The sequence below is a fragment of the Pseudomonas fluorescens genome, from assembly GCF_001307155.1.
Taxonomy (GTDB): domain Bacteria; phylum Pseudomonadota; class Gammaproteobacteria; order Pseudomonadales; family Pseudomonadaceae; genus Aquipseudomonas; species Aquipseudomonas helvetica.
The window spans coordinates 1,809,616-2,266,498 of sequence record NZ_CP012830.1 but is presented as its reverse complement, the minus strand read 5'-3'; the positions used below and the strand labels follow the sequence as shown (position 1 = coordinate 2,266,498).

The following is a 456,883-nucleotide window of genomic DNA, read 5'->3' as shown; positions in this document are numbered from 1 at the left end:
ACGTGGTGGTCAATCATGACGCCTCTCACAACGTCTTCTTCCGTGCACCTTGGGCCAACCGCCTGGTAGGGCGCTTGGTCACGCTGCCGTTGGGTGTGGATCCGGATTACTGGCGGGTGCGCCATGTCGATTTTCACCACGTCTACGCCAACGTCGAACATTACGACCTGGATACGGAAGAGAACGGCATCTTCCGACAGACTCCGTTCCAGCGTTGGCGTGCACACATGCGCTATCAACACCTTTACTGGCCGGTGATCGCGGCGTTGTCGCTGCCCTATGTCGCCTGGATATTTGACTGGTCGGATCGATTAGGAAAAACGCCACTCAAGTCAAAAGACGTGTTGCCGGGACGCTGGGGCTGGACGCTGTTTGTCGTCAGCAAGGTTACCCATTTGCTATTGGTGCTGGGGGTGCCGTTGGTTGTTTGTCAGCTCAATGGCATCAGTGGGTCGACGGTGCTGCTGGCGTATGCCGTGAGCCAGATGTGTGCGTCGTTGTTGGTGGTTTACTTGCTGCTTGGTACGCATTGGGCACAGGCGCAATTTTATCGTGCGCCTGATACGGCGGTGATGCCCCATGGCTGGTATCGACATAATTTCTCTACGGCTTGCGACTGGCTGACCACGCCGCCCTGGCTGCGCCATTTCACCGGTGGGCTGAATTACCATTTGACCCATCATCTGTTCCCCGGTTGGAGTCATCGTCATTACCCCGCGCTGGCGGCGATCATTGAACAGTTGGCGGTGCAACACGGCATGGACTATCGCTGTATTGGCTATCGCGAACTGCTGAGGCAACAGCAACAGTTCCTGCGCCAGATGGGGCAGGAGACGTCCATGGACAAGGTGCCCCAATAATGAAACCGCTAGCATTCCAGCGCGATGACGCTGATGTGCATAAAGCACTGATGCAGGCGGCCAGCGACTATCTGGCGGTGCACCATGATCATCGTTTCGCCGATACCTGGATGATCGCCAAGCTACTGGTGCTGGTGCTGCTATGTGCCGGGTTTTACGGCATGAGCCTGGAGCAATCCACAGGGTGGGCTTACTGCGGTTATTACTTCGGCTTCATATTTACGGCCATGTTTATCACGGTCAACGTGGTCCATGATGCGTCCCATAATGCGTTTTTCAAACGACGCTGGGCCAATCGCTGGCTCAATTGCCTGGTCAGCATACCGCTGGGTCTTGATCCTGATTGTTGGCGAGTGCGGCACGTTATTTTTCATCACGGGCACAATAATGTTGAGGGCTACGACCTCGATATTGAATCCAATGGTGTTCTACGCCAGACCCCATTCCAGCGCTGGAAGCCCTTTATGCGAGTGCAGCGCTTTTACTGGCCACTGGTTGCGGCCATGACCTTCCCTTATTACATTTTTCTGTTCGACTGGTTGGACCGGGCGGGGCAAACGCCGGTGACCAGGCGAATGGCGCAACACGGCGTGCGCGGCTGGAGTGTGTTTGTGTTTGGCAAAGGCACGCACCTGGTATTGGCGCTGTTGATCCCGCTCCGGGTTTTGCCAGCGACCATCAGCGCGCTCGACATCGTGCTGGTTTACCTGGGCAGTCAAATGCTCTCCTCGTTGCTGTTCGTGATGCTGATCATCGGTACTCATTGGGCAAAGGCGAAGTTTTACCAGGCGCCGGAAAGTGGCGTATTACCCCACGGCCGGTATCGCCATGTGTTTTCTACCACCATTGACTGGCAGACAACGCCGCGCTGGCTGGGGTATTGGCTCGGCGGGGCCAACCTGCACCTGACACACCATCTGTTCCCACACTGGAGCCACCGGCATTATCCGGCCTTAAGCCAGCTCATCAGCGAGGTTGCTCCACGTTTCGGCCTTGAGTACCAGCGTATCGGTTCCAGTGAAATGCTGAGGCTCCAACAGCGGTTCCTCAGTGCGATGGGCGCGAACAAAGGGGCGGATGTTTAAACGTGAAGGACCTTCAGCCTTCACTCCTGTTATTACCGTGAGGAACAACGCTCCATGCCTAGCATTATCACCCATGCTGTCGTGCCCCTTATTGTTGGAGCGGCGATGGGGCGGCGCCACATCAGCGCCAGGTTATTGATCATGGGCGCGGTGCTGGCCGCGCTACCTGATGCCGACGTGATTTCATTCAAACTGGGCATTGCCTATACCGACACCTGGGGGCATCGCGGTGCAGCCCATTCGATAGCCTTTGCCTTGGCCATTAGCTGTCTGGCGAGTGTGTTTTATAAGTCACTGCATACGAGCCTTGGGCGCTGCATCAGCTTTCTCTTCCTGGCGGCCGTGTCTCATCCATTACTGGATGCCTGCACCGATGGCGGCCTCGGGGTTGCCTTGTTCTGGCCCTTCAGTGAGCTACGGTGGTTCATGCCGTTCAGACCGATCGAAGTGTCCCCCATCGGTTTGACGCAGTTTCTGAGTCAGCGCGGCTGGGCAGTGCTGCAGTCTGAGATTTTATGGGTGTGGTTGCCCACGCTGGGGCTGGCCGCTGTTCTCCTTGCTGGTCGATGGGTATGGCCTGCCAAGTACAGCAGAGCGCTCGCTACCGACATGACCCCCCTCCAGGGGAGGGGCAGTCAGAAATGAATCTCAGCGGATTTGATGCCGATCTCCCGAAGCTCATGGATCAGGTCATCCAGCTGTCGAAATGACTCGATTTCTTCATTGTCATTGATCAGAAAATAACTGCTTCCCACCTCTTTTTTAAACAGGATGATCCACTCGTGCGTGTTGGCCGGGTTGACTATCACGTGCGTGTCGAAGTGCATGCCTTCACCGTGTTTGGTTTTGACGTCTTCGCGTTTCATGTGGATCTCCGAGCGTGGACTCATTTTGTCCACAAACATGATTCTGGATCATTCAACACTGGTTTTTTCAGCGTCGAGGATGCTGTGCAAAGGGTATTTCAGTGGCTTTGCTATTATCACTTCATGTAAATATTATGCACATGCCACCAGAGAGGGCCAGTCATGATTGCGATACGAGAAGCCTGGAAAGCGGGCCTGTTGAGGCCCGAGCACTGGCTTCGAAATATCGTCTCCGGGGTGATCGTCGGCGTTGTGGCGCTGCCCTTGGCCATGGCGTTTGCCATCGCCTCAGGCGTCAAGCCGGAGCAAGGAATTTACACCGCCATTGTCAGCGGTCTCCTGGTTTCTCTTTTCGGAGGGAGCCGTCTTCAGATCGCAGGCCCGACAGGGGCATTCGTTGTCATTTTGTCCGGAGTGACCGCCAAATACGGCGTTGATGGCTTGCAGATCGCAACGATGATGGCCGGGGCGATTTTGTTATTGCTTGGTATCACCAAGCTTGGCGCCATCATCAAGTTCATTCCCGACCCGGTGATTGTCGGATTCACCGCCGGCATTGGTGTGATCATTTGGGTCGGGCAGTGGAAAGATTTCTTTGGTTTGCCGAAAATCAGCGGTGAGCATTTCCATGAGCGACTCTGGCACCTGGTTCAGGCTCTCCCCAGCTTTCATGTACCTACGACACTGTTAGCACTCTCGAGTCTGGTGCTGGTGATCACCGCCCCCAAAATACCTGGCATAAGACGTGTTCCTGGCCCTTTGATCGCCATGGTCGTCGTGACGGCGCTGCAGGCATTTTTTCAGTTCGCTGGCGTTGCAACGATCGGGAGTGCTTTCGGGGGGATTCCTCAAGGATTACCTGAGGTCGGCCTTCCCGCAATAACGCTGCCTCAAGTGATTGAGTTGATTGGCCCGGCGTTCGCCATCGCGATGTTGGGCGCTATCGAGTCGTTACTGTCTGCTGTTGTCGCCGACGGTATGGCCGGTACCAAGCATGACTCCAATCAGGAGTTAATCGGCCAAGGCATCGCTAATCTGGTCACCCCTTTGTTCGGTGGCTTTGCCGCGACAGGTGCAATTGCTCGAACCGCTACCAACATCCGCAATGGAGGTAACAGTCCCATCGCGGGTTTTGTACATGCGCTCACATTGATATTGCTGATTTTATTCCTGGCGCCTTTGGCTTCGGATATCCCGCTGTGTGCGCTGGCAGCGATCCTGTTCGTGGTCGCTTACAACATGAGCGAGTTGAAGCATTTTCAACGCATGGTCAAGCGTGCCCCGAAAGCCGACGTGGCGATACTGCTCATCACCTTCAGCCTGACCGTTTTCAGCGATTTAGCGATCGCTGTGAACATTGGTGTCATTCTTGCGATGCTGCAATTCATGCGTCGGATGGCATCGTCTGTCGAAGTGCAGCAAATGGTCGAAAAAGAGCTTGAGGTTGAGTTACGGATCAATGGGCACGTTCGTCTGCCGCCTGGCGTTTTGGTGTACACCATTGAAGGGCCGCTTTTCTTTGGCGCAGCAGAAACCTTTGAGCGTGTTCTGGCCCAAACGCACACCGATCCGGGGACGTTGATTATTCGTCTGAAGCGAGTGCCGTTCATGGACATAACGGGCTTGCAAACGCTGCTTGAAGTCATTGAGCACTTACGCAAGCGCAGCATTGTCGTAAAACTGTGCGAAGCCAACGAGAAGGTTCTTGGCAAGCTGGACAAAGCAGGAATACTCCAAGCGCTCGGTCCGGAGCATTATCATGCCGACTTCAGTGGTGCATTGGGCAGTTTCGAGATCGACAAGACACCACACCTCGGCTGAGCGGAGCTTTAGTGGGCAGAGCGGTAATCGGGTTCCCGATCTGCCGGCCGCATGGCGAGTGAACTACTTACCATTGGCCGTTATTTTGCTTTTGGTCGAGTAGGACACGCCATGTGTCTCCAGGTAGTCTCGAATAAGCTGACGGACGACCTGTGAAGGCGTCAGGTCCTGAGATGCACAGAGCTCCTCCAGGGCTTTTTTCTTGACGGGATCAATGAGCACAGTCAGTCGTGCAGTCTTATTTTCCATGGAGTTGGCAGTACCCTAAGGCGTTCGATGATAATCAAATTCTAATGGCCGAGGCTTTGTTTGTCACCGTTCAGGTTCGTATGGTTTAGTTAGTTTGACTGTGATCAATGAGTAGTGCGAGCGCGTGAATCAGTGGTTTAAACGGATTAAGGTTTGAGTTGCAAGGCGGTGTAGTTCGGACGCTTACAAAGGGATAGCGGTTGTTTTACAGGCGGGACGAAAGCTTGCGCAATCCGGCCCGCCTGCTCACAGATTTAGGCGAGTGCCAGTTGAATGACTTTGTAAATCACCATACCCATTGCCACCACCAGGTAAGCGCGCAACACGCCCATCCAGATACGGTTTCGTTGCGACAGTACCATCGGCTTCAGCTGTGCCAGTGGCGGCATCCGCCACGAGTACATCATTTGTTGGGTGAAGGTAACGGTGCTCTCAGGCAGCATCCCTTTGTCGACTTCTGCGCGAGCGTGCAGCACATTCACCGCAATGGCGATGACGAGCCCCACCATGCCTCCACCGATGAGGATGTTGGTGATGGTTTCACCGGACATATCCGGGAAGGCCACCGCCGCGGTCAAGATGACCGACATCAGTACGAGCACTGCCACAATGACTGCAGTAATGAGATTGGTGAAGCGCTTGTTCGTCCATGGGCCCAGTACTTCCTTATCGTTGCACAGTAGCAACAGGAATACGGTGGCGCTTGGCAGCAGTACCCCCGCCAGCGTCTGTACCGCGTTGGTCAACAGGCCGAGCGGCACGCCCGGAATCAACACCAGCGCCGCAGCGAGGGCGATCAAGGCGCAGTACATCAGGTAAAAGCCTTTGGCATCGCCTGGTTTACGGTGCAGCGAGTGTTTCAGGTTCAGGACATCACCCAGTGCGTAGGCGGTCGATAGCGACACCGCCATTGCACCGATGATGCTGGCGTCGATCAACGCGATGGCAAACAACACGCCCGGCAGGCGTCCGTGATATTTGGCGATACCTGTGGCGATGGCGCCGGCATCGGTGAACTGGCCAAACTCAGGGTGACCGACAAAAACCTGCGCGGTGAAAGCGATCATTGCCACGGCACCAATCACCACCATTGCAATGCCCAGCCATAGATCGGCGCGTTCGTACTTGATGAAGCGCGGAGTGATGCGTTTGTCGATCACGTAGCTTTGCTGGAAGAACAGCTGCCATGGCGCCACGGTGGTACCCACGATGCCGATGATCAGCAACAACACTTCCGACAGCTTGCCGTCAGTCGGCAGTTGCGGGATGAAAAAGTCGTGAGCGACTTGTGCCATCGGTGGATGAATCATCACGAAAATCGGTACCAGCAGCAGGCTGCCGATCACCAGGATCAACGCGAAGCGTTCGAAGCGCCGGAAGTCGCCGGTACAGGCGGCGAGCATGATGAACACCGCTGCCACACACACACCGGCCACCTTGGGCACACCGAGGAAATCCATCCCGAGGCTGATGCCGATGAACTCGGTAACAATGGTCAGCGCGTTGAGGATGAACAGGTCGATCGCACTGAACGCACCCCAGAACTTGCCGAAGCGTTCAATGATCAGTCGGGCGTGACCGACACCCGTCACGGCCCCCAGACGCAGCACCATTTCCTGATTGACGTACAACACCGGAATCAACAGTGCCATGGTCCACAGTAGCATGGTCCCGTAGTTCTGGCCGGCCTGGCCGTAAGTGCTGAATGCGCCGGCGTCATTATCGCCGACCATTACGATCAACCCGGGGCCGAGGATGGCCATCAGTGTTTTGAAGCGCTGCCACCAACCCTTGCGCGGGGCGATGTCGTCATGACGGATGGTACCGAATGCTCCGCGGATGTCTCCGGCGTGGGCGCTGTCAAGAACAGCCGTTTCAATCTTCAAGTTGGACATAACGAATCTCTCCAAAAGCGTAACGCTGGATGCCGCTTTCGATTCCCGCCGGACAGGTGCGTAGGTGCTTTCCCTCTGAAAACCACAGCCTGAAGCTGGATCAGAGTGAAAAATCAGGCGTCCTGGCGCTCAGGGGCGCGAAATAAACGGGCACTAAACCATCGACACAAAAGTGGTCAGGGTCGTGAAGAGGTCACACGGAGAGAAATGCGGGGGAAGTACAGGAAGGAGATCAGCCAGTGATGGTTGTGCTGCTACCCGCTAGATGCCGCCATTTCAGTCAGAGTGACCGGACTACTATTACTGGGGTCCATAGGTGGTCTCTCCTTCATTTTTTTCATGGCGGCACAGCTTCAAATATTGAGAGGGCTGTAGATTCTTTTCAGGTGGCATGACGCCCTCCTTTACGTACCTGGCGGTACGAACACGTTAAAACAATCGCTACTGCACAGATGAAGGCAGGCGATGGGTCAGAAACCTGTGACCGTAGCGAACGCGAGGCGCACGTACGGATTAGAAGCGCACAGAAAAATCCGCCCGCTCAGGTTTGATGTTTTAGTTACGCGAAGGAGTTTGATACTGATGCGCGCAACGTCCTGCTCTCGGCAAGACGTTGGCTAAGGGGATCTAGCTGAGGTCGTGCCGAGTTTTTACGGAGGATTTCTCCGATTTACAACAATGACTGTCCAAAGAAAAATGACCTCAGATGTAACAAGTTGTAAATTTTGGCGAGCCGAGCAGGGAAAGTCAACACAGCTCACCCAACCCCCCGCTCGCTACCAGATGGCCCGTGGAATCGGGGTGCGGCGATAGGTATCGATTCTGCCAAGGGGATGGTGACCATTCACAAATACGTAAAAAATACGTCAAGTTTATGTTTCTGTAACAATTTGAAACGTACAATCCGCCCCGGAAATGCAGCGCGTCGGCATTGATCTCGGTTGCGTGTGCCGCAGGCAAAACCTGCGGCCGAATGACGTCGTGCTTTTCCTGTCCAAATATCCTTTTCACTCCCGTTCAGGAGACTCCAGCCATGGATCCTGCCGATTCTCGGCGGGCCACCCATTGAGATGCCGAGTGAGGCGCAGAGGGTAAATGGTGTGTTCGGATCCCCGGAGTTCTGAGCCACTGAACCATTTTCTGCATCGCCCCGTAGCGTTCGTTTGTGTGGCCTCCCTCCGTCGTTTTATTACCCCGCTAGAGTTGTACTTGGCTGTGCTTCAACTGTTTGTTGAGCCGTTCTGTGCGCGGTTGCTCTAGAACCTGTTGATCGGTGGTCAACGATCACCTCCAGAACGCTACTGGAATCACTGAACATGAATAAGGTATTGCGTCATTACATACCGGCCACGGCACAACGATTGCTTCCCAACCGATGGGACCTGATCGCCATGCCGTTGGTGATTGGCTTCTTGCTGTTTTTCTCGATTGGTGCGCGCGAGACCTGGGCTCCAATTTCGACGTTGCAGACGCAGGTCATTTCGCTGGACCCGAGCGACCTGCCTGAATATGCAATCCGCACGACATTGCGCATGCTCGCGGCCATGGTGGCGGCGCTGATTTTCACGTTGGTCTACGGCACGTTGGCGGCCAAGAGCCGGCGCGCAGAGAAGCTGCTGGTGCCGGTGCTGGATATCCTGCAATCGGTGCCGGTGCTCGGCTATATCTCGTTCACCGTGACATTTTTCCTGCTGCTGTTTCCAGGGCGTGTGCTGGGCGCGGAGTGCGCAGCGATCTTTGCCATTTTCACCAGCCAGGCCTGGAATATGACGTTCAGCTTCTACCAGTCGCTGCGTACGGTGCCTCGGGATCTGGAAGAGGTGTCCAGCAACCTGCAGCTTTCCGGCTGGCAAAAGTTCTGGAAACTCGATGTGCCGTTCGCCATTCCGGGCCTGGTCTGGAACATGATGATGAGCATGTCCGGTGGCTGGTTCTTCGTGGTGGCCTCGGAAGCGATCACCGTGGGAGACAAAACCATCACCTTGCCGGGCGTCGGCTCCTATCTGGCGACCGCTATCGAACAACGCGACATGCACGCCGTGGGTTACGTCATTCTGGCGATGATTGTGGTCATCCTGATTTACGACCAGTTCCTGTTCCGGCCTCTGGTAGCCTGGGCGGACAAGTTCCGGATGGAAAACACGGCTTCACAGGCCGGGGCTCCCGAGTCCTGGGTACTGAATCTGATCCAGCGCACCCGCGTCGTTCAGCGCCTGTTGCGACCTTTTATCCGGGTTATCGTGCGCATCACCAACATGCGCCTGAGCCTGCCACGTTCCAAAGCGGTGACCGTTCAGGCCAGTCCGACGGTTTCAAGAGTTATCGATTGGGTCTGGGGCTCGGCGATTGCGCTAATGACCCTGTATGCGCTGTATCACATCGTGATTTACGTTGGCAGCGAGGTGACGCTAGGCGAACTTTGGCATGTGATCGGTCTGGGCACCATCACCCTGCTGCGGGTGGCTTTGTTGATTCTGGTGGCCTCGCTGATCTGGGTCCCGCTGGGCGTGATGATCGGCTTGCGCCCGCATCTGGCGGAGAAAATCCAGCCGCTGGCCCAGTTCCTCGCAGCGTTCCCGGCGAACCTGTTGTTTCCGGTGTTTGTCATCGTGATTCTGCGCTATCAGTTGAACCCGGATATCTGGTTGAGCCCGCTGATTGTGTTAGGCACCCAGTGGTACATCCTGTTCAACGTGATCGCTGGTGCCAGCGCCTTTCCCAACGACTTCCGCGAGGCTGCGACCAATTTCCGTATTCGCGGCTGGCAGTGGTGGCGCAAGGTCATGCTGCCCGGCATCTTTCCTTATTATGTGACCGGTGCGATTACCGCCTCGGGCGGGGCGTGGAACGCCAGTATCGTGTCCGAATTCGTTTCCTGGGGGCAGGACAAGGTGGTCGCTCACGGTTTGGGGGCCTACATCGCCCAGACCACTGCGGCTGGCGACTTTCCGAAAATTACCTTGGGTGTGGTGGTGATGTCGTTCTTTGTCGTGGCGTTCAACCGCGTTCTGTGGCGGCCGTTGTACGCGGTTGCTGAAAACAAACTCCGTCTGAATTAACAGGGGTCGATTTGATGAATAGCCAGGCTGAAAAAACAGGCGCGCACTCCGAAATTTATGCACTCAAGAACGTCTGTCGAGGATTCGGCAAAGGCAAGGACGAGTTACAGGTACTCAGCGACGTCGATCTGACCCTGCGCGAAGGTGAAATCGTCGGCATGCTGGGTCGTTCCGGCTCCGGTAAGTCGACGCTGCTACGGATCATTGCCGGTCTGATCCTGCCCTCCTCAGGCGAGGTTCGCTATAACGGCTCGTTATTGACCGGACCTGCCGAAGGCGTGGCCATGGTCTTTCAGACCTTTGCCCTGTTTCCCTGGCTGACCGTTCTGGAAAACGTCGAAGCCGGTCTTCAGGCGTTGCAGGTTGAACCCAAGGCTGCGCGCAAGCGTGCACTGGCAGCGATCGACCTGATCGGCCTCGACGGATTCGAAAACGCGTACCCACGGGAATTGTCGGGTGGCATGCGCCAGCGCGTAGGCTTTGCCCGGGCGCTGGTGGTCAATCCGACCTTGCTGTTGATGGACGAACCCTTCTCGGCGCTGGACGTACTGACGGCTGAAACCCTGAGAACCGATTTGCTGGACCTGTGGAGCGGCGGCCAGCTGCCGATCAAGTCCATCCTGATCGTGACTCACAACATCGAAGAGGCGGTGTTGATGTGCGACCGCGTGTTGGTGTTGTCGTCGAACCCCGGCCGGGTCGTGGCACAAATCCGTGTGCCGTTCGCCCACCCGCGCAACCGCCTGGACCCGGCCTTTCGCAAAATGGTCGATGACATCTATGCACTGATGACCAACCGACGCAGTGCCGATGCCAAAACCGGCAAGGCCGAACTGCAATTGGGCAGCCCGTTGCCTGAAGTGTCGACCAACTTGATGGCTGGTCTGATTTCTGCGCTGGCGGCCGAGCCGTATTATGGGCAGGACAGCCTCTCCAATGTTGCCGAGCGCCTGTTGCTGGAGGTCGACGACCTGTTTCCGGTGGCGGAGATGCTCGAGCATCTAGGGTTTGCCGAACTCAAGGGCGCCGACATCAAGTTGACCGACGCGGGCAAGCTGTTCGATGAGTACGGTACCCAGGAACGCAAAACCATTTTTGCCGATCATCTGCTCCGTTATGTGCCCTTGGCCGCCCGTATTCGCCAGGTGTTGCAGGAGCGACGCGGTCATTGGGCGCCGCGTGTGCGTTTCGAGCAGGAGTTGGGAGACTCGCTCAGTGACACCGCAGTAGAAGAAACGCTGGAGAACGTGATCAGTTGGGGCCGGTACGCCGAAATATTCTCCTATGACGACAACACCGAAACCTTCAGTCTGGAAGATGTCGAAGGCAGTCTGTAACCGGCTCATTCAAGGCCGGACACGACGATGCAACAGGTAGCTCATGGACAGACTCCAGGAAATGCAGGTATTCGTCGCCGTGGCGCAAGAGCAGGGTTTCTCTGCGGCGGCGCGGCGTCTGGGGTTGTCTGCTGCCAGCGTGACGCGGGCGGTGGCGGCGCTGGAGGTGCGTATCGGCACTCAATTGCTCACCCGCACCACGCGCAGTCTGCATTTGAGCGAGGCCGGTCAGCGTTATCTGGACGACTGTCGACGCATTCTGGCGGACATTCAGGAAGCCGAAGCGTCAGCTGCCGGCAGTCATGCGCAGCCGCGTGGGCAACTGACGATCACTGCGCCAGTGCTGTTCGGTGAGTTGTTCGTGACGCCGGTGATGGTTGGCTATCTTGAGCAGTTTCCCGATATCAGTATCAACGCATTGCTGGTCGACCGGGTGGTGAGCATGGTCGAGGAGGGCATCGACGTCGCCGTGCGCATCGGTGAACTGCCTGACAGCAATCAGCACGCCATTCTGGTCGGCGAGGTGCGGCGGGTTATCTGCGGGTCTCCCGATTATCTGAAGCGTCATGGTCGGCCAATGCATCCCAATGATCTGGGCCGAGCGCGGATTGTTGCCACCTCGTCCATTGGGCAACAGCGAAACTGGCCCTTTAGCGAGGCCGGAGAGGTGTTGAGCATTCGCCCTGAACCGCGTCTGGTGGTCACGGCGAATCAGGCGGCAATCACAGCCGCGGCTCTGGGGCTTGGATTGACCCGGGTTCTTTCCTATCAGGTGGCCAGCAAGGTCGCCAGCGGTGAGCTGGAAATCGTCCTGCAAGACTTCGAACTGCCGCCGTTGCCCATCCATGTGGTGTATCAGGGCGGGCGCAAGGCGCCGGTGCGGGTACGCAGTTTCGTGGACTATGCGGTGAAGGCATTGCGTGAACATCCGGCATTGCGCGCCTGAGGTGTTATTGCGCTGGATGAAATGATCGATTGTGTTTTCTGGTTATTCTGTTGATTTGATGGCAGGTGGAAGATAACGCCACTTAGCGCGGTTCCCTCCTGAACCGCGCGATCCAGCCGCGGAGTCGACCATGCACGCCATCAAACTCTACAACTTCCCACGTTCCGGCCACGCCCACCGTGTGGAGCTGATGCTCTCACTGCTTGAGCTGCCAACCGAACTGATCTTCGTCGATCTGGCGAAAGGCGCGCACAAACAGCCGGACTTTCTTGCACTCAATGCCTTTGGTCAGGTCCCGGTGATCGACGACCAAGGTGTGGTGCTGGCCGATTCCAACGCGATTCTGGTGTATCTGGCGCAGAAATACGGCAAGGGCCGCTGGCTGCCGGCCGACCCGGTCGGTGCGGCCAGGGTTCAGCGCTGGCTGTCGATAGCGGCCGGGCCGATTGCCTTTGGTCCGGCCATTGCCCGGCTGATCACGGTATTCGGTGCGCCTAACAATGCCGATGAAGTGATTACCCGTTCGCACAACCTGCTCAAAGTGATTGATCAGGAACTGAGCAAATCCACCTATCTTGCGGGTGATGAGCCAACCATCGCCGATGTTGCTGCCTACAGCTACATCGCCCATGCGCCGGAAGGCAACGTGTCGTTGGCTGACTATGCCAACGTGCGGGCCTGGCTGGCGCGGATCGAGGCCTTGCCCGGTTTTGTCGGCATGCCACGCACCGTGGCCGGATTGCAAACTGCCTGAAGCGCCACGGCCCAACAATGTCGGGCCGTTCACACTGCGCCGGGTGCGCAGGGGAGAACCGTGATGGAGCTTTCACCTTGGCATGCCGGCGAGAAACAGTTGCAGGCTCATGCAGGGGTTGCCGAGCGTATGGAAGCGCACGGGCGCAAGGTGATCCGCAAGCTAATGCCGGATCAGCATCGGCAGTTCTATCGTCAGTTGCCGTTCATGGTGTTCGGTGCCGTGGACGCCGACGGTAACCCTTGGGCGAGTATCCTTGAAGGCCCGCCGGGGTTCGCCCATTCCCCTGAACCTGCACAGTTGCAACTCGACAGCCTGCCAACGCTGAACGACCCGGCGCAATTACACGCCGGGGCGGCGATTGGTTTGCTGGGGATCGAGTTGCACACAAGACGGCGCAACCGGATCAACGGCCGGGTCGGCACGATTGACGTGCAAGGCCTGAGCGTCTCGGTCGAGCAGTCCTTCGGTAATTGCCCGCAGTACATTCAATTGCGGCAGTTCGAATCGGTGCCGTTGGCCGATCCGTCGACCCGTATCGCACAGCGCCTGAATTCGCTGGATGACGCGGCCGCGGCGATGATTCGGGATGCCGACACCCTTTTTGTCGCCAGTTACGTGGATGTGGATAACTCACGCTCTGTGGATGTTTCCCACCGTGGTGGCCAGACGGGTTTTGTTCAGGTCGAGGGTGACTGCCTGACCATCCCTGATTTTGCCGGCAATCTGCACTTCAATACCTTGGGCAACCTGCTGCTCAATCCGCGGGCGGGGTTGCTGTTTATCGATTTCACTACGGGCGATCTGCTGCAGGTCAGCGGTCGTACCGAAATCATCCTCGATGGCCCACAAGTAGAAGCCTTTCAAGGCGCCGAACGGTTGTGGAAGCTGCATGTGCAGCAGGTGGTTCGGCGACCTGCAGCGTTGGCGTTGCGCTGGCGCTTCGATGGGGTTTCGCCCACCAGTCTGCTGACCGGCACCTGGGAACAGGCTGCCGCCAGGTTGCAGGCAGCGGCATTGGGCGATCACTGGTGGCCATTGCGGGTGTCCCGGATCGAGCGGGAAAGCCAGAGCATTCGCTCAATCTATCTGGAGCCGGCTGACGGTGCCGGGTTACCGCTGTTCCAGGCCGGGCAGCACTTGCCGGTGCGTTTCACGCTTGATGGCCAGGTGCATATCCGCACTTACAGTCTGTCGAGTGCGCCCTCCGATGAATTCTTCCGTATCAGCGTGAAACGTGAAGGGTTGGTGTCGTCACATTTGCACGAACACATTCGAGTCGGTGACCTGATTGAAGCCCGCGCACCGCAAGGGCATTTCACGCTGGCCGCCAATGAACGCCGGCCGCTGGTGCTGTTGGCGGCCGGCGTCGGTATTACGCCGTTGTTGTCGATGCTCCGTGAAGTGGTTTACCAGGGCCAGCGCACACGGCGTACCCGCCCGACCTGGTTGATCCAGAGTTCGCGTAGCCTGGCTGATCAGCCATTTCGCGCTGAGCTTGAGCGCTTGCTGGAGGGTGCGGATGACGCAGTGCGGGTATTACGTCTGCTCAGCCAGCCGGAGCGCGAAGCCCTGGAAGGCGAGGATTTTGACCTGACCGGGCGCATCGACCTCGCACTGCTTAAAACCATCCTGTTGGTGGAAGACTACGATCAGCTGGATTTTGTCTTGTGTGGTCCGAGCAGTTTCACTCAAGGGCTATACGACGATTTACGTGGGCTGGATATTCGCGATCAGCGGATTCACGCCGAAACCTTTGGTCCTTCGACGCTACGTCGGCAGCCGGATCCAGAGGTGGTAGTCATCGATCAGTCTCCAGTGGCCACCACCTCGGTCGCGGTGGTGTTTCAGCGCTCGGCCATTGATGCGCGCTGGCAGCCGGACGGCGGCAGTTTGCTGGAGTTGGCAGAAAGCCAGGGTTTGCGGCCAGAGTTCAGCTGTCGCGGCGGTTCCTGCGGCACCTGCAAGACCCGTTTGATCAGCGGTCAGGTGAGTTATCCACAGCCCCCGGCGGAGTTACCCGGTGCGGGGGAAGTGCTGATTTGCTGTGCAGTTCCGGCTCAGGGCCAGCAACCGCTGGTGCTTGATCTGTAATCAGTATGGGAGCTACGCGTAAGACAGCGATTTCTCTGCCAGCAACTCCTGATACAACTCGGTCCATTTGCGACCCATTTCGTCAGCGGTAAACAACTGCTGGTAACGCGCTTCAGCCTTCACACCCATTTCCGCTGCCTGGAGAGGGTTTTCCCATAGCGTGCGCATGGCTTCGCGAAACGCCTGTGGATCACTCGGAGGCACCACCAGCCCGGTCTCGCTGTGAATATTGATGTAACTGGTACCGGTGCCGATTTCGCTGGAGATCATCGGTTTACCGTACATCGCCCCTTCGAGCAGGGAGATGCCAAATGCTTCGGAGCGTAGGTGTGACGGAAACACAATCGCGTAGCTCAGTTGCAACAGCGCGACTTTGTCTTCGTCGTCCAGGCGCCCAAGGAAATGCAGGTTGCGCAGACCCAGCCTTGCCGCCTGGGCGTGCAGCTCTTTCTCCAGTGGCCCGGCACCAACAATCACAACCGGGTAGTCGACACCTTTGAGCGCATCGAGCAGGATGTGCAGGCCTTTGTAATAGCGCATGACGCCCACAAACAGGAAAAACCGTTCACCCAGGCGCTCGCGCCAACGAGCCATACGTTCGGTGTCAGGTTTTGGATAGCCGGACTTGTTCAGGCCATAGGGAATGACCCGGGTTTTGTCTGGAAAGCTCTGAAGAATGTCGCTGGAGTGAAGGTAGTTCGGTGATGCCGCGACAATCCGGTCGGCGCTGGCGAGAAAACGGTTCATCAGCGGCTGGTAGAGTTTGAGCAGGTGTTTTTGACGAATAATGTCGGAGTGATAGGTCACTACGCAGGGCTTGTTCATGCCGCTGAAAAAATGCACCAGGTCCATGAATGGCCATGGAAAGTGGTAATTGACCACATCGGCCTCAGCAGCCATTTCCCGAAACTGCTTGAATACACTGTAGGAGAACCCGGTGGAAGCGAACTGCACATCGAGTTTGGCCCGATGAACCTCATGCTGCCCCAGTTGGATGACTGCCGGGCTCGGGTTAGCGCTAAGCGTCAGAACCTGGCTTTCGATGCCGTGCTGGGCGCCACTCTCACACAATTGAAAGATCACTTGTTCGATACCGCCGACTGAGTCGGGCAGATACGTTTTGAAAAAGTGGAGTACGCGCATTCAACCTCCCAGAGCCTGGTGGTAGGCGCTAGCTGTAATCGCCGCGCAACGCTCCCAGGAAAAAAGCTTCGCTTGTCGCAACCCTGCTTCTCGGCATGCCTGCCAATGCGCTTGATCGTCGGCCAGACACCTCATTGCCTCGCTCAATCCGTGCAAATCGTCAGGCTCGATATAGTTACCCGCAGCACCCGCGACCTCCGGCATGGCCGAACGTCGGGTCAATATCACCGGAGTACCGCTGGCCATGGCCTCCAGAACCGGAAGGCCGAAACCTTCATAAATTGACGGAAAAACAAGCGCTCGGGCACCGGCGAGCAGTTCTGCGACCTGTTCATCCGGCAGGTACCCCAGCAGGCGGACATGACCGCTTGCCAGCGCCGTGTGTAATTCATTTACGAGCTGTTCGCCTTTCCACCCGGCCATTCCCACCACCAGTAAAGGAAAGTGCTGACGCAGTGCTTCAGGCAACTGCGCGTGAGCACGCAATGCCAGCGACAGGTTCTTGCGCGGCTCCAGAGTACCGACACACAGAAAGTACCCCTGTGGCTGCACGCCGTGAGGGTGCAGCGCCTGCTGCAAGAACTGATTCGAACGTGGATGAAAACGCGCTGCAGCCCCCAGAGGGGCAACCACGAAACGCTCGGGGCCGAGACCGAAATAGCGCTGGGCCTCGTCGGCGACAAACTGTGAGTCGGTCAGGATCAGGCGTGCCTGGCGCACACCTTGGCCCAGTCGACGTTCAATCTCCCGTAACCGCGCTGCCGGTTGGGTCGACGGATAGTGCAGGTGGGTCAGGTCGTGCAGGGTGATGATGGTCGGGCCCTTGAACGCCAGGGGCCACAGACTTGGTTCGTGGTAGAGGTCAATGGCCTTCGAGTGTCCTTGGTCGAAGCGCCGTTGTTCCAGCCAGCGACGTGCCTGATAGGCACCGGGGATCTGCCGCAGCAACGGAGTCAGTCGTGAGTAAGCGGGCATTGCTGCTGCCGGTAGCGACGAACTCCAGCCCCAGCCGTGGAAAAATGACAGTTCCAGGTCAGGCTCATGGGTCAGTGCATTGACCAGTTCGGCCAGGTAGTGGCCGATACCGGTTCGGGGTGCCTGCAGGATTCGTGCGTTAAGGGCAATCTGCATGTTGCCTCTCAACGGCTACCGGAGTCCTCTTCAGGTTGCGCAGGACTCGCTCGATCAATTGTGCACTGGCCTCGTGCCAGCCGAACCAGCGCCATTCGCTCACCTTGCGCGCGGCCGGGAAGGTCCCGGTGTTTTCCATGTGGGTGATCAGGTCGACCAGGCTTTGCGGGGCCGCGAGATCGAAATAGGCCATGAACTCACCGCCAATTTCGCGGAACACCGGAATGTCGCTGCCCATCGCCGGCAAACCGCGCTGCATCGCTTCAACCAGTGGCAGGCCGAAGCCTTCGACGTAGGACGGAAATACCAGTGCACTGGCGTGAGAGTAGGCATGTTCGAGACTGGTGTCGCTCAGGTCGTTGAACATGAACAGCCGTTGGTTCAGCTCCGGGTGCTTACGCACACGGTCGAGCAGGGCATCGCACTTCCAGCCGACTCTGCCGGCAATGCACAGTCGTGCTTTGGAGCCTGCTGTCCAGGCAAGCTCGAAGGCGTCGAGCAGATAGTCGTGGTTCTTTCGCGGCTCGATGGTGCTGACCATCAGGAATACCGGTTCCGGCGTTGTGAACAACCGGGCCAGGCGCGGCTCCACGGCGGCGGTGGCTTCGCTCAGGTCCAGTTCGGAGCCGAGGTGGAAATAGTCGAACCACAATGTCTCGGCTTTCGCCGGTCCGACCCGGCGATGCAATTCTTCACGCACCTGATCGCGCACCGTGGAGGAAATCGCCATGTAACCGTCGGCGGTTTGGCTGATCCAGTCGAACCACTCGTTGAAAATCTGCACCAGCCGTGTGTCGTAGAATTGCGGGTGAGTCAGGGGAATCAGGTCATAGACCACCGAAACGATGCCCACACCTTCGCGTTTGAGTTGTTCGGCAAACGGGAAAAAATCGGTATGCCAGGACGAGTCCAGCAGCACCAGTTGATCCCCCGGTTGATGCTGCAGCGGCGAGCAACGCTTGGGCAGTTGATACTGGTTGACCTGATCAATCAGGCGCAACGGAACGCTGAATACTGACAGTGTCGTGAGGCGGTAAGCCACATACAACGCTCGCCGGGTCCATCGCGAAGTGCACTGTTTGTCGAGACGTTGGTGCAGTTGGCAGTAGCGATGCGCCAGGCGCTCCAGGCGTCCGCCGAATGCCATCAACCCCTCGAAAAACGGAGTGTTCAAAGGGCCCAGTTTCAGCACTCGGTAGAGCTTGCCCTTGAGCATCACGACGGGAATGCATTCTGCGCCGTCGACGTTTTCCGACAGTTGATTGATGACGTTGCGCACCACCCGCTGAATGCCCGAATTGACCTTGGGGTGTTGGAACACATGGGTGCATTCCACCAGCAGGCGAGTCATGGCGCGATCTCCGAAACACTCTGTGCGGTTGTGCGGGTGATGGTGGTTTTCGCGCCCAGCCACGAGCAGCCGACGAAGTCTTCATGCCGGTTATTGATGACGTGGAACACCAGGCCGTAGTCGCGCCATTCGAAATTGCGGTCCAGGTGCGAGTCCAGCCGAGACAGGCTCAGGGCCACGGAATAGTTGCCCTTGCCAAGGCCCATGACGAAGGCAAAGCGGTAGGTGACCCGTTCAGAGGCCTGCAGGTCGGTCAGCGCCTGATCCTGGCGATGGGTGTTGATCCCATACATGGCCTGGCCCAGACGATCCTTGATCATGAAGCCCAGCACCAGCCGTTCGATGTCCTGGCGGACTTCGACCTGCACCTCCAGTACCACCGGCTGACCGACTTCGGCGGCGTCAATGGCGCGTTCGTGCTCATCCAGCAAGCGCACGCTGAGGATTGCGGCTTCGCCGGTGCCGGAAACGGTTTGTACTTGCCCGCCGGCGAGCATTTCCTGACGCACGGTCTGGCCTTCCCGTTCGGCGAGCAAGGCGTTGTAGTAATCCATGACGGCTTCGGGTGTGCCATGCATGGCCACGCGACCGTTTTCCAGGAGGATCGCCGAATCACAGATCGACTGGATAGCCGAACGGTCGTGGGACACGATCAGCAGCGTGGTACCGGCTTTGCGAAAGCTGCGGATGCGGTCGAAGCTCTTGTGCTGGAAGTAGGCGTCGCCCACCGACAGGGCTTCATCGACGATCAGGATGTCCGGGCGCCGGGCGGTAGCCACGCTGAAGGCCAGGCGCATCTGCATACCGCTTGAATAGGTGCGTACGGGGTGATCGATGGCTTCGCCGATCTCCGCGAAACGTTCGATTTCGGGCATCAGGGCTTCGATCTCTTCGATCGGCATGCCCAGCAGTTGCCCGGCCATGACCGCGTTCTGCCGACCGGTGAAATCCGCGTGAAAGCCCATGCCCAGTTCCAGCAGCGCGGCCACCCGGCCTTCGAGCTGAATCTGTCCACAGGTTGGCTGGGTGGTCCCGGTGATCATCTTCAGCAAGGTGCTTTTGCCGGCACCATTAACCCCGACGATGCCCACCGCTTCGCCGGGGGCAATCTCGAATTCCACACCTTGCAGCACCCAGTGCTGGCGATGGCGGATCGGCGAAAACGGGATCAGCCATTCGGCCAGTCGACTCCAGCGGCTGGGGTACTGTTTGTAAGCCTTGCCCAGGCCGGTAACGCGTATGTGCCCCATCAGAGTTCATCCACCATTTCGCCGACCCGTTGGCGAAACAGTCGCAGGCCGATCACGCAGAACAACACACCGATCACCAGGATCGGCAGCAGGGAACTCCATATCGGCCATTGGCCGTAGAGGAACAGGTTCTGGTAACTGCTGATCAGGTTGGTCAGGGGGTTGAGTTGCAGCAGGCGCTGGACCCACTCGGGCAGGATCGTCATCGGGTACACGATCGGCGTCAGCCAGAACCAGAATTGCAGGCAAATGCTGAATAACTGCCCGACATCGCGAAAGAATACGTTCAGCACGCCAAGAATCATCCCCAGTCCGGCGCAGAAGATCACCTGTAAGGCCAATAGTGGCACCAGCGCCAGCAAGGCCATGCCCGGCAGTCGCCCGGTGATCAGTAGAAAACCCAGAAACAGCCCGATGATGATCGCGAAGTTGATGCCGGCATTGAGCAGCACGATTACCGGTAAACAGATTCTCGGGAAGCTGATTTTCTTCAGCAGATTGGCGTTTTCCAGAAACATGTTCTGGCTGCGCAAGGTGATTTCCGAAAATAGTCCCCAAGTCAGTAATCCGGCGCAGAGGTAGACACTGTAGGCCATGCCGTCATCCACTCCCGGCAAGCGGGCGCGCATGATGTGGGAAAAGATCACGGTGTAGACGACGATCATTGAAAGCGGGTTGAGCACGGTCCACAGGGCACCGAACAACGAGTTGCGATAGCGCGACTGGAACTCTCGCTTGACGCTACCGAGGATGAAACCCCGGTAGCTCCACAGCGAGTGATACAAGTTGAGCAACATTCAGACCGCCCTGCCGTACTGATCTTCGAAGCGGACGATATCGTCCTCTCCCAGATACTCACCGCTTTGCACTTCAATGATCACCAGATCGATCACCCCCGGGTTTTCCAGACGATGCTTGTGCCCGGCGGCAATGAAGGTGGACTCGTTTTTAGCCACCAGACGCGACCCCGAACCGTTGTTGGTGACCTTGGCCATACCTTCGGCCTCCACCCAGTGTTCGTTGCGGTGATGGTGCATTTGCAGCGACAGCTTGGCGCCGGATTTGACCACGATGCGTTTGATCTTGAAGCGTGGACCTTCCTCCAGCACGGTGTAGGTGCCCCATGGTCGACTGACGGTGCGGTGCAGGCTATAGCTTTCGTGCTCTTTCTCTTTGAGCTGCTTGACCACCTTGCGCACGTCTTGTGCGCGGTCGGTATGGGCTACGAGCACGGCGTCGGCAGTGTCGATGACGATCAGGTTATCCACGCCTACCGTCGCGACCATTCGGCCATCGCTTTGGACGAAGTTGTTGTGACTGTCGATGAACAACGCATCGCCGCTGGCGCGGTTGTTCTGCGCGTCGGCCGCAACCAGGGCACTGACGGCGCCCCATGAACCGATGCCGCTGCAGTCGAAACCGGCGGGTATCACCACCACCTTGTTAGAGCGCTCCATCAAGGCATAGTCGATAGAAATATCAGTCATTTCGGCGAAATGTGTCGCCGACAATTCCTGTTGCAGACAGCCGCCGGTCTCGACTGTGGTGCTGGCCGCCAGGCACGCATCGGCCTGTTCGAGCAGTTGCGGGGCGTGGAGCTGCAACTGCGCTAGCAAAGTGCCGACCGAGAAACAGAACATGCCCGAGTTCCACAGGAAGTTGCCGCTTTCCAGGTAGTGCATGGCGGTTTGCAGGTCGGGTTTTTCGACGAAGCGTGCGACCTTGGTCGCACCTTGCTCGTCCAGTGGCTCACCCCGTTCGATGTAACCGAAACCGGTCTCCGGCGCCGTCGGGATCACGCCAAAGGTCACCAGATGCCCGGCCTCGGCCAGTTTCACGGCATGCCTGACAGCAGTCTTGAAAGCATCCTCGTTCTGGATCAGGTGGTCAGCCGGCATCACCACCAGAATCGCTTCGTTGCCGTGCAACGCTTGCAACGACAGGGCGGCGGCGGCGATGGCCGGCGCGGTATTACGGCCTACCGGTTCCAGCACGAAGTGGCCGCGGTGATGACCCAGATGGGCGTCCTGATAGTGATCCTTGCTTTGAAAGTAGTAGTCACGGTTGGTCACCGTGACGATATCTCCGTGTGTGCCGAGCAGCCCGGCCGCGCGCTGATAGGTCTTGCCCAACAGCGTCTGGCCATCGGGCAGGGTCATGAACGGCTTGGGATGTCCTTCACGCGAAACCGGCCACAGCCGGGTTCCGGCCCCCCCTGAAAGAATCACGGGAATCAGCATGGCCTACTCCTTGGCGACGCGTTTCATGTCCGCATCCATCATCATGCGGATCAGGGTCTGCAAATCTGTTTTTGGTTTCCAGCCCAACAGCCGTTGCGCCTTGGCCGGATTACCCAGCAGCACGTCGACTTCGGCCGGACGGAAAAACGCCGGGTCGATCTTCACGAAGTCACGGTAATCGAGGCCGACATGCTCAAAGGCGATCTGGCACATCTCGCGCACCGTGGTGTTCACACCTGTGGCGACTACGAAGTCATCGGCCTTGTCCTGTTGCAGCATCAGCCACATGGCTTCGACGTAGTCACCGGCAAAGCCCCAATCGCGCTTGGCGTCGATGTTGCCCAGGCGCAACTCCTGCTGCTTGCCCTGTTTGATGCGGGCGGTGGCGTCGGTGACTTTGCGGGTCACGAATTCAATTCCGCGCAACGGTGATTCGTGGTTGAACAAGATGCCGCTACTGGCATGCAGGTTGAAGCTTTCGCGGTAGTTCACGGTGATCCAGTGGCCGTAGAGTTTGGCCACGCCGTACGGGCTGCGCGGATAAAACGGCGTGTTTTCGTCCTGCTGCTCGGCCTGGATCAGACCAAACATCTCGCTGGTCGAAGCCTGGTAGAAACGGGTGTGCGGGCTGAACTGGCGAATCGCTTCAAGGAGGTGGGTCACACCCAACCCGTCGACGATTCCGGTGGTCACGGGTTGGTCCCAGGACGCGGCGACAAAGCTTTGCGCGGCCAGGTTATAGACTTCATCGGGAGCCGACTTGATCACCGCACGCTGCACCGAACAGGCGTCTGCCATGTCGCCGTCCAGATAGACGATGTCACCCTCGACGCCCATTTCGCGCAGACGCCAGCGCGAGTCGCTGCTGCGCCGTGCCACCAGGCCGTGAACTTTATAGCCCTTGTCGAGCAGCAGTTTGGCGAGGTAGGCGCCGTCTTGTCCGGTGACACCTGTGATCAATGCACTTTTTGTCATTCTTGTCGTACCCGTGACTCCCAGTCGGACAGGATCGCCCGCAGGGATTGTTGTGTTGTAAGTTCAGGCGCCCATCCTGTGGTCTGGTGCAGCTTGGCATGGCTGCCACGGACGCGACGCTGTTCTGCGCGGCGAAGGCGCGCAGGGTCTTGAATCAGTTGCATGTCGACCTGGGCCAGATCCGCCAGTTGCTCGATCAGGGCGCGGATGCTCTGCTCGACCCCGGAGCAGATGTTGTAGACCTGCCCGGGCGTACCGCACGCCAGCAATGCCAGATAGGCCGATACGACATCGCGGACATCGAGAAAGTCGCGCGTCACGTCGATGTCGCCCACTTCAAGTTCAGGCGCTTGCAAGCCGAGCTTGATCCGGCAGATCTGCCGGGCGGCACTGGCGATGACGAAGCTGTCCAGCTGCCCGGTGCCGATGTGGTTGAAGGGGCGCGCGACTAGCACGGGCCAGCCTTCGGTCATGCCCCATTGCAGACACAGCATTTCCGCCGAGAGCTTGCTCACGGCATACGGGTTGCGCGGGCAGGGTGGCTGGCGTTCGTCGATCGGCAAGGCGCTTTCGCTGACCTCGCCGTAGACATCGCCGGAGCTGACATACAGGAAAGTACCGTTGAAGCCCCGCGCCTTGAGGGCTTGCAGCAGGTTCAGGGTGCCTAGCAGGTTGACCTGAAAAGTCTTAGCCGGGTCGCGAAAGGCTTCGGGGACGAAAGTTTGTCCTGCCAGATGAATCACCGCATCCGGCATGTGCGGCCACAGGCCGTCGAGGCTTTTGGGTTCACACAGGTCATAACGGGATGGGACGGGCGACAATTCCCAACCCGAGTCAGAAGAGTTCAGACGGGATTGGATGTGACGTCCTACGAATCCACTCAGACCCGTAACGAACAGACGCTTCTTCAAGCAGCAGCCCCCTCAATGAGCAAACTTCGGCAACCCCAGCCTTTGCTGGGTAAAACCGGAAAGCAGAGGCTGCTTTCTCGGAAATGTCTGGTATGCGAAGTCGTTGTTGTAGTTGTTTGGTAGCCAATCTGTGCCAATTGCGCGGCAATTTCAATAAGTCCCACCGTGACCGGTCAGTTCTCGTCAGCATAGCCTGATTTATTCTCGCCGGACGGTTCACGAACCCTCGGCGGATGTGTTTAGAATGCCCCTCGTCATGATCGTCCAGGGTTTGGCGGGTTGTTCTGAAACTCTGCGAAACTGACCACTAAAACAAGAACGTAGACGGGCAAGAAGACGATGGACGAGGGCCGGCAAATACCGACTCGATCCATGGTTTTGCCGTCATAGAGTGAGGCTGCCGGGACGGCAGTTTCATCGTGGGATGCCATGAATTTCATTCTTTACTCGGACGTCAACGACAGTTCCATCAGCCAGAGCCTCGGTCGTCCCGAATACAGTTATTACTTCGTGCTCAAGGCTTATCGCCCGGTGCTCGAAAGCCTTGGGCGGGTGCATGTGGTGTCCTCCACTGCCGAGGTCGACCCCCTCTATCGACAATTGCTTGCCGTCGGCGAAGACAGCCTGTTCCTGTCCTTCACTCCGCCGCAGAAATCCCCGAACGACCTTGAGTGCCCGACGATCTGTGTAGTGGCCTGGGAGTTCGACTCGATTCCCGATGAGCAGTGGGACAACGATCCGCGACAGGACTGGACGCAAATGTTCGCGCGCCAGGGGCGGGTGATCACGCTCTCCAGTCACACCGCCCGGGCGATTCGTCGGGCCATGGGCGAAGACTTCCCGGTGTTGGTCTTGCCGACACCAATATGGGAAAACTTCTCGGCCATTCGTAGCTGCCACACCAGCAGGCCGGTCAATTCAGGCTCGACCCTCGACATCAAGGGCTGCATCTTCGATAGCCGCACACTCGGGCTGTCTGCCGATGCGCTGATACCTGTGCCGCTGACCGCCGAGCAACTGGCGGAACTGGAGGCCTTGCGGCCGCCACCGCTGACGCTAAAGCGCCGTTTGATCATTGCTCGCCATTACCTGCGCCTGTGGGCGCTGGATCTGGGCAAGGCGCAACCGGTGCCGGTCCATCGCACGCATTTCCTGAGCCAGTGGTACTGGGAGGGGATTCGCGATCTTTTATCGGACGCTGCCCATTACCGACTGGCGAGGGTCCTGCCGGCCATCGCCGGCCCGCAGTCGATAGTGGCACCCGAGCCTGCCCCGATCGATTATCCCGACACCACCGCCCAGGTCGAAACCGATGTGGACGGCGTGATCTACGTCAGCGTGTTCAACCCTCAAGACGGTCGCAAGAACTGGCATCGACTGATCTCGGCGTTCTGTTGGGCCTTCCGCGAAACCGAGGACGCCACGCTGGTGCTGAAGATTACCCACAACGATCTGTCGTCCTACTACACCGAACTGATGACCTTGTTGGCGCAGCTGTCGCCGTTCGCCTGTCGGGTGGTGGTAATGCACGGTTATCTGGACGATCCGCAATACGCCCGGCTCTACGAAGCCGCCAGCTACTACGTCAACGCTTCACGCTGCGAGGGACTGTGCCTGCCGCTGATGGAGTTCATGGCCAGTGGCAAACCAGTGATCGCCCCTGACCACACGGCGATGGAGGATTACATCGACGAGCGCGTGGCATTCGTGGTCGAGTCCAGTGAAGAACTGACGATCTGGCCTCAGGACAGTCGCATCATCTACCGCACCCTGCGTTATCGGCCGGACTGGGGTTCGTTGAAAACGGCTTACGAAAACAGCTATCGAATGGCCAAGGAGCAACCGCAGGACTATCAGCGAATGTCTCGCGCCGCCATCGAGCGCATGCACGACTACTGCGCCTTTGCACCGGTGCAACAGCGCCTGTCGGATTTTTTCGGGCTGGCACCGCTGACTTCGCAGGCAACGGCCGTGACGGATAACGCCTCATGCTGATCATCATTCATTCGGAAACCAACCAGCACACCATCGCCCAGAACCTCGGGCGCTCTGAGTACAGCTATTACTTCGTGCTCAAGGAATACCGACCGGTGCTGGAGCGCTTGGGGCGGGTGGTGGAAGTCAGCGACCCGCAGACTGAAGTCGATGCCCTGTACCTCGACTGCCTGTCCCGCGGGGAAGACTGTGTGTTCCTGTCGTTCTCACCGCCTCATCGCACACCTGTGCACTTCGCGTGTCCGACCCTGGCGGTGTTCGCGTGGGAGTTCAGTACCATTCCCAACGAGCCATTTGCCGGTGAACCGCACAATGACTGGCGTACCGTATTGCGGGCGTCAGGCGCGGCGATCACCCATTCCAGCTACACCGTCAATGCAGTGCGCGAGGCAATGGGCGCCGATTATCCGATCGTGGCAGTACCCGCGCCGGTGTGGGACCGTTTTGCCTCGCGGGGTGCACAGTTACAGCGCCAGCCGCTCGCCTGTCAGGTGCGATTGAAGATCGGGGGATTGCTGGCAGACAGTCGCCAGCTCGACCTGCGTGCCTTTGGTCCTGCGCATTTGCGCGCCGGCAAAGGTATCGATTTCCAGGCGCCGGCTCGCGAGCATGATTTAGTCCTCGACGGAGTGATCTACACCTCGGTATTCAACCCAAGTGACGGGCGCAAGAACTGGGAAGACATGCTCAGTGCCTTCTGTGTGACCTTCCGCGAGGTGGAAGACGCGACGCTGGTGCTCAAACTGACCCACCACGATGCCGAAGAAGCGCTGACCGACATTCTTCACCACTTGTACAAAAACCAGTCTTATCGCTGCCGCATCGTACTGATTTATGGCTACCTCGCGGATGCGGACTACGAGCGTCTGGTTCAGGCTACCAGTTATGTGGTGAACACATCCTACGGTGAAGGCCAGTGTCTGCCGTTGATGGAGTTCATGTCCTGCGGCAAGCCGGCGGTGGCGCCACGCACCACGGCGATGATCGATTACCTGGATGTCGACAACGCTTTCCTGATCGATACCACTGACGAACTGACCGCCTGGCCTCACGACCCGCGAAGGGCATTCCGCACCCTGCGATACGTCACCAATTGGGCGTCGTTGTGCAGGGCTTATCGGGCTAGCTACGAGGTTGCCAAAGACGATCCCGGGCGTTACGCACAGATGTCCACCCATGCGGTGGCCAGTCTCGAAACCTTCTGCAGCCAGGCAACCGCTGAACAACGCCTTGAAGGATTTTTTGCTCGGCTGTTCAAGTCCCGTGCGGTGTCTGCCGTGGAAACCCCCAAGGCATGATCCGCGCACTGATGAAACGCCTGTTTCCTGCGGTGAAATCCGAACCGTTACCGATTGTGCCGAGCCCGGTTTCGCCCAGGGATGTGGGTCTGCACGACGCCATACTCGACGGCTGGTTTCTGGGTGACAGTGGTGAGTTGCTCAAGGGCTTCGCCATCACGGCGGACGACACCTTGCTGGACGTCGGTTGCGGTGAAGGTGTGGCGACGTTGTTTGCGGTGCGCCAGGGTGCGTCGGTGATCTTCACCGACAGCGAGCACGACAAGGTCCGCGACCTCGCCCGGCAAGTGGAAGCCCAGTCAGACAAGCCGAGCCTGGGGCTGGTCAGCAACAGCCTGCCGCTGCCCTTGGCCGATGGCTGTGCAAGCAAGGTCGTGTGCATGGAAGTGCTTGAGCACATCGATCAGCCGGAGCCGTTCATGGCCGAACTGGTGCGCATGGGACGCCCCGGCGCGTTGTATCTGCTGAGTGTGCCGGCGCCGGTAGGTGAACACCTGCAAAAGGGCATCGCGCCCGCTGGCTATTTTCAATCGCCAAATCATGTGCAGATCTTTACCCCGGAACGCTTTGCCGCGTTGGTTGAAGACGCTGGGCTGGTGATCGAGCATCGTCAGGCCACAGGCTTTTTCTGGGTCATGGGCATGATCTTTTTCTGGGCCAGCGAGCGGGCTGCCGGACGCGATCCCGGGGGCGCGGTGCGCGACCGGATTCAGGCGCCATACCCGCCACTGATGGAGAGTTGGGCGCGAATCTGGCAAGACCTGCTGGCGCAACCCAACGGGCTGGCGATCAAGCAGCTGCTTGATCAATTCATGCCCAAGAGCCAGGTGATCATTGCCCGCAAACCGGTGGATACCGATGCAATGTCCAGGAGGACGGCATGAGCAGCAAACGGATCATGGACATCGAGCTATTGCGCGGTATTGCGGTACTCGGTGTGCTGTTTCATCACCTGCAAGGCAGCCTGTTCACGGACGTTGTGCCGTTGCTGCACACTCTGACCGAGTATGGGCAACCCTGGTGGGGTGTCGATCTGTTTTTCGCCATCTCGGGGTTTGTCATCGCTCGCAGTCTGATACCGGCGTTGCAAGGCTGCAGCACGCGTCAGGAATACTGGCAGCAGACGCGTAACTTCTGGTTGCGTCGAGCCTTTCGACTGTTGCCGTCGGCGTGGCTGTGGCTGGCGCTGATGTTGCTGGCCTGCGTATTTCTCAACCGCTCCGGGGCCTTCGGCACGTTGCATGCCAATTTGCAGGCGACCTTGGCGGGGATCGCGCAGTATGCCAATTTTCGCTTTGCCGACAGCTTCTACCACTACGAGTACGGCATCAGTTTCGTCTACTGGAGCCTGTCGCTGGAGGAGCAGTTCTACCTGTTGTTTCCGCTGCTGATTCTGATCTGCCGCAAACACCTGGTGTGGGCATTGCTGGCGCTGGTCGCGGTGCAGTTGCTGACGTTGCGCACGCCGATTCTGATGGTGGTCCGAACCGACGCATTGGCCCTTGGCGTGCTGTTGGCCATGTGGAGTGCGCGACCCGGTTATGTGCGCTGGGAACCAGGGTTTTTGCGTCGGCCCTGGACCGGTGTGTCGGTGCTGCTGATCATTGCGATGGCGCTGAGTGTGCTGTCCACCGATCGCTTCACGTTCACCAACTATCGTATCGGCGCGATTGCCGTGTTCAGCGCGGTGCTGGTCTGGGTGGCGTCCTACAACCGTGATTACTTGATGCCTCGGGGATTGCTGAAGAGTCTGATGACATGGATCGGCAGCCGCTCTTACGGGATTTACCTGATTCATATCCCGGCCTACTCGTTGGTCCGCGAATTCATCTTCCGCTTGCAGGCGGCCGGTCTGCCCAGTCCGGCCGGCCATCCGATCCTGACAATATTGATCGCTGGCGGGCTGATCGTCCTGCTGAGTGAACTCAATTATCGCTTTATCGAAATGCCCATGCGTAATCGCGGTGCTGCGCTGGTGCAACGCTTGGGCACGTCCCCAACCGCCGTCCCATCCTCTGGAGTGACCTCATGCTGAGCCTTTTGAAGAAACTCACGGCGAGGGCGCCTGCTCCCGCTCCTGTGCAGCCTGAAGCGCCCGCAGCCAAGGTCGATCCGTACATGCTGGGGCTGTACGATGCGGCCCTTAGCGGCTGGTTCAATCAGCAAACCGGCGAGTTATTCACCGGCTTCCCGGTGACTCCCGAGGACATCCTGCTGGACGTCGGCTGCGGTGACGGCGGCAACGTACATTTCTGCGGCAAGCGCGGGGCAAAGATCATCATTGCCGACATCGACGCAGCCAAGGTCGAAGCGACTCGCCAGCGCCTGAGCGATACACCGGCGCGTGCTGTCGAGTGCCACATCACAGACTGCAACCCGCTGCCGATCGCCGATGCAACAGCGACGCGGGTGGTGTCCACCGAAGTCATCGAACACGTCGACGATCCGGCGCAGTTCCTTGCCGAACTGGTGCGCGTAGGTAAGCCCGGAGCGTTGTATTTGCTCAGCGTCCCGCATCCCAGTTCCGAAGACCTGCAAAAAGACATCGCGCGCCCCGAGTATTTCCAGAAGCCCAACCACATTCGCATCATCAGCGAAGCGCAGTTCAAGCAAATGGTCAGCGATGCCGGCCTGGAACTGATCAGCCATAGCCAATATGGCTTCTACTGGTCGATGTGGATGCTGTTGTTTTGGGAAGCCAACGTCGATTTTGCCAACCCCGACCATCCACTGCTCCATCACTGGGCCGAGACTTGGCAGGCCGTGCTGGACTCACCACGCGGGGCGCAGATCAAGCAGGCGCTGGACGCGGTTGTGGCGAAAAGTCAGGTGATCATTGCCCGCAAGCCATTGGCTGCGTAGGCTGGCGCGCTGCGCAACAAGGGCCCTGAAAGGCCCTTTTTGCGTTAAGGGATTAACTCAGCCACAGGCCTTTATGTCAGCGACTTTTTTCGTCCGTTGCGTGCTATTGCTAGCCGCTATGCTGCTCAGCGCGTGCCAGCCGCAGGACGCGCCGCCGCTCGATCAACAGCTTTACGTCTGGCAGCGGCAATGGACCGATGCCCATGAGGATGCTCTGGCTCAATCGCGCGGGGACTTTTCGACGTTGCGGGTGTTGGCCTTGCAGACTTATCCACAGGCTGGCTGGCGTCGCGCGCGAATCAACCCGGCGCTGTTGAAAAATGATGGTCGCCCGCTGATTGCGGTGATTCGACTCGATGGCCAGCTCAAGAGCCTGGATCAAACCGAAACCATAGCGCAGATCCAGCGTGTAGTAGCTGATTGGCAGGCTCAGGGGCTGACACCGGCGGGCGTCGAAATTGACCACGATGCCGGCACGGCGCGCCTGCCGGCCTACCGTGAGTTTCTCGTTGGATTGCGCAACGTGTTGCCGGCTACGTTGAAACTGAGCATCACGGCGCTGCCGGCCTGGCTCGACAGTCCCGAACTGCCGGGGTTGCTGGCGGTGGTCGACAGCAGCGTGTTGCAGGTGCACGCGGTGAGCAGTCCCGAACACGGGTTGTTTGATCCGGCCCAGGCGAAACAATGGACCGGGCGCTGGAGTCGGATCACTGCGAAACCTTTCTACCTGGCGTTGCCGGCCTACGGTATCGCATTGCTGCCGGGGGACGGCGGGGCGCCGATAGTCGAAAGCGAAGTGCCGTTAGAACGCGTTGGCCAGCGCCGTGAGTTGCTGGCTGATCCGCACCAGTTATCGACACTCGCCAGTCAATTGCGCGCCGAGCCACCGCCCCATCTGGCCGGGTTGATCTGGTTTCGTCTGCCGCTCAAGGGCGACCGACGCGCGTGGAGCTTGGCAACGTTACGCGCGGTGGCGCGGGGGGATCGGTTGGCCAGTCAGCTCGAGCTGAACCTTTTCAGCCATGACGGTCTGTACGACATTGCGGTGAGCAATCGCGGCAACCTCGACGGAGGTCTGCCCGAGCGCGTGACGCTGGCGGTCACTGAATGCGATGCGGTGGATGCGCTCAACGGCTATGCCGTGCAGCAGACACCCGGACAACTCAGCTTTACCCGCCTCAAAGACGGCCGATTGCCGGCCGAGGCCGAACGTACCCTTGGTTGGGCGCGCTGCACAAAAATTGATCAAGGAAGTTCTCATGTCTATCCCTAGCTGGCCGCGTCATTTGCTCGCTGTAAGTCTCTGCCTGCCGCTGGGTTGCGCGATGGCTTGTGGGCCTGATTTTCCGCTGCGCTTGCTCGGCGACCGGACACAGACCTTGGGCGAATTGCCGGAAGGCAGCTTCCGGTTCGAAGTGAATCGCCTGGGTAAAGCCATCGCCGGTTTGAAGCCTGCGCAGGCAATGAAGGTCGACTACGGTTACAGCGCTGACAATGATCTGTATGTGCAGGCGCGAAACACAGCTGAGCAGACGGGGTTGAGCGACGTTCAGCGCGCGCAGGTAGCGCAGTTGCGAACGCTTCAGAATGCGCAACAAGTGCAAGCCGAGGGCGCCAGCCTGCCGCCTGAACTCAGCCTGTACACCGCCGGAGCGGTAGCCTTCAACGGGGGCGAACATGCCGTGGCGGCAGAGTATTTCCGCAAAGTGCTGGCGCTGCCGGCCGATCAGCGGGCGTTGCGCAGCACCTGGGCGGCTTACTCGCTGGGACGGGCCTTGTTCGCCATCAGCCAGGAGGCCAATGATCTCGACGAAGCTGGGCGCCGCGAGAGTCTGCAACAGGCCCGTCAGGCCTTTGTGCAGGCTCGCCAGTTGAGTATCGAGGGTTTCAGCGACCCTCAGGAATTGGGCGTCGCCAGCCTTGGTGAAGAAGCGCGGTTGGTACGTCTGGCGGGTGACTGGAACACTGCCGTCGAGCTTTACGCGACCCAAAGCCTGCAAGGCTCGCAAGTCGGTTACAGCTCGCTCAAGCAGTTGATGAATGAACTGGGCGAGATGCCGGAGGCGCAGCTCAACGAGGTGCTCAAAGGCAAAGCGGTGCAGCAATTGGTCACGGCGGCGTTGATCAGCCATGTCGGCTGGTCGTACGGTGAACAACCGCCAGCTGAACAAAAAATGATCAAGTCGCTGGTCCAGAGCACCGTTGGCAGTCTGGATAACGCCGACCGTCTGGCGGCGCTGAATTATCAGATCGGTGATTACGCCACCGCCAAAACCTTGCTCGAACATGCCGGTGACGGCGGCCTGGCCTGGTGGCTGCGAGCCAAAATGGCGTTGCGTGAGGGTGACAAAGCGGCGGCTGCCGGCGCCTATGCCAAGGCAGCCAAAGCCTTCCCGCAGGATGAAAACTGGGGCGATCGAAGAGCGTCCAGTGGCGACTACGAAACGCTCAAACCCGGCTGCCGGGTCGACGGAGAAAGTGCGTTGCTGGCGCTGGAGCGTGGTGATTACCTGCAAGCCTTTGAGCAGCTGTATCGCAGCCAGGATCTCTACTGGGAAGACGCGGCTGTTGTCGCGGAACGGGTGCTTACCGTCGATGAATTGAAGCAGTTTGTCGATCGTCAGGTGCCAGCGCCAACGCCGTTGACCCAGCAGGAGCGCGAGCGTTATGTGCCGGTACCGATCGCGGCACGTTTGCGGAACTTGCTCGGGCGTCGGTTGCTGCGTGAAGAGCGCTACGACGAAGCGCCGGGGTACTTTGATAATCCTGAGTTGCAAACCAAGGCCAAACATTACGCCGAGCTGCGCCAGGAGGCTGAATCAGCGTGGTGGCCCACTCGTCGTGCAGCGGCTTATTTCAATGCAGGCATGGCTGCTCGTCATTGGGGAATGGAGCTTCTCGGTTACGAAATGGCCCCGGATTACGCGACATTCGATGGCAACTACAGCCTTGAGACAACTGAGTTAAAAGTCGGTCCGCTGATTTCAGAAGGGGAGGTGCAACGCCAACAGGCCAGCGCAGCCAAACCGGACGAACGTTTCCACTACCGTTACATTGCTACAGGCCTGGCTAGCAAGGCGGCGGACCTGTTGCCCCACAGCAGCGGGGCGTTCGCGGCGGTTCTGTGTGCAGCGGCGGGTTTTGGTACCAGCGTTGAGGAGGAAAAGGCCTTCTACCAACGTTACGTCAAAGAAGGACCTTATGTGGATTGGGCGGTGAACTTCGGGCATCAATGCCCTTATCCCGACTTTCAGAACGCCGATAAACGTTACGTGACTCAAGTCCTGGAGCCCGTGCGTTCAACCTTGCGGCCCTATAAAAAGTGGCTGCAAATGGGGTCTGTGGTGATGTTCACGGCATTGGCCCTGTTGCTGATCAATCGCCACAAGCGCAAGGCCCATCATTAAGCCTGCTGAACGAACGTCAGGCGCAGTGCAAAACCGATCAGCAGGCTGCCAAACAGCCATTGCTGCATGCGCTGCGCCGAGGGGCTGCGTTCAAGCCAGCGACCGAGCCAGGCACCGATCAGTGCGTAACCACTGTCGAACAGCAAACCGGCCACCACCAGCAACACGCCCAGGGTCGCGAACTGCGTCAGCACCGGCCCTGCCTGCGGATCAATGAACTGCGGCAACAGCACCGAGCAAAACAGCAGTGCCTTGGGGTTGAGCAGGTTGGTCAACAAGCCGCGCTGGATCGCCGCGCGCCACGCAAGTTTCGCAGCGGCTGTGCCGTTGGCATTCAGGTTCGGCAGCATGTTTGAGCGCAAGCATTGAATCCCCAGCCATAGCAGGTAGGCCGCACCAGCCAGGCGCACCACTTCAAAGGTCCAGGGTGCAGCCTTGAACAGCGTCGCCAGGCCCAGCGCTGCCAGCGCAACGTGGCAACCCCGGGCAATCGCCAGGCCAATGGCGGTGGCCAGCGCGGCGGCTTTGCCCTGTCGGGCACCGGTTTGCAACAGCAGAATCATGTCCGGGCCGGGCAACAGGTAAACCACTGCCAAGGCCAAAAAGAACATCCAGAGCTCTGCCATGCTGCACCCCATTCGTTAGCGATTCGGTGATCAAAGTCTAGGGCCGAAGGGCAGGGCAGGTGGTTGCGTAGTCGCGGCTGGAAACAGCTAGACTTGGCAGCTTCTGCCAATCAATGAATAAAAACAGTCGGGAACTGCCAAACCATGAAACTGGACGCCTACGACCGCCGAATCCTTGCCGCGCTGCAACGCGACGGTCGCCTGAGCAACGTGCAACTGGCGGACGAGATCGGCCTGTCTGCTTCGCCGTGTCTGCGCCGGGTGCGGATGCTGGAAGAGGCCGGGGTGATTCGCGGGTATCAAGCCAACCTGGATCGCGACGAAGTGGGGCTGGGGTTGACCGTGTTTGTCGGGGTCAAGGTCGAGCGCCACAACGACGAAGAGGCCGAAGCGTTTCGTCTGGCGGTAACGGCATTGCCCGAGGTGATTTCGGCGTTTTTGGTGTCAGGCGAATCGGATTTTCTGCTGCAAGTAGTGGTGCCGGATTTGCGCGGTTATGAGCGCTTCCTGACCGGCAGCCTGCTCAAGTTGCCGGGTGTGAGTGATATTCGCAGCAACTTCGCAATTCATACGGTGAAAACCCCAGGACCATTACCGCTGGGGCATTTGCCGAGCTGATGCCCTTGCTCAGCCCGGCTACGCTTTCATCTTTATAGGTGCGGGTTGGGTGATGGGCGGAGAGCCAAAAATTCACTACCATCGTTATATCGTAACGATTTGCAAAAAATGCAACGGCCTGACGACTTATCCACAGGTCTGGTTCACGTAACAGCAAGTACTGAGGTGGTATGCAAGTCGATCTGGAGGCTGAGGGGACGAACGTGGAAGGACTGCCGCGTTTTCAGCAGGCGGTGTTTCACGGACGTCGGTTGAAGCGGGTGGGCATCGGCCTGGCGAGTCTCGCAGCAGCAGGCTTGTTGTTGGCGTTTTTTGTCGGGCTGTTTGCACCGCAATCGATCTGGCCGCCGCTATTGGTCAGTCAGTCCTCGGCGTTGATCGTGGTGGTGGCCGGTTTGCAATCGGCCTGGTGGATCACCCAATGGCGGGCGCGGGCGCTGGTTGAACCGGTGGTTGTGCTGGCTGCGGAACAGCTCGAACCGATCGAGGCGCTCGGCTGGTATGAGCGACTGTTGGCGCGAGCGGGTGAACGCTGGATCGGATTGCTGGCGCAGATCGGCGCGCCGACGTTGTGGCTGGCCGGTTGGTCATTGCTGGCGTTGTTCAGCCTCGAACAATTCTGGAGCCTGACATTACCCGCCGCTGCACTGGGTCTTTCGGCCAGCGTTGGGGCGGCACTATCGTTGTTGCTGGCGTTCGGCTTGCTGGTGTGCGAACGCCAACTGACTCAGGAAATTCCCGCGCAATGGCCTGAAGCCGGGCAGTTGGCGCAGCTCACTCGCGTGGCGATCATCTGTCTGGTGACCGGCGCATTCTGCCTGTTGTTCAGCAGCGAAACTGCTGTCTGGCCGGTGCGTCTGGCGGTATTGATCGGTCTATTGCCGGGGCTGGTCGCCGCAGAGTTGTTGCTGCGTGCGGTGTTGTCGTTGTTCAGTCCGCGTCGCGATCTGCTCGAACCGACGTTGCTGGCGCGCAGTTTTGTCGCGGACATGTTGCGCTGGCCACCACAACCTTTGTTGGCGTTGCAGCACGAATTGCATAACCGCTTTGGTATCGATCTGCGGCAGATCTGGGCTTTCACTTACATGCGTCGGGCCTTCTTGCCTGTGCTGAGCGTGGTGCTGTTCGTGGGGTGGCTGCTCACCGGGATTCACGAAATACCGCTGCAAGGGCGGGGGATCTACGAGCGCTTTGGCAAGCCGGTGCAGGTGTTTGGTCCGGGTTTGCATGCCGGTTTGCCTTGGCCGTTGGGCCGGGTGCTGAGCGTCGAAAATGGTGTGGTTCACGAATTGGCGACCAGCGTCGGTGACACGCCAGCGGTGACGGTGGCTGATCCTGCGGAAGGGCCCGCACCGGCCATTGCCAATCGGTTGTGGGATGCCAGCCACGTGAATGACAAGTCGCAGGTGATTGCCAGTAGCAGCAACGATAAACAGAGCTTCCAGATCGTCAATATGGACGTGCGTTTTGTCTACCGCATCGGTTTGAGCGATCAGGCCGCGTTGGCGGCGACCTACAACAGCACCGATGTACCCACACTGATTCGCAGCACCGCCAGCCGGATTCTGGTGCACGACTTTGCCTCGCGGACCCTCGACGGTTTGCTCGGCGCAGATCGGGTAGGGCTCGCCGAAGACATTGGTCGTGCCGTGCAGGCTGATTTGCAGAAGCTCGACAGCGGCGTGGAAATCCTCGCCACGGTCGTCGAAGCGATTCACCCTCCGGCCGGCGCTGCCAACGCCTATCACGGCGTGCAAGCGGCGCAGATCGGCACGCAAGCGTTGATCGCGCGCGAGCGTGGCGCAGCTGCCGAGCAGACCAATCAGGCGCAATTGCAGGCCAGTGTCGCCCATGACCAGGCGCTGGCCACGGCCCGCGAAGTCAACGCTACGGCCCAGGCCGCCGACCTGCGCTTCGCTGCCGAGCGCAAAGCCTACGCCGTAGCCGGTCGGGCCTTTGTGCTGGAGCAATATTTCGCACAACTGAGCCAAGGATTAGCCAACGCCAAAGTACTGGTCCTCGATCATCGTCTGGGCGGCAACAGTACGCCGACCATCGACTTACGCAGCTACACGTTACCCGCCACCTTACCGACTGACACTTCGCCGTCACGTCAACCCGTTCAGTCAGGAGCCGCCAATTGAGCCCGTCGCATTCCCACGAGCCGCATGATCATCACGACCACGCCGGCCACGACCATGGCCATGGCGGGCATCATCACGGCCACCACCATCATCACCATGGCGACCCGCAAGAGGCGGGCCCCTTCCCGTGGCGACGCATGGGCTGGGCGGCGCTGCTGGTGCTGTTTGCCATTGCGGCGGCGAGCCTGGTGCAAGTGCGTTCGGGCGAGGCGACGGTGATTACCCGTTTCGGCAATCCTTCGCGGGTGCTGCTGGAGCCCGGCCTCGGTTGGCGCTGGCCGACACCGTTCGAGGCGGCGATTCCGGTCGACCTGCGTCTGCGCACCACCTCCAGCGGTTTGCAGGACGTGGGCACCCGCGATGGTTTGCGGATCATCGTTCAGGCTTATGTCGCGTGGCAGGTGCAGGGTGATCCAGACAATGTGCAACGCTTCATGCGAGCGGTGCAGAACCAACCGGACGAAGCTGCGCGGCAGATTCGTACGTTTGTCGGCTCGGCGCTGGAAACCACCGCCAGCAGTTTCGACCTGGCCAACCTGGTGAACACCGACGCCAACCAAGTGCATATCGCCGATTTCGAGGCGCAACTGCGCAAGCAGATCGATCAACAACTGCTGACCACTTACGGCGTGCGTGTGCTGCAAGTGGGTATCGAACGGCTGACACTGCCGTCAGTGACCCTGACCGCCACCGTCGATCGCATGCGTGCCGAGCGTGAAACCATTGCCACCGAACGCACGGCCATCGGCAAGCGAGAGGCGGCGCAAATCCGCTCGGCCGCCGAGCGCGATGCACGGATCGTCCAGGCTGACGCCACAGTGAAGGCTGCGGACATCGAGGCCCAATCGCGGGTTGAAGCCGCGCAAATCTACGGCAAGGCTTACGCGGGTTCGCCGCAGTTGTACAACTTGCTGCGTTCGCTGGACACCTTGGACACGATGGTAAAGCCGGGCACAAAGCTGATTCTGCGTACCGATGCTGCGCCATTCCGAGTGTTGGTTGATGGACCTCCGACGCTGGATAACAAGTCTGGGTCGCAGCCATGAGTGTGGTTCCACGTGGAACAAATGAACTCGACAGCCCGTGGATTCAGGCGGGGCGTCTGGCATTTCTCGCGCTTTATGCGGTAACGGTGTTGGCCGCGTTGGCCTGGGCTTTCTCCAATGTGCGGCAGATTGATCCGCAGAATCGCGCCGTGGTGTTGCACTTCGGCGCACTGGATCGCATCCAGAACGCCGGCTTGCTGTTGGCGTGGCCGCGTCCGTTCGAGCAGGTGATTTTGTTGCCGGCAGCGGATCGGGTGATCGAACGGCGAGTGGAAAATCTGCTGCGCTCCGATGCTGCGCTGCAAGGTGAGCGTGTGGCGAGTTTCGCCAATCCACTGAGCGATGCGCTGGCCGGTTCTGGGTATTTGCTCACTGGCGATTCGGGCGTGGTGCAACTGGATGTTCGGGTGTTTTACAAAGTGACCGAGCCTTACGCCTTCGTCCTGCAGGGTGAACATGTGCTGCCGGCGCTGGATCGTTTGGTGACTCGCAGTGCGGTGGCGCTGACGGCTGCACGAGACCTGGACACCATTCTGGTCGCTCGGCCGGAGTTGATCGGTGCCGACAATCAGGCCGCCGAACGTCGCGAACGTCTGCGCGGTGATCTGGTGCAAGGGATCAATCAGCGCTTGTCCGAGTTAGCCGCGACGGGGTTGGGACTGGGGATCGAAGTCGCCCGGGTCGACGTGCAATCGAGTCTGCCCGAACCTGCGGTCAATGCTTTCAACGCGGTACTGACTGCTAGTCAGCAGGCAGATAAGGCCGTAGCGAACGCACGTACTGAAGCCGAAAAGCTCACTCAGACCGCGACCCAACAAGCTGATCGCACGCTGCAAGTGGCTCACGCTCAAGCCAGCGAACGCCTGGCCAAAGCGTCGGCTGACACCGCCACGGTGCTCAGCCTGGCGCAGGCGCAGCAGAAGGGCAGCGACCCGGAAATGCTCCTGCGGATCTATCGCGAGCGTATGCCGAAAATTCTTGGTCAGGCCGGTTCGGTTACCACGGTCAACCCTAAAGACGATTCCCGCCTGATCATTCAGGGAGCCGAACAATGACCGTTCAAACCGCCGCCGCGCCAAGCATGTTGAGCACGGCTGAACAACGCAGCGCCGCACGCCAGTTGACCCTGGCGATGCTCGCTTTGGGCTTGCTCGGCCTGGGGCTGGTCTGGCGCTGGTTGTCGCCGGAGCAAACCGGTGTCAGCCAGTTATTGCTCGGGTTGGCTTCGTTGCTGGTGGCCGTTCCGGTCATGCGTTCGGCGTGGTACAGCCTTCGCTATCCGAGCCTGCACGGAATCACCGATCAACTAATCGCCTTGGCGATGATGGGCGCCTGGGCGACGGGAGATCTGCTGACCGCGGCCTTGTTGCCAATCATCATGATCTTCGGCCATGTCCTGGAAGAGCGCAGCGTGATTGGCTCTCAGGAAGCGATCCACGCGCTGGGCCGTCTGACGCGCAGCCACGCACGCAAGGTTCAGGCCGATGGCTCGATTATCGAAATCGACAACGCTACGCTGAAGGCTGGAGACATCGTCGAAGTGCGCGCAGGCGATCGAGTCCCAGCGGATGGGCGGGTGTTGTCCGGTCAAGCGAGCCTGGACACTGCGCCGATTACCGGTGAGTCGGTGCCGCTTGAGGCCACCGTCGGCATGCAGGTATTCGGCGGGGCGATCAACCTCGATGGTTTGCTGCGGTTGGAAGTGACCCGCACCGGCAACGAATCGACCCTCGGCAAAGTCATTGCGCTGATGCAAAGCGCCGAGCGCTCCAAGCCACCGATCACCCGTTTGCTGGAACGCTACGCCGGCAGCTACATGGTGCTGGTGTTGCTGTTGGCCGCAGTGACCTGGTTCGTCACCAATGATGCGCAAGCAATGCTCGCGGTACTGGTTGCCGCCTGCCCATGTGCATTGGTGCTGTCGGCCCCGGCCACGGCGATTGCCGGGATCGCGGTGGCTGCGCGCCACGGCATCCTGATTCGCAGCTCGGCATTCCTCGAAGAGTTGGCGGACCTGACGTCGTTGGTAGTCGACAAGACTGGCACCCTGACGTTCGGCACGTTGCGTTTGCAGTCGATCGACAGCCCGGTCGAGGACCGCAGCACCTTACTGAAACTGGCCGCCAGCCTCGGTTCGGCCAGCAGCCACCCGGTCAGTCGGGCATTGGCCGGGTTGGTCGCTCAGGAGCATTTCCTGTTGCTGTCGGATATTCGGGAACGCCAGGGCCTGGGCGTGGTGGCGATGACCGAACAGGGCGAAGCGGCGCTCGGCCGACCTGAATTGTTTGCGCAGTTGGGCATCGCCACCTCGACGGTGCCGGTGCATAATGGGCCGATTGCCGGTCTGGCGTTGGATGGACGTTTCCTCGCGTGGTTGTTGCTGGCTGACAGCGTCAAACCGGAAGCGCGTTTTGCCATGAGAGAACTGCGCGAACTGGGCCTTGGCCGGCAGTTGTTGTTGACCGGTGATCGACAAAGCGTCGCCCACAGCCTGGCCCATGAAGTCGGCATCAGCGATGTCGAGGCGCAAGCCTTGCCGGAAGACAAACTCAATCGCGTCCTGACTGAAATCGACAATGGTTTCCGGCCGATGGTGGTCGGCGACGGCATCAATGATTCGTTGGCGCTGAAGGCTGGCGTGGTCGGAGTGGCCATGGGCGCGGGCGGGGCAGACATCGCCCTGGCCTCGGCCGACATCGTATTGATCGGCAGCGATCTGCGTCGACTCGGGACTTGCGTACGCCTGAGCCGCCAGTGCCGGCAGACCTTGCAGGTCAATGTGATCATCGGTCTGGGCTGGACGCTGGCGATCGTCGCGTTCGCCGCGTTTGGCTGGCTGGGAGCGGCAGGGGCGATGATTGCTGCGGTCCTGCATAACCTGAGCACGTTGCTGGTGTTGGGCAATGCCGGGCGTTTGTTGCGGTTCCAGGAGCCGCTGCTGAAGCTGAAAGAAGAGGGTTGAGGACGTGGCCGGTCAGTTCGTAACGCGACCTGTAGCAGCTGGCGAACTGTGCGCACAATTGACAGTCAACTGTGAAGAGGGCGCACCTCTTCAGGTCGTTACATGGCTGAAACAGTGGGTTTACGACAGCTTGTTGCTCTATCGTGACTCATAGGAAAAGGCTATTAAATCGATAGCCAGCTAATTTTCCACAATGGTCTACCCTCAAATCAGACGTCTGAAACAAGGGGGACTATTCATGCTCGCGCAACTGCCACCGGCCTTACAGAATCTGCAATTACCGCTTCGCTTGCGACTCTGGGACGGCCATGAATTTAATCTGGGCCCTGCGCCCAGCGTCACGATTGTGGTCAAGGACCCACAATTAGTGTCTCAATTCACTCGCCCAAGCCTTGACCTGCTGGGCGCCGCTTTCGTTGAGGGCAAGCTCGAACTTGAAGGCCAGATCAGCGATGTGATCCGGGTATGTGATGAGTGGAGCCAAGCGTTGCTGGATGATGCCGACGGCAAGCAGCCGGTGCGCTCTGTCCATGACAAAGCCACCGACGCAGCGGCGATTTCCTATCACTACGACCTCTCGAATGCTTTCTATCAGCTCTGGCTCGACAGTGATATGGCGTATTCCTGCGCTTACTTCGAAACCGGCAGCGAAACCCTGGAACAGGCCCAACAAGCAAAATTCCGCCACCTGTGTCGCAAACTACGGCTACAACCCGGCGAATACCTGCTGGATGTCGGCTGCGGCTGGGGAGGGTTGGCGCGTTATGCGGCGCGGGAGTTCGGGGTGAAAGTATTTGGCATCACCCTGAGCAAGGAGCAGTTGGCATTGGCCCGGGAGCGGGTGATCGCTGAAGGTTTGCAGGATCAGGTTGAGCTACAACTGCTCGATTACCGCGATCTGCCTCAGGATGGGCGGTTCGATAAAGTCGTGAGTGTCGGCATGTTCGAACACGTCGGGCACGCCAACCTGGCGGAGTACTGCAAGACATTGTTCGGTGCCGTGCGTGAAGGCGGCCTGGTGATGAACCATGGCATTACCGCCAAGCACACAGATGGCCGGCCGGTCGGACGCGGAGCGGGTGATTTCATCGAGCGCTACGTATTCCCTAACGGGGAATTACCGCACCTGTCGATGATTTCGGCTGAAATCAGTGAAGCGGGGCTGGAGATCGTCGACGTCGAAAGCCTGCGCCTGCATTATGCACGCACGCTGGACCACTGGAGCGAGCGGCTGGAGGACAACCTTGAAGCCGCTTCCAAAGAGGTACCGGAGCAGGCATTGCGGATCTGGCGACTGTATCTGGCAGGCTGCGCCTATGCGTTCGCGCGGGGCTGGATCAACTTGCACCAGATCCTCGCGGTCAAGACCCACCCCGACGGCAGCCATGAGCTACCGTGGACGCGTGACGATATCTACAACCCTTAAAGGATCGGCGAGATAAGCCGGGCGACCCGCATGCCAAGCTGTTGCAGGCGGTGGGTCTTCCGGCTTTCGCCTTTGGCAATTTCGTGGGCCTGAGCAAAGTCGTCGTTGAGCATGTGTTCCACCAAACCTGCGAATTCGCTGTCGACGGTCAGTAGCATGACTTCGAAGTTGAGCCGGAACGAACGGTTGTCCAGATTCGCACTGCCGATGGCCGTGATCTCACTGTCGATCAGCACGACCTTCTGATGCAGGAAGCCCGGTTGGTAACGGAATACCCGAACCCCGGCGCGTACCGCTTCGAAAGCGTACAGGCTGGAGGCGGCATAGACGATCCGGTGATCCGGTCGAGATGGCAACAGGAGCCGCACATCGACACCGCGCAGCACCGCCAGGCGTAGCGCGGCAAATACCGCTTCATCGGGTATGAAATACGGGCTGGTGATCCACACGCGTTCGGTCGCGGAGTGGATGGCTTCAACGAAAAACAGCGAGCAGGTTTCGTAAGGGTCCGCCGGTCCGCTGGCCAGTAGTTGGCAGAGCACACCGTCATCGGGGTAGCTCTGTGGCAGTATCAGCGGTGGCAGTTTTCGGGAGGCCCAGAACCAGTCTTCCGCGAAAGACTCCTGCATGCACGCAACCACGGGGCCGCTGACGGCGATATGGGTATCGCGCCACGGTGCCAGCGGTGGTTTCTGGCCCATGTATTCGTCACCGACGTTATGCCCGCCGACAAAGCCCAGCGCGCCGTCGACCACGACAATCTTGCGATGGTTACGGAAGTTCACCTGGAACCGATTGAGCCAGCCACTGCGTGTGGCAAACGCTTCGACCTGCACCCCGGCATCACGCAAGGGTTGAACATAGCTGTGAGGCAGGGAGTGGCTGCCGATCCGATCGTAGAGCAGGTAAATAGCGACGCCTTCAGCGGATTTTTCCATCAGCAGTGTTTGCAGGCGTCGGCCGAGCTGGTCGTCATGGACGATGAAAAACTGAATCAACACGGCTTCACGGGCGGTGCGTATCGCTTCGAAAATCGCATCAAAGGTTGCCTGGCCGTTGATCAACAGCCGTACCTGATTGTTTGCCAGGCACGGCATCCGCCCCAGCTTCGGCATCGCCCGCAACGAGGTGTAGGCTTTGGAGGCGCGGGCGGTCAGCGCTTCCTCGATCCACGGACGCCAGTTCAGGTCGGCGATGGCCTTGTGCATTTCTTCGTTGGCTTGCCGACGAGCCTTGATATAAGCGTCGAAGGTGCTGCGACCGAAGACCAGATAAGGGATAAGCGTCAGGTAAGGTATGAAGACCAGTGACAAGGCCCAGGCAATCGAGCCTTGAGCGGTCCTGACGGTCAATACGGCGTGAATGGCGGCGATCGTGCCCAGTGAGTGGATGAGCGCGATCAGATACGCGAAAAGATGGGGTCCAAAAAAATCCATGGGGCAATCATGCTCCTGACAATTCAATGCTTAACAGACCATGTTCCACGGTGAATGTCGCTATTTAATTAGACATGCAACCGAAGTAGATTGGCGACGTCTAACGGGCACTATTGTCTAGGAGTTACTCGATGAACGTACGTCTGCTGGGTTTGGCCATGGCTGTTGGCTTGTCACTTCCTGTGGTCGCTCAGGCGCAGATGCTGCAACCGGGTTTGTGGGAGTTGACCTCAAGCAACATGAAGGTCGATGACCAGAACCTCCCGGATCTGCAGTTGATCCTTAACCAGTTGGGCAGCCAGATGACGCCGGCACAAAAGGCTGCACTGGAGAAACAGGGCATCACCATGGGGGGTAAAGGGATTCGTGTGTGCCTGACCCAGGCACAGGTTCAATCCGACACCATTCCCCTGCAAGACCCACAGTCAGGCTGCACGCAGCAGGTCACCGACCGCAGCGGCAACCAGTGGAAATTCCGCTTCAGCTGCCCGAAAGCCCAGGGCGCCGGTGTTGCTACGTTCCTTAGCGATCGCGAATTCAACACCACGGTCAACGGCACGTTCAACGCCACCGGCATTCAGCAAAAGGGCAGCATGGATACACGCGCCGTGTGGCTGGGACAGGATTGCGGAACGGTCAAACCTCGCGCTTGATCTCTATTGCTGGCAAGGCTGCGGCCTTGCCAGCGACAGCGTCCACTTCGATCCGCAGCCGCTCACACACCGCTTCAACACTCATCCGCCCAAAATCCTCGCCCTTGCCGCTGCGCAAACTGACGAATCCGCCGTCCATTTCCTTGTCACCGATCACCAGCAAGTAGGGCACCGCCAGCAGAGTGTGGTGGCGAATCTTGTTCCCGATGTTTTTCTTGCGTAGATCGGAGTTGGCGCGAAAACCTGCGCGACGCAGTGCTTCGGTGACTGACTGCGCGTAGCCGATCTGACGCTCATCGATGTTCACGACGACTACCTGTTGCGGGGCTCGCCATTCATCGAGCTCCTGCTGATTAGCCCAGCACACACCGTAAATCCGTTGCTCCACCAGCGTGCCATTCACCCGGCCGGCGACCGCCGCTTTAGCCAGGCCAATACCAATGCTCGCCGCAACTTCAAATACCGAGAGCGATTGGTCGTACTCGCGCAGCGAGCCGTCAGGCAGGGTGATGTGAATCATCGTCGGTTTTCCTGGGTGTCTCATGCAAAACGCTATTCAACGCATAAACCGCAAGGGCAAACCCTGACAGTCTTCATTTAGACGTTCGGCGTACCAGGCAATTTGCCCCGAAACCAATGTCGTGCTGACGCTGTGTCGAAAGTGCTGCCCGGCGAACGGTGTCCAGCCGCATTGAGCGAGAATCGGCTGCCGGGAAACAGCTTTGCCGGCAGGCTCTGGTTTGATCAAAACGAGGTCGGCCCAATAACCTTCACGCAGGTAACCGCGATCCGGTATGGCAAACAGGTCCGCCACGCGATGGCTGGTTTTGGCCACCAGGGTGGTCAGTGGAATCAACTGATCGGCCACCAGTTCCAGCAGTGCGGGGAGGGCGTGTTGTACCAGCGGCAACCCGGAAGGTGCTTGTCGGTAGGGCAACTGTTTTTCAGCCCAGGTGTGGGGCGCGTGGTCGCTGCCGATGATGTCCAGTCGGTTGCTGAGCAACGCTTGGCGTAATGCATCACGGTCAGCTTGAGTCTTGATCGCCGGGTTGCACTTGATGAGATTACCCAGGCGCGGATAGTCGCGATCATCGAACAGCAAGTGATGCAGACAGACTTCGGCGCTGATGCGTTTTTCCGTGAGTGGTTTGTCTTCGAACAAGGCCAGTTCGCGAGCAGTGGTCAGGTGCAAAACATGCAATCGAGTGCCGTGTCGTTTGGCCAGATCGACCGCCATTGAGGAGGAGCGAAAGCACGCCTCGGCATTGCGAATCAGCGGATGAGCCGCAGCGGGAATGTTCTCCCCGAACGGTTCGGCAAGGTTGTTTTCGTTGGTCTGAATGCTTGGCGTGTGTTCGCAATGGGCTAGCAGTATCGTCGGAACCTCGGCAAAAAGCCTTTCAAGAATTTTCGGGTCATCCACCAGCATGTTGCCGGTGGAGGCGCCCATGAAGACTTTGACCCCGGCGATCTCGCAGGGGTTGAGTGCTGCGACAGTGTCGAGGTTGTCGTTGCTGACGCCGAAGTGAAAGCCGTAATTGGCCACCGAGTGGATCGCTGCCCGGCGCTTTTTTTCGGCCAGAGCATCGAGCGTCAGGGTTGCCGGTCGGGTGTTGGGCATGTCCATGAAACTGGTGATACCCCCCGCCACGGCTGCCCGCGATTCGGTATAGATGCTGCCTTTGTTCGGTGCACCCGGATCACGAAAGTGCACCTGGTCGTCGATCATTCCCGGCAGCAACCATTGGCCATTGGCGTCGATTTCCAGCGTCGCGTTTTCACCTTCGATGCTGCTGGCGATCTTCACGATGCGCCCGTGGTCCACCAGCAGATCGGCGTCGAACTCGCGGCCTTCATTGACCAGTCGGGCGTTGCGAATCAGCACGCTGCTCATGCTCAAAACTCGTTCTGCAGGGCTTTGTAGCCGCGCACCAGATCGACATTGGTACGCGCCACATCCTCGGAAAACTCCGAGGCGCTGATGCTGACCGGCGGGAACTGGGACAGGTCGGTTTTCGGACCGATGCGTGTGGTGGACGGCACGTAGAAGCCGGCCGGCAAGTCTCGCCCGTCGACCACCGAGTTGTGCCGCACCACGCAGCCGTCGCCGACCGCACAGTTGAACAGCACGCTGTTGAAACCGATGAACACCCGGTTCCCGACGGTGCACGGGCCATGGACGATGGAGCGGTGAGCGATAGAACTGAACTCGCCGATGGTTACAGCGGCACCGGATTTGGAGTGGATCACCACACCATCCTGAATGTTCGAGTTGGCGCCGATGGTGATCGGTTTCATCTCGCCCGAGTCATCGACTTCATCAGCGCGGATCACCGCATAAGGACCGACGAAGACGTTCTCGCCAATCACTACCTTGCCGCAGATGATCGCGGTTTTATCGACGTAGGCGGACTCGGCAATCCGCGGCAAATCGCCGGACGGGTTCTTGCGGATCATGGCGTGCTCAAGGCGTTGTAAAGCGTGTTGAGGTTGTATTCGAACAGCCCGGCAAAGGTGCTGGCCGGACCTTCGGCGGCGAGTGCATCCGAGTACAGGGTGCCGCCAATGTGCGCGCCGCTTTCATCGGCGATTTGCTTGAGCAGGCGGGCGTCCTTGATGTTTTCCATGAACACCGCTTTGACCTTGGCCTGACGGATCTGGGTGATCAATGCGGCCACTTCGGCGGCAGACGGTTCGCGTTCGGTGGACAGGCCTTGAGGTGCCATGAAGTCGATGCCGTACGCTTGACCCAGATAGCCGAAGGCGTCATGAGACGTAACGATCTTGCGGTTGCCCGGAGGCAATGCGCCGAGCTTGGCTTTGGCTTCGGCCAGCAGACGGTAGATCTGTTTCAGGTAGGTCTGGCTGTTGTGTTCGTAGTCGGATTTGTTCGCCGGGTCTGCGGCGATCAGCGCCTTGGTGATGTTGTTCACATAGAGTTCGGTATTCGCCAGATTGTGCCAGGCATGCGGGTCGGGGAGGGTCTCGCCGTTCTCGTTCATGGTCCTTGGAATCACCCCGCGGCTAGCGGTGATTACCGGGGTTTTGGTGGCAGTGCTGGCAACCATGCGGTCCAGCCACGGCTCGAAACCGAGGCCGTTCTTGAAGATCAGCTTGGCTTTGAGCAGGGCCTTGGCGTCGTCCGGAGTGGGCTCGTAGGTATGAGCGTCAGCGTCCGGGCCGACCATGTTGGTGATCTGGATGTGCTCGCCGCCGACCTGATGAACCATGTCGGCAAGGATGCTGAAGCTGGTGACCACCGGCAGTTTTTCTGCCGCCGATGCCGTTGATAACGACATCGACAACCACACACTGAACAGCACAAGTAGAGCGCGCATCGGGAAACACCTCATTGGGATGTGAGCAAAGGCGGGCGGCGCAGCAGTCCGTGCACCGGACCGAACACCACGGACAGCAGGTACAACGCGCCGGCTACCAGCACGATGGCCGGGCCGCTGGGCAGCGAGTAGTAGAACGACAGCAACAGACCGAACCATACCGAGAGGCAGCCGAGCACCCCGGCGATGGCCATCAACATTGGCAAGTGACGGCTCCAGAAGCGTGAAGCAGCGGCCGGCAACATCATCAAACCGACCACCATCAGTGCGCCAATGGCCTGGAAACCGATCACCAGATTCAGCACCACCAGGGTCAAAAACACGCCGTGTGCCAAAGGGCCGAGACGGCTGACGGTTTGCAGAAACAGTGGGTCGAGGGTGTCCAGCAGCAGTGGCCGATAGATCAGCGCCATGGCGATCAGGCTGATCCCCGAGACCCAGAGCATGCCGGTTAATGTTGGGCCATCGACAGCCAATGCCGAGCCGAACAACAGGTGGAGCAAGTCGAGGCGTTTGCCGGCTATCCCCAGAATCAGCACGCCACTGGCCAGCGAGATGGGGTAGATCGCCGCCAGGCTGGCGTCCTCCCGAAGGCCAGTGCGGCGAGTGATCCACGCTGCCAATCCGGCCATGCTCAGCCCCGCGCCGAGGCCACCGATGGTCAGTGCTGGCAAGCTCAAACCGGCGAACCAAAACCCTAATGCGGCGCCAGGCAAGATGCCGTGAGCCACGGCGTCACCGATCAGGCTCATGCGTCGCAGGATCAGAAACACCCCAAGTGGTGCGGTGCTGCAAGCCAATACCAGACCGCCGATTAGAGCTCGGCGCATGAACACGAATTCGTGGAACGGTTGCCAAAGTTGCGCAGCGACGAGCATTACGCCACCTGCGTATGTGGTTGCTGGAGGATCAGTTCACGGCTCGGCGCCAGGACACAGCCCGAGCTTTTGATCAGCAATGCTTGAGGAATGTGTTGGCGAACCGCAGCCAGGTCATGACACACCACGACCAGCGTTCGGCCCTCGTTGTGCCAGCTGTGGATGTGTTTCCACAGCAGCGCCTGGCCGAGTTCGTCCAGTGCGGCGTGAGGTTCGTCGAGCAGCAACAGTGGCGCTTCGGCGAGGCTCAGACGAGCGAGCAGGGCGCGTTGCAATTCGCCGCCCGACAGCGCCATCAACGGGCGTTGTTCCAAACCGTTCAGGCACCAGTCGTTCAGCACGCTGTCGAGGCGTTGGCGGCGAACGTCCGGAGTTTGTTTGTTGCCCCAGAATCCGGCACTCACCAACTCTTGCAGGCTGATGGGGAACTGTCGGTCGAGGTGCTGTTGTTGTGGCAAAAAGGACAAGCCACCCCGTGGTGAAACATCGAGAGCAACTTTGCCAGCCAGCGGCTTTTGCAGACCGGCGATGACTTTCAGCAAGCTGCTTTTGCCCGAGCCGTTGGCACCGATGATTGCGGTCAGGCTTCCGCCGGGTAAATCGAAATCGAGGGCGGGAGTGAGCGGTTGACCGGGCGCACCCCAGCGGAGCCTTTGGCAGCGAATCATGCGGCCTCCCAGTTCCAACGACTTTCAGCGACTGCATCGTGGGCGTGCAGACTTTCAGCGTGAACCACGCGCAACTGAAAAGCCTTGATGCCAGGCGAGCGTTTCAACGCCAGATTCAAACGTCGTGCAGCGTCTTCGCAGAACATCAGGTTCTGACCATTTGCGAGAGCGAAGGCTTGTTCGTCGGCACGCTTTACTGCGGTTTGAACGGCGGTGCCGAGCGCGGCTTCGGCATCATTGATCGCCGCGATCAAGGGCAGATCGTCCAGATAGTCATCCAGTCGTAGCCGCAATTGCGCACTGCTGCGTTGGCTGTGGGGCGTCGCGACGATGCCTTTTGATGATCCGAGCCAAGTCAAAACGTCGGCGTGCTGCAACGGCTTGTTGGCAAAGTCATCGATGAATTGCTGCTGAATAAGTTGTCTCGAAAGCGCAGCTGAACAGGGGCAAGTGGACGAGTAAGAAACCTCAATTTTAAGTTCCACGTGGAACACTGTGTTTTCCAAGCGCGCTTCGATGCTGATCGGATAGCTTTTCCAGCCGGCCAAAGGGCTGATCAGGGCTGGGCGTTTGAGCAGTAAATCAGCGTGAATGCGCAGGTAAGCGGCATTGGATAAACCCTCGTGGCTGTCGAGGAAACGTTGCAGAGCTTGCCGCAACAACGCCGGGGTGAGGCTTTCTTGCTCAAGCATTTCCAGCGCCAGATACAGCCGCGACATATGAATGCCACGCGCTTCGCCATCATCGAGACTCACGCCCGCGTCGGCTTTTGCGCTTAATCGCTGGCCGTCGAATACAACAGGAAGAGCAATGCCGCACATGCCCACCCATTCGAGTGGCAAGGCTTGGCGTGAGGCCTGCGCGGCGATATCCGGCAAAGTCAGCGCATTCATGAGCAGGTCCATCGTTGGAAATATTTTGCCATGTTATATTATAACAATACAGTCGACGATACCTTTTTCTCGAGCGGTCTTTCACTATGCACAGGCGACAATTGCTCAACCTGTTGTTGGCCAGCGCTGCGCTGGTTTTACCCTTCGGCGTGTCGGCCACGCAGATCCGCAATGCACGGCTCTGGCGTTCGGATGACAAGCTTCGCCTGGTACTCGATCTGAGCGGACCGGTGCAGTACAAAACCTTCTCGTTGAGCGCGCCCGAGCGACTGATCATTGACTTGAGCGGTGCGCAGCTCAGCGGTGACTTCAGCCAATTGGCGCTCACCAACACGGTGATTCGTTCGATCCGTTCCGGGCACTTCGGACAAGGCGATACGCGGATCGTGCTCGACCTTACCGGTCCGGTGCGGCTCAATAGTTTTCAACTGCCGCCACAGGACGGGCAGGGCCATCGTCTGGTGCTCGACCTGCTCAACGCCGCGCCCGTGCAGATCGCTGCGGCGGCACCTTTGGTCCAGCGTGAAACACCGGCTGACAAGGCTCACCCCAAGCGCGACATCATCGTCGTGGTCGACCCTGGCCATGGCGGCAAGGACCCCGGCGCAATTGGCGCCAAAGGCGAGCGCGAGAAGGACGTGGTGCTGTCCATCGCACAATTGCTGGCCAAGCGCTTGAAGCGCGAAAAAGGTTTTGATGTGAAATTGGTGCGCAACGACGACTTCTTCGTGCCGCTACGCAAGCGCGTGGAGATCGCCCGTACGCACAAGGCCGACATGTTCATCTCGGTGCACGCCGACGCGGCGCCACGGCTCACGGCTTCTGGCGCTTCGGTTTATGCATTGTCCGAAGGTGGCGCGACCTCGGCCACGGCGCGTTTCATGGCGCAACGGGAAAACGGCGCGGACTTACTGGGGGCGAGCAGTCTGCTCAACTTGAAGGACAAGGATCCGATGCTCGCCGGGGTAATCCTCGACATGTCGATGAACGCCACCATCGCCGCCAGTTTGCAGCTTGGCAGCACGGTACTTGGCAGCCTGGCAGGCATTACCACGTTGCATCAGAAACGTGTGGAACAGGCCGGATTTGCGGTGCTGAAGTCACCGGATGTGCCATCGATCCTGGTCGAGACCGGCTTCATTTCCAACGCCCGCGACAGCCAGAGGCTGGTGACGGCGCGGCATCAAAAGGCGGTAGCCGATGGCCTTTTTGAAGGCTTGCAGCGCTATTTTCAGAAGAATCCACCGATGAACAGCTACATGGCCTGGCAGCAGTCGCAGCAAAAATCGCAGGTCTAGCAACCCGTCAGTCGGCTACAGGTGAACTTGCCGCTGGAGCCGCCGGAGCTGGAAAACCGATTGAGGGTGGTCCAGCCAACGCGGCGACTGTAACCGACCCAGGCTTCGCCATCCGACGCCAAGCCGGTGAAGAACGTCAGTTGGCCATAACGGCTGCTGGTCTGCGCCCAATAGCGTTTACCGCTCACTTCAAACCCGCGCATATAGGTCGTGCTGCCCGCCGTGGCGACGCTGTAAGTGTTGCCGTCCGGGTCCACGCAGGCCAGCAGATTGGCGCTGCGCGTGCACTTCGCCTGGCTCGATGTCCGCGCGCAGGCGTCTGCTGCGACAAACAGCGAAAGGCTCAACAGTGTGCATTTCAAGGCGTTGTGCATGGGTTTTCTCGTGGTGCGAACTGGCTCAAGCATTGCGTCCTTCGTCGCTGGGAGCAAGAGGGGATTGGCGTCTTTATGTTGTTATACTATAACATTAAAAAATCGCCCGACCGGCCACTCCTGATGAGGAACACCTGATGCCCAATCGTCTCCCCGTTACCGTGCTGTCTGGCTTTCTCGGCGCCGGCAAAAGCACGCTGCTCAACTACGTACTGCGCAACCGCGAGAATCTTCGGGTCGCGGTGATCGTCAATGACATGAGCGAAATCAACATCGACGGCAGCGAAGTCCAGCGCGATGTCACCTTGAACCGCGCCGAAGAAAAACTCGTCGAAATGAGCAACGGCTGCATCTGCTGCACCTTGCGCGAAGATCTGCTGGAAGAGGTCAGCAAACTCGCCAGAGACGGTCGCTTCGATTACCTGCTGATCGAGTCCACCGGTATTTCCGAACCTCTTCCCGTGGCGGAAACATTCACCTTTCGCGACGAAGAAGGCCAAAGCCTGGCCGACATCGCGCGGCTCGACACCATGGTCACGGTGGTCGACGGGATGAACTTTCTGCTTGATTACCAGGCCGCCGAAAGCCTCGCATCACGGGGTGAAACCCTTGGCGAAGAAGACGAGCGTTCGATCACGGACTTGTTGATAGAGCAGATTGAATTCGCCGACGTGCTGCTAATCAGCAAGATCGATCTGATCAGCAGCGCCGAGCGCGAAGAGTTGATCGCAATCCTCAAGCGGCTCAATGCCCAGGCGCACATTATCCCGATGGTCATGGGCGAAGTACCGCTGAAACAGATCCTCAATACAGGCCGCTTCGACTTTGAAAAAGCCTCTCAGGCACCGGGCTGGCTGCAGGAATTGCGCGGTGAGCATGTGCCGGAAACCACTGAGTACGGTATCGCTTCCATGGCTTATCGGGCGCGTCGACCGTTTCATCCGCAGCGCTTTTTCAGCTTCATTGATCAGCCGTGGGTGAACGGAAAACTGCTGCGCTCCAAGGGCTTTTTCTGGTTGGCCAGCAAGCATCAGGACGCCGGTAGCTGGTCGCAGGCCGGTGGTTTGATGCGTCATGGATTTGCCGGTCGCTGGTGGCGCTTTGTGCCGAAAGCACAGTGGCCACAGGATCAGGAAAGTACCGCCGCGATCATGGAAAACTGGACCCCAGCCACCGGTGATTGCCGTCAGGAACTGGTGTTCATCGGTCAGAATATCGACTTTGCCCAACTCACCGCGCACCTCGATAACTGCCTGCTCAACGATGACGAAATGTCCCTCGGTATCGAAGGCTGGCGCCTGATGGCAGACCCGTTTGGTCCATGGCTCGAAGAGGAGGCGGCCTGATGTTGGCGCCGAGTCTGAAAGCACGCCCGGTGATTCGTCAGGTACAGGGGCAAACCCCTGACGTCTTCACGCAGATACTTCAAGACGGCACCAATCTGGCGCTCTGGCAGCGTCGTTTGCCGGCACATATCGCTGACTTCGGCGCATTGCTGTTATCACTGAACGAGCCGCTGGCCGAGTCGTTGGTGGTGGAATTGGCGACTGACGACGCTGAACCCAATCTGCGTGGCCTGGCCGAAAGCTACAGTGACCTGGAGGGCCACGAAGGGTTTATCGCCGATGTTTCATGGTTGGTCAGTGCGTTCGCCTGCTTGCTGGGCGCGACGCGTATCGGCTTGCGTTTGCGGGTGCTGGATAACGCCATGTGCCCGCGTTTTCATGTCGATCATGTGCCGGTGCGGCTGATTACCACCTACGCCGGCATCGGCAGTCAGTGGCTCAAAGAGGGCGCCATGGAGCGTAAGCGTCTGGCCAGCGCCGAGGCTGAGCCGCAGAGCTGTGAGCAAATGCTCTGTGGTGAAGTGGCGTTGCTCAAGGGCGAGAAGTGGCACGGCAACGAGGGTTTCGGGCTGATTCATCGTTCGCCGCAACCCGCGCCGGGTGAGCGTCGGCTGATCCTGACTCTCGACTGGCTCGGTTGATTCAAGGCGTGAGCCAAGTGCCTTGGCTTTGGCCTTCGCAATACGGTTTAAGGTACGCCGCATCTGTGGCCACGCCGTAATAGTGAATATCCTGTCGGTAAGGCATATTGGCAACTTGAGCGTTGCTGCACACACCGAAGGCGCCGCTGGGGCATTGGTCGAGGAATGCGGCGTCGACCTTCTGCCCCGCGAGGTTTGGCTGACAGAAACCGTCATGGAACATTTTTCCCGGGATATTGCGGTTCTGCTGACAGACTTTGACGTCGAGCCGCTCCGCCTGGCTGTGAACCACGCAGGCCTGGGCCAACGCCTCGCTCGAAGCGAAGGCCAACAGTAACGACAAGCCAATCAGTCGCATCCTTTTCCTCCCAAGAAACCGTCGAACATGTTGCAGAACATTCCTACTCACGTCATCGCCGGACCGTTAGGCGCCGGCAAGACCAGTCTGATCAAGCATCTGCTGACACAGCGGCCGGCGAGCGAACGCTGGGCGGTGCTGATCAACGAGTTTGGTCAGATCGGTCTCGACGCCGCGCTGCTGACCACGGGTGCCGATGGTATCGCACTGGGAGAAGTGGCTGGCGGCTGTTTGTGTTGCGTGAATGGTGCGCCGTTTCAGATTGGCCTCGGGCGGTTGTTGCGCAAATCACGGCCGGACCGCTTGTTTATCGAACCCTCGGGGCTGGGACATCCGGCGCAATTGCTCAAGCAATTAAGTGAAGCGCCGTGGCAGGGCGTACTGGCGATTCAACCGAGCGTTCTGGTGCTCGACGCTCAAGCTCTGGCTGCCGGAAAACCACTGCCAGAGGCGCAGCAGCAAGCGCTAGCGAGCGCGGGTCTGTTGCTGTTGAACAAGGCCGAGCACCTGAACGATGAAGATCGCCAGCGCATCACCGCGCAGTTACCGGAATGCCCGCTGTATTGGACGCAGCAGGGCGCTCTGGCATTGGCTGACTTGCCGGGCGTGCACAGTCGAGCGGTCGAGGGTGTGGATAACTTCAAAGTGCCTAAAGGTCTGGCGCAGATGCCGGCAGTCTGGCCTGATCCGACGCAGCCGATTAGCCTGAGCCAGCAGCAGGAAGGTGGCTGGAGCATCGGTTGGCGTTGGCACCCGAGTCAGTCGTTCGAACTTTCCCGGGTTCAGGCTTGCCTGGCGGCGTTGGATTGGCGACGGGCCAAGCTGGTGATCCACAGCGCCGAGGGTTGGGTGTCGGCCAATTCGCTGGATAACGCCGCGCTGCGCTGGCAACCCAGTGAATGGCGTCAGGATTCGCGCATCGAGCTGATTTTCGACAAGCCGCAGGATGCCGAATCACTGCAGAGGAAACTTGCGAGTTGCCGGGTGAACCTGATTTAGCGCGGTTCAGGGCTCAGCGACGCAGCTTGTTGTGGTCCTGGCGCCATTGACTCAACTCGATCACCTCGGCGCTGGGCAGCACAGGTTTTTCCTCGAGCGGGATCGGGTAGGGTGCCAGTTCGATCTGCGCGCTGTGGGCACCGAATTGGGTGATGGTGCCCACGTGACGTGTTTCGCCGGTCACGGTGAACTCAAAGTTATACACGCGGGCCAGGCGTCGCCGCCCGTTGGCGTCCTTCACGAAGCCGATTTTTTTCAACGCCACATTGCCGTCGAGCAATTCGATGTCGAGTTTGGCGCAATGCCGCTTGACCCGTTCCAGGGCCCGCTCGCGCAAGCCATGGTTGTGCCACAGCCAGGCGGCACCGGTCGCCAGCAGCATCAGCACGAAGATATTTCCAAGGGTCAGCATGAACAGTGCTCCAACGAATTAGTATCAGCTTAACTGTGTCTCTGGTCTGTCGTACAGGCTCCGTTTAGTCGCATACTGCGCGGCTCGAATTTCAATCGGTTTACGGATATCCCGCATGAAACGTACTCCTCATCTGCTCGCCATCCAGTCCCACGTGGTTTTCGGTCACGCCGGCAACAGCGCCGCGGTTTTCCCGATGCAGCGGGTCGGGGTGAACGTCTGGCCGCTGAATACCGTGCAGTTTTCCAACCACACTCAATACGGCCAGTGGGCCGGTGAAGTGCTGGCGCCGCAGCAGATTCCTGATCTGGTGGAAGGGATTGCGGCGATTGGCGAGCTGGGCAACTGCGACGCCGTGCTGTCCGGTTATCTGGGCAGTGCCGCTCAAGGACGGGCGATCCTTAGCGGCGTTGCACGAATCAAGGCGATCAACCCCAGCGCCTTGTACCTGTGCGACCCGGTGATGGGGCATGCGGAGAAAGGTTGCATCGTACCGGCTGAAGTCAGCAACTTCCTGCTGGATGAAGCGGCGGCGGTGGCGGACTTCATGTGCCCGAATCAGTTGGAGCTGGACAGTTTCTCCGGTCGCAAGCCGCAGTCATTGTTCGATTGCCTGGCGATGGCTCGCGCGCTGCTGGCGCGTGGCCCGAAGGCGGTGCTGGTCAAGCATCTGGACTATCCCGGCAAGTTGCCGGAGAGCTTCGAGATGTTGCTGGTGACGGCCGAAGGCAGTTGGCATCTGCGTCGTCCATTGCTGGCGTTTCCACGTCAGCCGGTAGGCGTGGGTGACCTGACGTCGGGCCTGTTCCTGGCGCGGGTGTTGTTGGGTGACAGCCTGGTCGCGGCCTTTGAGTTTGCGGCGTCCGCAGTGCATGAAGTGCTGCTGGAGACCCAGGCCAGTGCAAGCTATGAGCTGGAACTGGTGCGGGCCCAGGACCGCATTGCCCATCCTCGGGTGAAGTTCGAGGCGATGGCGATCAGTTTGTAACGTCGTCACGGTGGAAAAGATCGCAGCCTGCGGTAGTTTCTACAGAGGCTGCGATCGGCGCGGTATCAGGCGTCAGCCTTGATTTCGCGATAACGCTGATCCAGTTCCTGACGAATCTGCCGACGCTGTTTGGCTTGGGCGTATCGGCGTTTGTCTTCGCTGTTCTGCGGTTGCAACGGTGGGACGGCCGCCGGCTTACGCTGATCGTCGACCGCGACCATGGTGAAGAAGCAGCTATTGGTGTGACGCACCGAGCGCTCGCGGATGTTCTCGGTCACCACCTTGATGCCGACCTCCATCGAGGTATTACCGGTGTAGTTGACCGAGGCCAGAAAGGTCACCAGCTCACCGACATGGATCGGTTCGCGAAAAATCACCTGATCCACCGACAGGGTTACCACGTAGCGCCCGGCATAACGGCTGGCGCAGGCGTAGGCGACTTCGTCGAGGTATTTGAGCAGGGTGCCGCCGTGGACATTGCCAGAGAAGTTGGCCATGTCGGGGGTCATCAATACCGTCATCGACAGCTGGGCGTTTCCGGGTTCCATAGCACACTACTCACGGTTCAAGGCTGGGATTGCGGGAGCACCTCTGTGGGTGCCTGGCGGGTTTTTCAAAACCACCGTTAACGGGACGCCACGCCAATGAAGGCCGTCACGCCCGAATCGATCTGTTTCTATATATTGCACCGCCTTTGCGCCCGAAGTCGCGGTGTTACCCTTCAAAAGCCCACCTCAAGGGCCCTTTCATCCGATCTGGTAATCGCCAACGACGTCAGCACACCCAACCGCCAAGGAGCCCTCGCCATGCATGCCATCAGTTTTATTCAGGACCTGGCAGTGATCATGTTGGTTGCGGGTGTGGTGACCATTGTTTTTCATCGGCTCAAACAGCCGGTTGTCCTAGGCTATATCGTGGCCGGTTTCATCATCGGCCCGCACACCCCGCCATTCGGGTTGATCCACGACGAGCAAACCATCAAGACCCTCGCCGAACTCGGGGTGATTTTCCTGATGTTCTGCCTGGGCCTGGAGTTCAGCCTGCGCAAGCTGTTCAAGGTCGGTGCCACGGCGTTTATCGCGGCGTTCCTGGAAATCGTGCTGATGATCTGGATCGGCTACGAAATTGGCCGCTGGTTTGACTGGAGCACCATGGACTCGCTGTTTCTTGGCGCGATCCTGGCGATTTCCTCGACCACCATCATCGTCAAGGCCCTCAACGACCTGAAGATGAAGAACCAGCGCTTTGCCCAGCTGATCTTTGGTGTGCTGATCGTCGAAGACATCCTCGGCATCGGCATTATTGCCTTGCTCTCGAGTATCGCCGTCAGCGGCACCGTGAGCTCCGGCGAGGTGTTTTCCACGGTCGGCAAACTCTCTTTGTTCATGATCGTCGCACTGGTGGTCGGGATCCTGCTGGTGCCGCGCTTGCTGGCTTATGTGGCGAAGTTCGACAGCAACGAAATGCTGCTGATCACCGTGCTTGGCCTGTGTTTTGGCTTTTGCCTGCTGGTGGTCAAGCTTGAATACAGCATGGTGCTCGGGGCATTTCTGATTGGCGCGATCATGGCCGAGTCTCGGCAACTGGTGAAAATTGAACGCCTGATCGAGCCTGTTCGCGACATGTTTAGCGCCATCTTTTTCGTTGCGATCGGTCTGATGATCGATCCGCAGATTCTTCTTCAGTTCGCCTGGCCCATTGCGGTAATCACCGTCGCAGTGGTGCTCGGCAAGATGCTCTCTTGCGGCCTTGGGGCGTTTATCGCCGGCAATGACGGACGCACCTCGCTGCGAGTCGGCATGGGCCTGTCGCAGATTGGCGAGTTCTCTTTCATCATCGCGGCGCTGGGCATGACCTTGCAGGTCACCAGCGATTTCCTTTATCCGGTGGCGGTCGCTGTTTCGGCCATCACCACCTTACTGACGCCGTACCTGATCCGTGCCGCCGATCCGCTTTCGTTAAAGCTGGCTGCAGTTATCCCGCAACGTTTGGGCCGCGTGTTGGGGATGTATGGGGAGTGGCTGCGCAGCATTCAACCGCAGGGCGAGGGTGCGCAGTTGGCGTCGATGATTCGGCGGATTTTGTTGCAGGTCGGGGTCAATCTGGCGCTGGTGATGGCAATCTTCTTCTCGGGCAGTTTTTTTGCCGAGCGGATTTCCAGCTATCTGCATGCCTGGATCAATGATCCGAGCTGGCAGAAGGCGTTGATCTGGGGCGGGGCGTTATTGCTGTCGCTGCCATTCCTGATTGCCGCCTATCGCAAGCTGAAGGCGCTCTCGATGTTGCTGGCGGAAATGGGCGTGAAACCGGAGATGGCGGGCCGCCACACGCAGCGAGTGCGTCGGGTGATCGCCGAAGTGATCCCGATACTCTCGCTGCTGGTGATTTTCCTGCTGCTGGCAGCCTTGTCGGCCAGTATCTTGCCGACCAACAAGTTGCTGGTGCTGATTGCCGTCGTGACCGCCGCGGTGGCGGCCCTGCTCTGGCGCTGGTTCATCCGCGTGCACACGCGGATGCAGGTCGCCCTGCTGGAAACCCTGGACAACCACAAGGACTCGTCCGGGCATTGAGGACTGGTTAATGAGCCGTAGCAGCTGGCGTAGCCTGCGTTCGGTTGCGCAGCGACCGTAAACCCTACCGCTCGGTTAACCTGAAACACCTCTTTGCCTGATTTTACGACTGCTACGCAGCCGGACGCAGGCTACGCCAGCTGCTACAGACCAAGGCAGATCAGCTTTCCAGCCAGACGTCCCGCGCCCAGTGCCACACCGATTCCCAGGTTTCTTCGGCCAACAGCTCTTCTTCGGCCAGCCACAGCACCACGGTGCCGTCTTCTTCGACCAGGTAGTAGTTGTCACCGTCCTGGCAGATCGGAATCATGCTGCGATCAACACCGGCATCCCAGGCGTTGGCGGCAACGTCCGGCAGGTAGGTGTGCGATTGCGGGTCGGTGACAGTCACCGGCTCCAGGCTGCCGTACACGACGTCGCTGACGGTCAGCAGGAATTCTCTGAAGACGAACGGGATATCGATGAACAGTTGTTCTTCGATTTCCACCAGCAGGTCTTCGTCAGGCAGCTCCAAGGGCACCGGTACCGGTTCGTTGGCTTCTCGCAGTTGTTCGATGATTTCTTCCACGTCCGGGATCCTCTTGCTCAATGGCGCGGTTTAGTTGGGGCGGTTTATACAGTAGCTCGCTATAGATGCAACTGCGAAATAGAAAACCCCGGACGAGTCCGGGGTTTTCATTACAGCATGCTCGGTTCTGTCTGGAACACGCCTGCGCGTCGATCATCCGGCGTTAAAAACAGGCTCGGAATGCTCATTGACTAACGTCAACTCCGCTTCCTCACCTGTTTTTGCCTTGTCTGATCTTAGCTCGGCATCTTCCAAACAGAACCGTGGGCTATTAGCCGTTCTGACGAATACCGGCCACCAGCCAAGGCTGGTTTTCGCCTTGCGGACGTTCCATGTTCCAGCTTTCGCTGAACACTTCGCCCTGGTCGAAGCGCGAGGTTTTCGACACGCCCGTAAAGGTCAGGGTGGCGATGGTTTTGTCTGCGCGATCATCCACTCCGTCCAGTTGAACGTGGAGGTTGTCGATATAGGTGGACTGGAAGCCGTCACCCAGATCGGCGCGTTCGCGTTTGAGGAACTCCAGCATTTGCGGGGTCACGAACTCGGCGATCTTGTCCATTTCATTGGCGTCCCAGTGCTGTTGCAGGGACTGGAAGTGGTTGCGTGCGGCTTCAACGAAGCGCTCTTCGTTGAACCAGGCCGGAGCGTTGATCACCGGACGAGCGGCAGCAGGGGCAGCCGAACCGCCGAAGATCGAACCCATGGCCGGCTTCTGTTCGTACACTTCACGCTGCATTGGCGCGCCCGCAGGGGCCATATGCTCTTGTTGCTTGCGGCGACGAGCGGCGATGAAGCGGAAGATCACGAACCCGATGACTGCCATGATCAGGATGTCGAAAATCTGCATGCCCTGGAAGCCGCCGCCCATGAACATGGAGGCCAGCAGGCCGCCGGCAGCGATACCGGCCAGAGGGCCGAGCCAGCGCGAAGCACCGCCAGCTTTGGCGGCAGCGCCTGCGGCACCCGCAGCACCGGCGGTCGCGGCAGCAGAACCCATGCCAGGCGAGGACGGCGCCATTTGGCTGGTCTGGTGGGTAGGCGCAGCGCCTACGCTTTTGCCGCCACCGAAGCGCTTGGCGTTGGCGTCGAGGCTCATCGTCAGGCCGATGCACAGCGCCAGGGCGATGCTAAGAAAACGTTTCATAAAGGGAATTCCCATTTGTGGATGGCACGCGCGCCATGTTGCACAGGTGAAGTGACACTGGCTAGCGGCAGAGTGTTTCGGGCTTTTGCCTGACAGGCTGCGTTCAGCTCCGTCGATACAAGGAGGCGCTTGTACATTTGTCTGTAGGACAAGTGGATAGATAGAGCAGGAGCGTTGTTTAACGTCGCAATGCCAACATCACCACACCCGCCGTGATCAGACCGATTCCGCCCCATTGACGCAGGTCGAGCCGCTCACCCAACAACACTACGCCCAACACGGCGACCAGCACCACACTGAGTTTGTCGACGGGTGCTACCAGCGAGGCTGGCCCGAGTTTCAGCGCACGGAAGTAGCAAATCCACGAGGCACCGGTTGCCAGGCCGGACAGCAGCAGGAACAGGTAGCTCTTGGCGGATATCGATCCCAGTGACTGATATTGGCCCGTTGCGTACAAAATCAAGGCCAGGCTGACCAGTACCACGATCGTGCGCAGCAGCGTGGCGAAGTCGGAATTGACGTTTTCGATGCCGACCTTGGCGAAAATCGCCGTCAGCGCAGCGAAAGCCGCCGACATCAGGGCCCAGAATGTCCAGGAAGAAAAGAAGCCCGAGCCCATGTGTGATCCTCACCGTTTATCGTTCCCACGCGGGAGCGTGGGAACGATCAAGCAGATAGCCGTTAGATGGCCTCGAGCTTGGCGTAGCCGAGCATCAGCCACTTGCTGCCTTCGCTGAAGTTCACTTGCACCCGGGCCTGCGCACCGGCGCCTTCAAAGTTGAGGATCACCCCTTCGCCGAAGACCGCGTGTTGCACTTGCTGACCGAGGCTGAACGCGGTTTCCGGGATTTCCGTGCCGGCGAACATGCTGCTCGAACTTTGCTTCTGGCCACCACCGAATGGACGGCTGACGCTGTTGGACAGCCGCACTTCCTGAATCAGGCCTTTAGGCACTTCGCGTACGAAGCGTGAAACCTTGTTGTAGGTTTCGCTGCCGTACAGGCGTCGGGTTTCGGCGTAGGTCATCACCAGGTTTTGCATGGCCCGGGTAATGCCGACGTAGGCCAGGCGGCGTTCCTCTTCAAGGCGGCCGGGCTCTTCCAGGCTCATCTTGTGCGGGAACAGGCCTTCTTCCATGCCCACCAGGAACACGTAAGGGAATTCCAGGCCTTTGGCGCTGTGCAAGGTCATCAACTGAATGCTGTCTTCGTGCTCGTCGGCCTGGGTGTCGCCGGCCTCCAGCGAAGCGTGGCCGAGGAACGCGGCCAGCGGCGTCAGGTCTTCGTCTTCTTCGGCGCTTTCAAAGTTGCGCGCCGCGCTGACCAGTTCCTCAAGGTTTTCTACCCGCGCCTGACCTTTCTCGCCTTTTTCCGCTTGGTGATAGGCGATCAGGCCGGACTGCTCGATGACGGTCTGAGTCATCAGGTGCAGCGGCATTTCGGCGGTGGTGGTCGCCAGGTGCTCGATCAACTCGATGAACGCACCCAGGGCGCCGGCTGCACGACCGGTGAGGCCTTTATTGGCCACCAGCTGACGCATGGCTTCCCACATCGACACATCGCTGTGACGAGCGTGATCACGGATCGCTTCGACGGTTTTTTCGCCAATGCCACGGGCCGGAACGTTGATCACCCGTTCCAGCGCCGCATCGTTGCCGCGACCTTCGAGCAACCGCAGGTAAGCCATGGCGTTCTTGATTTCAGCCCGCTCGAAGAAGCGCTGGCCGCCATAGATGCGGTACGGAATGCGTTCGCGCAGTAGCGCTTCTTCCAAAACCCGCGATTGGGCGTTGGAGCGGTACAAAATCGCGATATCGCTACGTGCCATGCCGGTTTTCAGCGCGCTTTCGATGGTTTCCACCACGTAGCGTGCTTCGTCATGTTCGTTGAACGCGGCGTACAGGTTGATCGCTTCGCCTTCGCCGCCGTCGGTCCACAGCTCTTTGCCCAGGCGCCCGGTGTTGTTGGCGATCAAGGCGTTGGCAGCCTTGAGGATCCCGGCGGTGGAGCGGTAGTTCTGTTCCAGTCGAATGACTTCCGCGTCCGGGAAGTCGGCCGAATACTGGTGAATGTTCTCGATTTTCGCGCCGCGCCAGCCGTAGATCGACTGATCGTCGTCGCCAACCACCATCAGGCTGTCGCCGCCCTTGGCCAGCAGACGTAACCAGGCGTACTGCACGGCGTTGGTGTCCTGGAATTCGTCCACCAGCACATGACGGAAGCGCTTCTGATAATGCGCCAGCAGGCCCGGATGATCGCGCCACAGGTCGAGGGCGCGCAGCAGCAGTTCGGAGAAGTCGATGACGCCCGCGCGCAAGCACGCGGCCTCATAGGCTTCATAGATGCTGCGCATGGTGGCCAGGAACAGATCGCCACTGGCTTGAATATGTTGCGGGCGCAGACCTTCGTCTTTCTGCCCGTTGATGAACCACTGGGCCTGACGGGCCGGCCAGCGTTGCTCGTCGAGTCCCAGTTCGCGGATCACCCGCTTGACCAGACGTTGCTGGTCATCGCTGTCGAGGATCTGGAAAGTCTGGCTCAGGCCGGCTTCCTGCCAGTGCGCCCGCAGCAAGCGGTGCGCCAGGCCGTGGAAGGTGCCGACCCACATGCCGGCCGGGTTGATACCCATCAGCTGCTCGATGCGATGGCGCATCTCGGCAGCGGCCTTGTTGGTGAACGTCACCGACAGGATCGAGTGTGGCGAGGCGTTCTCGACCTGGATCAACCAGGCGATACGGTGCACCAGCACACGGGTTTTACCGGAACCAGCACCGGCCAGGACCAACTGACGACCCACGGAGGCAGCTACGGCCTGACGTTGGGCATCGTTGAGGGAGTTCAGCAGAAGGGAGAGATCATCGCGCATCAGGGCATTCTAGGGCGCCACGCCACACCGGGCAAACCGAGCTTTGCATTAACCGATGAAAGAAGCGTAGGGGACGACCGGTCAGTCATTCGTCGCAAGCCCTGATGGGCCGCGCTTCTGTGGTTTTGAACGCTGGCAACGGGCCATTTGTTTTGTCGGTTTTATGATTTGGAGCAGTTTGGTCCGGGCCATTGCTTGTGTATGCTCCGTCGACATTTCGGGCTCATCACGCTCACCCTTATAAGAACAAGAATATTGCCTATGACCCTCAGCCCCAGCCTGTCGGGCCCTTCTGTGGAACCGCGGGTTATCCGCAAACAGTACGCCATGGAGATGGCGGTCGAGCGCACGCGTCTGCTGTATCAGGGCTCGTTGCTGCCCACGCTGTTCATGTTGATCAATGGTCTGGTCTGCGCCGGGTTGCTCTGGAGCCCGCAGCGCTACTTCCTGGTGAGCATCTGGCTGATCTGGTTACTGTCGCTGGTGGCGCTGCGGGTGATTCAAGTCGCAGCCTTCGACTCGGCGATGCCCAGTCGTCAGGCGCAGCCAGTCTGGCGTCGAATGTTTCTGCTGGGGTCGGCCATGACCGGCCTAACGCTGGCCGGTGCCGGTATTGCCCTGGTGCCCACCGACAGCTTCCTGCAACAAGCCTGGGTATTCGGCCTGATCGGCGCGGCAACCCTATCGGCCAGTGTCGCCTATGCGGTGAGCCTGCCGGCCTTCCTGTCGTTCACCTTGCCGTGTCTGTTACCGGCGATCGGTTATTTGTTCTGGGGCGGCGATGAACAGCAGCAAGGCTGGGGTTGGCTCGGGCTGATTCTGTTGGGCTCTCTGAGTGTGGTCGCGTGGCAGGTCAACCGGCTGATCCAGCACGGCTTGATGCGGCGTTTCCAGAATCAGGCACTGATCGAGCACTTGCAGCAGGCGCAAAGTCGCAGCGAGCAGCTCAATCAGGAGTTGGCGCGGGAAATCGAACAGCGCCGCCACGCCGAAGAAGAGCTGCGTGAAGCTCAGGTCGGCCTCGAAAGCCGTGTCGCCCAGCGTAGCCGCGAACTGGACGCCGCCAACCAGGCCCTGAGCAAGAGCGAAGCGCGGCTGGCGCTGGCGTTGAAGGCCAGTGAGCTGGGTCTCTGGGACTGGAACCTGCAAACCGATGAGGTGCATCACACCCAGCTCAAGGAGTTGTTCGGCATTGAGCCGGAATTCGTCACGGCGATGCTCAGTCATCTGAAACCGCGGCTGCACCCTCAGGACTTGCCGCCGCTGCGGCGGGCGCTGGTCGAGCATTTGAAGGGCCGCACCGAGGATTATCAGATCGAATACCGCGTGCGCCATGGCGATGGCCACTGGGTCTGGATCGAAGACCGCGGTCGGGCGGTGGAGCGAGGTGCCAACGGACGGGTGATTCGGATGGTCGGCACCCGGCGTGACATCAGCGTCAGCAAAGGGCTTGAAGAGCAGCGGCAACTGGCGGCGACAGTGTTTGAAGCCGCCAGCGAAGGCATTGTGATTTTCGACCCGGATTACGCCTTGATCGCGGTCAATCAGGCGTTCAGTCGGGTCACCGGGTATCAGATTGAAGATTTGCTGGGGCGCAATGTGGTCGAGCTGCCGTGCAGTCGCGACGCGCGGCGGCATTATTCGGTGATCCATCAGGCACTGGAACAGCAGGGCAGTTGGCAGGGCGAGTTGGTGGAGGCGCGCAAAAACGGCGAGCTTTATCCGCAATGGCTGCAACTGAATGCGGTACGCGATACTCGCGGAAATGTCAGTCATATCGTGGGCTTTTTCGCCGATCTGTCAGCCCGGCGCGAATCTGAAGAGCGCATGCGCTACCTGACCCACTACGACGAACTGACCGGGCTGGCCAACCGCTCATTGTTCCGCGAGCGCCTGCATGAAGCCCATCAACGGGTGCGCCAGGGCGGCCGGAGCCTGGCGTTGCTGCACATCAACCTGGACCGCTTCAAATTGCTCAACGACAGCCTCGGCCATGAAGTTGCCGATCAGATGCTGCAGAAAATCGCTCGGCGTCTGGTCAATGCCCTGCCGGAGGCGGACACCATTGCGCGCTTGTCCGGCGACGAGTTCGCGGTGCTGTTCGACGCTTATGGCAACCTGTCGAGCCTGGCGCGGGTCGCCACTCGCTTGTCGACCAAGCTGCGCTTGCCGCTGACCGTTGAAGGCCATGAGTTGGTGGTCAGTGCGTCAATGGGCATCAGCATGTTGCCGGATAACGCGCGGGAAATTTCCGCGCTGGTCAGCCAGTCAAACATGGCCATGCAACATGCCAAGCATCTGGGCGGGAACAATTTCCAGTTCTACACCGATAGCCTGCAGGCCAGCACCCTTGAGCGCTTGCAGCTGGAGAACCAGCTGCGCAAGGCCATCGAAGAAAAGCAGTTGAAGGTGTTTTACCAGCCGAAACTCTGCCTCGCGACTGGCCGCTTGAACGCCGCTGAAGCGCTGGTGCGCTGGGATCATCCGACCATGGGGCAGGTGCCGCCGGGGGATTTTATCGGGTTGGCAGAGGAGGTCGGGTTGATCGGCGCCATTGGCGAGTTCGTGCTACGCCAGGCCTGCTGGCAAGCGTGCGAGTGGCAGCGTCAGGGGCTGGAGCCGATTCGGGTTTCGGTCAATCTGTCGGTCCACCAGCTGCGTCAGGGCAAGCTGGTCAGCCTGGTGCGCCAGGTGCTTGAAGAAACCGGTCTGGCGCCGCACTACCTCGAACTGGAGCTGACGGAAAGCCAATTGCTGGACAGCGTCGAACACATCATCGCGACCTTCCAGCAATTGCGCGACCTCGGCGTGAAGCTGGCGATCGACGACTTTGGCACGGGGTATTCGTCGCTGAGCTACCTCAAGCGTATTCCTGTGGACTACGTGAAGATCGATCAGGCGTTTATCCGTGGGTTGGGCGAGGGCGGGGAAGATGCGGCGATCACCCGGGCAATCATTGCCATGGCGCATGGGCTTTCGCTGAAAGTGGTAGCAGAAGGCGTGGAAACTGCAGAGCAGTTGGCATTCCTTGAGGCTGAGTCCTGCGATGAGGTGCAGGGCTACCTGATCAGCCGTCCGGTGGAGGCGTTCAAGCTTGCAAGCTTGTTAAGAGGGGAGCGCCCAGAGTGAGTTTTATTTTTTTCGTACGAAAAAAGCCTGCCAGTTAATGTGATTAGCCTGGCAGGAAAAGACCTGGGGGTGATAAGTGTCTTTTTATCTTAATGGGTGATCATGACGTCTTTAATATGGTGCAGAAGTTTACCTTCGAAGAAAATACTGACGCCGGTGACATGTGAGTCGCCCAGGTTTTTATAGGTGACGGCTTTTTCTGTTTCGACCTGAGTTGTAATGTCACCAGAATCTTTAAGTTCCAGATCAAGTCTCAGGTCGAAGGACTTGTCTTGCATTGGGCTCGGCACCAATGTCGGTATAATGCCGGGATGCGCCACGGTCACGGTTCCGTAAGTGCGGAGAAAAAGGTCACCCGGCATACGGTTGATCTGCGCTACCCAGCCACTATTTTTAATGCTCATGTTTAATATTCCATAAGTTAGAATTAAAGTGCTTCCTGCCCGGCCATTATTAGCGCGAAGTATTTTATTTGTGGAGTGCCATAGTTGTTCAAGATATGAGCGTGTTCATGCGTTGAGAATTAGTTGGGTATGGATTGACTTTGTTAGTTGGGTGAAGTGCAGGTGTCGGTAGTGAGTGCAGAGGGGGGCGTTGTCGTTTCAAGTTGAGATAAGGGATGAAGGCGTGTCAAGGGGCTTGAAAACGACAGCGGCTGCTTGCAGGTGGGGTAACGTGCGAAGGCAGCTACATCGGGTATGCATGGCCAAAACCGTGGGCAGAACAGGCATTGAGTTACGGATTGAACAGGCAAAAAGCGAATTCTTGTAGTATAACTACAAAATTGCTACATCCCCGGCGTCAGCCAATAACAATGAGTCCTGCCCTTTGAACCTGTTGCAGCACATCGCCCAGTCACGCCATCTGTTACGCAAGTCGGAGCTCAAGGTCGCCGATCATGTGCTGCTTGATCCTGCGGCTGTGATGCACAGTTCCATGGCCGATCTTGCCCACAGTGTCGGCATCAGCGAACCGACCATCGTGCGCTTCTGTCGGGCCATTGGTTGTTCGGGCTTCCAGGACTTGAAGCTGAAACTGGCGCAAAGCCTGGCAGCAGGGGCGAGTTTCGGGCAGTTCGCGATTCACGAAGACGATTCGGTCGCCGACTACAGCCTGAAAATTTTCGACACCACCCTGCACACCCTGATGGAAGTTCGCGAGAAGCTCGATCCGTTGGAGTTGCAGAGGGCGGTGACCCTCATGTCCCAGGCTCAGCGCGTCGAGTTCTATGGTTTTGGGGCGTCCGGCGCGGTGGCGGCGGATGCCCAGCATAAATTCTTCCGGTTGCTGCTGACGGCTGCGGCCTATTCCGACCCGCACATGCAGGCGATGTCGGCGGTCACACTGAAGCCGACGGACGTGGCGATCTGCATTTCCCAGTCCGGCCGCTCCAAGGACCTGTTGATCACCGCCAACCTGGTGCGTGAAAGCGGTGCCTCGCTGATCACGTTGTGCCCGAGTCAGACGCCGTTGGCCGAGCTGTCGACCGTCAACCTGGCGATCGATGTGCACGAAGACACCGAGATCTATACACCGCTGACCTCGCGTATCGCACACCTGGTGGTGATCGACGTGCTGGCCATGGGCGTGGCCATGGCGCGTGGGCCGAGCCTGGTCAACCACCTCAAGAGCGTCAAACGCAGCCTTCGAAGCCTGCGTCTGTCGCCCAAGTCGGTAAAAGCCCTCGACGATTGATCCGACGATAGTGCGACAAGGGGCTTTTTGTGGCGAGGGGGCTTGCCCCCGTTCGGCTGCGCAGCAGTCGCAAAAGCTTTGGGGCCGCTTCGCGACCCAACGGGGGCAAGCCCCCTCGCCACAATGGATCTGGTTGCGGCAAAAATTTTCATCTGCCTGTAATCCCCGTGCCGCCAAACCGTCATCCCCCGCGCTTATCTTGAAACTCCCGTACTCGCCTTGGGAGACTCGAAATGGCCCAGCACTACGAAGAACGCAACAGCGCTGTCAAAACCCGCCGTCAGCAAGAAGACCAGCGTCGCATGGCGTTTCGCCGAGCGATTGAAGATCGCTGCGAGCACCGCCAGCTTCTGGCCGAGATCGGTGAATATCCGGATCTGGAACTCAACTATTGGCAGGCAACACCGGCAGCTTCGCGTCGAAACGCTCAACCAGCGCGCTGATCTGCGCCCGTTCACTGCGGATAAACCCCAGGAACGCATGCGCTACCGGTGACAGGCGTTTGGCTTTGGCCTGCACCAGGCACCAGCTGCGGTACAACGGCAGCTCTTCGACCGGCAGCTCTTTGAGTCCGCCGGTCGCCAACTCCAGGTTCAGGGCGTGGCGCGTCAATAAAGCCACGCCCAGACCCGCTACCACGCATTCGCGCTGGGCTTCGGCCGACGAGACCTCCTGGGTCTGGTTGAAGTGCACGCGCTTCTCTTTGAAATACTCCTCGCACGCCAGCCGTGTCCCGGAACCGGGCTCGCGCAGCAGCAATGTGTAGGGTTCAAGATCCTGCAAGCGCAAGGGCCCCATGTGGCACAGCGGATGATCCGGTGGCGCCACGGCAACGATCGGGTTGTTGAGGAACGGCAAAAACTCCAGGCCCATGTCCTGCGGCACCATGGACATGATCACCAGGTCGTCACGGTTGTCGGACAGCCGTCGGATGACCTGTCCACGGTTGACCACCGTCAGTTGCAGGTTCACTTCCGGGTGCTGGCGCTTGAAGGCGGCAAACAAGTGCGGTACGAAGTACTTGGCGCTGGATTCCACAGCCAGTTTCAGCTGACCTTGCAATGAACCTTGCATGTCCGAGAGCTGCATATCGAGGTTTTCCAGGCGCCCGAAAATGTCCCGGCTGGCGCGCTGTAACGCTTCAGCCGCTTCGGTCATGTAGAGCTTTTTGCCGACGTAATCGAACAAAGGCTGACCAATCAGCTCTTCAAGCTGACGAATCTGTAGGCTGACGGCCGGTTGTGTGAGCGACATTTCGTCAGCTGCACGGCTGTAGGAGCGTAAATCGCAGACTTCGTTGAAGATCTGAAGCTGGCGTAATGTCATACGCATCAAGGACTTACGCATTATTTAAACACTCTGGTCGCGGGTGGGCTCCTCAACTATAAGTCTTTACTTATGCCTGACCCAATTATTATTGATTTTTGTTAATCCCTTGAGCGGGCTAGTGTGACTGTGCGACTGGCTTGAAACATTTAGTCACGCGCCGACCCAGTCCAAGGTCGTGGGTAGCAACCGGCTCAAGGGAACCTCCAAGTGATAAAAAAGATCCTGATTGCCAACCGTGGTGAGATTGCCGTACGAATCGTACGTGCCTGCGCCGAGATGGGCATTCGTTCGGTCGCGATCTATTCCGACGCCGATCGCCATGCGTTGCATGTCAAACGTGCCGATGAAGCCCACAGCATTGGTGCCGAGCCACTGGCCGGTTACCTGAACCCGCGCAAGCTGGTGAACCTCGCGGTGGAAACCGGTTGCGACGCGTTGCACCCAGGTTATGGCTTTCTTTCGGAAAACGCCGAGCTGGCCGATATCTGCGCCGAGCGCGGTATCAAATTCATTGGTCCGTCAGCAGAAGTCATTCGCCGCATGGGCGACAAGACCGAAGCCCGCCGCAGCATGATCAAGGCTGGCGTGCCAGTCACGCCGGGCACTGAAGGCAACGTCGCCGACATCGCCGAAGCCCTGACCGAAGGCGATCGCATCGGTTACCCGGTGATGCTCAAGGCCACCTCCGGTGGTGGTGGTCGCGGGATTCGTCGCTGCAACAGCCGCGATGAACTCGAACAAGCTTTCCCGCGGGTGATTTCCGAAGCGACCAAGGCCTTTGGTTCAGCGGAAGTCTTCCTCGAAAAATGCATCGTCAATCCCAAGCACATCGAAGCGCAGATCCTTGGCGACAGTTTTGGCAACGTGGTGCACCTGTTCGAGCGTGACTGCTCGATCCAGCGTCGTAACCAGAAGCTGATCGAGATCGCCCCGAGCCCGCAACTGACACCAGAGCAGCGCGCCTACATTGGCGACTTGTCGGTGCGTGCGGCCAAGGCCGTGGGTTACGAGAACGCCGGCACCGTGGAGTTCCTGCTCGCCGAGGGCGAGGTTTACTTCATGGAGATGAATACTCGGGTGCAGGTGGAACACACCATCACCGAAGAAATCACCGGTATCGACATCGTCCGTGAGCAGATCCGCATTGCCTCCGGCCTGCCGCTGTCGGTGAAGCAGGAAGACATCCAGCACCGCGGCTTTGCGCTGCAGTTCCGGATCAACGCCGAAGACCCGAAAAACAACTTCCTGCCGAGCTTCGGCAAGATCACCCGTTACTACGCACCCGGCGGTCCCGGCGTCCGTACTGACACGGCGATCTATACCGGTTACACCATTCCACCATTCTACGATTCCATGTGCCTGAAACTGGTGGTCTGGGCGTTGACCTGGGAAGAGGCGATGGACCGTGGCTTGCGCGCCCTCGACGACATGCGTCTGCAAGGGGTCAAGACCACTGCCGCCTATTACCAGGAAATCCTGCGTAATCCGGAATTCCGTAGCGGTCAGTTCAACACCAGCTTCGTTGAAAGCCACCCTGAGCTGACCAACTACTCGATCAAGCGCAAACCCGAAGAGCTGGCCCTGGCCATCGCCGCCGCCATTGCCGCCCACGCAGGCCTGTGAGGAATACTCCAATGACTAAAAAAATCCACGTAACCGACACAATCCTGCGCGACGCTCACCAATCGCTGCTCGCGACTCGCATGCGCACTGACGACATGCTGCCGATCTGCGACAAGCTCGACAAAGTCGGCTACTGGTCGCTGGAAGTCTGGGGCGGCGCGACCTTCGATGCCTGCGTACGCTTCCTCAAAGAAGACCCGTGGGAGCGTCTGCGCAAACTGCGTGCGGCGCTGCCTAACACGCGTCTGCAAATGCTCCTGCGCGGTCAGAACCTGTTGGGCTATCGCCACTACAGCGACGACGTGGTCAAAGCCTTCGTCGCCAAGGCGGCCGTGAATGGCATTGACGTGTTCCGCATCTTCGATGCGATGAACGACGTGCGTAACCTGCGGGTGGCCATCGAAGCGGTGAAAGCGGCCGGCAAACACGCCCAGGGCACCATCGCCTACACCACCAGCCCGGTGCACACCATCGAGGCGTTCGTGGAGCAAGCCAGGCAAATGGAAGCCATGGGTTGCGACTCCGTGGCGATCAAGGACATGGCCGGCCTGCTGACCCCGTACGCCACTGGCGAATTGGTCAAAGCACTGAAAAGCGAGCAATCGCTGCCCGTGTTCATCCACTCTCACGATACCGCCGGCCTGGCCGCGATGTGCCAACTCAAGGGCATCGAAAATGGTGCCGACAATATCGACACCGCGATCTCCAGTTTCGCCTGGGGCACCAGCCACCCGGGCACCGAGTCGATGGTTGCCGCCCTTAAGGGCAGCGAGTTCGACACCGGCCTGAGTCTGGAGCTGCTGCAGGAAATCGGTTTGTACTTCTACGCCGTGCGCAAGAAGTACCACCAGTTCGAAAGTGAATTCACCGCCGTCGACACCCGCGTGCAAGTCAACCAGGTGCCGGGCGGGATGATTTCCAACCTCGCCAACCAGTTGAAAGAGCAGGGTGCGCTGAACCGCATGAGCGAAGTGTTGGCCGAAATCCCGCGGGTTCGCGAAGACCTCGGCTTCCCACCGCTGGTGACTCCGACGTCGCAGATCGTCGGTACTCAGGCGTTCTTCAACGTGTTGGCCGGTGAGCGATACAAGACTATCACCAACGAAGTGAAGCTCTACCTGCAAGGCGGTTATGGCAAAGCGCCGGGTGTTGTTAACGAGCAGCTGCGCCGTCAGGCGATCGGCAGCGAAGAAGTCATTGATGTCCGTCCGGCGGATTTGATCAAGCCGGAAATGACCAAGCTGCGCGGCGAAGTCGGTGCGTTGGCCAAGTCTGAAGAAGACGTACTTACCTATGCGATGTTCCCGGACATCGGGCGCAAGTTCCTTGAAGAACGCGAAGCCGGCACCCTGACTCCGGAAGTGTTGTTGCCGATTCCGGAAGCTGGCGGCGTGACCTCGGCGGGCGGCGAAGGTGTGCCGACCGAGTTCGTCATTGACGTTCACGGTGAAACCTACCGCGTCGACATCACCGGTGTGGGCGTCAAGTCCGAAGGCAAGCGTCACTTCTACCTGTCCATCGACGGCATGCCGGAAGAAGTGGTGTTCGAGCCACTCAACGAATTCGTCAGCGGTGGCAGCAGCAAGCGTAAGCAAGCCAGCGCACCGGGCCACGTCAGCACCACCATGCCAGGCAACATCGTCGATGTGCTGGTCAAGGAAGGCGACACCGTGAAAGCTGGCCAGGCAGTGCTGATTACCGAAGCGATGAAGATGGAAACCGAAGTGCAATCGGCCATCGCCGGCAAAGTCACCGCCATCCACGTGGCCAAGGGCGACCGGGTCAATCCGGGCGAAATACTGATCGAGATCGAGGGCTGATTTAACAGCCTCGACTGCAACGCTTTTACCTCGGGGGGGCATGTGCCCCCCTTTTTTTTCGCTGCGGATTTGTGGACGTTAGAAGCTCATTCGCCATTGACCCATCACGCCGTTTTCGTGGCTGTTGCTGACGTTTTTCCTTACGTCGTTCTCGGATGCATCGATTTCAGGATGATTGCGGTGCCTTGGATATGCTGAGCTTGCGGCGTAAGGGACGCCTTAGCTCCGCTGCTTGTACGCCTTCCCGTAATGTCGCTCCATCCGCGCCTGAATCAACTCCAGACCAATCGACAACAGCCAGTAAATGATCGCTGCCGTGCTCAGCATTTCGATGTAGCGATAACTGGAACGGCCGTAGGACTGCGCCAGGAACATCACTTCCCAGACGCCCATCACCGAGATCAGCGATGAATCCTTGAGCATCGAGATGAATTGGTTGGTGGTGGGCGGGATGATGGTGCGCATGGCCTGTGGCAGGGTGACTCGCCAGAAGATCACCGACTCGCGCATACCCAGCGCGAGGGAAGCTTCGCGCTGGCCGTGGGGTACACCGACGATGCCGGCGCGGAAGATTTCGCTCAGGTACGCCCCGTAATTCAGCGATAACGCGATGATCCCGGCGGCAATGGCGCCGGGGACAATGCCCAACTGCGGCAGGCCGAGGTAGATCAACAGGATCTGAATCAGCAACGGTGTGCCCCGAAAAAACGACGCGTAGAAGCTGGCGATGCCGAACGCCACGGCACTCTTCGACAACCGCGCCAGGGCGGTGATGAAGCCCAGCAGCGACGAGGCGACAATCGAGCACAGGCACAAAAACAGTGTCAGTGCTGCGCCTTGCAAGAAGCCGTTGGGCGCCAGATGCAGGCCGATCAGGTTTGGCAGCTTGTCGAGAATGATCGAAAACTTCAGGTCGAAGCTCAGGAAGAAACTCGCGAACAAACCCAGCATCGTCGCCCAGGTCAGGTACAGGCGGGTACGAAAACCAAAAACGCGTTTGAGCAATGACTCAGCCACCGGTTGCGGTGGCTGAGGAGGGTGGGGGAAAGAAGTCATTTGCTGATATCGGCGCCGATCCATTTTTGTGACAGCCGGGTCAGGGTGCCGTCCTGTTTCAACTGGGCAAAGACTTCGCGCACTTTGCCATCCCACTGGGCATCACCCTTTTCGATGGCCACGGAGTTGGGTTCCGAGTACAGCGGCTCACCGGCAAGCTTGAAGCGTTTGTCTTCAGTCAGGCGCGGTTGTGCGGTCACAAGGTTGGTGAGGACCGCATCCAGTCGCACGCCGGCGCCCAGGCTCAGGTCCTGGAAGGCGACGTTGTCGGTGTCATACGGAGCGATCTGTACGTTCTCGAACGGGTACTGCAATCGGGTGTCTTCAGCGCCTTCGATCACCAGGTTTTTGTTCAGGTAGCTTTCGTAGCTGGACGCGCTGGTGAGGCCGACTTTTTTGCCGCTCAGGTCTTTGGCACCATGGATGCGATCGTCTTTGGCATTGACCACGATCACGGCTGGCGAAGCGTAGTACTCCACCGGGAAATCGAAGACTTCGGCGCGGGCCTTGCTCGGGGTCATGGAGCAGATGCAGATGTCGTAACGACCGCTCCAGCGACCGGCCGCGATCACGTCCCAGGACGGCGTTTCGAGACGCAGTTTGACGCCAAGTTTGTCTGCCACGGCTTTGGCCACGTCGACGTCGAAACCGTCGAGCTGGTTCTGATCGTTGAGGAACGAGAACGGCGGATAGCTTTCCATCAGCACGCCCACCAACTCTTTCTTTTGCTCGATACGATCCAGCGTGGTACCGGCAAAGGCTTGGGAAGAAGCAGCGAGAATCGTCAGGCCCAGGGCCAGTAGCGGTTGAAGTTTCACGGGCAGTTCCTGACTAAAAAAGAAGTTGTTATTAACTGAATGGTGCGTATTTAATAGTTATAAGGACAACTCTGGTAGTGAGTTATTTTCATAAGCATATGAGTAAAAAACATATGGACGCACGCAGCACGGTAATTCTGGATGGCGGTATGGGTCGCGAACTGCAACGCCGAGGCGCGCCGTTCAGGCAGCCTGAGTGGTCCGCGCTGGCGTTGAGCGAAGCACCGCAAGCGGTTGAGGCCGTCCATACGGCTTATATCGAAAGCGGTGCAAACGTGATCACCAGCAACAGCTACGCGGTGGTGCCGTTTCATATCGGTGAAGAACGTTTTGCGGCTGAAGGTCAGGCGCTCGCCGCATTGGCGGGGGAGCTGGCACGGCGTGCAGCCGACGCGGCTAGACAGCCCGTGCGTGTGGCGGGTTCATTGCCGCCGCTGTTCGGTTCCTATCGTCCGGACCTTTTTGATGCTGCCCGGGTGACTGAATTGCTGACGCCATTGGTCACGGGCCTGGCACCTCATGTCGACCTGTGGCTGGCTGAAACCCAGAGTTCGATTGTCGAAGCGCGGGCTATTCATGCCGGCTTGCCAAAGGACGGTAAGCCGTTCTGGCTGTCGTTTACCTTGAAGGATGAAGACACGGACGAAGTGCCGCGTTTGCGTTCGGGCGAACCTGTGATCGAAGCCGCTGCGGTGGCGGCAGAGCTGGGTGTCGAGACGCTGCTGTTCAACTGCAGCCAGCCGGAAGTAATTGGTGCGGCGATTGATGCTGCGCGGGAAACCTTCGAGCGTTTGGGTGTGAAAGTCCACATCGGTGCGTACGCCAACGCCTTCCCGCCGCAACCGAAAGAGGCCACGGCCAATGATGGTCTGGACCCGTTGCGTGAGGATCTCGATCCGCCCGGTTACCTGCATTGGGCGGCCGATTGGCAGAAGCGCGGCGCGAGCCATCTCGGTGGTTGCTGCGGGATTGGCCCGGAGCATATAGCGGTGTTGGCGCAGAAGCTGGCGTAAAGATCGTTCCCACGTCGAGACGTCGAACCGGCCGCGTGGGAATGCAGCCCCTGACGCTCCGCGTCATATTCAAAAGCGGACGCAGAGCGTCCAGTGAGGCATTCCCACGCAGAGCGTGGGAACGATCATCAGGCGCGGCACTCAGCCAGGGTTTTCAACTGCCCCGAATCTGTCTGGTTCTCATCCGACAGCCACTTCTCAAACCCCGCCCCAATCGCCGGCCATTCCGAATCCAGAATCGAATACCACGCGGTGTCGCGGTTCTGGCCCTTGACCACCATGTGCTGGCGGAACACGCCTTCGAAGCTGAAACCCAGGCGTTCGGCGGCGTATTTGGAGCGGGCGTTGCCGTTGTTGCACTTCCATTCCAGGCGACGGTAGCCGATGGCGAACGATTCCTTGGCCAGCAGGTACACCGCTTCGGTACTTTTCGGAGAGCGCTGCATCGCTGCACCGAAGGTGACGTGGCCGATTTCGATGCGACCGTGGGCCGGGACGATCGACATCAGGCTGAGGATGCCTTGCACTTCACCGGTGGCGCGGTCGATGACGCTGAAGAAATACGGGTCGCTGTTGGCGGCGTGGTTGTTCAGCCAGTCGTTGAACGCGCTGCGCTCCGGGAACGGGCCGTAAGGCAAGTAATCCCACAGCTTCGGGTCGGCGCCGGGGCCTTGCAGGGCTTTGAACAAGCCGTCGGCGTGGCGTGCCGGGTCGAGTTTTTCCAGGCGAATGAAGCGTCCTTCGATCAGTTGAACCGAGGGCGCTGGAACGCCTTTCCAGCCAGCGAGTGAAGTCGACATGTTGCTCTCCTTGAACCTTAAAGGCCTTTGCGAAACTGGATGAAACCAGGACGTTCGGCGATGCGCTCGTAGAGCTGGATCGCGGTGGCGTTGGTTTCGTGGGTCAACCAATGAACCTTGCAGCAACCGTCGGCCTTGGCCGTGGCGTAGACGAACTCGATCAGCTTGCGGCCGGCACCAGTGCCGCGGGTTTCGGGCGTCACCAGCAAGTCTTGCAGGTAGCAGGAGTTTTCGATGCTCCAGTTCGAGCGGTGATAGATGAAATGCACCATGCCCACTGCTTTACCATCGACCCAGGCAAGGGCTGCGTGAGTCGGCTCGCTCGGGTCAAGGAACCGTTGCCAGGTGCTGTGGCTGACAGCCTCTGGCAGCTCGGTGTTGTAAAAATGCAGGTAGGCTTGCCACAGCGGCAGCCAGGCTGCGTGGTCATCGGCGGTGACGCGGCGAATCTCGATCTGACTCATGATCATTCCTTGGGGATCAGGTGGGCGAGGGCCTGGTCGTGCGGGTTGGGGCTGGCGATCAGTCCTTCGCGCACGCCGGCGATGTCTGCGGTACTGCGGTTCTGGCTGAGCTTGCGCTTGCCTTCCAGACGCTGGATCGGCAGGGCGAAGCCGACAATGGCCTTGAGCATGCCATTGATGTAATGGGCCGGCGCGTCGTCGACTTTCCACGGCTGGGGGCGGTCGCGTTCATGGCGATCGGTCAGGGCGCTGACCAGATTGCGCAGGCGATGAGCATCGCTGAACACTTCGGCGCTGCCATAAGCGTGCACCGCCACGTAGTTCCAGGTCGGCACGACTTTACCGTGGTCCGCTTTGCTGGGGTAGTACGACGGGCTGACGTAAGCATCGGCCCCGGCAAAAATCACCAGCGCCTCGGCCCCGGCTTCCAGCTCCTGCCACTGTGGATTGGCTCGGGCCAGGTGGCCGTAAAGGGTGCCATTCGGGCCTTGTTCCGGGCTGAGCAGCAGCGGCACATGGCTGGCCTGCAAACCCTGCTTGCCATGGGTAACCAACACGGCCAGGCGTGTGTCGAGGATCTGCTGATGCAGTGCGGGGAGGTCGTCGATGGCAAATGCGCTAGGGGTATACATGGATATTTTCCTTGGCGAATACCTTTATCCTAGGCAGGCTATTGGTCTGTTGTAAGAGCCATTAACAGCCAATTTCGTAGGTCCATTAGCGAAGCTCCATTGCCATGAACAACTCGCCTCTGTCCCTGTCGTTCAACCCGGCGGGTATCGAACTCGATCGCCGCCAGGGCTTGAGCCGTCAGCTCTATCAGGCCTTACGCCTGCGTGTGCTCGACGGTCGGCTGGTGAGTGGTACACGCTTGCCTGCCAGCCGCGATCTGGCCGCGGCGTTGTCGATTTCGCGCAATAGCGTGGTCCGTGCCTACGATCAACTCTACGCTGAAGGCTTCATCGAGGGGCGGGTGGGGGACGGCACGTATGTGGCGCAATTGCCGCAAACGGCATTGCCGATGAAAAAACTATCCACAAAAGTATCCACAGGGTTACCAACAGGCTTACCCACAGGGTTATCCACAAGGCGGCTGGATTTACCTGTGGTTTCATCCAGTAAAGTTATCCACGGCGGTGCTTTGGAGCGGGTCGAGAAACACCATTTACCCAGGCCTCCAAGTGGTCCGCCGAGGGCTTTTCGGGTGGGGGTGCCGGCCTTTGACCTGTTCCCGTTTGAGGTCTGGGCCAAGCTGAATGCGGCTTTCTGGCGTAAGCCGGATTTACAGCACTTGTGTTACGGCGCGCCCGAAGGTTACGAGCGCTTGCGCGGGTTGATCGCGGCCTATTTGCGCAGCGCGCGCGGCATGCAGTGCAGCGCTGAGCAAATTGTGATCACCAGTGGCGCACAGCAGGGGATTAGCCTTTGTGCACAGCTGCTGGTGGAGCCCGGCGATGGGGTGGCTGTGGAAAACCCCGGCTATCGCGCGGCTGGGCATGCCTTCGCCGTAGCCGGGGCGCGGCTGCATGGGGTCTCGGTGGACAACGAAGGCATCAATTGTGCTGAGCTGGCTGAGTTGAGCGACTGTCGATTGGCCTACGTCACGCCGTCTCATCAATATCCGACGGGCGTGATCATGAGCCTGGCGCGGCGTCTGGAATTGCTCGCCTGGGCTGAACGCACTGATGGCTGGATCATCGAGGATGACTACGACGGCGAGTATCGCTACAGCGGCGCCCCACTGGCGCCCTTGGCGGCGCTGGATCGACAGGGTCGAGTGCTTTACGTCGGCACCTTCGGCAAAGTCGCGTTCCCGGCGTTGCGTCTGGGGTATCTGGTGTTACCGATGGGTCTGGTAGACGCGTTCTCCCAGCGTCGTGCGGTGGATGTGCGTCATTCCGAGGTGAGCACCCAGGCGGTAATGGCCGAGTTCATGGCTGCCGGGCATTTTCAGCGGCATATCCGCCGTATGCGGCGCGCGGCCTTGAGTCGGCGCAACACGCTGTTGGCGGGTTGGCCTGTGGATATCCCGGGTGTTGGCAGCCTGCCGAGTGTCGCGGCGGGGCTGCACTTGACGGTGGCGGTCGACACTCAGGCCCGCGAGCGCGAATTGATCGACGCCGCGGCGAGTGTTGATGTCGAGATCAATGGCCTGAGCAACTATTGGCTGCCGGAGTCATGCACCCCGCCAGACCAGCGCGCCGGGCTGGTGCTGGGTTTCACGGCGGTGCCCGAGGAGGCGATCCGCGCAGCGCTCGGGCGGTTGAAAAAGGTCTGGTGATGCCGGGGCCGGAGGGTGGAGTCGCGATCAGCGTCCTTCCTTCATGGCGTTGCCTGGGGTTCCAGATCCAGAAACAGTTTGCGCAGGCTCGGGTCGACTATTTTCCGTAGCACACCGTCAATGGGTTCGACGGTGGTCAACAGTCGCCGCTGTTCAGGGGGGAGCGTCTCCAGGTATTTGTCCGCGACTTTCAGGTGAGCAGTCGTGGGCGTGTCTACTGGACTGCTGAGGGTTTCGTAGTGGAAATGCGCCACCCACAATGCCTGATCATTGTTCGTCTTATCCAGAATCCGGTACTCCTGAAAGTAGTCCCCGAGCTGTTTGGTCTGGATTCGGCCTTGTTCGTTTCGGGTGATTCGAACCTGCTCGTTTTCGTGCATCCATTTGAGGCTGCTTTGCGTGGGTTTGCGCTCTTTGTACAGGCTCGCTCGGGTGCTGATGCCCGCTTCTCTTACCTTGATTGCCGCCTGACGCAGTTCCAGGCTCAGGGTGGCCACTGGCGGAGGGGTACCTTCGGCGTTTTTGCTCCTGATCATGGCCAGATCAACGCTCGTGGCGTTTTGTTCCAGTTTGAGTGCGTACTGATCGAACAGGTCCTGCATGTCGGCGGGGATGCGTCGGGGTCGCAAAGCGTCTTTGCGGGTGCGCTCGATAAATGGCTGAACATCCAGGCTCTGCTCAAGACCGGCCTCGATGATGTCGGTATCGCTCAGCACCGGCGTTGGCTGCACGCTGACACCTGGCATGACTGCCTTGAGTGGAGCTTCCTTGGCTTTGGTGACTTCGCTATTACCGGGATCGCGAGGGCGGGTCTTGCTAACTTTTACCGGCAGGCGTGATGGGCCGGGACGTGCGGGTTCTGTTGAGCCCTGCGTTATCAACACTTCACTTTCGGGCAGCAACGTATGCAGTTGGGTGTGTGCCAGTCGTGAAAACTCTTCGATCAGTTTTCGCAGATGATCGAGTTGAGGCTGTTTGAACAGGTGGGGGTAGGTGTCTGGTAACTCCCGGATTCTTTGATCAGTGTCGGCAAAGGTATCGACAAGTCCGCCGAAGTCTTCAATACGTTCTTGTGGGGCAGCGTTACCGCCTGCAATGTTCATCAGGTCCGCAACCCGATGAGCGGCCTCGGCGGCGCTCACGATAATGCTGCCGACGGCGTTACGGGCCTGGGACATTGTCGGGCTGGCCTGCTCTTGCATACACAGCTCTTGCGCCATGCCTATCTCGTTTGCCTTGAGCTCCAGTGCCGAGAATGAAGGCAGCAGCTTGCTGATTTTTATGGCTTCAGCTATGCCCGGCCTTCCCGCCGCATGCATTCCTTGAAGTGCCGTTTGCGAGAGTTCAAGTTTCTCGACCATTGCGTGGCTCAGGTCTGTCGCCCGCCGGATGTTGTCAATGTAGGTTTGCCGTGTGATCGCTGTGTCCGGCTGGGGGGCTTGCGTAAATGCGCTGGTGGCTTGGATATACTGGTGTTTTTTTGCGGTAAACCAGAGCGAAAGATGCTTCTGCATCTCCGTGCTCAGGCGTAGCAAGTCGTAGGTATAGCCTGTTGTTCCGCCGAGCGTGCGCCACTCTCGCAGTTGCTCGAGTGCTTGCTCATAACTATTGATCAAGACTTCCAGTTTTTCCGCGTAAACCCCGAGCATTCGGTCGTAGGCATCGCCGTTGGCTGTCAGCAAATCTGTTTGCGCTCTTGCCAGCTCCCTTGCCTTCGCAGGTTCCTGGGTCTTGAATGAGTCCAGTGCGTTTTCCAGTTCATGTTTACGCTGCTCTTTGGCCGCTTTCATGCTTTTGAGGCGATTTTTCGGGCCGCCGCCGCGCAAGCGCAGTCGGGTGTCCACGAACCATTGACCTTGCTGGTTATGGACTAGCAGGGGGCCGGTTCGCGTGACGTCTTTGGGGTCGATGAGAATGACCTGAGCGTCGGCGTCCAGCATGACGTTGAACCAGCGTTCGCCGACCTGTGCATAGATCTTGTCGTTGAGCTGGTAGAGGTGGGGAGGTGCTTCATTGACCGTGGTCAGTTCTGTGTCGGCAAGGTTTGGCGCGGAGACTTTGAGGGTGTCCAGGTAGGTGCCCAGCGTCGAAATGGTGCGGCGCGGCACGGATCCCGCGACCTCAACCGGGGAGCGATGGCTCTGTGGCAGTTCAGCGACAAGCGGGGTGGGGTCCAATGCAATGGTGAGCGGCGCGGTAGGTGGTTTTATCTGCTCCTCTATCGGCAGTGCAGGTTGCAGTTTGCCCGATGCCGTTTTGCGTCGCATCACGGCGTGATGGCTGAGGATGATCCCGAGTGCCAGCAGAATATCCGCCACGGAGGTCCATTCGATGAAGCTGTCACCCTGATCTCGGGCATCGAGTGCCTGCTGGATTTCGTTGATGGTCTGCCAGACCCAGACAGCGGTTCCGACTGCACCACTGAGGAAGTTTGAGGTGACGCTGAACAGCGCCCAGCTGCTGTCTTTCAACAAGCGCCAGCGCCGTTCGGCATTTGATTGCGACTGACGGTCAGCCAAATCGACGATCGTCTGTGCGTTGTTTTTGAACAGTGTCGAAAGAATGTTGCCGGTTATCTCCTCGTATTTGAATATCACGTGTCCGAACCTGTCCACCCTCAGCAATGGATCGACAACCTGTTCGGCCACCAACCAGGGGGACGGCAGACCTACAGGGAAAACATATTGAGCGTATTCAAAGCTCAGGGCCTTGTCGGGTAGCCATGCCAGCACCGAATCTCGGAGTTCACCGGGTTGGTGCAAGGCATACAGCAAATTTTGCCGGGAGGGGAACTGCATCAGTGGTGGCTCCAGCATCGGACGATAAAGCAGGCAAGCGCCGCTCTCGGCGCTTCGAGGGCTGATGATGTACATGTTGGCAACCGTGTCGCTGGTGCTGATCAAGCGATGTTGCGGGGTCATCGAGAGGGGGTAGATAGCGATCGGTTGCGCTGTCTCCGTGTCGAGGTTGAGCAGCTCACGGATGTATCGATAGCCGTGCTCATCAATGCCCGCTTCTTGCCTGACCTTGCTTTCCAGTGCCATGAGCGGCAATAGCAGGCGCAGCTGGTCGATATAGAAATTTTCCTGGCGTCGGGATTCAACCAGGTCATCAATCAGCTTGCGCTTGATCAGTGCGGGATAGACCTCACCGATATTGACTCGAGCCGACAACGTTGTGAGGAATTCTGGCGTCAGCCAATCCGGAACCTGCCGGGCATTTTTGAAGAAGATGCTCGCCAGGTAAGGCGCTTCGTTCTCCAGTGCGAAGTCGGCGAGCGTTTCGGTGTGCTGGTTGCGGGGATCGGGGAGAGTGAGATCGTCGACGGTGAAACTATCGGTGATCTTGATCCGCAACTCATCCAGCACCAGGTCCGCCGCACCGACGGCGTGAGGGTCGGCGATGATCGCTTCGCTCATCAGGCGCTGGGCGTATGAGGTGATAGACGGGATCTCGTCTTTGGCAGCCTTGTAGTCGGGCTGGCGATACACCTTTCCCAGCGCCGTGACGTAACGACTGTAGTCTTGTATATCGCTGAACGATGCGTTGCGCAGCCAGTCGGGAATCGCCGCAGCCAATTGCTCGATCCGTACGTGTTCCGTGGTGTCGATCTCGACCTCGGAAGCAAGCACATCGGTTGTTGGCGCCTCCAGGAATCGGAGTGCATCGATGGCATCGAGCTGCGACGACACCAGTGCCCAGGCCATGTGATCGAAGATATTCCCGTCGGGCTCGTAAAGCCGCCATTTCAGGTCGCGCCCTGCCAGTTGATCTTCCAGGCGTGCTGGAAGCGAATTACCCAGTTGTTCCATTGAATCGAAAGACTCGTAAGCGCGCTCGATGGTGTACATCACGATCAGTTCGCGCTTGCGATACGTTGCCTTGAGCACCAGAGCACCACCGACCAGGAGGTGGCTGGCAACCTCATTCTCGATGGTGTCTATGTCGATCAGGCACGCCTGGATCGCTGAAAAGTCGCTGTTCACGGGGCTGCGCAGGGCTTTGTCGGGAGCCATGGAAATCTCTCGCGCCATGGCGCATTCATCGGCATCCCAACCGTTGACCTGCCGTACGTTCAGCGCCTTGCGCAGTGTGTCGGAGAGTTCCTGCCAGCGCGCGATCCTGTGTCCCTTCTGGTTCCAGAAATCCAACTGCCGCGCCTGGAATTCGACAAACAATAACGGTGCTGAGTCATTGAGCACGCCGGCGACTTCCTCGATGCTGACGGCGAGATGAATCGGATCTTTGGCATGTCGCTCCAGGGTGAGAAAGTGTTCGCCTTCGATGTAATTGGCCTTTGTCGTGTTAAAGCTATGGCGGATCAGTGCGTGCGTCAGTGATTCGAATCGAAAGGGGCCGACCTCGATCCGGTTATCAACCTGGAGCCATTGTGGTGTTGCGATCATTGCGTGGTCCGGGTCAATGTCCAGGTCTGGATAAAGCTCTTTCAGCGCCTGAGTCATCAGGTTCGAAGCAATCTGGTTGAGGGTTGGGCCGTGGCTGGTCAGGGTGACCAGATCGCTTTTCTCTACAAGGCGCGTGGTGTCGCTGGATGTCTCTAGAGGAACGTTATCAGTCATGTTCGCTTCCTTCGTGTGGTTTCCAGGACGCAAAGACAAGTCCTGGTCGTGGCACCGAAGGTAGTGGGCAGTGGGCAATGCAGGGTGGTAACTAATTATGTGCTGGCAAAAAAATGACCCGCACACAGGCGGGTCTTCGGTTTCAGCGGCGTGAGCGTTTCAGGTACCGGACTTGATCTTGGTCCAGGCCCGGGTCCGCGCCCGTTCCGCGTCGCGCGGCAGCGGTTGCAGGGTGTAGAGCGTGCTCATGGCCGCTTCGGTCGGGTACAGATTCGGGTTGCTGCGGATCGCCGGGTCGACCATTTCCGTGGCGTCCTTGTTCGGGTTCGGATAGCCGACAAAGTCGCTGACCGGCGCGATGACTTTCGGTTGCAACAGGTAGTTCATGAAGGTGTAGGCGTCTTCCGGATCTTTCGCCCCTTTCGGGATCGCTAGCATGTCGAACCAGATCGGCGCGCCTTCTTTCGGCAGGCGCATATCGACGATCACTCCGTTCTTGGCTTCCTTGGCGCGGTTGGCGGCCTGGGAGAAGCTGCCGGAGTAACCGACGGCGACACAGATATCACCGTTGGCGATGTCGGCCATGTACTTGGATGAGTGGAAATAGGTGATATACGGGCGAATCTTCATCAGCAATGCTTCAGCCTTGACGTAGTCATCCGGCTTTTTGCTGTTCGGGTCCAGACCCAGGTGCTGCAGGGCCAGCGGCAGGATCTCCGACGGCGAGTCGAGCAGGGCCACGCCGCACTGCTTGAGTTTGCTGATGTTCTCTTCCTTGAAGATCAGGTCCCAGCTGTCCACTGGTGCGTTGGTGCCCAGCGCGGCCTTGACCTTGTCCGGGTTGAAGCCGATCAGGATGGTGCCGTACATGTATGGCACGGCGAATTTGTTGCCTGGGTCGTTGGCTTCGATCAGCTTCATCAGCTTGGGATCGAGGTGGTTCCAGTTCGGTAGTTTGCTGCGGTCCAGCGGCTGGAATACCCCGGCTTCGATCTGCTTGGCGAGGAACACGTTGGACGGCACCACCACGTCGTAACCGGAGTTACCGGTGAGCAGTTTGGCTTCCAGCGCTTCGTTGGTGTCGAAAATGTCGTAGACCAGTTTGACCTTGGTGTTCTCGGCCTTGAAGTCTTCCAGTGCCTTGGGGGTGATGTAGTCGAACCAGTTGTAGACCCGCAAGGTGCGCTCTTCAGCATGCACAGCAGTGCTGAGAACTGCTGTGCACAGAGCCGGGATGATAAAACGCTTGAGTTGATTCATTGTTCTAATTCCTCATTGGGCGCTTTTGAAACCTTCGAGAACGTTCACGGCATTGATGCCGATTTCTTCCACCGCGTAGCCGCCTTCCATCACGAACAGGGTCGGCTTGCCGAGGGCGCCGATGCGTTCGCCCATCGCCAGGTAATCCGGGCTGTCGAGCTTGAACTGGGAGATCGGATCGTCCTTGAAGGTGTCGACCCCGAGGGACACGACCACAATGTCGGCGCCGTAGCGTTCGATCTCTTTGCAGGCCTGCTCCAGCGCCGCGCTCCAGGTGTCCCAGTCGGAACCTGCGGGCAGCGGGTAGTTGAAGTTGAAACCTTCTCCTGCGCCTTCGCCGCGTTCGTCTTCGTAACCGAGGAAGAATGGAAATTCAGCTTCCGGGTGGCCGTGGATCGAGGTGAACAGCACATCGCTGCGCTGATAGAAAATCGATTGGGTGCCGTTGCCGTGGTGGTAGTCGACGTCGAGGATCGCGACTTTCTTGTGGCCTTGATCGAGGAATGCCTGGGCAGCGATGGCGGCGTTGTTGAGGTAGCAATAACCGCCCATCAAGTCGCTGGCGGCGTGATGTCCCGGTGGACGGCACAGGGCAAACGCACTGCGCGCACCGCGTTGGATCGCGGCCTGGGCGGTCAGCGCGACTTGCGCCGCGCTATACGCTGCTTGCCAGGTGCCGGCGGTGATCGGTGCGCCGCCGTCGAAGCTGTAATAACCGAGTTGGCCGTGCAGGCTTTTCGGGATGACCGTGCGCAGGGTGCGTGCCGGCCAGGTGTACGGCAGCAAATCGCCGTCGCGTTCAAACTCGGTCCAGCGCTGCCATGCGCCTTTGAAGAACGTCAGGTAGTCGTCGCTGTGGATGCGCTGGATCGGCCCCAGACCAAAATCCTGCGGCGCTTGCACCGGCCCCAGGCTGCGGGATTGAACGCGTGCCAGTACGTGGTCGGCCCGCGATGGCATTTCGAAGCAGGGCATCAGTTGCCCGTCCATCAATTCGCAGCGTCCGTGGTGCAGGTGGTGATCGTCCGAGTAAATCGTCAGCATTTTCTTGTTCTCCGCAGGCTGATTCGGTTGAACACAGTCTTGCGGCGTGCGGCGATTCAGAGAACGGCAGGAAAGGCCAAAAGGGGATCAATATGGCCAAAAGATCTGACCGAAATTCGCCCCTTGTTGGCGCGGCGACACCCCGGTTCGGGGCGACAAGATACTTACGCGCTTGGCGTGGCGCCTGCCTCTTCCGGGAAGTAGCGTTGCAGCACTTGCAGCATGTCGTCACGTTTGCGTTGTTTCAGCCAGAAACGCGTGACTTCCAGGTTGTCGCCCTTGCACTGATGACCGGCGCGAGGGTCGGCGCCTTTTTCCAGCATCAGCGTGAACAGTTCCAGCGTTTGTTGCTGGTAGACGACAGGGTCAACTCCGCTCAACCCGCTCGCTCGGGCCAAGCGCAGCAATGCCGGTTCGAGTACTTCTTCATTGCTGTTGCAGCGGCCTTCTCGATAACCCGCATTGAGTTGCACTCCGCTTTTGACCAGCAGTACAGCAGCGGGGTAGGCACCGCTTTCGATGGTCCGATAGAGCGCCGATTCCCCCTGTTTTTTATCTCGCAGGTCAAGGTTTTGAGGGTACTTGAGCAGCCAGGTGAAAAGGTCGGAATCCATCACCGTGGCGTGTTGCATCAGCACGGTTTCACCGTCGACATTGGTTTCGTCGATGGCGGCTCCCGCCTCAAGCAAGAATTGCAGGCGCCGGGCCTTCTCCGGGTCTTTGCTTTCGCGACGATCCTTGTTCAGCGCCTGCATCACCACGGGCTCGCTACCGTTGATACCCTGAGTTTTTGCACCGTGTTCCAGCAGCAAACGGGCGATTGCAAAGTTGGGCTTGTCCAGGGCATGAAGCAGCGCACTGCGCCCGTCTTCGCCTTGGGTGTCGGCAGGTATGCCGGTGTCCAGCAGACTGCGTACGCGGGTTTCATCCTGAGCGTCCACCGCTTGCAGCAGCGGCCATTGAGCCTTGCAGATTTTTGGGTCGCCTTGGGTGATGCTCAGTCTTTCCAGGACCCGCTGAGGAATACTCATGTTGCGCGCCAGGCGCAGGCCGCAGTAAATCCGGTAGTACTCCAGTGCTGGGGCCAGGCTGGTGGTGTACTCGGGAAATTTCTCATACCGGGACCAGTACAGGTCTGCCATGTTCAGATAGACCGGGATGCGTTGAGGATCGCGGCGGACGACTTCCTTGAACAAGTTCGTGGTGACCTTGTCCGGTTTGGTTGCACTTCGCCAGAACGCGATGTCATTGAGTAGCCCGGCAAAGTCTTTCTGGTCGGCACCGACAAGGCGAAAGTCAGTGTTGATAAACAACTCTTCGACATTCTTCAGGCCCGGGCCTTTGTCCTTGTCTTTACTCAGTTGCCGGTGCAGCTCGCGGAGGCGTTTCGCGCCGTCTTCGGCTACGTAGGGCTGGTCGGCCACGCTGAAGCTGAATAGCGTTTCCGGGACGTGGTACAGCATCGCCGGTCGCGCGGATTCGAGCGCCTTTAGCCAGGCGTCTGAAACCTGCGGGAGGGTCGCTTGCAACGCCTGGAACACCAGGTGCTGATCGTTTGAAAAGCGCCCGATAGCCAGTAGCGGCGTACCCGGTTGGCGGCTGTCGACCAGCAGGTAACGCCGGGTTTCCCAGCCGTTACGTCCACATTCAAATTTCAGTTCGTTCATTGCGATGCCGGGTGCCAACTCGATATGAGTGGCGCTAGGGCTCATGACAAGACCGTCCTGGTTCTTGGTGCAGTAGCGAAATTCTTCCGTCGTCATCAGCGGTATCGGGCCAAATTTATACGCACGCTCCCGATAATTTTCATCGCGATAAACGTTGAGGTAAAACAAACCGCGGTACTGACTGAGCAAGCCGACCAAGGGCGGCGACATGCCCGTCGCGCTCTCCGTGACGGCCGTGGGAACGATGATGGCCTTGTATTCAGGCGCATCAACCACGGCATGCGGGGGTAGCCCAAACCAGTCCAGTTCAATCGCTTGCGCCACCACGGGCAGGTTGAGTAGCAGGGCCAGCAAGGCAAAGCGTGTGCAGCGACGAGGAAGGGGCATCAAGCAGGAACACCGACAACATGATTGGGCTGCGTAATGTAGTTCAGCGTCGTCCACTGTGCCTACTTTATCTCAAGGCCTGAACTGGCTGGGCGCGACCCCACTCCAGCGCACAAAGGCATGGCGGAAACTCGCGGTTTCGCTGAAGCCCAGCGCCTCGGCGATGCGGTAAATCGGCAGTTGGTCTTCGTACAGCATCTGCTTGGCGCGCTCAAAGCGCAGTTCGTCGAGCAATTCCTGATAGCTGCACCCCAGATCCTTCAGGTGCCGACGCAGAGTTCGCGCCGAGCAGTTCATCTGCTCGGCCAACCCTTCAAGGCCTGGCGCGGCGTCGAGTTGGGCGGTGAGCAGTTGGCGGATCCGCCCCAGCCACGCCTGGCGTCCGGTGAATTCGGTGTTCTGCTTGCGACAGCGTTCGGCCATGGCCTGATGGGTGATGCTGTCGGCCAGCGGCAAGGGCTGGTCCAGCCAGTGTTTGTCGAAAGCGAAGGCGTTATCGGTGCCGTCAAAGCGCAGAGGGCAATCAAAGTGCGTCGCGTAGCTGGCCCGATAATCCGGTGCCGAATGTTCGAAACGGGCACCCAGCAGCGGCAGGGGATGACCGAGCAGGTCGTCGCAAATGACTTTCAGCGAGACCAGGCAGAACTCGGCGTTGAACACTGCCAGTGCCGGATTTTCCCGGTAATCGGCGGCGGCGAACCAGATGCGCTGGCCATCGTCCTCAAGGCTTAGCTCGAAAAGTGTTCCCAACAGCGCCGGATAGCGCAGTGCCAGGCGCAAGGCGTCACCGAAGGTGGCACTGGTGAGCAGGGCATAACCGAGAATGCCGTAGGACGAAACGTGCATCCGCCGGCCCAGTTCCAGGCCGATGTCACGCTTGAGCGCGACTGCGTTGGCGCAGACCTGCATTTCCTGATTGGTGGTGATTCGCGTGTCGGCGCGGCTCAGATCCGCGGCGCTGATGCCGCTGCCGGCCAGCAGCGCCTCACTTGAAAGCCCATCGGCCTTGAAGGCATTGAGCACCAGGGAAACGGCGTTGAGGGTGGTGAGGTGGGAGTGGAGCATGGGCGATTCCAGCCTTTGGGTGGCTGGAAGCGAGCAAGTTGTATGCCGGGTGTCATCAACCTGTAGGAGCAAGGCTTGCCCGCGATAGGGACGACGAGGTCTACCAGACACACAGCGTCATCGTTCATCGCGGGCAAGCCTTGTTCCCACAGGATCTGTGTGGTGTCAGCTAAGTTCGCCGCAAAGGTCGAGCTCTACAAGCCGTCGAACCTCTGCCGTGTCCAGATCTGCACCCAACAGCGCATGCAATTTGCCAAACGCGGCTTCACGGGTCATGCCGCCGCCAGACAACACGCCCACGCCACGCAAGCGACTGCCGGCCTCGTAGACATCCAGCTCAACCCCGCCTTCATGGCACTGGGTGATCGCGACCACCACGACCCCCTGATCCCGCGCGCGCGCAAGGCTGGCGAGAAACTCGGGGTTATCGCTCGGCCCGGTGCCGCTGCCGAAGCATTCCAGCACCAGACCCTGAATGCCGCTGTTCAGCACGCCATCGAGCTGTTCCGCGCCGATTCCGGGAAACAGTGGCAGCACGCCAACCTTGGCCAGTTGCTTGCTCTGACGGTACTCAAGCGCTGTCGGCAGGGCAGGTGCTTTGACGCCGCCGCCCTGGCGTTGCAGGCGAGCAAACGGGTGCCGACCGAAGCTGCGAATCTTCGCGCAACGGGTCGGGTCCAGTAGCTCTCCGTGGAAGTACAGCTGCACGCCCGGTGCCAGGCCTTGGCCGAGGGCGACAAGCGCACCGCCGAGGTTTTCCCAGGCATCGCTGTCAGGCACGCCGGCCGGCAGCATGGAACCGGTAAACAGCACCCGTGCGTGCAGGCCGAGCAATTGGAAACTCATGGCGGCGGCGCTGTAGGCCAGGGTGTCGGTGCCGTGCAGGATCAGCACGCTGTCGCAGCCGTCGACGTCGACCGCTTCGATGACCGCATCGCGCAGGCGCTGCCAGTAGGCCGGGGTCATGTTGGCGCTGTCGATCAGCGGGGTCATTTCTCGGAAGCGCCAGTTCGGCACCACCAGATCAGGCTGGCTGTGCAGGTAGTCGCGCATCCGGGCTTCAAAACCGGACGCCGGGGCCAGGCCGTTGGCGCTGGCTTGCATGCCAATGGTGCCACCGGTGTAGAGCACCATGACGTGCTGCGCAGCAGGATAAGTTGCGGGAATCATGTGGGGTCTCCTGAACGATGACAGCGTACGACCGAGCATGACGCCGGTCGCACGCTGTGTCACGTCGGGCGCAGGGGATGCGCCCGGTTTTAACCGATCAGCGTTGCGCTGCGGTCACGCCTTGCGGCTCGGCTTCAGATTTTGGAGCGGCGGCTGGCGGGTTGGCTGGCCAGGCTTTGAGGTCCAGGTCCAGGTCCGGGAATTTGCTGGAGTCGAACACTGGCGTCTTGATCCCGGCGCGGCGTTGAGCGTCGTAGTCATTCAGGATGCGCATGCCAACGTTGAACAGCAGGAACAAGGCGATCAGGTTCACGAACGCGAGCATTGTCATGGTGATGTCGGCGAAGGCGAACACGGTGCTCAGGTTTTCGATCGCACCCCAGAAGATCAACGCCAGTACCAATGCGCGGTAGCCGATCAGCACCTTGCGGTTTTCACCGACCAGGAAGCGCAGGTTGCTCTCGCCCAGGTAGTAGTTGTAGAGGATCGAGGTGAACACGAACAACGCCAGCGCGACGCTGATGAACATCCGGCCCCAATCACCGACTACGGCGGCCAGAGAGTTCTGGGTCAGGGCAATGCCGTCGCCTTCGAAGCCTGGTGTGTAGAAGCCCGACAGCAAGATCAGCAATGCAGTGCAGGTGCAGATCACGAAGGTGTCGAGGAACACGCTGAACGCCTGAACCACGCCTTGTGCGACCGGGTGCTCGACCGACGCCACGGCTGCGACGTTAGGCGCACTGCCCAGGCCGGCTTCGTTGGCGAACACGCCGCGCTTCACGCCCATGACGATGGCGCTGCCGATCAGGCCACCAAAGGCCTGGTCCAGACCGAATGCGCTCTTGACGATGGTCATCAGCATGCCCGGCACATGGTCGAATTGCAGCACGATCACGTAGATGGTCACGCCGATGTAGACCAGGGTCTTCACCGGTACCAGCAGGTCGGCCACTTTGGCGATCCGCTTGATCCCGCCGATAAACACCAGGCCCAACAGCACCGCCAGGCCCAGGCCGGTGTAGGTGGTGTTCAGGCCGAAGGCGTTATTGAGCGAGTGGGTCACGGCATGGGATTGCAGGCCGTTGAAGGCGAACCCGAAGGTCACCAGCAACAGGAATGCCATGATCATGCCCAACCAGCGCTTCTGCAGGCCGTGCTGGATGTAGTAGGACGGGCCGCCGCGGTACTGACCTTCGGAGTCGCAGCGCTTATAGAGCTGGCCGAGGGAGCATTCGAAGAAGCTGCTGGACATGCCGACCAGTGCGGTCACCCACATCCAGAACACTGCGCCTGGGCCACCGAGGGTCACGGCGATGCCGACACCCGCGATATTGCCTGCGCCGACGCGGCCGGCGAGGCTGAGCATCAGGGCCTGGAACGAGCTGAGTTGCTCGCTGCTGCTACGCAGGCTCTCTTTGAAGACCGAGAACATGTGTAAGAAGTGACGCAATTGGACGAAACGCGAGCGGATCGTGAAGTAGCTACCGAGCCCGACAATGAGCACGATCAGTACTTTCCCTGAGAGGAAGTCGTTGATGACTTCGAGCATGGAGTATTCCTCGCTGTTTTTTGTGTAGGCGATTGTGGGTGGTCGAAACATTGCGTTACACCGGTCTGTGCACGGCACAACGGATGGGGCGATGTTCGTCCTGGATCCATATCGCGGGTTTGTTATTAGTTCGGGTTTCGCATGGGTTTGGGTCTCGTTACCGACGACCGCTCACGCGAAGAGGGGCGGCACTATACCTATCAGTGCGGCGTCCGTCTGCACGGTTGTGGTGCGAACGATAAAACAAGGGGCTGCAAGATCAAAAAATCGCAGCCTTCGACAGCTCCTACGGGTGTACGTTGATCCCTGTGTAGGAGCTGCCGAAGGCTGCGATCTTGGCGGTATTGAAAACACACGACATGTTTGGAAAATCCGCAAAAGATTTAAAAAAAAGGGCCTGGAGAATGAACTCCAGGCCCTCAAAAGGTGAGAGGTGTCTAGTCCCTCGACCTGGTGAGCAGTAACTACAGCGTTAGGCTTTCAGTGGTACCAGACGCGGAGCAATCATGTTTTCCGGGCGCAGGATGTCGGCGAGCATGGCCTCATCCAGCAAGCCTTCTTCGCGCACCAGTTCCAGCACGCCGCGGCCGCTTTCAAGGGCGATACGGGCGATGCGGGTGGCGTTTTCATAGCCGATGTACGGGTTCAGCGCGGTGACCAGACCGATCGAGTGTTCGACCAGTTCACGGCAGCGGGCTTCGTTGGCAGTGATGCCGACGATGCAGTGCTCGCGCAGCATGTCCATGGCGCGTTGCAGCAGGCGGATCGAGTCGAAGATCTTGAAGGCGATCAACGGCTCCATCACGTTCAGTTGCAACTGGCCGCCTTCGGCCGCGATGGTCAGTGCCAGGTCGTTACCGATGATCTGGAAGGCCACCTGGTTAACGGCTTCAGGAATAACCGGGTTGACCTTGCCTGGCATGATCGAGCTGCCCGGCTGACGCGCTGGCAGGTTGATTTCGTTGATGCCGGTGCGTGGGCCGCTGGACAGCAGGCGCAAGTCGTTGCAGATCTTCGACAGCTTGACCGCGGTGCGCTTGAGCATGCCGGAGAACAGCACGAAGGCGCCCATGTCGGAAGTCGCTTCGATCAGGTCGGCGGCCGGTACCAGCGGTTGACCGCTGATCAGTGCCAGGCGCTGAACAGCCAGGTGCTGGTAACGCGGGTCGGCGTTGATGCCGGTACCAATCGCGGTGCCGCCCAGGTTCACTTCGGTCAGCAGTTCCGGTGCCAGTGTCTTCAGGCGTGCCAGGTCTTCGCTCAGGGTGGTGGCGAAGGCGCGGAATTCCTGGCCAAGGGTCATCGGCACGGCGTCTTGCAGCTGGGTACGACCCATCTTCAGAACGTGGCTGAATTCTTCACCTTTGGCAGCGAACGACTGGATCAGGCTGTCGAGGCTGGCGAGCAGGGCGTCGTGACCCAACAGCAGACCCAGACGGATGGCCGTCGGGTAGGCGTCGTTGGTCGACTGGGCCATGTTCACGTCGTTGTTCGGGTGCAGGTATTGGTATTCGCCCTTGCTGTGGCCCATGGCCTCCAGCGCGATGTTGGCGATGACTTCGTTGGCATTCATGTTGGTTGAAGTGCCAGCGCCGCCTTGAATCATGTCCACCACGAACTCTTCGTGGAAATCGCCGCGGATCAGACGGGCACACGCTTCGCTGATGGCAGCGTGCTTGACGTCGCTCAGGTGACCCAGCTCGCGGTTGGCGTCAGCAGCAGCCTGCTTGACCATTGCCAGACCCACAACCAGTTTCGGGTAATGCGAAATCGGAACGCCGGAGAGACGGAAGTTGTTCACCGCTCGCAGGGTCTGGATGCCGTAATACGCTTGAGCTGGTACTTCGAGTACGCCAAGCAGGTCTTTTTCTGTGCGGAAAGATGCAGCGGAGGACATGATAGAAATCATCTCGATATGGACCCGGTCTATGCCGGAACGCTGCGAATGCTAGGCTTGTGGAAAATTTTGGGCCAATGCTGTTAAGCACTGCCCTATGCACATTCGGCATAATACCCGTGTGACGCCGTGTATACGGCAAGCGTGTGACCTAAATTGGTGCGTGTCCGGGAGGGCGTGATGAATCTGGAAAGCAAATGGCTCGAGGACTTTAGTGCCCTGGCCGCCACCCGCAGCTTTTCGCAGGCCGCCGAACGGCGCTTTGTGACTCAGCCGGCATTCAGTCGGCGGATCCGCAGCCTCGAAGCCGCGCTGGGGCTGACTCTGGTCAATCGCTCGCGCACGCCCATCGAACTGACGGCGGCGGGGCAGTTGTTTCTGGTCACGGCGCGTACGGTGGTCGAGCAACTCGGCGAAGTGCTGCGGCATTTGCATCACCTCGAAGGCGGGCAGGGCGAAGTGATGCAAGTCGCTGCCGCTCACTCCCTGGCCCTGGGTTTCTTTCCGCGCTGGATCGCGCAATTGCGCAATGAAGGCCTGAACATTGCGACGCGGCTGGTGGCGACCAACGTCGGCGACGCCGTGCACGCGTTGCGCGAAGGCGGCTGCGATCTGATGCTGGCGTTTTATGACCCGGATGCGGCCATGCAAATGGACCCGGAGATTTTCCCGTCACTGCACCTGGGCGACACCGAAATGCTCCCGGTTTGTGCGGCCGATGCGGATGGCAAGCCGCTGTTTGACCTCGAAGGCGAGGCCAGCGTGCCGCTGTTGGCTTACAGCGCCGGGGCTTTTCTCGGGCGTTCGGTGAACATGCTGCTGCGCCAGCGCGCGCTGCGTTTCACCACCATTTATGAAACCGCCATGGCCGACAGCCTGAAAAGCATGGCGCTGGAAGGGCTGGGCATTGCCTGGGTGCCGCAGCTCAGCGTGCGTGCCGAACTGGCGCGCGGTGAGCTGGTGGTCTGCGGCGGCCCGCAATGGCACGTGCCACTGGAAATTCGTTTGTACCGCTGCGCGCTGGTACGCAAGGCCAACGTAAGGCTGTTGTGGCGCAAGCTGGAAGGCAGCGCCGCGCAAACCCCTTGAGACTCTGAAGATTCAGTGTGGGATTCGTGTTGTATTGGATTGACCTTCAAGTCAATAAAACCGGTACTTTGCGCCGTATGACAGATGGTCGCGCGGGGGGCTGTTTATCTGCTTCATTGAGGTATACTGCGCGGCCTTCGGCCGGTTCGTCTGGCCATAATTCGTACAACAAGCCACGCATTTGCGTGGCTTGTTGTTTTTTGACGCGCCTGCGGGCGCCCAGAGAGAAGAGGCACGACGATGAGCGCACTGGTTGGCGTGATCATGGGCTCCAAGTCCGATTGGTCCACCCTTAGCCACACCGCCGATATGCTGGAAAAGCTCGGCATCCCTTACGAGGTGAAAGTGGTCTCTGCCCACCGCACCCCGGACCTGCTGTTCCAGTACGCCGAAGAGGCCGAGGCCCGTGGCATCGAGGTGATTATCGCCGGTGCCGGCGGCGCGGCCCACTTGCCTGGCATGTGTGCGGCCAAGACCCACCTGCCGGTGCTGGGCGTGCCGGTGCAGTCGTCGATGCTTTCGGGCGTCGATTCGCTGCTGTCGATCGTGCAGATGCCTGCGGGCATCCCGGTCGCTACCCTGGCCATCGGCAAGGCCGGCGCGATCAACGCAGCCCTGCTCTCGGCGAGTATCCTGGGCGCCAAGCACCCGCAATTCCACGCGGTGCTGAAAACCTTCCGTGCTGAGCAGACAGACAGCGTCCTGGACAATCCAGACCCACGCATCGCCTGAGGTTGTTGACGATGAAGATCGGTGTAATCGGTGGCGGCCAGTTGGGTCGCATGTTGGCCCTGGCAGGTACGCCGCTGGGAATGAACTTCGCTTTTCTGGACCCCGCGCCGGATGCCTGCGCAGCTGCGCTGGGTGAGCACCTGCGGGCCGATTACGGCGATCAGGATCACCTGCGCCAGTTGGCCGATGAAGTCGACCTGGTGACCTTCGAGTTCGAAAGTGTCCCTGCCGAAACCGTGGCCTTCCTGTCGCAATTCGTTCCGGTTTACCCGAGTGCCGAAGCGCTGCGCATTGCCCGTGATCGCTGGTTCGAAAAGAGCCTGTTCAAGGACCTGGGCATTCCGACGCCGGCTTTCGCCGATATCCACTCGCAAGCCGACCTGGAGGCTGCGGTAGCCACCATCGGCCTGCCCGCCGTGTTGAAAACCCGCACCCTGGGTTACGACGGCAAAGGCCAGAAAGTTCTGCGCACGCCGGCCGATGTGCTCGGTACGTTCGCCGAGCTGGGCAGCGTGGCCTGTTTGCTGGAAGGCTTTGTGCCGTTCACCGGTGAAGTGTCGCTGATCGCCGTGCGCGCTCGCGATGGTGAAACGAAGTTCTACCCGCTGGTCCATAACACCCACGACAGCGGCATTCTCAAGTTGTCCGTGGCCAGCACCGACCATCCCTTGCAAGCCCTGGCCGAGGATTACTCCAGCCGCGTGCTCAAGCAGCTGGATTACGTCGGCGTGATGGCGTTCGAGTTCTTTGAAGTCGACGGTGGCCTCAAGGCCAACGAAATCGCCCCGCGCGTACACAACTCTGGCCACTGGACTACTGAAGGCGCCGAGTGCAGCCAGTTCGAAAACCACCTGCGCGCCGTTGCCGGCCTGCCGCTGGGTTCGACCGCCAAGGTCGGCGAGAGTGCGATGCTCAATTTCATCGGTGTGGTACCGCCGGTGGAGAAGGTCATTGCCATCGCCGATTGCCATCTGCACCACTACGGCAAGGCGTTCAAGGTCGGCCGCAAGGTCGGTCATGCCAACCTGCGTTGCGCCGACAGGGAGACGCTTGCGCAGCAGATCCTCAAGGTCGAAGCGCTGATTGCCGAGTAGTTTCATCTGGCAGCGACGGAACCTTCGGTCGCCGCCGATCTCTGATGGCAGGATGCCAAAGTCTGGCTAGGCTTTGGCATACCCACATCATTCAGAGGGAAACGCCATGCACATTATTGGAACCATCTTCATCGGATTGATCGTTGGCCTGCTGGCTCGTTTCCTGAAACCGGGTGACGACAACATGGGCTGGATCATGACCATCCTGCTTGGCATCGGCGGTTCGCTGGCGGCCACGTACGGCGGCCAGGCGCTGGGTATCTATCAGGCTGGCCAAGGTGCGGGCTTCATCGGTGCACTGGTGGGCGCGATTGTTTTGCTGGTGATCTACGGTCTGATCAAGAAAAACACCTGATTCAAGCGACAAAGCCCTCTCTGCCGCATGGGCAGAGAGGGCTAGAATGCTCGACGATTTACTGACTCCCCTTTGCCGAGCACATTTCATGCGCCGTCTTCTGCTGACTCTCTTATTGCTGGGCACTGGCCTGGCTCATGCCGGCGAACTGCCGGAAACCGACTGGCTCGAACTGATGCCCAAGTCGGATCAAAAAGCCCTTGAGGCCATGCCTGAAATCGACCACAACTCGCCCGAAGCCAACGGCACCTTTACCGACAAGGGTGGCTTGAAGCAGAGCAAGGGCTTGCCGGCGGTGATGTATTCGACCAAGACCGTGGCGTCGATGAACGACAAGAACATCCGCATCGGCGGGTATCCCGTGCCTTTGGAAACCGATGCCAAGGGTCGCAGCACGCTGTTCTTCCTGGTGCCGTACCCGGGCGCCTGCATCCACGTGCCGCCACCGCCGCCTAACCAGTTGGTGCTGGTGCGCTATCCGAAGGGCTTGAAGCTGGACGATATCTACACACCGCTGTGGGTCACCGGCACGCTGAAGATCGAGAAGGTCAACAACGACCTGGCCGATGCGGCGTATGCACTGGATGCGGCGAAAGTGCGGGCGGTCAAAGAGTCGGATTTGTAAGGTCTGGAGTTCTGCACAAGACTTGTGGCGAGGGAGCTTGCTCCCGCTGGACTGCGCAGCAGTCCCAACACCAGCAATCGAGTTCTGACAGGCAGAACCCATTGCCTGGTTTTACGACCGCTTCGCGGCCGAGCGGGAGCAAGCTCCCTCGCCACAGTTGATCGCAGTGTTGCTTAAAGAGTTTTGCTGGCGATGCTCACGCCCAGCGTATGACTCGCCCCCGGTGCCAGGGTCACGATGTCATCCATCACGTTGGCCGTTTCGATGCACAGCATGCGCTGCCAGCCGTCGTCGGCCATGTCACTGAACTGCGCCGCGCGCGCAATCCACGGGTTCCAGATTACTGTCGAGCGCGAGCCGCTGCTGGTCAGCTCGATGCGCCGTTCCCAGGCAGGATCGACGATGCTCAATTGCGCCGGTGTATTCAGGTAGATCCGGTCAGTCTCCCCGGCAAAACGCAGGTCGCCGGTCTGAGTCACGGTTTTCCAGTTATCCAGGGTTTCGATGTAGCTCAGCCCGTCCAGGCCTTCGACGTGCACATTGCGTACATCGCTGACGGCGTAGTAGCTGTGCAGCGCCTGGCTGATGGTGACGGGCGTACTGCCCTGGTTTTGGCTGGTCAGGTTGATATGCAGTTGCTCATCCAGGCGAATGCTCAGTTTCAGATCCACCGCATACGGCCAACCCGGCAAGCCGCCTTCGAGGTAGGGCAGGACGAACTCGACCTTCAGGCTCTCGCCTTCGGCTTCAATGGCGCCCAGTTCCCAGTCCATCGCTCGCACTAAACCGTGGGCGGTCGGCGGTTCGTTGCTGACGCGCATTGCCTGAACGCTCGGCGGATTGCGGTCCAGGTTGCCAAACCACGGCCAGCACACGGGAACACCGGCGCGGATGCTTTTGCCGGTTTTGAACACCGCCTCATCGTTGAGCCAGATCAGCGGCGGTTGCCCGGCCAGTTGATAACTGAGGATGTGCGCGCCTTGCTGGGCCACCAGCAATTCAGCCTGACCGTGGCGGATGCGCCAGCAGTTCAGTTCATCCAGTTTCACGGCTTCAACGTTGGGAGTCGGCATGTTGCACATCTCGTTCAGGATCAATGACGTCAATGGACCGTAAAACGGCCGCCGGGTTTAACGCTCGCCCGGTTTAACGAGCTCTGGGCGGAACCGAGCGGGTGCGGCCGCTGCCATCGATGGCGACGAACACGAACACCGCCTCAGTGACTTTACGCCATTCGCTGGAGAGTGGATCGTCGCTCCAGACCTCGACCATCATCTTGATCGAGCTGCGGCCGATTTCCGTTGCCTGAGTATAGAAGGACAGCTGCGCGCCCACGGCGACCGGCACCAGGAAGGCCATGCGATCGATCGCCACGGTGGCGACGCGTCCGCCCGCGACCTTGCTGGCCATCGCCGTACCGGCCAAATCCATCTGAGACACCAGCCAGCCGCCGAAAATATCGCCAAAGCCGTTGGTTTCGCGGGGAAGCGCGGTGATTTGCAGGGCCAGATCGCCTTGCGGAATAGGATCTTCTTGTTCGAGCTCTATCATGCCGAGGGTGCCTCTGAGCCGTGACTCTTGGAATATGTAGCGGGTGAATAGCCGTCTTGGGAAAAACGATTCAGCCCCGAACATACTACGTTCGTCACGTTTTCCATAAGGCGCGCTAAAGGGAAACTCTGCGAAACCGGCTGACAAAGGCCAACGACGTTTTCGCACAGCAACCCCTTACAAAGTGTTGCACGGTTGCGAGTATATCGGTCGGTAGACTCCGAGACGACCATCGGGTTCTCATTTTGACTGCCAAATACGCGCTTTCCTGTGCTTTTTCGAACAATTTGCTATCGTGCCGAACCTGCCCAAGCCCCTGCCAGCGTTGTTGGGGTTGCGGATCTGACTATAAGAGAAGCCCTTGCCATGACCACAGCGCCATCGAGCATCGCGACACCCGCGCAACCTGCGCGCCCCTTGACCGGTAACGACTACAAGACACTGTCGCTTTCCGCCTTGGGCGGCGCGCTGGAGTTTTACGACTTCATCATCTTCGTGTTCTTCGCCACGGTGGTTGGCAAGTTGTTCTTCCCGGCGGACATGCCCGAGTGGCTGCGGCTGATGCAGACCTTCGGCATCTTTGCCGCCGGTTACCTGGCGCGACCACTGGGCGGCATCGTCATGGCGCACTTCGGCGACCTGCTGGGGCGCAAGAAAATGTTCACCCTGAGCATTTTCATGATGGCCGTACCGACGCTGATCATGGGCTTGCTGCCGACATACGCGCAGATCGGCCTGTGGGCGCCGATCCTGTTGCTGCTGATGCGAGTGATCCAGGGCGCGGCGATTGGCGGTGAAGTGCCGGGGGCCTGGGTATTCGTTTCCGAACACGTGCCCCAGCGGCACATCGGCTACGCTTGCGGCACGCTGACGTGCGGCTTGACTGCCGGCATCCTGCTCGGCTCGCTGGTCGCCACCGCAATCAACAGCCTCTACACCACTGAGCAAGTGGCTGATTACGCCTGGCGGATCCCGTTCCTGCTCGGCGGTGTGTTTGGTCTGTTCTCGGTCTACCTGCGCCGCTGGCTGCACGAAACCCCGGTGTTCGCCGAGCTGCAACTGCGCAAGGCGCTGGCCGAAGAAGTGCCGTTGCGTGCGGTACTGCGTGACCATCGCGGCGCCATCGCCATCTCGATGCTGCTGACCTGGCTACTGTCGGCCGGGATCATCGTGGTGATTCTGATGACCCCGACCGTGCTGCAAACCATTTATCACTTCTCGGCCACGACCGCGCTGCAAGCCAATAGCGTGGCCATCGTGTGCCTGAGCCTGGGTTGTGTGATCTCCGGCGCGTTGGCGGATCGCTTCGGCGCTGGCCGGGTGTTCGTGTTTGGCAGCGCAGCGCTGCTGGCGACGTCCTGGACCTTCTACCACAGCCTGCTCGATCACCCCGACTGGCTATTCCCCCTGTACGCGCTGACCGGCCTGTTCGTCGGCACCATCGGCGCGGTGCCATTCGTGATGGTCAAGGCGTTCCCGGCCGTGGTGCGCTTTAGCGGCCTGTCGTTTTCCTACAACCTGGCTTACGCGATCTTCGGCGGCCTGACCCCGATGGTCGTCACCCTGCTGCTCAAGGAAAGCCCGATGGGGCCTGCCTACTATGTGGCAATCATCTGCAGCATTGGCATCCTGGTGGGTGGTTACCTCTGGAAGAACAACCGTTGATTCATTGAATCAAAAGATCGCAGTCCCCCTCACACCCCTTTGCGGGTGTACCCCAAAGGCCGGTATTCCTAGGGAATGCTGGCCTTTCATCTAATTGTCATATTCAGGTCATAGAGTGTTCACACGGCCTGCCGATACTTGGCCCCGACTTAACACACCCTATTTGCTAGGAGTAAGGCATGAAACTGAAGCGTTTGATGGCGGCAATGACGTTTGTCGCTGCTGGCGTTGCAACTGCCAACGCGGTAGCCGCTGGTGTAGACCCAGCCATCCCGGCTTATACCAAAGCCACTGGTGTTTCGGGCAACCTGTCCAGCGTCGGTTCCGATACCCTGGCCAACCTCATGACCCTGTGGGCTGAGAACTACAAAAAAGAATACCCGAACGTAAACATCCAGATTCAGGCCGCTGGCTCCGCCACCGCGCCACCTGCGTTGACCGAAGGCACCTCCAACCTGGGCCCGATGAGCCGCAAGATGAAGGACACCGAACTGGCGGCCTTCGAGCAGAAGTACGGCTACAAGCCAACCGCTATCCCGGTTGCCGTGGATGCCCTGGCCGTGTTCGTGCACAAGGACAACCCGATCCAGCACCTGACCATGGAACAAGTCGACGCGATCTTCTCCTCGACTCGTCTGTGCGGCGCTAAAGCAGAAGTCAAAACCTGGGGTGACCTGGGCGTGACCGGCGACCTGGCCAACAAGCCGGTTCAACTGTTCGGCCGTAACTCGGTATCCGGCACGTACGGCTACTTCAAAGAAGAAGCCCTGTGCAAAGGCGACTACAAGCCAAACGTCAACGAACAACCAGGCTCGGCTTCGGTCGTGCAATCGATCAGCTCTTCGCTGAACGGTATCGGTTACTCGGGCATCGGCTACAAAACCGCTAGCGTGAAGACTGTGGCTCTGGCCAAGAAAGGCAGCACTGACTACATCGCTGACAGCGAAGAAAACGCCCTGAACGGCAAATACCCGCTGTCGCGTTTCCTCTACGTTTACGTCAACAAAGCCCCGAACAAGCCTCTGGCCCCGCTGGAAGCCGAGTTCGTGAAACTGGTTCTGTCCAAACAGGGCCAGGAAGTTGTCGTGAAAGACGGCTACATCCCACTGCCAGCCAAAGTTGCCGCCAAGGCACTGGCTGACCTGGGCCTGCAAGAGGGCGGCGCTGAAGTCGCAAAAAAGTAAAACCCTAGGTCCGGGGTTCGCCCCGGACCCGTAGGAGCAAGGCTTGCCCGCGATGGCGTCAGCACATTCAACAAGGATGTGACCGACAAACCGCAATCGCGAGCAAGCTTTGCTCCTACAAATGCCGGTAAATACCGGCCTCAATTTTCCAGTCCGCTGCCAGTTCACACGGGCGGCGGATTTGTTGCGTCACTGCATTGTCATCTTTCTGTCATACAGGATCGCTAGGGTGTGCGCATGAATGATCTGGCCAATTCCACCATGACTACCAATCCCCCCAAGCGAATTGACTTCAATACGCCTGAGCTCCAACGCAAGCGCCGCATCCGCGCGCTCAAAGACCGCCTGACCCGCTGGTACGTGCTCGTCGGCGGCCTCGCCGTACTCGGCGCGATCACGCTGATCTTCTTCTTCCTTGGCTACGTCGTTGCGCCACTGTTTCAGGGCGCTAACCTGACCGCCAAAGACGCGATCACCCCGGCCTGGATGCAAGACGCCGGCAAACCGCTGATGATCTCCCTCGAAGAACAGAACCAGGTCGCCATGCGGGTTTCCGACAAGGGCCAGGCGCTGTTTTTTGATGTCGACAGTGGCGCCGAGCTAAGCCGCATTGACCTGCCGATTCCGGCCGGCACCAGCGTAACCGCCATTGGTAAAGACCAGCCCGGCCATCCGCTGGTCGTCGTGGGCTTGTCCAACGGTCAGGCGCTGGTGTTCCGCCACACCTATAAAGTCAGTTACCCGGAAGGCAAGAAAACCATCTCGCCGGCCATCGAATTCCCGTATGGCGAAACGCCGATCGCACTGAACGAGCAGGGCGGCGCCCTGGAGCACGTCAGCCTCAATGCGACCGACTCGACCCTGCTGCTCGCCGGCTCTACCGGTTCGCAATTGCATGTGCTGTCGCTGAGCAGCGAAGAAAACATGATGACCGGTGAGGTCACCAACGAGCAGAAGCGCATTGAACTGCCGCAAATGACCGAGCCGGTGAAGAACATCTTCGTCGACCCGCGTCAGCAGTGGCTGTACGTGGTCAACGGTCGTGCCCAGGCCGACGTCTTCAGCCTGAGCGACAAGAGCCTCAACGGTCGCTACAAACTGCTGGATGACGGCGAAGCGCAAGTGACCGCCAGTACTCAACTGGTGGGCGGCATCTCGCTGATCATCGGCGACTCCAAGGGTGGTCTGGCCCAGTGGTTCATGGCTCGCGATACCGATGGCGAGCAACGGCTGAAACAGATCCGCACCTTCCAGATGGGCACCACGCCGATCGTTGAAATCACCGCCGAAGAGCGTCGCAAAGGCTTCGTCGCCCTCGACACTGCCGGCAAGCTCGGGGTGTTCCACAGCACCGCTCACCGCACCTTGCTGGTGAACCAGGTGGTGGATGGTGCGGGCCTCTTCGGCCTGTCGCCGCGTGCCAACCGGATCATTGTGGAGCAGGGCGGCAAGCTGCAACCGCTGCTGCTCGACAACCCGCACCCGGAAGTTTCGTGGAGCGCGCTGTGGAGCAAGGTCTGGTACGAAAACTACGACGAGCCTAAATACGTCTGGCAATCGACCGCGGCCAACACCGACTTCGAACCCAAGATGAGCCTTTCGCCACTGACCTTCGGTACGCTGAAAGCCGCGTTCTACGCGATGCTGCTGGCCGCACCGCTGGCGGTCGCTGCGGCGATCTACACCGCTTACTTCATGGCGCCGGGCATGCGCCGCAAGGTCAAGCCGGTGATCGAATTGATGGAGGCGATGCCGACGGTGATCCTCGGCTTCTTCGCCGGCCTGTTCCTCGCACCGTATGTGGAAGGGCACTTGCCGGGCATCTTCAGCCTGTTGATGCTCTTGCCGATCGGCATTCTGGTAGCCGGCTTCATCTTCAGTCGCCTGCCCGAGTCGATTCGCCTGAAAGTGCCGGACGGCTGGGAAAGCGCGATCCTGATCCCGGTGATTCTGTTTGTGGGCTGGTTGTCGCTGTTCATGAGCCCGTACATGGAAGCGTGGTTCTTCGGCGGCGACATGCGCATGTGGATCTCCCACGACCTGGGCATCACCTACGACCAGCGCAACGCACTGGTCGTCGGCCTGGCCATGGGCTTTGCGGTGATCCCAAACATCTACTCGATCGCCGAAGACGCCGTATTCAGCGTGCCGCGCGGCCTGACGCTGGGCTCCCTGGCCCTCGGCGCCACGCCATGGCAGACCATGACTCGCGTGGTGATCCTGACCGCCAGCCCGGGCATTTTCTCGGCACTGATGATCGGCATGGGCCGTGCGGTCGGGGAAACCATGATCGTGTTGATGGCCACCGGTAACACCCCGGTCATGGAAATGAACCTGTTCGAAGGTCTGCGCACCCTGGCCGCCAACGTCGCGGTAGAGATGCCCGAATCGGAAGTCGGCGGCAGTCACTACCGCGTGTTGTTCCTGTCGGCGCTGGTGCTGTTGCTGTTCACCTTCATCATGAACACCCTCGCGGAGCTGATCCGTCAGCGTCTGCGCAAGAAATACTCGTCGCTTTAAGAAAGGTAGAAGTCTGTGAAACAGAACTCCCTGAAAGGATGGTTCAAGAGCGGCGCCCCCGGCGTCTGGATCAGCGGTGGCGCGGTGTCCATCGCGGTCATCATGACCATTGGTTTGCTGGCGGTGATTGCCGTGCGCGGTCTGGGCCACTTCTGGCCGGCAGACCTGATGCACGCCAGTTACAACGTGCCGGGCCAGGCCAATCATGTCGTCATCGGCGAAGTGGTGCAGAAGGAAGAAGTGCCGCGTGAGCGTCTGAAAACCGCAGGTTTGCCTGTGCCGGACCAAGGTCCGGAATTCATGACCCGCGAGCTGATCAAGGTCGGTAACCGTGACATCAACGGCAATGACTTCACCTGGATCGTCGGCGAGTGGCTGACCGACCAGAGCACGCCGCGCGAACTGATGACCATCGAGCGCCGTGAGTGGGGCAACTTCTACGGCTACCTGCTCAACGTCAAACAGGACGGCAAGGTCATCGCTGAAGGCGAAGCGGCCTGGCCGGAGCTGCAAGCGCGGGTGGACCGCGTCAACAAGCTCGCGGCACAACTCAAAAGCCTCGAAAAAACCGACATCGGCGCGATCAACGCAGGCCTTGAGCGGATTCGCCTGCACGGCCGCAAGCTGGAGCTTGAAGGCAAGCTCGATCCGACCGCGCAAGCCGACATGGACACTGAGCGCGCTGAGCTGAACGCTCGTTATAAAGACGTCGAGGCACGCCTGAGCGACCTGCACGCGCAGTTCAACCGCGACAGCCTGACCGCTCGCGATGCCAACGGCAAAGAAGTTGAAATCGGCATCGGCAAAGTGGTTCATGCCTACCAGCCGAACGCCATGAGCTACCTGACCAAGCTGGGTTTCTACTTCAACAAGGTCTGGGAATTCCTCAGCGACGACCCGCGTGAAGCCAACACCGAAGGCGGGATCTTCCCGGCGATCTTCGGTACCGTGATGATGACCCTGATCATGGCGATGATCGTTACTCCATTCGGCGTACTGGCAGCGGTCTACCTGCGTGAATATGCACGCCAGGGGCCGATGACCCGCTTGATCCGCATCGCGGTGAACAACCTGGCGGGCGTTCCGGCGATCGTTTACGGCGTGTTCGGTCTAGGCTTCTTCGTTTATGTACTCGGCGGCTCGGTTGACCGTTTGTTCTTCCCTGAAGCCTTGCCGGCGCCGACGTTCGGTACGCCGGGCCTGCTCTGGGCCTCGCTGACCCTGGCGCTGCTGGCGGTGCCGGTGGTGATCGTGGCCACCGAAGAAGGCCTGGCGCGGATTCCTCGCACCGTGCGTGAAGGCTCGTTGGCCCTCGGCGCGACCAAGGCTGAAACCTTGTGGAAGATCGTGCTGCCGATGGCCAGCCCGGCGATGATGACCGGGATGATCCTCGCCGTGGCTCGCGCCGCCGGTGAAGTGGCGCCGCTGATGCTCGTGGGTGTGGTGAAACTGGCGCCGTCGCTGCCGGTGGACGGCAACTACCCGTACTTGCACCTCGACCAGAAAATCATGCACCTGGGCTTCCACATTTATGACGTCGGCTTCCAGAGCCCGAACGTCGAAGCCGCACGGCCGCTGGTGTACGCCACGGCGCTGCTGCTGGTGCTGGTGATCGCCACGCTCAACCTGTCGGCAGTGTGGATCCGTAACCACCTGCGCGAGAAATACAAAGCTTTGGATAGCTAATCACCACCGACCCTGTAGGAGCAAAGCTTGCTCGCGATGGCATCACCGCGTTGAACCGGTTAACACTCACCGGCCCCATCGCAGGCAAGCCTTGCTCCTACAAAGAATTGCGTAATCGCAGGCCAGGCCTGCGGTCAACCGAACCGAATTTGTTAGCACAGGGAGTTTCCCATGCAGCACGAAACACACACCCACGGCATCAACATGTCGGCCCTGGGTCGCGACAAACAGAGCCTGAACCTGGCACAGGAAACCGTGGCCATCGAAGTGCCGAGCCTGAGCCTGTTCTACGGCGACAAACAAGCGCTGTTCGACGTCAGCATGAACATTCCCAAGCAGCGCGTGACCGCGTTCATCGGCCCGTCCGGTTGCGGTAAGTCAACGCTGCTGCGCACCTTCAACCGGATGAACGATCTGGTCGATGGCTGCCGTGTCGAAGGTGAGATCAACCTCTACGGCAACAACATCTACCGCAAGGGCGAAGACGTGGCCGAACTGCGTCGTCGCGTCGGCATGGTGTTCCAGAAGCCGAACCCGTTCCCGAAAACCATCTATGAAAACGTGGTCTACGGCCTGCGTATTCAGGGCATCAACAAAAAGCGTGTGCTCGACGAAGCCGTCGAATGGGCATTGAAAGGCGCGGCACTCTGGGATGAAGTGAAAGACCGTCTGCACGAGTCGGCCCTGGGCTTGTCCGGTGGTCAGCAGCAACGTCTGGTGATCGCTCGTACCATCGCGGTCGAGCCGGAAGTGCTGCTGCTCGACGAACCGTGTTCGGCACTCGACCCGATCTCGACGCTGAAAGTCGAAGAGCTGATCTACGAACTGAAATCCAAGTTCACCATTGTCATCGTGACCCACAACATGCAACAGGCCGCGCGGGTTTCCGACTACACGGCGTTCATGTACATGGGCAAACTGGTGGAATTCGGCGACACCGATACCCTGTTCACCAATCCGGCGAAGAAGCAGACCGAAGACTACATTACCGGTCGTTATGGCTAGGATGCCGATAGCGTTGCTCGCTTAACCATCGCTGCGGTAGACCGCACCTTACCGGACGCTCCAAGGACGCCAACATGATTAGTAAAGAAGGCCTTACCCACCACATCTCCCAGCAGTTCAACGCTGAGCTCGAGGAAGTGCGCAGCCACCTCCTGGCCATGGGCGGGCTGGTCGAAAAGCAGGTCAATGACGCGGTCACTGCACTGATCGAAGCGGACTCGGGCCTGGCCCAGCAAGTGCGCGAGATCGACGACCAGATCAACCAGATGGAACGCAACATCGACGAAGAATGCCTGCGCATTCTGGCCCGTCGTCAGCCGGCTGCGTCCGACTTGCGGTTGATCATCAGCATCTCCAAGTCGGTCATCGACCTGGAACGCATCGGCGATGAAGCGACCAAAATCGCCCGTCGTGCCATCCAGCTGTGCGAAGAAGGCGAGGCCCCGCGCGGTTATGTCGAAGTTCGGCACATCGGCGACCAGGTGCGCAACATGGTTCGCGACGCACTGGATGCCTTCGCTCGCTTCGACGCCGAGCTGGCGCTGTCGGTGGCCCAGTACGACAAGGTCATCGACCGTGAATACAAGACCGCCCTGCGCGAACTGGCGACCTACATGATGGAAGATCCGCGTTCTATCACGCGGGTCTTGAGCATTATTTGGGTGCTGCGCTCGCTGGAGCGGATTGGCGACCACGCCCGCAATATTTCCGAGTTGGTGATTTACCTGGTGCGCGGTACCGATGTCCGTCACCTGGGCCTCAAGCGCATGAAGGAAGAAGTTGAAGGCACAAGTGCCGAAAGCGCTAATGTTCCGGGCAAAGCTGACGATAAGTAAGATTGCCCAAGTAAAGCGCCCGGCCTTGTGGTCGGGCGTTTTTGTTTGTGTGGCTTTCGAATTGAAACGCCGAATGAAAAAGCAGCACCCGCGAACGAAAAGTCCCGGCGTGACTGAAGAGTTTTGGCAAAGTGCCATCAGCCAGCGTTATGCTTGCCGGGATTTCTATAGGGGTGTTGGATGAGCAAGATCAGTGTGTTGGTCGTGGACGATGCGTCGTTTATTCGCGACCTGGTAAAGAAGTGCCTGCGCAACTACTTCCCGGGTATCCGGACCGAAGATGCCGTCAACGGCAAAAAGGCCCAGGCCATGCTGGCCAAGGAAGCATTCGACCTGGTCCTGTGCGACTGGGAAATGCCGGAAATGTCTGGCCTCGAACTGCTCACCTGGTGCCGTGAGCAGGACAATCTCAAGAGCATGCCGTTTGTCATGGTTACCAGCCGTGGCGACAAGGAAAACGTGGTTCAGGCGATCCAGGCAGGCGTTTCCGGCTATGTCAGCAAACCGTTCACCAACGAGCAGCTGTTGACCAAGGTCAAGCAGGCGTTGAACAAGGTCGGCAAACTCGACACCTTGATGAACAGCGCACCCACCAAGATGAATTCGGCGTTCGGCAACGACTCCCTCAGCGCGCTCACGGGCGGCAAGGCTGCGGTCGTCGCCCCAGCAGCGGCTGCGGTCAATCCGTTCGCCAAGCCCGCCGCCGCCACACCGGCCGCCGCTGCCGCGCCTTCTCGCGGTCTGCTCAACAGCCCGCCGGTCAAGGCACCAGCGGCGTCCGCGGCCCCGGCCGGTGGTCGTGGCCAAGGTCAACTACGCCTGCCCAGTGGTACTCAGCCCTGCGTCATCAAAGCGTTGAGCATCAAGGAAGCCTTGTTGGTGGTTAAGCGCACCGACACCCTGCCGCAAGTGCTCGACAGCGCCGTGCTCGACCTGGAGCAGGGCGACAACGCCGAAGTCGCACGCCTGAATGGCTACTTGCACGCCATCGTCGCTCACGAGCCGAAACCCGACAGCGACTGGCTGCAACTGACCTTCCGCTTCGTCGACCAGGACGCGCAAAAGCTCGACTACATCTCCCGCCTGATCGCCCGCGGCACGGCGCAGAAGCATTTCGTACCGGGCGCGTAAGTACCTCACCTCTCTGATCGTTCCCATACAGAGCGTGGGAACGATCATCACAGCCCCACTTCCTCGGACATTTCCTTCAAGTTGTAGCGGTGTTCGGTAACTAGTCCGGCCAGTGGTTCGCGGCTAGTCTCACCTTGTCACCAAAAAACGGTGACACGGACGTGCAAGTCCGGTCCAGGTGCACAATCGTAGATGGCTATTCATCGAGCGTTTTTTTATGCTCGCGAATCGTTATGGCGGCTGTGCGTCGGAGACCTTCGGGTCTGCCGGGTTCCTGGACCGGTCTTGCACACCAACGCACAGCTGCCACCTCTTTCGAAGCGCAAGCGAAACGGTGTCAGCTCCTAAGTTCCAGGGAGATACACCAATGTTCAAGATCACACCAAATCCACCAGAAGACCCAGCAACTTCCCCCTACGAATCCATCGATTCGAAAAAACTCCACGAAGCCGCCGAACGCGCCCTCGACCACCACCTGGGCACGCCCCCACCCAAGATCCACCTGGCCGACGCCCGCAAAGGCCAACTCTTCATCGTCGCCCCCGACGTCGACACCGACAGCCTCCTGGCCAACGCCTCTGAAGACATCGCCTCCATCAAAGCCATTGCCGGCGACCTCGCCTTCGAAATCGAAGGCTCCCGCCGCAACGTCGCCCTCGCCATCTACCGCATGGCCGAAGGCGCCCAACTGCTGATCGACCGCGCCATGGACAACCTCGACCCACCGAACCCAACGGAGTACCGGGTCAAGATGTAGCTGATCGTTCCCGCGCTCTGCGTGGGAATGCCGCCCCAGACGCTCCGCGTCCGCTTTGGTGCGTGACGCAGAGCGTCACAGGATGCATTCCCACGCGGGAGCGTGGGAACGATCATCAAAGGTTTGGGAGCGATCATTTGAAACATCTGCCGACTACGCAGGTCGATTCTGGCTGCTAGGCTGTTTTCAGGCCTTCCTCGACAGAACCTTGCCTATGTTCGCGCGATTGCTGTTTTTCTGTGGTCTGTTCATGGCCTCCACCTCGGCTGTGGCCATCACTATTTATAAATCCACCAGCGTGACGGGTGTGGTTTCCTACAGTGATCGCCCATCCCATGGCGCGCGGATCTTTGTGTTCCGCGACCGCATGGAGGAGCACCTTGAGCGCCAGGTACTTCTCGATATCAAGAAGCAGAGGGACACGCACAGTGTGTTTGTGCGCAACGATTTGTATGCGCCGGTAGAGGTCGAGCTGAGCTTCACCGGGCTGAAGAATGTCAACGGTGCGCCGGCACAGCCGATCCGCCGGGTGTTGCCGGCGCGCAGCACCGTGCGTCTGGCGTTGCTCACGGCGATTACGCCGGGCAAGCCGCTGGCCTATACCCCGACGTTCAACTATTCGCTGGGCAACCCCACAGATACCACGCTGGCCTATCGGTATCCGCTGCCGTGGCGTGGCGGCCCGTTCCACCTGACTCAGGGCCCTAATGGCCGATATAGCCATTTTGGGGTCAAGAACCGTTATGCCATGGACATCGCGATGCCTGAAGGCACGCCGATCATCGCGGCGCGTGGCGGGGTGGTGGTGAAGACCGAAAACCACCAGAGCGGACGCGGCACCGACCCATCGGGCAATTTCGTGCGAGTGCTGCACGATGACGGGACCATGGGCGTGTACCTGCACCTTCAGCGCGGCTCGGTGTGTGTGCGCGAAGGTCAGCGGGTGGCAGTCGGCAGTGCGCTGGGGTTGTCGGGCAATACCGGCAACAGCAGCGGGCCGCACCTGCACTTCGTGGTGCAGCGCAATAGCGGGTTGGGGCTGGTGTCGATTCCGTACCAGTTCAATCAACCGGTGGGCAGCTTGCCGAACTTTGCGCTCGGCAAACAATAATCCAGGTCACTGCGATCAATTGTGGCGAGGGAGCTTGCTCCCGCTGGACGGCGAAGCCGTCCCCAAACAGATCAGCTCGGTGTGTCAGGACGAGCGCGATTGCAGGGTTTGGGGCCGCTACGCGACCCAGCGGGAGCAAGCTCCCTCGCCACAACAGCGGGCTCGCGCAGGGTTCAATCGAGCATCAGCACCTTGGCCAAAATGATCTTCGGGCCTTTCATCTTTTTGATGATGATCCGCAAACCTTCGACTTCCAGTACTTCTTCCTCTTCCGGCACCCGTTTCAGGGTTTCGTAGACCAGCCCGGCGAGAGTTTCCGCTTCGACGTGGTCCAGATCGATGCCCAGCAGGCGTTCGACCTTGAACAGCGGTGTGTCACCGCGCACCAGCAATTTGCCTGGCTGGTAGGCGAGGATCCCGCGTTCAGCCTTGCGGTGTTCGTCCTGGATGTCGCCGACCAGCACTTCCAGCACGTCTTCCATGGTCAGGTAGCCGATGACGTTGCCGTCGGCTTCTTCAACCAGGGCAAAGTGCGAACCGCCCTTGCGGAACTGCTCCAGCAACTGCGACAACGGCATGTGCCGCGATACGCGTTCCAGCGGGCGGGTCAGCTCGGCCAGGTTGAACGACTCGGGAATGTGGTCCAGCGCCGCCAGTTCCAGCAGCAGGTCCTTGATGTGCAGCAGGCCGACGAACTCCTGGCGTTCGCTGTCGTACACCGGGTAGCGGCTGAATTTGTGACGACGGAACAGCGCAAGGATTTCCTTGAGCGGCGCGTTGAACTCCAGCGTCACCAGGTCTTCCCGGGAGTTGGCCCAGTCGACCACTTCCAGCTCGCCCATTTCCACGGCCGAGGCAAGTACGCGCATGCCTTGGTCGCTCGGGTCCTGGCCGCGGCTGGAGTGCAGGATCAGTTTCAGTTCTTCGCGGCTGTAATGGTGCTCGTGATGAGGGCCGGGTTCACCTTGGCCAGCAATCCGCAGGATCGTGTTGGCGCTGGCATTAAGCAGGTAAATGGCCGGGTACATCGCCCAGTAGAACAGGTACAGCGGCACCGCCGTCCACAGCGACAGCAGCTCGGGTTTGCGGATGGCCCAGGATTTTGGGGCCAGTTCGCCGACCACGATGTGCAGGTACGAAATGATAAAGAAGGCGGTGAAGAACGACACACCCTTGACCACTTCCGGCGAGTTGACGCCGACCGCGCTCAGCAACGGTTCGAGAATGTGCGCGAACGCCGGTTCACCGACCCAGCCAAGGCCCAGGGAGGCGAGGGTGATACCCAGTTGACACGCCGACAGGTAAGCGTCGAGCTGGCTGTGTACGGTGCGCAGGATCTGCCCGCGCCAGCCGTTTTTATGGGCAATGGCCTCGACCTTGGTCGAGCGAAGTTTGACCATGGCAAATTCCGCCGCAACGAAGAAGCCGTTGAGCAAAACCAGGATCAGTGCAAAAAGAATCATGCCGAAATCGGCGAAGAGTGAAGCGAGGGTCACGCCAGGGGAAGGGTCCATGATGGAGTTTTGCGGGTTCCGTATATTCGAAAAGAAAGGGGATTGCCGAGCCTGAAAGGCAGGCCCAAGTCAGCCAATGTAGCGGCTGACAGGTCGATTGCCTAGTGTTCAGTCAACCTTCGCGCTAGTCGGTCAGCGAGTTGACCCGCGATTTTGTCACCTGTGCCGGCGCGAAATGGCAGGTGAACGTGCTGCCATGGCCGAGCACGCTGCTGATCTCCATTCGCGCACGATGACGTAACAAAACGTGTTTGACGATGGCCAGGCCCAGCCCGGTGCCGCCGGTATTGGAGTTGCGGCTGGAGTCGACGCGGTAGAAGCGCTCGGTCAGGCGCGGCAGGTGTTTGTTGTCGATGCCGATTCCCGAGTCCTGCACGCTGAGGTGCGCACCTTGTTCGTCACCCCACCAGCGGATGCGGATGTTGCCGCCGTCCGGAGTGTATTTGACGGCGTTGAACACCAGGTTCGAGAACGCGCTGCGTAACTCGGCTTCACTGCCCTTGAGCATAATCGACGGATCGGCTTCCAGGGTGATGTGCTGGTTGCGCTGCCCGGACAGCGCCTGGGCATCACTCTTGATCGATTGCAGCAGGTTGTCGATCGGCACCGGCTGGTTGTCCGACGGGTAATCGGTGGCTTCGAGCTTGGCCAAGAGCAGCAAGTCATTGAGCAGCGTCTGCATGCGTCCGCCCTGTTGCTGCATTTGCTGCAACGCACGGCTCCAGCGCGGATTCACCTCTTCGACGTTATCGAGCAGGGTTTCCAGGTAGCCGCAGATCACCGTCAACGGCGTGCGCAGTTCGTGGGAGACATTGGCGATGAAGTCTTTGCGCATTTGCTCAAGCTGATGAATGCGGGTGACGTCGCGCACCAGCATCAAGTGTTCGTTGTTGCCGTAACGGGTGATGTACAGCTGAATCCGCATCCGGTCGTTGGTCGGCGAAGGGATTTCCAGCGGCTCGGCATAGTTGTCCTGCTCGAAATATTCCTTGAAGCGCGGATGACGCACCAGATTGGTCACCGGCTGACCGCTGTCTTGCGGGGTCTTGAGGCCCAGCAGGGTTTCGGCGGCGCGGTTCCACCATTCCAGATTGCCGTCGCTGTCGAGCATGACCACCGCGTCTTTCAACGCTGCGGTGGACTCCTGAACCCGGTCGATCACCGCTTGCAGGCGTCCGCGCACGCGCTGATCGCGCCGTTGCAGGTGGTAGATGCTGTCGAACACTTCGCCCCACAGGCCATAGCCATCGGGTGGTGGTTCGTCGGGCTTTTGCAGGCGCAGCCACTCGTGCAGGCGCAGCAATTGCTTGAGGGTCCAGGCCAGGTAAATGCCCAGGCCTGCGGCCAGGCTCCAGCCGTAATAGCCAGTAATCAGGCCGATCACCAGGCAGCCGGTGACCAGTAACAGCATGTGGCGGATCAGAGTGCCATGCCAGTTTTGGTTCACTTAAACTTGCGTCCTTGTCAGCGTGTCGAGCAGGTAAGGGCCGGCTCAGGCCTTGGTAGAAAACCGGTAGCCGGTGCCACGCACGGTTTGTACCAGATTCTCGTAGGCATCGCCGAGAGCTTTGCGCAAACGACGAATGTGCACGTCGACGGTGCGCTCTTCGACATACACATTGCCGCCCCAGACCTGATCGAGCAATTGCCCACGGGTGTAGGCGCGTTCCTGATGGGTCATGAAAAACTGCAACAAGCGGTATTCGGTCGGGCCCATCTCGGCGGGCTTGCCGTCGATGGTCACGCGGTGGCTGATCGGGTCCAGCAGCAGGCCGCCGACTTCGATCGGTGCTTCGCCGTCGGTAGGGCCGGCACGACGCAGCACGGCTTTCAGGCGTGCAACCAGCTCGCGAGGTGAAAACGGCTTGGTGATGTAGTCATCGGCGCCGACTTCCAGGCCCTGGATCTTGTTGTCCTCTTCGCCCTTGGCGGTCAGCATGATGATCGGGATGTCCCCGGTCAGCTCATCGCGCTTGAGACGTCGGGCCAGCTCGATGCCTGACGTGCCGGGCAGCATCCAGTCGAGCAGGATCAGGTCCGGTTTACGGTCGACAATGATGGCGTGGGCCTGTTGGGAGTTTTCGGCCTCCATGCAGTCATAGCCGGCCATTTCCAACGCAACGGCGATCATTTCGCGAATGGGCGCTTCGTCGTCGACGATCAGAATGCTCCTGCCAACCATGCCTTAATCCTCTTGTCATTTAACTGTCTTGCGCCGCATTAGATAACGGAATTATTGCAGTCGTGTGACAGTATTTTAGCCGTGCGGCGATCAGCGCAATCCTGAACTACGCTCTAAGTTCGAATCCTGACAACCACAAAGGAAGGTTTCCATGACTCACTACGTTCAATCGTTCAAAGCCTTGGTGTTGGCCGCTGCCCTGGCATTACCGGCAATGGCCTTTGCCGCTGATCCAGCGATGGAGAAGGGTGGCATGCTGGTCGATAGCAAGGGCATGACCTTGTATACCTTTGACAAAGATGCTGCGGGCAAGTCCATGTGCAATGACCAGTGCGCTGCCAACTGGCCACCGCTGGCGGCTGCCGCCACCGATAAGTCCAAGGGTGACTGGACGGTGATCAAGCGCGACGACGGCAAGATGCAATGGGCTTACTACGGCAAGCCGCTGTACACCTTTGTGAAGGACAAGAAGGCCGGTGACAAGACCGGTGAAGGGATGATGAGTGGCGCGTGGCACGTCGCCAAGCCTATGTAACCTGGCGGTTAGGGCTAAAGATCGCAGCCTTCGGCAGCTCCTACGGTATTAGTGTAGGAGCTGCTGGAGGCTGCGATCTTTACGAGTCCTCAGCGGGTTGCGTAATCCAGCACGATCCCGACGAAAATCGCCAACCCGGCCCAATGGTTATGCAGGAAGGCCCGGAAACACTTCAGTCGGTCCCTGTCGCGGGTGTACCAGAACTCCCAGGCAAAGCACGCGGCCGCAGCCAGCAGCCCGAGGTGGAACCAGCCGCCCAGCTCGAATTTCGATCCGGCCAGCAGCAGGCACCCCAAGGCCAGGCCTTGCAGGGTGAGAATGATCACCCGATCGGCATCGCCAAACAGAATCGCCGTGGATTTCACACCAATCCTCAAATCGTCGTCGCGATCGGTCATGGCGTAATAGGTGTCGTAGCCCACCGTCCACAGCAGGTTGGCGATCCACAGCAACCAGGCAATGGCCGGCAGTTCACCGGTTTCGGCGGTGAACGCCATCGGCATGCCCCAGGAGAACGCCGCGCCCAGTACCACTTGCGGGTAATAGGTGTAGCGCTTCATGAACGGGTAAGTGGCGGCCAGCGCCAGACCGCCGAACGACAGCCAGACCGTGGCTGCGTTGGTACAGAGCACCAGCAGGAAGCTCACGCCCATCAGCAATGCGAAGAACACCAGTGCTTCTTTGGAGCTGATCTTGCCGCTGACCAAGGGCCGTTGTTCGGTACGTTTCACGTGACCGTCGACTTTCCGGTCGGCCCAGTCATTGATCACGCAGCCACCTGCGCGGGTCAGCACCACGCCAAGGACGAAAATCACGATATTGGCCAATGACGGCGAGCCTTTGCCGGCAATCCACAGCGCCCACAACGTTGGCCACAACAGCAGGTAAATGCCGATGGGCTTGTCCATACGGGTCAACTGGATGAAGTCCCAGGCGCGCGGGTTCACGCGATTCAATGACTTGAGCAGACTTTGGTACATCAGCAGTTCTCCGTATTCGCGCCGGCAGCGCGCCACAGGGCTGGCAGGAATATTTCCGCAACCAGCACGCTCAGGTCCCCCCGGTCGAAACGCGAGCGCCGGCCCCACAGGTGCGGTGCCTGAGATTCGCTGGGCAACCACTCGACAGGATAGTGACAAACCTCGATGGCGCGGCGCTGGAACGCCTGATCGCAAAACAACAGCTCGCCCAGGGAGCGGCTGCCCAGCTCATCCATATTCAACCCACCGTCCTGCAACGAACTGCGTGCCGCCACACTGCGGGCAAACACCCAAGCTTCGCCATGACCGCGCAAATACACCTCGCGAACCCAGCCTTCACTGCCTTCGGGCAATTCCAGTGCGGCGCATTCGTCAGCGCGCAAAGGCTGCCAGCCTTCGAGCAGCGGCGTCACGCTGAAGCCGTCATCCGACAAACGGGTCAGGCGGCGGGTGAGCGAGCCCTCATCGAACAGCCAGTCGAGGGTTTGCGCGTCGGGTAGCGGGGTCAGCTGGCTTTGTGGCAGCCAGAACAGAGCAGGGGCGAGGGGTTTTGAGTGCGGCACAGTGAGTCAGTATTGGCAGCAAATGAGGCGGCGAGCTTACCATGTCGGTCGGTGATATTGACTGATCAGACCGGGTAGTGGCGGCGAACAGGCTTGCATCTGCTGCGCCCGATCAGTACAAAACGCCTTGAGCCGGACGGCAAACCCTTATCGGGTGATCGTTCGCGCCGGTAAAAGCCTGAGAACCTGAGGAAACAAGTAATGAAAAAGTGGCAATGCGTGGTCTGTGGGCTGATCTACAACGAAGCCGACGGCTGGCCGGATGACGGCATCGCGGCCGGAACCCCGTGGCAGGACGTACCGGAAGACTGGCTGTGTCCAGACTGTGGCGTCGGCAAAATGGATTTCGAAATGATCGAAATCGCTGCCTGATCACAGATTTTGATGAATTGAAGAGGAGTAAGGAATGAACGCACCTGTCGTGATCGTCGGCACTGGGCTGGCTGGCTACAACCTGGCCCGGGAGTTTCGCAAACTCGATGGCGAAACACCGCTGCTGCTGATTACCGCAGATGACGGACGCTCTTACTCCAAACCGATGCTCTCCACCGGTTTTGGCAAGAACAAGGACGCCGACGGCCTGAGCATGGCCGAGCCTGGCGCCATGGCCGAACAGCTGAAAGCTGAGGTGCGGACCCATACGCGCATCAGCGGCATCGACCCGGGCCACAAACGCCTGTGGATCGGCGAAGAAGCCGTGGCCTATCGCGACCTGATCCTCGCCTGGGGCGCGGAAACCGTGCGTGTGCCGGTGCAGGGCGATGCGCCCGAGGCGATCTTCCCGATCAACGACCTCGAAGACTACGCGCGCTTTCGGGCAGCGGCTGCCGGCAAGCGTCGGGTGTTGTTGCTCGGCGCTGGCCTGATCGGCTGTGAGTTCGCCAACGACCTGATCCTCGGTGGTTACGAGGTGCAACTGGTCGCGCCGTGCGAACAAGTCATGCCGACGCTGCTTCACCCGGCGGCGGCCGCAGCCGTGCAGGCCGGTCTGGAAAGCCTGGGCGCGCAGTTCCACCTCGGCCCGGTACTCAATAGCTTGCAACGCACCGATGACGGGCTCGAAGGGCATTTGTCCGATGGCCAGGTGATCCCCTGCGACGTCGTGGTTTCCGCCATTGGCCTTCGCCCGCGCATCGATCTGGCGGCCGCTGCCGGCTTGCAGATCAACCGCGGTGTGGTCGTTGACCGTCATCTGAAGACCTCACACGCCAATATTTATGCCTTGGGCGACTGCGCCGAGGTCGATGGGCTGAATTTGCTGTACGTGATGCCCCTGATGAGTTGTGCGCGTGCGCTGGCGCAAACCCTGGCCGGCAACCCGACAGCGGTCAGCTACGGTGCGATGCCGATTACCGTGAAAACACCAGTCTGCCCATTGGTGGTTTCCCCGCCACCACGGGGTTTTGAAGGTGCCTGGACCGTCGAAGGGCAGGGCGCCGACATCAAGGCGCTGTGCCGTGATGCCAGCGGGAAATTGTTGGGTTACGCGCTCACTGGGGCGGCAGTGATGGAGAAACTGGCTCTAAACAAGGAGCTTCCGGCGCTTTTGGCGTAAATACCGGTCGTTCTGTCGGAATCACCCCGCTTTTGCCTCTACAAAGGTCGCCCCGAGACTGGCGCCGCTCGTAACCGCATGCCATCCTCACTCCGTCTGCCGCAGAGTAGAGCCTGCGGCGCCTTGGGCGCTGTTCCGGAAGAACAGCACGGACATAACAACAAAAAACCGTCAAAGAGGCTTCACTCATGCGTAAACCAGATCTCGCCGCAGCAATCGCTGAAAAGGCTGACCTCACCAAAGAACAGGCTAACCGCGTACTCAACGCCGTCCTCGAAGAAATCACCGGCGCTCTGCACCGTAAAGACAGCGTCACCCTGGTGGGCTTCGGTACTTTCCTGCAACGCCACCGTGGCGCGCGCACCGGCAAGAACCCGCAAACTGGTGAGCCAGTGAAAATCAAGGCCAGCAACACCGTTGCGTTCAAGCCGGGCAAATCGTTGAAAGACAGCGTCAACCCGTAACAGGTAGCACCGTCTCGGGGCAGTAAAAAAATGGGCACGCCGACTGGATCGGGTGCCCATTTTTGTTGGCCGCAGAGATGAACTTCTAACGAAGTCCCTCTACCAGTACCTTGTCTTTCTCGCCGCCCCAAGGATCGTCCAGCAGGTACTTGGCTGGAACTTTGCTATCTGATGGGACCAGAGTGATTTTGTAAAAGATTTCTTCACCCTCGCAAACCTCGAAGTGCAACGCATAGTCGCGTTTATCTAGATCGAGCTCGACCTTGAATTTTTCAGCAGCGGATGCAATTTCCACATGACTGGGATCCGTGACATGAAATGGCACGACGATGCAGCGCTGGGCGGTGGGGTCGAGGTTGAAACTGTTTTCCAGTTTCAGGTGCACGTTTGCCCCGAAAGCGTCTTCGGGTAGAGGGTCAAACACAACGTAGTCGCTACGTAGGACCGCACCCTGCTCCAAATTAACCTTGCCCCATTGGCTTGAGGCTTCGTCGAAGGGCCTTGAGCGGAATTGAATCTGGCTGTGGGAGATTAATAGGTCCACAATTTGAGCTGTATTTTTCATCCATAAACCTCGATCGACATCCTACTCGGTTTCTTCGACGCGTTGGCCCTGGAGCCCTCGGCCTTGGTCAGGCTTTTTTCTCTAAATAGAACTTCAGATATTTTTTTGGTCTTTCTTGAAAGGCTCGTGCCTTACCGAAGCTATAAGCATCGTCAAAATATTTATAAGCCTGTGAATAATCTTCCAGTTCAAAGTAGACCATTCCCAAGTTGATCAACGGACCCGTATCGATATCTGACTCTCGGCCATCCAGGGTCTTTTGCGCCCAATCTTTAGCTGTCTCGAAGTCACCGTTGTCGAAGTGCAGGTTGAAAAAAGAACCTGTGACCCATGACGACAGAGGTGTCCATTCAAGTTTTGGCTCAGGAAGCAAGTCCCATGTTTTTTGGTACAAGGCTTGGGCTTCATCTTTTTTGTTTTGCTCATCGAGCTCATTGCCCGAGGCCATGATGGCCATTATCTCGTCTGCCAGTTTAGGATTTTCTTTGGCTAAGTCTTTCATGTGATAGTTCTGCATTTATGGTAGGCGTACTGCCTGATACTTGATCGCTATAAGTGGCGTCAGATTTATAACGGCCTACTCTGAGGCTTCCACTGCAGTCTCTCCTTCAAAGGTTTGGACGGCCGTTCGATAAATGACCGTCCAGCTGTCCTCTGACGATCTTTTAAGAATATGTTTTGAGCCAAACACGTATAGGCTGTCGCCAAGTGAAATTTTTTCTTTTATATGCTGTGCTGAGGGCGAGACTAAAAATTGATGTAAGAAGACCATGGGTAGGCCCTGATGATACAACCAGGCTGGTTCGCTCACCCATACAGGTTTTTCATTCAAACACAGGAACTCATTTTCCAGACGTTCTGTTAGCCATTTCTTTTTATTTTTTTGGGCGCCTTGCTCGACGTATTCGTTGTAAAGGTTCCTTGCAAAATCTTCTGCACCTTCGGCTTCCATCGACGCGGATTGCTTTTCTGCGATCTCCATCGCAGCGCCCCAGAAAATGTGAAAATCGGTCAACCCGCTCATGTTCTCTCCTGTAAAGCTTGCTTTACCATTGTCCGGTGTTTTTTATAAATTTTACCAAGTTCCATCCTGTATGGCTTTCGTCGCAAGATATCCTTTGTTTGTTTTTTAGAAGGGCAAAGATTTCTTTATTGCTGTAAATTTTTCTAACTCGGCACCTTTATTTTTCAAATGGTCCAATGCAGCGTCTAAGGTTGAAAATTCTTTGATTTCTTCATTTTCATCATCTTCAAGTAAGTCCATGCGAGATTCGCTGGTTGAAAAATAATATGTGTAATAAATATTATTTTGTTTTTTTATGGCGTACTGAAATAGAAAAGAAATCCTCTCGACCAAGCGAGTCTCCTCGTAACCTCGCCGTTTACCGGAGTTGAGTGCATCTATGAGTTTATTCATTTTCTAACCTGTGATGTCGATGCGGACCATTGTTCCGTCGGCGCGCTTAATGTTGATGTGTGGTAGTTCGCCATGACCCGTGCCTTTCGAGTCAGCGTGACCATAAACACGTCCTGTTTCTTTATTGATGGGGTAGTCTTTTCTGTATCGAATTTTTCCGTCTCTCTTTTTAAATTGATCCATTTTGTTTTTCTTTCTGATGCCCGTGGCATCTTGCGACCCAATACCTCTGACTTTTTGGGCCTTGGGAAATACTTCGGCTAATAACTCATTAGCTTCTTTTTTTGGTTTTCACCTTCACGACTGTTTTTTGAGGGCCATTACGCTAGGCGTCCACTTTCTTTGAACAGGCTGCCAAACCCAGTGGATCTGACCACATAAATGGATTGGGTGAGTAAACATAGGTATTCAATCCCCCCGCCAACCCAATTGGATCCGGCGTCGTAAAAGCGCGTCAGACGTGCGGGATATTTATCCGACGCAAGCGTCTGGCGCGCCGCGCAATCGTTGCGCTTGTTGCGCAATTGTATGCCTTCCATTGCACCTTGCTCTTTGTCGGTTATGGCATGCACATCAGCGCAGTTCTTTCGTTTGTGAGAGCATCTATAGGCTGTACAAAATATTGTAGAACGAGGTCGAATTGTCTTTTATCAAGGAAAGGTCCTGGTCTATGGATGTTTTTTCGAATGACGATTTATTGATTGCCATTCGACGAGTAATTATTGCTTCCAGAAGTTTTCTGAACAGCACCTCATTGTTGACGTATTTTTTCAACTTTAGAATTTCACGAGGCTTGTTTTTCAGAATATAAAAGGAATAGTTCATTAAAATAATATTGGAGACAAACAGGTTTTCCGTTGATTGAAGGGGGGTGATCGTATCGATCAAAATATGAAATATCTGTCTCTTGTTTTTAGCGTATGCCTGCAAAAATACATCGGGATACATGAATTCGCTATGACGATCATTTAGCCTGAGACGGTAATTTGTGTCGTCGGGTTCGGTCAGTAATGTGACGAGGCTTGTTTGATAATTTTTTAACGTGCTCAGCAGTACATGTTCTTTTCTGCTATCAAATTTGATCGCTTTGTAAACCAGGTCGATGACATCCAAAAAAGCTACGGGCCCCCGGGTGTCGGTAGCCATTACCAGATGATTATCCTTGATGCTGAACCGACGATACGCTTCGTCGTCAATACTCAATTCGAAAAGCAGGAACCTGAGCATATAGTTCCTGAGTTGGGCATCCGCGTCGAGAGAACTGTTCTTCAAACTGATTAACTGAGTCAGAAAAAAGAAAATAAAATAGTCTTTATTGGTTCGTTGACGGTTGTCGATTTCAAGCAGATAGCCAAAGCGGGACAGGACCAAGAGAAGGGCATAGCAGTCCGGCTCCGTGAAACCGTTTTTTGACATGGATTTTTCGAAGGCGCTTATGGAAAACAAATCGTGCCAGCGGCTGATGTAGAAGGTCGAACCGTTGTGTTTTCTAGCGGCGACAGACAGCAGTGAAGGCTCGTCTTCTTGGTAAAAAACAGCGCCCAGTTCTTTCGGATATGGACGGATGTTCAGGAAATTCTCAAGCTTGTATGAAAGGAGTTCGAATATATTCATGTTGGTTTTTGCCTGTTATTCCTCCAGATCTACTACCAGTTTGAGGGCGCTCCACCCTCATCGTCAATGGCGCCTATTCTGGTACTTAATGTCATTCTGCTGCATACACATAAATTGCATCTTCTGAAATGTATATTGTTTTGCCGTTTGTATGTGCCTGAACTGGAGAAATTAATAACTCGCGCAGATCGCCTGAAGCCGCGGCGTCATCAAGAAAATTCAAGAGATCGTTTCTTTCTGCCATATACAGTTCTCCCTTGAAAATTATTTTTTTACCTTTGTAAGCGATCAGTTTGTGTGCCACATAATAGCAATCTGAAGTCATATGAGGCCCCAGATCTTTGGGTGAGTCGAGTGCTTGAATGAATTCGCCTGAAAGTGTTGGCTGTAACATCATTGAATAGATAGCCTCTCTGCTTTCATTCGGGCCTATTTCAAACTTTTCAGTTTTTCCAAACAATAATTATTTTTCATGCTGGTTTGGTTGGCGCGAACTAAGCCAAGAAGAAAAGTCAGAAATGTATATTTCATTTAAAGTCAAATCCAGAGGTATATCTTCAATGCTATCGGCTATCTCGTCATAAGGGTGGGGTAATACATAGGAAAATCCAAAATCATCATCGAGAATTATTGACCCATTAAAGATGCGTTGACGCTTTGTAAGTTTTTTTACTTGGCCAAAAGACATCCCTGTAGAAAGCACTCCTCTGTAAAGTCCTTGGTAATGTACATTGCAGCCAATTGAGAATATTGCTCCGTCAGAAAGGGTTGCTATGGTGATGGTGTCGTTTACCACATAGGCCACCCTTGTTTCCCCGTTCGGTAGGTTATAATCTTTTATTTTTATGTTGTGCTTTTTATATAGCTCATCGATATAACTGGAAATGTTTTCTCCTAATAGTATGTTGGCTGCTGAGTGCTTGGGTTTGATATCTGCTGTGAAGTCAATCATGTTTAAATTCCACCATTCATTAACGTGCCATCAACATGGACTGGAAATCTTTTATTATGTCATAATTTTTGAAATCGCCATGTCCAACTCTACCGAATATTACATCTTTTCATATTTGTTGGGCTTGTGCACTTTTCAGTAATCGTTTCGATGAATGTTGGGCAGGGTGGAATCGGCATCTTGGATGGTAATAAATAACCCTGGAGTACGACCGCCTCTCGAATGCTCCGAGTCTTCAAGTATGGGTAAATACTTGCTCATCAAGAGTTTGATTGCGTCAATCATTCCTCAGGATAAATTTTCAGTTTGCTATTGTTCGCAAGTATTTCAAAGATGGTTAGGGAATCATCTGTGTGGTTGATCTCATAAGATCTTTCCGTGAAGGTGCTTCGCCATATTTTTTCAGTAATCGAAGTGATTTTATCGGTGTTGTATTTATAAAGGGTTTCGAAGTATTCTCCCGTGTTGTTCAAACAGTAATGCTCTGTAGCTTTGTCATTCAGAAACTTAATAAGGGAAACCGAGTCAAGGTTGGCCTCTAGGTTGCCGTTTAGCTCACTGCCGAATGTAAGCTCAAGGGTTTGATCGCCTTCATGCAAAAAAAATCTTCTATAAACAATCCATTGTTTTTTTATTGTTACGTATTTCGCAAATTTTAACTCGCCTATTATTTTGTTATCTTTATTTAAGAAATAGCATTGTCTATTTTTGGCAGGTTCGGAATCTTTCTTTAAAAAACGCCCAGGCTTACATCCCTGGAGCTCCGATACATAGGGGGCCGGCGAATAGGAAGGCATAACCCCCATGCCCCAGATTGTTGTTTTGTAGTTTGTCTCCACAGACGATATAAGCTCTGAATATTTATCTTCATATTCATTGATCCGTGCATATAAGAAGTCCTTCATGGGGTATCTCCTACTTTGCTAATGGGAAAGCTTTTCCACCGTTGAGCTCCAAGTTGAGTTTATCTAAGCCAGACTCGAATCCAGATTTTGTGTTAGCCTCTTTCAGGGTTTCCCATACGTGTTGTTTATACGCATTACCATGTACTCCTTCCCCGGCATGAGCAGTTGCTGTTGTATTTGGTAAGCGGGGCTGTGGGTTTACAGGCAGCTATATACCATTTTCTTTGTGGTTTATGTCAATGCCAAGCCTGTCTATACGTCTTCTCAACCAGCGCATACGCACATCCTTCGAATGGGTCATTACTATATGGTGGGTTCGATAGTTCGGGTTTGGCGCTTTACCCAAACGGCTTCCAAGAACTTTAGCATCGATCGAGCAACTTAGGCCCGGAGCGTCTATCCAAGGGAATGAGTTAGGTGAGTATTGATAATGATTGATCCCCCGCCCGCCCAATCGGATCCGGCGTCGTAAACTGCCCCCACATCCGGATCATAGAACCGGAACGTATTGAAATGCAGCCCCGTCTCCCGGTCCAGGTACTGCCCCTGAAACCGCAGGTTCTGCTCTTCAATGTAGTACGGTTCGCGCACCTCTCCTAACGTGTTGCCCCACACCCGATAAGTCGCCTGCCAGGACCATCGATCTCGGTGAATAGTTCTTTGGGGGGGCTACTTGTTACCTATCCCCAAAATTTTATGTGCCAAAGCCAGATCAAATTGTTTGTTTCCAAACATTGATTTGGTTGCGAGGACTTTTTTGAAAACGTCTGAGTCCAGGCTCAGGTCATTTTTTTGCGCTGCAAATAATGCGGTTAGAAAAGGGTACGCATAGTTGTCTGGTTCAGCTAATACGTCATCAATTAATGAGGGCGTACCAAGGATGCCGTTCTCTGCCTTTGATAAGTAAAATTTTATCAGCCGTTCGTTTATTTTTTTGACTGTTGCGCTTAATTCATCAGGCGATGGGGTTCTAATGATGCCGCCCAGCTCGTCGCCAAACTGTTTTGTTTCTTCCGGTAATGAACTTTTCGACAAGAAAGATGAGTTCAACAGTCGGCTCTGATAGGGCGGTGATTTGTTTATGCAGAAGCTAAATGCCTCGCATGTATAAATCTCCAGGCCCGCATAGTAGCCGTCGGCCTTGGTCAAGTGTTGTATATAAATCTCCCCGAGCTTTTCCTTGGAGATAAATAGGCCAAGTTTGTTTTTGCTTGCTTTCAGGTCCAAGTGGGACGACGTTATCTTTTTTAGCTCCGCCAGTAATTCCACTTCCAAGCTTTTACGAATTTCTATGCTCATTATGTTCACTTGTAGATTAAGAGATTGAAGGTTGCGTTGTGCTGTGTGCCTTTACTCCCAGTGGATAACCCTTGCTGTCGTGTTCGGTCTTGGCGATGCGCCGGCCCAACGGGTCGTAGGTCATCCTGACCACGCTGCCGTTTGCGCTGCGCACTTCAATCCGATCAGGAGCAGCAGAGGGCGCTTGAAGTATCACCCGCTGGTTTATTTCTTGCTGTTCATCACCGGATCGGCAAGGTTTTCGTCGCCATCATTCATTCGCTGCAAAAGCTTTACTGCGCGGGAAAAACCTTGAGCGGCTGAACGTTCCAGCCACTGCCTGGCTCGTTCAAAGTCCTGCTCGACTATCCATCCATCAAAGTACATTTTCGCCAAGTCATATTGACCGTGGGCATCACCGGATTCGGCTCGGGGAAAGTGAAATTCCACCGTTTGGGATGTGGTATCAATCTCCCAATAATCGCGTTTGTTTACCTGGAATAGCCGAACAGTTTGATCGTTCACCCATTCAGCAGGCCCTAGCAACGACTCAAAAAGACCCAGCGCGACGCTGATTCGCGTGGCTGTGAAAAATGCTTCAGGCGTGTTTTTTGAACCCTGCACCAAGACGCCGATGTTGATGTATTGATCCGTGCGCCAAGCAGCCGTTGCAGTGAGCGTTTTGGACGGGTTTTTTAGTGAGCGTCCCGAGGTACCTGAGAACCGATAGTCACGTTTGATGATTTCAGCTTGGAGCTTATGTATCGGGTCGGTATCCCACCCTTTGAGCGCCGCCAGTGACAAAAGCGCTTCGTTAATGTCCTCGATTAACGACTGGCGAATGGCGCTGTCCGTAGCGTCCGCAGGTAGCTTATCGAGGTGTTTGAATGGATGAGAGTAGGTGCAAACATCCAGAAGCGTTTTCTCCGCTTCGACTGGAGCTTGCTGAAGAATTATTTTGGAAATGCCGCCAGCAGGTAGCTTGCACTTAGTGGCAAGGAGATAAACGTAGAGTACGGCTGCCTCTCGAATGCTGTGAGTCTGGAGGCGCTCCGTAGGGGAGTCGATTTCAAGTGTCGATAAATATTTGCTCATCAGAATCTCTATCTCGTCGCGCTTGGCAGTGAGTTACCCACTGGACCTAATAACCTGGTGCCAATGCCTTTGGCCTTGGGTTCATTCGCTTTGGACAGAACGCCATCTTTAAGCCCCGTTTCTTTGTAGTCAACGGTAGAGATATCCTTATGGTCGTTGATTCACGCGCTTACTCTTCATCTACATCCTCTTCATTAATCAGTCCTTGAACAAACCGGATGAAATTCGAGCAGACATGCTTTTCAGATCGGGCCTGATTCTCTTCTGGGCTAAGATCATTATCAAAGCTATCTATCGTGAAATAACTGATAGACCCCGAATCAAGATTCAGGCAAAAAAATTGCCGCCCCAGCCGTTCGCGAAAGGTAGAAGGTGTGCAGAAACAACCTGTTTCTTCAGCATGGATTGATAGGTCGACAGCAGCGAGGGGGTGCCATGGGCAATCGGCTTGAAGCCGGCCAACTCCAGCACGCCGCCAAAAATGTCAGCCATCATGGAAACCAGAAACCTAGGCCTGATTTTTATAAGGGACAAACGCCCGGTTGGCGTTACAAAAACCCAAGCCTTTGTTATTTCTGAATTTTTTCTCGATCATGGCATCGGCCAATTCCTGAGAGATCAAAAGGTCTCCCGACTCCGGCTCACGAGCGATCCCGCGCATTCCCGCAGCGTTGTCCAGGAACCGGGTTTTAGTGAAATAGATGGTCGATCCATCATCGTCCCGTTCAGCGACAGATTGCCCTTGATCTATCGCGTTGACGGTATTGATCGCATTCACTATGAAAAAGGCTTCGTTGAGCTCTTCCCCGTCTGCAATGACGACAGCAGGCTGAATAAGCTGAATGTCCTGAGCAGACTGATGAGTGAGAAAACCTGCAAGTCGCTCAGTGACTAGCGGGACTCCCCCAAGTAGCCATAGGCAGTCATACGCAAGCAGCTTTTTTTTCTTGCACGGAAAATAGACCTTTGGCTTGTCCATATTCAATGGATAGGGTTTTCCCGCCAACAATGACAGGTAGTCAAAATTCGAACCGGTGGTTTCATAAGAACCGCTTTCGGTGTCATACGAGCCGATCAGTTGTTCGCTGTAATAAGTAGGGGTTTTCCAACTTAAAATCATGTTTGATTTTCCTAGTCGTGATAAGCACCGGCCGTCAGCAGGTTGGCGGCGAGGTCGTACTCGAAATATTTTTGCACGGTAGCCGGCGTCATCGAGGGTTGGCTGGTGTGTTCGGCATTGTCGTGTAAGCGACCACTGCGGCAGGTAAACGATCCTCGTATTGTTTATTCAGTCTGTGAGTTCGGCAATGAATTCTTCAAATGAGCTGCATACAAATGCCAACTCTTTTTCATCCATCAAAAAAAGGTAGATGTTTCCATAGTCATCATCCTTGACTGACAGAAGGAAAGAGTTTCCGCCTTGATCGTAGGCAAAGGGGATCATTTTTTTCAACGACGAAATGTCATCAGTTAAATCATGATGAACAACTTCAATGGATACTTCTCCGTGTTTGATTGGTGTGAAGCCACCCAACAAAAACTCGTTGTCGCTTTTGCTCTCAGGTAAATAGCCGCCATTATTCCTTAGGTAAAATTCTTTAAAGGCTGTTGGTAATGGCACGCTGAATTTTTTTTCGAATTCATTCAGGTCCTGCACGGAGAGGGCGTGTTCGGACTCTTCGAGGGTCAACCGCATTTGAGCGCTCCTTTTGTTTTGCTCTTGAAACGAGCTGGGTGAGTATAGGCCTTGCCTGTAGCAGCCTTGTATTGGGCTACGCCGCTATTGTGGCTTATACCACTGTGAGCGTGGCATAGCGTTGTAGGTAAAGAAGCGATGGATTCGACTGACCGGATGGCGAGAGAACATTATGAGTGCGAGCTGGAAACATGGGCACACCGACTAGATCAGGTGCCCATTTTTGTTGGCCGCAGAGATGAACTTCTAACGAAGTCCCTCTACCAGTCTCTGGTCTTTTTCTCCGGCCCAAGGATCGTCCAATAGGGACTTGGCTGGTGCTTTGCCGCTCCACCTTTCTACTGCATTATCTCTGGATCCGGAGCCGGAATGACCACACTCGCCCAACTGGCTGTACGTTTGCGTTGTGTCAGAGCACGCAATGCTGCTGCGTCGGGTTCGCCTTTTTTCGTAAATTTGACAGGTGCCAAAACATAGAGCATCACCTTTTCATCGTCGGGGATCGTCTCTTTTTCAGTTTTAGTATCCCAGGCTTTATCCACGGCCACGAAAGCATCCACTTCGTCTGGCCAGGCCAGGTTGGCATACCTGGCATCGGAACGACGAATCAAGAAACCTTCTGATAAGGGGCCATCATCGAACGTGTGGTGAGCGAGCAGAGACAGAAACTCAACCGGAAAAACCCAAGGACTGTGGGGGGTAAAACCTTGCTGCGTAAGAGGCCAGTCACCAGGCAAGCATACGAATAATTCGGTATGAGGACTTTTGGCAAAAAGCCCGATGGTGAAGAGTAACTTGAACTTGTTTTTGCCATCAATACAGCTAATACGCAGCTCCAGACCCTCTTCATTAGTGACGGGACTCAGTTGCGCGGGTAGAACCCAGCCAGCGGTGTTGTGCACGAAAGTGACTATAGAACTACCAAATTCCTCAGGCCGGCTTTCAACAGTGTCCATGATACTGACCGCCCCCGATTTTTTTAAGGTGGACGCAATCTCTGTAAATCCCCAGGTATTGGCGATGTCCAATGGCGCGGTATTCAGCCTGGTGTGCAGTCGATTGATGTTGGCATGGTGTTCTATAAGAAGATTGACGACGTCCTGATGCCCAAAGGTAATCGCGTCAATTAGCGGGGTGGTTATGCTGTTAGGCCACCCATCCACCAAAGCACCGGCCTCAAGAAACCATTGGCATGTTTGTAGATGTCCATTGCCAGCGGCTGCGGCAAGTGGCGTGCTATTTCCGCAACTGACGGCAGGCTGGTCCAGCGCAATACCTAAAGACACCAACAAGCGGCAAATTTCGGTTTGCCCCTGCTCGGCAGCCATGTGCAGCAGGGTTTCATGTCCATCAAGGCCATACATAGGCAGGTGCAATAGAACGGAATTTTTCTCTAGGTGCTTTTTCAGTGAGGCTGCATTTCCCGATGCGATGTCGGTGTGAATGGTTAATAAAATTTTGATGTTCTTTTCATAAATTTCTTCTGGGTTGTTCATTTAAACAATACCTTTTGTTATTTGAGTACCCATTTTTTCAATGCGTTTTGGACACTGGCCCGCCCGCCGACGTCCGCTTTCAGATCTGCCGGACTGATGGTCGCCTCGTTATTCGAAAATGTGTTTTCGATCATCATTAATCTCAGCGTTAATAGATCCGTCACCGTTCTGATCCACTTTTTCATAGAGGATCAATTCAGTCACCCTAGAGTGAATCGATTGGTTCGGTTCCGGTTAGCCGGGTCTTGAAAAGGGTAATCACCTGCATACTGAGTGGGACCTAGGCTCTATGAATTGAGCCGAACTTCTCCGTATCGAGCACTTCTGCACCTACCAGATTTAGTTCTTTAAGTGCAGTGGCGGCGTGAGGCGAAAAAAATACGAATCCAAGTAAAGTAATTTCATCGATGCTAAAAAAATCTGTGCTGATATTTTCTTTGATTGTCAGACTGATGATATTTTTGATTTCGCTGCTCGCTCGAAAATTAATCTTCGACTGTGTCTGATCGATCACGTCCACAGGCTCCTTGTCTATTCGTTGCTGGCGCATGAAAAAATATTGGCGCTGTGCGACCGAAACACCCTTCGGGTTGACGATCTCCAGTTCTGCGATCTCCCATCGGGAAGTCTTGAGGGTCTGGAAGACTTTCAGGAAACGCTCACTGACAATATGCCCCTCAAAGGCTGTGCAAAAGTCAAAGTCATAGCGCTTGTCCTTGGTAATCAGCACCAGCTTTTTCGGGAGGGGAGCGAGAGCTTCGTCGGGCCCCGCGTCGTGCCAGTCGGCATCCATCGCATCGTCATAGGCGCCAGGGCTGAACGACTCATGAATGACGCCATCAATGAAGGTGGGGCAGTTTTTGTCTTTCTTGAATGCAAGGGTATAGAACATGAAAGCCTCTTGTCAGCGAAGTACGACCGGTACTGGATTTGGTTCGTATTCCTCCTGAAACAGTCTTCTTGCGAAGGCTGCTTTGTAGTGATGAAACCTGTGCCTTGGTAATAAGTTTTGCGTTATAGCGTGCTTTGATCCTGCCCAGTTTTCTGCCCGCCAGGTCCGAATAGTCCTTGTGTGAACCATTGTGGTAAACCGGTCTGCCAATGGCCGCGGCCTTGGCTATCTGGCATCAGCAGGCCGTTGGGGGCTGTGTCCCGTGTACCGCCCAGACCAATGGAGTTCATGAATTTGTCATGCCTCTTCCATACCGCTACTGGGGTGACATGTTGGGCTTGCATGTTGTCACCAACGACGCCTCCCAGAGATGTATCGAGGACAGACCTGGGGCTCCAGCCCCACGGGTCTGTCCAGCCAATGGGGTTGGGTCCATAACCATAGAGGTTCAGGCCACCCGCCAACCCAATCGGATCTGGCGTCGTAAACCGCCCCATATCCGGATCATAGAACCTCAACGTATTGAAGTGCAGCCCGTTTCCCGGTCCAGGTACTGCCCCTGAAACCGCGGGTTCTACTCTTTTACGACCATCGATTAGTCAATCAGCCTCGTACCAATTCATCGTTTTCATCAGGCGGTTCTTTCTGGACGAGTTCTTCGTAATTTGCAGGCTCTGAACTTAAGGTGGCAGGCAGCCATTTACCATTAATTTTCTCATAGCTACCTGCTCTGTAAGGATGACGGGCGACAATTTCGGTAATTTCTTTTTGGAAATTGCTCTCTTCATACCAAACGCTGCCGCATTCACCGCATCCCAAGAGTGGCGGCGAATGGGTGTCAATCAAATCTACCCATCCTGCGCATTGAGTAATAGGGCATCGATAATTTATGTCTTGATTCTGATTCTGGGCACTATCCGCAGTCTTGACGTATTGCGTAGAGGAGCCGCAGCAGGGGCACTCTATCATTATGAAGCGTTGACCCTTTTCGACTAGTGGCAAGACGAAGCTTTGCTGCTGCGCATTCAGTTCAAAGATTTCCTTGCAGACTTGACACTGTGTACTTTTAATTGAGTCCATATGGATTTCCCCCTTCAGGATATCAATGTAGGGCCTTGCTATTGGCTTTATGGTAGGCCTTGTCCATGAGAACAAGATTACTTTGACGATTGTTTCCTCCCCTGAAAATTGGCCTTTTATGATGTACATCAAAGCCATCAGGAACCAGGCCTTTCTTCATTCTGTCCGCGCCAGCCTGACCATAGCGCTGGAGTGACTTGGGATCTTTGGACTTTTTTTTCAAAAATTTCTGTTTAGCGCCGCCTTTTTTATCAAAATTTGCTCGTAACTTCTTAATCTCGCTTTTTGTTATTTTGTGGTAACAGGTTTTCAGACCCCAAGGGTCTATCCAGGTAAACGGGTTCGGCGAATACTGATAAAGATTGATTCCCCCCCGCCAACCCAATCGGATCCGGCGTAGTAAACCGCCCCACATCCGGATCATAGAACCTGAACGTATTGAAATGCAGTCCCGTCTCCCGGTCCAGGTACTGCCCCTGAAACCTCAGGTTCTGCTCTTCGATGTAGTACGGCTCGCGTACCTCTTCTAACGTGTTGCCCCACACCCGATAAGTTGCCTGCCAGACGTTGTGGCCGTCCGCTTCGGTGAGCTGTTCCGGCAGGCCGTTGAGGTCGTTGTGGTAGTAACGGATTTTTTGCAGCGGGCCGGTGCCGTCGACGCGGGCCAGGGGTTCGTAACCTTCGTCTTCGTAGAGGTAGAGGCTGGTCTGCTGATGGCGATGTTCCTGCAACAGGCGCAGGCCGTCCCAGGTGAAGCGGGTTTCGCCGAGTGGGTAGCCGTGGGTGTCGTGCTCGGTTTTTTCAATGCGTCGGCCCAGCGGGTCGTAGGTCATCCTGACCACGCTGCCGTTTTTGTTGCGCACTTCAATCAACCGGCTCTCAGCGTCGTAACCGAAGCGTTGCAGGCCCCGTTTAGCGCTGCGTTTTTCGATCAGCCGGCCAAAGGCGTCATAGCGATAACGCTTGTCCTGATAGGTCAGCAGTTTGTTGTGCACCACCAGCCCGACGCCGGGTTGTGGGCCGTCCAGCAGGTTGGCGGCGGCGTCGTAGGCGAAGGTTTCGCGCTGGCCGTGCGGGCTGTCCTGGCTGGCGATGATGCGGCCGGTGGCGTCGTAGTGCAGCACTTCGCGGTGCAGGCGGTCGCGTTCGAAGTCGCTGATGACCTGGCCGTCGAGGTTGATCTGGTGCAGGTGGCCGCTGCCGTAGTACAGGCGATTGAGCCAGCGGCCGTCGGGTAGTTGGGTCTGGATCAGGTTGCCGAGTTCGTCGTAGTGGTGGTGCAGGCTGCCGGCGGCGCTGTTTTCGGCGAGCAACTGGCCGGTGGCATCGTAGGCGAAGCTCAGGGGCTGGGCGTTGCCTTGCAGGTCGGTGAAGGCGGGTTACATGCCTGCTTTTGAGGTGTAGGCGATCCGTGGGAGGGAGCTTGCTCCCGCTCGGGGGCGCAGCCGTCGTAAGCCGGCTGATGCGGTTTATCTGGAGAATGCGTCAGCCTGTTTTGGGGCGGCTTCGCCGCCCAGCGGGAGCAAGCTCCCTCGCCACAGGATTTGCGTTTCGAAGCAAGCCCTGTGGCGTTCGCTCATTTATTCCTCGTCCACATCATCCTCATCGATCAGTCCTTGAACGAAACGGAGGAAGTTCGAGCAAATAGGCTTCTCGGATTCAGCCTGGTTCTCTTCCGGGCTAAGGTCACTATCAAACGTGTCAGTCGTGAAATAACTGATGGCTCCCGAATCAAGGTTCAAGCAAAAGAAATTGCCGCCCAGGTCGTCTGCGAAAGGAAGGAGATGTGCAGGAAGAACTTGTTTCTTCAGCATCAACTGATAGGTGGACAGCAGCGTGGGTTCACCATAGGTAATCGGCCTGAAAGAGGCGACTTCGATGGGGTCGAAAAAGTCTTCGCTGACCCAATAAGCTCGTTCCGGCATGCCGCCGTTGTACTTGAGGTAATGGTTTCGAAAGGGAGCCGGTAGCTTCTTGCCGATGACGGACTCCAGCTGGTCCAGATTCGCTGGGGTAATGGCCTTTTCGTAATCTGAGAATTTGTTTTCAAGCATTGAAATCTCCAATCATGAGCAGCGCCCAGGTTTGACTTTGGTGTTGGGAATCTTGTTGGCGAGCCAGCCTTTCTTAGACGCTGCTAGGACTGATTCGCTGCTGTCGTAATTAACTTTGAAATGTTTCTCATATTGCGCAACTGAGCCGCCATGGGGATAGGTGGCTTCGTGGGCAGATTTCCTGACAAGCTGCATCGTTGTGTTACCCGTTTTAGGGTCGAAGTCATCAACGTGGTGCCAGGTATAGTCCTTCTTGGCACTCCTTGGAATACCGGCTTCTTTATAGGCTTGAGTAAAGTCACGCGACCTGGAGCTTTGCATCTTGATAGTCACGATATTTTTTTGTGCGCCTTTAATCGGATACAAATCACTGCTTCCCGTGAAATCTACCCCGGCATACGCTCAGCCCCATGGATCTGCCCAACCGATAGGGTTCGGAGCGTATTGGTAAAGATTGAGCCCACCTTCCAACCCAATCGGATCCGGCGTAGTAAACCGCCCCACATCCGGATCATAGAACCTGAACGTATTGAAATGCAGTCCCGTCTCCCGGTCCAGGTACTGCCCCTGAAACCGCAGGTTCTGCTCTTCGATGTAATACGGCTCGCGCACCTCCTCTAGCGTGTTGCCCCACACCCGATAAGTCGCCTGCCAGACGTTGTGGCCGTCTGCTTCGGTGAGCTGTTCCGGCAGGCCGTTGAGGTCGTTGTGGTAGTAGCGGACTTTTTGCAGCGGGCCGGTGCCGTCGACCCGGGCCAGGGGTTCGTAACCTTCGTCTTCGTAGAGGTAGAGGCTGGTCTGCTGATGGCGATGTTCCTGCAACAGGCGCAGCCCGTCCCAGGTGAAGCGGGTTTCGCCGAGTGGGTAGCCGTGGGGGGCGTGCTCGGTTTTTTCAATGCGTCGGCCCAGCGGGTCGTAGGTCATCCTGACCACGCTGCCGTTTTTGTTGCGCACTTCAATCAACCGGCTCTCAGCGTCGTAACCGAAGCGTTGCAGGCCCCGTTTAGCGCTGCGTTTTTCGATCAGCCGGCCAAACGCGTCATAGCGATAACGCTTGTCCTGATAGGTCAGCAGTTTGTTGTGCACCACCAGCCCGGCACCGGGTTGCGGGGCGTCCAGCAGATTGGCGGCGGCGTCGTACTCGAAGTGCTTTTGCACCGCTGCCGGCAGCAGCGAGGGCTGGCTGCTGTGTCGGCGTTGGCGTGAGCGCAGGCGACCGCTGCGGTCATATTCGCTGCGAGTGCTGATCTGGCCCTGGGTGCGCAGCACTTCGCGGTGCAGGCGGTCGCGTTCGAAGTCGCTGATGACCTGGCCGTCGAGGTTGATCTGGTGCAGGTGGCCGCTGCCGTAGTACAGGCGATTGAGCCAGCGGCCGTCGGGTAGTTGGGTCTGGATCAGGTTGCCGAGTTCGTCGTAGTGGTGTTGCAGACTACCGGCCGTGCATATTACCCCAGACCCGGTAGCTGGCCCCAAAGGTCAATCCCAAGGGCTTGAAGGCGGCAACCCCAGAGGCTCGTCAAAAGCTCCACCAAGCCAATAGGTTCGCCCTGGAATTCCACCGTTGTACTTGAGGTAGTGATCTCGAAAGGAGGGAGATAGCTTCTTTCCAAACGTCGACTCAAGATTGTCGATATCTACTGGGCTATTCGCGGCTTCGTCTTTTCGAGAATACGTGTTCAATCGTTGTTGGTTTTTATTTATCAGGGCGGAAATGGTCAATTATTTTTTTTGAGGGTGATAGGTCGCTATTTCAAAAGCCTTCCTGACAGCTTCTCCGACCTCAGTATTTGTAGGAGTCATGGGCAGTGTTATAGCTTTGGCCTCCAGCAGCGTTTCCCATGCATTAATATTGAAGTTGTCGAAGGGGATAACAGAAACTGATTCGTGCTGGAAGTCCTTTTCAACGGAAATCAGGCGGCTATTTCTCATCAGGGCAGGGTAAGTTTTGGATTCTGTCCATTTACATAACTGGGCACGTAGCTCCTTGAGCTGCCAAGGCGAGAACTCTGGTGCGATTTTCCCATAGTTATTGATAGCTTCAATAACAGCTGAACCGATCTCTTCATCCGTAGTCGCCCTATTCAGTTTTTTTGTCAGTGCGACGTTTTCGCTAGCGCTAATAGCTGCATCGGGGGCTTGCTTTGATCGTTGGATAATATAGTAGTTATCGTTGCATTCGAAAATTATCGCGTCGTGTTTCTGCATGCTGGGGCTCACAAGTTGGAAATTGTTTGTGGGTCGATACGTTCGACGGTAGAAGCCTTGATGGCGGTGCCTTTGAGCGAACCACTTTCTATCGTCCCACCGTGTTTGAATATCAGTGGGTAGCCCTTTTTCTGGTTCTTAGTATAACCAGCCGTTGTGGAGGCTTTGGCATCAATTAACCTCGGTGGTGAGTTTGTCTGCTTAACCATATTATCGACTCTTACACGATAGTTCACAGGCTTACCACTAGCATCAAAAGGCCTTATCAACACCTGCTCTTCTACATTGTTGGCACCATACTTCGTTTTTGCTCTTCCGGTCACGGTGGTTTCCCATGTTTTCCCGGCTTTTGCATTGGTCCTTACACACCATCCCCACGGATCCAGCCACCCAAACGGGTTGGGTGCATATTGGTAAAGATTGAACCCACCCATCAACCCAATCGGATCCGGCGTCGTAAACCGCCCCACATCTGGATCATAGAACCTGAACGTATTGAAATGCAGCCCCGTCTCCCGGTCCAGGTACTGCCCCTGAAACCGCAGGTTCTGCTCTTCGATGTAGTACGGCTCGCGCACCTCTTCTAACGTGTTGCCCCACACCCGATAACTCGCCTTCCAGACGTTGTGGCCGTCTGCCTCGGTGAGCTGTTCCGGCAGGCCGTTGAGGTCGTTGTGGTAGTAACGGATTTTTTGCAGCGGGCCGGTGCCGTCGACGCGGGCCAGGGGTTCGTAACCTTCGTCTTCGTAGAGGTAGAGGCTGGTCTGCTGATGGCGATGTTCCTGCAACAGGCGCAGGCCGTCCCAGGTGAAACGGGTTTCGCCGAGTGGGTAGCCGTTGCTGTCGTGCTCGGTTTTTTCAATGCGTCGGCCCAGCGGGTCGTAGGTCATCCTGACCACGCTGCCGTTTTCGTTGCGCACTTCAATCAACCGGCTCTCAGCGTCGTAACCGAAGCGTTGCAAGCCCCGTTTAGCGCTGCGTTTTTCGATCATCCGGCCAAAGGCGTCATAGCGGTAACGCTTGTCCGGATCATAAAGCGGGAACGTGTTGTAGTGCAGCCCGGTCTCTCGGTAGAAAAGCTCATTCCCGTTCTTTATCCAAACATGCATGTTATGGTTTTCGCTAAAAAATAGAGCCGGAAGTTGTTTGGCTCTTCCGGCTCTTTTTCTAATCTAGTCTAGAAAGTCATCGTTTTCCAAATAATAAATAACTGCTTTCAGTAGTTCTTCTTTGCTGGAGTTCGGATGATGTTCTATTTTATTTTCAATGATCGCTTTGAGTATTGGAGACTCAAGGAATGTTCCGTATTTGTCATCAAACTCCATTTCTTCGTCGTCATTTTCTGCAAGGTAATATTTTTTATTTAGGATGTCGTTTTTTGACTCTAAATCAAAATCAGTATCCACATATAACCAGCCGATATTGGGTAGGTCGTTACATTTTTGCAGAAGTTTGTCAAAGCCATTAATGGTTATCATAAGTGCTCCTTATTTTCGACATTTCGTACCGCCACCCCATTTATTTCGACCACCTTTACCATCAGGGTGGTAGATTTTATGATACGTTTTATGATCATTGAAGTCGGCTAGCTGTAATGAACCTGGTTTGTTTTCATGATGCCAAGTCATATTGGCTGGGGATGTTCCTCTGAACGTCCCATTCGGCCGTGGCTGCACATGCTCTACAGCACCAGGGTATTTAGTCTGCATTTGACGTTTAAAGTCCGGATCTGTTTGCATTCGTTTGTAAACAGATTCGTTTGCGCGGCTAAAGTGCTCTGCGTCAGTCATTTTGTATTCGGACGCGTTCAGTGAGTGCTCATGGAACACATGATATTTCCCTAGGTCGCGAGATCCTTCACCGTTGTATAGGCCAAGCGGATCTATCCAGGTCAGGGGGTTTGGGGCATAACTGTAAAAATTCAGCCCCCCCGCCAACCCAATCGGATCCGGCGTCGTAAACCGCCCCACATCCGGGTCATAAAACCGGAACGTGTTGTAGTGCAGCCCAATCTCCCGATCCAGGTATTGGCCCTGAAACCTCAGGTTCTGCTCTTCGATGTAGTACGGCTCGCGGACCTCTGTAACGGTATTGCCCCAGACCCGATAAGTGGCCTGCCAGACGGTGTGGCCGTCGGTTTCCGAGAGTAGTTCGGGGAGGCCGTTGAGGTCGTTGTGGTAGTAGCGGACTTTCTGATGAGCGCCCGTGCCATCGACCCGGGCCAGTGGTTCATAGCCGTCATCGGCGTAGAGGTAGAGGCTGCTCTGACCTTTATGTTCTTGCAGCAGACGCAAGCCATCCCAGGTGAAGCGAGTCTGACCCAGAGGGTAGCCGTTGTTGTGATTCTCGGTTTTCTCGATGCGTCGACCGAGCGGGTCATAGGTCATCCTGACCACGCTGCCGTTTGCGTTGCGCACTTCAATCAATCGGCTTTCGGCGTCGTAGGCGAAGCGTTGCAGGCCCCGTTTAGCGCTGCGCTTTTCGATCAGTCGGCCGGCGCCGGGTGGTGGGCCGTCCAGCAGGTTGGCGGCGGCGTCGTAGGTGAAGGTTTCGCTCTGGCCGTGCAGGCTGTCCTGGCTAGTGATGATTCGGCCATTAGCATCATCGGATTCGTGGGGGCGTCATGTTTATGAACTTGACTCTCTTTTTATAAGTTTTCCGCTAGTGATTTCCAGAAAATCTTTAATGCCCCCATGGGTTACTTCTATATATTGGTTGACCGTAACTTTGTCAACAATGCCGCATAGGTAACTCCAGTGTCTGCCAGTTTCACTGTGAAAATAAATTACCCCCCACTCACAGGGCAAGATATGCTGTTTAGAGTCGATGGATATTATATTCCAGATTATTCCGCCGAGATTTGATATTTCTTTTCGGGTGGCTTCGTTAAAAGCAATTGTTCCGTCGTCGAGCCGTCCTTGTGAGGTGTTGCAATCAGGGCATCTATTAAGTTTGGGGTCGTAATTTGCATAGCAATTCTCGCATACTGTGTATTTCATGATGGCCTCAACTATTTTATTGGGATGCTGGATGTTATGACCCCAGGTCCTGTTCCACCTATGTGTGGGTCTGCATGGTCAGTGATTACGCGGATTTTTTGAGTTACTCCATTTTGTGTTGACGTGCCCTCAAATACTTTTCCATAGAACCCTTCTCTATTGGAAATTACTTGGTTTGATGGGGTGTTGGCAACGTCTTTGGTGGCCTTGGCAATATCTCTATTGCTCCATCCTGCCGGAAACAAAGAACCCTTTTGTCTGCTTGATTTCATCGCAGAATAAGGGAGTTGCTTAGGCGGTCCAACGTGTGGCGAGTGCCTTCTTAGTATGTGCCGGAGGGAACCAAATGAGAATTTATAGCCTTTTCCGCTACCGCAAGTGCTCAGGCCAGCAGGGTCAATCCAAGATGAGGGATTCGGTCCATATTGATAGAGATTCAGCCCCCCCGCCAACCCAATCGGATCCGGCGTAGTAAACCGCCCCACATCCGGATCATAGAACCGGAACGTATTGAAATGCAGCCCCGTCTCCCGGTCCAGGTACTGCCCCTGAAACCGCAGGTTCTGCTCTTCGATGTAGTACGGCTCGCGCACCTCTTCTAACGTGTTGCCCCACACCCGATAACTCGCCTTCCAGACGTTGTGGCCGTCTGCCTCGGTGAGCTGTTCCGGCAGGCCGTTGAGGTCGTTGTGGTAGTAGCGGACTTTTTGCAGCGGGCCGGTGCCGTCGACGCGGGCCAGGGGTTCGTAACCTTCGTCTTCGTAGAGGTAGAGGCTGGTCTGCTGATGGCGATGTTCCTGCAACAGGCGCAGGCCGTCCCAGGTGAAGCGGGTTTCGCCGAGTGGGTAGCCGTGGGGGTCGTGCTCGGTTTTTTCAATGCGTCGGCCCAGCGGGTCGTAGGTCATCCTGACCACGCTGCCGTTTTCGTTGCGCACTTCAATCAACCGGCTTTCGGCATCGTAGGCGAAGCGTTGCAAGCCTCGTTTAGCGCTGCGTTTTTCGATCAGCCGGCCAAACGCGTCATAGCGATAACGCTTGTCCTGATAGGTCAGCAGTTTGTTGTGCACCACCAGCCCGGCACCGGGTTGCGGGGCGTCCAGCAGGTTGGCGGCGGCGTCGTAGGCGAAGGTTTCGCGCTGGCCGTGCGGGCTGTCCTGGCTGGCGATGATGCGGCCGGTGGCGTCGTAGTGCAGCAGTTGGCGGTGTTGCGCGGCGGGTTGCTGGTCGAGTTTACCGATCAGGTTGTCGGCGGGGTCGTACTCGAAGTGCTTTTGCACCGCTGCCGGCAGCAGCGAAGGCTGGCTGCTGTGGCGGCGTTGGCGTGAGCGCAAGCGGCCGCTGCGGTCGTATTCGCTGCGGGTGCTGATCTGGCCCTGGGTGCGTAGCACTTCGCGGTGCAGGCGATCACGCTCGAAGTCGCTGATGACCTGGCCGTCGAGGTTGATCTGGTGCAGGTGGCCGCTGCCGTAGTACAGGCGATTGACCCAGCGGCCGTCGGGCAGTTGGGTCTGGATCAGATTGCCGAGTTCGTCGTAGTGGTGGTGCAGGCTGCCGGCCGTGCTTTGTTCTGCGAGCAACTGGCCGAGGGCGTCGTAGGCGAAGCTCAGGGTTTGTGCGTTGCCGTGGTTGTCGGTGAAGGTGACGGCGGTGAGCTGGTCCAGCGGGTCGTAGCTGTAGTCGGTGCGGCCATCGTCGGTGACTTTGGCGATCAGCCGGCCGACGGCGTCGCGTTCCAGGCGATGAACGATGGGGGCCGGCGGTACTTCGGGGACGACGGCCAGGCCGTTGCCGTAAGGTGCCGGAATCGCCGTGACCGCCGCGACGTTATCCAGCAGGTCATAGGTGTAGCGCTTGGCGCTGCCGTCGAGGTCTTGTTGTTCGGTCAGTCGATCCCCAGCGTCCCAGGCAAACCGATAACTCTCGCCGTTTTCGTTGGTCAGCGCCTGCAGCCGCCCATAGCTGTCGTACCCGAACTGCACCTGCCGACCATGGGCGTCGGTTCGCTGGCGTACCTGGCCGCGACGGTTATGTTGATAGAGCGTGGTGTGCCCGGCCGGATCGGTATAACCGGTCAGCTGGCCGCTGACGTCGCGCTGATATTGCTCGGTGCGGCCGTCCGGCAACTGGCTGCTGAGCAACCGTCCCTGGGCGTCGTAGCTGAACTGGGTGCGTTCGCCGAGGGCATCGGTGATGGTTTGCAGATAGCCCCGGTTGTCGTAGCTGAATCGCGTCGGATAACTCGAGCAATCGATGTGTTCGATCAGTTGGCCGAACGGGTTCCAGCGCAGTTTTTTGCTTTTGCCGGTGGCGTCGATGATCTCGACGACCTGGCCGTGGGTGTCGTAGCGGTAGCGGGTGACATGGCCCAGCGGATCGGTTTCGGCGATGCAGTTGCCGCGCTGATCGTAGCGATATTGCCAGCTGTTGCCGGCGGCATCAGTTTCCACCAGCGGCAAGGCCCAGTGTTCCAGCCATAGGGTCGAGTCACTGCGGCCCAGCGGGTCGGTTTCGCCGATCAGGTTGCCGGCGTCGTCGTAGCTGTATTCGTAGCGCCCGCCCAGCGGGTCGGTGGCGCTGAGCAGTTGGCGTTCGTCGTTCCACTCGAACTGCCAGGTCTGGCCGAGGTTGTCGGTGTACTCGATGATCTGGTGCTGGGTGTTCCAGCGCCGTGTACTGATGCGCTGCGAGCCATCGGTGATGCGCGTGACACCGGCGACGAGGTCATAGTCGAACCGGTAAGTATCGCCCTCGTCGGTCCAGTGGCGGACCACGCACCATTCAAGGTCTTCAACTAACGCCCATTCATAGAAGCATCGCAGCCCCGTGGGCAATTGATGCTCGACCATTCTCCGCCCGGCGTCGTAGCTGAAGCGCCGTTGCACCTGGCCGGTGGCGTCGCGCACTTCGGCCAGATTGCTCATTGCATCGTAGCCATAGCTGACGAGCACTTCGCGACGTTGGTCGGGGTACAGGCGTTCCACCCGAGCCACGCGACCGCCTTCATGAATCAGCTCGACCTGCACCAGATCGAAAGTATCCCGCAGGCGCGACAATCGTCCGGTTTCGTCATAGTCGAGGTAGATGCGGTTGTCGTTGCGGTCGCCCAATTGATCAAGGCGCAGCAGCGCTGTATTGCCCGGCGTTGGATTGAACAAACGGTATGCGCCGTCATCGCTTTCAATCAACAACTGCCCATTAACGTGCCGTCGAACGCTCAGCCCTTCACCGGCACTGAACACCGCGCCGCCCAGAGGAATCGAGCCCATGTCGATGCGCCGGGCTTGTTCATCGGTGTAGACCAGCGTTTCCCCGCCCTCCGGGTGAGGCAGAATTTCCACGCACACTTCGTAGGACACACTCCAGCCCGCGCCGAACACCCCGTCGCGGCGCTCGTCGCGGCTGTTGTAGAAGCGCTGCCAATCCATCGGCAAGACACCGGGCAGCACGAAGTCCAGCTCATCGTCGCCCCCCAGCACCTTGGCCCCGGTCGCGGCGTGCACCGGGTTCGACGAACCCATGGCCGCGTTGGCCATCGCGCTCATGGCGCTGCTGACGGCCATCGACGTCGCGCCGCCGATCAGCATGCATGGCAGTTTGCTGAAGAACTTGCCTTTGCCGCCCTTGAGCATCAGCAACGCGGTGACCGCCAGTCCTACGCCCGGGGTCTTGCCGCTGCGGATCTCGCGCACTACCACCGAGCCGCCACCAATGGTGACGTTGGGTGAGATCAGCCCGGAACCCACCACCTTGGCGTCGCAGGTGGTGCGGTCGCCGCTGCGCACGGCCGGTTGGCCGTTGATGGTGACTTTGTCCGAGCCCTCGGCCAGAAACTGCGGCGGCATCGGCGGATGCTTCATGCAGGTGACCAGGTCCAGCGGCTTGGGCACCGAGCCGGGCGCCGGGGTGGCGACGGTGGGGCGCCACATCTGGGAGAAGAAGCTCTCGGCCATGTCCAGATAGCTGGGCTCGGCTTCGGGCTTGGGTGCCTCCAGCTCGGTACCGGCCGGCGCGACATGGGACGGGATCGCCCCGGCGGCGCGGGCGGCGGGAATGTTGTTGGTGAGGGTGTTGGTGGAACCGGTGAGAATCGTCGCCTGCACCATGGGCGGGAACAGCGAATTGCTGAAGCTCTCGCACAGGTTGCTTAAACCCTTGTCGGCCCCGGTCTTGCTCATGGCGAGACCGACGATCGTGCCCACCACCGCGCCGAGCAGGAAGCAACCGAGGCCGCCGGTGGCGACGGTGATGCCGGTGGCCGCGACCACGGCGGCGGTGGCCAGCGCGGTAATCGCAATGTTGGCCGCCACCTCAAGCACGCCGCCAAGAATGTCGGCCATCATCGAGGTGTGGTCGAGTGCATCGCCCAACCGGGCGGCCCAGAGTGCGTCAGACATGCGGGATGTTTATCCGGCGCAAGCGTCTGACGGCTGCGTAATCGTTGCGCTTGTAGCGCAATTCGATGCCTTCCATTGCACGTTTTCCCTTGTCGGTTATGGCATGCGCATCAGCGCAGTCCTCAGTCGTTTGATCAGCTTCGGATCCTTGAGGCAATCGGCTGGCCGTATGTTATCCAGGGCGGGCACTTGCTGTTCGATCCACCACAATCCTTCCTTGAGCCCTCTTTTACCGTAGAGAATGACCGCCATATCGAGGTTGCCATCCAGTCGTTTCGCCAGGGTGCGGGCGTCGTCGAGATAGTCTTCTTCATATAACTGCACAAGCACTTGCCATTCGGCATCGCCAGGGTAATCGTCTTCCAGTTGTTCCATCTTCTGCGCTCATTGGCCGGGTCAGATTCATGACCTGAAGATTAACCATAAAAATAATCAAAAAACAGTTCGAAATTTTCTTTCCCAAGCAGGGGACTGACTTCCTTTGTGACTAATTTCACGAACTTGCTGGAAAGCTCGTCATCATCGTTATAGATCTCAAAGATTTCGAATTTTCCGTGGACAACCTCAATCAACTTGGCAAAAGCGAAAAAGAAATCAGCCAATGAATCGGCAATTTTGAAAGGCAAAGTCACGTCACCGCTGGCAAATACAGGTGTGCCCTCAATGTTGGTAACAGCGATGACAGGTTTACCGCCTCCGATATCATCCATAAATACTACAAAACTGGCTGGCCAGTGTGGGTTGAGCTGCGACTTGTTTGAATTGCCATCCCACTTGTAGCCCACTTGGTCCTCTTCAAGGATGTTCAGATCAAAAAAACGTATCGGAGTCAAACCTGTCTCTATCTCTACACCCACAGGCTCGTAGTTGTCATAGAAAAAATCAGTTTCGACAGAGCGTTCAAGCATTTGCGGCCATGTGGCGTTGACTTGGCCATTCTTTTCGAAGCTGCCCTCTAACTGGAACTTTTTGTGGATACGGCGCAGCTCTATTAGTGCCTTTTCTAACGCGCTCATGTTCGTTATTCCGAATAAAAACTCAAGTGACGCATTTAGGCTTGCCAGGCGTTTAAGGCAGTTGATCAAGCGCCTTCATAGCTGTTACCACCAGCTGTGAATTAAACGCTGCTCTTTATCTTAGTGGTACAGGTAAGCGTCGGGTTAAAGGTCGCAGATTCTCACGATCCGTCCACAGCCCCGGAAATACTTCAAATTTCAAATCGTCACGGTTAAGTCCAGTATCGAAATAGCGGCACAATCTGTCGCTCAAGTCTTCGTCCCCCCACATGTTGGTAAGTTCATACTGTTCAATAGCGTCGCGATTTTTTGAAAGTTTCAGCTCTTTTTGACGCACGGGTGCCAAGCTGTAATCGATAGCGCAGTCTTTGCCGGTATCGATCAGGTCGGCACCGCGAAAGGGGAAACCGCCCTCAAAGTTAACGTGCGGTCGTAACCAGTAACGTTCGTGGTCTGACAGGACCAGTGGAGTCGCAGGCTGTAGTTTTTCGACGGCAAGTCGTTGGGTAACGACCTTCCCTACAAAACCGCTGAACAAAATTTTACTGTCGTCCAGCACGAGATCGCTCCAGATGCCATTCACGCTCTTCACGTCGTAAAAACGCATGACGGAATTCTTGATCATCTGGCCTACGGTATATAAATCGTCTCGCAGTTTGAGGCTGACTAAATCGCCTTCCTTCCAGGTTATGCGCTTGGCCATGGGGCTCACTCCACTTTAGTAATATTAACGAATCACTCATGAGCAACGGCCTCCTCTGCCTTTACTGACCCCTTTGGCGGTGGCTTTGACTCTGGCTTTGTTGGCGGCTTTTATAGCTTTATCCAAGGCTTTACCTGCTGGTGTTTTGGTCAGATGTTTATCAGCCGCAGCAAGGTGCGGTCACCGCTGCGCACGGCCGGTTGACCCAGAGTGCGTCAGACATGCAGGGTGCTCATCAGGCCGGAACGTCGAACAACAGCGAATTCTTGATGGTCGCCCAATGCGCGGCTTCGGCATCGCCGAGTTTTTCGGCCTTCACGTAGCTCAGGGCGAGCATTTTGCGGGTGCCGGGCAACACCAGCGCCAATTGGTACTGGAAGACTTTGTCGTTGCCCTTGTTGAACTGGCTGCGCAACTCGATGCCTTCGATGTCCTGGTTGGCACCCAGGCGCACGGCGACGCCCGGTTGAAAACGCAAGTCTTGCACTTGTTTTTCCAGGCGTTTGAGCTGGTCGTCGAAGTTGCTTTGCAGGGTTTCGCCGTCGGCCAGCAAGCTGCGGCTGACGATCAGCGAAGTGCCCAGTTCGGCGAACTTGAGGATGTTGATCGACGCGTCCAGTAACTCGCTTGCCGGCAGCTGGAACTGGAATTCATTGATTCGGTAGGTCATGGAACACAGCTCTCGTGATTAGCCCTTGGACTTGGGAAACGCGGCATTGATGTTGGCGTCGATGCTCGCCTTGACGCCCTGGCCATCAGGTGTGGCGCCAGCGCCGCCGCCGTTGTTCAGGTGCAGCACGCCGCCGGTGTTGAACTCGGCATCACCGCTGGCATAGAAGCTGATTTGCACGCCGGTCAGGTTGATCTGGCCGCTGGCATTGAGCTCCAGGATGCTTTCACCACAGACCAGCCGCAGGTTCTCGCCCACTTCAATGACGTAGCTCTGGCTGATGCTGTCGGTCTTGCGCTGGCCCACCGACAGAATGTCTTCCTGCTTGACGATGCGCAGACGGTTGTTGCCGATGGTCACTGTCTCGTTATGCCCGATGCTCTTGTTGCGGTCGTGGCCCACCGAGTGGCTTTCATCGACCTCGACCACGATGTCCTGATTGCGCTCGGCATGGATGTACAACTGCTCGGCGCCTTTTTTGTCTTCCATGCGGATTTCGTTGAAATTGGCCGGTGTGCCACCCTTGCTCGAACGGCTTTTCATGCCGCTCTGGGTGGCGTTTTCCGGCAGGTCGTAGGGCACGGTCTGTTCGGCGTTGTAGACGCGACCGGTGATGATCGGCCGGTCCGGGTCGCCTTCGAGGAAGCTGACGATGACTTCCTGGCCGATCCGCGGGATCTGCATCGAGCCCCAGTTTTTACCGGCCCAGGACTGTGACACGCGAATCCAGCACGAGCTGTTTTCGTTGGACTGATCATGCCGGTCCCAATAGAAATGCACCTTCACCCGGCCAAACTGATCGGTCCAGATTTCCTCGCCTTTGGGGCCCACCACCAACGCGGTCTGCGGGCCTTTGACGATTGGGCGGTGGGTGTTGGGCAGCGGGCGGTAGCTTTGTTGGGCGTCGATGCAGGTCAGGCTGCTTTCGAACTGTGCCGAAGGCGCACCGCCACCGGTTTCCCCGCTTTCCTGGGAAATGTAATAGCGGGTGCCGACGATCAGGTATTCACGGTTCTGGTCCTGGCGGCTGAAGCCGGTGAGGCTGAACAAATGACCCGAGCCCAGGCCTCGGGCGTTGCCGGCCAGCTCGACCTGTTCGTGCAGGGTCTGCAAGGCTTCGATACGGGTGCGGGCGTAATGTTCGCCGTCTTCGCTTTGCACATAAGTGCCGGGGTAGTCGTACAGCGGATAATCGCCGGCGGTGTGCGGACGGGGCATGGCCGAGCGCACGTCGATACGCGCGCTGGGGCGCTGGAAATCATAGTCGTTGAGTTCCAGCGAACCCGGCTGGACTTCCTGGGCCAGGTGCCAATCGTGGATGTGATCGCGTTCGCGCTGCTGCTCATTCCTAGGGTAGTAGGGCACCGAAGCGTAGCCGGGCGCACTGGTGTGAGCGCCGTAGGCATCGGCCAACACCAACACATGACGACCCTGTTCATGGCGGAAGAAGTAGTAGATCCCTTCCTGCTCCATCAGGCGGCTGACGAAATCGAAACTGGTTTCGCGATACTGCACGCAGTATTCCCACTCGCGATAGGGCCGGCTCAGGGCGTCTTCGAAATCGGAAAAGCCGAGGTCGCGAAACACCTGCTTGATGATCTGCGGGATGCTCAGGTTCTGGAAAATCCGGCAATCGGAGGTGCGGGTCAGCAGCCAAAGCCAAGGCCGTAGCGTGACCTGGTAGCTGGCGAACTGGCCCTGGTCGACGTTCTGGCTGCAGCGGGCAACGATGCCATGGAAATGACGCTCGCCACCGCCGTCCAGTTGCAGGCTCAGGGACATGGGTTTGCCGAGCAACTGGTTGAGGTCGATGGCATTGTCCAGCGAATGCAGCTGCAACTCATAGTTGAACAGCCGCCCCAGCTCTTCACCGCCGCCCATGTCTTTGAGCAACAGCACCTCCGGCCCCAGGGGGCTGGTGACTTTTGCCAGGCGTGAGGCTTGGTTGAATAACATGGGCTGTCCTTATTCGCTGTCGCAATCCTTTTGACGCTGCCGAAGATTGCAGCCTTTTGACTTTAAAGATCAAGAGATTGCGACCTTCGGCAGTTCGTACAGAGACGCGCGACCGCCAAGGGCGATGGCGCTGAAGTCATAATGTAGTTCGTTACTTGGGGGAGAGGAACCAGACTCTTGATTGTTGCCAGGCATTACCTGAATATCTGCTCCCCTGCGCGTCACCTCACGTCTATGGAAAGCGATTACTGTGACCTCTTACCGCATGCAAGAAGCCGATCTCGAAATCCCCGATACCTGGCAGGACCAGAGCATCAATATTTTTAAGCTGCCAGCAGTCGGCCCTGCTAAAGAAGCCAGTTTCGTCATCAGTCGCGATGCTACCCAGGGCGACGCGCCATTTGCAGAATACGTGGACCGCCAACTCAAAAGTGCGGAGCAGCAACTGCCGGGTTTCAAGCTGGTTCAGCGCTGGGACACGGTGCTGCAAGGGCATACCGCCACATTGCTGGATTACACCTGGCAACGCGAGGGGCGCGAACTGATGCTGCGCCAGGTGTTTATCGAGCGTAAGCCGTCCGTGCTGATCACCACCTTGACCACGACACCGAATGACTTCGCCTATCACGAGCAGGCCTGGAAACTGGCGATGCATTCGTTCAAGCCACAGCCTCCAATCATCTGAGCATCCATACGTCCCACTGAGCAGTCATACACATCAGTAAGGTAGATGCGCGCAATGGATGCACAGGCTGCAGCACGTCTGGGTGACGAAATAGCCCATGGATTCGGGGTCGCAGCGATGGTCGCCGGTGCCGTAGCCGGCGCCTTGATCGGTGCCGCGGTCATCGCCGCGACCGTCGCCACCGGCGGTGTGGCGGTGGCGATTTTTGCCGGCTCGATTGCGGCCGGCGGCTTGTCGATGTTCCAGGTCGTCAAGGGGCTTTCCACCATCTTCAATTTGCCCGAGCCCACAACGGGCAAGTTGCAGATGGGCAGTTTCAATGTCTATATCAACAGCCTCAATGCCATGAGAGCGGGAGAGGACGTCGCTTCCAGCTGCTCCGGGCTGCCGATGAATCATCCGATGTGGCCCTTTCCGGTATTGATCGCTGAAGGCAGTGCCACGGTGTTCATCAACGGCAAACCGGCAGCACGCTTGCACAGCAAAATGGTTTGCGGTGCTCATATCAAGAGCGGCAGCCCCAATACGTTTATCGGCGGGCCAACGGTGTCGGTGGCGTTTGTCCTGGATATCGAGGGGTGGATGCATACCGGGTTGGAAGCACTGGGATTACTGGCTGTGGCGGGGGCTGCAGTACTCGCGGCCATGGCGGGCCTTGCCGCGTTAGCCGGTTTCGTGGTGATTGGCGGCACGATGATGGCTGGCATGGCGTTGCTAGGGGATTTGGGTGATCGCTTGGGGCCCGGTTATCGGGATCTGCTGCAGGGTGTCGCTGGGTTGGCGCTTTTGGGCCTGGGACCGAAAATGGCAAAAATCGGTGCTGCGCCCAAGCCGCGCTCGGTGAGCTTCAAACCGGGTTACACGGCAGACGATATCGTTGCGATTCCCAAGTCCAGCCGGCCGGATCCCTCTGAGTACCTTGAGGCTTCCTATATCGACAAGCATCTTAAGGTCTTCCAGGATGAAGGCGGTGCGTTTCTATTTACCCCGGATGATATTGCCAACCCCATGTACGCGACCTTTAGCGACACCAAGTACGTCATGGCCAAATCAGACCTGCACGGTGTGGTCGGCGAATTTAAAAAGACCGGCGATCTTTCAATCTTGGAGTCTGCCCTGGGCTATGACCCGGGCTCCTTTACCGGCAAGGAAATTTACATGATGGACCTGAACAATCCCAAGGTGGTCATGCCAAGCGGTAACGAGCGGGGAGCGAACCCGCTATGGCGTCCTGGCGGCCTGACCCATCCGGGTGGCATGCGTGAGGCGGTATTGGATAAGGTGGGCATTCCACACCAGAACGACATCAATTTTCTGCTCGCGAACCCTGATGTAGTGAGAATTCAATGAGTACCCATCCAGACAATGTATTGCTGCTTGCCCTGGCCAATGACGAATTGGATAAATTCCTTGTAGGCGAGCCGTTCTACTTTCAAGAAGCCAAAAACGACTACGATGAACCGCAGAATATCGTCGTGGCCTTCGATTTGCTGGTGTTGCGTTACTGGCAGCAGACCCGCGATGCCAACTTCCCCGCACGCTTCGTGGCGGCGTTGCTCAAGATTCTCGCGGCCTACCCCGATCGTAATCGGGCGATTTATGTCGCAGCGGTCTGGGTTTGGTATTACCGATTTTGCCTGAGCAAAAAGCATGCACAGCCCGAGGGGCTCTATGCCGAGCTGTTCGAAATCGACATGGGGGCCGTGGCCTTGGCCCTTCAGAGGCAGCTTGAGATCAATAAGGCAGCGCTTATCCTGGATACACGTTGGGCTGGTGGCAGCTGGAACAGCCAGAACGGTTTATGGGGGCCGTTGATGCGTACCGCCCTGGTAGTCAGGGACAAACTTGGAGGACCGGACTTCGTGCCTGCCAATCCCTGAGGAGCGCTTAAAGATGGATTCAAGATCAGGCAGGTCGATGATGTCGCAGGGCGCATGCCCAGAAGTCCGATGGAGGGGAACCACTATTTCCTGGGGCCAGGCAAGCACTTGCCGGGTGGAGCTCCAGAAATGGTTGTCGAGTCGATTCCTATCAAGGATGCGGACGGTATTACCACGTTAACCGAGGTATTTGTCAGTGATTAATGATGTGCTGAAGGGATTCGTGGAAAAAGCGGACGGTGACTTGATCCGTGTTCGAATCATTGTTAACGCGCTGGACTCGCCCCTGCGCGCTATCGGGTTTTTGCATGCGACAGAGAAAGATATCTATGTTTTGAACGTCGCGGACGACAAGCAGAAGGCTAAGGTATTCGATGAACTACGTTCATTAGGGGTGGCCTTTTCGGCGGGTAAGGAATGGTGTCCCTCCGAAGTTTTCGAATACCTTCGTGACGAGCAACTGCTGAGCGGTCAATTTTTGCGAGTCGCGTGGACGCAGCCGGGTCAATACCTGCTTACGAACGCGTGAAATTTCAAGATGCTCTGGTCCACCGCGAACATATGTTCTCCTTGGGCATCGAACAAGACGCCGGTCGATTCTACGTCTCCATACCAGTCAGCAATGGCATGGCCGACTACGAGGAATACTATGAAATCGACCGTGCGACCTTTGAACTGTTCAGGCGTGACCCGGGTGCCGCACTGCCGTTTGTCATGCGTTGCAGAAAGCGCGAGCTGGACGAACTGTTGATGATCCAGCCGGGAACAAACCGCGGCACGGCCATCTGAGCGTCGAAAGGCAAGGGCGCTGAGGCCGGCGTTATTCCTTGCGTGAACTCAGTGTTTGGCTTTTGCCGGGAATAATGCTTTTACCGCCGCATCAATCACACCCTTGATACCTTTACCTTTGGGGTCCACTTCGCTTGCGCCTCCGGAGTTGAGGTCCAAACGGCCGCCGGTGTCGATATTGCCATTGCCACTGGCGTAGATATTGAACGCCGTGCCCGAGATGTTGATCTCGCCACTGGCATTGAATTCCAACACGCTTTTGCCACAGACCAGTCGAATTTGCGATCCCGCCTCCATGAGGTATTGGGTGCTGACGCTGTCGCTCTTGGTTCCTCCGACATGCAAGGCATCGTTGCGCTTTACCGCCCGGAGGCGGTCTTCACCGATACGTACTGTCTCGTTATGCCCGATGCTCTTGTTGCGGTCGTGGCCCACCGAGTGGCTTTCATCAACCTCGACCACGATGTCCTGATTGCGCTCGGCATGGATGTACAACTGCTCGGCGCCTTTTTTGTCTTCCATGCGGATTTCGTTGAAATTCGCCGGTGTGCCACCCTTGCTCGAACGGCTTTTCATGCCGCTCTGGGTGGCGTTTTCCGGCAGGTCGTAGGGCACGGTCTGTTCGGCGTTGTAGACGCGGCCGGTGATGATCGGCCGGTCCGGGTCGCCTTCGAGGAAGCTGACGATGACTTCCTGGCCGATTCGCGGGATCTGCATCGAGCCCCAGTTTTTACCGGCCCAGGACTGCGAGACGCGAATCCAGCACGAGCTGTTTTCGTTGGACTGATCATGCCGGTCCCAATAGAAATGCACCTTCACCCGGCCAAACTGATCGGTCCAGATTTCCTCGCCTTTGGGGCCCACCACCAACGCGGTCTGCGGGCCTTTGACGATCGGGCGGTGGGTGTTGGGCAGCGGGCGGTAGCTTTGTTGGGCGTCGATGCAGGTCAGGCTGCTTTCGAACTGTGCCGAAGGCGCACCGCCACCGGTTTCCCCGCTTTCCTGGGAAATGTAATAGCGGGTGCCGACGATCAGGTATTCACGGTTCTGGTCCTGGCGGCTGAAGCCGGTGAGGCTGAACAAATGACCCGAGCCCAGGCCTCGGGCGTTGCCGGCCAGCTCGACCTGTTCGTGCAGGGTCTGCAAGGCTTCGATGCGGGTGCGGGCGTAATGTTCGCCGTCTTCGCTTTGCACATAAGTGCCGGGGTAGTCGTACAGCGGATAGTCGCCGGCGGTGTGCGGACGGGGCATGGCCGAGCGCACGTCGATACGCGCGCTGGGGCGCTGGAAATCATAGTCGTTGAGTTCCAGCGAACCCGGCTGGACTTCCTGGGCCAGGTGCCAATCGTGGATGTGATCGCGTTCGCGCTGCTGCTCATTCCTGGGGTAGTAGGGCACCGAAGCGTAGCCGGGCGCACTGGTGTGAGCGCCGTAGGCATCGGCCAACACCAACACATGACGACCCTGTTCATGGCGGAAGAAGTAGTAGATCCCTTCCTGCTCCATCAGGCGGCTGACGAAATCGAAACTGGTTTCGCGATACTGCACGCAGTATTCCCACTCGCGATAGGGCCGGCTCAGGGCGTCTTCGAAATCGGAAAAGCCGAGGTCGCGAAACACCTGCTTGATGATCTGCGGGATGCTCAGGTTCTGGAAAATCCGGCAATCGGAGGTGCGGGTCAGCAGCCAAAGCCAAGGCCGCAGCGTGACCTGGTAGCTGGCGAACTGGCCCTGGTCGACGTTCTGGCTGCAGCGGGCAACGATGCCATGGAAATGACGCTCGCCACTGCCGTCCAGTTGCAGGCTCAGGGACATGGGTTTGCCGAGCAACTGGTTGAGGTCGATGGCATTGTCCAGCGAGTGCAGCTGCAACTCATAGTTGAACAGCCGCCCCAGCTCTTCGCCGCCGCCCATGTCTTTGAGCAACAGCACCTCCGGCCCCAGGGGGCTGGTGATTTTTGCCAGGCGTGAGAGTTGCTTGAATAGCATCAGTAATCCCGTAAACGTTGTAATCGCCGCAGCGCTTTTCTCAGCAGAAACCGGATCAAATGTGGGAGCTGGCTTGCCAGCTCCCAGACTGAGCGCATTCCTCCAGGGCTATGCGGCGTCGCTGAAGTCGTAGTGCAATTCGTTGTCCCGGGCGCTGATTCGCACCCCTGCCAGCGCCTTGCCTTCGAGCATGCGGGTGAGGAACTCGCGGCTCATGTCCGGTAGCAGGCTGTTGGTCAGGATGGTGTCGATCATCCGCCCACCACTTTCGGTTTCGGTGCAACGGGAGACGATCAGGTTGATCACCTCATCGTCGTAATCGAACGCCACTTTGTGGGTGTTCTCCACGCGCTTCTTGATGCGGTTGAGTTGCAGGCGGGTAATGGCCTTGAGCATCTCGTCGCTGAGCGGGTAGTACGGAATGGTCACCAGGCGGCCCAGCAAGGCCGGCGGGAAAATCTCCAGCAGCGGCTGGCGCAGGGCTTTGGCGATTTCTTCGGGCTCGGGCACGTTTTGCGGGTCTTTGCAGACTCGGGCAATCAGCTCGGTGCCAGCGTTGGTGGTCAGCAGAATCAAGGTGTTCTTGAAGTCGATCACCCGACCTTCGCCGTCCTCCATCACGCCTTTGTCGAAGACCTGGAAGAAAATCTCATGCACGTCCGGGTGGGCTTTTTCCACCTCGTCCAGCAGCACCACGCTGTAGGGTTTGCGCCGCACGGCTTCGGTCAGTACGCCGCCTTCGCCATAGCCGATGTAGCCCGGTGGCGCGCCCTTGAGCGTGGACACCGTGTGGGCTTCCTGGAATTCGCTCATGTTGATGGTGATGACGTTCTGCTCGCCGCCGTACATGGCTTCCGCCAGGGCCAGGGCGGTTTCGGTCTTGCCCACGCCGGAGGTGCCGGCGAGCATGAACACGCCAATCGGTTTGCTCGGGTTGTCGAGGCCGGCGCGGGAGGTCTGGATGCGCTTGGCGATCATCTGCAAGGCGTGGTCCTGGCCGATGATACGTTTCTTCAAGTGCTGGTCGAGGTTGAGCACGGTTTCCAGTTCGTTACGGGCCATGCGGCCCACCGGAATGCCCGTCCAGTCGGCGACCACCGAGGCTACGGCCTGGTAATCCACAGTCGGCAGGATCAACGGGGTTTCGCCTTGCAGGGCGCTGAGACGCTGTTGCAGGTCCACCAGTTTTTCGCGCAAGGCGTGGCTGGTCTCGCTGCCATCCTCGCTGTCCACCACACCGACGCGCTCGCGCAGGGTGGCGCGGGTGGCGAGCAATTCGTCTACCAGGGTTTTCTCTTCGGCCCAGCGACTTTCCAGTTCGGCGAGGCGTTCGCGCTCGGCGGCCAGCAGGTTTTCGCTGTTGCTCTGGCGGGCGCCGATGACGATGCCGATGGCGTGCTCGCGGGCGATGATCTGCAGCTCGGTTTCCAGCGCCTCGATGCGACGACGGCTGTCGTCCACTTCGGCCGGCACGGCATGCAGGCTGATGGCGACCCGGGCGCAGGCGGTGTCCAACAGGCTCACGGATTTGTCCGGCAACTGGCGCGCCGGGATGTAGCGGTGAGACAGCTTGACCGACGCTTCCAGAGCTTCGTCGAGGATCTGCACCTGATGGTGTTTTTCCATCGTCGAGGCCACGCCGCGCATCATCAGCAAGGCCTTGTCTTCCGACGGCTCGGCCACTTGCACCACCTGGAAACGACGGGTCAGGGCCGGGTCTTTTTCAATGTGCTTCTTGTACTCGGCCCACGTCGTGGCGGCCACGGTGCGCAACGTGCCCCGGGCCAGAGCCGGTTTCAGCAGGTTGGCCGCATCCCCGGTACCGGCGGCGCCACCGGCACCTACCAGCGTGTGGGCTTCGTCGATAAACAGGATGATCGGTTTCGGCGACGCCTGGACGTCTTCGATGACCTGGCGCAGGCGCTGTTCGAATTCACCTTTCATGCTCGCGCCGGCCTGCAACAGGCCGACATCGAGGCTGCGCAGTTCCACGTCTTTGAGCGCCGGCGGCACGTCACCGGCGACGATGCGCAGGGCAAAGCCTTCGACCACCGCGGTTTTACCGACACCGGCTTCACCGGTCAAAATCGGGTTGTTCTGCCGACGACGCATGAGGATGTCCACCAGCTGGCGGATCTCTTCGTCACGGCCGACAATCGGGTCAAGCTTGCCGCTGCGGGCCTGCTCGGTGAGGTCGACGGTAAAACGCTTGAGTGCTTCCTGCTTGCCCATGGCGCTGGGGGCCATGGCGCCGCTGGCTTCACCGGGCACGCTGCCTGCGTTGAAACCATCGCTGGCGCTGAGCGCATTTTCCGGCGAGTCGCCGACGTATTCGTCGAACCGCTCGCTCAGGGCCTCGACCTTGATCTTGTCAAACTCTGCCGACAGCCCGAGCAGCCCGTGGCGCAGGCTCGGGGTCTTGAGGATGCCCAGCACCAGGTAACCGGTACGCACCTGGCTTTCGCCGAACATCAGGCTGCCGTAGACCCAGCCACGTTCCACGGCTTCTTCCACATGGGAGGACAAGTCAGTGATTGATGTCGAGCCCCGTGGCAAACGATCCAGGGCTTCGGTCAGATCTCGGGCCAGGCGTGCCGGTTCGATATTGAACTGGCGGATAATGCGGTGCAGGTCCGAGTCCTGCAATTGCAGCAACTGATGAAACCAGTGGGCCAGTTCCACATAAGGGTTGCCACGCAACTTGCAAAACACGGTGGCGGCTTCGATGGCTTTGTAGGCCACGCTGTTTAACTTGCCGAACAACGCGGCGCGACTGATTTCACCCATGCTCATGGCTCCTTGAGGTCTGTGAGGTGTTGGCTTGCTCGGCGTAATGCCGGGCCAGTATTAAATCCTTGGCATCTGTTTCGGGCCGGCCCAGCCAGGTATTGAACCCCAGACGGAAGCGGCCATTGAGTTGCAGCGCCGGTACTTCGGGCTGTTCCAGGATCAGGTTCAAGTCCCAGTCCAGTTCATGGCCCAGGTATTCGGCCACCCAGGCCACCAGCTCATTGAAAGGTTGGCTGCCGGGCAGCATGCCCATGTAGTCATCGAGCTTGAGCGGCCCCAGGCGAATGCGGAATTTGTGCTGGCGATCCCAGACGTAACGACCCAGGCAAAAATCCATGCCCAATTGATGGGCGCTGACGCCCACGCGGCTGCGTTCCGGCAGCTCCAGCCATTGGCCGACGTACTCCTCGATCTCTACCGGCAGGCCGAAGTATTCGCTGATAATGGCCTTCAGGCCGTCCGGGTAGCGGGTTTGTGCCGACAGATGACCGCTGTAATGCAGCTTCGCCGTGTCGGGGATCAGCCCTTGTTTGAGCAGGCTCGGCATACCCCGGCCGCTCAGTGCCGCCAGGCGTGCCGACCAATAGTCATCGTCCGGGCGATCATGGCTGACCGTCGGTCGCGCTTCGGCCCAGGCCCGATAAAACAGGCTCAGCAGGCGATGGTGGAACACATCCAGGAAGCGTTTGCTGGTGCTGTCGGCGTTGTTGCGCTGGCGTTCGCGCACATACTCAGTGATGTGCAGCGGCAACGGGCCGTTGGGGCCGCCGAGGCCGAAAAAGAACTGCTCCAGCCGCGCCGGCGCGCCGTCGATACCCGGCTGTACCGAGGCCAGGGTCGCCGGGGCGAAGGTGCAATCGGCTTGTTGCCCAAGGCGCAGCGGATCATCGGCCAGGCGCAACGAATGGCCCAGGCGCGGCAGCTCAGGCGATTCGCACTCGATGCGCCGCAACGCCTGGAAGAAGTCATATTCCCAGGGCTCCTGGTGCATCGCCTCCAGGGTACTCACAGGGTCGGACGGCGTCCGGGCTTGGCTTTCCATCGCATGATCTCGCCGCGTTCGGTGGTACGGATCACCGTCTCGGTAAAACTGTTGATCGACACGTAGCGTGCCAGGAAGCGCTCGAACACTGCGCCGAGCAAGAAAACCCCGGTGCCGCGAAACGCGTTTTCATCGAATTCCAGAGTGATCTCCAGGCCACGGCCAAACACGATCGGGCCCGGCATTGGCAAGCGTCGGGTGCAGGCCTTGCTGCTGACTTCGCGCAGGCCTTCGATCTGCAATTGCAGCGCCGTATCGTTGCTGTCGCCGTACAGGCGCAGCAGTTCGCGCAGGGCGGCGGCGCCCTGGCCTTGCTCGCTGAGGGACAGGTAGTTCAGCGAAAGCTGGCTGATCAACCGCCAGGCCTTGGCGTCATGGGCATGGCTGGCGCGTGGGCGGCTCGGGCCTGCCACGCACCGCACCGCCGCTACAGGTGCGCTGTCTGCCAGGGTGAAGTCGGTCTTGCCATTGCCCACGCTCATGAACAGCGGCAGGTCGCGGTTGGTGCATAACGCCGTTACGCCCAGTTGGCGCAGGTCGTGGCGATAGGGTGCCTGCTGGCTGTCCACCAGGCTGACGAAGGTTTCGCTGCCGATGTAGGTCGAGCGCGGGCCGTTGCGCCGCTGGCCGCTGGACAGCACACGTGGTTCGCGCCGCACCGTGTACCAGGCCTGATCGCGGCCGTAACGAGACGGATCACGTACCGTATAGAACGGCAAAAAAGGCTGTTCTGACCCGGTCCCATGGCCGGTGAGGGTGGTCAGGGAATGAATCTCGAAATCCATCGGCCGGGTGCGGTCGGCGATCACATGGTGTTCATGGACCCGCTCCGACAAATGGATGCGATCCAGGCGCTTGGGAAACAAGTTGATTGCCGGGGTGCAGAACGGCAGGAACTGCGCGGCACCGACACTGCCTTCCAGGCTCGGATCGTGACGGTCGAACAGCACGATCAATTCCAGTTCCTGGCCGTCGCAGCGTTTGACCGCACGGCTCAACTGGGTGAAGTCGACAAACAGAAAGCGGTGGGGCAGGGCGAAGTATTCCTGCAACAGGCGATAGCCCTGGAAGGCTCGCGAGACCACTGGCAGCGCGGCGTCGGTATCGTCGAATCCCACGGAACGCAGTGCATCCTGCGGCAGGCGTTCTACCCAATCGCCGCCGGGCTGACGTGCGAAGACGGCGCAGGCGTTGCCCAGCAGCTGTTCATAGAGGCGAAAGGGCTGCTCGTCGGCGCCGCTGAGGTACAGCGGCAGGTTGTCCAGGGTCAGGCTGTTGAATGGCAGTTCGGCCCCGGTACGCAGGGTCAGGCGCAGGCCGGCCTTGGCCTTGGGTTCACTGGCGGCCAGGCGCCCGAGCACGGCGGACGGGTTGCCGAAGTACTCGGCCCGGCTGACCTGCAGCGGCCACAACGTCACCGCGTGGGCGGTGCGGTACTCGCAGCAGGTTTGGGTTTCGCGACCCAGGGCGGCACGCAGGACCGTGTCGCGGGGCAGCGGGAAGCCGCTGCTCAGCGAGCCTTCATCGGGGTCGGCCTGCAGTTGCACGACGGTCATCGACGGTGTCGGCGCCAGGTAATGGGGGTAAGCGATTTCCAGCAAATTGTGGGTGAAAGTCGGGTATTCGGCATCGAGCTTGAGCTGTACTCGCGCCGTCAGGTAGGCGAACCCTTCCAGCAAGCGCTCAACATACGGGTCGGCGCAGTCCATACCGGACAACGTTAGCCGACTGGCGATTTTCGGGTATTCCTGGGCGAACTCCGCCGCGCTTTCGCGCACGTGGAGCAACTCCTGGTTGTACAGTTCCAGCAGGCGCGGGTTCATGAGCGTCTCCGCTGGTCGGCGTTGACCACCCGCACATGGCCGGATTCCAGGTCCAGGTCGGTTTGCAGCATCAGGCGCAGCGGCACCGGCTGCGCCCAGAGATCGCCTTCAATCTCGAAACTCAGGGCGTTGTGGTTCATTTCGGCGGATGCCCGGGCCCGCACGCGCAGGGTATGGCGCAGAATCCGCGGCTCGAACGTGGCGATGGCCTGGTGGATCAGCGCTTCAAGCGCCGCGATATCGACGTTCGACGCACTGTTGCCGGCCAGGGCTGGCAACCCGAAATTGATCACCGAAGTACCGGCCGGGGTGTGCAACGTCGCATCGGCGCCGAGCAATGAAGTGGTGTTGAGCAGCCACGCCAGATCACGCAGCACCGAGGCTTTCAGTTGGCTCAGGGATAGCACGCGCTTGTCGGCGCTTTCCTTGAGATTGCTCGGGTCGTCGTCGGTCAACCGATCCAGCAGGGACGGTTGCAGGCGATCGCGGGTGGCGATTTCGGTTACCACGAGAAATGCGCCACGAAATTTTTCTGGTCCATGCCGCCGGTCATGCAGCCAGCACTACGAGCGACTTTCGACACTTCCATGGGCTGGCCTTTGATTTGGCGGATGGCCTGATACCGAGCGTCACAATCACGGCTCGGAGGGGGCTCGGGCGTGGAGTGCTCCACGATGATGATTTGGGCATTGTTGAAGATTTCGACCCGTGGCTGGCCCTTGCGGTCGACACTCAGAAAACAAGGCCATGGCATGTCTAGTTTCAAGAAGCTTTGGTCCTGTTTGCGTAACGCACATTGCTGATCGTGGTTTTCCAGAGTCAATGTTTGTCCGGCGACAATGACTTGATTGCTGGGTGCAGCAATTGATTGCTGTCCGGCCCAGGCATTGAGGCTCAACGGCAGGCAGCCGGACAGCAGCATCAACAGGGTTCGTTTGATCATTTCAACCCCAAAGCCCAACCTGTTTTGCGCGATGCGCAGAGTCGTGAGTGATTGCATGTGAAGTCGCTTACCAAGTGAAAAGCGCTGTGTAGTCTTTCTGGTCCCCTGCGCCACGCAGGCAACTGGCACTGCGAGAAACCGCCGAAGGTTCGAGCTGACCTTTGATCTGGCGTACGGCGCGGTACTCGGACCGACAGTCGCGGCTGTTCGCAGGGTCAACGCTTATGTGCAGCACGATGGCAATCGGCACATTGTTGAAGGACTCGACGTGCGGCTTGCCTTGGCGGTCGACCGCAAATTGGCAAGGCCATGGCATTTCGAGCGGCAGCACGCTCTGATCCGGTTTACGCAATACGCAGCGCTGCTGCTCGTTCTCCAGTGTCAGCTGTTGTGCGCCCAGGGTGACTACCTGATCCGCGGCAGCAGATGGCGCTTGCTGGTCGGCGCACGCGGATACACTCGACATTACGCAACACAGGGCTACTGCGTTTCGGCTAGACCTGATCATGTCAGCTCCCAGAACCAGATGGCTCGGGATCGGTAGGAAGGGTCGCTATACCGGCCGATGGTCAGGCCGCGATTCCACAGGTCGATATGGTCGCCGGTGCGATTGTCCGATGACTCTCCTGTCTGCTGAAAACAATCCTTAAAGAAGATGAGCCCGGTCTTGTCTTGCAACTTGCGGCGTTCTTCGGCACTTCCACCGAGAATCAGTGGCCGCCCCAGATGGTGCTTCCACAACCAGTTCGCCAGCGACTCGGCACCCCTGGCATGTTCATGCGCACATTTGGGTTCGGTATAGGTAGATTTGTTGACCTTGATGGTCAGCTCCGCATTGAGCGTCATGCTCATACGGATAGCGCACTGGTTGGCCCACGGACCATCGCAAGGCTTTGCGTCGGGATGCGTAACCAGAAGGTCGGAATACGCTTTCCACAAATTAATAAACGAAGGCTTGGCCATGACTCAAACACCGGATGGGGAAGGATTGGATTCGAGCAAGCACCAAACTGCCCCCGACGCATAGCGACGGGGGCATCTTCGATTACGCCTTGACGTTCTGACGGATGTTCCAGCCAAACTTGATCGGGCCGCCGTCTTTGGTGCCGTCGGCTTTCTGCGGTTGGTAGTCCACCAGCACTTTGGCGAAGTTCAGGGTGACGTTTTCGGTCAGGCGATCATCGCTACCCGAGCCGCCGGTGCTCAGGGAAGTGATCAGCACTTCTTCCAGGTTGATGATCATGTACTCGACCTGGCTTTCGCCGCCGGCCTTGCGCACGGTCAGTTTGACCTTGTCGATGTGCTTGCCGGCGGCGCAGTGCATCATCAGGTTCGGCGAGGCCTTGTCGACATACTTGGTCAGCGACAGGTCTTGGACATTCACCTTGCCCGCACCGCCGCCACCACCCGTGTGCATATTGCCGGACTGGGACATGCCCCAGCTCCAGTTCAAGACGTCGATTTCGTCCTTGTGGGCCTTGTCCATGGACTCGCCCTTGATGTCGCCGATCTTGATGAAAATATCAACAGCCATGTTTTCTCCCTGTGTGGTCTCTACCACATTGTGTTTTTGCTGATCGTTCCCACGCTCTGCGTGGTAACGCATCGGGTGAAGCTCTGCGTCCTGGGCGGCATTCCCACGCAGAGCGTGGGAACGATCACATCAAGGGCGGTGTTACGCACCCTTGGCCGAAGGCAGTTTGGATACCAGGCGCAGCGACACGGTCAGACCTTCGAGCTGATAGTGCGGACGCAGGAAGAACTTGGAGGTGTAGTACCCCGGGTTGCCTTCCACGTCCTCGACGATCACTTCGGCCGCAGCCAATGGGTGCTGGGCCTTGGTGGTTTCGGTGGAGTGCGCTGGGTCACCGTCGACGTAGTTGAGGATCCAGTCCTGCAACCAACGCTGCATTTCGTCCTTCTCTTTGAAGGAACCAATCTTGTCGCGCACGATGCACTTCAAGTAATGGGCGAAACGGCAGGTGGCAAACAGGTAGGGCAGGCGCGCGGCCAGGTTGGCGTTGGCGGTGGCATCCGGGTCGTCGTATTCAGCCGGTTTCTGCAACGACTGGGCGCCGATGAACGCGGCGAAGTCGGTGTTTTTCTTGTGCAGCAGCGGCATGAAACCGTTCTTCGCCAGTTCCGCTTCACGGCGGTCAGAAATGGCGATTTCGGTCGGGCACTTCATGTCTACGCCGCCGTCATCGGTCGGGAAGGTGTGGGCCGGCAGGTTTTCCACTTCGCCGCCAGATTCCACGCCACGAATGCGCGAGCACCAGCCGAAGTGTTTGAACGAGCGGTTGATGTTCACCGCCATCGCGTAAGCGGCGTTGGCCCAGGTGTACTTGGAGCTGTCGGCGCCGTCGGTGTTTTCTTCGAAGGCGAAGGCTTCCACCGGATCGGTCTTGGCGCCGTAGGGCAGGCGCGCCAGGAAGCGCGGCATGGTCAGGCCGATATAGCGCGAGTCTTCCGATTCACGCAGCGAGCGCCAGCCGGCGTATTCCGGGGTGGTGAAGATCTTGGTCAGGTCGCGCGGGTTCGACAGTTCTTGCCACGAGCCCATGCCCATCACGGTCGGCGAGGCGGCTGCGATGAACGGCGAGTGCATGGCGGCGCAGACTTTCGACAATTCGCCCAGCAACTCGACATCCGGCGGCGACTGGTCGAAGTAGTAATCGCCCACGAGGCAACCGTAAGGTTCGCCACCGAACTGGCCGTATTCTTCCTCGTACATCTTCTTGAAGATCGGGCTCTGGTCCCACGCAGTGCCCTTGAATTTCTTCAGGGTCTTGTGCAGGTCGGTCTTGGAGATGTTGAGCACGCGGATCTTGAGCTGCTCGTCGCTCTCGGTGTTGTTGACCAGGTAGTGCAGGCCACGCCAGGCGCTTTCCAGCTGTTGGAAGTCCGGGTGATGGATGACCTGATTCACCTGGGCGGTGAGCTTGGCGTCGATGGCGGCAATGATCGACTCGATCGACTTGATCGCGTCGTTGGACACCAGGTCGGTCTGCGCCAGGGCCTGTTCGGCCAGGGTGCGCACGGCGGTCTCGACGGCTTCGCGAGCGCGGTCGGTCTTGGGTTTGAATTCTTGCAGCAGCAGGGAGGCGAACTCGCTGGCTTCTTCGGTGGTGCCCAGTGTCTGAGCGTCTGCACGTACTGAATCGGTCATGATCATTCGTCCTGATTAAGCCTGAGGCTCGGCTGGCTTCGGCGCACTGGCAAGTGCCTGGAGCAGCGCCGGGTCCTTGATGGCCTTCATGATGATTTCTTCGGCGCCAGTCTTGCCGTCCATGTAGGTCAGCAGGTTGGCCAGTTGGGTGCGCGCTTCGAGTAGCTTGTTCAGCGAGTCGACCTTGCGCGCCACGGCGGCGGGGCTGAAGTCGTCCATGCTTTCAAAGGTGATGTCCAGGCTCAGGTTGCCTTCGCCGGTCAGCTCGTTGGGCACGTGGAACGCGACGCGTGGCTGCATGGCCTTGAGGCGCGAGTCGAAGTTGTCGACGTCCACTTCAAGGAACTTGCGATCGGCAACAGGGGCCAGGGGCTCGGCCGGCTTGCCGGCAAGGTCAGCCATAACGCCCATTACGAAGGGCAACTGGACCTTTTTTTCGGCGCCGTAGAGCTCGACGTCGTACTCGATCTGCACTCGAGGCGCGCGGTTGCGCGCGATGAATTTCTGAGAACTTTGCTTCGCCACGTTGCTGCTCCTGGTCGCTCAAGCGACGGTGTTGGCGTCATCGGTGGTACCGGTGACGTGACTGCGTGATCCTTTCGCTTTTATTCGCTGTCTGGTCCGCGCAGGTTTTCAAATTGGCTCATGCCGTCGGGAATCAAATTGCGCACGATGGCCGCAAAGTCGGCGTGCACCAGATTCTTTGCCCGGTTCAGCAGCACCGGCAGCGGGCTGGAAGGCTCTTGACGCGTGTAGTACGCAAGAATCCGGTCCAGGCTGCGCAGTACGTCGTCGCGGTTGTTGATTTCGCCAGTGCCGGTACTGCGCGGTGCGCTCGGTGCGGTGGCGTATTCAACTGGCGCGGCGCTGTCGTCGCTAATGGCATCGGGCAGGGGGCCGTCGCCGCTCTGGGGGGCGAACTGACTGAGGATCTGCAGGGCCATTTTGATCGGCTGTTTCAGCGGGCCAAGGTCAACGCCCTGGGCGGAACCGACGTATTCGCTAACCTGTTGCTCAATGGTCTCGGCGGCATTGCGAGCCTCGTGCAAGGCAGCGCGGGTGATTTCCAGTTGCTCGGGATCGCTGCCGAGGAACGCCCCGGCGAGCTGCTCGGAGCCGAGGCTTTCGTCAGGGAAGCTTTGCAGGCCGCTGGCATTGGCGGCGGCGCGCAGGCTGACAGGGCCAAAGGTACGCGAGCGGGCCAGGATGCTTTCGCGCAGCAGGCGGATGGTGGTGTCCGACGTCAGACCGGCAAGGGCATTGATGCGCACGGTAGGATCGTTGTCGTCATCGGCATCCAGTCGCGGATGCAGGTCGGCCCAGTATTGCTTGAGTAATTCGCCGATCAGCGTCAGGACGCGGGCCAGGCCCGTGACGCCTTCGAGGGCAAGGGAGCTTTGCAAAAGGAAATGGGTGATACGCAGGTCTTTACTGCGTTGCAACAACTCCAGGCTTTGCTGCTGGATGCTGCTCCATTCAGGGGGTTCGGCAGGCAATATCGAATCGCCCATGCTGCGCTCGGGCTGGCCGCGGGAGTCGCGTTCCAGGCGCAAAAATGCCTGGTCATATTCCAGATCTTCACCGCAAGGCGAAGTCTCGGAAACGGCGGCGAGCAGCGAAGGTACTTCCACTGAATTTGATCTCCCTATCGCCCGCTGACAGAGTCGGGCATTTCACACGCGAGTTCGCGATGGAACTTCACATGTTTCCTTGACGGTAATTGCTCTTTTGAGGGGCAATGATCTTGAAGTACCGTCGCTCATATTCAAGAACTTGCGCATTTTTGGTGTAGTACTTATGCCTTGTCAAGGTAAGCTATTATCCTGTGCGACAGATGTGAGGTGCTTAACAACCCGCGCGACCGGTGGGTCGAGGCGGGCACTTATGCAGGTTTTTTGTCACGCAAGCCGGTTAAGATCAGCAATCATGCTGGTTGAAAGGCGTTTTCGACGTTGTTTGCAAGGTATGTCGGCGAGAGTCACTCGGGCGTAGGCCCTCACTCGCCTGCGCGCAAAGTGTTCAGCAAGGAGGCAAGATGTCGCTGTGTTTGACTATCACTAGTTATCACAAGATTACCCCAGGTCAGTGCTCTGAAAAATCCATGGACCGGGGCATGATGGCAATTGGCCGCAATTCTGATAATGACTGGGTATTGCCTGACCCTCAGCGCCTTATTTCCGGCAAACATTGCGTTATTCAATACAAAGATGGCCGCTACTATTTAACCGATAACAGCACTAATGGTGTGGAATTGGTCAAGGCCGGCATTCGTCTGCGTAAGGGAAACAGCGAGCCGTTGCAGGATGGCGAAGTTATCCGTATCGGTGATTATGACATCCAGGTGCGCATTGATTTCAGTCTGCCGGTGACTGACAGCAACCCCTTTGCCGATTCGTCCAACAGCTTCGAGGCCCTGATGGGGCACCAGGGCGCTGCTGCGAATACGCCGACGTCGTTGCCCATAACACCGCCCGCACATTTCCAGGGCGGGTCGGCCATGGACACAGTGTCGGACCTTTTCGACTTCCTGTCCCCGACCAGCGTCCCGCCTGCCACCCAGCCCGACCATGTCCCGGCCGAGCAGCATGACTTCCGCCCACCGACCCCGATTCCCAACCCAGCGCCCGTGGCGGTGCCTGTACCGTTGGCGTCGGCCTCGGTGATTCCGGAAGATTGGGACCTGTTCAGCGATAAGTCTGCGCCGGTTACGGTTGCCCCGCTGCCTGTCGCCCCCTTGCCTGTTGCAGAGGTTACGCCGTCACCCGCGCCTCAAATCAGCACACCGATCGCGCCGGCACCCCTGCATGAACCGCCCGTGGCCATCGTCGAACGCGAGGTCAATCCGGTCAGCCCGGCCGACAATGCTCAACCCGACCTGTTGCAAGCCTTCCTGCGCGGCGCAGGTCTGGATCAGTTGCGCCTGGACAAGGCCCAGGCCGAAGCGCAGATGGAAAGCATCGGCCGCAGTTATCGACTGATGGTCGAAGGCCTGATCGATGTCTTGCGCGCCCGCAGTAGCCTCAAGGGCGAGTTCCGCATTCAGCAGACGATGATTCAACCCGTGGAAAACAACCCGCTGAAATTCGCTCCCAACGTCGATGAAGCCATGCTGTTGCTGCTGCGCCACAGCAGTCAGGCGTTCATGGCGCCGGACCTGGCGGTGCGCGATAGCTTCGACGACTTGCGTGCCCACCAATTGGCGGTGATGGCCGGTGTGGAAGCAGCGATCAAGCATCTGCTGGCGCGCTTCGAGCCGGCGCAACTGGAAGAGCGCATGGGCAAGCCCGGTGGCCTGTCGAGCCTTTTCAATGGCTCGCGACAGGCCCAGTACTGGCAGCAGTTCACCGAGCTCTACAGCAAGATTTCCCGCGAGGCCCAAGAGGATTTCCAGGACCTGTTCGGTCGGGAATTCAGCCGTGCCTACGAAGAGCACAGTACAAGGCCGCGCCGCGGCTGAGCACCGACTCATAACGCGATACATAGCAACGAACGGAACAATGGATAGCTGAAACGTCATTGAGGACGCAGGATGATTCACAGGTTTTTACTCGCAGTTGCCACCGCGCTTCTGCTGACCGCGTGTGCGAAGGATACGGCCAAACCCCAGCCCGAAGTGGCTGAGGCCGAGGCCGACACCGCCGCCGTCGAGTTGCACTTCCACGCCATCGCCGGGCTCAACCCCGGTAGCACCGGCCAGCCGGCCCCGGTCCGGGTGCGCATTTTCGAATTGAAAAATGCCGCCACCTTCGGCCGTTCCGATTATTTCGCCCTGGCTGAACGGGCCCAGGCGACGCTCGGCGCTGATCTGCTCGACCAGGACGAAGTGCTGGTCGAGCCCGGCCAGCAATTGAGCTTGCAACGCGACCTCGACCCAGCCACCCGCCACATCGGTGTGCTGGTGGGGTATCGCGAACTGGATCAGGCGCAGTGGCGCACGGTGTTGAATGTCCCGCCGCGCCAATACACCGAATACCAGATCAGCCTCGATGTGCGCGCCGTGCGCAGCGCCGTCGTTGTTCCCCCATCCAGCCCTGCCCAATAAGCAATCGGAGCCCCCATGTCCTGGAACAATCGCGTGGTCTGGTCGGAAGGCATGTTCATTGGAACGCAGCACTTCCAGCAGCATGACCGTTATCTGGAAAACCTCATCGACGCCCGAAGCCGCCCGTTGTCGGCCGGCGCCTGGGGTTTTTCCGAATTGCTGATTGATCAGGGTCTGTTGGCCCAGGGCAAACTGGCAATCATCTCGGCGCGGGGCCTGTTGCCGGACGGCACGCCATTCAACATTCCTCAGGATGACCTGGCGCCGAGCCCGCTGAATGTCGATGCCGACCTGCGCGATGGCCTGGTGTACCTGGCCTTGCCGCTCAAGCGTGCCGGAGCGCGTGACACCGTTGATGAAGGCGAAACCCCGGGCGCTGCGCGCTACGTGAGCCAGGTGCGCGAAGTACGGGACGACAACGCGCCGTTTGAAAACCGTGCGCCGGTGGCAGTGGCTTCCAGGGCGCTGCGATTGTTGATTGCCGAGGATGGCATCAGCGACTACGCCGCCATCGGCCTGGTGCGAATCAAAGAGAAGCGCGCCGACCGCGCCCTGGTGCTCGACGACACTTACATCCCACCGCTGATGGATGTATCCGCCTCCAAACCCCTGGCCGCGTTTCGCAGCGAACTGCTGGGCCTGCTTCATCAACGCGGCGAAGCCCTCGCCGGGCGGGTGGTCGCTTCCGGTGCCGGCGGTGCCTCGGAAATTGCCGACTTCATGCTGCTGCAACTGGTCAACCGCGCTCAGCCGTTGATCCAGCATTTGAGCCAGTTGAGCCCGTTGCACCCCGAGCGGTTCTACAGCGAGTTGGTGAGCCTGGCCGGTGAGTTTTCGACCTTTACCGCTTCCGGGCGGCGACCGCAGGAAAACCCGCAGTACCAGCACGACAACCTGGCGCTGAGTTTTGCGCCGGTGATGCAAGCCCTGCGCGAGGCGCTGTCGATGCTGATCGACAGTAAGGCCACGCCGATTCCGATCGTCGAAAAAGCCTACGGCATTCATGTGGCAATGCTGGCTGACAAGGCCCTGCTCGACAGCGCCAGTTTCATCCTGGTGGTGCGCGCCGACGTGCCTGCCGAGACCCTGCGCAGCCACTTCGGCCAACAGAGCAAGGTCGGCTCGGTGGAGCACATCCGCAACCTGGTCAACCTGCAATTGCCGGGCATCGGCCTGCTGCCGCTGCCGGTGGCGCCACGGCAGATCCCGTATCACGCAGGCTCCACCTATTACGAACTCGACCGGGGCAGCGAGCATTGGCAGCAACTGGCCAACTCCGGAGGATTTGCGTTCTACATCGCGGGGCAATTCCCGGGGCTGGACCTGGCTTTCTGGGCGATCCGAGGATAAACCGCAATGAACAACGACGATCGTACCCAGTTCATGCCGACACCCGGAGGCCGTGGCGCCGACCCGGCCCGCCCGGATCCTGGTCGCGCCCAGTCCGCGCCGCTTTCGATGCCGGCCGCGCCGGTGTTGACCGGTAAAGCGGAAGGTCTCAACCCTCTGGAGAGCGCCGCGGGCCCGCTGCTGGCTTTGATGAGCCGCTTGCGCAACACCATTGCCCACCCGGCGCCGGCGAGCCTGCGGGCGCAATTACTGGCCTACCTGCGCCAGTTCGAGGAACGCGCCGAGGCCGCCGGTGTGGTGCGCAACGATGTGTTGCTGGCCCGTTACGCCCTGTGTACTGCGCTGGATGAAGCGGTGTTGAGTACGCCGTGGGGCGGCAGCAGCGACTGGGGCAAGCAAAGTTTGCTGATCACCGTGCATAACGAAGCCAAGGGCGGCGAGAAGGTGTTCCAGCTCTTGGAGCATTGCCTGCAAAGCCCCCGCGAACGTTTGTATCTGCTGGAGCTGTTGTACCTGTGCATGTGTCTGGGTTTCGAAGGGCGTTATCGGGTCATCAACGACGGTCGCAGCCAACTGGAGGCCTTGCGTGAACGCACCAGTGCGGTCATCCGCAGCGCCCGTGGCGACTATGAGCGTGAACTGTCGCCCCATTGGCGCGGCGTCGCCGTGGCCCGCGACCGGCTGGCGCAATTCATGCCGCCATGGATCGCCGTGGCCATCGGCGTGGCATTGCTGCTGGCACTGCTGTTCGGCCTGCGCTTGAAACTGGCCGCCGATGCCGAGCCGGTGTTTAAAAATATCCATGCCCTGGGCGAGATCCCGGTGCAGGCGATCGACCGCCCGGTGGTGCAACCGAAACTGATCGAGCGCCCCCGTCTGGCGGGCTTCCTTGCCGATGAAATCAAGGCCGGTCGGGTGGCTGTGGAAGATGCCGTTGATCGTTCCGTGGTGACCATCCGTGGCGATGAGCTGTTCGCTTCGGGCAGCGCCAGCATCGTCGACAATTTCCAGCCACTGATGCTGCGCATCGCCGAGGCCATTCGCATGGTCAAGGGCCAGGTCCGGGTGACGGGGCACAGTGACAATCGCCCGATTGCCACCCTGCGGTTTCCATCGAACTGGGCCTTGTCCGAGGCACGGGCCACTTCGGTGCTGCAAATCCTTTCGGCCAAGACCGGCCAGCCCGAGCGCTTCAGCGCCGAAGGCCGCAGCGACACCGAGCCGCTGGCCTCGAACGCTACGACAGAGGGCCGCGCACGCAATCGTCGGGTCGAAATCACAGTATTGGCGGAGGGGGTCGAGTGAAGGCGTTTTTGAGTTTTATCGTCCGCTGGGTCATTCCGTTGCTGGGGCTGATAGCCCTGAGCCTGATCATCTGGTTTATCGGGCCGCTGCTCGAATTCCTGGTGCCCGAAGGCCGGCGCTGGGCGCTGATCATTCTGGTGTTCTCGGTGTGGATCGCCTACCGGGTGTTTCGCATCATTCAGGCCCGCCGTCAGGCCGCCGAAGTCATGCGCAGCCTGGCAGCGCAAACCCCACCCGACCCGACCAGCATCGCCACCGCGCAAGAGCTCGAAACCCTGCGCCAGCGCATGGACGAAGCCTTGGCGCTGTTGAAGAAAGCCAAGCTGGGCGGTGATGAGCGTCGCAATCTCTACGAACTCCCTTGGTACGTGATCATCGGCCCGCCGGGTTCGGGCAAGACCACTGCGCTGGTCAATTCCGGGCTGCATTTCCCGTTGGCGGCGCAGTTGGGCGCCGGGGCGGTACGCGGCGTCGGTGGCACGCGCAATTGCGATTGGTGGTTTACCGATCAGGCCGTACTGCTCGACACCGCCGGGCGCTATACCACCCAGGACAGTGATGCGACGGTGGATAAAGCTGCGTGGCTGGGCTTTCTCGGCCTGTTGAAAAAGCAGCGGGCCCGTCGTCCGATCGACGGCGCGTTTATCGCCATCAGCCTTTCCGATCTGCTGCTGGGCAGCGACGCCGAGCGCGCCGCTCATGCCGCCGCGATCCGCCTGCGTATCCAGGAGTTGTACACCCAACTGGGCGTGCGTTTTCCGATCTACCTGATGCTGACCAAACTCGATCTGGTGCCGGGGTTCATGGAGTATTTCGATACCCTGAGCAAGGAAGAGCGGACCCAGGTCTGGGGTATGACCTTTGCCCTGGATGACGGTAAAAGCAATGACAGCCCGCTGGCCCATCTGCAAAGCGAATTCGCCGGCCTGGAACAGCGCCTCAACGATCGTTTAGTGGAGCGTTTGCAACAGGAACGCGACCCGGCGCGGCGCGAGTTGATCTACGGCTTCGCGCAACAGTTCGGCGCGTTGAAGGATTGCCTGCAAAGCTTCCTTGAGGGCGTATTCAAACCCAACGCCTTTGAAGAGCGGGTGCTGTTGCGCGGGGTGTATTTCACCAGCGGTACCCAGGAAGGCAGCCCGATTGACCGGCTGATCGGCTCCATGGCCCAGAGCATGAACCTGGACCGCCAACATCTGGCGCGCCAGAACGGCACCGGGCGCAGTTACTTCATCGAAAAGCTCTTCAGCGCCGTGGCTTTTGCCGAGCGTGGGCTGGTGGGGGTGAACCCGAAAGTCGAACGTCGGCGCAAGTGGATCACTCGGGGTGTGCTGGCCTCGACGGTGGCCCTGGTGCTGGTGGTCGGGACCTTGTGGGTGGTCAGCTACCGCGCCAACCAGGCGTATATCGCGCAAGTCGATCAGAAAGTCGTGCCCCTGGGCCAGACCGTGCAAAACCTCAGCCCGGCCCAGCGGGACGTGCTCGCCGTATTGCCGTTGCTCAACGCGGTGAAGCACCTGGCCGGCGACGCACCGAGCTGGGCCGAAGGCCTGGGCCTGTATCAGGGCGACATGCTTGAAGCCGAGTCCGGCAGCGTCTATCGCAAGCTGTTGATCGCGGTCTTTGCGCCACGCTTGCTCACGCGCATCGAAGAGCAACTGCATGGCGGCGGCAATTCGGACTTCCTTTATGAAGGTTTGAAGGCCTACCTGATGCTCGCCGACAGCGAGCATTACGATGCCGACTTCATCAAAGCGTGGATCGCCCTGGACTGGGACCGCAATCTGCCGCGCGACTTGCCGTCCGAGCAGCGTATGGCCCTGGCGGAGCACTTGCAGGCCCTGTTCGAGCGCCATCCGCCCACTGCACGTCTGGACCCGCGCCTGATCGACGACCTGCGTCGGCAACTGCAACAACTGCCGGTGGCCCAGCGTGTCTACGACCGGGTCAAGCGGCAGAAACTGCCGGACGGCATCCCGGACTTTCGTATCAGCGAAGCGGCCGGGCGCGATGCGGCGCTGGTGTTCAGCCGCAAGAGCGGCAAGCCGTTGGGCGAACCCTTGAGCGGCTTCTTCACCGCCAAGGGTTATCGCCAAGGGTTTTTGCTCACCAGCCTGAACCAGACCGGCACCCTGGCTGAGGAGCAGTGGGTGCTCGGTCGCGACCAGGCAGAACAGCAGAACGTCGCCAGCCTGGCCGCCGACGTGCGTCGCCTGTATTTCCAGGATTACCAGCGCCAGTGGGACGCCTTGCTGGCTGATATCGACTTCGTGCCGATCACCAGCGTAGCCCAGGCCGCCGATGTGCTGAGGGTGATTTCCGGCCCGACCTCGCCGTTGAAAAAACTGCTGGTGGCGGTGGCGAAGGAAACCGATCTGCAACAGGAAGAACGCCTGCTGGCCGCCAAGGGTGCGCCGGTGGACGGCGGGGTCGACAAGCTCAAGGAGCGCCTGGGCACCTTGCTCGGACATGAGCAGGCGACGCAAAACGCACCGGTGTCCAGCGAAGATCCCATCACCGCGCATTTTGCTGAACTCAACAGCATCGTCAGCAAAAACGAAGGCGAGCCGGCGGTCATCGACGGCCTGCTGGCCGACATGAATGCGTTGTATGTGCAGGTCAGCGCCATGGTCGGCGCCAGCGGCGACGCCTTGCTTGGCGAAGCCAAGAACCAGGCCGCAGCGGCCGCGACACGGGTCAGCCTCAACGCCGAGCGTCAACCGGCGTTGGTGCAAGGGCTGGTCAAGTCGGTGGTCAACTCCACCACCAACACCATGATGGGCGGGGTACGCAATCAACTGAATGCGGCCTGGACCAGCGAAGTGCTGAACGTCTATCGCCAATCCCTGGCCGGGCGTTATCCGATGTCGCCAGGCAGTGCGCGAGACGCGACTCTCGACGACTTCGGCCAGTTCTTCGGCGTGGGCGGGGTGATGGACAACTACTTCCGCAAGTACCTGCAGCCGTATGTGGATACCTCGACCCAGGCCTGGCGCTGGCAACCGGGCGCCGCGCAGAAGCTCGGCATCGCCCCGGGCGTGCTGCAAACCTTCCAGCGGGCAGCGACCATCCGGGATGCATTTTTCCGTTCCGGCGGCACCCAGCCGATGGTGCGCTTCGAACTCAAACCCGTGGCGATGGACGCCAGCATCACCCAGTTTTTACTTGACCTCGATGGCCAGCAATTGAGCTACGACCACGGCCCGAGCCGTCCGACCGCCATGCAATGGCCCAACGCCGGCAGCATCGGCGTGGTGCGGATCTCGATCATGCCGCCCTCGGCCAGTGGTCGGTCCGGCATCACCCTGGATGGCCCCTGGGCCTGGTTCCGTCTGTTGGAGCAATCAGACCTGACCGCCGGCAACTCGCCGGATCGCTTCAATCTGCGGCTGCGGGTCGACGGCGCCAGCGCCTCTTACGAGCTGCGGGCCAACAGCGCCTTCAACCCGTTCAAGAGCCGTGTGCTTAGTGGTTTCAGCCTGCCGGAGCGGTTATGACCACTCCGGGTTTCTATGGAAAGTTGGCCAGTCGCGGGGACTTTGTCAGCCGTGGCTTGCCGCAGAGTTTTATCGGCCCCTGGGATTCGTGGCTGGCGGCGGGTCTGCTCGCCAGCCAGACCAGCCTCGGGGACCGTTGGCTGGACGCCTATCTGGTCAGTCCGCTGTGGCGCTTTATGGTCGGGGCCGGTGTATGTGGGCCGCAGGCCGCCGTTGGCGTGGTGATGCCGAGCATCGATCGAGTGGGCCGGTATTTTCCGCTGACCGTCGCGGTGCTGCTGGATCACGACGCTGACCCAGCGTCGGTGGTGGGCAGTTCGGATGTCTGGTTTGAACAGGTTGAGCAATTGCTGTTGAGCACGTTGAGCGTGGAGGCAAGCTTCGAAGCCTTCGGTGCAGGCCTTACGACGCTGGGCAGTCCGGCGTGCCTGCCACGCACGCCAAGCAGTCGTTTTGCCGGCCTGCATCGCTTTGATGCCACCGACCCAAAGGCGCGAATGACTGCGCTTGCCGAACAAGCCTGCGAAGGCGCCAGTCTGTGGTGGGGCCAGGGTTCGGAGCGTATCGCCCCCGCTTTATTGCGGTGTCAGGGACTGCCTGTCGCCGCCGATTTTGCGCAATTTTTGCTCGGCCAAGAAGGTGTTGTGTAGATGCGTCCAAGCGCTGGAAAGACGTTCAAGTCTGCAAGCAAGAGCCATGTCGGTATGGTCCGCCAGGTGAATGAAGACGCTTGCCTGGACCTGCCGGAAAACGGCCTGTGGGTGGTCGCCGATGGCATGGGCGGGCATGCGGCGGGCGACTACGTCAGCAGTCTGATCGTCGACAGCGTGCGCAGCATTGCCGTGGGCCGATCGCTGGACGAATACTCCGCAGCGCTGAAAAACGACCTGCTGCGGGTCAACGCTGCCGTGCGCGAAGAAACCGCCAACCGTGGCGTGACCATGATGGGCAGCACTGTGGTGTTGCTGGCGACGCGTGACTTGCGCGGGGTGTGTCTGTGGGCGGGCGATAGCCGCTTGTATCGCCTGCGTGACGGCCTGCTCGAAGGCATCTCGCGGGACCACAGTTACGTTCAGGATTTGCAGGACAGCGGCTTGCTCAGCGAAGCCGAGGCCCGCGTGCATCCACGGGCCAATATCGTCACCCGCGCCATCGGGGTCGATGCGCAACTGGACTTGGCGATGGTTGAGCTGCTGTTGATGCCCGGCGACAGTTACCTGTTGTGCAGCGACGGGCTGAACAAGACCGTCGAGGACCATGAGATCGCCGAGGTACTGAACCACGACGAGCCCGGGGAAATCGCCAGCAGCCTGGTGTCCCTGGGCCTGATGCGCGGCGCTCCGGACAACATCACCGTCATCGTCGTGAAGGTGCCTTCATGAACCCCACGGTGAACATTCTGATCCCGGGCTACGACATCGACGGTGAGATCGGCGAAGGCGCCATGGCCAGCGTTTACCTGGCGACCCAGCGCTCGCTGGAGCGCAAGGTGGCATTGAAAATCATGGCCGCCGCGCTGGCGGCCGACCCGAGCTTCTGCGAGCGCTTCCTGCGAGAAGGCAAAACCCTGGCGCGCCTGTCTCACCCGCATACGGTCACCATCCATGACATCGGCAATGTCGGTGAGCTGTATTACATGGCCATGGAATACCTGCCCAACGGCACGCTCAAGGAGCGTATCGCCGCCGGCCTGACGCCGGAGCAGGGTCTGATCTACATCCGCCAGATCGCCTCGGCCCTGGGCTATGCCCATGGGCTGGGGCTGGTTCATCGTGACGTCAAACCAGCGAACATTCTGTTCCGTGCCGATGGCACGGCGGTGCTCTCGGACTTCGGCATCGCCAAGTCCCTGGATGACCGCACTCAGTTCACCCAGGCCGGTTTCGCCGTCGGCACGCCCAGCTACATGAGCCCGGAACAGGCGCGCGGCCAGGACATTGACGGCCGGGCCGACCTTTATGCCCTGGGCGTGGTGCTCTACGAAATCCTCGTCGGCAAACTGCCTTACACCGGCAACGATGCACTCTCCACGGCCTTGGCACATTTGACCGAACCCTTGCCGGAGCTGCCGGTGCACCACGGTCGTTATCAAGAGGTGCTGCGCCAGCTGTTGGCCAAGGATCCAGCCGACCGTTTCCCGGATGCGGCGGCGCTATTGCGGGCGCTGGATAATCTGCCCGGGGAATCGGTTGAAGCAACCACGATCCGCCCGTTGCCGATTCCGACGTCGCTGAAGTCGACCGGCGATGACCTGGCGGGATTGACGCCGGTGTCTATCGACATACCCAGCGGCCCTGTGCAGCCGCAACCCCGCCCCACGCCAACTGCGCCAACCGTGAAGCCGACGCCGCAGTCCTCGATCTCGGAGCCGCGAAAGGGCTCGATGTTCGCACTCGCTGCCGTCGCGGTGGCCGTGGCGCTGGCCTTGGGCGGCGTGGGTTATTGGTGGCTGGGCCGCGAAGCTAAAGTCGATGCCGACGTGAAGCCGCCGCTGGTTTCCGCGCCGCCGACCTCTACACCCCAGGTCAATACGCCGCCCGCCGTGGCGACGATGGAGGTTGATGGCGGTCAGCGTCCGCTGCTGATGGCCGGCAAAAAAACCTTGTTCCAGCGGGTGCTCAGCAAGCCGGGTGCGACGCTCGCCAGCGAAGCGGGGGCGGCGCCTGGCAAGGCCTTGCCGGCGTTTTCCGTGCTTTACGTCTATCAGCGCAAAGAGGTTGATGGCAGCCCTTGGCTGCGTGTCGGCGCGGCGACTGACGGGCGCAGTGACGGCTGGTTACCGGCCGCGCAGGTCAGCGACTGGAAGCAAAGCCTGGTGCTCAAGTTCACCGAACGCTCCGGCCGTGCGCCGGTGATGTTTCTGCGTCAGGCCGGCGACGTGGAGAAGCTGCTGGTCGACCCGTCAGCGGCAAAAAACCTGCTGCTCAAGAGCCAGCAAAACCACGAAGACAATCAACGCGTGTTGGCCCTGGAACCGGCCGCGAGCGCGGTGCCGCAGAACCAGTTTTACCTGTTGCCGATCTTCGATTCGCGCGAGAGCTTCGATGAGAACGGCCAGCCGGTGCAGTTGCTGAACGTGGCGTCCATCGACCCCGGTAGCGCTCCGAAGGCTGCCGCCAGCAACACGCCAATCACTACCGCCAACGCCGACGCATTCCGCACCGCCGTGGTATTGGTGGTCGATACCACTGTGTCCATGCAGCCCTATATCGATCAGGTGCGCGAGGTCGTGCACCAGCTGCAAACCCGCATCGCCGAGCGCGGCGAGCAGGACAGCGTCAGCTTCGGCCTGGTGGGGTTTCGCAACAGCATCAAGAAAACACCGGGTCTGGAATACGTCGCTAAAACCTTGATCACCCTGGAACAGGGGCGCGACCCACAGCGCTTCATGGACATGGCGCGGCAGGTCAAGGCGACCACGGTCTCGAGCCATTCGTTCAACGAAGATGCGTTTGCCGGTGTGATGGAAGCGGTCGAGGGCATGGATTGGTCCGGTTATGGTGGGCGCTTGATTCTGTTGGTCACCGATGCAGGTGCCCTGCGCAAGAACGACCCGTATGCCTCCACACAAATGAACGAGGCCGAAGTGCGTCAGGCTGCGCTAGGCAAGCAGATCAAAATCTACGCCTTGCACTTGCTCAGCGACGCTGGCAAGAAAACCCACGCCGGTGCGCAAAGCCAATATCGCACCCTGACCGCCGACGCCAACCCGCAGATCGGCGACCTGTACATTCCGGTACCGGGCGCCGATGTGCGCAAGTTGGGTGAGCGGGTGGACGAGATCGGTTCGGTGTTTGCCGACCTGGTGCATCAGGTGCGCAGCAACAAGCCGCAAACCGTGCCGCTGCTGAGCGCCGCGCCGAGCCTGACCGACAAATCGGCAGCCGTCGGCTACGCGATGCACATGGACTTCCTGGGGCGTAAAGCCGCCAGTCAGGCGCCACAACTGGTCAGCGCCTGGACCGCCGACCGCGACCTGACCAACTCGGCACTGCCGGCGTTCCAGGTGTGCGTGATGCTGACCAAATTGCAGCTCAACGACTTGCAGCAATCGCTGAAAGTGATCGTCGATGCCGCCCGCAAGACCCAGACCTCGCCGAAGAATTTCTTCCAGGAAATCGCCAGTGCCAGTGCCTACATGAGCCGCGATCCTTCGGCCTTGCGCAAGGGCGGCAACCTGGCCGATGGCGGGGTTCTGGGTGAGTACCTGGAAGGGCTGCCCTACCGCAGCAAGTCGTTGAGCATGACCCAGGACTTGTGGCTTTCCCTGAGCGTGGCCGAGCAGGAAGACTTTATCGACGAGCTGGATTCGAAAATCCGCCTCTATGAAACCTTCCATAACGACTTGGCCAACTGGGTGCGTTTCGGCGATGCCGAGCCGGGTGATGCCTTGTACCGCGTTCCGTTGTCGACGCTGCCGTGATGCTGAACATGAGCGCGGTGCACAAGAGCCGGGGCGCCGGCAGCCAGCGCTACAGCCTGGTGATTCCACGGCTGCAACTGCGTGCCGGTGAACAACTGGCGGTGGTTGGTCCCAGCGGTTGCGGCAAAAGCACATTGCTGGATTTGCTGGCGCTGGTGCTGGCTCCGGATCAGGCCGGGCAGTTTGATTTTGCGCCCGGCCACACCAAGACAGACATCAGCGGGCTGTGGCGCGCAGATGCGCAAAGCGCCTTGGCGGACCTGCGTAGCCGGCACTTGGGCTATGTACTGCAAACCGGTGGCCTGCTGGATTTTCTGGACGTGCGCGGCAACATCGACCTGTCGCGCAAACTGCTCGGTTTGAAAGACGACGGCAGCGTGGATCGTCTGGCCGGGGCGCTGGATATCGCCGATCAACTGGGCAAAAAACCGGGTGACTTGTCCGTCGGCCAACGGCAGCGGGTGAGTTGCGCCCGCGCCCTGGCCCATGGGCCGCGTCTGCTGCTGGCCGATGAACCGACCGCCGCCCTCGATCCGCTGAACGCTGCGCGAGTGATGCAGTTGCTGGTGACCCAGGCCCGCGAACACGGCGTGTGCTGCGTTGTCGCCACCCACGACGAGTCGCTGGCACGCGCCAGCGGCTTGCAGGTGCGGCGCATCAGTTGTCGTCGCGACGTCGATGGCGGTGTCACCGCCACCCTCGGGGAGGCCAGCTGATGCGCAACACGCTAGTGGCTTCCCTGGCCTGGCAGGATTACCGCAACGATGTGTGGCTGTCGGCCTGTTCGGTATTGGCGTTGGTGGCGGTGGTCGCGCCGCTGCTGGTGCTGTTCGGCTTGAAATTCGGCCTGGTCAGCAGTTTGACCGAACGCTTGGAAAACGACCCGGCCACCCGGGAAATCATCCCCCTGGGTGGCGGCCGGTTCAGTGCCACGTTTATCGCACAGTTGAGCCAGCGCAGTGACGTGGCTTTCGCCTTGCCGCGCACCCGACAGATTGCCGCGACGGCGGATCTGACCGCTGGCGCCGCGACGGTGACCGTCGAAATGATCCCCACCGCCGCCAACGACCCCTTGCTCGGCAGTCTTCCGGTGCCCCAAGGGCTGGATCAGGTACTGCTCAGCCAGACCGCCGCGGAAAAGCTCGGGGCCAAGGCCGGTGATTGGCTGGTGGCCAGTGTCGGCCGGCAGGTGGCCGGTCGTGGCGAAGCGCAACGCACTCGCGTCCAGGTGCTGCAGGTTCTGCCGCTGGAAGCCTTCGCCCGGGACGGATTGTTCGCGCCCTTGACGTTACTGGAAGCGGCTGAAGATTACCGGGACGGCCGCGCCGTGCCGGCGTTCGGTTGGCCAGGCGATGCGGTGGGCGTGTCGGAGCAGCGGGTATATCCGGCGTTTCGCCTGTACGCCCGCAGCCTCAAGGATGTCGAGCCGCTGCGCCAGTACTTTGCTGCGCAGAACCTGCTGGTCTCGACCCAGGCCCAGACCATCGCCCAAGTGCAATCGCTGAGCCGCAACCTGTCGATCGTGTTCTGGATCATCGCCGGATTGGCCTTGGCGGGAGCGTTCGCGGCGATTTTTGCCGGCGCGTTGGCGGCGGTCGAGCGCAAACGCCGAGACTTGTCGGTGTTGCGCCTACTGGGGTTTTCCACGGCGGCGTTGCTTTTGTTTGTGGTGTTGCAGGCGCTGTACAGCGCCGGCCTTGCCGCCCTATTGAGTGTCGGGCTGTATGGCCTGGCGCAATCGGGCCTGAACCATCTATTTGTGCAGATGCCAGGCGAGTACGCCAGCCATCTGCTGGCGCGTCACTACGCGTTTGCCATCGTCGCCGTGCTCGGCGTCAGCGCTGTGGCAGCGGCGTGTGGTGGCTGGCGAGTGGCGCGTATCCAGGCGTTTGAAGGAATCCGAGATGTATAAGTTACTGGGCGCCGCCGTGGCGCTGAGCCTGGCCAGCTTGGGCATGGCTGGTTTTGCGAGTGCCGATGAAGGCACAGACAAACTGGACAACCCCAAGCCGTTAGCCGATGACGTCAGCCTGCCGCTGCCGTGCGAAGGGCAGATGGTGTTTCGTTACGTCTACATCCTGGCCCAGGGCACTCTGGACGACCGCGAGATCAGCCTCGGCTATCCATTCAGTGAGGACGAGGCCGGTTATCAACAGTCGTTCATCTCCGGTTACCGCCGGGACTTTATCAATGGCCAGTTCACCCTCAAGGATCTGCCCAAGGATTGGGGCAAGACCATCACGCCGTTGATGCCCAAGACCGACAGCAAGACCCCGCTCAAGCCGATGCTCTATTTCATCGGCAAATACGAGGTCACCGCCCGCCAATACGCCGAAGTCATGGCCCAGGCGCAATCGTTGGCCAGCGGCGAGCCGGCACCGGCCTGCGAGGCCTTGCAAGCCGAGGTCCCGCAAGGCATGGCCGGGCGTTTGCCCAAGGTGAAATTGTCGCGATTCGAGGCCGAACGCTTCTCTGCGGTGTACAGCGCCTGGCTGACGAAATACCACAAGGACCTGCTACCGGTGAGTGGTCGCGGCACCTCGGCTGAAGAGGGCGGGCTGGGTTTTGTGCGCTTGCCGACCGAGGTCGAATGGGAATTTGCTGCCCGTGGCGGGCAGGCCGTTAGCCGCCAGGAACTGGAAGGGCGCCTGTTTCCCCGTCGTCTGGAAGGCAGCGAAGGCGACGGGCCACTGGCGGACTGGGCGGTCTTCAACCAGGTGGCCGGTGGCACTGGCCAGGCAGCGCGGCTGATGCCGATCGGTACCAAACTGCCTAACCCTATCGGCCTGTTCGACGTGATCGGCAACGCCGCCGAGATGGTCCAGGAGTCCTTCCAGCTCGTGCACGCCGGACGTCGCCAAGGCGCCTACGGCGGCTTCGTGGTCAAGGGCGGTAACTACCTGGAAGGCGAGGGCACCTTGTTCACCGGGATGCGTCGTGAGTACCCGCTGTTCGCCGCCGACGGCACCGAGCAAAGCAACGAAACCACCGGGTTCCGGGTTGCGATTGGCGCGTTGTCGGCGCCACGTTCGCGCTACAAGGAACTGTTTGCCCAATGGCAGAAAGAAGGTCGGCTGGCTTCGCTGACCGATGCCATCGACGACGCCCAGGATCCGACCAAGCGCCTGGACAGCATCATCTCTGCCAGTATCGACCCGCGCCTGCAAGCGGAGTTGGGGCTGGTCAACGAAGAGCTCAAGCGCAACGTCTCGCTGATCGCCCAGCAGCGCGAGGAAGCGGCCGGCAATCTGATCCAGTCGGCGGCCCTGGTGGCCGAGACCGTCAACAACTACAACATTCGCCTGACCAATTTGCAGAAGAGTCGCCAGCAGGCCGTGGACGCCAAGGACGAGGCCAGCGCCAAGCTGTTCGCCACGGCCATCGACAACGGCCGCAGCGCGCTGGACGGCGCGGTGGCGATCTACATCGACAACCTGGCAACCGGCACGCGCTACACCGATGCCGTGATCCAGGCGCAGCTTCAACGTATCAAGGAAGAGTTGGATCGCAAGCCAGTACTGGGTAAGAGCCTGGTCACGCGCGCGACGTTATTCGTGCGCCATGTCGGTGATTATCGTCAGCAACGACGAGCCGACCCGGCGACGATATTAAAGGAATTGCTCGCATCGAACGCTCAGCGGTCTTGATCGTTCGTTGTACAGCAAGCTTGGAAGGGACTCAGGCGGCGATGGGCCGTGCTGAGCTGGTCAAACTTAAAAGAGAACACAACTATGCTTTCCTCCCGTAAACCTTTTGCTTCGCTTTCCAAGCGTCATTTGGTGCTGATTGCCGTCGGCTTCAGCACCGTACTGACCGGTTGCGCCACGTCGCCGACCGCCAAGGTCGCCTCGAGCACCAAGGTCGAGTACTACCCCAACTGCTACGAGCCGGTGCAGCACCTGCGTGCCACCGATTCGAACATGACCAAGTCGGTCGTCACCGGCGCGGCCGTCGGCGCTGTCGGCGGTGCACTGCTGGGCGCCCTGACCGATTCCGAGAACCGTGGCCGCAACGCCGCCATCGGTGCAGCGGGCGGTGCCTTGGCGGGCGGCGCGGCCGGTTACTATACCGAGCGTCAAAAGCAGATCGCCGATGACAACCAGCGCATCGCCTCCTATGCCACCGACGTCAACAAAAGCGCCGCCGACATCGACCGCAGCACCGCTTACGCCAAGGCTTCGCAGCAGTGCTACCAGAGCGCGTTCACCAAACTGGTCGCCGACCGCAAGGCCAAGACCGTCAGCGACACCGAAGGCCACAAGCGCCTGGCAGAAATCGTCGCGGGCCTCAAAGAGTCCAACGACCTGATCGTTGCGGTTAACGGCAAAGCCAGCGAAGACCTGAACAACTACACCCAGGCTTACGAAAAAGACCTGCAACAAGTCGGCGTGAAGCGCACCGACGTGGTCACCGTGGCGACCGCCGACACCACACCGGTCGTGACTCCGACCAAGAGCAAAAAAGTAGTGAAAGTGGCGAAAAAACCAGTGCTGCCAACCGTGCCGAAAGAAGCGGTCAGCACCGAGAAAACCCTGCAGACCGCCCAAGCCAAACAGGCTGAAAGCAAGCAGGTCGCCAGTGCCGGCACCACTCAGGTCAACAGCATGTGCAAAAGCCCGGACCTGGGCGACTGGGCACCAGTGCCTTGCCCGAATGTTTGATTGAGTTGTTGTAGGTCTTTGATCGTTCCTGCGCTTTGCGTGGGAACGATCTGTACGGGCTACGCCTTGGCGCTATGCGCCGCCATCGTATTTGCTCTCCTTACCAACTTCCATAGGAGATACCGAATTTGTCGATGTGGGCTTTTTTCAGAGTGGGCGCATTGCAGTCGTTGCGTTGACCATTGGCAAACATCCAACGTGGACGCCATGATTTTAAGAGTTACTTTAGGTTTGATTATTTATCTGTTGGTGATTGCTCTGTATTTCGTTGTTCATGATTATGGGGTTATTTTTTATAAGACTCATATGGGCGGATTTACAGCGAGAGGGGTCGCAATAGGTGGTACTGCGGAACTGACATTTTATTTTTTTATTTTCGTAAACATTGTTGTATTTGTTATGCCAACGCTGGTGGCGAAAATTGTGCCGATAGTGCTGATGGTCGCTATCGTGCTTTTCTATTTTCTTCCTGAAAATCCGGTTCGTGCAATGGCCTATAGCGGGCTTACGTTCAGTATGAGTATTTTGGCGCTGGTCACTCGTTTAATCGTGGATCGACAAATGCCCCAGCGGAAAATTTACTCTAATTCATGATCAGGCAGCCAACCCATGTCCTTTAATCACTACGACCAGAGCGAACTTACCTCACTTCGCCAGTTGGGCCGCTGTTTCGCTGAGCATAGTCCGGCGTTGGCGCTGTTTCCGAAAGTTGCGGCTGTCCCGAGTGCTCTTGAGATACCTGGAAAATGAACAGTGCCAGCAAATGTTTGGTGTATGCCGCTGCGCTAATGATCAGTTTGGTTATTGCAATTGCCATTATCGTGAATGGGATTTTGACTCGCGTCCCCGACGTTTCGAAGCTGAGTCCATCTGGCCGTTATCTTATTGCGTCGGTTCCTGCCAGCTCCCTTCTGACTCCTCGGGATGCCGTGTACTTGCGCTTTACCGATCGTGACCATCCCGATCAGGTGTACCGCACTCCCTTGTTCTCTGACGTGTCTTTGGACATGGGTGCATTTGAGGACCCGCAAACAGTGGGTGTTGTATTCATTGATTTTGATAAGCAGGGCAAGAAGTTCACGCTCGGGTTGTCCAACCCGAGAGAGCATTGGCTGGACTTTTTTATCAGCAACACGCCTTACGAAATTGAGGCCAACTGATGTCGAACCGAAGTCTGTCTCTGCCAGTGTTTATTTCATCGCTGGTTGTAGTTTTACTGCTGCTGGCTTTGCTTGGACTGAAGGTGCAGAGCTCTTGGGTTGCGCAGCCATTAAAAAAATACTGGAATGATTCAGGCACGTGCTACATCGCCAGATATGCAGCTGATTACAGAGTGTTAGGTGGGGTGGGGAGTATTATCGAAATATTCAGCAGCCCGTATTTTTACCGTGTCTATTCAACGGATGGTGAGCTATTGAAAACGTCAGAGTGGTATCTGTGGATGCGAGAAGGTAATTCCGGAGTTGCTCCAGAATTTCAAGGCGAAATGATCCTGTACCCAGGTACTGAAGACTGGGAAAGTTGGACGGTTACGGAATGTCGTTGATGATGACCAGTTCAGTAAAAAGGAAGCAGCCCCGAACCTTGATCGCAGGGTTGATGGTGTTGGTGGCGTGTTTTGTTTTACTTTTTTATGTTGTCAAGGCAATGCTTGGTTACCCTGCGAGTTCGATGATTGTGAGTCCTTCAGGGCGCTACATTTTTGAAAATGTTCACGTAGGTCGAGTCTTGACTTTGGGCGGGATGGCGTATTTGAGAGTGACTGATAGAGAGAGTCCCGAAAAGGTCTATCGCACGCCATTATATTCGACCCAATTGCTGGATATGCGCTCGGTTGAAGATGACAAAACGGTCGGCATTGCTTGGATGTATTTCAATAAGAAAGAAAGAACATTTGATATAGCCATGCCTAAGTGGGAGTGGCACTGGTTAAATATTTTTATCAGTAACACGCCCTATGTCCACATGGAAGACTGACGAACATGTTTGTGAGCGGTGAAATAGAAGGCTACTTGGCCGTTGTCTCCGACAGCGACTTGTTCGGGAGCTTCGCATGCATGGCGCTGATTTTGGCCCTGACGGGCCTGCGCGCTGCGAGCCGGAACTCGAAGCTTCACTGCACGCTGACATTCGTCACCTTGATGGGCTTTGCGGTGATGTACGGCATTGGCACTTACTTCCTGAATCAACCGCTCGCATGAATATGAAAGACCGCGTCGAAGCACGTACCGAGTTCACCAGAATTCAATACCAGGCAGCTCACTCATGTCCGGTAACCACTACTATCAACGCGATGATTAAGTTCGCTGGCATCCTCCCGCTCTTCATCTCCCTGGCTAGCTGCGCGGCACAACAGGTTTACAACAACCATGTTTATGTCGAAAACCGCTGCGACCAACCGTTGGAAATGAAGATTTCCAACAGCTCCAATCTGCATTCACTGGAGCGCAACGTGAAGGCCGAAGCAGGATCGCGCGCCTTGGTGGCGAGCTTTGCCTCTTATGGCGAAGATGTGATCGAACAAATTCCGGGCAACTATTCGCTGACCATCACCGATGCCGTCGGCACCAAGGTGGTTGACGGCGCTCAGCTGCGACAGCGCTTGAGCGGTGTAAAAAAGATTAATGACGGCACTCAGCGTGAGTGGACGATCAACGATGCGTCTTTTTGCCCATGACATTCACTATTTCAATGCCGCCGTGGGAAAAAGTTGGCTGAACGTATTCATCAGTAATACACCTTATACACACATGGAAAACTGACAGACATGCTTATACCAAGTGAAATAGAAGGTTACCTGGCCGTTGTGGCCGACAATGATTTGTTTGGCAGCCTGGCCATGTTCTGTCTGGTACTGCTCTTGACGGCACTGCATCGGGGCATCCGAGAGTCGCGCCTGCACCGAGCACTGACGTTCATTGCATTAGCGATTGTTGTCGCCATGCAAGTCGCGGGTTCCTACTACGGGACTATTAATCCGGCATGAATAAATATGTCCGCCTGTCCCTGTGCCTGTTTTTCCACGCCCTGGGCTGTGTTGCCTACGCGTTTCTGAATAAAGCGGTGGTGATTGGCTACACAGCTTTGAACCAAGGTTTCACCTCGCATGGTGTTGGTATCGGAATGGCGAGCTACGTGCTCTTTTATATATTTCTGTTCGTCAATCTGGTGATTGCACTGGTACCGAATCTCGTGGCCAAGCTCCTGCTGCTGAGCGTGATGGTCGGCTTCATCCTGCTCTGGATGCTGCCTGAAAATCCGCTAAGGGCGCTGTTTTATGGTGTGGCTCAGGGATGTGTCACGTTGTTGGCGATTTTGGCGACGCAAGTCATTGAGTTGCGCTGGGAAAGGCGCACCTTCATGCGACGGGCAACACCTGCAGACCCTGTTAAAGGGGCAAACGCGTGATCAATGCAGGTCGCCGCCGACTGCTTGTCACCGCCCTGTGGATTCCGCTGGTCGTACTCCTGCTGATGGTGCTGGAAGATCGGCTGAGCAATTTTCCTACAACCGTCGAGTTGTTCGAGACCTTCGGATTGGCTTTTGGCATTCCCGCCTATATCGCTTTTGCCCTGGTGGAAATGCGCCTTCTGCGTGGCAAGAGCGAGCAGCGGATACTCAACCGAATCTGGCTCGGACCGTTGGTATTCATCCCGTTTTACGCGGCACCGTGGATGATCTTCGGGTTGGCAAAAATGCTCTGTGGTTCCTCCAGTAACATTGCATTGATGTTCGGTTGGGTGGTTTTCATTCCGTATGTACTCATCGTCGGCTATGTGGTGGCGGGGCTGACGATAGCGGTCTACAGGACGTTTTATTCATGAGATTCAATACCAGGCAGGTACTCCATTTTCTTTAAGGTCACGCTCAGTGTGGTGCCGTCCTCGCAACGGAACTCAAAGCTGTCCGAGCACCACAGCTGGGCAGTTCGCTGACCAGTTTCACTGGTCGTCCCCCGGTTCAAGGCTCTCGCGAACCATGGCCAGTTTTTGCTCTGGCTCCAGCGTCGCCGCCGCTCCTGGCCCAAAAGCTCCCCACTCTTATCGTTGCGGTTAGTCATCAACATAACCGTTTGCCTATCCCCCATCGTAAGGGGGAAATGGTGTCCTGTTTTTCATGGGGCTCGCTCAGTAGGAAGAGTCCAGAAGCCATATCTGAAATGTCCGGTTTCAGTTTAAGAATGTTCCTACATTCATAACTTTTTGTTTTTGGCATGCTTCACGCCCCATCAGGAAGGGGTCAGTTGCGATGCGGCCGCTTTTAAAAAAGCATGGCTTCAATTAGAGAAGGCTTTCGCCGTTTTTTTAATGCAATCCCGCGCCATTGGAATCCCAACGGGCGATGACAGTCGTTCTAACTAAAGGCCACGGATGTCCTACTCAAACAAACTTTCTGCCCATTACCTTGAACTCGCCAAAGCCTCTGTTTCCAAAGAGAATTTCGCGGGCGAGGATGTTCGTTTTTCGAGCGAATACGAGGCACTGGAAAGCGAGCTGAGCAAAGCCCAATCCATGCACGAAATCGGTCAGATCGACTGGCTGAAAATCCGCGAAAACAGCGAAAGCCTGCTGCGCGCCCAGTCCAAGGATTTACGAGTCGGTGCCTGGCTGACCTGGGCCCTGTACCAACGCGAGTCCTTTCAGGGACTGCTGGCCGGCCTCGGATTTCTGCACCACCTGTGCGAGAACCACTGGACCGAGGTTCATCCCAACAAAGCCCGCACCCGCTCCGCTGCCATCAGTTGGCTGGTGCCGCGTCTCGAGCAGGTGCTGAACGAAAACGTCGCGATCAAAGAGCAATTGCCGCTGTTCCGCCGATTGGTCGAGCACCTGGAAGGTCTCGATGCTGCCTGCACCGAGCACATGGGCGACGACGCACCGCTGCTGCTGCCGATCTCCCGCCGTCTGAAAAACATGGTTCAGCGTGCCGCCGACAACCAGCCGGAGCCCGGTGCTGTCGGTGCGGTGGTGGCTCAGGTCAAGCAGGTCGCGACGCAACTGTTCACCCCCGGCGCGCCGATCGACAACGAAAAAGAAGCCCACAAGGCCCTGCGCGCGCAGCAGGAAAATGCGCGCCCACTGTGCGCCTGGTGGTTGAAACAGAAAGCCACCGACCTGCGCGCCCTGCGCCTGAACCGCACGTTGCTGTGGCTGCCGATCGACGCCGTGCCCGAGCGCAACGCCGAGCAAATCACTGCTTTGCGCGGGTTGCCGGCCGACAAGCTGAAAATCTACCAGGACCGTTTCGACCAGGGGCAATTCGCCGACCTGTTGGTGGAGCTGGAGGCGAGCCTGGCCAAGGCGCCGTTCTGGTTCGATGGCCAGCGGCTGGTCTGGGAATGTTTGCAAGGGCTGAACGCCGAGCTGGCCATGCGCGAAGTGGAAATCTACTTCGCGTTGTTGATTCAGCGCCTGCCGGGCATCGTCGAATTGCGTTACCACGATGGCGCGCCGTTCGCTGATCCGGCCACTCGCGCCTGGATCAGCGCCCACGTGATGCCCCATCTGCAAACCGCCAGCGCGCCGCGCAAAGTCGAAGTCAGCGCCAGCCAACCGGCCTGGGAACTGGCGCTCGAAGACGTCTTGCCGGTGCTGCGCAAGGACGGCCTCAAGGCCGCGGTGCAGATTCTCAAGCAAGGCCTGCAAGCTGCCCACGGCGGACGCGTGCGGTTCTTCTGGCAGTTCAGCCTGGCGCGGCTGTGCTTCCTGGCCAAGAAATACGAACTGGCCAAGACCCAGCTCGAAACCCTCGATTCAGAATTAGAGAACTCAGGCTTGCACGCCTGGGAGCCTGATCTTGCGCTGGAAGTGCTGCACCTCCTGCATAGCTGCTGTGAGTTGTTGCCGCAGAACCACGCAGTGCGAGAACGCAAGGAAGAGATTTATCGCAGGCTGTGCCACCTCGATCTCGAAGTGGTACTCGAATAGGCCCCAGGGCCACAACCGCAAGGAGAAAAGCCATGGCCAAAGAAGGCTCGGTAGCCCCCAAGGAACGCATCAACGTCACCTTCAAACCTGCCACCGGCGGTGCTCAGGAAGAGATTGAACTGCCGCTGAAACTACTGGCAATCGGTGACTACACCCACCGCGCGGACGAGCGCAAAGTTGAAGATCGCAAGCCGATCAGCATCGACAAGATGACCTTCGACGAAGTACTCGCCAAGCAAGAACTGCAGCTGACGCTGAGCGTGCCGAACCGTCTTCAGGAAGAGGGCGAGACCGAAGAGCTGGCCGTGAAACTGCGCGTCAATTCGATGAAGGACTTCAACCCGGCCAGCCTGGTCGAGCAAGTGCCTGAGCTGAAAAAACTGATGGAACTGCGTGACGCACTGGTGGCCCTCAAAGGCCCACTGGGTAACACACCTGCCTTCCGCAAAGCCATCGAAGGCGTTCTCGCCGACGACGAATCGCGCGGTCGCGTACTGGGTGAGCTGGGCCTGAACGCCGCAGCCCAGGACGCCTGAGTCCCCATCAGCCAAGGAAGCCAGCACTATGAGCACCAGCGCAGCGCAGCAAAAGAGTAACGAGAACGGCGAATACAGCATTCTCGACAGCATCATCGCCGAAACGCGTCTGACCCCGGACGACGAAGCCTACGACATCGCCAAGCGCGGCGTGTCGGCGTTCATCGAAGAACTGCTCAAGCCGCAGAACAACGGTGAGCCGGTCAAGAAAGCCATGGTTGACCGCATGATCGCCGAGATCGATGCCAAGCTCAGCCGTCAGATGGACGAAATCCTCCACCACCCGGACTTCCAGTCGCTGGAATCGGCGTGGCGTGGCCTGCAGTTGCTGGTCGACCGCACCAACTTCCGCGAAAACATCAAGATCGAAATCCTCAATGTCTCCAAGCAAGACCTGCTGGACGACTTCGAAGATTCGCCGGAAGTGATGCAGGCTGGCCTGTACAAGCACATCTACACCGCTGAATACGGCCAGTTCGGTGGCCAGCCAGTGGGCGCGATCATCGCCAACTACTTCATGTCGCCAAGCTCGCCAGACGTGAAACTGATGCAGTACGTGTCGAGCGTTGCGTGCATGTCTCACGCGCCGTTCATCGCCGCTGCCGGCCCGAAATTCTTCGGCCTGGAAAGTTTCACCGGCCTGCCGGACCTGAAGGATCTGAAAGATCACTTCGAAGGCCCGCAATTCGCCAAATGGCAGAGCTTCCGTCAGTCCGAAGACTCGCGTTATATCGGCCTGACCGTCCCGCGTTTCCTACTGCGCAACCCGTACGATCCGGAAGAAAACCCGGTGAAATCGTTTGTGTACAAAGAAACCGTCGCCAACAGCCACGAGCACTACCTGTGGGGCAACACCGCCTACGCGTTCGGCACCAAGCTGACCGACAGCTTCGCCAAATTCCGCTGGTGTCCGAACATCATCGGCCCGCAAAGCGGTGGCGCGGTTGAAGACCTGCCGTTGCACCACTTCGAAAGCATGGGCGAAATCGAAACCAAGATTCCGACCGAAGTGCTGGTGTCCGACCGTCGTGAATACGAGTTGGCCGAGGAAGGCTTCATCTCCTTGACCATGCGCAAAGGCAGCGACAACGCCGCGTTCTTCTCCGCAAGCTCGGTGCAAAAACCGAAGTTCTTCGGCATCAGTGCTGAAGGCAAGGCCGCAGAGCTGAACTACAAGCTCGGCACCCAACTGCCGTACATGATGATCGTCAACCGCCTGGCTCACTACTTGAAAGTGCTGCAGCGCGAGCAACTCGGTTCGTGGAAAGAACGCACCGACCTCGAGCTGGAACTCAACAAGTGGATCCGCCAGTACGTTGCCGACCAGGAAAACCCGAGCGCCGAAGTGCGTGGCCGTCGTCCGCTGCGTGCTGCCCAGATCGTCGTCAGCGATGTTGAAGGCGAGCCAGGCTGGTACCGCGTCAGCCTGAACGTGCGTCCGCACTTCAAGTACATGGGTGCCGATTTCACCCTGTCGCTGGTTGGCAAGCTGGACAAAGAGTAAGCGGAGCTGACTCATGACTGGATACGGCAGCCTTTTCGAACGCCTGGGTGGCGACGCGGACAAACGCGTCGGCTGGAGCCGCGAGGTCTCCGCCATGGCGTCGGTGGCTGCCCATCTGGCCAAGATGCTCAGCACCCGTGCGGGCAGCGTGCAAACGCTGTCCGACTACGGGCTACCCGATCTCAACGACATGCGCCTGAGCCTGCATGACTCCCTGAGTCAGGCCCGCCTGGCCATCGAACGCTTCATCGAAGCCTACGAGCCACGCCTCACCAACGTGCGTGTCGTTTCCCTGCCGCGAGACAACGATCAACTCAGGCTGACCTTCAGCATCGAAGGCCTGCTGGAAGTTGAAGGTTTCAAGCGTCAGGTCAGTTTTGCCGCGCGCCTGGATGGCAGCGGTCAAGTCAAGGTCAATTAAGGAGACGACGATGTCCGGCAAACCCGCAGCACGAGTCGGTGACCCAACCGCTTGCCCGCTCCCCGGCCACAGCACCAACCCGATCGCCGCCGGTTCCGGCGACGTATTCTTCGACGGCCTCGCGGCCGCCCGCGAAGGCGATGCCTGCGCGTGTGGTGGTGCGATGTCGGGCGGGTTGGCGACGACGGTTTTTATAAACGGTAAAGCGGCGGCGACGGTGGATTCCGTTGGGACTCATGGCAACAAAGTTACGGCGGGGTCCGGGACGGTGATTATTGGGAATTCGCATTCGCCGGCTCCATTTGTGCCGCCTTTGCCGGTGGAGATTCAGTGGCCCTTCACTCAGCACTATGTTGTCGAAGACTCCAAGACAGGCGCTCCGGTTGTAGGGCGGGCTTATACCCTCAGGACTCAATCGGGAAAAGAAATAACTGGCGTCACAGATGCATCGGGGAAGACCGCTGTTATCGGCTCGGCAATTGCCGAAAGTGTCGAACTGGTGTTTGACAATCAAATTTCCGTGTCTATTTCCTGAGGTTTTTATGGCAATTCCTCCATCAGTACTAATGACAATGGCCAAATACAGGGAAGGCCAAAAACATCAGGCGAAAACGTTTCCTCTCACATCTATTCCTGATGTCATGGATCGGATGGGGTGGAAAGTTGGCGCGCGAGTCATGCGTAAATGGTTTGATGGGGAGGTCTTTGAGTTATCTCAGAAACACAAGCAGGGGAAATTGCCTGCAAGCACGCTAGATAAAAATAATCTTATTACAGATATCCCGTTTGATTGGTTGCTTACTGCCGCAGATCGTGTAAAGCCAAAGGTCGATCAGTTTCTTAATGAGCTGGCTACATCGAATGAGTTCAACAGCAGTGTCGGAAAGTCCAAGGGTTTTTTCGATGAGCTTTCGAATGGCTTGGTGGTGATGATGACGCGCCTCAAGCGTCTGGGCTTACTGGATGTCAATGCTGGGAAGTTGAAGGATGCGTTTTGTGACTTTAGCAACAAAACAGCGCTGGAGTTGGAGGAACTGTCACAGTTCAATTTGATTCGCATAGGTTCCACCACTCAGGAAAAAGCGCTCGACGCATTAGATGATGTCTATGGTGCCTTCGGAAATTTCCTGGTGAAGGTGGCTGCCACCCGATTTAGGACAATTGCTAACGACAACGGGTTTCAGGCCATTGAAATCATGGAAGTCGGGCTTTATGGAAGAGATACTTACGACTTTCTGAATGACGATGGTGATCAGTTACTGGGGTACTGGGCTGATGAGGGGGTCCTGCGCCCAAATGCCTATGATTATTTTGTGGGTAAACCGGCTGTTATAAAAAGTGAAGGCGTTGAGTATTGCAGGATTACCAATGACCACTTTAATCAGTATCGTAAACTTCATAAAAAAGGTGGCGATATGATCAGTTATACAACGGTAAAATTGTATGAGGTCTCATTTGTTGTGCATTTGGGGTCGATTGACTTTGAAGAGTATAAGTATCGTTCGGAGTCAAAATAGTCGTGAAAAACAAGCATTTTTTTCTATCTGTGTTCTTTGTTTTGCTGGGCGTTATTGTTGCTTGGGTATATCTGAAAATTGAAGCCGCGGCACTGGCCCCTGTTTACTCTACTGAGTGGAATGAATCGAATACTTGCTATATCAATTCATACATTCCGCAGTACTCAAAGTTGGGTGCTCCTGGTGCAATTGTAAAGATATTTACGAGTGAGGCGTTTTTTCGGGTTTATACCAAGGATGGTGAACTTCTGCGGTCGTCAGAGTGGTTGCTTTGGAAAGACGAATTTACGACTGACGAACAATCTCGATGGGCTGGTGGACGCGCAATCTATCCGACAGTAACAGGATATGACGGCTGGGTTATTCCAGAGTGTAGATAATCAGGTGCCAGCTATGTGGGGCTTAAAAGCCGGTCAGGCGAAAAATAAGCAGTACTCAAATCACATTCTTTCAGCCTCAAGACACATGTTGTTCCGCGGACTTTTCGTAAGATTTATTACCAGGCAGGTAACCCGTGTCCTTTAACCACTACTACCAAAGCGAACTCACCGCACTGCGCCAGCTGGGTCGTCGATTCGCCGAGCGTAGCCCGGCGTTGGCACCTTTCCTGGGGCAAGCCGGGCGTGACCCTGACGTGGAGCGGTTGTTGGAGGGTTTTGCGTTCCTGACTGGCCGCCTGCGCCAGAAGCTCGATGACGAGTTGCCGGAGCTCAGCCATTCGCTGATGCACCTGCTGTGGCCGAACTACATGCGGCCGTTGCCGGCGTTCAGCATTTTACAGTTCGACCCGTTGAAGCGTTCCGGGCCGGCGTTGCAGGTGGAGCGTGATACGCCGATCGAGAGTGTGCCGATCGATGATGTGCGTTGCCGGTTTCGCACCTGCTACCCGACTGAAGTCCTGCCGCTGGACCTGACTGCGCTGACGTACTCGGTGAAGGGCGACGGTTCGCTGTTGAGCCTGCGCCTGGAGATGAGTTGCGACGGGCATATCGGTGAGCTGGACCTGAGTCGTCTGCGCCTGCACCTGGCCGGCGAGCGTTACATCAGCCAGATGCTTTACCTGAGCTTGCTGCGCAATCTGGAAGGCATCGAGCTGATTCCGCTGGACGCGGCCGGCAAGCCGCTCAATGGCGCCAACGGCACACCGATGGCGTTCAAGATGCCTGGCGACCGTGTGCAGCCGGTGGGTTTTGCCGAAGAAGAAGCGTTGATCCCGTATCCGCTGAACACCTTCCGTGGCTATCGCTACCTGCAGGAATATTTCGCCTTCCAGGACAAGTTCCTGTTCGTCGATTTGAACGGTCTGGACCTGCTCAAGTCTCTGCCCGAAGACACACTCAAGCAGATGCGCGGCGTCGAACTGCGCTTCGACATTCGCAAGAGCGGCATCCAGCGTCTGCGCCCGACCCTGGACAACGTGAAGCTCTACTGCACGCCCATCGTCAACCTGTTCAAGCATGACGCCTTGCCGATTCGCCTCGACGGTAAACAGGACGAGTACCTGCTGCTGCCGGCCGAATACGACCTGGAAAACTGCGGGGTGTTTTCGGTTGAAGGCGTCACCGGCTGGAAGCCCGGCGGCCTGGGTTATCAGGAATACGTGCCGTTCGAATCGTTCGAGCACGACCCGAGTTTCGACGTGCCGCAAAGCCGCCCGCATTACAGCATTCGCCAGCGCACCTCGCTGCTGCACGATGGCCTCGACACTTACCTGAGCTTTGGCATTCGCCACACCGAAGCCCATGAAACCCTGTCGATCGAGCTGATCTGCACCAACCAGAACCTGCCGCGCCGGCTCAAGCTCGGCGACATCTGCATGGCCTGCGAAGAGACCCCGGAGTTCCTCAGTTTCCGCAACATCACCCCGGCCACGTCGAGCTTCGCGCCACCGCTGAGCCACGACTTTCTGTGGAAGCTGATCAGCAACATGTCGCTCAACTACCTGTCGCTGGCCAACGTCGACGCGCTCAAGGTGATTCTCGAAACCTACGACTTGCCGCGCTACTACGACCAGCACGCGGAGAAGGTCAGCAAACGCCTGCTGGGCGGGCTCAAGTCGATCAAGCATCAGCACGTTGACCGGTTGCACCGAGGGTTGCCGCTGCGCGGATTGCGCACCGAGCTGACCATCGACCCGGAAGGCTATATCGGTGAAGGCGACCTGTTCGTTTTCGCTTCGGTTCTTAACGAGTTTTTCGCGCTTTACGCCAGTCTCAATTCGTACCACGAGCTGCGGGTAAAAAGCACACAGGGAGAGGTGTACCAATGGACGCCACGTATGGGCCTTCAGCCTCTGCTTTAAGCGGGCTGACCCGAGGAATACGCGAGTACTCGCTGTTTCAGGCCGTGCTGCTGGTCGTCGATCGGCTGCGCGAGGCCCACCCGTACCTGAGCGAAGAGGACCTCTACGACCAACTGGAATTCCAGGCCAACCCGAGCCTGGGTTTCCCTGGCAGCGATGTCGATCGCGTGGAGTTTTTCCGTGAGCACGGGCAACTGCGCGCGCGTCTGCGTTTCAACCTGATCGGCCTGGTCGGTTCCGGTTCGCCGCTGCCGGCGTTCTACGGTGAGCAAGCGCTGGGCGACAGCGAAGACGGCAACCCGACACGGCATTTCCTCGACCTGTTCCACCATCGCCTGCAACGGCTGATGCTGCCGATCTGGCGCAAGTACCGCTACCGCGCCAGCTTCCAGAGCGGCGCCCTCGACCCGTTTTCCTCGCAGCTGTTTGCGCTGATCGGCCTGGGTGGCGAAGACATTCGCAAGGCCCAGGAACTGAACTGGAAACGCCTGCTGCCTTACCTCGGCCTGTTGAGTCTGCGGGCGCACTCGGCGGCGTTGATCGAAGCGGTGCTGCGGTACTACTTCAAGCACGCCGAACTGACCATCGAGCAGTGCATCGAGCGTCGCGTGGAAATCCTCGACGAACAGCGTAACTGCCTGGGCCGTGCCAACAGCGCGCTCGGTGAAGACCTGGTGCTGGGCGAGAGCGTGCGTGATCGCAGCGGCAAGTTCCGGATTCACATCCGCGAGCTCGACTGGCAACGCTTTCACGAATTCCTGCCGATCGGTTTCGGCTACCAGCCGCTGTGTGCGCTGGTGCGGTTCACCCTGCGTGACCCACTCGATTACGACATTCGCCTGGTCCTGCGCCAACAAGAAATCCGCGAACTGCGCATCGGTGAGCAGAACGCCTGTCGCCTGGGGTGGACCAGTTGGCTGGGCCGCGAACACGCGGACGGCGTGGTGACCCTGGGTAGCAAAATTCATTAAGGACGAGAGACCAATGATCAACGTAGACCTGCAACAACTGATCCAGGCGCTGGACGCCGAAATCCGTCGTGACCTGGAACGTTCGGCCGAACGCTGCGTCGCCCGTGGCGGCAGCAAAATCCTCGTCGAAGACCTGTTGCTGGGCCTGCTGGAGCGCCCGCAAGGCTTGCTCGCACGCGCGCTGCAAGACGCCGAAGTCGACGCTGGCGAACTCAGCGCCGCGTTGCAATCGCGGGTCGAGCACAGCGCCTCGCGCAACCCGGTGTTCGCCCCGGAACTGGTGCAGTGGCTGCAAGATGCGTTGCTGGTGGCCAACCTTGAACTGGGCCAGAGCCAGGTCGAACAGGCCGCGTTGATCCTCGCGCTGCTGCGCAACCCGATGCGCTATGCCGGCAGCCGTTACCAGCCATTGCTGGCGAAACTGAACATTGATCGCCTGAAGGATTTTGCCCTGTCGCAGAAGGAACAACCGGCCACCGGCAAACCGGCCGTACCCGGTGAATCCCTGCTGCAACGCTTTACCCACAACCTGACCCAGCAAGCCCGCGACGGCAAACTCGACCCGGTGCTGTGCCGCGATGGCGCGATTCGGCAGATGGTCGACATCCTTGCGCGTCGGCGCAAGAACAACCCGATTGTGGTCGGTGAAGCCGGCGTCGGTAAGACCGCGATCGTCGAAGGCCTGGCCTCGCGCATTGCCGCCGGTGAAGTGCCGCAAGTGCTCAAGGGCGTTGAGCTGCTGTCGCTGGACATGGGCCTGCTGCAAGCCGGCGCCAGCGTCAAAGGCGAGTTCGAACGGCGCCTCAAAGGTGTGATCGACGAAGTCAAAGCCTCGCCGAAACCGATCATCCTGTTCATCGACGAAGCCCACACCCTGATCGGTGCGGGCGGCAATGCCGGTGGTTCGGACGCGGCCAACCTGCTCAAGCCAGCCTTGGCGCGTGGCGAGTTGCGCACCATCGCCGCGACCACCTGGGCCGAGTACAAAAAATACTTCGAGAAAGACCCGGCCCTGGCTCGTCGTTTCCAGCCGGTGCAGTTGCACGAGCCGACTGTCAGCGAAGCGGTAACCATCCTCCGCGGTCTGGCTCAGGTTTATGAGAAGAGCCACGGCATCTACCTGCGCGATGACGCGGTGGTCGCGGCAGCGCAATTGTCGGCGCGTTACCTGGCTGGTCGGCAGTTGCCGGATAAAGCCGTCGACGTGCTCGACACCGCCTGCGCCCGCGTGCGTATCAGCCTCGCTGCCGCGCCGGAAAGCCTCGAGCGCCTGCGTAGCGAACTGGCCGAAGGCGGGCGTCAGCGTCAGGCCCTGCGCCGCGATGCCGAAGCCGGTTTGCTGATCGACCACGAAGCGCTCGATGCGCTGGAAGATCGCCTGGACGCCGCCGAAGACGAAAGGGTCGCCCTGGAAGGCCTCTGGACCGAGCAAAAAGAACTGGCCGAGCGTTTGCTGGAGCTGCGTCAGCAACTGGCCAAGGCCCGTGAAGCCGCGACCGTCGAGCCGACCGTCACGGTTGAAGAGGACGCCGAAGGCACGGTGATCGAAACCCTCGAGGCGAGCGTGGACCAAGCGCACAGCGTCGAAGCCCTGGAAGCCGCGCTGAACGAAACCCACCGCGCCCTGACCGATGCTCAGGTCAAGGAACGCCTGGTGAGTTTCGAGGTGTGCCCGCGCCTGGTGGCTGAAGTGATCAGCGCCTGGACCGGCGTGCCGTTGGCGCAACTGGCCCGTGAGCACAACGCCAAGGTTGCGAGTTTCGCCACCGACCTGCGCACCCGCATTCGCGGTCAGGAACAAGCCGTCCATGCACTGGACCGCTCGATGCGCGCCACCGCGGCCGGCCTGAACAAACCCGATGCGCCGGTAGGCGTGTTCCTGCTGGTCGGCCCGAGCGGCGTCGGCAAGACCGAAACCGCGCTGGCGCTGGCTGACTTGCTGTACGGCGGTGATCGTTTCATCACCACCATCAACATGTCCGAGTTCCAAGAGAAGCACACCGTCTCGCGCCTGATCGGTGCACCGCCGGGCTACGTCGGTTACGGCGAAGGCGGCATGCTCACCGAAGCCGTGCGGCAGAAGCCGTACTCCGTGGTGCTGCTCGACGAAGTCGAAAAGGCCGACCCGGACGTGCTCAACCTGTTCTACCAAATCTTCGACAAAGGCGTGGCCAACGATGGGGAAGGGCGTGAAATCGACTTCCGCAACACGCTGATCCTGATGACCTCGAACCTGGGCAGCGACCGCATCAGCGAACTCTGCGAAAACGGTGCGCGGCCAACCGCCGAAGTCCTCGAAGAAACCATTCGCCCGGTGCTAAGCAAACATTTCAAACCGGCGTTGCTGGCGCGGATGCGCGTGGTGCCGTACTACCCGGTCGGTGGCCCGGTGCTGCGCGAGCTGATCGAAATCAAACTGGGCCGTCTGGGCGAGCGCCTGAACCGCCGCCAGCTGGATTTCACGTACTGCCAAAACCTCGTCGATCACCTGGCCGAGCGTTGCACCCAAAGCGACAGCGGCGCACGGCTGATCGATCACTTGCTCGACCTGCACGTGCTGCCGTTGGTGGCGGATCGTCTGCTCGACGCGATGGCCATCGGTGAAAGCCTCAAGCGCGTTCACGCAACGCTCGATGGTGACGCTAGCGTGACCTGCGAGTTCGCCTGAGGTGAGTGTGATGTTCACTCGAGTGCCGCAGCCGCTGGTCTATGCCGAAGCCTTGCTGGCGAAGTTCGCCAGCTTGTCGTGCGCGGCTGACGGCGCTGCGCTGCTGGGTGACTTCGTGCGAGCGGTCGCCGAGCTCAGTCGCTGTGAGCTGAGTCAGCTGTACCTGCTCGACGTTACCCACACCAGCCTCGGGCTGAACGCCGAGTGTTTGCAGGGCATCTTGCAGCCACGGGAAACCGCGAGCCTGCCGGCCGACTACAACGGTGAGCAACTGCTGCAGTTTTCCCTGTGCCAGAACCGTGTGCTCAGCCTCACCGGACTCAGTGGCAGCCTGCACGAAACCAGCTTCCTGCCGGAGCAGGCCGTACCGTGGCAGTCACTGCTGTGCGTGCCGTTGCTCAACCCGCAAAAAGCTGTGGTCGGTCTTTTACTGTGCGCCAGCCGCGAACAGGTCGAGTTGCAGGGGTTTTCCGATTCGCTCGGGCAACTGGGTTCGTTCGTGCTCGGGCAATTGCACCTGCTGCAACGCCTGCGCCGGCCGGTGGGCGATGTGTCGCCGATGCCCAGCAGCGTGCCGAGTGCCAGCGGTTATGGCTTGATCGGTAAAAGCTCGGCGATGCGCCAGACCTACCAGTTGATCAGCAAGGTGCTGCACAGCCCGTACACCGTGCTGCTGCGCGGCGAAACCGGCACCGGCAAGGAAGTGGTGGCGCGGGCCATCCACGATTGCGGACCGCGCCGTTCCCGGGCGTTCATCGTGCAGAACTGTGCGGCGTTCCCGGAAAACCTGCTGGAAAGTGAGCTGTTCGGCTACCGCAAAGGCGCCTTCACCGGCGCCGACCGTGACCGCGCCGGGCTGTTCGATGCGGCCAACGGCGGGACCTTGTTACTGGACGAAATCGGCGACATGCCGCTGTCTCTGCAAGCCAAGCTATTGCGGGTTTTGCAGGAAGGCGAGATTCGTCCGTTGGGCTCCAACGACACCCACAAAATCGACGTGCGCATCATCGCCGCGACTCACCGCGACCTGGCGGTGCTGGTCAGTGAAGGCAAGTTCCGCGAAGACCTGTACTACCGCCTCGCGCAGTTTCCGATTGAGCTGCCGGCCTTGCGTCAGCGTGAAGGCGACATCCTCGACCTGGCCCGACACTTCGCCGACAAGGCCTGCACCTTTCTGCAACGCGATGCGGTGCGCTGGTCCGACGCGGCGCTCGATCATCTGTCGAGTTATGCCTTTCCCGGCAACGTTCGTGAACTCAAAGGCCTGGTCGAACGCGCCGTGTTGCTTTGCGAAGGCGGCGAGTTGCTGGCCGAACATTTCTCGCTGCGCATCGAGGTCGCGCCGCAGGAAAGCAGCCTGAACCTGCGCGAACGCCTGGAGCAGGTCGAGCGCAGTCTGTTGCTCGATTGCCTGCGCAAAAACGATGGCAACCAAACCCTCGCAGCCCGCGCACTCGGTCTGCCACGGCGCACGCTGCTGTACCGCCTCGGGCGCCTGAACATCAACATGGGTGATTTCGATGGCTGACCCTCAAGCCTGGCACTCAAAAATTGTGGCTGGGATGTTCACTGTGGCGAGGGAGCTTGCTCCCGCCGGCCGGTCCGCGCTCGGGCGCAGCAGTCGTAAAACTGTAGATGCGGTTTTACTGAAACACCGCAGCGCATGGTTTTGGGGTCGCTTCGCGACCCAGCGGGAGCAAGCTCCCTCGCCACAGGTGATCGGCTCGAGGCCTCAGGCTAGAGCCCTGACACCCACCCCTTTTGCTTCTGTCAGTGCCGCCCTCAAGGGGCGGTGCTTTGTGCATTGTTTAGCCCTGGAGACCCTCTGATGTCTGTTCGTCACTGGCAAGCTGTCCTGTTGACCCTCGTCGTTCTATGCGGCCTCGGGGGCTGTAGCGGCAATTACAAATTCAACGACAACACCTATCGCCCTCTGGGTGATCCGCAGGCGGTCAATCGCGGCAAGTGACCGCAAGGAGCGACATCATGGAACTGGTTTTCGAAATGCTCAACACCAAGCAGTTCGTGCCTACGGATTTGTGCCAAAAGACCTTCAAGCAGGCTGGCGGTGTGATCGGACGGGGCGAGGACTGCGACTGGATCATTCCTGACCGCAAGCGTCACCTGTCCAACCATCACGCGTTGATCAGCTACCGCGACGGCAGGTTTTTCCTGACCGATACCAGCAGCAACGGTATTCAGGCCAGCGAAAGCGGCGCGCGTCTGCGCAAGGGTGAAGCGCAGCGCGTTGAACACGGCAGCGTCTACGTGCTGGGGGATTTCGAAATCCGTGCGCGGCTGGTACGCGCCCCGGCGGCCTTCGATACCGAAGTCGGCCACCCGCAAGCGGCCGGCAGCACCATTCCGGACGATGCGTTTCTCGACCTTGATCCACTCATGGCGCTCGATCAACAGGAACGGGCCTACTCGGAAATCGATGAACTGAGTGCCCTCAATGCGCCGCGTCAGGAACCGCGCCAGTGTGCCGACTATGCGCGCATCGACATGGAAAGCCTGTTGGTGCCGGAACTGGTGGCCGCACCTGTCGCGCCGGAACCTGCGCCGGCACCCAAGGCGATCGAGCGTCAAAGCGAAGGCTTCTGGGAGCGTTTCGGTGATGCGCTGGGCGTCGACCTCAAAGGCCTCGATCACGACAGCCGCGAAGCCCTGGCGATCGATGCCGCGCGTTTGCTCAAGCAAAGCGTCGGCGGTTTGCAGCAGAGCCTGCGCACCCGGTCGGAGCTGAAAAACGAACTGCGTCTGGCGCAGACCACCGTTCAAGGCACCGGTAAAAACCCGCTGAAATTTGCCGTCGATGCCAGCGAAGCGCTGGGCATTCTGTTGCAGGGCGACAAACCCGGCCAGTTGCCAGCCGGGCAGGCAATCTCGCGGGCGTTCCGTGATTTGCAGGCGCATCAGGTGGCCTTGCTCACCGCTAGCCGCGCGGCGGTACGCGGCACCCTCGAACACTTCTCGCCACAGCAACTGACCTTGCGTTTCGAGCGCGACGGCAACAAGCCGCTGCTCGCCACCTCTGGCAGCCGCTGGAGAGCCTACGGCCGTTATCACCAGGCGCTGCGTCAGGACGATGACTGGAGCGAACGCCTGCTGGCGCGGGATTTCGCCCAGGCCTACGAAGAACAGATCCGCCTGATTTCCACCCTACACACCGACCACCAAGGATGATGCGCATGTCTCGCTTCAAGGCCGTAATAATCAACCTGCTGACAGCGTTCAGCGCTCTGGTGCTGCTGGCCGGCTGCTCGTCGATTTCGCCGTATTCCACCGTCACCAAGCTCAACCTCAAGCTGACCGCCAGCGATCAGGTCAACCCGGACCTGAATGGCCGACCATCGCCGATTGTCGTGCGGCTGATAGAGCTCAAACACCCGGTGGCCTTCGAAAACGCTGACTTCTTCAGCCTGTACGAGCGCGCCAAGGAATCCCTGTCGCCAGACCTGGTGGCCAGCGAAGAGCTGGAATTGCGCCCGGGTGAAGCCGTCGAATTCAAGCTCAGCGTCGACAGCGGCAGCCGCTACGTCGGCGTGCTCGCGGCGTATCGCGATCTGCGTGAAACCCAATGGCGCTATGTGGTTCCAGTCACCCCGGCCGATCTGACGGTGGCCGAGCTGACCCTCGATCAGACCGGCATCCATAATAAAAACCAAAAGCTCGCCAAGGCGGATGACTGAACATGAACGTGCATAAAGTCATTTGGCAGGAAGGCATGTTGCTGCGTCCGCAGCACTTCCAGCACAACGATCGCTACTACGACAACCAGATGAAAATCCGCACCCAGTTGCTGGGCAGTTACACCTGGGGGTTTCTGGGGCTCGAGATCGACTTGCAGTTCCTCAACATGGGCAAGCTGGTGATCAGCCAGGCCTCGGGGATTCTCCCGGACGGCAGCCTGTTCGAACTCGGTGGCAACACCGAACCGCTGGCCCTCGACGTCCCGCCGAACACCGGCAACACGCCGATCTACCTGGCCTTGCCGCTGGTGACCGGTAACCACATCGAGTCCCGTCGCCTGGAGCAATCCGACGTGCTGGCGCGCTACACCGCGTACGAAGCGGAAGTTGCCGACTCCAACGCCGGCGATGATTCCAGCAGCCAGGTCAGCTGCGCGCGCCCGGACTTCCGCTTGTTGCTCGGCGAGCAGCAGAGCGACCAGGCTTACGTGAAGCTGAAGATCTGCGAAGTCCTCGACACCACGCCCGACGGCGTGATCAGCCTCGATCCGGATTTCGTCCCGACCTTCATCCACGCTCACGCGTCGGGCTACCTGCTGTCGTGCCTCAAAGAAGTCATCAGCATGCTCGGCCACCGTGGCGATACCATTGCCGACCGGATTCGCTCCAACGGCAAGGTCGGTGGCGCGGAAGTCGGCGACTTCATGATGCTGCAACTGATCAACCGCACCGAACTGGTCCTGCGCCATTACCTCGGCCTGGAACAGGTTCACCCGGAAGAGTTGTACCGCACGTTGCTGTCGATGCTCGGCGATCTGTCGACCTTTGCCAGTGACAGCAAACGCCCGCGTCTGGACAGCCGCTATCAGCACAGCGACCAGGGCGCGAGCTTCCGCAAACTGATGGAAGCGATTCGTCAGGTGCTGTCGATGGTGCTCGAACAGCACGCCATCGAACTGGAGCTGCAAGCCCGTCAATACGGGATCACCGTGTCGCCGCTGCACGATCACAAACTGCTGGGCACGGCGTCGTTCGTGCTGGCAGCCAGTGCCAATTGTGACTCCGAAGAGCTGCGGCATCGCCTGCCGGCACACCTCAAGGTCGGCCCGGTGGAACGCATCCGCCAGCTGGTCAACCTGCACTTGCCGGGCATCAAGGTCAAACCCTTGCCGGTGGCGCCGCGGCAGATCCCGTTCCACTCGAACAAAACCTATTTCATCCTCGAGCTCAGTTCCGAAGACCTGGCACAACTGGAGCGCTCCGGCGGCTTCGCGTTCCACGTGTCCGGCGAATTTGCCGAGCTTGAACTGAAATTCTGGGCCATCAGGAACTGACCGACATGATCAAGGAAATGGATCACAGCCAGGATGACAAAACCGTCCTTCTGGATCGTCAGGGCCATGGCCCGGCACAGAGCCCGCTGACCGATTTCGCGGCACCGCCGCGTTTCGAGCAACTGGAAGAACGGATGATCTACGCCGCGCGCCTGCGCCCGGCGGAAGCCTTCAATATCAGCCTCAACTCGCTGGTGGCGGCGTCGTCCGACCTGCTGTCGGAAGTGGTGCGGCTCAAGCACAGCGCCACCCGCGAAGACATGCACGCGCTCAACCAGCGGCTGACGGCTGCGCTGAAACTCTTCGAAGTCCGTGCGCTGCACAACGGCGCCGAGAGCAGCCAGGTAATGGCTGCGCGTTACGTGCTCTGCACCGTCGTCGACGAAGCAGTGGTCACCACCCCGTGGGGCAACGAAAGCGAGTGGTCGCAGATGAGCCTGCTCAGCAGCTTCCACAACGAGACCTTTGGCGGCGAGAAATTCTTCCAGCTGCTCGATCGTCTGTCGAAGAACCCGATCAAACACCTGCCAATGCTGGAACTGATGTACCTGTGCCTGTCGCTCGGTTTCGAGGGCAAGTACCGGGTGCAGGCGCGCGGCATGCTGGAACTCGACGGCATTCGCGATGCGCTCTACCGGCAGATTCGCCAGCTGCGCGGCGACGTACCGCGTGAACTGTCGCCGCACTGGGAAGGCCTCAACGACAGGCGTCGCAGCCTGGTGCGTATTGTGCCGTGGTGGATGGTGGCGCTGTTTACGCTGGTGTGCCTGGTGGTGATGTATTCGGGTTTTGCCTGGGTACTCGGCGAGCAGCGCGACACTGTTCTGCAACCTTATCAGCCGCTTGATCCAGCCGCAGTTCAGCCGCTGTCGAAGCCGTAAAACAGGGACGTGTGATGAAAAAGCTTTTCAAGAAAGTCGGCGCGTTCTTGCGCAAGACCTGGGTCTGGACCCTGCTGCTGGTGCTGTTCGTGGCGCTGCTGGTGTGGTTCGTCGGACCGCTGCTGGCCGTCAACGATTACAAATTCTGGGAAGGCTCGACCTCGCGCCTGCTGACCATCAGCGTGCTGTTCCTGATCTGGGGCCTGACCATGGTCTTCGTCAGTTGGCGCGCCGGTGTGCGCAAAAAAGCCGTCGAAGAAACCGAAGACGGCCAGGAGCGTATTCACCGTGAAGGGCTGATCGACGAGGAACAAAAGGAGCTGCGTGCGCGTTTCAAAGACGCACTGCGTACCTTGAAAACCTCAAGCCTGTATCGGGGCCGCAGCGAACGCTGGCGCAACGATCTGCCGTGGTACCTGCTGATCGGTCCACAGGGCAGCGGAAAAACCAGCCTGCTGGACTTCTCGGGCCTTGAGTTTCCGATCAACAAGATCGACCGCAAACTCACCCGCGACACCATCGGCACCCGCCATTGCGACTGGTACTTCGCCGACCACGGCGTGCTGATCGACACCGCCGGGCGTTACCTGACCCAGCCGGACGTGGGTGTCGACGGCAGCGCCTGGACCACCTTGCTCGACCTGCTGCGCAAGCGTCGTCGCAACCGTCCGTTGAATGGCGTGCTGGTGACCATTCCAGTTGAGTTGCTGCTCAGTGGCACCGAGCAAGACCTCGACACCCTGGCGCGTCAGGTGCGTGCGCGCCTGCAAGACGTGCATCAGAAACTGCACGTCGACCTGCCGATCTATCTGGTGCTGAGCAAGGCCGACCAGTTGTTGGGCTTCGACGAGTTCTTCGATCAGCTGACCCGCGAAGAAAGCGATCAGGTACTCGGCACCAGCTTTCGCAAAGAGCAAAGCGGCACCGACGTGGCCGTGCTGCGCGCAGAGTTCGAAGAGCTGCTGCGTCGCCTCAACAGCCAGGTGATCATGCGCATGCACCAGGAGCGCGACACCCAGCGCCGTGGTCGCATTCTCGACTTCCCGCATCAACTGGGGCAGATCGGCGAGCACCTGTGCCTGTTTGTCGACATGGCGTTCACCGGCAACCGCTACCAGCGCGTCAGCCAGTTGCGCGGTTTCTACCTGACCAGCGCGCCGCACCTCAAGCAACAGATGGACCAGAGCACCGCCGGCATTGGCGCCAACCTGGGCATCGACAGCGGCGTGTTGCCGACCTTGCGCAGCGGTCGCTCGCGGTTCATCCACCACGTGCTCAGCCGGGTGATTTTCCCCGAGGCCGATCTGGCCGGTCTGGACAAGCGCGAGCGCAGCCGCATCCATTGGGGCCAGCGCGCGTTGTACGTCGGTGCACTGGCGGCGCTAGGGCTGTTCGGCCTACTTTGGGCAACGGGTTTCTCGGCCAACTACGAACGCCTGGAACACCTGCGTTCGCTGGCGCAAACCTGGACCCAGCAGCGCTCGGCGCTGACGGCACGCGATGACGCGATGGGCGTGCTTAAAACCCTCGATACCCGCTATGAAGCGACCAAGGTCTTCCCGCCTAAAGGCGATGTGTCGATGTTCGAGCGCGGTGGTCTGTATCAGGGACAAGAGAGCAACCCGGTGGTCAAGGACGCGTATCGGCGTGAACTTGAAACCCAGTTGCTGCCACGCGTTGCGCAACTGCTTGAAGGGCAGATCCGCAACAACATGAAGGACCGCGGTCGGCTGCTCAACAGCCTGCGCGCCTACCTGATGCTGAACATGAAGGACCGTCGCGATCCAGCGTGGCTGAAAGATTGGGTAGCTCAGGACTGGTCGGTCCGTTACACCGGCAACACCGCGGTGCAGAACGGTCTGAACGGGCACTTCGAACACCTGCTCGAGCAGCCGTTTATCTACCCGCTCAACGATGCATTGGTCGCCCAGGCGCGTCAGGTTCTGCGCAGCGAATCGCTGGCCACCGTGGTCTACCGGATGCTGCGTGAGCAGGCCCGCAATCTGCCGGATTACCGCTTCAGCCAACACCTCGGTCCACAGGGCGCGCTGTTCGTCGGCACCGACTACGTGATCCCGGGGTTCTACACCCAACAGGGTTATCAGCAGTACTTCTCGGTCCAGGGTTCGGCACTGGTCACCGACATCCTGCGTGACAACTGGGTGCTGGGCGAAGGCTCGGGCATGAGCGGCATGGACTTGCGCCGCCTGATGGTCAAACTGGAGCAACTGTACTTCCGCGACTACGCCAACTTCTGGAGCGAAGCGGTCGGCCAGGTGGCATTGCGGCCAATCAACGACGCCGGTGAAGGTGCTGAACAACTGGCCGGGCTGACGTCCGCCAATTCGCCGGTCCTGCAGATGCTGGTGGAAGTGCGCGAGAACACCCGTTTCCCAGCCACCGTCGACAACACTGAAGATGTCACGGATGCCGCGGAAAAACTGCTCGCCAAGAAGGGCGGTGCGCTGGGTAAAGTCGCTGCAGCCGTGGCAGGCAAGGCGGGCGATGCATTGGCCACCAAAACCTTGCCGGACACCGCGAAGAAATCCCTGCAACGGCGCTTCGAACCGCTGCATCGTTTGCTCGATGACAACAACGGCCCGGCTGCCGACCTGACCCCGGCGCTGCAAGCGCTGAACGACCTGCAACTGCAACTGTCCAGCCTGGCGCGAGCCAGTGCCCCGGATCAGGCCGCGTTCGAAATGGCCAAGACCCGCATGAGCGGCCAGCGCGATGCGCTGAGCAACTTGCGCAACGCCTCGGGTCGCCTGCCGCGCCCGATCAGCGTGTGGTTCAACGTGCTGGCCGAAGACACCTGGCGTCTGGTACTCAACGATTCCTACCAGTACCTCAACCAGCGCTACCAGAGCGAGCTGTACAGCTTCTATGGCAAGGCGATCAACAAGCGTTACCCGTTCAACGCCCACAGCACCAGCGACGTTGCGATCAGCGACTTCCGCGAGTTCTTCAAGACGCAGGGCATCGCCGACCGCTTCTTCGACACCTACATGCGGCCTTTCGTCAGCGGCGATCCGGGCAACTACCGCCTGCGCAGCATCGACGGTCACAGCCTGCCGATGTCCAAGGTCTACCTCGACCAGATGGCTGCGGCACAAGTGATCCGCCAAAGTTTCTTTGCCGAAAACCCGGCCGAGCCGCAGGTGCAGTTCAAACTGGAGCCGTACACCCTCGACCCGACTGTCAGCCGTTCCGAGTTCCGCTTTGGCGACAAGACCATGGAATACCGTCATGGCCCGATCGTGCCGGTGGCCTTCAAATGGCCAACCGACGCGCAAGACGGTCGCACCAGCCTGGTCCTCGAAAAAATGGCCGGCCGCCCGATCGGCATCGAGAAAAACACCGGCCCATGGTCGCTGTTCCGTCTGTTCGATTTGATGCAGACCGAATACCTGAGCGGTCGCGACGTGCTGGTGCTCAAGGCTGATGTGGGTGGCCTGCGTGCCAACTACCTGCTGATGAGCCAGCGCGCGCCGAACCCGTTCGACATGGGCGTGTTGCGCACCTTCCGTATGCCGGTGCAGCTCTGATGCTGGTTGCCAGCCCCTGGCGCAGCGCGGCGCGTACCGATCCGGGCAAGGTTCGGGCGCGCAACGAAGATGCTTTCCTCGACAGCCCGGAGCATGGCCTGTGGGTGGTCGCGGACGGCATGGGCGGTCATCAGGGTGGCGACATCGCCAGCCAGTTGATCGTCGCCAGCCTGGCGGAATTGCCCGTCGAAGACAGTTTCGACGGGCGGCTCAAAGGCGTGCGCCAGTGCCTGCACTGGCTCAACCGCCGCTTGGGCCAGGAATTGACCGTCACCGCCGGGCGCCATGACAGCATCATGGGCAGCACCGTGGTGGCGTTGTTGGTGGACGGTAATCGCGCGGCCTGCATCTGGGCCGGCGACAGCCGTTGTTACCTGTGGCGTGGGCAGCGTTTGTATCAGCTGTCCAAAGACCATTCGCTGATGCAACAACTGATCGACGAACAACAGATGGGCGTCGAGCAAGCCCGGGCTCATCCGACCGCCAGCGCCTTGACCCGTGCGGTTGGGGCCAGCGAGCAATTGACCCTGGACGTGCTCGAACTCGAGGTTTATCCCGGTGACGCGTTTCTGCTGTGCAGCGACGGTTTGTACCAGGGCTTGAGCAGCGACGCGCTGGGCAACGCCTTGAGCCTGACCGCGCCGCAGGTGGCGCTGGAGCGTTTGTTCGACAGCGCGTTGCGCGGCTCTGCACGGGACAACCTGACTGCCGTGGTGATCCGTCAATGAGTGAACTCAATCCTGTGCTCGACGAGCTGCTGGTCAGCGACGAAGAAACTGCCAACCTGACCTACTTCGCCTTCGCCAAATCCCATGCAGCACCGCGTGCCGTGGCGCCGACCCGGGCCAGCGTTGGTGCGTTGCCGGACGTGCTGGTGGGGCGTTACCGCATCGAGCGTTTGCTCGGTGCCGGTGGCATGGGCGCGGTGTATCGCGCACGGGACCTGCTGCACGAACAGTTCGGCGACCCCAACCCGTCTATAGCGCTGAAAATCCTCAGCGAAGAATTTGCCGAATCGCCGGACGCCAGCGCCTTGCTCTACAGCGAGTTCGCCCTGACCCGACGCCTGCGCCACGCCAACGTGGTGCGTTTGCACAGCTTTGAAGTGGACACCGAGTGCCAGCGCGCCTTCATCACCATGGAATTGATGCGCGGGCTGACCCTGGACAAACTGCTCTGCGAAAGGCCCCTGGGCCTGCCGTGGCAAGAATTGCCTGACATCGCGCTGCCGCTGCTTGATGCGTTGACCTATGCCCACGGTCGCGGCGTGCTGCACGGTGATTTGAAACCGAGCAACGTGATGCTCAGCGAGGAGGGCGTGCGCCTGTTCGACTTCGGCCTCGGCCAGGCCGAGGAGGGCATATTGCCCGGCCTGCCGCATTTGAGCCGCAGCCGTTTCAACGCCTGGACGCCGGGCTACGCCGCGCCGGAACTGCTGGAAGGCGCGCCGCTGACCGCCAGCGCCGACCTCTTCGCGGTGGCCTGCGTGATCTATGAACTGGCGGGCGGTAAGCACCCGTTCCGCCGCTTGCCGTCGACCCAGGCTCGTGACGAACGCCTGGACCGTGAACTGCAAGCGCCCAAACACCTTCCGAAACACTGCTGGCCGGCGCTGCGCACGGCGCTGGCTTTCGATGCGGCGCAACGCACCATCACCGCCGTACAACTGCGTGACGCCCTAGGCGCCACTTCCTCCTGGCTGCAACGCTGGCTGCATCGGCGCAACGGATGACTACCGAACAGGGAGCAAGCAATGTTCAACCCTTCTAACGAAACCCATTTCAGTCTGACCGTGGCTGACTTCCAGGGTGACCTGCACGTGCTGTCGTTCACTGGCACCGAAGGCATCAGCCAGACCTTTCGTTTCGACCTGGAACTGGTCAGCGAAAACCACGATCTGGACCTTGAGACGCTGCTGCACAAGCAGGCATTTCTCGCCTTCGATGCGGCTTCTTCCAAAGGCGGAGGCAGTGGCATTCACGGGCAGATCTATCGTGTTGCCCAAGGCGATGCCGGCAAGCGCCTGGCCCGCTACAAAGTGTCGTTGGTGCCACAACTCGAATACCTGCGCCACCGCACCAACCAGCGCATCTACCAACAGATGTCGGCGCCGAAAATCATCGCGCTGATCCTCGAAGAACACGGCATCAAGGGCAACGCCTACAGCTTCCAGCTGAGCCAGCCGTGCCCGGATCGCGAGTACTGCGTGCAGTACGACGAAACCGACCTGCATTTCGTCCAGCGGCTGTGCGAGGAAGAGGGCATTCACTACCACTTCCAGCACTCGGCCTCCGGCCACCAACTGGTGTTCGGCGACGACCAGACCGTGTTCCCGAAACTCGGCCAGCCCACCGCCTATGTGCAGGGCAGCGGCATGGTCGCCGACGAGGCGGTGATCAAAGGCTTCACGCTACGCCTGGAAACCCGCACCAGCCGCACCACGCGCCGCGACTACGATTTTGAAAAGCCGCGCCTGCAACTGGAGGCGGCCTACAAACCCGACGGCAAACGTGACGAGCCGGACCTGGAAGACTACGACTACCCGGGCCGCTTCACCGAGCGCCCACGCGGCAAGTTCCTCAGCCAGCGGGCGCTGGAACGCCACCGCGCCGACTACCAGCAAGCCGAAGGCCATGGCGACCAGACCGCCCTGGTCAGCGGCCACTTCCTGGAGATCTCCGATCACCCGCGCAGCGAGTGGAACGACCTCTGGCTGCTGACCGAAGTCATCCACGAAGGCAAGCAACCGCAAGTCCTCGAAGAGTCGGTGACCAGCGACACCACCGCCAACAAGGACGACTTCCACCAGGGCTACCGCAACCGCTTCCTCGCCACCCCGTGGGACGTGTTCTACCGCCCGGCGTTGCTGCACCCCAAACCCCGCGTGCTCGGCAGCCAGACCGCCCAAGTCACCGGCCCCAAAGGTGAAGAAATCCACTGCGATCAATACGGCCGCGTGAAAGTGCAATTCCACTGGGACCGCATCGGTGTGGCCGACGACAAAACCAGCTGCTGGCTGCGTGTCTCCAGCAGCTGGGCCGGCGACCGCTACGGCGCCATCGCCATCCCGCGCGTCGGCATGGAAGTACTCGTCACCTTCCTCGAAGGCGACCCCGACCAACCGCTGGTGACCGGCTGCCTGTACCACAAGGAAAACCAGGTGCCATACGCCTTGCCGGCGAACAAAACCCGCAGCGTCTTCAAAACCCTCAGCTCCCCCGGTGGCGGCGGCTTCAACGAACTGCGCATCGAAGACAAAAAAGGCGCCGAACAAATCTTCATCCACGCCCAGCGCGACTGGGATGAAAACATCGAACACGACCAGAAAATCCGTGTCGGCAACGAACGCCACGACACCGTCGAAAAGAACACCTACACCGAACTCAAAGCCGAAGAACACCGCACCACCCTCGCCGACCGCAAAGTTGAAGCGCGGATGGACGACCACCTGACCATCGGCCAGAGCCAACACATCAAAATTGGCACCGCACAGCTGACCAGCGTCGGAAGAGAAATCCACCTCAAGGCCGGCGACAAAATGGTCATCGAGGCCGGATCGGAACTGACCATCAAGGGAGGTGGGAGTTTTATCAAGCTGGATGCGGGGGGTGTGACGGTGGTCGGGCCGCTGGTGAAGATTAATGCCGGGGGCTTGGCGGGGAGCGGGACGGGGATCGGTATCAAGCCGCCGCGCTTGCCGGGCGCCGCAGACAAAGACCTTGCCGGTGCGCCGCCGGTGCAGGCGCTGGGCAACACGCCCATACCGCCACCGCCGGTTTGCAAGGAATGCCTGGCCCGAGCCAAACGTAATAGCCAAGCCCTGACGGCACGATAAAGGACGTTTTCATGTACGCAAGCAATGCGCAGTGGCATGACCAACTGTGGGCCGACGCCGAGCAGTTGGGCCACAACCACCTTGACCTCTTGATCGACGCCACCAGCCTCGACTACCCGCTGCTGGAAGAGCTGGCGAGCCTGCCCGATGCGCCGAAACTGGCGAAGCTGTTCGACAACACCCCGGAGGTCGCGATTGCCGATTTCGGGCCGTTGCTGCTGCGCGTGGACAAGGTCCAAAAGCCCTGGCTGAAAACCTTCATCAACGCCATCGACTGCAATCAACATGTGCTCGCGTTGTTCAGCCCTTGGGACTTTGACGTGCTCAGCGAACACCTGCGCGGCTGCACCCAGGCGCAGTGGAACCAGGGCCGTTCTGAAGGCGTGTTGCGCTACTACGAACCGCGGATGTTTGTGCCCGTGTGCGAAACCCTCACCCCGGCACAGAGCCAGGCCTTCCACGCCCCGGCCATCGCCTGGCACTGGCTGGACCGCGACCAGCAAACACAAAGCCTGCCCGGCAACTACGTGCGCCACACACCGCCGCCGGCTACCAAGATGATCGTGTTCGACCACCCACAAGTCGCCAACCTGCTGGCCTGGACCGAAGCCGACACCTACCGCATCGACCGCTGCGCCATGCCACAAGACTACGGCATGAGCCGCAAGGAAGGCCTGATCCGCCACCTGTTCCACAGCCAACTGGCCGCCAACCAGAAAGGCCTCAAGGAACCGGAACAACGCCAACCCTTCATCGAACAATGGCTGCGCGACAACTCACCCTTCGTTATTGATGAACCGCCGAGGCCGTTGATTTGAACCGTCTTCACGCCTGTCAGCACATTGCACTTGCAGGGAAGGCATTGCCTGTTCGGTGGATGAGTGGGCGGGTGTTGCTGGGCGTGGCCGGGTTATTCGTGTGCGTGCTGATGTTGGGGGCATGTGGCAGCAAACCGTCGAAGATGCTGGGCGCACCCGTGACGGGTTACAACCATACCTCTGCGGCGATCAATCGGTTTTCGGTAAATGGGGCGGGCGGGCCGAATTTGGGACCCCATCAAGGTGGTGGCAAGCAAACCTGCTGTGGTGTCGTTCCTCGTAATTGGACGCCAGGATTGAGGGCCATTGTCGAGTGGGAGAAGGACCCTGATCCATATTCATATGGTAAGTGGACCGAACGTCCTTACTCCGATGCTTGGAGGAAGCGGATGGAGGCGCATAAACAGCAGTACTCGTATCACAAGGTTGTTGTGGAAATTCCCCAGTACACAGTAGCAGGAACCCTGAAAGTGCACTTTTTACCGTGTGATCAAATACGTGTTTCTGCAGACAACATTAAACCCGGTACCCCGGGATACCCCTATAACTACCCGATGAACATGGAGGAGCCGAAGGTATGTCCACACTCATAAACACAGGCATCAAGGCGCGTCTTTTCGCGGCGTTGATGCCAATCAAGTTTTCGTGGGAGCGACGCTCGCCCACGCGGTATCTGCCGGAAGTTGCTGGCTACCGAAACTCGCGTTGCGCGCGTGCTTTCCTGATGTTCGTAGGCGTGCTGATGTTGAGTGCCTGTCAGGCTGAATCGAAGATGTTGTCTGCGCCTGTGACTGGGTACAACCATACATCTGCGGCCATCAATCGATTTACAGTCAATGGAGCTGGAGGTCCAAATTTGGGACCACACTTAGGTGGAGGCGCGGAAGTTTGCTGTGGTGTTCTGCCTCGCGTTTGGAATCCGGACTTGAAGGCTATCGTAGAGTGGGAGAAGGATCCTAATGCTGGTGCATCTGTAAATTGGCCTCCTTTAGGTACAGATGCTTATCGAGAGGAGTATCGAAAACACGCCGCCAAGTACACTCGACATAGAGCCGTAGTGGGCATTCCTCAATACGGAGAGAAGGTCTGCGCGTTGCAGGTTCACTTTCTGCCCTGTGATGAGGTCAAGGTTTCTACTACTTGCTTTACACCTTCAAACCCTAATTATCCCGACAAAGCTTATTTTCAAGTGAAGGAGCCGGCCGTATGTCCGAGTCGATGAGCAAAGGCACCTCACCGTCCCCAAACACCGCATTGGTTGCCCCAAACTTTCCGGCAGAAGGCCGTCTTCCAAAGGAGCCAAAGCTTCTCTCAGAAAACATTACTAAGCAGAAGCGCGACGAGGTTGCGTTCGGAAATCAACAACGTAAACAGCTGCAAGCCAAAGGCGAGGCCAATAGTGGTACTCCTTGCTGTAAGACCTTGCATATCACCATTGCGTTTGATGGAACTAATAACAATGACAAGGCTGACAGTGCCTCGGTGCCGTCGTCGTGTAGCAATATCGCGCGGGTCTTCCACGCCAGCCTTGGGGGGGATCCTGCAACAGAACAAGAGGGGTTCTTCCGTTATTACAGTCCTGGAGTAGGCACGGTTTTTCCGGATATACGTGAATACACACCGAGTGATGGTGGGTTGATGTTTGCCACTGGTGGCGAAAACCGCATTAATTGGGGGCTGACGCGGCTAATTGATGTTTTGAAACAGACTCTGGACGGTGCCCGTCTTGAGCTTTCAGAAACTCAAGCGCTTGTGGATTCCATGGCTACCGGGCTGGTCACTTTCGTGACGGGTGGTTTGCTTGAGAATGGCGAGAAGAAGCGCGAAGCCGCCATGCGCCCGGAGATAAAGAAGCTGGAAGGCGCTCTGGCTAAACGCAACGAGGCTGAGCAGAAACCTCATATTCTGGCCATGCGGTTGTATGTTTACGGATTCTCTCGTGGGGCGGCAGAGGCCCGAACATTCGCAAATTGGCTGCAAACTCTAACGCGTGTCCAAGGTGACGCAGGCCAAACAGAATACCGTTTTGCTGGATTGCCACTTTCTATCGAATTTCTCGGCCTCTGCGACACAGTAGCGGCTGTCGGTATGGCTGATAGTATGCCGTTCGCTGCCGGTCACATGGGGTGGGCTGACGACACAATGCGTTTGCCCGATGAAGCGTTAGCTAAGTGTATGAACACTGCGCTACCAAACGACTGTCACTATCTAAAGCGTTGTGTGCATTTGGTGTCAGCGCACGAACAGCGTGCAAGTTTTCCATTGGATTCTATCCGCCGCAGACCAAGAAACGCTGAGGGTCAGCGTGATACCAAACAGGCATCCAGCTATCGCGACGGTACTGAAGAGTTCGTATATCCAGGCGTGCACTCAGATGTAGGGGGCGGCTATTCACCCAAAAACCAGGGCAAGGCCATGGGGGGATCTGCAGAGCTACTTTCGCAGATCGCTCTGCACCATCTATACGCGGAAGCATTCAAGGTTGGGGCGCCGTTGCAGGTCCCGAGGAGAATTCTCCTTCCTGATGTCCATGAGGCTTTTCGTGGTATGGATGAAGCAACGGAAAACGAATTCGACTTTAGCTCGACGTTGGTTACGCGCTTCAACGCTTGGCAATCCCAAGCCAAAGCCGGCACGATCGACGAAATGATGAAGCGCGAACAGGCGTTGCTCACGGCTTGGCGTATTGATCGCTACGCTGGTGGGTTGGCGCAACGTGGCTTCTTCGCGAATGTGGAAAAGGATATGCCCCAGGCCGAGCAAGACGCCTGGACTGCTATCCATGAACGTCGCTCCGCCGAGTCCGCCGCCGCTGCCCAAGGGCAGCCGCTACCGACTTATACCGAGGAACAAGAAAAGGAATATCAGGCGAATGTGCAGCTTGTAGGCCAAGAGAAGGTCGACAATATGCGTTTGGAAAAAGCCTTCGATCCACCACTCGATCAAGCCCAGCTGCTGGGTGCCGCTGCCGAGTTCCGCCATGACTACCTCAAAGAATGGGGCATCGTGGATGACTGGAGAATTGGCAGCACCATCATCGATATGTTGGTTGGTGGCACGGTCTACGCAATCAACGAAGAAGATGAAGCCGAGGAATACAACTACCTTCATGATAAGGGTACGGAGCGTTACAAGGAGATGTTCAGCGCGCCGAACAAACCCCGGCAGGGCCAGGAAGACCTGGTGGCACTGTTCGATGATCAGGTCCACGACTCTCGGGCATGGTTTATGAATACGTCCGCTATTGGACCTCGTGAACCCTTCACTGATTACTTCCGTATCCGCCTCGTGCATTTCGATAACGAATCCAACAAGCAGCTATCGCTGGTAGCGACCGCCGGACGCGTAATCGGAGTGGGTATTGCCGTGGCCAGTATTGGATTGAGCATAAAAAAGCGCGATCCGCGATTGCTGCTGGCGCTCCCTCTGATGAACGTGGTGCGTCCTGTTCTTTCCGGCAAAGTCGGTCTGCCAGAAATCAGCGCCTTCGACCCGCTCACCGGTATCGCATTGCCGATGCTCGACAACCTCGACTCTTTGCGGACCTTCACCAAGGCGCCGGGTGATATGACGGCCAAGGTTGCTGCCTTGCCACCGTTGAAACCGTTGACGGCCAGTACGGCCAATACCCCGGCGTTGCAGAAGATCCTGGCTGCGCATCAGGCGCTCGAAGCGGTGGAAGCGGCCCGCAAGAAGGACGTTGGCGCGCTGGCCGGTTTGGTGGCGAAAGCGGCGAACGACGAGGACAAGCCCGGTGGCTGGCTGGACATGGTGGCCGATCAGGCGGGCAAGTTGAAGTCGTCTGAAAAGAACGTGTAATCACACGATGAAAAGGGCGGCTCTGGATGAGCCGCCCTTTGCATTTTTAGCTTCAGGTTCTCGGGGCGGGGCCTGTTATCAGAGGAAGGAGTCGACGATATTTCTGGTTTCTTGATGAGACACGCAGCGTTACTGCTCAGCCTGCTGGCGCTGACAGCCTGCAACACTCCGTCGAAGATGCTGGCCGCGCCGGTGACGGGGTACAACCACACCTCGGCGGCGATCAATTGGTTTAGCGTCAATGGTGCTGGCGGTGGGAATGTGGGGCCGCATCAGGGGGGCGGCAGTGAGGTGTGCTGTGGGATGGTTCCGCGTCATTGGGTGCCGGGGTTGAGGGCAATTGTTGAGTGGGAGACGGATCCTGATCCCTATTCCTACGGTAAGTGGACCGAACGTCCTTACTCAGATGCTTGGTCAAAACGCATGGAGGAACATAGGCGCCAGTACTCACGCCATAGAACCGTTGTCGATATCCCGCAATACACCGAAGCAGGCACGTTGAAAGTCCACTTTTTACCCTGCGATCAGGTACGTGTTTCGGTGGACAACATCAAACGGGGTGATCCGCGTTACCCCTACAACTACCCCATGAGCATGGACGAGCCGAAGGTGTGTCCTGGCACTTGAGTGCGCGTCGTGATGAAGTGTTTTGACTCCGAATTCTTGGGACGCAGAGCGTCACGGGCTGCATTCCCACGCAGAGCGTGGGAATGATCAGTCGAGGTGCGTTGAACCAGAGTTACACCTTAACTCGATACTCCACCGGATTCGGTGAGTCGAGGTTGTCCATGGCGCGGTCGATCAGCAGTTGGGCGCCTTCGGCCATGCGGTAGATGGCGAGGGCGACGTTACGGCGGGAGCCTTCGATTTCGAAGGCGAGGTCGCCGGCGATGGCTTTGATGGAGGCGATGTCTTCGGAGGCGTTGGCCAGGAGGCTGTCGGTGTCGACGCCGGGGGCGACGATGAAGAGTTGGCCTTTGCGGGCGTCGGCCAGGTGGATTTTGGGTGGGGGCGTGCCCAGGTGGTGGTCGAGGGCGCGTTCGGCGGCTTCGTGGAGCTTTTTCGAATCGAGGGATTCGTAGGGGGAGGTGGTTGGGTCTTCTGGTGGATTTGGTGTGACCTTGAACATTGGTGTCTTCCGGTAATTGGAGCTGACACCGTTTCGCTTGCGCTTCGAAAGTGGTGGCAACTGTGCATAGGTGTGCAAGACCGGCCCGGAAACACCAGCAGACCCGAAGGTCTCCCATACACAGTCGCCATAACGATTCGCGAGCATAAGAAAATGCTCGGTCATTAGCCATAACCAATTGTGTTCCAGGGCGGACTTGCACGTCCGTGTCACCGTTTTTTGGTGACAGGGTGAGACTAGCCCTGACTCGCAGGCCCGGATAGTTACCGAACACCGCTACAACTTGAAGGAAATGTCCGAGACCAATATGGCTGGGAGAGAGCCGGGACCGGGTTGTCTGGTTTTGCAACCGCTGCGTCCGGATGCGGCCCAGAGTGTGTAAAAACACTGTCTGAGGCTTTCATCTTCAAATCTAGGGTCTTTCTTACGCTTCGGCCCCCACGCACGGCCAAGATGCTCTTGGCCCACCAACTTGGCGTTGCCGATGACTAGAAAGGCCTGAACGGGCTCTAACGTCCTCTGAATCATGTCCGAAATTGACCAAATCTTAGGTCGCCAGAGCCTTAATCAAGCTCCCGACCCCCATGATTTTCATCACTCGTTTCAGGTTGTAGGCGAGCACATTCAAGCTCATTTCGGCGCTCACCCCGGGTAGCTTTCGGGTCAGGAAGTGGGCCGCTCCCATCCAGTGCTTGAGCGTCCCGAAGGGATGCTCAACCGTTCGTTTGCGGATCCGCATCATTTCTGGCGCGTTGCTCAGCCGACTCTGCATTTTTTCCAGTACGGCTTCATGCTCCCAGCGTCGGACTCGCCGTTCCCTGCCCGGTGTGCACTTCAATTTCAGTGGGCACTGTTGGCAGTTGGAACTCCAGTAACGGTGTAACTTCAGGCCGTTATCAACGCTGGAAAAACGCCAGATCAACGCCTGTCCAGCTGGGCAAATGTATTCATTTTTCGTCGCGTCATAGATGAAGACATCATTATTGAAACGCCCGTCCGCCTTGGCTCCGGAGGTCATTGGCTTCGGCACATAGGCGGTGATGTCTGCATTGTGACAGGCCAGGATTTCTTCGCTTTTGAAGTAGCCTCGATCAGCCACTACTGACAGCGTTTCCAAGCCCATGGCCTCGCGGGCCTGCTTGCCCATCGAGCTGAGTTGATCGCGGTCGGAGCCGGTATTGGTGACCTCGTGCGCAACGATCAAATGGTGTTGGGTATCGACTGCTGTCTGCACGTTGTAGCCGACGATTCCAGTGCCACGCGTCATCATGGAACGGGCGTCTGGATCGGTCAGTGAGACCTGTTTGTCCGGCGAGTCGTTGAGCCGCACTTCGATCGCCTGAAGCTCTTTCATTTGAGCCTTCAGCTTGACGATTTTTTCTTCCAGCCGCGCAGCCTTGGGCTGCGCAGTCGAGGGCTCTTGTTGATCGGCTTCGTCGAGTGCAGTCAGATACCGGTTTATGCTCGATTCAATTTCTACCATTCTCCGTTGCAACTTGGCGCTGGTGAAATTGCGGTCGCGGTTGTTGACCGCCTTGAACTTGCTGCCGTCGATGGCAACTAGGTTTTCTTCGAATAATCCCAACTGCTGACACAGCACGACGAACTGCCGGCAGACACCGCGGATGGCTTTGCTGTTGTCTTTTCGGAAGTTGGCAATGGTCTTGAAATCGGGCCTCAAGCGGCCGGTTAGCCACATCAGCTCGACGTTACGCTGGGCCTCTCGCTCCAGCCGTCGACTCGACTGAATCCGGTTGAGATAGCCATAGATGTAGATCTTCAGCAGGATCGCGGGGTGATAAGCAGGCCGGCCAGTATCGGCCGGTATGACGCCTTCAAAACCCAGCTTAGCCAGGTCAAGTTCATCGACGAAGACGTCGACTACGCGCACCGGATTGGTATCGCTGACGTAGTCGTCGAGGCTTTCGGGAAGCAAGGTGCTTTGACCTCGATGTTCACCTTGAATAAAGCGCGTCATGGGCGATCCTTGCGATGAAATCCTCAGAAATCATAGCAAGGGTTCGCTAAGGCGTTTTTACACACTCTGGGCCCAGACCGAACGCCGCCTTCGGCAGCTGCTACAAGGGGGATGTGGTGGTCTTTGAAAAGTGTGACTTGGTGGTCATCGTGCTTAAAAAGCGCTTCATCTTCTTCTAACGCTGCGCGACGGTGGCGTTCTGGTGTTAAGCCGCTACACTGCGCCAGCGTTCATTTTTCTTTTGGGGCTTGAGCATGAAATTTCGTTTTCTTCTCTGGGTGATGGGCTTGCTGATGCGCAAGGCCAGTCGGACCAATCCGGCGTTTCAGCAGCAGTTGGGTGATAAAGAATTGGTGTTCCAGTTGCAGACGCTGGACGGCAAGGTGGCGCGGCACTTTGTGGTGAAGGATCAGCGCATTACCAGTAAGGCTGGGGTGTATGCCGAGCCGGCGTTTGCGATTGCCTTTAAGGATGCGGCTTACGGCTTTGCCACGATGCAGGCGAAGAACAAGCAGTTGGCGTTCATGACCGGGATTCAGGACAAGTCGATTCAGATCAAGGGCAACCCGGCGCTGGTGATGTGGTTCCAGGGGTTGACCAAGTATTTGAAGCCGAGGAAGGCGAAGCCTAAGGCTTGAGGACTGGTAAAGATCAAACCTGTGGCGAGGGAGCTTGCTCCCGCTGGGGCGCGAAGCGGCCCTGAGGCCCGAGACGGTGTTGCTTCAGATACACCGCGTCTGCCGGGTTTGCGGCTGCTGCGCAACCGAGCGGGAGCAAGCTCCCTCGCCACAAAAGTGAGTTGCTAAGCTCTGTCACAAAAGGTTGTCACTGAGATATCTCATCAAAGCCTGCCCGACACTGGATTGAGTGTCAGGCGGGTTTTTTTAGGACTGGGTGAACTGCGAGGCCAGTTCGCGCAGCAGGACTTCGGCTTCGAGGACTTTGCTGACGACGTCGTTGGCTTTGTCGCGGGTCAGGCCGAGGCGGTCGAGCAGGGCGTCGGGGATTTCTTCGTCGGGGCCGGAGCCGATGCCACGGCTGCGCAGCAGGCGCACGGCCAGGCAGACGAGGTTCGGGTATTCGGCGTAGTCGCCGTCGTAGCTCGGGTCGTGCTGGAAGCGCAGCGCGGTGGATAGTTCATCCGGCATGTCCCAGTAGCGCATCAGCCACGCGCCGATCTGTTCGCGGCTGATGCCCAGCAGGTGTTGCTCGACAAAGCTGTGGCACAGGTGCGGGTTGACCTCCAGGTGGCGGCAGATCAGCGAGAAGTGTGGCGGGAAGACGTGGGCCAGCAGCAAGTAGCCAAAGTTGTGCAGCAGGCCGGCGAGGTAGGTCAGGCCGGCTTCCGGGCGCTGGGCGCGCGGCATGGCGCGGGTCAGGCCTTCGATGACGGCGGCGGTGTAGATCGATTGGTGCCAGTACGGCGTGGTGTGTTGCGGGTGGTCCTTGGGCAGGCTCAGGGTTTTGCCCAGGGCCAGGCCCAGCGCCAGGTTGATCACCAGATCGAAACCCAGTACGCGGACGATCGCGTCTTCCACTGAACGAATTTTGCCCGGCGAGGCGTAGTACGGCGACGCCGCCCAGCTCACCACTTGCGCGGCCAGCGCCGGGTCGGTTTCGACGACGCCGGTGATGTCGTCGATGGTGGCGTTGGGGTCGACCCGCAGCTTGATGATTTTTTGTGCGGTTTCGGCCAGCGGCGGAATCTCTATGGTCGCTTCCAGGCGTTGCTGGATACGGCGCGCCGTGAAGGCCTGCACCGCTTGGGTGATTTCCTCGCGGTCATCGTCGGGGCGGTCGAGGTTCGGGCGAATGCTGCTCAGGGCTTCGCCGAAATTCGCGGCGCTGGCCTTGGTCAGCATGCTCTTGAAGTCTTCGCTGGTGATTTCCAGCAGCACGCCTGTCTCACCCGAGTTGATCAGCAACTGCGGTTCGCGCAGCAGGCTTTCTTCATACAGGCACGGCGAGCTGGTGAGCGCCGGCAGGCCGGGCAGAAAGCTCAGGTTGTGTTTGCCGAGCATGCGCTCCAGGCGTTCGGTCGGTACGGCGGTGAGCCGGCGGCCGGTGAGTTCGGCGAGGCGGTTGAGGTCCAGTAACTGGCTCTGCGGGAACAGCACCATGAGCGCGCCGACAGCGTCGTCGACCAACACCGCTTGCACCTTGCGGGCGGGGTTGAGGCCCGGGCGGTCGAGCACTTCGGCGTAGCTGATGCCCAGCTTGCCGAGCAGCAACCGGATAACAGACGGGGCGTGCGGGGCTTCGGGTGCGAGGGCAACTTCGGTCATGGTGTGTGTCCGTTTTCAAACAATTGCAGGAGTATAACCAGCTTGTTTAAAACCATCGCCCAGAAACTGAGACACTGCTCACACTTGGCCGTATTGCTGCCCATGGCGTAGCCAGCGGTCGAGCAACGGGCTGACGTGATGCGGCCAACGCTCCAGCAATGCCTGGGCCGCGTCGCGCACCGCCGGCAGCAGGTCGGCGTCGCGCATCAGGTCGGCGACCTTGAATTGCAGCAGACCGGTTTGCCGGGTGCCGAGCATTTCGCCTGGGCCGCGCAGTTCGAGGTCTTTCTCGGCGATCACGAAACCGTCGTTGGTTTCACGCATGATACCGAGGCGTTGCCGGCCGATCTGCGACAGTGGCGGATGGTAGAGCAGCACGCAGTGACTGGCGGCGCTGCCCCGGCCGACGCGACCACGTAGCTGGTGCAGTTGCGCCAGGCCGAGACGTTCCGGGTTTTCGATGATCATCAGGCTGGCGTTGGGCACGTCAACGCCGACTTCGATCACCGTGGTCGCCACCAGCAACTGCAACGCGCCGGCCTTGAACTGGGCCATGACGTCGGCTTTCTCGGCGGGTTTCATGCGCCCGTGAATCAGGCCGACCTTCAGCTCGCCGAGGGCGGCGGTGAGGTCTTCATAGGTGGTTTCGGCGGCCTGGCAGGTGAGCTCTTCCGATTCTTCGATCAGCGTGCACACCCAATACGCCTGACGCCCTTCGGCGCACGCGGCGCGCACTCGCTCGATGACTTCAACCCGGCGCGTGTCGGTGACCAGCACGGTGTTGACCGGGGTTCGGCCGGGCGGCAGTTCGTCGAGGATCGAGGTGTCGAGGTCGGCGTAGGCGCTCATCGCCAAGGTGCGCGGAATCGGCGTGGCGGTCATGATCAACTGATGCGGGCACATCCGCCCGCCCACGCCTTTCTGCCGCAGCGCCAGCCGTTGCTGGACGCCGAAGCGGTGTTGTTCGTCGATGATCACCAGCGCGAGGTTCTTGAACTGCACTTCGTCCTGGAACAAGGCGTGAGTGCCAACCACCATCGGAGTGCCGCTGGCGATTTGTTCCAGCGCGGCGACGCGGTTCTTGCCCTTGAGCTTGCCGGCCAGCCAGGCGACTTCCAGACCCAGCGGTTCGAGCCAGCGCTTGAAGGTGATGAAGTGCTGTTCGGCGAGGATTTCGGTAGGCGCCATCAGCGCCACTTGATAACCGGCCTCCAGTGCTTGCAAGGCGGCGAGGGCGGCGACCACGGTTTTGCCGGCGCCGACGTCGCCCTGAATCAGCCGCAGCATCGGTTCGTGCTGGCTCATGTCGTAGGCGATTTCATTGCCCACCCGTTGCTGCGCGCCGGTCGGCGGAAAGCCGAGGTTAGCCAGGTATTGAGCCGGCAGCCGGGTGGCTTTGGGCATGGCCGGCGCTCGCAGCGCGCGCATGCTTTCACGCAGGCGTTGTTGCGACAGCTGATGGGTCAGCAGTTCTTCGAAAGCCAGACGGTGTTGCGCCCAGTGATGACCGAGGGCGAGTTCGTCGACATCGGCATCGGCGGGCGGGTGATGCAAATAGCGGATCGCGTCGGCCAGCGGTGCCAGTTGGTAGTCCCGCGCCAACTCTTGCGGCAGCCAGTCAGGCAGGCTGCTGGGGCCGAGCAAGGTCAGGGTTTGCATGCACAGTTGGCGCAAACGCTGTTGGGTCAGGCCTTCGGTGAGCGGGTAGACCGGCGTCAGGGTTTCATCCACCGGGGGCGGTTCGTCGCCGGTGATGGCGCGGTATTCCGGGTGGTAGATTTCCAGCCCCGACGCACCGGGCCGAGCCTCGCCGTAGCAACGCACGCGGGTGCCGCGTTTCAGGCCTTCCTTTTGCGCGTTGCTGAAATGGTAGAAGCGCAGGCTGAGCCCGCCGGTGCCGTCCTGCAGGCGCACGACCAGGCTGCGGCGCCGGCCCATCACTACGTCGGCGCCGCTGACGGTGCCTTCGATCACCGCGTCCTGACCCGGCCGCAAGTGGCCGATCGGCACCACGCGGGTGCGATCCTGGTAACGCAGCGGCAGGTGGAACAGCACGTCCTGGAGGTTTTCCAGGCCGACCTTGGCGAGTTTTTCGGCCATGGCTTCGCCGACACCCTTGAGTGCCGTGACCGACACTTGCGACAGCTCAGCCATTGCTACTGCTTACCCCGCAACCGCTGGCGGCTTGGCCACCGAGCACAGGCGGATCGAGTCCGCGAGGATTTCAATCGCTTTCGGCCGCGGGAAGCTGGCGCGCCAGGCGATGGCGACGGTGCGGAACGGCACGGGCGGCGACAGTGGGCGCACTTCGAGCACGCCGGGCGAGTAGTGGTGACTGTCGACGGCCGAGAGCGGCAGGATCGAGATGCCCAGGCCGGAGGCGACCATGTGCCGAATGGTTTCCAGCGAGCTGGATTCGACGGTGGTGTGCTTGGCGCCGTCGTTGCCTTTGGCCAGGGTCGGGCAGGCTTCCAGCACTTGGTCGCGGAAGCAATGACCTTCGCCGAGCAGCAGCAGGCTCTTGTCGTTGAGCAGGCTGGCGTCGATGGATTCTTTTTCGGTCCACGGGTGCTGGGCCGGCATCAGGACGTAGAACGGTTCGTCGTAGAGTTGCAGGGTCAGCACGTCGGCTTCGTTGAACGGGAGGGCGATGATGATCGCGTCCAGCTCGCCGTTGCGCAGTTTGTCGCGCAGCACGTGGGTGAAGTTTTCTTCGATGTACAACGGCATCTGCGGGGCAACCCGGTGCAGTTGTGGAATCAGGTGCGGGAACAGGTACGGGCCGACGGTGTAGATCGCGCCGACTTTCAGCGGGGCGGTCAGCTGGTTTTTGCCGGCTTGGGCCAGTTCGCGAATACCTTGGGCTTGTTCAAGGACTTTCTGGGCCTGGGCGACGATGCCTTCGCCGACCGGGGTCAGGCGCACCGCGCTTTTGCTGCGCTCGAAAATCAGCACACCGAGTTCGTCTTCAAGTTTTTTCACGCCCACCGACAGGGTCGGCTGGCTGACGTGGCAACGCTCGGCCGCGTGACCGAAATGCTGTTCTTGGGCGAGGGTGACGATGTAGCGTAATTCTGTGAGGGTCATAGCGGGCGTCCATGATGATGCGGCCAAGCATACCGGCTGCAATCGATAGACGCACGTTATCAGACAGAGGGCGGAGAGCGACACTGGGCAATGCATGTTTGGCGCTGGCGGATATGCAAAAGGCACCTTTCGGTGCCTTTTGCAGATTCTCTGGCCGCCGCAGAACCTGTAGGAGCCGAGCTTGCTCGCGATGAGGCCATCATGTTCAGCATCTCTGTTGACTGACACACCGCTATCGCGAGCAAGCTCGGCTCCTACAAGGGTTTTGCGTTTGTGCTTAGTGTCGGCGTTTTTCCAGGGAGTACACAAACGGTGCGACGATTTCGATCGAGCCGTTCTTCAGCATGTCGGCCGGTGGCTTGGGCAGTGGCTGGGCGCGGCGGATCATTTCCAGGGTGGCCCGGTCCAGATCGGCGTTGCCGGAGCGACCGACCAACTCGTAAGACAGCACGTTGCCTTCAGCGTCGACCACGAAGCGCAGACGGTTCAGACCCTCCTTGCCACGCGACTGGGCGGCAGGCGGGTACTTCTTGTACTTGGCCAGGTGCGCCAGCAGTGTGCCTTGCCAACTTTCCTTGGCCGCAGACTGCGCCAGCGTCGGGCCTGGGGCAGGTTGCGCGGATTTCTCCGTCGGAGTGTTGGTCGGCGGTGTGTCGCTGGGTTTTTCCTCGGCCGGTTTTTCCTTCGGCGGCTCGGGCTTTTTCTCCACCGGCTTGGGCGGTTGAGGCTTGGGCTTGGGTTTGACCGGCTTGGGCACCGAGATCGTCGGCTTTGGCGCTTCCGCGAGTTTCGGCAGCGGCAGCTCTTCGACCGGGGTCGGTGGTTGCGGCGGCGTTACGATCTTCGGCGGTGTCGGTGGCGGCGGTGCCGGAAGCGGTGCCAACTCGACCATCATCGCCATCGGCGGCAACTCGACCGGCGGCGAGGACTTCCAGTTGAGCGCGAGCAAAATCGCGACCGCGTGGACGCCCAGCACCACGACCAGGCTAGCGCCGTAACGCGTCAGCTTTTGGCGCGTCGTGATCATTTCTTGGCTGCCGTCTCAAGTCCGACCAGACCGACTTTCAGGTAGCCGGCGGCCCGCAGGGCATCCATCACGTGCATCAGGTCGCCGTAGTCCACGCCTTTGTCGGCCTGGAAGAAGATGGTCGTGTCCTTCTTGCCGTGGGTTCGCGCGTCGAGGGTCGCGCCGAGGGTTTCGGCGTTGACTTCGTCTTCGCCCAGGTACAGGCGTTGGTCGGCCTTGACGCTGAGGAACACCGGTTTCTCTGGCCGCGGCGCCGGTTTGGCGGTCGAGGCGGGGAGGTCAACCTTGATGTCCACGGTGGCCAGCGGGGCGGCGACCATGAAGATGATCAGCAGCACCAGCATCACGTCGATGAACGGCGTGACGTTGATTTCGTGGTTCTCGGCGAGATCGTCGTCTGCGCCTTCCTTTAAATGCAAGCCCATGGCGGATTACCCTACTTTGACCATGTGCGGTTGCGAAGGGATGCGCTCGGGCGGCAGGTGGTCGAGGTCGCGGCTGACCAGCAGCAGGACTTGCGCCGAAGCATCGGACACCTGGGCTTTGTAACCGGCGATGGAGCGGGCGAAGACGTTGTAGATGACCACCGCAGGAATCGCCGCCACCAGGCCCAGCGCGGTAGCCAGCAGGGCTTCGGCGATACCGGGAGCGACGACGGCGAGGTTGGTGGTCTGGGTTTTGGCGATGCCGATGAAGCTGTTCATGATGCCCCACACGGTGCCGAAGAGACCCACGAACGGCGCGGTGGAGCCGATGGTGGCCAGCACGCCGGTGCCGCTGCTCATGTTGCGGCCGCAGGCGGCCACCAGACGCTCGAGGCGGAAGCTGACGCGTTCCTTGATGCCTTCTTTTTCACGGCTGTTGGCCGAGAGGCGCATTTCTTCGAGGGCGTCGTGGACCAGCAGGTTGGCGAGGGTGCCTTCCTTGGCCGCACTGGCGCTGGCGTCTTTAAGGGTGGTGGCTTTTTTCAGGCTGGTGATTTCACCGCGTAGACGACGCTTGGCGCCCAGCAGCTCAAGGCCCTTGGCGATCCAGATCGTCCAGGTGATGATCGAGGCGATGGCCAGGCCGATCATCACGATTTTCACGATGATGTCGGCGTTCTGGTACATGCCCCACGGCGACAGGTCATGGGCCATGCCCAGGGAGTTGTCGGCTTCGAGGACTTCGGGTGCGTCAGCGGCGGCGTCTTCGGTGGCCAGTGCCGGGTTGGTGGCGACAGGCGTCACGACCGTGGCTGCGTGATCAGCGTGATCAGCAGCGGCGGGCGCGGAGGCTGTTGCAGCCGGTGCAGTGGCGGTGGGCTCGACGGCGAAGGTAGCGGTCGGGGCCAGCAGCAGGCTGAACAGCAGCGCGGCGACCGCGCTCAGGGCGCGAGTGGGACGAGCAAGCGTGGTTGGCGAAGCGGAGAGTGAATTACGTGTCATGCTGGCCGGACCTAAGAGAAGAAGAGGGTTTAATGTCCTTCCAGGCCTCGTGGGCCGAGAACAAAAGTGGCGGGCATTATTGCAAGTAATTCTTGTTAACAAAAGTAATAGAGTCTCTTTTTTTCTTTGATTGCTAGCCGCGTGTCCAATACCAAGGCTAGCCTGTACCTTTCTGATGGGAGAATTTTGATGTCCGCGCCTTCTGTTTTGATCGCCGGTTGTGGCGATGTCGGCGGCCGTCTGGCCACTCAACTGTTGGCCTCGGGGTGGGAGGTTCATGGCTTGCGGCGTGACATCTCGCGCCTGCCCGAGGGCGTTATTGGCGTTGCCGGCGACTTGTTCAATGAAGACTGCCCGGCGACCTGGCCCGTCGGGGCGGTGGATTACCTGGTGTATTGCGCGGCCGCCACCGATCACGATGAAGCCGGTTACCGCGCCGCTTATGTCCAGGGCTTGCAGCATGTGCTGGAATGGCTGAACGACTACGGTCAGGCACCGAAACGCTTGCTGTTTGTCTCCAGCAGCAGCGTGTACGGGCAGCAGAACGGTGAATGGATCGATGAAACATCGCCGACTCAAGCGGCCGGCTATTCCGGGCGAGTGATGCTGGAAGCCGAGCAGATCGCATTAAACAGCGGCATTCCTGCGAGTCTGGTGCGCCTGACCGGGATTTACGGCCCGGGTCGTGAGTGGCTGTTGAGCCAGGTGCGGCAGGGCTATCGCGTTGCGGTTGATCCGCCGCTGTATGCCAACCGGATTCATGTGGATGACGCGGCCGGGTTGTTGGCGTTCCTGTTGCTGCGTGCCGAACGCGACGAGGCGCTGGATGACTGCTATATCGGCGTCGACGACGCGCCCGCGCCGTTGGCGGAGGTGGTGGGCTGGTTGCGCGAGTACCTTGGGGTGACCGAATGGTCGGAGGATGCCAGCGTGCGCCGTACGGGCAGCAAGCGTTGCAGCAACGCCCGGGCTAAAGCGTTGGGCTGGACGCCGCGTTATCCGAGCTTTCGTGAAGGGTATGCGGCGATTCTTGAAGGTCGCAGCTGACCTTCAAACATCCAAAAACAACTGTGGGAGCAGGCTCCCACATTGGATCTTTGTTGCAGTTAAAGCAGGATCACTGTTTTTCCAGTGTCCATTGGCGATTGCCAGGGGTGAACGAAGGGACTTCGTCCGCCTGGGCGCCATTGACTGCCTGGAAGATCTCCATCTGTTTGCCGTTGCGGGTGAAGATCCACGGGTTGCCCTGGCCGCTCAGTTGCAGCCAGACGGTGTCGTGGCCACCGCTCATGGAGGCGCAGTCGCCTGCCAGGCACAGCGCGTAGCGGTCAGCACCGGGCAGGCCTTGAACGGCGCCATCGGCCTGGAACTGCACGGTGCTGCCTTCGCCAGGACCGTTGACGATCTTCCAGCTACCGCCCAGATAGGCTGAGTACAGCGCACGCTCGAAGCTGGCACCAATCGGCGCGCCTTCGGGGGCGATGTCTTTGGCGCGGTCAAACAGTTGCTCAGGCTCGTTGTCGTTGGCCACTTGGTGCAACTGTTTGCCGTCGCGCTTCAATTCGGTGGCAGCGCTGCCATAAAACTCGACTTTCCAGGCATCGGATTTCTCGCCGAGCATTTTGCCTTCGACGTTCTCGAAGCCGTTTGTGTATCGCGCCTGGCCGGCCTTGGTGTTGACGTCCCACTCCAGGTTCGGGCCATAGGCTTGCAGTGCTTCGCGCAGCGGGCCGCCCTTGGCCGCCGCATTGATTGCCGACTGGTTGATCCAGGTGCCACTGATGTCGCGGTCGGCAGGGTTGCTGGCACAGCCACCGAGGAACACCGCGAGCAACGAGAGAGCTAGCGCTTTGCGCATGAGGAGATCCTTACAGAACGAAGTCGGCGCAGCCTGGGAGGCTGCGCCGTGCGTATTACTCGATGACCAGGATGGCATCCATTTCAACCTGCGAACCCTTTGGCAGGGCGGCCACGCCGATGGCGGCGCGCGCTGGGTAAGGCTGGTCGAAGTATTTGCCCATGATCTCGTTGACCTTGGCGAAGTGGCTCAGGTCGGTGAGGAAGATGTTCAGTTTGACGATGTCCTTGAACGAACCGCCAGCGGCTTCAGCCACGGCTTTCAGGTTCTCGAACACCTGGACGGTCTGGGCTTCGAAGCCTTCGACCAGTTCCATGGTTTTTGGGTCGAGCGGGATCTGGCCGGACATGTAGACAGTGTTGCCAGCCTTGATCGCCTGGGAGTAAGTACCGATGGCGGCCGGGGCCTTGTCGCTGGTGATAACAGTCTTGGTCATGTATGACTCCTTGTAATGGGGTGCTGGATGGACGAGCTAGGCACGCATGCGGGTGATGCGAATCACCCCGGTCAGGGCGCGCAGTTTCTTGATCACGCGGGCCAGGTGTACACGGTCGTGTACGCTGACCACCAGTTGGACCACGCTGATACGACCGTCGCGTTCGTCCATGCTGATTTTTTCGATGTTGCCGTCCGCGGCGTTGACGCTGCTGGCCAGCAAGGCAATCAGGCCGCGCTGGTGTTCCAGCTCGACGCGCAGTTCGACATTGAATTCGCCGGTGACATCCTTGGCCCACGAGAGCTGGATGCATTTTTCCGGGTTGTGGCGGATTTCGCTGATGTTGCGGCAGTTGTCCAGGTGCACGACCATGCCTTTGCCGGCGGACAGGTGGCCGACAATCGGGTCGCCCGGGATCGGCGTGCAGCACTTGGCGTAACTGAGTACCAGGCCTTCGGTGCCGCGAATCGCCAGCGGACCTTCCGGGCTTGGCAACTGTTCGCCTTCGCCGAGCAGGCGGCGGGCGACGACATAGGCCATGCGATTGCCCAGGCCGATGTCTTCAAGCAGGTCTTCGATCAGTTCGAGGCGGTATTCGTTGAGCATCGCCTTGATGCGCTCGGCCGGGACTTTTTCCAGCGAGCTGTCGAAGCCGTTGAGCACCTTGTTCAGCAGGCGTTCGCCGAGGCTGATGGACTCGGAGCGGCGCTGCAGTTTCAGCGCGTGACGAATGTGCGTGCGGGCCTTGCCGGTGACGACGAAGTTGAGCCAGGCCGGGTTCGGCCGTGCGCCCGGAGCGCTGACGATCTCGACCGTCGAGCCGCTTTGCAGCGGTTCGGACAGCGGAGCCAGGCGACGGTTGATCCGGCAGGCGATGCAGCTGTTGCCGACGTCAGTGTGCACCGCGTAAGCGAAGTCGACCGCCGTGGAGCCTTTTGGCAGCTCCATGATCCGGCCTTTTGGCGTGAACACGTAGACCTCGTCCGGGAACAGGTCGATCTTCACGCTTTCAATGAACTCCAGCGAGTTACCGGCGCGTTGCTGCATTTCCAGCACGCCCTTGACCCACTGGCGGGCGCGGGCGTGAGTGCCTTTTGGCTGCTCGTCGCCGCTGGATTTGTACAGCCAATGGGCGGCGATGCCATTATTGGCCATCTCTTCCATTTCACGGGTGCGGATCTGGATTTCGATCGGTACGCCGTGCATGCCGAAGAGCGTGGTGTGCAGCGACTGATAGCCGTTGGCCTTGGGAATCGCGATGTAATCCTTGAAGCGACCCGGCAACGGTTTGTACAAATTATGCACAGCACCCAGTACGCGGTAGCAGGTATCGACCTTGTCGACGATGATCCGGAACGCATAGACGTCCATGATCTCGTTGAAGGCCCGGCGCTTGCCGCGCATTTTCGTGTAGATGCCGTAGAGGTGTTTCTGGCGACCGCTGACCTCGCCCTGAATGCCGTCGATGGCCAGGCAGTGGCTGAGGGATTCTTCGATCTTGTTGACGATTTCCTTGCGATTGCCCCGGGCGCGCTTGACCGCCTGGTAGATCCGCGCGGAACGCATCGGGTGCATGGCCTTGAAGCCCAGGTCTTCGAATTCTACGCGGATGGCATGCATGCCCAGCCGGTTGGCGATGGGCGCGTAGATTTCCAGGGTTTCCTTGGCGATCCGCCGGCGCTTTTCACCGGACAGGACTTCCAGCGTGCGCATGTTGTGCAGGCGGTCGGCCAGTTTGACCAGGATCACGCGAATGTCGCGCGCCATGGCCATGGCCATTTTCTGGAAGTTTTCGGCTTGGGCTTCGGCTTTGGTTTCGAAGTTCATCTGGGTCAGTTTGCTGACCCCGTCGACCAGTTCGGCCACGGTTTCGCCAAACTGCGCAGAGAGCGCTTCCTTGGCAATACCGGTGTCTTCGATCACGTCATGCAGCATCGCGGCCATCAAACTCTGATGGTCCATGTGCATGTCGGCAAGAATGTTCGCGACCGCTAACGGGTGTGTGACGTACGCCTCGCCGCTGCGGCGGCGCTGGCCATCGTGGGCTTGTTCGGCGTAGAAATACGCTCGGCGGACCAGGTTGACCTGGTCAGTGCCGAGGTAGGTCGATAAGCGTTCGGCGAGGGCGTCTATGCTCGGCATGATGACTCCTGCCGATGGCTGTGACCCCGCGCCGTACTACGTCGACCAGGCATGGACTTAGACGGCCTCGTTGGACTCGTCCTCGAACGCTGCGAACAGCGGTTCGTCTTCGACGATTTCAGCATTGGCGATGAACTCGTAGCTCATCAGGCCTTCAGCGATTTCACGCAGGGCCACAACGGTCGGTTTGTCGTTTTCCCACTGGACCAGAGGCTCTTTGCCGCCGGTGGCCAGTTGACGGGCACGCTTGGTAGAGAGCATGACCAGCTCAAAGCGGTTTTCCACGTGTTCTAGGCAGTCTTCAACGGTTACGCGGGCCATGGTATTCCTCGGAGCGAATGCAATATGCGCGCTGCCCGGTTGGGCGAGCGGACTCAACAGTTTAAAAAATCACCAGCGATTAGGGAAGCGCTGATTTTTTAACCAAGCCCTTCAACGCGCTGCAAGTACCAATGTAAAGCCCTTGCAGCGGTTTTGGGAAGAGCTGATTCAGCCCAGCAATTCGGCAAGTAATTTACCGAAACGCTGTTGCTGACGTTTCTGATGCAGCTGATTGGCGCGGAAAATCGCTTTCAGGTCTTCCAGCGCCTGGTTGAAATCATCGTTGATGATCAGGTAGTCGTAGTCAACGTAGTGGCTCATCTCGCTGACCGCTTCACGCATCCGGCCTTCAATGATCTCGTGGCTGTCCTGGCCACGGCCGTGCAGGCGTTGGCGCAAGGCCTCCTGGGAGGGCGGCAGAATGAAGATCGAGCGCGCATGCGGCATCAACTTGCGCACCTGTTCGGCACCTTGCCAGTCGATTTCCAGGATCAGGTCGTGGCCTTCATCCAGGGTCTGCTGCAGGTGGCTTTGCGAAGTGCCATAGAGGTTGCCGAACACTTCGGCGCGCTCCAGGAAGTCGCCGTGCTCGATCATCTTCACGAACTGGGTGCGGTCGACAAAGTGGTAGTTCACTCCGTCCACTTCGCCCTGGCGCATGGCGCGGGTGGTGTGCGAGATCGAAAGACGGATCTGTGGAAGATCGTTGATCAGGTCCTTGACCAGGCTGGTTTTGCCAGCGCCGGACGGGGCGGAAATGATGTACAGGGTGCCAGTGCTGTGGGTCATGTCGGGGTAGCCTTACTCAATGTTCTGCACTTGTTCGCGCATCTGCTCGATCAACACTTTGAGGTTGACCGCAGCCTGGGTGCTGCGCGGGTCGAAGGCTTTGGAGCCCAGTGTATTGGCTTCGCGGTTGAGCTCCTGCATCAGGAAGTCGAGGCGCCGGCCGGCAGCGCCGCCGGACTTGAGCACGCGGCGAACTTCAATGATGTGGGTGCTCAGGCGGTCCAGTTCTTCGGCGACGTCGCTTTTTTGCGCGAGCATGACCATTTCCTGTTCCAGGCGCTGCGGGTCGAGCTCGGCCTTCATGTCGGCAAAGCGGTCGAGCACCTTCTGACGCTGGGTGGCGAGCATCTGCGGAACGAGTTCGCGCAGGGCCACCACGTCTTCTTCAATCGACGTCAGGCGTTCGTTGATCAGTCGGGCCAGCTCCGCACCTTCGCGCTCGCGGCCGGCCTTGAGTTCCTTGAGACCGTCATTGAACAGGGCCAGCGCCTCGGCGTTGAGCGCTTGCGGGTCGCTTGCGTCGGCAACCAGCACGCCAGGCCAGGCCAACACTTCCAGCGGGTTGAGGGCTGAAGGATTCTTTATCAGGCTGGCGACGGTCTCGGCGGCGGCGACCAGTTGCGCGGCGCGTTCGCGGTCGACTTGCAGCGGTTTGCCGGCGGTTTCTTCGGTGAAGCGCAGCGTGCATTCGAGCTTGCCGCGCGACAGGCCCTGACGCAGCGCTTCGCGCACGTTGCCTTCGAGGTCGCGAAAGGACTCTGGCAGGCGCAGGTGCGGTTCCAGGTAACGGCTGTTGACCGAACGCAGCTCCCAGCTCAGGGTGCCCTGGCTGCCGGCTTTTTCGACGCGGGCGAAGGCGGTCATGCTGTGCACCATGGAGGTACCTCGCGATTCAGGCCGGCGCCGAACCCAGCGGGCTCAACGGACCTGGTTAGATGAATTAAAGCCCACAGGCTGCAAAGGCGCAGGATTGTAGCGCAGTGCGGCGGATGCTCCCAAATGGCGCGTGTGACAAAGCGCTGCAGGTCGTCGCAGAGCCCGGTTCAGAGCCCTCGCTCGTCGCCCGTTTTTTTTAGAAGTGCCCAGGCGCGCCTGGTCGCCCTATAATGCTCGGCAGATTTCCGTCCTCCGTACAGGTGTTCCTCTATGAAACGTCCAAGTGGTCGCGCTGCCGATCAGCTCCGCTCGATCCGCATTACCCGCAACTACACCAAACACGCCGAGGGATCTGTACTGGTCGAGTTCGGTGATACCAAGGTGATCTGCACCGTCAGCGTCGAAAACGGCGTGCCGCGCTTCCTCAAGGGGCAGGGCCAAGGCTGGCTGACCGCCGAATACGGCATGCTGCCGCGCGCCACTGGCGAGCGTAACCAGCGTGAAGCGAGCCGCGGCAAGCAAGGCGGCCGTACGCTGGAGATCCAGCGTCTGATCGGTCGTTCCCTGCGCGCTGCGCTGGACATGTCCAAGCTGGGCGACGTGACCCTGTACGTCGACTGCGACGTGATCCAGGCCGACGGCGGTACGCGTACTGCCTCGATCACTGGCGCCATGGTTGCGCTGGTCGACGCCTTGAAAGTGATCAAGAAGCGCGGCGGCCTGAAAGGCGGTGATCCGCTCAAGCAGATGATTGCTGCTGTGTCCGTGGGCATGTACCAGGGCGAGCCAGTGCTGGATCTGGACTACCTGGAAGACTCGGCTGCCGAAACCGACCTGAACGTGGTGATGACCAGCACCGGTGGTTTCATCGAAGTGCAGGGCACCGCTGAAGGCGCGCCGTTCCAGCCTGAAGAGCTGAACGCGATGCTGGAGCTGGCGAAGAAAGGCATGAACGATATTTTCGATCTGCAGAACGCTGCGTTGGCCGACTGATTGCCCCCAATACCCAGGTTCCGATGTCCAGCAAGGAGAGCGTCATGAGTGATGAGCAACTTCCGTTGCCAGTGCCGAGCCGTGAGGTTCGTCAGTGGGCCATGTTCTGCCATCTCTCGGCCTTGCTGGGGATTTGGGTGCCGTTCGGTTCGCTGATCGGGCCGCTGATCCTCTGGCAACTGAAGCGCGAGATGGACCCGTTCATCGACGATCAGGGCAAGGAGGCGCTGAACTTTCAGATCAGCGTGGCCATTGCTTCGGCCATCTGCCTGCTGTTGATGGTGGTGGTGATCGGCTTCTTCCTGTTTGGCCTGGTGGCCATCGGGGCGCTGGTGCTGACAATCATCGCCGGGGTCAAAGCCAATGAAGGGCAGCTATATCGCTACCCCTTCACCTGGCGGTTGATCAAATAACCCGCAACCACATCGACCTGTAGGGGCAAGCCTTGCTCCTACGGGAGTTGGGCGACTACAAAAAAGCCGACATCTCTGTCGGCTTTTTTGCAGCTGCGAAAAGACGCTTAGATCGTCAGCGTCCAGTCGTAGTCCACGATCAACGGCGCGTGTTGCGAGAACCGCGGCTGACGTGGCAAGCGAGCGCTGCGTACAAAGCGGCGCAGGCCCGGGGTCAGCAGTTGGTAGTCGAAACGCCAGCCCAGGTTGAGCATTTCAGCCTGTTCGTTGTCTGGCCACCAGCTGTACTGATCGCCTTCACGGCTGACTTCGCGCAGGGCATCGACATACCCCATGTTGCCGACAATCTCGTCCATCCAGGCACGCTCTGGCGCCAGGAAGCCCGGGGATTGCTGGCTGTCGCGCCAGTTCTTGATATCCAGCTTCTGTTGCGCCACGTACAGCGAGCCACAATAAATGTACTCGCGACGTTTGCGTCGCTGTTTATCCAGATAACGGGCGAAATCGTCCATTAGCTTGAACTTCTGGTTCAAGTCTTCATCGCCGTTCTGCCCCGAAGGGAGCAGCAAGGTCGCGATGCTGACCTTGTCGAAATCGGCTTGCAGGTAGCGCCCGTAGCGGTCGGCCGTCTCAAAGCCGAGACCGCTGATGACAGCCTTCGGTTGCAACCGCGAGTACAAAGCCACGCCACCTTGGGCGGGAACTTCGGCATCGCAGGCATAAAGGAAGTAGCCATCCAGTTGGAAGGCTGGGTCGTCCAGTTCAAAGGCGGAGGCGCGGGTGTCCTGCAGGCAGATGACGTCGGCATTCTGTGCCTGCAGCCAACTGAGCAAACCACGCTCGACTGCAGCCTGAATACCATTGACGTTCACACTGATGATCCGCATAAATGGCCCCAAAAATCGCGTGCGTGTATGATACACGGCGTCTACCTAATTAGCTAAATCCGTGGTATTTGGGGTTTTTTTCATGCAAGCGTATCAGCGCGACTTCATTCGTTTTGCCATCGATCGCGGCGTTTTGCGCTTCGGTGAGTTCACCCTGAAGTCCGGGCGTACCAGTCCTTACTTCTTCAATGCCGGCCTTTTCAACTCGGGTTCTGCGCTGGCGCAGCTGGGTCGTTTCTACGCGGCAGCCATCGTCGAGAGCGGCATCGCGTTCGACGTGCTGTTTGGCCCAGCGTACAAAGGTATTCCTTTGGCGGCGACCACCGCCGTGGCATTGGCCGAGCACCATGACCGCGATCTGCCATGGTGCTTCAATCGCAAGGAAGCCAAGGCCCACGGCGAAGGCGGCAGCCTGGTCGGCGCGCCATTGACCGGCGACGTGCTGATCATCGACGACGTGATCACCGCCGGTACCGCAATCCGTGAAGTGATGCAGATCATCGCTTCCCAGGAAGGCGCCAAGGCGGCCGGCGTGCTGATCGCGCTGAACCGTCAGGAGCGTGGCAACGGTGAATTGTCGGCAATCCAGGAAGTGGAGCGTGACTTCGGTATCCCGGTGATCAGCATTGTTTCGCTGAATCAGGTGCTGGAGTTCCTCGCCGACGATCCGCAGCTCAAGCAGCATTTGCCTGCGGTTGAAGCCTACCGGGCGCAATTCGGCGTCTAACCACAACCCTTATGGGGGCGGGCTTGTGTGGCGAGGGAACTTGCTCCCGCTGGGCTGCGTAGCAGACCCAAGGATTTTGTGAGCGCTGCGCACTCAAGCGGGAGCAAGCTCCCTCGCCACAAAATGATCTCCTATTGAGATCGCAGGCAAAAAAAGACCCCGCTCAGCCTGGCTGAGCGGGGTCTTTTTGTGTGTGTTGCTTATGGACGCTTGCGATTGCTGATCAAGGTGCCCACACCGGTGTCGGTGAAGATTTCCAGCAGAATCGCATTCGGCACCCGGCCATCGATGATCAGCGAGCTACCGACGCCGCCCTGTACGGCTTCCAGCGCACAACGGATCTTCGGCAGCATGCCACCGTAGATGGTGCCGTCGGCGATCAGTTCGTCGACCTGCTGGGTGCTCAGGCCGGTCAGGACCGTGCCGGATTTGTCCATCAGGCCGGCAATGTTGGTCAGCAGCATCAGCTTTTCAGCTTTCAGTGCTTCAGCGACCTTGCCGGCCACCAGGTCAGCGTTGATGTTGTACGACTCGCCATTGGCGCCGACACCGATTGGCGCGATCACCGGGATGAAATCGCCTTTGACCAGCAGGTTCAGCAGGTCGGTATTGATCCCGACCACTTCGCCCACCTGGCCGATGTCGATGATTTCCGGCTGGGTCATCTCCGGTGTCTGACGGGTCACGGTGAGCTTCTTCGCACGAATCAGCTCGGCGTCTTTGCCGGTCAGGCCGATGGCGCTGCCGCCGTGGCGGTTGATCAGGTTGACGATGTCTTTGTTCACCTGGCCACCGAGGACCATTTCCACCACGTCCATGGTCTGGGCGTCAGTGACGCGCATGCCGTCGATGAAGTGGCTTTCGATCGACAGGCGCTTGAGCAAGTCGCCAATTTGCGGGCCGCCGCCGTGAACCACCACCGGATTGATGCCCACGGCCTTCATCAGCACGATGTCGCGGGCGAAGCCGGTTTTCAGCTCCTCGCTTTCCATCGCGTTGCCGCCGTATTTGATCACCAGGGTCTTGCCGACATAGCGGCGAATGTAAGGCAGCGCTTCGGACAGGACCTTGGCGGTGTTGGCGGCGGCTTCGCGTTCGATGGTCATTCGGGGCTCCGGCACTTCAATAAAGGCGCTTCAAAAAATCAAAATGGTAGTTGGAGGTCAGGTGCAACACGTTTCAGTTGGGTGTGGAACACGTCCTTGATGCGCTGCAGTTCGGCGTCGTTATCGGCCTCGAAACGCAGGACCAGCACCGGTGTGGTGTTGGACGCGCGAACCAGGCCCCAGCCTTTGGCATAGTCGACTCGCACACCGTCGATGGTGGTCAATTCGGCGCCTTCACCCCAACGGGCATCGTGCAGTGCATCAATGATGCTGAATTTGCTCTCTTCGGTCACATGGATATTGATTTCTGGCGTAGAAATATCGTTCGGGAAGGTCTCGAACAACTCTTGCGCAGTGGATTTTTCCCTGCTGAGGATCTCCAGCAGCCGCGCGGCGCTGTAAATACCGTCGTCGAAACCGAACCAGCGCTCCTTGAAGAAGATGTGCCCGCTCATTTCGCCTGCGAGCAGGGCGCCGGTTTGTTTCATCTTCTTCTTGATCAACGAATGACCGGTTTTCCACATCAGCGGGCGACCGCCATATTCCTTGATCAGCGGTGTCAGGCGACGGGTGCATTTGACGTCGAAGATGATCTCGGCGTCCGGGTTGCGTGCAACCACATCCTTGGCGAACAGCATCAGCAGGCGGTCCGGGAACACGATGTCGCCGGTATTGGTCACCACGCCGACGCGGTCGCCGTCACCGTCGAAGGCCAGGCCCAGGTCGGCGTTGGTTTCCTTGACCTTGGCGATCAGGTCCACCAGGTTTTCAGGCTTGCCCGGGTCCGGGTGGTGATTCGGGAAGTTGCCATCGACGTCGCAGAACAGCGGGATGACTTCGCAGTTCAGCGCTTGGATCAACTGAGGCGCGATAACGCCGGCGGCACCGTTGCCGCAGTCGACCACGACTTTCAAGCGTCGGGCCAGCTTGATGTCCTGGACGATTTCGGCGGTGTAGCGGTCGAGGATCTCGACTTTGGTGATGCTGCCCTTGCCGCTGCTCAGGTTGTTGGTTTTCAGGCGGTCATGCAGGGCCTGGATCTGTTCGTTGGCCAGGGTGTCGCCGGCGATGACGATTTTGAAGCCGTTGTAGTTCGACGGGTTGTGGCTGCCGGTGAGCATCACGCCAGACTTGCCGGCCAGCACGTTGGCCGCGTAATAGAGCGCCGGGGTTGGCACCAGGCCGACGTCGCTGACGTGGCAGCCGCTGTCGTACAGGCCCTGAATCAGTTGTTCCACCAGCTCCGGGCCGGAAAGGCGACCATCACGGCCGACAGAAACATTCGGCTCATCCTGGGCCAGACTTTGGGCACCGATGGCGCGACCGAGCCAGTAAGCCGTTTCAGCGTTCAGAAATTCCGGAACGGTGCCACGAATATCGTAGGCGCGGAAAATGCTGTCGGGGAACTTGGGGGCGACGCGGGTTGGGGTGCTCATCTGTGGAAATGCTCCATCTCGAAAGTGGCTGGACCTGCCTGCGAATCATTCGTCGGCAGGCTAAAACTGGAAGATATGACGGCGTTTTCCGCAGAGAGTTCGTGGTGCGAAAGGGCCATGACATTCATGAAAACCGGCTCATGCCTTGATTCTGGTGGTGAACCTTGCAAGTGAGACTGCATAAACATTGTGGCGAGGGAGCTTGCTCCCGCTTGGGTGCGTAGCGCCCACAAAATTTTGGGGTCTGCTGCGCAGCCCAGCGGGAGCAAGCTCCCTCGCCACATGGGGCTTTGTTGTATCAGTGGCTGCCGGAATGACCGAAGCCACCGGTGCCGCGCTGGGTTTCGACGAACTCTTCCACCATCTCGAAGTGCGCCTGAACCACCGGCACCAGCACCAGTTGGGCAAGGCGTTCACCCACCACGATGTTGAAGTCGGTCTGGCCGCGGTTCCAGCAGGAGACCATCAGCGGGCCCTGGTAATCGGAGTCGATCAGCCCGACCAGATTGCCCAGCACGATGCCGTGCTTATGGCCCAGGCCCGAGCGCGGCAGGATCAGTGCGGCGAGGCCCGGGTCGCCGATGAACACCGACAGGCCGGTCGGGATCAGCAGGGTTTCACCCGGCTTGATGACGGTGTCCTGTTCCAGCATCGCCCGCAGGTCGAGGCCGGCGGAGCCTGGCGTGGCGTACTGCGGCAGCGGGAATTCGCGGCCAATGCGTGGGTCGAGGATCTTGGCTTGTAAAGCGTGCATGTGAGTTAAACCTGGTTCAGACGTTCGGCGATAAAAGTGATCAGCTGGCGGGCGATTTTGGCCTTGCTGGTCTGGGCGAAGAGTGTTGCATGCAACTCCCGGTCGATCACGCTGCAAGCGTTTTCCTCGCTATTGAAGCCAATGCTCGGGTTGGCCACGTCGTTGGCGACGATCAGGTCGAGGTTTTTGTCTTTCAGCTTGCGTGCAGCGTAGTCGAGCAGGTGTTCGGTTTCGGCGGCGAAACCGACACTGAACGGACGGTCGGGGCGCGTGGCAATGGTCGCCAGAATGTCTGGGTTGCGGACCATTTGTAGCAACAAGCCGTCGCCGTTCGTAGGGTCTTTCTTGAGTTTTTGTGGGGCGACGACTTCCGGGCGATAGTCCGCAACCGCAGCAGACGCGATGAACAGGTCGCAAGGGATCGCGGCTTCACAGGCGGCGAGCATGTCGCGGGCGCTGACCACGTCGATCCGGGTGACGCGATCCGGGGTCGGCAGGTGCACGGGGCCGGTGATCAAGGTCACCCGGGCGCCGGCTTCAACCGCGGCTTCGGCCAGGGCAAAGCCCATTTTTCCGGAGCTGTGGTTGGTGATGTAGCGCACCGGGTCGATGTTTTCCTGGGTCGGACCGGCCGTGATCAGTACGTGTTTGCCGGTCAGCGCCTGACGCTGGAAGCAGTCGGCGGCGCATTGCGCCAGATCGTCGGCTTCGAGCATGCGGCCCATGCCGACGTCGCCGCAGGCCTGGCTGCCGGACGCCGGGCCGAAGACCTTGAAGCCACGGCTTTCGAGCAATTGGGTGTTGGCCTGGGTGGCCGGGTCGCGCCACATGGCCTGGTTCATCGCCGGGGCCAGCGCGACGGTGGCGTCGGTGGCCAGTACCAGGGTGGTCAGCAGGTCATTGGCGATGCCTTGGGCCAGGCGCGCGATCAGATCGGCGGTGGCCGGCGCGATCAGCACCAGGTCGGCCCATTTGGCCAGCTCGATGTGGCCCATCGCAGCTTCGGCCGCCGGGTCCAGCAGGTCCAGGTGGACCGGGTGCCCGGAGAGTGCCTGCATGGTCAGCGGGGTGATGAACTCGCTGCCGCCACGGGTCATGACCACGCGCACTTCGGCGCCCTGGTCGATGAGTCGGCGAACCAGCTCGGCGCTCTTGTAGGCGGCAATGCCGCCGCCGACGCCGAGAACGATGCGTTTCCGATACAGCCGCTGCATAGGCCTGCCTTTCAATTCATTGATGACTACGTGGCGAAACCCCTCCCCAGGGTGAAATCGCCCGCAAAAAAGATGGACTACGATATCACAGCGACCGCAACGGAACAGCGGCGCCCACACACATGGAGGTGCTATGAGCATTCGCGATTGGCCGGCGGCAGAGCGTCCGCGGGAGAAGCTTCTGGAGCAGGGTTCGGCGAGCCTTTCGGACGCCGAGTTACTGGCGATCTTTCTACGCACCGGGGTGACCGGCAAAAGCGCAGTCGATCTGGCGCGACACCTGTTGCATCAATTCGGCAGCCTGCGCACGTTGCTGGAGGCCGATCAGCAGACGTTCGGCAGTCAACTTGGGCTGGGGCCGGCAAAGTTTGCCCAATTGCAGGCAGTGCTGGAGATGGCGCGGCGGCACTTGGCGGAACGCTTGCGTCGCGACTCGGTGCTCAAGAGCCCGATCGAGGTGCGCAATTACCTGAAGGCGATGTTGCGCCATGAGCCGCATGAAGTGTTTGGCTGTCTGTTCCTGGACTCCCGGCATCGGGTGCTGGCGTTCGAGATACTGTTTCGCGGCTCGATCGACAGCGCCAGTGTCTACCCACGTCAGGTGGTCAAGCGTGCACTGGCGCACAACGCCGCGGCGTTGATCCTGTGCCACAACCATCCGTCAGGCAGTGCCGAGCCCAGTCAGGCGGATCGAGCGCTGACCCGGCGCCTGCAAGAGGCGCTGGACCTGATCGATGTGCGGGTACTCGACCATTTCATCGTCGGCGATGGCGATCCGCTGTCGATGGCCGAGTACGGATGGATGTAGTCCGGGGCTATTTCAGGCTGACTTTCGAGTAATCCTGACGGCCAAACGGGCTGACCTGGTAGCCCTGAACGTCCTTGCGCGTCAATGCGTAGGCGGTCGGGTGTGCCAGTGGCAGCCACAGCGCCTGTTGCTGGATCTGCGCCTGGGCCTGTTCGTAAAGCTTGCTGCGCACGCCTTGTTCGGTGGTGGTCTTGCCGGCGCTGATAACTTTATCCAGGGCCGGGTCGCAGTAGCGGGCGAAGTTGGTCCCGGACTGGACCGCCGCGCAGGAGAACTGTGGCGTGAGGAAGTTATCCGGGTCACCGTTGTCGCCGGACCAGCCCATGAACAGCAGGTCGTGTTCGCCGGCCTTGGCGCGGCGAATCAGCTCGCCCCATTCAATCACCCGGATTTCCGCCTGAATCCCGACTTCGGCTAGGTCCGCCTGCAGCAACTGGGCGCCAAGGCTTGGATTCGGGTTGAGCAGGCTGCCGGACGGACGGGTCCAGATCGTGGTTTTAAACCCCTCCTTGAGCCCGACCTTGGCCAGCAGCGCGCGCGCCTTGGCGATGTCTTTCGGATAGCCCGGCAAGTCCTTGGCGTAGCTCCAGGTGTTGGGCGGGTACGGACCGTTGGCAGCCTGCGCGGTGTCTTCGAAAACGGCCTTGAGGTAGCTGGCCTTGTCGAAGGCGAGGTTGATCGCCTGGCGGACTTCGGGTTTATCCAGTGGCGGATGCTGACTGTTGATGGCCACGAACGCGGTCATGAACGCCGGCGTACTCTCGATCTTCAGGGTCGGGTCCTGAGCGGCGGCCTGCACGTCCAGCGGTTTGGGCGACAGGGCGATCTGGCACTCGTTACGCCGCAGCTTTTGCAAACGCACGTTGGCGTCCGGGGTGATGGCGAACACCAGGCTGTCCACGGCCGGTTTGCCGGCAAAGTAGTCGCGGTTGGCCTTGTAGCGAATCGACGCATCTTTCTGGAAGCGCCCGAAGATGAACGGGCCGCTGCCAATTGGCTGGCTGTTGAGTTTCTCGGGCGTGCCGGCCTTAAGCAACTGGTCGGCATACTCGGCCGAGTAGATCGAGGCAAACCCCATGCTCAGGGTGACAAGGAAGGTCGAGTCGGGGTGGTCCAGGGTAAAGCGCACAGTCAGCGGGTCCAGCGCGTCGATTTTCTTGATCAGCGCAGGCAACTGCATCGATTGAGCGTGAGGGAAGCCACTTTGGGCGACTTTGTGCCAAGGGTGGGCCGGGTCGAGCATGCGCTCGAAGCTGAACTTCACGTCTTCGGCGTTCAGATCGCGGGTCGGGGTGAAGTACTCGGTGTGGTGGAACTTCACCTGTGGGTGCAGCTTGAAGATATAGGTCAGGCCATCAGCCGACACTTCCCAGCTGTCAGCCAGGCTGGGGACGACTTTGCCACTGGTGGTGTCGAAGTCCACCAGGCGGTTCATCAGCACGTCGGCCGAAGCGTTGGTGGTGGTCAGCGAGTTGTATTGAACGACATCGAACCCTTCCGGGCTGGCCTCGGTGCAGACGCTTAAAGCGGCAGCCTGGGCCAATGGGCTCAGCAAGAGTGGGGCGAGCAACAACGGTAGGGCAGCGAGGCGCATGTGTGAATTCCTGTGCAGATCGAAGGCCCATCTGCGAGTGCAGTCTGGAAAAGGCTTACCCTAGTGGGCTCTTTTACAAATGACTATCCCCTTTTTCATTTTAAGGGGAGTATGTGCGATTGTTTTCGGTGAGTACTGCCCAAGGAAAACCCTGGATTGGCCTGTTGGCCGACTTTCTGCGACGAGCGGTCACCATCGACGACAGCCTTTGTCCAAGGCGCTCGGAGCCCGAAAAATAGGGGTTTTGTTAATTCAATGCACACCGATTGTTGTTGCTCTCTAGTCTTTCTGGTATAAAGCAGCGCTCTTTTCTAGGGGCCCGGTTCCTTCACTGTAGGTGTAGCCGGTAAGACCCTTAAAGAAACGCGGCGCCTGGCGCCAAATGACTGAGAGATTAAGCGGCCAACCCATGCCGGGTTGGGCATGTGGTTTTAGAGGGCTGAGGCATGTCGAGAGTCTGTCAAGTTACCGGTAAGGGTCCGGTGACTGGGAATAACATTTCCCACGCAAACAACAAAACCCGTCGTCGTTTCCTGCCGAACCTGCAGCATCACCGCTTCTGGGTTGAAGAAGAGAAACGTTTCGTGCGTCTGCGCGTATCTGCCAAAGGCATGCGTATCATCGACAAGCGTGGCATTACTGTCGTGCTGGCCGAAATCCGCAAAGCTGGCAAGATCTAAGGGAGCTAATCATGCGTGAATTGATTCGTTTGATTTCGAGCGCTGGTACTGGTCACTTCTACACTACCGACAAGAACAAGCGCACTACTCCGGACAAAATCGAGATCAAGAAATTTGATCCGGTTGTTCGCAAGCACGTGATCTACAAAGAAGGCAAAATCAAGTAATTGATTTTTCCCTCTTGAGAAAAAGGCCCGTATCGCAAGATACGGGCCTTTTTTGTTGTGGTCAGAAAAGCCTCAGGCCTTCTGTTCAAACGCCACGTAGATCTTGCGGCACGGTTCCAGCACTTCCCAGGTGCCGCGGAAACCGGCCGGAATGACAAAACGATCGCCCGCCCGCAGGGTCTTGGCATTGCCGTCGTGGTCACGCAGCACCGAAACCCCCTGCACGATTTCGCAGTATTCGTGTTCGGTGAAGTTCACCGTCCATTGCCCGACTTCTCCTTCCCACACACCCGCGTTCAACTGACCGCACGGGCTGCTGTAGTGGTTGTAGACGGCTTGCTCGGGGTCGCCTTTGAGCACTTTTGCGGCGTCCGGGCGGTAGCGCTCGACGGGTGTGGTGGCCTGGCTGAAGTCGACAATGCCCTGGATGCTCATTCTTGTAATTCCCCGTGATTGCCTGAAAATCAAAGTCTATGTTTATTAAAATGAACATCGCAAGGCCGTTTGCCAGCCTTATGTCAAATATATTGAAACATGAGGGGGCGCTGGTTTAGGGTGGCAGTTGCCTTGGACCGAATTGAAAACTGGTCGGGCAGAATTCCTGTAGGTGCCTGCGTAGATCGTGTGGCGCTCGTATTCAATAAGAGGAGGACTCTCGTATGACTACCTTGACTCGTGCCGACTGGGAACAACGCGCCCGCGACCTGAAGATCGAAGGCCGTGCCTACATCAATGGCGAATACACCGCAGCGGTCTCCGGCGAGACGTTCGACTGCATCAGCCCCGTCGATGGCCGCCTGCTGGGCAAGATCGCCAGCTGTGATGCCGCCGACGCCCAGCGCGCCGTAGAAAACGCTCGCAGCACGTTCAACTCGGGCGTCTGGTCGCGTCTGGCACCAGCCAAGCGCAAAGCCACCATGATTCGTTTCGCCGGCCTGCTCAAACAGCACGCCGAAGAGCTGGCGCTGCTTGAAACCCTGGACATGGGCAAGCCGATCAGTGATTCCCTGTACATCGACGTTCCGGGCGCGGCGCAAGCGCTGAGCTGGAGCGGTGAGGCCATCGACAAGATCTACGACGAAGTGGCCGCCACCCCGCATGACCAACTGGGTCTGGTGACCCGTGAGCCAGTGGGTGTGGTGGGCGCCATCGTGCCGTGGAACTTCCCGCTGATGATGGCCTGCTGGAAACTCGGCCCGGCGCTGTCCACCGGTAACTCGGTGATCCTCAAGCCGTCTGAAAAGTCCCCGTTGACCGCCATCCGCCTCGCGGCGCTGGCCGTTGAAGCCGGAATCCCGAAAGGCGTGCTGAACGTGCTGCCAGGCTACGGTCACACTGTCGGCAAGGCGTTGGCCTTGCACATGGATGTCGACACGCTGGTGTTCACCGGTTCGACCAAGATCGCCAAGCAACTGATGATTTATTCCGGCGAATCGAACATGAAGCGCGTCTGGCTGGAAGCAGGCGGCAAGAGCCCGAACATCGTGTTTGCCGATGCGCCGGACCTGCAAGCTGCGGCTGAGTCCGCTGCCAGTGCCATCGCGTTCAACCAAGGCGAAGTCTGCACCGCCGGTTCGCGTCTGCTGGTCGAGCGTTCGATCAAGGATAAATTTCTGCCGCTGGTGATCGAGGCCCTGAAAACCTGGAAGCCGGGCAACCCGCTGGATCCGGCGACCAACGTTGGCGCGCTGGTCGACACGCAGCAGATGAACACCGTGCTGTCCTACATCGAATCCGGGCACTCCGACGGCGCCAAACTGGTGGCGGGCGGCAAGCGGATTCTTCAGGAAACCGGTGGCACCTACGTTGAACCGACGATTTTTGATGGCGTGAGCAATGCCATGAAGATCGCCCAGGAAGAGATCTTTGGTCCGGTGCTGTCGGTCATCACCTTCGACAGCGTCGAGGAAGCGATCCGGATCGCCAACGACACGCCATATGGCCTGGCCGCGGCAGTCTGGACCTCGGATATCTCCAAGGGCCACCTGACCGCCAAGGCCCTGCGGGCCGGTAGCGTGTGGGTCAATCAGTACGATGGTGGCGACATGACCGCACCGTTCGGTGGTTTCAAACAGTCGGGCAACGGCCGGGACAAGTCGCTGCACGCGTTCGACAAGTACACCGAGCTGAAGGCGACCTGGATCAAGTTGTAAACCTGTAGAGGGCTCGGATCACATTCGGGGCTCGATACAACGCAGGTCTAATGTGGGAGATTCTATGTTGCAGGACAACCCTGCAACATAGAATCTCCCACGTTTGTTTTGTGCCGTTTGTAAAAAATAATTATCCACAGGAGCGTGGAACATGCGTTGGGCGACTTATTTCGCCGTGTTGGCCTCAGTCCTGAGCGTCGGCCTGGCCCTGGGCGTCAGCATGCCGTTGGTGTCGCTGCGCCTGGAAAGCTGGGGTTATGGCTCGTTTGCAATCGGCGTCATGGCGGCGATGCCGGCGATTGGCGTGCTGCTGGGGGCCAAGGTCTCCAGTCATCTGGCGGCGCGTTTCGGCACGGCCAATCTGATGCGCCTGTGCCTGTGGGCCGGGGCGTTTTCCATCGGTTTGCTGGCGCTGTTGCCAAGTTATCCGGTCTGGCTGGTGCTGCGTTTGATGATCGGGGTGATCCTGACCCTCGTGTTCATCCTCGGCGAGAGCTGGATCAATCAACTGGTGGTCGAACAATGGCGCGGGCGGCTGGTGGCGCTGTATGGCAGCAGTTATGCCCTGAGCCAACTGTCCGGGCCGTTGCTGCTGGGCGCGTTGGGCACCGACAACGATTTCGGTTTCTGGGTTGGTGTCGGCTTGCTGGTGACATCGCCGCTGTTGCTGTTGGGACGTAGCGGCGCGCCGAGTAGCGAAGCCTGCAGTGTGACGTTCAGCGACTTGCTGAGTTTTTGTCGGGGCCTGCCGGCGATTGCCTGGGCGGTGTCGCTGTTTGCTGCGTTCGAGGCGATGATCCTGACCTTGCTGCCGGTGTATTGCCTGCGCCAGGGCTTCAGCGCTGAAATCGCCCTGGCGATGGTCAGCACCGTGGTGGTCGGCGACGCCTTGTTGCAACTGCCGATTGGCGCGCTGGCAGATCGACTGTCGCGGCGTACGTTATTTGCCGGTTGTGCAGTCATCCTGATGCTCTCGAGCCTGGCGATTCCACTGTTGCTCGAGACCTTGCTGATATGGCCGTTGTGGGTGCTGTTTGGCGCCAGTGCCGGCGGCTTGTTTACCTTGTCGCTGATTCTGATCGGCGAGCGCTACCGTGATGATGCGTTGGTGCGAGCCAACGCTCACATTGCGCAATTGTGGGGTATCGGTTGTCTGATCGGCCCATTGGCGGCTGGTGCGGGCAGTCAATGGATCAGTGGGCACGCTTTGCCGTTGCTGATGGCGGCAGGGGCGTTTGGGCTGGTGATCCTGTTGCTGCGCCAAGGGGCGTTTGGCACGGTGCAGCCTGCATAATGTATAGCAGCTGGCGCAGCCTGCGTTCGGCTGCGCAGCAGTCGTAAATTCGGATATCGCGGTCTTTCAGTTTAACCGTGGCTGCAAGGTTTGCGTCTGCTGCGCAGCCGAACGCAGGCTGCGCCAGCTGCTACGTACCGTGTGATGGCGCAGGGTCATACAGTTTTTAGAGCATCCGCTCCAGCCCCACCGATTTGCTGAGCCAGGCGTTGAAATGTCGCCACCAGCTCCCCGGTTCTCGGGTCAGGGCGTGTGGCTGGCCATTGTCTTCAGTGACCCACACCATCCGACCGTTCTCTAGCCGGGCCTCGTAACTCAGGGCCGGTGACATACCTTGCAGGGCCAGTTCGCGAACCTGTTCGGTGAGTTCCGGGCTGTCCACCAGCACCCCGACTTCAGTGTTCCAGAGCACCGAGCGCGGATCGAAGTTGAATGAGCCGATGAACGCCTTTTGCCGGTCAAAGATCATCGCCTTGCTGTGCAGGCTGGAATCGGAGCTACGGGAGGCGGCGCCGTGGAACAGGTGCGGGCCACTGCCGCCGTGCTCGCCGGGTTGGCGGCGCAACTCGAACAACTTCACGCCATGCTCCAGCAACGCCTTGCGGTACGGCGCGTAGCCACCGTGCACGGCGGGCACGTCGGTGGCGTCCAGGGAATTGGTCAGCAAGCTGACGGAAACCCCGGCATCCGCGCGTCCCGTCAGGTAGACCAGCCCCGTCTGGCCTGGGACGAAATAGGCCGAGATCATGATCAGCTCGTTACTGACACCTTGTAGTTCGGGCGCCAGTTGGGTGGTCAGCAGCAGTTGCGGATCCGGTTCGTCCTTGGCCAGCACCTTGCTGGGGGCGTCCCACAATGCCTGGTTCCAGGCCCAAATCAATTCGCGCCGCCAGATATCCAGGCGTGGATGGGTCTGGTAAATCTTCAGTTGCTGGTACAGCGCATGGTTCTGTTGGCGGGTGCCCTCCAGCGACTCTTTCAGTCGCAGTCGGGTGTTGGCCAGATCCTTTGCCGTGGGTTTGCTCGAGATAAACTCATCGATCGGTTTACTCAGGGCGCTGTTCCAGTACTGGTCGAAACTGTGCCCGAGCTGCTCGGCTACCGGGCCGATGCCGAGCATGTCGATGTCGGTGAAGTTCAGGTCGGGCTCGGCATCGAAGTACTCGTCGCCCAGATTACGGCCACCGACAATGGCTGCGCTGTTGTCCGCCAGCCACAGCTTGTTGTGCATGCGCCGATGCTGCAAAGACAGATTGAACAGCCGCCCCATGGTGCGGGTCAGCCCGGTGCTGCGGCCCAGGTGCAGCGGATTGAACAGGCGAATATGAATCTGCGGATGCGCAGCAAGGGTGGCGATGATCTGGTCCAGGCCATCGCTGGTGGTGTCGTCAAGCAGGATGCGTATGCGCACGCCGCGGTCGGCAGCCTTGAGCAGCTCCGCCGCCAGCAACCGTGTGCTGACACCGTCGTGAACGATGTAGTACTGCAAGTCGAGGCTGCTTTGCGCATTGCGAATCAGCTCGGCACGCGCCATGAAGGCTTCACTGCTGTTGGGCAGCAGGCGGAAGCCGGAGCGGCCCTGATACGCCGCAGCCTGTGCCTGGATCGAGCGCCCGAACGCAGAGTCCGCCGCCGGCAGCGCCTGGCTCGGCTCGTGAAGTACGGTGAGAGAGGTGCAGCCGCTCAGTAGCAAGACGAGCGGCAGAAAAAGCAGGGCTTTTCTGGGGCGCAAATCGGAGTTTCCGCGAATGGGCAGGATCCGGAGTATGGCACGGCATTTGGCAATGCTCCGTGAATGCTCAAGCGTCGGTTGATTGCGTCATATGTCCTCGTGATGCTCGGCCAGTAGCTTGATCGCTGCCGCGCCGACCTTGCGCACCGCCTCTTCAACCTGCGGTGTCGGTTTGGCCGAGTAGTTCATGCGCAGGCAATTGCGGTACTTGCCCGAGGCGGAAAAAATGCTGCCGACAGCAATCTGTACGCCTTGGTCGTTCAGCGCTCGATTCAGTTTCAGCGTGTCGAAACCTTCCGGCAGTTCAACCCACAGCATGAAGCTGCCTTGCGGGCGGCTGGCACGGGTGCCGACGGGAAAGTAGCGGCTGACCCAGTCGAGCATCAAGTCGCGATTGCGCTGGTATTGCGTGCGCATCCGTCGCAAATGCGGTTCGAAGTGCCCGCCTTTGAGGAATTCGGCAATCGCAATTTGTGGCTGTGGAGCGGTGGAGCCGGTGCTGATGTATTTCATGTGCAGCACCCGCTCCAGATACCGGCCCGGCGCGACCCAGCCGATGCGCAGCCCCGGTGCCAGGGTCTTGGAAAACGAGCTGCAGAGCAGGACGCGGCCGTCTTCGTCGAAGGATTTGATCGTGCGGGGACGCGGGTAGGTGTAGGCCAGTTCGCCATACACATCGTCTTCGATGATTGCCACGTCGAAGCGCTGCGCCAGGGTCAGCAGTGCCCGTTTGCGTGCCTCCGGCATGATGTAGCCCAGCGGGTTGTTGCAGTTGGGGGTCAACTGTATGGCTTTGATTGGCCACTGTTCCAGCGCCAGTTCCAGCGCCTCGAGACTGATCCCGGTAATCGGGTCGGTGGGAATCTCCAGGGCTTTCATGCCCAGCCCTTTGAGGGTCTGCATGGCGCCGTGAAAGCTCGGCGAGTCGACGGCCACGATGTCGCCCGGCTCGCAGATCGCGCGAATGCTGGTGGACAGCGCTTCGTGGCAGCCGGTGGTGATCACCAGGTCGTTGGCGCTCAGTTGACAGCCGGAGTCGAGCATCAAGCGGGCAATCTGTTCGCGCAGTTCGAGGATTCCGTAGATGTTGTCGTAATACAGGCCGGGCATGTCCTGCCGTCGACTGATCCGCGCCAGCCCGCGCAGCAGAGGCTTCATGGTCGGCGTGGTGACGTCCGGCATGCCGCGACCGAGCTGCACGATGTCTTTGCGCGGGACGGCGCGAATCAGCTCCAGCACCTGATCCCACTGGGAAATATCCACCGGGCGCTGGGCTGGACGACCAACGACCGGCAATTCCGGCAACTCGCGCCCGGCCGGCACGAAGTAGCCGGATTTCGGCTTCGGCATTGCCAGCCCGCTGTCTTCCAGAACCCGATAGGCCTGCTGCACCGTGCTCAGGCTGACCCCGTGCTCGACGCTCAATGCCCGTACAGACGGCAGTCGATCGCCCGGACGGTAGAAGCCCTGTTCGATACGCGTGCCGAGCAATTCGGCGAGGTTGACGTAAAGAGTCATGGTGCAGCCTCGGTGAAGGGATTCAGGGGACCAGTACAGATGGGGCAAAAATACAGGATTCAGTCGCTAAAACGGCAAATCTGTATGGATGTAATACAGCTACTTTGAATCTGTAACGGTTTTACCACCCCGCGCATCATGGAATCTCTGGCGACCCAAGTAAACAGGAGCAATCAAAATGAACGGCTTGAGCGATGTGCGGCTGGCGTTACACAGTCAGGAACTGGAGGCTGGGGAGGATAAGGGCATGCTCGCGTCAACGATGCGCAACGCCCCGTCCGGTCTCGGTCGCTGGGGACTGTTCTGGCATCGTCTGCACACGCGCAAGGGTTTGCTTGAGCTTTCGCCCGAGCAGCTGCGCGATGTGGGGCTGAGTCGTGCAGAGGCGCGGGAGGAGGGGCTCAAACCCTTTTGGAGGCTTTGAGCTATTTGGCGCTCTTCCGGCCCAATCGCGGGCAAACCTTGCGTCTACAGGGATGGTATCCGTCGTGCTATCAACGCTGGACCTGTAGGAGGAAGGCTTGCCCGCGATGGCGTCCGTAGGGGCGCAAAGAATCTTTCAGACCAGCTCTTTCATCCGATACCACAACATCCCCAGCGCCAACAGCGGTGAACGCAGGTACTTCCCGCCCGGGAAGGTGGTGTGCGGCACTTTGGCGAACAGGTCGAAACCGCCGCCTTGCTGACCGCTGATGGCTTCGGCCAGCAGCTTGCCGGCCAGGTGGGTAGCGTTCAGCCCATGACCGGAATAGGCCTGGGCGTAATACACATTCGGCTGGTCCTTGAGCCGGCCGATCTGTGGCAGGCGGTTGGCGCCAATGCCGATCATCCCGCCCCATTGATAGTCGATCTTCACCCCGGCCAGTTGCGGGAAGACGTCGAGCATCTTCGGTCGCATATAGGCGGCGATGTCCGACGGGTCGCGACCGGAATAGTGGCAGGCGCCGCCGAACAGCAAGCGCCGATCCGCCGAGAGCCGGTAGTAGTCCAGCGCCACTCGCTGATCGCAGACCGCCATGTTCTGCGGCAGTAATGCGTGGGCCTGCGCTGCGCTCAAGGGTTCGGTGGCGATGATGTAACTGCCGGCGGGCAGCACTTTGCCGCTGAGCTCGGGGTTAAGGTTGTTGAGGTAGGCGTTGCAGCCCAGCACCAGGGTCTTGGCGCGGACCGTGCCTTGCGTGGTGTGGACCTTGACCTCGTTGCCATAGTCGATGCGGGTCACGGCCGATTGTTCGAACAGCTTCACGCCCAGTTGCTGCGCCGCAGCGGCTTCGCCCAAGGCCAGGTTCAACGGGTGCAGATGCCCGGAACCCATATCGATCAAGCCACCGACGTAGCGGTCGGAACCGACCACGCTGTGCATTTCATGGGCTTGCAGCAATCGGGTCTCATGGCGATAGCCGAGGCTGTGCAGTTCGGCCGCGTCTTCGGCGAAACCTTCAAGGTCGCGAGGTTTGTTGGCCAGGTCGCAGTAACCCCAGGTCAGGTCGCAGACGATCTGAAAATGCTCGACCCGTTGCCGGACGAGCTCCACCGCTTCCAGCCCCATGAGTTTCATCTGGCGGACGCCGTCCGTGCCGATCACCTCGGCAAACTGATCGAGGCCATGACCCACGCCGCGAATCAGCTGCCCGCCGTTGCGCCCACTGGCGCCCCAGCCGATCTTGCGCGCTTCGAGCAGCACCACGTTGAGGCCGCGTTCGGCCAACTCGATAGCAGTGTTCAGCCCGGAAAACCCGCCGCCCACCACGCACACGTCCGCCAGCAGTTCGCCTTTGAGCGCCGGATAATCGGGCTGCGGTAGGCTGCTGGCGGCGTAGTAAGACGCTGTATGCCGGTTGTTCGAGGCAGGCTGCTGAACACGGGCGTTCATGTGTGTCATCCGGGTTTCGAGTGTGTAGTAAATTTTACGGAGCATAAGCCGGGCCTTTCGGGCTGGGCAACACTGGTCGGCTAATGCTGTCTGGCGCGAGGCTTTTAGGGCAAAATCCCACCCCGTTCACTTTCCCGGTACTCGCTTCGATGAGCTGCAACAGTCAGAAAATCCGCGCTCTTCGCCAGCAAATCCCCTCGTTTGAGTGCGTGCCCGGCTGCCATGACTGCTGTGGCCCGGTGACTACATCGCCAGAAGAAATGTCGCGTCTGCCGCGTAAGACCAGGGCCGAGCAGGACGCTGCGATGGATGAGCTGAACTGTGTGCACCTGGGCCCCGATGGCTGCACGGTGTATGACGAGCGGCCGTTGATCTGTCGGCTGTTCGGCACCACGGCAACCCTGCCGTGCCCCAACGGTCGCCGCCCGGTGGAGTTGATTCATCCTCGGGTCGAGAAGCAGATCCATGAATACATGGCCAGCACCCGGCAGGTGTTGGTTTAAAAGATCGCAGCCTGCGCGCGTACACTCGTAAGAGCTGCCGAAGGCTGCGATCTTTTGAGCTTCAATCCGGAATCGGCAGGTTCAGGCTCTCTTTCACTTCTTCCATCACGATATAGCTCTTGGACTCACGCACGTGGGGCAATTTGAGCAGGATGTCGCCCAGCAGTTTGCGGTACGAGGCCATCTCGGAAATCCGCGCTTTCACCAGGTAGTCGAAATCCCCTGACACCAGGTGGCATTCCAGTACGTGCGGCAGTTTCAGCACGGCGCGTCGGAACTCTTCAAAGGTATCGCCAGACTTGTAGTCGAGGCTGATCTCGACGAATACCAGCAGGCTGCCCTTGAGGTGCTGCGGGTTAAGCCGGGCGTTGTAGCCCATGATGATCCCTTCGCGTTCCAGGCGTCGCACCCGCTCAGTGCAGGGCGTGGTCGACAGCCCGACTTTCTCCCCAAGCTCGGTAAACGAAATCCGCCCGTCTGCCTGAAGGATGCGCAGGATGTTACGGTCGATCTTGTCCAGCTCGCGTTTGGTCTGAGTATTGGTCCGCATAGGGGATGCGCCTCCGTAAAAAGCTATTTTGCCGAGAATTGTCGCCAAATATAGGTGCTTATATAGTGAAAAGCACTGGCCAATGTTTTTTACACTGCGCACATCTGTGATTTGAACAACAAACGTCAGCGGTAAGCCGCGATGAGGGATACGAAAATGCGCGTTCTGGTCTTGGGTAGCGGCGTCATCGGTACCGCCAGTGCCTACTATCTGGCTCGGGCCGGGTTTGAAGTAACGGTTGTTGACCGTCAGCCGGCTGCTGCCATGGAAACCAGTTTCGCCAACGCCGGCCAGGTCTCGCCGGGCTATGCCTCGCCGTGGGCCGCGCCGGGTGTGCCGCTCAAAGCTATCAAATGGCTGCTGCAACGCCATGCACCGCTGGCGATCAAGGCCACCGCCGATATCGACCAATACCTGTGGATGGCGCAGATGCTGCGCAACTGCACCGCCAGCCGTTATGCGGTGAACAAGGAGCGCATGGTCCGTCTGTCCGAGTACAGCCGTGACTGCCTCGATGAACTGCGTGCTGAAACCGGCATCGCCTACGAAGGCCGCACCCTGGGGACCACGCAACTGTTTCGCACTCAGGCGCAGCTGGATGGCGCGGCAAAAGACATCGCGGTCCTGAAAGAGTCCGGCGTGCCCTTTGAACTGCTCGACCGCGCCGGCATTGCCCGCGTCGAACCAGCGCTGGCCAGCGTGACCGATATCCTCGCCGGTGCTTTGCGCCTGCCGAACGACCAGACCGGCGACTGCCAGATCTTCACCTCGCGCCTGGCCGAAATGGCCGTGAAACTGGGCGTGGAATTCCGCTTTGACCAGGATATTCAGCGCCTCGACTACGCCGGAGACCGGATCAACGGCGTGTGGATCGACGGCAAGCTGGAAACCGCCGACCGCTACGTATTGGCGCTCGGCAGCTACTCGCCGAAGTTGCTCAAGCCGTTGGGCATCAAGGCCCCGGTGTACCCGCTCAAGGGTTACTCGCTGACCGTGCCGATCACAAATCCGGCGATGGCCCCGACGTCGACTATTCTCGACGAGACCTACAAGGTCGCGATCACCCGTTTCGACACCCGCATTCGTGTCGGCGGCATGGCTGAGATAGCCGGTTTTGACTTGTCGCTGAACCCGCGTCGACGCGAAACGCTGGAGATGATCGTCAACGATCTTTATCCTCAGGGCGGCGACCTGGCCGAGGCGAGTTTCTGGACCGGCCTGCGTCCGACCACACCGGACGGCACGCCGATTGTTGGCGCCACCCCGTTCAAGAACCTGTTCCTGAACACCGGTCACGGCACACTCGGTTGGACCATGGCGTGTGGCTCCGGCCGCTTGCTGGCTGACCTGATGGCGAAGAAAACGCCGCAAATCAGTGCCGAAGGTCTCGATATTTCCCGTTATGGCAACACCCCAAAGGAGTCTGAAAAGCATGTCAATCCAGCGCCAGCTCACCAATGAGCGCATGAGCCAGATCGTTGTCCACAACGGTACCGTGTATCTGGCAGGGCAAGTCGGCGACGACATGAATGCCGGGATTGAACAGCAGACTCGTGAAACCCTCGCCAACATCGAGCGTTTGCTGGATCTGGCCGGGACCGACAAGACCAAGCTGCTGTCGGTGACGATTTACCTGAAAGACATCGATGCCCATTTCGAGGGCATGAACAGTGTCTGGGACACTTGGTTGCCAAAGAATGTCGCGCCCGCCCGTGCGACAGTCGAAGCCAAGCTGTGCGAACCGGAAATCCTGGTTGAGCTGTCGGTAGTGGCTGCTCTGCCTTAAGCAACGATCCCTCTCCCGGTGCTGTTGGCGGTTCACGCCGTCAGTCAGCACCGGTTTTTTCTTCCTCATGACCGCCTAGAAGTCTGCCGCCATGCGTCCTGCCCGTGCCCTGATCGATCTTCAAGCCCTGCGTCATAACTATCAACTGGCCCGTGAAGTCTCGGGGGCGCGCGCCCTCGCGGTGATCAAGGCCGATGCCTATGGCCATGGCGCGGTGCGCTGTGCCCAGGCCCTGGAGGCCGAGGCGGACGGTTTCGCCGTGGCCTGTATCGAAGAAGCCCTGGAACTGCGCGCCGCCGGTATTCGTGCGCCGGTCCTTCTGCTCGAAGGCTTTTTCGAAGCCGATGAGCTGTCGCTGATCGTTGAGCATGATTTCTGGTGCGTGGTGCATTCGCTGTGGCAGCTTGAAGCGCTCGAGAAAGCCGCGTTGAGCAAGCCGATCACGGTCTGGCTCAAGCTGGATTCGGGCATGCACCGGGTCGGCCTGCATCCCGCGGATTATCAAGCGGCGTATCAACGTTTGCTGGCCAGCGGCAAGGTCTCGAAGATCGTGCTGATGAGTCACTTTGCGCGTGCCGATGAACTGCATAGCAGCAGCGCGGCGGAGCAGGTTGCGGTGTTTGAAGCGGCTCGCCAGGGCTTGTCGGCGCAGGTCAGCTTGTGTAACTCGCCGGCGGTGCTGGGCTGGCCGCAGGTGCCGAGCGACTGGGTTCGCCCAGGCATCATGCTCTATGGCGCGACACCTTTTGAAGAAGCCAATCCCGTGGCGGCACGCTTGCAGCCGGTGATGACCCTGGAATCGAAAGTCATCAGCGTGCGCGAACTGCCGGCCGGTGAACCGGTGGGTTATGGGGCGAAGTTCATCACCCAGAAGCCGATGCGCATCGGCGTGGTCGCCATGGGTTATGCCGACGGTTATCCGCGTCAGGCGCCTACCGGCACGCCGGTGTTGGTGGCCGGGCAGCGCAGTCAGCTGCTGGGACGGGTGTCGATGGACATGCTCTGCATCGATTTGACCGATGTGCCGCAGGCCGGCCTCGGTTCTACCGTCGAATTGTGGGGTAAAAATATCCTCGCCAGCGACGTCGCCATGGCTGCCGGGACCATTCCCTACCAGATCTTCTGCAACCTGCGGCGCGTGCCGCGGCTCTATTCCGGGAGCTGAGGCAGGCTGCCGAGACCAGAAGTCGCTTTGCTGAACGGGATTCAGACCCAAGTGTTGTAAATACTGAACGCTGTCGCCATGATAACGCTCACTATCCACACAATCTGAATCCTGGGAGGCTAATGCATTGGACGTCGGTGAACGACTGCAATCGATCCGTAAACTGAAAGGTCTATCCCAGCGAGAGCTCGCCAAGCGGGCAGGCGTTACCAATAGCACCATTTCTATGATCGAGAAAAACAGCGTCAGCCCTTCGATCAGTTCGCTGAGGAAGGTACTTGGCGGCATCCCCATGTCCATGGTCGAGTTCTTTTCCGAAGAAATTCTTCAGGAAAAACCGACGCAGATTGTCTACAAGGCCAATGAGCTGATCGATATCTCCGATGGCGCCGTGACCATGAAACTGGTCGGCAAGGCCCATCCGAGCCGTGCTATCGCGTTCCTCAACGAGATCTACCCGCCAGGCGCCGATACCGGTGAAGAGATGCTCACCCATGAGGGCGAGGAAACCGGGATTCTGCTCGAAGGTCGCCTTGAGCTGGTGGTCGGGCTCGAGACATTCGTGCTCGAGGCCGGTGACAGCTACTATTTCGAAAGCACCAAACCGCACCGTTTCCGAAATCCGTTCGATGCGCCAGCGCGACTAATCAGCGCAGCCACACCGGCGAATTTCTAAGAAAACAGGCGTCCGGCAAGGTTTTGCGAGTCGCCCCATGCTGTATTTCGCCACGACTTAATACCCCTTGGACTTTAGGGTTGTTTCAGTGTGGCGGGCTAACCGCTATACTTGCGCCCGCCTGCGAAACCGTGGCCGTGGGCGTGACTAGCCACCATTGAGGGTGTACGCGTGAATCTAATTATGAAAATGCTGGCCGCACCAGCAACCGTATTGGCCCTTTGGGCAGTCAGCGCACAAGCGTCGACCACTGACGATATCGCCAAACGCCTTGAGCCTGTCGGCCAGGTCTGTGTACAAGGTCAGGAGTGCAAGGGGATGGAAGTCGCCGCTTCAGTAGGCGGCGGTGCAGCGAAAACTCCCGATGAAATCATTGCCAAACATTGCAACGCTTGCCACGGCACGGGTCTGCTGGGCGCACCGAAAATCGGTGATGCTGCAGACTGGAAAAAACGCGCCGACAAAGAAGGCGGCACTGCTGCTGGCCTGGCGAAAGTAGCGCTGACAGGTCTCAATGCGATGCCGCCAAAAGGCACCTGCAGCGACTGCGAAGTGAAAGACCTTGAAGGCGCCATCCAGAAGATGTCCGGCCTGAAATAAGCCCCGTCTTCAGCGAAAAAGCCGCTTGCGAGCGGCTTTTTTGTACCTGGGATTTGACCTTGAGACTGGTCATCGCGATGAGGAAGCGGCAAGCTCGAACCGACCTCAATTCATGGACAGGTCGGGAGGGTCTGATGGTGCAGTCGGTATCAATCGAACAGGCAGTCGATGATGTGCTCGCACGTTTGCCAGCGCATATACACCTCGGCCTGCCGCTGGGGCTGGGAAAACCCAACCGCTTCGTCAACGCGCTCTATCAGCGCATCGCCCAGTTGCCCGAGCGGCATCTGACGGTCTACACCGCGTTGAGCCTGGGTCGTCCGTCATTGGGCGACGGCTTGCAGCGGCGCTTTCTGGAACCCTTCATCGAGCGAGTGTTTGGCGATTATCCCGAGCTGGATTTTCTCGCCGACCTGCACCGTGACAGCCTCCCGGCGAACATTCACATCGAGCAGTTCTTCATGCAGCCCGGCAGCTTGCTGCACAGCGCGTCGGCGCAGCAGGACTATGTCAGCAGCAACTACAGCCACGCCGCCCGGGACATCAATGCCGCCGGGTTGAACCTGGTGGCGCAATTGGTGGCCCATGATCCGCAGCAGCCGGAGCGACTAAGCCTGAGCTGCAACCCGGACATCACCCTCGACCTGTTGCCGATGATCGCCAAACGTCGTGCTGCCGGGGAAACCATCCTGCTGCTCGGCCAGGTTCATCGGGATCTGCCGTACATGCCGGGAGACTCGGAAGTCGGCCGTGAGGCGTTCGATTTGCTGATCGACGAGGAGGAGGGCAGCACGCTGTTTTCCACACCGAACATGCCGGTAGGCTTGCAGGATCACTTCATAGGCCTGCATGCCAGTACCCTGGTGCGGGACGGCGGAACCCTGCAAATCGGCATCGGAGCCATGGGCGATGCGCTGACCGCCGCGTTGCTCTCACGGCAGGCGGATAACGACGGCTACCGTGCGTTGTTGACGGACCTTGATGCGCATTACTGGGCGCCGCTGATTAGCCGTGAAGGTGGCGTGGAGCCTTTTGCCAAGGGGCTTTATGGTTGCAGCGAGATGTTCGTCAACGGTCTGCTGGCGTTGTCCGATGCCGGGATCGTGCGGCGCAAGGTTTATCCGAGCGTTGCCCTGCAACAGCACGCCAATGCCGGGACCCTGGATGAGTCGGCTCAAGTGGGCGGCATCTCGATACACGGTGGTTTTTTCCTTGGGCCGCGTAGTTTCTATCAGCGGTTGCGGGAATTACCCCACAGCAAGCTCGCTGAATTCAACATGACCGCCATCAGTTACATCAACGAGCTGTACGGCCAGGAAGAGCTCAAGCGCTTGCAGCGCCTGGATGCGCGTTTCATCAACAGCGCGTTCACCATGACCCTGCTCGGCGCCGGTGTTGCTGATCAGTTGGAAGGCGGTCAGGTGCTCAGCGGTGTCGGCGGACAATACAACTTCGTCGTCCAGGGCCATGCGCTGGAAGGCGCGCGCTCGATTCTGATCCTGCGCAGCTGGCGTGAGTCGGGCGGTGAAGTGAGCTCGAACATGGTCTGGGAATACGGCCATTGCACGATTCCACGGCACTTGCGTGACATTGTGATCACCGAATACGGCATCGCCGATTTACGCGGCAAGACCGACGCCAAGGTGATCGAAGCATTGCTCAACATCAGCGATTCACGCTTCCAGCCAGGCTTGATCGAACAGGCGCAGAAGGCCGGCAAACTGCCGAAGGATTTTCGCCTCGATCCGCGTTTCAGCGACAACAGCCCACAGCGCTTGCAGGCGATTGCTGCGCGGCACCCGCGGTTGTTTCCGGAGTATCCGTTGGGCAGTGATTTCAGCAGCGAAGAGCAGGATTTGTTGCGGGCGCTGAACTGGCTCAAGAGCAAGTTCAAACTCACCGAGATTCTGGAGCTGGGCAAGGCCGCGCTGGATGCGCCGGAACCTTCGGAGTACCCGGTTCATCTGGAGCGGATGCAGCTGACGACGCCTGAGGGCTTGAAGGAGGACTTGTATCAGCGGTTGCTACTGGCAGGCCTGAAGGCCACAACCCAAGCCTGATCGTTCCCACGCAGAGTGAGGGAACGATCATTGCCTGGGGTTATTCGATAAAGGTCACGACGCCGTCGGCCAGGGACTTGACCCGGGCCAGAGATTCGACGCGGTAGCCTTGCGCATCCAGCTCGGCGCGGCCGCCCTGGAACGATTTCTCGATCACGATACCCAGGCCGGCGACGGTGGCGCCGGCCTGTTTGATGATCGAGATCAGTGCCTGCGATGCCTTACCGTTGGCCAGGAAGTCGTCGATAATCAGCACGCGGTCGCTGCTGGTCAGATGACGTGGAGAAATGGCCACGGTGCTTTCGGTCTGCTTGGTGAACGAGTAAACGCTCGCCGACAGCAGGTTTTCAGTCAGGGTCAGGGACTGGTGCTTGCGGGCGAAGATCACCGGCACGCCGAGGTTCAGACCGGTCATGATCGCCGGAGCAATGCCCGACGCTTCGATGGTGACGATCTTGGTGATCCCCGAATCCTTGAACAGCGTGGCGAATTCGTCGCCGATCAGCTTCATCAATTGCGGGTCGATCTGGTGGTTCAGAAAGGCGTCGACTTTCAGGACCTGGTCGGAAAGCACGATGCCTTCTTCGCGAATTTTCTTGTGCAGTGCTTCCACAACAGCTTCCTCTGTTGGCGCTACAGGCGCCGAAAGTAGATTAAAAAGTAGCCGATTCTAGCGTTTTAACATCGCGCGTATATCCGCCAATGCGCTATTGCCTCGTACGGCTTTGACTTCGGTCGGGGTGTCGTCGTTGCCTTCCCACGCCAGATCGTCCGGCGGCAGTTCATCGAGGAAACGGCTCGGCGAGCAGTCGATGATTTCGCCGTACTGTTTGCGCTTGGCGGCAAAGGTGAACGCCAGGGTCTGACGTGCGCGGGTAATCCCGACGTAGGCCAAACGGCGTTCTTCTTCGATGGTGTCGGCTTCGATACTGGAGCGGTGCGGGAGGATTTCCTCTTCCATGCCCATGATGAACACGTAGGGGAATTCCAGGCCTTTGGAGGCGTGCAAGGTCATCATCTGCACGCCTTCGGCGCCGTCTTCCTCTTCCTGCTGGCGTTCGAGCATGTCGCGCAAGACCAGCTTGCCGATTGCGTCTTCGACGGTCATTTCGCCGTCTTCGTCTTTTTCCAGGGTGTTCTTCAGCGCCTCGATCAGGAACCAGACGTTACCCATGCGGTAGTCGGCGGCCTTGTCGCTGGAGCTGTTGGTGCGCAGCCAGTTCTCGTAGTCGATGTCCATGACCATGCTGCGCAGGGCGGAGATCGGGTCTTCGCCGGCACACTGCTCGCGCACGCGGTCCATGAAGCGCTTGAAGCGCGCCAGACGATCGGTGAAGCGGCTGTCCAGATGTTCGCCCAGGCCGATTTCATCGGTCGCGGCATACATCGAGATCTTGCGTTCGGTCGCGTAGTTACCGAGCTTCTCCAGCGTGGTCGAACCGATTTCCCGGCGTGGGACGTTGATCACCCGCAGGAAGGCGTTGTCGTCATCCGGGTTCACGATCAGGCGGAAGTAGGCCATCAGGTCTTTGACTTCCTGACGTCCGAAGAAGCTGTTGCCACCGGACAGTCGATAAGGGACCTGGTGGTGTTGCAGCTTCAGCTCGATCAGCTTGGCCTGGTAGTTACCGCGGTAGAGAATTGCGAAATCGCTGTACGGGCGGTCGGTGCGCAGGTGCAGGCTGAGGATTTCCACGGCCACGCGCTCGGCTTCGGCGTCTTCGTTGCGGCAGCGGATCACCCGGATCTCGTCGCCATGGCCCATCTCGCTCCACAGTTGTTTTTCAAACTCGTGGGGGTTGTTCGAGATCAGCACGTTGGCGCAGCGCAGGATGCGGCTGGTGGAGCGGTAGTTTTGCTCCAGCATCACCACTTTCAAGGACGGGTAGTCGTCCTTGAGCAGCATCAGGTTTTCTGGACGGGCGCCGCGCCAGGCGTAGATCGACTGGTCATCGTCGCCCACCACGGTGAACTGGTTGCGCGTGCCGATCAGCAATTTCACCAGCAGGTACTGGCTGGCGTTGGTGTCCTGGTATTCGTCCACCAGCAGGTAGCGGACTTTGTTCTGCCACTTTTCGAGGATGTCGGCGTGTTCCTGGAACAGCTTCACCGGCAACAGGATCAGGTCGTCGAAATCCACTGCGTTGAACGCCTTGAGCGTGCGCTGGTAGTGGGTGTAGACGATGGCGGCAGTCTGCTCCTTGGGGTTGCGGGCGTTTTCCAGGGCTTCGGGCGGCAGGATCAGGTCGTTCTTCCAGGCGCCGATCATGTTCTTGATCTCGTCGACGCCGTCGTCGCCCGAATATTCCTTTTGCATGATGTCGGTCATCAGGGCTTTGACGTCGGTCTCGTCGAAAATCGAGAAACCGGGTTTGTAGCCTAGCCGCACATGCTCCTTGCGGATGATGTTCAGCCCAAGGTTGTGGAACGTGCACACCGTCAGACCGCGTCCTTCACCACCCTTGAGCAATGTGCCGACCCGCTCCTTCATCTCGCGCGCGGCCTTGTTGGTAAAGGTCATGGCGACGATGTACTGGGCACGAATGCCACAGCTCTGGATCAGGTGGGCGATTTTGCGGGTGATGACACTGGTCTTGCCGGAGCCAGCACCGGCGAGCACCAAAAGAGGGCCGCCGACGTAGCTCACGGCTTCTTGCTGCCGGGGATTGAGTCGGGACATGACGGAAAAGGGAGTCGTTTGCGAAAAGGGCGGGCATTTTAACAGGATGCACAGATTCTGCTGCCTCTCTCCGACTTGTGACGTACCACGCTATCTAAATTTGCCGGTTTTGTTACTTTCCCGCAGGATGCGTGCTGAATTGGCGACTACTAATGTTCGATTCATCGCGGTACAACGGGCTGTTTGATAATCAATATCATTTGTCATTGTTTATCTGCGCGTCATAATGCCCGCCGCCAACATCTTTTGCAGAGTCTAGGGAGCTAGCTTGTCTACGCCTGTCGAACCCTTGCGTTTGCTGCTTCTGGCCGAAGAGCCAGCGTGGGCAGCGTTGTTACGCGAGTGTCTGGCTCCTATGGGGAGCTCGGCTGTGCTGATCAGTGCACCGACCTGGGAGTCGGTGAGCAGTCTATTTGCTGACAACCGCAGTGCTGTCCTGTTGACCATTCCCGCACTTCAACCGGAGCCAGGCCGTTGCAGCCTGCCGACGGTGCTGTTGCTCGAACATGAACCGTCCACCCCACCGGACGGTGTCAGCGACTGGCTGGTTCGCGATGCGCTGGATGTGGATACATTGCGCCGCAGCCTGCGCCATGTGCGTGAGCGCGGCGTGCTCGAAAACACCTTGCAGCGCCTCGCCGAGCAGGACCCGCTGACCGGGATTGCCAACCGCCAGGGGTTTCAGACCCTGCTGGCGGCGCGTCTGGCGGAAAACGACGGCCGTGGTCTGGCACTCGGGCACCTCGATCTCGACAACTTTCGACACGCCAACGACGCCCTCGGCCACCAGGCCGGCGACCGGCTGATCCTGCAAGTGGTCTCGCGGCTCAAGAGCCAGCTTGAGGCCGGCGATCAATTGGCGCGTCTGGGCAGCGACGAATTCGCCTTGCTCATCGACACCCGCCGCGCACCGCAACGCGCCGAGTGGATGGCCGAACGCATCACCGAAGTCATGGCCGAACCCTACTGGGTCGACGGCGAAAGCCTGTTGATCGGCTGCAGCCTGGGCATCGCCCACGCGCGCGCGCAGGCTGGCGCCGACCCGCTGATGTGGCACGCGCATATCGCCATGCAGCAGGCCAAAAGCACCCAAGGCTGCACCTTTCATATCTTCAATGAACGCATCAACCGCAACGCGCGCAGCCTCGCCGATCTTGAAAGCGAACTGCGCCGGGCCTTGCGCCGCGATGAGCTGGAACTGCATTACCAGCCACGGCTGAACCTAGACGACGGGCAAATTGTCGGCCTCGAGGCTCTGGTGCGCTGGCGTCATGGCGAGCGCGGGCTGCTGCCGCCGAGCGAGTTCGTGCCGCTGGCCGAGCAGAGCGGTTTGATCGTGCCGTTGGGGTACTGGGTAATTTCCCGTGCCTTGCGCGACATGCAGGCGTTGCGCGAACGCGGTCTGCCGCCGTTGCACATGGCGGTCAACCTGTCGTTCCGGCAGTTCCAGGACAGTCAGTTGCTGTCGACGTTGAGCCGGTTGATTGCCGAGCGCGGTGTCGAAGCGCAGTGGCTGGAATTCGAGCTGACGGAAACTGCAGTGATGCGCCGCAGCGATCTGGTCAAACAGACCATGGACGCTTTGGGGCGTCTGGGCGTGCGTTTCTCCCTGGACGATTTCGGCACCGGTTTTTCGTCATTCGTGCACCTCAACAGCCTGCCGATTGCCTTGTTGAAGATCGACAAAAGCTTTGTCGGTGGCATGGAGACGCGTGAGGAAAATCGCAAGCTGGTCCACGCGATGATCAACCTCGCCCACAACCTCAACCTGGAAGTGGTCGCCGAGGGCGTTGAAACCCTTGAACAGCTTGAGCTGCTGCGTGATTTTGGTTGTGATCAGGTGCAGGGTTACCTGATCAGCAAACCGTTGCCGCTGGCCGAGCTGGTTGAGTATCTGACGTTTGGCAGTAGCCAACAGGCTGTCCTGGCTTAACGAAACCCGTAGGAGCAAGGCTTGCCCGCGATGGGATCACTGCGGTGTATCTGATACAACGCGTGATATCTATCACGGGCAAGCCGTGCTCCTACGGGTTAATCAGGCTGGACGGTGCTGTACTGCACTGCCTGTTCCGGTTGTTCACGGCGGATCATTCGCTTCATCTTCCATTCAAACGCCAGCGTCAGGCTTACGGCCGAGCACGCCAGCCCCAGCGCCAGACCCCACCAGACGCCGGTCGGCCCCCAATGGAGGTGGAAAGCCATCAACCATGCAGCCGGAGCGCCGATCAGCCAATAGCAGGCGAGGCCGACCAGGAAGGTAGTCTTGGCGTCCTTCAAACCGCGAATACAGCCCATGGCGATGGTTTGCGTGCCGTCGAAAAACTCGAACCACGCCGCCACCATCAACAGGCTCACCGCAAGATTGATCACTTCGCGAAACGCCGGGTCGTTATGGTCCAGGAACAGTCCCACCAGTTGGTTCGGCAGCAGCCAGAAGACCATGGCAAACCCGAGCATCGCCGCGCCACCAACGGCAATCCCGACCCGTCCGGCCAAGCGCGCATCGAGCAACTGCCCGGCGCCGTAGTGCTGGCCGATGCGCATGGTGATCGCATATGAAAGCCCCGCCGGAATCATGAACGCCACCGAGACGATTTGCAGGGCGATCTGATGCGCCGCCAATTGCGTACTGCCCATGGTGCCCATGCACAACGCGGCAAACGCAAACAGACCGACCTCTACCGCGTAGGTGCCGCCAATCGGCAGGCCGAGACGCCATAGCTCGCGCAGGTACTGGCGATTGGGCCGTGACAGGCCCTTGCGCAGTGGGTACGCGGCGTAAGCCGGGTGCTGGCGGATATGCCAGGCCAGGCCCAGCGCCATGCAGTTGGCGACGATGGCGGTGACCAGGCCGATCCCCATCAAACCCATTTTCGGCAGGCCGAACATGCCGGTGATCAGCGCATAGTTGAGCAGGAAGTTGGCCACGGTCCCGACGAGGCTGATGACCATCACCGGCGTTGTCCGGCCAATGGCGCTGGTAAAACCGCGCAGGGCCATGAAGCTCAGGTAGCCGGGCAGGGCGAACGGCAGAATCAACAGGAACTGGCCGGCCGCATGCACGTTGCTTTCGGTCTGGCCGAACAGCAGCAACACCGGTTTGAGGTTCCACAGCAGCAGACCCGCCACCAGCGCCATCAACCACGCCAGCCAAAGCCCAGCCTGGGTCAGCCGCGTGGCGCCTTCAATGTCGCCGGCGCCCTGGCGGATCGCCACCAGCGTGCCGACCGCCGCGATCACGCCAATGCAGAAAATCGACACGAACGAATAGCTCGCCGCGCCCAGGCCGCCACCGGCCAAGGCTTCCGGGCTGAGCCGAGCCATCATCAAGGTATCGGTGAGGATCATCAGCATGTGCGCCAACTGCGAGGCAATCAGCGGCCCCGCTAGCCGCAGGATGGCCCAGAGTTCGGTACGTGCTGGATGCTGCATGATCATCACGCTCGTTTAGTCAGATAAATCGGGAAGGGTTGATTCTCGGCGCTCGCAAGCGTTTGCACAAAGGGATAAAAACGATTGCTGGCATGACTAAAACTCATGCTGGAGAGTTTCTGATAAGGTTCCGGGGTCGCGCTATAGGAGCTTTCCCAATGTCTCGTCGTCTTCCTCCGTTGTATGCCCTTCGCGCTTTCGAGGCCGCAGCGCGGCACAGTTCGTTTACCCGTGCTGCCGAAGAATTGTCGATCACCCAAAGCGCCGTCAGCCGACATGTGCGTACGCTGGAGGAGCATTTCGCCTGTCGGCTGTTTCAGCGTAGCGGGCGCAATTTGCAACTGACCGAGGCCGCGCGTTTGCTGCTGCCGGGTGTGCGTGAGGGCTTTGGTGCGCTGGAGCGGGCCTGCAATACCTTGCGCGCCGAAGATGACGTCTTGCGCATGAAAGCTCCTTCGACCCTGACCATGCGCTGGCTGCTGGCGCGACTCAGTCGCTTTCGGCATTTGCAACCGGGCAACGAGGTGCAACTGACCAGCGCCTGGATGGACGTCGACTCGGTGGACTTCAATCACGAACCGTTCGATTGTGCGGTGTTGTTGAGCAACGGGCATTTTCCACCGGACTGGGAGGCCAGTTACCTGTTCCCTGAACTGCTGATCCCGGTCGGCGCACCGAATCTGTTGAATGATCAACCATGGGATGTCGAGCGGCTGGCCAGTACTGAACTGCTTCACCCGACTCCTGATCGGCGTGACTGGCGCAGTTGGCTGGAGTGTATGGGCCTGTCGGAGCAGGTGTCGCTCAAGGGCGGGCAGGTGTTTGATACGCTGGAGCTGGGGATGATTGCCGCCGCCCGTGGTTACGGGGTGTCGATGGGTGACTTGCTGATGGTGGCCGAAGATGTGGCTCAGGGGCGTTTGAGTTTGCCGTGGCCGACTGCCGTGGCCAGCGGCCTGAATTATTACCTGGTCTGGCCGAAAACCCGCCCCGGCGGTGAACGTTTGCGCCGTCTCAGCGACTTCCTCCAGGGTGAGGTGCAGGCCATGGAATTGCCGGATGTCGAGCGCCTCGGCTGAATCGATGTAGCCACCGCCATGGCAGCCTTGAGCGATATCCTTGTGCATCGCTCAAGTATTTATCTACGCCGCCGAATCCCTGAAAGTGGGACCTTCGTTCTGAAAGGTTTCGCGCTTCCCCTATTACTGGATATTTTGCCGAGCCACGCGACGCGATCAGGATGATCCGGCTCCTCGGCCAGGAGCTGTCATGTCTCAACCTCGTGCCCGGATCGCCTCACAATTGGGGCTTGCCCTTGCCGTCATCCTCGCGGTCGTCATCAGTGGCAGCACGGTGTTCGCCCTGCGTTCGCTGGATTCTGCCAACCTCGACACGCGTGAAGAGCATCTGGCCAGTGAGGCGCGGTTGCTGGCCGACCAGTTGAGCACCTTCCACGGCACCCTGCGCGAAAGCACCCAGCGCCTGAGCGGGTTGTTTGAAAAGCGTTTCAGTGGCGGTTTGAGCGTGCACCCGGAGCAGCCGGTGACGGTAGCAGGCGTGCAGACTCCGGGCCTGCATCTGGGCAACGAAGTGTTGAACAACAACTTCGACAAGGTCGATGAGTTCAAGCAAATGACTGCCGGCGTGGCGACGTTGTTCGTGCGCAGTGGCGAGGACTTCATTCGGGTCAGCACCTCGTTGAGCAAGCAGGACGGCACCCGCGCCATCGGCACGCTGCTCGACCATGCGCACCCGGCCTATCAGCGGCTGATGGCGGGGCAGAGCTATGTCGGCCGGGCCTTGCTGTTCGATCGTTCCTACATGACGCAGTACACCCCCGTGAGCGACAGCAGCGGCAAGGTGATCGCGGTGTTGTTCGTGGGTTTCGATTACACCGATGCGCAGAGCGCGCAGTTCGACAACCTCAAGCGCTTCCGCATCGGCCAGAGCGGTTCACTGGCACTGCTCGATGAACAAAACAAATGGCTGGTGCCGCCGGCCGGCGTGCAGGCGCTGGATCAGGCGACTTCGACCATCGCCGGTTTGGCCAGGACACCGGGGCGGGGCGCGTTCTGGAGCGACAAGTCCGAAGACTTCTACAGCGTTGCCGTGCCATTCGAGGGCGGGCCATGGTCAGTAGTGGCGAGCATGCCGAAAAGCGAAATCCGTGCAGTGACCTGGAGCATCGGTATCCGCCTGGCCATTGGCAGCTTGCTGGCGATGCTGCTGGCGGTAGGCGCGGCAGTCTGGCTGTTGCGCAGCAAGCTGGCGCCGTTGGGTGATCTGGTGCGGCAGGCTGAAGCCTTGGGTGCGGGTGATCTGAGCGTGCGTTTGAACGTGTCGAGCCATGATGAAATCGGTCAATTGGCGCGCAGCTTCAATCAGATGAGCCAGGCTCTATCGACCATGGTCGAGCACATCCGCAAGGCCTCGGAAGAGGTCAACAGTCGCGCGCAGGCATTATCCGGGTTGTCCGGCGGTGCGTATGAAGGGATGGAACAGCAGTCCGGTGAAATCACCAGCATGGCCGGTGCCGTGGAAGAATTCAGTGCGACCTCGCTGAACATCGCTGACAACATGGGCAACACCGAGCGTCTGGCCCAGGAAAACGCCCAGCAGACGCGGATCGGTCGTACCTCGATGGAAGAAGCTTCTTCGTCCCTTGAGCAGATTGCCAGTGCTCTCAACAGCACGGCGACGGTGATCAACACCCTGGGTCAGCGCTCCCAGGAAATCGGCGGCATTGTCGGGGTGATTACCGCGATTGCCGATCAAACCAATTTACTGGCACTCAACGCCGCGATCGAGGCCGCGCGCGCCGGCGAACAGGGCCGTGGTTTTGCAGTGGTGGCAGACGAAGTGCGCAACCTGGCCTCGCGCACTCGCGAAGCGACTGACGAGATTTCCGGGATGATCCAAAGCATCCAGCAGGAAACCGGTAACGCCATCAGCACCATGGAGCAAGGCAAGCTGCTGATGCACGAAGGCCTGACGCGCAATGCCAATGTCGCGTCGGCGCTGGCGCTGATCGACGAACAAAGCCGCTCGGCCGGCCAGCAATTCGCTGCGATCACCACCGCCACCCAAGAGCAGAGCAGCACCGCGACCTTGCTCAGCAGCAACCTGCAAAGCATCGCCATGGCCAACAGCGAGCAGCGTGAAGTGGTGTCGAACCTGGCAATTACTGCCAGGGAGCTGGAAAACCTGGCGGCAGAGTTGCGGCATGAGGTTGACCGTTTTCGCTGAGGTCACCTCTGGAATCGCCATCGTTGGCAAGCCTGTTGTTGGCGATTGAACCCGTCGACTGAGTTTTGCTGGACTTATGCCGTTTTTAAGCTTGCTGAAACGTTTCATCAGCGCTATAAAAATCGCACAACTCCAAGAAAGGCTTTCACCATGACCCCGCTCAAACTTCTCGTCACCCTCGGCGCAATGACCGCTGCCTCCCACGTTATGGCTTGGGATTACGTGTTGCTCGACACCGACAAGGCTGCCCAGAACCAGCAAATCACCAGCCAGCAGCTCGGTGTGAAAACCGACAAACCGTTCTCCGTGACCCTGCGCACCCTGCACGGCGGTCGGCAGGAGGGCGTGAGCATCGTCGACATTGATAACGGCACGATGAAACTCTCGGTGGTGCCGACCCGCGGGATGAACGTCCTGCAGGCGTCGGTGGGTAATGTGCGTATGGGTTGGGATTCGCCGGTCAAGGACGTGGTCAATCCGTCCTTTATCGAACTCAACGGGCGTGGCGGACTGGGCTGGCTCGAAGGCTTCAATGAACTGGTCACCCGCTGCGGCTACGAATGGGTCGGCCACCCCGGCATGGACAACGGCGAACTGCTGACCCTGCATGGCCGCGCCGCGAACATTCCGGCCAGCAAGGTCACGCTGCACATTGATGAAAAACCGCCTTACGCCATCAGCCTGCGCGGTGAGTTGAAAGAGCAGGCGTTCAAGAAAGTCGACTTCTCGGTAATGACTGAACTGGTCACCGAACCCGGCAGCGTGCGCTTCGCCCTCAACGACACCCTGACCAACAACGGCGACTATCCGAAGGAATACCAGGCGCTCTACCACAGCAACTTCAGCACCCCGTTCCTGGAACAGGGCGCCCGTTTCGCTGCGCCGGTGAAACAGGTGTCACCGTTCAACGACAAGGCCAAGGGGGATTTGCCCGACTGGCAAACTTACCGCGCGCCGACCAAGGACTACGACGAAACCGTCTACAACGTCGTGCCGTATGCCGATGCCAAGGGCGACACGCTGACGGTGCTGCATAACAAGGCGGGCAGCCTTGGGGTCTCGGTTGGTTTCAATACCAAGCAATTGCCGGTGTTCTCCCTGTGGAAAAACACCGATACCCAAGGCCAGGGCTATGTCACGGGGCTGGAGCCGGGGACGAGTTTTTCCTACAACCGCCGGTATCAGCGGCCACTGAACCTGGTGCCGACGATTGCGGCCAAGGAGCAGAAGCAGTTCCAGATCAGCTACAGCTTGCTGGCGGATAAAACGGCTGTGGATAAAGCGTTGGCGCAGGTGAGTGAGATTCAGGGTGGGCGGGAGACTGAGGTAAGGCAAACACCGTTAGTGGATCTCACCAAGGAATAACTTCGACTAGTGCGTGGTCGGTCGATACTGCAACGCTTCGGCCAGATGCTCGCGGGTGATGCCATCGACTTGTTCAAGGTCCGCCAGGGTGCGCGCCACCTTGAGCAGTCGGTGTGCCGCTCGTAGCGACAAGGTCAATCGTTCGCACGCGGTTTCCAACCAGGTTTCGTCGGCTGTGGATAACTTGCAGTGTCGGCGCAGGCCCGGCAAATCGAGGAAGGCATTGGCGCAGCCCTGGCGTTTGTGTTGCCGCTCCCTTGCGTCCGCGACCCGGGCGGCGGCGGTTACTGTGTCATCGCCAGGTTTTAACGCGGGATTCAACGCCGTGACTTCGCGGGCAACCGTCAGATGCAGATCAATTCGGTCCAACAGCGGCCCCGACAGTTTGTTGCGATAACGCTGGATCTGGTCCGGTGAGCAGCAACAGCGGCCGCTTGGCTCGCCAAGATATCCACAGGGGCACGGATTCATGGCGGCCACCAGTTGAAAGCGCGCGGGAAAACGTACGCGGTCACGGGCTCGGGAAATCACGATGCAGCCCGACTCCAGCGGCTCTCTCAGCACCTCCAGCACCTTGCGATCAAACTCCGGCAGCTCATCGAGGAACAGGACACCGTGGTGGGCGAGGGTGATTTCACCGGGCTGCGGTTTCGAGCCACCGCCCACCAGCGCCGGGCCGGACGCCGAATGGTGTGGTTGGCGGAACGGTCTTTGTGGCCAATGGCTCAACGGCATACAACTGGTGACCGATTGAATCGCCGCGACTTCCAGCGCTTCGCTCTCGGCCAGTGGCGGCAGCAGCCCGGGCAAACGACTCGCCAGCAGGGTTTTCCCCGTCCCCGGTGGCCCGCTGAACAGCAGGTTATGAGCCCCCGCAGCCGCAATCAGCAATGCACGTTTGGCCGCGATCTGGCCCTGCACTTCATTCAAGTCCGGATACGGTTTGCTGGCGTAGAGCAAACCATTGGACACAAACGGTTCTACGGGTGTGTGACCATTGAAGTGCGCGACCGCCTCCAGCAGATGATCCACCGCAATGACCTTCAGTCCTGACGCCAGGCACGCTTCCTCGGCATTTGCCCGCGGCACCATCAGCGATCGTCCAGCCTTGCGCGCCGCCAGTGCCGCCGGCAACACACCACGAACCGCCCGCACTTCGCCTGACAGCGCCAACTCACCCAGACACTCGACGTCATCCAGCGTCAAAGTCGGCACCTGCACACTGGCAGCCAGAATCCCCAAGGCGATCGCCAGATCGAAGCGCCCGCCGTCCTTCGGTAAATCGGCCGGGGCGAGATTCAAGGTGATACGTCGTGCCGGAAATTGCAGCCCGGAATTGATGATCGCACTGCGCACCCGATCCTTGCTTTCCTTCACCGCTGCTTCCGGCAACCCCACCATCGTCAGCGATGGCAGGCCGTTGGCCAAATGGACTTCTACGGTAACGGCGGGCGCTTCCACACCGATCTGGGCGCGGCTGTGGACGATGGCCAGAGACATGATCATTCCTTGAGCTTGCGAGAACCGCTTCCTGCGGTTTTTTGAAGGGTAGTTGCGGCGTAGTGGTTTAGCGCGGCGGCTGAGGAGCGAAACCTTCGCAGGATGTTGCGGATGTCGATGTATAGAGTGCGAGAACGAAAAAAACCGCCATTTAGACTGATGCCTGTCAGTTAAGCCGTAACGCGATCGGTAGCAGCTGCCGAAGGCTGCGTTCGGCTGCGAAGCAGTCGTAAAATCTCGCTATGCGGTCTTTCAGATTAACCGTGCAAGCAGGATCTACGAGTGCTGCACACTCGAACGCAGCCTTCGGCAGCTGCTACAGGTCTTACGCCGCGCCCTGAATCTCGTAACTGACTGGCATTAGCCATTTAGGCGGCGAGCCACCCAGATGTTCATTAAAGCGACTGAAGCACTCGTGAAGCCCGCTTCCACCACGGTGCATTGACTGTATGTCGTGGTTGCTCCCCCTCCGGCAACAAGTGTGGAACATCCTGCAACCGGATCCACGGCTGGTTGTTCCAGTGCAGCAAACTTAGCGACATTTCCGGCCAGTTCAGCAGGCTTAGTATCGGACGTTCGGCTGTGGTGGGTTGCTGGGCGTCTCTAAGGGCTGGAACCACGTCGTGGGTCAGCCATTCGCGCAGGCCCCGGTATTCGGGGCAGTAGTGATAAACCAGCAGCGCGTAAACGCCTGATTCGCTGATCAGCAGCGTATGCTCGATGCAGCCGTGGATGTGCATTGTCACGGTTTGGTATTGATCGGGGTCGAGTTTGCGTAGCGCGCGTTCGTCGAGGAACAGCCGAAGCAATCGACCGAGGTCGCGGGCACTGAACCAAGGCTGGTTTTCCAGCAGCAGGGCGTGGAGGTGGAGTTTGTGGCGGGTGAAGACGTGAGGGATCAGGTAGGCGTCATTGCTATTCATCGATGCAGCTCCTTTTGCTTAAGGGGCTGCCAGTAATCGTCGCCAAACGATTAGGTGGCAGCTGTACGCGGGTTGGCGAACCGGAGCAAAAGGAACCCGGCAGACCCGAAGATCTCCCACGCACAGCCGCCATGACTCGAGTCGACGGACAAAAAGAGCCCGCCATCGGATGGTCGTCGTGCACCTTGAGCTTTCCAGGTCGCCAAACCCAGTGCTGAATATTCAGCTGAGGTGAGCTTAGAAACCGGGGCTGTGCGGCGCAATCGGAAAGCGGTGGTGTTTTTGTAGGACTCAGCCTGGAAGTAGAGCTGAATCCTAATTGCTGGAAGGTCGTTCCGACCTTATCGCGGGCAAGCCACGCACCCACAGGGGATTTGTGGGGTCATTCAGTCGGTGGATTCAGCTTGGCTTCCAGCTCGGCGACTTTTGCCTCAAGGCTCTCAAGGCGTGCCCGGGTGCGTGCCAGGACGACCATCTGACTGTCGAATTCTTCCCGGCTCACTAGATCAAGCTTGCTGAAGCCGCTTTGCAGCAGGGCTTTGAACTGGCTTTCGATTTCGCTTTTTGGCAGCGGGGTTTCGCCGCTGAACAGGCGGGAGGCGGTGCCGCTCAGGGCATCGAGGAAGTCTTTGGGTGCGAGCATGAGAAACGTCCTGGAAACAATGGCCGGCAGTGTATCACGCAGTGTCTATAGTCATTGGCGCGGGCACGAATGCACGCTTTTCGCGCATGTTGCCGGGCGTTCGCGCACTGTTGTTGTGCGTATCGCCGGCGGTGATGGGGCATTGGTGCCTGTGGCAGCGGCCAAGGGATTGAAATCAGTAGGTTTTCACGAGATGGCAAGCTTTCTGCTTAGTCCCTTGTGACCCATGCACTGATGCAGTCGCTGTGACGAATGCAGTGCGACAGGCGGAGCGGGGAGTTTCGTCAGGAACGGTTAACTGGCGTCGGTCGGGCGAGTAGGGCCGACGATGCGTTACAAAGCCAGGCACTGCGCTTAGACTTGAGTCGGGTTTGTTTTCCTGGGGCAAGTCCACCAATTCGGGAGAGAGTTTTCATGAAGCTAGTCACTGCCATCATCAAGCCGTTCAAACTGGACGATGTACGCGAGTCGTTGTCCGAGATCGGCGTGCAGGGCATTACCGTCACTGAGGTCAAAGGCTTCGGTCGGCAGAAGGGGCATACCGAGCTGTATCGCGGGGCGGAATACGTGGTCGATTTCCTGCCCAAGGTGAAGATCGATGTCGCCATTGACGACAAGGATCTGGACCGGGTTATCGAGGCGATAACCAAGGCGGCCAACACCGGCAAGATTGGTGACGGCAAGATTTTCGTGGTCAATCTGGAACAGGCTATTCGCATCCGTACCGGCGAAACCGATACCGACGCAATCTAAGCCGCCAAACCCAACGCCCCAGGAGAAAACAAAATGACTCTGCGTAAATTCGCAGGGCTAGGAGCCCTGTTGTCCATCGTAATGCCCGGCCTGGCCATGGCGGCAGATCCGGTGGCTCCTCCAGTCCTCAATTCCGGCGATACCGCCTGGATGTTGACCTCTACTGCCCTCGTGCTGTTCATGACCATTCCAGGCCTCGCGCTGTTCTACGGCGGCATGGTTCGTTCCAAAAACGTTCTCTCATTGATGATGCAGTGCTTCGCCATTACCGGCCTGGTCACCATCCTGTGGTTCCTCTATGGCTATAGCATGGCGTTTGACACCACGGGTATGGAAGCCAACGTCGTCAACCTCAATTCCTTTGTCGGCAGCTTCGCCAAGGCTTTCCTTGCCGGCATCACGCCCGCCAGTATTACTGGTCCTACAGCGCTGTTCCCCGAGGCGGTGTTTGTCACCTATCAGATGACCTTCGCCATCATCACCCCGGCGCTGATCGTCGGTGCATTCGCCGAGCGGATGAAGTTCTCCGCGATGCTGGTGTTCATGGGCATCTGGTTCACCGTGGTTTACGCGCCGATTGCGCACATGGTCTGGAGCGGTCCGGGCTCGCTGTTGGGCGACTGGGGCGTGCTCGACTTCGCGGGCGGCACCGTGGTCCACATCAACGCCGGTGTTGCAGGTCTGGTGGCGTGCCTGGTACTGGGTAAGCGCAAAGGCTTCCCGACCACTCCGATGGCTCCGCACAACCTCGGTTACACCCTGATGGGCGCCGCGATGTTGTGGGTGGGCTGGTTCGGTTTCAACGCAGGTTCCGCCGCAGCGGCCAATGGCACTGCCGGTATGGCCATGCTGGTAACTCAGATTGCTACCGCCGCAGCGGCCCTGGGCTGGATGTTCGCCGAGTGGCTGACCCACGGCAAACCTAGCGCGCTGGGTATCGCTTCGGGCGTGGTTGCCGGTCTGGTTGCGATCACTCCGGCTGCGGGTACCGTTGGCCCGATGGGCTCGATGATCATCGGTCTGGCAGCGGGCGTGGTGTGCTTCTTCTGCGCCACGACCCTGAAACGCAAACTGGGTTACGACGACTCCCTCGACGCCTTCGGCGTGCACGGCATCGGCGGTATCCTCGGCGCGATCCTCACGGGTGTATTCGCGGCTCCGTCACTGGGTGGCTTCGGCACCGTGACCGACATCGCGGCACAAGTCTGGATTCAGTGCAAAGGCGTGGGTTTCACGGTGATCTACACCGCGATCGCCACGTTCATCATCCTCAAGGTGCTCGACGCCGTCATGGGGCTGCGCATTACCGAGGAAGAAGAGTCGGTGGGCATCGATCTGGCGCTTCACAACGAGCGCGGCTACAACATGTAAGCAAGCGCATAAAAATTTGCCCGGCTTGCCGGGCATTTTTTTGTCTGGATTTTTTCTCTGAAAGTACGGCTGAAAGGTTTTTTCGCACACGTTTAGTGGTGTTTGTGACGAGTGTTTTTCCGCGGCCAATGGCTTACATGATTGAAGGAATATTAGGGCCTTTGTTTTTTCCCAGAGCGCGCTAGAATGCGCCCCGAACGTGCGGAGAACTGTATGTGGCAACAGACTCTGATAACCCTGCGGGCACGGCCCCGGGGCTTTCATCTGGTAACGGACGAGTTACTCGCCGGCCTGCCTGAACTCCAGGCATGTCGGGTCGGTCTGTTGCATTTGTGGCTGCAGCACACCTCGGCGTCGTTGACCATCAACGAGAACGCCGATCCGGCAGTACGTCGCGACTTCGAACGGTTTTTCAATCGGCTGGTCCCACAAGGAACAGCTGGCTATGAGCATAACGACGAAGGCCTGGACGACCTCCCGGCGCACTTCAAGGCCAGTTTGCTAGGCTGTCAGTTGAGTCTGCCGATAAGGGCGGGCCGATTGGCGTTAGGTAGCTGGCAAGGTGTTTATCTGGGTGAGCACCGTGATCATGGCGGTGCTCGCAAAGTCCTCGCCACCGTGCACGGTGAAGAGGCATAAACCGCTGGTTACCAGTGGATGTTGATTTTTTTCCGGCGGTCGTCGACAGACGACAAAGCTGGGCTATAACTAATCTGCTTTTCGCAAGTCATGAGGTAGAACATGAGCGACGATGATCTGGAAAACGACGACCTCGAAGTAGGCGACGAAGACGAGACCGAAGAAGGCCTGGAAGCAGCGGCGGAAGACGTTGCTGACGACGATGGCGGTGATGACACGCCGGTCCCGACCGCCAAAGGCAAGGCCAAGGCTGCGGTGTCGGTAGACGAGCTGCCGAGTGTCGAGGCCAAGAACAAAGAGCGTGATGCTCTGGCGCGCGCGATGGAAGAGTTCCTTGCCAAAGGTGGCAAGGTTCAGGAAGTCGAGGCCAACGTGGTGGCGGACCCGCCAAAGAAGCCTGATAACAAGTACGGCAGCCGGCCTATCTAAGCGCCTGCTACGTGCTTGCTGAAAAAGCCCGCCGTCGCTGCGGGCTTTTTCATGGGTGAAACAATAGAGACCTAAAAGCATCGCGGGCAAGCCTTGCTCCTACAGACTTGCGTCGTTCGAGCAGGTGACGACAATCCCGTAGGAGCAAGGTTTGCCCGCGATGACTATCTTGAGGACGCTACGAAATCGAGTTCCACCGCGCCAACAACGCTGGCAACTCGGTCAAGCTGCGAATCTCGGCATCGGGCACCTTGTCGGCTTCCCAGGCTTTACCGGTCGGGTTGAACCAGATCGCCCGCAACCCTGCCTGCTGAGCGCCGGCAATGTCATCGCCGGGATGATCGCCGATATGCACGGCGGCCTCAGCTGTTACATCGCCGCGTTTCAAGGCTTCGTGGAACAGCCGGGCATCAGGTTTGGCGATGCCGATATCCTCTGCGCACAAGATGAACTTGAAGTAATCCGCCAGCCCTAGGCGGCGCACATCCGCATTGCCGTTGGTGACCACGCCCAAGGCGTAGTGATTGGCCAGAATCTCCAGTGTCGGTTGCACCTCGGGGAAGATTTCCAGCTGATGTCGTGCGTGCAAAAACACTTCAAAGCCCTGATCGGCCAGCTCGCAGGCTTGTTCATGGGCGTAACCGGCTTCTTCCAGTGCGTGAAACAGCACCCGGCGGCGCAGGGCGCTGATGCGGTGCTTGAGGCTTGGTTCGTGGCTCAATACCCGCTCACGAATCGCCCACAAATGATCGACCGGCAAGGCACCGAGGTTCGGTGTGTGCTCGGCCAACCACTGGCGCAGCACTGCTTCAGCGCTGTCGATCACCGGGGCGGTGTCCCACAGGGTGTCGTCGAGGTCGAAGGTGATCAGTTGGATTGTCATTGCTCATCGCCTTTGATGCGTTTGGCCCGTGGATGGGCGCTGTCGTAGACCGAGGCCAGGTGCTGGAAGTCCAGGTGGGTGTAGATCTGCGTGGTTTTGATGTCCGCGTGGCCGAGTAATTCCTGTACCGCACGCAAGTCTTGCGAGGACTCCAGCAAGTGGCTGGCGAAGGAATGTCGCAACATGTGCGGGTGCAGGTTTTGCCCCAGTTCGCGCTCGCCGACGGCTTTGACCCGCGCCTGAACCGCCCGTGAGCCGAGGCGCCGGCCTTTCTGGCTGACGAATACCGCATCGTCCACCGGGTTCGCCATGGCGCGCAGCGGCAACCACAGTTCCAGGGCTTCGCGGGCCTTCTTGCCGACGGGTAGCACTCGGGTCTTGCTGCCCTTGCCGAGTACTTGCACCAGGCCGTCCGCCAGGTCGAGCTGTTCAAGGTTGAGCCCGGTCAGCTCCGACAGGCGTAAACCGGACGAGTAAAACAGCTCGAGAATCGCCTGGTCGCGGCGCGCCATGAAGTCGTCTTCCACGGCGCCATCGAGCAGTTGCAGCGCCCGGTCGGTGTCGAGGGTTTTCGGCAGGCGGCGCTCGCCCTTGGGGGGCGCCAGGCCGTTGGCCGGGTCGTGGTCGCAGAGGCCTTCGCGGTTCAGGTAGTGATAGAGCCCGCGTACCGCCGACAGCAGCCGCGCCAGGCTGCGCGAGGATTGTCCTTGCGAGTGCAGGCGAGCGATCAGGCTGCGCAGGCGCTGGATGTCCAGCGCGGTCCAGCTGCCGATGTTCTGTTTTTTGCAGTGCGCCAGGACCTTGTTCAGGTCGCGCCGATAGGCTTCCAGCGTGTGAGACGACACCTGACGCTCACTGCGCAGGTGCTCGCAGTAGGCGTCCAGTTGTCGTTCCATGGTCAGCGTACCGAGCGTAGGGAAGTGTTGACTCGAGGCAGTACGCGGCCCATGACTTCAGCGATGTAGCTTAAGAACAACGTGCCCACCGAGCTTTTGTAGTGCTGCGGATCGCGACTGGCGATCGCCAGGACACCGTGCAGGCCTTGATGGCTGATGGTGACTACCGCCGTCGAACCGATCTGCTTGCGCTGTTCTTCGCCAAACAGGAAGTCCAGCTCGTGTTCGCGCAGGCTGCCGCTGACGCTTTTGCCTTCCGACAACAAGCCGCCGATGGCCTTTTGCGCGTCGGCACTGGTCACCCAGCGGCCGACCGGCAAGGGCTCGTCGCTGAACAGGATCAGGCTGACAAAGGGCACCTGGAAATCCTGGCGCAGGCTGTCTTCGACGCTGATGACCACGTCGTCCAGACTGCTGGCGTCCATCAAGGCGAGCGTCAGTCGGCGGGTTTTGTCGAACAGCCGGTCGTTGTCGCGGGCGACGTCCATCAGTTGCGAGAGGCGATGGCGCATCTCGATGTTGCGTTCGCGCAGAATTTTCATCTGGCGTTCGACCAACGAGATGGTGTCGCCGCGCTGGTGCGGAATGCGCAGCGCCGGGAGCAGTTCTTCGTGCTCGACGAAGAAATCCGGATGAGCCTCCAGGTACGCGGCAATCGCCGCCGCCTCCAGGCTTTCGGAAGGGGATTCGTCGGGCTGTGGGGCTGGAACCTGAGGCTGATCAGTCATGTATTTCGCTCACTCAAAGACGCACTTGTCCTTCGTATACGCGTACTGCCGGGCCGGTCATCATCACCGGTTGGCCAGGACCTGCCCATTCAATGGACAAGCGCCCGCCAGGCAGGTCGATCAATAGCGGCGAATCCATCCACCCCTGGCTGATCGCGGCCACTGCGGCAGCGCAGGCCCCGGTCCCGCAGGCCTGGGTTTCCCCGGTGCCGCGCTCCCAGACGCGCAACTGCGCTCGGCTCCGGTCGATGACCTGGAGAAAACCGACATTGACCCGCGCCGGGAAGCGCGGGTGGTTTTCGATCTTCGGTCCCAGCTCATGCACCGGCGCGTTGTTGATGTCGCTGACCCGCACGACGGCGTGGGGATTGCCCATGGAGACCGCGGCCAGTTCGATAGTCTGGCCATCGACCTCGACCTGATAACTCAAGGCCTGAGCGGGCGCCTGGAACGGAATGTCTGCCGGCACCAGGCGCGGTGCACCCATGTTGACGCTGATCTGGCCGTCGTTGCGGATATCCAGTTCGATAATGCCGCTTTTGGTCTCGACGCGAATCTGCCGCTTGGCGGTCAGGCGCTTGTCCAGAACGAAGCGTGCGAAGCAGCGTGCACCGTTGCCGCATTGCTCGACTTCGGAACCGTCGGCGTTGAAGATCCGGTAACGGAAATCCACGTCCGGGTTGCTCGGCGCTTCGACGATCAGCAATTGGTCGAAACCGACACCGGTGTGCCGATCGCCCCATTGCTTGGCGTGCTTAGGCAGAATGTGCGCGTGCTGGCTGACCAGGTCGAGGACCATGAAGTCGTTGCCCAGGCCATGCATCTTGGTAAAACGCAGCAGCATGGGTTTACTCCGGCAGCAGGCTTTCGCCAGCAAACAACTCGGCTACCGTCTCGCGGCGACGCACTTCGATTGCCTGATCACCGTCCACCAGCACTTCAGCGGCGCGACCGCGAGTGTTGTAGTTGGAGCTCATGACAAACCCGTACGCACCGGCCGAATGCACGGCCAGCAAGTCGCCTTCTTCGAGTGCCAGCTGACGGTCCTTGGCGAGGAAGTCGCCGGTTTCGCAGATCGGCCCGACGATGTCGTAGGCGCGTGCCGGAGTTGCGCGCGGGCGCACGGCCGTGACGTCCATCCAGGCCTGATACAGCGCCGGGCGGATCAGGTCGTTCATGGCTGCGTCGACGATGGCGAAGTCTTTGTGCTCGGTGTGCTTGAGGTACTCGACCTCGGTCAGCAGCACGCCGGCGTTGGCGACGATGAAGCGGCCCGGCTCGAACACCAATGTCAGGTCGCGACCATCAATGCGTTCGCGTACGGCTTTGATGTAGTCGGCAGCCAATGGCGGCTCTTCATCGCGATAACGCACGCCCAAACCACCACCGAGGTCGATGTGGCGCAGGTAGATTCCGCAATCGCCCAGGCGATCGATCAGCGCCAGCAGGCGGTCGAGGGCATCGAGGAACGGTGGCAGGGTGGTCAGTTGCGAACCGATGTGGCAATCGACACCGACCACTTCCAGGTTAGGCAGTTGGGCGGCGCGGACGTACACGTCTTCGGCGTCGGCAATCGCGATGCCGAACTTGTTTTCCTTGAGACCGGTAGAAATGTACGGATGGGTGCCGGCATCGACGTCCGGGTTGACCCGCAGCGAGATCGGCGCGCGAACGCCAAGCTCGGCCGCGACGACTTGCAGGCGTTCGAGCTCGTCGGTGGATTCGACGTTGAAGCAGTGCACGCCGACTTCCAGGGCGCGACGCATGTCTTCACGGGTCTTGCCGACGCCCGAGAAAACGATCTTGTCGGGCTGGCCACCGGCGGCCAGAACACGTTCCAGCTCGCCACCGGAGACGATGTCGAAACCGGCGCCCAAACGCGCCAGGACATTCAGTACACCCAGGTTGGAGTTGGCCTTGACCGCAAAGCAGACCAGGTGCGGCGTACCGGCCAGCGCGTCGGCGAACGCCAGGTACTGGGCTTCGATGTGCGCGCGGGAGTAGACGTAGGTTGGTGTGCCAAAGCGTTCGGCGATGGCGGACAGGGCAACACCTTCCGCGAACAGCTCACCGTCACGGTAGTTAAAAGCGTCCATGATGTTCCCTTAGTAGGTGCTGGTACTGGTGCTGTGCTGGTGCGCTTTGGACTGCGACGACTTCGCCTGTTCTTCAGGCGATTTGCTGTCATCGGGCAGATACAGCGGCCCTTTTTGACCACAGGCAGTGACAAGGCAGGCAACCGCGACGAGCGCAGCAAGGGAAGAGATCAGGCGCTTCATGGCGAAATCCTTGAAAATGCGTTAATTGCGCCGGAGTATACCGGCCACCCGGCAGCTTGCCTATGCGATGGACCACCCGTCCGGCGGGCCTTTGCCTGGGCAGGCGATCAAGCGGCGCAAGGTGTGTCGATATTTTCTACTCTTGTCTGGTGCGTGGTCGGTATCCTTTGCAATCGCTGGGGCTCGGCCGTATCTTGCGGCGCTTGAGCGTGAGTAGACACTTTTTGAGGTTCCCGCAATGAGTTTGACTGAAGCCCGTTTCCACGATCTGGTCGATGCCACCCAGCAAACGCTGGAGGATATTTTCGATGACAGTGGCCTGGATGTTGATCTGGAAAGCTCGGCCGGTGTGCTCACCGTCAAGTTCGAAAGCGGCAGCCAGTTGATCTTCAGTCGCCAGGAGCCGCTGCGTCAGCTGTGGCTGGCGGCCGTGTCCGGCGGCTTCCACTTCGACTATGACGAAGAAAGCGAACGCTGGATGTGTGACAAGAGCGAAGAGCAGCTCGGCGAGATGCTTGAGCGCATTGTCGGCGAGCAGGCCGGCGCCAAGCTTGATTTCGAAGGGTTGTGATCTGGTGACTGAGGCAGCGCCCGTCCGACCGCCAAAGCCGCTGTACAGCAATGTCAGTGCGGCGGTGCCGTCGCCGTGTACCAGTGTCTGTCGGCTGGACGAGCAGAAAGTCTGCCTGGGTTGCTTTCGCCACGTCGAAGATATCCGCGAATGGCGCTCGGCGGACGATGATCGCCGCCGGGTGATTTGCGCCCAGGCCCAACAGCGCAAGAACTTATCCCCGCGCTAGTCCTCGTACTCGTAGGAGCCGAGCTTGCTCGCGATGGCGGCCTGACAGCCGGCCGATCTCTAGCAGGTGTACATATCCATTGCTGCGGTAACGGCCACTTAGGGTTTCGCCCTGACGGCGACTCCCTTTGGCAGACGCCCCAAAGGAAGCAAAGGTCTTCGCCCCAAGCGTCCGGCACCTCGCCTAGGCTCGGCGTTCCCTCACTCCGGTGTCCATCAGGGGGCATCGCCTACGGTCTGCTGCGCGACGACCTCCTCTCGATGTGTCCGGCTGCGCCGTACGGCGCTGCGCGCCCACCCCCTGATGAACACCTCCACTCGGCCTCCCGATAGGGGCGGGTGGATCAAGATCAGCAGCAACAGCACGGCGGCCTACCGGCCGGCCTGAGTGGGGGGGGTGGCCTGAGTGGTTGGTTGGTTGGTTGGTTGGGGGGGCGGCGGCTTGTATATTTTTTGAGCTGTGATAGTGTCCGGGTACGCCTCAACTCATCGAGGCCGGTGAAAACCCCGCCTATTTCTGGCGGGGTTTTGCTTTTGTCGTGCAGAAAAAAGGAGTCTGCCTTAATCATGACCGCACCTTCCATCATCCTTACCCGCCTGGACGTGCAACGTCTGGAGCGTTTGATCGACAGCCTGGATGACTCGCTGCCAGGTGTTATCGCGCTGCAAACCGAACTGGATCGCGCCGATACGCTGGTCGGTCACGATGAAGTGCCTGCCGATGTCGTGACCATGAACTCGCGTGTGCATTGCCGTGAAGAAAGCAGCGGCAAGGACTATCACCTGACCCTGGTTTATCCACAGGACGCCAATGCCGACGAAGGCCGGATTTCCATTCTGGCGCCGGTAGGCAGCGCATTGCTCGGTTTGAAGGTTGGCCAGCACATCGACTGGCCGGCACCGGGTGGCAAGACCTTGAAGCTGACCCTGCTTGAGGTTGAGTCGCAACCCAAGAATGGCGGCGACTGCGCGTTCTGACACGCCTCAGGCCTGTTCGAGCGCCTTGTTCAATGCGCGCTCCAGGTCTGCCTTGTAGCGCAGGTAAAGATTGCTCGAACCCTGACCATCACCGAGCAGGCCGGACAGGTCCAGGTCGGTGATGTAGCAGAGATAGTGTTGCGCCTCGCGACGCTGCCCGACGATCTCCTGCGCGACCACGGCAAATAGCTGGTCGCCATGCTCCAGCTCGGAAAACTCTCGCTGATTGCAATACAAGGTGACCTGGCCTTGCCCCGGTACGGCTTTGCCGACGATTGCCTGGACGTCGTAGAACGGCTTGTTCACCGGTGTCTGCGGCGCCGGGCGTGGCTCGACCCGGCGTGCACGATTAGTGCCCGATGGCAGCAGTTGGTAGTACAGGGTTTCCAGAACCGTCACCGGTTGGGCGGGGTCCATCGGCAACAGTGCGTCACGGCGAAACAGGATCGATTGCAGGAAACGTTGCAGTGGCACCAGCAGGCTTTGCTCGTCGTGATACGGCTGGCGCTGTTGCCACAGGGCATTGAATTCATCCAGCACGTACAACTCGGCGTGGGCATCGTTGATGCGGTAAAACACCTGAATGCAGTCGGGCTGGCCCATCGGCAGGATCAGCGCCAGGTCGTGGTCCACCAGTGCCATCGGGTCCAGTTGCAGCGGGCTGTAGCGGATCAGGTCCTGGTTCAGGTAATCGAGCAGTGCCGACGGGCTGGTCAGCGCGACATGATTGACCTGGCCGGGCACCAGTTCCAGTACGTGGTAATGCTGCTGGACCTGGATCAGGTAGCGATGATTGAGTTTGCTGAGCAGCAGGTTCTGCGCGGTATCGAGGACTTCTTCGACACGTTGGGCGATGAACTGCGCACGGTTATGGCAGAAGCAGCGCACGCGCAACCGGGGTTGTTGGGGCCCGCCCGGCAGGTTGTTCAGGTAATCGCGCAGACAATCGAGCAGGGCGTGGGCGCCGTCGTAGCGGCTGACCAGCACTTCGTTCCAGCTGTTGAGCGTGACCTGATCAAGGGTCAGCACCAGATTTTCGCGCACCCCGGCGTAGCTCAGCGAGTCTGTGCGCTCGGTGGTCATCAGGATGTTCAGGTCGCGGTGATGCTTGAGCGGGTCGACACCCACGTTCACCAGAATCAACACCTCGCTCGGCACGCTGGCATGCAGCAGTTGTTCTTCGCTGACGCTGGTCAGGGGCAGCGCGATAGCCTGTTGCAGGCTGCCCAGCAGATTGAACAGCTCGAACTCGCTCAGGTCGCTGCTGCCGGGGTGCAAGGCCAGGCGCGTGCTGCTGTCGATCACGCCGTTACGGTGGCACCAGGTCAGGAGTTCCAGCAGTTCGCGACAGCGCTTGATCGGCGCGAAATGTTCCCACTCCAGATTGCCCAGGTTGCCGTTGTACAAACCCCAGTGGCTCTGCCCAGGCTCTTTCTTGTTTGCTGACTGGACGAGGGTCAGTGTGTCTTCGGCAAGATCCGGTGCGATCCCGGGGTTGATGAACTCGATCTTGTCGGCCTTGCGTTCGAAGGCGGCATACAGCCTGCGACCCAGTACATTGAGGTCGCGCTTGTTGATCAGGCTGACGCTCTGCTCGGTACGGGCGAACTGGGTCAGGAAGCGGTAGCTGTAGTTGAGTTCATTCACCAGGGCCCGGCGTTCGGCGCTGACCTGACGGACCTTCCATTGGCTGCGGCTGTCGAGCATTGCCAGTTGCCGCTGATCCCAGCCCCATTCCTCAGCCAGCCGCTCCAGCAGCAGGCGCTGCCAGCTTTTGTTGCGCTGGCCGCTGTTGCCGGTCAGCTTGCGGTTGACCTTGAGGTACAAGGCGCGCCGAACCAGCTCCAGCCGTTCCGGCTCGCCTCGGGCCGTGAGGTATTCCTCAATGCGCCGGTAGACCACGATGTACGGGTCGAGCTCATCCAGATCGAGACGGTTGGCGAACACGGCTTGCTTGAAGCGCAGGCTCAGGCATTTGACGTTCGGGTGTTCGCTGGCGTAGACCTCGGTCAGCAGCAGCTTGAGCACCGATTTGTAGGGTGACTCGATACCTTTGAACAACTGCCAGAGCCCGGCGCCGATGAATTCGCCGGGCGGAATCTGCGCCAGGTGGCCGAGATCGAGGGTTTCATCGGCGCGGATAAAGCGTTTGGACAGCAATGTATGGGTGTACTGGTCGTAGCCGGTCTCTTCGTACACCGGCACCAGCCACCAGATCGGCGTGCGCCCCGCGAGCCAGATGGCGGTGCGATAGAACTCATCGAGCAGCAAGTAATGCTGGGTGGTGCCGCAGTCGTCGGAGCTCAATTGGGTGTCGCGTTCGCCGCGGACGAAACGTTGCGGGTCGATCAGAAAGAAATGCGCCTCGGCGCCCTGGCTGGCGGCCCAGATTTCGAGCAGTTGGCATTTTTTACGCAGTTCGGCGAGTTCGCTTTCGCTCAGGTCCGGGGCGTGGCAAACCCACACGTCCATGTCACTTTGATCGGCCTGGGCGAGGGTGCCGAGGCTGCCCATCAGGAACAGACCCTGAATCGGCCGCGGCGGATTGCCGTGGCGGGGCTTGTAGGAGAAGGAGCGGGTCAGGCGTTGCGCTTCGGCGAGCGCCGTGGCGTCAGGTTCGAAATTCGACAGCCCGGCCGGCGTGCTGCCCGAGACGTAACCTGGCAACAGCGGGTGATTAACATGGAAGAACAGCGGCAGCAGGGTCAAAACCCCTTGCTGGCGGGGTGACAACCCTTCCATGGCTCGGGCCAGTCGGCCGTCATTGAGCTTCAGAAAGCGCGCACGCAACTGGCTGAGAACCTTGCGATCGATTCCTTCGTCCAGATCAGGGCGGATTTCATGGGTGCGGGTCATGTCAGCTCAAACCGGCTCGCAGTGCTCGAACGTGGGAAGGTCTCAGGGCGATGGGCAGTTTACAGCCTGATGCTCAGGACTTTTAAGCTGAATTTTGGTTTCTGGCGTCAAATTTCTATCGATGAGCGACAGTCTGCCCGCGGAAATCCCGTAGCAGGGGTTCCCGTGGGCGATACGGCAGCGGTTATGCGGTTTCTTGGACAGACAGAATGGTCAGAACGGTCTGAATATTCTGTGCGGCGTCACGGCCCAGGCTGGTCAGATAACCGCCATCGGGCTGGGTGATCAACTCTTTGTCGAACAGGCGTTGTGCGGCGGCAATGGCTTTCGGGGCAGCGGTCTGATGAATTTTCAAACCTTCCTGGGAACTGTCCAGGTTGAAGAGTGCAAGGATTTCCAGTTCGGCAACCAGCTCAGGGGTAAGCGACATAAGGACTCCAGACTTTCTAGGAATAGACGACAGCGCCCCTAAGGTGAACGCACTCGGGCGAGCTGTCCAGTGTTGCCTTAGAGCTTTTCGTTGCAGGCAGTTGAACGAGCTTGCAGGCGCAGTACCCGTGGCGAGGGAGCTTGCTCCCGTTGGGCTGCGAAGCTGCCCTAAACCCTGCAACCACATTTTACCAGTTGCACTGTATCCAGAGGTTTTGCGATTGCTGCGCAATCGAGCGGGAGCAAGCTCCCTCGCCACAATGAGAGCCGTGCCCGCGCGATAGGGGTTTAGTTCTTTTCTGGCGGCAACTCTGGCAGTGCGCGCAGCGCGGCTTCATACCACTCGGTATTGAACGCGCGGTCTTCTTCGAGGAGTGCGTCAATTTCAATGGCCAGAACATGAGCCATCAATTGCAGGATTTCTTCACGCTCGTAACCGACCAGGGTCAGTTTGTTGAACGTCGCCTTGGCTGCTGGCGGGTTGTCGCTTTCGATCTGGTTTTCGATGGCTTCGATCAGGGTGGTTTCGGCGAATTCTTCTTCGTCGTTGTCGATATCGCTAGGCTCGCTCATGGCAGGCTCCAAAAGGAAAGGTCGCCAGTTTACCTGCATTCAGCCGTGTGATGCTGCTGGCGAGAGTGCTCCCGACGTTCTATAACAGTGGCTGCCAACCCCCTGCACGGCCTGGAGGCTATGTGATGCTCAAGCTTTATGGATTTTCCGTCAGCAACTACTACAACATGGTCAAGCATGCGTTGCTGGAGAAGGGCCTGCCCTTTGAGGAAGTCGCGTTTTACGCCGGTCAAAGCCCTGAGGCGCTGGCCATCAGCCCGCGCGGCAAGGTTCCGGTGTTGGGTGTCGAACAAGGGTTCATCAACGAGACCAGCGTGATTCTTCAGTACCTCGAAGACACTCAATCGGGTCCTGCGCTGCTGCCCAAAACACCGTTCGAGCGGGCTCAGGTTCTGGCGCTGGCCAAGGAAATCGAGTTGTACATCGAACTACCGGCTCGCGCCTGTTTCCCTGAGGCCTTTTTCGGTATGACGGTGCCGGAAGCGATCAAGGAAAAAGCCAGGGCCGAGCTGCTGCTGGGGATTGCGTCACTGGGGCGTCACGGCAAGTTCGCGCCGTACGTCGCGGGCGCAACCCTGAGCGTGGCGGACCTGTACTTCCTGTACGGCGTCAGCATCGCCTGCGCGGTTGGTAAAAAGCTCTTCGATCTGGATTTGCTGGCCGAGTTGCCAGCCGCCAAGGCGTTGCTTGAGCAATTGGAGCAGACACCGCATGCAAAGCGCATTGCGGCAGACAAGGAAGCGGCGATGCCAGGGTTTTTGGCGATGATCAGCGCCAAGAAGTAAGTTTGTAGCGTTCTTCAGGACGCAATCGCGGGCAAGCCTTGCTCCTACGGATTCGTGTCGTTCGCGTGTTTGCGATATGACATAAATCCTGTAGGAGCAAGGCTTGCCCGCGATGCTTTTAGCGATTTAGCGGCTGGCCAACAGCGCCTGACCGCGAACCACAGCGGCCTTCACCTGCGCCGGCGCGGTGCCGCCGATGTGGTTACGGGCATTCACCGAGCCTTCCAGGGTCAGGACGGCAAACACGTCCTGTTCGATCTGGTCGCTGAACTTGCGCAGTTCTTCCAGGCTCATCTCTGCCAGATCCTTGCCGGTTTCCACGCCGTACTTCACCGCGTGACCGACGATTTCGTGACAGTCACGGAACGGCAGGCCGCGGCGCACCAGATAATCCGCCAGGTCGGTAGCCGTGGAGAAACCGCGAAGTGCGGCTTCACGCATGATGGCGTGCTTTGGCTTGATCGCCGGGATCATGTCGGCAAAGGCCCGCAGTGAGTCGCGCAAGGTGTCGGCGGCGTCGAACAGCGGCTCTTTATCTTCCTGGTTGTCCTTGTTGTAGGCCAATGGTTGGCCCTTCATCAATGTCAGCAGGCCCATCAGCGCGCCGAACACCCGGCCGCTTTTACCGCGCACCAGTTCCGGGACGTCGGGGTTTTTCTTTTGCGGCATGATTGAGCTGCCGGTGCAGAAACGATCAGGCAGATCGATGAACTGGAACTGCGCGCTGGTCCACAGCACCAGCTCTTCGGAGAAGCGCGACAGGTGCATCATCGCGATGCTCGCAGCGGAGCAGAACTCGATGGCGAAGTCGCGATCCGAGACGTTGTCCAGCGAGTTGCCGCCAACAGCGTCGAAGCCCAGCAGTTGGGCGGTCAGCTCGCGGTCGATCGGGTAGGTAGTGCCGGCCAGTGCGGCGCTGCCGAGCGGCATGCGGTTGGTGCGCTTGCGGCAATCGACCAGGCGCTCGTAGTCGCGGCTGAGCATTTCGAACCAGGCCAGCATGTGATGACCGAAGGTCACGGGCTGTGCAGTTTGCAGGTGGGTGAAGCCGGGCATGATGGTGCCGGATTCGCGCTCTGCCTGTTCCAGAAGGCCTTTTTGCAGGCGGGTGATTTCGCCCAGGATCAGATCGATCTCGTCACGCAGCCACAGGCGGATATCGGTCGCTACCTGGTCGTTGCGGCTGCGGCCGGTGTGCAGCTTCTTGCCGGTAACGCCGATGCGGTCGGTCAGGCGCGCCTCGATGTTCATGTGCACGTCTTCAAGGTCGATGCGCCAGTCGAAGGTGCCGGCCTCGATTTCGCTCTGGATGGTCTTCAGGCCGTCGATGATGCTGTCGCGTTCGGCATCGGTCAGTACGCCGACCTTGGCCAGCATGGTGGCGTGGGCTACGGAGCCCATGATGTCGTGACGATAGAGGCGCTGGTCGAAAGTGACGGAGGCGGTGAAGCGGGCGACGAAGGCGTCGACGGGCTCACTGAAGCGGCCGCCCCAGGACTGATTGGTCTTGTCAGTGCTCATGAATTCGCTCGTGATCGGCTGAAGGAAAATGGCGTTAAAACCTGCGGTGGATAATAACAGGGTTGCCAATCCTGTCGGTGACACTGGTCGCTACGTTTTTTTCTTATTTGACCGACCATACTCAATTGAGTCGCTGCCGTGTTTACGCAACGATATTTTTCAAATGAGCACTGTCGTCGCGGCAAGCGTCTACAGTTGGACGTGAGGGTCAGCGCAATTGTCGATCATGTGCTGAGTCTCATCGAAGCGTGCGACGTCAGTGTCGAAGCCGACTATATAGAGAAGAGGGGTGTTCATATTGTGTAGCAGCAATCCCTACGGTGACGCCACGTCGCGGCTGGCTTCGAATGGAACTGCGCAGGCACCGATAAATATTGCAACCCGACGTACGGCACTTTTTGGCGCTCGCGCTAGTCTTAGCGTGGATCGCGGTGACGGATGTCACTTCACCTGTCTACGCTATCCTTGTGCGAGACTCACGCAGGAATCCAGCGCAATATGAATGTCCTGATCGTTGATGACGAACCCCAAGCCCGCGAGCGCCTGAGCCGTATGGTCGGCGAACTCGAGGGTTACAGTGTCCTGGAGCCCAGCGCCACCAATGGCGATGAGGCATTGACCCTGATCGACAGCCTGAAGCCCGATATCGTGCTGCTCGACATCCGCATGCCTGGCCTCGACGGTTTACAAGTCGCCGCAAGGTTGTGTGAACGCGAGACGCCACCGGCGGTGGTGTTTTGTACGGCCCAGGATGAATTTGCCCTGGATGCCCTGCAAGCCAGCGCGGTGGGCTATCTGGCAAAACCGGTACGTTCGGAGCAGCTGCTCGACGCCTTGAAAAAAGCCGAGCGCCCCAACCGCGTCCAGCTCGCGGCGCTGACTCGGCCGGCGGCAGAAACCGGCAGTGGCCCACGCAGCCATATCAGTGCGCGAACCCGCAAAGGCATCGAACTGATCCCGTTGGCTCAAGTGGTCTATTTCATTGCCGACCACAAATACGTGACCTTGCGCCACGAAAGTGGCGAGGTTCTGCTGGACGAGCCGTTGAAAGCCCTTGAAGACGAATTTGGCGACCGGTTCGTACGTATTCACCGCAATGCACTGGTAGCCCGCGAACGTATCGAACGGCTGCAGCGCACGCCACTTGGGCATTTCCAGCTCTTTCTCAAAGGCCTCAACGGTGATGCGCTGATTGTCAGCCGACGTCATGTCGCGGGTGTGCGCAAGATGATGCAACAGCTTTAGTCCGCTGTTCGCGCACGGATTTCACTCTCCTTTACCGGATAGGTGAGGCCAGGGAGGCTGCGCTGTTTCTGATACAAGTCAAAGCGGATTTGGCTGAGCTGTTATTATCCGCTGTATCTATTCAGTACGGATTGATCCATGTCCCCTCGCGAAATCCGCATCGCTACCCGCAAAAGTGCCTTGGCCTTGTGGCAGGCCGAATACGTCAAAGCTCGTCTGGAACAGGCCCACCCGGGTCTGGTCGTGACGCTGGTGCCTATGGTCAGCCGCGGCGACAAGCTGCTCGATTCACCGCTGTCGAAAATCGGCGGCAAGGGCCTGTTCGTCAAAGAACTGGAAACCGCGCTGCTCGAAAACGAAGCCGACATTGCCGTGCACTCGATGAAAGACGTGCCGATGGACTTCCCTGAAGGCCTAGGCCTGTTTTGCATCTGCGAACGCGAAGATCCACGTGACGCCTTTGTTTCCAACACCTATGCAAGCCTCGACGAGTTGCCTCAGGGCAGCGTGGTCGGCACCTCCAGCCTGCGTCGCCAGGCACAACTGCTGACCCGCCGGCCGGACCTGCAAATCCGCTTTCTGCGGGGCAACGTCAACACTCGGCTGGCCAAGCTCGACGCCGGTGAGTACGACGCGATCATCCTCGCGGCGGCCGGTTTGATTCGGCTGGGCTTTGAAGATCGCATCAGCTCTTCGATCAGTGTCGATGACAGTCTTCCAGCAGGTGGCCAGGGTGCTGTCGGTATCGAATGCCGCAGCGCCGACACTGACATTCATGCCCTGCTTGCCCCTCTGCATCACCAGGACACCGCCACGCGGGTCACTGCCGAACGTGCGCTGAACAAGCACTTGAACGGCGGCTGTCAGGTGCCGATCGCGTGCTACGCGGTGCTCGAAGGCGAGCAGATCTGGCTGCGCGGCCTGGTGGGTGATCCGAAGGGGGGGCTGCTGCTCCGTGCCGAGGGTCGTGCGCCACGCAGCGATGCCGCAGCCTTGGGTGTGCAAGTTGCCGAAGACCTTCTTGGCCAGGGCGCCAACGACATTCTGAAGTCGGTCTATGGCGAGGTAGGTCACGAGTGACGGGGTGGCGCCTGCTGTTGACGCGTCCCGTGGATGATTCGGCGATGCTGACCGATATTCTTGCCGAAAAGGGGATTTTCAGCAGCAGCTTGCCGCTTTTGGAGATAGAGCCGATTCCTGTCTCTGAGACAATGCGCGAGGTGATTCAGGGTATGGATCGCTATTGTGCGGTCATCGTGGTCAGTAAGCCGGCCGCCCGAATCGGTGTGGATCTGCTTGATCGGTACTGCTCGCAATCACTGCGCTTGAAATGGTTCAGCGTGGGCGCGGCGACCGCGCAGATCCTCCAGGATCATGGGTTGGATGTCAGCTTCCCGGTGGAGGGCGATGACAGCGAAGCATTGCTTGAACTGACTCCGTTGCGCGAGGCTATCGCCCGGCCCGATGCTCGTGTGTTGATCATGCGCGGCGAGGGTGGACGTGAACTGCTCGCAGAGCGTTTGCGTGAGCAAGGTGCTAGTGTCGATTATCTGGAGTTGTACCGTCGCGGCTTGCCGCGCTATGCCGAGGGGGTATTGCCTGAGCGGATTCAAGCGGAACGCTTGAACGGTGTAGTGGTCAGCAGTGGGCAGGGATTTGAGCACCTGCGCCAATTGGCGGGCAGTGCCTGGCCTGAGTTGGCGCGGTTGCCTTTGTTTGTTCCAAGCCCTCGGGTGGCCGAGATGGCGCTGGCTGCCGGCGCCCAAACAGTTGTGGATTGTCGTGGCGCCAGTGCCGCGGCTTTGCTAACGGCGTTGCGGGAAACCCGGCCCGTTCTCTAATGCAAAGGATGGATACGTGAGCGAAACAGCCTTGCCAAAAGATAACGTCCAGCCAGCGCTCGATGCGTCGGTTGAAACTGTAAAGAGCCCTGAGCCGCGCCGTGGCTCAGGGCTGGTGATCCTGGCAATGTTGCTGGGTGCCGCGGGGGTTGCCGCTGGCGGTTGGGGGATCTGGCAGGTGCGTAGCCTGCAAGCCAACAACCAGCAACAATTGGGGCAATTGCAGGCCCTGAACGATCAAGCACAAAGCCTCAAGCTCAATGAGCAGCGTCTGTCAGCCCGGCTTGAGCAATTACCGCCAGCCAATGAACTGGAAGACCGACGACGCCTGGTGATCCAGTTGCAGGGCGACCAGCAGCGCTTGAATCAGCGTCTGGAAACGGTTCTGGGCGCCAGCCGCAAGGATTGGCGCTTGGCCGAGGCCGAGCACCTGCTGCGTCTGGCCAGTTTGCGTCTGTCTGCCTTGCAGGACATCGGCAGCGCTCAGGCACTGGTGCAAGGTGCCGATGAAATCCTTCGCGAGCAGAATGATCCGGGCTCTTTCGCCGCCCGCGAGCAGATTGCGAAAAGTCTTGCTGCGCTGCGCAGTACCGAGCAACCGGATCGCACCGGGTTGTTCCTGCAACTGGGTGCCTTGCGTGATCAGGTGGCTGAACTCAGCGAACTCGCCCCGGAGTTTCATGAGCGCGATTCGCTCTCGGCCCTGACCTCCGATGGCGATGGCGCCAGTCGCTGGGCGCAATGGTGGGACCAGATTTCGCGCTACATTCGCATCGATTTCAATGCCGATAAAAACATTCGTCCATTGCTCGCCGGGCAAAGCCTGACTCAGGTCCGTCTGGCACTGAGCCTGGCGCTTGAGCAAGCGCAATGGGCCGCGCTCAACGGCCAGGCGCCGGTGTATACCCAGGCGCTGACCGAGGCGCGGGATGTGCTCAAAGGCAGCTTCAATCAGGACAACCCGCAAAGCAAAGTGATGCTCGAACAGGTTGCCGAGTTGAGCAAACAACCGGTAACGGTCATCACGCCTGACCTGGCAACCACCCTGAGCACGGTGCAGGCGTATCTGGAGCGGCGTAACGTCAGTGCCGAGGACTCGGTGAAACCTGCCGCGAGCACTACGCCGGTGACCAGCCCATGAAGCGACTTTATGTGATTGTGTTTTTGCTCATCGCCGCCGCCGGGGCGTTGGGACTGGCCATCGCCCAGCACTCGGGTTACGTGCTGATCGCCTACAAGACCTTCCGCTACGAATCGAGCCTGTGGGCGACGTTGGCGCTGGTGGCGGTGATCTGGCTGGTGCTATGGGGCATCAAGATGCTGATCGAGTTGGTGGCCACTTCCAGCGGTGTAGTCAATCCCTGGTCGAACCGCAACCGCAGTCGTCGTGTGCAAGTGGCGATCGAGCATGGCCAGCTGGACCTGGCTGAAGGTCGTTGGGCCAGCGCTCAGCGTCACTTGTCTCGCGCTGCTGAAGCCGAGCGCCAGCCGCTGCTCTACTACCTGGGGGCTGCGCGAGCGGCGAACGAGCAGGGTCGCTATGACGAAAGCGACAGCTTGCTGGAGCGTGCGCTGGAGCGTCAGCCTCAGGCCGAGTTGGCGATTGCCTTGAGTCACGCGCAGTTGCAGACCGATCGTGGCGATACCGACGGTGCGCTGACAACTCTTCAGGCCATGCACGAGCGTCATCCTCACAGCGTTCAGGTCTTGCGTCAGTTGCAACGTTTGCATCAACAGCGTGGCGACTGGTCGGCGGTCATTCGCCTGTTACCGGAATTGCGCAAGGACAAGGTTCTGCCGGCCAGCGAGCTGGCAGAGCTGGAGCGTCGTGCCTGGGGTGAAAACCTCACCCTGGCAGCTCGCCGGGAGGAAGACGGTACGGTTGGATTACAGGCACTCAATCGCGCCTGGCAACAGCTGACTTCCGCTCAGCGCCAAGAACCGCAACTGGTGCTGGCCTATGCCGAACAGTTGCGACAACTGGGGGCTGAGGTCGAGGCAGAAGAGGTTTTGCGCGGGGCGCTCAAACGTAAATATGACAGCCATCTGGCGCGGCTGTATGGCTTGCTGCGTGGCAGCGATCCGGCGCGGCAACTGCACGTGGCCGAGGGTTGGTTGAAGGACCATCCTGGCGACCCAAGCTTGCTGCTGACCCTGGGGCGGTTGTGTTTGCAAAGCAGCCTGTGGGGTAAGGCACGGGACTATCTGGAAAGCAGCTTGCGGGTTCAGCGCAACCCCGAGGCCTGTGCCGAGCTCGCACGTCTGCTGGCTCAGTTGGGTGACACCGAGCGCAGCAATCAGCTCTTCCAGGAAGGCCTGGGGTTGCTGGACAAGCGCCTGCTGGCTTCGCCTTTGCCGGTGCCCGCCCGTGCGTAAGGTGCTGGACGACCGGGTCGCCCGAACGGGCGCCCCGGCGTTTGAATACCGTAAAATTCTTCCTCGTCATGCCGGGTATAGGCAGCGTCTTACAAGGGACTACATTTGATCCTGTCTCTTCTGTCGGGATTTCCCTACATCTTTGGCGAAGTCTCCGCACTGCCTTGCCTTGAAAGGCCAGAGGGCTTTCCTCTACCGTAACTGCCTGTCTCTTCTGTTACGGATAAGCCATGTCTTTGGCCTGCACACGTTCCTTGTTTTTCATGGCTTTCATAGCGGGCGCCCTGGCCTTGGGCGCTTCGTACTATCTGGAGTTCTCTATCGGGCTCAAGCCGTGCGGGCTGTGCCTGTTGCAGCGGCTTTTTCTCGTCCTGTTCACGATGGTCTGCCTGATCGCCGCGCTGCACGGGCCCAGGCGCCTGGGCTGTTTACTTTATTGGCTGCTCGGTCTGTTCTGCAGCCTGGCGGGAATGGTGGCAGCGTGGCGCCAGGTGGTATTGCAAAGTGATTCGGTTCAACACGTGTCGGGGTGCTCTCCCGGTCTGGAAGGCCTGTTCACCGACATGTCCTGGCTGTGTGTTGTGGAGAGGGTTTTCAGCGGAACGGCTGACTGCGCGGAAATTTCCTGGACGCTGTTCGACCTGAGTATTCCGGAATGGAGTCTGTTGTTTTTTGTCGGAGTGACGATTCTCGGGGCTTACCAGATCGTGCGGCTGGTCTGGTATGCGTATCAGCGACCGCCCAGCGGCGAGTCGTCGCACCGGGGCAGGGCGGTTGATTAAACACTTGTATGAACTTTATCTCCTGCGTACCTTGAAGCTGTTGGCGTGCGGGCATAATCTGGCCCGCACGTATCATTGGAATTGTTGCTCGATGGTGCTCAGCCTGGCCAAATCTTGATTTTCAAGTCTTGCGGCGAGTGCGGGCGGCATTACCCATAAGGGAAGAGAGATCACCATGCTCGAAAGTTGTCAGAATGCTCAGGAACGCTGGGGTGGAGTGCATCTGCTGATCGATCGTTGGTTGCAGGAGCGTCACGAACTGGTTCGAGCCTATGATGCTCTCGGCGCCAAGCCTGAGACTCTGGGCGAAAACCGCAAGCCGTTGCAGGAGTTCTGTGGTGTCCTGGTCGATTACGTCTCTGCCGGCCACTTCGAAATCTACGAACAACTGACGGGCGAAGCCAAGGCGTTCGGTGATACACGCGGGCTTGAATTGGCTGAAACCATTTACCCGCGCATCGACGTGATCACCGAGAAGCTGCTGGCGTTCAACGATCTTTGCGATGCAGGCAAGTGCGTTGCCGAGAAATTCCAGGAGCTTGGCGGTCTGTTGCACGAGCGCTTCGAACTGGAAGATTGCCTGATCGAAGTGCTGCACACGGCCCACAAGGAAGAAACTCCAGAGCAAGCCTGAGTTTCTCCTCGATATAAACGATCCCTGAAACGGTGCGCACTGCGCACCGTTTTTCGTTTGGGCGATTGCTCAGCCCGTCGCGCCAAGCAGTTCGATTTCAAACACCAGCGGCGTGAACGGTGCAATCAGGTCCCCCGCGCCATCGGCGCCGTAGGCTTGCGCGGATGGAATCACCAGGCGCCATTTCGCACCCACCGGCATCTGTTGCAACGCACTGCGCCAGCCACTGATCACGCTGTCGAGGCTGAACCATTGCGCCTGGTTGTTCTGATCGAACACCGTGCCATCGGGCAGCTTGCCAATGTAGCGAACCTGCACCTTGCCATTGGGTCCGGCCTTGGCGCCGCTGCCCGCGACCAGTTCGGTCAGGAGGATGCCATCCGCCAATTCGCGAACCCCTGGTTTTGCCTTCTCGGCCGTCAGGAAACGTTGCTCCTTGTCCAAGGCAACTTCGCTTTGCGGCACGGCGGGTTGCTCGGCCATTTGTGCTTCGTGCTCGGCGAGAATCTGCTCGATTTGCTGATCCTTCAGCGCCAGTGGCTTGCCTTGATAGGCTTGTTGCAATCCCTCCACCAGTGCCTGGATTTGCAGATCGGGAGCCTCCAGCCGCAGACGTTCACCCAGACTGGCACCGAGGCTGTAGGCGAGATCATGGGCGTCGGTTTCCGTGGCTTTTTCTGCGGCTTGAGCCATTGAAAAAAACACGCACAAGGGTAAAAAAAGGTAACGCGACATGGGCACTCTCCAGCCTGAGATGGGGAGGATTATGCCAGTGAGAATGCTGTGACCGGTGAACTGCTTTTAAGTGTGCGCAGAACATTTTCAAATCGCTGCAACGCCCGGCACTCGATACTGTCAACATGCCCTAGCGGCGGTAGCAGCAGAGGTCTAGTATGAGCCGCACTCACGTCAGCCAGGAGGTAAACCATGTCGGCCAATAAGAAGCCTGTAAATACTCCGTTGCACTTACTCCATCAGCTCTCGGGCAGCTTGCTCGAGCATTTGGAAAACGCTTGTTCCCAAGCCTTGGCTGATGCTGAAAAACTGCTCGCCAAACTGGAAAAGCAGCGCGGAAAAGCACAGGAAAAACTGCACAAATCTCGCACCAAATTGCAGGACGCTGCGGCGGCCGGCAAAGCCAAGGCACAAGCCAAGGCCAAAGATGCGGTTCAAGAACTTGAAGACCTGCTGGACGCGCTCAAGGAGCGTCAGTCCGAGACTCGCAGCTACATTCTGCAACTCAAGCGCGATGCCCAGGAAAGCCTGAAACTGGCCCAGGGTATTGGTCGCGTGAAAGAGGCTGTCGGCAAAACGCTGACCCTGCGTTCGGCCAAGCCAGCCGCCGCTGCTGGCACCACGAAAAAACCGGCTGCCAAACCGGTAGCTGCCAAGGCGCCGGCCAAGGCTCCAGCGAAAGTCGCCGCCAAACCTGCAGCGAAAAAACCAGTCGCTGCCAGTGCTGCCAAACCGGCTGCCAAACCGACCGCTGCCAAACCAGCTGCCGCTAAACCAGCAGCCAAACCGGCTGCTAAAACTGCCGCCGCCAAACCTGCCGTAGCGAAAACTGCCGCAGCGAAACCAGCTGCAAAAACTGCTGCTAAACCAGCAGCCAAAACCGCTGCGGTGAAACCTGCCGCCAAGCCAGTTGCTAAACCGGTTGCTGCAAAACCTGCCGCCAAGCCAGCGACCAAAACCGCAGCTGCCAAAGCGCCGGCCAAGCCCGCAGCTAAACCCGCCGTCGCTGCCAAGCCAGCAACGTCCAGCGCTGCCAAACCGGCTGCTGCGAAACCTGCAACGTCTGCTGCCAAACCAGCAGCCAAGCCGACGGTGAAAAAGCCAGTCGTGGCCAAACCTGCTGCCGCTAAACCAGTCGCTGCAAAACCGGCAACCGCACCAGCGGCTGCCAAGCCTGCGACGCCTGCACCGGCGGCTTCACCTGCTCCATCCACGAGCACGCCAGCCGCTTCGCCTGTACCGGCAGCGGCAGTAAGCACTACCAACACCCCGACCAGCGCTTCCTAAGTGCCGGTCACTGCGACGCGCAGCTGATTCAGCGCGTCGCGGTTCAGGTTGGCGGCGCTCGCCGCCAACCCTTCCAGCCACACGGCCAGGTCTTTGGCTTGACCCTGCGGCCATGCTTGCGCCGCATTTTCCAGACGTGACAACAGTTGCCGTTCGGCTTCCAGCTCCAGCGCTTTGACTTGCGTGCGTAACGTATTCAGTTCCTCGTCGTCGAGGGCAGCGGCTTTCCATTGCGTGCGCAGTTGTCGAAGCGGTTGCACGACTTCCGCATGCCATGGCCCGGCCAGGTGCTGGAGGTGTTGCAGGCGTTGTGCATTGCATCTCACGCCGCGCTGTCCGAGCCAGGCGGCGCACAACAACAGGCAAACGTCGGCGCCGGCTGCTTGCAGCTTCAGGCAGGCGTCCTCAACACCCGGTCGGGTGTAGAGGGTCAGGGAAAAGCTCCACAGGTCAGAGGACATAGTGCTACTCGCGCCAGTTGCGAGCGAAGCTGGTAGACTCCGCCGCCATTATGATTCGACTTCAGAACCTGACTTTACAACGTGGCCCGCAACGTCTGCTAGAAGACGCCGAGCTGACCCTGCACGCCGGTCACAAAGCCGGCCTGATCGGTGCCAACGGCGCCGGCAAATCCAGCCTGTTCGCCTTGATCCGGGGCGAACTGCACCCGGACTCGGGTGACTGCTTCCTGCCGGCCGACTGGCACATCGCCCACATGCGCCAGGAGATCGAGACGCTCGAACGCCTGGCGGTCGACTACGTGCTCGATGGCGACCTGCGCCTGCGTGAGGTGCAACGCGACCTTGCCGCCGCCGAAGCCGCCCATGACGGCGCCGCACAGGCGCGTCTGCATGCAGAGCTCGACAGCGCCGACGGGTACACCGCCGATGCCCGGGCGCGCAAGTTGCTTGCGGGTCTGGGGTTCACCAACGAACAGATGGATCGTCAGGTCGGAGATTTCTCCGGTGGCTGGCGGATGCGCCTGAACCTGGCGCAGGCGCTGATGTGCCCGTCGGACCTGTTGCTGCTCGACGAACCGACCAACCACTTGGACCTCGACGCCATTATCTGGCTGGAAGAGTGGCTCAAGAGCTACCCCGGCACCTTGCTGCTGATTTCCCACGACCGCGATTTCCTCGACGCCGTGGTCGATCATGTGGCTCACGTCGACCAGCGCAAGATTACCCTCTATCGCGGTGGCTACTCGGCGTTTGAGCGTGCCCGTGCCGAACGTCTGGCCCAGCAACAACAGGCCTACGAGAAGCAACAGGCGCAACGTGCGCACATGGAAAGCTACATCGCCCGCTTCAAGGCCCAGGCCACCAAGGCCCGTCAGGCCCAGAGCCGGATCAAGGCGCTGGAGCGGATGGAAGAGTTGTCCGCCGCCCACGTCGATTCGCCGTTCGACTTTGTCTTCCGCGAGTCGGTGAAGATTTCCAGCCCGTTGATCGACCTCTCCGACGCCCGTCTGGGTTATGGCGAGCGAGCGGTGCTGGAAAAGGTCAAGCTGCAACTGATTCCTGGCGCACGGATCGGTTTGCTCGGCCCCAACGGTGCTGGTAAATCGACCCTGATCAAAAACCTTGCCGGTGAACTCGAGCCGTTGTCCGGCCGCTTGACCCGTGGCGAAAACACTGTGGTCGGCTACTTTGCCCAGCATCAGCTGGATTCGCTGGATTCCAAGGCCAGCCCGTTGCTGCATTTGCAGCGTCTGGCGCCGACTGAACGCGAGCAGACCCTGCGCGACTTCCTCGGCGGTTTCGACTTCCGCGGTGCGCGGATCGACGAGCCGGTGCTGAATTTCTCCGGTGGTGAAAAGGCCCGTCTGGCACTGGCGTTGATCGCCTGGGGCCGGCCAAACCTGTTGCTGCTCGACGAACCGACCAACCACCTGGACCTGGAAATGCGCCTGGCGCTGACCATGGCCCTGCAGGAATTCAGTGGCGCAGTGCTGGTGGTCTCCCACGATCGTCATTTGCTCAAAAGCACCACGGATAACTTCTTCCTGGTGGCCGACGGCAAGGTCGAAGAGTTCGACGGCGATCTGGAAGACTACGCCCGTTGGCTGGTCGATTATCGCCAGCGCAATGCGCCGGTGAACAACTCGCCGGTCAATCCGGACAAGACCGACAAGAAAGCCCAGCGTCAGGCTGCTGCTGCGTTGCGTCAGCAACTGGCACCGCACAAACGCGAGGCCGACAAACTCGAAGCCGAGTTGGGCAAGTTGCACGAGAAGCTGGCGAAGATCGAAACCAGCCTCGGCGACAGCGCCGTCTACGAAGCCGCCCGCAAGGACGAGTTGCGTGATCTGCTGGCCGAACAGGCCAAGCTGAAGGTTCGCGAAGCCGAGCTTGAAGAAACCTGGATGGAAGCCCTGGAACTGCTCGAAAGCATGCAGGCAGAGCTGGAAGCGCTGTCCTGATAGCGGCCTGCCAGCGTTCGGTTATGACGCTGGCGCGGCAGCGAAGAGTTGTCGAGCGGCTTCGGAAAGTAAGCCGGGCTGCCGCTAACGCTGGTCGGCAGGGCCATTTTTCTGCAAAAAAACGATAGTCATTCACAGGCCAGCGCATTAGCTTAGACGTCTATAACGAGTCTGAGTCGAGGTGTGCGATGGTGCTTGAGACATGGCTGGCGTTTTTTGCCGCCTGTTGGGTGATCAGTCTTTCCCCGGGCGCCGGTGCTATTGCGTCGATGTCCTGTGGTTTGCAATACGGTTTCTGGCGCGGCTACTGGAACGCCCTGGGCCTGCAACTGGGGCTGGCGATGCAGATTGCGATTGTCGCCGCCGGTGTGGGCGCGATTCTCGCCGCATCGGCCACGGCCTTCTACGCGATCAAATGGTTTGGCGTGGCGTACCTGGTGTATCTGGCGGTCAAGCAATGGCGCGCACTGCCCAGCAACATGAGCGATGACGCGGCCATTCGGCAGATCGGCAAACCGCTGGCGCTGTTGTTTCGCGGGTTCCTGGTGAATGTCAGCAACCCTAAAGCGCTGGTATTCATGCTGGCGGTGCTGCCGCAGTTCATCGACCCGCACGCGCCGCTGGTGGCGCAGTACCTGATCCTGGGCATAACGATGATCTGCGTGGACCTGATCGTGATGGCCGGCTATACCGGCCTCGCTTCCAAGGTACTGCGACTGTTGCGCACACCCAAGCAACAACGACGGATGAACCGTACGTTTGCCGGACTGTTCATTGGTGCGGCCGGGCTGCTGGCGACCATTCGCAGAGCCGCGGTATAACACCCGCAACGCACAAAAAAGGCGACCTCAAGAGGTCGCCTTTTTCGTTCCCGCGAATGTTACTTAGCGCAGAATAACCGGCGCCGTATCCTGCGGCAGGTTATTGCGCAGCGGTGCTTGCCCCGGCTGTTGCTGAACGCCGCGACCGAGTTGCTCGGCCAACTGACGGGCCACATCCTCACCCAGCGACTTGGACACATCACGTACCACCCGTGGGCGATTCAGCGACACTTTGACGTCGTTGCCGTTGACCAGCTTGGTGTCCTGGCCTTCACCCATGGCGGTGAACGCCGAGGTGATTTCAAACGTCCGGGTATTGATCAGGCTGAAGTCCGCCACCAGGTTCAGGCCGAGAATCGCCGAGTAGCTGTCGGTGTTGGCCAGCGAGGTGATGTCGCGGGTGAAGTCGATATCCGACAGGGTGCCGAACAACACATAGTCGGCGCCCTTGTAGTTACCGGCCTTGATCCGCTTGATCACGTCGTAGACGTCTTCCTTGGACTTGGCCGTGTACGGCGTGCCCTGCACCAGCTGGAACATCCCGGACTTGAGAATCTCGCCCTTGATATCGCCGGTGAACTTGCGAAGCTCGCCTTGCTCGATATAGCTGCTGCTGGCCTCGACCTCGTTGTAGCTCGACGAGCCGCTGGCGTGGTACATGCCCGCCTGCATGTTGCTCTGAGCAGAGACGATGTGGATGTACTGCTCCACCCGCTCCTGGTAGGCGAGGTCGGTGACCGCGATTTTCGGGGCCGCCTGCGCGCCAAACGCGCAGGCCAGGGCCATGATGCCAATCCATGCACGCATTGCTTAACGCTCCGTGGTTTTGCGGATCTCTTTCTCGTCCATCCACTCGGCCAGGCCACTTTCAACGTCGATCAGTTGCAGGCTGAACTTGTAGAAAACGTCCTTGTAATCGCTGCTGCGCTTGACGATCGAGCTGATCGAACCTTCAAGACGGTATTTGGCGGCGATCATGTTGCCGGTCTTGGCCACGGTACCTTTCTTGTACAGGCCGCTCTGGTTTTGCAGCTTGAGCTGGTCAACCTGGCTCTGCATCGCGGTGTTGTCGCTGGCAAAGCGTGCGGTACCGGACTTCATCAGTTGAGTCTTGATGCTGGTGGTGATTTCGCGGGTATCGATGTATTCGCTGGTCTTGTTCTTCACGTCGTAGACCTGCACGACCGGGCGGCCCTGCAAGATGCCGGACTGGGCCAGGGAACGGGTCATGGACTCGGCGATCATCTGCAGGTCAGTGGAACCGAACTCGTTGGTCACCAGCTCCACAGCCTTGCTGTCGCCGTAACCGATGTTTTTCCCGCCCAGGACCGGCGAGTTGTTGGCGCAGCCGCTGGCCAGAAGGGCGACCACGGCGAGGAACGAAAAGCGTGCAAACATGGGAGTGTCTCTCTGTCACGAAATAGGGGGGCTTAAGGGGTTTTGACTTCAAGGCGGAAGTCGGTGGCCTTGGGCACAGGCGCGATGGCTGGCAGGAACGTGGCCTGCGCGGCATACAGGTTCAGGGTTTTCCAGCTTTCTTCATCGGCCACCGGGAAGCCGTCGTCGCCCAGCCAGACGAAGCGGTAGTACATCGTCATGTTGGTGTGGCTGGTGTTGTTCAGCGCGACCTTGACGGTCAGGAAACCGTTTTCACGGGCGACCCGCATCGCGCCTATGGCGATGTTGTTGAACTTGTTCATCACCACGACTTTGCTCGCGGCACTGCCGGGCGCAGGTGGCGGCGGGGTGGCGCAACCGGCCAGCAGAGCCAGGGCGGCGACAGCAATCAGTTTGAAACGCATGGAGAAGCTCCGCTTAAGGTTGTTTGACGCTGGCCACGACTTGCGGGGTGGCGCTTGGGATCACGTGGGCGGCGCCACTGGCGAACACCTGATTGCCCACCGTACGCAGGCTGATCACCTGGAAGCGCTGATCGACCTTGACCGTGATTCGCGAACCGCCCAGAGCATTTGGCAGGCTCAGTTGATGCTCGCCTTTAGCCAGGCGCAGGCGCACCACCTGGGTGTTGTCGGGCAGGGTGCGCCAGGTGCGGGTATCCGCGCCTTCCATCACCGCCGACGAAATACCTACGGCCAGGCCGGCCAGTGGATTGGTCTCGTTGATCTTCTTTTGCGCCACAGCGCGAGTTATCGCGCGGACGGTGGTGCGCAGGATGATCCCGGGCATATCGTCACGCAGTGCGCGGCGGGACATGGCCGTAGTGCTGTTGAGCTGGGTCAGGTTCTGTTGCTGGCCGTCGACGCCGATCTGCGCGTACGTCACGGTCGAGGTGTCAGGCTTGATCACCGGGAATGACAACGGCGTGATCACCACGTTGTTGCTGATCGGCAGTGGCAGCGGGATGCGAATCGAGTCGCGGGCCGGCGCGAGGCCGCTTTGCACGACGATCAGGATGTCGCTTTCTTCGCTTTTGCCAGCCGGCTTGTCCAGGTTCAGCAGCGCTTGTTCGAGCAACGGCGTGTTGGGGCGCAGTTCGGCGGCTTTGCGATAGCCCGGCGCGGCCAGGTCTTTTTCACCCAGGGCTTCGTAGACGAAACCGGCCAGGTAATGACTGAATGCGCTCTGATAGCTGTTCTTCAGGCCGACCACTTCAGGCGCGTCGAGACTCGCCACCGGGTAACCCTGCAGGTCCTTGTACTGAGTCTTGACGCCTTGCTTCTCGGCCTCGTCCTCGCGCTTGAGGTATTCCTTGTCGCGCAGTTCGGCGATCACCGCTTCACGTTCGTGGGTTTTCTTGATTTCGGTACGGGCACCGTCGAAATCGTTCACCGCCAGCAGGTTCAAGGCCATTTGCGTGGTCAGCATGACTTTTTCGTAGTCATAGCCTTCGTAGCGGCGGACCTTGTCATTGACCAGAAAGCTGCCGAACTGGGTCAGGTACTTGTCGGTGTCCAGCTTGACCGACTCTTCCCAGGTACCGACGACCTGGTCCGCGCTTTTCCAGGCGGTCTGGCTGCCGGTCAGGTCGCCCTTGGCGCGCAGCAGTTCACCTTTCTCGAAGTAATAGAGCAGGTCCTTGTTTTCACCTGTGTTGTTCTTTTCCAGCAGGGTCAGTGCGGCGTCGACGTGACCGCTGGCCAACTGCTGGTTGGTTTGCTGCAGTTCTGTGTCGTAGCTGCGAAAGGCCGAACAACCGGCAAGCAAAGTAACTGCGCTGAGCGTGATCGAGGTGAGGGTGCGGGATGCCATGAGTACTTCTTCCCTGAGTTTAAACAGCCGAGCGTGCTGGTCGGGCTGGGTGAACCAATCGACAGGGAAAAGGTTTTCCATGCCAAATCCTCATAAAAAGAGGAGCTTAAATGCCCGATCGCAATAACGAGGGCGCGGCATTATAAGCGCGGATAATGGCCATGTAATGGCTTTTTAATTTCATTTTTTCTAGAGGTGCCATCATCTGGGAGGTGTCCGAATCCTCAAACTGTGGACGACAAAGCTTGAGCGGAAAGCATTGAGAGTGAACAATGTGTTACTTCGTATTATCAATTGAGATTCATTCATGACTGCCCCGTCCCGTTTCCTGGCCTGGCTGGTGTTCCCTTTGTTTGCCCTGTGCAGTTTCAACCTGCTGGCCGACACGCTGGAAGGTGCGCCACAGGCACTGCATTTGCTCGATTACATCGGTGCCGATTATCCGGCGACCGTGGAGGCGGGGCAGGTCATCGATGACGGCGAGTACCGCGAACAGCTGGAGTTTCTTGGCGTCTTGCAGGGGCTGATCGTTGCGCTGCCGGCCAAACCCGAGCGGGCGGAACTTGAGCAGGGCGTGAGCAATCTGCGCAACGCGGTGACCCAGCGTCAGGACGGTGCGGAGGTGGCCCGACAGGCGCGGCAATTGGGCGCGAAACTGGCGGTGGCGTATGAAGTCAGTCAGGCACCGATCATTACCCCGGATCCCACGCGCGGTGCGCCGTTGTACGCGCAGCACTGCTCGGTGTGCCATGGCGACGCCGGTGCCGGTGATGGTCCTGCAGGTGTTGGCCTGACGCCGCCACCGGCCAATCTGCGTGATGCCACGCGGCTCGACCGCCTGAGCCTGTACGCGATCTACAGCACGTTGGGGCAGGGCATCGAAGGCACGGACATGCCAGCCTTCGCCGATCAACTCGACGAGCGTCAGCGCTGGGATCTGGCGACCTACATCGCCGCGTTCAGCGCCGATCCGGCTGCGGCCAAAAGTGAAAAGAACTTCAACCTTGCCGACCTTGCCCGGCAGACCCCGATGGAAGTGCTGGCGGCCGAAGGCCCTCAGGCAGCCGCCACGTTCCGCGCCCAGCGCGCCCAGCCGCCGCAGGTCAAGCGTGGCCCGGCGCAGTTGCTCGATTACACCGCCGCGACCCTCGACAAGAGCCTGGCCGCTTACCGTGCCAGCGAGCGCGAGCAGGCTTATGACCTCTCGGTAGCGGCGTACCTGGAGGGCTTCGAACTGGTCGAAAGCTCGCTGGACAACGTCAACACCGTAGTGCGCAAAGACACTGAAAAATCCCTGATGGCTTACCGTCAGTCGTTGCAGGACGGGCTGCCGATCGAGCAAGTCGAGCAACGGCTGGCGTTTGCCAAAACCAAGCTGAAGGAGTCCGCGGGCCTGCTGGGCAGCGATGGTTTGAGCTGGTCGCTGAGCTATGTCTCCGGCTTGCTGATTCTGTTGCGCGAAGGGCTGGAAGCGATTCTGGTCCTGGCTGCGGTGCTGGCGTTCTTGCGCAACACCGGTCAGCAGTCGGTGATTCGCAGCGTCAACATCGGTTGGGGATTGGCGCTGGTGGCGGGTCTGGCGACCTGGGCGCTGGCGGCGTACGTGATCGATGTCAGCGGTGCCCAGCGCGAGTTGCTGGAAGGCTGCACCGCATTGTTTGCCAGTGTCATGGTGCTCTGGCTCGGGGTGTGGATGCACGACCGTCGCCACGCGGCGGCCTGGCAGGATTACATCAAGAGCAGCCTGGTCAGCGGCGGTGGGCGTTTCGGGTTTGCCGCGCTGGCGTTTTTCTCGGTCTACCGCGAGCTGTTCGAAGTGGTGCTGTTTTACGAAACCCTGTGGCTGCAAGCCGGCCCGGCCGGGCATAACGCGGTATTGGCAGGTGGCGCCACGGCGCTGGTGCTGTTGATCGGTCTGGCCTGGGTGATCCTGCGCGGCTCGGCGAAACTGCCGCTGGCGCTGTTCTTCGGGATCAACGCCGGTTTGCTCTGCGCGTTGTCGGTGGTGTTCGCCGGGCATGGCGTCAAGGCCTTGCAGGAGGCCGGGATCTTCGGCACTCGTCCGGTGCCATTCTTTGACTTCGACTGGCTGGGGATTCACGCTGACGCCTATTCGCTGGGGGCGCAGGCGGTGGCGATTCTGGCGATTGTCGTGCTGTATAGCCGTAGTCGCATGGCGGAGAAGCGGCGGGTACAGGTGTCTTAACCGTATTCGCTGCGCTCATTATCGCGGGCAAGCCTTGCTCCTACGGATTCGTGTCGTTCACGTGTTTGTGGCGCGACAGGAAACCCTGTAGGAGCAAGGCTTGCCCGCGATGCTTTTGAAAGAGGTAAACACAATGCGTGTCTGGATCGATGCCGACGCCTGCCCTCGGGCAGCCAAGGACTTGGTGGTGAAGTTCGCCCTCAAGCGCCAGTTTGAGGTGGTGATGGTGGCCGGGCAGCCGCAGATCAAGCCGGGTCTGGCCCTGGTGAGGTTGATCGTGGTGCCGAGCGGCCCGGATGCAGCCGACGATTACCTGGTGGAGCACGCAGTCCCGGGTGAGTTGGTGATTTGCAGCGATGTGCCGCTGGCCGACCGCTTGGTGAAGAAAGGCGTTGCCGCGCTGGATCCGCGGGGCAAGGAGTTCGATGCGCAGAACATGGGCGATCGGTTGGCGGTGCGTAACCTGTTCACCGACCTGCGCGAGCAGGGTCAAATGGGGGGCGGGCCAGCGCCGTTTGGCGATCGCGAGAAGCAGGCGTTCGCCAATGCGCTGGACCGGATCATCACCCGGCTATCCCGAAAACCCTGACAAGCCCCCTCGCCACAAAGCTTTCGACCGTCAGAGAAGGTTTACGCATTCTCGTGAGTCAGTTCCAGCACCCGATCCACCAGCTTATTGATCCCTGAAGCCGCTTCGCTGATCGATTGCGCCAGCATATAGGCCGGAGTGCTGACCAGTTTGCGTGCCTTGTCTTCGATGATCTCGCCGACGGCGCAATCGACATGGGTCGCGCCCATTCGGGTCATGGCGGCGGCGGTGTCGGCGTCGTTGCCGATGGTGCAGGTCACGCCCGGGCCGTAGATTTTCGCCGCCAACGCCGGCGAGATGCAGATCAGGCCAACCGGTTTGCCGGCTTCGGCAAAGGCTTCGGCCAGCGCCAGGACATCGGGCTGAATGCTGCAACCGGCGCCTTCGACGGCGAAGTTGGACAGGTTCTTCGCTGCACCAAAACCACCGGGCACGATCAACGCATCGAAGTCTTCGGCATTGGCTTCACGCAGGTCTTTCACTTGCCCGCGAGCGATGCGCGCCGACTCCACCAGCACGTTGCGCGACTCGGGCATTTCTTTGCCCGTCAGGTGGTTGATCACATGCAATTGCGCGATATCAGGGGCGAAACATTGCACCTGCGCGCCGCGTTGGTCGAGGCGCAGCAGGGTCATCACGCTTTCATGGATCTCGGCGCCGTCATACACGCCACAGCCGGAAAGTATCACTGCAACTTTTTTGCTCATGGGTTCTTCTCCAGTTTCATGGCGTTAAATGTCCACTAATTTGTCACTCGTTGCCATAGGGTTATTTCACGGCTACACCTAGGATCAGTCATCACCATTGCGATCAGGTCGCGTCATGGACTTCATTCTGTATGCGGTGCCGTTTTTCTTCGTGTTGATTGCCGTCGAGCTGCTGGCGGATCGTTGGCGCGGGGTGCGTAATTATCGCCTGGCCGATGCGATAAACAGCCTCAGCACCGGTGTGTTGTCGACCACCACCGGCCTGCTGACCAAAGGTGTGGGGCTGGTGACGTACGCGTTTGCGCTGAAGCATCTGGCGTTGTTCGAGCTGTCGGCCGAGAGCATTTGGGTCTGGGTGTTCGCCTTTGTCCTCTATGACTTCTGCTATTACTGGCTGCACCGCATGGGGCACGAGCGCAACATCCTTTGGGCGGCGCATTCGGTGCATCACCAAAGCGAGGACTACAACCTCTCCACGGCGTTGCGCCAGACCAGCACCGGGTTCCTGCTGAGCTGGATTTTCTACCTGCCGATGGCGGTACTCGGCGTGCCGCTGCTGGTGTTCGTCAGCGTCGCGGCGCTGAACCTGTTGTATCAATTCTGGGTTCACACCAAGCACATCCCCAAGCTCGGCTGGTTCGAATGGTTCTTCGTCACGCCCTCCAACCATCGGGCTCACCATGCGCAAAACGCGCTCTACATGGATCGCAACTATGGTGGGGTGTTCATTATCTGGGATCGGCTGTTTGGCTCGTTCCAGGAAGAGGACGACAACGAGCCGGTGATTTTTGGCGTGACCACACCGTTGGCGAGTTGGAACCCGTTGTGGGCGAACGTGCAGTTCTATGCGCAGTTATGGGCCGATGCACGACGCGCCGAACGCTGGTGGGACAAGCTGCGAATCTGGTTCATGCGCACCGGTTGGCGGCCGGCGGACGTGGCGGCGAAGTACCCGATGAACAAGCCGGACCTGAGTCAGTTCCGCAAATTCGAGGTGCCGCTGGACGGGCGGCAGCAGGTGTATATCGCACTGCAGTTTTGCTTGTACATCGCGCTGGGCAGCTACCTGATGAATCTGCAGCGAAGCTTGCCAGCTGCGGCCCTGGTGTTGGGCTGGGGGGCGGTGGCGCTGGGGTTGTTTGTGCTGGGCGTGGCCCTGGAGAATCGCCCGCAGGCGTTGAAACTGGAGTTGCTGCGGCTGGCGCTGAATCTGCCGCTGGTGTGGCTGGCGCCGCTGGTCGGGCTATGGCCGGCCAGCGCGGTGGGCTGGATCGGCCTGCTCAGTTACAGCCTGCTCAGCGGCATCGGTCTCTACTGCTGCAAAAACCGCATCACTCGACTGGCGTCGTAGGTTCGCTGCTCTTGGCCTTTTCAGCTTGCAGGAGCTGATCGTCTTCGTAGATCTGCTTGGCGAGGCGAGCATTCTTGAAACGCCGGCGCAGCCAGAGGCAGAAGCCCAGCACCAGCAGGGCGCCGAGTACCCACAGTTCGTACTTCTTGACGCTGCCGAGCATGCCTTCGAGCACCGCGCCAAAGTGGTAAGCGGCAGCCGCCAGGGCGCTGGCCCAGATCGCTGCACCAATACCATTGAGTATCAGGTAGCGTCCCGGCGGGTAACCCGACAGGCCGATGGCCACGGGCATTACCGTGCGCAGGCCGTAGACGAAGCGAAAGCTCAGCACCCAGATGTCCGGGTGCTTGCGGATATGCTCCAGCGCCCGATCACCCATCAGTTGCCAGCGTGGTTTGCGCGCCAGCAGTTTGCGGCCGTGCTTGCGCCCCAGGAAGTACCACAGCTGATCGCCGGCGTAACTGCCGAAGAACGCCACGATTACCACCAGGTTGATGTCCATGTATCCGCGGAACGCGAGGAAGCCTGCGAGTACCAGAATGGTTTCGCCTTCGAAGAACGTCCCGAGGAAAAGGGCAAAGTAGCCGAAGTCATGCAGAAATTGTTGGAGCATTGTCTGGGTGCTGGCGAAATGAACGCGCAGCCTAACCCTTCAGGCACATTCAGGAAAGTGTCGAAATGTGTCTCGACGTGAACATTTCCTACAAGGACAATGATTGCGACTACAGGTCGCAGGGGTGCACATAACTGTCATACGTTAGTCATAATGGCCGCTTATAACTGTCACGCTCGCCCGCCAGCGCGGGCTCAGGAGTCTGCCGTGAGCTTTACCCCCGCCAATCGTTTGTTTCCTGCAACCCGCCTGCGTCGCAACCGTCGTGATGAATTTTCTCGTCGTCTGGTCCGTGAAAACGTCCTGACCACCAATGACCTGATTCTTCCGGTCTTCGTGCTCGACGGCGAAAACCGTCGCGAAGCGGTTACCTCGATGCCAGGTGTCGAACGCCTGACGATCGACCTGTTGCTTGAAGAAGCGGCCCGGTGGGTCGAGCTGGGCATTCCAGCCGTGGCGCTGTTCCCGGTGACCCCGGCTGAACTCAAATCCCTCGACGCTGCCGAGGCGTGGAACCCGGAGGGTATCGCCCAGCGTGCCACCCGTGCCCTGCGTGCACGCTTCCCGGAGCTGGGGGTGATTACCGACGTAGCGCTGGACCCGTTCACCACCCACGGTCAGGACGGTATTCTGGATGAAGAAGGGTATGTGCAGAACGACGTCACCGTCGATGCGCTGGTCAAACAGGCCTTGTCCCACGCCGCTGCCGGTGCGCAGGTGGTGGCTCCGTCGGACATGATGGACGGTCGCATCCAGGCGATTCGTGAAGCGCTGGAGCTGGCCGGTCACGTCAACGTGCGGATCATGGCTTACTCGGCCAAGTACGCCAGCGCCTATTACGGTCCGTTCCGCGATGCGGTGGGTTCGGCGCTGAACCTGGGCAAGGCCAACAAGGCGTCCTATCAAATGGACCCGGCCAACGGCAACGAAGCCCTGCACGAAGTGGCGGCGGACTTGTCAGAAGGCGCGGATATGGTCATGGTCAAACCAGGCATGCCGTACCTGGACATCCTTTACCGGGTCAAAGAAGAATTTAAAGTGCCGACCTTTGTCTATCAGGTCAGCGGTGAGTACGCGATGCACATGGCAGCAATCCAGAATGGCTGGTTGAGCGAAGGGGTTATTCTAGAGTCCCTGACCGCTTTTAAACGCGCTGGAGCTGATGGCATCCTGACTTACTTTGCCGTACGTGCCGCTCAATTGTTACGAGAGCAACAATAGCCCTCCCAGGAACATCCGATGAATACCGAAGGACTTACTGAAGTTGCCGTAAAAGAAGCTCAACCCCTGGTTGAGCCTGTCGTCGAAATCGAGCCTGCCCCGCCCGCGGTGGTGGTAGCCGAAGCGGCACCGGTGGCGCCGGCAGTCGCGATTCCGGGGCTGGATGACAGCAGCCTGTACATCCATCGCGAACTGTCGCAACTGCAGTTCAACATCCGCGTGCTGGAGCAGGCGCTGGATGAGTCCTATCCCTTGCTGGAACGGCTGAAGTTTTTGCTGATCTTCTCCAGCAACCTGGACGAGTTCTTCGAGATTCGTGTTGCCGGGCTCAAGAAACAGATCACTTTCGCCCGTGAACAAGCCGGTGCCGACGGCTTGCAACCGCATCAGGCGCTGGCGCGCATCAGCGATCTGGTGCACGGCCACGTCGATCGCCAATACGCGATCCTCAACGACATCCTGCTGCCGGAACTGGAAAAACATCAGGTCCGCTTCATCCGTCGCCGCTACTGGACCACCAAACTCAAGACTTGGGTGCGCCGCTATTTCCGCGACGAGATCGCGCCGATCATCACCCCGATCGGTCTCGACCCGACGCACCCGTTCCCGTTGCTGGTGAACAAGAGCCTGAACTTCATCGTCGAACTCGAAGGTATCGATGCGTTCGGTCGCGATTCCGGTCTGGCGATCATCCCGGCCCCGCGTTTGCTGCCGCGTGTGATCAAGGTGCCGGAAGAAGTCGGTGGCACCGGCGACAACTATGTGTTCCTGTCGTCGATGATCCACGCTCACGCCGACGACCTGTTCCAGGGCATGAAGGTCAAGGGCTGCTACCAGTTCCGCCTGACCCGAAACGCAGACCTGGCGGTCGACACCGAAGACGTCGAAGACCTGGCCCGCGCGCTGCGCGGTGAGCTGTTCTCCCGTCGTTACGGTGACGCGGTGCGTCTGGAAGTCGCGGACACCTGCCCGAAACACCTGTCCGACTACCTGCTCAAGCAGTTCAACCTGAGCGAGACCGAGCTGTATCAGGTCAACGGTCCGGTCAACCTGACGCGGCTGTTCAGCATCACCGGCCTGGACAGTCACCCGGAGCTGCAATACACGCCGTTCACCCCACAGATCCCGAAACTGCTGCAGAACAGCGAGAACATTTTCAGCGTGATCAGCAAGCAGGACATTCTGCTGCTGCACCCGTTCGAGTCCTTCACTCCGGTGGTCGATTTGCTGCGCCAGGCGGCCAAGGACCCGCACGTGTTGGCGGTCCGTCAGACCCTTTACCGCAGCGGCGCCAACTCGGAAATCGTCGACGCCCTGGTTGACGCAGCGCGTAACGGCAAGGAGGTCACCGCGGTGATCGAATTGCGTGCGCGGTTCGACGAAGAGTCCAACCTGCAACTGGCCAGCCGCCTGCAAGCGGCCGGCGCGGTGGTGATCTACGGCGTGGTGGGCTTCAAGACCCACGCCAAGATGATGCTGATCCTGCGCCGCGAGGCTGGCGAGATTGTCCGCTACGCCCACTTGGGTACCGGTAACTACCACGCCGCCAACGCCCGCCTGTACACCGACTACAGCCTGCTGACGTCCGACGACGCCTTGTGCGAAGACGTCGGCAAACTGTTCAGCCAGTTGATCGGCATGGGTAAAACCCTGCGCATGAAAAAACTGCTGCATGCGCCGTTCACGCTGAAGAAGGGCATGCTCGACATGATTGCCCGGGAGACCCAGTTCGCGCTTGATGGCAAACCAGCGCACATCATCGCCAAGTTCAACTCGCTGACCGATCCGAAGGTCATCCGCGCGTTGTACAAAGCCAGTCAGTCCGGGGTGCGGATCGATCTGGTGATACGCGGCATGTGCTGCCTGCGGCCGGGTATCGCCGGGGTTTCGCACAACATCCACGTGCGCTCGATCATCGGTCGCTTCCTGGAACACACGCGGGTCTTCTACTTCCTCAACGGCGGTGAAGAGCAGATGTTCCTGTCGAGTGCCGACTGGATGGAGCGCAACCTCGATAAACGCGTCGAGACCTGCTTCCCGGTGGAAGGCAAGAAGCTGATTACCCGGGTCAAGAAAGAACTGGAGCTTTACCTCACCGATAACACCCACAGCTGGAGCCTGCAGCCGGACGGCCGTTACATCCGCAACACACCGACCGGCAACCAGAACCCGCGCAGCGCCCAGGCAACCTTGCTGGAGCGTTTGGGTAGCCCGATTCTGACTGTGAATTAACGCAGGAGAGGGAGCAGCATGATGCAAAAGGGCGATCCGTAAGGATCGCCCTTTTGTTTTCAGCGAACGTTAAGCACGAAGTTAACGCGGGTCAGCCATTCCGCTTCCAGCGCGAAGTCGGCCTGGGTCAGCTGGTTTTCGTCCAGCCAGTTCTCCGGGAACAGCACATCCAGGGTGTCGCCGTTGGCCTGCAAGGTGACCTGCGGCATCTTTTGGGTGCCGCGGATGTGATGGAACAGAATCGCGAAGCGCAGCAGCACGCAGAGGCGAATCAGCTTGATGCCGTCATCGCCGAACTCGGCAAACCTGTCCTTGGGAATGTTGCGGCGGTGGCCGCGTACCAGCAGCGCCAGCATCAGCTGGTCTTCACGGGAAAAACCGGCCAGATCGGAGTGTTCGATCAGGTAGGCGCCGTGCTTGTGGAATTGATAGTGGGCGATATCCAGCCCGACTTCGTGGACCTTGGCGGCCCAGCCCAGCAAGTCGCGCCAGACGCCGTCATTCAGGTCCCAGTCGTCGGCCACCTGATCGAATGCGTGAAGTGCTTTGCGTTCGACGCGGTCGGCCTGTCCCACGTCGACGTGGTAACGCTCCATGAGCGAGCTGAGGGTGCGCTCGCGGACGTCTTCGTGGTGATGACGGCCCAGCAGGTCATAGAGCACGCCTTCACGCAGGGCGCCTTCACAGTGATCCATGCGTTGCAGTTCGAGAGCGTCGAAGATCGCTTCGAGAATCGCCAGGCCAGCCGGGAAAATTGCCCGGCGATCCGGTTTGATGCCTTCGAAATCGATTTTTTCAACGTCACCGAGTTTGATCAGCTTGCGCTTGAGCCAGGACAGACCTTCGGCATTGACCTCGCCAGTCCCGTGGCCACCCGCCTTCAGCGCCAGACCAATGGCACGGATGGTGCCCGAGGAGCCGATCGCTTCATCCCAGGTCAGGCGGTGCAGGGCGTGCTCGATGCTCATGATCTCCAGCCGCGCCGCCGTATAGGCCTGGGCGTAACGGGCCGGGGTGATCTTGCCGTCGCGGAAATAGCGCTGGGTGTAGCTGACGCAGCCCATTTGCAGGCTTTCGCGCAGCAGCGGCTCGAAGCGCTGGCCGATGATGAATTCGGTACTGCCACCGCCGATGTCGGCCACCAGACGCTTGCCCGGTGTGTCGGCGAGGGTGTGGGAGACGCCAAGGTAGATCAGGCGGGCTTCTTCACGACCGGAGATGACTTCTACCGGGTGACCGAGGATTTCTTCGGCGCGGCGGATGAATTCGCCACGGTTGCGCGCCTCACGCAGGGCGTTGGTGCCGACGATCCGCACGGCGCCCGGTGGCATGCCGTTGATCAGTTGGGCAAAGCGCTTCAGGCAATCGAGCCCGCGCTGCATGGATTCTTCGGTAAGTTGGCGCTCTTCGTCGATCCCCGCGGCCAACTGAACCTTCTCGCCAAGCCGCTCGAGAATACGGATTTCATTGTGCAGGGCCTTGGCCACGACCATATGAAAGCTGTTCGAGCCCAGGTCTATAGCGGCGATCAGGGACAGATTCTTGGCTTGGGATTGAGGCATGGTGAGGGGGTCTCGGTCGATAACCTCGACATCCTGCCACGATCAACCGCTGCCGCCAACGCGCACGAATTAAAGCATTGATATGACGCACGAAACTCGGTGGCTCGAGCGTCTATCCCCTGTGGCGAGGGAGCTTGCTCCCGCTGGAGCGCGAAGCGGTCCTCAATGGTGGGCCCGATTTCTACCAGGCAGACCGCATCTGCAGGCCTTACGACTGCTGCGCAGTCGAGCGGGAGCAAGCTCCCTCGCCACAAGGCTTCAGGCAGTTGCCTCAACGGTACCGATGAAATTCGCCAGCTCTGGCGTCTTCGGGTTGGCAAACAACACTTTTGGATCGCCCACCTCGTGCACCTTGCCTTGGTGCATGAACACCAGTTTGTCGCCGACTTCACGGGCGAAGCGCATTTCGTGGGTGACCATGATCAGCGTCATTCCGTCCCTGGCCAGTTGCCGGACCACGCTCAGCACCTCGTTGACCAGCTCGGGATCAAGTGCCGAGGTGATTTCGTCGCACAGCAGCACTTTCGGCGACATTGCCAGGGCCCGGGCAATCGCAACACGCTGTTGCTGGCCGCCGGACAGTCGATCCGGGAACGCATCGAATTTCTCCGCGAGCCCGACCCGCTCCAGCATCTGTCGCGCCAGCCCGGCGGCTTTGGTCTTGGAGACTTTCTGCACCACTTGCGGCGCGAGCATGACGTTTTCGCCCACCGTCAGGTGCGGGAACAGGTTGAATTGCTGAAACACCATGCCGACCTTCTGCCGCAGGCTGCGCAGGTCGGCGCGGGCGGCGTCGAGGTATTCGCCGTCGACTTCGATCACCCCGTCGTTGATCGACTCCAGGCCGTTCAAGGTGCGCAGCAGGGTCGATTTCCCCGAGCCGCTGCGACCGATGATCGCCACCACCTGGCCTTCGTCGACGCTCAGGTCGATGCCTTTGAGCACATGGTGATCGCCGTAATATTTATGCAGGGCGGAAATTCTAAGCAGAGGCATGCAGTCTCCTTTCCAGGTAGCGGGCACTGAGGGACAACGGGTAGCAGAGCAGGAAGTAACCGAGCGCCACGAGGCCGTAGACCATGAAGGGTTCGAAGGTTGCATTGGCGAGCATGCCGCCGGTTTTGGTGAGTTCGGTGAAGCCGATGATCGAGGTCACCGCCGTGCCCTTGACCACCTGCACCGAGAAGCCCACGGTCGGTGCCACGGCAATGCGCAGGGCTTGCGGCAGGATCACGTGGCGCAGCTGTTCAAAGGGATTGAGCGCCAGGCTTGCCGACGCTTCCCACTGACCGTTGGCGATCGAATCGACGCAGCCGCGCCAGATCTCCGCCAGGTAAGCGCTGGTAAACAGCGTCAAGGCAATCGCCGCCGCCAGCCACGGCGAAATCTCGATCCCCAGCAGCGCTACGCCGAAAAACACCAGAAACAGCTGCATCAACAGCGGTGTGCCCTGGAACAGTTCGATGTAGGTGCGGGCGAAACCTCGTGGCAGGGCGTTTTTCGAGATACGCAGGGTCATGATCAGCAAGCCGATCAGCCCGCCCCCGATAAACGCCACCAGCGACAGTGCCAGGGTCCATTGCAGGCCGGTGAGCAGGTTGCGGACGATGTCCCAGAAGGTGAAATCGTTCATTGGCCGTTCCTCGAAATGTAGCGTCGCCCAATCCAGTTCAGTAGCTGGCGGATCAACAAGGCCATGCACAGGTAGACCAGCGTGGTCAGGGCGTAGGTTTCGAAGGCGCGGAAATTGCGCGACTGAATGAAGTTGGCGGCAAAGCTCAGTTCTTCCGTGGCGATCTGCGAGCACACCGCCGAACCGAGCATGACGATGATGATCTGGCTGCTCAGGGCCGGCCAGACCTTGCTCAGCGCCGGCAGCAGCACCACATGGCGGAACGCTTCGAAGCGGCTCATCGCCAACGCCGCCGCAGCTTCCAGCTGGCCACGCGGAATCGCTTGAATGCCCGCGCGAATGATTTCCGTCGAATAGGCGCCGAGGTTGATCACCATCGCCAGCACCGCCGCCTGCCATTCGGAGATTTGCAGGCCCAGCGACGGCAAGCCGAAGAAAATGAAGAACAGTTGCACCAGAAACGGTGTGTTGCGGATCAACTCGACGTAAACCCCGAAAATCCCGGCAAACGGACGGATGTTCCACGCCCGCACCACCGCGCCGACAATCCCCAGGCTCACCCCGAGCAGTGCGCCGATGGCCGTCAGCTCAAGGGTGAACAGCGCACCGCGCAGCAGCAGGTCGGTGTTGTGCACCACCGGTAAAAAGTCGAACTGATAGGCCATGGACAGTTTCCTCGATTAAGCGCCGTCGCGACGATCAGAGATCGGCCGGCAGCGGCTGCTTGAGCCAGGTTTGGGCATTTTTCTCGAGGCTGCCGTCGGTCCTGGCCGTGGCGAGGATCTGGTTGACCTTGTCTAGCAGCGCCGGCTCGTTCTTGTTCACGCCGACGTAGACCGGCGAATCCTTGAGCTTCAGTTTCAGCGCCGGAATGCGTTTCGGGTTGCGCTCGCTGATGGTCACCATCACCACGTTGCCGCTGGCGATCAGATCGACTTGCCCTGCGAGGTAAGCGGCGACGGTCGAGTTGTTGTCTTCGAAGCGCTTGATGGTCACGCCTTGCGGGGCCACGGCAGTCAACTCGATGTCTTCGATGGCGCCACGGGTGACGCTGACGGTTTTACCCTTGAGGTCATCCAGGCCGTTGATGGCGACGTCTGGCGGGCCGAACACCGCGAGATAGAAGGGCGCATAGGCACGGGAGAAGTCGATGACCTTCTCGCGCTCAGGATTTTTGCCGAGGCTGGAGATCACCAGGTCGACCTTGCCGGTGGTCAGGAACGGAATGCGGTTGGTGCTGTTGACCGGCGTCAGTTCGAGTTTGACCTTGAGCTGGTCGGCCAGCAGTTTGGCGGTGTCGATGTCCAGGCCGCGGGGTTTCATGTCGGGGCCCACCGAGCCAAACGGCGGGAAGTCCTGAGGCACGGCGACCTTGAGCGTGCCGCGTTTGACCACATCCTCCAGGCCGTCGGCATGGGCGGGGAGCTGACAGAGCATCAGGCTGGCGAACAGGGCAGTGAGCAGGGCGCTGCAACGCTGGATCATGGCAATTCTCCGGATTCGGCAAGTGATTTCTGCGAATCGACAGAGCACAGCCCATGCCAACCTCCGGCGAAATGCCTGCAAAGCTACGGATTTACTGGCGTTGATCGGTCTTACTGGTCTGAACAGTTGCGGGTTTTTTCGCACCTTGATCGGGCACTGGTCATAGCGCTCGAACCCCCGTGGGGCACGACTTGCCTGACTCGGCGATTAGCTTTACAACTAGCCGCTCACTGGCTTGGCTCGTCTGAAAAACCATGAATTCGATCTCCCGCGCCGTACCTGAAGTGGCGCTGCATGCCATCCGTAAACTGATTGCCGAACAGGGTTTCGGGCCGGGGGACGTGCTGCCTTCGCAGCGCGACCTGGCACTGCAACTGGGCGTGAGTCGGGCGTCGTTGCGTGAGGCGTTGTCATCCTTGAGTGCCTTGGGAGTGATCAGCGTGCAGCCCGGTAAAGGGGTTTTTGTTCAGGCAGTCGAGCCATCCCCGGCGGTATCGGGAGTCAGTTGGCCGTTCGCGGCTCAAGCCTCGCCTGTGGATATCTTTCAGCTGCGCTATGCGCTAGAAGGTTTTGCGGCGGGGTTGGCGGCGGTGACATTGAGCGCCGATGAGCTCGATGCCCTTGAGGATAACGTCGCCGCGATGCGCGACGAGTTGCGTGCCGGGGACTTCAACGCGGCGGCGCGGCTGGACTTCGAATTTCATCGGCGAATCCTGCTGGCCAGTGGCAATCAGGCGATGTTGAGCATTCTGACGGCGAGTGCCGAGCTCTTTCTGGAGAGCCAGAAACTACCGTTTATCCGGGCCGAACGGGCCATGGAAACCTGGCAGGAACACCGCAAGATCCTCCGGGCGCTGGCCCGCCGGGCTTCGGGGGCCGCGCAGAAGGCTATGCAGGAGCATGTGCGCAACGCGGCCCTGCGCACTGGAATCTCCTTCGTGACCCCCGCCACGGCGTGACTTGAGCTATACCCAAACTCATGCACCACCATAGCGAGACTCAATCATCTGCGGCTTCCTGAACGAGGGAAGGGCGGCTATGATGGGCCACGTTTTTTTGCTTACAACCTGGAGACTTCCATGAGCAGCGATCTTATCAAACACGTTAGCGACGCTAGCTTCGAAGCTGACGTACTCAAGGCCGAAGGTGCTGTACTGGTCGACTACTGGGCTGAGTGGTGTGGCCCATGCAAGATGATCGCTCCGGTTCTGGACGAAATCGCTGAAACCTACAAAGGTAAGCTGACCGTTGCCAAGCTGAACATCGACGAAAACCAGGAAACCCCGGCCAAGCACGGAGTACGTGGTATCCCGACCCTGATGCTGTTCAAGAACGGCAACGTCGAAGCGACCAAGGTCGGCGCGCTGTCGAAGTCGCAACTGGCTGCCTTCCTCGACGCCAACATTTAAGCGTTGTTGCAAGCGTCATCCAAAAAGCCCCGCAAATAGCGGGGCTTTTTCGTTATTCAGGGCTAGACGCTCCGAAACTCAGGTGTTACATTCGGCCCCGCACTGGTTTCTCCAGCGCCCCCTGCAAGCCGTCGCCGACGCTCTCCTTTTCGAATAAGTACGCGATCCTGTCGCCTTCTCTGCGGCGCGGCCTCATTAAGCCAAAAGCTTAATTTCCCCCCCTCCATAAATGATTACGTCATTCCTATATGAATCTGACTGAACTCAAGCAAAAGCCGATTACCGAACTGCTCGAATTGGCCGAACAGATGGGCATAGAAAATATGGCCCGTTCGCGCAAGCAGGATGTGATTTTCTCCTTGCTGAAAAAGCACGCGAAAAGCGGCGAGGAAATCTCCGGTGATGGCGTGCTGGAGATTCTCCAGGACGGCTTCGGCTTTCTCCGCTCTGCAGACGCCTCCTATCTTGCCGGCCCAGACGATATCTACGTCTCGCCGAGCCAGATCCGTCGCTTCAACTTGCGCACCGGTGACACCATCGTTGGCAAGATCCGTCCTCCAAAGGAAGGCGAGCGTTATTTCGCACTGCTCAAGGTCGACACGATCAACTACGATCGTCCCGAGAACGCGAAAAACAAGATTCTCTTCGAGAACCTGACCCCGCTGTTCCCGACCGTGCGCATGAAGATGGAAGCCGGTAACGGTTCCACCGAAGACCTCACCGGTCGTGTCATCGACCTGTGCGCCCCGATCGGTAAAGGCCAGCGCGGTCTGATCGTTGCTCCGCCAAAAGCGGGCAAGACGATCATGCTGCAGAACATCGCTGCCAACATCGCGCGTAACAACCCTGAAGTTCATCTGATCGTGCTGCTGATCGACGAACGTCCGGAAGAAGTAACCGAAATGCAGCGCACCGTGCGCGGCGAAGTGGTTGCCTCGACGTTCGACGAGCCGCCAACCCGCCACGTGCAGGTTGCCGAAATGGTGATCGAGAAGGCCAAGCGCCTGGTTGAACACAAGAAAGACGTGGTCATCCTGCTCGACTCCATCACCCGTCTGGCACGTGCCTACAACACTGTGATCCCGAGCTCCGGCAAGGTCCTCACCGGTGGTGTCGATGCCCACGCCCTGGAGAAACCAAAGCGTTTCTTCGGTGCCGCACGGAACATCGAAGAAGGCGGCTCGCTGACCATCATCGCTACCGCGCTGGTTGAAACCGGCTCGAAGATGGACGAAGTGATCTACGAAGAATTCAAGGGCACCGGCAACATGGAACTGCCTCTGGATCGCAAGATCGCTGAAAAGCGCGTCTTCCCGGCGATCAACATCAACCGCTCCGGCACCCGCCGCGAAGAGTTGCTGACTGCCGACGACGAGCTGCAGCGCATGTGGATCCTGCGCAAGCTGCTGCATCCTATGGATGAAGTGTCTGCCATCGAGTTCCTGGTCGACAAGCTGAAACAGACCAAGACCAACGATGAGTTCTTCCTGTCGATGAAACGCAAGTAAGTCGATCAGGCCAGCAAAAGCCGGGGAAACCCGGCTTTTTGCTATCTGACCTTTGATGATTTGCCTGGTCACTCTTCTGAACGGGTGGGTTCGAGGCTAAACTCATGCCCCCGAACGCCATGGCCAAAACGAGGCTAACGCATGCAGTATCGCGACTTGCGCGACTTTATCAGCGGCCTGGAACAGCGCGGCGAGCTCAAGCGCATCCAGGTTCCGGTGTCCCCAGTGCTGGAAATGACCGAGGTCTGCGATCGCACCTTGCGGGCCAAGGGCCCGGCGCTGCTGTTCGAAAACCCGACCGGTTATGACATTCCCGTGCTTGGCAACCTGTTCGGTACGCCTGAGCGCGTGGCCTTGGGCATGGGCGCCGAAGCTGTCAGCGAACTACGCGAGATTGGCAAGTTGCTGGCCTTCCTCAAGGAGCCCGAGCCACCAAAGGGGCTGAAAGATGCCTGGTCCAAGCTGCCGATCTTCCGCAAAATCATTGCCATGGCGCCGAAAGTCGTCAAGGACGCGGTCTGTCAGGAAGTGGTCATCGAAGGCGATGACGTCGACCTGGCAATGCTGCCAGTGCAGACCTGCTGGCCCGGCGACGTCGGCCCGCTGATTACCTGGGGCCTGACGGTCACCAAAGGCCCGAACAAGGACCGCCAGAACCTCGGCATCTATCGCCAGCAAGTGATTGGCCGCAACAAAGTCATCATGCGCTGGTTGAGCCACCGTGGCGGCGCGCTGGACTATCGCGAGTGGTGCGAAAAACATCCGGGCCAGCCATTCCCGGTGTCCGTGGCATTGGGTGCCGACCCTGCAACCATTCTCGGCGCGGTAACGCCGGTGCCGGACAGCCTGTCCGAGTACGCCTTCGCCGGCCTCTTGCGCGGTAACCGTACCGAGCTTGTGAAGTGCCGTGGCAACGACCTGCAAGTGCCGGCCACCGCCGAGATCATCCTTGAAGGTGTGATTCATCCAGGCGAAATGGCCGATGAAGGTCCGTACGGCGACCACACCGGCTATTACAACGAAGTCGACAGCTTCCCGGTGTTCACCGTCGAGCGCATCACGCACCGCATCAAACCGATCTACCACAGCACCTACACCGGCCGTCCACCGGATGAGCCGGCGATTCTCGGTGTGGCGCTGAATGAAGTGTTCGTGCCGATCCTGCAAAAGCAGTTCCCGGAGATCACCGACTTCTACCTGCCGCCTGAAGGCTGCTCGTACCGCATGGCTATCGTGACCATGAAAAAGCAGTACCCCGGCCATGCCAAGCGGGTAATGCTCGGTGTCTGGTCGTTTTTGCGACAGTTCATGTACACCAAGTTCGTTATCGTCACTGACGACGATATCAACGCCCGCGACTGGAACGACGTGATCTGGGCCATCACCACGCGCATGGACCCCAAGCGCGATACGGTGATGATCGATAACACGCCGATCGACTACCTCGACTTCGCCTCGCCGATTTCCGGCCTGGGTTCGAAGATGGGGCTCGATGCCACGCATAAATGGCCCGGCGAAACCACCCGCGAGTGGGGCCGGGTAATCGTCAAGGATGAGGCGGTAACACGCCGGATCGATGCCATCTGGAATCAATTAGGAATAGATTGATGCGTGTAACCTTGCAGCCGTCCGGTGCAGTGCTTGAGATACTGTCCGGCGAGCGGATTCTCGATGGGGCGCGGCGTTTGGGCTATGAGTGCCCGCAAAGCTGCCGTAATGGTAACTGCCACGTTTGCGCGGCGTTACTGGTCGAAGGTCGGATCAAGCAGACCGGTGATGTGCGCGATCACGGTGAGTTCTACACTTGCATAGCAGAGCCGCTGGAAGACTGCATCGTATTGTGGGATGGCGTCCTTGCGCTGGGAGAACTACCGGTGCGCAGCCTGTCGTGTCAGGTCACTGAATGCGTAGACGTCGGCGGTGATACCTGGCGGGTTCGACTGCGGGCACCGGCCGGCAAGCCGCCGCGCTATCACGCCGGGCAGTACCTGCTGATCGAGCGCGAGAATGGCGAGAAATCCGCCTTCTCGCTGGCCTCTGCGCCGCATTCAGGACGAGATCTGGAACTGCATGTGCTGGCGCGCGAAGCCAGTGCGCTCAGCCTGATCGAGCAGTTGCAGCGCAATCGCATGGTGCGCATTGAAATGCCCTTCGGCGATACGCATCTGGCCGAGTTGCCTGACTGTCCGCTGGTGTTGATGGCGGCGGGTACCGGCATGGGGCAGATCCACAGCCTGATCGAGCATTGCCGGGCCAAGGGCTTCAAGCATCCGGTACACCTGTATTGGGGCGTGCGGCGGCCGGAAGACTTCTATCAGATCGAACATTGGGATGAATGGCTGAAGCTGCCCAACCTGTTCCTGCACAAGGTCGTCAGCGATCTGTGCGGTTGGGAAGGGCGTTGCGGCATGCTGCACGAGGCGGTTTGCGAGGATTTCCCCGACCTGAAGTCCCTGCATGTGTACGCCAGCGGTTCGCCGGCGATGGTTTACGGCACGCTGGATGCCTTGGTCAACGCCGGGATGGACGCGCACCAGATGCGCGCTGACGTCTTCGCCTACGCGCCCCGTCCGCAAGCCAGCAACCCTGCCTAGAAACGCACGCCAGTGGTGATCATGGCTGCGTTAAAGCCGAGCAGAACCAGCTCGGCGGCGACCGGACCATAATGAGCGCCCAGTGATGGAATGATCACGGGCGCCACGCCGAAGTGGTTGAGCGGAATTTTGTCCTTGTACTCGCCGCTGTAGCCCTGGAGTAATCCACCGGTCAGCTTTATATACACCGGATAGTCGGCGCTCTCGTAACGCTTCCCCGCATAGGCGTAATACGAGCGCTGACTGAACGAGTTACGAAAAGTCACTGCTCCAAACAACCAACCGGATGCTTGATTGCGTTCAAGGCCGATCAGGTCCTGATTGTTATTGTGATCGGGGTCTGGCGAATAGTGTTTGGTATAGAGGCTACCTTGCAGGTACCAGAAGCCCTTGTCTGCTTGAGTCGGGCTTTCGACTGCCAGCGCCGGGGTGGCCAGCGCCAGCAACAGCAGACCGTACATTTTCAGGTTTTTCATCTTGCGACCTCTATTGGTAATTCGGCTTGCGCCTGTGGAGGCTGCTATACGCCTGCATTCAAAGAAGGGGCGGCAGGGTATCAGACGAATACGTCAGAAAGATCTGTTAAATGACGGTTGATTCTGAACGGCCGCAAGGCTTATGCATATTTCATTCGGGTATTTAAGATATTTCCCAAAGAGTATTAGGCTATATATCAGACTCCTTAATTGGCGCAGTCCTTGATATAGAAGGGTCATACGTCCTTTAGCACTTTTCGTTTTACGTTTACTGCTATATGTTCTATGACGTTAATCTTGCTTACATCTTGTAATACTTGTGGGACTGAACACCCTTTGCCATGACCGCCATTGAATCTGCTTGTTTGAATCTGGCTTACCCTCCGCGGCTCGATCTGGGCGCGCAGCTGACTCACGAACAATTGCTCAGCTCGATGCAGGCCACCATGGCCCGGCACAAGGGCGGGCCGGTCTGGTTATTCGCTTACGGTTCATTGATCTGGCGCCCGGAATGCACAGCGGTCGAGCGGGTGCGCGGACGCGTGCATGGTTACCATCGCGGCTTGTACCTGTGGTCTCACGAACACCGTGGTACGCCGGAAATGCCGGGGCTGGTGTTTGGCCTGGATCGCGGTGGGTCTTGCAGCGGCTTTGCCTATCGGTTGCCCGAGGAGCAATTGGAAGCCTCGCTATTTGCCTTGTGGCAGCGCGAAATGCCGGTGCCGTCTTATCGCCCGCACTGGCTCAATTGCCGGCTGGAAGACGGCAGCAAGGTTCAGGCATTGGGGTTTGTGTTGGAGCGGCACCTGCCCAGCTATGCCGGCAACTTGCCGGACCATGTGCTGAGCCAGGTGTTCGAAAGCGCTTGCGGGCGTTACGGCACTACTCGCGATTATGTCGAGCAGACCGTCCACGCCCTGCGCAGCCACGCCATGCCAGACCGGAACCTGGAGGCGCGGCTCAAGCGCTGCAAGGCTTAAGCGAGCGCTTCACGACCCTGGCTGGCGACTTGCTTGTGCCACAAGGTCGGTGCCAGGCAAGCCATTGCCAGCAGGCACGCGCCAACCAGCAACACGAAGCCGCCATCCCAGCCGAAATGGTCCACGGTGTAGCCCATCGCTGCACTGGCCGCGACCGAGCCGCCCAGATAACCGAACAGACCGGTGAAACCCGCAGCCGTGCCGGCGGCTTTCTTCGGCGCCAGCTCCAGCGCTTGCAGGCCGATCAGCATCACCGGGCCGTAGATCAGGAAGCCGATGGAGAACAGCGCGATCATGTCGATGGTCGGATTGCCGGCCGGGTTCAGCCAGTAAACCAGAGTCGCTACGGTCACCAGTGCCATGAACACCATGCCGGTCAGGCCACGGTTGCCGCGGAAGATCTTGTCCGACATCCAGCCGCACAACAGCGTGCCCGGAATACCGGCCCACTCGTAGAAGAAATACGCCCACGAGGTTTTATCCACGTCGAAGTGCTTGGCTTCCTTCAGGTAGGTCGGCGCCCAGTCCAGCACGCCGTAGCGCAGCAGGTAGACGAAGACGTTGGCCATGGCGATGTACCAGAGCATTTTGTTGCGCAGCACGTACTTGACGAAGATTTCCTTGGCACTGAATTCGTCTTCGTGGCTGGCGTCGTAGCCTTCCGGGTAATCGTTCTTGTACTTCTCGATGGGTGGCAGGCCTACCGATTGCGGGGTATCGCGCATCACCATGAAGGCGAACACAGCCACCAGCAACGCAACGGCGGCGGGGACGTAGAACGCCGCGTGCCAGTCGTTGAACAGGCCCATGCCAAGCAGGAACAACGGGCCGATCAGGCCACCGCCGACGTTATGCGCGACGTTCCAGACCGACACCACGCCACCGCGTTCTTTCTGCGACCACCAATGCACCATGGTCCGGCCACTCGGTGGCCAGCCCATGCCCTGGGCCCAGCCGTTGATGAACAGCAGGATGAACATCATGGTCACGCTGGACGTTGCCCACGGTGCGAAACCGAAAATGAACATGACCCCGGCCGATACCAGCAAGCCGAAGGGCAGGAAGTAACGCGGGTTGGAACGGTCGGACACCAGCCCCATCAAAAACTTCGACAAACCGTAGGCAATCGCGATCGCCGACATCGCCAGGCCCAACTGGCCACGGGTGTAGCCTTCGTCGATCAGGTACGGCATGGCCAGGGAGAAGTTTTTGCGCAGCAGGTAATAACCGGCGTAGCCGAAGAAAATCCCGGCGAAGATTTGCCAGCGCAGGCGCCGGTAGGTGCTGTCTACGTGTTCTTCAGGCAATGGAGCCTGATGGGCGGCAGGACGAAAAAAAGCAAACATTCAAGAGCTCCAGATTTCTTGTTTTGACTGCGGATGCGAATGTTACAGTTTCGTTACCGAAAAAAGCACCGCTTGTCGTCAAGGAAATCCGGAGAAGTGAACGAGAATGCATGTTCTTTTATGAACATGCGCTCTTCAGGTGGAGGGGCGGGGGGATTCGGATAATCAGCTGCCATCGCCGGGCAACAGATGTTCCTGGATCTTCTTGCTGTGGGATTCGACCAAATTCCCCTGGTCGTCGAAGCGCAATACGATCAGCCAGTCATAGACGTCTTCCGGCCAGGATTTCTGCCCGGTCAACGCTTGGCCATCACCACCGAACGCTTCGATCAGATTGTCGATATGCCCGTGATGCCAGGCGATCAATACGACAGAGGCCTGGTTGTTCTTGTCCAGCGATTTGACCAGTTTGTCGACTTCTTCATCGGCATAGGGTTGCTCGATCGGAAGGTGCAGACGTTGCGACAGCGGTGTCAGGGTCAGCCGTGGTCGCGCGCTGGACTTGCTGTCGCTGGTGGCGATCAGGCGTTGCGGTACCAGGTTCTTGCTGCCCAGCTGCAGCGGGTCGAAATAGTGCGCATACGCTTCGGCGCGCTGCTCGCCACGAGGGCTGAGTCCCATGCCCTGATCGGGTTTTTCCGCATGTCGGACGATCAGTACGGTGACATTTTTCAAGCCCGGAACCTCCTTGTTATTCTGATTTGCCAATGTCTGCATTGAAATCAACAGTGCAGGCAAGACCGCCAGACTCAATAACAGCTTGCGCAGCATCATGCTTATCCTCCATCCTGTGATGGGTAAACAGACTACGAAGCGTAGCAGGGCGTCGTGTTCACCGTACCCGCACCACCACCTTTCCAACGGCCTTGCGCTGGCCCAGATCATTGATGGCATTGGCCGCCTGAGCCAGCGGGTAAACCTGCGACACCAGAGGCTTGAGCTTGCCTTCGGCGAACCAGCCGAACAGTTGCTGGAAGTTGGCGGCGTTGTCTTGTGGCTGGCGTTGGGCGAAGGCGCCCCAGAACACTCCGAGTACAGCTGCCCCCTTGAGCAGGGCGAGGTTCACCGGCAGTTCCGGGATGCGTCCGCTGGCGAAACCGACCACCAGCAGGCGGCCATTCCAGGCAATGGCGCGGATCGCCTGGTCGAACAGGTCGCCACCCACCGGATCGTAGATCACGTCGGCACCGTTGCCATCGGTCAGGCGCTTGATTTCGTCCTTGAGGTTGGCTTCGCTGTAGTTGATCAACTCATCGGCGCCGGCAGCCTTGGCCACGGCGAGTTTCTCGGCGCTGCTGGCGGCAGCGATGACCCGGGCACCCATGGCTTTACCGATTTCCACGGCGGCCAAGCCGACACCACCCGAAGCGCCGAGCACCAGCAGGGTTTCCCCCGGTTGCAGGTTGCCGCGCTGTTTCAACGCGTGCATCGAAGTGCCGTAGGTCATGCTGAAGGCTGCGGCGATGTTGAAGTCCATCGACGGCGGGATAGGCAACACGTTGTAGCCCGGCACCGCGACTTGCTCGGCAAAGCTGCCCCATCCGGTCAGTGCCATGACCCGGTCACCGACCTTGAGGTGGCTGACTTTTTCGCCCACCGCGCTCACCACTCCAGCCGCTTCACCGCCCGGCGAAAACGGGAAGGGTGGCTTGAACTGGTATTTGCCCTCGATGATCAGCGTGTCCGGGAAGTTCACCCCGGCCGCATGCACGTCCAGCAGGATTTCGTTCTTCTTGGCGACAGGACTCGCGACTTCTTCCAGCACCAGCGATTCGGCAGGGCCGAAGGCTTTGCACAGCACGGCTTTCATCAGGGCTATTCCTTTGGGAGTGATGGCCGATAAGTGTAGGTGTGTGAGTCAACGGGTCAACGAGCATGCCCGGCCCTGATAGGCAGCCATAAGCTTTGTGCTTGGGCTGCGGGTGGTTATGCTAGGCCGCAAACCGGATGAGGAGCGAATTGTGAAAGCGTGGATCATGTTGATGCTGGCCCTGTCTCTGCCTGTGGCAGCGATGGCCGAAGAAGCCAAAGAAGGCGAAGCGCCGAAAGTCAGCTATATCAGCCTGAGCCCACCGTTCGTGGGTAACTATGGGCTGGATGGCACCCAGAAGCTCAAGGTCTACAAGGCTGATGTGGCGTTGCGGGTAACCGGCGAGGACGCGGTCAAGGCCGTGAAGGCCAACGAACCGTTGATTCGCAATCAGTTGGTGGCGTTGTTTTCTCAGCAGACCACTGAAGCCATGAACAACGTCGAAGCGAAAGAGAAGCTGCGTCAGGAAGCCTTGAAGCAGACCCAGCAAGTGATGAATGACGAGACCGGCAAGCCGATGGTGGACGATCTGTTGTTCAATAACCTGATCATCCAGTAAACAGACTGTGGCGCAGGGGCAAGCCCCTCGCCGCATGAAGTGTTCAGGACGCCAGGCTTTTGCGAAACCGCTTCAGCGCAATCGCAAAGAACAGCAAGCCAATGGCGCTCAGCGCCAGTAAGTCCGGCCAGACCACGCTGACTCCGGCGTCGCGGAACAGTATCGCGGCGCTGAGGCTGACGAAGTGCGTCGACGGCGAGCCCTGCATCACCCATTGCAACCATTGCGGCATGCTGTCCAGCGGTGTACTGCCGCCGGACAGCAGCAACATCGGAATAATCACCGGAATGGCCAGCAAGCCGAACTGGGGTGTCGAGCGGGCCAGGGTCGCGAGGAAAATCCCCAGCGCCGTGCTGGCGAACAGGTAAACCGCGGTCACCAGCAAAAACAGCGCCATGGAGCCCGCCAGCGGCACGCCCAGTGCGCCTTTGACGATGATTTCCAGCGATGCCCAGGTGCACAGCACCACCACCAGCATGTTGCTCCAGATTTTCGCCAGCATGATTTCCAGTGCCGTCAGCGGCAGCACCAGCAAGTGGTCGAGCGTGCCATGTTCGCGCTCACGCAGCAGTGCCGTGCCAGTCAAGATGATGGCGAGGATGGTGATGTTGTTGACGATCTGAATCACCGCCAGGAACCAGCCGCCTTCCAGATTGGTATTGAACAGCGAACGGGTGGTCAGCAGGGCGGGGGCTTTGCCGGTCGGGTCGCTTTGGTCGTTGTAGCTCAACAGTTCGCGCTGGAAAATCCGTGCAATGTAACCCGCGCCCATGAACGCCTGGCTCATGGCCGTGGCATCGACATTGACCTGCACCGCAGGCTGGCGCCCGGCCAACATATCCGCCTGGAAACTGGCTGGCACGTTGATGACAAAGGTGTACTGGCCGCTGTCCATCACCTGATCCAGTTGCCCATAGGGTAACAACACCGGACGCTGGAATTCCGGGGGTTGCAGGCTCTGGGCCAGTTGTCGTGACAGGTTGCTGTGATCTTCGTCGACGATGGCCACGCTGGCGTTATGCACACCGATCACCGAGCCTGCGGCCGGCATGTAGATCGCCACCGTAAAGGCGTAGAGCAGGAACAGCAGCAAGACGCTGTCATGCTGCAGGCTGCTCATTTCCTTGAGGCCAAGGCGCAGTATGTGCGCAAGCTTGTGCATCAGGCCTCCTGCTTTTTCAGCATGACCAGGCTGAGCCCGGTGAACCCGATAAAGAATCCGAACAGCGCCAGGCATTGCGGCCATAACTGCCGTATATCCAGCGCCTTGGTGAAGGTGCCGACGGTAATGTCGAGGAAGTAGCCCGCCGGAAACAGCATGCCCATGACCGCTGCCGCGCCATCGAGGGATGAGCGCGGCACGATCAGCCCGGAAAACTGGATGGTCGGCAGGCTGGTGATGATCATGGTGCCGAGGATGGCGGCGATCTGGGTCCGGGTGAACGCCGAAATCAGCAGGCCCATGCTGGTGGTTGCCAGCACGTATAGCAATCCGCCGAAGGCCAGGGTCAACGCACTGCCCTTGAATGGCACGCCAAAGAGCCAGCGGTTCATGGCCGTCAGGACTGCGAGGTTAATCAGGCTCACCAGCAGATACGGCGCTTGTTTACCCAGCAAAAACTCCAGGCGGGTCAGGGGCGTGGCGTAGAAGTTGGTGATCGAGCCGAGCTCTTTCTCCCGCACGATCCCCAGCGCAGTGAGCATGGCCGGAATGAACGCGAGGATCAGCGCCATCACCCCGGGCCCGATGGCGTTGACGCTGACCACATCCTGGTTGTAGCGGAAACGGGTTTCCAGTTTGGCGGCTGACTGTCGATTCAGCGCAGGGCTGCTCTGCTCGGCCAGTTGTTCAATGTTGGCCAGGTGCACGGCCTCTACATAGTTGCGACTGGTCTCGGCGCGAAACGGCATGCCGCCATCGAGCCAGGCCGCCACGGTCGGTTGGCGACCGGCGTACAGGTCGCGACCAAAGCCTGGCGGGATCTCCAGCGCCAATTTGATTTCCGAGCGCTGAAGACGGCGATGCAGCTCAGCGGCATCGCGGATCGACGGCTGCTCGCTGAAGTAGCGAGAGCCGCGAAAAGCTTCCAGGTAGGCGCGGCTTTGCGGCGTCTGGTCCTGGTCGTAGACGGCGAAGGCGAGTTTTTCCACGTCCAGGGAAATGCCGTAGCCGAAGATCACCATCATGAAAATCGCCCCCAGCAGGGCGAAGGCCATTCGTACTTTGTCCCGCAGCAATTCCTTGCCTTCGCGGCTGGCGACCGCCAGCAGGCGTCCGAGGCTGAAGCCGCGATCCTTCAACTGCATGACCGGGTTGATCGTCGCGTCGGCGGGGCCAGCAGGCGTCGGTGACTCCGCCGGGCCTTGAGCTTGTTCCAGGCAGGTAACAAATGCCGCTTCCAGGGTCTGTCCCCGGAATTGCTGTTGCAGCGCCGCCGGGGTATCGCAAGCGAGTACCTTGCCAGCGTGCATCAGCGAAATGCGGTCGCAGCGCTGGGCTTCGTTCATGAAGTGGGTCGAGAGAAAGATCGTTACACCTTGCTCACGCGACAACTCGATCAGCAGCCGCCAGAAATCGTCCCGTGCTGCCGGGTCCACGCCGGAGGTCGGTTCGTCGAGGATCAACACTTCCGGGCGATGCAGCACCGCCACCGCCAGCGACAAACGCTGGCGCAGGCCCAACGGCAATGCGCCGGACTGTTGTTCAGCAACGCTGCCCAGGTTGAAGCGCTGGATCAGTTCGTCGATGCGCCGGGCACTGTCGGTTTTGGGCAAATCGAACAGTCGCGCATGCAAATCCAGGTTCCGCCGCACGCTGAGCTCGCCATACAGCGAGAAGCTTTGAGACATGAAGCCGACCCGTTTGCGAGTGGCCAGGTCCTTGGCATTCACCGGGTTACCCAGCAGCGCGGCGCGGCCTTCACTGGCCGGTATCAGCCCGGTAAGGACTTTCATCGTGGTGGTTTTGCCGCAGCCGTTGGAGCCTAGGAAGCCGAAAATCTCCCCGCGTCCGATGGCAAAGCTGACCTTGTCTACCGCGGTGAAATCACCGAAACGCAGGGTCAGGTCGTGGGCTTCGATGGCAATGTCGGTGCTGGCGCGGGTTCTGGGGGCAATGACTAGCGGTTGCTTGTCGTGGTCGCGGCTGCCTTGAAAATGGGTGAACGCTTCATCGAGTTTACCGCTGGCGGTGACAGCGACCAGTTCGTGCGTCATGCCGGTAGCGATCAGCTTGCCGCCGTCGAGCATCAGGCAGTGTTCGAATTGCTCGGCTTCTTCCATGTAGGCAGTGGCGACCAGCAACGTCAGCTGCGGGCGTTGGCGACGTACATCGTCGATCAGCTCCCAGAAGCGCCGCCGTGACAAGGGATCGACACCGGTGGTGGGTTCGTCGAGGATCAGCAAATCCGGCTCGTGAATCAGCGCACAGCAGAGTCCGAGCTTCTGTTTCATGCCGCCCGACAGCTTGCCTGCAGGACGATCGGCAAAACCCAGCAGATCAGTGGCCAGCAACAGACTACGCATGCGCTGTTCGAAGTCGGCTTTCGAGAGCCCGAACAGGGTGGCAAAAAAGTGGATGTTCTCGCGGATCGACAGTTCGGGGTACAGATTGCCGCCCAAGCCTTGGGGCATGAACGCAATACGAGCGTAGAGGCTGTTGCGATGAAGGCGATCCTGGATTGAGCCGCCGAGCACTTCCAGTTGGCCTTGTTGCAGGGTTTTCACGCCGGCGATCAGCCCCAGCAGGCTCGACTTGCCGGCGCCATCCGGGCCGATCAGCCCGCAGCGAGTGCCGGCCGGCAGGCTGAACGCGATGTCGGCCAGTGCCTGTTGCTTGCCATAACGGTGCTGGAGGCCGGAGATGTGCAGCGCCGGAGCGGTCATTGCAGATTGGCCGGCCAGCCAATAGGGGCGGTGCGCACATAACCGGCACCGGGCATGCCCGGTTTGGCCTGGGGCATGGCGCTCGGGTCAGTCAGTCGCAGCTTGACGCGAAACACCAGCTTTTGCCGCTCGTCGCGCGTTTCGACCTCTTTGGGCGTGAACTGCGATTTGGCCGCCACGAAACTGATTTTTGCCGGCAGTGGATGGCCGGGCAGGGCGTCGAGCAGGATCCGGGCTTCATCGCCGACGGTCAGGCGCCCGGTCACGGACGCTGAGAGGTAAAGATTCATGTACTGATCATTCGGATCGATCAGCATTAATACGCGTCCGCCCGCACCGAGCACTTCGCCGGGCTCGGCCATGCGCAGCTGGATGACGCCGTCGATCGGTGCCCGCAAACTGCTGTCGTCGATTTCGCTGGTCAGTTGGGCGACCTGTGCCTGAGCTGCGCCAATGGCGGCCCCGACGGCCGAAACCTGGGCGCGGGCCGCAGCGACGGCGGCATTGGCGGTGTCGAAGCGCGCCTGTTGTTGATCGATGATCTGGCCGCTGGCGTAACCGCGCCTGAACAGTTCCTGGGAGCGTTTGAGTTCCTGTTGGGCGAGCAATAGTTCGCTCTGGCGCAGTTGCACATTGGCCTGGGCGGCAGAAAGGTTCTCCCGGGCGCGCAGTACTTCGGCCTCGGCCTGGTTGCGCTGGGCTTCGAGGGTGCGGGTGTCCATGCGCGCCAGCAATTGCCCCTTGATCACCTTGTCGCCTTCATTGACGCGCACTTCGGCCAGTCGCCCGGGAGTTTTACTGGCGATCTGCACTTCGGTGGCTTCGAGGCGTCCGTTGCCGACATACAGGCCTTCAGGCAGGCGGTCATGCATCGATTTCCAGTAACCAAAGCCCCCGGCGGCCAGCAGCAGAATGATCAGAGAGCTGGCGAAAAAAATCGAAGAACGGCTGTGCGTTGACATTCGGGCATCCTGCGACGGTAACGTCCTAGTTTGAACGGGCGAGCGCCGAGGCGCCTTGATGTCCGTCAACTGAAGGCCAAGCCTAACCCGATTGACCAGGTGACCGGCCGGTTCTGCATTATTTAGCGCAGGTCGAGCACCGCCGCCCATTGTTCGGCGGTCACCGGCATCACCGACAATCGCGAACCTTTCTGTACCAGCGGCATTCCCGACAGTGCCGTCTGCTGTTTCAGATAGTCGAGCTTCAGCACCTTGGGAAATGTCTCGACGTGACCAACATTGATCGCGCTCCAGGCATTTTTCTCGGGCGTGGCCTTCGGGTCGAAGTAAACACTCTCGGGTTCCAGCGCCGTCGGGTCCGGGTATGCCGCTTCGATGATTCGTCCGATCCCGGCGATGCCCGGTTCAGGGCAGCTGGAGTGGTAAAAGAAAAACTCGTCGCCGACCGCCATGGCCCGCAGGAAGTTGCGTGCCTGATAGTTGCGAACGCCGTCCCAGCGAGCTTCGCCGAGCTTCTCCAGGGCTTTGATCGAGAGCTCGTCGGGCTCGGATTTCATAAGCCAGTAGGCCATCTTTTTTTGCTCCGAAAGCGGTGGTCGGGAACGTTGTCCGGCGATTTTATGACAAACCGACGGTCGGTTGACGCCAGCGTTTGCGTGTCGCTTCACGTTACCGCAAAATGCCGGACTTTTAAGCGAGACGCGGCAAGCACGGCCTATTTCGGATACCGTTGCTGTCATCGTGTGCGACATGCCTTGAGGGGGGCAATCGATGAAACGCAAACCGGATTTACTGTGGATTTTAGTGATTGTGTTCGGCCTGGGCGTCGTAACCACGGGTTATGCGCAAAGCCTGTGGGCGAACAAGACTGATGCACCGATCGAAGTCGCGCAACAACAGCAACAACCTCTAAAGCCGCACAAGCGCTAAAACCGCTGCAAGCGACGCCGCTGATGGCAGTGGCGTCCAGATCTAGTCCGCGAAATACCACTTCCTGTCAGTCACCGTTCCCTGCATCGGTACATCCCAGCTCGCTTGATCCAGTTTTTCGACTTTCTGGCATTCATGGGCCAGCCCCAGCAGCGTCGGCTTGCGCCAGGTCTTGCGGCGCGCCAGATAGGCCAGGCTGCGATCATAGAAGCCGCCCCCCATCCCCAGGCGTCCGCCGTGTTCGTCAAAACCGACCAGCGGCAACAACACCAGGTCCAGTGCCCAGACCTTGCGTTGCTTAGCCTGGTTGACCCGTGGTTCGAGAATGCGAAAGCGGTTGGGCCGCAGCTTTTCACCGGGGTGAATGCGCTGAAAGACCATCTTGGTTCGCGGCCAGGCGCTGAGTACGGGCAGGTAAGTCGCCTTGCCCCGGCGTTGAGCGGCGCGCAGCAACAGGCGCGGATCGATTTCACCGTCGGTAGGCAGGTACAGGGAGATGTGTTTTGCGCGGCGGAACAACGGATGTTGCGCCAATTGCCGATACAGCCCGCGAGCGGCCTGGCGCTGCTCACTGTTGCTCAGTGCGCGACGGGCCTGGCGCAGCATGCGTCGAAGTTGCGGGCGGGATAGCGGCGCAGGTTCGGTCATCGTCATGGGCTGTTCGAGTGTCGAGGGCACCAGGGCGGTGACATCGTAAAAAGCCGATGCCGGCAAAAACCGGCATCGGCTTGAATATAGGCTCCCCGGATGAACCGCTGTCGACTTAGCCCTTGAACCCGAAAGTTCAAGGTGGAAGATGCAGTAGGCTTTAAGGCTTTCCGTCTAGCGGACATGCACACCAGCCCAACGTGCAACTTCCAGGGTAGTGCGAATCGGCTCAGGGACATCGTCAACTGGCAAGCACCCCAGGGAGTGGCGCGAGTATACCGCAACCACCTTCGGGAATCAGCCCTTGCTGACATCAGGATCGGTGGCGAGCACCAGATCCACTCGATCGAGCAGGTCACGCACCTGCTCGCGGGTCGAGCCGCTGGCCTGCACATCAGGACGTTCCCGTGTGTGCAGCAGATCGTGGGTGATGTTCAGCGCGGCCATCACGGCGATGCGATCGGCGCCGATGACTTTGCCGCTGCTGCGGATTTCGCGCATTTTTCCGTCCAGATAACGGGCGGCGCTCACCAGATTGCTGCGCTCTTCCTGGGGGCAAATGATCGAGTACTCTTTATCGAGGATCTGCACGGTAACGCTATTGCTTGAACTCATGAGTCTTGCTCCAGGGCCTTGAGGCGCGAAATCATCGATTCGACCTTACGCCGAGCGATTTCGTTTTTTTCAATGAGGTGCGCGCGTTCCTCGCGCCAGGTCTTTTCCTGAGCTAATAAGAGTCCGTTCTGGCTCTTAAGTTGCTCGACTCGGGTAATTAGCAGCTCGAGTCTGGCCATCAGCGCTTGCAAGTCGGTGTCTTCCATACGTGTTCCACGGGATTTGTCTGATGGGCGGTAACTGGCGGACAGCCTTTAATAGTCTTGGCGAGTCTGTCGATGTAGGATACAAGGCCTTCATTCTAGACATAGCGCCGTCTGGCGCCTAGCTGCCCATGCCCATTCAGAATTCTCCGTATCAAGCCTTCGCCACCCTGCTGAGCACCAGCGGCCATCCTGTATCGCCTGCCGAACTGCACGGCCTGCTGCTCGGACGCAGCTGCGCTGGTGCAGGCTTTGAAGCCGATGGCTGGCTGGTCGACGCCGCCGAGCTGCTCGAAGGCGAACCACAAGACAACGTCCGCAACGCCCTGATCGGCCTGCAAGAGATGGTCAAGGGCGAGCTGACCAGCGACGACATGACCGTCGTTCTGCTGTTGCCGACCGATGACGCGCTGCTGACCGAACGTGCCGTCGCACTGGGCCAGTGGTGTCAGGGCTTCCTCAGCGGTTTCGGCCTGAACTGCCGTGACAGCAGCATGTTGAGCGCTGAAGCCACCGAAGTCCTGCAGGATCTCGCGGCTATCGCTCAGGTGCAAGATGCGCTGGAAGAATCCGACGACGGCGAAAGCGACTATATGGAAGTCATGGAGTACCTGCGGGTCGCGCCATTGCTGCTGTTCACCGAGAACAACAAAGCTGCCGCACCGGCCGCCAAACCTTCTCTGCACTGATCGTTTGCTAGGGACTTCCATCTGCCCATGATTCATATCCCTAAATCGGAATACACCCGCCGCCGCAAGGCGTTGATGGCGCAGATGGAACCCAACAGCATCGCAATCCTGCCGGCCGCCGCCGTGGCGATCCGCAATCGCGACGTCGAACACGTTTACCGACAGGAGAGCAATTTCCAGTACCTCAGCGGTTTTCCCGAGCCTCAGGCCGTGATCGTGCTGATACCTGGTCGTGAGCATGGCGAATACATCCTGTTCTGCCGTGAACGCAACGCCGAACGCGAACTGTGGGACGGCCTGCGTGCCGGGCAGGAAGGTGCGATCCGGGATTTCGGCGCCGACGATGCCTTTCCGATCACCGACATCGACGACATCCTGCCGGGCCTGATCGAAGGCCGGGACCGGGTGTATTCGGCCATGGGCAGCAACCCGGAATTCGACCGCCACCTGATGGACTGGATCAACGTGATTCGTTCCAAGGCGAACCTGGGCGCCCAGCCGCCGAACGAATTCGTTGCGCTGGATCATTTGCTGCACGACATGCGCCTGTATAAATCGGCGGCAGAAGTGAAGGTGATGCGCGAAGCCGCACGGATCTCCGCGCAGGCTCACATTCGCGCGATGCAGGCCTGCCGTGTCGGCTTGCATGAGTTCAGCCTGGAAGCCGAGCTCGATTACGAGTTCCGCAAAGGTGGGGCGAAAATGCCGGCTTATGGTTCGATCGTCGCCGCCGGGCGCAACAGCTGCATCCTGCATTACCAGCAGAATGACGCATTGCTCAAGGACGGCGATCTGGTGCTGATCGACGCCGGTTGCGAAATCGACTGCTACGCCAGCGACATCACCCGTACCTGGCCGGTCAACGGCAAGTATTCGCCGGAACAGAAGGCGATCTACGAATTGGTGCTGGAGTCGCAAGCTGCCGCGTTTGCCCAGATCGCTCCCAACAAGCACTGGAACCAGGCGCACGAGGCGACGGTTCAAGTAATTACCGCAGGCCTGGTGAAGCTCGGTTTGTTGCAGGGCGATGTCGATGAGTTGATCGCCAGCGAAGCCTACAAGGCGTTTTACATGCACCGTGCCGGTCATTGGCTGGGCATGGATGTGCATGACGTCGGCGAGTACAAGGTCGGCGGTGAATGGCGGGTGCTGGAAGTCGGCATGACGCTGACCGTCGAGCCGGGTATCTACATTGCCCCGGGCAATCTGAGCGTGGCGAAGAAATGGCGCGGCATTGGCGTGCGCATCGAGGATGACGTGGTGGTAACCAAGCAGGGCTGTGAAATTCTGACCAACGGTGTGCCGAGAACGGTCGCCGAGATCGAGGCCTTGATGGCCGCTGCACGGACCCAGGCGGCATGAGTCGAGTCAATCTGGCAATCATTGGTGGCGGTCTGGTGGGCGCCAGTCTGGCGTTGGCGTTACAGGCCGGTGCCCGCGCCCGTGGCTGGAAAATCGTGCTGATCGAACCGTTCGCCCCCGGCGACAGCTACCAGCCAAGCTACGACGCGCGCTCTTCGGCGCTGTCTTTCGGCGCTCGGCAGATTTATCAGCGGTTGGGCCTGTGGCAGGAAATCTCCCGCCGCGCCGAGCCGATCAAACAGATCCATGTTTCCGACCGTGGGCGCTTCTCCACCGCGCGACTGTCGGCCATGGAAGAAGGCGTTCCGGCCTTGGGCTACGTGGTGGAAAACGCCTGGCTGGGCCAATGCCTCTGGCAGGGGCTGGACAAGGACGTGATCAGTTGGCGCTGCCCGGCCGAAGTCACGCGCATGGAACCGCTGGAAGACGGCTACCGCCTGACCCTCAACGATGAAACCCTACTGGAGTGCGAGCTCGCGGTGCTGGCCGATGGCGGCCGTTCGGGCTTGCGCGAGCAGTTGGGGATCGGCGTCAAAAAGCGTCCATACAACCAAAGTGCGTTGATCGCCAACATCACCCCGAGCGAGGCCCACAACGGCATGGCGTTCGAGCGTTTCACCGATGACGGCCCGATGGCTTTGCTGCCGCTACCGGAAAACCGCTGCGCGCTGGTCTGGACTCGCTTGGGCATGGACGCGCAGCGTCTGGCGGCACTCGATGAGCGTAGCTTTCTCAGCGAGTTGCAGGGGGTGTTCGGCTATCGCCTCGGCACGCTCAAGCAGGTCGGTGCGCGGAATCTATACCCGTTGTCGTTGATCGAAGCCGAGGAGCAGGTACGTCCGCATCTGGCCGTGCTGGGCAACGCTGCCCACAGCCTGCACCCGATTGCCGGTCAGGGCTTCAACCTGTCGTTGCGCGATGCCCAGGCCCTGGCCGAAGCGCTGCTCGCCAGCCCGAGTGCACCGGGCGACTTCGCCACCTTGCAGGCTTATCGCGAACGCCAGCGTTTGGACCAGAACCTCACCGTGGGCTTCTCCGATCAAGTCACCCGGTTGTTCGGCAGCACCCAGCCGCTGGTTTCGCTGGGGCGCAACATCGGCCTGTTGGGCCTCGATCTGTTGCCGCCGGCCAAACGCTGGTTCGCCCGGCAAGCCATGGGATTGGGAACACGCGCCGATGGTTGAGTGCTTACCCCGGCGTTTCGATACTTACGACGGCGCTGGCAGCGTGGTCGATAAACCCCTTTACGTGCGGCTCACGCCGCAAGCGAGACAGGCTTAAAGCATGGAAATGCGCGCAGATCTGCTGATTGTCGGGGCCGGAATGGTCGGGAGCGCGTTGGCGCTGGCGTTACAGAACAGCGGGCTGGAAGTCCTGCTGCTCGACGGCAGCCCCATGAGCGTCAAACCCTTCGATGCGCAGTCGGCATTCGAGCCTCGAGTGAGCGCCTTGTCGGCCGCCAGTCAGCGGATTCTGGAGCGTCTGGGGGTGTGGGACGGCGTTGTCAGCCGGCGTAGCAGCCCTTATTCCGACATGCACGTCTGGGATGGCAGCGGCACCGGGCAGATTCACTTCTCGGCCACCAGCGTCCACGCCGAGGCACTCGGGCATATCGTCGAAAACCGGGTGGTGCAGGATGCGCTGCTCGATCGCCTGCATGATTGTGACCTCGGCCTGCTGGCCAATGCGCGTCTGGAGCAGATGCGCCGTTCCGGCGATGACTGGCTACTGACGCTGGCCGATGGCCGCACGTTGCGCGCACCGCTGGTGATCGCGGCGGACGGCGCCAACTCGGCGGTGCGTCGTCTCACCGGTGTCGCGACTCGTGAGTGGGATTATCTGCATCACGCCATCGTCACCAGTGTTCGCAGCTCGCTGCCGCATCAGATGACCGCCTGGCAGCGTTTTACCGATTACGGCCCGCTGGCATTCCTGCCCTTGGAGCGGGATGGCCAGCAGGACTGGTGCTCGATCGTCTGGTCGACCACCCCGAGCGAAGCCGAACGCCTGATGGCGCTGGATGACGAAGGTTTCTGCCGAGAGCTGGAGCGCGCTTTCGAAGGGCGTTTGGGCAAGGTGCTAAGCGCCGACCCGCGACTTTGCGTGCCGTTGCGCCAGCGCCACGCCAAGCGCTATGTGGCCGAAGGCCTGGCGCTGATCGGCGATGCCGCGCACACCATTCACCCGCTGGCCGGGCAGGGCGTCAACCTCGGTTTCCTCGATGCCGCAGTGTTGGCTGAAGTGCTGCTGCAGGCAGCCAGCCGTGGTGAGCGCCTGGCGGACGTGAAAGTCCTCAGCCGCTACGAGCGTCGGCGCATGCCGCACAACCTGGCGTTGATGGCAGCGATGGAAGGCTTTGAGCGTTTGTTCCAGGCCGATCCGTTGCCGCTGCGCTGGTTGCGTAATACCGGGTTGAAAATGGTCGACCAGATGCCCGAAGCCAAGGCGCTGTTTGTGCGCGAAGCGCTTGGATTGATCGGGGATCTGCCGGCATTGGCCAAGGCCTGACAGTTTGTATCAGTGCTGATGCCCTCATCGCGAGCACATTCACCAACAATCTCCGACGGTGCAACATCTGGTAACTCCTCCAGGGCGGGATCGGTTGAGAAGCTAAATGTGAGTCCTTATCATTTCGACTCATTTTTGATTTCGAGAGACCGCTCCCATGTTGGCACCGAAGCGTCTACTGACAGCCCTCGCCCTGACCCTGGTCGGCACCACCGCCCAGGCTGCCGACGAGGTGGTGGTCTACTCCTCGCGTATCGACGAGCTGATCAAACCGGTCTTCGATGCCTACACCCAAAAAACCGGCGTAAAGGTGAAATTCATCACCGACAAGGAAGCGCCGTTGATGCAGCGCATCAAGGCCGAAGGCGAGAATGCCACCGCCGACCTGCTGCTGACCGTCGATGCCGGCAACCTTTGGCAGGCCGAGCAAATGGGCATCCTGCAGCCGTTCACTTCCAAGGTGATCGACACCAACATCCCGCTGCAATACCGCGCCGCGTCTCACGCCTGGACCGGCCTGAGCCTGCGGGCGCGGACCATCGCCTATTCCACTGACCGGGTAAAACCTTCGGACCTGAGCACATACGAAGCGCTGGCTGACAAGCAGTGGGAAGGCCGGCTGTGCCTGCGTACTGCGAAGAAGGTCTATAACCAGTCGTTGACTGCAACCCTGATTGAAACCCACGGCGCGGAAAAAACCGAAGAGATCCTCAAGGGTTGGGTGCGCAACCTGTCCACAGACGTGTTCTCTGACGACATCGCCGTACTGCAAGCGATCAGCGCCGGGCAATGCGACGTCGGTATCGTCAACACTTACTACTATGGCCGTCTGCACCAGCAGAAGCCGGATCTTCCGGTCAAACTGTTCTGGCCGAACCAGGCCGACCGTGGCGTACACGTGAACCTGTCGGGCATTGGCCTGACCAAACACGCCCCGCACCCGGAAGCCGCCAAGGCGCTGGTGGAATGGATGACCACACCTGAAGCGCAAAAGATCTTCGCCGACGCTAACCAGGAATTCCCGGCCAACCCGGCGGTGAAACCGTCCGCGGAAGTCGAGGCCTGGGGCACGTTCATCCCGGACACCCTGCCGGTTGAAGTGGCTGGCCTGCGTCAGGCCGAAGCCATCCGCCTGATGGACCGCGCCGGCTGGAACTGACTCACCGCAATTGTGGCGAGGGAGCTTGCTCCCGCTCGAGCGCGAAGCGGTCGTAATATTGGCTGACACGCTTTGACTGAAGAAATGAAGTAGCTGACCAAGGGCTGCTTCGCAACCCAACGGGGGCAAGCCCCCTCGCCACAAAATGGGGCCGGCTGCATTACTGCGTCGGCTCCGCACTTTTTAGAGACTTTCCTTGGCCCATCCCGCCCAACGCCGTTGGTATCCGCTGGTTTTCGTCGTTGCCGCTCTGGTGCTGCTGCCACTGAGTGTGTTGCTGCTGTCGTGGCAAACCGTCGATATGCAGATCTGGTCGCACCTGTGGGACACCCAGATGCCACGCCTGCTGGGTAACACCTTGACGCTGATCCTCGGCGTCGGGATTGGTGTAACGCTGTTGGGCGTGAGCCTGGCGTGGTTGACCAGCCTCTGCGAATTCCCCGGGCGACGTTGGCTGGATTGGGCGCTGATGTTGCCGTTTGCGATCCCGGCCTATGTGCTGGCGTTCGTTTTTGTCGGCCTGCTGGATTTCGCCGGTCCTGTGCAAACCCTGCTTCGCGAGTGGTTTGGCAGCGGCTTGCGATTGCCGCGCGTGCGCTCCACCGGTGGGGTGATTCTGGTATTGGTGCTGGTGTTCTATCCCTACGTCTACTTGCTGGCACGCACAGCGTTTCTGGCCCAAGGCAAAGGCCTGATGGAGGCTGCACGCGTGCTCGGCCAATCACCGTGGCAAGCATTCTGGCGCGTGGCCTTGCCGATGGCCCGGCCGGCAATTGGTGCCGGTGTGGCCTTGGCATTGATGGAGACGCTGGCGGATTTCGGCGCAGTGTCGGTGTTCAACTTCGACACCTTCACTACGGCGATCTACAAAACCTGGTACGGCTTTTTCAGCCTGTCGAGCGCCGCACAACTGGCCAGCCTGTTGCTGCTGGTGGTGATGTTGCTGCTGTACGGCGAGCGGCGAGCGCGTGGAGCCAGCCGGGCGAGCAACGAGCGGCCACGGGGCAAGGCGCTTTATCACCTGCGCGGGTTCAAGGCTGTAGCCGCCAGCAGTTGGTGCGGGCTGGTATTTGCCTGCGCGTTTGTCATTCCATTGCTGCAACTGGTGGCGTGGTTCTGGCAGCGCGGGCGCTTCGACCTGGATGAGCGTTACGCCGGGCTGATCATCCATACGTTGTACCTGGGCGCCATGGCTGCGCTGATCACCGTCAGCGTCGCGCTGTTGCTGGCATTTGCCCGGCGCCTGGCTCCGACCCGGACGATTCGTTCCGGGGTCAGCCTGGCCAACATTGGCTACGCCTTGCCCGGATCGGTGCTGGCGGTATCAATCATGCTGGCGTTCAGTTACCTGGACCGTGAACTGGTGGTGCCGCTATCGGACTGGCTTGGCGGCGCGGGCAAACCGTTGCTGCTGGGCAGCCTGTCGGCGCTGTTGCTGGCGTATCTGGTGCGCTTTATCGCGGTGGCCTACGGGCCGTTGGAAAATAGCCTGGCGCGGATCCGTCCGTCGTTGCCAGAAGCTGCACGCTGTTTGGGTGTCAGTGGGCCACGACTGTTTTTCAAAGTGTATCTGCCGTTGCTGCTGCCCGGCACGTTGAGCGCGGCGCTGCTGGTGTTCGTCGATGTGCTCAAGGAAATGCCCGCAACCTTGCTGATGCGCCCGTTTGGCTGGGACACGCTGGCGGTGCGGATCTTTGAAATGACCAGCGAAGGCGAGTGGGCGCGGGCGTCGTTGCCGGCGCTGACACTGATTCTGGTGGGCCTGTTGCCGGTCATCGGCTTGATTCGACGTTCGGCACATCAAAACGGCTAGGTGCCAGTCCTACACCTTGCGGCTACAATGCGCGGCATTCGGTGCGGATCGTCCTTCAGACCGGGTCGCTGAAATAGGCTGAAAGCCTTCTACTTCAAGGCTTTCAACCATACAGCGCCTGTCCGTACCTTCGCCACGCCCGGAAGGAGAAACCCATGGGACAGCGTACGCCTCTGTATGACCTTCATCTCGCACTTGGCGCGAAGATGGTCGATTTTGGCGGTTGGGATATGCCATTGCATTACGGCTCACAGGTCGAGGAACACCATCAGGTGCGCCGCGACTGTGGGGTTTTCGATGTTTCCCATATGACCGTGATCGATGTCAGCGGCCCCCAGGCCAAGGCCTGGCTCCAGCATTTGCTGGCCAATGATGTCGAGCGTCTGCACAGCGTCGGCCGTGCCTTGTACAGCACCATGCTCAATGAGCGGGGCGGGGTGGTCGACGACATGATCGTTTATCGCCTGGAAGATGCTTACCGCCTGGTGGTGAACGCCGCCACCCGTGATCAGGACATGGCCTGGATGCAGGCCCAGCTCGGCAATTATCAGGTGCAACTGCACGAGCGCCGTGAGCTGGCGATGCTGGCGATTCAAGGTCCGCAGGCGCGGCAAAAGATCGCCGAACTGGTGACCCAGTCCCGTGGCACTCTGATCCAGCAACTCAAACCGTTTGAAGGTCACTGCGACGGCGACTGGTTCATCGCCCGTACCGGCTACACCGGCGAAGATGGTCTGGAGATTGCCCTGCCGGCCGATCAGGCGCCGGGATTCTTCAACGATCTGGTCGGTGCAGGCATATCGCCCATTGGCCTCGGCGCCCGCGACACGCTGCGTCTTGAGGCCGGGATGAACCTCTATGGCCAGGATATTCATCAGGATGTCTCACCGCTGGCTTCCAATATGGCCTGGAGCATTGCCTGGGAACCGGCCACTCGTCAGTTCATTGGCCGGGCCGCGCTGGAGGCTGAACGGGCAGCAGGGGTGAAGCAAAAACTGGTTGGTCTGGTGCTCGAAGAGCGCGGGGTTTTACGTGCCCATCAGGTGGTTCGCATCGCTGATGTTGGCGAAGGAGAGATCACCAGTGGTAGTTTCTCTCCTACGCTTAGCAAATCGATTGCCCTGGCGCGGGTGCCGATGGCAACGGCCGACCGGGCAGAAGTGGAAATTCGTGGCAAGTGGTACCCGGTTCGGGTAGTCAAACCGACCTTCGTGCGTCATGGCAAAACCCTGATCTAACTTTTTCTGGCGGGCCAACACCGCTGACATTTCTTCTTGAGGACACAGAACATGAGTGAAATTCCTGTAGACCTGCGTTTTGCCGAAAGTCACGAATGGGCCCGTCTGGACGAAGATGGCGGCGTAAAAGTCGGTATTTCAGACCATGCTCAGGAAGCCTTGGGCGATGTGGTGTTCGTCGAGCTGCCGGAAATCGGCAAAGTCTTCGCTGCCGGTGAAGCGGCGGGCGTAGTCGAGTCGGTCAAGGCCGCTTCGGATATCTACTCGCCGGTCTCCGGTACAGTCATTGCCGTTAACGAAGAGTTGGCCAACAGCCCGGAGCTGGTCAACAGCGCGCCATACGACAGCTGGTTCTTCAAACTCGAGCCAACGGATACCTCCGAGCTGGACAAGTTGCTCGACCCGACTGGCTACAAGCACGCCATCGGCGAGTAATGCTCGCCCCGTAGGAGCACGGCTTGCCGGCGATAGCGCTCTCAAGATCGCCATCGCCGGCAAGGGCTAGGCGCCCCCCCCCGCTCCTACAAAAGCGTTGCTCTCAAGCCTGCAATACAGCCTTCACCGCCGCCACTGAACGCTCGACATCACTTTTGCTCATGGCCGTGAACATCGGTAGCGAGACGATCAGGCGACCGACACGCTCGGACACCGGGAACATGCCTTCCTTGAAACCGCGTTCGCGGTAAAGACTCAGCAGGTGGATCGGCGGGTAGTGGTAGCCGATGCCGACGCCCAGTTCCTGCATTTGCTCCATGAAGGTCGCACGGGCCGGTTTGCCGTCCTTGCGCTCTGGCAGTACCAGTTGGAACAAGTGCCAGTTGCTGTTGGTGAAGTCTGCCGGTGGCAGCTGCGCACCGTATTTGGCCTCGAAATCGCTGCCGAAGCAGGCGAAGTAATGCTTGGCCAGTTCACGGCGGTGAGCGGTGATGGCTTCGATGTGGGCGAATTGGCCCAGGCCAATGGCTGCTGCCACGTCGGTCATGTTGAACTTGCCGCCCAGCACATCGACGTCCAGGCCGTCGAAGCCGGTACGGGTCACGCCTTGCAGGCGATACTTCTCGGCCAGTCGCACTTCTTCAGCGTTGTTCAATACCAGGCAGCCACCTTCCGAGGAGGTGACGTTCTTGTTCGCCTGGAAGCTGAACGACACGAAGTCGCCGGTGGAGCCGATGCGCTGACCATTCCAGCTCGAACCCAATGCCTGGGCGGCGTCTTCGATAATGCGCAGGCTGTGTTTCTTGGCGATCGCGTACAGGCGGCTCATGTCCACCGGCAAACCGGCGAGGAACACCGGGATAATGGCCTTGGTACGCGGGGTAATGGCCGCTTCGAGCTGGTCCAGGTCGATGTTGCGGGTGATCGGGTCGATATCGGCGAACACCGGGGTGGCGCCGACTTCGAGAATCACGTTGGCCGTGGCGACCCAGGAAATCGGCGTGGTGATGACTTCGTCACCGGCGCCGATCCCGGCGATGCGCAGGGCGATCTCCATGGTGCAGGTTCCGGAGTTGAACGTGCGCACCGGACGGCCGCCAAAAAACTCCGAGAGCTGGGCTTCGAACGCCTGCACCTTGGGCCCGCTGGTGATCCAGCCGGAGCGCAAGACATCGCCGACAGCGGCAATTGTGGCTTCATCGATAGTAGGTTTGGAAAACGGCAGAAAAGGCAGTTGGCTCATGACGATCAGTGCACCCGATTGGCTGACGGTAGATATATGCGCCGCACATGATGAGCCTGATTGAGCAAAGACGCCATGCCGAGTGCACAGGGGGAGCTATGCTGCTGTGATCGAGTTGCATCGACGTCGAGCGCCATTCAAGAGAGAGCCCGTCATGTCCCAGTTGCCATCCTTGAGCCAGTTACGAGACCCGAATGCCTTTCTGCGGCGCCACCTGGGGCCGGACACCGCCGAGCAGCAGGCGATGCTCGACAGCCTCGGGCTCGGCAGCCGCGTCGAGCTGATCGAGCAGACGGTGCCGCCGGGAATTCGCCTCAATCGCGTACTGGACTTGCCGCCTGCGCTCGATGAGGAGGCCGCGCTGGCAAAGCTGCGCGGCTATGCCGAACAGAATCAGGTCTGGACCAGCCTGATCGGCATGGGTTACCACGGCACCCTGACGCCCGCGGTGATCTTGCGCAACGTGCTGGAAAATCCCGGTTGGTACACCGCTTACACGCCCTATCAGCCGGAAATTGCTCAGGGGCGACTCGAAGCGTTGCTCAATTTCCAGCAATTGACCATCGACCTGACGGGCCTGGAACTGGCCAACGCCTCGTTGCTCGACGAAGCCACGGCGGCGGCTGAAGCCATGGCGCTGGCCAAGCGTGTCGCGAAGTCGAAAAGCAATCTGTTCTTCGTCGACGAAAATTGCCATCCACAGACCATTTCCGTGGTGAAGACCCGCGCTGAAGGTTTTGGCTTCGAACTGATCGTCGACACTGTGGATAACTTGAAACAGCACCAGGTGTTCGGCGCACTGCTGCAGTATCCCGATACCCATGGCGATATCCGCGACTTGCGCCCGCTGATCGATCACTTGCATGCGCAGCAGGCGCTGGCCTGCGTTGCGGCTGATCTGCTGAGCCTGTTGTTGCTGACGCCGCCAGGTGAAATGGGCGCAGACGTGGTCTTCGGCTCGTCCCAGCGCTTTGGTGTGCCGATGGGCTACGGCGGCCCTCACGCTGCGTTTTTCGCCAGCCGCGATGAATTCAAACGAGCGATTCCCGGGCGGATCATCGGCGTTTCGAAAGATGCTCGCGGCAACGTCGCGCTGCGCATGGCCCTGCAAACCCGCGAGCAACACATCCGTCGCGAGAAGGCCAACTCGAACATCTGCACGGCCCAGGTGTTGTTGGCCAACATCGCCAGTTTTTATGCGGTCTACCATGGCCCGCAGGGGCTCAAGCGCATTGCACAACGGGTGCACCGGCTAACGTGCATTCTCGCCGCCGGGCTTGAGCGCAACGGCATCACCCGGCTCAACCAGCACTTCTTCGACACCTTGACCCTGGAAGTCGGCGGCAGCCAGACCGCAATCATCGACAGCGCCAAAGCGGCGCAGATCAATTTGCGGATTCTTGGGCGCGGGCAGGTTGGCTTGAGTCTCGACGAGAGCTGCGACGAACGCACGGTGGCGAAGCTGTTTGATGTGTTCCTGGGCGCTGATCACGGGCTTGATGTTGCCGAGCTGGATGGCGAACCGCTGGTCTCCGGGATTCCCGAAAGCTTGTTGCGGACCACCTCGTACTTACGCCATCCGGTGTTCAACGCTCATCACAGCGAAACCGAGATGCTGCGTTACCTCAAGCAACTGGAGAACAAGGACCTGGCGCTCAACCAGTCGATGATTCCGCTGGGCTCCTGCACCATGAAACTCAATGCCAGCAGCGAGATGATCCCGATCACCTGGCCAGCGTTCGCCAACCTGCACCCCTTTGCGCCGAAAGAGCAGGCGGTGGGTTATTCGCTGATGATCAGCGAACTGGAAAGCTGGCTCTGCGCGATCACCGGTTTTGATGCGATCTGCATGCAGCCCAACTCCGGCGCCCAAGGTGAATACGCCGGGTTGCTGGCGATCCGCAAATACCATGAAAGCCGTCAGCAAGGCGCACGTGACATCTGTCTGATTCCCGCGTCTGCTCACGGCACCAACCCGGCCTCGGCGCAGATGGCCGGGATGCGGGTGATGATCGTCGACTGCGACGATGCCGGTAACGTTGATCTCGATGACCTGAAAGCCAAGGCGACGGCTGCCGGCGACAAGCTTTCCTGCCTGATGGCCACTTACCCTTCGACCCATGGGGTGTATGAAGAGGGCATCAGCGAAATCTGTGAAGTTATCCACAGCCATGGCGGTCAGGTGTACATGGACGGCGCCAACCTCAATGCACAGGTCGGGTTGGCTCGCCCGGCGGATATCGGCGCCGATGTCTCACACATGAACCTGCACAAGACCTTCTGCATTCCCCATGGCGGAGGCGGGCCGGGGATGGGGCCGATTGGGGTGCGGGCGCATTTGGCGCCGTTTGTTGCCAATCACCCGGTGGTGCCGATCGAGGGACCCCATCCGCAGAATGGCGCAGTCAGCGCGGCGCCTTGGGGCAGTGCGAGCATTTTGCCGATCAGCTGGATGTACATCGCGATGATGGGGCCGCAGTTGGCGGATGCCAGTGAAGTGGCGATTCTTTCGGCCAATTACCTGGCAAAACATTTGTCCGGTGCGTTCCCGGTGCTCTACACCGGGCGCAACGAGCGGGTGGCGCACGAATGCATCCTCGACTTGCGACCGCTCAAGGCGCAAACCGGTATCAGTGAAGAAGACGTCGCCAAGCGACTGATGGATTACGGTTTCCATGCACCGACCATGTCTTTCCCGGTGCCGGGTACGTTGATGGTCGAGCCTACTGAAAGCGAATCCAAGGCGGAACTGGATCGCTTTATCAGCGCGATGCTGAGTATTCGCGCGGAAATTGCCGAGGTGCAGAATGGCAATTGGTCTGCCGAGGACAATCCGCTGAAACGCTCTCCGCATACGTTGGCGGACATTACCGGCGTCTGGGATCGGCCCTACAGCATCGAACAAGCGGTGACCCCGGACGCGCACACCAGGCTGCATAAGTACTGGCCGACGGTGAACCGCGTGGACAACGTTTACGGGGATCGCAACCTGTTCTGCGCCTGCGTGCCGGTGGACGAATACCGCTGAGAGATACCACTTGCGTGAGCGCAGTGATTGCCCACCTGCGATACATAGTTGTGGCGAGGGAGCTTGCTCCCGCTCGGCTGCGCAGCAGTCGTGAAGCTGGTACACGCGTTCTACCTGAAGGTATGTGGTGTCAGGTTTTGGGGCCGCTTCGCACCCCAGCGGGAGCAAGCTCCCTCGCCACGAGTGTTGCGTCCCACCGGTTTCACAAATGAACAGGCAAAAAAAATGCCGCTCTTGAGAGCGGCATTTTTACAGCAACAGAATTATTCCGGGGCGACCGCGTTCTTGGCGAGGATTGCGTTGGCCAATTCCATGTCGGTAGCCTTCAAACCCGGGTTGTCGGCACGGACTTTCTGCATGGCGGACTCCAGGTACGGACCACGGATATTGCCGTCACTGGCCACGAAACTGCTGGCGTCGTCCTGAGCGGCAACGACCAGCTTGTGATCCCTGGAGGTCAGGTAGGTGGACGCGGTGGTCGCACCTGAGGAAATAACTTCTTGCAAGATGCCGTCGTGGTCATGGTCACGGCCACGGTCATGGGCCATTGCTGAACCGATAGACAGGGAAAGCAAGGCAAACGTAGCGGCAGCAAGTTTAAAACGCATTATGGGTGACTCCAGTGGGATTTCTGGCGGGTTGGATTGCCAATACCCCAAACGAGTTCCGTAGCGTTCATCGGCGCGTTAGACCAGGATACCCCTCCTATTTCTGCTCGCTCTGCGGCGTCACTCGCAGCACCTCTTCAATCGTCGTCAGCCCCGCCGCCACTTTTTGCGCACCCGACAGCCGCAGGCTGCGCATGCCTTCCTTGAACGCCTGGCGACGGACGGCGAGCAGGTCGGTGTCGGGGTTGATCAGGGCTTTGACACTGTCGGTCATTTGCATGATTTCGTAGACCCCGGCACGTCCGCGATAACCGGTGTCGCGGCACTCCAGGCAGCCAATCGCGCGTTGGGCGTTGCCTGGCAGCGGTGCTTGCCAGGGACGGGTCAAGGTTTGCCAGTCGTCTTCGCCCAGCGTCAGCGGTGCCTTACAATGCGGGCACAGCGTGCGGACCAGACGTTGCGCCATGACTCCCAGCAGGGTGGCTTTGATCAGGTAATGCGGCACGCCGAGTTCCAGCAAGCGGCTGATGGCGCTCGGTGCGTCGTTGGTGTGCAGGGTCGACAACACCAGGTGCCCGGTGAGTGCCGCTTGAATGGCCATTTCGGCGGTCTCGAGGTCGCGGATCTCGCCGATCATGATGATGTCCGGATCCTGTCGCATCAGTGCGCGCACACCGCTGGCAAAGGTCAGGTCGATGTTGTGCTGGACCTGCATCTGATTGAACGCCGGCTCGACCATTTCGATCGGGTCTTCGATGGTGCAGAGGTTGACCTCTGGCGTCGCGAGTTTTTTCAGTGTGGTGTAGAGCGTGCTGGTCTTGCCCGAACCGGTCGGCCCGGTGACCAGAATGATGCCGTTGGGCTGGCGGGTCATGTCCTGCCAGCGGCGCAGATCATCGGCGGAAAACCCGAGCTGGTCGAAGTCCTTGAGCAGCACTTCCGGATCGAAGATCCGCATGACCATTTTTTCCCCGAATGCCGTGGGTAGCGTCGACAGCCGCAATTCTACTTCGCCGCCGTCCGGAGTCTTGGTCTTGACCCGGCCATCCTGGGGTTTGCGCTTTTCTGCAACGTTCATCCGCCCCAGGCTCTTCAGGCGACTGACGATCGCCATGGTCACCTGCGGTGGAAATTGATAGACGTTGTGCAATACGCCGTCGATGCGAAAGCGCACGGTGCCTTGCTCGCGCCGTGGTTCGATGTGGATATCACTGGCGCGTTGCTGGAAAGCGTACTGGAACAACCAGTCGACGATGTTGACGATGTGCGCGTCGTTGGCGTCCGGTTCCTGATCGCTGGCGCCGAGGTTGAGCAACTGTTCGAAGTTGCCCAGGGTGTTCATTTGCTGATCGGCATTGGTCGCGCCGCTGACCGATTTGGCCAGGCGGAAGAATTCCACGCTGAAGCGCTGGATATCCGCCGGGTTGGCCACTACCCGTTTGATCGGCAACTGTAGAACGTGGGTCAGGTCGGCTTCCCAGCTGCGCACATAAGGCTGCGCGCTAGCGACAGTGACGGCGTCGCGGTCGATCGCTACCGCGAGGATCTTGTGGCGCTGGGCAAAGGCGTAAGACATCAGCGAGGTAATTTGCGCGACGTTTATTTTCAGCGGGTCGATGCGCAAGTAAGGCTGGCCGGCCTGCTGCGAGAGCCACAGGGTCAGGCTTTCCAGATCCAGGCGTTTACCGGGGCGGCTGAGGTCGTCGAGGTGTTGGCTGGCAAGGAACTCCAGCGGGTGCAACTGGCTGTTGCTGGCATTGCGGCGAGTGGTCAGCGCGTGTTCGGCCGAGTCCTGGCTGATGAAGCCTTGGGCGACCAGTTCGCGCAGCAGGTCATTGAGATCCAGCCAGCGATCCTGAGTGGCGAGTTGAACGGGCATCCGGGCTCCTTATGGAAACGATCCTGCACGTATGGTGTAGACAGGTGCGTCTCTGACCACAGATGCCAAGAATAGTCCCCGCAGGACCGGCCGTTCGGTTGTCGGCCGATTCATCGTTGCGAGTCTTTACCGGAACGCTTCAGCCGGCGGCCTGTGCAGGCTGAACCCATTGCGAATCAGCTGCTTGCAGTTCCACCGAGCAGACACTGATCAGGTTACGTAATTTTTCCGCGATGACCTGGGCGCGGTGCCAGCTCAGGCCGTCCATGACGATACCGATCGACAGCAGGTCGTCGTCGCGCAGCACATTGACCTGCTGCGGAACCAGAAACTGCAACGCGAACAGATTCAGCGCACGACACAACACGTCCGGTTCGGCCTCGGCCAGCAGTTGGTAGTACACGCGACAATGCGCATTACTGACGTTCCATACATCGGCGCGGGTAGGGGTGTTGCTGACGGCTTCGAGCGGGGGCATGGTCGGTCTCCAAAACACTGGAGAAATTTTTACATTTGGTACCGGGTATTTCTTATCTATGATGGAGTTAATTGGCTTTCAATCGACTTATTCAATTCTCAAATAATGTCTTTACGGGTTTTTCTATGCATAGCGAGCTTGACGCGTATGACCGCCGGATTCTGGCACTGCTGCAAGAGGATGCCTCGCTTTCCAGTGCGCAGATTGCCGAGCAGGTCGGGTTATCGCAGTCGCCGTGCTGGCGGCGTATTCAACGAATGAAGGAGGAGGGGGTTATTCGCGGGCAAGTGACCTTGCTCGATCGCAAGAAAATCGGCCTCAACACGCAAATCTTCGCCGAGATCAAACTCAACGCCCACGGGCGTTCGAACTTCACGGAGTTCACCGAGGCGATTCGCGGTTTTCCGGAGGTGCTGGAGTGTTATGTGCTGATGGGCGCGGTGGATTTTCTGTTGCGGATCGTCACGGCAGACATCGAAGCCTATGAGCGCTTCTTCTTCGAGAAGCTGTCGATGGTGCCGGGGATTCAGGAGGTCAACTCGATCGTGGCCTTGTCGGAGATCAAGTCCACGACGAGTTTGCCGGTGTTGCGCTGAGGCGGTGTGAGTGTGTGGCGAGGGGGCTTGCCCCCGTTGGAGGCCGCAGGACTCCCAAACCCGACCAACGCGGTGAATCAGGCATTACACGGACACCGGGTTTGCGGCCGCTGCGCAACCGAACGAGGCGGTGCGGCGTTCCGACAAGCCCCCTCGCCACAGGTATTCACTCGCCTCAGGTGGGATTACATACGCAACAACATCTTCCACGCGCGGTTCTGATACACCGCAATCGCCTGCTGCTTGCGTGCGTCCAGCACTTCGTCGGTGATCGGCTCGTTGGCCAGTTGCGCGAGTTTGTTCAGTTCACCGTACAGGCGATCCATTTCCGGGATGTCCAGCACGTTGCGGGCATGGTGCAGCCAGGCCTGGATGCGTTCAATACGCGGCAGTTGCTCGGCCAGGTCTTCCGGCTGTTGCTGATAGCGCTGCAATTGCAGGGACGTCGCTTCTTCGCCCAGCAGGCGCGGCAACCAGTTACCCAGTTGTGCAGCACCTTGGCGATTGCCGCGAACGTTGCGATCGGCAGTCCAGGTGCGGGCCAGCAACCAGCGCGAGGTGTTCAGCGAGAACTGGCCCCAGCGCGGGTCTTCGAGTTCTTCAAGGAACTGCTCCGGCGCGGCTTTGCGCACGTCTTCGTCGTCCAGGCCAGCCTGAACCAACGGACGCCAGTCTTCCAGCAAGGCATCCAGCGCCACGCGCAAGTCGTGAGTCGACTGACGCGGAGCGGCTTGACCCAGGCTGCTGAGCAGCGCACGCAATTCAGCCAGGTTTTCGACCCAGTCCTGCAGCAGGCGCCAGTGGCCGTTGAAGCGATATTGCTCGGCCAGACGCTGGCTGCTGCCCAGCAAGTGCCAGCTCAATGCGGCGAACGCGTCGTCCAGCGGCAGTTCGAAGGTCAGCTCCGGCGCCGGCAGGCTCAACGAATAGCTATTGGCGTCGAACAGGCGGTAGCCGCGCTCGGCCTTGCTGATATCGCACGGCATCAGCGCCAGGGTCGCGGCCAGTTCGGCGGCCAGTTCCAGCAATGCCGCGGGCTCGCCTTCGCGCAGCTCCAGCTCGAGTTCGCAGATCTCTTCTTTCTGCTTGCCGGCAATCACGTGGCCCAGGTCCAGCGCGGCTTCGATGACCACTTTGGTCTTGCCACGGCCCCAGGCGATTTCTGCGCGTTCGCGCACGAAATCAGTGGTGAAAATGGCCTTCAGGGTTTTCTTGTCCAGTTCGGCCAGCTCTTCGGGCCAGCATTCGCCGTCGAGTTTTTTCACATCGAGCTTGGCTTTGGGCAGATTCCAGTCGTATTCGTTACGCTCGGACAGACCGGCGACACTGTGACCACGGGTCTTGAGCGTTTGAATGACTTCTTCGCCATCGCGGCGCAAGCGCAGGGCGACCTTGGCGCGGGCCAGGTCACGTTCTGGCGTGTCGAAGTACTGGTTCATCAACTCACGGCGTTCCCAGCCACTTTTGTTGCGTTTTTTCAGTAGCGGGTGCTCGCGCAGGGCGGCGAGGGTTTCGCGGCTGACGCGGAGTTTGATTTCGGTTTCTTTCTGCATGGCCGGAAAATCCAGGATCGGGAGCGCAGCCGGGGGAATGTGTGGCTGCCAAGGCCGTGCAGTGTACAGCACTCATTAAACCTACGCGCCGCGACGGTTTATTCCTGCCGCAGGATGGCTCTATGATGAGGGTTCATCTTGGGAGTTGGGAGTCAGCGATGCCTTTGCCGTCCATGAAAGATCAGTTCGCTGCACTGATCGCCGCACCGTCCGTCAGTTGCACCCAACCCAGCCTCGATCAATCCAATCGCGCGGTCATTGATTTGCTGGCGACCTGGCTCGGTGACCTGGGCTTTTCGTGTGATATCCAGCAAGTCAGCCCCGGCAAATTCAACTTGCTCGCCAGTTTTGGCAGCGGTCCCGGCGGGCTGGTACTGGCCGGGCACAGCGACACGGTACCGTTCGACGGCGCACTGTGGCAGACCGATCCGCTGAAACTGACCGAAGTCGATGGTCGCTGGGTCGGCCTCGGCAGTTGCGACATGAAGGGTTTTTTCGCGCTGGCCATCGAAGCCGTGTTGCCGCTGCTGGACAAACCGTTCAAGCAGCCGCTGATGATCCTCGCCACCTGTGACGAAGAAAGCTCCATGGCGGGTGCCCGGGCCTTGGCTGCTGCCGGCCGTCCATTGGGCAGGGTAGCGGTGATCGGTGAGCCAACTGGCTTGAAACCGATCCGTATGCATAAAGGCGTGATGATGGAACGCATCGACATTCTCGGTCAGAGCGGCCATTCGTCCGACCCGCGCCTGGGCCATAGTGCTCTGGAGGCCATGCACGATGCGATGGGCGAGTTACGCGGCTTGCGCCTGCAATGGCAGCGCGAGTTTCACAATCCGCAGTTCAGCGTGCCGCAACCGACACTGAATTTCGGCTGCATCCACGGTGGCGACAACCCGAACCGAATCTGCGGTCAATGCTCGCTGGAATTTGACCTGCGGCCCTTGCCGGGCATGGACCCGAACGCATTGCGTGCGGCGATCCGGCAGAAACTCGAACCGGTCGCCGAGCTCCATCAGGTAAAGATCGATTACGCTCCGCTGTTCCCTGAAGTGCCGCCGTTCGAGCAGGCGGCCGACTCGGAACTGGTGCAGGTCGCCGAAAGACTCACCGGCCACCTTGCCGAAGCAGTAGCGTTCGGCACTGAAGCGCCTTATCTTCAGCGTCTTGGCTGCGAGACATTGGTGCTTGGCCCGGGCGATATCGCCTGCGCCCACCAACCAGGGGAATACCTTGAAATGTCACGTTTGCAGCCTACCGTGCATCTATTACGTCAACTGATCGAACACTACTGCCTGACCCCGGCTTGATAAATCCCGGGGCACCCAACCTGTATTCATGAGGAGAACGCGCGTGTCGCCAAGCCTGTTCCGACGATAACCACCAGCCCGCTGTGCGTTTTGCTTCGTCCTTTTTATCGGCTGCTATTTGTTACAGGCGCAGGTGTTATGCCCGAATACGTTAACTGGCTTCGTCACGCTTCCCCTTACATCAATGCTCACCGCGATTGCACCTTCGTCGTCATGCTGCCCGGCGACGGCGTCGAGCATCCGAACTTCGGCAATATCGTCCACGACCTGGTGCTGCTGCACAGCCTGGGTGTGCGGCTGGTATTGGTTCACGGTTCGCGTCCGCAAATTGAAACCCGTCTCGCCGCACGTGGCCTGACTCCGCATTACCACCACGGGATGCGCATCACCGATGCGGCGACCCTGGAGTGCGTGATCGATGCGGTGGGGCAACTGCGCATTGCCATCGAAGCACGCTTGTCGATGGACATGGCGTCTTCGCCGATGCAGGGCTCGCGTCTGCGGGTGGCAGGCGGCAATCTGGTGACCGCACGGCCGATCGGTGTGCTCGAAGGTATCGACTATCACCACACCGGCGAAGTGCGTCGGGTCGACCGCAAGGGCATCAACCGTTTGCTGGATGAGCGCTCTATCGTATTGCTGTCACCGCTGGGCTACTCGCCGACCGGGGAAATCTTCAACCTGGCCTGCGAAGACGTCGCCACTCGCGCCGCCATCGATCTGGGCGCCGACAAGCTGCTGCTGTTCGGCGCGGACCCGGGGCTGATCGATGAAAACGGCCGTCTGGTCCGCGAGCTGCGTCCACAACAGGTGCCGGCGCACTTGCAGCGTCTGGGCTCGAACTATCAGGCCGAGTTGCTGGATGCGGCGGCCGAAGCTTGCCGTGGTGGTGTGGGCCGTAGCCATATTGTCAGTTATGCCGAAGACGGCGCGCTGCTGACTGAACTCTTCACTCGTGACGGTGGCGGGACGCTGGTGGCCCAGGAGCAGTTCGAGGTAGTACGCGAAGCGGCTATCGAAGACGTCGGTGGTTTGCTGGATCTGATCAGTCCGCTGGAAGAGCAGGGGATTCTGGTGCGTCGCTCACGCGAAGTGCTGGAGCGCGAAATCGAGCAGTTCAGCGTGGTTGAGCGTGAAGGCATGATCATCGCCTGTGCGGCGTTGTATCAGATCGCTGACTCGGATGCCGGGGAACTGGCCTGTCTGGCGGTAAACCCGGAATACCGCCATGGCGGCCGTGGTGATGAATTGCTGGAACGGATCGAGACCCGGGCTCGTGCTCAGGGGCTCAAAACCCTGTTCGTCCTCACTACCCGGACTGCGCACTGGTTCCGCGAGCGTGGCTTTGTGCCCAGCAGCGTCGAGCGCCTGCCGTCGGCCCGGGCCTCGCTGTACAACTATCAGCGTAATTCGAAGATCTTCGAAAAGACTCTGTAACCTGCGGCGCCTAGACTTTGCCCCAGGTACTAACCGACCAAGGTAATGAGTCGATCGTTTCTGCCTTTTTGTTGCCCGTTGCAGTGCTTGCCGGACGGGCGGTAAAAAAAATCACAACGGTATACAAACTGTAACAATTTGACGGGAAGATGCACGTTTCGCCATGATGGCGTCGCTTATTTGATCGTGATTGACGTAAGAGGAATTACGTGAGCACGAATGGAATTAAAGAAGCGTTTGTAAATACCATTTAGGAATTAGCTCATGGGCCGATACCTCAGCATCCGGTTCGGTTCAGGCGTGTTGATCTATATTTCCGAATCGTATGAAAAATGAATAAATAATTCTTTTTGGGTTTATGAGAAATTCACTAACCTGAACGGATCAAACACGGCGATTAGACCAAGGTCGTAGACGTGACTGCTTACGATTGACTTATCGGTCACGGTCTTGCGCTAATCGCGCATCGATGGGAACCGGGGCGTCAGATCCTGGACCAAAGTGCACAAAAATTAGAAACGTAGAGGAGCGAAACATGAATAAGTCCACCTTGGCCCTGGCTGTGGCCGTAGGGGTTTTGGCGCAGCAGGCAAGCGCCGCCGGTTTCATCGAAGACAGTAAGGCGACCCTGGGTCTGCGTAACTTCTACATCAACACCGACAACCGTACCGGCGCCGGCGCGAACAAAAACGAAGAATGGGGCCAAGGCTTTGATCTGCGTTTCATCTCGGGCTACACCCAAGGTACGGTTAAATTCGGCGTTGACGCCATTGGTCTGTACGGCGTGCGTCTGGATTCCAGCCCGGCCAAGAGCGGTAATTCGAGCGGTTCGGCTTCTGGCGGTACGATTTTCCCAAGCAATGGCAACGAAGGTGCAGTTCCAGACTTCGGCAGCCTGGGCTTGACCGGTAAGGTCAAGATCTCCGAGACCGAGCTGAAAATCGGTACCCTGCAACCGAACAACCCGGTCATCAAGTACAACGATGGTCGTCTGTTGCCACAAACCTTCACCGGTGGCGAGATCAAGTCCAACGAGATCAAGGACCTGACCCTGACTGCTGGTGAGATCAACGAGGCCAAAGGTCGTAACTCCAGCAACGACGAAGGTCTGTCGATTGCCGGTGCAAACGCCAGCTCCAACTACGACAAGGGCAAGTTCAGCAACAAGTTCTACTACGCTGGTGCTGACTACAAGATCACCAAGGACCTGACCGCCTCGTACTACTACGGCGAGCTGAAGGACTTCTACTCGCAGAACTTCCTGGGTCTGGTGCACAACTGGTCCATCGGTCCTGGCGTCCTGAAAAGTGACCTGCGCTACTACCGTAGCCGTGACAACGGTGCCAACGGCAACGACAAGAACTTCTTCACTACCGGTTTCTACGGCGACAATACAACCAAAGGCAAGGTCGACAACGACCTGTACAGCTACCTGGCCCTGTACTCGGTTGAAGGTCACACCTTCGGTGCTGGCTACCAGTACACCAAAGGCGACAGCGACTTCCCTTGGCTGAACCAGGGTGACGGTTCCTCGAACAGCACCATCACCGACATGCAGATCCAGAAGTTTGCCCGCGCTGGCGAACGTACCTGGCAAGCTCGCTACGCCTATGACTTCGCCAAGGTTGGCGTACCGGGTCTGACCGCTGGTGTGATCTACCTGCATGGCAACAACATCGACACCCCTACTGGCAGCAAGAGCGAGTGGGAACGTGACCTGAGCCTGGCTTACGTTGTTCCTGAAGGCCCGCTGAAAAACCTCGGCGTTGCCTGGAAAAACGCCATGTGGCGCACCGACGTGGCCACTCGCGACCAGGACGAAAACCGCCTGATCGTCAGCTACTCGATCCCGCTGTTGTAATACCCAGACGTTTGTAACGTCTGTATAAAAAGCCCCGCTCGGCGCAAGCCTGGCGGGGCTTTTGCGTTTCAAGTCGGGCCCACCCCCGCAGGCCCGCCTTCACTTCCCTCTTTGCAGCAACTCAAGGCCTTCTCGAACCCTGGTTCCAAGAGTGATCTTCACTCGGGTATGCGTCCAGTGAATAGATGTTTAATATTCACTTTGGATCTAAATAAATCGATATTTATTCTTTTTAATAGCTGTCGACAATAGGCACAGTAGGCTCATCACGCACTCACCAGGAGCAGCACCATGAGCCTCAGACTGGGCGATATTGCCCCCGATTTCGAACAGGATTCCAGCGCCGGTACCATCCGTTTTCACCAGTGGCTGGGCGATAGCTGGGGCGTGCTGTTTTCCCATCCGGCGGACTTCACGCCGGTGTGCACCACGGAGCTGGGGTTCACCGCCAGGCTCAAGGATGAATTCGCCAAGCGCGGCGTCAAGGCCATTGCACTCTCGGTCGACCCGGTGGACTCGCACCACAAGTGGATCGAAGACATCAACGAAACCCAGAACACCCTTGTCAACTTCCCGATCCTCGCCGACGCCGACCGCAAGGTCTCCGATCTCTATGACCTGATCCACCCGAATGCCAACGACACCCTGACCGTGCGTTCGCTGTTCGTCATCGATCCGAACAAGAAGGTTCGCCTGACCATCACCTATCCGGCCAGTACCGGACGCAACTTCCACGAGATCCTGCGGGTGATCGACTCGTTGCAACTCACCGACAACTACAAAGTGGCCACCCCGGCTAATTGGCAGGACGGAGATGAAGTGGTGATCGTGCCGTCGTTGAAGGATGAAGAGGAAATCAGCAAACGCTTCCCTAAAGGCTACCGCGCAGTGAAACCATACCTGCGCCTGACGCCACAGCCGAATCGCTAATTTGAAATACCACCCCTGTAGGAGCAAGGCTTGCCCGCAATGAGAACGACTCGGTGTTTCTGTCGTCAGGGATGACGTCATCGCGGGCAGGCCTTGCTCCTGCAAGGGTTTGTCCGTATCCACAAAGCAGGGGATTTCAGGCCGTTTCGACGGCCTTTTTTTTCGCCAGGAAAACGTTTTTCTGCATATGCATTTAAAGAATAAATACATAAATAAATATGATTTATGGATATATAAATCAACTGGTAAGGTCTGCCCATTGTCGCGAGATCGCACACTGCGAATCGCCGGAAACGCTTAAGGAATAGCCGCATGTTGGTCGTCTCACTCGGAGGAAGTCCCAGCCAACGCTCCCGCTCCGGGGTGCTGCTGGATCGCTCCCAACGCTGGTTGCAGCAACAAGGCGTAGAGGTGGTGAGTTATCAGGTACGGGACTTCCCGGCCGAAGACTTGCTGCACGCGCGCTTCGACAGCCCGAAGGTGGTCGACCTGCTGCAACAGATTGAAAACGCTGATGGCTTGTTGATTGCCACGCCGGTCTACAAGGCGTCGTTTTCCGGCGCACTCAAAACCGTGCTGGATCTGCTGCCGGAGCGCGCCCTGAGCCACAAGGTTGTACTGCCCATGGCCACTGGCGGCAGCATCGCCCACATGCTGGCCGTGGATTACGCGCTCAAGCCGGTGCTGTCGGCGCTGAAAGCCCAGGAAATGCTCCACGGGATTTTCGCCGAAGACAGCCAGATCGCTTACGGCGAAGGCAGTGCGCAGGCGCAGTTGTCGCCGGCACTGGAGCAGCGCTTGGTTGAGGCGCTGGAGCAGTTCTTCAGTGCCATGGCCCGTCGGCCAAAACCACTGGACCCAAACCTGTTGAATGAACGTTTGTTGAGTGCTCGCTGGAGCATTTAAGCCTTACCCGAATTTGATGTACTCGCCTTACTCGCCCGCTAACGGGCAAGCAGGTGCAGCCAAAACCCTACTGCAAAAAGGAGAGCGCTATGCGCACTGTCATTTTGCGTCGTGGTCTGGTCGCTCTGTTTGCTGCGGCTGTGTCCTTCGGCGTCATTGTTCAAGCTCAAGCGGCCGAGACCTTGCGAATCGGCTATCAAAAGTACGGCACCCTGGTGCTGCTCAAAGCCCGTGGCTCGCTGGAGAAACGCCTCGGCGCCCAAGGCATCAGCGTGCAATGGACGGAATTCCCCGGCGGCCCGCAACTGCTCGAAGGGCTGAACGTCGGCTCGATCGATTTCGGCGTGACCGGTGAAACTCCACCGGTGTTCGCTCAGGCGGCCGGTGCCGACCTGCTCTACGTCGCTTACGAGCCACCCGCGCCAACCAGCGAAGCGATCCTGGTGCCGAAAGACTCGGCGATCAAATCGGTGCAGGACCTCAAGGGTAAGAAAGTCGTCCTCAACAAAGGCTCCAACGTGCACTACCTGCTGGTACGCGCACTGGAAGATGCCGGCCTCAAGTACACCGACATTCAAACCGTATTCCTGCCACCGGCCGATGCCCGTGCGGCGTTCGAACGCGGCAGCGTCGATGCCTGGGTGATCTGGGACCCGTACCAGGCTGCCGCCGAACAACAACTGCATGCACGCACCCTGCGCGACGGCATCGGCATCGTCGACAACCATCAGTTCTACCTGGCGACCAAGCCTTACGCCGAAAAACATCCGGCCGTGATCAAGGCCCTGGTGGAAGAAGTCCGCACCATCGGCGAATGGTCCAAAGCCAACCCTGAAGAATTCACGCAACAAGTCTCGCCGCTGCTCGGCTTGCCGGCAGACATCACCCTGACCGCAGTGAAGCGCCAGGGCTTCGGCGCGCATCTCCTCACACCGCAAGTGATCGCGGCCCAGCAGAAAATTGCCGACAGCTTCTACCAGCTCAAATTGATTCCGAAACCCTTGAGCATCAAAGACGTGATCTGGACGCCACCGGCAGCCGTTGCCACTGCGCCGTAATTCGATTTCCTTAGGAGACCACTCCATGAGCCTTAATATTTTCTGGTTCCTGCCTACCCACGGCGACGGCCATTACCTTGGCACCGCCGAAGGCGCTCGCGCCGTCGACCACGGTTATTTGCAGCAAGTCGCCCAAGCGGCGGATCGTCTGGGGTTCGGCGGGGTACTTATACCCACCGGCCGTTCATGCGAAGACTCGTGGCTGGTGGCTGCATCGCTGATTTCGGTCACCCAGCGCTTGAAGTTTCTGGTCGCGTTGCGCCCCGGGATCATTTCCCCGACGGTGGCTGCGCGCCAGGCAGCGACCCTGGATCGCTTGTCCGGAGGGCGTGCGCTGTTCAACCTGGTGACCGGTGGTGATCCAGAAGAACTGGCCGGCGATGGATTGTTCCTCAGTCACGAAGAACGCTATCAGGCCTCGGTGGAGTTCACCCGGATCTGGCGTCGGGTGCTGGAAGGCGAGACGGTCGACTACGACGGTCAGCACATCAGCGTGAAGGGCGCGAAATTGCTCTATCCGCCGATCCAGCAACCGCGTCCGCCGCTGTACTTCGGTGGCTCCTCGGAAGCGGCTCAGGATCTGGCAGCCGAGCAGGTCGAAATGGTCCTGACCTGGGGTGAGCCACCGGCCGCCGTCGCCGAGAAAATCGAACAGGTACGCGCCAAGGCCGCGAAGCTCGGACGCACCGTGCGCTTCGGCATCCGTTTGCATGTGATTGTCCGCGAAACCAACGCTGAAGCCTGGCAAGCGGCGGATCGATTGATCTCCCATCTGGACGACGACACCATCGCCCGCGCCCAAGCCTCGTTGGCGCGCTTCGACTCGGTCGGCCAGCAGCGCATGGCTGCTCTGCACGGCGGCAGCCGCGACAATCTCGAGGTCAGCCCGAACCTCTGGGCCGGCGTCGGTCTGGTGCGTGGCGGTGCCGGCACCGCATTGGTCGGCGATGGCCCAACCGTGGCCGCGCGGGTCAAGGAATACGCAGACCTGGGCATCGATACCTTTATCTTCTCGGGCTACCCACATCTGGAGGAATCGTATCGGGTCGCGGAGTTGTTGTTCCCGCACCTCGACATCGAGCGTCCCGAGCTGCCGAAAAGCGCCGGTTACGTCAGCCCGTTCGGCGAGATGGTCGCCAACGACATTCTTCCCAAAGCCGCGTCCCAGAGCTGAGGCGCGCCATGAAAAGGGAAAAGCTTATCCACAGCCTCGCGCCGTGGGCCTTGCCGGTGCTGCTACTGGCGGTGTGGCAGTTGTCGGTGTCGGCGGGCTGGTTGTCGACACGGATTTTGCCGGCCCCCAGCGCGGTGATCGAGGCGGGCGTGAGCCTGGTGCGCAGCGGCGAAATCTGGAAACACCTGGCGATCAGCGGCTGGCGCGCCGGCATTGGTTTTGTGATTGGCGGCGGTATCGGTCTGGCCTTGGGTTTCATCACTGGCTTGTCGAAATGGGGCGAACGCCTGCTCGACAGTTCGGTGCAGATGATCCGCAACGTGCCGCATCTGGCGCTGATTCCGCTGGTGATCCTCTGGTTCGGGATTGATGAGTCGGCGAAGATTTTCCTGGTGGCGCTGGGGACGTTGTTCCCGATCTACCTCAACACCTATCACGGCATTCGCAATGTTGACCCGGCTCTGGTGGAGATGGCGCGTAGTTATGGCCTGTCCGGTTTCAGCCTGTTCCGTCAGGTGATTCTGCCGGGCGCGCTGCCGTCGATTCTGGTGGGCGTGCGCTTTGCCCTGGGCTTCATGTGGCTGACCCTGATCGTCGCTGAAACCATCTCCGCCAGCTCCGGCATTGGCTACCTGGCGATGAATGCCCGGGAGTTCTTGCAGACGGATGTGGTGGTGCTGGCGATTGTTTTGTACGCGGTGCTCGGCAAATTGGCCGACCTTGCGGCGCGTGGTCTGGAGCGGGTCTGGTTGCGCTGGCATCCGGCCTATCAAGTGGTTAAGGGCGGTGCAGCATGACGGCGCAACAACCTCCACGCCTGCTGCGCGGAATTCCGCTGGTGGTGCGCAAGCTGCAAAAAACCTTTGGTGCACGGCAGGTGCTGCGCGAGATTGATCTGCACATTCCGGCCGGTCAGTTCGTGGCCGTGGTCGGTCGCAGCGGCTGCGGTAAAAGTACCTTGCTGCGTTTACTGGCGGGCCTTGATCAACCCACGGATGGTGAGCTGTTGGCCGGTTCCGCGTCACTCGATGAGGCGCGCGAAGACACCCGGTTGATGTTTCAGGAGGCGCGTTTGCTGCCTTGGAAAAAGGTCATCGACAACGTCGGCCTCGGGCTCAAGGGCGATTGGCGCCAGCAGGCGCTGGACGCACTGGATGCCGTGGGCCTGGCAGATCGCGCCGATGAATGGCCGGCCGCATTGTCCGGCGGGCAGAAGCAGCGGGTGGCCTTGGCGCGGGCGCTGATCCATCAGCCGCGCTTGCTGTTGCTCGATGAACCGCTGGGCGCACTGGATGCACTGACCCGGATTGAAATGCAGCAACTGATCGAACGCCTTTGGCAACAGCACGGTTTTACTGTGTTGCTGGTGACCCACGACGTCAGCGAGGCGGTGGCGATTGCCGACCGGGTGTTGCTGATCGAAGAAGGCGAAATCGGCCTCGACCTGCAGGTCGAACTGCCGCGCCCTCGAGTCCGTGGTTCCCATCGGCTGGCAGCGCTGGAAACCGAGGTGCTCAACCGCGTGCTGTCACTGCCGGGTTCACCGCCGGCGCCGGAACCTGTTTCACCCTTGCCCACGCAGTTGCGCTGGGCTCACTGACCCAATGTTCTCCCAACGACAGGAATCAACATCATGACGATCAAAGCCATCAACGTTCGCAACCAGTTCAAAGGCACTATCAAGGAAATCGTCGAGGGCGACGTGCTCTCGGAGATCGACGTTCAGACCGCGTCTGGCATCGTCACCTCGGTCATCACCACGCGCTCGGTCAAAGAGCTGGAACTGGCGATTGGCAGCGAAGTGATCGCTTTCGTGAAATCCACCGAGGTGTCGATCGCCAAGTTGTGATCGATGTGTCACACACAGCCCCGGACGGCTTGAGCGCTTCGGGGTTTTTTATGTGCTGCTTCCAGGGGGGGCGCTAACGCATTTGTAAGCACAGACCATCTTGCTGAGCTTTGGATATAGCATGCTTGGCATTGGTAACATCAAGCTTGTCTACAATATTGCTCATGTGAAATTTTACTGTGCGTACGCTAATACTGGTTATTAGTGAAATTTCGGAGTATGTCTTTCCGATGCACGCCCATTTCAATATTTCGTGTTCTCGTTGAGTCAGTGGTTTGGTTGAACTCTCTGGAAATATGAAGTCAAGTACTCGTGGGCTAATGTTCATAAGTTGATGGGCTCGAATGAGCAGCATTTGGAGCTCGGATTTTTGTTGCTCGAGAATATGAAATAGCGCAGGGTCGAACCTGTCGCAGACACTAAGTAGGGAAAAGCAGCCGTTGGCATCATGAAGCGTAAAGCAATATCCATCTGTAAGGCGATAGCTCCTCGGCTTTTCGAAAAAGTTGAAGCTGGAGTTATCTGCTTTGATTCTGCATTCAGCCCAAGAAAATGGTGCAATCGAGCGAAGTCCGAACTGGATGACAGGATCAGTGAGATGATGATTTCTGAGCATGTATTCTTCTATCCAGTGTTCAGGGTAATTGCTCATGAGGAATGGGTTTCGAAGATTTGCTTTCCTTGCGATAAAATAAGTGAATCGTCTGAAGCCTTTTTTTCGGATCTCTAACTCAAGACTCAATTTGAGGCGCGCGATCAGCTTCGGTAGGTTGTTATTGTGTGGCTTATTGTCTATATCCATATAGAGGCAACTTGTGGTGAGTAACTAATTCAAGGTGGATAATCCGGCTGTTATATGAGGGCTGGGGATTAACTTGTTTGAAGGGGCGATGTATGTTGGAAAATACGCTTGGTGAGCGTTGCCATGGAGGAGCAGTCATGACACCGGTTTTGTTGAGTGTTGATGAGGGCGCGGCTTTCTTGAATCGATAATCTCCAGGCCAGCCTCTGCAGATAATTTGATGCTGTAACACCAATTGCATTGGTTCTTATCATTGTATTCAATGTAAAGTATATGAGTCCTGAAATTGTCAATGTATTGATAGGATAGCAGGGTTGTCGGGCCGGGTAAGGTTGATAAATAAAGGGATAAGTCGCGGTATGCTTTTTCTTCTAAGCGACTTTCTCGAAGGAAAAGAGTGGTCGAGACGCAGAAAAAAACGACGGATAGGAAAAGGAATATTTGATAGGCGATGGATATTTTTGTTGATGGCTGTGAAAGGTTGCTACCGAAAAAAGTCACTGCGAGAATAGAGAAGTACAGGAGTACGAGTTTGTGGTTTTTTACTTTGTTCAAGTACAGTTGGTTTCTTATGCGAATTAATAGTTCGTCATGTTGAATGTGCTGGTCAGCACTGAGTTCTGGGAATGACTTCATGGTCGTAAGGTGCGCCTGAGTGGAAGGTGAAAGTTAACGCTGTGAAGTGTGGCGTTAACTTGAGTGGGGCGCTTTAGGACTGAAAGCGTGCGTGCGGTGCATTATGAATAGATCGACTCAAAACGTATGTAAAATTGTTCGATGGGCATATGCTCGGTTACCCCGGTATCTCTCTCTCGAACGATAACGATGTTATCGTTCAGCATGCTGTCTTCCAAGGTTATTAAAAAAGGAGTGCCGACTTCGTCATGATATTTTGTTACTTTTTGTTTGTCGCCACCAATCTCTATAACGATTTTTCCGGCAGCGAGACGTTGTAACCTGTGCTTTATGATAGAGGCGCTTTCAATTGATAAGATCGCATTTGAATTTGGAATGTGTAGGCATGCCTTGACAGGCGCTAAATGGGGTTTGATACGCAAAACGACACGGCTTGTACCATCGGATGAATCGACACGAACAAACGACTCGAAGAGTACTGCCATCAACCCCCGGTCAACGCCTGCTGCAGGTTCAATGGCGCACGGTGCGATTAAGGTCTCAGTGCCTGGTTGTGTTATTGCCATGAGTGCGGTGGACACGTTGTTCGGTAGGACGGAAGAACTGAGGTGTAGTTTGTCTTGAGACCCGCTATGGGAACCACAATCAAAGTCTCCACGATCGGCGATACCTTCAATTTCGAAGATGTCCCCGTTTGGTTGTTTATAATGAATATCATAGGTTTTACTAGAGTAGTGCGCCAGTTCGTCGGCCACTACGTCATCCACGATCAAGTTCTGCAAGTTGATCCCCTGTTGTTCCCACCAGTCCAGTCGTTGTTTTAACCAGAATTCGTGCCACTCTTGGGTGTTTTCGGTGGGAACAAAATACTGCAGTTCCATCTGTTCGAACTCCCTCATGCGTACGGGGAAGTCAGTGACTTGCTGTTCGTTTCGAAAGGCTTTACCTATCTGAGCAATACCAAAAGGAAGGGATGGATGGGTCCACTCCACTACATTATCGAAATTGGCGAAGCTATGTTGAGCAGTCGTCACTCGCAGGTGACAGGGCGATAAGTTATTGTTTTCATCTTTGATGCGGGTCTCGAATACACCGAACTCTTCATAGTTAGCGCCAAGAAAGCCGGAGTGCTCATGCAATAAGGGCGAGGTTAGAAGTGCTGCTTCAATACCGTAGACATCATCCCTGTCATAGACCATTGCTTGCCACCAGGCCTTTCTTAGGTGGATTTTTATTTCTGCACCCAATGGCCCATAGTCGAAAATGCCAGGCATTCCTCCGTATATTGAACACGAAGAGCTAAAAATACCGATCTGTTTGCACATTGCAAGAACGTCTTCTAGAGGGAGCCTATTCATAGGTGAGCCTTACTGGACTTGTTGTGTTTTCAGAAATAGAAAGTCAGGCCAGGAAACCTGATTTTAGTGAAGGTTAGATAGCGGTAGATGCACCGGTCTTTTCTTTTGAGACGACGATATTGTCTATCAAGCGTACGGAGTCGAGATAAGCGGCGCAGAGGATTACAATATCGGTTGTAGCGTCAGACGCCGGCTCAAGTGTGAGCGCATCGGCGAAACTGAAATAGTCCGGTTTGAAGCCAAACCGGGTCAATGCCTCTATGGATTCACTTTCGATTGTGGAATATGTTGAAGAGCGTTCTAGGATTTTTCGTTTGGCATTGAGCAAAACCTGGTATAGGTGAGAAGCTTGTTCCCGTTCGGCATCATTCAAATAGCCATTTCGTGAGCTCAGGGCTAAACCGCTATCATCTCTGATGGTTGGGACCCCGATGACTTGGGTTGGAATATTTAATGTCTCGACCAGTCGACGGCAAACAGCAAGTTGCTGAAAGTCTTTTTCACCAAACAAGGAGAAGTCAGGTTGCACTATATTAAGCAGCTTTGTGACAACAGTCGCTATTGCACTGAAAAAATGTGGCCGTGTTTTACCGCAAAATTGCTCACTCAAGAATGGCACATCGACGGTTGCCTGGTAGTCCAGTCCGAGTGGGTATATCTCTTTGACTGAAGGTGCGAATACAATGTCGCATCTTACAGCTTCCAGTTTAGAGCAGTCGGTCTCCAGAGTGCGTGGATATTTATCATAGTCTTCACCTTCTGCAAAGTGAGATGGATTAAGAAAAATGCCGGCGACAGTGATATCACTGATGCTTTTTCCATGTTCCACGAGGCTGATATGACCTGCGTGCAATGCCCCCATTGTTGAAATGAAGCTGATGCTTTTGCCATTATCTCGCTCACGCTTCAGGTGGGTTCTCAATTCGCTAATTGTGTGGATGACGTCCATTATCGTTCCTCTTATAAATATGAAAGGCGAGTGTTAATGTCCCGCTTTGTGTGCGCTGACCAGTTCTGCGAGTGAACAAAATTTATAGAGTGGTTCAATGCTGGGGGAGAACTCGGGTTGAATGGAAAGTGTCCCGTTCAAGGTGTCGGCACGGTTGATCCATGCTGTGTCAATACCTGTCGCGGCTGCTGGTTCAATATCGTGAAATCTGCTGACGCTCACGTGCAGCAGTTCGTGTTTTTTAATGCCGAGGTCTGCGAGGTGGCGGACTAGGTAGTTAAAGTTGTTCAGGGCGGGTTTGAATGAGCCGATGGCCTGAGCCGTATAGGTACGGTAGAAGTTGCACAGCAGTCGAGCTCTGGTCACTTCGATTGAAGCTTCATCGATATTGGATAAAATAACCAATTTGTGATGACGCTGTAGATGGGTCAACGCTTTGATCGTGTCGCTGAATAATGGCCATTCACTGATGGAGTTCCCAAAGTGTATAGCTTTGCTCTTGTCGCAAGGTCTGTCGAGTTTGGCCAGGATGCTCGCGTACGTTTTGCTCAGTGCGGACGGATAAGGTATGTCCGGTGTGTCGGCAAGAATAGTCGATTCCTGTCTCAGGAAATACGCTATAAGTTGCGCATCGGAAACCTGCTGGAGTTTGTCGTCACAGGCATTTCGCAAAGCATTGATAATGCCCGACTCCCAGTCGACCAAAGTTCCGAAACAGTCAAAGCTGATAGCGCGATAATTAGATAGTTTCATTGTGTGAATGAACTCCAAAAACTAGTAAAGCCCATGTGCTATTACAAAGGAACTACCATGTTGGGCTTTTCATGAAGCATCTGGATAATAACGTTCGTTTTATCCAGAATCGCGACTTTTGGTTTAAGTTGTTTGTTGCTATTTCGGAAAGCCATAATGATGACTTGCTCGCCTGCACCAATAAGGTGTGCTGCCGCGCCGTTTACGCAGATGTCTTTTTTACCTCGCTCCCCTGAAATTACGTACGTTTCCAGTCTTGCCCCCGAAGTGTTTGAAACGACCATGACCCTTTCACCAGGCCAAATATCGACTTTGTCCAGAAGTTCCTGATCAATGGTAATGGAGCCGACGTAAGCAAGATTCGCCTCTGTCACAATGGCGTTATGAAGTTTGGCGTGCAGAACAGTGCGCATGTACAGGTCCCCAATATATATTCAGTTGGTGTTCGCGTGGCCTTGTGGGCGTGTTCCATCTCTTCAGAAAACATTTATAAGGAAGTGGAGTTGTTAGACCGTCATCCCAGACGCATTTGGTCTAGCCTTAGTAGGGCGCTTTCTTGTATCGAGATATTGACGAATTTATGTCACACATATGCCGGTAATGACAACCTGTCTCAAGGTACAGGTGACTAATGCTTTTTGTCATGCTTACTATCTGGCTAGTCATGTTTCGCTAAGGCCGTACCCGGCTTGGCGATTATTGGAACTTACGTTCAGGATGAACAGTGATGAATAATTTGCCCGCTTGGGTCTGTACTGAACTATCGGAATTGAGAGCTCGGTATATACAGCATCGATTCATTTTTATTGAGGGTAAGAAGTTACTGGGTTATCTTCGTTGTCTTGGTGCGACGGACTCTGACATAACGTCGTTGCAGCGCGTCAGTGAGAGTCTGCAGTCCGATCCAACGCTGCCCTTCAGAAAATCGCGAAATGGTCGGTTTTTGTTCGACTATAAAAAATCCAGTATATCCAGACTTGAGTACCAGCCCTTTGTCCTTTCATACGATGAGGATTTTGTCCGTTTCGACTCCAATCAGCTAAGGTCCTTCGAGGAGATCAACGACGATTTGCAATTGAATACGGCGTTTCAGGCCTTGCTCTGTATCAAATCGATGATCATCAATAAGGTTTATATCCATCCCAGAAAAAATTTGCTGCCTGATCGGCATCGCAATGTCTGTACCGTGTTCAATCTCAGGACACTTACTACGCCGGAACTATTGGGTGAGCCGGCACTGGAGGGCGTTCATAGTGATGGCGTGGAACATACAATGACCACGTTGTTAGGGACGAAGAATATGTCGTCGGACAGTGCCGTTACCTTCATTCATGATGCGAGGGAAAAAAATGGTGTGAGTTGGGACAATGCTCGCGAACACTATGTATTGGGTAAAGTTCAACATAGGCACTTTCTTGATACCTTATTAATCGTCGACAGCGAAAAAAAGCATAGTCTTTCACCGGTCTATGCTACGGACGAAAGTCAAGAGGCAACTCGCGATATGTTGATTTTTTTCACCCGCCGCCCTACAGCGCTGCTACATAACACCAATCCTTTTGATTCGCTTGATTCACATGAGGTTTTACCCATGCGTATTCAGGTACCTTCGGTTGGGTTAAATGTTGATTCGATAGGTTAATGCCATCGTTCATGTACTGTTTATAAGAATGATCACCCCGAGTTATGGATGCTGAGGGAGCTTTGTGTATGCTGCTGGATAAAGTTGAAGGTCGTCATTGCTGGACAGCAAAAACCTATGAAGCGAAAGAGTCATTTCTTAAGTTGAGTGACTTTTTTGAAGGTGAGTTGGAGGGGCTACTGGGATCCTCGGATGCATTGCTCGAGAACCACGGCGCACTGAGGCACCTTGCAGCACGTATTACCAATATTTGCGAGAGTGGGCAGGGGTTCGCCGTGCTGAAGGGGTTGTCGCCTGAAGACTATTCCGAAGCACAGCTGTTACGCTTTTACCTCTCGTTATCCAGTCAAATTGGGCTGCTTGTTTCACAAAACCACAATGGCGATAAAGTCGTTACTGTTTCTAATAAAATGTCGGGCACGTTGTCTGATTTGAATGTGCGAGCGTATAACACAAGTCAAGGGCTAAACTTTCATAGTGATTCATCAGATATAACGGGTCTTCTGTGCATTCATAACTCACAAGAGGGTGGTGACTCGCTGGTGGTCAGTGCTGGTAATATCCATAATCTGATCCTGGCAGAGCATAAGGAGTTCTTGTCGCTTTTCTATCATGGCTTTCTCTACGATAGCCGTGGTGAAGAAGCACCTGGATTACCTCCTGCCTATCGCAATTCGGTATTTTACTACCAGGATACAAAGCTAAGTTGTCGATTTTACTTAACTGATTATATTTTGCCGGGTCTGGAAAAAATGAGCCTCAAGCCGAGTAAAGCTGAACTCGACGCGCTCGCGCTATTTACCCGGTTATGTGAAGATCCGAGAAATTATATTTCTTTTAAAATGGCTCCCGGCGATATTGTTTTTTACGACAATAACGCAGCTTTGCACGCTCGTACGCCTTTTGTGAGTAATCCTCACGAAGCGACGAACAGATTATTGCATCGCGTATGGATAAATCCTCACAAGCATCGAGCATTTCCTGAGGACTTTGCCAAGTATCGATTTGGATATGACGATCAAATCTGATATGTTCCCTGCTTTTGGTAAGGCATATACAGGACGGATATGACTACAGAGCAGGATGCAATAGTGCTTTCGCAAGCCAATCGCGGGTATTGGGAGTTTAGTCGCGAGCAGTGGTCTTCCTTTCGGGCCAAGGTGGCGATGAGTCTTTCGTCTTCGGAGATGAAGGCACTGGTAAGCCCTACCCAGCCCATAACTCCGGAGGAGGTAATGAATATATTGCTTCCTCTATCGCGCCTGCTGAATCTGCACTCTTCGGCAACGCAGTCATTTAGTCAGGTACAAGCCGCTTTTCTCGGGGTGCCACTATTCAAGCCGCCCTATGTTATCGGTATATCCGGTAGTGTTGCGGTAGGGAAGAGCAGCTTCGCCAGGGTGCTGTCGGCACTTTTGTCATCTTGGCCTGGTTCACCCAATGTGCAATTGGTAACAACTGACTCATTTCTCTTTCCCTTGGCGATGCTCGAAGAGAAAAATCTTTTGCACAGAAAAGGTTTTCCGGAATCGTACGATAAATCACTGTTCCTGGATTTTCTGCACTCAGTGTGCAATGAGGGAAAAGCGGTCCAGATTCCAATATATTCGCATGTTCGGTATGACATACTTCCCAACGAAATGCAGAGAGTGCAGTTGCCCGATATTATTGTCTTGGAAGGATTGAATGTGTTGCAGGGGGATAAATGCCTTGGACTGAACGTTTTGGACTTTATAGATTTTCCTATCTATATTGATGCTTCGACAGAGTCCATTAAGAAGTGGTATCTCGAGCGTTTTGTTTATTTGAAAAACACAGCTTTTCAGTCGGCTGAGTCTTACTTCAACAAGTTCAGAGATCTGTCGGACCATGAGGCCCTTTCAATGGCGTCCGATACGTGGGATCGAGTCAACTTGAAGAACCTCGTCGAGAACATCCTGCCAACGCGTGACAGGGCGAGCCTGATCATCAATAAATCATCAGATCATTCCATCGATAGGTTACTGCTCCGGGCTATTTGAATCGACTGTCAGCGCTCGAAACGATTTCGTCAGGCTTATCTCTGAAAAATCAGAATGCGGCAGGTCGCTTGGGCAAATACGGCGGCAGATACAGCCCCAGATAAGCATCAAACACCCGCATGCCTTCCTCGGCCATGCGTGGGGTGATCTGCCCGTGTTGTTGCACTGAGCGCGCGTAGACTCGGTCGCCCAGTTCCATGGCCAGGGCAAACACATCGACATCCTTGGGCAGCGTCGGCAGTTCGAAATGCTGATCGAAGAGTTTGTGCATCAGGTCGCCGAGTTCGATGTCGTGCTGGCGGTCGGCCTGGGTGACTTCGGTGAGGCCGTGTTGAGCGAGGATCAGTTGCCGGGCGGCGGCGTCTTCGTCGTAGATGGCGAGCATGCGTTGCTCGACCAGTCGTGACAGATCACGCCAGCCATTCAGCGAGTCGACGTCGATCGGTTCTTGCAGGCACGCACGAAAGGCGCTGTGGACGTCGGCAGTCAGGGCTTCGAGCAGGGCCGGGACGCTGGCGAAGAAGTGGTAGACCGATGACGGCGGGATCTCGGCGCGCTCGGCCACGCTGTAGATCGACAGGCTGGCCACGCCCTCGGCGGCAAGCAGCGTGCGGGCGGCGTCGAGTATCGAGTCGATCCGGGCCTGGCTGCGTGCGCGGGGTTTGCGAAGGGGGGCGGGGCGGGTCATTGAAGTCTCCTGCAGGGCAGCGGGCATTGTACGCAGAGCGCAGAGATGATCCATACCCTGTGGCGAGGGGGCTTGCCCCCGTTGGGTTGCGAAGCAGCCCCAAAACATGCGATCCCATGGCATCGGACACACCGCGTTCGCTGGGTTTGGGAGTGCTGCGCACTCCAGCGGGGGCAAGCCCCCTCGCCACAAGGTTCGGTGTTGATACCCATAAAAAACGCCGTTGGCGATGAAGCCAACGGCGTTGTTTTTTTGCTACAGCCGCTTACACGGTGTGCAGGTACCAGTTGTACTCGAGGTCGGAGATGGAGTGTTCGAACTCCTCCAGCTCGCTCTCTTTACAGGCGACAAAAATGTCGATGTATTTCGGATCGATGTACTTGGCCATGACTTCGCTGTCGTCCAGCTCGCGCAGTGCATCACGCAGGTTGTTCGGCAGGCTTTGCTCGTTCTGCTCGTAGCTGTTGCCTTCGACGGGCGCGCCCGGCTCGATCTTGTTGGTCAGGCCGTGATGCACGCCTGCCAGGACCGAAGCCATCAGCAAGTACGGGTTGGCATCGGCGCCAGCAACGCGGTGTTCGATACGTACGGCATCGGCAGAGCCGGTCGGTACGCGAATCGCCACCGTCCGGTTGTCCAGGCCCCAGCACGGGGAGTTCGGCACGTAGAACTGTGCGCCGAAACGACGGTACGAGTTGACGTTCGGGCAGAGGAAAGCCATCTGCGCCGGTAGGGTCTCGAGCACACCGCCGATCGCGTGACGCAGTGCGGCGTTCTGCTCGGGATCCTCACTGGCAAAAATATTCTTGCCGTCTTTATCAAGGATCGAGATGTGGACGTGCAGACCGTTACCCGCCTGGCCTGGGTAAGGCTTGGCCATGAAGGTGGTGTCCATCTCATGGTCGTAGGCGATGTTTTTGATCAGACGCTTGAGCAGTACCGCGTAGTCGCAGGCCTTGATCGGGTCGGCAACGTGGTGCAGGTTCACTTCGAACTGCGCCGGAGCACTTTCCTTGACGATCGCGTCGGCAGGGATGCCTTGCTCTTTCGCACCTTCCAGGATGTCCTGGAGGCAGTCGACGTATTCGTCGAGGTCGTCGATCAGGTAAACCTGGGTCGAGTGTGGACGTTTGCCAGACACCGGCGAGCGTGGAGGTTGCGGCCGGCCATTCACGTTCTCCTGGTCGATCAGGTAGAACTCAAGCTCGAACGCGGCGCAGATGGTCAGGCCCATGTCGTCGAACTTGCGCACCACATTGGCCAGCACTTCACGCGGGTCGGCGAAGAACGGCTCGCCTTCGAGTTCGTGCATGGTCATCAACAGTTGCGCGGTCGGGCGCTTCTGCCAGGGTTCATTGCACAGGGTATTGGGGATTGGATAGCAGATTCGGTCAGCATCACCGATGTCCAGGCCCAGGCCGGTGCTTTCCACCGTCGAGCCATTGATATCCAGAGCAAATAGAGAGGCCGGCAGGTTGATGCCTTTCTCGTAAACCTTGTGGAGGCTGGTGCGTTCGATGCGCTTGCCGCGCACCACACCATTCATATCCGCAATCAGAAGGTCAACGTACAGAACCTCAGGATGTTCCTTAAGGAACGCGTTCGCTTCGTTGAGCTGAACGGCACGCGGGGGTACCGACATGATGCAACACCTTTGTTGTTAAAAATATCAATCATTGATCTTTTCGGATTCCAGTCAACCCGAACGGCATGCCGAAGTCAAGCGAGGCCTTTTTTGCCCTAAAAAAGCGCTCGAAGGGCATTTTTGAGGCGCTTTGGGGCACTTTTATGCCTTCGGAGTCTTTGGCGGCCGCAGCCTTGAGCGGGGCGTGTTGTATTTTTTACGGGGGTGTTGTGTAAAAAAATGAACAACGCTAAGCTCAAATCAAACCCATAACAGCAATAATACCGGGGTGCTTCATGTCTCGCCTGCCGTTAATCGGCGTCACCGACTGCTCAAGACAGATCGGTTTGCATGCTTATCACATCACCTGCGATAAGTACGTCCGCGCAGCGGCCACCGTTGCCAAGGGCCTGCCGTCGATACTTGCGTCACTGGCGGAACTGCTCGATCCGACCGATATTATTGACGGTCTGGATGGCATCCTGTTTACCGGCTCTTCTTCTACTGTAGAACCTTTTCACTATAGCGGTCCTGCGAGTGTGCCTGGAACTGCTCATGATCCTGCACGCGACGCCACTACCCTTTCGTTGATACGCGCCGGCAAGCGTGCAGTACAACGCGACGCGGATGCGTCAAACAACGCCTGACGTTTAAAGACGTCAGGACACTCAGCCCAGAGGCATTTATGAGTAACAACCTCGACCAGCTCACCGATTGGTTGAAAGACCACAAGATCACAGAAGTCGAATGCATGATTGGCGATCTGACCGGGATCACCCGTGGCAAGATTTCGCCGACCAACAAGTTCATTGCCGAAAAAGGCATGCGCCTGCCCGAGAGTGTGCTGTTACAGACAGTGACGGGTGACTACGTCGAAGATGACATCTATTACGAACTGCTCGACCCGGCCGACATCGACATGATCTGCCGTCCAGACTCGAACGCGGTATTCCTCGTGCCGTGGGCCATCGAGCCGACCGCGCAGGTGATTCACGACACCTACGACAAGCAGGGCAACCCGATCGAGCTGTCGCCGCGCAACGTGCTCAAGAAAGTCCTGAAGCTCTATTCCGACAAGGGCTGGCAGCCGATCGTGGCGCCGGAGATGGAGTTCTACCTGACCAAGCGTTGCGAAGACCCGGACTTCCCGTTGCAGCCGCCGATTGGCCGCTCCGGTCGCCCGGAAACCGGTCGTCAGTCGTTCTCTATTGAGGCGGCCAACGAATTCGACCCGCTGTTCGAAGACGTCTACGACTGGTGCGAACTGCAAGAGCTGGATCTGGACACGCTGATCCACGAGGACGGCACGGCGCAGATGGAGATCAACTTCCGTCACGGCGACGCGCTGTCCCTGGCCGACCAGATCCTGGTGTTCAAGCGCACCATGCGCGAAGCGGCGCTCAAGCACGACGTGGCCGCGACCTTCATGGCCAAGCCGATGACCGGCGAGCCGGGCAGTGCGATGCACCTGCACCAGAGCATCATCGACATCGAAACCGGCAAGAATGTCTTCTCCAACGAAGACGGGACGATGAGCGAGCTGTTCCTGCACCACATCGGTGGCTTGCAGAAGTTCATCCCCGAGCTGTTGCCGCTGTTCGCACCCAACGTCAACTCGTTCCGCCGCTTCCTGCCGGATACCTCGGCGCCGGTGAACGTGGAGTGGGGCGAAGAGAACCGCACCGTCGGCCTGCGAGTCCCGGACGCAGGCCCGCAAAACCGTCGGGTGGAAAACCGCCTGCCGGGCGCCGATGCCAACCCTTACCTGGCGATCGCCGCGAGCCTGCTCTGCGGTTACATCGGCATGGTGGAAGGCATCAACCCGAGCGCACCCGTGGTTGGACGGGGTTACGAGCGACGCAATCTGCGTCTGCCGCTGACCATCGAAGACGCACTGGAACGCATGGAACACAGCGCGACCATCGAGAAGTATCTGGGCAAAAAATTCATCACTGGCTACGTCGCGGTCAAGCGGGCCGAGCATGAAAACTTCAAGCGCGTGATCAGTTCGTGGGAGCGGGAGTTCCTGTTGTTCGCCGTCTGATGCGCCGGGTGCGGCCCTGAAAAGCCGCACTCTCACCCTATAAGGAGAGCTTTATGACCAGCAAGAACCCGCAAACCCGTGAGTGGCAAACCCTGAGCAGCGAACATCACCTGGCGCCTTTCAGCGACTTCAAGCAGCTGAAAGAGAAAGGTCCGCGGATCATCACCAACGCTAAGGGCGTTTACCTCTGGGACAGCGAAGGTAACAAGATCCTCGACGGCATGGCCGGCCTGTGGTGCGTGGCCATCGGTTACGGTCGCGATGAGCTGGCCGATGCCGCCAGCAAACAGATGCGCGAGCTGCCTTATTACAACCTGTTCTTCCAGACCGCCCACCCGCCGGTGCTGGAGCTGGCCAAGGCCATTTCGGACATCGCGCCAGAAGGCATGAACCACGTGTTCTTCACCGGTTCCGGCTCCGAAGGCAACGACACCATGCTGCGTATGGTCCGCCACTATTGGGCGATCAAGGGCCAGCCGAACAAGAAGGTCATCATCAGCCGCATAAACGGCTACCACGGCTCGACCGTGGCCGGCGCCAGCCTGGGCGGCATGACTTACATGCACGAACAGGGCGACTTGCCGATCCCGGGCATCGTTCACATCCCGCAGCCGTACTGGTTCGGTGAAGGGGGCGACATGACCCCTGAAGAGTTCGGTATCTGGGCCGCCAACCAGTTGGAAGAAAAGATTCTCGAGCTCGGCGTCGACACGGTCGGTGCGTTCATAGCCGAGCCGATCCAGGGCGCCGGCGGCGTGATCATTCCGCCAGACAGCTACTGGCCGCGCATCAAGGAAATCCTCGCCAAGTACGACATCCTGTTCGTTGCGGATGAGGTGATCTGTGGTTTCGGCCGTACCGGCGAGTGGTTCGGCAGCGATTTCTACGGCCTCAAGCCTGACATGATGACCATCGCCAAAGGCCTGACGTCCGGCTACATCCCGATGGGTGGCCTGATCGTGCGTGATGAAGTGGTCGAGGTGCTGAACGAAGGGGGCGACTTCAACCACGGTTTCACCTATTCCGGGCACCCGGTCGCCGCTGCGGTGGCACTGGAAAACATTCGTATTCTGCGCGAAGAGAAAATTATCGAGCACGTTCGTGCAGAAACGGCACCTTATTTGCAAAAGCGTCTACGGGAACTGAACGATCACCCTCTGGTGGGTGAAGTTCGTGGGGTAGGTCTGTTGGGGGCTATCGAACTGGTTCAGGACAAGGCGACCCGTGCGCGGTATGTCGGCAAGGGTGTTGGCATGATCTGCCGGCAGTTCTGCTTCGACAACGGGCTGATCATGCGCGCCGTGGGCGACACCATGATCATCGCTCCGCCACTGGTCATCACCAAGGCCGAGATCGACGAACTGGTGACCAAGGCGCGCAAGTGCCTGGACCTGACCCTGAGTGCGCTGCAAAGCTAAGTGCTAGGCTCTGAGCGAGGTCCGTGGCTGGCACTTCGCTCAGGGCGCACAAAGGACGGGTCTTTCCTTGAAAGCCTGCCTTGTAACTTGCCAGACTATCCGCTGTTTGAGTTGCCAAGGAATCGGCCGCTGGATCTTGGTTCACAAAAAAATGTGGTTAAAAAGAATAATTGGAGCATTACGCATGAAGGCATTAGGTTTGAAGAAAACTGGCAAGACACTGCTCGCCTTGTCCCTGATGGGCGTGATGGCTGGGGCAGCCCAGGCCGACGATAAAGTCCTGCACGTTTACAACTGGTCCGACTACATTGCACCGGACACCATCGCGAACTTTGAGAAAGAGTCCGGGATCAAGGTCGTCTACGATGTGTTCGACAGTAACGAAACCCTCGAGGCCAAGTTGCTGGCCGGCAAGTCCGGTTATGACGTGGTTGTACCGTCCAACAACTTCCTGGCCAAGCAGATCAAGGCCGGCGTTTACCAGGAGCTGGACAAGTCCAAGCTGACCAACTACGGCAACCTGAACAAGTCGCTGCTCAAGGCGGTTTCTGTCAGCGACCCGGACAACAAACATGCCTTCCCTTACATGTGGGGCTCGATCGGTATCGGTTACAACGCCGAGAAGGTCAAAGCGGCGCTGGGCATCGACAAAATCGATTCCTGGGATGTCGTGCTCAAGCCGGAGAACATTGCCAAGCTCAAGAGCTGCGGCGTGAGTTTCCTCGATTCGCCGACCGAAATGCTGCCAGTTGCCCTGCATTACCTGGGCCTGCCAACCGACAGCCAGAAAAAGGAAGATCTGAAGAAGGCTGAAGAGCTGTTCCTGAAGATTCGTCCTTCGATCACCTACTTCCACTCGTCCAAGTACATCTCGGACCTGGCCAACGGCAACATCTGCGTAGCCGTCGGTTATTCGGGTGACGTGCAGCAGGCCAAAACCCGTGCCGCCGAAGCCGGTGACAAGGTGAAAGTCAGCTACGCCATTCCAAAAGAAGGTGCCGGCAGCTTCTACGACATGGTCGCTATCCCTAAAGATGCGGAAAACGTCGAGGGTGCCTACAAGTTCATGAACTACCTGTTGCAGCCGAAAGTGATGGCTGAAATCACCAACGCCGTGCGTTTCCCTAACGGCAACGCCGAAGCCACTCAGTACGTGAACAAGGACATCACCTCGGATCCGGGCATCTACCCGACTGCCGATGTGCAGTCGAAGCTGTATGCAATCGCCGATTTGCCAGCCGCTACCCAGCGTGAGCTGACCCGCAGCTGGACCAAGATCAAATCCGGTAAATAAGCCGGTTTGAAGCAATCACCTGTTGCCGTCGTCGCTCTGGCGGCGGCAGCAGGAATAATTAAATGACAGAAAGTTTTGCTGGAAAGGTTTATCGAGGGTAAGTTGCGCGCCGGTTTTGTTGCCACGCAGCCATGGCTGTCACGTAACGCTGGGCAACTTGGGCCCAACTATTTTAGAGGACCTTCACTTGCCTGTTTCTTTGTTTCGCAACGCCATGCTGGTCGGCGTCGGCCTGACGCTCGCTGTCAGCGTTCAAGCTGCGTCCACCGTGCATATTTATAACTGGTCGGATTACATCGGGCAGACCACCCTCGTCGATTTCGAAAAAGCCACTGGCGTCAAGCCGGTGTACGACGTGTTCGACTCCAACGAAACCCTGGAAGGCAAGTTGCTGGCCGGGCACACCGGGTATGACGTGGTCGTGCCGTCCAGCCACTTCCTGGGCAAGCAGATCAAGGCCGGGGCGTTCCAGAAACTCGACAAGTCGCAGTTGCCGAACTACTCCAACCTCGATCCGGCGCTGCTCAAGCGCCTGGAAATGAACGACCCTGGCAACCAGTACGCCGTGCCGTACCTGTGGGGCACCAACGGCATCGGTTACAACGTCGACAAGGTCAAGGCGGTGCTCGGCGTCGACAAGATCGATTCCTGGGCCATGCTGTTCGAACCCGAGAACATCAAGAAACTCAACAGTTGTGGCGTGGCCTTCCTCGACTCGGCTGACGAAATGCTGCCGACGGTCCTGAACTACATGGGCCTGAACGCCAACAGCACCAACCCGGACGACTACCAAAAGGCTGAAGCCAAGTTACTGGCAGTGCGGCCTTATGTGACCTACTTCCACTCGTCCAAATACATCTCGGACCTGGCCAACGGCAACATTTGTGTCGCGGTCGGTTTCTCCGGGGATATTTTCCAGGCCAAGGCCCGTGCTGCCGAAGCCGGAAAAGGCGTGAACGTTGCCTACGCGATTCCAAAGGAAGGTGGTGCGCTGTGGTTCGACATGCTGGCGATTCCCAAGGACTCCGCCAACGTCAAACAGGCCCATGCCTTCATCAACTATGTACTCAAGCCTGAAGTGATCGCTCAGGTGAGTGATGCCGTCGGCTACGCCAACCCCAATCCCGGGGCGGACAAACTGATGGAGCAATCGATTCGTAGCAATCAATCGGTGTATCCACCGCAAGCGGTCCTCGACAAGACCTACGTGCAGGTTGAGCTGCCGCCAAAGATTCAACGGTTGATGACCCGCAGCTGGACCAAGGTCAAGTCGGGTAAATAGTGACAAAGGCTCAGACTATCCAAGGTTTGCCTGTATTGGGTGAACTGCAAATTTTGTTGGGAGTTTCGTAAATGGCAGTTGCCTCCGGCGCCTATAAGAAAGCCCTCGAGGGCGACCAGACACCGAAACAGGTGCTGGTCAAAATCGACCGGGTCACGAAGAAGTTCGACGAGACGATTGCCGTGGACGATGTGTCCCTGGAAATCAGGAAAGGCGAGATATTCGCCTTGCTCGGCGGTTCGGGATCGGGCAAATCGACCTTGCTGCGCATGCTGGCAGGTTTCGAACGGCCTACGGAGGGGCGCATTTTCCTCGACGGCGTAGACATCACCGAGATGCCGCCGTACGAGCGGCCGATCAACATGATGTTCCAGTCCTACGCGTTGTTCCCGCATATGACCGTGGCGCAGAACATCGCTTTCGGCCTGAAGCAGGACAAGATCCCGTCGGCTGAAGTCGACGCCCGTGTGACCGAAATGCTCAAGCTGGTGCAGATGAGCCAGTACGCCAAGCGCAAGCCGCACCAGCTCTCCGGTGGTCAGCGTCAGCGCGTGGCGCTGGCTCGCTCACTGGCCAAGCGTCCGAAACTGCTGCTGCTCGACGAGCCGATGGGCGCGCTGGACAAAAAACTGCGTTCGCAGATGCAGCTTGAACTGGTGGAAATCATCGAGCGCGTCGGCGTGACCTGCGTGATGGTGACCCACGACCAGGAAGAGGCCATGACCATGGCCGAGCGCATCGCGATCATGCACCTGGGCTGGATCGCCCAGATCGGTAGCCCGATCGACATCTACGAAACCCCGACCAGCCGCCTGGTCTGTGAGTTCATTGGCAACGTCAACATCTTCGAAGGCGAAGTGGTGGACGATGCCGAGGGCCATGCGCTGATTACCTGCAAGGACCTGGACCGCAACATCTACGTGGGCCACGGCATCAGCACCTCGGTGCAAGACAAGTCGGTGACCTACGCGATTCGTCCGGAAAAACTGCTGGTGACGGCAGAAATGCCGACCTGCGAGCACAACTGGTCGAGCGGCAAGGTCCACGACATCGCCTACCTCGGTGGCCACTCGGTGTTCTATGTCGAACTGCCGAGCGGCAAGATCGTGCAGTCGTTCGTGGCCAACGCCGAGCGTCGTGGCCAGCGCCCTACCTGGGGCGATCAGGTTTACGTCTGGTGGGAAGATGACAGCGGCGTGGTATTGCGCTCATGAACACGCAAAAGCTCACGCGCCGACTCAGTCGAATAATTCCCGCGGGTCGTCATCTGGTCATCGGGGTTCCGTTCCTCTGGCTGTTCATGTTCTTCATGCTGCCGTTCTTCATCGTCCTGAAGATCAGCTTCGCCGAAGCCGACGTGGCCATTCCGCCGTACACCGAGATCTACAGCTACGTCGATCAGAAGGTCCAGTTGCTGCTGAACTTGGGCAACTACACGATGCTGGGCGGCGACGAGTTGTACATCGCCGCTTACCTCGGCTCGTTGAAAATGGCGTTATTCAGCACCATTCTTTGCCTGCTGATCGGCTACCCGATGGCCTACGCCATTGCCAGTGCGCGCAAAGAGATACAGACGGTGCTGGTGTTGCTGATCATGATGCCGACCTGGACCGCCATTCTGATCCGCGTGTATGCGTGGATGGGCATTCTCAGCAACAACGGCCTGCTCAACGGCTTCCTGATGTCGATGGGCTGGATCAATGAGCCGCTGCAGATCCTCAACACCAACCTGGCGGTCTATATCGGCGTGGTCTATTCGTACCTGCCGTTCATGATCCTGCCGCTGTACGCCAACCTGGTGAAGCACGACAACAGTTTGCTGGAAGCCGCTTCGGACCTGGGTTCGAGTACCTTCAACAGCTTCTGGAAGATCACCGTTCCGTTGTCGAAAAACGGCATCATCGCTGGCTGCATGCTGGTGTTCATCCCGGTGGTCGGTGAGTTCGTGATCCCGGAACTGCTCGGCGGTCCGGAAACCCTGATGATCGGTAAAGTGCTCTGGCAAGAGTTCTTCAACAACCGTGACTGGCCTGTGGCGTCTGCCCTGGCGGTGGTGATGCTGGCGATCCTGATTGTGCCGATCATCCTGTTCAACCGCAGTCAGGCGAAGGAAATGGAGGGTAAAGAATGAAGCGCTTCCGTTTCTCCAGCCTGATGCTGGTGCTCGGCCTGTTGTTCATCTACATGCCGATGCTGATCCTGGTGATTTACTCGTTCAACGCCTCGAAACTGGTGACGGTCTGGGGCGGCTGGTCAGTGAAGTGGTACGTCGGCCTGCTGGACAACACCCAACTGATGGGCTCGGTGGTGCGCTCGCTGGAAATCGCCTGCTACACCGCGGTTGCCGCCGTTGCGCTGGGGACGCTGGCGGCTTTCGTGCTGACCCGCGTCACCCGCTTCAAGGGCCGCACGCTGTTCGGCGGCCTGGTCACTGCACCATTGGTGATGCCGGAAGTGATCACCGGCCTGTCGTTGTTGCTGCTGTTCGTGGCCATGGCGCAGATGATCGGCTGGCCGCAGGAACGCGGCATCGTCACCATCTGGATCGCCCACACCACGTTCTGCGCCGCTTATGTAGCAGTGGTGGTATCGGCGCGCTTGCGTGAGCTGGACCTGTCCATCGAAGAGGCCGCCATGGACCTCGGTGCGCGGCCGTGGAAGGTGTTCTTCCTGATCACCATTCCGATGATCGCGCCATCGCTGGCAGCGGGCGGCATGATGTCGTTCGCCCTGTCGCTGGACGATCTGGTACTGGCGAGCTTCGTCTCCGGGCCGGGTTCCACGACCTTGCCGATGGAAGTGTTCTCGGCCGTGCGTCTGGGCGTGAAGCCTGAGATCAACGCCGTGGCCAGCCTGATTTTGTTGGCGGTGTCGATCGTGACCTTCCTGGTCTGGTTCTTCAGCCGCCGTGCTGAAGAAAGTCGCAAACGTGCGATCCAGCAAGCCATCGAAGAGGGCGCTGCGGACTCCTGGAAACAACCGGACGTACGCCGCGCACAGGCGCCGGAAGTGGTTTAACCCCGGCAGCACAAAAAAACCTCGCTCCCTGCAAAGAGAGCGAGGTTTTTTATGTGCAGGGTTGGCGAATGGAAAGGCTTTTGTGGTGAGGGAGCTTGCTCCCGCTGGGCCGCGAGCGGCCCCAAAACCTGCAACCGTGCTGTATCAGGTGTACCGCACTCATCGGTTTTGGGAGTGCTGCGCACTCCAGCGGGAGCAAGCTCCCTCGCCACAGGGGTTGATGTCAGCCTTTCAGCATGTCATGTGCTTCAAGTGCTCGCAGCGAGAAGACGTACGCTGCGCCGGCGTTCAACGAGATTGCGGTGGCCAGGGTGGCGGCGATTTCTTCGCGGGTGGCACCGGCCTTGATCGCCGCGTCGGTGTGTACGCCGATGCAGCCGTCGCAACGAGTGGTGATGGCGACGGCGATGGAAATCAACTCGCGGGTCTTGGCGTCGAGCACCTCGTTTTCAGCGGCGGCTTCATCCAGCGCCACAAAGGCCTTGACCATTTTCGGGTTGCTCTTGCCCAGTGCGCCGAAGGCTTTCTGGATGGTGGGCAGCAGTTCGGACCAGTTATTGAACATTGCATTCACTCCTGAGCAGGTTGGGATGTACGGTGTGCGACACGTACAGTTTTGACCACTCGGGCGCTTTGCGCTTGCTCATTCAGGGCCTTAAAAGATCGCAGCCTGCGATCTTTTACTGTTATTGCGCCACCCGCGCTGGCAACAGCTTCAAGGTGCTGCGGGTATTGGCCGTGACTTCTTCCTCGTTGAAATGCGCCTCCTGGTAGACGCCTTCGATATAGGCTTCGGCCTGGTCATCGTAGTGTGAATCGAACAGCACACCGCTTTGGCCGACCGGGTTGATGGTCAGGCCGTGCGCCGGGTCGGCGAAGTCGATGATCCGGCGGGTCGAGGGGCCGTAGGTTACCGGCCATGGCGCCGGGCCGATTTTTGCCGAGAGGTTGTTCGGCACTTCGTGGCTGCCCGGGGCCTCGAACGGGCCGACGTTGAAGATTCGATCCAGCGGCTTTTGCATGCCCAGCGGATGGCCGTGGGTCAGGGTGTGGGCATCGCCCCATAGCCATTGCGCCGGGTCAGGGGCGAGGGTGGTTTTCAGGTGGGCGATACTGGCCTGCCACGCGGCTTTGACGATGTCGGCGCGGGTTTCCTTGCCGAGCGTGTTGCGGTTGTCCCACCACGGCGAATCCGCGGAGGCGGCCAGCCGGGGCAACGCGGCATCGATCACGCGGGTCGAGAGCAGGGTCTCGAAAAAACTGTCGCCAAGTTCGTCGTGCAGTGCGCCATCGGCGAGGTTGAACAGGAACTGGTTGAACAGTGTGGCGCTGGTGGAGTTCACCGGGTAATCGCCTTTCCATTTGGCCAGTTGCTCCACCAGTTGCAGCTCTTGCGGGTCGCTGACCACCTCACGCAGTACCGGCAACAGCGGGGCCAACAGGCGAGGGCCGTAGTCGGTGGTGGTGCCCAGTTGCAGTTTCTGGCTGGCGTCGATGTTCCACTTCACGCTCTTGTCGCTGAGCTGGCGGTTGAGCTGCTGACCGCGATCCGGCAGGTTGTAGTAGCCAGGGATCTCCATGCCTGTCGGCGAAACCGGCTGGAAGTTGGCCGAGACGATGTAGCCACGCACCGGGTTTTCTTCCTGCGGGTTGGCGCTGAACGGGTAGAAACCTTCCTTGTCCGCCTGATTGGTGCTGCCGTCGAGTATGAACCACGGTTTGACCCCGGCGGGACGTTTGGGCAGTTGTGCCGCCGCCCACCAGCCAATATCACCCTCGGCATTGGCCCAGACGATGTTCAGCCCCGGCGCATGAACCTTGGTTGCCGCGGCGCGAGCCTTGGTCAGGGTGTCGGCACGATTGAGCTGGTAGAAGCCTTCGAGGATCGGGTTCTGGGTTTCGAGGAACGCCCACCACATGGCGATCGGCGTCTTGCCGGCGCTGGCACCGAGCACGTCGTTGATGATCGGGCCGTGGGGTGATTGACGCAGAATCAATGTGACCGCTGCCTGGCCCTTCACGGCAATTTGCTGCTCGGTGTTGACCATGTCGACCCACTTGCCGTGATACCAGACCTGGTTGGCATTGTCCGGGTTGACCTTCTCGGCGATCAGGTCGAGGTCGTCGTTCTGGAACATGGTCAGGCTCCAGCCGAAGTCCAGGTTGTGGCCCAGGAAGGCAAAAGGCACCAGGGCCTGATGCTGCCCGTAGAGCTCGAAACCCGGCGCCGAGAGTTGCGCTTCGTACCACACCGACGGCGTCGAAAAACGAATGTGCGGATCACCGGCCAGCAGCGGTTTGCCGCTTTGGGTGCGAGTGCCGGAAATCACCCAGGCGTTACTGCCCTCGAACTGCGGCAGGCCGTTGTCGGCGAACGCTTGCTCACTCAGGCGCGCAATGGCGTTGAGGTCTTTCCAGTCAGCGGCGGAGAGCACCGGGGCTTTGCTGGACTGACGTTTGGCCAGCACGCCTTTGGGCTGCCAATCGAGGTCGAAGATATTCAGGTAATCGCTGCCCAGTTGATCGCGCACATAGGTCAGCAATGGTTCGGTGCGAAACGCCGCGGCAAAGCTGTAGGCCATGTAGCCGGCGACACTGACGGTGTCCTCGGCGGTGAACGCGCGTTTACGGATGCCCAGTACGTCAAACTCCATGGGCGCAGCGTGGGTGTCCTGATACTGGTTGATCCCGTCCAGATAGGCTTGCAGGGCCTTCCACGCCGCAGACTGGCGGTCGAGTGCGGCCACGTAGCTTTCGGCGCGCTCGCGGATGCGCAGGCTGCGGAACAGTTTGTCGGTGTCGATCAGTTTCGGTCCGAGGACTTCGGCCAGTTCGCCACGAGACAGGCGTCGCAGCATTTCCATCTGGAACAGCCGGTCCTGGGCGTGTACGTAACCGAGGACGCGATAAAGGTCGGTTTCGTTCTCGGCGCGAATATGCGGCACGCCGCGTTCGTCGTAGCGCACCGTCACCGAGCCTTGCAGGCGTTGCAATTCCACCTGTCCCTGACGCGTCGGTTGCTTGCTGTACACATACCAGCCACCGCCTGCCGCGAGGACGACAAGTAGCAGGGCCAATAGGGTCAGGACGCGTTTCATGGTGACTCCTTGTTCTTCGGGGTTGTCGCCAGCCTGGGGCGTCAACATTTAGCACAGACCTCGTGCGTCGGGCATTACCTTCCTCGAAAAGTCCGGAATGCCTCAGTGAGCGTCATCCGTCTTCGCCCATGGACAGTAGCAGCCCACGGCGAGGGTATGCGTGGCGCTCACCGGGCGGTCTTCGCTCAGTGCCTGGAGGATCGGTTCGATAAAGCTGTTGCTGGAGTTGCAGGTCAGGCCTTCGCTGTAGGGCCCGAAATACGCCAGTTTGCCGCTGCGGTCCCAGATCGCGACCGCCGGGCTGGCGGGGATTTGCTCGGAGCCTGGCAAGGTGTCGAGGGTTTTCAGGCGGCTCAAGGTACTGGGTAACTGACCCTGGCTGCCGGGCTTTTGGACGGCATAGAACTCAACGCCTTGCGGCACAAAGTGCTCAAGCAGTTCGGCCAGGTGCTGTTGATTGCCGACGTTGCACGGACAAGCCGGGTCCCAGAAGTGCACGACCCGAATCGCGCCGGGGCCTGCCAGGTTGGCGGGAAGGTTCAGCGGATCGCCGGAAAACAGCGCGGTGTGCGAGCTGAACGCCCGCAGGTAGCGTCCCTGAAACCAGTCATAGGCGGTCCACAGCACACCGGCACACACAAGGGCGAGCAGACTGGCAAGCAGTGTCGTGCGGTAGTGCGGGCGCATACGGAACCATCCTCGAAGGTCGCGTAGCTTGCCATGCTTGCCGCGACAGATGAATATCGCAGGCCCATAAAGTCTGTTTTGCGCGCCGCGCTTTGCCTGGAAACCCGTGATGCCTGCCACCTTCGACCCCGATCATCTGCGTGCCAGCCTGCGGCCTTTGGCCGAGGCGCAGCCGTTGTCGGAGGAAGCGCAGGCTTATCAGCACTTTTACGGGCTGGATTTCCCGCAGCGCAGCGTCCCGGTCAAACGCGGGCTCGGCAGCTTCAAGGTCGGTGACTATCAGTTGGTCAGCCAGGTCTGGTGGCCGCAGCGGACGGTGGCGACGATGTTCCTGTTCCATGGCTTCTACGATCACATGGGCCTTTACCGGCATGTGATCGAATGGGCGCTGGATCAGGGGTTCGCGGTGATCGCCTGTGATTTGCCGGGGCATGGGTTGTCCAGCGGCGAGCGCGCGAGCATCGAGGATTTCGCCGAGTATCAGGCGGCGCTGCAAGGGTTGTTCGCTGAGGCGCGGTCGCTGGACCTGCCGCAACCGTGGCACCTCTGTGGGCAGAGTACGGGGGGGGCGATTGTCATCGATCACGTGTTGAACGCTGGCGCGGACAGTCCTGCACAAGGGCAGGTGGTACTGCTTGCGCCGCTGGTTCGGCCGCGCTCCTGGGGCTGGTCGCATTTCAGCTATTACCTGATGAAGCCTTTCGTCAAAGGCATCGCCCGGCGTTTCAGCGAAAACACCAACGACCCGGCGTTCTTGCCATTCCTGCAAGCCGATCCGCTGCAACCGCTGCGTTTGCCGAGCGTCTGGGTCGGGGCGCTGGCGCGGTGGATCAAGCGCATTGAAGCGGCTCCGCGCAGCAGTCGTCGGCCATTGATCGTCCAGGGGCAAGCGGACATGACGGTGGATTGGGAGCACAACCTTGAAGTGCTGGGGAGCAAGTTCGACCGGCCGCAGGTGTTGAAACTGCCCGAGGCCCGTCATCATCTGGCAAATGAAATCCCGGCGTTGCGCGAGGAGTATTTCGGGTTTTTGACCAAGCGGATCAACGGGCGGAATCGCTAGCGACTGTTATGACGCCATCGCGGGCAAGCCTTGCTCCTACGAAATCGGGTCGTTCAGAAAATGGTGATCCAGCACGAAACCGTAGGAGCAAGGCTTGCCCGCGATTGGGTTTCAAAGGCGCCGAAAATTATTGGTTAAGGCTCGAGGTGCTTTGCCCCACCGCCAACCCAGCCCGAATCGCTGCCAGCGCCGCCCGGTAATAGGCCTTGCCTTCAGAGGACTCGGCAAAGGTGGCGAACTCCTCGAGTTCGTCATCCGATAAGCCGCGATAGACATACAGCAACGTGTTGTTCAGGTCGGAGCCGATCTGATCCATCAAGCGCTGACGCTGGCCGTCCAGCATGCCTTGGGCCTGACCGCCGCCGAGCAGGCCGGGGATCATCTGGCTCAGGCTATCGGCCGCTACGCCGGCAATCGCTAGGCTGACTTCGGCTCCGGCTTCGCGCGCTGGCAGTGCCTGGGCCAAATGGCCAATGATCAACTGACGGGTGTCACTGGCTTCGATTTTCGGCAGGCCTTTGGCGTTCTTCGCCAACTGGTCGCGGCGGGTCGCCAGCAGTTCGGCGGCGATGATCTTGCGCCCCAGTGGCGACTGGAAAAACGCCAGTGCAGGTGCAGGGTCAGCGAGGTTTTTGCGCAGTTGCGCTTCGGCTCGATGGTCCATGGCTTGCGGGGCAAAGCGCTGGTTGCTGTTACTGACCAGCGCCTGAAACACCGCGGGCGGCAGGCTGCTTTGGTAGCGTTGTTGGGCGGCAGTGAGGGCATCGTTAAAATGCGCGCGTTGGTCTGGCCAACCGGCGACCTTGTACAACTGGTCGTGGCCGTCTGCCCAAGCGGGCAAAGTGCAGAGCATCAACAGTGAAAAAAGCAAACGGCGCATAAGAACTCCTGTCGGCAGGCGACTATTCTCCGGGGCCGGGCACGGGTTGTCGAGAATTCGTATCAGGTTCGTCAGCTTATCCGACGATCCTCCGCTACACGGCTCTGTCGGATTTTCTGGCGCAGGAATACTATGCGCGCCATGCAAATACCCTCTGATCACCCGCTGCTGTTACGTATCGTCGACGACCTGGCTACACATGGCTGGTCGCAGCAGAATATTTTCCTGCCCCAGGCTCTGACCCTGGAACTGGCGGCTGAGTGCCGTAAACGTGCAGCCGAAGGTGAGCTGGCGCCAGCGGCAGTGGGGCGCGGGCCTTTCTCGGAGATTCGCGAAGGGATTCGTGGCGACCATATTCAGTGGCTTGAGCCCGGGCAAGACGAGGCCTGCGACAGCTATCTGGGGTTGATGGACAGCCTGCGCGAGGCGATGAACCGCGGGTTGTTTCTCGGGCTTGAGGATTTCGAAAGCCATTTCGCGCTGTACCCGCCGGGCGCGTTCTACCGCAAGCACGTCGACCGCTTTCGCGATGACGACCGGCGCATGGTGTCGGCGGTCATCTACCTCAATGACGCCTGGCTGCCGGAGCATGGCGGCCAGTTGCGGATGTACCTGGAGGAGGGCAGAGAGCACGATGTGGTACCCACTGGAGGTTGCCTGGTGGTGTTCCTGTCGGGCGAAGTGCCCCATGAAGTCCTGCCCGCGACCCGCGAGCGCCTATCATTGACGGGCTGGTTTCGCCGGCGCGGCAACGAGCCATTCTGATCATGCAGAAAATTCTGGTGAGTCGTTGTCTGCTGGGCCACCGCGTGCGTTATGACGGCGGGGCCAGCGGGCCGTTCAATCAGCTGGAACAGTGGATCGCCGAAGGTCGGGTGATCCCTTTGTGCCCGGAAGTTGCCGGCGGTTTGCCAACACCACGGGCTGCGGCCGAGATTCCGGGTGGGCAAGGCGTTCAGGTGCTCGATGGTACTGCGCGGGTGATGACGACCGAGGGTAAGGATGTCAGCGCCGAGTTTCTCTCGGGTGCCCATCAGGCTCTGGAACTGGTCCGCAAACACGCAATCCGCATCGCCGTGCTCAAGGCCAACAGCCCGTCCTGCGGCAACCTGCTGACCTATGACGGGACCTTCAGCGGGGTCAAAGTCAGCGGCGAGGGCGTCACCGCAGCCTTGCTGACCCGCAATGGGGTGCAAGTGTTCAGCGAATTGGAGTTGGCCGAAGCTGCGCTCGCGTTGGCTGCACTGGATTAGCGCCAGACACAAAACCTGTGGCGAGGGAGCTTGCTCCCGTCGGCCGGTCCGCGCTCGAGCGAAGCAGTCGCATATCAGTCGGTGCGGTTTATCGGGTAGTACTCAGTTGCAGGTTTTAGGGGCGCTTCGCACCCCAGCGGGGGCAAGCCCCCTCGCCACAATGAACTGTGTAGGCCTCAAGGTTTCGGCGGCTGGCTCGCGTCCATGCCGAACCATTTCTCCGACAGCGTCATCAATCGGCCGTCCGCCTTGATCCGTTGCAGGGCCCGGTCGAGGCTGGCCTGGAATGCCGGGTTACCTTTTTGAAACGGTATCGCCAGGCTCAAGGTCGGACCGACCTTGGCCCCTTCTTTTACCGGTAATCGACTGTCGCGGATGGCGTAGGGGATCAGCAAGCGATCGCTGATGGCTGCGTCGATCTGTTTGTCTGCCACATCCTTTAGCGGCTGCTGCGCGTCGGGATAGCTGCGCAGGTCAATACCTTCAACACCGCGTGCCTGTTCGACGAACTGGCTGCCTTGCGCCACACCCAGGGACTGGCCCTTGAGTGCCAGCAAAGTGCCGAGCGGGCGTTGTTCTTCCTGGCGCACGATCAATTGTGCGCTTGAATAACTATAAGGTTCGCTGAAGTCGAAACGATCCTTGAGTTCTGGAGTCAGTGCTATGTGGTTGATAGCGACGTCGTACTTGCCGCTCTCGACCCCCGGCAACAGATCGGCCGAATCAGTGACCACGAAGTCGGCACGCACATCCAGTTCGTTGGCCAGCAGTTGGCCCAGTTCGACTTCGAAGCCGCTGAGCTTGCCGTCTTCCTTGAAGTTGAACGGTGGTGTGTTGGCTTCAAGCGCAATGCGCAACTCGCCACGGTCGTTTACATCGTCGATCAGTTCGGCATGAGCAAAAGGGCTCACAAGGGGCAGCAACAGTATCAGGCCAGGCAGAAAGCGCATGGTCACTCCTTGAATTCGTTATGTGCGGCGCGCTGTTTCGTGCGCTTTGCTATGGTGTTGAGGTGTTTCGACAACGAATCGCCACGAAGTTGTCACAACCGTAAAGATTAAGTTCAAAACTGGAGAAAAGAATGAAAACCTTTATGTCACGTGCAGTTCTCGCTGGTCTGATGCTCAGCGCTTCGATGCTGGCGAGCGCCGCGGACGTCCCCCGCACCAAGGCCCCTGCGGGTGCGAAGGTGTATATCGTCTCTCCGGCGGACGGTGCGACTGTAGATAAAACCTTCAAGGTCCGATTCGCTGTTGAAAAAATTGCCCTGGCGCCGGCCGGCGATCAGACCCCGCACACCGGGCACCACCACCTGCTGATTGACGTCAATCAGTTGCCAGCCGAGAACATGCCGATCCCGGCGGACGCCAACCACCTGCATTTCGGCAAGGCACAGACCGAAACCGAAGTGACCCTGACGCCGGGCAAGCACACCTTGCAACTGGAGCTGGGCGACAAGAACCACGTGCCGTTCGATCCGCCGATTCTCTCGAAAAAAATCACCGTGACGGTAAAGTAAGTTTTTTCCAGGCATGAAAAAGGGAGACCCGAGGGTCTCCCTTTTTATTGACGCTTGAGCGTTAGAACAACACGCGGCAACGGATGGTGCCGTTGATGTGTTGCAGCTTCTCTTGCGCCAGGTCCGAGTATTCGGCGTCGACATCGATCACGACGTAGCCGACTTTCTCGTTGGTCTGCAGGAACTGACCGGAAATGTTGATACCGTTTTCGGCGAAGACCTTGTTGATCTCGCTGAGTACACCCGGAATGTTCTGGTGAATGTGCAGCAGACGGTGCTTGCCAGGGTGAGCCGGCAGGGCCACTTCCGGGAAGTTGACCGAGGACACCGACGTACCGTTGTCGCTGTACTTGACCAGTTTTTCAGCGACTTCCAGGCCGATGTTGGCTTGCGCTTCAGCGGTGGAGCCGCCGATGTGCGGGGTCAGGATCACGTTGTCCAGGCCACGCAGCGGGCTTTCGAACTCTTCGTCGTTGGAGCGTGGCTCCACCGGGAAGACGTCGATGGCCGCGCCGATCAGGTGCTTGTCCTTGATCGCGTCCGCCAGGGCGTCCAGCTCGACCACGGTGCCGCGAGCGGCGTTGATCAGGATGCCGCCTTTCTTGATGGCGCGGATTTCCTTCTCGCCGATCATCCACTGGGTAGCAGCCGTTTCCGGAACGTGCAGGGTCACGATGTCGGACATCGCCAGCAGCTCGTGCAGGTTGCCGACCTGAGTGGCGTTACCCAGTGGCAGCTTGGTGATGGTGTCGTAGAAGTACACCTGCATGCCCAGGCCTTCAGCTAGGACCGACAGTTGAGTACCGATCGAGCCGTAACCGACGATACCCAGCTTCTTGCCGCGGATTTCGAAGGAGTTGGCCGCGCTTTTGATCCAGCCGCCACGGTGGCAGGAAGCGTTCTTCTCAGGGATGCCGCGCAGCAACAGGATCGCTTCAGCCAGCACCAGCTCGGCCACCGAACGGGTGTTGGAGTACGGTGCGTTGAAGACAGCGATGCCGCGTTCGCGAGCAGCGTTGAGGTCGACCTGGTTGGTGCCGATGCAGAAACAGCCAACAGCTACCAGTTTCTTCGCGTGATCGAAGATTTCTTCGGTCAGTTGAGTGCGGGAGCGAATGCCGATGAAGTGCGCATCAGCGATCTTTTCCTTCAGCTGGGCTTCCGGCAGAGAACCTGTCAGGTACTCGATGCTGGTGTAGCCCGCCGCCTTGAGGACGTCGACAGCCGATTGGTGGACGCCTTCGAGAAGAAGGAACTTGATCTTGCTCTTATCGAGAGAAGTCTTGCTCATCTGCGTAAACCTGTGTCCCGGAGAAAAATGGCAGGGAAGTGGCCAGCAGATGCTGACCCGAGCGGCAGGAACGCCGTCGCCGCAGAACAGCCTTTGGGCACTATCCTGCGGGGGCGGTATGCTAGCATATGCACCCCGCAAACACTCATTCCTGCGACGTGAAGCGTGCTCAGGATGACCATGAATTGTTCGAGAGTTCTGTCGATGACCAATCCCGCCCTGATTGAAGAGCTGAAGACCCTGGTTGAGCCTGGCAAGGTGCTGACCGATGCCGACTCCCTGAATGCTTACGGTAAGGATTGGACCAAGCATTTCGCCCCGGCCCCGACGGCCATCGTGTTCCCCAAGACCACCGAGCAGGTCCAGGCCATCGTCCGTTGGGCGAATGAGCACAAGATTGCGTTGGTACCGTCTGGTGGACGCACCGGGCTGTCCGCTGCTGCCGTGGCGGCGAATGGCGAAGTGGTGGTTTCCTTCGACTATATGAACCAGATCCTCGACGTGAACCTGACCGACCGCACTGCGGTCTGCCAGCCGGGTGTCGTCACTGAACAGCTGCAAAACCGCGCCGAAGAGCATGGCCTGTATTACCCGGTGGACTTCGCTTCCGCCGGTTCCAGCCAGATTGGCGGCAATATCGGCACCAATGCCGGCGGGATCAAGGTTATTCGCTACGGCATGACCCGTAACTGGGTTGCCGGCATGAAAGTCGTGACCGGCAAGGGCGACCTGCTGGAACTGAACCGCGACCTGATCAAGAACGCCACCGGTTACGATCTTCGTCAGCTGTTCATCGGCGCCGAAGGCACCTTGGGTTTTGTGGTCGAAGCGACCATGCGCCTTGATCGCGCCCCGAAAAACCTCACCGCGATGGTCCTCGGCACCGCCGATTTCGACTCGATCATGCCGGTGCTGCACGCGTTCCAGAGCAAGCTCGACCTGACCGCGTTCGAATTCTTCTCCGACAAGGCCTTGGCCAAAGTCCTCGCGCGCGGCGACGTGCCGGCGCCGTTCGAATCCGATTGCCCGTTCTACGCGCTGCTGGAATTCGAAGCGACCACCGAAGAAGTGGCCAACCATGCGCTGGAAACCTTCGAGCACTGTGTTGAAGAGGGCTGGGTGCTCGATGGCGTGATGAGCCAGAGCGAATCCCAGTTGCAAAACCTCTGGAAACTGCGCGAATACATCTCCGAGACCATTTCCCACTGGACGCCGTACAAGAACGACATTTCGGTCACTGTGTCGAAAGTGCCGGCATTCCTGAAGGAAGTCGACGCGATCGTCGGTGAACACTACCCGGATTTCGAAATCGTCTGGTTCGGCCACATCGGCGACGGCAACCTGCACTTGAACATCCTCAAGCCAGAAAACCTCAGCAAGGACGAGTTCTTCGCCAAGTGCGCGACCGTCAACAAGTGGGTATTCGAAACCGTCGAGAAGTACAACGGCTCGATCTCGGCCGAGCACGGCGTGGGCATGACCAAGCGTGATTACTTGACCTACAGCCGTTCGCCGGTTGAGATCGAGTACATGAAAGCGGTCAAGGCGGTGTTCGACCCGAACGGCATCATGAATCCGGGCAAAATCTTCGCTGTTTGAAGCCGCTGTCCCTGATGAATCTATAAAGCAGGAGTCGGTAATGAGCTATCAGCACCAGTATGTCGACGGTACACGTATTCATTTCCCGGTCGGGAAAGTGGTGTGCATCGGGCGTAACTACGCCGAACACGCCAAGGAACTGGATAACCCGGTGCCTACCGAGCCGCTGCTGTTCATCAAGCCTGGCAGTTGCGTGGTGCCGCTGGAGGGTGGTTTTGCGATTCCGACCGAGCGTGGCTCGGTCCACTACGAGGCTGAAATCGCCGTGTTGATCGGCAAGCCGTTGTCGACCAAGCCAAGCCGCGAAGAAGTGCTGGACGCGATCTCCGGGTTTGCGCCGGGGCTGGACCTGACCTTGCGCGACAAGCAGGCCGAGCTGAAATCCAAAGGCCTGCCCTGGGAAATCTCCAAGTCGTTCGACGGCGCCTGCGTGCTGGCGCCATTCGTGGTCAGCAGCACCTTCCCGGACCTGACCGACATCGGTATCCGTCTGACCATCAATGGTGAAGTTCGCCAGGACGGTAACAGCAGCTTGATGCTCAACCCGATCGTGCCAATGATCCAGTACATGGCGGGCTGCTTCTCGCTGCAAGCCGGTGACGTGATCATGACCGGCACTCCGGCTGGCGTCGGTCCGTTGAACGTTGGCGATGAACTGGTGCTGGAATTGCCGGGCGCCGGCAGCTTCAAGAGCAGTGTTCGCTAAACTGCAAAGCCGAGTCCTGATCGTGCTCTTCGCTGCAGTCGTGGCGTTGGGCGCGGTCGGGCAGCATTATCGTTTGTTCGAGCGCGGCTGGTTCAACCTGCAAGCCTGGTTGCACCCGGCCGACGGCCAGTCCATGGCACTCAACGATTACCAGGTGGTTGTCGAGGCGAAGGTCATTGACGGGCTGAGCGCGGACGTTTCGGCGCTGACGTTTGATCCGGTGCGCCATAGCCTGTTCACCGTGACCAATAAAAACTCCGAGCTGCTCGAGCTGTCCCTCGACGGGCGAATTCTGCGCCGCGTGACGCTGATCGGATTTGGCGACCCGGAAGCGGTGGAGTTCATCAGTGCTGATACCTATGTGATCGCCGATGAATATCAGCAGCGCCTGATCAAGATTCACCTGACGGATGAAACGGAGTTTCTCGACGCTGCGGATTCCGAGCAGATGCCCCTTGGCGTGCACATGAGCAGCAATAAGGGCTTTGAAGGCCTGGCCTACGATTCGGTGGGCAAGCGGCTGTTCGTCGCCAAGGAGCGCGACCCGATGCTGATCTACGAAGTGCAGGGCTTCCCGCATTACAACCCGGAGAAATCCTACGCGGTGCACGTGGTCAACAACCCCAAGCGCGATGCCGGACTGTTCGTGCGCGACCTGTCGAGCCTGCAATATGACAAGCGCAGCGGCCATTTACTGGCGCTGTCGGATGAGTCGCATCTGGTGCTGGAGCTGGATATCGACGGTCGGCCGTTAAGCACGATGTCGCTGAACAAAGGGCGTCAGGGTTTGCAAAAGACAGTGCCGCAAGCAGAAGGGGTCGCCATGGACGACAGCGGCACGCTGTACTTGGTCAGCGAGCCCAACCTGTTTTATGTCTTCAAGAAGCCCACGCTGCCATAACTCTGGAAGGCGCCGTTTTCATTGTGGCGAGGGGGCTTGCCCCCGTCGGCCGGTCCGCGCTCGGGCGGAGCAGTCGTAAATCCTGCGAACGCGGTGTGCATGATGCAACGCGATTGCAGGTTTTGGGGCCGCTTCGCGACCCAGCGGGGGCAAGCCCCCTCGCCACAAGAGCTCGCCCCACAGGTTTTGTGTTCGCCTTACTTGGCGCGCAGGGTCTTCACGCCTTCGCTCGTTCCCAGCAGCAGCACGTCTGCCGGACGGGCGGCGAACAGGCCGTTGGTGACCACGCCAACGATCGCATTGATTTGGGTTTCGAGTTCGACCGGGTTGGTGATCTGCATGTTGTAGACGTCGAGGATGATGTTGCCGTTGTCGGTCAGCACGCCTTCACGGTAAACCGGATCACCGCCCAGCTTCACCAGCTCGCGGGCCACGTGGCTGCGGGCCATCGGGATCACTTCGACCGGTAGTGGGAAAGTGCCCAGGACCGGCACCAGTTTGCTGGCGTCGGCGATGCAGATGAACGTCTTGGCTACGGCTGCAACGATCTTTTCGCGGGTCAGGGCTGCGCCACCGCCCTTGATCAGGTTCAGGTGCTCGTCGCTTTCATCGGCGCCGTCGACGTAGAACTCCAGGTCGCTGACGGTGTTGAGTTCATACACCGGAATCCCGTGACCCTTGAGGCGCGCGGCGGTGGCTTCGGAGCTGGCAACTGCGCCGTCGAACGCGCCCTTGTGCAGGGCCAGTGCGTCGATGAAGCAGTTGGCGGTGGAGCCGGTGCCGACCCCGACGATGCTCTTGTCGTCGAGTTTTGGAAGGATGAAGTCGACGGCGGCCTGGGCCACTGCCTGTTTGAGTTGATCCTGGGTCATGCGGGCTCCGAAAGCGGGCAAGGGGAACTGAAGGCCGGCATTATAGGCTGCGGGGCAGGGAAGGTCATTGTCCGATTGGCCAATGAGTATGTATGGCATGCCGGGGAGGCTTCTGTGGCGAGGGAGCTTGCTCCCGCTCGGCTGCGTAGCAGTCGTAGAATCTGAGTCCCGATTTTTTCAGGTTCAATTACTCAACCTTGTTGCGACCGCTTCGCGCTCGAGCGGGAGCAAGCTCCCTCGCCACAAATGCGCAGTAAAACCTCTGGATTCGTGTGGTCGCACGGGCAAAAGCCGGGTTAGACTCCTTGGCCCTGCCCAACCCGCTCAGTGATGCTTTCCGATGCTCGAACAGTACGTCAAAAAGATCCTCACCTCGCGCGTTTATGACGTTGCCGTAGAAACCCCATTGCAGACTGCTCGCCAGCTCTCCGAGCGGCTGGGCAACAAGATTTGGCTCAAGCGCGAAGACTTGCAGCCGGTGTTCTCGTTCAAGATTCGCGGCGCTTACAACAAGCTGACCCAATTGAGCGATGAAGAGCGCGCCCGTGGCGTGGTCACCGCCTCGGCAGGTAACCATGCGCAGGGTCTGGCGCTCGCGGCCAAGGTGTTGGGCGTGAAAGCGACCATCGTCATGCCCAAGACCACCCCCGAGATCAAGGTCGAAGGCGTGCGTTCGCGCGGCGGCAAAGTAGTGCTGCACGGGGATTCCTTCCCGGAAGCCCTGGCCTATTCGCTGAAACTGGTCGACGAAAAGGGCTACGTCTACATCCACCCTTACGATGATCCGCACACGATTGCCGGGCAGGGCACCGTGGCGATGGAGATTCTGCGCCAGCACCCTGGCCCGATTGATGCGATTTTCGTCCCGGTGGGCGGTGGCGGCCTGATCGCCGGGATCGCCGCGTACGTGAAGTACCTGCGGCCCGAGATCAAGATCATCGGCGTCGAGCCGGACGATTCCAACTGCCTGCAAGCAGCCATGGCTGCCGGTGAGCGCGTGGTACTGCCGACCGTCGGGCTCTTTGCCGATGGTGTGGCAGTGGCGCAGATTGGCCAGCACACCTTCGACATCTGCAAGGATTACGTCGATGAAGTGATCACCGTCAGCACGGATGAGATCTGTGCGGCAATCAAGGATATCTACGACGATACCCGCTCGATCACCGAGCCTGCCGGCGCCTTGGGTGTAGCGGGGATCAAGAAGTATGTCGAGCTGTATGGCGTGACCGGGCAGACCCTGGTGGCCATCGACTCCGGCGCCAACGTCAACTTCGACCGCCTGCGCCACGTCGCCGAACGCGCCGAGCTGGGGGAAGGTCGTGAAGCGATCATCGCCGTGACGATCCCGGAGAAACCGGGCAGCTTCAAGGCGTTCTGCGAAGCCATCGGCAAACGCCAGATCACCGAATTCAACTACCGCTACAACACCGGCAGCGAAGCGCACATCTTTGTCGGCGTGCAGACGCACCCGGAAAACGATCCTCGCAGTGCCCTGCTCGCCAGTCTGACCGAGCAGGGCTTCCCGGTGCTCGACCTGACCGACAACGAACTGGCCAAGTTGCACATTCGCCACATGGTCGGCGGTCGTGCGGCGCAGGTCGTCGATGAAGTGGTGTTGCGCTTCGAGTTCCCGGAGCGTCCGGGAGCGTTGTTCAACTTCCTCAACAAGCTCGGCGGGCGCTGGAACATCTCCATGTTCCACTACCGCAACCACGGCGCGGCCGATGGTCGGGTGGTTGCCGGTCTGCAAGTACCGCACGAAGAGCGCCATCTGGTGCCGGCGGCGCTGGCAGAAATCGGTTACCCGTATTGGGATGAGAGCGACAACCCGGCGTATCAGCTGTTCCTCGGCTGAGCGTCTACGCTGATGGCCAGTCCATAAGGAAATCGAACAATGGAAACGTTAACCGCCCTGAAAGTTGCGCACGTCCTGGCAACGGTGTTGTTGTTGATCGGTGCACTGAGCCTGGCGATCTGGGTCTGGCGCACGCGGCGTAACGGCGATGCGACGGCGCACGCGCGCACCTTGCAGCGCCCATGGGTGTTTGTCTGGTTGGTGATGGGCCTGGCGTTGCTGAGCATGCCATTCACCGGATGGTGGATGGTGCACCTGGTGGGCTGGCCGCTGGGGCAGATGTGGGTTCTGGCGTCCAGCGTGATCTACACCGTCGGTGCGCTGGCGATGTTCTGGCTGCTGGTGCGGCTTAACAAGCTGCGTACTGCAACGGGTGGAAACGGCAAGTTTACGTTTGCCTTGGCGTTGTTCAGTTTTGTCTGCTTTATCGCGATTGCCGGGTTGATGGGCGCGAAGCCGGTCTGACCTGATTCATGCGATCAACTGTGGCGAGGGAGCTTGCTCCCGCTGGAGCGCGTCGGCCGGATTTGCGGCCGCTGCGCGACCGAGCGGGAGCAAGCTCCCTCGCCACAGATAAAGTCGCTGACTTCAGTCACGCAACGACATGATCGGCCAGCCGCGTTTCTGTGCCTCGGCGCGCAAGTTCGGGTCCGGGTCCACGGCCACCGGGTTTGCCACTTCCTCCAGCAACGCCAGGTCATTCATCGAATCGCTATAAAAATAGCTGTCTTCGAGCGACATGCCGGTCTCTTCCAGCCAACGATTCAGGCGCGTCACCTTGCCTTCACGGTAGCACGGCACGTCGGTGCTGCGTCCGGTGTAGCGGCCGTCGACCATTTCGCATTCGGTGGCAATCAGGGTTTCGACGCCCAGACGCTGGGCAATCGGCCCGGTGACGAAGCGGTTGGTGGCGGTGATGATCACCAGTTTGTCACCGGCCGCCCGGTGCCTGGCCAGCAACTCGAGTCCCTTGGACAACACGAGCGGTTCGATGCAGTCGCGCATGTAGTCGCGGTGCCATTCGTCCAGCAGGGTCATCTCGGTACGGCCGAGGATTTCCAGACAAAAGTTCAGATACTCGGCCTGGTCCAGCTTGCCGGCCAGGTAGTCCTGGTAGAACTCATCGTTGCGCGTTTTGTAGGCGACGGCATCGAGCAAACCGCGTTCGCACAGGTAATCGCCCCACGCGTGATCGCTGTCGCCGCCCAAAAGTGTGTTGTCCAAGTCGAATAAAGCCAGACGCATTTGCAGTTACTCGCTGAAAAGTCTGTAAAAAGGCCTCCAGAATACGGTCTTTTCACAAGAGTGCACATAACGTAGGAAGCTTCGTTGCCGCCTTCACAACCTTTGTGGAACAATGCGACGACATGCGTTTGCGAGGTTGTTGCCGTGATCGACCCCGATGGTTTCCGCCCCAATGTCGGGATCATTCTCACGAATGATGCCGGCCAGGTGCTATGGGCTCGCCGTATCAATCAAGATGCCTGGCAATTTCCTCAAGGTGGTATCAACCCTCAGGAGACGCCCGAAGACGCCTTGTACCGCGAGTTGAACGAAGAAGTGGGGCTGGAGCGCGAAGATGTTGAAATTCTCGCCTGCACCCGGGGCTGGTTGCGCTATCGTTTGCCGCAACGCCTGGTCAGAACGCACAGCCAACCGCTGTGCATCGGCCAGAAACAGAAGTGGTTTCTCCTGCGCCTGATCTCTAACGAGCAGCGGGTGCGGATGGATTTGACCGGTAAACCGGAGTTCGATGGCTGGCGCTGGGTCAGTTATTGGTATCCGTTGGGCCAGGTGGTGACATTCAAGCGCGAGGTTTATCGCCGCGCTCTCAAAGAGCTTGCCCCGCGCCTTTTAGCGCGCGACTGACGACGGAGTTCGACCCCGAGCCATGCTCAATACGCTACGCAAGATCGTCCAGGAAGTTAACTCCGCCAAGGATCTCAAGGCGGCGTTGGGGATTATTGTGTTGCGCGTCAAAGAGGCCATGGGCAGCCAGGTCTGCTCGGTCTACCTGCTCGACCCCGAAACCAACCGCTTCGTGCTGATGGCCACCGAGGGCTTGAACAAGCGCTCGATCGGCAAGGTCAGCATGGCACCCAACGAAGGTCTGGTTGGCCTGGTCGGCACGCGTGAAGAACCCCTCAACCTCGAAAACGCCGCGGATCACCCGCGCTATCGCTACTTCGCCGAAACCGGTGAAGAGCGTTATGCCTCGTTCCTCGGAGCCCCGATCATTCACCACCGCCGCGTTGTCGGCGTGTTGGTCATCCAGCAAAAAGAACGTCGCCAGTTCGACGAAGGTGAAGAAGCCTTCCTGGTGACCATGAGCGCCCAGCTCGCGGGCGTTATCGCCCATGCCGAGGCCACCGGTTCGATCCGTGGCCTGGGGCGTCAGGGCAAAGGCATTCAGGAAGCAAAGTTTGTCGGCGTACCCGGCTCGCCCGGTGCGGCGGTCGGTACCGCGGTGGTCATGCTGCCTCCGGCCGATCTGGACGTGGTGCCTGACAAGACTATCGCTGATATCGAAGCCGAGCTTGGCCTGTTCAAGACCGCCATCGAAGGCGTGCGCGCCGACATGCGCGCGCTGTCCGCCAAGCTTGCCACGCAGTTGCGGCCGGAAGAGCGGGCGCTGTTCGACGTCTACCTGATGATGCTCGACGACGCTTCGCTGGGCAGCGAAGTGACCACCGTGATCAAGACTGGCCAATGGGCCCAGGGTGCACTGCGCCAGGTGGTCACCGATCACGTCAACCGTTTCGAATTGATGGACGACGCCTACCTGCGTGAGCGTGCCTCGGACGTCAAAGACCTTGGCCGACGCCTGCTGGCTTACCTGCAGGAAGAACGTCAGCAGACGCTGGTCTATCCCGACAACACCATTCTGATCAGCGAAGAACTGACGCCGGCGATGCTCGGCGAGGTGCCGGAAGGCAAGCTGGTGGGTTTGGTGTCGGTACTCGGTTCCGGCAACTCCCACGTGGCGATCCTGGCGCGAGCCATGGGGATCCCGACGGTGATGGGTCTGGTCGACCTGCCGTATTCCAAGGTCGACGGCATCCAGATGATCGTCGACGGCTACCACGGCGAGGTCTACACCAACCCGAGCGACGTGCTGCGCAAGCAGTTCGCCGACGTGGTCGAGGAAGAGAAGCAACTGGCCCTGGGGCTGGATGCACTGCGCGACTTGCCGTGCGTGACGATCGACGGCCACCGCATGCCGCTGTGGGTCAACACCGGCCTGCTGGCGGATGTGGCGCGGGCGCAGAAGCGCGGTGCCGAAGGCGTGGGTCTGTACCGCACCGAAGTGCCGTTCATGATCAATCAGCGCTTTCCGAGCGAAAAGGAGCAGCTGGCGATTTATCGCGAGCAACTCGCGGCCTTCCACCCGCAGCCGGTGACCATGCGCAGTCTGGACATCGGCGGCGACAAGTCACTGTCGTACTTCCCGATCAAGGAAGACAACCCGTTCCTCGGCTGGCGCGGGATTCGCGTGACCCTCGACCACCCGGAAATCTTCCTGGTACAGACCCGCGCCATGCTCAAGGCCAGCGAAGGCCTGAACAACCTGCGCATTTTGCTGCCGATGATCTCTGGCACGCATGAACTGGAAGAAGCCCTGCACCTGATTCACCGCGCCTGGGGTGAAGTGCGCGACGAAGGCACTGACGTGCCGATGCCGCCAGTTGGCGTGATGATCGAAATTCCGGCAGCGGTGTATCAGACCAAGGAACTGGCACGGCAGGTGGACTTCCTGTCGGTCGGCTCCAACGACCTGACCCAATACCTGCTGGCCGTGGACCGTAACAACCCGCGGGTAGCCGATCTTTACGACTACCTGCACCCGGCGGTGCTGCAAGCCCTGCAAACCGTGGTGCGCGATGCACATGCCGAAGGCAAGCCGGTGAGTATCTGCGGCGAGATGGCCGGTGATCCGGCGGCGGCGGTGCTGTTGATGGCGATGGGCTTTGACAGCCTGTCGATGAACGCCACCAACTTGCCAAAAGTGAAGTGGATGCTGCGCCAGATCAACCTGAGCTGGGCCAGGGACCTGCTTGCCGAGCTGATGACCATCGACAACCCGCAAGTGATCCACAGCTCGCTGCAACTGGCGCTGAAGAACCTCGGGTTGGCGCGGATGATCAATCCGGCGGCGATCAAGCCTCTCTGACTCTGACTCTGTGACAGTGGGCTTTTGTGGCAAGGGAGCTTGCTCCCGCTGGAGTGCGAAGCGCTCCTGAATCGGCCAGCGTGTTCTATCAGTCTGTGCGCGATGACTGTTTAACGACTGCTTCGCAGCCGAGCGGGGGCAAGCTCCCTCGCCACAGAGTATCGCGCCAGGGCTAAATCCTGATCTCCACTTCCCCAAGATGCCCGCCGTACGGACCGAAACTTCGTTCAACCATATGCCGCGTCCCGTCCGCCCGCACTATCAACGCGGTACTCGCTCGCGTGCCATACATGGGGCTGGCAATGAACACGCTCGACAATAAACTCTCGGTCGCAAGACCAACCCCGGTATCCGGCAAGTCGGCGAACGGCGCCGTTTGCGGGTCGCCTAAAAGCGCCAATAAAGCCTGCGGCTGCGGGTCGGCCAGGACTTCACTCAACGCCGCCTTGGCCTTGAGCACTTTCGGCCACGGCGTATCAAGCCCGGCATTCGACAATCCATAGATGCCTGATTGCAGTTTGCCTGGCCCAGGGGTGCGCGCGTTGTAATGCCACAGCTCATGACGATTGCCGATCAGCAGATTAAACCCGGCATATTCCGGTGATCTGTCGACTGCGTCGGCCAAATACTGATCAATCGGCAAGTCGCCGGTGAGAAACCGTGCCACCAGCTCGCCTCGTGATTTGCGCGCCGGTGGCTGGTGTGGGTCGCGGATGTTGGTCAGTGCGGCAAAGCGCCCGTCGGCGCCAATGCCCAGCCAGGTACCACCCGCTTCCAGGTCACGTCCGGCGTACACCTGCGGCGTTTCGGACCATTGCGCCAGCGGCAGGCTGGGGCGTGCATAAAACTCGTCGCGGTTAGCCGCAACGATCAGCGGCGTTGCGTGACCCGGCCGCCAGGCGAAGACGATCAAGCACATGGGGTTATCCCTCTTGGCTTTTTGCCCACTTTACGCATAGAACTGGCGGGTATCCATCGCCATCCAGTGGAGCTTGAGGCCATGCATCCGTTACCATGCCGCACTTATTTGGGGGGCAGTCATGGAATTTCCGCTCTATCTGCTGCTGGGTGCCTGTGCCGGCGTGCTGGCCGGGCTGTTTGGGGTGGGCGGCGGGATCATCATCGTCCCGGTACTGGTGTTCAGTTTCACCTTGCAGGGTTTTGATGTGTCGGTGCTGACTCACCTGGCCGTCGGCACGTCGTTGGCGACGATCATCTTCACGTCGGTCAATGCAGTGCGCGAACATCATCTGAAAGGCGCGGTGCGCTGGCCGATTTTTGTCTGGATGACTGTCGGGATTCTGATCGGCGCAGGTTTTGGCGCGCTGACGGCCGAAGCCATCTCGGGACCGCATTTGCAGAAGATCATCGGCGTGTTCGCGTTGGTCATTGCCTTGCAGCTGGCGCTGGAAGTCAAGCCCAAGGCCAGCCGAACGGTGCCTGGTAAATTCGGCCTGACCCTGGCCGGCAGTGTGATCGGCTGGGCTTCGGCGATTTTCGGGGTTGGCGGAGGCTCACTGACAGTGCCGTTTCTGACCTGGCGCAGCGTGCCGATGCAGCAAGCCGTGGCCACCTCTTCGGCCTGCGGTCTGCCGATTGCGCTCGTCAGTGCATTAAGTTTCATGATTCTGGGCTGGCACGATCCACGCCTGCCGGCTCATAGTCTCGGGTTCATTTATTTACCGGCGCTGTTGGGCATTGCCCTGACCAGCATGGTCTTTGCCCGTATCGGTGCGCGACTGGCCCACAAGCTGTCACCGCGGTTGCTGAAAAGACTGTTTGCCGCGTTGCTGTTTTGCGTGGGTTTGAGCTTTTTGCTTTGAGCTCTTTTGCCGGGAACAGCGACGCAATCCTGGCTTAATCCAGGCGTGGCACGGTCACGCCAGGAATTTTACGTTTCAACTCTAACGAGGAGTCGCAATGCTGCCTTACCCGCAGATTGACCCGGTGGCCCTGGCCATCGGCCCGCTGAAAATCCACTGGTACGGCCTGATGTACCTGGTCGGCATCGGCGGCGCCTGGCTGCTGGCGTCGCGACGGTTGAACCGTTTCGACCCGACCTGGACCAAGGAGAAACTCTCCGACATGGTCTTCTGGATGTCGATGGGCGTGATTGTCGGCGGCCGGCTGGGTTATGTGCTGTTTTACGATCTGAATGCCTACCTGGCTAACCCAACGCTGATATTTGAGGTGTGGAAGGGCGGCATGTCGTTCCATGGCGGGTTCATCGGCGTGATGCTGGCGGCCCTGTGGTTCGGCAGGAAGAATGGCAAGTCGTTCTTCCAGCTGATGGACTTCGTCGCACCGATGGTGCCGATCGGCCTGGGTGCCGGGCGTATCGGTAACTTCATCAACGCCGAGTTGTGGGGCAAGCCGACCGACCTGCCGTGGGCAATGATCTTCCCGCCGTTCAGCGACCCGGCACAGCTGCCGCGTCATCCGTCGCAGCTGTATCAGTTCGCGCTGGAAGGCGTGGCGCTGTTCCTGATCCTCTGGTTGTTCTCGCGCAAGCCGCGGCCGACCATGGCCGTGTCCGGGATGTTCACGCTGTTCTACGGTATTTTCCGTTTCATCGTCGAATTCGTCCGCGTGCCGGACGCGCAACTGGGCTATCTGGCCTGGAACTGGCTGACCATGGGCCAGGTCCTCTGCGTACCGATGATCCTTGCCGGTCTGTTCCTGATCTGGCTGGCTTATCACCGTGCTCCGGCGGCTCCGGTTGCCCCGACGGCTTAAGCCGTCGCGCTCTACATTCGAATCCCGGGGCTTTGGTCCCGGGTTCAAGGACACAGGTAACTCATGAAGCAATATCTCGATCTGGTCGCCCACGTCATCAAGAACGGCACCAAACAAGCCAACCGTACCGGCGTGAACACCATCAGTTTTCCCGGCGCGATGCTGCGTTATGACCTGAAAGAAGGTTTCCCGGCGATCACTACCCGCAAGATGGCGTTCAAATCGGCCATCGGCGAGATGGTCGGTTTCCTGCGGGGCGTGAACAACGCTGCTGAGTTCCGGGCATTGGGCTGCAAGGTCTGGGACCAGAATGCCAATGAAAACGCCCAGTGGCTGGCCAACCCGTTCCGTCAGGGCGAAGACGACCTGGGCGAGATCTACGGCGTGCAATGGCGCAAATGGCCGGCGTACAAGCAGATCCCGGTCAGCAATCAGGCGGCTATCGAACAGACGTTGAGCCAGGGTTATCGGCAGATCGCTGAAGGTGAAGAAGACGGCCAGGCCTATGTGGTGCTGTACAAGGCAATCGACCAGATTCGCCAGTGCGTCGACACCATCATCAAGGACCCGGGCAGCCGGCGTATCCTGTTCCACGGCTGGAACTGCGCCCAGCTCGATGAAATGGCCTTACCGCCGTGCCATCTGCTGTATCAGTTCCACCCGAACGTCGAGACCAAAGAGATCTCCCTGACGCTCTACATCCGCTCCAACGACCTGGGCCTGGGCACGCCGTTCAACCTCACCGAAGGTGCCGCGCTGCTGAGCCTGATCGGTCGCCTGACCGGTTACACGCCGCGCTGGTTCACCTATTTCATTGGTGACGCCCACGTCTACGAAAACCACCTGGACATGCTCAACGAACAGCTCAAGCGCGAGCCGTTCCCGATGCCCAAGCTGGTGATTTCCGACCGCGTGCCGGAGTTCGCCAAAACCGGCGTGTACCAGCCAGAGTGGCTGGAACAGATCGAGCCGAGCGACTTCTCGCTGGAAGGTTACGAACACCACGCGCCAATGACCGCGCCAATGGCAGTCTAAAGACCTCCCGCCCTGATCGTTCCCACGCTGTGGGAGCGATCAAGCGTCAATGCCACGAATCTAAAAACCTACATGTCAGAAAATTCATCTCCCGGGGAAAGGGCCGATAAACAGCGCCCTATAGGATGAGCTCCAGTCAGGCCAATACAGGGTCTGGCAGAACCCAACTACTGGAGAGTTCCCGATGAAATCCCTGAAAGCTTTTTTGGTCGTTTCCCTGATGTGCGCTTCTGTGGCTGCGATGGCTGAAGGCGGCGGCGACAAGGTTCAGGCTCGAATGGACGCCGCACGTGATGTGGCGATGGTTCACTATCAGCAATCTGAACATGCGCAGGCTGTAGCAAGCAGTCAGAAAGCCCAGTCCGACACTGTCGAACGCTCGAATTGACGGCGGCTTTTACCCAGTTGCTGACGTGCCGTGTGGCAGCAGAACTTGTGGCGAAACAGGTGTCAAACGCCTGAAGCCCGGATGGCGGGGTACTCCGACTGTCCGGGTGATTGCAGCTAGTAAGATGGGGACCGCTCAGCGTGTTATCGCGGTGCGGGGTTTTCTGATGAACTGAATGGCGTCTCTTTGTGGAAGAACTCAATCGCAGCCTGTTCCTGGCGATCAACGCCAGCGCGGATGCCTCGGCGCCCATGCGGTCTTTGGCGATGTTTCTGGCACAGTGGCTGATCCTCTGTGTACCGCTTTTGCTGGCCGGGTTGTGGTTGCAAGGCGCACGCCGGCAGCGGGCGGTAGCGCTCACTGCGACGCTGAGTATTGTCTTCGCGCTGGGCTGCAATCTGCTGATCAGCAGCCTTTGGTTTCACCCACGTCCCTTCATGCTGGGGTTGGGGCAAAATTTCCTGGCGCATGCCGCTGAATCATCTTTTCCCAGCGACCACGCCACGGTGATGTTTGCGCTAGCCTTTGGGTTGATACTGGCCTCGTTGCGCAAGCTGGGCCTGCTGGTTTTGCTGCTGGGGGCGTTGGTTGGCTGGGCGCGTGTCTACCTGGGCGTGCACTTTCCATTTGATATCGCCGGGTCGTTCCTGGTTTCACTGATCAGCGCCTGGCTGGTGAAACAGGTGCTGGACTGGAGACAACTGGGTGAGCCTCTGCTCGACGTTGTTGAGCGACTTTACCAGCGAATATTTCCGGCACTCGCTCGGCGCAATACTCACTTATAGGGCTCGGTCATCGCCTTCGATAAGGCCCTGGAGCACGACAGGATGAACACGTGAATCAGGTCAGATCGGAGTCTCTGCGTATCCCGCGAACCATTTGGGCCTTGGGCTTTGTCAGCCTGTTCATGGATGTTTCGTCCGAACTGGTGCACAGCCTGTTGCCGGTGTTTCTGGTCACGACCCTGGGCGCGAGCGCGCTGACCGTCGGGGTGATCGAGGGCATTGCCGAGGCGACGGCGATGGTCGTCAAAGTCTTCTCGGGTGCGATCAGCGACTTTATCGGTCGACGCAAAGGCTTGCTGTTAGTGGGATACGGTATGGCCGCGTTGTCCAAACCGCTGTTCCCGCTGGCTCACTCGGTGGATGTGGTGTTCACCGCGCGCTTTCTCGATCGTATCGGCAAAGGCATTCGCGGCTCGCCGCGCGATGCCTTGGTGGCGGATGTAGCGCCTCCGGAAATTCGCGGTGCGTGTTTCGGTTTACGCCAGTCGATGGACACTGTCGGCGCCTTTGTCGGCCCTGCGCTGGCCATTGCGCTGATGCTCTGGCTCGCCGATATCCAGCTGGTGCTCTGGTTCGCGGTGATCCCGGCGGTCATCGCAGTGGCGCTGATTGTCGCCGGTGTAAAAGAGCCTGAGCACGCTGTTGGCAAGCACACCTTTCGATCGCCCATTCATTGGCGAGTCCTTCACGACTTCTCGTCCGGGTACTGGTGGGTGGTCATTGTGGGCGGGGTGTTTACGCTGGCGCGTTTCAGCGAAGCATTTCTGGTGTTGCGGGCGCAGCAGGCCGGTTTGTCAGCCACCTGGGTGCCGCTGGTGATGGTGGTTATGTCGGTGTTCTATGCGCTGTCCGCGTACCCGGCCGGCTGGCTGTCCGATCGCATCAGCCGCACGAAATTGCTGTGCCTAGGGATGGGGCTGCTGGTGTTGGCGGACCTGGTGCTCGCACAAAGCCATTCGCCCCTGACAATGATGCTGGGCGTAGCCCTGTGGGGACTGCACATGGGATTCAGCCAAGGCATCCTCGCCACACTGGTAGCTGATACGGCCCCCGACGAACTGAAGGGCACGGCCTTCGGCATTTTCAATTTGCTCAGCGGCGTTTGCCTGTTGATTGCCAGTGTTCTCGCCGGCTGGCTGTGGCAAACCGTTGGCGCACAAAGCACGTTCATCACCGGAGCGGTGCTGGCCGCGTTAGCCATGCTTTTGCTGCTGCTACGCCGGGCGGCTTAATGCCCGTGGCTTCGGCCGACATGGGAATGTTCGGCTTCGCTCGCCGCCACGCCACCGCTGACTTCCAGCTGCTGCAAAATCCCGCATTGCTCGATATCCGGCCGTTCGCTGCAGCTTTGGCGCAGTTCCAGCAGCTGTGTCTGCAAGGCCAGCAAGCCGTCGATCCGCGCCTTGACGTGGTGGATGTGCTCGTCGATCAGCGCATTGACGCTTTCGCATTGATCCTGCGGGCTGTCGCGCAGGCTGAGCAGGCTGCGGATTTCTTCGAGGGTCATGTCGAGGGTGCGGCAGTTACGGATAAATGTCAGGCGCTCGGTGTGGGCCTGGGTGTACACGCGGTAATTGCCTTCACTGCGGGCCGGTTCCGGCAACAGGCCTTCGCGCTCGTAATAACGGATGGTTTCGACTTGGCAGTCGGTCAGTTTCGCCAGTTCACCGATCTTCATTTCAATCATCTCCGATTGGCTGCTTGACCCTATAGTGGCTACAGGGTGTTCACTTGGCAACAGGCACCTTTTCGGACGCGACCTTATGAGCGATTCCCAGCACACCCACAAACCCCACGCTGATCACGATCACGATCACGATCACGATCACGATCACAGCCACGGGCAAAAGCTTCAGCCAGTTCAGAAACACGATCACGCCAGTGGTGGCGGTTCTTGCTGTTCCAGTGCGGCGGCGCCTTCATTGATCAAGCTCAGTGAAACGCCGACCGACGGCGCGCGCCTGAGCCGTTTTCGCATCGACGCCATGGACTGCCCGACCGAACAGACGCTGATCCAGAACAAGCTCGGCAAGCTGGCGGGTGTGCAGCAACTGGAATTCAACCTGATCAACCGCGTACTCGGCGTCACCCATGACCTGCCGACGACTGCACCGATCATCGACGCCATCAAGTCGATTGGCATGTTGGCCGAACCCATTGAGCAGGGTGCGGATGCTCAAGCCAGTCCGGCGCCAGTGAAAAAGCCCTGGTGGCCGTTGGCAGTATCAGGTGTCGGTGCCTTGGCGGCCGAAGTGATTCACTTCACCAGCGCCGCGCCGACCTGGGTGGTAGCGATTGTTGCGCTGATCTCGATCCTCAGCGGCGGTTTGGGCACCTACAAGAAGGGCTGGATTGCCCTGAAGAACCTCAACCTGAACATCAACGCGCTGATGAGCATCGCGGTGACCGGTGCAGTGTTGATCGGCCAGTGGCCGGAAGCGGCGATGGTGATGTTCCTGTTCACCGTGGCCGAGCTGATCGAAGCCAAATCCCTGGACCGCGCGCGCAATGCAATCAGCGGGCTGATGCAGATGACCCCGGAAAAGGTCACCGTGCAGCAAGAAGATGGCAGCTGGGTCGAGCGTGAAGCTAAAAGTATCGATCTCGGTGCGCGGGTGCGGGTTCGCCCCGGCGAGCGGATTGGCCTGGATGGCGAAGTAGTGTCTGGCAGCTCGACCATCGATCAGGCGCCGATCACTGGTGAAAGCCTGCCTGTCGAGAAAACCGTCGGCGACAAAGTGTTTGCCGGGACCATCAATCAGTCCGGTTCGCTGGAGTTCAAAGTGACCGCCGCTGCCGACAACTCGACCCTGGCGCGGATCATTCATGCCGTCGAAGCCGCCCAGGGCGCACGGGCGCCGACCCAGCGGTTCGTTGATCGTTTCTCGAAAATCTACACGCCGGTGGTGTTCATCCTCGCCTTGGCCGTGGCGCTCATCGCACCGCTGTTCATGGGCGCGGCCTGGTTCGACTGGATCTACCGCGCGCTGGTGCTGCTGGTGGTTGCGTGCCCTTGCGCACTGGTGATTTCCACTCCGGTGACCATCGTCAGCGGTCTGGCGGCGGCGGCGCGCAAAGGCATCCTGATCAAGGGCGGCGTGTACCTGGAGGGTGGTCACGAACTGGATTACCTGGCGCTGGACAAGACCGGCACGATCACCCATGGCAAACCGGTGCAGACCGATTACCTGTCCCTGGACCCAACGGTCGAAAGCACCGCGCAGATTCTGGCCGCCAGCCTTGCCGGGCGTTCCGATCACCCGGTATCGCTGGCCATCGCCAACGCGGCTGTGGATAAACAGCTGACGTTGCTCGCTGTGGATAACTTTGAGGCGCTGACCGGCCGTGGCGTGCGCGGTGAGATTGATGGTCAGGTTTACCACTTGGGCAATCACCGCTTGGTCGAAGAGCTGGGCCTGTGCTCGCCAGCGCTGGAAGAGAAACTGTTTGCCCTCGAAGAGCAGGGCAAGACCGTGGTGTTGTTGCTCGACCGGTCTGGTCCGTTGGCACTGTTCGCGGTGGCCGATACGGTCAAGGCCTCCAGCCGCGAAGCGATCCGGCAGTTGCATGAGCTGGGCATCAAGACCTTGATGCTGACCGGCGACAACCCGCACACCGCTCGGGCAATTGCCGCCCAGGTGGGTATTGATGAGGCGCGAGGTGACCTGCTGCCAACCGACAAGCTCAAGGCTATCGAAGGCTTGTACGCTAAGGGGCATCGGGTCGGGATGGTCGGCGACGGCATCAACGATGCGCCGGCACTGGCTCGCGCGCAGATTGGTTTTGCGATGGCCGCGGCCGGCACTGATACCGCGATTGAAACCGCCGATGTTGCCCTGATGGACGATGATCTGCGCAAGATTCCGGCATTTATCCGGCTGTCGCGACAGACTTCGAATATCCTCACGCAAAATATCGCCCTGGCGTTGATCATCAAGGCGATCTTTCTTGGGGTAACCTTCGTGGGTCTCGCCACCATGTGGATGGCGGTGTTCGCCGACATGGGCGTGGCCCTGCTGGTGGTGTTCAACGGTCTGCGCCTGTTGCGCAAATAATCAAGACGAGGGTTAAGTGCTGAGTGCCGAGCTGAAGGCTTTTTACATGGTCGCGCGATTGGGCAGCATTACCCTCGCGGCGAAAAAGCTCGGCTTGAGCCAACCTACGGTGACCACTCAGATTCGTCATCTGGAAAGTCAGTACTCGGTTGAATTGTTCTATCGCGGTGGTCGTCGACTGACGGTCAGCGAGGACGGCGCGCGGTTGCTGCCGATGGTCAAAACGCTGTTGCAGCAGGAAGCCGATATCGAGTTTTTCCTGCGTAACAGCGGCCAGGTTCAAGGCGTGCTACGCATCGCCGCCACTGCGCCGTACTACATTCTCGATCTGGTGAAGACCTTCCGCGAGCGTCTGCCGCAAGTGGAAGTCTCGGTGGAAATCGGCAACTCCCAACAGGTGCTCGAGTCCCTTGAGGAATACCGGGTCGACATCGCCGCATCATCGCAATTGCTCGAAGACTCGCGATTGATCCGCCGCGTGCTGGGCAGCGATCCGCTGGTGTTGGCGGTGCACCGTAACCATCCGCTGGCGGTGCATGATCATGTGCCGCTGAGTGCCTTGGTCGGACACACCCTGTTGATGCGTGAAAGCGGCTCGACCACCCGGCGTCTGACTGAAGCCTTGCTGGCAACCGCTGGAGTGAGTTTCGGTCCGTTGCTGGAGATCGGCAGCCGTGAGTCGATTCGTGAAGCGGTGCTGCGCAATATCGGCATCAGCATCATCGCCCGCCAGGAAGTGCCCCATGACCCGCAATTGCGGGTGCTGACGATCGAAAACGCGCCGCAGATCCCCGAATACCTGTACTGCCTCAAAGAACGCAAAGGCGCACGCCTGCCGGCGGCGTTTCTCGGCCTGGCGCAGGAAATGGCCCCGGCGTAATGATCGTTCCCACCCTGTGGCGAGGGAGCTTGCTCCCGCTCGGCTGCGCAGCAGTCGTAAACCCGGAGAATGCGTTTTACCTGACAGTGCTCTGCTCTGATTTTGGGACCGCTGCGCGGTCCAGCGGGAGCAAGCTCCCTCGCCACAATGTTCCCGTCGGTAGATCCTGAAGTCTCGAACAACCCAAATCCCCGAATACCACTATCGGCCGTTTTTGCCTCGCTGCCACAGGACGGACGCATTACCCACCTAGGATGGCCTTCATCTGCTTGATGAGGTCCGTCCATGAACCACCCGAACGCAACTGCCCAGGCCTTCCCCGGCGCGCCGATGAAGGTGCGCGGTATCGAGAAACGCTTTGGCGCGTTCACCGCGCTGGATAACGTTTCGCTGGATGTCGCCGCAGGCGAGCTGGTGTGTCTGCTTGGGCCTTCCGGTTGCGGTAAAACCACCTTGCTGCGTTGCATCGCCGGCCTTGAACGTCAGGATCGTGGCGAGTTGTACCTCGGTGATCGGAACGTTTCCTTGCTGGCACCACAGGCTCGGGACTACGGCATTCTGTTCCAGTCCTACGCGCTGTTCCCCAACCTTACCGTCGAAGCCAACATTGCCTACGGCCTGGCCGGCAGTGGCCGCGAGGAAGTGCGCAAGCGCGTCGCGCAAATGCTCGAACTGGTGGGTCTGATCGGCAGTGAAAAGAAGTACCCCGGCCAATTGTCCGGCGGTCAGCAACAACGCGTGGCGCTGGCCCGGGCCCTGGCGCCGGCACCGTCGCTGTTGCTGCTGGACGAACCGATGTCGGCCCTCGACGCCCGGGTTCGCGAGCACCTGTGCACCGAGTTGCGCCAATTGCAGCGCAACCTCGGTATCACCACCTTGATGGTCACCCATAACCAGGACGAGGCCATGCTGATGGCCGACCGCATCGCCGTGATGAACAACGGCAAGGTCGAGCAGTACGCCACGCCGCAGGAAATCTACAATCGTCCGGCCACGCCGTTTGTTGCCGAGTTCGTCGGGCAGGGCAACTGGCTGCCGTTCCAGCGCAGCAGTGACAGTCACGCGCAAGTCGGCGGGATGAATGTGCGGCTGGCCGACAACTCCGGCAAAGCTGCCTCGGGCCGACTGTTCTGCCGCCCGGAGGCTATTAGCATCAACCCGCCGGTGCATGAAGAAAACCTGTTCCCGGCCAAGGTCCGCGAGATCACCTTTCTCGGCAATCGCTGCCGGATGAGCTTCGAGTTGAACCAACTGCCGGGCCATGCGCTGCTCGCCGAACTGGCGCCTGAAGCCATGCCACGCCTCGGCGCGCAGGACATCATGGTCGCCTTGCCGCCGCGCAGTTTGCAGGTGTTTGCCTGATGAGCACGCCGATCGCCCTGCCGATACCGCACAAGCCGGTTCGACAGAGTTCCCGTGCCGAAATCGGTGACCGGCTGTTCGTGGTGGGTGGCAAAGTCTTGCTGCTGTGCCTGCTCAGCGTCGCGGTGTTGATGCCGTTGCTGGCGATCTTCTGGCGCGGCTTCAGCAACGACGCCGGGCAGGGCGGTGGTCTGGTTGCTGCCCGCGAACTGCTGACCAGCGCCAACTTCCACTGGTTGCTGGGCAACAGCCTGAAAGTCTCCCTCAGCGTGGCGGCCATTGTCGTGCCGCTGGCCTACCTGTTTGCCTACGCGCTGCAACGCACACTGATTCCCGGCAAGGCGATCTGGCGCGGCATGTCGCTGTTGCCATTGATGGCACCGTCAATGCTGCCCGGTATTGCGCTCGTGTACCTGTTCGGCAATCAGGGCCTGTTGCGCGGGCTGCTGCCGGACAACATTTACGGCTTCTGGGGCATTGTCCTCGGCGAAGTGATTTACACCTTTCCCCACGCCTTGATGATCCTGCTTTCGGCATTGTCCTTGGCGGATGCGCGTTTGTTCGATGCCGCGTCGAGCATGGGCGCCAGTCCGGCCAAGGCGTTTCGCAGCATCACCTGGCCGGCGACCCGGCAAGCGGTGTTCGCCGCGTTCTGCCTGGTGTTCACCCTGACCATCACCGATTTCGGCGTGCCGGTGGTGGTCGGTGGCGACTACCAAGTGCTGGCGCTGGAAGCCTACAAAGCCGTGGTCGGCCAGCAGCAATTCGGTCGCGGTGCGTTGATCGGCATGGTGTTGCTGCTGCCGGCACTGTTCAGCTTCGGCGTCGACGCGTGGTTGCGCCGTCGTCACGGCGACGCCATGAGCGGGCGGGCGCAAGTCTTTCAACCGGCGCCGTCGCGGCTGCGTGATGGTTGCTACCTGAGCATCGTGTTGCTGATCTGCGCCGCGCTGCTGCTGGTGTTCGGCATGGCGGTGTACTCGTCGCTGGTGAAGTTCTGGCCGTACAACCTGTCGCTGTCGCTCAACCACTATCAGTTCGGCGACACTGCCGGTGGCGGCTGGCTGGCTTACGGCAACAGCGTAAAGATGGCCTTGTGCACGGCGTTGATCGGCAGCGGGTTGATTTTTACCGGTGCCTATCTGATGGAGAAAACCCGTGGCCAGCGCGGTTTGAACCTGGCGCTACGGATGCTCAGCTTTGTGCCGATGGCGGTGCCGGGTTTGGTGCTGGGCCTGGGCTACGTGTTCTTCTTCAACCTCAGCGGCAACCCGCTGCATGTGTTCTACGGGACCATGACCCTGCTGGTGGTGTGCACCATTGCGCACTATCTGACAACCGCACAAATGACCGCCACCACCGCATTGCGCCAGCTCGACGCCGAGTTCGAAGCCGCTGCGCTGTCGCTCAAGGCGCCGCTGTACCGCCATTACCTGCGCGTCACCGTGCCGATCTGCCTGCCGGCGCTGCTGGACATCGTGCGCTACCTGTTCGTCTCGGCGATGACCACGGTGTCGGCGGCGATTTTCCTCTACAGCCCCGACACCATCCTCGCGGCGGTGGCGGTGCTGAACATGGACGACGCCGGCAACGTCGGCGGCGCAGCGGCCATGTCGACCCTGATTCTGTTCACCTCGGCGGGCGTTTCCCTGCTCCTGGCCTGGGCGTCGCGCGGCTTGCTGCGCCGCTCCCAGGCCTGGCGGCAAAGCGCGCCCGGCAACTGATTTGCAATCCCGCAAACCTGAACTCAACTGCCGGTAAACAAAAGGAAAAAGACATGTTCAAGCCTATGGCCCTGGCCGCTGCTGTCCTCACCGCTTTCAGCCTGAACGCCTTCGCGGCGAAAACCGAGTTGACGGTCTACACCGCCCTCGAAGCCGAACAACTGAAGACCTACAAAGAAGCATTCGAAAAGGCCAATCCTGACGTCGAGATCAAGTGGGTGCGCGATTCCACCGGGATCATCACCGCCAAACTGCTGGCCGAAAAAGCCCGCCCGCAGGCTGACGTCGTCTGGGGCCTGGCGGCGTCCAGCCTGGCGATTCTCGATCAGCAAGGCATGCTGCAAAGCTACGCACCGAAGGACCTCGGCAAGATCGGCGGCAACTACCGCGACGCTGCCAGCCCGCCAGCCTGGGTCGGCATGGACGTGTGGGCGGCAACTATTTGCTTCAACACCGTCGAAGCCGAGAAACAGGGCCTGAGCAAACCGCTGAGCTGGCAGGACCTGACCAAGCCTGAATACAAAGGCAAGATCGTCATGCCGAACCCGGCTTCGTCCGGCACCGGTTTCCTCGACGTCAGCGCCTGGCTGCAAACCTTCGGCGAGCAGCAGGGGTGGCAGTACATGGACGCGCTGCACCAGAACATCGGCCAGTACGTTCACTCCGGTTCCAAACCGTGCAAGCTGGCGGCTGCCGGCGAATTCCCGATTGGTATCTCGTTTGAATACCCGGCGGTGCAGTTGAAGCGCCAGGGTGCGCCGCTGGACATCATCCTGCCGAAGGAAGGCCTGGGCTGGGAAATCGAAGCCACCGCCGTGATCAAAGGCACGCCACATGAAGACGCGGCGAAGAAACTCGCTGATTTCTCCGCAAGCCCGGCGGCGATGGAGCTGTACAAGGAAAACTTTGCGGTCCTCGCCCAGCCGGGTATCGCCAAGCCGCAGACCGAACTGCCGGCCGACTACGAACAACGCCTGATCAAGAACGACTTCGCCTGGGCTTCGAAAAACCGCGACGAGATCCTCAGCGAGTGGCGCAAGCGCTATGACGGCAAATCCGAGAAGGTGGTTGCCAAGTAATTCATCCGTTTGATCTGAGGGCCTCATCGCGGGCAAGCCTTGCTCCTACGAGTTTGTGTCGATCAATCATCCCGTGAATGACATCAATCCGTAGGAGCAAGGCTTGCCCGCGATAGCGATTTCGAATTCAGGAAAAATCCATGACTCACCACAGCGACATGCTGATCATCGGCGCCGGGATTCTCGGCCTTTCCCACGCCTATGCCGCGGCCAGGCGCGGGCTCAAGGTCAAGGTCTTCGAGCGTAGCGCCACACCTTTGGGGGCGTCAGTGCGCAACTTTGGCCAGGCGCTGGTCACCGGCCAGCCGCCGGGGCAGATGCTCGAACTGGCCAAGGCCAGCCGTGAAATCTGGGGCCAATGGGCGCAACGGGCAGGCTTGCAGCTCAAGCGCAACGGCTCGTATCTGTTTGCTCGCAGCGAAGCTGAGGAGCAACTGTTGGAAGCCTTCTGTGCCGGCCGCGCCATCGAACACGGTTACCGCGTCGAGCTGCTGCGCGGCGCCGCATTGGGCGATCTGTACGACGGCCAGTTCCGTCATCATCGTGCGGCATTGCACGGTCTGGATGACCAGCAACTGTATTCGCGCGAAGCGATTCCAGCGTTGATCGACTACCTGCGCCGCGACCTCGGTGTGGAGTTTCACTTTTCCACCCTGGTGCGCGACATCGAACCCGGTCGTGTGCACAGCACCGCCGGCAGCTTCACGGGGGAGCAGATCATCGTCTGTTCCGGCCACGATTATCAGACCCTGCTGACCGAGCCGATCGCTGCGCTCAAGCCGCAGATCTGCCGTTTGCAAATGCTCCGCGCGCGGCCGCAAATCAACCTCAATCTGCAACATGCGCTGCTTACCGGTTTGAGCTGTGTGCATTACGGCGCCTTCGCCGATTTGCCGGAAGCTGCGGCAGTGCAGGCGCAGATTCTGCGTGAGGTGCCGCACTTGCACGAACACGGTATTCACTTGCTGATCAGCCCGACGCCGCACGGTGAGCTGATCATTGGCGACTCCCACGACTACGGCAGCGACCCTTCACCGTTCAACGCGGAACAGGTCGATAACTGGTTGATCGAACTGGCCGAGCAAACACTGGGCTGTAAGGTGCAGGTGGTCGAGCGGTGGCAGGGTGTCTATGGCGCTCGTGGCGCGCAGCCATTTTCATTCCTGCAGGCCGCACCGGGCGTGCATGCCGCGTTGATGCATACGGGCGTCGGCATGAGCGTCGGGCCGGCGATGGCTGAGCGCAATATCAGGACCTTGTTGGGAGAACACTGATGGGCCGCAACGAACAGGTGATCGCTGAAGTATTCGGCTGGTACGAGCGCTTCGGTGACAGCGACTACATCGGCGAGCCAGTGTCGCAGATCGAGCACATGTCCCAGGCTGCCGAATTGGCCATGGCCGAAGGCTTCGACGATGAAGTGGTGCTGGCCGCGTTCTTCCACGACATCGGGCATCTGTGCACCGAGAACGCTCAGAGCATGGGCGGCTTTGGCGTGGTCAGCCATGAACGCCTCGGCGCCGATTACTTGCGCCGACTGGGCTTTGGCGAACGTATGGCGCGGCTGGTGGAATACCACGTTCAGGCCAAGCGTTACCTGACGTTCAAAGAGCCGGGCTATTACGAACGCTTGAGCGAGGCCAGTCGGCGCACGCTGGACTATCAGGGCGGGGTAATGACGGCTGAAGAGGCACAGGCGTTTGAGCGCGATCCGTTGTGTGCGATCAGCCTGCGGATGCGCCAGTGGGATGAGCAGGCGAAAGAGCTGTGGGTGCCGGTGATTGATCTTGAGGTCTTGAAGGCGAAAGCCTACAGGTTATTGCGCAGCACCAGCGTTGTGGCGCTCGACATGTGCTGAGCTATCTCACGACCAATAGCGAAACGAGGCATGGACCGTCTTGATGCAAGGATTTAGGTTGGTCGTTTGAGAAGGAAGCGCATGGATGCGTTATGTGAACGTGATTGCTTGGGACAGTAGCGAAAGGGGAGCGGTGGACACCGTTCATTTTCAGTTTTATGCGGATGCGGTGCTGTATCGGGAAGAGACAATCCGTGACGCTGGGACTGATCTTCTACCGCTTCGCAAGTTCGCCCAGGCTTTTTTGAAGCTCGGCTGGCACAAGGCGGATGCGGCAGAGCGCTATCTGCACATCCTCGCTAGTAACCTCACCGGTGACGGCACGCCTGAGTCGGTGTGGATGTACTTTCGCGAAGGGGCGATAACTGTCTACAAGGCCGTTGCGCGTGACCTTGATAACGACGGGATTCTGGAGTTGATCTTGAGTTCGGACGTGAACAATGACGGGCGGGCAGACAGAAAGGATCGAGGGCTTGTCAGGTTATTGGCCAAGGAGTTTTTGAAGTTTGGCTGGAAATAGATCATTCCAGCACTTTGCCCGCCAACACCTCTACCTGCTCCTGGCGTTCCGCCTGGCTCAACCGTGCATGAGGATTGAGCGAAGACCACTGCGGATGGGCGCGCGCCTTGGTCAGTGCCTCCGGCAGTTTGCCTTCGCGCCAGCTCTTGTCCTGCGGTGTGGCGACCTGGATGCTGTCCATCGCCGCGTGTCCGCGCAGGTTCATGGCCTGCACCAGTTGCCGCTGACGCAACGCCAACAAACGCAGCACGCTGTCGTCAACGGTCAGCTCGCGCTGGCCTTTGATTTTGCCCAGCAAGCGGCTGCCGTAGCCGCGCGCCGTTTGCAGGGCGCCCCCGGCGATCGCCCCGGCCAGTGCTGCGGCGCCGAGGGTCAGGCCGCCTACCAGCAAATCCACGCCGGCACCGGCCGCCGCGCCAGCGGCGATCCCGCCGCCGACGCGTACGCCCAATTGCTTGAGGGTTTCAGGGTTGAACAAATCATCGCCCCAGCGGCCGTCCAGCAGCGGCAAGTCGTTGGTGGCGGCGTCCTGTGGGCGGAAGGCGTAGAGCTTGAGCAGCGCGTCGACGCAACGTTGTTCACGTTGGCGAACGGCTTTGCGCAGTTCGCCGATGGCCTGCTGTTCCTGTGCGGCATCGCTGACCACGCTGCGCCGACAGGCGGCACAATCGATCAGCAATTCGGCAATCAAGCGTGCCGCGCTTTGCTGGCGCGCCGCGCGTTGGGCCTGTTGGTCGATGATCAATCGCTCAAGCTGAGCGCGTGCGCTTTCCATCAGCAGCGCGAGGCTTTCATAGAGCCGGCGCTCGCCATCTTCGGGCGGCGCCACGCTGTCGAAACGCACCAGCGCATGCAGGCCCAAACGGGCCAGGGCGTCGCGCCAATCCGGCTCTCGGTGGTTGGCGCTGCTGACGAAATTCAGCACCGGCAGCAGCGGTTTTCCGCAACTGGCCAGCACTTCGAGTTCATCGCGGTACTTGGCCAACACCGGTTCGCGGGCGTCGATCACATAGAGGCCGGCGTCGGAGGCCAGCAGTTGCCGCAGTACTTTGGCTTCCTGTTCGAAACGTTGACGCGCCTCGCTGCCGTCGAGGAACCGCGCCAGTCGCGCCGGGCCGTCGAGGCGTTCACCGGGGCGTTCCAGCCGTTCCAGATAATCGAGCAGGGCGATGGCGTCTTCCAGTCCCGGCGTGTCGTAAAGCTCAAGCAACGCTTCGCCGTCCACTGACAACCGAGCGCCCTCGACATGCCGGGTGGTGCTCGGACGATGGGAGACTTCGCCGAAACCGACGTCGCGGGTCAGGGTGCGTAGCAATGAGGTTTTACCGACGTTGGTGTGGCCGACCACGGCGAGCTTCAGCGGCGTCTTTTTTGAATCAGTCATGACCCGACTCCAGCCAGTTCATCGGCGCGCAGTCAGCGAACGGCAACGCCAACTGTTGCAGCGCGGTGTGCCAGTCGCCGAGGCGTTCAGCGTCGAGTGCCTGGCCGGGCGGTGCTTGCAGCAGCCAGATCCGGGTCGCGCTGGCACTGCGGGCGAGTTCGGCGATCAGCGCCAGGCTGCCGCGATCCGGCGAGCGCCGAGGGTCGCAGGCAATGGCCAGGCGTTCCGGCGGGAAACGGGTCAGCTGTTCCAGCAACTTTTGTCGGGACTCGCGGCTGTCGAGGATGCCTGCGTTCTTGACGTTCTTCGGCAGTTGCGGCGGCCATGGGCGCTGGTCGTCGAGTTCGATGGCCACCAGCAACGCGCCGTCGCTGTCCAGCGCGCTGGTGCCGCCTTCGACCTGATGCAGGCGCTCAGGCGCGAGATCGTTGACGCCGAGGCGTTCGCTGCTCGGCATCAGTTGTTCACGCAACGGCGCGTAGCCGGGCAGGTTCAGGTCCAGATGCAACGCCGCGCGGCCGGTTGTCCAGCGCCACAGGCAGAACAGCGCGAGCAGCAGGCGTGGCAATACGCCGTACACCAGCAACACGCCCACCAGCCATGCGGCCCAGGCTTGCCGGGCGCTTTCGATGTTCAATGCGGTGTCGCCGCTGGCGCGAATCATCTCCACGCTCGGCACGTTGAAGCCAAGCAGTGCCGGAAGAGCGCCAAGCGCCTGGGTCATGACCACGAACGTGTCGCCGCTGAGAATCGTGGTTTCCCAGACGAAACCGTAGCGCCGGGTGGCCATCAGCGTCAGCAGAATCGCCAAAGCACTGAGCATTGCCAGCAGCCACAAACCGTTGACCAGCACGCCGAGCGCCCAGCGATTGAGCTTCTGCCGTTGCAGCAACAGCAGCAGGGCCGGCGCCAGTTGTGCGGCTTTGGCATCACGGGCGAGTTTTTCGCTGAGCCACAACCATAAGCGTCCGAGCGTGGCGCTGTAATCGCCAGCGAATATCAGGCCGCAAGCCCAGCTCAGCAGCAGAATCAGGTTCAACCCCAGCAGACTGCCGAGGGCCCAGAACACGTTGACCGGTGTCTGGCCGTCGTTCAACGCGGCAAATGCCAACCCGGCACCGCTGACGATCGCCAATACGGCCAGAATGATCAGCGCCAGTCGCGCCCCTTGCAGCCAATGGCGCAGCGCGCCGGTCAAGCCATCGCGTTCGGCCAGCCACAGGGCGCGGGCCTCGATGCGGGTCGGCAGGTCGCCGCCCGCGCTTCGGGCCAGACGGTTGGCTTCCTGATCTTCCAGTGGGCCTGCATGTTCCTCGCGCAGGCGGATGGTTTCGGTCAGCCAAAGTGTTTGCAGTGTGGTCAGTTCAGTCACGCGGCATCCCGTCGCTCAAATGAACGCTGAGCATAACCGCTGTGGCGCTTATCGGGGTAAGCGAGGCTCTGGTATCCTCGCCGACATGAAAAAAACTCTCCCTCTCAGCCTGATTGCAGCCCTCGGTGAAAACCGTGTGATCGGCGTCGACAACAGCATGCCCTGGCACTTGCCGGGGGATTTCAAATACTTCAAGGCCACTACGCTGGGCAAGCCGATCATCATGGGGCGCAAGACCTGGGATTCGCTCGGTCGCCCGCTGCCGGGCCGGCTGAACATCGTGGTCAGCCGTCAGACCGACCTGCAACTTGAAGGCGCGGAGGTCTATCCATCGCTGGAAGCCGCGGTGATTCGGGCGCAGGAATGGGCGCTGGAGCAGGGCGTCGATGAGCTGATGCTGATTGGCGGTGCGCAGTTGTATGCGCAAGGCCTGGCACAGGCCGATCGGCTGTACCTGACCCGCGTGGCGCTGAGCCCCGAGGGCGATGCGTGGTTTCCAGAGTTTGATTCGAACCAGTGGAAACTGGTGTCGAATGTTCCGAATCCGGCGGAAGGCGATAAGCCGGCGTACAGCTTCGAGGTTTGGGAGCGAACCTAAAAGCATCGTCGGAACGCCGCCCGGAGCAGCCTTGCTCCTACAGGGTTGTGGCGAATCACATAAGGTGATCGACATCCGGTCCCGTAGGAGCAAGGCTTGCCTGCGATAGCGATCTATCAGGCGGTAGGTGGTTTAAGCCTGGGCCAGTTCCTCATGCTCATCCGCATCCAGCAGTTCTTTGTCGGTCTGCTGCATGATCTGGCTGGTAATCGCACCGGCAGTCATCGAACCACTGACGTTCAATGCCGTGCGGCCCATGTCGATCAGCGGTTCAACCGAGATCAGCAGCGCCACCAGTGACACCGGCAAACCCATGGCCGGCAGCACGATCAGCGCAGCGAAGGTTGCGCCGCCGCCGACACCGGCAACCCCTGCCGAACTCAAGGTCACAATCGCTACCAGTGTCGCGATCCACAACGGGTCCAGCGGGTTGATGCCCACCGTCGGCGCCACCATGACCGCCAACATCGCAGGGTAAAGACCGGCACAACCGTTCTGACCAATAGTCGCGCCGAACGAGGCGGCGAAGCTGGCGATCGATTGTGGAATACCCAGACGGCGGGTTTGCGCTTCGATGCTCAGCGGAATGCTCGCGGCGCTGGAGCGGCTGGTGAAGGCGAAGGTCAGCACCGGCCAGACTTTGCGGAAGAAGCGCAACGGGTTGATCCCGGCCAGCGACACCAGCAGACCGTGAACCACGAACATCAGGCCCAGGCCGATGTACGACACCACGACGAAACTGCCGAGCTTGATGATGTCTTGCAGGTTGGAACCGGCGACCACTTTGGTCATCAGCGCCAGTACGCCGTACGGGGTCAGTTTCATCACCAGACGCACCAGACGCATCACCCAGGCTTGCAGGGTGTCGATGGCGTTGAGCACTTTCTGACCTTTTTCGACGTCATCCTTGAGCAGTTGCAGCGCCGCGACCCCAAGGAATGCAGCGAAGATCACCACGCTGATGATCGAGGTCGGCTTGGCCCGGGCCAGATCGGCAAATGGGTTCTGCGGGATGAACGACAACAGCAACTGCGGGACATTCAGGTCGGCGACCTTGCCCGCATAGTCGGTCTGGATGGTTTGCAGGCGAGCCATTTCCTGGGTGCCGGCGACCAGGCCTTCAGCCGTCAGGCCGAACAGGTTGGTCAGGCCGATGCCGATCAGCGCCGCAATGGCGGTGGTGAACAGCAGAGTGCCGATGGTCAGGAAGCTGATCTTGCCCAGCGAAGAGGCATTGTGCAGACGGGCGACGGCGCTGAGGATCGAGGCGAACACCAGCGGGATCACGATCATTTGCAGCAACTGCACATAACCGTTACCGACCAGATCGAACCAGCCGATCGAGGCCTTCAGCACCGGGTTGCCGGCGCCGTAAACCGTATGCAGGGCAACACCGAACACCACGCCCAGCACCAGCGCGACCAGGACTTTTTTCGCCAGGCTCCAGGTGGTGTGACGGGTTTGTGCCAGGCCAAACAGCAAGGCGAGGAACACCAGCAGATTGAGGATCAGCGGCAGATTCATTGAGGCTCCAAAAAGACTTGTGCCAATCGCGTTCCGGGGCGATTGCGAACCGGGAAGCCTAACAGCTTGATATCTAATGAATTAATATCTAAAACGCATGGTTACTGTGGTTTTTGGAATAAGCCGATGGCGCTGTGGCGAAACCGGCCAGGCTGACCGGAGGATATTCAGTAAAACCGGGTTTTGTTCATTCGCAATAGTGTTTCAACTTGTGACGGCTAAAGGCGTTCTGCCATACTCGCGGCCGTTTGCGCCCCGGCCTGTTTTCAGTGCCGGGCTTGGATTTCTGCTGTACGTAATGGACTACGTTGTGAGCTATCTCTCGATTGAATTCGGCTTGTGTTTCATCCTTTTTTTCCTCGTCTACTGGTCTGTGTGCTGGAGTACGCGTCTACAGAACGTACTGTTGCTGGCCGCCAGTTACGCGATCCTCGCCAGTTTCAGTCTGGACTTCCTCTACATCCTGCTGGGCTACACCGCACTGGTGTACCTGCTCGGGGTGCTGAGTGAACGTTTTCCGGGGCGCTCATTCGTCAACGGGTTGATGTTGTTACTGGTGCTCGGCTGCTTTTACCTGTTCAAGTACCAGGACTTCTTTACCAGTACGGTGCAAAGCGCCTTCGCTCAGCTAGGGCTTGAAGTCTCGCTGCCGCTGCTGGAAGTGTTGCTGCCGGTCGGACTGTCGTTTTACACCTTTCACTCGGTCAGCTACCTGGTGTCGATCAACCGTGGCGAGCTAAAACCAGGTTCACCTTTTGACCTGGCGTTGTACCTGGCGTTTTTCCCGAGCCTGATCGCCGGTCCCGTGAACCGGGCCACCGACATGCTGCCGCAGATTCGCCCAACGCAAGCCCGGCAGGTGCTGGAACCGCAGCGGGCGTTGGGGCTGATTGCGCTGGCGGTGGTCAAGCTGTTCTTCCTCAGCTCCTGGCTGGCCAACGAATGGGTCGACCCGGTGTTCGAGTCGTCCGTCAGCTTTTCGGCCGAGCAGATCTTGCGCAGCGTTTACGGTTATTCGTTCCTGATTTACTTCAACTTCAGCGGCTACACCGACCTGGTGACGGGCATTGCCTTGTTGCTGGGTTTCCGTTTGCCGCTGAACTTCAACTTCCCGTACACCGCACGTAACCTCAAGGAATTCTGGGGGCGCTGGCACATCAGTCTGTCGACGTTTATCCGTGACTACGTGTACATCCCGCTCGGTGGCAATCGCCGTGGGGTCTGGCGCGGCAATCTGAACATGCTGCTGGCCATGCTGATTTCCGGGCTGTGGCACGGCGCCAGTGTGAATTTCATCATCTGGGGTGCACTGCATGGCGTGGGACTGGCGCTGTACAAACTCTTCAGTCACTGGCTGCCGGAGCGTCCGACCTGGCTGGGGGCCGATCTGCTGGCGCGGTTGTTGACCTTCCACTATGTGGCTTTTGCCTGGATCTTCTTCCGTTGTGCATCCCTTGGGGATGCCATCGAGATGCTCGGCGGTCTGGGCGGGATGTCGCGGGCGGGGCTGCTCAGCAATGGTCTTTCATTGTTGGGCTGCCTGCTGTTCGTGGCGATCTATCCACAGATTGTGGCGCTGACGCGTCGGTTGTTCGACGCCACTGTGCGGTTGCCATGGCTGCTGTATCCAGTGCCGTTGGGGCTGTTTATTTGCGTGGTTATCTTTGCTTCTCCATCGGGCGTACCGGGGTTTATCTATGCCAGTTTCTAACGCATCGCCACTGCCCACGAACCTGAGCGGCGCACTCAAAGTGTTGTATGCGATCCTCGTCATCAGCGCGCTGCTGTTTTGGTTCAACCAGGACTCGATTCGTCTGTACTGTCAGCAGAAGTATCACGATGGCTGCGAGATTCCCGGCCTGGCGCAGAATCCGCAGTGGCGTTTCGGAGCTCAGTTGAACCAGACGCTGGCGGATGTGCGGTCAGGTTTCATCGCCCGGCTTGAGGGCCTGGATGACGTCAAACTGATCGATCAGGCTCAAGCAGCAGTAAATGAAGAGGAACCGCTTGGCGAGACGCTCGCGCCATTGCCGACACTCGAACAGGCAGCGAAATCGGTAGAAGCTCCGCCCCAGGTCGTGACTGATCCTGCGGTGAAGCCTGCGCCGCCCGTTGACGGCGCGCCGGTCACTCCGCTGATGGCGACGCTGGCGCTCGGTGACGAGGTGCTTTTTGTCGGTGACTCGCTGATGCAAGGAGTCGCCCCGCATATGGCGAACACCCTGCTCAAGCGTTACAAGGTCAAGAGCATCAACCTGAGCCGGCAGAGTACCGGGCTGGCCTACCCGAGCTTTTTCAACTGGCCGAAGACCGTCGAAAGCACCTTGCAGGGCCACCCGAAGATTCGCCTGATGGTGATGTTCCTCGGCCCCAACGATCCCTGGGACATGCCCGACGGCAAGCACAAACCGTTCTTGCGCTTCAAGACCCCCGAATGGGAAGTGGCCTATCGTCAGCGTATCGACTCCATTCTCGACTCTGCCCGCACACACCAGGTACAGGTGATCTGGGTCGGCCCGCCAAACATGGAGAAGGCCAAGCTGTCGACGGCCATGGCCTACCTGAACGGGCTCTACAAAAGTCAGCTTGCGGCCTACCATCAGCACTTTGTGTCGGCCAACGAGATTCTGGGCTATCAAACCGATGAGTTCTCCTATTACCTGACGGTCGACGGTAGTCGGAAGGTCAAGACCCGGGTCGATGACGGTATCCATTTCACACCGACCGGGCAAAGGCTGATCGCCGAACGCGTGTTGTCGCTGATCAACTTTCCCAGCCAACAATTGACGGAGCACTGATATGCGGCGACTGCACGGCATTGCGCTGTTGTTGAGCATTACTCTGCTGAGCAGTTGCAGCCCCACGACCGAGGTCCAGGCCACACCGGCGTCTGCGCCGAAAAAACCTGGCTACACCTCGAAGAACGTCGTGCCGGTGGGGGGCGGTGATCCGAACCTGGCGGCACTGGCGCGCAAGTTCAATACGGCGGATCGCACGCCGATCACCATTGTGCAGTTGGGCGACTCCCACACAGCGGCCGATCTGTTCAGTGGTGAGGTGCGGCGGTTGTTGCAGGCCCAGTACGGTGATGGCGGGATAGGGTTTGTCGCCGCAACGCCTGTGCCGGGCACGCGCTATGAACGGGTCATCCTCACCGCCGCCAATCGTCAGTGGTCGCTGGTCTCGGCGCGTAATCAACAAAGTACTCAGTTCCCACTGGGCGGTTACTTGTCGTTACCGATGACCCCGGGGGCCAAGGTGCAGATCGCCGAGCGCGAAGGCAGTCTCCAGCAGTACCGGATTTCAGCGCTCTATCAGGCGTCTGCCAACAGCAGCCTCAAGGCCCAGACCAATCTCACTCAGGCCACTCGCATGCTTGCGGCCACGGGCGGGCAGTGGCGCTTCAGCCCGCCGTTCAACAACGTGACGCTGCCAGTGGAAATGAGTGTCACCCATACCGAGGGACTGGCCCTGGGTGGCTGGAATATCCTCGGGCAGAAGAGCTCCGGGGTGATTTATTCGGCGCTGGGCATCAACGGTGCCCGGCTGGACGTGCTGGACAAGTGGCAGGCCGATTGGCCGGACACACTCAAGGCGTTGCGCCCGGACATGGTTATCCTGGCCTACGGCACCAACGAGGCCTTTGACGACGACCTGGATCTGGATAAATACCGGAGCCAGTTGCAGGACAAAATCACCCTGTTGCGTAAAACCTTGCCCAAGGCCGTGATTCTGCTGGTCGGTGCGCCGGACTCCATCAAACACCGTGGCGCGAGTGCCTGCGCTTCCGCGCAGCCGCAGCCCTTGCGACAGCTTATCCAGATCCAGAAAGCCGTGGCGCAGCGCAATCGCGTGCTGTTCTGGGACTGGCAGGCCTTCATGGGCGGTGATTGCTCTATCAGCCGGTGGCAGGCCAATGAGCTGGCCCGCAATGATCTGGTGCACCTGACCGCGGATGGTTATCGCAAGAGCGCCGAGGGACTGTATCGCTTCCTGCGGGAGCAGTTGGGCGAGCGCATGCCGTGAGCCTTGCTGAGGCTGCACAGCTTTAGGCGCCCACAGAGGCTTCTGAAACGCAAAAAAATGCCCCGCACTTGGCGGGGCATTTTTGTGTTCAACGGTTAAGCATTACAGCCCGTCGAGCATCGCTTTGTTACGTACAGCGCCCTTGTCGGCGCTGGTCGCCAGCAAGGCGTAGGCTTTCAGTGCGGTGGTCACCTTACGTGGACGCACTTCAACCGGTTTCCAGCCTTTCTTGTCTTGCTCCACGCGGCGCGCAGCCAACTCTTCGTCGCTGACCAACAGGTTGATCGAGCGGTTCGGAATGTCGATCAGTACCTTGTCGCCGTCCCGTACCAGGCCAATTGCACCGCCGGCAGCGGCTTCTGGGGACGCGTGACCGATGGACAGGCCCGAGGTGCCGCCGGAGAAGCGGCCGTCGGTGAGCAAGGCGCAGGCTTTGCCCAGGCCCTTGGATTTCAGGTAGGACGTCGGGTAGAGCATTTCCTGCATGCCCGGGCCGCCTTTCGGACCTTCGTAGCGAATGATGACGATATCGCCTTCTTTCACTTCATCGGCGAGGATGCCGCGCACGGCGCTGTCCTGGCTTTCGAAGATCTTCGCGTTGCCTTCGAAGACGTGGATCGACTCGTCGACGCCAGCGGTTTTCACCACGCAACCGTCGAGGGCGATGTTGCCGTAAAGCACGGCCAGGCCGCCTTCTTGCGAATAGGCGTGTTCGACACTGCGGATGCAGCCGTTTTCACGGTCGTCGTCGAGGGTTTCCCAACGGGTCGACTGGCTGAACGCGGTCTGGGTCGGGATACCCGCAGGCCCGGCCTTGAAGAAGTGGTGCACCGCTTCGTCAGTGGTTTGGGTAATGTCCCACTTGGCGATACCTTCAGCCATGGTCTTGCTGTGCACGGTCGGCAGGTCGGTGTGCAGCAAGCCGCCACGGGCCAGGGAACCGAGGATGCTGAAGATCCCGCCGGCGCGGTGCACGTCTTCCATGTGGTACTTCTGGATGTTTGGCGCGACTTTGCACAGTTGCGGAACGTGGCGGGAAAGACGGTCGATGTCGCGCAGGTCGAAATCGATCTCGGCTTCCTGGGCGGCGGCCAGCAGGTGCAGGATGGTGTTGGTCGAGCCGCCCATGGCGATGTCCAGCGTCATGGCGTTTTCGAACGCCTTGAAGTTGGCGATGTTGCGTGGCAACACCGACTCATCGTTCTCGCCGTAGTAGCGTTTGCACAGTTCGACGATGGTGCGGCCGGCTTGCAGGAACAGTTGTTCACGGTCGCTGTGGGTGGCCAGTGTCGAACCGTTACCCGGCAGTGCCAGGCCGAGGGCTTCGGTCAGGCAGTTCATCGAGTTGGCGGTGAACATGCCGGAGCACGAACCGCAGGTCGGGCAGGCGCTGCGCTCGTACTCGGCGACTTTCTCGTCAGAAGCGCTGGAGTCGGCGGCGATAACCATGGCGTCGACCAGGTCGAGGCCGTGGCTGGCGAGTTTGGTCTTGCCGGCTTCCATCGGGCCGCCGGAGACGAAGATCACCGGGATGTTCAGGCGCAGGGCGGCCATCAGCATGCCAGGGGTGATCTTGTCGCAGTTGGAGATGCACACGATGGCGTCGGCGCAGTGGGCGTTGACCATGTACTCGACGGAGTCGGCGATGATCTCGCGGCTCGGCAGCGAATACAGCATGCCGTCATGGCCCATGGCGATGCCGTCATCGACCGCGATGGTGTTGAATTCCTTGGCGACGCCGCCAGCACGTTCGATCTCGCGGGCGACCAGTTGGCCGAGGTCCTTGAGGTGGACGTGGCCCGGTACGAATTGGGTGAACGAGTTGGCAATGGCGATGATCGGCTTTTTGAAGTCGTCATCTTTCATCCCCGTGGCGCGCCACAGTGCGCGGGCGCCGGCCATGTTGCGGCCATGGGTGGATGTTTTCGAACGGTAATCAGGCATGGAGCACTCCGGGCGGCTAAGCAGGTATCAAAAGGGGAGTGAGCTTCTATTGACCTTGGGAACACTCAGAAATGGCCGTGTGTCCGAAAGTTGCCACTCGCGTCGCGGGATCGCCGCTTGCTTGGGCCTCGAGCTCATAAACCCGCCGGGGGATGACTGGCGATGAATCGTTCGATTCTACACCGCTGGCGGCTGGAGGGAACGGGGCAATACTCAGGGCCGGCGGCTTTGTTTAGACTGGCGACCTTTTGCCCTTCCCCCACTCCAAAGGAACTGGAATGCCCGGTCTCAATCGTTTTCTTGGGTTTTACCTGCTGATCGGCCTGATCCAGGGAATCGTATTCTTCTACTCCGACCAGCTCTATCGCGTGAGCGAAACGCTGTTTTTTGTCACCTGCACCGTGGTCCTGGTGGGCGGGACAACGTTGCAGTTGCTCGGGGAGAAAGTCCGACAGTGGCGCTCTCTGCTGCCTACGCTGGCGTTCACCCTGCTGATGGGCGGTATGACGCTGTGGGTCTGCTACGGCCCCGAGCATGTCGTCAGCAGCCGCTGGGCGATCAACTCCTGGTTCATCAGCCTGGTGTTGTTGAGCTATGTCTGCGCCAGCTTCCTGTTCGCCTGGCCCGCCGTCAAAGGGCAGCGCTGGCGCTATGAAGACTTGTTTCAGCAAGCCTGGAACAGTGTGTTCATCGTGCTGTACGCGCTGATTCTGGTGGGATTGTTCATGTTGTTGCTCAAGCTTTGGAGCCGACTGTTCCTGATGTTGGGCATCGAATTTTTCGAGCGCCACTTCTGGAGCCAGGTGTTCCTGTGCTTCAGCCTGCCGCTGGTGTTTGCGCTAGGCATGTACTTGGCGGCGCGCAGCGAGAAAGTCATCGGCCAGATGCGCGGCATGTTGTTCAGTGCCTGTGGATTGCTGTTGCCGTTGATTGCACTGATCAGTGTGCTGTTTACCCTGACCTTGCCTTTCACCGGACTTGATCGGATTTGGGCCACGGGCTACTCCACCCCGATTTTGCTGGTGTTGGCCGGCGCTCAACTGTTCTTGCTCAATGGCGTTTTCCAGCAGGGCGTCCAAACTCGGCCGTACCCCAAATGGTTGACGCACTTTATCGAGTTGAGCCTTTTGTGCCTGCCGGTTCTCGCCGCCTTGGCGTTTTACTCAAGCTGGCTGCGGGTCGAGCAATATGCCTTGTCGCCGCAACGTTTCGTCGCGCTGGCGCTTGCCTTGCTGTGTGGCTTGTACGGCCTGGCGGCGGTGTGGGCGGTGGCCTTGCGCTCGCCGGCCTGGCTGGGCAACTTGCGCGTGACCAACCCGGCACTGGCGTTGCTGTTTTGTGTGCTGTTGGTGTTGATCAATACGCCGCTGCTCAACCCTGTACAGCTCAGCGTTGACGATCAGGTGCGGCGCTTGCTCGATGGGCGCACCAAGGCTGAGGCGTTTGATGCGCACTACCTGCGGTTTGGCCTGGAGAAGGCCGGTGAAGAGGCGTATGCCAAGCTGCAAGTTGATCTGGATCAGGAGCGCATTCTTGATCCGGACGCACGCCGCGCGTTGCGCGAGAGGATGGACGACACATCACTGAGTTTCAGTGAGCAGTATGCAAAGGAGCGGGCCCGACGACCCAAGCCCGAACTGGAATGGATCGGCCCCAAGCCCAAAGGCAGTGAGCAGTTTGCCGAGATCAGTCTGAACACCGATTCGCCTTGCGAGCCCGGCTGCGTGCTATGGGCGGTCGACCTCGACCAGGACGGCCAGAACGAGGTGTTGGTGGTGCCCCGCACCAGTTTCCGCCACGATTTCAAACCACCGCGCATTTATGCCCTGGACGGGAAAGGCGAGTGGGACGATCGCGGCCCTCTGGTGTGGACGCAACTCCCCGACGGAAATGTTGACACCGAGACGCTGATTAACGATATCCGCGAAGGCAGGATTTCGTTGGTCAAGCCGCGTTACAGACAATTGCAGTCCAGCGATATGCTGCTCACGCCAGTGATTCGAGAGCCTTAGCGGCGGCCTGTTCGGTGATTGGTCAGTAATCCCCATAGGCTGAGCCCAATGAAACTGAAGGCGATGGTCATGAGTAGATGATCGCCAGCCTGGGCCAATGCCGCACTGCTGACGGCGGCCGTGAGGAACATAATGCTGTTGCCCGCCGAGGCTGCCGTGCCGGCGCTGCTGGAAAACAGCAGCATCGCCGCAGAAATCGCGGCGGGTCGAACCAGGGTGACGGCGAGGGCGCTGATGAGCATCGGGATCAGCAGAGTCACGGTGGTGATGACATCAAAGCTGAGGATCAGCGTCAGCAGCACACCCGCGACGCAAAGCAATCCGAGGCCGATATTGATTTGCCGGGACAGCGCGATGCGTTTTTGCAGATACGAGGCCGCCACACCGCCAAGCAGATAAGCCACGCCGTACACCATCAGCACCAGTGCGTACTGGTATTCGGACAGTTTCAGCGCATCCATGAAAATCAATGGCGTCACGCTGATCAGCGCGAAGTAGCAGGCGAATACCAGCGCGGCGATCCACCAGTAGCGCAGGAAGTCTCCATTACGTATGACGGCTTTCAGCGTGCCGATGATCGATGAGGGCTCGCGGTGCGGGCTGGCGGACTTGGAGGGCAGGATGCAGAACGCATGGATCAACATACCCAGCGCCATCGCGGCGAACCCGTAGAAGCTACCTTGCCAGTCGAATGTGGTTTGCAGCCATGAGCCGATCAGCGGCGAGAGTGCGACGAACGAACCGCTCAAGGTCATGTAATAGAGGCGCACGCGGGCACGGTCTTGTTCGTCGAACAGGTCCTCCACCAGCGCGTGGCCCAGGACGAAGAAACCACAGCCTATGGCTTGGACACCGCGAAACAGTAGGAAGGCCAGGTAGTTGGGGGCCAGTGCACAACCAATAGCGCCGAGGATCGACAGGGTAATGCAGCCGATCAGGACTTCCTTGCGGCCCCATTTATCCGATAGCGGACCGGCGATCAGTTGGGAGATCGAGAAGACGAGCGTGAACAAGCTGATGGAGAGTGCGACTTCTGCCGTTGGCGTATCGAACCTGGAACCCAGGGCAGGAAAAGAAGGCAGCAGGATGTTGATCGGGAAAAAGCTGATCAAGGAAATGCAGGTGATGAGGATGAAACGGGAGAGTTGTTGGCGCTTTACGTCGCCACTGATTGAGGGTGAACAGGTGGACTCAGACATTGTTTTTGTTTTCCGGAGTAAATCCAGAAACCGATACTAGTCTGCGAAAAATGGAATTCAATCAAAAGTAACGTAGGAGGCTTCCCGTAGTAATGCGGGCCGTCGCTGTGGAACGGGCAAACCCGTTCCTACAGCGAGTTCAGCCATCAGCTGTTAGGCAGCAGTCGGCAAGTAATGCTCTTGATATACCGCGTCTCGGCAATCGCCGGGTGCACCGGGTGATCAGGACCCTGACCGCCACGTTCCAGCAGTTGGATGTTGCGGTCCAGGTGACGGGCGCTGGTCAGCAGGATGTTCTGCAGATCGTCTTCAGGCAGGTGCATCGAGCATGAAGCGCTGACCAGGATGCCGTCCTTGTTGAGCAGGCGCATGGCTTGCTCGTTCAGGCGACGGTAGGCGCCTTCGCCGTTCTTCATGTCTTTCTTGCGTTTGATGAACGCTGGCGGGTCGGCCACGATGACGTCGAATCGTTCTTCGCTGGCTTTCAGCTCTTTCAGGGCTTCGAACACGTCGCCTTCGATGCAGGTCATTTTGTCGGCGAAACCGTTCAGTGCGGCGTTACGCTCGACACCGTCGAGGGCGAAGGCCGAAGCGTCGACGCAGAACACTTCACTGGCACCGAAAGCGGCAGCTTGCACGCCCCAGCCGCCGATGTAGCTGTACAGGTCCAGCACGCGTTTACCTTTGGCATAAGGTGCCAGGCGCGCGCGGTTCATGCGGTGGTCGTAGAACCAGCCGGTTTTCTGTCCCTGGATGACCGGTGCCTCGAACTTCACGCCGTTTTCTTCCAGGGCAACCCACTCCGGCACCAGGCCGAACACGGTTTCGACGTAGCGGTTGAGGCCTTCGGCGTCACGGGCCGCGGAGTCATTCTTGAACAGGATGCCGCTTGGCTTGAGCACTTGGGTCAGTGCCGCGATCACGTCTTCTTTATGAGCTTCCATGGTCGCCGAAGCGATCTGCACCACCAGGATGTCGCCGAAACGGTCGACTACCAGGCCCGGCAGCAGGTCGGAGTCGCCGTAGACCAGGCGGTAGAACGGCTTGTCGAACAGGCGCTCGCGCAGGGACAGCGCAACGTTGAGGCGGTGCACCAGCAGCGACTTGTCGAGCGGCAACTTGATGTCGCGCGACAGCAGGCGAGCGCAGATCAGGTTGTTCGGGCTCATGGCGACGATGCCCAGCGGCTTGCCGCCGGCAGCTTCGAGAATCGCTTGATCGCCAGCCTTGAAGCCGTGCAGCGGGGTGGCGGCTACGTCGATTTCGTTACTGTAGACCCACAGGTGGCCGGCGCGCAGGCGACGGTCGGCGTTGGCTTTGAGGCGCAAGCTTGGCAGGGACATGACGTCGCTCCAGGTGAAAAAAAAGAGCGGGATTATAGCGCTAGATGGGAGGCGCAGCGCGGTTGTTTCTGGGCGTTGCGTCGGACAGATCGCCCATGTGGCGGATTTTTTCCGCTAGAATCGCCCCTTGGCCCAGAGTGAGTACGTATGTCCCAAGAGCTATCTTCCGAACAGATTCAACAGGCCCTGCAAGGCATTAGCGTGCCGCCTCAGCCGCAAATCATGGTGGATTTGCAGATGGAGCAGTACATGCCGGACCCGGACCTGGAAGTGATCGCGAAGTTGATCTCCCAAGACCCGGGCCTCTCTGGCGCTTTGTTGAAGATCGTCAATTCGCCGTATTACGGGCTGAGCAACAAGATCGCCTCGATCCAGCGCGCGGTGAACCTGCTGGGCAGTCGTTCGGTCATCAATCTGATCAATGCGCAGTCGATCAAGGGCGAGATGAATGACGACACCATCGTCACCTTGAACCGGTTCTGGGACACCGCCCAGGACGTGGCGATGACCAGCCTGAGCCTGGCCAAGCGCATTGGTTCGCAGGCTGTGGACGAGGCTTATGCGTTAGGCCTGTTCCACGATTGTGGTGTGCCGTTGATGCTCAAGCGCTTCCCCGACTATATGTCGGTGCTGGAAGAAGCCTACGCCAGTGCCAACGCCGAGTGCCGCGTGGTTGATACCGAGAACCGCGTACTCAACACCAACCACGCCGTGGTCGGTTACTACACCGCGAAGTCCTGGCGCCTGCCGGAGCATGTGACCGACGCTATCGCCAATCACCACAATGCGCTGGCGATTTTCAGCGACGAATCATCCCGTAACAGCCAGTTGAAAAACTTGCTGGCGATCCTGAAGATGGCGGAACACATTTGCGCGTCGTATCGGGTGCTGGGCAATCAGACCGAAGACCACGAGTGGGATAGCATCGGGCACCTGGTGCTCGATTATGTCGGCCTCTCGGACTACGACTTCGAAAACCTCAAACAGACGATTCGCGAGCTCGGCGCTCATCATTGAGTGTCGGTTTTCAGCTGATCCGGGAACACCATGCCTGAACTGCCAGAAGTCGAAACCACCCGTCGCGGTATTGCCCCGTTCCTTGAAGGGCAGCGCGTCAGTCGCGTGATCGTGCGTGATCGGCGTCTGCGCTGGCCGATCCCCGAGGACCTCGATGTGCGGCTGTCCGGGCAGCGCATCGTGTTGGTGGAGCGACGCGCCAAGTATTTGCTGATCAACGCCGAAGTCGGCACGTTGATCAGTCATTTGGGCATGTCGGGGAATTTGCGTCTGGTGGAAGTCGGCTTGCCGGCGCTCAAGCACGAGCATGTGGACATCGAACTCGAATCCGGCCTGGCGCTGCGCTACACCGACCCGCGACGTTTTGGCGCGATGCTCTGGAGCCTTGATCCGCTGAATCACGAATTGCTGGTTCGTCTGGGGCCGGAGCCGCTGACGGATCTGTTCGATGGCGAGCGGCTATTCCAGCTGTCACGCGGGCGTTCGATGGCGGTCAAGCCGTTCATCATGGACAACGCCGTGGTGGTCGGGGTTGGCAACATTTATGCGACCGAAGCACTGTTTGCTGCCGGGATCGACCCGCGTCGCGAGGCCAAGGGGATTTCCCGGGCGCGCTATCTGAAGCTGGCGATCGAGATCAAACGCATTCTGGCCGCCGCTATCGAACGCGGCGGCACCACGCTGCGCGACTTCATTGGCGGTGACGGCCAGCCGGGGTATTTCCAGCAAGAGTTGTTCGTGTACGGCCGTGGCGGTGAGCAGTGCAAGGTCTGTGGTAGCGAATTGCGGGAAGTTCGCCTCGGGCAGCGCGCCAGCGTCTTTTGCCCGCGTTGTCAGAGCTGAGAATTCCTACGGTCTATAGTTAGTGGTCTGACTGCCTAGCCGAAGGACCGTGCCATGAGATCGATTCGAACCCTTGCTGCCGCGCTGCTGTTGAGCATCGGCTTATCTGCCCAGGCGTCCGACGGCGGCAGCGGCGACCCCAGTTACAGCATCCATAACCCACCGGCCTACGCGATGATCGGCGATCTGCTGATCGCCCGCCCGTTGCTGGTCGCGGCGACGGTGATCGGTGCCGGGGTGTTTATTGTGTCCTTGCCGTTTACCGCGCTGGGCGGCGGGGTAGGCGATGCGGGCCAGGCGCTGGTGGTCGATCCGGCGAAAGCGGCGTTCGTCCGTTGCCTGGGGTGTATCGGGGAGGGGTTTGAGCAGCAGTAGCTTTAAAAGCATCGCGGGCAAGCCTTGCTCCTACGGGATTTCACCGACCTGTAGGAGCAAGGCTTGCCCGCGATGGCGTCGGAACTGACACCAAAATACTCAAGCCTTGCCGGTAAGCTTGCGGTACTTCTCCATCAACTGCTCTTGAGTTTCTGGATGCGCTTCGTCCAGCGGAATGCAATCCACCGGGCAAACCTGCTGGCACTGTGGTTCGTCGTAGTGGCCGACGCACTGGGTGCAGAGGTTCGGGTCGATCACATAGATCTCTTCGCCCTGGGAGATGGCGGCGTTCGGGCACTCGGGTTCGCAGACGTCGCAGTTGATGCAATCGTCGGTGATGATCAGGGACATTGGGACTCCTGCCGGGGTGTTCTGCCCAGGCATCTGAAAACTGATGCGTACAATTGTGCCGCATCGGCGCCCGCAGTGCACGCAGGCGCGATGGACTGCAAGAGATAGCAGTCTGTGGCAGCGCCTACTTCTTGAAGCGCAGGGTCAGCGCGTCGGCCACGACAGGGTGGACGAACTTGGTGATATCGCCGCCCAAGGCAGCAATTTCACGGACCAGCGTCGAAGAAATGAACGAGTAACGCTCGGACGGGGTAAGAAACAGGCTTTCCACGTCCGGGGCCAATTGGCGGTTCATGTTAGCCAGCTGGAATTCGTATTCGAAGTCCGATACCGCGCGCAGGCCACGCAGGAACACGTTGGCGTTCTGCTCTTTGGCAAAGTGCGCCAGCAGCGTCGAAAAGCCGACGACTTCGACGTTCGGCAGATGTTTAGTGACCTCGCGGGCCAGCTCCACACGCTGTTCCAGGGGAAATAGCGGGTTTTTCTTCGGGCTGGCGGCGACGGCGATGATCACGTGATCGAACAGGCGCGAGGCGCGTTCGACCAGATCGCCATGGCCCTTGGTAATAGGGTCGAAGGTACCTGGGTACAACACTCGGTTCATCGCGTCGTCCTGGCGGGAGTCCGTTGGGGAGTCGGATGGTATCGCAGCCTTCCCGGTCGGCCAAGTCGCCTTTGGGGTAAGAAAGCACTATAGACGATGCGAATTATGGGTTTTTTCATGGGTTTTTTAAACGCACAGCCAGCGCTGTCGCCAGTTGCGCGGTCAGTCCATAGACCGACAATTGCGGGTTGGCGCCAATGCTGGTGGGGAACAGCGAGCCATCATGGATCGACAGATTACTCAGTTGATGATGGCGGCCGAGACTGTCGGTGACGGCATTTTTCGGGTCTTCACCCATGGCACATCCGCCCATCACATGAGCGCTGCCCAGTCGTGTGCGGTACAGCTCAAGGCTCAGGCCGTCGATCAGAGCACGTGCCTCGGCGAGGGTTTTCACGTAGCGCGCATCGGCGTGCATCGGCATGACCGCGTTGGCACCGCCGGCAAACTGGATCTCGGCCATGCTGTGGAACGCTCGACGTATGCCATCCCAGGCATAGGCTGAGACCTGATAGTCGAGCACCGGTGAGCCATCGCCGCGTAACTCGACGCTGCCACCCGGGCTGTCCGGGTGAAAACCGTCACGCAGCAGGGCCAGCATCGCGTGGGTGTGCGGCAATTGCTGCATGTGTCGAGCGTTCTCTTCGCCAAAGCCACCGAGCAAGGTCGCCGCCAGCGCCGGGTGTAGCGGCGGTACCTCCAGCTTGTAGGACATTTTGCCGGTGGTGCCGTCCTGCCATTGAAAGTGGTCGGAGTAAATCGACTGCGGCGCGCCGTAAAACGGGTTGATCACCTCGTCGAACAGCCCGGCGGACATGTTCACCAGGTGCAGAAAAGTCCGCTTGCCAAGGCGCTCATGGGGATCCGGGGCTTTTGAGCGCAGCAACAATGCCGGGCTGTTGATGCCGCCACCGGCCAGTACGTAGTGCCGCGCCTTGACGGTGATGCTACGCCCGGTCGGCGCCACGCAGCGTTCATCCATTGCCGCGCAGTGCAGGCCGGTGACTTTGTCATCCTTGATCAGCAGGTGTTCGGCGCGGGCGAGATAGAGCAGCTCGCCACCTTTTTCCAGGGTTGCGGGGATGGTGGTGACCATCATCGATTGCTTGGCGTTGGTCGGGCAGCCCATGCCGCAATAGCCGAGGTTCCAGCAACCGCGCACATTTCGCGGGATCACGTGCCAGCTGTAGCCGAGCTGTTCACAACCTTTTTTGATCACGTTGTTGTTGGCATTCGGCGGCATCATCCACGGGGCGACGCCGAGGCGCTGCTCCATTTTTTCGAACCAGGGCGCCATTTCGGCCGGGCTGTGGCCCTTGACGTCGTGTTCTGTGGCCCAGTGTTCGAGGGTCGGCGCGGGGGTGCGAAAGCTTGAGGTCCAGTTGACCAGCGTCGTGCCACCGACTGCGCGGCCTTGCAAAATGGTGATCGCGCCGTCCTTGCTCATGCGGCCGATGCCTTCCTGATAAAGGCTGGAATAGGCCTGGTCTTCGAGCATCTTGAAGTCGCTGCTGGTCTTGAGCGGGCCTTCTTCGATCAACAGCACTTTGTAGCCGGCAGCGCTGAGGATTTCGGCGGTGGTGCCGCCGCCAGCGCCGCTGCCGATGATCGCAATGTCGGCTTCCAGCGTCAGATCATTGGCCAGTTGCGAGCCGTTGTAGGTTTTCCAGCCACGGGCCAGGCCTTCGCGGAACGGATCGGGTACGGGCATCTTTGGGCTCTCTTATTGTTCTGGATTCGGTGGTGATGCGGCTCGTGATAGGGACACCTCGGTCCTAAACGACGGGCGGCCCCGGATATCCGCAATGTGCCCAGGACTCGGCGCGCTTGTACCAGGCCATCATCACCAGTTGCAGGATCGAGCTGTGGCCCATGCGCAACAGGCTCAGCGAGCTGTTTTGCCAGCGCCGCAGGAATTGACGAATGTCATCGCTGCTGGTGTTTTCCCAGTGGCCCCAGATGCCGGTCAGTGGCCCGCGAGTGATAGTCATGCCGAGCACGTCGAACAGTTGCTGGGTCAGCTTGAGCATTTCCGGCGACAGATGATTGAGGTCATGGTCCAGTGATTTCAGGGTGCCCTCGATGGCACCCGGGAGTTTTTCGACGGCCACGGCGCCGTCGAGCATCACCGGGACCAGCGCGCGCAGGAACGGCAGATCACTGCTGCGCAACATGGCGAAACCGCTGGCAGGGCTGCTGGCCGAGCAACCACTGAGGCTGGCGCCAAGGCCGGCCGCGGTCAGGAAGGCGCTGGCGCAGAGACTGAATTTGAGCAGGCTGCGCCGTGTCAGCGCGGGGGATTCGGACAGGCTTGGATGCATTATTGTTATTACCCGGTCATGAGGCTCTGTACGAAAACTGCCTGCGCGTCGACCAGGCTGCGTTAAAAACAGGCTCGGAATGCTCATTTAGGTCCCTAAAGTCGGGTGCGACCCCAGCCGTTCCTCGTCTGTTTTTGCCTTGCCTGATCACCGCTCGGCGAGTTTTCGTATAGACCCTAGGCGTCAGCGGATGAACAGCTTCTGGATCAGCTTCTGGATCGACTTGCCGTAAGGCGGATAAATCAGCTTCGCCGCGTTAAAGCGCTGCTTGATCAGCACGCCTTTGGCTTTGCTGAACGTCAGGAAGCCTTCATGGCCGTGGTAATGGCCCATGCCTGAAGCGCCGATACCGCCAAACGGCATGTCGTCTTGCGCGACGTGCAGCAAGGTGTCGTTCAGGCACACGCCGCCGGAATGGGTTTCGTTGAGGACGCGATTTTGTTCGGCCTTGTTGTAGCCGAAGAAATACAGCGCCAGCGGACGTGGCCGCTGATTGATGTAGGCAAACGCCTGGTCCAGATTCTTGTAAGGCACGATAGGCAGCACCGGGCCGAAGATTTCGTCCTGCATCACGATCATCTCGTCGCTGACATTCAGCAGCAGGCTATGGCTCATGCGTCGGTCCTGATCCTGCTCGAACATCGGAATCAGCAGCGCGCCCTTGCTGGTGGCGTCGCTGAGGTAGCTGCGCAGCCGGGCCAATTGGCGCTCATTGATGATCGCGGTGTAGTCCGGGTTGTCCGCGAGTGTCGGGTAAAACCCGCGAACCGCCTGACGATAGGCTTCGACGAAGGAGCCGACCCGCTCTTCCGGCACCAGCACGTAGTCCGGTGCGACACAGGTTTGTCCGGCATTCAGGGTTTTACCGAAGGCAATGCGTTCGGCGGCATCCTTGAGCGGTACATCGTGGGAAACGATTGCCGGAGACTTGCCGCCTAATTCCAGTGTCACCGGTGTCAGGTTCTCCGCCGCCGCGCGCATCACATGTTTGCCGATGCTGGTGGCGCCAGTGAACAGCAGGTGATCGAAGGGCAGCCTGGAGAAGGCCATGCCGACCTCGGCTTCGCCCAACACCACGCACACAAGGTCTTCGGGGAACACTTTGGCCAGCAACGTTTTCAGCAGTTGCCCGGTGGCCGGGGTGGACTCGCTGAGTTTGAGCATCACTCGGTTGCCCGCCGACAACGCGCCGACCAATGGGCCGATGGCCAGGTACAGCGGGTAGTTCCACGGCACGATGACTCCGACTACGCCCAGCGGCTGATAAACCACCTTGGCCGCCGCCGGCTGAAAGGCGATTCCGACCTTGCGCGGGGACGCTTTCATCCAGCCTTTGAGGTGTTTGCTGGCGTATTGAATGCCGTGCAGGCTCGGCATCAGCTCGGCGAGCAGGGTTTCATCGGCGCTACGGTTGCTGAAATCCTGGCTGATCGCGTCGATCAAGGCCTGACGCTCGTCACTCAACAGATCACGCAATGCCTTGAGCCATTGCTGGCGTTGCGCGGCCGGCGGCATCGGGTGGGCCGCGTAGGCCTGGCGCTGGGCGGCAAACAGAGCGTGTAGCTCACTCAATGGCTGTTGAGAGTTTTGCAGGTAGGCAATGTCGGCGGGCATGGTAGCTCCGGTTTTTTTTAGAATGAGGAAGTTTTTAGAGTCTATGCTCTAGAAAGTCAAATGACATCCTCGGGAAGCGATGATTTATCCGCCAGCGGATAGGTCGTAAGATGCCCGGCAACGCACAGAAGAATTAAAGCTCAAGCCATGGCCCCACGAATAAAAACCAGCGAGCGCATCGTGCAGAACAGCCTGGAGCTGTTCAATCAACAGGGTGAACGCAGCATCAGTACCAACCATATCGCTGCGCATATGGAGATTTCTCCGGGCAACCTGTACTACCACTTCCCCAACAAGCAGGCGATCATCGCCGTGTTGTTCAGTGAGTACGAAGCCCTGGTAGAGAGCTTCCTGCGCCCACCTCAGGGCCGCGCCGCGACCGTTGAAGACAAGCGTTTCTACTTGCAGGAACTGCTGTCCGCCATGTGGCGCTACCGGTTTTTGCACCGTGACCTCGAGCACTTGCTCGACAACGATGTGGAACTGGCTGCCCGCTACCGGCGTTTTTCGCAACGTTGCCTGATCCAGGGCACGGCGATTTACGCAGGCTTCGTCGACGCCGGGATCCTGTGCATGGACAAGGTCCAGATCGAGTCCCTGACGCTCAACGCCTGGATTATCCTCACGTCCTGGGTGCGCTTTCTGTGCACCACACGGGAAAATTCCAACCATCTCAGCGAGCAAGCCATTAAACGTGGCGTGTATCAGGTGCTGGTGCTGGAAGCAGGATTTGTCACGGAGCAAGCGCGCGAGGCGGTCAATGCCTTGTTCGAGGAGTTTTACGTACCGCTGGCCCAGGCTCTGGAAGAAGTGCAGTAGGATCGACAAAGACTTAACCACAGGAGCCCGCTATGCCCATTGCGCAACTGATCAGCCCGAACGCCCTGGACCAGAAAAAAGGTCGGGCCGGGTTGGTGATTCTGGATTGTCGTTTTGCCCTCGAAGACCCGGATTACGGCCAGCGCAGCTATGCCCTGGGGCATATCGAGGGTGCCTCGTTTGCGGACCTCGAACGTGACTTCAGCGGACCCGTAGTCAAGGGTGTCACCGGTCGCCATCCATTGCCGACGCCGCACCACTTGATTCAGCGTTTGCAGGATTGGGGTATCAATAACGACAGCGAAATCGTTTTGTATGACGACGGCCCCGGCATGTATGCCGCCCGGGCCTGGTGGTTGCTGGCGTGGCTGGGCAAGCGCGACGGCGTGTTCATTCTCGACGGTGGCCTCAAGGCCTGGCACGCGGCGGGTTTACCGCTGAGCCTGGATCCTCCGGCAATCAGCCGTGGCTCCTTCACCGGCGCGCCGGACCACACCTTGTTAGTGAGTGCCGAAAAACTGCAACAGCGCCTCGGTCAGCCGACCCTGACCTTGCTCGACGCCCGGGGCCTGCCGCGTTTTCGTGGTGAGGTCGAGCCGATTGACCCGGTCGCCGGGCACATTCCCGGCGCGCAATGCGCGGCCTTTACCGACAACCTGGATGCCGACGGGCGTTTCCTTCCCGCCGATCAGCTCAAGCAGCGCTTTGCCGCGAAACTGGGTGATCGTTCGCCGACCGAACTGGTGGCGTATTGCGGCTCGGGCGTGACGGCGTGCCATAACCTGTTTGCGTTGTGCCTGGCCGGTTATCCGTTGGGTTCGCTGTATGCCGGGTCGTGGAGCGAGTGGATCACCGATCCGGCGCGGGGCGTCGCTACTGGCGACTAATCGCCAATCCCCTGTGGGTATTGGGGCTTTGAGACTCAAAGCAGTCGGGCGCTGCGATAAGCCCCCGGTCCCACGCCATAAACCTTCTTGAACTGCCGGCTCAGATGACTCTGGTCGGCAAAGCCGAGCCGGGTGGCAACCTCCAGTGGCAGGCAGCCTTCCTGTAATAACGCACGGGCCTGGGCGATACGCTGCTGCATCAGCCAGGCGTGCGGCGGCATGCCGGTGGCGTAGCGAAACACTCGGGCGAAGTGGAAGGGCGAAAGGTTCACCGCAGCGGCCAGTTCTTCCAGGGAGGGTGGTGCAGCGAGCTGCGCGTGCAGCAGTTCCTTGGCCTGGGCGATGGCCCGATGTTCCTGTCCAGGTTGACCGGGCGTTGCTACTGCGGCGTGACGTTGCAGCAACGACAGCATCATTTCCCGCCATGCGGTCTGCTGTTGCAGCGCACTGGCAGGGCTCTCCAGCAAACGGTGCAGTTGGCAGAGGCCACTCACCAGATCCGGGTCGCGATACAGCGTCGCACCAAAGGCTGGCAAGTCGTGGTCAGGCAGCTCAAGTTCGCCCAGCAACGAAAGGATTTGCTGATTGTCGGGATAGAACGCCCGGTACAACCAACCGTTGTCCGTGCCTTTGTGGCCAGTGTGCAATTCGTCTGGATTGATCACCACCAACGTCCCGCTGCCAGCCAGATGTTCGGCGCCACGATAGCGGTAGCGTTGAGCGCCGGCCATGATGATGCCGATGACGAAACCGTCGTGTACGTGAGGGACGAAGCGCTGTTCGATGTAGCGCGCGGACAACAGCTCGACGCCGGCCAACGGTGCCGTTTGCCAGAAGTGGATCGACTCGCCCGGATTCGCCTCCATGACCTTACTCGCGACCTGTGTTGGCCAACCAACGCGGGATGCGCCGTTCCAGGTAGTAGCCGGGGTTGCGGAACGTGCCGTCGACAAAGCCGACATGCCCGCCCTTGGCCTGCAATTCGAACTGCGTGCAGTCCGATAGCTCGCTGGCGTGCGGCAGGCTGTGGAGAAACACGAAAGGATCGTCAGCCGCTTGAATGATCAGGGTCGGCGTGCGGATCTCGCCGAGAAAGTAACGGCTGGAGGCGCGACGATAATAGTCATGCGCGTCCTTGAAACCGTTCAGTGGCGCGGTCACCCGGCCATCGAAATCCCAGAACGTGCGCAAGTTCTCCAGTGAGCCGAGTCTGGCCAGGGTCTCCAGGCCCTCGTGGTGGCCGTCGTGCAGGAACTTCTGTTGCTTGGTCTTGATGTAGGCGAGCATTTCGCGCATGAAGTGCGCTTGATAGATCCTCGAAAATCCCTGACCGATGCGGTCGGCGCATTGGTCCAGGCGAAAGGGTACCGAGACCGCCACCGCGCCCTGCAACTGACTGCCACTGCCGGTTTCACCCAGGTGCTTGAGCAGCACATTGCCGCCCAGCGAATAGCCGACCGCGTACAGCGGCGCCGACGGGCGGGTGGCGCGCAGGTGGTTGATCGCCGCCGCGAGGTCTTCGCTGGCGCCGGAATGATAGCTGCGCGGCAACAGATTCGGTTCGCCCGAACAGCCGCGCCAGTTCAGCGCCACGCTGGCCCAGCCTTGGGCGAACAGGGCTTTTTGCAGGCCGGCGACATACGGTGAGTTCGAAGAACCGGTCAATCCATGCAACACCAGCACCAGAGGTGCATTGGCGCTGTGCGGCCCGTGCCAGTCGAGATCGAGGAAGTCGCCATCGTCGAGCCACAGACGTTCGCGTTGTCGATCCAGATGAGTGGTTTTGCGCCACAGCGGTCCCCACAAGGTTTGCAGATGCGGGTTGCCGAGGCCGAAGGCAGGGATGAAACGATCAGGCGGTGTAGGCACGGTTGTTCTCGATGCAGCGGCGCGTGCCAGAGATTGTTAACCCCAGGCACGCGCCTTGTTCAGGCCGGTGGATTAACCGGCGATCTCTGCCATACGGTGCCACAACGCGTAGTAGACCCGCCCGGACTTTTGCTCCCGGTGCAGGCGCCAGCCCCCTGGCAGACCGAGGGTCGATGGCGCGGTCTCACTTTCAGTGTAGATCCACGCGTCGTCGGCGAGCCATTGGCGTTCTTCAAGTAATGTGCAAACGGCGGGCAACAGGTTCTGGTTGAACGGTGGGTCGAGGAACACCAGGTCGTAGGCGATCGCTGGCTGGGTTTCCAGGTAACGCAAGGCATCGGCGGTTTGCACCTGGCCGACGGTGCAACGCAGCGTTCCCAAATGTTCTTTCAGGCTGGAAACCGCCAGGCTGCTGGCGTCCAGCGCCTGGCCCATGGCGGCGCCACGGGACAGCGCTTCGAGAAACAGCGCGCCGCTGCCGGCAAACGGATCGAGAACCTTGGCCCCGGCAACGTACGGTGCGAGCCAGTTGAACAGGGTTTCACGCACGCGGTCGGGCGTCGGGCGCAAGCCTGGCGCGTCCGGGAAACTCAGGCGACGGCTGCGCCACTCGCCGCCGATGATGCGCAATTGGTTCACGCCGTTATGCACGTTATGAACAGGTTTTTTAGGACGCGATGGACTGGCCATTAATGCTCCGGAACCCCGAGCGGCTGCTCGGATGGTTTGTCAGTTGGGGCCGGTAACGGCTTTTGCGGCACGGTCGGACCAGCAGAAACGATGACCATTTTGTCCGTGCTCAGGTGTTTGTTCATTGCCGCGGTGACCTGCTCGACCGTCAGGCTTTGCGACTGCCGCATGAAGTCTTCAAGGTAACTCAGCGGCAAGTTATAAAAGCCCATGGCGCCCAGTTGGCCGACGATATCGGCGTTGCTGGCGTTGGACAGCGGGAAGCTGCCGGCCAGTTCACGTTTGGCGTCGTCGAGTTCTTTCTGGGTCGGGCCGGTTTTCAAGTAGTCGGCGAGCACGTCCTGCACCAGTTTGAGCGTGCCTTCGCTCATTTCGGCGCGGGTTTGCAGGTTGATCATGAACGGGCCACGGACCTGCATCGGGGTGAAACCGGAATAAACGCCGTAGGTCAGGCCGCGTTTTTCACGTACTTCGCTCATCAGTCGGGTGCCGAAGCCACCGCCGCCGAGGATCTGGTTGCCCAAGGAGACGGCCGCATAGTCCGAATCGTCACGGTCGATGCCCAGTTGCGCGAGCATCAGGTTGGTTTGCTTGGACGGAAACTCGATGTGCCCGATGCTGGCTTTTGGTTCGGCCGGTTGTTCGATTTTCGCCAGCGCCGGGCCTTTTGGCAGTGCGACGGAAATCTGTTCGGCAATCGCTTCGGCTTCGCTGCGCGACAAGTCGCCCACCAGTGCAATCACCACGTTGCCCGCGGCATAGGCTTTCTCGTGGAAGGCCCGCAATTGCGCCACGGTAATCGGCGGCACACTTTGCGCATTGCCGTCGCTTGAGTGTGCGTAAGGGTGGTCGCCATACAGGCGCTTCATCAGCTCAAGGCTCGCCAGTTTGCCGGGGTTCTGCTTCTGGTATTCGAAGCCGGCGAGCAACTGGTTCTTGATGCGTGCCAATGAGTCGGTCGGGAACGTCGGTTTGCCGACCACTTCAGCGAACAGTTTCAGCGCCGGCTCGCGTTTATCCACAGCACTCAGGCTGCGCAATGTGGCGACGGCCATGTCTTTGTAGGCGCCGTTGCCGAAGTTTGCGCCAAGGCCTTCGAAGCCTTCAGCGATCTTGCCGACATCTTTGCCGGCGATACCTTCGTTGAGCATGGCATTGGTCAGCACCGCCAGACCTGGTTTATCACCGTCCTGACTGCTGCCGGCAGCGAAGATCAGGCGCATGTCGAACATCGGCAGTTCCGGGGCTGCAACGAACAGCACCTTGGAGCCTTCAGCGGTTTTCCAGGTTTGCACGTCCAGTGTGCGGTGGCTCGGCGCTTTACTGTCGAGTTCGGCCAGTGATTGCAGCTTTTTGCTGGCCTTGGCCTGGTCGAGGGCTTCGCTGGCATTGGTCTCGGTCGAACGGCTGAGGTAGAAACCGAACGCGGCGACCAGTGCGACGAGTAACAGGCCGATCAGGGCCAGACGTGGTTTTTTACTCTCACTCATGAGCGGTTTCCTCGGGCAGTGGCAGTACATGCGCAACGCTGAGACGTTCGCGAGTGAAATAGGTGCGGGCGGCTTTCTGGATGTCTTCCGGTGTCACGCTTTGCAGCTCGGCGAGTTCGGTGTCCATCAACTTCCACGACAGACCGACGGTTTCCAGCTGACCAATGGCAGTGGCCTGGCTGGTGATCGAGTCACGCTCGTAGACCAGGCCGGCGATCACTTGTGCGCGTACACGTTCAACTTCATCAACTGAAGGCGCGGTGGTTTTCAGCTGTTCGAGCAGTTTCCACAGGCCGGCTTCGACTTGGGCCATGGTTTTGTGTTTCTGGGTGTTCGGCGTGGCTGACAAAGTAAACAGGCTGTCACCGCGGGTGTAGGCGTCGTAGCTCGATGAACCACCGGAGACCAGTTCTTCGCCGCGCTCCAGTTGCGCCGAGATGCGCGCGCTGTAGCCGCCATCAAGCAATGCCGCGATCAACCGCAGGGCATTGACCGAGCGCTTGTCTTGCGCAGTGGCGATGCTCGGCACGTTGAAGGCCAGCATCAGGCTCGGCAATTGTGTCTGTACGTGCAGGGTGATCTGGCGCTCGCCGGGCTCGGCCAGTTCCAGCGGAATCTTCGCTGGCGGCACGTCGCGCTTCGGGATCGGTCCGAAGTAGCGCTGGGCCAGGGCTTTGACTTCGTCCGGGGTTACGTCACCGACCACCACCAGCGTGGCGTTGTTCGGCACGTACCAGGATTTATACCAGTGGCGCAGTTCTTCGACCTTCATGCGATCCAGGTCAGCCATCCAGCCGATGGTCGGCGTGTGGTAGCCGCTGGCCGGGTAGGCCATGGCCTTGAAGCGCTCGTAAGCCTTGGCCATCGGCTTGTCGTCGGTGCGCATGCGGCGCTCTTCCTTGATCACTTCGATCTCGCGGCTGAACTCGTCGGCCGGCAGGCGCAGGTTGGCCATGCGGTCGGCTTCCAGTTCAAAGGCTACGCCCAGGCGATCACGCGCCAGCACCTGGTAATACGCGGTGTAGTCGTCGCTGGTGAAGGCGTTCTCTTCGGCACCGAGGTCGCGCAGGATCAACGACGCTTCGCCGGGGCCGACTTTCTCGCTGCCCTTGAACATCATGTGTTCCAGGGCGTGGGACAAACCGGTCTGGCCCGGGGTTTCGTAGCTGGAGCCAACCTTGTACCAGATCTGGGAAACGACGACGGGGGCACGATGATCCTCGCGCACGACGACCTTGAGGCCGTTGTCGAGGGTGAATTCGTGGGTCGGTTGGGGGGCGGCAGCCAAAGCTGAAAGGGGCAGACAAACTGTGCTGAGCAGCAGGCCTGCAGCGCGGCGGGCTAGAGCATTCATTCGTTTTTAAACCTGTTGGGCTGCCCGCTAGGTCTTAGCGTCAGCGGGCTAGAGGGTGCTAGGATACTGATCCGTTTTACTGGCGGCCACGCCTATCAGGCTTTTGTGCTTGATCAGGCTGTATGGGTTCACGGCGGAAAGCCTCTGTTTATCAGCTAAACTCCGCTTTTTCGCCGATTTTGCCAGTTCAGTCCTTCGTAAAATCGATCCTTGAGGTGCTGTTGAGCACTTCGACAAAATGTTGCGCGTGAACAAGCTGGGTGAAACGCAGTCTGTTCTGCATCGAATATTTATTTGCCGAGGCGCCATTGGCGCGTCGCTACCGTGAGATAGCCGTCCTCCATGTTTGGTTCCAACGACGACAAGAAGACCCCAGCTGCGGCTGGCGAGAAGAAAAGCCTGTTCGGATGGCTGCGCAAAAAGCCGCAGGCACCCGCCGTCGAACAGCCACAGCCACTTCCAGAGGTTGCGCCTGAGCCGGTAATAGAAGCAGCGCCCGTTGCGCAAGCACCGGCTGCTGCCGTATTGCCGATAGCCGAGCCGGTAGTGCAGCCGGTTGTCGAGCCTGCGCCAGTGGCTGAAGTACCGCGCGCGCCGGAAGTTGTACACAAGCCGTGGTTGACGTTGCCGGTGGCTGAAGAGCCGGTGGCCCTGGTCGAAAACGAGCTGGCGCCGCATATCACGCCACCGATTCCTGCGCCGACAGTAGTCCAGCAAGCGGTAGAGCTGCTGGTGGTTGAACCGGTCCCGGTCATCGATCCGACGGCTGAACAACTGATAGTTGATGAGCCTGATCTGCCTCAGCCGGTGATTGCCGCATTCGTGGCACCAGAACGTGCTCCAGAACCTGTACCCGCCCCAGTGCCGGCACCCGTTGTCGCGGCACCGGTAACAGCGCCAGCGCCGGTTGCACCGGTTGCGGCTCCGGCTCCGGTCGCGGCCGAACCGGTTCGCACCGAAGAAACCAAAGCCGGCTTCTTTGCCCGCCTCAAGCAAGGCCTGTCGAAAACCAGCGCGAGCATCGGCGAGGGCATGGCCAGCCTGTTCCTCGGCAAGAAGATCATCGATGACGAACTGCTCGAAGACATCGAAACCCGCCTGCTGACCGCTGACGTGGGTGTCGAAGCGACATCGGTGATCATCCAGAGCCTGACCCAGAAGGTCGCGCGCAAGCAGTTGGCCGACGCCGATGCACTGTACAAATCCTTGCAGGCCGAGCTTGCCAACATGCTCAAGCCTGTCGAGCAGCCGCTGAAAATTACCTCGCAGAACAAACCGTTCGTGATTCTGGTGGTCGGCGTCAACGGCGCCGGCAAAACCACCACCATCGGTAAGTTGGCGAAGAAGCTGCAGCTTGAAGGCAAGAAAGTCATGCTTGCAGCCGGTGATACCTTCCGTGCCGCGGCGGTCGAGCAATTGCAGGTTTGGGGCGAACGCAACAAGATCCCGGTGATCGCCCAGCACACCGGCGCCGACTCGGCTTCGGTTATCTTCGATGCGGTACAGGCCGCCAAGGCCCGTGGCATTGATGTGCTGATCGCCGATACCGCCGGTCGCCTGCACACCAAAGACAACCTGATGGAAGAACTGAAAAAGGTTCGCCGGGTGATCAGCAAACTCGACGCCGATGCGCCGCATGAGGTGCTGCTGGTGCTCGACGCTGGTACTGGCCAGAACGCCATTAGCCAGGCCAAACAATTCAACCAGACAGTCGAACTGACCGGCCTGGCCTTGACCAAACTCGATGGCACGGCCAAGGGCGGGGTGATTTTCGCCCTGGCCAAGCAGTTTGGTCTGCCGATTCGCTACATCGGTGTCGGCGAAGGCATCGATGACTTGCGTACCTTTGAAGCAGAACCCTTTGTCCAGGCACTATTTGCCGAGCGGGAGCGTTCATGATTCGTTTCGAACAGGTCGGTAAGCGCTATCCGAACGGTCACGTCGGCTTGCATGAGCTGAGCTTTCGAGTCCGTCGGGGCGAGTTCTTGTTTGTCACCGGCCACTCCGGCGCCGGTAAAAGTACCCTGCTGCGGCTGTTACTCGCGATGGAGCGTCCGACCACTGGCAAACTGCTGCTGGCCGGGCAGGACCTGGCGACCATCAGCAACGCGCAGATCCCGTACCTGCGCCGGCAGATTGGCGTGGTGTTCCAGAACCACCAGTTGTTGTTCGATCGTACGGTGTTCAACAACGTCGCCTTGCCGTTGCAGATTCTCGGCTTGTCCAAGGCTGAAATCGCCAAGCGCGTGGATTCGGCCCTGGAGCGCGTTGCACTCTCGGACAAGACCGACCTCTATCCGGGTGATCTGTCCACCGGTCAGCAACAGCGTGTCGGCATTGCCCGCGCCATCGTCCATCGCCCGGCCTTGCTGCTGGCGGACGAACCGACCGGTAACCTCGACCCGCGTCTGGCGGCAGAAATCATGGGCGTCTTCGAAGACATCAACCGTCTGGGTACCAGCGTGCTGATCGCCAGCCACGATTTGGCGCTGATCGCCCGCATGCGTCATCGCATGCTGACCTTGCAACGTGGCCGATTGATCGGCGACGGGGAGGCCGGGGTATGAGTGCAACACGCAGTCCGAAGGTTTCCGAGCGCGTGGCCCCGAAGGCCGCCGATCCGCAACCACAGAAGAAAAAGCGCGATGAAGACGATGGTCCGGACTTCAGCACCTTGCTGCGCGCCTGGATCGAAAGTCACCGCGCCAGTTTGCTGGACAGCCTGCGGCGTCTGGGCAAGCAGCCCATCGGCAGCTTCTTCACCTGTCTGGTGATGGCGGTTGCCCTGAGTTTGCCGATGGGCTTGTCGTTGCTGCTGAACAACGTCGAACGTCTGGGTGGTTCCTGGCAGCGTGCGGCGCAGATCTCGCTTTACTTGCAGATCGATGCCAGCGCCAACGAAGGCGAGCAACTGCGCGAGCAGATCAAGGGCATGCCGGGTGTAGCTGATGCCGAATACATCAGTCGCGAGCAGGCGCTGGAAGAGTTCCAGCAGCAGTCCGGTCTGGGCGAGGCACTCAAGGAGCTGCCGCAGAACCCGTTGCCTGGCGTGGTGCTGGTTACTCCGAATGAAGTCGACAAGGCGACCCTTGAAGCATTAAGACAAAAACTTTCCGAGTTGCCGAAGGTACAACAGGCGCAACTTGATCTAGTCTGGGTCGAGCGTTTGGCGGCCATCCTCAAGCTGGGCGAGCGGTTTGTCTTCGGCCTGACCGTGTTGCTGGTTTCTGCATTACTTTTGGTGATAGGCAATACCATTCGTCTTCATATTGAAAACCGCCGCACAGAGATAGAAGTGATTAAACTCGTCGGCGGCACTGACAGCTATGTGCGTAGGCCCTTTCTGTACATGGGTGCGCTATATGGCTTCGGTGCGGGGATTCTTTCCTGGGGTGTTCTGGCGTTTGGCCTGAATTGGCTGAACGACGCAGTGGTTGGGCTGGCCGGCTTGTATGGCAGTAATTTCGCGTTGTCCGGGGTACCGGTTGCCGATGGTCTGTCACTCTTGCTAGGCGCAGTGCTGTTGGGGTATATCGGTGCATGGATTGCGGTAGCGCGCCATTTGAGAGAGCTCGCACCGAAGTAGAGTCTTATTGCTTGTATGACCTTTCAGCGTATAGGGGAACTTGTCCTTCGGTTCCCGGTCAACTTTTCGCAGTGCTGAACTGCACGAGTTATGTGAGTCGGAGGTTTTTTCGTATGACCACTTCTTTGCAACCTGCGTATGCTCTGGTCCCAGGCGCGAACCTGGAGGCTTATGTGCACACGGTGAACAGCATTCCATTGCTGACACCGGAGCAGGAGCGTGAACTGGCCGAGAGTCTCTACTATGAGCAGGATTTGGGGGCGGCTCGGCAGATGGTGCTCGCCCACCTGCGTTTTGTTGTACATATTGCCCGTAGCTATTCCGGCTACGGCCTGGCCCAGGCTGACCTGATTCAGGAAGGCAACGTTGGCCTGATGAAAGCGGTCAAGCGTTTCAACCCGGAAATGGGCGTGCGTCTGGTGTCCTTTGCGGTGCACTGGATCAAGGCTGAAATCCACGAATTCATCCTGCGCAACTGGCGCATCGTCAAGGTCGCCACGACCAAGGCCCAGCGCAAACTGTTCTTCAACCTGCGCAGCCAGAAGAAGCGTCTGGCATGGCTGAACAACGAGGAAGTCCATCGCGTAGCTGAAAGCCTCGGTGTAGAGCCGCGGGAAGTTCGCGAGATGGAAAGCCGCCTGACCGGCCATGACATGGCCTTCGACCCGGCCGCCGAAGCGGACGACGACAGCGCTTTCCAGTCGCCGGCCAACTATCTGGAAGACCACCGGTACGACCCGGCCCGTCAACTGGAAGATGCCGACTGGACCGACAACTCCACCCACAACCTGCACGAAGCGCTGGAAGTGCTGGACGACCGCAGCCGCGACATCCTCTACCAGCGTTGGCTGGCAGAAGAAAAAGCCACGCTGCACGACCTGGCGCAGAAGTACAACGTGTCGGCCGAGCGTATTCGTCAGCTTGAGAAGAGCGCGATGAACAAGCTCAAGCTGTCGATTGCTGCTTAAGCGGTAACGCAATAAAAAACGCCCCGATCAATGATCGGGGCGTTTTTGTTTGTGCCTGCTTTCGTAGGAGCAAGGCTTGCCCGCGATAGGTGTGACGCGGAGTCACTGGCCGACCGCGTTATCGTTCATCGCGGGCAAGCCTTGCTCCTACAGGGTTTGGTGTTGAATCACTGGGCCCACGGTGCCCGGCGCGAAGCGTTGAGTCCGGTCAGGTAGCTATCCCCGCCCAACTGGCTCATCTGCTGCCGAATCCAGCTCGCGCGTCGCAATACATAAGGGCTCGGATGGCCGGCGCTCCAGGCTCGCGGGTTTGGCAGTACGGCGGCCAGCAAACTGGCTTGTTGACGGCTCAGCGACCGGGCGCTCACGCCAAAGTGATGCCGGGCAGCCGCTTCGGC

419 protein-coding genes, 1 other RNA gene and 12 pseudogenes (2 of these 432 running past the window's edge) are annotated in these 456,883 nt (G+C 59.2%); 229 read left to right on the top strand and 203 right to left on the bottom strand.

Going from position 1 to position 456,883, the window contains the following annotated elements; all coding sequences use genetic code 11:
• The 3 genes in view from AO353_RS10335 to AO353_RS10325 are tightly spaced (at most 54 nt apart) and all read left to right on the top strand, a layout consistent with a single transcriptional unit that may run on beyond the window.
• Nucleotides 1–860: the 3' portion of an acyl-CoA desaturase gene (locus AO353_RS10335; protein ID WP_054594841.1), read on the top strand. The gene continues 247 nt to the left of window position 1, outside the view; only the last 860 of its 1,107 coding nucleotides appear in the window; its start codon lies off the left edge, out of view; its stop codon occupies nt 858–860.
• Nucleotides 860–1,945 (top strand): fatty acid desaturase family protein, encoded by a 1,086-nt coding sequence (locus tag AO353_RS10330; protein ID WP_054594840.1) that lies wholly within the window; start codon nt 860–862, stop codon nt 1,943–1,945. The genes AO353_RS10335 and AO353_RS10330 overlap by 1 nt, the downstream gene beginning before the upstream one ends.
• A gap of 54 nt (nt 1,946–1,999) precedes the next feature.
• Nucleotides 2,000–2,590, top strand: a complete 591-nt coding sequence (locus AO353_RS10325; RefSeq protein ID WP_054594839.1) for a metal-dependent hydrolase — start codon at nt 2,000–2,002, stop codon at nt 2,588–2,590.
• Here the strand turns inward: AO353_RS10325 and AO353_RS10320 are convergent.
• On the bottom strand, nt 2,581–2,811 hold the full coding sequence (locus tag AO353_RS10320; RefSeq protein WP_054598207.1) for a hypothetical protein: 231 nt from the start codon (nt 2,809–2,811) through the stop codon (nt 2,581–2,583). The genes AO353_RS10325 and AO353_RS10320 overlap by 10 nt on opposite strands.
• A 162-nt stretch (nt 2,812–2,973) precedes the next feature.
• On the opposite strand from AO353_RS10320, the gene AO353_RS10315 reads away from it, so the two are divergent.
• On the top strand, nt 2,974–4,632 hold the full coding sequence (locus AO353_RS10315; RefSeq protein WP_054594838.1) for a SulP family inorganic anion transporter: 1,659 nt from the start codon (nt 2,974–2,976) through the stop codon (nt 4,630–4,632).
• A gap of 63 nt (nt 4,633–4,695) precedes the next feature.
• Here the strand turns inward: AO353_RS10315 and AO353_RS10310 are convergent, their stop codons facing one another.
• Nucleotides 4,696–4,881 carry a ribbon-helix-helix protein, CopG family gene (locus tag AO353_RS10310; RefSeq protein ID WP_054594837.1) on the bottom strand — a complete coding sequence of 62 codons (186 nt, stop codon included), beginning with the start codon at nt 4,879–4,881 and terminating at the stop codon, nt 4,696–4,698.
• Nucleotides 4,882–5,135: 254 nt separating this feature from the next.
• On the bottom strand, nt 5,136–6,776 hold the full coding sequence (locus tag AO353_RS10305) for an NRAMP family divalent metal transporter (protein ID WP_054594836.1): 1,641 nt from the start codon (nt 6,774–6,776) through the stop codon (nt 5,136–5,138).
• Nucleotides 6,777–8,092: 1,316 nt separating this feature from the next.
• Here AO353_RS10305 and AO353_RS10300 point away from each other — a divergent pair.
• The 5 genes from AO353_RS10300 to AO353_RS10280 all read left to right on the top strand — a co-directional run bounded on the left by AO353_RS10300 (nt 8,093) and on the right by AO353_RS10280 (nt 14,966).
• Nucleotides 8,093–9,835 carry an ABC transporter permease gene (locus AO353_RS10300; RefSeq protein WP_054594835.1) on the top strand — a complete coding sequence of 581 codons (1,743 nt, stop codon included), beginning with the start codon at nt 8,093–8,095 and terminating at the stop codon, nt 9,833–9,835.
• Nucleotides 9,836–9,849: 14 nt separating this feature from the next.
• Entirely contained in the window at nt 9,850–11,172 is a 1,323-nt protein-coding gene (locus tag AO353_RS10295) for an AAA-associated domain-containing protein (RefSeq protein WP_054594834.1), read from the top strand.
• A gap of 43 nt (nt 11,173–11,215) precedes the next feature.
• Nucleotides 11,216–12,118 (top strand): LysR family transcriptional regulator, encoded by a 903-nt coding sequence (locus tag AO353_RS10290; protein ID WP_054594833.1) that lies wholly within the window; start codon nt 11,216–11,218, stop codon nt 12,116–12,118.
• A 130-nt stretch (nt 12,119–12,248) separates the two neighbouring features.
• Nucleotides 12,249–12,872, top strand: coding sequence for a glutathione S-transferase family protein (locus AO353_RS10285; protein WP_054594832.1), 624 nt, complete (start codon nt 12,249–12,251; stop codon nt 12,870–12,872).
• A 63-nt stretch (nt 12,873–12,935) separates the two neighbouring features.
• Nucleotides 12,936–14,966: a pyridoxamine 5'-phosphate oxidase family protein gene (locus AO353_RS10280; RefSeq protein WP_054594831.1), complete on the top strand. Its 2,031-nt coding sequence runs from the start codon at nt 12,936–12,938 to the stop codon at nt 14,964–14,966.
• A 12-nt stretch (nt 14,967–14,978) separates the two neighbouring features.
• Here AO353_RS10280 and AO353_RS10275 read toward each other — a convergent pair whose 3' ends face one another.
• The 8 genes from AO353_RS10275 to AO353_RS10240 are packed head-to-tail and all read right to left on the bottom strand — an operon-like array spanning nt 14,979 to nt 23,967.
• Complete coding sequence (locus tag AO353_RS10275; RefSeq protein ID WP_054594830.1) at nt 14,979–16,109, bottom strand: glycosyltransferase family 4 protein; 1,131 nt, start codon at nt 16,107–16,109, stop codon at nt 14,979–14,981.
• Nucleotides 16,110–17,240, bottom strand: a complete 1,131-nt coding sequence (locus tag AO353_RS10270; RefSeq protein WP_054594829.1) for a glycosyltransferase family 4 protein — start codon at nt 17,238–17,240, stop codon at nt 16,110–16,112. It abuts the gene before it with no gap.
• A complete protein-coding gene (locus tag AO353_RS10265; protein ID WP_054594828.1) occupies nt 17,224–18,591 on the bottom strand; it encodes a glycosyltransferase family 4 protein in 1,368 nt (455 codons plus the stop codon). The genes AO353_RS10270 and AO353_RS10265 overlap by 17 nt, the downstream gene beginning before the upstream one ends.
• Nucleotides 18,588–19,841 carry an ABC transporter ATP-binding protein gene (locus AO353_RS10260; protein ID WP_054594827.1) on the bottom strand — a complete coding sequence of 418 codons (1,254 nt, stop codon included), beginning with the start codon at nt 19,839–19,841 and terminating at the stop codon, nt 18,588–18,590. The genes AO353_RS10265 and AO353_RS10260 overlap by 4 nt, the downstream gene beginning before the upstream one ends.
• On the bottom strand, nt 19,841–20,638 hold the full coding sequence (locus tag AO353_RS10255; RefSeq protein WP_054594826.1) for an ABC transporter permease: 798 nt from the start codon (nt 20,636–20,638) through the stop codon (nt 19,841–19,843). The genes AO353_RS10260 and AO353_RS10255 overlap by 1 nt, the downstream gene beginning before the upstream one ends.
• On the bottom strand, nt 20,639–22,081 hold the full coding sequence (locus AO353_RS10250) for a mannose-1-phosphate guanylyltransferase/mannose-6-phosphate isomerase (protein ID WP_054594825.1): 1,443 nt from the start codon (nt 22,079–22,081) through the stop codon (nt 20,639–20,641).
• A gap of 3 nt (nt 22,082–22,084) precedes the next feature.
• Nucleotides 22,085–23,056 carry a GDP-mannose 4,6-dehydratase gene (gene gmd / locus AO353_RS10245; RefSeq protein WP_054594824.1) on the bottom strand — a complete coding sequence of 324 codons (972 nt, stop codon included), beginning with the start codon at nt 23,054–23,056 and terminating at the stop codon, nt 22,085–22,087.
• The gene (locus AO353_RS10240; protein ID WP_054594823.1) at nt 23,053–23,967 is read right to left on the bottom strand and encodes a GDP-mannose 4,6-dehydratase; all 915 of its coding nucleotides are present in this window, start codon (nt 23,965–23,967) and stop codon (nt 23,053–23,055) included. Before AO353_RS10240 ends, gmd begins: the two co-directional genes overlap by 4 nt.
• A 429-nt stretch (nt 23,968–24,396) precedes the next feature.
• Here AO353_RS10240 and AO353_RS10235 point away from each other — a divergent pair, with 429 nt between their 5' ends.
• From AO353_RS10235 to AO353_RS10205, 7 genes are all read left to right on the top strand, one after another.
• On the top strand, nt 24,397–25,962 hold the full coding sequence (locus AO353_RS10235; RefSeq protein ID WP_054594822.1) for a glycosyltransferase: 1,566 nt from the start codon (nt 24,397–24,399) through the stop codon (nt 25,960–25,962).
• Nucleotides 25,956–27,260, top strand: a complete 1,305-nt coding sequence (locus AO353_RS10230; protein WP_054594821.1) for a glycosyltransferase — start codon at nt 25,956–25,958, stop codon at nt 27,258–27,260. Before AO353_RS10235 ends, AO353_RS10230 begins: the two co-directional genes overlap by 7 nt.
• On the top strand, nt 27,257–28,144 hold the full coding sequence (locus tag AO353_RS10225; RefSeq protein WP_054594820.1) for a class I SAM-dependent methyltransferase: 888 nt from the start codon (nt 27,257–27,259) through the stop codon (nt 28,142–28,144). The genes AO353_RS10230 and AO353_RS10225 overlap by 4 nt, the downstream gene beginning before the upstream one ends.
• Nucleotides 28,141–29,295, top strand: a complete 1,155-nt coding sequence (locus tag AO353_RS10220) for an acyltransferase family protein (RefSeq protein WP_054594819.1) — start codon at nt 28,141–28,143, stop codon at nt 29,293–29,295. Before AO353_RS10225 ends, AO353_RS10220 begins: the two co-directional genes overlap by 4 nt.
• Nucleotides 29,289–30,122, top strand: coding sequence for a class I SAM-dependent methyltransferase (locus AO353_RS10215; protein WP_054594818.1), 834 nt, complete (start codon nt 29,289–29,291; stop codon nt 30,120–30,122). Before AO353_RS10220 ends, AO353_RS10215 begins: the two co-directional genes overlap by 7 nt.
• Nucleotides 30,123–30,195: 73 nt before the next feature.
• Entirely contained in the window at nt 30,196–31,395 is a 1,200-nt protein-coding gene (locus tag AO353_RS10210; RefSeq protein ID WP_054594817.1) for a DUF3142 domain-containing protein, read from the top strand.
• Nucleotides 31,382–33,529: a hypothetical protein gene (locus tag AO353_RS10205; RefSeq protein ID WP_054594816.1), complete on the top strand. Its 2,148-nt coding sequence runs from the start codon at nt 31,382–31,384 to the stop codon at nt 33,527–33,529. Before AO353_RS10210 ends, AO353_RS10205 begins: the two co-directional genes overlap by 14 nt.
• On the opposite strand, the gene AO353_RS10200 is transcribed toward AO353_RS10205, so the two are convergent.
• The gene (locus AO353_RS10200) at nt 33,526–34,155 is read right to left on the bottom strand and encodes a LysE family translocator (RefSeq protein ID WP_054594815.1); all 630 of its coding nucleotides are present in this window, start codon (nt 34,153–34,155) and stop codon (nt 33,526–33,528) included. The two genes, AO353_RS10205 and AO353_RS10200, sit on opposite strands and share 4 nt — an antisense overlap.
• Before the next feature lie 144 nt (nt 34,156–34,299).
• Here AO353_RS10200 and AO353_RS10195 point away from each other — a divergent pair, with 144 nt between their 5' ends.
• The 7 genes and pseudogenes from AO353_RS10195 to cfaB all read left to right on the top strand — a co-directional run bounded on the left by AO353_RS10195 (nt 34,300) and on the right by cfaB (nt 42,351).
• Nucleotides 34,300–34,773: an Lrp/AsnC family transcriptional regulator gene (locus tag AO353_RS10195; protein WP_054594814.1), complete on the top strand. Its 474-nt coding sequence runs from the start codon at nt 34,300–34,302 to the stop codon at nt 34,771–34,773.
• A 170-nt stretch (nt 34,774–34,943) separates the two neighbouring features.
• Nucleotides 34,944–36,917, top strand: a complete 1,974-nt coding sequence (gene hflK / locus AO353_RS10190) for a protease modulator HflK (RefSeq protein WP_054594813.1) — start codon at nt 34,944–34,946, stop codon at nt 36,915–36,917.
• Entirely contained in the window at nt 36,914–37,963 is a 1,050-nt protein-coding gene (hflC, locus tag AO353_RS10185; RefSeq protein ID WP_019694358.1) for a protease modulator HflC, read from the top strand. The genes hflK (AO353_RS10190) and hflC overlap by 4 nt, the downstream gene beginning before the upstream one ends.
• Nucleotides 37,960–39,018, top strand: a complete 1,059-nt coding sequence (hflK, locus tag AO353_RS10180; protein ID WP_054594812.1) for a protease modulator HflK — start codon at nt 37,960–37,962, stop codon at nt 39,016–39,018. Before hflC ends, hflK (AO353_RS10180) begins: the two co-directional genes overlap by 4 nt.
• Complete coding sequence (locus tag AO353_RS10175) at nt 39,015–40,925, top strand: cation-translocating P-type ATPase (protein ID WP_054594811.1); 1,911 nt, start codon at nt 39,015–39,017, stop codon at nt 40,923–40,925. Before hflK (AO353_RS10180) ends, AO353_RS10175 begins: the two co-directional genes overlap by 4 nt.
• A 43-nt stretch (nt 40,926–40,968) precedes the next feature.
• A pseudogene (locus AO353_RS31525) lies at nt 40,969–41,079 on the top strand (DUF2063 domain-containing protein); the annotation flags it as partial.
• Nucleotides 41,080–41,163: 84 nt separating this feature from the next.
• The gene (gene cfaB / locus AO353_RS10170; RefSeq protein ID WP_054594810.1) at nt 41,164–42,351 is read left to right on the top strand and encodes a C17 cyclopropane fatty acid synthase CfaB; all 1,188 of its coding nucleotides are present in this window, start codon (nt 41,164–41,166) and stop codon (nt 42,349–42,351) included.
• On the opposite strand, the gene cls is transcribed toward cfaB, so the two are convergent.
• A complete protein-coding gene (cls, locus tag AO353_RS10165; RefSeq protein WP_054594809.1) occupies nt 42,348–43,787 on the bottom strand; it encodes a cardiolipin synthase in 1,440 nt (479 codons plus the stop codon). The two genes, cfaB and cls, sit on opposite strands and share 4 nt — an antisense overlap.
• Nucleotides 43,788–43,918: 131 nt before the next feature.
• Between cls and AO353_RS10160 the strand changes: the two genes are divergently transcribed.
• Nucleotides 43,919–44,440 carry a DUF3617 domain-containing protein gene (locus tag AO353_RS10160; RefSeq protein ID WP_054594808.1) on the top strand — a complete coding sequence of 174 codons (522 nt, stop codon included), beginning with the start codon at nt 43,919–43,921 and terminating at the stop codon, nt 44,438–44,440.
• Here the strand turns inward: AO353_RS10160 and AO353_RS10155 are convergent.
• The 7 genes from AO353_RS10155 to folE2 are packed head-to-tail and all read right to left on the bottom strand — an operon-like array spanning nt 44,424 to nt 50,217.
• Entirely contained in the window at nt 44,424–44,960 is a 537-nt protein-coding gene (locus AO353_RS10155; protein ID WP_054594807.1) for a His/Gly/Thr/Pro-type tRNA ligase C-terminal domain-containing protein, read from the bottom strand. The two genes, AO353_RS10160 and AO353_RS10155, sit on opposite strands and share 17 nt — an antisense overlap.
• A 36-nt stretch (nt 44,961–44,996) precedes the next feature.
• Nucleotides 44,997–46,334 carry a dihydroorotase gene (locus tag AO353_RS10150; RefSeq protein ID WP_054594806.1) on the bottom strand — a complete coding sequence of 446 codons (1,338 nt, stop codon included), beginning with the start codon at nt 46,332–46,334 and terminating at the stop codon, nt 44,997–44,999.
• 2 nt (nt 46,335–46,336) lie between these two features.
• Nucleotides 46,337–46,897, bottom strand: a complete 561-nt coding sequence (locus tag AO353_RS10145) for a DapH/DapD/GlmU-related protein (protein WP_054594805.1) — start codon at nt 46,895–46,897, stop codon at nt 46,337–46,339.
• Nucleotides 46,894–47,778 carry a metal ABC transporter substrate-binding protein gene (locus tag AO353_RS10140; RefSeq protein ID WP_054594804.1) on the bottom strand — a complete coding sequence of 295 codons (885 nt, stop codon included), beginning with the start codon at nt 47,776–47,778 and terminating at the stop codon, nt 46,894–46,896. The genes AO353_RS10145 and AO353_RS10140 overlap by 4 nt, the downstream gene beginning before the upstream one ends.
• Nucleotides 47,779–47,789: 11 nt before the next feature.
• Entirely contained in the window at nt 47,790–48,656 is an 867-nt protein-coding gene (locus AO353_RS10135) for a metal ABC transporter permease (RefSeq protein ID WP_054594803.1), read from the bottom strand.
• Nucleotides 48,656–49,324, bottom strand: a complete 669-nt coding sequence (locus AO353_RS10130; RefSeq protein WP_054594802.1) for a metal ABC transporter ATP-binding protein — start codon at nt 49,322–49,324, stop codon at nt 48,656–48,658. Before AO353_RS10130 ends, AO353_RS10135 begins: the two co-directional genes overlap by 1 nt.
• Nucleotides 49,321–50,217 carry a GTP cyclohydrolase FolE2 gene (gene folE2, locus AO353_RS10125; protein WP_054594801.1) on the bottom strand — a complete coding sequence of 299 codons (897 nt, stop codon included), beginning with the start codon at nt 50,215–50,217 and terminating at the stop codon, nt 49,321–49,323. The genes AO353_RS10130 and folE2 overlap by 4 nt, the downstream gene beginning before the upstream one ends.
• An 86-nt stretch (nt 50,218–50,303) precedes the next feature.
• On the opposite strand from folE2, the gene AO353_RS10120 reads away from it, so the two are divergent.
• Entirely contained in the window at nt 50,304–51,515 is a 1,212-nt protein-coding gene (locus tag AO353_RS10120; RefSeq protein ID WP_054594800.1) for an N-acetylmuramoyl-L-alanine amidase, read from the top strand.
• Here AO353_RS10120 and AO353_RS10115 read toward each other — a convergent pair.
• Nucleotides 51,512–51,889, bottom strand: a complete 378-nt coding sequence (locus AO353_RS10115) for a hypothetical protein (protein ID WP_054594799.1) — start codon at nt 51,887–51,889, stop codon at nt 51,512–51,514. The genes AO353_RS10120 and AO353_RS10115 overlap by 4 nt on opposite strands.
• Nucleotides 51,890–52,026: 137 nt before the next feature.
• On the opposite strand from AO353_RS10115, the gene zigA reads away from it, so the two are divergent.
• On the top strand, nt 52,027–53,235 hold the full coding sequence (gene zigA, locus AO353_RS10110) for a zinc metallochaperone GTPase ZigA (protein ID WP_054594798.1): 1,209 nt from the start codon (nt 52,027–52,029) through the stop codon (nt 53,233–53,235).
• Nucleotides 53,235–53,876: a DUF1826 domain-containing protein gene (locus tag AO353_RS10105; RefSeq protein WP_054594797.1), complete on the top strand. Its 642-nt coding sequence runs from the start codon at nt 53,235–53,237 to the stop codon at nt 53,874–53,876. The genes zigA and AO353_RS10105 overlap by 1 nt, the downstream gene beginning before the upstream one ends.
• 1 nt (nt 53,877) lies before the next feature.
• Here the strand turns inward: AO353_RS10105 and AO353_RS10100 are convergent, their stop codons facing one another.
• Nucleotides 53,878–54,234, bottom strand: coding sequence for a hypothetical protein (locus AO353_RS10100; protein WP_054594796.1), 357 nt, complete (start codon nt 54,232–54,234; stop codon nt 53,878–53,880).
• A gap of 27 nt (nt 54,235–54,261) precedes the next feature.
• Here AO353_RS10100 and AO353_RS10095 point away from each other — a divergent pair, with 27 nt between their 5' ends.
• Nucleotides 54,262–55,233, top strand: coding sequence for a CobW family GTP-binding protein (locus AO353_RS10095; RefSeq protein WP_054594795.1), 972 nt, complete (start codon nt 54,262–54,264; stop codon nt 55,231–55,233).
• Between the two features lie 13 nt (nt 55,234–55,246).
• On the opposite strand, the gene AO353_RS10090 is transcribed toward AO353_RS10095, so the two are convergent.
• Nucleotides 55,247–55,645: a DUF3301 domain-containing protein gene (locus AO353_RS10090; RefSeq protein WP_054594794.1), complete on the bottom strand. Its 399-nt coding sequence runs from the start codon at nt 55,643–55,645 to the stop codon at nt 55,247–55,249.
• A gap of 115 nt (nt 55,646–55,760) precedes the next feature.
• On the opposite strand from AO353_RS10090, the gene pdxY reads away from it, so the two are divergent.
• The gene (pdxY, locus tag AO353_RS10085; protein ID WP_054594793.1) at nt 55,761–56,633 is read left to right on the top strand and encodes a pyridoxal kinase PdxY; all 873 of its coding nucleotides are present in this window, start codon (nt 55,761–55,763) and stop codon (nt 56,631–56,633) included.
• Nucleotides 56,634–56,698: 65 nt separating this feature from the next.
• Here the strand turns inward: pdxY and AO353_RS10080 are convergent, their stop codons facing one another.
• Nucleotides 56,699–57,181, bottom strand: a complete 483-nt coding sequence (locus AO353_RS10080; protein ID WP_019694342.1) for an acyl-CoA thioesterase — start codon at nt 57,179–57,181, stop codon at nt 56,699–56,701.
• Nucleotides 57,182–57,439: 258 nt separating this feature from the next.
• Here AO353_RS10080 and AO353_RS10075 point away from each other — a divergent pair, with 258 nt between their 5' ends.
• Nucleotides 57,440–59,203 (top strand): cation:proton antiporter, encoded by a 1,764-nt coding sequence (locus tag AO353_RS10075; RefSeq protein WP_054594792.1) that lies wholly within the window; start codon nt 57,440–57,442, stop codon nt 59,201–59,203.
• Nucleotides 59,204–59,363: 160 nt separating this feature from the next.
• Here the strand turns inward: AO353_RS10075 and AO353_RS10070 are convergent, their stop codons facing one another.
• From AO353_RS10070 to uvrD, 4 genes are all read right to left on the bottom strand, one after another.
• Nucleotides 59,364–59,771 carry an SMI1/KNR4 family protein gene (locus tag AO353_RS10070; protein ID WP_019694340.1) on the bottom strand — a complete coding sequence of 136 codons (408 nt, stop codon included), beginning with the start codon at nt 59,769–59,771 and terminating at the stop codon, nt 59,364–59,366.
• A 271-nt stretch (nt 59,772–60,042) separates the two neighbouring features.
• Nucleotides 60,043–60,915, bottom strand: a complete 873-nt coding sequence (locus AO353_RS10065) for a Tim44 domain-containing protein (RefSeq protein ID WP_054594791.1) — start codon at nt 60,913–60,915, stop codon at nt 60,043–60,045.
• A gap of 178 nt (nt 60,916–61,093) precedes the next feature.
• Nucleotides 61,094–61,534 carry an EamA family transporter gene (locus tag AO353_RS10060; RefSeq protein ID WP_054594790.1) on the bottom strand — a complete coding sequence of 147 codons (441 nt, stop codon included), beginning with the start codon at nt 61,532–61,534 and terminating at the stop codon, nt 61,094–61,096.
• 62 nt (nt 61,535–61,596) lie between these two features.
• Nucleotides 61,597–63,780, bottom strand: coding sequence for a DNA helicase II (uvrD, locus tag AO353_RS10055; RefSeq protein WP_054594789.1), 2,184 nt, complete (start codon nt 63,778–63,780; stop codon nt 61,597–61,599).
• Nucleotides 63,781–64,041: 261 nt separating this feature from the next.
• Here uvrD and AO353_RS10050 point away from each other — a divergent pair, with 261 nt between their 5' ends.
• The gene (locus AO353_RS10050) at nt 64,042–66,909 is read left to right on the top strand and encodes a putative bifunctional diguanylate cyclase/phosphodiesterase (protein ID WP_054594788.1); all 2,868 of its coding nucleotides are present in this window, start codon (nt 64,042–64,044) and stop codon (nt 66,907–66,909) included.
• Between the two features lie 89 nt (nt 66,910–66,998).
• On the opposite strand, the gene AO353_RS10045 is transcribed toward AO353_RS10050, so the two are convergent.
• A complete protein-coding gene (locus AO353_RS10045; protein ID WP_054594787.1) occupies nt 66,999–67,313 on the bottom strand; it encodes a hypothetical protein in 315 nt (104 codons plus the stop codon).
• Nucleotides 67,314–67,737: 424 nt separating this feature from the next.
• On the opposite strand from AO353_RS10045, the gene hexR reads away from it, so the two are divergent.
• Both hexR and AO353_RS29665 read left to right on the top strand, forming a co-directional pair.
• Nucleotides 67,738–68,604, top strand: a complete 867-nt coding sequence (hexR, locus tag AO353_RS10040; protein WP_007954250.1) for a transcriptional regulator HexR — start codon at nt 67,738–67,740, stop codon at nt 68,602–68,604.
• Between the two features lie 233 nt (nt 68,605–68,837).
• Nucleotides 68,838–69,047, top strand: a complete 210-nt coding sequence (locus AO353_RS29665) for a PA3496 family putative envelope integrity protein (RefSeq protein ID WP_081013719.1) — start codon at nt 68,838–68,840, stop codon at nt 69,045–69,047.
• Here the strand turns inward: AO353_RS29665 and AO353_RS10035 are convergent.
• Nucleotides 68,989–69,951 carry a LysR family transcriptional regulator gene (locus AO353_RS10035; RefSeq protein WP_054594786.1) on the bottom strand — a complete coding sequence of 321 codons (963 nt, stop codon included), beginning with the start codon at nt 69,949–69,951 and terminating at the stop codon, nt 68,989–68,991. The genes AO353_RS29665 and AO353_RS10035 overlap by 59 nt on opposite strands.
• 189 nt (nt 69,952–70,140) lie before the next feature.
• On the opposite strand from AO353_RS10035, the gene AO353_RS10030 reads away from it, so the two are divergent.
• Entirely contained in the window at nt 70,141–71,556 is a 1,416-nt protein-coding gene (locus tag AO353_RS10030) for an acetyl-CoA carboxylase biotin carboxylase subunit (RefSeq protein ID WP_054594785.1), read from the top strand.
• Nucleotides 71,557–71,567: 11 nt separating this feature from the next.
• Entirely contained in the window at nt 71,568–73,376 is a 1,809-nt protein-coding gene (gene oadA / locus AO353_RS10025; protein ID WP_054594784.1) for a sodium-extruding oxaloacetate decarboxylase subunit alpha, read from the top strand.
• 219 nt (nt 73,377–73,595) lie between these two features.
• Here oadA and AO353_RS10020 read toward each other — a convergent pair whose 3' ends face one another.
• Entirely contained in the window at nt 73,596–74,432 is an 837-nt protein-coding gene (locus AO353_RS10020) for an amino acid ABC transporter permease (protein ID WP_054594783.1), read from the bottom strand.
• Complete coding sequence (locus AO353_RS10015; protein WP_054594782.1) at nt 74,429–75,250, bottom strand: ABC transporter substrate-binding protein; 822 nt, start codon at nt 75,248–75,250, stop codon at nt 74,429–74,431. Before AO353_RS10015 ends, AO353_RS10020 begins: the two co-directional genes overlap by 4 nt.
• Before the next feature lie 113 nt (nt 75,251–75,363).
• On the opposite strand from AO353_RS10015, the gene AO353_RS10010 reads away from it, so the two are divergent.
• Nucleotides 75,364–76,263, top strand: a complete 900-nt coding sequence (locus tag AO353_RS10010) for a homocysteine S-methyltransferase family protein (protein ID WP_054594781.1) — start codon at nt 75,364–75,366, stop codon at nt 76,261–76,263.
• 128 nt (nt 76,264–76,391) lie between these two features.
• On the opposite strand, the gene AO353_RS10005 is transcribed toward AO353_RS10010, so the two are convergent.
• From AO353_RS10005 to AO353_RS09995, 3 genes are read right to left on the bottom strand one after another with little or no spacing between them, the layout of a single operon-like run.
• Nucleotides 76,392–77,063, bottom strand: coding sequence for a GNAT family N-acetyltransferase (locus tag AO353_RS10005; RefSeq protein WP_054594780.1), 672 nt, complete (start codon nt 77,061–77,063; stop codon nt 76,392–76,394).
• A 17-nt stretch (nt 77,064–77,080) separates the two neighbouring features.
• Nucleotides 77,081–77,527 (bottom strand): GNAT family N-acetyltransferase, encoded by a 447-nt coding sequence (locus tag AO353_RS10000; protein ID WP_054594779.1) that lies wholly within the window; start codon nt 77,525–77,527, stop codon nt 77,081–77,083.
• 2 nt (nt 77,528–77,529) lie between these two features.
• Nucleotides 77,530–78,159, bottom strand: a complete 630-nt coding sequence (locus AO353_RS09995; RefSeq protein ID WP_054594778.1) for an FMN-binding negative transcriptional regulator — start codon at nt 78,157–78,159, stop codon at nt 77,530–77,532.
• A 104-nt stretch (nt 78,160–78,263) separates the two neighbouring features.
• Between AO353_RS09995 and AO353_RS09990 the strand changes: the two genes are divergently transcribed.
• The gene (locus AO353_RS09990; RefSeq protein ID WP_054594777.1) at nt 78,264–79,808 is read left to right on the top strand and encodes a PLP-dependent aminotransferase family protein; all 1,545 of its coding nucleotides are present in this window, start codon (nt 78,264–78,266) and stop codon (nt 79,806–79,808) included.
• Between the two features lie 41 nt (nt 79,809–79,849).
• On the opposite strand, the gene AO353_RS09985 is transcribed toward AO353_RS09990, so the two are convergent.
• The 8 genes from AO353_RS09985 to AO353_RS09950 form a co-directional block, all read right to left on the bottom strand.
• The gene (locus AO353_RS09985) at nt 79,850–84,388 is read right to left on the bottom strand and encodes a dermonecrotic toxin domain-containing protein (protein WP_054594776.1); all 4,539 of its coding nucleotides are present in this window, start codon (nt 84,386–84,388) and stop codon (nt 79,850–79,852) included.
• 159 nt (nt 84,389–84,547) lie between these two features.
• Nucleotides 84,548–85,648, bottom strand: coding sequence for a polyamine ABC transporter substrate-binding protein (locus AO353_RS09980; protein ID WP_054594775.1), 1,101 nt, complete (start codon nt 85,646–85,648; stop codon nt 84,548–84,550).
• Nucleotides 85,649–85,660: 12 nt separating this feature from the next.
• Nucleotides 85,661–86,692 (bottom strand): histone deacetylase family protein, encoded by a 1,032-nt coding sequence (locus AO353_RS09975; protein WP_054594774.1) that lies wholly within the window; start codon nt 86,690–86,692, stop codon nt 85,661–85,663.
• A 164-nt stretch (nt 86,693–86,856) separates the two neighbouring features.
• Nucleotides 86,857–88,746 carry an ankyrin repeat domain-containing protein gene (locus tag AO353_RS09970; RefSeq protein WP_146016067.1) on the bottom strand — a complete coding sequence of 630 codons (1,890 nt, stop codon included), beginning with the start codon at nt 88,744–88,746 and terminating at the stop codon, nt 86,857–86,859.
• Nucleotides 88,747–88,818: 72 nt separating this feature from the next.
• The gene (locus AO353_RS09965; RefSeq protein WP_054594772.1) at nt 88,819–89,811 is read right to left on the bottom strand and encodes an AraC family transcriptional regulator; all 993 of its coding nucleotides are present in this window, start codon (nt 89,809–89,811) and stop codon (nt 88,819–88,821) included.
• 165 nt (nt 89,812–89,976) lie between these two features.
• On the bottom strand, nt 89,977–90,981 hold the full coding sequence (locus AO353_RS09960; protein ID WP_054594771.1) for an asparaginase: 1,005 nt from the start codon (nt 90,979–90,981) through the stop codon (nt 89,977–89,979).
• A 97-nt stretch (nt 90,982–91,078) separates the two neighbouring features.
• Nucleotides 91,079–92,530, bottom strand: a complete 1,452-nt coding sequence (locus tag AO353_RS09955) for an alanine/glycine:cation symporter family protein (RefSeq protein WP_054594770.1) — start codon at nt 92,528–92,530, stop codon at nt 91,079–91,081.
• A gap of 472 nt (nt 92,531–93,002) precedes the next feature.
• A complete protein-coding gene (locus tag AO353_RS09950; RefSeq protein WP_054594769.1) occupies nt 93,003–94,427 on the bottom strand; it encodes an aspartate ammonia-lyase in 1,425 nt (474 codons plus the stop codon).
• A 180-nt stretch (nt 94,428–94,607) separates the two neighbouring features.
• Between AO353_RS09950 and AO353_RS09945 the strand changes: the two genes are divergently transcribed.
• The 5 genes from AO353_RS09945 to AO353_RS09925 all read left to right on the top strand — a co-directional run bounded on the left by AO353_RS09945 (nt 94,608) and on the right by AO353_RS09925 (nt 98,322).
• Nucleotides 94,608–95,516, top strand: coding sequence for a LysR substrate-binding domain-containing protein (locus AO353_RS09945; RefSeq protein ID WP_054594768.1), 909 nt, complete (start codon nt 94,608–94,610; stop codon nt 95,514–95,516).
• 240 nt (nt 95,517–95,756) lie between these two features.
• Nucleotides 95,757–96,248 carry a 5-(carboxyamino)imidazole ribonucleotide mutase gene (purE, locus tag AO353_RS09940; protein ID WP_019694319.1) on the top strand — a complete coding sequence of 164 codons (492 nt, stop codon included), beginning with the start codon at nt 95,757–95,759 and terminating at the stop codon, nt 96,246–96,248.
• A gap of 11 nt (nt 96,249–96,259) precedes the next feature.
• Nucleotides 96,260–97,342 carry a 5-(carboxyamino)imidazole ribonucleotide synthase gene (locus AO353_RS09935; protein WP_054594767.1) on the top strand — a complete coding sequence of 361 codons (1,083 nt, stop codon included), beginning with the start codon at nt 96,260–96,262 and terminating at the stop codon, nt 97,340–97,342.
• Nucleotides 97,343–97,448: 106 nt separating this feature from the next.
• Complete coding sequence (locus tag AO353_RS09930; RefSeq protein WP_054594766.1) at nt 97,449–97,697, top strand: GlsB/YeaQ/YmgE family stress response membrane protein; 249 nt, start codon at nt 97,449–97,451, stop codon at nt 97,695–97,697.
• Nucleotides 97,698–97,785: 88 nt separating this feature from the next.
• Nucleotides 97,786–98,322, top strand: a complete 537-nt coding sequence (locus AO353_RS09925; protein ID WP_019694316.1) for a DUF3299 domain-containing protein — start codon at nt 97,786–97,788, stop codon at nt 98,320–98,322.
• Nucleotides 98,323–98,495: 173 nt separating this feature from the next.
• Here the strand turns inward: AO353_RS09925 and AO353_RS09920 are convergent, their stop codons facing one another.
• Nucleotides 98,496–99,395: a D-hexose-6-phosphate mutarotase gene (locus AO353_RS09920; RefSeq protein WP_054598206.1), complete on the bottom strand. Its 900-nt coding sequence runs from the start codon at nt 99,393–99,395 to the stop codon at nt 98,496–98,498.
• 73 nt (nt 99,396–99,468) lie between these two features.
• On the bottom strand, nt 99,469–99,873 hold the full coding sequence (locus AO353_RS09915; protein ID WP_019694314.1) for an acyl-CoA thioesterase: 405 nt from the start codon (nt 99,871–99,873) through the stop codon (nt 99,469–99,471).
• 366 nt (nt 99,874–100,239) lie between these two features.
• On the opposite strand from AO353_RS09915, the gene AO353_RS09910 reads away from it, so the two are divergent.
• From AO353_RS09910 to AO353_RS09870, 9 genes are all read left to right on the top strand, one after another.
• Nucleotides 100,240–101,538, top strand: coding sequence for an MFS transporter (locus AO353_RS09910; RefSeq protein ID WP_054594765.1), 1,299 nt, complete (start codon nt 100,240–100,242; stop codon nt 101,536–101,538).
• 179 nt (nt 101,539–101,717) lie between these two features.
• Nucleotides 101,718–102,722, top strand: a complete 1,005-nt coding sequence (locus tag AO353_RS09905; protein WP_054594764.1) for a phosphate ABC transporter substrate-binding protein PstS — start codon at nt 101,718–101,720, stop codon at nt 102,720–102,722.
• 237 nt (nt 102,723–102,959) lie between these two features.
• A complete protein-coding gene (locus AO353_RS09900; RefSeq protein ID WP_054594763.1) occupies nt 102,960–105,242 on the top strand; it encodes an ABC transporter permease subunit in 2,283 nt (760 codons plus the stop codon).
• 15 nt (nt 105,243–105,257) lie between these two features.
• Entirely contained in the window at nt 105,258–106,928 is a 1,671-nt protein-coding gene (pstA, locus tag AO353_RS09895) for a phosphate ABC transporter permease PstA (RefSeq protein ID WP_054594762.1), read from the top strand.
• A gap of 171 nt (nt 106,929–107,099) precedes the next feature.
• Nucleotides 107,100–107,933, top strand: coding sequence for a phosphate ABC transporter ATP-binding protein PstB (pstB, locus tag AO353_RS09890; protein ID WP_054594761.1), 834 nt, complete (start codon nt 107,100–107,102; stop codon nt 107,931–107,933).
• A gap of 74 nt (nt 107,934–108,007) precedes the next feature.
• The gene (phoU, locus tag AO353_RS09885; protein WP_054594760.1) at nt 108,008–108,769 is read left to right on the top strand and encodes a phosphate signaling complex protein PhoU; all 762 of its coding nucleotides are present in this window, start codon (nt 108,008–108,010) and stop codon (nt 108,767–108,769) included.
• Nucleotides 108,770–108,949: 180 nt separating this feature from the next.
• Complete coding sequence (locus tag AO353_RS09880) at nt 108,950–109,900, top strand: response regulator (protein WP_054594759.1); 951 nt, start codon at nt 108,950–108,952, stop codon at nt 109,898–109,900.
• A gap of 367 nt (nt 109,901–110,267) precedes the next feature.
• Nucleotides 110,268–110,657, top strand: coding sequence for a DUF6124 family protein (locus AO353_RS09875; RefSeq protein ID WP_054594758.1), 390 nt, complete (start codon nt 110,268–110,270; stop codon nt 110,655–110,657).
• A gap of 214 nt (nt 110,658–110,871) precedes the next feature.
• Nucleotides 110,872–111,768, top strand: a complete 897-nt coding sequence (locus AO353_RS09870) for a M23 family metallopeptidase (RefSeq protein ID WP_054594757.1) — start codon at nt 110,872–110,874, stop codon at nt 111,766–111,768.
• 173 nt (nt 111,769–111,941) lie between these two features.
• Here AO353_RS09870 and AO353_RS09865 read toward each other — a convergent pair whose 3' ends face one another.
• From AO353_RS09865 to phoB, 3 genes are all read right to left on the bottom strand, one after another.
• On the bottom strand, nt 111,942–113,282 hold the full coding sequence (locus AO353_RS09865; protein ID WP_054594756.1) for a hemolysin family protein: 1,341 nt from the start codon (nt 113,280–113,282) through the stop codon (nt 111,942–111,944).
• Between the two features lie 124 nt (nt 113,283–113,406).
• The gene (phoR, locus tag AO353_RS09860) at nt 113,407–114,693 is read right to left on the bottom strand and encodes a phosphate regulon sensor histidine kinase PhoR (protein ID WP_219731270.1); all 1,287 of its coding nucleotides are present in this window, start codon (nt 114,691–114,693) and stop codon (nt 113,407–113,409) included.
• An 81-nt stretch (nt 114,694–114,774) separates the two neighbouring features.
• Entirely contained in the window at nt 114,775–115,464 is a 690-nt protein-coding gene (gene phoB / locus AO353_RS09855; protein ID WP_003177195.1) for a phosphate regulon transcriptional regulator PhoB, read from the bottom strand.
• A gap of 151 nt (nt 115,465–115,615) precedes the next feature.
• Here phoB and AO353_RS09850 point away from each other — a divergent pair, with 151 nt between their 5' ends.
• Nucleotides 115,616–115,999 carry a hypothetical protein gene (locus tag AO353_RS09850; RefSeq protein WP_054594754.1) on the top strand — a complete coding sequence of 128 codons (384 nt, stop codon included), beginning with the start codon at nt 115,616–115,618 and terminating at the stop codon, nt 115,997–115,999.
• Between the two features lie 89 nt (nt 116,000–116,088).
• Here the strand turns inward: AO353_RS09850 and ubiA are convergent, their stop codons facing one another.
• Together ubiA and AO353_RS09840 are read right to left on the bottom strand one after the other, a co-directional pair.
• Nucleotides 116,089–116,979: a 4-hydroxybenzoate octaprenyltransferase gene (gene ubiA, locus AO353_RS09845; RefSeq protein WP_054594753.1), complete on the bottom strand. Its 891-nt coding sequence runs from the start codon at nt 116,977–116,979 to the stop codon at nt 116,089–116,091.
• The gene (locus AO353_RS09840) at nt 116,979–117,542 is read right to left on the bottom strand and encodes a chorismate--pyruvate lyase family protein (RefSeq protein WP_054594752.1); all 564 of its coding nucleotides are present in this window, start codon (nt 117,540–117,542) and stop codon (nt 116,979–116,981) included. Before AO353_RS09840 ends, ubiA begins: the two co-directional genes overlap by 1 nt.
• A gap of 201 nt (nt 117,543–117,743) precedes the next feature.
• On the opposite strand from AO353_RS09840, the gene AO353_RS09835 reads away from it, so the two are divergent.
• From AO353_RS09835 to AO353_RS09825, 3 genes are all read left to right on the top strand, one after another.
• Nucleotides 117,744–117,914: a rubredoxin gene (locus tag AO353_RS09835; RefSeq protein WP_054594751.1), complete on the top strand. Its 171-nt coding sequence runs from the start codon at nt 117,744–117,746 to the stop codon at nt 117,912–117,914.
• Nucleotides 117,915–117,948: 34 nt separating this feature from the next.
• A complete protein-coding gene (locus tag AO353_RS09830; RefSeq protein WP_054594750.1) occupies nt 117,949–119,097 on the top strand; it encodes an NAD(P)/FAD-dependent oxidoreductase in 1,149 nt (382 codons plus the stop codon).
• Between the two features lie 188 nt (nt 119,098–119,285).
• On the top strand, nt 119,286–119,561 hold the full coding sequence (locus AO353_RS09825) for an HU family DNA-binding protein (RefSeq protein WP_003195589.1): 276 nt from the start codon (nt 119,286–119,288) through the stop codon (nt 119,559–119,561).
• A gap of 85 nt (nt 119,562–119,646) precedes the next feature.
• Here the strand turns inward: AO353_RS09825 and comJ are convergent, their stop codons facing one another.
• From comJ to AO353_RS09655, 35 genes and pseudogenes are all read right to left on the bottom strand, one after another.
• Nucleotides 119,647–120,126 (bottom strand): competence protein ComJ, encoded by a 480-nt coding sequence (gene comJ / locus AO353_RS09820; protein WP_054594749.1) that lies wholly within the window; start codon nt 120,124–120,126, stop codon nt 119,647–119,649.
• Nucleotides 120,127–120,193: 67 nt separating this feature from the next.
• Complete coding sequence (locus AO353_RS09815; RefSeq protein ID WP_054598205.1) at nt 120,194–120,628, bottom strand: hypothetical protein; 435 nt, start codon at nt 120,626–120,628, stop codon at nt 120,194–120,196.
• 75 nt (nt 120,629–120,703) lie between these two features.
• Nucleotides 120,704–121,150, bottom strand: coding sequence for a hypothetical protein (locus tag AO353_RS09810; protein WP_054594748.1), 447 nt, complete (start codon nt 121,148–121,150; stop codon nt 120,704–120,706).
• A gap of 105 nt (nt 121,151–121,255) precedes the next feature.
• Nucleotides 121,256–121,543, bottom strand: coding sequence for a hypothetical protein (locus tag AO353_RS09805; protein ID WP_054594747.1), 288 nt, complete (start codon nt 121,541–121,543; stop codon nt 121,256–121,258).
• A 3-nt stretch (nt 121,544–121,546) separates the two neighbouring features.
• Nucleotides 121,547–121,726 (bottom strand): hypothetical protein, encoded by a 180-nt coding sequence (locus AO353_RS31520; RefSeq protein ID WP_237142975.1) that lies wholly within the window; start codon nt 121,724–121,726, stop codon nt 121,547–121,549.
• Between the two features lie 163 nt (nt 121,727–121,889).
• A pseudogene (locus AO353_RS32075) lies at nt 121,890–121,991 on the bottom strand (RHS repeat-associated core domain-containing protein); the annotation flags it as partial.
• Nucleotides 121,992–122,146: 155 nt separating this feature from the next.
• Nucleotides 122,147–123,157: a hypothetical protein gene (locus tag AO353_RS09790; RefSeq protein ID WP_054594744.1), complete on the bottom strand. Its 1,011-nt coding sequence runs from the start codon at nt 123,155–123,157 to the stop codon at nt 122,147–122,149.
• 91 nt (nt 123,158–123,248) lie between these two features.
• Nucleotides 123,249–123,617, bottom strand: a complete 369-nt coding sequence (locus tag AO353_RS09785) for a hypothetical protein (protein ID WP_237142974.1) — start codon at nt 123,615–123,617, stop codon at nt 123,249–123,251.
• Between the two features lie 3 nt (nt 123,618–123,620).
• Nucleotides 123,621–124,109 (bottom strand): hypothetical protein, encoded by a 489-nt coding sequence (locus AO353_RS09780; protein WP_054594742.1) that lies wholly within the window; start codon nt 124,107–124,109, stop codon nt 123,621–123,623.
• A gap of 281 nt (nt 124,110–124,390) precedes the next feature.
• Nucleotides 124,391–125,014, bottom strand: a complete 624-nt coding sequence (locus AO353_RS09775) for a hypothetical protein (protein WP_054594741.1) — start codon at nt 125,012–125,014, stop codon at nt 124,391–124,393.
• Nucleotides 125,015–125,393: 379 nt separating this feature from the next.
• Nucleotides 125,394–125,647: pseudogene (locus tag AO353_RS30570) on the bottom strand (RHS repeat-associated core domain-containing protein); the annotation flags it as partial.
• Nucleotides 125,648–125,683: 36 nt separating this feature from the next.
• Complete coding sequence (locus AO353_RS09765) at nt 125,684–126,313, bottom strand: hypothetical protein (protein WP_054594739.1); 630 nt, start codon at nt 126,311–126,313, stop codon at nt 125,684–125,686.
• A gap of 204 nt (nt 126,314–126,517) precedes the next feature.
• On the bottom strand, nt 126,518–127,387 hold the full coding sequence (locus tag AO353_RS09760; RefSeq protein ID WP_054594738.1) for a tetratricopeptide repeat protein: 870 nt from the start codon (nt 127,385–127,387) through the stop codon (nt 126,518–126,520).
• 327 nt (nt 127,388–127,714) lie between these two features.
• A complete protein-coding gene (locus tag AO353_RS31510) occupies nt 127,715–127,882 on the bottom strand; it encodes a hypothetical protein (protein ID WP_237142973.1) in 168 nt (55 codons plus the stop codon).
• A 13-nt stretch (nt 127,883–127,895) separates the two neighbouring features.
• Nucleotides 127,896–128,507, bottom strand: a complete 612-nt coding sequence (locus tag AO353_RS09750; protein WP_054594737.1) for an imm11 family protein — start codon at nt 128,505–128,507, stop codon at nt 127,896–127,898.
• 168 nt (nt 128,508–128,675) lie between these two features.
• Entirely contained in the window at nt 128,676–129,083 is a 408-nt protein-coding gene (locus AO353_RS09745; protein WP_054594736.1) for an SMI1/KNR4 family protein, read from the bottom strand.
• 338 nt (nt 129,084–129,421) lie between these two features.
• Nucleotides 129,422–130,579: an ankyrin repeat domain-containing protein gene (locus AO353_RS09740; RefSeq protein ID WP_054594735.1), complete on the bottom strand. Its 1,158-nt coding sequence runs from the start codon at nt 130,577–130,579 to the stop codon at nt 129,422–129,424.
• Between the two features lie 280 nt (nt 130,580–130,859).
• On the bottom strand, nt 130,860–131,471 hold the full coding sequence (locus tag AO353_RS09735; protein WP_054594734.1) for an Imm43 family immunity protein: 612 nt from the start codon (nt 131,469–131,471) through the stop codon (nt 130,860–130,862).
• Between the two features lie 391 nt (nt 131,472–131,862).
• A pseudogene (locus AO353_RS32070) lies at nt 131,863–132,045 on the bottom strand (RHS repeat-associated core domain-containing protein); the annotation flags it as partial.
• A gap of 29 nt (nt 132,046–132,074) precedes the next feature.
• Complete coding sequence (locus tag AO353_RS31275; protein ID WP_054594732.1) at nt 132,075–132,689, bottom strand: hypothetical protein; 615 nt, start codon at nt 132,687–132,689, stop codon at nt 132,075–132,077.
• Between the two features lie 163 nt (nt 132,690–132,852).
• Nucleotides 132,853–133,924 (bottom strand): annotated as a pseudogene (locus AO353_RS09720) (RHS repeat domain-containing protein); the annotation flags it as partial.
• 207 nt (nt 133,925–134,131) lie between these two features.
• Nucleotides 134,132–134,605, bottom strand: a complete 474-nt coding sequence (locus tag AO353_RS09715) for an SMI1/KNR4 family protein (RefSeq protein ID WP_054594730.1) — start codon at nt 134,603–134,605, stop codon at nt 134,132–134,134.
• A 12-nt stretch (nt 134,606–134,617) separates the two neighbouring features.
• The gene (locus tag AO353_RS32065) at nt 134,618–134,971 is read right to left on the bottom strand and encodes an HNH endonuclease (RefSeq protein ID WP_054594729.1); all 354 of its coding nucleotides are present in this window, start codon (nt 134,969–134,971) and stop codon (nt 134,618–134,620) included.
• 39 nt (nt 134,972–135,010) lie between these two features.
• A pseudogene (locus tag AO353_RS31335) lies at nt 135,011–136,042 on the bottom strand (RHS repeat domain-containing protein); the annotation flags it as partial.
• Between the two features lie 39 nt (nt 136,043–136,081).
• On the bottom strand, nt 136,082–136,285 hold the full coding sequence (locus AO353_RS31950) for an SMI1/KNR4 family protein (RefSeq protein ID WP_335337698.1): 204 nt from the start codon (nt 136,283–136,285) through the stop codon (nt 136,082–136,084).
• Nucleotides 136,286–136,324: 39 nt separating this feature from the next.
• Nucleotides 136,325–136,810: a contact-dependent growth inhibition system immunity protein gene (locus AO353_RS09700; protein WP_054594727.1), complete on the bottom strand. Its 486-nt coding sequence runs from the start codon at nt 136,808–136,810 to the stop codon at nt 136,325–136,327.
• Between the two features lie 367 nt (nt 136,811–137,177).
• Nucleotides 137,178–137,835, bottom strand: a pseudogene (locus AO353_RS09695) (RHS repeat domain-containing protein); the annotation flags it as partial.
• 147 nt (nt 137,836–137,982) lie between these two features.
• A complete protein-coding gene (locus tag AO353_RS09690; RefSeq protein ID WP_054594725.1) occupies nt 137,983–138,288 on the bottom strand; it encodes a DUF7716 domain-containing protein in 306 nt (101 codons plus the stop codon).
• A gap of 9 nt (nt 138,289–138,297) precedes the next feature.
• Nucleotides 138,298–139,413: pseudogene (locus AO353_RS31330) on the bottom strand (RHS repeat-associated core domain-containing protein); the annotation flags it as partial.
• 407 nt (nt 139,414–139,820) lie between these two features.
• Nucleotides 139,821–144,203: an RHS repeat-associated core domain-containing protein gene (locus tag AO353_RS09680; RefSeq protein WP_237142972.1), complete on the bottom strand. Its 4,383-nt coding sequence runs from the start codon at nt 144,201–144,203 to the stop codon at nt 139,821–139,823.
• Nucleotides 144,204–144,299: 96 nt separating this feature from the next.
• On the bottom strand, nt 144,300–144,578 hold the full coding sequence (locus AO353_RS09675) for a hypothetical protein (RefSeq protein ID WP_054594723.1): 279 nt from the start codon (nt 144,576–144,578) through the stop codon (nt 144,300–144,302).
• 41 nt (nt 144,579–144,619) lie between these two features.
• On the bottom strand, nt 144,620–145,219 hold the full coding sequence (locus AO353_RS09670; protein WP_054594722.1) for a hypothetical protein: 600 nt from the start codon (nt 145,217–145,219) through the stop codon (nt 144,620–144,622).
• A gap of 115 nt (nt 145,220–145,334) precedes the next feature.
• Nucleotides 145,335–145,922 (bottom strand): hypothetical protein, encoded by a 588-nt coding sequence (locus AO353_RS09665; RefSeq protein ID WP_054594721.1) that lies wholly within the window; start codon nt 145,920–145,922, stop codon nt 145,335–145,337.
• A gap of 235 nt (nt 145,923–146,157) precedes the next feature.
• The gene (locus tag AO353_RS09660; RefSeq protein WP_054594720.1) at nt 146,158–146,592 is read right to left on the bottom strand and encodes a DcrB-related protein; all 435 of its coding nucleotides are present in this window, start codon (nt 146,590–146,592) and stop codon (nt 146,158–146,160) included.
• 18 nt (nt 146,593–146,610) lie between these two features.
• On the bottom strand, nt 146,611–148,548 hold the full coding sequence (locus AO353_RS09655) for a type VI secretion system Vgr family protein (RefSeq protein WP_054594719.1): 1,938 nt from the start codon (nt 148,546–148,548) through the stop codon (nt 146,611–146,613).
• Between the two features lie 250 nt (nt 148,549–148,798).
• Here AO353_RS09655 and AO353_RS09650 point away from each other — a divergent pair, with 250 nt between their 5' ends.
• From AO353_RS09650 to AO353_RS09630, 5 genes are all read left to right on the top strand, one after another.
• Nucleotides 148,799–149,233 (top strand): DcrB-related protein, encoded by a 435-nt coding sequence (locus tag AO353_RS09650; RefSeq protein ID WP_054594718.1) that lies wholly within the window; start codon nt 148,799–148,801, stop codon nt 149,231–149,233.
• 54 nt (nt 149,234–149,287) lie between these two features.
• The gene (locus AO353_RS09645) at nt 149,288–150,583 is read left to right on the top strand and encodes a PAAR domain-containing protein (protein ID WP_054594717.1); all 1,296 of its coding nucleotides are present in this window, start codon (nt 149,288–149,290) and stop codon (nt 150,581–150,583) included.
• A complete protein-coding gene (locus AO353_RS09640; RefSeq protein WP_054594716.1) occupies nt 150,580–151,113 on the top strand; it encodes a hypothetical protein in 534 nt (177 codons plus the stop codon). The genes AO353_RS09645 and AO353_RS09640 overlap by 4 nt, the downstream gene beginning before the upstream one ends.
• Before the next feature lie 196 nt (nt 151,114–151,309).
• On the top strand, nt 151,310–151,642 hold the full coding sequence (locus AO353_RS09635; protein WP_054598204.1) for a hypothetical protein: 333 nt from the start codon (nt 151,310–151,312) through the stop codon (nt 151,640–151,642).
• A gap of 32 nt (nt 151,643–151,674) precedes the next feature.
• A complete protein-coding gene (locus AO353_RS09630) occupies nt 151,675–151,902 on the top strand; it encodes a hypothetical protein (protein WP_219731479.1) in 228 nt (75 codons plus the stop codon).
• A gap of 48 nt (nt 151,903–151,950) precedes the next feature.
• Here AO353_RS09630 and AO353_RS09625 read toward each other — a convergent pair whose 3' ends face one another.
• The 12 genes from AO353_RS09625 to tssA (AO353_RS09570) form a co-directional block, all read right to left on the bottom strand.
• Nucleotides 151,951–153,891, bottom strand: coding sequence for a type VI secretion system tip protein VgrG (locus AO353_RS09625; RefSeq protein WP_054594714.1), 1,941 nt, complete (start codon nt 153,889–153,891; stop codon nt 151,951–151,953).
• 108 nt (nt 153,892–153,999) lie between these two features.
• On the bottom strand, nt 154,000–156,678 hold the full coding sequence (tssH, locus tag AO353_RS09620; protein WP_054594713.1) for a type VI secretion system ATPase TssH: 2,679 nt from the start codon (nt 156,676–156,678) through the stop codon (nt 154,000–154,002).
• The gene (tssG, locus tag AO353_RS09615) at nt 156,671–157,723 is read right to left on the bottom strand and encodes a type VI secretion system baseplate subunit TssG (RefSeq protein WP_054594712.1); all 1,053 of its coding nucleotides are present in this window, start codon (nt 157,721–157,723) and stop codon (nt 156,671–156,673) included. The genes tssH (AO353_RS09620) and tssG (AO353_RS09615) overlap by 8 nt, the downstream gene beginning before the upstream one ends.
• A complete protein-coding gene (gene tssF / locus AO353_RS09610; RefSeq protein ID WP_054594711.1) occupies nt 157,687–159,546 on the bottom strand; it encodes a type VI secretion system baseplate subunit TssF in 1,860 nt (619 codons plus the stop codon). The genes tssG (AO353_RS09615) and tssF (AO353_RS09610) overlap by 37 nt, the downstream gene beginning before the upstream one ends.
• Nucleotides 159,543–160,055 (bottom strand): type VI secretion system baseplate subunit TssE, encoded by a 513-nt coding sequence (tssE, locus tag AO353_RS09605; protein ID WP_054594710.1) that lies wholly within the window; start codon nt 160,053–160,055, stop codon nt 159,543–159,545. The genes tssF (AO353_RS09610) and tssE (AO353_RS09605) overlap by 4 nt, the downstream gene beginning before the upstream one ends.
• Nucleotides 160,049–160,468 (bottom strand): hypothetical protein, encoded by a 420-nt coding sequence (locus AO353_RS09600; protein ID WP_237142971.1) that lies wholly within the window; start codon nt 160,466–160,468, stop codon nt 160,049–160,051. Before AO353_RS09600 ends, tssE (AO353_RS09605) begins: the two co-directional genes overlap by 7 nt.
• 88 nt (nt 160,469–160,556) lie before the next feature.
• On the bottom strand, nt 160,557–160,955 hold the full coding sequence (locus AO353_RS09595; RefSeq protein ID WP_237142970.1) for a hypothetical protein: 399 nt from the start codon (nt 160,953–160,955) through the stop codon (nt 160,557–160,559).
• Nucleotides 160,956–160,993: 38 nt separating this feature from the next.
• Complete coding sequence (locus AO353_RS09590) at nt 160,994–161,452, bottom strand: type VI secretion system amidase effector protein Tae4 (RefSeq protein WP_054594708.1); 459 nt, start codon at nt 161,450–161,452, stop codon at nt 160,994–160,996.
• Nucleotides 161,453–161,534: 82 nt separating this feature from the next.
• Nucleotides 161,535–162,023 carry an Hcp family type VI secretion system effector gene (locus tag AO353_RS09585; RefSeq protein WP_054594707.1) on the bottom strand — a complete coding sequence of 163 codons (489 nt, stop codon included), beginning with the start codon at nt 162,021–162,023 and terminating at the stop codon, nt 161,535–161,537.
• A 141-nt stretch (nt 162,024–162,164) separates the two neighbouring features.
• Nucleotides 162,165–163,658: a type VI secretion system contractile sheath large subunit gene (gene tssC / locus AO353_RS09580; RefSeq protein ID WP_054598202.1), complete on the bottom strand. Its 1,494-nt coding sequence runs from the start codon at nt 163,656–163,658 to the stop codon at nt 162,165–162,167.
• A 15-nt stretch (nt 163,659–163,673) separates the two neighbouring features.
• Complete coding sequence (tssB, locus tag AO353_RS09575) at nt 163,674–164,183, bottom strand: type VI secretion system contractile sheath small subunit (protein WP_007894500.1); 510 nt, start codon at nt 164,181–164,183, stop codon at nt 163,674–163,676.
• Nucleotides 164,184–164,263: 80 nt separating this feature from the next.
• Complete coding sequence (tssA, locus tag AO353_RS09570) at nt 164,264–165,289, bottom strand: type VI secretion system protein TssA (RefSeq protein ID WP_054594706.1); 1,026 nt, start codon at nt 165,287–165,289, stop codon at nt 164,264–164,266.
• Between the two features lie 404 nt (nt 165,290–165,693).
• Here tssA (AO353_RS09570) and tagH (AO353_RS09565) point away from each other — a divergent pair, with 404 nt between their 5' ends.
• From tagH (AO353_RS09565) to AO353_RS09465, 20 genes are all read left to right on the top strand, one after another.
• Complete coding sequence (gene tagH / locus AO353_RS09565; protein ID WP_054594705.1) at nt 165,694–167,115, top strand: type VI secretion system-associated FHA domain protein TagH; 1,422 nt, start codon at nt 165,694–165,696, stop codon at nt 167,113–167,115.
• A 72-nt stretch (nt 167,116–167,187) separates the two neighbouring features.
• Nucleotides 167,188–167,700 (top strand): type VI secretion system lipoprotein TssJ, encoded by a 513-nt coding sequence (gene tssJ, locus AO353_RS09560; RefSeq protein WP_054594704.1) that lies wholly within the window; start codon nt 167,188–167,190, stop codon nt 167,698–167,700.
• A gap of 15 nt (nt 167,701–167,715) precedes the next feature.
• Nucleotides 167,716–169,050: a type VI secretion system baseplate subunit TssK gene (gene tssK / locus AO353_RS09555; protein ID WP_054594703.1), complete on the top strand. Its 1,335-nt coding sequence runs from the start codon at nt 167,716–167,718 to the stop codon at nt 169,048–169,050.
• 6 nt (nt 169,051–169,056) lie between these two features.
• Nucleotides 169,057–170,355, top strand: a complete 1,299-nt coding sequence (locus AO353_RS09550; RefSeq protein ID WP_054594702.1) for a DotU family type VI secretion system protein — start codon at nt 169,057–169,059, stop codon at nt 170,353–170,355.
• Nucleotides 170,352–173,852 (top strand): type VI secretion system membrane subunit TssM, encoded by a 3,501-nt coding sequence (gene tssM, locus AO353_RS09545; RefSeq protein WP_054594701.1) that lies wholly within the window; start codon nt 170,352–170,354, stop codon nt 173,850–173,852. Before AO353_RS09550 ends, tssM (AO353_RS09545) begins: the two co-directional genes overlap by 4 nt.
• Nucleotides 173,849–174,502: a type VI secretion system-associated protein TagF gene (gene tagF, locus AO353_RS09540; protein ID WP_054594700.1), complete on the top strand. Its 654-nt coding sequence runs from the start codon at nt 173,849–173,851 to the stop codon at nt 174,500–174,502. Before tssM (AO353_RS09545) ends, tagF begins: the two co-directional genes overlap by 4 nt.
• Nucleotides 174,503–175,234, top strand: coding sequence for a PP2C family protein-serine/threonine phosphatase (locus AO353_RS09535; RefSeq protein ID WP_054594699.1), 732 nt, complete (start codon nt 174,503–174,505; stop codon nt 175,232–175,234).
• A complete protein-coding gene (locus AO353_RS09530) occupies nt 175,231–178,275 on the top strand; it encodes a serine/threonine-protein kinase (protein WP_054594698.1) in 3,045 nt (1,014 codons plus the stop codon). Before AO353_RS09535 ends, AO353_RS09530 begins: the two co-directional genes overlap by 4 nt.
• Nucleotides 178,275–178,991, top strand: a complete 717-nt coding sequence (locus AO353_RS09525; protein ID WP_054594697.1) for an ABC transporter ATP-binding protein — start codon at nt 178,275–178,277, stop codon at nt 178,989–178,991. Before AO353_RS09530 ends, AO353_RS09525 begins: the two co-directional genes overlap by 1 nt.
• Nucleotides 178,991–180,187, top strand: a complete 1,197-nt coding sequence (locus AO353_RS09520; RefSeq protein ID WP_054594696.1) for an ABC transporter permease — start codon at nt 178,991–178,993, stop codon at nt 180,185–180,187. Before AO353_RS09525 ends, AO353_RS09520 begins: the two co-directional genes overlap by 1 nt.
• Before the next feature lie 43 nt (nt 180,188–180,230).
• Nucleotides 180,231–181,922, top strand: a complete 1,692-nt coding sequence (locus AO353_RS09515) for a formylglycine-generating enzyme family protein (RefSeq protein ID WP_371917662.1) — start codon at nt 180,231–180,233, stop codon at nt 181,920–181,922.
• Nucleotides 181,923–182,006: 84 nt separating this feature from the next.
• Entirely contained in the window at nt 182,007–182,936 is a 930-nt protein-coding gene (gene tagQ / locus AO353_RS09510) for a type VI secretion system-associated lipoprotein TagQ (RefSeq protein WP_054594694.1), read from the top strand.
• A 207-nt stretch (nt 182,937–183,143) separates the two neighbouring features.
• Nucleotides 183,144–183,530: a hypothetical protein gene (locus AO353_RS09505; protein ID WP_054594693.1), complete on the top strand. Its 387-nt coding sequence runs from the start codon at nt 183,144–183,146 to the stop codon at nt 183,528–183,530.
• 152 nt (nt 183,531–183,682) lie between these two features.
• On the top strand, nt 183,683–184,096 hold the full coding sequence (locus AO353_RS09500) for a hypothetical protein (RefSeq protein WP_054594692.1): 414 nt from the start codon (nt 183,683–183,685) through the stop codon (nt 184,094–184,096).
• Complete coding sequence (locus AO353_RS09495; protein ID WP_054594691.1) at nt 184,096–184,482, top strand: hypothetical protein; 387 nt, start codon at nt 184,096–184,098, stop codon at nt 184,480–184,482. The genes AO353_RS09500 and AO353_RS09495 overlap by 1 nt, the downstream gene beginning before the upstream one ends.
• A complete protein-coding gene (locus tag AO353_RS09490; RefSeq protein WP_054594690.1) occupies nt 184,482–184,913 on the top strand; it encodes a hypothetical protein in 432 nt (143 codons plus the stop codon). The genes AO353_RS09495 and AO353_RS09490 overlap by 1 nt, the downstream gene beginning before the upstream one ends.
• A 76-nt stretch (nt 184,914–184,989) precedes the next feature.
• Nucleotides 184,990–185,613 carry a hypothetical protein gene (locus AO353_RS31495; RefSeq protein WP_237142969.1) on the top strand — a complete coding sequence of 208 codons (624 nt, stop codon included), beginning with the start codon at nt 184,990–184,992 and terminating at the stop codon, nt 185,611–185,613.
• 90 nt (nt 185,614–185,703) lie between these two features.
• Nucleotides 185,704–185,922, top strand: coding sequence for a hypothetical protein (locus AO353_RS09475; protein ID WP_054594688.1), 219 nt, complete (start codon nt 185,704–185,706; stop codon nt 185,920–185,922).
• A complete protein-coding gene (locus AO353_RS09470; RefSeq protein ID WP_054594687.1) occupies nt 185,919–186,344 on the top strand; it encodes a hypothetical protein in 426 nt (141 codons plus the stop codon). The genes AO353_RS09475 and AO353_RS09470 overlap by 4 nt, the downstream gene beginning before the upstream one ends.
• Complete coding sequence (locus tag AO353_RS09465) at nt 186,341–186,760, top strand: hypothetical protein (protein WP_102667305.1); 420 nt, start codon at nt 186,341–186,343, stop codon at nt 186,758–186,760. The genes AO353_RS09470 and AO353_RS09465 overlap by 4 nt, the downstream gene beginning before the upstream one ends.
• Nucleotides 186,761–186,889: 129 nt before the next feature.
• On the opposite strand, the pseudogene AO353_RS32060 reads toward AO353_RS09465, so the two are convergent.
• Nucleotides 186,890–186,996 (bottom strand): annotated as a pseudogene (locus tag AO353_RS32060) (transposase); the annotation flags it as partial.
• Nucleotides 186,997–187,306: 310 nt separating this feature from the next.
• Here AO353_RS32060 and tssA (AO353_RS09455) point away from each other — a divergent pair.
• The 25 genes from tssA (AO353_RS09455) (at nt 187,307) to AO353_RS09350 (ending at nt 217,336) form a co-directional block, all read left to right on the top strand.
• Entirely contained in the window at nt 187,307–188,863 is a 1,557-nt protein-coding gene (tssA, locus tag AO353_RS09455; RefSeq protein ID WP_054594685.1) for a type VI secretion system protein TssA, read from the top strand.
• Nucleotides 188,864–188,895: 32 nt separating this feature from the next.
• The gene (tssB, locus tag AO353_RS09450) at nt 188,896–189,399 is read left to right on the top strand and encodes a type VI secretion system contractile sheath small subunit (RefSeq protein WP_054594684.1); all 504 of its coding nucleotides are present in this window, start codon (nt 188,896–188,898) and stop codon (nt 189,397–189,399) included.
• A gap of 28 nt (nt 189,400–189,427) precedes the next feature.
• Entirely contained in the window at nt 189,428–190,903 is a 1,476-nt protein-coding gene (gene tssC / locus AO353_RS09445; protein WP_054594683.1) for a type VI secretion system contractile sheath large subunit, read from the top strand.
• Nucleotides 190,904–190,916: 13 nt separating this feature from the next.
• Complete coding sequence (gene tssE, locus AO353_RS09440; protein WP_054594682.1) at nt 190,917–191,324, top strand: type VI secretion system baseplate subunit TssE; 408 nt, start codon at nt 190,917–190,919, stop codon at nt 191,322–191,324.
• 10 nt (nt 191,325–191,334) lie between these two features.
• Nucleotides 191,335–191,859: a PAAR domain-containing protein gene (locus tag AO353_RS09435; protein ID WP_054594681.1), complete on the top strand. Its 525-nt coding sequence runs from the start codon at nt 191,335–191,337 to the stop codon at nt 191,857–191,859.
• Between the two features lie 7 nt (nt 191,860–191,866).
• A complete protein-coding gene (locus AO353_RS09430; protein WP_102667449.1) occupies nt 191,867–192,841 on the top strand; it encodes a DUF6402 family protein in 975 nt (324 codons plus the stop codon).
• A 2-nt stretch (nt 192,842–192,843) separates the two neighbouring features.
• Nucleotides 192,844–193,221, top strand: a complete 378-nt coding sequence (locus AO353_RS29630) for a hypothetical protein (protein WP_237142968.1) — start codon at nt 192,844–192,846, stop codon at nt 193,219–193,221.
• Between the two features lie 134 nt (nt 193,222–193,355).
• Nucleotides 193,356–195,143, top strand: coding sequence for a type VI secretion system baseplate subunit TssF (tssF, locus tag AO353_RS09425; protein WP_054594679.1), 1,788 nt, complete (start codon nt 193,356–193,358; stop codon nt 195,141–195,143).
• Complete coding sequence (tssG, locus tag AO353_RS09420; protein ID WP_054594678.1) at nt 195,107–196,114, top strand: type VI secretion system baseplate subunit TssG; 1,008 nt, start codon at nt 195,107–195,109, stop codon at nt 196,112–196,114. Before tssF (AO353_RS09425) ends, tssG (AO353_RS09420) begins: the two co-directional genes overlap by 37 nt.
• A 13-nt stretch (nt 196,115–196,127) precedes the next feature.
• Entirely contained in the window at nt 196,128–198,782 is a 2,655-nt protein-coding gene (tssH, locus tag AO353_RS09415; RefSeq protein WP_054594677.1) for a type VI secretion system ATPase TssH, read from the top strand.
• Between the two features lie 10 nt (nt 198,783–198,792).
• A complete protein-coding gene (locus tag AO353_RS09410; RefSeq protein ID WP_054594676.1) occupies nt 198,793–200,310 on the top strand; it encodes a sigma-54 interaction domain-containing protein in 1,518 nt (505 codons plus the stop codon).
• 300 nt (nt 200,311–200,610) lie between these two features.
• Nucleotides 200,611–200,751: a hypothetical protein gene (locus AO353_RS09405; protein ID WP_008030659.1), complete on the top strand. Its 141-nt coding sequence runs from the start codon at nt 200,611–200,613 to the stop codon at nt 200,749–200,751.
• 17 nt (nt 200,752–200,768) lie between these two features.
• On the top strand, nt 200,769–201,968 hold the full coding sequence (gene tagH, locus AO353_RS09400; protein WP_054594675.1) for a type VI secretion system-associated FHA domain protein TagH: 1,200 nt from the start codon (nt 200,769–200,771) through the stop codon (nt 201,966–201,968).
• A gap of 5 nt (nt 201,969–201,973) precedes the next feature.
• Entirely contained in the window at nt 201,974–202,474 is a 501-nt protein-coding gene (gene tssJ / locus AO353_RS09395) for a type VI secretion system lipoprotein TssJ (protein WP_054594674.1), read from the top strand.
• A gap of 2 nt (nt 202,475–202,476) precedes the next feature.
• Nucleotides 202,477–203,808, top strand: a complete 1,332-nt coding sequence (tssK, locus tag AO353_RS09390) for a type VI secretion system baseplate subunit TssK (RefSeq protein WP_054594673.1) — start codon at nt 202,477–202,479, stop codon at nt 203,806–203,808.
• A 5-nt stretch (nt 203,809–203,813) separates the two neighbouring features.
• A complete protein-coding gene (gene icmH / locus AO353_RS09385; protein WP_054594672.1) occupies nt 203,814–204,689 on the top strand; it encodes a type IVB secretion system protein IcmH/DotU in 876 nt (291 codons plus the stop codon).
• A 14-nt stretch (nt 204,690–204,703) separates the two neighbouring features.
• Nucleotides 204,704–208,237 carry a type VI secretion system membrane subunit TssM gene (tssM, locus tag AO353_RS09380; protein WP_054594671.1) on the top strand — a complete coding sequence of 1,178 codons (3,534 nt, stop codon included), beginning with the start codon at nt 204,704–204,706 and terminating at the stop codon, nt 208,235–208,237.
• Nucleotides 208,237–208,965 carry a PP2C family protein-serine/threonine phosphatase gene (locus AO353_RS09375; RefSeq protein WP_054594670.1) on the top strand — a complete coding sequence of 243 codons (729 nt, stop codon included), beginning with the start codon at nt 208,237–208,239 and terminating at the stop codon, nt 208,963–208,965. Before tssM (AO353_RS09380) ends, AO353_RS09375 begins: the two co-directional genes overlap by 1 nt.
• Entirely contained in the window at nt 208,962–209,969 is a 1,008-nt protein-coding gene (locus AO353_RS09370) for a serine/threonine-protein kinase (RefSeq protein WP_054594669.1), read from the top strand. Before AO353_RS09375 ends, AO353_RS09370 begins: the two co-directional genes overlap by 4 nt.
• Before the next feature lie 21 nt (nt 209,970–209,990).
• Nucleotides 209,991–212,072, top strand: a complete 2,082-nt coding sequence (gene tssI, locus AO353_RS09365) for a type VI secretion system tip protein VgrG (RefSeq protein ID WP_054594668.1) — start codon at nt 209,991–209,993, stop codon at nt 212,070–212,072.
• Between the two features lie 11 nt (nt 212,073–212,083).
• Nucleotides 212,084–212,890: a DUF4123 domain-containing protein gene (locus tag AO353_RS09360; protein ID WP_054594667.1), complete on the top strand. Its 807-nt coding sequence runs from the start codon at nt 212,084–212,086 to the stop codon at nt 212,888–212,890.
• Nucleotides 212,891–213,000: 110 nt separating this feature from the next.
• Nucleotides 213,001–213,483: a DUF3304 domain-containing protein gene (locus AO353_RS29625; protein ID WP_371917661.1), complete on the top strand. Its 483-nt coding sequence runs from the start codon at nt 213,001–213,003 to the stop codon at nt 213,481–213,483.
• Between the two features lie 131 nt (nt 213,484–213,614).
• Complete coding sequence (locus AO353_RS29620) at nt 213,615–214,112, top strand: DUF3304 domain-containing protein (RefSeq protein ID WP_102667306.1); 498 nt, start codon at nt 213,615–213,617, stop codon at nt 214,110–214,112.
• Nucleotides 214,097–216,709: a T6SS phospholipase effector Tle1-like catalytic domain-containing protein gene (locus AO353_RS09355; RefSeq protein WP_054594666.1), complete on the top strand. Its 2,613-nt coding sequence runs from the start codon at nt 214,097–214,099 to the stop codon at nt 216,707–216,709. Before AO353_RS29620 ends, AO353_RS09355 begins: the two co-directional genes overlap by 16 nt.
• 114 nt (nt 216,710–216,823) lie before the next feature.
• Nucleotides 216,824–217,336 (top strand): DUF3304 domain-containing protein, encoded by a 513-nt coding sequence (locus tag AO353_RS09350; RefSeq protein WP_054594665.1) that lies wholly within the window; start codon nt 216,824–216,826, stop codon nt 217,334–217,336.
• A 112-nt stretch (nt 217,337–217,448) separates the two neighbouring features.
• On the opposite strand, the gene AO353_RS09345 is transcribed toward AO353_RS09350, so the two are convergent.
• Together AO353_RS09345 and AO353_RS09335 are read right to left on the bottom strand one after the other, a co-directional pair.
• Entirely contained in the window at nt 217,449–217,838 is a 390-nt protein-coding gene (locus AO353_RS09345) for a DUF6124 family protein (protein ID WP_054594664.1), read from the bottom strand.
• Nucleotides 217,839–218,385: 547 nt separating this feature from the next.
• On the bottom strand, nt 218,386–219,816 hold the full coding sequence (locus AO353_RS09335) for an IS1182 family transposase (RefSeq protein ID WP_054594662.1): 1,431 nt from the start codon (nt 219,814–219,816) through the stop codon (nt 218,386–218,388).
• Between the two features lie 254 nt (nt 219,817–220,070).
• Here AO353_RS09335 and AO353_RS09330 point away from each other — a divergent pair, with 254 nt between their 5' ends.
• The gene (locus tag AO353_RS09330; protein ID WP_054594661.1) at nt 220,071–220,454 is read left to right on the top strand and encodes an SCP2 sterol-binding domain-containing protein; all 384 of its coding nucleotides are present in this window, start codon (nt 220,071–220,073) and stop codon (nt 220,452–220,454) included.
• Between the two features lie 246 nt (nt 220,455–220,700).
• Here the strand turns inward: AO353_RS09330 and AO353_RS09325 are convergent, their stop codons facing one another.
• The 6 genes from AO353_RS09325 to exbB all read right to left on the bottom strand — a co-directional run bounded on the left by AO353_RS09325 (nt 220,701) and on the right by exbB (nt 227,642).
• A complete protein-coding gene (locus AO353_RS09325; RefSeq protein WP_054594660.1) occupies nt 220,701–222,101 on the bottom strand; it encodes an aminoacyl-tRNA deacylase and HDOD domain-containing protein in 1,401 nt (466 codons plus the stop codon).
• A gap of 78 nt (nt 222,102–222,179) precedes the next feature.
• On the bottom strand, nt 222,180–224,255 hold the full coding sequence (recG, locus tag AO353_RS09320) for an ATP-dependent DNA helicase RecG (RefSeq protein ID WP_054594659.1): 2,076 nt from the start codon (nt 224,253–224,255) through the stop codon (nt 222,180–222,182).
• Between the two features lie 9 nt (nt 224,256–224,264).
• The gene (locus AO353_RS09315; protein ID WP_054594658.1) at nt 224,265–225,188 is read right to left on the bottom strand and encodes a hydrogen peroxide-inducible genes activator; all 924 of its coding nucleotides are present in this window, start codon (nt 225,186–225,188) and stop codon (nt 224,265–224,267) included.
• Between the two features lie 277 nt (nt 225,189–225,465).
• On the bottom strand, nt 225,466–226,215 hold the full coding sequence (locus tag AO353_RS09310; RefSeq protein WP_054594657.1) for an energy transducer TonB family protein: 750 nt from the start codon (nt 226,213–226,215) through the stop codon (nt 225,466–225,468).
• Nucleotides 226,212–226,640 (bottom strand): TonB system transport protein ExbD, encoded by a 429-nt coding sequence (exbD, locus tag AO353_RS09305; RefSeq protein ID WP_054594656.1) that lies wholly within the window; start codon nt 226,638–226,640, stop codon nt 226,212–226,214. The genes AO353_RS09310 and exbD overlap by 4 nt, the downstream gene beginning before the upstream one ends.
• Nucleotides 226,641–226,646: 6 nt before the next feature.
• Nucleotides 226,647–227,642, bottom strand: a complete 996-nt coding sequence (gene exbB / locus AO353_RS09300; RefSeq protein ID WP_054594655.1) for a tonB-system energizer ExbB — start codon at nt 227,640–227,642, stop codon at nt 226,647–226,649.
• A 189-nt stretch (nt 227,643–227,831) separates the two neighbouring features.
• Here exbB and AO353_RS09295 point away from each other — a divergent pair, with 189 nt between their 5' ends.
• Nucleotides 227,832–228,689 carry an NAD-dependent epimerase/dehydratase family protein gene (locus AO353_RS09295; protein ID WP_054594654.1) on the top strand — a complete coding sequence of 286 codons (858 nt, stop codon included), beginning with the start codon at nt 227,832–227,834 and terminating at the stop codon, nt 228,687–228,689.
• Nucleotides 228,690–228,759: 70 nt separating this feature from the next.
• Here AO353_RS09295 and AO353_RS09290 read toward each other — a convergent pair whose 3' ends face one another.
• The 6 genes from AO353_RS09290 to AO353_RS09265 form a co-directional block, all read right to left on the bottom strand.
• Nucleotides 228,760–229,500: a hypothetical protein gene (locus AO353_RS09290; protein ID WP_054594653.1), complete on the bottom strand. Its 741-nt coding sequence runs from the start codon at nt 229,498–229,500 to the stop codon at nt 228,760–228,762.
• A gap of 55 nt (nt 229,501–229,555) precedes the next feature.
• Complete coding sequence (locus tag AO353_RS09285) at nt 229,556–229,936, bottom strand: RidA family protein (protein WP_003229509.1); 381 nt, start codon at nt 229,934–229,936, stop codon at nt 229,556–229,558.
• Between the two features lie 36 nt (nt 229,937–229,972).
• A complete protein-coding gene (spoT, locus tag AO353_RS09280; RefSeq protein WP_019694280.1) occupies nt 229,973–232,078 on the bottom strand; it encodes a bifunctional GTP diphosphokinase/guanosine-3',5'-bis pyrophosphate 3'-pyrophosphohydrolase in 2,106 nt (701 codons plus the stop codon).
• 57 nt (nt 232,079–232,135) lie between these two features.
• Nucleotides 232,136–232,399, bottom strand: coding sequence for a DNA-directed RNA polymerase subunit omega (rpoZ, locus tag AO353_RS09275; protein ID WP_003177259.1), 264 nt, complete (start codon nt 232,397–232,399; stop codon nt 232,136–232,138).
• A gap of 168 nt (nt 232,400–232,567) precedes the next feature.
• Nucleotides 232,568–233,188 carry a guanylate kinase gene (gene gmk / locus AO353_RS09270; RefSeq protein WP_019694279.1) on the bottom strand — a complete coding sequence of 207 codons (621 nt, stop codon included), beginning with the start codon at nt 233,186–233,188 and terminating at the stop codon, nt 232,568–232,570.
• 12 nt (nt 233,189–233,200) lie between these two features.
• Nucleotides 233,201–234,064: a YicC/YloC family endoribonuclease gene (locus AO353_RS09265; RefSeq protein WP_054594652.1), complete on the bottom strand. Its 864-nt coding sequence runs from the start codon at nt 234,062–234,064 to the stop codon at nt 233,201–233,203.
• Nucleotides 234,065–234,334: 270 nt separating this feature from the next.
• Here AO353_RS09265 and rph point away from each other — a divergent pair, with 270 nt between their 5' ends.
• Nucleotides 234,335–235,057: a ribonuclease PH gene (gene rph, locus AO353_RS09260; protein WP_054594651.1), complete on the top strand. Its 723-nt coding sequence runs from the start codon at nt 234,335–234,337 to the stop codon at nt 235,055–235,057.
• Between the two features lie 44 nt (nt 235,058–235,101).
• Entirely contained in the window at nt 235,102–235,470 is a 369-nt protein-coding gene (locus tag AO353_RS09255) for a DUF4870 domain-containing protein (protein ID WP_019694276.1), read from the top strand.
• Nucleotides 235,471–235,577: 107 nt separating this feature from the next.
• Here the strand turns inward: AO353_RS09255 and AO353_RS09250 are convergent, their stop codons facing one another.
• Nucleotides 235,578–236,357 carry an exodeoxyribonuclease III gene (locus AO353_RS09250; RefSeq protein ID WP_003176915.1) on the bottom strand — a complete coding sequence of 260 codons (780 nt, stop codon included), beginning with the start codon at nt 236,355–236,357 and terminating at the stop codon, nt 235,578–235,580.
• An 82-nt stretch (nt 236,358–236,439) separates the two neighbouring features.
• Here AO353_RS09250 and pyrE point away from each other — a divergent pair, with 82 nt between their 5' ends.
• The gene (pyrE, locus tag AO353_RS09245) at nt 236,440–237,084 is read left to right on the top strand and encodes an orotate phosphoribosyltransferase (RefSeq protein WP_054594650.1); all 645 of its coding nucleotides are present in this window, start codon (nt 236,440–236,442) and stop codon (nt 237,082–237,084) included.
• Between the two features lie 200 nt (nt 237,085–237,284).
• Here the strand turns inward: pyrE and argB are convergent, their stop codons facing one another.
• From argB to coaBC, 4 genes and pseudogenes are all read right to left on the bottom strand, one after another.
• Complete coding sequence (gene argB / locus AO353_RS09240) at nt 237,285–238,190, bottom strand: acetylglutamate kinase (protein WP_054594649.1); 906 nt, start codon at nt 238,188–238,190, stop codon at nt 237,285–237,287.
• Between the two features lie 38 nt (nt 238,191–238,228).
• A pseudogene (locus tag AO353_RS09235) lies at nt 238,229–239,632 on the bottom strand (phosphomannomutase/phosphoglucomutase); the annotation flags it as partial.
• 292 nt (nt 239,633–239,924) lie between these two features.
• Entirely contained in the window at nt 239,925–240,380 is a 456-nt protein-coding gene (gene dut / locus AO353_RS09230) for a dUTP diphosphatase (RefSeq protein WP_054594647.1), read from the bottom strand.
• A 5-nt stretch (nt 240,381–240,385) separates the two neighbouring features.
• Complete coding sequence (gene coaBC / locus AO353_RS09225; RefSeq protein ID WP_054594646.1) at nt 240,386–241,594, bottom strand: bifunctional phosphopantothenoylcysteine decarboxylase/phosphopantothenate--cysteine ligase CoaBC; 1,209 nt, start codon at nt 241,592–241,594, stop codon at nt 240,386–240,388.
• A 133-nt stretch (nt 241,595–241,727) separates the two neighbouring features.
• Between coaBC and radC the strand changes: the two genes are divergently transcribed.
• Nucleotides 241,728–242,402: a RadC family protein gene (radC, locus tag AO353_RS09220; protein WP_054594645.1), complete on the top strand. Its 675-nt coding sequence runs from the start codon at nt 241,728–241,730 to the stop codon at nt 242,400–242,402.
• Between the two features lie 7 nt (nt 242,403–242,409).
• Here radC and AO353_RS09215 read toward each other — a convergent pair whose 3' ends face one another.
• Complete coding sequence (locus AO353_RS09215) at nt 242,410–243,996, bottom strand: ABC transporter substrate-binding protein (protein WP_054594644.1); 1,587 nt, start codon at nt 243,994–243,996, stop codon at nt 242,410–242,412.
• Between the two features lie 446 nt (nt 243,997–244,442).
• Between AO353_RS09215 and rpmB the strand changes: the two genes are divergently transcribed.
• Both rpmB and rpmG read left to right on the top strand, forming a co-directional pair.
• Nucleotides 244,443–244,676 carry a 50S ribosomal protein L28 gene (rpmB, locus tag AO353_RS09210; RefSeq protein WP_007894701.1) on the top strand — a complete coding sequence of 78 codons (234 nt, stop codon included), beginning with the start codon at nt 244,443–244,445 and terminating at the stop codon, nt 244,674–244,676.
• Nucleotides 244,677–244,687: 11 nt separating this feature from the next.
• Entirely contained in the window at nt 244,688–244,843 is a 156-nt protein-coding gene (gene rpmG / locus AO353_RS09205; RefSeq protein ID WP_007894709.1) for a 50S ribosomal protein L33, read from the top strand.
• Nucleotides 244,844–244,915: 72 nt separating this feature from the next.
• On the opposite strand, the gene AO353_RS09200 is transcribed toward rpmG, so the two are convergent.
• Nucleotides 244,916–245,278, bottom strand: coding sequence for a cupin domain-containing protein (locus AO353_RS09200; protein WP_054594643.1), 363 nt, complete (start codon nt 245,276–245,278; stop codon nt 244,916–244,918).
• A gap of 224 nt (nt 245,279–245,502) precedes the next feature.
• On the opposite strand from AO353_RS09200, the gene AO353_RS09195 reads away from it, so the two are divergent.
• Both AO353_RS09195 and AO353_RS09190 read left to right on the top strand, forming a co-directional pair.
• Entirely contained in the window at nt 245,503–246,996 is a 1,494-nt protein-coding gene (locus tag AO353_RS09195) for an aldehyde dehydrogenase (protein ID WP_054594642.1), read from the top strand.
• A 151-nt stretch (nt 246,997–247,147) separates the two neighbouring features.
• On the top strand, nt 247,148–248,290 hold the full coding sequence (locus AO353_RS09190) for an MFS transporter (protein ID WP_054594641.1): 1,143 nt from the start codon (nt 247,148–247,150) through the stop codon (nt 248,288–248,290).
• Between the two features lie 166 nt (nt 248,291–248,456).
• On the opposite strand, the gene AO353_RS09185 is transcribed toward AO353_RS09190, so the two are convergent.
• Nucleotides 248,457–250,022 carry a phospholipase D family protein gene (locus AO353_RS09185; protein ID WP_054594640.1) on the bottom strand — a complete coding sequence of 522 codons (1,566 nt, stop codon included), beginning with the start codon at nt 250,020–250,022 and terminating at the stop codon, nt 248,457–248,459.
• Between the two features lie 87 nt (nt 250,023–250,109).
• Nucleotides 250,110–251,540 (bottom strand): PLP-dependent aminotransferase family protein, encoded by a 1,431-nt coding sequence (locus tag AO353_RS09180; protein ID WP_054594639.1) that lies wholly within the window; start codon nt 251,538–251,540, stop codon nt 250,110–250,112.
• A 178-nt stretch (nt 251,541–251,718) separates the two neighbouring features.
• Between AO353_RS09180 and AO353_RS09175 the strand changes: the two genes are divergently transcribed.
• Nucleotides 251,719–251,964, top strand: coding sequence for a DUF1127 domain-containing protein (locus tag AO353_RS09175; protein WP_054594638.1), 246 nt, complete (start codon nt 251,719–251,721; stop codon nt 251,962–251,964).
• A 135-nt stretch (nt 251,965–252,099) separates the two neighbouring features.
• On the opposite strand, the gene AO353_RS09170 is transcribed toward AO353_RS09175, so the two are convergent.
• Nucleotides 252,100–253,413: an NAD(P)/FAD-dependent oxidoreductase gene (locus AO353_RS09170; protein ID WP_054594637.1), complete on the bottom strand. Its 1,314-nt coding sequence runs from the start codon at nt 253,411–253,413 to the stop codon at nt 252,100–252,102.
• A 149-nt stretch (nt 253,414–253,562) separates the two neighbouring features.
• On the opposite strand from AO353_RS09170, the gene AO353_RS09165 reads away from it, so the two are divergent.
• Nucleotides 253,563–253,916: a YkgJ family cysteine cluster protein gene (locus AO353_RS09165; protein WP_054594636.1), complete on the top strand. Its 354-nt coding sequence runs from the start codon at nt 253,563–253,565 to the stop codon at nt 253,914–253,916.
• Nucleotides 253,917–253,977: 61 nt separating this feature from the next.
• Here the strand turns inward: AO353_RS09165 and AO353_RS09160 are convergent, their stop codons facing one another.
• On the bottom strand, nt 253,978–254,466 hold the full coding sequence (locus AO353_RS09160) for an Lrp/AsnC ligand binding domain-containing protein (protein ID WP_003206849.1): 489 nt from the start codon (nt 254,464–254,466) through the stop codon (nt 253,978–253,980).
• A gap of 156 nt (nt 254,467–254,622) precedes the next feature.
• Between AO353_RS09160 and dadA the strand changes: the two genes are divergently transcribed.
• The 6 genes from dadA (at nt 254,623) to AO353_RS09130 (ending at nt 260,753) form a co-directional block, all read left to right on the top strand.
• Nucleotides 254,623–255,927: a D-amino acid dehydrogenase gene (dadA, locus tag AO353_RS09155; RefSeq protein WP_054594635.1), complete on the top strand. Its 1,305-nt coding sequence runs from the start codon at nt 254,623–254,625 to the stop codon at nt 255,925–255,927.
• On the top strand, nt 255,899–256,252 hold the full coding sequence (locus tag AO353_RS09150) for a RidA family protein (protein WP_054594634.1): 354 nt from the start codon (nt 255,899–255,901) through the stop codon (nt 256,250–256,252). Before dadA ends, AO353_RS09150 begins: the two co-directional genes overlap by 29 nt.
• Before the next feature lie 91 nt (nt 256,253–256,343).
• A complete protein-coding gene (alr, locus tag AO353_RS09145) occupies nt 256,344–257,417 on the top strand; it encodes an alanine racemase (RefSeq protein ID WP_054594633.1) in 1,074 nt (357 codons plus the stop codon).
• 127 nt (nt 257,418–257,544) lie between these two features.
• A complete protein-coding gene (locus tag AO353_RS09140) occupies nt 257,545–258,093 on the top strand; it encodes a cupin domain-containing protein (RefSeq protein ID WP_019694258.1) in 549 nt (182 codons plus the stop codon).
• Nucleotides 258,094–258,276: 183 nt separating this feature from the next.
• Nucleotides 258,277–258,693 (top strand): c-type cytochrome, encoded by a 417-nt coding sequence (locus AO353_RS09135; protein WP_019694257.1) that lies wholly within the window; start codon nt 258,277–258,279, stop codon nt 258,691–258,693.
• A 134-nt stretch (nt 258,694–258,827) separates the two neighbouring features.
• Nucleotides 258,828–260,753, top strand: a complete 1,926-nt coding sequence (locus tag AO353_RS09130) for an acetyl-CoA hydrolase/transferase C-terminal domain-containing protein (RefSeq protein WP_054594632.1) — start codon at nt 258,828–258,830, stop codon at nt 260,751–260,753.
• Between the two features lie 40 nt (nt 260,754–260,793).
• On the opposite strand, the gene AO353_RS09125 is transcribed toward AO353_RS09130, so the two are convergent.
• On the bottom strand, nt 260,794–261,366 hold the full coding sequence (locus tag AO353_RS09125; RefSeq protein ID WP_054594631.1) for a xanthine phosphoribosyltransferase: 573 nt from the start codon (nt 261,364–261,366) through the stop codon (nt 260,794–260,796).
• Between the two features lie 57 nt (nt 261,367–261,423).
• The gene (gene rep, locus AO353_RS09120) at nt 261,424–263,433 is read right to left on the bottom strand and encodes a DNA helicase Rep (RefSeq protein ID WP_054594630.1); all 2,010 of its coding nucleotides are present in this window, start codon (nt 263,431–263,433) and stop codon (nt 261,424–261,426) included.
• A gap of 268 nt (nt 263,434–263,701) precedes the next feature.
• Here rep and AO353_RS09115 point away from each other — a divergent pair, with 268 nt between their 5' ends.
• Nucleotides 263,702–265,366 carry a putative bifunctional diguanylate cyclase/phosphodiesterase gene (locus tag AO353_RS09115; protein WP_054594629.1) on the top strand — a complete coding sequence of 555 codons (1,665 nt, stop codon included), beginning with the start codon at nt 263,702–263,704 and terminating at the stop codon, nt 265,364–265,366.
• Between the two features lie 98 nt (nt 265,367–265,464).
• Here the strand turns inward: AO353_RS09115 and AO353_RS09110 are convergent, their stop codons facing one another.
• Nucleotides 265,465–266,865, bottom strand: a complete 1,401-nt coding sequence (locus AO353_RS09110) for a NorM family multidrug efflux MATE transporter (protein WP_173860007.1) — start codon at nt 266,863–266,865, stop codon at nt 265,465–265,467.
• Between the two features lie 158 nt (nt 266,866–267,023).
• Here AO353_RS09110 and AO353_RS09105 point away from each other — a divergent pair, with 158 nt between their 5' ends.
• The 3 genes from AO353_RS09105 to AO353_RS09095 all read left to right on the top strand — a co-directional run bounded on the left by AO353_RS09105 (nt 267,024) and on the right by AO353_RS09095 (nt 271,476).
• Nucleotides 267,024–267,944, top strand: a complete 921-nt coding sequence (locus AO353_RS09105) for a LysR substrate-binding domain-containing protein (RefSeq protein WP_054594627.1) — start codon at nt 267,024–267,026, stop codon at nt 267,942–267,944.
• A gap of 190 nt (nt 267,945–268,134) precedes the next feature.
• Nucleotides 268,135–270,111, top strand: coding sequence for a methyl-accepting chemotaxis protein (locus AO353_RS09100; protein WP_054594626.1), 1,977 nt, complete (start codon nt 268,135–268,137; stop codon nt 270,109–270,111).
• Nucleotides 270,112–270,261: 150 nt separating this feature from the next.
• On the top strand, nt 270,262–271,476 hold the full coding sequence (locus tag AO353_RS09095; protein ID WP_054594625.1) for an aldose 1-epimerase family protein: 1,215 nt from the start codon (nt 270,262–270,264) through the stop codon (nt 271,474–271,476).
• 6 nt (nt 271,477–271,482) lie between these two features.
• On the opposite strand, the gene AO353_RS09090 is transcribed toward AO353_RS09095, so the two are convergent.
• The 3 genes from AO353_RS09090 to AO353_RS09080 form a co-directional block, all read right to left on the bottom strand.
• The gene (locus AO353_RS09090; RefSeq protein ID WP_054594624.1) at nt 271,483–272,976 is read right to left on the bottom strand and encodes a YifB family Mg chelatase-like AAA ATPase; all 1,494 of its coding nucleotides are present in this window, start codon (nt 272,974–272,976) and stop codon (nt 271,483–271,485) included.
• Between the two features lie 395 nt (nt 272,977–273,371).
• The gene (locus AO353_RS09085) at nt 273,372–273,899 is read right to left on the bottom strand and encodes a Bro-N domain-containing protein (protein ID WP_054594623.1); all 528 of its coding nucleotides are present in this window, start codon (nt 273,897–273,899) and stop codon (nt 273,372–273,374) included.
• 382 nt (nt 273,900–274,281) lie between these two features.
• Entirely contained in the window at nt 274,282–274,542 is a 261-nt protein-coding gene (locus tag AO353_RS09080; protein WP_054048512.1) for an accessory factor UbiK family protein, read from the bottom strand.
• Nucleotides 274,543–274,956: 414 nt separating this feature from the next.
• Between AO353_RS09080 and glnK the strand changes: the two genes are divergently transcribed.
• The 4 genes from glnK to sutA all read left to right on the top strand — a co-directional run bounded on the left by glnK (nt 274,957) and on the right by sutA (nt 277,734).
• A complete protein-coding gene (gene glnK / locus AO353_RS09075) occupies nt 274,957–275,295 on the top strand; it encodes a P-II family nitrogen regulator (protein WP_002555808.1) in 339 nt (112 codons plus the stop codon).
• A 33-nt stretch (nt 275,296–275,328) separates the two neighbouring features.
• The gene (locus AO353_RS09070; protein ID WP_054594622.1) at nt 275,329–276,666 is read left to right on the top strand and encodes an ammonium transporter; all 1,338 of its coding nucleotides are present in this window, start codon (nt 275,329–275,331) and stop codon (nt 276,664–276,666) included.
• Between the two features lie 213 nt (nt 276,667–276,879).
• On the top strand, nt 276,880–277,305 hold the full coding sequence (locus AO353_RS09065) for a secondary thiamine-phosphate synthase enzyme YjbQ (RefSeq protein WP_054594621.1): 426 nt from the start codon (nt 276,880–276,882) through the stop codon (nt 277,303–277,305).
• A gap of 102 nt (nt 277,306–277,407) precedes the next feature.
• A complete protein-coding gene (gene sutA / locus AO353_RS09060) occupies nt 277,408–277,734 on the top strand; it encodes a transcriptional regulator SutA (protein WP_019694242.1) in 327 nt (108 codons plus the stop codon).
• A 178-nt stretch (nt 277,735–277,912) separates the two neighbouring features.
• Here sutA and AO353_RS09055 read toward each other — a convergent pair whose 3' ends face one another.
• The 6 genes from AO353_RS09055 to lptM are packed head-to-tail and all read right to left on the bottom strand — an operon-like array spanning nt 277,913 to nt 282,520.
• Nucleotides 277,913–278,617, bottom strand: coding sequence for an HAD family hydrolase (locus tag AO353_RS09055; protein WP_054594620.1), 705 nt, complete (start codon nt 278,615–278,617; stop codon nt 277,913–277,915).
• Nucleotides 278,614–279,513, bottom strand: a complete 900-nt coding sequence (gene xerC / locus AO353_RS09050; protein ID WP_054594619.1) for a tyrosine recombinase XerC — start codon at nt 279,511–279,513, stop codon at nt 278,614–278,616. Before xerC ends, AO353_RS09055 begins: the two co-directional genes overlap by 4 nt.
• Before the next feature lie 2 nt (nt 279,514–279,515).
• The gene (locus AO353_RS09045) at nt 279,516–280,241 is read right to left on the bottom strand and encodes a DUF484 family protein (protein WP_054594618.1); all 726 of its coding nucleotides are present in this window, start codon (nt 280,239–280,241) and stop codon (nt 279,516–279,518) included.
• A 13-nt stretch (nt 280,242–280,254) separates the two neighbouring features.
• On the bottom strand, nt 280,255–281,085 hold the full coding sequence (gene dapF, locus AO353_RS09040; RefSeq protein WP_054594617.1) for a diaminopimelate epimerase: 831 nt from the start codon (nt 281,083–281,085) through the stop codon (nt 280,255–280,257).
• A 4-nt stretch (nt 281,086–281,089) separates the two neighbouring features.
• Nucleotides 281,090–282,337, bottom strand: a complete 1,248-nt coding sequence (gene lysA, locus AO353_RS09035) for a diaminopimelate decarboxylase (RefSeq protein ID WP_054594616.1) — start codon at nt 282,335–282,337, stop codon at nt 281,090–281,092.
• Between the two features lie 9 nt (nt 282,338–282,346).
• Nucleotides 282,347–282,520, bottom strand: a complete 174-nt coding sequence (lptM, locus tag AO353_RS29610) for an LPS translocon maturation chaperone LptM (protein WP_019694236.1) — start codon at nt 282,518–282,520, stop codon at nt 282,347–282,349.
• 238 nt (nt 282,521–282,758) lie between these two features.
• Between lptM and cyaY the strand changes: the two genes are divergently transcribed.
• From cyaY to rnk, 3 genes are all read left to right on the top strand, one after another.
• Nucleotides 282,759–283,091: an iron donor protein CyaY gene (cyaY, locus tag AO353_RS09030; protein ID WP_054594615.1), complete on the top strand. Its 333-nt coding sequence runs from the start codon at nt 282,759–282,761 to the stop codon at nt 283,089–283,091.
• 4 nt (nt 283,092–283,095) lie between these two features.
• Nucleotides 283,096–283,320: a DUF1289 domain-containing protein gene (locus tag AO353_RS29600; protein WP_081013857.1), complete on the top strand. Its 225-nt coding sequence runs from the start codon at nt 283,096–283,098 to the stop codon at nt 283,318–283,320.
• A 566-nt stretch (nt 283,321–283,886) separates the two neighbouring features.
• Nucleotides 283,887–284,297: a nucleoside diphosphate kinase regulator gene (gene rnk, locus AO353_RS09025; protein WP_054594614.1), complete on the top strand. Its 411-nt coding sequence runs from the start codon at nt 283,887–283,889 to the stop codon at nt 284,295–284,297.
• 6 nt (nt 284,298–284,303) lie between these two features.
• Here rnk and AO353_RS09020 read toward each other — a convergent pair whose 3' ends face one another.
• The 3 genes from AO353_RS09020 to AO353_RS09010 form a co-directional block, all read right to left on the bottom strand.
• Complete coding sequence (locus tag AO353_RS09020; protein ID WP_054594613.1) at nt 284,304–287,153, bottom strand: class I adenylate cyclase; 2,850 nt, start codon at nt 287,151–287,153, stop codon at nt 284,304–284,306.
• A gap of 184 nt (nt 287,154–287,337) precedes the next feature.
• The gene (locus tag AO353_RS09015; RefSeq protein WP_019694230.1) at nt 287,338–287,583 is read right to left on the bottom strand and encodes a TIGR02647 family protein; all 246 of its coding nucleotides are present in this window, start codon (nt 287,581–287,583) and stop codon (nt 287,338–287,340) included.
• A gap of 287 nt (nt 287,584–287,870) precedes the next feature.
• On the bottom strand, nt 287,871–288,155 hold the full coding sequence (locus AO353_RS09010) for a hypothetical protein (protein WP_054594612.1): 285 nt from the start codon (nt 288,153–288,155) through the stop codon (nt 287,871–287,873).
• A gap of 125 nt (nt 288,156–288,280) precedes the next feature.
• Between AO353_RS09010 and AO353_RS09005 the strand changes: the two genes are divergently transcribed.
• A complete protein-coding gene (locus AO353_RS09005; RefSeq protein WP_054594611.1) occupies nt 288,281–288,940 on the top strand; it encodes a glutathione S-transferase family protein in 660 nt (219 codons plus the stop codon).
• A gap of 126 nt (nt 288,941–289,066) precedes the next feature.
• Here AO353_RS09005 and argH read toward each other — a convergent pair whose 3' ends face one another.
• Nucleotides 289,067–290,461, bottom strand: a complete 1,395-nt coding sequence (argH, locus tag AO353_RS09000; RefSeq protein ID WP_054594610.1) for an argininosuccinate lyase — start codon at nt 290,459–290,461, stop codon at nt 289,067–289,069.
• 252 nt (nt 290,462–290,713) lie between these two features.
• Here argH and AO353_RS31490 point away from each other — a divergent pair.
• The 8 genes and pseudogenes from AO353_RS31490 to AO353_RS08965 all read left to right on the top strand — a co-directional run.
• Nucleotides 290,714–290,963, top strand: a pseudogene (locus AO353_RS31490) (sensor histidine kinase); the annotation flags it as partial.
• Nucleotides 290,960–291,706, top strand: a complete 747-nt coding sequence (locus AO353_RS08995; protein WP_054594609.1) for a LytR/AlgR family response regulator transcription factor — start codon at nt 290,960–290,962, stop codon at nt 291,704–291,706. The pseudogene AO353_RS31490 and the gene AO353_RS08995, both read left to right, overlap by 4 nt.
• Before the next feature lie 138 nt (nt 291,707–291,844).
• A complete protein-coding gene (gene hemC, locus AO353_RS08990; RefSeq protein WP_054594608.1) occupies nt 291,845–292,786 on the top strand; it encodes a hydroxymethylbilane synthase in 942 nt (313 codons plus the stop codon).
• Nucleotides 292,783–293,547 (top strand): uroporphyrinogen-III synthase, encoded by a 765-nt coding sequence (locus tag AO353_RS08985; protein ID WP_054594607.1) that lies wholly within the window; start codon nt 292,783–292,785, stop codon nt 293,545–293,547. Before hemC ends, AO353_RS08985 begins: the two co-directional genes overlap by 4 nt.
• A 16-nt stretch (nt 293,548–293,563) precedes the next feature.
• Nucleotides 293,564–294,688, top strand: a complete 1,125-nt coding sequence (locus AO353_RS08980) for a uroporphyrinogen-III C-methyltransferase (protein ID WP_054594606.1) — start codon at nt 293,564–293,566, stop codon at nt 294,686–294,688.
• Nucleotides 294,685–295,923, top strand: a complete 1,239-nt coding sequence (locus AO353_RS08975; protein ID WP_054594605.1) for a heme biosynthesis protein HemY — start codon at nt 294,685–294,687, stop codon at nt 295,921–295,923. Before AO353_RS08980 ends, AO353_RS08975 begins: the two co-directional genes overlap by 4 nt.
• 230 nt (nt 295,924–296,153) lie before the next feature.
• On the top strand, nt 296,154–296,705 hold the full coding sequence (locus AO353_RS08970) for a disulfide bond formation protein B (RefSeq protein ID WP_054594604.1): 552 nt from the start codon (nt 296,154–296,156) through the stop codon (nt 296,703–296,705).
• Nucleotides 296,706–296,880: 175 nt separating this feature from the next.
• On the top strand, nt 296,881–297,339 hold the full coding sequence (locus AO353_RS08965) for an Rsd/AlgQ family anti-sigma factor (RefSeq protein ID WP_054594603.1): 459 nt from the start codon (nt 296,881–296,883) through the stop codon (nt 297,337–297,339).
• Nucleotides 297,340–297,408: 69 nt separating this feature from the next.
• Here AO353_RS08965 and AO353_RS08960 read toward each other — a convergent pair whose 3' ends face one another.
• Nucleotides 297,409–298,074, bottom strand: a complete 666-nt coding sequence (locus tag AO353_RS08960; protein WP_054594602.1) for an FKBP-type peptidyl-prolyl cis-trans isomerase — start codon at nt 298,072–298,074, stop codon at nt 297,409–297,411.
• 192 nt (nt 298,075–298,266) lie between these two features.
• On the opposite strand from AO353_RS08960, the gene AO353_RS08955 reads away from it, so the two are divergent.
• The gene (locus AO353_RS08955) at nt 298,267–299,361 is read left to right on the top strand and encodes an AlgP family protein (protein ID WP_054594601.1); all 1,095 of its coding nucleotides are present in this window, start codon (nt 298,267–298,269) and stop codon (nt 299,359–299,361) included.
• Here the strand turns inward: AO353_RS08955 and AO353_RS08950 are convergent.
• A complete protein-coding gene (locus tag AO353_RS08950; protein WP_054594600.1) occupies nt 299,358–299,822 on the bottom strand; it encodes a TIGR02444 family protein in 465 nt (154 codons plus the stop codon). The genes AO353_RS08955 and AO353_RS08950 overlap by 4 nt on opposite strands.
• 50 nt (nt 299,823–299,872) lie before the next feature.
• On the opposite strand from AO353_RS08950, the gene AO353_RS08945 reads away from it, so the two are divergent.
• The gene (locus AO353_RS08945) at nt 299,873–301,783 is read left to right on the top strand and encodes an ATP-binding cassette domain-containing protein (RefSeq protein WP_054594599.1); all 1,911 of its coding nucleotides are present in this window, start codon (nt 299,873–299,875) and stop codon (nt 301,781–301,783) included.
• 188 nt (nt 301,784–301,971) lie between these two features.
• Nucleotides 301,972–302,604 (top strand): LysE family transporter, encoded by a 633-nt coding sequence (locus tag AO353_RS08940; RefSeq protein WP_054594598.1) that lies wholly within the window; start codon nt 301,972–301,974, stop codon nt 302,602–302,604.
• Between the two features lie 63 nt (nt 302,605–302,667).
• Here the strand turns inward: AO353_RS08940 and AO353_RS08935 are convergent, their stop codons facing one another.
• The 4 genes from AO353_RS08935 to AO353_RS08920 are packed head-to-tail and all read right to left on the bottom strand — an operon-like array spanning nt 302,668 to nt 305,814.
• A complete protein-coding gene (locus AO353_RS08935) occupies nt 302,668–303,411 on the bottom strand; it encodes a penicillin-binding protein activator LpoB (protein ID WP_054594597.1) in 744 nt (247 codons plus the stop codon).
• A 3-nt stretch (nt 303,412–303,414) separates the two neighbouring features.
• Nucleotides 303,415–304,002: a penicillin-binding protein activator LpoB gene (gene lpoB / locus AO353_RS08930; protein WP_054594596.1), complete on the bottom strand. Its 588-nt coding sequence runs from the start codon at nt 304,000–304,002 to the stop codon at nt 303,415–303,417.
• Between the two features lie 32 nt (nt 304,003–304,034).
• Nucleotides 304,035–304,406 (bottom strand): YcfL family protein, encoded by a 372-nt coding sequence (locus AO353_RS08925; RefSeq protein ID WP_054594595.1) that lies wholly within the window; start codon nt 304,404–304,406, stop codon nt 304,035–304,037.
• Nucleotides 304,407–304,419: 13 nt separating this feature from the next.
• Nucleotides 304,420–305,814, bottom strand: a complete 1,395-nt coding sequence (locus AO353_RS08920; protein WP_054598199.1) for a COG3014 family protein — start codon at nt 305,812–305,814, stop codon at nt 304,420–304,422.
• A 307-nt stretch (nt 305,815–306,121) separates the two neighbouring features.
• Here AO353_RS08920 and AO353_RS08915 point away from each other — a divergent pair, with 307 nt between their 5' ends.
• Nucleotides 306,122–308,020, top strand: a complete 1,899-nt coding sequence (locus tag AO353_RS08915) for an FTR1 family protein (protein WP_054594594.1) — start codon at nt 306,122–306,124, stop codon at nt 308,018–308,020.
• A gap of 133 nt (nt 308,021–308,153) precedes the next feature.
• Nucleotides 308,154–308,609: a YaiI/YqxD family protein gene (locus AO353_RS08910; RefSeq protein ID WP_054594593.1), complete on the top strand. Its 456-nt coding sequence runs from the start codon at nt 308,154–308,156 to the stop codon at nt 308,607–308,609.
• A 41-nt stretch (nt 308,610–308,650) separates the two neighbouring features.
• Here AO353_RS08910 and elbB read toward each other — a convergent pair whose 3' ends face one another.
• On the bottom strand, nt 308,651–309,316 hold the full coding sequence (gene elbB, locus AO353_RS08905) for an isoprenoid biosynthesis glyoxalase ElbB (RefSeq protein WP_054594592.1): 666 nt from the start codon (nt 309,314–309,316) through the stop codon (nt 308,651–308,653).
• A 115-nt stretch (nt 309,317–309,431) separates the two neighbouring features.
• Between elbB and AO353_RS08900 the strand changes: the two genes are divergently transcribed.
• Complete coding sequence (locus AO353_RS08900) at nt 309,432–310,667, top strand: sterol desaturase family protein (protein ID WP_054594591.1); 1,236 nt, start codon at nt 309,432–309,434, stop codon at nt 310,665–310,667.
• Here the strand turns inward: AO353_RS08900 and AO353_RS08895 are convergent.
• A complete protein-coding gene (locus AO353_RS08895; RefSeq protein ID WP_054594590.1) occupies nt 310,648–311,280 on the bottom strand; it encodes a DedA family protein in 633 nt (210 codons plus the stop codon). The two genes, AO353_RS08900 and AO353_RS08895, sit on opposite strands and share 20 nt — an antisense overlap.
• A 207-nt stretch (nt 311,281–311,487) precedes the next feature.
• Here AO353_RS08895 and hemB point away from each other — a divergent pair, with 207 nt between their 5' ends.
• The gene (gene hemB, locus AO353_RS08890; protein WP_054594589.1) at nt 311,488–312,501 is read left to right on the top strand and encodes a porphobilinogen synthase; all 1,014 of its coding nucleotides are present in this window, start codon (nt 311,488–311,490) and stop codon (nt 312,499–312,501) included.
• Between the two features lie 18 nt (nt 312,502–312,519).
• The gene (ppk1, locus tag AO353_RS08885) at nt 312,520–314,733 is read left to right on the top strand and encodes a polyphosphate kinase 1 (RefSeq protein WP_054594588.1); all 2,214 of its coding nucleotides are present in this window, start codon (nt 312,520–312,522) and stop codon (nt 314,731–314,733) included.
• A gap of 59 nt (nt 314,734–314,792) precedes the next feature.
• Here the strand turns inward: ppk1 and ppx are convergent, their stop codons facing one another.
• From ppx to AO353_RS08860, 5 genes are all read right to left on the bottom strand, one after another.
• Nucleotides 314,793–316,295, bottom strand: a complete 1,503-nt coding sequence (gene ppx / locus AO353_RS08880; RefSeq protein ID WP_054594587.1) for an exopolyphosphatase — start codon at nt 316,293–316,295, stop codon at nt 314,793–314,795.
• 258 nt (nt 316,296–316,553) lie between these two features.
• Entirely contained in the window at nt 316,554–317,291 is a 738-nt protein-coding gene (locus AO353_RS08875; protein ID WP_054594586.1) for an amino acid ABC transporter ATP-binding protein, read from the bottom strand.
• Complete coding sequence (locus AO353_RS08870; protein WP_054594585.1) at nt 317,278–317,928, bottom strand: amino acid ABC transporter permease; 651 nt, start codon at nt 317,926–317,928, stop codon at nt 317,278–317,280. Before AO353_RS08870 ends, AO353_RS08875 begins: the two co-directional genes overlap by 14 nt.
• On the bottom strand, nt 317,925–318,593 hold the full coding sequence (locus AO353_RS08865; RefSeq protein WP_054594584.1) for an amino acid ABC transporter permease: 669 nt from the start codon (nt 318,591–318,593) through the stop codon (nt 317,925–317,927). Before AO353_RS08865 ends, AO353_RS08870 begins: the two co-directional genes overlap by 4 nt.
• A 34-nt stretch (nt 318,594–318,627) precedes the next feature.
• Complete coding sequence (locus tag AO353_RS08860) at nt 318,628–319,413, bottom strand: transporter substrate-binding domain-containing protein (protein ID WP_054594583.1); 786 nt, start codon at nt 319,411–319,413, stop codon at nt 318,628–318,630.
• A gap of 254 nt (nt 319,414–319,667) precedes the next feature.
• On the opposite strand from AO353_RS08860, the gene AO353_RS08855 reads away from it, so the two are divergent.
• The 5 genes from AO353_RS08855 to AO353_RS08835 all read left to right on the top strand — a co-directional run bounded on the left by AO353_RS08855 (nt 319,668) and on the right by AO353_RS08835 (nt 324,924).
• Nucleotides 319,668–320,372 carry a FadR/GntR family transcriptional regulator gene (locus tag AO353_RS08855; protein ID WP_054594582.1) on the top strand — a complete coding sequence of 235 codons (705 nt, stop codon included), beginning with the start codon at nt 319,668–319,670 and terminating at the stop codon, nt 320,370–320,372.
• A gap of 120 nt (nt 320,373–320,492) precedes the next feature.
• Nucleotides 320,493–320,822, top strand: a complete 330-nt coding sequence (trxA, locus tag AO353_RS08850) for a thioredoxin TrxA (RefSeq protein WP_003206727.1) — start codon at nt 320,493–320,495, stop codon at nt 320,820–320,822.
• A gap of 248 nt (nt 320,823–321,070) precedes the next feature.
• A complete protein-coding gene (gene rho / locus AO353_RS08845) occupies nt 321,071–322,330 on the top strand; it encodes a transcription termination factor Rho (RefSeq protein ID WP_007899384.1) in 1,260 nt (419 codons plus the stop codon).
• Nucleotides 322,331–322,471: 141 nt separating this feature from the next.
• Nucleotides 322,472–323,938 (top strand): 4-hydroxy-3-polyprenylbenzoate decarboxylase, encoded by a 1,467-nt coding sequence (gene ubiD, locus AO353_RS08840; RefSeq protein WP_054594581.1) that lies wholly within the window; start codon nt 322,472–322,474, stop codon nt 323,936–323,938.
• Complete coding sequence (locus AO353_RS08835; protein WP_054594580.1) at nt 323,938–324,924, top strand: CDP-6-deoxy-delta-3,4-glucoseen reductase; 987 nt, start codon at nt 323,938–323,940, stop codon at nt 324,922–324,924. The genes ubiD and AO353_RS08835 overlap by 1 nt, the downstream gene beginning before the upstream one ends.
• Here the strand turns inward: AO353_RS08835 and AO353_RS08830 are convergent.
• The gene (locus AO353_RS08830; protein WP_054594579.1) at nt 324,921–325,400 is read right to left on the bottom strand and encodes a hypothetical protein; all 480 of its coding nucleotides are present in this window, start codon (nt 325,398–325,400) and stop codon (nt 324,921–324,923) included. The two genes, AO353_RS08835 and AO353_RS08830, sit on opposite strands and share 4 nt — an antisense overlap.
• A 341-nt stretch (nt 325,401–325,741) precedes the next feature.
• On the opposite strand from AO353_RS08830, the gene AO353_RS08825 reads away from it, so the two are divergent.
• Entirely contained in the window at nt 325,742–326,380 is a 639-nt protein-coding gene (locus AO353_RS08825) for a gamma-glutamylcyclotransferase (protein ID WP_054594578.1), read from the top strand.
• On the opposite strand, the gene glpT is transcribed toward AO353_RS08825, so the two are convergent.
• The 3 genes from glpT to AO353_RS08810 form a co-directional block, all read right to left on the bottom strand.
• On the bottom strand, nt 326,377–327,726 hold the full coding sequence (gene glpT / locus AO353_RS08820) for a glycerol-3-phosphate transporter (protein ID WP_054594577.1): 1,350 nt from the start codon (nt 327,724–327,726) through the stop codon (nt 326,377–326,379). The genes AO353_RS08825 and glpT overlap by 4 nt on opposite strands.
• A gap of 165 nt (nt 327,727–327,891) precedes the next feature.
• Nucleotides 327,892–328,500 carry a flagellar basal body-associated protein FliL gene (locus tag AO353_RS08815; protein WP_173859938.1) on the bottom strand — a complete coding sequence of 203 codons (609 nt, stop codon included), beginning with the start codon at nt 328,498–328,500 and terminating at the stop codon, nt 327,892–327,894.
• A gap of 58 nt (nt 328,501–328,558) precedes the next feature.
• On the bottom strand, nt 328,559–329,536 hold the full coding sequence (locus tag AO353_RS08810; protein ID WP_054594576.1) for an NADPH:quinone oxidoreductase family protein: 978 nt from the start codon (nt 329,534–329,536) through the stop codon (nt 328,559–328,561).
• 151 nt (nt 329,537–329,687) lie between these two features.
• Here AO353_RS08810 and AO353_RS08805 point away from each other — a divergent pair, with 151 nt between their 5' ends.
• Complete coding sequence (locus AO353_RS08805; RefSeq protein ID WP_054594575.1) at nt 329,688–330,095, top strand: flagellar basal body-associated protein FliL; 408 nt, start codon at nt 329,688–329,690, stop codon at nt 330,093–330,095.
• Nucleotides 330,096–330,138: 43 nt separating this feature from the next.
• On the opposite strand, the gene AO353_RS08800 is transcribed toward AO353_RS08805, so the two are convergent.
• The 4 genes from AO353_RS08800 to AO353_RS08785 form a co-directional block, all read right to left on the bottom strand.
• Nucleotides 330,139–331,257 (bottom strand): ABC transporter permease, encoded by a 1,119-nt coding sequence (locus AO353_RS08800; RefSeq protein ID WP_054594574.1) that lies wholly within the window; start codon nt 331,255–331,257, stop codon nt 330,139–330,141.
• Entirely contained in the window at nt 331,257–333,980 is a 2,724-nt protein-coding gene (rbbA, locus tag AO353_RS08795; RefSeq protein ID WP_054594573.1) for a ribosome-associated ATPase/putative transporter RbbA, read from the bottom strand. The genes AO353_RS08800 and rbbA overlap by 1 nt, the downstream gene beginning before the upstream one ends.
• Nucleotides 333,977–334,942 carry an HlyD family secretion protein gene (locus tag AO353_RS08790; protein ID WP_054594572.1) on the bottom strand — a complete coding sequence of 322 codons (966 nt, stop codon included), beginning with the start codon at nt 334,940–334,942 and terminating at the stop codon, nt 333,977–333,979. Before AO353_RS08790 ends, rbbA begins: the two co-directional genes overlap by 4 nt.
• A gap of 122 nt (nt 334,943–335,064) precedes the next feature.
• The gene (locus tag AO353_RS08785) at nt 335,065–335,514 is read right to left on the bottom strand and encodes an EVE domain-containing protein (protein ID WP_054594571.1); all 450 of its coding nucleotides are present in this window, start codon (nt 335,512–335,514) and stop codon (nt 335,065–335,067) included.
• 199 nt (nt 335,515–335,713) lie between these two features.
• On the opposite strand from AO353_RS08785, the gene AO353_RS31325 reads away from it, so the two are divergent.
• Nucleotides 335,714–335,872, top strand: a complete 159-nt coding sequence (locus AO353_RS31325) for a hypothetical protein (protein WP_019694183.1) — start codon at nt 335,714–335,716, stop codon at nt 335,870–335,872.
• A gap of 42 nt (nt 335,873–335,914) precedes the next feature.
• Here AO353_RS31325 and AO353_RS08780 read toward each other — a convergent pair whose 3' ends face one another.
• The 4 genes from AO353_RS08780 to AO353_RS08770 form a co-directional block, all read right to left on the bottom strand.
• Nucleotides 335,915–336,520 carry a 5-formyltetrahydrofolate cyclo-ligase gene (locus AO353_RS08780; protein WP_054598197.1) on the bottom strand — a complete coding sequence of 202 codons (606 nt, stop codon included), beginning with the start codon at nt 336,518–336,520 and terminating at the stop codon, nt 335,915–335,917.
• Between the two features lie 88 nt (nt 336,521–336,608).
• Nucleotides 336,609–336,787, bottom strand: a non-coding RNA gene (gene ssrS / locus AO353_RS29585) — 6S RNA.
• Between the two features lie 30 nt (nt 336,788–336,817).
• Entirely contained in the window at nt 336,818–337,135 is a 318-nt protein-coding gene (locus AO353_RS08775; RefSeq protein WP_019694181.1) for a cell division protein ZapA, read from the bottom strand.
• Nucleotides 337,132–337,341, bottom strand: a complete 210-nt coding sequence (locus AO353_RS08770) for a TIGR02449 family protein (protein ID WP_007982902.1) — start codon at nt 337,339–337,341, stop codon at nt 337,132–337,134. The genes AO353_RS08775 and AO353_RS08770 overlap by 4 nt, the downstream gene beginning before the upstream one ends.
• Nucleotides 337,342–337,469: 128 nt before the next feature.
• Here AO353_RS08770 and AO353_RS08765 point away from each other — a divergent pair, with 128 nt between their 5' ends.
• From AO353_RS08765 to gcvH, 8 genes are all read left to right on the top strand, one after another.
• Complete coding sequence (locus AO353_RS08765) at nt 337,470–338,027, top strand: YecA family protein (protein ID WP_054594570.1); 558 nt, start codon at nt 337,470–337,472, stop codon at nt 338,025–338,027.
• Between the two features lie 27 nt (nt 338,028–338,054).
• Nucleotides 338,055–339,389, top strand: coding sequence for a Xaa-Pro aminopeptidase (pepP, locus tag AO353_RS08760; protein ID WP_054594569.1), 1,335 nt, complete (start codon nt 338,055–338,057; stop codon nt 339,387–339,389).
• Nucleotides 339,386–340,573, top strand: a complete 1,188-nt coding sequence (gene ubiH / locus AO353_RS08755; protein WP_054594568.1) for a 2-octaprenyl-6-methoxyphenyl hydroxylase — start codon at nt 339,386–339,388, stop codon at nt 340,571–340,573. The genes pepP and ubiH overlap by 4 nt, the downstream gene beginning before the upstream one ends.
• 106 nt (nt 340,574–340,679) lie before the next feature.
• A complete protein-coding gene (locus tag AO353_RS08750; RefSeq protein ID WP_173859941.1) occupies nt 340,680–341,897 on the top strand; it encodes a 2-octaprenyl-3-methyl-6-methoxy-1,4-benzoquinol hydroxylase in 1,218 nt (405 codons plus the stop codon).
• 157 nt (nt 341,898–342,054) lie between these two features.
• On the top strand, nt 342,055–343,056 hold the full coding sequence (locus tag AO353_RS08745; RefSeq protein ID WP_054594566.1) for an extracellular solute-binding protein: 1,002 nt from the start codon (nt 342,055–342,057) through the stop codon (nt 343,054–343,056).
• 196 nt (nt 343,057–343,252) lie between these two features.
• Nucleotides 343,253–344,869 (top strand): ABC transporter permease, encoded by a 1,617-nt coding sequence (locus AO353_RS08740; RefSeq protein WP_054594565.1) that lies wholly within the window; start codon nt 343,253–343,255, stop codon nt 344,867–344,869.
• A 155-nt stretch (nt 344,870–345,024) separates the two neighbouring features.
• Nucleotides 345,025–346,107 carry a glycine cleavage system aminomethyltransferase GcvT gene (gene gcvT / locus AO353_RS08735; protein ID WP_054594564.1) on the top strand — a complete coding sequence of 361 codons (1,083 nt, stop codon included), beginning with the start codon at nt 345,025–345,027 and terminating at the stop codon, nt 346,105–346,107.
• Nucleotides 346,108–346,158: 51 nt separating this feature from the next.
• On the top strand, nt 346,159–346,542 hold the full coding sequence (gene gcvH, locus AO353_RS08730; RefSeq protein ID WP_054594563.1) for a glycine cleavage system protein GcvH: 384 nt from the start codon (nt 346,159–346,161) through the stop codon (nt 346,540–346,542).
• A gap of 103 nt (nt 346,543–346,645) precedes the next feature.
• Here the strand turns inward: gcvH and AO353_RS08725 are convergent, their stop codons facing one another.
• On the bottom strand, nt 346,646–347,785 hold the full coding sequence (locus AO353_RS08725) for a DegT/DnrJ/EryC1/StrS family aminotransferase (RefSeq protein ID WP_054594562.1): 1,140 nt from the start codon (nt 347,783–347,785) through the stop codon (nt 346,646–346,648).
• A gap of 154 nt (nt 347,786–347,939) precedes the next feature.
• Between AO353_RS08725 and gcvP the strand changes: the two genes are divergently transcribed.
• The gene (gene gcvP / locus AO353_RS08720; protein ID WP_054594561.1) at nt 347,940–350,813 is read left to right on the top strand and encodes an aminomethyl-transferring glycine dehydrogenase; all 2,874 of its coding nucleotides are present in this window, start codon (nt 347,940–347,942) and stop codon (nt 350,811–350,813) included.
• A 263-nt stretch (nt 350,814–351,076) separates the two neighbouring features.
• Here gcvP and AO353_RS08715 read toward each other — a convergent pair whose 3' ends face one another.
• The 3 genes from AO353_RS08715 to AO353_RS08705 form a co-directional block, all read right to left on the bottom strand.
• On the bottom strand, nt 351,077–351,421 hold the full coding sequence (locus AO353_RS08715; RefSeq protein ID WP_054594560.1) for a DUF2388 domain-containing protein: 345 nt from the start codon (nt 351,419–351,421) through the stop codon (nt 351,077–351,079).
• Between the two features lie 97 nt (nt 351,422–351,518).
• Nucleotides 351,519–353,300 (bottom strand): GspE/PulE family protein, encoded by a 1,782-nt coding sequence (locus AO353_RS08710; RefSeq protein WP_054594559.1) that lies wholly within the window; start codon nt 353,298–353,300, stop codon nt 351,519–351,521.
• Nucleotides 353,301–353,439: 139 nt separating this feature from the next.
• Nucleotides 353,440–353,778: a hypothetical protein gene (locus tag AO353_RS08705; RefSeq protein WP_054594558.1), complete on the bottom strand. Its 339-nt coding sequence runs from the start codon at nt 353,776–353,778 to the stop codon at nt 353,440–353,442.
• 125 nt (nt 353,779–353,903) lie between these two features.
• Here AO353_RS08705 and AO353_RS08700 point away from each other — a divergent pair, with 125 nt between their 5' ends.
• Nucleotides 353,904–354,374, top strand: coding sequence for an Lrp/AsnC family transcriptional regulator (locus tag AO353_RS08700; protein ID WP_054594557.1), 471 nt, complete (start codon nt 353,904–353,906; stop codon nt 354,372–354,374).
• Nucleotides 354,375–354,559: 185 nt separating this feature from the next.
• On the opposite strand, the gene AO353_RS08695 is transcribed toward AO353_RS08700, so the two are convergent.
• A complete protein-coding gene (locus tag AO353_RS08695) occupies nt 354,560–355,927 on the bottom strand; it encodes an inorganic triphosphatase (protein ID WP_054594556.1) in 1,368 nt (455 codons plus the stop codon).
• 158 nt (nt 355,928–356,085) lie between these two features.
• Between AO353_RS08695 and argE the strand changes: the two genes are divergently transcribed.
• The 10 genes from argE to AO353_RS08645 all read left to right on the top strand — a co-directional run bounded on the left by argE (nt 356,086) and on the right by AO353_RS08645 (nt 366,449).
• Entirely contained in the window at nt 356,086–357,234 is a 1,149-nt protein-coding gene (argE, locus tag AO353_RS08690) for an acetylornithine deacetylase (protein WP_054594555.1), read from the top strand.
• A 138-nt stretch (nt 357,235–357,372) separates the two neighbouring features.
• The gene (gene argA, locus AO353_RS08685; protein ID WP_054594554.1) at nt 357,373–358,671 is read left to right on the top strand and encodes an amino-acid N-acetyltransferase; all 1,299 of its coding nucleotides are present in this window, start codon (nt 357,373–357,375) and stop codon (nt 358,669–358,671) included.
• A gap of 535 nt (nt 358,672–359,206) precedes the next feature.
• A complete protein-coding gene (locus AO353_RS08680) occupies nt 359,207–360,532 on the top strand; it encodes an OprD family porin (RefSeq protein WP_054594553.1) in 1,326 nt (441 codons plus the stop codon).
• A 291-nt stretch (nt 360,533–360,823) separates the two neighbouring features.
• The gene (locus AO353_RS08675) at nt 360,824–361,462 is read left to right on the top strand and encodes a peroxiredoxin (protein ID WP_054594552.1); all 639 of its coding nucleotides are present in this window, start codon (nt 360,824–360,826) and stop codon (nt 361,460–361,462) included.
• 312 nt (nt 361,463–361,774) lie between these two features.
• The gene (gene ssuE / locus AO353_RS08670; RefSeq protein WP_054594551.1) at nt 361,775–362,368 is read left to right on the top strand and encodes an NADPH-dependent FMN reductase; all 594 of its coding nucleotides are present in this window, start codon (nt 361,775–361,777) and stop codon (nt 362,366–362,368) included.
• 89 nt (nt 362,369–362,457) lie between these two features.
• Nucleotides 362,458–363,426 carry a sulfonate ABC transporter substrate-binding protein gene (locus tag AO353_RS08665; RefSeq protein ID WP_054594550.1) on the top strand — a complete coding sequence of 323 codons (969 nt, stop codon included), beginning with the start codon at nt 362,458–362,460 and terminating at the stop codon, nt 363,424–363,426.
• Between the two features lie 25 nt (nt 363,427–363,451).
• Nucleotides 363,452–364,600 (top strand): FMNH2-dependent alkanesulfonate monooxygenase, encoded by a 1,149-nt coding sequence (gene ssuD / locus AO353_RS08660; RefSeq protein WP_054594549.1) that lies wholly within the window; start codon nt 363,452–363,454, stop codon nt 364,598–364,600.
• An 8-nt stretch (nt 364,601–364,608) separates the two neighbouring features.
• A complete protein-coding gene (gene ssuC / locus AO353_RS08655) occupies nt 364,609–365,397 on the top strand; it encodes an aliphatic sulfonate ABC transporter permease SsuC (protein WP_019694158.1) in 789 nt (262 codons plus the stop codon).
• Entirely contained in the window at nt 365,394–366,200 is an 807-nt protein-coding gene (gene ssuB / locus AO353_RS08650; protein WP_054594548.1) for an aliphatic sulfonates ABC transporter ATP-binding protein, read from the top strand. Before ssuC ends, ssuB begins: the two co-directional genes overlap by 4 nt.
• Nucleotides 366,201–366,233: 33 nt before the next feature.
• A complete protein-coding gene (locus AO353_RS08645) occupies nt 366,234–366,449 on the top strand; it encodes a TOBE domain-containing protein (protein WP_003177394.1) in 216 nt (71 codons plus the stop codon).
• Between the two features lie 73 nt (nt 366,450–366,522).
• Here AO353_RS08645 and AO353_RS08640 read toward each other — a convergent pair whose 3' ends face one another.
• From AO353_RS08640 to panD, 5 genes are all read right to left on the bottom strand, one after another.
• Complete coding sequence (locus AO353_RS08640) at nt 366,523–367,251, bottom strand: LuxR family transcriptional regulator (RefSeq protein ID WP_054594547.1); 729 nt, start codon at nt 367,249–367,251, stop codon at nt 366,523–366,525.
• 737 nt (nt 367,252–367,988) lie between these two features.
• Nucleotides 367,989–369,161 (bottom strand): aminoacyl--tRNA ligase-related protein, encoded by a 1,173-nt coding sequence (locus AO353_RS08635; protein ID WP_054594546.1) that lies wholly within the window; start codon nt 369,159–369,161, stop codon nt 367,989–367,991.
• 157 nt (nt 369,162–369,318) lie between these two features.
• Nucleotides 369,319–370,194: a pantoate--beta-alanine ligase gene (gene panC, locus AO353_RS08630; protein WP_054594545.1), complete on the bottom strand. Its 876-nt coding sequence runs from the start codon at nt 370,192–370,194 to the stop codon at nt 369,319–369,321.
• Between the two features lie 33 nt (nt 370,195–370,227).
• The gene (locus AO353_RS08625) at nt 370,228–370,947 is read right to left on the bottom strand and encodes an HAD family hydrolase (RefSeq protein ID WP_054594544.1); all 720 of its coding nucleotides are present in this window, start codon (nt 370,945–370,947) and stop codon (nt 370,228–370,230) included.
• 41 nt (nt 370,948–370,988) lie between these two features.
• On the bottom strand, nt 370,989–371,360 hold the full coding sequence (panD, locus tag AO353_RS08620) for an aspartate 1-decarboxylase (RefSeq protein ID WP_054594543.1): 372 nt from the start codon (nt 371,358–371,360) through the stop codon (nt 370,989–370,991).
• 314 nt (nt 371,361–371,674) lie between these two features.
• Here panD and AO353_RS08615 point away from each other — a divergent pair, with 314 nt between their 5' ends.
• From AO353_RS08615 to coaA, 3 genes are all read left to right on the top strand, one after another.
• Nucleotides 371,675–372,589 carry a 2OG-Fe dioxygenase family protein gene (locus AO353_RS08615; protein ID WP_054594542.1) on the top strand — a complete coding sequence of 305 codons (915 nt, stop codon included), beginning with the start codon at nt 371,675–371,677 and terminating at the stop codon, nt 372,587–372,589.
• Nucleotides 372,590–372,657: 68 nt separating this feature from the next.
• Nucleotides 372,658–373,617, top strand: a complete 960-nt coding sequence (locus tag AO353_RS08610) for a TauD/TfdA family dioxygenase (protein WP_054594541.1) — start codon at nt 372,658–372,660, stop codon at nt 373,615–373,617.
• Between the two features lie 39 nt (nt 373,618–373,656).
• Entirely contained in the window at nt 373,657–374,610 is a 954-nt protein-coding gene (gene coaA, locus AO353_RS08605; protein WP_054594540.1) for a type I pantothenate kinase, read from the top strand.
• Between the two features lie 49 nt (nt 374,611–374,659).
• Here the strand turns inward: coaA and AO353_RS08600 are convergent, their stop codons facing one another.
• The gene (locus tag AO353_RS08600) at nt 374,660–375,298 is read right to left on the bottom strand and encodes a TetR/AcrR family transcriptional regulator (RefSeq protein ID WP_054594539.1); all 639 of its coding nucleotides are present in this window, start codon (nt 375,296–375,298) and stop codon (nt 374,660–374,662) included.
• A 265-nt stretch (nt 375,299–375,563) separates the two neighbouring features.
• Nucleotides 375,564–376,940 carry a glutamine synthetase family protein gene (locus tag AO353_RS08595; RefSeq protein ID WP_054594538.1) on the bottom strand — a complete coding sequence of 459 codons (1,377 nt, stop codon included), beginning with the start codon at nt 376,938–376,940 and terminating at the stop codon, nt 375,564–375,566.
• Nucleotides 376,941–377,218: 278 nt separating this feature from the next.
• On the opposite strand from AO353_RS08595, the pseudogene AO353_RS29580 reads away from it, so the two are divergent.
• From AO353_RS29580 to AO353_RS08560, 8 genes and pseudogenes are all read left to right on the top strand, one after another.
• A pseudogene (locus AO353_RS29580) lies at nt 377,219–377,533 on the top strand (gamma-glutamyl-gamma-aminobutyrate hydrolase family protein); the annotation flags it as partial.
• Between the two features lie 74 nt (nt 377,534–377,607).
• Nucleotides 377,608–378,966: a glutamine synthetase family protein gene (locus AO353_RS08590; RefSeq protein WP_054594537.1), complete on the top strand. Its 1,359-nt coding sequence runs from the start codon at nt 377,608–377,610 to the stop codon at nt 378,964–378,966.
• A 53-nt stretch (nt 378,967–379,019) separates the two neighbouring features.
• Nucleotides 379,020–380,384, top strand: coding sequence for an aspartate aminotransferase family protein (locus AO353_RS08585; protein WP_054594536.1), 1,365 nt, complete (start codon nt 379,020–379,022; stop codon nt 380,382–380,384).
• Between the two features lie 199 nt (nt 380,385–380,583).
• The gene (locus tag AO353_RS08580) at nt 380,584–381,678 is read left to right on the top strand and encodes a polyamine ABC transporter substrate-binding protein (protein ID WP_054598196.1); all 1,095 of its coding nucleotides are present in this window, start codon (nt 380,584–380,586) and stop codon (nt 381,676–381,678) included.
• 187 nt (nt 381,679–381,865) lie between these two features.
• Nucleotides 381,866–382,960, top strand: coding sequence for a polyamine ABC transporter substrate-binding protein (locus AO353_RS08575; protein WP_054594535.1), 1,095 nt, complete (start codon nt 381,866–381,868; stop codon nt 382,958–382,960).
• 71 nt (nt 382,961–383,031) lie between these two features.
• Nucleotides 383,032–384,174 (top strand): ABC transporter ATP-binding protein, encoded by a 1,143-nt coding sequence (locus AO353_RS08570; protein ID WP_054594534.1) that lies wholly within the window; start codon nt 383,032–383,034, stop codon nt 384,172–384,174.
• A gap of 35 nt (nt 384,175–384,209) precedes the next feature.
• Nucleotides 384,210–385,091, top strand: coding sequence for an ABC transporter permease subunit (locus AO353_RS08565; protein ID WP_173859942.1), 882 nt, complete (start codon nt 384,210–384,212; stop codon nt 385,089–385,091).
• Complete coding sequence (locus AO353_RS08560; protein ID WP_054594532.1) at nt 385,088–385,978, top strand: ABC transporter permease subunit; 891 nt, start codon at nt 385,088–385,090, stop codon at nt 385,976–385,978. The genes AO353_RS08565 and AO353_RS08560 overlap by 4 nt, the downstream gene beginning before the upstream one ends.
• Before the next feature lie 223 nt (nt 385,979–386,201).
• Here the strand turns inward: AO353_RS08560 and AO353_RS08555 are convergent, their stop codons facing one another.
• The 3 genes from AO353_RS08555 to AO353_RS08545 all read right to left on the bottom strand — a co-directional run bounded on the left by AO353_RS08555 (nt 386,202) and on the right by AO353_RS08545 (nt 389,763).
• A complete protein-coding gene (locus AO353_RS08555; protein ID WP_054594531.1) occupies nt 386,202–386,543 on the bottom strand; it encodes a carboxymuconolactone decarboxylase family protein in 342 nt (113 codons plus the stop codon).
• 121 nt (nt 386,544–386,664) lie between these two features.
• Entirely contained in the window at nt 386,665–389,076 is a 2,412-nt protein-coding gene (locus AO353_RS08550; protein WP_054594530.1) for a penicillin acylase family protein, read from the bottom strand.
• Nucleotides 389,077–389,178: 102 nt separating this feature from the next.
• A complete protein-coding gene (locus AO353_RS08545; RefSeq protein WP_054594529.1) occupies nt 389,179–389,763 on the bottom strand; it encodes a DUF6436 domain-containing protein in 585 nt (194 codons plus the stop codon).
• Nucleotides 389,764–389,872: 109 nt separating this feature from the next.
• On the opposite strand from AO353_RS08545, the gene AO353_RS08540 reads away from it, so the two are divergent.
• Nucleotides 389,873–390,826 carry an alpha/beta hydrolase gene (locus tag AO353_RS08540; protein ID WP_054594528.1) on the top strand — a complete coding sequence of 318 codons (954 nt, stop codon included), beginning with the start codon at nt 389,873–389,875 and terminating at the stop codon, nt 390,824–390,826.
• 127 nt (nt 390,827–390,953) lie between these two features.
• On the opposite strand, the gene AO353_RS08535 is transcribed toward AO353_RS08540, so the two are convergent.
• Complete coding sequence (locus AO353_RS08535; protein WP_054594527.1) at nt 390,954–391,706, bottom strand: DUF2059 domain-containing protein; 753 nt, start codon at nt 391,704–391,706, stop codon at nt 390,954–390,956.
• A gap of 132 nt (nt 391,707–391,838) precedes the next feature.
• Here AO353_RS08535 and AO353_RS08530 point away from each other — a divergent pair, with 132 nt between their 5' ends.
• Both AO353_RS08530 and AO353_RS08525 read left to right on the top strand, forming a co-directional pair.
• The gene (locus tag AO353_RS08530) at nt 391,839–392,471 is read left to right on the top strand and encodes a 2OG-Fe(II) oxygenase (RefSeq protein ID WP_054594526.1); all 633 of its coding nucleotides are present in this window, start codon (nt 391,839–391,841) and stop codon (nt 392,469–392,471) included.
• Nucleotides 392,472–392,473: 2 nt separating this feature from the next.
• Nucleotides 392,474–392,959 carry a DUF523 domain-containing protein gene (locus AO353_RS08525; protein ID WP_054594525.1) on the top strand — a complete coding sequence of 162 codons (486 nt, stop codon included), beginning with the start codon at nt 392,474–392,476 and terminating at the stop codon, nt 392,957–392,959.
• Between the two features lie 176 nt (nt 392,960–393,135).
• Here the strand turns inward: AO353_RS08525 and AO353_RS08520 are convergent, their stop codons facing one another.
• Nucleotides 393,136–393,909, bottom strand: coding sequence for a transporter substrate-binding domain-containing protein (locus AO353_RS08520; protein ID WP_054594524.1), 774 nt, complete (start codon nt 393,907–393,909; stop codon nt 393,136–393,138).
• Between the two features lie 131 nt (nt 393,910–394,040).
• Here AO353_RS08520 and AO353_RS08515 point away from each other — a divergent pair, with 131 nt between their 5' ends.
• A complete protein-coding gene (locus tag AO353_RS08515; RefSeq protein ID WP_054594523.1) occupies nt 394,041–394,478 on the top strand; it encodes a DUF4399 domain-containing protein in 438 nt (145 codons plus the stop codon).
• Nucleotides 394,479–394,539: 61 nt separating this feature from the next.
• Here AO353_RS08515 and serA read toward each other — a convergent pair whose 3' ends face one another.
• Entirely contained in the window at nt 394,540–395,769 is a 1,230-nt protein-coding gene (gene serA / locus AO353_RS08510) for a phosphoglycerate dehydrogenase (RefSeq protein WP_054594522.1), read from the bottom strand.
• A 204-nt stretch (nt 395,770–395,973) separates the two neighbouring features.
• Between serA and AO353_RS08505 the strand changes: the two genes are divergently transcribed.
• The 3 genes from AO353_RS08505 to AO353_RS08495 are packed head-to-tail and all read left to right on the top strand — an operon-like array spanning nt 395,974 to nt 398,975.
• The gene (locus tag AO353_RS08505) at nt 395,974–397,368 is read left to right on the top strand and encodes an FAD-binding oxidoreductase (protein ID WP_054594521.1); all 1,395 of its coding nucleotides are present in this window, start codon (nt 395,974–395,976) and stop codon (nt 397,366–397,368) included.
• Between the two features lie 40 nt (nt 397,369–397,408).
• Entirely contained in the window at nt 397,409–398,074 is a 666-nt protein-coding gene (locus AO353_RS08500) for a fumarylacetoacetate hydrolase family protein (protein WP_054594520.1), read from the top strand.
• Nucleotides 398,064–398,975: an SdiA-regulated domain-containing protein gene (locus AO353_RS08495; protein ID WP_102667234.1), complete on the top strand. Its 912-nt coding sequence runs from the start codon at nt 398,064–398,066 to the stop codon at nt 398,973–398,975. Before AO353_RS08500 ends, AO353_RS08495 begins: the two co-directional genes overlap by 11 nt.
• Before the next feature lie 197 nt (nt 398,976–399,172).
• On the opposite strand, the gene rpiA is transcribed toward AO353_RS08495, so the two are convergent.
• Nucleotides 399,173–399,847, bottom strand: coding sequence for a ribose-5-phosphate isomerase RpiA (rpiA, locus tag AO353_RS08490; RefSeq protein WP_054594518.1), 675 nt, complete (start codon nt 399,845–399,847; stop codon nt 399,173–399,175).
• Between the two features lie 340 nt (nt 399,848–400,187).
• On the opposite strand from rpiA, the gene ilvA reads away from it, so the two are divergent.
• Both ilvA and AO353_RS08480 read left to right on the top strand, forming a co-directional pair.
• Nucleotides 400,188–401,702 carry a threonine ammonia-lyase, biosynthetic gene (ilvA, locus tag AO353_RS08485; protein ID WP_054594517.1) on the top strand — a complete coding sequence of 505 codons (1,515 nt, stop codon included), beginning with the start codon at nt 400,188–400,190 and terminating at the stop codon, nt 401,700–401,702.
• Between the two features lie 39 nt (nt 401,703–401,741).
• Nucleotides 401,742–402,167 (top strand): DUF2269 domain-containing protein, encoded by a 426-nt coding sequence (locus AO353_RS08480; RefSeq protein WP_054594516.1) that lies wholly within the window; start codon nt 401,742–401,744, stop codon nt 402,165–402,167.
• 123 nt (nt 402,168–402,290) lie between these two features.
• Here the strand turns inward: AO353_RS08480 and AO353_RS08475 are convergent, their stop codons facing one another.
• Nucleotides 402,291–402,947: an HAD family hydrolase gene (locus AO353_RS08475; protein WP_054594515.1), complete on the bottom strand. Its 657-nt coding sequence runs from the start codon at nt 402,945–402,947 to the stop codon at nt 402,291–402,293.
• A gap of 144 nt (nt 402,948–403,091) precedes the next feature.
• Here AO353_RS08475 and AO353_RS08470 point away from each other — a divergent pair, with 144 nt between their 5' ends.
• Together AO353_RS08470 and ptsP are read left to right on the top strand one after the other, a co-directional pair.
• The gene (locus tag AO353_RS08470; protein WP_007897732.1) at nt 403,092–403,571 is read left to right on the top strand and encodes an RNA pyrophosphohydrolase; all 480 of its coding nucleotides are present in this window, start codon (nt 403,092–403,094) and stop codon (nt 403,569–403,571) included.
• A gap of 22 nt (nt 403,572–403,593) precedes the next feature.
• Nucleotides 403,594–405,873: a phosphoenolpyruvate--protein phosphotransferase gene (ptsP, locus tag AO353_RS08465; RefSeq protein ID WP_054594514.1), complete on the top strand. Its 2,280-nt coding sequence runs from the start codon at nt 403,594–403,596 to the stop codon at nt 405,871–405,873.
• Nucleotides 405,874–406,045: 172 nt separating this feature from the next.
• On the opposite strand, the gene AO353_RS08460 is transcribed toward ptsP, so the two are convergent.
• Nucleotides 406,046–406,792 carry an NRDE family protein gene (locus tag AO353_RS08460; protein WP_054594513.1) on the bottom strand — a complete coding sequence of 249 codons (747 nt, stop codon included), beginning with the start codon at nt 406,790–406,792 and terminating at the stop codon, nt 406,046–406,048.
• A gap of 121 nt (nt 406,793–406,913) precedes the next feature.
• On the opposite strand from AO353_RS08460, the gene AO353_RS08455 reads away from it, so the two are divergent.
• From AO353_RS08455 to AO353_RS08430, 6 genes are all read left to right on the top strand, one after another.
• On the top strand, nt 406,914–407,696 hold the full coding sequence (locus AO353_RS08455) for a sulfite exporter TauE/SafE family protein (protein WP_054594512.1): 783 nt from the start codon (nt 406,914–406,916) through the stop codon (nt 407,694–407,696).
• 97 nt (nt 407,697–407,793) lie between these two features.
• The gene (lgt, locus tag AO353_RS08450) at nt 407,794–408,609 is read left to right on the top strand and encodes a prolipoprotein diacylglyceryl transferase (protein WP_054594511.1); all 816 of its coding nucleotides are present in this window, start codon (nt 407,794–407,796) and stop codon (nt 408,607–408,609) included.
• A 63-nt stretch (nt 408,610–408,672) separates the two neighbouring features.
• Nucleotides 408,673–409,644, top strand: a complete 972-nt coding sequence (locus AO353_RS08445; protein ID WP_054594510.1) for a thymidylate synthase — start codon at nt 408,673–408,675, stop codon at nt 409,642–409,644.
• Nucleotides 409,645–409,828: 184 nt separating this feature from the next.
• Nucleotides 409,829–410,032 (top strand): co-regulatory protein PtrA N-terminal domain-containing protein, encoded by a 204-nt coding sequence (locus AO353_RS08440; protein ID WP_019694124.1) that lies wholly within the window; start codon nt 409,829–409,831, stop codon nt 410,030–410,032.
• 188 nt (nt 410,033–410,220) lie between these two features.
• The gene (locus AO353_RS08435) at nt 410,221–410,817 is read left to right on the top strand and encodes an undecaprenyl-diphosphatase (RefSeq protein WP_054594509.1); all 597 of its coding nucleotides are present in this window, start codon (nt 410,221–410,223) and stop codon (nt 410,815–410,817) included.
• 50 nt (nt 410,818–410,867) lie between these two features.
• Complete coding sequence (locus AO353_RS08430; protein ID WP_054594508.1) at nt 410,868–412,049, top strand: MFS transporter; 1,182 nt, start codon at nt 410,868–410,870, stop codon at nt 412,047–412,049.
• Here AO353_RS08430 and cadR read toward each other — a convergent pair.
• On the bottom strand, nt 412,046–412,495 hold the full coding sequence (cadR, locus tag AO353_RS08425) for a Cd(II)/Pb(II)-responsive transcriptional regulator (RefSeq protein WP_054594507.1): 450 nt from the start codon (nt 412,493–412,495) through the stop codon (nt 412,046–412,048). The genes AO353_RS08430 and cadR overlap by 4 nt on opposite strands.
• Nucleotides 412,496–412,580: 85 nt before the next feature.
• Between cadR and AO353_RS08420 the strand changes: the two genes are divergently transcribed.
• The 8 genes from AO353_RS08420 (at nt 412,581) to AO353_RS08385 (ending at nt 422,295) form a co-directional block, all read left to right on the top strand.
• The gene (locus AO353_RS08420) at nt 412,581–414,872 is read left to right on the top strand and encodes a heavy metal translocating P-type ATPase (protein ID WP_054594506.1); all 2,292 of its coding nucleotides are present in this window, start codon (nt 412,581–412,583) and stop codon (nt 414,870–414,872) included.
• A 16-nt stretch (nt 414,873–414,888) separates the two neighbouring features.
• On the top strand, nt 414,889–415,752 hold the full coding sequence (locus AO353_RS08415; RefSeq protein ID WP_054594505.1) for a LysR family transcriptional regulator: 864 nt from the start codon (nt 414,889–414,891) through the stop codon (nt 415,750–415,752).
• A 285-nt stretch (nt 415,753–416,037) separates the two neighbouring features.
• Nucleotides 416,038–417,114 carry a putative 2-aminoethylphosphonate ABC transporter ATP-binding protein gene (locus AO353_RS08410; protein ID WP_054594504.1) on the top strand — a complete coding sequence of 359 codons (1,077 nt, stop codon included), beginning with the start codon at nt 416,038–416,040 and terminating at the stop codon, nt 417,112–417,114.
• Complete coding sequence (locus AO353_RS08405) at nt 417,114–418,838, top strand: putative 2-aminoethylphosphonate ABC transporter permease subunit (protein WP_054594503.1); 1,725 nt, start codon at nt 417,114–417,116, stop codon at nt 418,836–418,838. The genes AO353_RS08410 and AO353_RS08405 overlap by 1 nt, the downstream gene beginning before the upstream one ends.
• A 53-nt stretch (nt 418,839–418,891) precedes the next feature.
• Entirely contained in the window at nt 418,892–419,917 is a 1,026-nt protein-coding gene (locus AO353_RS08400; RefSeq protein WP_054594502.1) for a putative 2-aminoethylphosphonate ABC transporter substrate-binding protein, read from the top strand.
• Nucleotides 419,918–420,057: 140 nt separating this feature from the next.
• Nucleotides 420,058–421,191, top strand: coding sequence for a TIGR03364 family FAD-dependent oxidoreductase (locus AO353_RS08395; protein WP_054594501.1), 1,134 nt, complete (start codon nt 420,058–420,060; stop codon nt 421,189–421,191).
• Nucleotides 421,191–421,775 carry a phosphonate degradation HD-domain oxygenase gene (locus tag AO353_RS08390; protein WP_054594500.1) on the top strand — a complete coding sequence of 195 codons (585 nt, stop codon included), beginning with the start codon at nt 421,191–421,193 and terminating at the stop codon, nt 421,773–421,775. Before AO353_RS08395 ends, AO353_RS08390 begins: the two co-directional genes overlap by 1 nt.
• A gap of 85 nt (nt 421,776–421,860) precedes the next feature.
• Nucleotides 421,861–422,295, top strand: coding sequence for a hypothetical protein (locus AO353_RS08385; protein ID WP_054594499.1), 435 nt, complete (start codon nt 421,861–421,863; stop codon nt 422,293–422,295).
• A 1-nt stretch (nt 422,296) separates the two neighbouring features.
• Here AO353_RS08385 and AO353_RS08380 read toward each other — a convergent pair whose 3' ends face one another.
• Both AO353_RS08380 and AO353_RS08375 read right to left on the bottom strand, forming a co-directional pair.
• Entirely contained in the window at nt 422,297–423,679 is a 1,383-nt protein-coding gene (locus AO353_RS08380) for a GTPase/DUF3482 domain-containing protein (RefSeq protein ID WP_054594498.1), read from the bottom strand.
• Nucleotides 423,672–425,051 (bottom strand): DUF2868 domain-containing protein, encoded by a 1,380-nt coding sequence (locus AO353_RS08375; protein WP_054594497.1) that lies wholly within the window; start codon nt 425,049–425,051, stop codon nt 423,672–423,674. Before AO353_RS08375 ends, AO353_RS08380 begins: the two co-directional genes overlap by 8 nt.
• Before the next feature lie 85 nt (nt 425,052–425,136).
• Between AO353_RS08375 and AO353_RS08370 the strand changes: the two genes are divergently transcribed.
• Nucleotides 425,137–425,649 carry a dihydrofolate reductase gene (locus AO353_RS08370; RefSeq protein ID WP_054594496.1) on the top strand — a complete coding sequence of 171 codons (513 nt, stop codon included), beginning with the start codon at nt 425,137–425,139 and terminating at the stop codon, nt 425,647–425,649.
• Nucleotides 425,650–425,781: 132 nt separating this feature from the next.
• Here the strand turns inward: AO353_RS08370 and AO353_RS08365 are convergent, their stop codons facing one another.
• Nucleotides 425,782–427,173 (bottom strand): L-cystine transporter, encoded by a 1,392-nt coding sequence (locus tag AO353_RS08365; RefSeq protein ID WP_054594495.1) that lies wholly within the window; start codon nt 427,171–427,173, stop codon nt 425,782–425,784.
• 310 nt (nt 427,174–427,483) lie between these two features.
• Here AO353_RS08365 and AO353_RS08360 point away from each other — a divergent pair, with 310 nt between their 5' ends.
• Genes AO353_RS08360 through AO353_RS08350 form a run of 3 tightly spaced genes read left to right on the top strand, consistent with a single transcriptional unit; the run spans nt 427,484 to nt 431,199 of the window.
• Nucleotides 427,484–428,884 (top strand): MBOAT family O-acyltransferase, encoded by a 1,401-nt coding sequence (locus AO353_RS08360; RefSeq protein WP_237142967.1) that lies wholly within the window; start codon nt 427,484–427,486, stop codon nt 428,882–428,884.
• Complete coding sequence (locus AO353_RS08355; RefSeq protein ID WP_054594493.1) at nt 428,871–429,971, top strand: DUF459 domain-containing protein; 1,101 nt, start codon at nt 428,871–428,873, stop codon at nt 429,969–429,971. The genes AO353_RS08360 and AO353_RS08355 overlap by 14 nt, the downstream gene beginning before the upstream one ends.
• 1 nt (nt 429,972) lies before the next feature.
• Complete coding sequence (locus tag AO353_RS08350; protein WP_054594492.1) at nt 429,973–431,199, top strand: SGNH/GDSL hydrolase family protein; 1,227 nt, start codon at nt 429,973–429,975, stop codon at nt 431,197–431,199.
• 102 nt (nt 431,200–431,301) lie between these two features.
• On the opposite strand, the gene ilvD is transcribed toward AO353_RS08350, so the two are convergent.
• Nucleotides 431,302–433,143, bottom strand: a complete 1,842-nt coding sequence (gene ilvD, locus AO353_RS08345; protein WP_054594491.1) for a dihydroxy-acid dehydratase — start codon at nt 433,141–433,143, stop codon at nt 431,302–431,304.
• A 278-nt stretch (nt 433,144–433,421) separates the two neighbouring features.
• Here ilvD and AO353_RS08340 point away from each other — a divergent pair, with 278 nt between their 5' ends.
• Nucleotides 433,422–435,155, top strand: a complete 1,734-nt coding sequence (locus tag AO353_RS08340; RefSeq protein ID WP_054594490.1) for a DUF4153 domain-containing protein — start codon at nt 433,422–433,424, stop codon at nt 435,153–435,155.
• Here AO353_RS08340 and AO353_RS08335 read toward each other — a convergent pair.
• Both AO353_RS08335 and AO353_RS08330 read right to left on the bottom strand, forming a co-directional pair.
• Nucleotides 435,152–436,354, bottom strand: coding sequence for an MFS transporter (locus AO353_RS08335; RefSeq protein WP_054594489.1), 1,203 nt, complete (start codon nt 436,352–436,354; stop codon nt 435,152–435,154). The genes AO353_RS08340 and AO353_RS08335 overlap by 4 nt on opposite strands.
• A 146-nt stretch (nt 436,355–436,500) precedes the next feature.
• A complete protein-coding gene (locus tag AO353_RS08330) occupies nt 436,501–437,697 on the bottom strand; it encodes a class I SAM-dependent rRNA methyltransferase (protein ID WP_054594488.1) in 1,197 nt (398 codons plus the stop codon).
• 201 nt (nt 437,698–437,898) lie between these two features.
• Here AO353_RS08330 and AO353_RS08325 point away from each other — a divergent pair, with 201 nt between their 5' ends.
• From AO353_RS08325 to AO353_RS08315, 3 genes are read left to right on the top strand one after another with little or no spacing between them, the layout of a single operon-like run.
• Complete coding sequence (locus AO353_RS08325) at nt 437,899–438,714, top strand: HDOD domain-containing protein (protein ID WP_173859943.1); 816 nt, start codon at nt 437,899–437,901, stop codon at nt 438,712–438,714.
• 30 nt (nt 438,715–438,744) lie between these two features.
• Nucleotides 438,745–439,557, top strand: a complete 813-nt coding sequence (gene mutM / locus AO353_RS08320; protein WP_054594486.1) for a bifunctional DNA-formamidopyrimidine glycosylase/DNA-(apurinic or apyrimidinic site) lyase — start codon at nt 438,745–438,747, stop codon at nt 439,555–439,557.
• A gap of 54 nt (nt 439,558–439,611) precedes the next feature.
• A complete protein-coding gene (locus AO353_RS08315) occupies nt 439,612–439,932 on the top strand; it encodes a hypothetical protein (protein ID WP_054594485.1) in 321 nt (106 codons plus the stop codon).
• Between the two features lie 99 nt (nt 439,933–440,031).
• On the opposite strand, the gene AO353_RS08310 is transcribed toward AO353_RS08315, so the two are convergent.
• The 5 genes from AO353_RS08310 to AO353_RS08290 all read right to left on the bottom strand — a co-directional run bounded on the left by AO353_RS08310 (nt 440,032) and on the right by AO353_RS08290 (nt 444,822).
• Nucleotides 440,032–440,283, bottom strand: coding sequence for a YfhL family 4Fe-4S dicluster ferredoxin (locus AO353_RS08310; RefSeq protein WP_019694109.1), 252 nt, complete (start codon nt 440,281–440,283; stop codon nt 440,032–440,034).
• A gap of 124 nt (nt 440,284–440,407) precedes the next feature.
• On the bottom strand, nt 440,408–440,887 hold the full coding sequence (gene coaD / locus AO353_RS08305) for a pantetheine-phosphate adenylyltransferase (RefSeq protein ID WP_008019993.1): 480 nt from the start codon (nt 440,885–440,887) through the stop codon (nt 440,408–440,410).
• A gap of 115 nt (nt 440,888–441,002) precedes the next feature.
• The gene (locus tag AO353_RS08300; protein ID WP_054594484.1) at nt 441,003–442,598 is read right to left on the bottom strand and encodes a GMC family oxidoreductase; all 1,596 of its coding nucleotides are present in this window, start codon (nt 442,596–442,598) and stop codon (nt 441,003–441,005) included.
• A gap of 64 nt (nt 442,599–442,662) precedes the next feature.
• The gene (locus tag AO353_RS08295; RefSeq protein WP_054594483.1) at nt 442,663–443,208 is read right to left on the bottom strand and encodes a hypothetical protein; all 546 of its coding nucleotides are present in this window, start codon (nt 443,206–443,208) and stop codon (nt 442,663–442,665) included.
• A 183-nt stretch (nt 443,209–443,391) separates the two neighbouring features.
• Nucleotides 443,392–444,822, bottom strand: coding sequence for a coniferyl aldehyde dehydrogenase (locus tag AO353_RS08290; protein WP_054594482.1), 1,431 nt, complete (start codon nt 444,820–444,822; stop codon nt 443,392–443,394).
• Between the two features lie 147 nt (nt 444,823–444,969).
• On the opposite strand from AO353_RS08290, the gene AO353_RS08285 reads away from it, so the two are divergent.
• A complete protein-coding gene (locus AO353_RS08285) occupies nt 444,970–445,641 on the top strand; it encodes a TetR/AcrR family transcriptional regulator (RefSeq protein ID WP_054594481.1) in 672 nt (223 codons plus the stop codon).
• Nucleotides 445,642–445,673: 32 nt separating this feature from the next.
• A complete protein-coding gene (locus AO353_RS08280) occupies nt 445,674–446,528 on the top strand; it encodes a sulfurtransferase (protein WP_054594480.1) in 855 nt (284 codons plus the stop codon).
• A 35-nt stretch (nt 446,529–446,563) separates the two neighbouring features.
• On the opposite strand, the gene AO353_RS08275 is transcribed toward AO353_RS08280, so the two are convergent.
• From AO353_RS08275 to AO353_RS08255, 5 genes are all read right to left on the bottom strand, one after another.
• A complete protein-coding gene (locus tag AO353_RS08275) occupies nt 446,564–447,394 on the bottom strand; it encodes an AraC family transcriptional regulator (protein WP_054594479.1) in 831 nt (276 codons plus the stop codon).
• Nucleotides 447,395–447,398: 4 nt separating this feature from the next.
• Nucleotides 447,399–448,397 (bottom strand): hydrolase, encoded by a 999-nt coding sequence (locus AO353_RS08270; RefSeq protein WP_054594478.1) that lies wholly within the window; start codon nt 448,395–448,397, stop codon nt 447,399–447,401.
• Nucleotides 448,398–448,469: 72 nt separating this feature from the next.
• Complete coding sequence (gene rsmD / locus AO353_RS08265; protein WP_054594477.1) at nt 448,470–449,087, bottom strand: 16S rRNA (guanine(966)-N(2))-methyltransferase RsmD; 618 nt, start codon at nt 449,085–449,087, stop codon at nt 448,470–448,472.
• Nucleotides 449,087–450,577, bottom strand: coding sequence for a M16 family metallopeptidase (locus AO353_RS08260; RefSeq protein ID WP_054594476.1), 1,491 nt, complete (start codon nt 450,575–450,577; stop codon nt 449,087–449,089). Before AO353_RS08260 ends, rsmD begins: the two co-directional genes overlap by 1 nt.
• Nucleotides 450,570–451,931: a M16 family metallopeptidase gene (locus AO353_RS08255; protein WP_054594475.1), complete on the bottom strand. Its 1,362-nt coding sequence runs from the start codon at nt 451,929–451,931 to the stop codon at nt 450,570–450,572. Before AO353_RS08255 ends, AO353_RS08260 begins: the two co-directional genes overlap by 8 nt.
• A gap of 342 nt (nt 451,932–452,273) precedes the next feature.
• Between AO353_RS08255 and ftsY the strand changes: the two genes are divergently transcribed.
• The 4 genes from ftsY (at nt 452,274) to rpoH (ending at nt 456,485) form a co-directional block, all read left to right on the top strand.
• Nucleotides 452,274–453,830, top strand: a complete 1,557-nt coding sequence (gene ftsY / locus AO353_RS08250) for a signal recognition particle-docking protein FtsY (protein ID WP_054594474.1) — start codon at nt 452,274–452,276, stop codon at nt 453,828–453,830.
• Nucleotides 453,827–454,498: a cell division ATP-binding protein FtsE gene (gene ftsE / locus AO353_RS08245; RefSeq protein ID WP_019694097.1), complete on the top strand. Its 672-nt coding sequence runs from the start codon at nt 453,827–453,829 to the stop codon at nt 454,496–454,498. Before ftsY ends, ftsE begins: the two co-directional genes overlap by 4 nt.
• Nucleotides 454,495–455,517 carry a permease-like cell division protein FtsX gene (gene ftsX / locus AO353_RS08240; RefSeq protein WP_054594473.1) on the top strand — a complete coding sequence of 341 codons (1,023 nt, stop codon included), beginning with the start codon at nt 454,495–454,497 and terminating at the stop codon, nt 455,515–455,517. Before ftsE ends, ftsX begins: the two co-directional genes overlap by 4 nt.
• A 113-nt stretch (nt 455,518–455,630) precedes the next feature.
• Nucleotides 455,631–456,485, top strand: a complete 855-nt coding sequence (gene rpoH / locus AO353_RS08235) for an RNA polymerase sigma factor RpoH (protein ID WP_019694095.1) — start codon at nt 455,631–455,633, stop codon at nt 456,483–456,485.
• Between the two features lie 167 nt (nt 456,486–456,652).
• On the opposite strand, the gene mtgA is transcribed toward rpoH, so the two are convergent.
• Nucleotides 456,653–456,883 carry the final stretch of a monofunctional biosynthetic peptidoglycan transglycosylase gene (gene mtgA / locus AO353_RS08230; RefSeq protein WP_054594472.1) on the bottom strand. It continues 492 nt past the right edge of the window, so only the last 231 of its 723 coding nucleotides appear in the window; its start codon lies off the right edge, out of view; it ends in the stop codon at nt 456,653–456,655.

Coding starts and splice junctions, on each gene's coding strand:
- AO353_RS10330 (WP_054594840.1), top strand. CDS start 860: ATGAAACCGCTAGCATTCCAGCGCGATGACGCTGATGTGCATAAAGCA.
- AO353_RS10325 (WP_054594839.1), top strand. CDS start 2,000: ATGCCTAGCATTATCACCCATGCTGTCGTGCCCCTTATTGTTGGAGCG.
- AO353_RS10320 (WP_054598207.1), bottom strand. CDS start 2,811: ATGAAACGCGAAGACGTCAAAACCAAACACGGTGAAGGCATGCACTTC.
- AO353_RS10315 (WP_054594838.1), top strand. CDS start 2,974: ATGATTGCGATACGAGAAGCCTGGAAAGCGGGCCTGTTGAGGCCCGAG.
- AO353_RS10310 (WP_054594837.1), bottom strand. CDS start 4,881: ATGGAAAATAAGACTGCACGACTGACTGTGCTCATTGATCCCGTCAAG.
- AO353_RS10305 (WP_054594836.1), bottom strand. CDS start 6,776: ATGTCCAACTTGAAGATTGAAACGGCTGTTCTTGACAGCGCCCACGCC.
- AO353_RS10300 (WP_054594835.1), top strand. CDS start 8,093: ATGAATAAGGTATTGCGTCATTACATACCGGCCACGGCACAACGATTG.
- AO353_RS10295 (WP_054594834.1), top strand. CDS start 9,850: ATGAATAGCCAGGCTGAAAAAACAGGCGCGCACTCCGAAATTTATGCA.
- AO353_RS10290 (WP_054594833.1), top strand. CDS start 11,216: ATGGACAGACTCCAGGAAATGCAGGTATTCGTCGCCGTGGCGCAAGAG.
- AO353_RS10285 (WP_054594832.1), top strand. CDS start 12,249: ATGCACGCCATCAAACTCTACAACTTCCCACGTTCCGGCCACGCCCAC.
- AO353_RS10280 (WP_054594831.1), top strand. CDS start 12,936: ATGGAGCTTTCACCTTGGCATGCCGGCGAGAAACAGTTGCAGGCTCAT.
- AO353_RS10275 (WP_054594830.1), bottom strand. CDS start 16,109: ATGCGCGTACTCCACTTTTTCAAAACGTATCTGCCCGACTCAGTCGGC.
- AO353_RS10270 (WP_054594829.1), bottom strand. CDS start 17,240: ATGCAGATTGCCCTTAACGCACGAATCCTGCAGGCACCCCGAACCGGT.
- AO353_RS10265 (WP_054594828.1), bottom strand. CDS start 18,591: ATGACTCGCCTGCTGGTGGAATGCACCCATGTGTTCCAACACCCCAAG.
- AO353_RS10260 (WP_054594827.1), bottom strand. CDS start 19,841: ATGGGGCACATACGCGTTACCGGCCTGGGCAAGGCTTACAAACAGTAC.
- AO353_RS10255 (WP_054594826.1), bottom strand. CDS start 20,638: ATGTTGCTCAACTTGTATCACTCGCTGTGGAGCTACCGGGGTTTCATC.
- AO353_RS10250 (WP_054594825.1), bottom strand. CDS start 22,081: ATGCTGATTCCCGTGATTCTTTCAGGGGGGGCCGGAACCCGGCTGTGG.
- gmd (WP_054594824.1), bottom strand. CDS start 23,056: ATGACAAAAAGTGCATTGATCACAGGTGTCACCGGACAAGACGGCGCC.
- AO353_RS10235 (WP_054594822.1), top strand. CDS start 24,397: ATGAATTTCATTCTTTACTCGGACGTCAACGACAGTTCCATCAGCCAG.
- AO353_RS10230 (WP_054594821.1), top strand. CDS start 25,956: ATGCTGATCATCATTCATTCGGAAACCAACCAGCACACCATCGCCCAG.
- AO353_RS10225 (WP_054594820.1), top strand. CDS start 27,257: ATGATCCGCGCACTGATGAAACGCCTGTTTCCTGCGGTGAAATCCGAA.
- AO353_RS10220 (WP_054594819.1), top strand. CDS start 28,141: ATGAGCAGCAAACGGATCATGGACATCGAGCTATTGCGCGGTATTGCG.
- AO353_RS10215 (WP_054594818.1), top strand. CDS start 29,289: ATGCTGAGCCTTTTGAAGAAACTCACGGCGAGGGCGCCTGCTCCCGCT.
- AO353_RS10210 (WP_054594817.1), top strand. CDS start 30,196: ATGTCAGCGACTTTTTTCGTCCGTTGCGTGCTATTGCTAGCCGCTATG.
- AO353_RS10205 (WP_054594816.1), top strand. CDS start 31,382: ATGTCTATCCCTAGCTGGCCGCGTCATTTGCTCGCTGTAAGTCTCTGC.
- AO353_RS10200 (WP_054594815.1), bottom strand. CDS start 34,155: ATGGCAGAGCTCTGGATGTTCTTTTTGGCCTTGGCAGTGGTTTACCTG.
- AO353_RS10195 (WP_054594814.1), top strand. CDS start 34,300: ATGAAACTGGACGCCTACGACCGCCGAATCCTTGCCGCGCTGCAACGC.
- hflK (WP_054594813.1), top strand. CDS start 34,944: ATGCAAGTCGATCTGGAGGCTGAGGGGACGAACGTGGAAGGACTGCCG.
- hflK (WP_054594812.1), top strand. CDS start 37,960: ATGAGTGTGGTTCCACGTGGAACAAATGAACTCGACAGCCCGTGGATT.
- AO353_RS10175 (WP_054594811.1), top strand. CDS start 39,015: ATGACCGTTCAAACCGCCGCCGCGCCAAGCATGTTGAGCACGGCTGAA.
- cfaB (WP_054594810.1), top strand. CDS start 41,164: ATGCTCGCGCAACTGCCACCGGCCTTACAGAATCTGCAATTACCGCTT.
- cls (WP_054594809.1), bottom strand. CDS start 43,787: ATGGATTTTTTTGGACCCCATCTTTTCGCGTATCTGATCGCGCTCATC.
- AO353_RS10160 (WP_054594808.1), top strand. CDS start 43,919: ATGAACGTACGTCTGCTGGGTTTGGCCATGGCTGTTGGCTTGTCACTT.
- AO353_RS10155 (WP_054594807.1), bottom strand. CDS start 44,960: ATGATTCACATCACCCTGCCTGACGGCTCGCTGCGCGAGTACGACCAA.
- AO353_RS10150 (WP_054594806.1), bottom strand. CDS start 46,334: ATGAGCAGCGTGCTGATTCGCAACGCCCGACTGGTCAATGAAGGCCGC.
- AO353_RS10145 (WP_054594805.1), bottom strand. CDS start 46,897: ATGATCCGCAAGAACCCGTCCGGCGATTTGCCGCGGATTGCCGAGTCC.
- AO353_RS10140 (WP_054594804.1), bottom strand. CDS start 47,778: ATGCGCGCTCTACTTGTGCTGTTCAGTGTGTGGTTGTCGATGTCGTTA.
- AO353_RS10135 (WP_054594803.1), bottom strand. CDS start 48,656: ATGCTCGTCGCTGCGCAACTTTGGCAACCGTTCCACGAATTCGTGTTC.
- AO353_RS10130 (WP_054594802.1), bottom strand. CDS start 49,324: ATGATTCGCTGCCAAAGGCTCCGCTGGGGTGCGCCCGGTCAACCGCTC.
- folE2 (WP_054594801.1), bottom strand. CDS start 50,217: ATGAATGCGCTGACTTTGCCGGATATCGCCGCGCAGGCCTCACGCCAA.
- AO353_RS10120 (WP_054594800.1), top strand. CDS start 50,304: ATGCACAGGCGACAATTGCTCAACCTGTTGTTGGCCAGCGCTGCGCTG.
- AO353_RS10115 (WP_054594799.1), bottom strand. CDS start 51,889: ATGCACAACGCCTTGAAATGCACACTGTTGAGCCTTTCGCTGTTTGTC.
- zigA (WP_054594798.1), top strand. CDS start 52,027: ATGCCCAATCGTCTCCCCGTTACCGTGCTGTCTGGCTTTCTCGGCGCC.
- AO353_RS10105 (WP_054594797.1), top strand. CDS start 53,235: ATGTTGGCGCCGAGTCTGAAAGCACGCCCGGTGATTCGTCAGGTACAG.
- AO353_RS10100 (WP_054594796.1), bottom strand. CDS start 54,234: ATGCGACTGATTGGCTTGTCGTTACTGTTGGCCTTCGCTTCGAGCGAG.
- AO353_RS10095 (WP_054594795.1), top strand. CDS start 54,262: ATGTTGCAGAACATTCCTACTCACGTCATCGCCGGACCGTTAGGCGCC.
- AO353_RS10090 (WP_054594794.1), bottom strand. CDS start 55,645: ATGCTGACCCTTGGAAATATCTTCGTGCTGATGCTGCTGGCGACCGGT.
- pdxY (WP_054594793.1), top strand. CDS start 55,761: ATGAAACGTACTCCTCATCTGCTCGCCATCCAGTCCCACGTGGTTTTC.
- AO353_RS10080 (WP_019694342.1), bottom strand. CDS start 57,181: ATGGAACCCGGAAACGCCCAGCTGTCGATGACGGTATTGATGACCCCC.
- AO353_RS10075 (WP_054594792.1), top strand. CDS start 57,440: ATGCATGCCATCAGTTTTATTCAGGACCTGGCAGTGATCATGTTGGTT.
- AO353_RS10065 (WP_054594791.1), bottom strand. CDS start 60,915: ATGAAACGTTTTCTTAGCATCGCCCTGGCGCTGTGCATCGGCCTGACG.
- AO353_RS10060 (WP_054594790.1), bottom strand. CDS start 61,534: ATGGGCTCGGGCTTCTTTTCTTCCTGGACATTCTGGGCCCTGATGTCG.
- uvrD (WP_054594789.1), bottom strand. CDS start 63,780: ATGCGCGATGATCTCTCCCTTCTGCTGAACTCCCTCAACGATGCCCAA.
- AO353_RS10050 (WP_054594788.1), top strand. CDS start 64,042: ATGACCCTCAGCCCCAGCCTGTCGGGCCCTTCTGTGGAACCGCGGGTT.
- AO353_RS10045 (WP_054594787.1), bottom strand. CDS start 67,313: ATGAGCATTAAAAATAGTGGCTGGGTAGCGCAGATCAACCGTATGCCG.
- AO353_RS29665 (WP_081013719.1), top strand. CDS start 68,838: ATGGCCCAGCACTACGAAGAACGCAACAGCGCTGTCAAAACCCGCCGT.
- AO353_RS10035 (WP_054594786.1), bottom strand. CDS start 69,951: ATGCGTAAGTCCTTGATGCGTATGACATTACGCCAGCTTCAGATCTTC.
- oadA (WP_054594784.1), top strand. CDS start 71,568: ATGACTAAAAAAATCCACGTAACCGACACAATCCTGCGCGACGCTCAC.
- AO353_RS10020 (WP_054594783.1), bottom strand. CDS start 74,432: ATGACTTCTTTCCCCCACCCTCCTCAGCCACCGCAACCGGTGGCTGAG.
- AO353_RS10010 (WP_054594781.1), top strand. CDS start 75,364: ATGGACGCACGCAGCACGGTAATTCTGGATGGCGGTATGGGTCGCGAA.
- AO353_RS10005 (WP_054594780.1), bottom strand. CDS start 77,063: ATGTCGACTTCACTCGCTGGCTGGAAAGGCGTTCCAGCGCCCTCGGTT.
- AO353_RS10000 (WP_054594779.1), bottom strand. CDS start 77,527: ATGAGTCAGATCGAGATTCGCCGCGTCACCGCCGATGACCACGCAGCC.
- AO353_RS09995 (WP_054594778.1), bottom strand. CDS start 78,159: ATGTATACCCCTAGCGCATTTGCCATCGACGACCTCCCCGCACTGCAT.
- AO353_RS09990 (WP_054594777.1), top strand. CDS start 78,264: ATGAACAACTCGCCTCTGTCCCTGTCGTTCAACCCGGCGGGTATCGAA.
- AO353_RS09985 (WP_054594776.1), bottom strand. CDS start 84,388: ATGACTGATAACGTTCCTCTAGAGACATCCAGCGACACCACGCGCCTT.
- AO353_RS09980 (WP_054594775.1), bottom strand. CDS start 85,648: ATGAATCAACTCAAGCGTTTTATCATCCCGGCTCTGTGCACAGCAGTT.
- AO353_RS09975 (WP_054594774.1), bottom strand. CDS start 86,692: ATGCTGACGATTTACTCGGACGATCACCACCTGCACCACGGACGCTGC.
- AO353_RS09970 (WP_146016067.1), bottom strand. CDS start 88,746: ATGCCCCTTCCTCGTCGCTGCACACGCTTTGCCTTGCTGGCCCTGCTA.
- AO353_RS09965 (WP_054594772.1), bottom strand. CDS start 89,811: ATGCTCCACTCCCACCTCACCACCCTCAACGCCGTTTCCCTGGTGCTC.
- AO353_RS09960 (WP_054594771.1), bottom strand. CDS start 90,981: ATGATTCCCGCAACTTATCCTGCTGCGCAGCACGTCATGGTGCTCTAC.
- AO353_RS09955 (WP_054594770.1), bottom strand. CDS start 92,530: ATGCTCGAAGTCATCAACGACTTCCTCTCAGGGAAAGTACTGATCGTG.
- AO353_RS09950 (WP_054594769.1), bottom strand. CDS start 94,427: ATGTCCTCCGCTGCATCTTTCCGCACAGAAAAAGACCTGCTTGGCGTA.
- AO353_RS09945 (WP_054594768.1), top strand. CDS start 94,608: ATGAATCTGGAAAGCAAATGGCTCGAGGACTTTAGTGCCCTGGCCGCC.
- purE (WP_019694319.1), top strand. CDS start 95,757: ATGAGCGCACTGGTTGGCGTGATCATGGGCTCCAAGTCCGATTGGTCC.
- AO353_RS09935 (WP_054594767.1), top strand. CDS start 96,260: ATGAAGATCGGTGTAATCGGTGGCGGCCAGTTGGGTCGCATGTTGGCC.
- AO353_RS09930 (WP_054594766.1), top strand. CDS start 97,449: ATGCACATTATTGGAACCATCTTCATCGGATTGATCGTTGGCCTGCTG.
- AO353_RS09925 (WP_019694316.1), top strand. CDS start 97,786: ATGCGCCGTCTTCTGCTGACTCTCTTATTGCTGGGCACTGGCCTGGCT.
- AO353_RS09920 (WP_054598206.1), bottom strand. CDS start 99,395: ATGCCGACTCCCAACGTTGAAGCCGTGAAACTGGATGAACTGAACTGC.
- AO353_RS09915 (WP_019694314.1), bottom strand. CDS start 99,873: ATGATAGAGCTCGAACAAGAAGATCCTATTCCGCAAGGCGATCTGGCC.
- AO353_RS09910 (WP_054594765.1), top strand. CDS start 100,240: ATGACCACAGCGCCATCGAGCATCGCGACACCCGCGCAACCTGCGCGC.
- AO353_RS09905 (WP_054594764.1), top strand. CDS start 101,718: ATGAAACTGAAGCGTTTGATGGCGGCAATGACGTTTGTCGCTGCTGGC.
- AO353_RS09900 (WP_054594763.1), top strand. CDS start 102,960: ATGAATGATCTGGCCAATTCCACCATGACTACCAATCCCCCCAAGCGA.
- pstB (WP_054594761.1), top strand. CDS start 107,100: ATGCAGCACGAAACACACACCCACGGCATCAACATGTCGGCCCTGGGT.
- phoU (WP_054594760.1), top strand. CDS start 108,008: ATGATTAGTAAAGAAGGCCTTACCCACCACATCTCCCAGCAGTTCAAC.
- AO353_RS09880 (WP_054594759.1), top strand. CDS start 108,950: ATGAGCAAGATCAGTGTGTTGGTCGTGGACGATGCGTCGTTTATTCGC.
- AO353_RS09875 (WP_054594758.1), top strand. CDS start 110,268: ATGTTCAAGATCACACCAAATCCACCAGAAGACCCAGCAACTTCCCCC.
- AO353_RS09870 (WP_054594757.1), top strand. CDS start 110,872: ATGTTCGCGCGATTGCTGTTTTTCTGTGGTCTGTTCATGGCCTCCACC.
- AO353_RS09865 (WP_054594756.1), bottom strand. CDS start 113,282: ATGGACCCTTCCCCTGGCGTGACCCTCGCTTCACTCTTCGCCGATTTC.
- phoR (WP_219731270.1), bottom strand. CDS start 114,693: ATGCTGTTACTGGTCACCGGCTGCCTGGTGATCGGCCTGATTACTGGC.
- phoB (WP_003177195.1), bottom strand. CDS start 115,464: ATGGTTGGCAGGAGCATTCTGATCGTCGACGACGAAGCGCCCATTCGC.
- AO353_RS09850 (WP_054594754.1), top strand. CDS start 115,616: ATGACTCACTACGTTCAATCGTTCAAAGCCTTGGTGTTGGCCGCTGCC.
- ubiA (WP_054594753.1), bottom strand. CDS start 116,979: ATGTACCAAAGTCTGCTCAAGTCATTGAATCGCGTGAACCCGCGCGCC.
- AO353_RS09835 (WP_054594751.1), top strand. CDS start 117,744: ATGAAAAAGTGGCAATGCGTGGTCTGTGGGCTGATCTACAACGAAGCC.
- AO353_RS09830 (WP_054594750.1), top strand. CDS start 117,949: ATGAACGCACCTGTCGTGATCGTCGGCACTGGGCTGGCTGGCTACAAC.
- AO353_RS09825 (WP_003195589.1), top strand. CDS start 119,286: ATGCGTAAACCAGATCTCGCCGCAGCAATCGCTGAAAAGGCTGACCTC.
- comJ (WP_054594749.1), bottom strand. CDS start 120,126: ATGAAAAATACAGCTCAAATTGTGGACCTATTAATCTCCCACAGCCAG.
- AO353_RS09815 (WP_054598205.1), bottom strand. CDS start 120,628: ATGAAAGACTTAGCCAAAGAAAATCCTAAACTGGCAGACGAGATAATG.
- AO353_RS09810 (WP_054594748.1), bottom strand. CDS start 121,150: ATGAGCGGGTTGACCGATTTTCACATTTTCTGGGGCGCTGCGATGGAG.
- AO353_RS09805 (WP_054594747.1), bottom strand. CDS start 121,543: ATGAATAAACTCATAGATGCACTCAACTCCGGTAAACGGCGAGGTTAC.
- AO353_RS31520 (WP_237142975.1), bottom strand. CDS start 121,726: ATGGATCAATTTAAAAAGAGAGACGGAAAAATTCGATACAGAAAAGAC.
- AO353_RS09790 (WP_054594744.1), bottom strand. CDS start 123,157: ATGAATATATTCGAACTCCTTTCATACAAGCTTGAGAATTTCCTGAAC.
- AO353_RS09780 (WP_054594742.1), bottom strand. CDS start 124,109: ATGATTGACTTCACAGCAGATATCAAACCCAAGCACTCAGCAGCCAAC.
- AO353_RS09775 (WP_054594741.1), bottom strand. CDS start 125,014: ATGAAGGACTTCTTATATGCACGGATCAATGAATATGAAGATAAATAT.
- AO353_RS09765 (WP_054594739.1), bottom strand. CDS start 126,313: ATGAGCATAGAAATTCGTAAAAGCTTGGAAGTGGAATTACTGGCGGAG.
- AO353_RS09760 (WP_054594738.1), bottom strand. CDS start 127,387: ATGAGCAAATATTTATCGACACTTGAAATCGACTCCCCTACGGAGCGC.
- AO353_RS31510 (WP_237142973.1), bottom strand. CDS start 127,882: ATGATGGCTGACATTTTTGGCGGCGTGCTGGAGTTGGCCGGCTTCAAG.
- AO353_RS09750 (WP_054594737.1), bottom strand. CDS start 128,507: ATGATTTTAAGTTGGAAAACCCCTACTTATTACAGCGAACAACTGATC.
- AO353_RS09745 (WP_054594736.1), bottom strand. CDS start 129,083: ATGCGGTTGACCCTCGAAGAGTCCGAACACGCCCTCTCCGTGCAGGAC.
- AO353_RS09740 (WP_054594735.1), bottom strand. CDS start 130,579: ATGAACAACCCAGAAGAAATTTATGAAAAGAACATCAAAATTTTATTA.
- AO353_RS09735 (WP_054594734.1), bottom strand. CDS start 131,471: ATGTTCTATACCCTTGCATTCAAGAAAGACAAAAACTGCCCCACCTTC.
- AO353_RS31275 (WP_054594732.1), bottom strand. CDS start 132,689: ATGGCTTTGATGTACATCATAAAAGGCCAATTTTCAGGGGAGGAAACA.
- AO353_RS09715 (WP_054594730.1), bottom strand. CDS start 134,605: ATGCTTGAAAACAAATTCTCAGATTACGAAAAGGCCATTACCCCAGCG.
- AO353_RS09700 (WP_054594727.1), bottom strand. CDS start 136,810: ATGCAGAAACACGACGCGATAATTTTCGAATGCAACGATAACTACTAT.
- AO353_RS09690 (WP_054594725.1), bottom strand. CDS start 138,288: ATGATAACCATTAATGGCTTTGACAAACTTCTGCAAAAATGTAACGAC.
- AO353_RS09680 (WP_237142972.1), bottom strand. CDS start 144,203: ATGTCTGACGCACTCTGGGCCGCCCGGTTGGGCGATGCACTCGACCAC.
- AO353_RS09675 (WP_054594723.1), bottom strand. CDS start 144,578: ATGGAACAACTGGAAGACGATTACCCTGGCGATGCCGAATGGCAAGTG.
- AO353_RS09670 (WP_054594722.1), bottom strand. CDS start 145,219: ATGAGCGCGTTAGAAAAGGCACTAATAGAGCTGCGCCGTATCCACAAA.
- AO353_RS09665 (WP_054594721.1), bottom strand. CDS start 145,922: ATGGCCAAGCGCATAACCTGGAAGGAAGGCGATTTAGTCAGCCTCAAA.
- AO353_RS09660 (WP_054594720.1), bottom strand. CDS start 146,592: ATGACCTACCGAATCAATGAATTCCAGTTCCAGCTGCCGGCAAGCGAG.
- AO353_RS09655 (WP_054594719.1), bottom strand. CDS start 148,548: ATGTTATTCAACCAAGCCTCACGCCTGGCAAAAGTCACCAGCCCCCTG.
- AO353_RS09645 (WP_054594717.1), top strand. CDS start 149,288: ATGGATGCACAGGCTGCAGCACGTCTGGGTGACGAAATAGCCCATGGA.
- AO353_RS09640 (WP_054594716.1), top strand. CDS start 150,580: ATGAGTACCCATCCAGACAATGTATTGCTGCTTGCCCTGGCCAATGAC.
- AO353_RS09630 (WP_219731479.1), top strand. CDS start 151,675: ATGTTCTCCTTGGGCATCGAACAAGACGCCGGTCGATTCTACGTCTCC.
- AO353_RS09625 (WP_054594714.1), bottom strand. CDS start 153,891: ATGCTATTCAAGCAACTCTCACGCCTGGCAAAAATCACCAGCCCCCTG.
- tssH (WP_054594713.1), bottom strand. CDS start 156,678: ATGGGTGAAATCAGTCGCGCCGCGTTGTTCGGCAAGTTAAACAGCGTG.
- tssG (WP_054594712.1), bottom strand. CDS start 157,723: ATGGAAAGCCAAGCCCGGACGCCGTCCGACCCTGTGAGTACCCTGGAG.
- tssF (WP_054594711.1), bottom strand. CDS start 159,546: ATGAACCCGCGCCTGCTGGAACTGTACAACCAGGAGTTGCTCCACGTG.
- AO353_RS09600 (WP_237142971.1), bottom strand. CDS start 160,468: ATGCTGCTGTCCGGCTGCCTGCCGTTGAGCCTCAATGCCTGGGCCGGA.
- AO353_RS09595 (WP_237142970.1), bottom strand. CDS start 160,955: ATGTCGAGTGTATCCGCGTGCGCCGACCAGCAAGCGCCATCTGCTGCC.
- AO353_RS09590 (WP_054594708.1), bottom strand. CDS start 161,452: ATGGCCAAGCCTTCGTTTATTAATTTGTGGAAAGCGTATTCCGACCTT.
- AO353_RS09585 (WP_054594707.1), bottom strand. CDS start 162,023: ATGGCTGTTGATATTTTCATCAAGATCGGCGACATCAAGGGCGAGTCC.
- tssC (WP_054598202.1), bottom strand. CDS start 163,658: ATGACCGATTCAGTACGTGCAGACGCTCAGACACTGGGCACCACCGAA.
- tagH (WP_054594705.1), top strand. CDS start 165,694: ATGTCGCTGTGTTTGACTATCACTAGTTATCACAAGATTACCCCAGGT.
- tssJ (WP_054594704.1), top strand. CDS start 167,188: ATGATTCACAGGTTTTTACTCGCAGTTGCCACCGCGCTTCTGCTGACC.
- tssK (WP_054594703.1), top strand. CDS start 167,716: ATGTCCTGGAACAATCGCGTGGTCTGGTCGGAAGGCATGTTCATTGGA.
- AO353_RS09550 (WP_054594702.1), top strand. CDS start 169,057: ATGAACAACGACGATCGTACCCAGTTCATGCCGACACCCGGAGGCCGT.
- tagF (WP_054594700.1), top strand. CDS start 173,849: ATGACCACTCCGGGTTTCTATGGAAAGTTGGCCAGTCGCGGGGACTTT.
- AO353_RS09535 (WP_054594699.1), top strand. CDS start 174,503: ATGCGTCCAAGCGCTGGAAAGACGTTCAAGTCTGCAAGCAAGAGCCAT.
- AO353_RS09530 (WP_054594698.1), top strand. CDS start 175,231: ATGAACCCCACGGTGAACATTCTGATCCCGGGCTACGACATCGACGGT.
- AO353_RS09525 (WP_054594697.1), top strand. CDS start 178,275: ATGCTGAACATGAGCGCGGTGCACAAGAGCCGGGGCGCCGGCAGCCAG.
- AO353_RS09520 (WP_054594696.1), top strand. CDS start 178,991: ATGCGCAACACGCTAGTGGCTTCCCTGGCCTGGCAGGATTACCGCAAC.
- AO353_RS09515 (WP_371917662.1), top strand. CDS start 180,231: ATGGCTGGTTTTGCGAGTGCCGATGAAGGCACAGACAAACTGGACAAC.
- tagQ (WP_054594694.1), top strand. CDS start 182,007: ATGCTTTCCTCCCGTAAACCTTTTGCTTCGCTTTCCAAGCGTCATTTG.
- AO353_RS09505 (WP_054594693.1), top strand. CDS start 183,144: ATGATTTTAAGAGTTACTTTAGGTTTGATTATTTATCTGTTGGTGATT.
- AO353_RS09500 (WP_054594692.1), top strand. CDS start 183,683: ATGAACAGTGCCAGCAAATGTTTGGTGTATGCCGCTGCGCTAATGATC.
- AO353_RS09495 (WP_054594691.1), top strand. CDS start 184,096: ATGTCGAACCGAAGTCTGTCTCTGCCAGTGTTTATTTCATCGCTGGTT.
- AO353_RS09490 (WP_054594690.1), top strand. CDS start 184,482: ATGATGACCAGTTCAGTAAAAAGGAAGCAGCCCCGAACCTTGATCGCA.
- AO353_RS31495 (WP_237142969.1), top strand. CDS start 184,990: ATGCATGGCGCTGATTTTGGCCCTGACGGGCCTGCGCGCTGCGAGCCG.
- AO353_RS09475 (WP_054594688.1), top strand. CDS start 185,704: ATGCTTATACCAAGTGAAATAGAAGGTTACCTGGCCGTTGTGGCCGAC.
- AO353_RS09470 (WP_054594687.1), top strand. CDS start 185,919: ATGAATAAATATGTCCGCCTGTCCCTGTGCCTGTTTTTCCACGCCCTG.
- tssA (WP_054594685.1), top strand. CDS start 187,307: ATGTCCTACTCAAACAAACTTTCTGCCCATTACCTTGAACTCGCCAAA.
- tssB (WP_054594684.1), top strand. CDS start 188,896: ATGGCCAAAGAAGGCTCGGTAGCCCCCAAGGAACGCATCAACGTCACC.
- tssC (WP_054594683.1), top strand. CDS start 189,428: ATGAGCACCAGCGCAGCGCAGCAAAAGAGTAACGAGAACGGCGAATAC.
- tssE (WP_054594682.1), top strand. CDS start 190,917: ATGACTGGATACGGCAGCCTTTTCGAACGCCTGGGTGGCGACGCGGAC.
- AO353_RS09435 (WP_054594681.1), top strand. CDS start 191,335: ATGTCCGGCAAACCCGCAGCACGAGTCGGTGACCCAACCGCTTGCCCG.
- AO353_RS09430 (WP_102667449.1), top strand. CDS start 191,867: ATGGCAATTCCTCCATCAGTACTAATGACAATGGCCAAATACAGGGAA.
- tssG (WP_054594678.1), top strand. CDS start 195,107: ATGGACGCCACGTATGGGCCTTCAGCCTCTGCTTTAAGCGGGCTGACC.
- tssH (WP_054594677.1), top strand. CDS start 196,128: ATGATCAACGTAGACCTGCAACAACTGATCCAGGCGCTGGACGCCGAA.
- AO353_RS09410 (WP_054594676.1), top strand. CDS start 198,793: ATGTTCACTCGAGTGCCGCAGCCGCTGGTCTATGCCGAAGCCTTGCTG.
- AO353_RS09405 (WP_008030659.1), top strand. CDS start 200,611: ATGTCTGTTCGTCACTGGCAAGCTGTCCTGTTGACCCTCGTCGTTCTA.
- tagH (WP_054594675.1), top strand. CDS start 200,769: ATGGAACTGGTTTTCGAAATGCTCAACACCAAGCAGTTCGTGCCTACG.
- tssJ (WP_054594674.1), top strand. CDS start 201,974: ATGTCTCGCTTCAAGGCCGTAATAATCAACCTGCTGACAGCGTTCAGC.
- tssK (WP_054594673.1), top strand. CDS start 202,477: ATGAACGTGCATAAAGTCATTTGGCAGGAAGGCATGTTGCTGCGTCCG.
- icmH (WP_054594672.1), top strand. CDS start 203,814: ATGATCAAGGAAATGGATCACAGCCAGGATGACAAAACCGTCCTTCTG.
- tssM (WP_054594671.1), top strand. CDS start 204,704: ATGAAAAAGCTTTTCAAGAAAGTCGGCGCGTTCTTGCGCAAGACCTGG.
- AO353_RS09375 (WP_054594670.1), top strand. CDS start 208,237: ATGCTGGTTGCCAGCCCCTGGCGCAGCGCGGCGCGTACCGATCCGGGC.
- AO353_RS09370 (WP_054594669.1), top strand. CDS start 208,962: ATGAGTGAACTCAATCCTGTGCTCGACGAGCTGCTGGTCAGCGACGAA.
- tssI (WP_054594668.1), top strand. CDS start 209,991: ATGTTCAACCCTTCTAACGAAACCCATTTCAGTCTGACCGTGGCTGAC.
- AO353_RS09360 (WP_054594667.1), top strand. CDS start 212,084: ATGTACGCAAGCAATGCGCAGTGGCATGACCAACTGTGGGCCGACGCC.
- AO353_RS29625 (WP_371917661.1), top strand. CDS start 213,001: ATGTTGGGGGCATGTGGCAGCAAACCGTCGAAGATGCTGGGCGCACCC.
- AO353_RS29620 (WP_102667306.1), top strand. CDS start 213,615: ATGTTCGTAGGCGTGCTGATGTTGAGTGCCTGTCAGGCTGAATCGAAG.
- AO353_RS09355 (WP_054594666.1), top strand. CDS start 214,097: ATGTCCGAGTCGATGAGCAAAGGCACCTCACCGTCCCCAAACACCGCA.
- AO353_RS09350 (WP_054594665.1), top strand. CDS start 216,824: ATGAGACACGCAGCGTTACTGCTCAGCCTGCTGGCGCTGACAGCCTGC.
- AO353_RS09345 (WP_054594664.1), bottom strand. CDS start 217,838: ATGTTCAAGGTCACACCAAATCCACCAGAAGACCCAACCACCTCCCCC.
- AO353_RS09335 (WP_054594662.1), bottom strand. CDS start 219,816: ATGACGCGCTTTATTCAAGGTGAACATCGAGGTCAAAGCACCTTGCTT.
- AO353_RS09330 (WP_054594661.1), top strand. CDS start 220,071: ATGAAATTTCGTTTTCTTCTCTGGGTGATGGGCTTGCTGATGCGCAAG.
- AO353_RS09325 (WP_054594660.1), bottom strand. CDS start 222,101: ATGACCGAAGTTGCCCTCGCACCCGAAGCCCCGCACGCCCCGTCTGTT.
- recG (WP_054594659.1), bottom strand. CDS start 224,255: ATGGCTGAGCTGTCGCAAGTGTCGGTCACGGCACTCAAGGGTGTCGGC.
- AO353_RS09315 (WP_054594658.1), bottom strand. CDS start 225,188: ATGACCCTCACAGAATTACGCTACATCGTCACCCTCGCCCAAGAACAG.
- AO353_RS09310 (WP_054594657.1), bottom strand. CDS start 226,215: ATGATCACGACGCGCCAAAAGCTGACGCGTTACGGCGCTAGCCTGGTC.
- exbD (WP_054594656.1), bottom strand. CDS start 226,640: ATGGGCTTGCATTTAAAGGAAGGCGCAGACGACGATCTCGCCGAGAAC.
- exbB (WP_054594655.1), bottom strand. CDS start 227,642: ATGACACGTAATTCACTCTCCGCTTCGCCAACCACGCTTGCTCGTCCC.
- AO353_RS09295 (WP_054594654.1), top strand. CDS start 227,832: ATGTCCGCGCCTTCTGTTTTGATCGCCGGTTGTGGCGATGTCGGCGGC.
- AO353_RS09290 (WP_054594653.1), bottom strand. CDS start 229,500: ATGCGCAAAGCGCTAGCTCTCTCGTTGCTCGCGGTGTTCCTCGGTGGC.
- AO353_RS09285 (WP_003229509.1), bottom strand. CDS start 229,936: ATGACCAAGACTGTTATCACCAGCGACAAGGCCCCGGCCGCCATCGGT.
- spoT (WP_019694280.1), bottom strand. CDS start 232,078: ATGCCGAGCATAGACGCCCTCGCCGAACGCTTATCGACCTACCTCGGC.
- rpoZ (WP_003177259.1), bottom strand. CDS start 232,399: ATGGCCCGCGTAACCGTTGAAGACTGCCTAGAACACGTGGAAAACCGC.
- gmk (WP_019694279.1), bottom strand. CDS start 233,188: ATGACCCACAGCACTGGCACCCTGTACATCATTTCCGCCCCGTCCGGC.
- AO353_RS09265 (WP_054594652.1), bottom strand. CDS start 234,064: ATGGTGCACAGCATGACCGCCTTCGCCCGCGTCGAAAAAGCCGGCAGC.
- rph (WP_054594651.1), top strand. CDS start 234,335: ATGAAACGTCCAAGTGGTCGCGCTGCCGATCAGCTCCGCTCGATCCGC.
- AO353_RS09255 (WP_019694276.1), top strand. CDS start 235,102: ATGAGTGATGAGCAACTTCCGTTGCCAGTGCCGAGCCGTGAGGTTCGT.
- AO353_RS09250 (WP_003176915.1), bottom strand. CDS start 236,357: ATGCGGATCATCAGTGTGAACGTCAATGGTATTCAGGCTGCAGTCGAG.
- pyrE (WP_054594650.1), top strand. CDS start 236,440: ATGCAAGCGTATCAGCGCGACTTCATTCGTTTTGCCATCGATCGCGGC.
- argB (WP_054594649.1), bottom strand. CDS start 238,190: ATGACCATCGAACGCGAAGCCGCCGCCAACACCGCCAAGGTCCTGTCC.
- dut (WP_054594647.1), bottom strand. CDS start 240,380: ATGCACGCTTTACAAGCCAAGATCCTCGACCCACGCATTGGCCGCGAA.
- coaBC (WP_054594646.1), bottom strand. CDS start 241,594: ATGCAGCGGCTGTATCGGAAACGCATCGTTCTCGGCGTCGGCGGCGGC.
- radC (WP_054594645.1), top strand. CDS start 241,728: ATGAGCATTCGCGATTGGCCGGCGGCAGAGCGTCCGCGGGAGAAGCTT.
- AO353_RS09215 (WP_054594644.1), bottom strand. CDS start 243,996: ATGCGCCTCGCTGCCCTACCGTTGTTGCTCGCCCCACTCTTGCTGAGC.
- rpmB (WP_007894701.1), top strand. CDS start 244,443: ATGTCGAGAGTCTGTCAAGTTACCGGTAAGGGTCCGGTGACTGGGAAT.
- rpmG (WP_007894709.1), top strand. CDS start 244,688: ATGCGTGAATTGATTCGTTTGATTTCGAGCGCTGGTACTGGTCACTTC.
- AO353_RS09200 (WP_054594643.1), bottom strand. CDS start 245,278: ATGAGCATCCAGGGCATTGTCGACTTCAGCCAGGCCACCACACCCGTC.
- AO353_RS09195 (WP_054594642.1), top strand. CDS start 245,503: ATGACTACCTTGACTCGTGCCGACTGGGAACAACGCGCCCGCGACCTG.
- AO353_RS09190 (WP_054594641.1), top strand. CDS start 247,148: ATGCGTTGGGCGACTTATTTCGCCGTGTTGGCCTCAGTCCTGAGCGTC.
- AO353_RS09180 (WP_054594639.1), bottom strand. CDS start 251,540: ATGACTCTTTACGTCAACCTCGCCGAATTGCTCGGCACGCGTATCGAA.
- AO353_RS09175 (WP_054594638.1), top strand. CDS start 251,719: ATGAACGGCTTGAGCGATGTGCGGCTGGCGTTACACAGTCAGGAACTG.
- AO353_RS09170 (WP_054594637.1), bottom strand. CDS start 253,413: ATGAACGCCCGTGTTCAGCAGCCTGCCTCGAACAACCGGCATACAGCG.
- AO353_RS09165 (WP_054594636.1), top strand. CDS start 253,563: ATGAGCTGCAACAGTCAGAAAATCCGCGCTCTTCGCCAGCAAATCCCC.
- AO353_RS09160 (WP_003206849.1), bottom strand. CDS start 254,466: ATGCGGACCAATACTCAGACCAAACGCGAGCTGGACAAGATCGACCGT.
- dadA (WP_054594635.1), top strand. CDS start 254,623: ATGCGCGTTCTGGTCTTGGGTAGCGGCGTCATCGGTACCGCCAGTGCC.
- AO353_RS09150 (WP_054594634.1), top strand. CDS start 255,899: ATGTCAATCCAGCGCCAGCTCACCAATGAGCGCATGAGCCAGATCGTT.
- alr (WP_054594633.1), top strand. CDS start 256,344: ATGCGTCCTGCCCGTGCCCTGATCGATCTTCAAGCCCTGCGTCATAAC.
- AO353_RS09135 (WP_019694257.1), top strand. CDS start 258,277: ATGAAAATGCTGGCCGCACCAGCAACCGTATTGGCCCTTTGGGCAGTC.
- AO353_RS09130 (WP_054594632.1), top strand. CDS start 258,828: ATGGTGCAGTCGGTATCAATCGAACAGGCAGTCGATGATGTGCTCGCA.
- rep (WP_054594630.1), bottom strand. CDS start 263,433: ATGTCCCGACTCAATCCCCGGCAGCAAGAAGCCGTGAGCTACGTCGGC.
- AO353_RS09110 (WP_173860007.1), bottom strand. CDS start 266,865: ATGCAGCATCCAGCACGTACCGAACTCTGGGCCATCCTGCGGCTAGCG.
- AO353_RS09105 (WP_054594627.1), top strand. CDS start 267,024: ATGTCTCGTCGTCTTCCTCCGTTGTATGCCCTTCGCGCTTTCGAGGCC.
- AO353_RS09100 (WP_054594626.1), top strand. CDS start 268,135: ATGTCTCAACCTCGTGCCCGGATCGCCTCACAATTGGGGCTTGCCCTT.
- AO353_RS09095 (WP_054594625.1), top strand. CDS start 270,262: ATGACCCCGCTCAAACTTCTCGTCACCCTCGGCGCAATGACCGCTGCC.
- AO353_RS09090 (WP_054594624.1), bottom strand. CDS start 272,976: ATGTCTCTGGCCATCGTCCACAGCCGCGCCCAGATCGGTGTGGAAGCG.
- AO353_RS09085 (WP_054594623.1), bottom strand. CDS start 273,899: ATGAATAGCAATGACGCCTACCTGATCCCTCACGTCTTCACCCGCCAC.
- AO353_RS09080 (WP_054048512.1), bottom strand. CDS start 274,542: ATGCTCGCACCCAAAGACTTCCTCGATGCCCTGAGCGGCACCGCCTCC.
- glnK (WP_002555808.1), top strand. CDS start 274,957: ATGAAGCTAGTCACTGCCATCATCAAGCCGTTCAAACTGGACGATGTA.
- AO353_RS09070 (WP_054594622.1), top strand. CDS start 275,329: ATGACTCTGCGTAAATTCGCAGGGCTAGGAGCCCTGTTGTCCATCGTA.
- AO353_RS09065 (WP_054594621.1), top strand. CDS start 276,880: ATGTGGCAACAGACTCTGATAACCCTGCGGGCACGGCCCCGGGGCTTT.
- sutA (WP_019694242.1), top strand. CDS start 277,408: ATGAGCGACGATGATCTGGAAAACGACGACCTCGAAGTAGGCGACGAA.
- AO353_RS09055 (WP_054594620.1), bottom strand. CDS start 278,617: ATGACAATCCAACTGATCACCTTCGACCTCGACGACACCCTGTGGGAC.
- xerC (WP_054594619.1), bottom strand. CDS start 279,513: ATGGAACGACAACTGGACGCCTACTGCGAGCACCTGCGCAGTGAGCGT.
- AO353_RS09045 (WP_054594618.1), bottom strand. CDS start 280,241: ATGACTGATCAGCCTCAGGTTCCAGCCCCACAGCCCGACGAATCCCCT.
- dapF (WP_054594617.1), bottom strand. CDS start 281,085: ATGCTGCTGCGTTTTACCAAGATGCATGGCCTGGGCAACGACTTCATG.
- lysA (WP_054594616.1), bottom strand. CDS start 282,337: ATGGACGCTTTTAACTACCGTGACGGTGAGCTGTTCGCGGAAGGTGTT.
- lptM (WP_019694236.1), bottom strand. CDS start 282,520: ATGAAGCGCCTGATCTCTTCCCTTGCTGCGCTCGTCGCGGTTGCCTGC.
- cyaY (WP_054594615.1), top strand. CDS start 282,759: ATGAGTTTGACTGAAGCCCGTTTCCACGATCTGGTCGATGCCACCCAG.
- rnk (WP_054594614.1), top strand. CDS start 283,887: ATGACCGCACCTTCCATCATCCTTACCCGCCTGGACGTGCAACGTCTG.
- AO353_RS09020 (WP_054594613.1), bottom strand. CDS start 287,153: ATGACCCGCACCCATGAAATCCGCCCTGATCTGGACGAAGGAATCGAT.
- AO353_RS09015 (WP_019694230.1), bottom strand. CDS start 287,583: ATGTCGCTTACCCCTGAGCTGGTTGCCGAACTGGAAATCCTTGCACTC.
- AO353_RS09010 (WP_054594612.1), bottom strand. CDS start 288,155: ATGAGCGAGCCTAGCGATATCGACAACGACGAAGAAGAATTCGCCGAA.
- AO353_RS09005 (WP_054594611.1), top strand. CDS start 288,281: ATGCTCAAGCTTTATGGATTTTCCGTCAGCAACTACTACAACATGGTC.
- argH (WP_054594610.1), bottom strand. CDS start 290,461: ATGAGCACTGACAAGACCAATCAGTCCTGGGGCGGCCGCTTCAGTGAG.
- AO353_RS08995 (WP_054594609.1), top strand. CDS start 290,960: ATGAATGTCCTGATCGTTGATGACGAACCCCAAGCCCGCGAGCGCCTG.
- hemC (WP_054594608.1), top strand. CDS start 291,845: ATGTCCCCTCGCGAAATCCGCATCGCTACCCGCAAAAGTGCCTTGGCC.
- AO353_RS08975 (WP_054594605.1), top strand. CDS start 294,685: ATGAAGCGACTTTATGTGATTGTGTTTTTGCTCATCGCCGCCGCCGGG.
- AO353_RS08970 (WP_054594604.1), top strand. CDS start 296,154: ATGTCTTTGGCCTGCACACGTTCCTTGTTTTTCATGGCTTTCATAGCG.
- AO353_RS08965 (WP_054594603.1), top strand. CDS start 296,881: ATGCTCGAAAGTTGTCAGAATGCTCAGGAACGCTGGGGTGGAGTGCAT.
- AO353_RS08960 (WP_054594602.1), bottom strand. CDS start 298,074: ATGTCGCGTTACCTTTTTTTACCCTTGTGCGTGTTTTTTTCAATGGCT.
- AO353_RS08955 (WP_054594601.1), top strand. CDS start 298,267: ATGTCGGCCAATAAGAAGCCTGTAAATACTCCGTTGCACTTACTCCAT.
- AO353_RS08950 (WP_054594600.1), bottom strand. CDS start 299,822: ATGTCCTCTGACCTGTGGAGCTTTTCCCTGACCCTCTACACCCGACCG.
- AO353_RS08945 (WP_054594599.1), top strand. CDS start 299,873: ATGATTCGACTTCAGAACCTGACTTTACAACGTGGCCCGCAACGTCTG.
- AO353_RS08940 (WP_054594598.1), top strand. CDS start 301,972: ATGGTGCTTGAGACATGGCTGGCGTTTTTTGCCGCCTGTTGGGTGATC.
- AO353_RS08935 (WP_054594597.1), bottom strand. CDS start 303,411: ATGCGTGCATGGATTGGCATCATGGCCCTGGCCTGCGCGTTTGGCGCG.
- lpoB (WP_054594596.1), bottom strand. CDS start 304,002: ATGTTTGCACGCTTTTCGTTCCTCGCCGTGGTCGCCCTTCTGGCCAGC.
- AO353_RS08925 (WP_054594595.1), bottom strand. CDS start 304,406: ATGCGTTTCAAACTGATTGCTGTCGCCGCCCTGGCTCTGCTGGCCGGT.
- AO353_RS08920 (WP_054598199.1), bottom strand. CDS start 305,814: ATGGCATCCCGCACCCTCACCTCGATCACGCTCAGCGCAGTTACTTTG.
- AO353_RS08915 (WP_054594594.1), top strand. CDS start 306,122: ATGACTGCCCCGTCCCGTTTCCTGGCCTGGCTGGTGTTCCCTTTGTTT.
- AO353_RS08910 (WP_054594593.1), top strand. CDS start 308,154: ATGCGTGTCTGGATCGATGCCGACGCCTGCCCTCGGGCAGCCAAGGAC.
- elbB (WP_054594592.1), bottom strand. CDS start 309,316: ATGAGCAAAAAAGTTGCAGTGATACTTTCCGGCTGTGGCGTGTATGAC.
- AO353_RS08900 (WP_054594591.1), top strand. CDS start 309,432: ATGGACTTCATTCTGTATGCGGTGCCGTTTTTCTTCGTGTTGATTGCC.
- AO353_RS08895 (WP_054594590.1), bottom strand. CDS start 311,280: ATGCTCCAACAATTTCTGCATGACTTCGGCTACTTTGCCCTTTTCCTC.
- ppk1 (WP_054594588.1), top strand. CDS start 312,520: ATGAATACCGAAGGACTTACTGAAGTTGCCGTAAAAGAAGCTCAACCC.
- ppx (WP_054594587.1), bottom strand. CDS start 316,295: ATGCCTCAATCCCAAGCCAAGAATCTGTCCCTGATCGCCGCTATAGAC.
- AO353_RS08875 (WP_054594586.1), bottom strand. CDS start 317,291: ATGCCTCTGCTTAGAATTTCCGCCCTGCATAAATATTACGGCGATCAC.
- AO353_RS08870 (WP_054594585.1), bottom strand. CDS start 317,928: ATGAACGATTTCACCTTCTGGGACATCGTCCGCAACCTGCTCACCGGC.
- AO353_RS08865 (WP_054594584.1), bottom strand. CDS start 318,593: ATGGCCTATCAGTTCGACTTTTTACCGGTGGTGCACAACACCGACCTG.
- AO353_RS08860 (WP_054594583.1), bottom strand. CDS start 319,413: ATGATCCAGCGTTGCAGCGCCCTGCTCACTGCCCTGTTCGCCAGCCTG.
- AO353_RS08855 (WP_054594582.1), top strand. CDS start 319,668: ATGAATTCGATCTCCCGCGCCGTACCTGAAGTGGCGCTGCATGCCATC.
- trxA (WP_003206727.1), top strand. CDS start 320,493: ATGAGCAGCGATCTTATCAAACACGTTAGCGACGCTAGCTTCGAAGCT.
- rho (WP_007899384.1), top strand. CDS start 321,071: ATGAATCTGACTGAACTCAAGCAAAAGCCGATTACCGAACTGCTCGAA.
- ubiD (WP_054594581.1), top strand. CDS start 322,472: ATGCAGTATCGCGACTTGCGCGACTTTATCAGCGGCCTGGAACAGCGC.
- AO353_RS08835 (WP_054594580.1), top strand. CDS start 323,938: ATGCGTGTAACCTTGCAGCCGTCCGGTGCAGTGCTTGAGATACTGTCC.
- AO353_RS08830 (WP_054594579.1), bottom strand. CDS start 325,400: ATGAAAAACCTGAAAATGTACGGTCTGCTGTTGCTGGCGCTGGCCACC.
- AO353_RS08825 (WP_054594578.1), top strand. CDS start 325,742: ATGACCGCCATTGAATCTGCTTGTTTGAATCTGGCTTACCCTCCGCGG.
- glpT (WP_054594577.1), bottom strand. CDS start 327,726: ATGTTTGCTTTTTTTCGTCCTGCCGCCCATCAGGCTCCATTGCCTGAA.
- AO353_RS08815 (WP_173859938.1), bottom strand. CDS start 328,500: ATGATGCTGCGCAAGCTGTTATTGAGTCTGGCGGTCTTGCCTGCACTG.
- AO353_RS08810 (WP_054594576.1), bottom strand. CDS start 329,536: ATGAAAGCCGTGCTGTGCAAAGCCTTCGGCCCTGCCGAATCGCTGGTG.
- AO353_RS08800 (WP_054594574.1), bottom strand. CDS start 331,257: ATGCACAAGCTTGCGCACATACTGCGCCTTGGCCTCAAGGAAATGAGC.
- rbbA (WP_054594573.1), bottom strand. CDS start 333,980: ATGACCGCTCCGGCGCTGCACATCTCCGGCCTCCAGCACCGTTATGGC.
- AO353_RS08790 (WP_054594572.1), bottom strand. CDS start 334,942: ATGTCAACGCACAGCCGTTCTTCGATTTTTTTCGCCAGCTCTCTGATC.
- AO353_RS08785 (WP_054594571.1), bottom strand. CDS start 335,514: ATGGCCTACTGGCTTATGAAATCCGAGCCCGACGAGCTCTCGATCAAA.
- AO353_RS31325 (WP_019694183.1), top strand. CDS start 335,714: ATGAAACGCAAACCGGATTTACTGTGGATTTTAGTGATTGTGTTCGGC.
- AO353_RS08780 (WP_054598197.1), bottom strand. CDS start 336,520: ATGACCGAACCTGCGCCGCTATCCCGCCCGCAACTTCGACGCATGCTG.
- AO353_RS08775 (WP_019694181.1), bottom strand. CDS start 337,135: ATGAGTTCAAGCAATAGCGTTACCGTGCAGATCCTCGATAAAGAGTAC.
- AO353_RS08770 (WP_007982902.1), bottom strand. CDS start 337,341: ATGGAAGACACCGACTTGCAAGCGCTGATGGCCAGACTCGAGCTGCTA.
- AO353_RS08765 (WP_054594570.1), top strand. CDS start 337,470: ATGCCCATTCAGAATTCTCCGTATCAAGCCTTCGCCACCCTGCTGAGC.
- pepP (WP_054594569.1), top strand. CDS start 338,055: ATGATTCATATCCCTAAATCGGAATACACCCGCCGCCGCAAGGCGTTG.
- ubiH (WP_054594568.1), top strand. CDS start 339,386: ATGAGTCGAGTCAATCTGGCAATCATTGGTGGCGGTCTGGTGGGCGCC.
- AO353_RS08750 (WP_173859941.1), top strand. CDS start 340,680: ATGCGCGCAGATCTGCTGATTGTCGGGGCCGGAATGGTCGGGAGCGCG.
- AO353_RS08745 (WP_054594566.1), top strand. CDS start 342,055: ATGTTGGCACCGAAGCGTCTACTGACAGCCCTCGCCCTGACCCTGGTC.
- gcvT (WP_054594564.1), top strand. CDS start 345,025: ATGGGACAGCGTACGCCTCTGTATGACCTTCATCTCGCACTTGGCGCG.
- gcvH (WP_054594563.1), top strand. CDS start 346,159: ATGAGTGAAATTCCTGTAGACCTGCGTTTTGCCGAAAGTCACGAATGG.
- AO353_RS08725 (WP_054594562.1), bottom strand. CDS start 347,785: ATGAGCCAACTGCCTTTTCTGCCGTTTTCCAAACCTACTATCGATGAA.
- gcvP (WP_054594561.1), top strand. CDS start 347,940: ATGTCCCAGTTGCCATCCTTGAGCCAGTTACGAGACCCGAATGCCTTT.
- AO353_RS08715 (WP_054594560.1), bottom strand. CDS start 351,421: ATGCGTTTTAAACTTGCTGCCGCTACGTTTGCCTTGCTTTCCCTGTCT.
- AO353_RS08710 (WP_054594559.1), bottom strand. CDS start 353,300: ATGCCCGTTCAACTCGCCACTCAGGATCGCTGGCTGGATCTCAATGAC.
- AO353_RS08705 (WP_054594558.1), bottom strand. CDS start 353,778: ATGCCCCCGCTCGAAGCCGTCAGCAACACCCCTACCCGCGCCGATGTA.
- AO353_RS08700 (WP_054594557.1), top strand. CDS start 353,904: ATGCATAGCGAGCTTGACGCGTATGACCGCCGGATTCTGGCACTGCTG.
- AO353_RS08695 (WP_054594556.1), bottom strand. CDS start 355,927: ATGCAGAAAGAAACCGAAATCAAACTCCGCGTCAGCCGCGAAACCCTC.
- argE (WP_054594555.1), top strand. CDS start 356,086: ATGCCTTTGCCGTCCATGAAAGATCAGTTCGCTGCACTGATCGCCGCA.
- argA (WP_054594554.1), top strand. CDS start 357,373: ATGCCCGAATACGTTAACTGGCTTCGTCACGCTTCCCCTTACATCAAT.
- AO353_RS08680 (WP_054594553.1), top strand. CDS start 359,207: ATGAATAAGTCCACCTTGGCCCTGGCTGTGGCCGTAGGGGTTTTGGCG.
- AO353_RS08675 (WP_054594552.1), top strand. CDS start 360,824: ATGAGCCTCAGACTGGGCGATATTGCCCCCGATTTCGAACAGGATTCC.
- ssuE (WP_054594551.1), top strand. CDS start 361,775: ATGTTGGTCGTCTCACTCGGAGGAAGTCCCAGCCAACGCTCCCGCTCC.
- AO353_RS08665 (WP_054594550.1), top strand. CDS start 362,458: ATGCGCACTGTCATTTTGCGTCGTGGTCTGGTCGCTCTGTTTGCTGCG.
- ssuD (WP_054594549.1), top strand. CDS start 363,452: ATGAGCCTTAATATTTTCTGGTTCCTGCCTACCCACGGCGACGGCCAT.
- ssuC (WP_019694158.1), top strand. CDS start 364,609: ATGAAAAGGGAAAAGCTTATCCACAGCCTCGCGCCGTGGGCCTTGCCG.
- ssuB (WP_054594548.1), top strand. CDS start 365,394: ATGACGGCGCAACAACCTCCACGCCTGCTGCGCGGAATTCCGCTGGTG.
- AO353_RS08645 (WP_003177394.1), top strand. CDS start 366,234: ATGACGATCAAAGCCATCAACGTTCGCAACCAGTTCAAAGGCACTATC.
- AO353_RS08640 (WP_054594547.1), bottom strand. CDS start 367,251: ATGGATATAGACAATAAGCCACACAATAACAACCTACCGAAGCTGATC.
- AO353_RS08635 (WP_054594546.1), bottom strand. CDS start 369,161: ATGCCTGGCATTTTCGACTATGGGCCATTGGGTGCAGAAATAAAAATC.
- panC (WP_054594545.1), bottom strand. CDS start 370,194: ATGGACGTCATCCACACAATTAGCGAATTGAGAACCCACCTGAAGCGT.
- AO353_RS08625 (WP_054594544.1), bottom strand. CDS start 370,947: ATGAAACTATCTAATTATCGCGCTATCAGCTTTGACTGTTTCGGAACT.
- panD (WP_054594543.1), bottom strand. CDS start 371,360: ATGCGCACTGTTCTGCACGCCAAACTTCATAACGCCATTGTGACAGAG.
- AO353_RS08615 (WP_054594542.1), top strand. CDS start 371,675: ATGAATAATTTGCCCGCTTGGGTCTGTACTGAACTATCGGAATTGAGA.
- AO353_RS08610 (WP_054594541.1), top strand. CDS start 372,658: ATGCTGCTGGATAAAGTTGAAGGTCGTCATTGCTGGACAGCAAAAACC.
- coaA (WP_054594540.1), top strand. CDS start 373,657: ATGACTACAGAGCAGGATGCAATAGTGCTTTCGCAAGCCAATCGCGGG.
- AO353_RS08600 (WP_054594539.1), bottom strand. CDS start 375,298: ATGACCCGCCCCGCCCCCCTTCGCAAACCCCGCGCACGCAGCCAGGCC.
- AO353_RS08595 (WP_054594538.1), bottom strand. CDS start 376,940: ATGTCGGTACCCCCGCGTGCCGTTCAGCTCAACGAAGCGAACGCGTTC.
- AO353_RS08590 (WP_054594537.1), top strand. CDS start 377,608: ATGAGTAACAACCTCGACCAGCTCACCGATTGGTTGAAAGACCACAAG.
- AO353_RS08585 (WP_054594536.1), top strand. CDS start 379,020: ATGACCAGCAAGAACCCGCAAACCCGTGAGTGGCAAACCCTGAGCAGC.
- AO353_RS08570 (WP_054594534.1), top strand. CDS start 383,032: ATGGCAGTTGCCTCCGGCGCCTATAAGAAAGCCCTCGAGGGCGACCAG.
- AO353_RS08560 (WP_054594532.1), top strand. CDS start 385,088: ATGAAGCGCTTCCGTTTCTCCAGCCTGATGCTGGTGCTCGGCCTGTTG.
- AO353_RS08555 (WP_054594531.1), bottom strand. CDS start 386,543: ATGTTCAATAACTGGTCCGAACTGCTGCCCACCATCCAGAAAGCCTTC.
- AO353_RS08550 (WP_054594530.1), bottom strand. CDS start 389,076: ATGAAACGCGTCCTGACCCTATTGGCCCTGCTACTTGTCGTCCTCGCG.
- AO353_RS08545 (WP_054594529.1), bottom strand. CDS start 389,763: ATGCGCCCGCACTACCGCACGACACTGCTTGCCAGTCTGCTCGCCCTT.
- AO353_RS08540 (WP_054594528.1), top strand. CDS start 389,873: ATGCCTGCCACCTTCGACCCCGATCATCTGCGTGCCAGCCTGCGGCCT.
- AO353_RS08535 (WP_054594527.1), bottom strand. CDS start 391,706: ATGCGCCGTTTGCTTTTTTCACTGTTGATGCTCTGCACTTTGCCCGCT.
- AO353_RS08530 (WP_054594526.1), top strand. CDS start 391,839: ATGCGCGCCATGCAAATACCCTCTGATCACCCGCTGCTGTTACGTATC.
- AO353_RS08525 (WP_054594525.1), top strand. CDS start 392,474: ATGCAGAAAATTCTGGTGAGTCGTTGTCTGCTGGGCCACCGCGTGCGT.
- AO353_RS08520 (WP_054594524.1), bottom strand. CDS start 393,909: ATGCGCTTTCTGCCTGGCCTGATACTGTTGCTGCCCCTTGTGAGCCCT.
- AO353_RS08515 (WP_054594523.1), top strand. CDS start 394,041: ATGAAAACCTTTATGTCACGTGCAGTTCTCGCTGGTCTGATGCTCAGC.
- serA (WP_054594522.1), bottom strand. CDS start 395,769: ATGAGCAAGACTTCTCTCGATAAGAGCAAGATCAAGTTCCTTCTTCTC.
- AO353_RS08505 (WP_054594521.1), top strand. CDS start 395,974: ATGACCAATCCCGCCCTGATTGAAGAGCTGAAGACCCTGGTTGAGCCT.
- AO353_RS08500 (WP_054594520.1), top strand. CDS start 397,409: ATGAGCTATCAGCACCAGTATGTCGACGGTACACGTATTCATTTCCCG.
- rpiA (WP_054594518.1), bottom strand. CDS start 399,847: ATGACCCAGGATCAACTCAAACAGGCAGTGGCCCAGGCCGCCGTCGAC.
- ilvA (WP_054594517.1), top strand. CDS start 400,188: ATGCTCGAACAGTACGTCAAAAAGATCCTCACCTCGCGCGTTTATGAC.
- AO353_RS08480 (WP_054594516.1), top strand. CDS start 401,742: ATGGAAACGTTAACCGCCCTGAAAGTTGCGCACGTCCTGGCAACGGTG.
- AO353_RS08475 (WP_054594515.1), bottom strand. CDS start 402,947: ATGCGTCTGGCTTTATTCGACTTGGACAACACACTTTTGGGCGGCGAC.
- ptsP (WP_054594514.1), top strand. CDS start 403,594: ATGCTCAATACGCTACGCAAGATCGTCCAGGAAGTTAACTCCGCCAAG.
- AO353_RS08460 (WP_054594513.1), bottom strand. CDS start 406,792: ATGTGCTTGATCGTCTTCGCCTGGCGGCCGGGTCACGCAACGCCGCTG.
- AO353_RS08455 (WP_054594512.1), top strand. CDS start 406,914: ATGGAATTTCCGCTCTATCTGCTGCTGGGTGCCTGTGCCGGCGTGCTG.
- lgt (WP_054594511.1), top strand. CDS start 407,794: ATGCTGCCTTACCCGCAGATTGACCCGGTGGCCCTGGCCATCGGCCCG.
- AO353_RS08445 (WP_054594510.1), top strand. CDS start 408,673: ATGAAGCAATATCTCGATCTGGTCGCCCACGTCATCAAGAACGGCACC.
- AO353_RS08440 (WP_019694124.1), top strand. CDS start 409,829: ATGAAATCCCTGAAAGCTTTTTTGGTCGTTTCCCTGATGTGCGCTTCT.
- cadR (WP_054594507.1), bottom strand. CDS start 412,495: ATGAAGATCGGTGAACTGGCGAAACTGACCGACTGCCAAGTCGAAACC.
- AO353_RS08420 (WP_054594506.1), top strand. CDS start 412,581: ATGAGCGATTCCCAGCACACCCACAAACCCCACGCTGATCACGATCAC.
- AO353_RS08410 (WP_054594504.1), top strand. CDS start 416,038: ATGAACCACCCGAACGCAACTGCCCAGGCCTTCCCCGGCGCGCCGATG.
- AO353_RS08405 (WP_054594503.1), top strand. CDS start 417,114: ATGAGCACGCCGATCGCCCTGCCGATACCGCACAAGCCGGTTCGACAG.
- AO353_RS08400 (WP_054594502.1), top strand. CDS start 418,892: ATGTTCAAGCCTATGGCCCTGGCCGCTGCTGTCCTCACCGCTTTCAGC.
- AO353_RS08395 (WP_054594501.1), top strand. CDS start 420,058: ATGACTCACCACAGCGACATGCTGATCATCGGCGCCGGGATTCTCGGC.
- AO353_RS08390 (WP_054594500.1), top strand. CDS start 421,191: ATGGGCCGCAACGAACAGGTGATCGCTGAAGTATTCGGCTGGTACGAG.
- AO353_RS08385 (WP_054594499.1), top strand. CDS start 421,861: ATGCGTTATGTGAACGTGATTGCTTGGGACAGTAGCGAAAGGGGAGCG.
- AO353_RS08380 (WP_054594498.1), bottom strand. CDS start 423,679: ATGACTGATTCAAAAAAGACGCCGCTGAAGCTCGCCGTGGTCGGCCAC.
- AO353_RS08370 (WP_054594496.1), top strand. CDS start 425,137: ATGAAAAAAACTCTCCCTCTCAGCCTGATTGCAGCCCTCGGTGAAAAC.
- AO353_RS08365 (WP_054594495.1), bottom strand. CDS start 427,173: ATGAATCTGCCGCTGATCCTCAATCTGCTGGTGTTCCTCGCCTTGCTG.
- AO353_RS08355 (WP_054594493.1), top strand. CDS start 428,871: ATGCCAGTTTCTAACGCATCGCCACTGCCCACGAACCTGAGCGGCGCA.
- AO353_RS08350 (WP_054594492.1), top strand. CDS start 429,973: ATGCGGCGACTGCACGGCATTGCGCTGTTGTTGAGCATTACTCTGCTG.
- ilvD (WP_054594491.1), bottom strand. CDS start 433,143: ATGCCTGATTACCGTTCGAAAACATCCACCCATGGCCGCAACATGGCC.
- AO353_RS08340 (WP_054594490.1), top strand. CDS start 433,422: ATGCCCGGTCTCAATCGTTTTCTTGGGTTTTACCTGCTGATCGGCCTG.
- AO353_RS08335 (WP_054594489.1), bottom strand. CDS start 436,354: ATGTCTGAGTCCACCTGTTCACCCTCAATCAGTGGCGACGTAAAGCGC.
- AO353_RS08330 (WP_054594488.1), bottom strand. CDS start 437,697: ATGTCCCTGCCAAGCTTGCGCCTCAAAGCCAACGCCGACCGTCGCCTG.
- mutM (WP_054594486.1), top strand. CDS start 438,745: ATGCCTGAACTGCCAGAAGTCGAAACCACCCGTCGCGGTATTGCCCCG.
- AO353_RS08315 (WP_054594485.1), top strand. CDS start 439,612: ATGAGATCGATTCGAACCCTTGCTGCCGCGCTGCTGTTGAGCATCGGC.
- AO353_RS08310 (WP_019694109.1), bottom strand. CDS start 440,283: ATGTCCCTGATCATCACCGACGATTGCATCAACTGCGACGTCTGCGAA.
- coaD (WP_008019993.1), bottom strand. CDS start 440,887: ATGAACCGAGTGTTGTACCCAGGTACCTTCGACCCTATTACCAAGGGC.
- AO353_RS08300 (WP_054594484.1), bottom strand. CDS start 442,598: ATGCCCGTACCCGATCCGTTCCGCGAAGGCCTGGCCCGTGGCTGGAAA.
- AO353_RS08295 (WP_054594483.1), bottom strand. CDS start 443,208: ATGCATCCAAGCCTGTCCGAATCCCCCGCGCTGACACGGCGCAGCCTG.
- AO353_RS08290 (WP_054594482.1), bottom strand. CDS start 444,822: ATGCCCGCCGACATTGCCTACCTGCAAAACTCTCAACAGCCATTGAGT.
- AO353_RS08285 (WP_054594481.1), top strand. CDS start 444,970: ATGGCCCCACGAATAAAAACCAGCGAGCGCATCGTGCAGAACAGCCTG.
- AO353_RS08280 (WP_054594480.1), top strand. CDS start 445,674: ATGCCCATTGCGCAACTGATCAGCCCGAACGCCCTGGACCAGAAAAAA.
- AO353_RS08275 (WP_054594479.1), bottom strand. CDS start 447,394: ATGGAGGCGAATCCGGGCGAGTCGATCCACTTCTGGCAAACGGCACCG.
- rsmD (WP_054594477.1), bottom strand. CDS start 449,087: ATGGCCAGTCCATCGCGTCCTAAAAAACCTGTTCATAACGTGCATAAC.
- AO353_RS08260 (WP_054594476.1), bottom strand. CDS start 450,577: ATGAGTGAGAGTAAAAAACCACGTCTGGCCCTGATCGGCCTGTTACTC.
- AO353_RS08255 (WP_054594475.1), bottom strand. CDS start 451,931: ATGAATGCTCTAGCCCGCCGCGCTGCAGGCCTGCTGCTCAGCACAGTT.
- ftsY (WP_054594474.1), top strand. CDS start 452,274: ATGTTTGGTTCCAACGACGACAAGAAGACCCCAGCTGCGGCTGGCGAG.
- ftsE (WP_019694097.1), top strand. CDS start 453,827: ATGATTCGTTTCGAACAGGTCGGTAAGCGCTATCCGAACGGTCACGTC.
- ftsX (WP_054594473.1), top strand. CDS start 454,495: ATGAGTGCAACACGCAGTCCGAAGGTTTCCGAGCGCGTGGCCCCGAAG.
- rpoH (WP_019694095.1), top strand. CDS start 455,631: ATGACCACTTCTTTGCAACCTGCGTATGCTCTGGTCCCAGGCGCGAAC.